The sequence below is a fragment of the Campylobacter corcagiensis genome (genome assembly GCF_013201645.1).
Classification (GTDB): Bacteria; Campylobacterota; Campylobacteria; order Campylobacterales; family Campylobacteraceae; genus Campylobacter_B; species Campylobacter_B corcagiensis.
On record NZ_CP053842.1, the window covers coordinates 976,444 to 1,437,816 of the forward strand.

General features: G+C 31.5%; 457 protein-coding genes, 4 tRNA genes, 4 rRNA genes and 2 pseudogenes (1 of these 467 only partly in view). 157 read left to right on the top strand and 310 right to left on the bottom strand.

Features of this window, described 5'->3' with window-relative positions; translation table 11 throughout:
- Nucleotides 1-1,357: the 5' portion of an ATP-binding cassette domain-containing protein gene (locus CCORG_RS05060; protein ID WP_025803337.1), read on the bottom strand. It extends 233 nt beyond the left edge of the window; 1,357 of the gene's 1,590 nt are visible here — the first part of the coding sequence; it begins with the start codon at nucleotides 1,355-1,357; its stop codon lies off the left edge, out of view.
- A complete protein-coding gene (locus CCORG_RS05065) occupies nucleotides 1,358-2,641 on the bottom strand; it encodes a zinc-binding metallopeptidase family protein (protein ID WP_025803336.1) in 1,284 nt (427 codons plus the stop codon). It abuts the gene before it with no gap.
- Nucleotides 2,642-2,693: 52 nt separating this feature from the next.
- Between CCORG_RS05065 and cmoB the strand changes: the two genes are divergently transcribed.
- Complete coding sequence (gene cmoB / locus CCORG_RS05070; protein ID WP_034971538.1) at nucleotides 2,694-3,587, top strand: tRNA 5-methoxyuridine(34)/uridine 5-oxyacetic acid(34) synthase CmoB; 894 nt, start codon at nucleotides 2,694-2,696, stop codon at nucleotides 3,585-3,587.
- A 71-nt stretch (nucleotides 3,588-3,658) separates the two neighbouring features.
- Entirely contained in the window at nucleotides 3,659-4,963 is a 1,305-nt protein-coding gene (locus CCORG_RS05075) for a sodium-dependent transporter (protein ID WP_025803334.1), read from the top strand.
- A gap of 50 nt (nucleotides 4,964-5,013) precedes the next feature.
- On the opposite strand, the gene CCORG_RS05080 is transcribed toward CCORG_RS05075, so the two are convergent.
- Nucleotides 5,014-5,604, bottom strand: a complete 591-nt coding sequence (locus tag CCORG_RS05080; protein WP_232088126.1) for an MBL fold metallo-hydrolase — start codon at nucleotides 5,602-5,604, stop codon at nucleotides 5,014-5,016.
- An 87-nt stretch (nucleotides 5,605-5,691) separates the two neighbouring features.
- Between CCORG_RS05080 and CCORG_RS05085 the strand changes: the two genes are divergently transcribed.
- The 7 genes from CCORG_RS05085 to kdsB are packed head-to-tail and all read left to right on the top strand — an operon-like array spanning nucleotide 5,692 to nucleotide 11,806.
- Nucleotides 5,692-6,456, top strand: a complete 765-nt coding sequence (locus tag CCORG_RS05085; RefSeq protein ID WP_025803332.1) for an NAD+ synthase — start codon at nucleotides 5,692-5,694, stop codon at nucleotides 6,454-6,456.
- Nucleotides 6,434-7,567: a DegT/DnrJ/EryC1/StrS family aminotransferase gene (locus CCORG_RS05090; RefSeq protein WP_025803331.1), complete on the top strand. Its 1,134-nt coding sequence runs from the start codon at nucleotides 6,434-6,436 to the stop codon at nucleotides 7,565-7,567. Before CCORG_RS05085 ends, CCORG_RS05090 begins: the two co-directional genes overlap by 23 nt.
- Entirely contained in the window at nucleotides 7,530-8,486 is a 957-nt protein-coding gene (locus tag CCORG_RS05095) for a tetraacyldisaccharide 4'-kinase (protein ID WP_244948757.1), read from the top strand. The genes CCORG_RS05090 and CCORG_RS05095 overlap by 38 nt, the downstream gene beginning before the upstream one ends.
- Before the next feature lie 23 nt (nucleotides 8,487-8,509).
- Nucleotides 8,510-8,818 (top strand): monooxygenase, encoded by a 309-nt coding sequence (locus CCORG_RS05100; RefSeq protein ID WP_025803329.1) that lies wholly within the window; start codon nucleotides 8,510-8,512, stop codon nucleotides 8,816-8,818.
- Nucleotides 8,818-9,669 carry an acetylglutamate kinase gene (gene argB / locus CCORG_RS05105; RefSeq protein ID WP_025803328.1) on the top strand — a complete coding sequence of 284 codons (852 nt, stop codon included), beginning with the start codon at nucleotides 8,818-8,820 and terminating at the stop codon, nucleotides 9,667-9,669. Before CCORG_RS05100 ends, argB begins: the two co-directional genes overlap by 1 nt.
- Nucleotides 9,666-11,099 (top strand): threonine synthase, encoded by a 1,434-nt coding sequence (gene thrC, locus CCORG_RS05110; RefSeq protein ID WP_025803327.1) that lies wholly within the window; start codon nucleotides 9,666-9,668, stop codon nucleotides 11,097-11,099. The genes argB and thrC overlap by 4 nt, the downstream gene beginning before the upstream one ends.
- On the top strand, nucleotides 11,096-11,806 hold the full coding sequence (gene kdsB / locus CCORG_RS05115) for a 3-deoxy-manno-octulosonate cytidylyltransferase (RefSeq protein ID WP_025803326.1): 711 nt from the start codon (nucleotides 11,096-11,098) through the stop codon (nucleotides 11,804-11,806). The genes thrC and kdsB overlap by 4 nt, the downstream gene beginning before the upstream one ends.
- 10 nt (nucleotides 11,807-11,816) lie before the next feature.
- Here the strand turns inward: kdsB and CCORG_RS05120 are convergent.
- Nucleotides 11,817-11,890: transfer RNA gene (locus CCORG_RS05120), tRNA-Gln, on the bottom strand.
- 52 nt (nucleotides 11,891-11,942) lie between these two features.
- Nucleotides 11,943-13,682 carry a protein-disulfide reductase DsbD gene (gene dsbD, locus CCORG_RS05125; protein ID WP_025803325.1) on the bottom strand — a complete coding sequence of 580 codons (1,740 nt, stop codon included), beginning with the start codon at nucleotides 13,680-13,682 and terminating at the stop codon, nucleotides 11,943-11,945.
- Between the two features lie 109 nt (nucleotides 13,683-13,791).
- Between dsbD and ppk2 the strand changes: the two genes are divergently transcribed.
- Both ppk2 and CCORG_RS05135 read left to right on the top strand, forming a co-directional pair.
- Nucleotides 13,792-14,526, top strand: coding sequence for a polyphosphate kinase 2 (ppk2, locus tag CCORG_RS05130; protein WP_025803324.1), 735 nt, complete (start codon nucleotides 13,792-13,794; stop codon nucleotides 14,524-14,526).
- A gap of 89 nt (nucleotides 14,527-14,615) precedes the next feature.
- Nucleotides 14,616-14,957 carry a hypothetical protein gene (locus tag CCORG_RS05135; RefSeq protein WP_025803323.1) on the top strand — a complete coding sequence of 114 codons (342 nt, stop codon included), beginning with the start codon at nucleotides 14,616-14,618 and terminating at the stop codon, nucleotides 14,955-14,957.
- Between the two features lie 89 nt (nucleotides 14,958-15,046).
- On the opposite strand, the gene CCORG_RS05140 is transcribed toward CCORG_RS05135, so the two are convergent.
- The 4 genes from CCORG_RS05140 to CCORG_RS05155 form a co-directional block, all read right to left on the bottom strand.
- Nucleotides 15,047-16,414 (bottom strand): PstS family phosphate ABC transporter substrate-binding protein, encoded by a 1,368-nt coding sequence (locus CCORG_RS05140; RefSeq protein WP_025803322.1) that lies wholly within the window; start codon nucleotides 16,412-16,414, stop codon nucleotides 15,047-15,049.
- A 183-nt stretch (nucleotides 16,415-16,597) separates the two neighbouring features.
- The gene (gene dnaK / locus CCORG_RS05145) at nucleotides 16,598-18,496 is read right to left on the bottom strand and encodes a molecular chaperone DnaK (RefSeq protein ID WP_025803321.1); all 1,899 of its coding nucleotides are present in this window, start codon (nucleotides 18,494-18,496) and stop codon (nucleotides 16,598-16,600) included.
- 20 nt (nucleotides 18,497-18,516) lie between these two features.
- Complete coding sequence (grpE, locus tag CCORG_RS05150) at nucleotides 18,517-19,053, bottom strand: nucleotide exchange factor GrpE (RefSeq protein ID WP_025803320.1); 537 nt, start codon at nucleotides 19,051-19,053, stop codon at nucleotides 18,517-18,519.
- On the bottom strand, nucleotides 19,050-19,838 hold the full coding sequence (locus CCORG_RS05155; RefSeq protein ID WP_025803319.1) for an HrcA family transcriptional regulator: 789 nt from the start codon (nucleotides 19,836-19,838) through the stop codon (nucleotides 19,050-19,052). The genes grpE and CCORG_RS05155 overlap by 4 nt, the downstream gene beginning before the upstream one ends.
- 399 nt (nucleotides 19,839-20,237) lie before the next feature.
- On the opposite strand from CCORG_RS05155, the gene CCORG_RS05160 reads away from it, so the two are divergent.
- Both CCORG_RS05160 and CCORG_RS09040 read left to right on the top strand, forming a co-directional pair.
- The gene (locus CCORG_RS05160) at nucleotides 20,238-20,504 is read left to right on the top strand and encodes a helix-turn-helix domain-containing protein (protein ID WP_025803318.1); all 267 of its coding nucleotides are present in this window, start codon (nucleotides 20,238-20,240) and stop codon (nucleotides 20,502-20,504) included.
- Nucleotides 20,485-20,610, top strand: a complete 126-nt coding sequence (locus CCORG_RS09040) for a hypothetical protein (protein WP_265092848.1) — start codon at nucleotides 20,485-20,487, stop codon at nucleotides 20,608-20,610. The genes CCORG_RS05160 and CCORG_RS09040 overlap by 20 nt, the downstream gene beginning before the upstream one ends.
- A gap of 974 nt (nucleotides 20,611-21,584) precedes the next feature.
- Here the strand turns inward: CCORG_RS09040 and CCORG_RS05165 are convergent.
- The 4 genes from CCORG_RS05165 to CCORG_RS05180 form a co-directional block, all read right to left on the bottom strand.
- Nucleotides 21,585-24,836, bottom strand: coding sequence for a YadA-like family protein (locus tag CCORG_RS05165; RefSeq protein WP_025803317.1), 3,252 nt, complete (start codon nucleotides 24,834-24,836; stop codon nucleotides 21,585-21,587).
- 283 nt (nucleotides 24,837-25,119) lie between these two features.
- Nucleotides 25,120-25,344: a hypothetical protein gene (locus tag CCORG_RS05170; protein WP_025803316.1), complete on the bottom strand. Its 225-nt coding sequence runs from the start codon at nucleotides 25,342-25,344 to the stop codon at nucleotides 25,120-25,122.
- Complete coding sequence (locus tag CCORG_RS05175; RefSeq protein ID WP_025803315.1) at nucleotides 25,331-26,377, bottom strand: DHH family phosphoesterase; 1,047 nt, start codon at nucleotides 26,375-26,377, stop codon at nucleotides 25,331-25,333. The genes CCORG_RS05170 and CCORG_RS05175 overlap by 14 nt, the downstream gene beginning before the upstream one ends.
- Nucleotides 26,374-26,784 carry an RrF2 family transcriptional regulator gene (locus tag CCORG_RS05180; RefSeq protein ID WP_025803314.1) on the bottom strand — a complete coding sequence of 137 codons (411 nt, stop codon included), beginning with the start codon at nucleotides 26,782-26,784 and terminating at the stop codon, nucleotides 26,374-26,376. The genes CCORG_RS05175 and CCORG_RS05180 overlap by 4 nt, the downstream gene beginning before the upstream one ends.
- Nucleotides 26,785-26,988: 204 nt before the next feature.
- Here CCORG_RS05180 and rpsO point away from each other — a divergent pair, with 204 nt between their 5' ends.
- The gene (gene rpsO, locus CCORG_RS05185; protein WP_025803313.1) at nucleotides 26,989-27,261 is read left to right on the top strand and encodes a 30S ribosomal protein S15; all 273 of its coding nucleotides are present in this window, start codon (nucleotides 26,989-26,991) and stop codon (nucleotides 27,259-27,261) included.
- Nucleotides 27,262-27,318: 57 nt separating this feature from the next.
- Here rpsO and cmoA read toward each other — a convergent pair whose 3' ends face one another.
- From cmoA to CCORG_RS05235, 10 genes are read right to left on the bottom strand one after another with little or no spacing between them, the layout of a single operon-like run.
- Nucleotides 27,319-28,023, bottom strand: coding sequence for a carboxy-S-adenosyl-L-methionine synthase CmoA (gene cmoA / locus CCORG_RS05190; RefSeq protein ID WP_025803312.1), 705 nt, complete (start codon nucleotides 28,021-28,023; stop codon nucleotides 27,319-27,321).
- Nucleotides 28,020-28,823 carry a bifunctional riboflavin kinase/FAD synthetase gene (locus CCORG_RS05195; protein ID WP_025803311.1) on the bottom strand — a complete coding sequence of 268 codons (804 nt, stop codon included), beginning with the start codon at nucleotides 28,821-28,823 and terminating at the stop codon, nucleotides 28,020-28,022. Before CCORG_RS05195 ends, cmoA begins: the two co-directional genes overlap by 4 nt.
- Nucleotides 28,805-29,332 carry a lipocalin family protein gene (locus CCORG_RS05200; RefSeq protein WP_025803310.1) on the bottom strand — a complete coding sequence of 176 codons (528 nt, stop codon included), beginning with the start codon at nucleotides 29,330-29,332 and terminating at the stop codon, nucleotides 28,805-28,807. The genes CCORG_RS05195 and CCORG_RS05200 overlap by 19 nt, the downstream gene beginning before the upstream one ends.
- Nucleotides 29,301-29,999: a 23S rRNA (cytidine-2'-O)-methyltransferase TlyA gene (gene tlyA / locus CCORG_RS05205; RefSeq protein WP_025803309.1), complete on the bottom strand. Its 699-nt coding sequence runs from the start codon at nucleotides 29,997-29,999 to the stop codon at nucleotides 29,301-29,303. Before tlyA ends, CCORG_RS05200 begins: the two co-directional genes overlap by 32 nt.
- Nucleotides 29,989-31,932: an NAD-dependent DNA ligase LigA gene (gene ligA, locus CCORG_RS05210; protein ID WP_025803308.1), complete on the bottom strand. Its 1,944-nt coding sequence runs from the start codon at nucleotides 31,930-31,932 to the stop codon at nucleotides 29,989-29,991. Before ligA ends, tlyA begins: the two co-directional genes overlap by 11 nt.
- Nucleotides 31,929-33,068, bottom strand: coding sequence for a dihydropteroate synthase (folP, locus tag CCORG_RS05215; RefSeq protein ID WP_025803307.1), 1,140 nt, complete (start codon nucleotides 33,066-33,068; stop codon nucleotides 31,929-31,931). Before folP ends, ligA begins: the two co-directional genes overlap by 4 nt.
- A complete protein-coding gene (locus CCORG_RS05220; RefSeq protein ID WP_025803306.1) occupies nucleotides 33,065-33,670 on the bottom strand; it encodes a DNA polymerase III subunit delta' in 606 nt (201 codons plus the stop codon). Before CCORG_RS05220 ends, folP begins: the two co-directional genes overlap by 4 nt.
- Entirely contained in the window at nucleotides 33,667-34,209 is a 543-nt protein-coding gene (locus CCORG_RS05225) for a HobA family DNA replication regulator (RefSeq protein ID WP_025803305.1), read from the bottom strand. The genes CCORG_RS05220 and CCORG_RS05225 overlap by 4 nt, the downstream gene beginning before the upstream one ends.
- Nucleotides 34,209-35,408 carry an aspartate kinase gene (locus CCORG_RS05230; protein WP_025803304.1) on the bottom strand — a complete coding sequence of 400 codons (1,200 nt, stop codon included), beginning with the start codon at nucleotides 35,406-35,408 and terminating at the stop codon, nucleotides 34,209-34,211. Before CCORG_RS05230 ends, CCORG_RS05225 begins: the two co-directional genes overlap by 1 nt.
- A gap of 1 nt (nucleotide 35,409) precedes the next feature.
- Entirely contained in the window at nucleotides 35,410-35,880 is a 471-nt protein-coding gene (locus CCORG_RS05235) for an RNA pyrophosphohydrolase (RefSeq protein ID WP_025803303.1), read from the bottom strand.
- A 211-nt stretch (nucleotides 35,881-36,091) separates the two neighbouring features.
- Between CCORG_RS05235 and hemW the strand changes: the two genes are divergently transcribed.
- From hemW to queA, 4 genes are read left to right on the top strand one after another with little or no spacing between them, the layout of a single operon-like run.
- A complete protein-coding gene (hemW, locus tag CCORG_RS05240; protein ID WP_025803302.1) occupies nucleotides 36,092-37,129 on the top strand; it encodes a radical SAM family heme chaperone HemW in 1,038 nt (345 codons plus the stop codon).
- Nucleotides 37,130-37,187: 58 nt separating this feature from the next.
- Nucleotides 37,188-37,661: a Sec-independent protein translocase protein TatB gene (gene tatB / locus CCORG_RS05245; RefSeq protein ID WP_034971532.1), complete on the top strand. Its 474-nt coding sequence runs from the start codon at nucleotides 37,188-37,190 to the stop codon at nucleotides 37,659-37,661.
- Nucleotides 37,654-38,388 (top strand): twin-arginine translocase subunit TatC, encoded by a 735-nt coding sequence (gene tatC, locus CCORG_RS05250; RefSeq protein WP_025803300.1) that lies wholly within the window; start codon nucleotides 37,654-37,656, stop codon nucleotides 38,386-38,388. The genes tatB and tatC overlap by 8 nt, the downstream gene beginning before the upstream one ends.
- Nucleotides 38,378-39,400: a tRNA preQ1(34) S-adenosylmethionine ribosyltransferase-isomerase QueA gene (queA, locus tag CCORG_RS05255; RefSeq protein ID WP_025803299.1), complete on the top strand. Its 1,023-nt coding sequence runs from the start codon at nucleotides 38,378-38,380 to the stop codon at nucleotides 39,398-39,400. The genes tatC and queA overlap by 11 nt, the downstream gene beginning before the upstream one ends.
- Before the next feature lie 91 nt (nucleotides 39,401-39,491).
- Here the strand turns inward: queA and CCORG_RS05260 are convergent, their stop codons facing one another.
- The 11 genes from CCORG_RS05260 to ilvC form a co-directional block, all read right to left on the bottom strand.
- Nucleotides 39,492-39,815, bottom strand: a complete 324-nt coding sequence (locus CCORG_RS05260; RefSeq protein WP_025803298.1) for a chaperone NapD — start codon at nucleotides 39,813-39,815, stop codon at nucleotides 39,492-39,494.
- Nucleotide 39,816: 1 nt separating this feature from the next.
- Complete coding sequence (locus CCORG_RS05265; protein ID WP_025803297.1) at nucleotides 39,817-40,734, bottom strand: WD40 repeat domain-containing protein; 918 nt, start codon at nucleotides 40,732-40,734, stop codon at nucleotides 39,817-39,819.
- Nucleotides 40,731-41,165 carry a 4Fe-4S dicluster domain-containing protein gene (locus CCORG_RS05270; protein WP_025803296.1) on the bottom strand — a complete coding sequence of 145 codons (435 nt, stop codon included), beginning with the start codon at nucleotides 41,163-41,165 and terminating at the stop codon, nucleotides 40,731-40,733. The genes CCORG_RS05265 and CCORG_RS05270 overlap by 4 nt, the downstream gene beginning before the upstream one ends.
- A 132-nt stretch (nucleotides 41,166-41,297) precedes the next feature.
- Complete coding sequence (locus CCORG_RS05275) at nucleotides 41,298-41,813, bottom strand: nitrate reductase cytochrome c-type subunit (protein WP_025803295.1); 516 nt, start codon at nucleotides 41,811-41,813, stop codon at nucleotides 41,298-41,300.
- The gene (gene napH, locus CCORG_RS05280) at nucleotides 41,810-42,595 is read right to left on the bottom strand and encodes a quinol dehydrogenase ferredoxin subunit NapH (RefSeq protein WP_025803294.1); all 786 of its coding nucleotides are present in this window, start codon (nucleotides 42,593-42,595) and stop codon (nucleotides 41,810-41,812) included. The genes CCORG_RS05275 and napH overlap by 4 nt, the downstream gene beginning before the upstream one ends.
- Nucleotides 42,595-43,350 carry a ferredoxin-type protein NapG gene (napG, locus tag CCORG_RS05285; protein WP_025803293.1) on the bottom strand — a complete coding sequence of 252 codons (756 nt, stop codon included), beginning with the start codon at nucleotides 43,348-43,350 and terminating at the stop codon, nucleotides 42,595-42,597. The genes napH and napG overlap by 1 nt, the downstream gene beginning before the upstream one ends.
- 5 nt (nucleotides 43,351-43,355) lie before the next feature.
- Complete coding sequence (napA, locus tag CCORG_RS05290; protein WP_025803292.1) at nucleotides 43,356-46,139, bottom strand: nitrate reductase catalytic subunit NapA; 2,784 nt, start codon at nucleotides 46,137-46,139, stop codon at nucleotides 43,356-43,358.
- A 135-nt stretch (nucleotides 46,140-46,274) separates the two neighbouring features.
- Complete coding sequence (ruvX, locus tag CCORG_RS05295; protein ID WP_025803291.1) at nucleotides 46,275-46,664, bottom strand: Holliday junction resolvase RuvX; 390 nt, start codon at nucleotides 46,662-46,664, stop codon at nucleotides 46,275-46,277.
- Nucleotides 46,661-47,437, bottom strand: coding sequence for a DNA-processing protein DprA (locus CCORG_RS05300; protein ID WP_025803290.1), 777 nt, complete (start codon nucleotides 47,435-47,437; stop codon nucleotides 46,661-46,663). The genes ruvX and CCORG_RS05300 overlap by 4 nt, the downstream gene beginning before the upstream one ends.
- Nucleotides 47,421-48,488, bottom strand: coding sequence for a divergent polysaccharide deacetylase family protein (locus CCORG_RS05305; protein ID WP_025803289.1), 1,068 nt, complete (start codon nucleotides 48,486-48,488; stop codon nucleotides 47,421-47,423). Before CCORG_RS05305 ends, CCORG_RS05300 begins: the two co-directional genes overlap by 17 nt.
- Nucleotides 48,489-48,490: 2 nt before the next feature.
- Nucleotides 48,491-49,513 carry a ketol-acid reductoisomerase gene (ilvC, locus tag CCORG_RS05310; RefSeq protein WP_025803288.1) on the bottom strand — a complete coding sequence of 341 codons (1,023 nt, stop codon included), beginning with the start codon at nucleotides 49,511-49,513 and terminating at the stop codon, nucleotides 48,491-48,493.
- 77 nt (nucleotides 49,514-49,590) lie between these two features.
- On the opposite strand from ilvC, the gene CCORG_RS05315 reads away from it, so the two are divergent.
- From CCORG_RS05315 to rpsR, 5 genes are all read left to right on the top strand, one after another.
- Nucleotides 49,591-51,531: an RNB domain-containing ribonuclease gene (locus CCORG_RS05315; protein WP_025803287.1), complete on the top strand. Its 1,941-nt coding sequence runs from the start codon at nucleotides 49,591-49,593 to the stop codon at nucleotides 51,529-51,531.
- Entirely contained in the window at nucleotides 51,524-52,504 is a 981-nt protein-coding gene (locus CCORG_RS05320; RefSeq protein ID WP_025803286.1) for a DNA polymerase III subunit delta, read from the top strand. The genes CCORG_RS05315 and CCORG_RS05320 overlap by 8 nt, the downstream gene beginning before the upstream one ends.
- Before the next feature lie 94 nt (nucleotides 52,505-52,598).
- Nucleotides 52,599-53,042 carry a 30S ribosomal protein S6 gene (gene rpsF, locus CCORG_RS05325; protein WP_025803285.1) on the top strand — a complete coding sequence of 148 codons (444 nt, stop codon included), beginning with the start codon at nucleotides 52,599-52,601 and terminating at the stop codon, nucleotides 53,040-53,042.
- A 13-nt stretch (nucleotides 53,043-53,055) separates the two neighbouring features.
- The gene (locus CCORG_RS05330; protein WP_025803284.1) at nucleotides 53,056-53,610 is read left to right on the top strand and encodes a single-stranded DNA-binding protein; all 555 of its coding nucleotides are present in this window, start codon (nucleotides 53,056-53,058) and stop codon (nucleotides 53,608-53,610) included.
- A 13-nt stretch (nucleotides 53,611-53,623) separates the two neighbouring features.
- Nucleotides 53,624-53,887, top strand: coding sequence for a 30S ribosomal protein S18 (rpsR, locus tag CCORG_RS05335; RefSeq protein WP_025803283.1), 264 nt, complete (start codon nucleotides 53,624-53,626; stop codon nucleotides 53,885-53,887).
- A gap of 193 nt (nucleotides 53,888-54,080) precedes the next feature.
- Here the strand turns inward: rpsR and CCORG_RS05340 are convergent, their stop codons facing one another.
- The gene (locus tag CCORG_RS05340) at nucleotides 54,081-54,608 is read right to left on the bottom strand and encodes a carboxymuconolactone decarboxylase family protein (RefSeq protein WP_342355563.1); all 528 of its coding nucleotides are present in this window, start codon (nucleotides 54,606-54,608) and stop codon (nucleotides 54,081-54,083) included.
- A 349-nt stretch (nucleotides 54,609-54,957) separates the two neighbouring features.
- Here CCORG_RS05340 and CCORG_RS05345 point away from each other — a divergent pair, with 349 nt between their 5' ends.
- From CCORG_RS05345 to CCORG_RS05355, 3 genes are read left to right on the top strand one after another with little or no spacing between them, the layout of a single operon-like run.
- Complete coding sequence (locus tag CCORG_RS05345; RefSeq protein ID WP_034971530.1) at nucleotides 54,958-55,434, top strand: DUF1643 domain-containing protein; 477 nt, start codon at nucleotides 54,958-54,960, stop codon at nucleotides 55,432-55,434.
- A 10-nt stretch (nucleotides 55,435-55,444) separates the two neighbouring features.
- Entirely contained in the window at nucleotides 55,445-55,591 is a 147-nt protein-coding gene (locus CCORG_RS05350; RefSeq protein ID WP_172658557.1) for a hypothetical protein, read from the top strand.
- 6 nt (nucleotides 55,592-55,597) lie between these two features.
- Nucleotides 55,598-56,029 carry a hypothetical protein gene (locus CCORG_RS05355; RefSeq protein WP_025803281.1) on the top strand — a complete coding sequence of 144 codons (432 nt, stop codon included), beginning with the start codon at nucleotides 55,598-55,600 and terminating at the stop codon, nucleotides 56,027-56,029.
- A 101-nt stretch (nucleotides 56,030-56,130) separates the two neighbouring features.
- Here CCORG_RS05355 and CCORG_RS05360 read toward each other — a convergent pair whose 3' ends face one another.
- The 3 genes from CCORG_RS05360 to CCORG_RS05370 form a co-directional block, all read right to left on the bottom strand.
- The gene (locus CCORG_RS05360; RefSeq protein WP_025803280.1) at nucleotides 56,131-57,774 is read right to left on the bottom strand and encodes a DUF262 domain-containing protein; all 1,644 of its coding nucleotides are present in this window, start codon (nucleotides 57,772-57,774) and stop codon (nucleotides 56,131-56,133) included.
- Nucleotides 57,771-59,075, bottom strand: coding sequence for a DUF262 domain-containing protein (locus tag CCORG_RS05365; RefSeq protein WP_025803279.1), 1,305 nt, complete (start codon nucleotides 59,073-59,075; stop codon nucleotides 57,771-57,773). Before CCORG_RS05365 ends, CCORG_RS05360 begins: the two co-directional genes overlap by 4 nt.
- A 70-nt stretch (nucleotides 59,076-59,145) precedes the next feature.
- Nucleotides 59,146-61,089, bottom strand: coding sequence for an AAA family ATPase (locus CCORG_RS05370; protein ID WP_025803278.1), 1,944 nt, complete (start codon nucleotides 61,087-61,089; stop codon nucleotides 59,146-59,148).
- A gap of 78 nt (nucleotides 61,090-61,167) precedes the next feature.
- Between CCORG_RS05370 and CCORG_RS05375 the strand changes: the two genes are divergently transcribed.
- A complete protein-coding gene (locus CCORG_RS05375; RefSeq protein ID WP_025803277.1) occupies nucleotides 61,168-62,049 on the top strand; it encodes a helix-turn-helix transcriptional regulator in 882 nt (293 codons plus the stop codon).
- An 18-nt stretch (nucleotides 62,050-62,067) separates the two neighbouring features.
- On the opposite strand, the gene CCORG_RS09105 is transcribed toward CCORG_RS05375, so the two are convergent.
- The 4 genes from CCORG_RS09105 to CCORG_RS05390 are packed head-to-tail and all read right to left on the bottom strand — an operon-like array spanning nucleotide 62,068 to nucleotide 65,255.
- Nucleotides 62,068-62,385 (bottom strand): NUDIX hydrolase, encoded by a 318-nt coding sequence (locus CCORG_RS09105; RefSeq protein WP_320153884.1) that lies wholly within the window; start codon nucleotides 62,383-62,385, stop codon nucleotides 62,068-62,070.
- Between the two features lie 23 nt (nucleotides 62,386-62,408).
- The gene (locus CCORG_RS09110; protein WP_320153883.1) at nucleotides 62,409-62,642 is read right to left on the bottom strand and encodes an NUDIX hydrolase; all 234 of its coding nucleotides are present in this window, start codon (nucleotides 62,640-62,642) and stop codon (nucleotides 62,409-62,411) included.
- A gap of 9 nt (nucleotides 62,643-62,651) precedes the next feature.
- Complete coding sequence (gene mgtE / locus CCORG_RS05385; RefSeq protein ID WP_081755088.1) at nucleotides 62,652-64,079, bottom strand: magnesium transporter; 1,428 nt, start codon at nucleotides 64,077-64,079, stop codon at nucleotides 62,652-62,654.
- Between the two features lie 9 nt (nucleotides 64,080-64,088).
- The gene (locus CCORG_RS05390) at nucleotides 64,089-65,255 is read right to left on the bottom strand and encodes a peptidoglycan DD-metalloendopeptidase family protein (RefSeq protein WP_025803275.1); all 1,167 of its coding nucleotides are present in this window, start codon (nucleotides 65,253-65,255) and stop codon (nucleotides 64,089-64,091) included.
- A 229-nt stretch (nucleotides 65,256-65,484) separates the two neighbouring features.
- Here CCORG_RS05390 and CCORG_RS05395 point away from each other — a divergent pair, with 229 nt between their 5' ends.
- The 4 genes from CCORG_RS05395 to CCORG_RS05410 are packed head-to-tail and all read left to right on the top strand — an operon-like array spanning nucleotide 65,485 to nucleotide 68,757.
- Complete coding sequence (locus CCORG_RS05395) at nucleotides 65,485-66,147, top strand: plasminogen-binding N-terminal domain-containing protein (protein ID WP_172658577.1); 663 nt, start codon at nucleotides 65,485-65,487, stop codon at nucleotides 66,145-66,147.
- 9 nt (nucleotides 66,148-66,156) lie between these two features.
- Nucleotides 66,157-67,536, top strand: coding sequence for an FAD-linked oxidase C-terminal domain-containing protein (locus CCORG_RS05400; protein WP_025803273.1), 1,380 nt, complete (start codon nucleotides 66,157-66,159; stop codon nucleotides 67,534-67,536).
- Nucleotides 67,536-67,994 (top strand): VanZ family protein, encoded by a 459-nt coding sequence (locus CCORG_RS05405; protein ID WP_025803272.1) that lies wholly within the window; start codon nucleotides 67,536-67,538, stop codon nucleotides 67,992-67,994. Before CCORG_RS05400 ends, CCORG_RS05405 begins: the two co-directional genes overlap by 1 nt.
- Nucleotides 67,978-68,757, top strand: a complete 780-nt coding sequence (locus CCORG_RS05410; protein WP_244948758.1) for a YihY family inner membrane protein — start codon at nucleotides 67,978-67,980, stop codon at nucleotides 68,755-68,757. The genes CCORG_RS05405 and CCORG_RS05410 overlap by 17 nt, the downstream gene beginning before the upstream one ends.
- Here CCORG_RS05410 and CCORG_RS05415 read toward each other — a convergent pair.
- On the bottom strand, nucleotides 68,747-70,012 hold the full coding sequence (locus tag CCORG_RS05415; protein ID WP_025803270.1) for a ComEC/Rec2 family competence protein: 1,266 nt from the start codon (nucleotides 70,010-70,012) through the stop codon (nucleotides 68,747-68,749). The genes CCORG_RS05410 and CCORG_RS05415 overlap by 11 nt on opposite strands.
- Before the next feature lie 123 nt (nucleotides 70,013-70,135).
- Between CCORG_RS05415 and CCORG_RS05420 the strand changes: the two are divergent.
- A pseudogene (locus CCORG_RS05420) lies at nucleotides 70,136-72,223 on the top strand (RNA degradosome polyphosphate kinase); the annotation flags it as partial.
- A 562-nt stretch (nucleotides 72,224-72,785) separates the two neighbouring features.
- Here the strand turns inward: CCORG_RS05420 and CCORG_RS09140 are convergent.
- From CCORG_RS09140 to CCORG_RS05480, 12 genes are all read right to left on the bottom strand, one after another.
- On the bottom strand, nucleotides 72,786-73,169 hold the full coding sequence (locus CCORG_RS09140; protein ID WP_081755094.1) for a tetratricopeptide repeat protein: 384 nt from the start codon (nucleotides 73,167-73,169) through the stop codon (nucleotides 72,786-72,788).
- Nucleotides 73,139-73,276 carry a hypothetical protein gene (locus tag CCORG_RS05430; protein WP_216832731.1) on the bottom strand — a complete coding sequence of 46 codons (138 nt, stop codon included), beginning with the start codon at nucleotides 73,274-73,276 and terminating at the stop codon, nucleotides 73,139-73,141. The genes CCORG_RS09140 and CCORG_RS05430 overlap by 31 nt, the downstream gene beginning before the upstream one ends.
- Before the next feature lie 102 nt (nucleotides 73,277-73,378).
- On the bottom strand, nucleotides 73,379-73,645 hold the full coding sequence (locus tag CCORG_RS05435) for a hypothetical protein (protein ID WP_025803268.1): 267 nt from the start codon (nucleotides 73,643-73,645) through the stop codon (nucleotides 73,379-73,381).
- Between the two features lie 191 nt (nucleotides 73,646-73,836).
- A complete protein-coding gene (locus tag CCORG_RS05440) occupies nucleotides 73,837-74,199 on the bottom strand; it encodes a hypothetical protein (protein ID WP_025803267.1) in 363 nt (120 codons plus the stop codon).
- 64 nt (nucleotides 74,200-74,263) lie between these two features.
- The gene (locus CCORG_RS05445; protein ID WP_172658560.1) at nucleotides 74,264-74,881 is read right to left on the bottom strand and encodes a hypothetical protein; all 618 of its coding nucleotides are present in this window, start codon (nucleotides 74,879-74,881) and stop codon (nucleotides 74,264-74,266) included.
- A gap of 218 nt (nucleotides 74,882-75,099) precedes the next feature.
- Nucleotides 75,100-75,534, bottom strand: coding sequence for a glycine zipper 2TM domain-containing protein (locus CCORG_RS05450; protein ID WP_025803722.1), 435 nt, complete (start codon nucleotides 75,532-75,534; stop codon nucleotides 75,100-75,102).
- Between the two features lie 35 nt (nucleotides 75,535-75,569).
- A complete protein-coding gene (gene recG, locus CCORG_RS05455) occupies nucleotides 75,570-77,354 on the bottom strand; it encodes an ATP-dependent DNA helicase RecG (RefSeq protein ID WP_025803723.1) in 1,785 nt (594 codons plus the stop codon).
- Nucleotides 77,351-78,544, bottom strand: a complete 1,194-nt coding sequence (locus CCORG_RS05460; RefSeq protein WP_025803724.1) for a M16 family metallopeptidase — start codon at nucleotides 78,542-78,544, stop codon at nucleotides 77,351-77,353. Before CCORG_RS05460 ends, recG begins: the two co-directional genes overlap by 4 nt.
- Entirely contained in the window at nucleotides 78,541-79,590 is a 1,050-nt protein-coding gene (locus CCORG_RS05465) for a dehypoxanthine futalosine cyclase (RefSeq protein ID WP_025803725.1), read from the bottom strand. The genes CCORG_RS05460 and CCORG_RS05465 overlap by 4 nt, the downstream gene beginning before the upstream one ends.
- Before the next feature lie 91 nt (nucleotides 79,591-79,681).
- Nucleotides 79,682-80,083: an NfeD family protein gene (locus CCORG_RS05470; RefSeq protein WP_025803726.1), complete on the bottom strand. Its 402-nt coding sequence runs from the start codon at nucleotides 80,081-80,083 to the stop codon at nucleotides 79,682-79,684.
- Nucleotides 80,083-80,985, bottom strand: coding sequence for an SPFH domain-containing protein (locus CCORG_RS05475; RefSeq protein WP_025803727.1), 903 nt, complete (start codon nucleotides 80,983-80,985; stop codon nucleotides 80,083-80,085). The genes CCORG_RS05470 and CCORG_RS05475 overlap by 1 nt, the downstream gene beginning before the upstream one ends.
- Before the next feature lie 55 nt (nucleotides 80,986-81,040).
- Nucleotides 81,041-81,595, bottom strand: coding sequence for an LOG family protein (locus CCORG_RS05480; RefSeq protein WP_025803728.1), 555 nt, complete (start codon nucleotides 81,593-81,595; stop codon nucleotides 81,041-81,043).
- 76 nt (nucleotides 81,596-81,671) lie between these two features.
- On the opposite strand from CCORG_RS05480, the gene CCORG_RS05485 reads away from it, so the two are divergent.
- The 3 genes from CCORG_RS05485 (at nucleotide 81,672) to CCORG_RS05495 (ending at nucleotide 84,099) form a co-directional block, all read left to right on the top strand.
- Nucleotides 81,672-82,628, top strand: a complete 957-nt coding sequence (locus CCORG_RS05485; protein WP_025803729.1) for a hypothetical protein — start codon at nucleotides 81,672-81,674, stop codon at nucleotides 82,626-82,628.
- Nucleotides 82,629-83,819 (top strand): MFS transporter, encoded by a 1,191-nt coding sequence (locus CCORG_RS05490; RefSeq protein ID WP_025803730.1) that lies wholly within the window; start codon nucleotides 82,629-82,631, stop codon nucleotides 83,817-83,819.
- Between the two features lie 67 nt (nucleotides 83,820-83,886).
- Complete coding sequence (locus tag CCORG_RS05495) at nucleotides 83,887-84,099, top strand: hypothetical protein (protein ID WP_025803731.1); 213 nt, start codon at nucleotides 83,887-83,889, stop codon at nucleotides 84,097-84,099.
- A gap of 142 nt (nucleotides 84,100-84,241) precedes the next feature.
- Here CCORG_RS05495 and CCORG_RS05500 read toward each other — a convergent pair whose 3' ends face one another.
- From CCORG_RS05500 to CCORG_RS05520, 5 genes are read right to left on the bottom strand one after another with little or no spacing between them, the layout of a single operon-like run.
- Nucleotides 84,242-85,444, bottom strand: coding sequence for an MFS transporter (locus CCORG_RS05500; protein WP_025803732.1), 1,203 nt, complete (start codon nucleotides 85,442-85,444; stop codon nucleotides 84,242-84,244).
- A complete protein-coding gene (locus CCORG_RS05505) occupies nucleotides 85,434-85,877 on the bottom strand; it encodes a hypothetical protein (RefSeq protein ID WP_025803733.1) in 444 nt (147 codons plus the stop codon). Before CCORG_RS05505 ends, CCORG_RS05500 begins: the two co-directional genes overlap by 11 nt.
- Nucleotides 85,878-85,887: 10 nt before the next feature.
- Complete coding sequence (locus CCORG_RS05510) at nucleotides 85,888-86,271, bottom strand: AtpZ/AtpI family protein (protein ID WP_025803734.1); 384 nt, start codon at nucleotides 86,269-86,271, stop codon at nucleotides 85,888-85,890.
- Nucleotides 86,268-87,542: a glutamate-1-semialdehyde 2,1-aminomutase gene (gene hemL, locus CCORG_RS05515; protein ID WP_025803735.1), complete on the bottom strand. Its 1,275-nt coding sequence runs from the start codon at nucleotides 87,540-87,542 to the stop codon at nucleotides 86,268-86,270. Before hemL ends, CCORG_RS05510 begins: the two co-directional genes overlap by 4 nt.
- Nucleotides 87,532-87,891 (bottom strand): c-type cytochrome, encoded by a 360-nt coding sequence (locus CCORG_RS05520; protein ID WP_025803736.1) that lies wholly within the window; start codon nucleotides 87,889-87,891, stop codon nucleotides 87,532-87,534. The genes hemL and CCORG_RS05520 overlap by 11 nt, the downstream gene beginning before the upstream one ends.
- Nucleotides 87,892-87,998: 107 nt before the next feature.
- Between CCORG_RS05520 and folD the strand changes: the two genes are divergently transcribed.
- From folD to ychF, 7 genes are read left to right on the top strand one after another with little or no spacing between them, the layout of a single operon-like run.
- The gene (gene folD / locus CCORG_RS05525; protein ID WP_025803737.1) at nucleotides 87,999-88,853 is read left to right on the top strand and encodes a bifunctional methylenetetrahydrofolate dehydrogenase/methenyltetrahydrofolate cyclohydrolase FolD; all 855 of its coding nucleotides are present in this window, start codon (nucleotides 87,999-88,001) and stop codon (nucleotides 88,851-88,853) included.
- Nucleotides 88,850-89,689: a signal peptidase I gene (gene lepB / locus CCORG_RS05530; protein ID WP_025803738.1), complete on the top strand. Its 840-nt coding sequence runs from the start codon at nucleotides 88,850-88,852 to the stop codon at nucleotides 89,687-89,689. Before folD ends, lepB begins: the two co-directional genes overlap by 4 nt.
- Nucleotide 89,690: 1 nt before the next feature.
- Nucleotides 89,691-90,134: a ribose 5-phosphate isomerase B gene (rpiB, locus tag CCORG_RS05535; protein WP_025803739.1), complete on the top strand. Its 444-nt coding sequence runs from the start codon at nucleotides 89,691-89,693 to the stop codon at nucleotides 90,132-90,134.
- On the top strand, nucleotides 90,127-90,681 hold the full coding sequence (gene apt / locus CCORG_RS05540; RefSeq protein ID WP_025803740.1) for an adenine phosphoribosyltransferase: 555 nt from the start codon (nucleotides 90,127-90,129) through the stop codon (nucleotides 90,679-90,681). Before rpiB ends, apt begins: the two co-directional genes overlap by 8 nt.
- Nucleotides 90,682-91,326 carry a DedA family protein gene (locus CCORG_RS05545; RefSeq protein WP_025803741.1) on the top strand — a complete coding sequence of 215 codons (645 nt, stop codon included), beginning with the start codon at nucleotides 90,682-90,684 and terminating at the stop codon, nucleotides 91,324-91,326. It begins immediately after the preceding gene.
- Entirely contained in the window at nucleotides 91,280-92,731 is a 1,452-nt protein-coding gene (locus tag CCORG_RS05550) for a leucyl aminopeptidase (RefSeq protein WP_025803742.1), read from the top strand. The genes CCORG_RS05545 and CCORG_RS05550 overlap by 47 nt, the downstream gene beginning before the upstream one ends.
- On the top strand, nucleotides 92,731-93,834 hold the full coding sequence (ychF, locus tag CCORG_RS05555) for a redox-regulated ATPase YchF (RefSeq protein ID WP_025803743.1): 1,104 nt from the start codon (nucleotides 92,731-92,733) through the stop codon (nucleotides 93,832-93,834). The genes CCORG_RS05550 and ychF overlap by 1 nt, the downstream gene beginning before the upstream one ends.
- Before the next feature lie 81 nt (nucleotides 93,835-93,915).
- Here ychF and CCORG_RS05560 read toward each other — a convergent pair whose 3' ends face one another.
- Genes CCORG_RS05560 through mobB form a run of 5 tightly spaced genes read right to left on the bottom strand, consistent with a single transcriptional unit; the run spans nucleotide 93,916 to nucleotide 98,280 of the window.
- Nucleotides 93,916-94,863, bottom strand: coding sequence for a hypothetical protein (locus CCORG_RS05560; RefSeq protein ID WP_025803744.1), 948 nt, complete (start codon nucleotides 94,861-94,863; stop codon nucleotides 93,916-93,918).
- Complete coding sequence (gene metG, locus CCORG_RS05565) at nucleotides 94,856-96,745, bottom strand: methionine--tRNA ligase (RefSeq protein ID WP_025803745.1); 1,890 nt, start codon at nucleotides 96,743-96,745, stop codon at nucleotides 94,856-94,858. Before metG ends, CCORG_RS05560 begins: the two co-directional genes overlap by 8 nt.
- A 29-nt stretch (nucleotides 96,746-96,774) precedes the next feature.
- Complete coding sequence (locus CCORG_RS05570) at nucleotides 96,775-96,963, bottom strand: hypothetical protein (RefSeq protein ID WP_025803746.1); 189 nt, start codon at nucleotides 96,961-96,963, stop codon at nucleotides 96,775-96,777.
- Nucleotides 96,956-97,795: a class 1 fructose-bisphosphatase gene (locus CCORG_RS05575; RefSeq protein ID WP_025803747.1), complete on the bottom strand. Its 840-nt coding sequence runs from the start codon at nucleotides 97,793-97,795 to the stop codon at nucleotides 96,956-96,958. The genes CCORG_RS05570 and CCORG_RS05575 overlap by 8 nt, the downstream gene beginning before the upstream one ends.
- Nucleotides 97,792-98,280 carry a molybdopterin-guanine dinucleotide biosynthesis protein B gene (gene mobB, locus CCORG_RS05580; RefSeq protein ID WP_025803748.1) on the bottom strand — a complete coding sequence of 163 codons (489 nt, stop codon included), beginning with the start codon at nucleotides 98,278-98,280 and terminating at the stop codon, nucleotides 97,792-97,794. Before mobB ends, CCORG_RS05575 begins: the two co-directional genes overlap by 4 nt.
- Before the next feature lie 93 nt (nucleotides 98,281-98,373).
- Here mobB and CCORG_RS05585 point away from each other — a divergent pair, with 93 nt between their 5' ends.
- The gene (locus CCORG_RS05585) at nucleotides 98,374-98,862 is read left to right on the top strand and encodes a hypothetical protein (protein ID WP_025803749.1); all 489 of its coding nucleotides are present in this window, start codon (nucleotides 98,374-98,376) and stop codon (nucleotides 98,860-98,862) included.
- An 18-nt stretch (nucleotides 98,863-98,880) separates the two neighbouring features.
- Here the strand turns inward: CCORG_RS05585 and CCORG_RS05590 are convergent, their stop codons facing one another.
- Genes CCORG_RS05590 through gltX form a run of 3 tightly spaced genes read right to left on the bottom strand, consistent with a single transcriptional unit; the run spans nucleotide 98,881 to nucleotide 102,079 of the window.
- The gene (locus tag CCORG_RS05590; protein WP_025803750.1) at nucleotides 98,881-100,515 is read right to left on the bottom strand and encodes a lytic transglycosylase domain-containing protein; all 1,635 of its coding nucleotides are present in this window, start codon (nucleotides 100,513-100,515) and stop codon (nucleotides 98,881-98,883) included.
- An 8-nt stretch (nucleotides 100,516-100,523) separates the two neighbouring features.
- The gene (locus CCORG_RS05595; RefSeq protein WP_034971807.1) at nucleotides 100,524-100,796 is read right to left on the bottom strand and encodes a YggT family protein; all 273 of its coding nucleotides are present in this window, start codon (nucleotides 100,794-100,796) and stop codon (nucleotides 100,524-100,526) included.
- Nucleotides 100,793-102,079, bottom strand: a complete 1,287-nt coding sequence (gene gltX, locus CCORG_RS05600) for a glutamate--tRNA ligase (RefSeq protein WP_025803751.1) — start codon at nucleotides 102,077-102,079, stop codon at nucleotides 100,793-100,795. Before gltX ends, CCORG_RS05595 begins: the two co-directional genes overlap by 4 nt.
- A 109-nt stretch (nucleotides 102,080-102,188) precedes the next feature.
- Here gltX and mscL point away from each other — a divergent pair, with 109 nt between their 5' ends.
- The 6 genes from mscL (at nucleotide 102,189) to CCORG_RS05630 (ending at nucleotide 107,417) form a co-directional block, all read left to right on the top strand.
- Nucleotides 102,189-102,590 carry a large-conductance mechanosensitive channel protein MscL gene (mscL, locus tag CCORG_RS05605; RefSeq protein WP_025803752.1) on the top strand — a complete coding sequence of 134 codons (402 nt, stop codon included), beginning with the start codon at nucleotides 102,189-102,191 and terminating at the stop codon, nucleotides 102,588-102,590.
- 1 nt (nucleotide 102,591) lies between these two features.
- Nucleotides 102,592-103,224: a Crp/Fnr family transcriptional regulator gene (locus tag CCORG_RS05610; RefSeq protein ID WP_025803753.1), complete on the top strand. Its 633-nt coding sequence runs from the start codon at nucleotides 102,592-102,594 to the stop codon at nucleotides 103,222-103,224.
- Nucleotides 103,221-104,291 carry a metallophosphoesterase gene (locus tag CCORG_RS05615; RefSeq protein ID WP_025803754.1) on the top strand — a complete coding sequence of 357 codons (1,071 nt, stop codon included), beginning with the start codon at nucleotides 103,221-103,223 and terminating at the stop codon, nucleotides 104,289-104,291. The genes CCORG_RS05610 and CCORG_RS05615 overlap by 4 nt, the downstream gene beginning before the upstream one ends.
- Complete coding sequence (locus CCORG_RS05620; protein ID WP_025803755.1) at nucleotides 104,288-105,067, top strand: phosphatidylserine decarboxylase; 780 nt, start codon at nucleotides 104,288-104,290, stop codon at nucleotides 105,065-105,067. Before CCORG_RS05615 ends, CCORG_RS05620 begins: the two co-directional genes overlap by 4 nt.
- Nucleotides 105,068-105,150: 83 nt before the next feature.
- Complete coding sequence (locus CCORG_RS09045; protein ID WP_025803756.1) at nucleotides 105,151-105,582, top strand: type II secretion system protein; 432 nt, start codon at nucleotides 105,151-105,153, stop codon at nucleotides 105,580-105,582.
- The gene (locus CCORG_RS05630) at nucleotides 105,582-107,417 is read left to right on the top strand and encodes a primosomal protein N' (RefSeq protein ID WP_025803757.1); all 1,836 of its coding nucleotides are present in this window, start codon (nucleotides 105,582-105,584) and stop codon (nucleotides 107,415-107,417) included. The genes CCORG_RS09045 and CCORG_RS05630 overlap by 1 nt, the downstream gene beginning before the upstream one ends.
- A 42-nt stretch (nucleotides 107,418-107,459) precedes the next feature.
- On the opposite strand, the gene queC is transcribed toward CCORG_RS05630, so the two are convergent.
- Entirely contained in the window at nucleotides 107,460-108,119 is a 660-nt protein-coding gene (queC, locus tag CCORG_RS05635) for a 7-cyano-7-deazaguanine synthase QueC (protein WP_025803758.1), read from the bottom strand.
- Between the two features lie 58 nt (nucleotides 108,120-108,177).
- Here queC and ybeY point away from each other — a divergent pair, with 58 nt between their 5' ends.
- Nucleotides 108,178-108,588, top strand: coding sequence for an rRNA maturation RNase YbeY (gene ybeY / locus CCORG_RS05640; protein WP_025803759.1), 411 nt, complete (start codon nucleotides 108,178-108,180; stop codon nucleotides 108,586-108,588).
- 242 nt (nucleotides 108,589-108,830) lie between these two features.
- Here the strand turns inward: ybeY and hpf are convergent, their stop codons facing one another.
- Complete coding sequence (hpf, locus tag CCORG_RS05645) at nucleotides 108,831-109,367, bottom strand: ribosome hibernation-promoting factor, HPF/YfiA family (RefSeq protein WP_025803760.1); 537 nt, start codon at nucleotides 109,365-109,367, stop codon at nucleotides 108,831-108,833.
- Between the two features lie 65 nt (nucleotides 109,368-109,432).
- Nucleotides 109,433-110,164: a pyrroline-5-carboxylate reductase gene (locus CCORG_RS05650; RefSeq protein ID WP_025803761.1), complete on the bottom strand. Its 732-nt coding sequence runs from the start codon at nucleotides 110,162-110,164 to the stop codon at nucleotides 109,433-109,435.
- Between the two features lie 108 nt (nucleotides 110,165-110,272).
- Here CCORG_RS05650 and CCORG_RS05655 point away from each other — a divergent pair, with 108 nt between their 5' ends.
- On the top strand, nucleotides 110,273-110,908 hold the full coding sequence (locus CCORG_RS05655) for an outer membrane protein assembly factor BamD (RefSeq protein ID WP_025803762.1): 636 nt from the start codon (nucleotides 110,273-110,275) through the stop codon (nucleotides 110,906-110,908).
- 17 nt (nucleotides 110,909-110,925) lie between these two features.
- The gene (lon, locus tag CCORG_RS05660; protein WP_025803763.1) at nucleotides 110,926-113,253 is read left to right on the top strand and encodes an endopeptidase La; all 2,328 of its coding nucleotides are present in this window, start codon (nucleotides 110,926-110,928) and stop codon (nucleotides 113,251-113,253) included.
- Between the two features lie 21 nt (nucleotides 113,254-113,274).
- Here the strand turns inward: lon and CCORG_RS05665 are convergent, their stop codons facing one another.
- Complete coding sequence (locus CCORG_RS05665; RefSeq protein WP_025803764.1) at nucleotides 113,275-113,853, bottom strand: PAS domain-containing protein; 579 nt, start codon at nucleotides 113,851-113,853, stop codon at nucleotides 113,275-113,277.
- A gap of 278 nt (nucleotides 113,854-114,131) precedes the next feature.
- On the opposite strand from CCORG_RS05665, the gene CCORG_RS05670 reads away from it, so the two are divergent.
- A complete protein-coding gene (locus CCORG_RS05670) occupies nucleotides 114,132-114,563 on the top strand; it encodes a hypothetical protein (RefSeq protein ID WP_025803765.1) in 432 nt (143 codons plus the stop codon).
- A 25-nt stretch (nucleotides 114,564-114,588) separates the two neighbouring features.
- On the opposite strand, the gene CCORG_RS05675 is transcribed toward CCORG_RS05670, so the two are convergent.
- The 4 genes from CCORG_RS05675 to rpmB are packed head-to-tail and all read right to left on the bottom strand — an operon-like array spanning nucleotide 114,589 to nucleotide 117,369.
- Nucleotides 114,589-114,798, bottom strand: coding sequence for an HP1242/YdcH family protein (locus CCORG_RS05675; RefSeq protein ID WP_025803766.1), 210 nt, complete (start codon nucleotides 114,796-114,798; stop codon nucleotides 114,589-114,591).
- Nucleotides 114,799-114,851: 53 nt separating this feature from the next.
- On the bottom strand, nucleotides 114,852-116,030 hold the full coding sequence (argJ, locus tag CCORG_RS05680; protein WP_025803767.1) for a bifunctional glutamate N-acetyltransferase/amino-acid acetyltransferase ArgJ: 1,179 nt from the start codon (nucleotides 116,028-116,030) through the stop codon (nucleotides 114,852-114,854).
- Nucleotides 116,023-117,153 (bottom strand): potassium channel family protein, encoded by a 1,131-nt coding sequence (locus CCORG_RS05685; RefSeq protein ID WP_025803768.1) that lies wholly within the window; start codon nucleotides 117,151-117,153, stop codon nucleotides 116,023-116,025. The genes argJ and CCORG_RS05685 overlap by 8 nt, the downstream gene beginning before the upstream one ends.
- A gap of 24 nt (nucleotides 117,154-117,177) precedes the next feature.
- The gene (gene rpmB, locus CCORG_RS05690) at nucleotides 117,178-117,369 is read right to left on the bottom strand and encodes a 50S ribosomal protein L28 (protein ID WP_025803769.1); all 192 of its coding nucleotides are present in this window, start codon (nucleotides 117,367-117,369) and stop codon (nucleotides 117,178-117,180) included.
- A 146-nt stretch (nucleotides 117,370-117,515) separates the two neighbouring features.
- Between rpmB and rpe the strand changes: the two genes are divergently transcribed.
- From rpe to alr, 3 genes are read left to right on the top strand one after another with little or no spacing between them, the layout of a single operon-like run.
- Nucleotides 117,516-118,157 (top strand): ribulose-phosphate 3-epimerase, encoded by a 642-nt coding sequence (gene rpe, locus CCORG_RS05695; protein ID WP_025803770.1) that lies wholly within the window; start codon nucleotides 117,516-117,518, stop codon nucleotides 118,155-118,157.
- A gap of 5 nt (nucleotides 118,158-118,162) precedes the next feature.
- Nucleotides 118,163-118,942 (top strand): 3'-5' exonuclease, encoded by a 780-nt coding sequence (locus tag CCORG_RS05700; RefSeq protein WP_025803771.1) that lies wholly within the window; start codon nucleotides 118,163-118,165, stop codon nucleotides 118,940-118,942.
- A 2-nt stretch (nucleotides 118,943-118,944) separates the two neighbouring features.
- Nucleotides 118,945-120,087 (top strand): alanine racemase, encoded by a 1,143-nt coding sequence (gene alr, locus CCORG_RS05705; protein WP_025803772.1) that lies wholly within the window; start codon nucleotides 118,945-118,947, stop codon nucleotides 120,085-120,087.
- Nucleotides 120,088-120,091: 4 nt separating this feature from the next.
- Here the strand turns inward: alr and CCORG_RS05710 are convergent, their stop codons facing one another.
- Both CCORG_RS05710 and CCORG_RS05715 read right to left on the bottom strand, forming a co-directional pair.
- On the bottom strand, nucleotides 120,092-121,159 hold the full coding sequence (locus CCORG_RS05710; protein WP_025803773.1) for a CapA family protein: 1,068 nt from the start codon (nucleotides 121,157-121,159) through the stop codon (nucleotides 120,092-120,094).
- Nucleotides 121,160-121,394: 235 nt separating this feature from the next.
- Nucleotides 121,395-122,984, bottom strand: coding sequence for a type IV secretory system conjugative DNA transfer family protein (locus CCORG_RS05715; RefSeq protein ID WP_320153887.1), 1,590 nt, complete (start codon nucleotides 122,982-122,984; stop codon nucleotides 121,395-121,397).
- Between the two features lie 45 nt (nucleotides 122,985-123,029).
- Here CCORG_RS05715 and CCORG_RS05720 point away from each other — a divergent pair, with 45 nt between their 5' ends.
- A complete protein-coding gene (locus tag CCORG_RS05720; protein WP_025803775.1) occupies nucleotides 123,030-124,631 on the top strand; it encodes a hypothetical protein in 1,602 nt (533 codons plus the stop codon).
- Between the two features lie 49 nt (nucleotides 124,632-124,680).
- Here CCORG_RS05720 and CCORG_RS05725 read toward each other — a convergent pair whose 3' ends face one another.
- The 15 genes from CCORG_RS05725 to yajC form a co-directional block, all read right to left on the bottom strand.
- Nucleotides 124,681-125,418: an ABC transporter ATP-binding protein gene (locus tag CCORG_RS05725; RefSeq protein ID WP_320153888.1), complete on the bottom strand. Its 738-nt coding sequence runs from the start codon at nucleotides 125,416-125,418 to the stop codon at nucleotides 124,681-124,683.
- Nucleotides 125,408-126,379 carry a FecCD family ABC transporter permease gene (locus CCORG_RS05730; protein ID WP_025803777.1) on the bottom strand — a complete coding sequence of 324 codons (972 nt, stop codon included), beginning with the start codon at nucleotides 126,377-126,379 and terminating at the stop codon, nucleotides 125,408-125,410. Before CCORG_RS05730 ends, CCORG_RS05725 begins: the two co-directional genes overlap by 11 nt.
- A gap of 34 nt (nucleotides 126,380-126,413) precedes the next feature.
- On the bottom strand, nucleotides 126,414-127,433 hold the full coding sequence (locus CCORG_RS05735; protein WP_025803778.1) for an ABC transporter substrate-binding protein: 1,020 nt from the start codon (nucleotides 127,431-127,433) through the stop codon (nucleotides 126,414-126,416).
- 118 nt (nucleotides 127,434-127,551) lie between these two features.
- Nucleotides 127,552-128,148 carry a hypothetical protein gene (locus tag CCORG_RS05740; protein ID WP_025803779.1) on the bottom strand — a complete coding sequence of 199 codons (597 nt, stop codon included), beginning with the start codon at nucleotides 128,146-128,148 and terminating at the stop codon, nucleotides 127,552-127,554.
- Nucleotides 128,138-128,932: a TIGR00282 family metallophosphoesterase gene (locus CCORG_RS05745; RefSeq protein WP_025803780.1), complete on the bottom strand. Its 795-nt coding sequence runs from the start codon at nucleotides 128,930-128,932 to the stop codon at nucleotides 128,138-128,140. The genes CCORG_RS05740 and CCORG_RS05745 overlap by 11 nt, the downstream gene beginning before the upstream one ends.
- On the bottom strand, nucleotides 128,929-129,663 hold the full coding sequence (locus CCORG_RS05750) for an ATP-binding protein (RefSeq protein WP_034971809.1): 735 nt from the start codon (nucleotides 129,661-129,663) through the stop codon (nucleotides 128,929-128,931). The genes CCORG_RS05745 and CCORG_RS05750 overlap by 4 nt, the downstream gene beginning before the upstream one ends.
- The gene (gene mfd, locus CCORG_RS05755) at nucleotides 129,660-132,572 is read right to left on the bottom strand and encodes a transcription-repair coupling factor (protein ID WP_025803782.1); all 2,913 of its coding nucleotides are present in this window, start codon (nucleotides 132,570-132,572) and stop codon (nucleotides 129,660-129,662) included. The genes CCORG_RS05750 and mfd overlap by 4 nt, the downstream gene beginning before the upstream one ends.
- An 11-nt stretch (nucleotides 132,573-132,583) precedes the next feature.
- Nucleotides 132,584-133,432: a M23 family metallopeptidase gene (locus CCORG_RS05760; protein WP_025803783.1), complete on the bottom strand. Its 849-nt coding sequence runs from the start codon at nucleotides 133,430-133,432 to the stop codon at nucleotides 132,584-132,586.
- A complete protein-coding gene (locus CCORG_RS05765) occupies nucleotides 133,416-134,570 on the bottom strand; it encodes a Mur ligase family protein (RefSeq protein WP_025803784.1) in 1,155 nt (384 codons plus the stop codon). The genes CCORG_RS05760 and CCORG_RS05765 overlap by 17 nt, the downstream gene beginning before the upstream one ends.
- On the bottom strand, nucleotides 134,557-135,093 hold the full coding sequence (gene lptE, locus CCORG_RS05770; RefSeq protein ID WP_025803785.1) for an LPS assembly lipoprotein LptE: 537 nt from the start codon (nucleotides 135,091-135,093) through the stop codon (nucleotides 134,557-134,559). The genes CCORG_RS05765 and lptE overlap by 14 nt, the downstream gene beginning before the upstream one ends.
- Complete coding sequence (gene leuS, locus CCORG_RS05775; RefSeq protein WP_025803786.1) at nucleotides 135,090-137,546, bottom strand: leucine--tRNA ligase; 2,457 nt, start codon at nucleotides 137,544-137,546, stop codon at nucleotides 135,090-135,092. Before leuS ends, lptE begins: the two co-directional genes overlap by 4 nt.
- Before the next feature lie 8 nt (nucleotides 137,547-137,554).
- On the bottom strand, nucleotides 137,555-137,896 hold the full coding sequence (locus tag CCORG_RS05780) for a DUF6394 family protein (protein WP_025803787.1): 342 nt from the start codon (nucleotides 137,894-137,896) through the stop codon (nucleotides 137,555-137,557).
- The gene (gene secF / locus CCORG_RS05785; protein WP_025803788.1) at nucleotides 137,893-138,861 is read right to left on the bottom strand and encodes a protein translocase subunit SecF; all 969 of its coding nucleotides are present in this window, start codon (nucleotides 138,859-138,861) and stop codon (nucleotides 137,893-137,895) included. Before secF ends, CCORG_RS05780 begins: the two co-directional genes overlap by 4 nt.
- Entirely contained in the window at nucleotides 138,861-140,435 is a 1,575-nt protein-coding gene (gene secD, locus CCORG_RS05790) for a protein translocase subunit SecD (RefSeq protein WP_081755104.1), read from the bottom strand. Before secD ends, secF begins: the two co-directional genes overlap by 1 nt.
- A gap of 32 nt (nucleotides 140,436-140,467) precedes the next feature.
- Entirely contained in the window at nucleotides 140,468-140,770 is a 303-nt protein-coding gene (gene yajC, locus CCORG_RS05795) for a preprotein translocase subunit YajC (RefSeq protein ID WP_025803790.1), read from the bottom strand.
- 11 nt (nucleotides 140,771-140,781) lie between these two features.
- On the opposite strand from yajC, the gene CCORG_RS05800 reads away from it, so the two are divergent.
- Entirely contained in the window at nucleotides 140,782-142,059 is a 1,278-nt protein-coding gene (locus tag CCORG_RS05800) for an apolipoprotein N-acyltransferase (protein WP_034971811.1), read from the top strand.
- Between the two features lie 20 nt (nucleotides 142,060-142,079).
- On the opposite strand, the gene metK is transcribed toward CCORG_RS05800, so the two are convergent.
- A complete protein-coding gene (metK, locus tag CCORG_RS05805; protein WP_025803792.1) occupies nucleotides 142,080-143,279 on the bottom strand; it encodes a methionine adenosyltransferase in 1,200 nt (399 codons plus the stop codon).
- 229 nt (nucleotides 143,280-143,508) lie between these two features.
- On the opposite strand from metK, the gene sstT reads away from it, so the two are divergent.
- From sstT to CCORG_RS05825, 4 genes are read left to right on the top strand one after another with little or no spacing between them, the layout of a single operon-like run.
- On the top strand, nucleotides 143,509-144,747 hold the full coding sequence (sstT, locus tag CCORG_RS05810; RefSeq protein WP_025803793.1) for a serine/threonine transporter SstT: 1,239 nt from the start codon (nucleotides 143,509-143,511) through the stop codon (nucleotides 144,745-144,747).
- Nucleotides 144,744-145,331 (top strand): HAD-IB family hydrolase, encoded by a 588-nt coding sequence (locus CCORG_RS05815; RefSeq protein ID WP_025803794.1) that lies wholly within the window; start codon nucleotides 144,744-144,746, stop codon nucleotides 145,329-145,331. The genes sstT and CCORG_RS05815 overlap by 4 nt, the downstream gene beginning before the upstream one ends.
- 40 nt (nucleotides 145,332-145,371) lie before the next feature.
- Entirely contained in the window at nucleotides 145,372-147,087 is a 1,716-nt protein-coding gene (locus CCORG_RS05820) for a M3 family oligoendopeptidase (protein ID WP_025803795.1), read from the top strand.
- Nucleotides 147,088-147,495: a hypothetical protein gene (locus CCORG_RS05825; RefSeq protein WP_025803796.1), complete on the top strand. Its 408-nt coding sequence runs from the start codon at nucleotides 147,088-147,090 to the stop codon at nucleotides 147,493-147,495.
- Between the two features lie 16 nt (nucleotides 147,496-147,511).
- On the opposite strand, the gene CCORG_RS05830 is transcribed toward CCORG_RS05825, so the two are convergent.
- On the bottom strand, nucleotides 147,512-148,363 hold the full coding sequence (locus CCORG_RS05830; protein ID WP_025803797.1) for a LysR family transcriptional regulator: 852 nt from the start codon (nucleotides 148,361-148,363) through the stop codon (nucleotides 147,512-147,514).
- Between the two features lie 156 nt (nucleotides 148,364-148,519).
- On the opposite strand from CCORG_RS05830, the gene CCORG_RS05835 reads away from it, so the two are divergent.
- From CCORG_RS05835 to CCORG_RS05865, 7 genes are read left to right on the top strand one after another with little or no spacing between them, the layout of a single operon-like run.
- Complete coding sequence (locus CCORG_RS05835; protein WP_025803798.1) at nucleotides 148,520-150,592, top strand: ATP-dependent helicase; 2,073 nt, start codon at nucleotides 148,520-148,522, stop codon at nucleotides 150,590-150,592.
- Complete coding sequence (gene truB / locus CCORG_RS05840) at nucleotides 150,592-151,461, top strand: tRNA pseudouridine(55) synthase TruB (protein WP_025803799.1); 870 nt, start codon at nucleotides 150,592-150,594, stop codon at nucleotides 151,459-151,461. Before CCORG_RS05835 ends, truB begins: the two co-directional genes overlap by 1 nt.
- Complete coding sequence (locus tag CCORG_RS05845) at nucleotides 151,458-152,201, top strand: 4-(cytidine 5'-diphospho)-2-C-methyl-D-erythritol kinase (RefSeq protein ID WP_025803800.1); 744 nt, start codon at nucleotides 151,458-151,460, stop codon at nucleotides 152,199-152,201. Before truB ends, CCORG_RS05845 begins: the two co-directional genes overlap by 4 nt.
- A complete protein-coding gene (smpB, locus tag CCORG_RS05850; RefSeq protein WP_025803801.1) occupies nucleotides 152,198-152,662 on the top strand; it encodes an SsrA-binding protein SmpB in 465 nt (154 codons plus the stop codon). The genes CCORG_RS05845 and smpB overlap by 4 nt, the downstream gene beginning before the upstream one ends.
- Nucleotides 152,663-152,676: 14 nt before the next feature.
- The gene (locus CCORG_RS05855) at nucleotides 152,677-153,300 is read left to right on the top strand and encodes a thioredoxin domain-containing protein (protein WP_025803802.1); all 624 of its coding nucleotides are present in this window, start codon (nucleotides 152,677-152,679) and stop codon (nucleotides 153,298-153,300) included.
- Nucleotides 153,287-153,577, top strand: coding sequence for an ATP-dependent Clp protease adaptor ClpS (locus tag CCORG_RS05860; protein WP_025803803.1), 291 nt, complete (start codon nucleotides 153,287-153,289; stop codon nucleotides 153,575-153,577). The genes CCORG_RS05855 and CCORG_RS05860 overlap by 14 nt, the downstream gene beginning before the upstream one ends.
- Before the next feature lie 13 nt (nucleotides 153,578-153,590).
- Nucleotides 153,591-155,753, top strand: coding sequence for an AAA family ATPase (locus tag CCORG_RS05865; RefSeq protein WP_034971812.1), 2,163 nt, complete (start codon nucleotides 153,591-153,593; stop codon nucleotides 155,751-155,753).
- Between the two features lie 23 nt (nucleotides 155,754-155,776).
- On the opposite strand, the gene CCORG_RS05870 is transcribed toward CCORG_RS05865, so the two are convergent.
- Genes CCORG_RS05870 through alaS form a run of 4 tightly spaced genes read right to left on the bottom strand, consistent with a single transcriptional unit; the run spans nucleotide 155,777 to nucleotide 161,284 of the window.
- On the bottom strand, nucleotides 155,777-157,726 hold the full coding sequence (locus tag CCORG_RS05870; RefSeq protein ID WP_152534272.1) for a transglycosylase domain-containing protein: 1,950 nt from the start codon (nucleotides 157,724-157,726) through the stop codon (nucleotides 155,777-155,779).
- Nucleotides 157,717-158,265 carry a septum formation inhibitor Maf gene (gene maf, locus CCORG_RS05875; protein ID WP_025803805.1) on the bottom strand — a complete coding sequence of 183 codons (549 nt, stop codon included), beginning with the start codon at nucleotides 158,263-158,265 and terminating at the stop codon, nucleotides 157,717-157,719. Before maf ends, CCORG_RS05870 begins: the two co-directional genes overlap by 10 nt.
- Entirely contained in the window at nucleotides 158,262-158,747 is a 486-nt protein-coding gene (locus CCORG_RS05880) for a hypothetical protein (RefSeq protein ID WP_025803806.1), read from the bottom strand. The genes maf and CCORG_RS05880 overlap by 4 nt, the downstream gene beginning before the upstream one ends.
- Nucleotides 158,744-161,284 (bottom strand): alanine--tRNA ligase, encoded by a 2,541-nt coding sequence (gene alaS / locus CCORG_RS05885; RefSeq protein ID WP_025803807.1) that lies wholly within the window; start codon nucleotides 161,282-161,284, stop codon nucleotides 158,744-158,746. Before alaS ends, CCORG_RS05880 begins: the two co-directional genes overlap by 4 nt.
- Nucleotides 161,285-161,439: 155 nt before the next feature.
- On the opposite strand from alaS, the gene CCORG_RS05890 reads away from it, so the two are divergent.
- Together CCORG_RS05890 and hemH are read left to right on the top strand one after the other, a co-directional pair.
- Nucleotides 161,440-162,294, top strand: a complete 855-nt coding sequence (locus tag CCORG_RS05890; protein WP_025803808.1) for a Gfo/Idh/MocA family protein — start codon at nucleotides 161,440-161,442, stop codon at nucleotides 162,292-162,294.
- Nucleotides 162,291-163,223, top strand: a complete 933-nt coding sequence (hemH, locus tag CCORG_RS05895; protein ID WP_025803809.1) for a ferrochelatase — start codon at nucleotides 162,291-162,293, stop codon at nucleotides 163,221-163,223. The genes CCORG_RS05890 and hemH overlap by 4 nt, the downstream gene beginning before the upstream one ends.
- Here the strand turns inward: hemH and CCORG_RS05900 are convergent.
- Nucleotides 163,201-163,368: a hypothetical protein gene (locus CCORG_RS05900; protein WP_161632386.1), complete on the bottom strand. Its 168-nt coding sequence runs from the start codon at nucleotides 163,366-163,368 to the stop codon at nucleotides 163,201-163,203. The genes hemH and CCORG_RS05900 overlap by 23 nt on opposite strands.
- A gap of 814 nt (nucleotides 163,369-164,182) precedes the next feature.
- Here CCORG_RS05900 and CCORG_RS05905 point away from each other — a divergent pair.
- The gene (locus tag CCORG_RS05905) at nucleotides 164,183-164,740 is read left to right on the top strand and encodes an HdeD family acid-resistance protein (RefSeq protein WP_025803810.1); all 558 of its coding nucleotides are present in this window, start codon (nucleotides 164,183-164,185) and stop codon (nucleotides 164,738-164,740) included.
- 30 nt (nucleotides 164,741-164,770) lie between these two features.
- Here CCORG_RS05905 and CCORG_RS05910 read toward each other — a convergent pair whose 3' ends face one another.
- Both CCORG_RS05910 and CCORG_RS05915 read right to left on the bottom strand, forming a co-directional pair.
- Nucleotides 164,771-166,837 (bottom strand): rhodanese-like domain-containing protein, encoded by a 2,067-nt coding sequence (locus tag CCORG_RS05910; protein WP_034971814.1) that lies wholly within the window; start codon nucleotides 166,835-166,837, stop codon nucleotides 164,771-164,773.
- 56 nt (nucleotides 166,838-166,893) lie between these two features.
- Nucleotides 166,894-169,005, bottom strand: a complete 2,112-nt coding sequence (locus CCORG_RS05915; protein WP_025803811.1) for a cytochrome c3 family protein — start codon at nucleotides 169,003-169,005, stop codon at nucleotides 166,894-166,896.
- A gap of 439 nt (nucleotides 169,006-169,444) precedes the next feature.
- Between CCORG_RS05915 and CCORG_RS05920 the strand changes: the two genes are divergently transcribed.
- The 4 genes from CCORG_RS05920 (at nucleotide 169,445) to CCORG_RS05935 (ending at nucleotide 175,728) form a co-directional block, all read left to right on the top strand.
- Nucleotides 169,445-169,873, top strand: a complete 429-nt coding sequence (locus CCORG_RS05920; protein ID WP_025803812.1) for a hypothetical protein — start codon at nucleotides 169,445-169,447, stop codon at nucleotides 169,871-169,873.
- Nucleotides 169,874-169,945: 72 nt separating this feature from the next.
- The gene (locus CCORG_RS05925) at nucleotides 169,946-173,170 is read left to right on the top strand and encodes a cytochrome c biogenesis protein (RefSeq protein ID WP_025803813.1); all 3,225 of its coding nucleotides are present in this window, start codon (nucleotides 169,946-169,948) and stop codon (nucleotides 173,168-173,170) included.
- A 53-nt stretch (nucleotides 173,171-173,223) separates the two neighbouring features.
- Entirely contained in the window at nucleotides 173,224-173,883 is a 660-nt protein-coding gene (gene aat / locus CCORG_RS05930) for a leucyl/phenylalanyl-tRNA--protein transferase (protein WP_025803814.1), read from the top strand.
- Nucleotides 173,884-173,919: 36 nt separating this feature from the next.
- Nucleotides 173,920-175,728, top strand: a complete 1,809-nt coding sequence (locus CCORG_RS05935; RefSeq protein WP_025803815.1) for a peptidoglycan D,D-transpeptidase FtsI family protein — start codon at nucleotides 173,920-173,922, stop codon at nucleotides 175,726-175,728.
- Between the two features lie 164 nt (nucleotides 175,729-175,892).
- Here the strand turns inward: CCORG_RS05935 and CCORG_RS05940 are convergent, their stop codons facing one another.
- The 9 genes from CCORG_RS05940 to CCORG_RS05980 all read right to left on the bottom strand — a co-directional run bounded on the left by CCORG_RS05940 (nucleotide 175,893) and on the right by CCORG_RS05980 (nucleotide 184,044).
- The gene (locus CCORG_RS05940) at nucleotides 175,893-176,690 is read right to left on the bottom strand and encodes a tetratricopeptide repeat protein (protein ID WP_025803816.1); all 798 of its coding nucleotides are present in this window, start codon (nucleotides 176,688-176,690) and stop codon (nucleotides 175,893-175,895) included.
- A complete protein-coding gene (locus CCORG_RS05945) occupies nucleotides 176,687-177,316 on the bottom strand; it encodes a hypothetical protein (RefSeq protein WP_025803817.1) in 630 nt (209 codons plus the stop codon). The genes CCORG_RS05940 and CCORG_RS05945 overlap by 4 nt, the downstream gene beginning before the upstream one ends.
- A 244-nt stretch (nucleotides 177,317-177,560) precedes the next feature.
- Nucleotides 177,561-177,707, bottom strand: a complete 147-nt coding sequence (locus CCORG_RS05950; RefSeq protein WP_161632387.1) for a hypothetical protein — start codon at nucleotides 177,705-177,707, stop codon at nucleotides 177,561-177,563.
- Nucleotides 177,708-177,715: 8 nt separating this feature from the next.
- Nucleotides 177,716-178,123 (bottom strand): hypothetical protein, encoded by a 408-nt coding sequence (locus CCORG_RS05955; protein WP_025803818.1) that lies wholly within the window; start codon nucleotides 178,121-178,123, stop codon nucleotides 177,716-177,718.
- 75 nt (nucleotides 178,124-178,198) lie between these two features.
- Nucleotides 178,199-179,104 carry a hypothetical protein gene (locus tag CCORG_RS05960; protein ID WP_025803819.1) on the bottom strand — a complete coding sequence of 302 codons (906 nt, stop codon included), beginning with the start codon at nucleotides 179,102-179,104 and terminating at the stop codon, nucleotides 178,199-178,201.
- Between the two features lie 115 nt (nucleotides 179,105-179,219).
- Complete coding sequence (locus tag CCORG_RS05965) at nucleotides 179,220-179,591, bottom strand: hypothetical protein (RefSeq protein ID WP_172658561.1); 372 nt, start codon at nucleotides 179,589-179,591, stop codon at nucleotides 179,220-179,222.
- Between the two features lie 322 nt (nucleotides 179,592-179,913).
- Nucleotides 179,914-181,173: an ankyrin repeat domain-containing protein gene (locus CCORG_RS05970; RefSeq protein ID WP_232088125.1), complete on the bottom strand. Its 1,260-nt coding sequence runs from the start codon at nucleotides 181,171-181,173 to the stop codon at nucleotides 179,914-179,916.
- Between the two features lie 145 nt (nucleotides 181,174-181,318).
- Nucleotides 181,319-182,698: a phosphomannomutase/phosphoglucomutase gene (locus tag CCORG_RS05975; protein WP_034971896.1), complete on the bottom strand. Its 1,380-nt coding sequence runs from the start codon at nucleotides 182,696-182,698 to the stop codon at nucleotides 181,319-181,321.
- A 47-nt stretch (nucleotides 182,699-182,745) separates the two neighbouring features.
- On the bottom strand, nucleotides 182,746-184,044 hold the full coding sequence (locus CCORG_RS05980; RefSeq protein WP_025803937.1) for an SH3 domain-containing C40 family peptidase: 1,299 nt from the start codon (nucleotides 184,042-184,044) through the stop codon (nucleotides 182,746-182,748).
- Between the two features lie 124 nt (nucleotides 184,045-184,168).
- On the opposite strand from CCORG_RS05980, the gene CCORG_RS05985 reads away from it, so the two are divergent.
- The gene (locus CCORG_RS05985) at nucleotides 184,169-185,500 is read left to right on the top strand and encodes an ATP-dependent DNA helicase (RefSeq protein WP_025803936.1); all 1,332 of its coding nucleotides are present in this window, start codon (nucleotides 184,169-184,171) and stop codon (nucleotides 185,498-185,500) included.
- A 2-nt stretch (nucleotides 185,501-185,502) separates the two neighbouring features.
- On the opposite strand, the gene lolA is transcribed toward CCORG_RS05985, so the two are convergent.
- Complete coding sequence (lolA, locus tag CCORG_RS05990) at nucleotides 185,503-186,024, bottom strand: LolA-like outer membrane lipoprotein chaperone (RefSeq protein WP_025803935.1); 522 nt, start codon at nucleotides 186,022-186,024, stop codon at nucleotides 185,503-185,505.
- 133 nt (nucleotides 186,025-186,157) lie between these two features.
- Here lolA and CCORG_RS05995 point away from each other — a divergent pair, with 133 nt between their 5' ends.
- The 12 genes from CCORG_RS05995 (at nucleotide 186,158) to CCORG_RS06050 (ending at nucleotide 201,810) form a co-directional block, all read left to right on the top strand.
- A complete protein-coding gene (locus CCORG_RS05995; protein ID WP_025803934.1) occupies nucleotides 186,158-188,101 on the top strand; it encodes a YdgA family protein in 1,944 nt (647 codons plus the stop codon).
- A gap of 141 nt (nucleotides 188,102-188,242) precedes the next feature.
- Nucleotides 188,243-190,885 carry a preprotein translocase subunit SecA gene (gene secA, locus CCORG_RS06000; RefSeq protein WP_025803933.1) on the top strand — a complete coding sequence of 881 codons (2,643 nt, stop codon included), beginning with the start codon at nucleotides 188,243-188,245 and terminating at the stop codon, nucleotides 190,883-190,885.
- Between the two features lie 16 nt (nucleotides 190,886-190,901).
- The gene (locus CCORG_RS06005) at nucleotides 190,902-192,092 is read left to right on the top strand and encodes an ABC transporter permease (protein WP_025803932.1); all 1,191 of its coding nucleotides are present in this window, start codon (nucleotides 190,902-190,904) and stop codon (nucleotides 192,090-192,092) included.
- Nucleotides 192,093-192,258: 166 nt separating this feature from the next.
- Nucleotides 192,259-193,227 carry a Wzz/FepE/Etk N-terminal domain-containing protein gene (locus tag CCORG_RS06010; RefSeq protein ID WP_025803931.1) on the top strand — a complete coding sequence of 323 codons (969 nt, stop codon included), beginning with the start codon at nucleotides 192,259-192,261 and terminating at the stop codon, nucleotides 193,225-193,227.
- A gap of 19 nt (nucleotides 193,228-193,246) precedes the next feature.
- Nucleotides 193,247-194,770: a lipopolysaccharide biosynthesis protein gene (locus CCORG_RS06015; protein ID WP_025803930.1), complete on the top strand. Its 1,524-nt coding sequence runs from the start codon at nucleotides 193,247-193,249 to the stop codon at nucleotides 194,768-194,770.
- Between the two features lie 3 nt (nucleotides 194,771-194,773).
- Nucleotides 194,774-196,045, top strand: a complete 1,272-nt coding sequence (locus CCORG_RS06020) for a Coenzyme F420 hydrogenase/dehydrogenase, beta subunit C-terminal domain (protein ID WP_025803929.1) — start codon at nucleotides 194,774-194,776, stop codon at nucleotides 196,043-196,045.
- The gene (locus CCORG_RS06025; RefSeq protein WP_025803928.1) at nucleotides 196,042-197,118 is read left to right on the top strand and encodes a polysaccharide pyruvyl transferase family protein; all 1,077 of its coding nucleotides are present in this window, start codon (nucleotides 196,042-196,044) and stop codon (nucleotides 197,116-197,118) included. The genes CCORG_RS06020 and CCORG_RS06025 overlap by 4 nt, the downstream gene beginning before the upstream one ends.
- Nucleotides 197,111-198,253 (top strand): non-hydrolyzing UDP-N-acetylglucosamine 2-epimerase, encoded by a 1,143-nt coding sequence (gene wecB, locus CCORG_RS06030; RefSeq protein ID WP_172658562.1) that lies wholly within the window; start codon nucleotides 197,111-197,113, stop codon nucleotides 198,251-198,253. The genes CCORG_RS06025 and wecB overlap by 8 nt, the downstream gene beginning before the upstream one ends.
- Nucleotides 198,254-198,261: 8 nt before the next feature.
- Nucleotides 198,262-199,500: an O-antigen ligase family protein gene (locus CCORG_RS06035; protein ID WP_172658563.1), complete on the top strand. Its 1,239-nt coding sequence runs from the start codon at nucleotides 198,262-198,264 to the stop codon at nucleotides 199,498-199,500.
- Nucleotides 199,448-200,551 carry a glycosyltransferase family 4 protein gene (locus CCORG_RS06040; RefSeq protein ID WP_081755085.1) on the top strand — a complete coding sequence of 368 codons (1,104 nt, stop codon included), beginning with the start codon at nucleotides 199,448-199,450 and terminating at the stop codon, nucleotides 200,549-200,551. The genes CCORG_RS06035 and CCORG_RS06040 overlap by 53 nt, the downstream gene beginning before the upstream one ends.
- The gene (locus CCORG_RS09050) at nucleotides 200,544-201,068 is read left to right on the top strand and encodes an acyltransferase (RefSeq protein ID WP_025803263.1); all 525 of its coding nucleotides are present in this window, start codon (nucleotides 200,544-200,546) and stop codon (nucleotides 201,066-201,068) included. Before CCORG_RS06040 ends, CCORG_RS09050 begins: the two co-directional genes overlap by 8 nt.
- Nucleotides 201,058-201,810 (top strand): WecB/TagA/CpsF family glycosyltransferase, encoded by a 753-nt coding sequence (locus CCORG_RS06050; RefSeq protein WP_025803262.1) that lies wholly within the window; start codon nucleotides 201,058-201,060, stop codon nucleotides 201,808-201,810. The genes CCORG_RS09050 and CCORG_RS06050 overlap by 11 nt, the downstream gene beginning before the upstream one ends.
- Nucleotides 201,811-201,829: 19 nt before the next feature.
- Here the strand turns inward: CCORG_RS06050 and CCORG_RS06055 are convergent, their stop codons facing one another.
- The 5 genes from CCORG_RS06055 to CCORG_RS06075 form a co-directional block, all read right to left on the bottom strand.
- Entirely contained in the window at nucleotides 201,830-202,759 is a 930-nt protein-coding gene (locus CCORG_RS06055; RefSeq protein ID WP_025803261.1) for a sugar transferase, read from the bottom strand.
- 102 nt (nucleotides 202,760-202,861) lie between these two features.
- Entirely contained in the window at nucleotides 202,862-203,272 is a 411-nt protein-coding gene (gene tsaE / locus CCORG_RS06060; protein WP_025803260.1) for a tRNA (adenosine(37)-N6)-threonylcarbamoyltransferase complex ATPase subunit type 1 TsaE, read from the bottom strand.
- Nucleotides 203,256-203,501 carry a S4 domain-containing protein gene (locus CCORG_RS06065; RefSeq protein ID WP_025803259.1) on the bottom strand — a complete coding sequence of 82 codons (246 nt, stop codon included), beginning with the start codon at nucleotides 203,499-203,501 and terminating at the stop codon, nucleotides 203,256-203,258. The genes tsaE and CCORG_RS06065 overlap by 17 nt, the downstream gene beginning before the upstream one ends.
- Nucleotides 203,502-203,629: 128 nt before the next feature.
- Nucleotides 203,630-204,955, bottom strand: coding sequence for an esterase-like activity of phytase family protein (locus tag CCORG_RS06070; protein WP_025803258.1), 1,326 nt, complete (start codon nucleotides 204,953-204,955; stop codon nucleotides 203,630-203,632).
- A gap of 164 nt (nucleotides 204,956-205,119) precedes the next feature.
- On the bottom strand, nucleotides 205,120-205,989 hold the full coding sequence (locus CCORG_RS06075; protein WP_025803257.1) for a D-amino acid aminotransferase: 870 nt from the start codon (nucleotides 205,987-205,989) through the stop codon (nucleotides 205,120-205,122).
- Nucleotides 205,990-206,103: 114 nt separating this feature from the next.
- On the opposite strand from CCORG_RS06075, the gene CCORG_RS06080 reads away from it, so the two are divergent.
- Nucleotides 206,104-206,595 carry a hypothetical protein gene (locus CCORG_RS06080; protein WP_025803256.1) on the top strand — a complete coding sequence of 164 codons (492 nt, stop codon included), beginning with the start codon at nucleotides 206,104-206,106 and terminating at the stop codon, nucleotides 206,593-206,595.
- Here CCORG_RS06080 and CCORG_RS06085 read toward each other — a convergent pair.
- Genes CCORG_RS06085 through rsmH form a run of 3 tightly spaced genes read right to left on the bottom strand, consistent with a single transcriptional unit; the run spans nucleotide 206,592 to nucleotide 208,791 of the window.
- Nucleotides 206,592-207,551, bottom strand: a complete 960-nt coding sequence (locus tag CCORG_RS06085) for a DNA recombination protein RmuC (RefSeq protein ID WP_216832732.1) — start codon at nucleotides 207,549-207,551, stop codon at nucleotides 206,592-206,594. The genes CCORG_RS06080 and CCORG_RS06085 overlap by 4 nt on opposite strands.
- Nucleotides 207,552-207,601: 50 nt before the next feature.
- Complete coding sequence (locus CCORG_RS06090; protein ID WP_025803254.1) at nucleotides 207,602-207,871, bottom strand: hypothetical protein; 270 nt, start codon at nucleotides 207,869-207,871, stop codon at nucleotides 207,602-207,604.
- Entirely contained in the window at nucleotides 207,868-208,791 is a 924-nt protein-coding gene (rsmH, locus tag CCORG_RS06095) for a 16S rRNA (cytosine(1402)-N(4))-methyltransferase RsmH (RefSeq protein WP_025803253.1), read from the bottom strand. The genes CCORG_RS06090 and rsmH overlap by 4 nt, the downstream gene beginning before the upstream one ends.
- A 63-nt stretch (nucleotides 208,792-208,854) precedes the next feature.
- On the opposite strand from rsmH, the gene CCORG_RS06100 reads away from it, so the two are divergent.
- The 4 genes from CCORG_RS06100 to ftsZ all read left to right on the top strand — a co-directional run bounded on the left by CCORG_RS06100 (nucleotide 208,855) and on the right by ftsZ (nucleotide 213,567).
- Nucleotides 208,855-209,427: a class II aldolase and adducin N-terminal domain-containing protein gene (locus CCORG_RS06100; protein ID WP_025803252.1), complete on the top strand. Its 573-nt coding sequence runs from the start codon at nucleotides 208,855-208,857 to the stop codon at nucleotides 209,425-209,427.
- Between the two features lie 160 nt (nucleotides 209,428-209,587).
- Nucleotides 209,588-211,057: a peptidylprolyl isomerase gene (locus CCORG_RS06105; RefSeq protein WP_025803251.1), complete on the top strand. Its 1,470-nt coding sequence runs from the start codon at nucleotides 209,588-209,590 to the stop codon at nucleotides 211,055-211,057.
- Nucleotides 211,050-212,414 (top strand): cell division protein FtsA, encoded by a 1,365-nt coding sequence (ftsA, locus tag CCORG_RS06110; RefSeq protein ID WP_025803250.1) that lies wholly within the window; start codon nucleotides 211,050-211,052, stop codon nucleotides 212,412-212,414. Before CCORG_RS06105 ends, ftsA begins: the two co-directional genes overlap by 8 nt.
- A gap of 16 nt (nucleotides 212,415-212,430) precedes the next feature.
- Complete coding sequence (ftsZ, locus tag CCORG_RS06115) at nucleotides 212,431-213,567, top strand: cell division protein FtsZ (RefSeq protein WP_025803249.1); 1,137 nt, start codon at nucleotides 212,431-212,433, stop codon at nucleotides 213,565-213,567.
- A gap of 45 nt (nucleotides 213,568-213,612) precedes the next feature.
- Here ftsZ and CCORG_RS06120 read toward each other — a convergent pair whose 3' ends face one another.
- From CCORG_RS06120 to purL, 6 genes are all read right to left on the bottom strand, one after another.
- Nucleotides 213,613-213,900, bottom strand: coding sequence for a metal-sulfur cluster assembly factor (locus CCORG_RS06120; RefSeq protein WP_025803248.1), 288 nt, complete (start codon nucleotides 213,898-213,900; stop codon nucleotides 213,613-213,615).
- Nucleotides 213,890-215,065, bottom strand: coding sequence for a hypothetical protein (locus CCORG_RS06125; protein ID WP_051487267.1), 1,176 nt, complete (start codon nucleotides 215,063-215,065; stop codon nucleotides 213,890-213,892). The genes CCORG_RS06120 and CCORG_RS06125 overlap by 11 nt, the downstream gene beginning before the upstream one ends.
- 3 nt (nucleotides 215,066-215,068) lie before the next feature.
- Complete coding sequence (locus CCORG_RS06130) at nucleotides 215,069-215,398, bottom strand: hypothetical protein (RefSeq protein WP_025803246.1); 330 nt, start codon at nucleotides 215,396-215,398, stop codon at nucleotides 215,069-215,071.
- A gap of 123 nt (nucleotides 215,399-215,521) precedes the next feature.
- Entirely contained in the window at nucleotides 215,522-217,054 is a 1,533-nt protein-coding gene (purH, locus tag CCORG_RS06135; protein ID WP_025803245.1) for a bifunctional phosphoribosylaminoimidazolecarboxamide formyltransferase/IMP cyclohydrolase, read from the bottom strand.
- Entirely contained in the window at nucleotides 217,055-217,807 is a 753-nt protein-coding gene (locus CCORG_RS06140; RefSeq protein ID WP_051487266.1) for a DnaJ domain-containing protein, read from the bottom strand.
- Nucleotides 217,808-217,809: 2 nt separating this feature from the next.
- Nucleotides 217,810-219,999, bottom strand: a complete 2,190-nt coding sequence (purL, locus tag CCORG_RS06145) for a phosphoribosylformylglycinamidine synthase subunit PurL (RefSeq protein ID WP_025803243.1) — start codon at nucleotides 219,997-219,999, stop codon at nucleotides 217,810-217,812.
- 99 nt (nucleotides 220,000-220,098) lie between these two features.
- Between purL and CCORG_RS06150 the strand changes: the two genes are divergently transcribed.
- Complete coding sequence (locus tag CCORG_RS06150) at nucleotides 220,099-220,722, top strand: class I SAM-dependent methyltransferase (protein ID WP_034971508.1); 624 nt, start codon at nucleotides 220,099-220,101, stop codon at nucleotides 220,720-220,722.
- A gap of 59 nt (nucleotides 220,723-220,781) precedes the next feature.
- The gene (locus CCORG_RS06155; protein ID WP_025803241.1) at nucleotides 220,782-222,722 is read left to right on the top strand and encodes a BCCT family transporter; all 1,941 of its coding nucleotides are present in this window, start codon (nucleotides 220,782-220,784) and stop codon (nucleotides 222,720-222,722) included.
- 44 nt (nucleotides 222,723-222,766) lie between these two features.
- Here the strand turns inward: CCORG_RS06155 and CCORG_RS06160 are convergent, their stop codons facing one another.
- From CCORG_RS06160 to CCORG_RS06170, 3 genes are read right to left on the bottom strand one after another with little or no spacing between them, the layout of a single operon-like run.
- Complete coding sequence (locus CCORG_RS06160; RefSeq protein WP_172658564.1) at nucleotides 222,767-224,344, bottom strand: hypothetical protein; 1,578 nt, start codon at nucleotides 224,342-224,344, stop codon at nucleotides 222,767-222,769.
- A 37-nt stretch (nucleotides 224,345-224,381) separates the two neighbouring features.
- On the bottom strand, nucleotides 224,382-225,551 hold the full coding sequence (locus CCORG_RS06165) for a nucleotide sugar dehydrogenase (RefSeq protein WP_025803239.1): 1,170 nt from the start codon (nucleotides 225,549-225,551) through the stop codon (nucleotides 224,382-224,384).
- Entirely contained in the window at nucleotides 225,548-226,600 is a 1,053-nt protein-coding gene (locus tag CCORG_RS06170; protein ID WP_025803238.1) for an NAD-dependent epimerase, read from the bottom strand. The genes CCORG_RS06165 and CCORG_RS06170 overlap by 4 nt, the downstream gene beginning before the upstream one ends.
- A 106-nt stretch (nucleotides 226,601-226,706) precedes the next feature.
- Here CCORG_RS06170 and waaC point away from each other — a divergent pair, with 106 nt between their 5' ends.
- The 4 genes from waaC to rfaQ are packed head-to-tail and all read left to right on the top strand — an operon-like array spanning nucleotide 226,707 to nucleotide 230,317.
- Entirely contained in the window at nucleotides 226,707-227,663 is a 957-nt protein-coding gene (gene waaC / locus CCORG_RS06175) for a lipopolysaccharide heptosyltransferase I (RefSeq protein WP_025803237.1), read from the top strand.
- Nucleotides 227,660-228,547 carry a lipid A biosynthesis lauroyl acyltransferase gene (locus CCORG_RS06180; protein WP_025803236.1) on the top strand — a complete coding sequence of 296 codons (888 nt, stop codon included), beginning with the start codon at nucleotides 227,660-227,662 and terminating at the stop codon, nucleotides 228,545-228,547. Before waaC ends, CCORG_RS06180 begins: the two co-directional genes overlap by 4 nt.
- Nucleotides 228,540-229,247 (top strand): glycosyltransferase family 2 protein, encoded by a 708-nt coding sequence (locus CCORG_RS06185; RefSeq protein WP_025803235.1) that lies wholly within the window; start codon nucleotides 228,540-228,542, stop codon nucleotides 229,245-229,247. Before CCORG_RS06180 ends, CCORG_RS06185 begins: the two co-directional genes overlap by 8 nt.
- Nucleotides 229,244-230,317 (top strand): putative lipopolysaccharide heptosyltransferase III, encoded by a 1,074-nt coding sequence (rfaQ, locus tag CCORG_RS06190; RefSeq protein ID WP_025803234.1) that lies wholly within the window; start codon nucleotides 229,244-229,246, stop codon nucleotides 230,315-230,317. Before CCORG_RS06185 ends, rfaQ begins: the two co-directional genes overlap by 4 nt.
- Nucleotides 230,318-230,336: 19 nt before the next feature.
- On the opposite strand, the gene CCORG_RS06195 is transcribed toward rfaQ, so the two are convergent.
- Nucleotides 230,337-231,605 carry an O-antigen ligase family protein gene (locus CCORG_RS06195; protein WP_025803233.1) on the bottom strand — a complete coding sequence of 423 codons (1,269 nt, stop codon included), beginning with the start codon at nucleotides 231,603-231,605 and terminating at the stop codon, nucleotides 230,337-230,339.
- A 73-nt stretch (nucleotides 231,606-231,678) separates the two neighbouring features.
- Here CCORG_RS06195 and CCORG_RS06200 point away from each other — a divergent pair, with 73 nt between their 5' ends.
- Nucleotides 231,679-232,719, top strand: a complete 1,041-nt coding sequence (locus CCORG_RS06200; protein ID WP_025803232.1) for a glycosyltransferase family 9 protein — start codon at nucleotides 231,679-231,681, stop codon at nucleotides 232,717-232,719.
- On the opposite strand, the gene CCORG_RS06205 is transcribed toward CCORG_RS06200, so the two are convergent.
- The gene (locus tag CCORG_RS06205; protein ID WP_025803231.1) at nucleotides 232,688-233,797 is read right to left on the bottom strand and encodes a glycosyltransferase family 4 protein; all 1,110 of its coding nucleotides are present in this window, start codon (nucleotides 233,795-233,797) and stop codon (nucleotides 232,688-232,690) included. The genes CCORG_RS06200 and CCORG_RS06205 overlap by 32 nt on opposite strands.
- On the bottom strand, nucleotides 233,794-234,870 hold the full coding sequence (locus tag CCORG_RS06210) for a glycosyltransferase family 9 protein (RefSeq protein ID WP_025803230.1): 1,077 nt from the start codon (nucleotides 234,868-234,870) through the stop codon (nucleotides 233,794-233,796). The genes CCORG_RS06205 and CCORG_RS06210 overlap by 4 nt, the downstream gene beginning before the upstream one ends.
- 88 nt (nucleotides 234,871-234,958) lie before the next feature.
- Here CCORG_RS06210 and CCORG_RS06215 point away from each other — a divergent pair, with 88 nt between their 5' ends.
- Nucleotides 234,959-236,050 carry a glycosyltransferase family 4 protein gene (locus tag CCORG_RS06215; protein ID WP_025803229.1) on the top strand — a complete coding sequence of 364 codons (1,092 nt, stop codon included), beginning with the start codon at nucleotides 234,959-234,961 and terminating at the stop codon, nucleotides 236,048-236,050.
- Here the strand turns inward: CCORG_RS06215 and CCORG_RS06220 are convergent.
- Nucleotides 236,045-236,974: a glycosyltransferase family 9 protein gene (locus CCORG_RS06220; RefSeq protein ID WP_025803228.1), complete on the bottom strand. Its 930-nt coding sequence runs from the start codon at nucleotides 236,972-236,974 to the stop codon at nucleotides 236,045-236,047. The two genes, CCORG_RS06215 and CCORG_RS06220, sit on opposite strands and share 6 nt — an antisense overlap.
- Nucleotides 236,975-237,047: 73 nt before the next feature.
- Here CCORG_RS06220 and CCORG_RS06225 point away from each other — a divergent pair, with 73 nt between their 5' ends.
- Together CCORG_RS06225 and waaF are read left to right on the top strand one after the other, a co-directional pair.
- Nucleotides 237,048-238,079 (top strand): glycosyltransferase family 4 protein, encoded by a 1,032-nt coding sequence (locus tag CCORG_RS06225; protein WP_025803227.1) that lies wholly within the window; start codon nucleotides 237,048-237,050, stop codon nucleotides 238,077-238,079.
- Nucleotides 238,063-239,010: a lipopolysaccharide heptosyltransferase II gene (gene waaF, locus CCORG_RS06230; protein WP_025803226.1), complete on the top strand. Its 948-nt coding sequence runs from the start codon at nucleotides 238,063-238,065 to the stop codon at nucleotides 239,008-239,010. Before CCORG_RS06225 ends, waaF begins: the two co-directional genes overlap by 17 nt.
- Here the strand turns inward: waaF and CCORG_RS06235 are convergent.
- Genes CCORG_RS06235 through rpmH form a run of 10 tightly spaced genes read right to left on the bottom strand, consistent with a single transcriptional unit; the run spans nucleotide 238,997 to nucleotide 246,869 of the window.
- Nucleotides 238,997-239,557 (bottom strand): D-sedoheptulose 7-phosphate isomerase, encoded by a 561-nt coding sequence (locus CCORG_RS06235; RefSeq protein WP_034971523.1) that lies wholly within the window; start codon nucleotides 239,555-239,557, stop codon nucleotides 238,997-238,999. The genes waaF and CCORG_RS06235 overlap by 14 nt on opposite strands.
- A 5-nt stretch (nucleotides 239,558-239,562) precedes the next feature.
- The gene (gene rfaE1 / locus CCORG_RS06240) at nucleotides 239,563-240,942 is read right to left on the bottom strand and encodes a D-glycero-beta-D-manno-heptose-7-phosphate kinase (RefSeq protein ID WP_025803224.1); all 1,380 of its coding nucleotides are present in this window, start codon (nucleotides 240,940-240,942) and stop codon (nucleotides 239,563-239,565) included.
- The gene (gene rfaD / locus CCORG_RS06245; RefSeq protein ID WP_025803223.1) at nucleotides 240,935-241,903 is read right to left on the bottom strand and encodes an ADP-glyceromanno-heptose 6-epimerase; all 969 of its coding nucleotides are present in this window, start codon (nucleotides 241,901-241,903) and stop codon (nucleotides 240,935-240,937) included. The genes rfaE1 and rfaD overlap by 8 nt, the downstream gene beginning before the upstream one ends.
- 49 nt (nucleotides 241,904-241,952) lie before the next feature.
- Nucleotides 241,953-242,465, bottom strand: a complete 513-nt coding sequence (gmhB, locus tag CCORG_RS06250; protein WP_034971506.1) for a D-glycero-beta-D-manno-heptose 1,7-bisphosphate 7-phosphatase — start codon at nucleotides 242,463-242,465, stop codon at nucleotides 241,953-241,955.
- 4 nt (nucleotides 242,466-242,469) lie between these two features.
- A complete protein-coding gene (gene mnmE / locus CCORG_RS06255; protein ID WP_025803221.1) occupies nucleotides 242,470-243,792 on the bottom strand; it encodes a tRNA uridine-5-carboxymethylaminomethyl(34) synthesis GTPase MnmE in 1,323 nt (440 codons plus the stop codon).
- Between the two features lie 14 nt (nucleotides 243,793-243,806).
- Nucleotides 243,807-244,526, bottom strand: coding sequence for a Jag N-terminal domain-containing protein (locus CCORG_RS06260; RefSeq protein WP_025803220.1), 720 nt, complete (start codon nucleotides 244,524-244,526; stop codon nucleotides 243,807-243,809).
- A complete protein-coding gene (gene yidC, locus CCORG_RS06265) occupies nucleotides 244,523-246,079 on the bottom strand; it encodes a membrane protein insertase YidC (protein WP_371827746.1) in 1,557 nt (518 codons plus the stop codon). The genes CCORG_RS06260 and yidC overlap by 4 nt, the downstream gene beginning before the upstream one ends.
- A gap of 18 nt (nucleotides 246,080-246,097) precedes the next feature.
- A complete protein-coding gene (yidD, locus tag CCORG_RS06270) occupies nucleotides 246,098-246,418 on the bottom strand; it encodes a membrane protein insertion efficiency factor YidD (protein ID WP_025803218.1) in 321 nt (106 codons plus the stop codon).
- The gene (gene rnpA / locus CCORG_RS06275) at nucleotides 246,415-246,735 is read right to left on the bottom strand and encodes a ribonuclease P protein component (RefSeq protein ID WP_025803217.1); all 321 of its coding nucleotides are present in this window, start codon (nucleotides 246,733-246,735) and stop codon (nucleotides 246,415-246,417) included. The genes yidD and rnpA overlap by 4 nt, the downstream gene beginning before the upstream one ends.
- Nucleotides 246,735-246,869: a 50S ribosomal protein L34 gene (gene rpmH, locus CCORG_RS06280; RefSeq protein ID WP_025803216.1), complete on the bottom strand. Its 135-nt coding sequence runs from the start codon at nucleotides 246,867-246,869 to the stop codon at nucleotides 246,735-246,737. Before rpmH ends, rnpA begins: the two co-directional genes overlap by 1 nt.
- Before the next feature lie 133 nt (nucleotides 246,870-247,002).
- Between rpmH and CCORG_RS06285 the strand changes: the two genes are divergently transcribed.
- Nucleotides 247,003-247,491, top strand: coding sequence for a DUF4149 domain-containing protein (locus CCORG_RS06285; protein ID WP_034971505.1), 489 nt, complete (start codon nucleotides 247,003-247,005; stop codon nucleotides 247,489-247,491).
- Nucleotides 247,492-247,496: 5 nt separating this feature from the next.
- Nucleotides 247,497-247,874, top strand: a complete 378-nt coding sequence (locus tag CCORG_RS06290; RefSeq protein WP_025803214.1) for a YbgC/FadM family acyl-CoA thioesterase — start codon at nucleotides 247,497-247,499, stop codon at nucleotides 247,872-247,874.
- Here CCORG_RS06290 and CCORG_RS06295 read toward each other — a convergent pair.
- From CCORG_RS06295 to CCORG_RS06305, 3 genes are read right to left on the bottom strand one after another with little or no spacing between them, the layout of a single operon-like run.
- Nucleotides 247,861-248,478, bottom strand: a complete 618-nt coding sequence (locus CCORG_RS06295) for a uracil-DNA glycosylase family protein (RefSeq protein WP_025803213.1) — start codon at nucleotides 248,476-248,478, stop codon at nucleotides 247,861-247,863. The genes CCORG_RS06290 and CCORG_RS06295 overlap by 14 nt on opposite strands.
- Complete coding sequence (gene prmC, locus CCORG_RS06300; RefSeq protein WP_025803212.1) at nucleotides 248,475-249,272, bottom strand: peptide chain release factor N(5)-glutamine methyltransferase; 798 nt, start codon at nucleotides 249,270-249,272, stop codon at nucleotides 248,475-248,477. The genes CCORG_RS06295 and prmC overlap by 4 nt, the downstream gene beginning before the upstream one ends.
- Nucleotides 249,259-250,458 (bottom strand): M48 family metallopeptidase, encoded by a 1,200-nt coding sequence (locus tag CCORG_RS06305; RefSeq protein WP_025803211.1) that lies wholly within the window; start codon nucleotides 250,456-250,458, stop codon nucleotides 249,259-249,261. Before CCORG_RS06305 ends, prmC begins: the two co-directional genes overlap by 14 nt.
- Before the next feature lie 115 nt (nucleotides 250,459-250,573).
- On the opposite strand from CCORG_RS06305, the gene CCORG_RS06310 reads away from it, so the two are divergent.
- The gene (locus CCORG_RS06310) at nucleotides 250,574-252,259 is read left to right on the top strand and encodes a Na+/H+ antiporter NhaC family protein (protein ID WP_025803210.1); all 1,686 of its coding nucleotides are present in this window, start codon (nucleotides 250,574-250,576) and stop codon (nucleotides 252,257-252,259) included.
- Nucleotides 252,260-252,279: 20 nt separating this feature from the next.
- Here CCORG_RS06310 and CCORG_RS06315 read toward each other — a convergent pair whose 3' ends face one another.
- The 7 genes from CCORG_RS06315 to pstS all read right to left on the bottom strand — a co-directional run bounded on the left by CCORG_RS06315 (nucleotide 252,280) and on the right by pstS (nucleotide 259,251).
- On the bottom strand, nucleotides 252,280-254,223 hold the full coding sequence (locus CCORG_RS06315) for an ABC-F family ATP-binding cassette domain-containing protein (RefSeq protein ID WP_025803209.1): 1,944 nt from the start codon (nucleotides 254,221-254,223) through the stop codon (nucleotides 252,280-252,282).
- Between the two features lie 124 nt (nucleotides 254,224-254,347).
- Nucleotides 254,348-255,154: a phosphate ABC transporter substrate-binding protein PstS gene (locus CCORG_RS06320; RefSeq protein ID WP_025803208.1), complete on the bottom strand. Its 807-nt coding sequence runs from the start codon at nucleotides 255,152-255,154 to the stop codon at nucleotides 254,348-254,350.
- Nucleotides 255,155-255,157: 3 nt separating this feature from the next.
- The gene (locus CCORG_RS06325; RefSeq protein WP_025803207.1) at nucleotides 255,158-255,571 is read right to left on the bottom strand and encodes a nucleotidyltransferase domain-containing protein; all 414 of its coding nucleotides are present in this window, start codon (nucleotides 255,569-255,571) and stop codon (nucleotides 255,158-255,160) included.
- A 34-nt stretch (nucleotides 255,572-255,605) separates the two neighbouring features.
- Complete coding sequence (gene pstB, locus CCORG_RS06330; RefSeq protein WP_025803206.1) at nucleotides 255,606-256,391, bottom strand: phosphate ABC transporter ATP-binding protein PstB; 786 nt, start codon at nucleotides 256,389-256,391, stop codon at nucleotides 255,606-255,608.
- A gap of 11 nt (nucleotides 256,392-256,402) precedes the next feature.
- Nucleotides 256,403-257,272: a phosphate ABC transporter permease PstA gene (gene pstA, locus CCORG_RS06335; RefSeq protein ID WP_025803205.1), complete on the bottom strand. Its 870-nt coding sequence runs from the start codon at nucleotides 257,270-257,272 to the stop codon at nucleotides 256,403-256,405.
- Nucleotides 257,269-258,153 (bottom strand): phosphate ABC transporter permease subunit PstC, encoded by an 885-nt coding sequence (gene pstC / locus CCORG_RS06340; protein WP_025803204.1) that lies wholly within the window; start codon nucleotides 258,151-258,153, stop codon nucleotides 257,269-257,271. Before pstC ends, pstA begins: the two co-directional genes overlap by 4 nt.
- Nucleotides 258,154-258,225: 72 nt before the next feature.
- Nucleotides 258,226-259,251 carry a phosphate ABC transporter substrate-binding protein PstS gene (gene pstS / locus CCORG_RS06345; protein ID WP_025803203.1) on the bottom strand — a complete coding sequence of 342 codons (1,026 nt, stop codon included), beginning with the start codon at nucleotides 259,249-259,251 and terminating at the stop codon, nucleotides 258,226-258,228.
- Nucleotides 259,252-259,482: 231 nt separating this feature from the next.
- Here pstS and CCORG_RS06350 point away from each other — a divergent pair, with 231 nt between their 5' ends.
- From CCORG_RS06350 to CCORG_RS06380, 7 genes are all read left to right on the top strand, one after another.
- The gene (locus tag CCORG_RS06350; protein WP_081755084.1) at nucleotides 259,483-260,745 is read left to right on the top strand and encodes an MFS transporter; all 1,263 of its coding nucleotides are present in this window, start codon (nucleotides 259,483-259,485) and stop codon (nucleotides 260,743-260,745) included.
- 66 nt (nucleotides 260,746-260,811) lie between these two features.
- Nucleotides 260,812-261,477 (top strand): response regulator transcription factor, encoded by a 666-nt coding sequence (locus CCORG_RS06355; RefSeq protein ID WP_025803201.1) that lies wholly within the window; start codon nucleotides 260,812-260,814, stop codon nucleotides 261,475-261,477.
- A complete protein-coding gene (locus tag CCORG_RS06360; protein WP_025803200.1) occupies nucleotides 261,471-262,826 on the top strand; it encodes a sensor histidine kinase in 1,356 nt (451 codons plus the stop codon). Before CCORG_RS06355 ends, CCORG_RS06360 begins: the two co-directional genes overlap by 7 nt.
- Complete coding sequence (locus tag CCORG_RS06365; protein WP_025803199.1) at nucleotides 262,823-263,911, top strand: DNA adenine methylase; 1,089 nt, start codon at nucleotides 262,823-262,825, stop codon at nucleotides 263,909-263,911. Before CCORG_RS06360 ends, CCORG_RS06365 begins: the two co-directional genes overlap by 4 nt.
- 2 nt (nucleotides 263,912-263,913) lie before the next feature.
- The gene (locus CCORG_RS06370) at nucleotides 263,914-265,239 is read left to right on the top strand and encodes an MATE family efflux transporter (protein ID WP_025803198.1); all 1,326 of its coding nucleotides are present in this window, start codon (nucleotides 263,914-263,916) and stop codon (nucleotides 265,237-265,239) included.
- 11 nt (nucleotides 265,240-265,250) lie between these two features.
- Nucleotides 265,251-266,045: a 3-methyl-2-oxobutanoate hydroxymethyltransferase gene (gene panB, locus CCORG_RS06375; RefSeq protein WP_152534261.1), complete on the top strand. Its 795-nt coding sequence runs from the start codon at nucleotides 265,251-265,253 to the stop codon at nucleotides 266,043-266,045.
- Nucleotides 266,042-266,674 (top strand): M48 family metallopeptidase, encoded by a 633-nt coding sequence (locus CCORG_RS06380; protein WP_025803197.1) that lies wholly within the window; start codon nucleotides 266,042-266,044, stop codon nucleotides 266,672-266,674. The genes panB and CCORG_RS06380 overlap by 4 nt, the downstream gene beginning before the upstream one ends.
- Nucleotides 266,675-266,701: 27 nt before the next feature.
- Here the strand turns inward: CCORG_RS06380 and CCORG_RS06385 are convergent, their stop codons facing one another.
- From CCORG_RS06385 to CCORG_RS06400, 4 genes are all read right to left on the bottom strand, one after another.
- The gene (locus CCORG_RS06385) at nucleotides 266,702-267,100 is read right to left on the bottom strand and encodes a hypothetical protein (RefSeq protein WP_025803196.1); all 399 of its coding nucleotides are present in this window, start codon (nucleotides 267,098-267,100) and stop codon (nucleotides 266,702-266,704) included.
- 4 nt (nucleotides 267,101-267,104) lie between these two features.
- Nucleotides 267,105-267,626 carry a hypothetical protein gene (locus CCORG_RS06390; RefSeq protein WP_152534260.1) on the bottom strand — a complete coding sequence of 174 codons (522 nt, stop codon included), beginning with the start codon at nucleotides 267,624-267,626 and terminating at the stop codon, nucleotides 267,105-267,107.
- Between the two features lie 220 nt (nucleotides 267,627-267,846).
- Nucleotides 267,847-268,053 (bottom strand): hypothetical protein, encoded by a 207-nt coding sequence (locus tag CCORG_RS06395; protein ID WP_025803194.1) that lies wholly within the window; start codon nucleotides 268,051-268,053, stop codon nucleotides 267,847-267,849.
- A gap of 234 nt (nucleotides 268,054-268,287) precedes the next feature.
- Nucleotides 268,288-268,779, bottom strand: a complete 492-nt coding sequence (locus CCORG_RS06400; protein ID WP_025803193.1) for a hypothetical protein — start codon at nucleotides 268,777-268,779, stop codon at nucleotides 268,288-268,290.
- A gap of 102 nt (nucleotides 268,780-268,881) precedes the next feature.
- Here CCORG_RS06400 and CCORG_RS06405 point away from each other — a divergent pair, with 102 nt between their 5' ends.
- Nucleotides 268,882-269,148, top strand: a complete 267-nt coding sequence (locus tag CCORG_RS06405) for a helix-turn-helix domain-containing protein (RefSeq protein ID WP_025803192.1) — start codon at nucleotides 268,882-268,884, stop codon at nucleotides 269,146-269,148.
- Here CCORG_RS06405 and CCORG_RS06410 read toward each other — a convergent pair.
- The 7 genes from CCORG_RS06410 to thiD all read right to left on the bottom strand — a co-directional run bounded on the left by CCORG_RS06410 (nucleotide 269,138) and on the right by thiD (nucleotide 277,210).
- Nucleotides 269,138-270,019 (bottom strand): carbon-nitrogen hydrolase, encoded by an 882-nt coding sequence (locus CCORG_RS06410; protein WP_025803191.1) that lies wholly within the window; start codon nucleotides 270,017-270,019, stop codon nucleotides 269,138-269,140. The genes CCORG_RS06405 and CCORG_RS06410 overlap by 11 nt on opposite strands.
- 51 nt (nucleotides 270,020-270,070) lie before the next feature.
- Nucleotides 270,071-270,946, bottom strand: coding sequence for a cation diffusion facilitator family transporter (locus CCORG_RS06415; RefSeq protein ID WP_025803190.1), 876 nt, complete (start codon nucleotides 270,944-270,946; stop codon nucleotides 270,071-270,073).
- A 124-nt stretch (nucleotides 270,947-271,070) separates the two neighbouring features.
- Nucleotides 271,071-272,045, bottom strand: a complete 975-nt coding sequence (locus CCORG_RS06420) for an agmatine deiminase family protein (protein WP_025803189.1) — start codon at nucleotides 272,043-272,045, stop codon at nucleotides 271,071-271,073.
- Nucleotides 272,046-272,263: 218 nt separating this feature from the next.
- Nucleotides 272,264-273,874, bottom strand: coding sequence for a hypothetical protein (locus CCORG_RS06425; protein WP_025803188.1), 1,611 nt, complete (start codon nucleotides 273,872-273,874; stop codon nucleotides 272,264-272,266).
- Between the two features lie 3 nt (nucleotides 273,875-273,877).
- Nucleotides 273,878-275,272, bottom strand: a complete 1,395-nt coding sequence (locus CCORG_RS06430) for a replicative DNA helicase (protein WP_265092847.1) — start codon at nucleotides 275,270-275,272, stop codon at nucleotides 273,878-273,880.
- Nucleotides 275,273-275,276: 4 nt separating this feature from the next.
- The gene (ispG, locus tag CCORG_RS06435; protein ID WP_025803186.1) at nucleotides 275,277-276,338 is read right to left on the bottom strand and encodes a flavodoxin-dependent (E)-4-hydroxy-3-methylbut-2-enyl-diphosphate synthase; all 1,062 of its coding nucleotides are present in this window, start codon (nucleotides 276,336-276,338) and stop codon (nucleotides 275,277-275,279) included.
- A 74-nt stretch (nucleotides 276,339-276,412) separates the two neighbouring features.
- Nucleotides 276,413-277,210 (bottom strand): bifunctional hydroxymethylpyrimidine kinase/phosphomethylpyrimidine kinase, encoded by a 798-nt coding sequence (gene thiD, locus CCORG_RS06440; RefSeq protein ID WP_172658580.1) that lies wholly within the window; start codon nucleotides 277,208-277,210, stop codon nucleotides 276,413-276,415.
- Between the two features lie 550 nt (nucleotides 277,211-277,760).
- Between thiD and CCORG_RS06445 the strand changes: the two genes are divergently transcribed.
- From CCORG_RS06445 to CCORG_RS06455, 3 genes are all read left to right on the top strand, one after another.
- On the top strand, nucleotides 277,761-277,958 hold the full coding sequence (locus CCORG_RS06445) for a hypothetical protein (RefSeq protein ID WP_172658565.1): 198 nt from the start codon (nucleotides 277,761-277,763) through the stop codon (nucleotides 277,956-277,958).
- Complete coding sequence (locus tag CCORG_RS06450) at nucleotides 277,934-278,110, top strand: DUF4878 domain-containing protein (protein WP_152534280.1); 177 nt, start codon at nucleotides 277,934-277,936, stop codon at nucleotides 278,108-278,110. The genes CCORG_RS06445 and CCORG_RS06450 overlap by 25 nt, the downstream gene beginning before the upstream one ends.
- 112 nt (nucleotides 278,111-278,222) lie before the next feature.
- The gene (locus tag CCORG_RS06455; protein ID WP_025803939.1) at nucleotides 278,223-279,041 is read left to right on the top strand and encodes a transporter substrate-binding domain-containing protein; all 819 of its coding nucleotides are present in this window, start codon (nucleotides 278,223-278,225) and stop codon (nucleotides 279,039-279,041) included.
- A gap of 57 nt (nucleotides 279,042-279,098) precedes the next feature.
- On the opposite strand, the gene groL is transcribed toward CCORG_RS06455, so the two are convergent.
- A complete protein-coding gene (gene groL / locus CCORG_RS06460) occupies nucleotides 279,099-280,727 on the bottom strand; it encodes a chaperonin GroEL (protein ID WP_025803940.1) in 1,629 nt (542 codons plus the stop codon).
- A 9-nt stretch (nucleotides 280,728-280,736) separates the two neighbouring features.
- Nucleotides 280,737-281,006, bottom strand: coding sequence for a co-chaperone GroES (gene groES / locus CCORG_RS06465; RefSeq protein ID WP_025803941.1), 270 nt, complete (start codon nucleotides 281,004-281,006; stop codon nucleotides 280,737-280,739).
- A gap of 202 nt (nucleotides 281,007-281,208) precedes the next feature.
- Here groES and CCORG_RS06470 point away from each other — a divergent pair, with 202 nt between their 5' ends.
- Nucleotides 281,209-283,914, top strand: a complete 2,706-nt coding sequence (locus tag CCORG_RS06470; protein ID WP_025803942.1) for an AsmA family protein — start codon at nucleotides 281,209-281,211, stop codon at nucleotides 283,912-283,914.
- Nucleotides 283,915-284,270: 356 nt separating this feature from the next.
- Here CCORG_RS06470 and cas7b read toward each other — a convergent pair whose 3' ends face one another.
- From cas7b to CCORG_RS06535, 17 genes and pseudogenes are all read right to left on the bottom strand, one after another.
- Complete coding sequence (cas7b, locus tag CCORG_RS06475) at nucleotides 284,271-284,912, bottom strand: type I-B CRISPR-associated protein Cas7/Csh2 (RefSeq protein WP_051487291.1); 642 nt, start codon at nucleotides 284,910-284,912, stop codon at nucleotides 284,271-284,273.
- Nucleotides 284,905-285,351: a hypothetical protein gene (locus CCORG_RS08970; protein WP_025803943.1), complete on the bottom strand. Its 447-nt coding sequence runs from the start codon at nucleotides 285,349-285,351 to the stop codon at nucleotides 284,905-284,907. Before CCORG_RS08970 ends, cas7b begins: the two co-directional genes overlap by 8 nt.
- Nucleotides 285,352-285,365: 14 nt before the next feature.
- A complete protein-coding gene (locus tag CCORG_RS08975; RefSeq protein ID WP_025803944.1) occupies nucleotides 285,366-285,938 on the bottom strand; it encodes a TM1802 family CRISPR-associated protein in 573 nt (190 codons plus the stop codon).
- A 2-nt stretch (nucleotides 285,939-285,940) separates the two neighbouring features.
- Nucleotides 285,941-286,222, bottom strand: coding sequence for a hypothetical protein (locus tag CCORG_RS08980; RefSeq protein ID WP_025803945.1), 282 nt, complete (start codon nucleotides 286,220-286,222; stop codon nucleotides 285,941-285,943).
- 39 nt (nucleotides 286,223-286,261) lie between these two features.
- Nucleotides 286,262-286,564, bottom strand: coding sequence for a hypothetical protein (locus CCORG_RS08985; RefSeq protein WP_025803946.1), 303 nt, complete (start codon nucleotides 286,562-286,564; stop codon nucleotides 286,262-286,264).
- A 223-nt stretch (nucleotides 286,565-286,787) separates the two neighbouring features.
- Nucleotides 286,788-286,910 carry a hypothetical protein gene (locus tag CCORG_RS09055; protein WP_265092857.1) on the bottom strand — a complete coding sequence of 41 codons (123 nt, stop codon included), beginning with the start codon at nucleotides 286,908-286,910 and terminating at the stop codon, nucleotides 286,788-286,790.
- A gap of 831 nt (nucleotides 286,911-287,741) precedes the next feature.
- The gene (locus tag CCORG_RS06490) at nucleotides 287,742-288,005 is read right to left on the bottom strand and encodes a ComEA family DNA-binding protein (protein WP_172658566.1); all 264 of its coding nucleotides are present in this window, start codon (nucleotides 288,003-288,005) and stop codon (nucleotides 287,742-287,744) included.
- Nucleotides 288,006-288,436: 431 nt separating this feature from the next.
- Nucleotides 288,437-288,646: pseudogene (locus CCORG_RS09145) on the bottom strand (hypothetical protein); the annotation flags it as partial.
- A gap of 157 nt (nucleotides 288,647-288,803) precedes the next feature.
- Nucleotides 288,804-288,980 carry a hypothetical protein gene (locus CCORG_RS06495; protein ID WP_172658545.1) on the bottom strand — a complete coding sequence of 59 codons (177 nt, stop codon included), beginning with the start codon at nucleotides 288,978-288,980 and terminating at the stop codon, nucleotides 288,804-288,806.
- A 547-nt stretch (nucleotides 288,981-289,527) separates the two neighbouring features.
- Nucleotides 289,528-289,645 (bottom strand): 5S ribosomal RNA (gene rrf, locus CCORG_RS06500).
- A 327-nt stretch (nucleotides 289,646-289,972) separates the two neighbouring features.
- Nucleotides 289,973-292,866: ribosomal RNA gene (locus tag CCORG_RS06505) — 23S ribosomal RNA — on the bottom strand.
- A gap of 601 nt (nucleotides 292,867-293,467) precedes the next feature.
- Nucleotides 293,468-293,544: transfer RNA gene (locus CCORG_RS06510), tRNA-Ile, on the bottom strand.
- Nucleotides 293,545-293,663: 119 nt separating this feature from the next.
- Nucleotides 293,664-295,175: ribosomal RNA gene (locus tag CCORG_RS06515) — 16S ribosomal RNA — on the bottom strand.
- Together the 16S, 23S and 5S rRNA genes with 1 tRNA gene alongside form the textbook arrangement of a ribosomal RNA operon.
- A 639-nt stretch (nucleotides 295,176-295,814) precedes the next feature.
- Complete coding sequence (locus CCORG_RS06520; protein WP_025803721.1) at nucleotides 295,815-296,378, bottom strand: DedA family protein; 564 nt, start codon at nucleotides 296,376-296,378, stop codon at nucleotides 295,815-295,817.
- Nucleotides 296,378-296,959 (bottom strand): lipid-binding SYLF domain-containing protein, encoded by a 582-nt coding sequence (locus CCORG_RS06525; RefSeq protein WP_025803720.1) that lies wholly within the window; start codon nucleotides 296,957-296,959, stop codon nucleotides 296,378-296,380. Before CCORG_RS06525 ends, CCORG_RS06520 begins: the two co-directional genes overlap by 1 nt.
- 9 nt (nucleotides 296,960-296,968) lie before the next feature.
- Nucleotides 296,969-298,522 (bottom strand): ribonuclease Y, encoded by a 1,554-nt coding sequence (gene rny, locus CCORG_RS06530; protein ID WP_025803719.1) that lies wholly within the window; start codon nucleotides 298,520-298,522, stop codon nucleotides 296,969-296,971.
- Nucleotides 298,455-299,078 (bottom strand): 5-formyltetrahydrofolate cyclo-ligase, encoded by a 624-nt coding sequence (locus CCORG_RS06535; RefSeq protein ID WP_034971784.1) that lies wholly within the window; start codon nucleotides 299,076-299,078, stop codon nucleotides 298,455-298,457. Before CCORG_RS06535 ends, rny begins: the two co-directional genes overlap by 68 nt.
- Nucleotides 299,079-299,143: 65 nt before the next feature.
- Here CCORG_RS06535 and CCORG_RS06540 point away from each other — a divergent pair, with 65 nt between their 5' ends.
- From CCORG_RS06540 to CCORG_RS06560, 5 genes are all read left to right on the top strand, one after another.
- A complete protein-coding gene (locus CCORG_RS06540) occupies nucleotides 299,144-299,785 on the top strand; it encodes a TlpA family protein disulfide reductase (protein WP_025803717.1) in 642 nt (213 codons plus the stop codon).
- Nucleotides 299,782-300,648, top strand: a complete 867-nt coding sequence (gene ftsY, locus CCORG_RS06545; RefSeq protein WP_025803716.1) for a signal recognition particle-docking protein FtsY — start codon at nucleotides 299,782-299,784, stop codon at nucleotides 300,646-300,648. Before CCORG_RS06540 ends, ftsY begins: the two co-directional genes overlap by 4 nt.
- On the top strand, nucleotides 300,632-300,973 hold the full coding sequence (locus CCORG_RS06550; protein WP_034971782.1) for a VanZ family protein: 342 nt from the start codon (nucleotides 300,632-300,634) through the stop codon (nucleotides 300,971-300,973). The genes ftsY and CCORG_RS06550 overlap by 17 nt, the downstream gene beginning before the upstream one ends.
- Nucleotides 300,960-302,300, top strand: a complete 1,341-nt coding sequence (gene radA, locus CCORG_RS06555; RefSeq protein ID WP_025803714.1) for a DNA repair protein RadA — start codon at nucleotides 300,960-300,962, stop codon at nucleotides 302,298-302,300. The genes CCORG_RS06550 and radA overlap by 14 nt, the downstream gene beginning before the upstream one ends.
- A gap of 105 nt (nucleotides 302,301-302,405) precedes the next feature.
- Nucleotides 302,406-303,449 carry a diguanylate cyclase domain-containing protein gene (locus tag CCORG_RS06560; protein WP_025803713.1) on the top strand — a complete coding sequence of 348 codons (1,044 nt, stop codon included), beginning with the start codon at nucleotides 302,406-302,408 and terminating at the stop codon, nucleotides 303,447-303,449.
- A 41-nt stretch (nucleotides 303,450-303,490) separates the two neighbouring features.
- On the opposite strand, the gene CCORG_RS06565 is transcribed toward CCORG_RS06560, so the two are convergent.
- From CCORG_RS06565 to tupB, 5 genes are all read right to left on the bottom strand, one after another.
- Complete coding sequence (locus tag CCORG_RS06565; protein WP_025803712.1) at nucleotides 303,491-303,931, bottom strand: Dps family protein; 441 nt, start codon at nucleotides 303,929-303,931, stop codon at nucleotides 303,491-303,493.
- Nucleotides 303,932-304,033: 102 nt separating this feature from the next.
- Nucleotides 304,034-305,245, bottom strand: coding sequence for a glucose-6-phosphate isomerase (locus CCORG_RS06570; RefSeq protein WP_025803711.1), 1,212 nt, complete (start codon nucleotides 305,243-305,245; stop codon nucleotides 304,034-304,036).
- Entirely contained in the window at nucleotides 305,232-306,065 is an 834-nt protein-coding gene (gene galU / locus CCORG_RS06575; protein WP_025803710.1) for a UTP--glucose-1-phosphate uridylyltransferase GalU, read from the bottom strand. The genes CCORG_RS06570 and galU overlap by 14 nt, the downstream gene beginning before the upstream one ends.
- 52 nt (nucleotides 306,066-306,117) lie before the next feature.
- Nucleotides 306,118-307,038, bottom strand: a complete 921-nt coding sequence (tupC, locus tag CCORG_RS06580) for a tungstate ABC transporter ATP-binding protein TupC (RefSeq protein WP_025803709.1) — start codon at nucleotides 307,036-307,038, stop codon at nucleotides 306,118-306,120.
- Complete coding sequence (gene tupB / locus CCORG_RS06585; RefSeq protein ID WP_025803708.1) at nucleotides 307,035-307,727, bottom strand: tungstate ABC transporter permease TupB; 693 nt, start codon at nucleotides 307,725-307,727, stop codon at nucleotides 307,035-307,037. Before tupB ends, tupC begins: the two co-directional genes overlap by 4 nt.
- Nucleotides 307,728-307,869: 142 nt before the next feature.
- Between tupB and tupA the strand changes: the two genes are divergently transcribed.
- A complete protein-coding gene (tupA, locus tag CCORG_RS06590; protein WP_025803707.1) occupies nucleotides 307,870-308,697 on the top strand; it encodes a tungstate ABC transporter substrate-binding protein TupA in 828 nt (275 codons plus the stop codon).
- Between the two features lie 22 nt (nucleotides 308,698-308,719).
- Here the strand turns inward: tupA and CCORG_RS06595 are convergent, their stop codons facing one another.
- The gene (locus CCORG_RS06595) at nucleotides 308,720-309,361 is read right to left on the bottom strand and encodes a cytochrome b/b6 domain-containing protein (RefSeq protein ID WP_025803706.1); all 642 of its coding nucleotides are present in this window, start codon (nucleotides 309,359-309,361) and stop codon (nucleotides 308,720-308,722) included.
- A gap of 115 nt (nucleotides 309,362-309,476) precedes the next feature.
- On the opposite strand from CCORG_RS06595, the gene CCORG_RS06600 reads away from it, so the two are divergent.
- Genes CCORG_RS06600 through CCORG_RS06620 form a run of 5 tightly spaced genes read left to right on the top strand, consistent with a single transcriptional unit; the run spans nucleotide 309,477 to nucleotide 312,998 of the window.
- Nucleotides 309,477-310,097, top strand: coding sequence for an IMPACT family protein (locus tag CCORG_RS06600; protein WP_025803705.1), 621 nt, complete (start codon nucleotides 309,477-309,479; stop codon nucleotides 310,095-310,097).
- Nucleotides 310,090-311,358, top strand: a complete 1,269-nt coding sequence (locus CCORG_RS06605; protein ID WP_025803704.1) for a COG3014 family protein — start codon at nucleotides 310,090-310,092, stop codon at nucleotides 311,356-311,358. Before CCORG_RS06600 ends, CCORG_RS06605 begins: the two co-directional genes overlap by 8 nt.
- Before the next feature lie 23 nt (nucleotides 311,359-311,381).
- On the top strand, nucleotides 311,382-311,813 hold the full coding sequence (locus CCORG_RS06610; RefSeq protein ID WP_025803703.1) for a DUF1425 domain-containing protein: 432 nt from the start codon (nucleotides 311,382-311,384) through the stop codon (nucleotides 311,811-311,813).
- A 1-nt stretch (nucleotide 311,814) separates the two neighbouring features.
- Nucleotides 311,815-312,429 (top strand): penicillin-binding protein activator LpoB, encoded by a 615-nt coding sequence (gene lpoB / locus CCORG_RS06615; RefSeq protein WP_025803702.1) that lies wholly within the window; start codon nucleotides 311,815-311,817, stop codon nucleotides 312,427-312,429.
- The gene (locus CCORG_RS06620) at nucleotides 312,423-312,998 is read left to right on the top strand and encodes a hypothetical protein (RefSeq protein ID WP_025803701.1); all 576 of its coding nucleotides are present in this window, start codon (nucleotides 312,423-312,425) and stop codon (nucleotides 312,996-312,998) included. The genes lpoB and CCORG_RS06620 overlap by 7 nt, the downstream gene beginning before the upstream one ends.
- Nucleotides 312,999-313,027: 29 nt before the next feature.
- Here CCORG_RS06620 and CCORG_RS06625 read toward each other — a convergent pair whose 3' ends face one another.
- The 3 genes from CCORG_RS06625 to CCORG_RS06635 all read right to left on the bottom strand — a co-directional run bounded on the left by CCORG_RS06625 (nucleotide 313,028) and on the right by CCORG_RS06635 (nucleotide 316,681).
- On the bottom strand, nucleotides 313,028-313,786 hold the full coding sequence (locus tag CCORG_RS06625) for a transporter substrate-binding domain-containing protein (protein WP_025803700.1): 759 nt from the start codon (nucleotides 313,784-313,786) through the stop codon (nucleotides 313,028-313,030).
- 78 nt (nucleotides 313,787-313,864) lie between these two features.
- Entirely contained in the window at nucleotides 313,865-315,454 is a 1,590-nt protein-coding gene (locus CCORG_RS06630; RefSeq protein ID WP_025803699.1) for an ABC-F family ATP-binding cassette domain-containing protein, read from the bottom strand.
- Between the two features lie 156 nt (nucleotides 315,455-315,610).
- Complete coding sequence (locus CCORG_RS06635) at nucleotides 315,611-316,681, bottom strand: Mrp/NBP35 family ATP-binding protein (protein WP_025803698.1); 1,071 nt, start codon at nucleotides 316,679-316,681, stop codon at nucleotides 315,611-315,613.
- A gap of 145 nt (nucleotides 316,682-316,826) precedes the next feature.
- Here CCORG_RS06635 and CCORG_RS06640 point away from each other — a divergent pair, with 145 nt between their 5' ends.
- Genes CCORG_RS06640 through CCORG_RS06655 form a run of 4 tightly spaced genes read left to right on the top strand, consistent with a single transcriptional unit; the run spans nucleotide 316,827 to nucleotide 320,477 of the window.
- Nucleotides 316,827-317,942, top strand: coding sequence for a bifunctional 2-C-methyl-D-erythritol 4-phosphate cytidylyltransferase/2-C-methyl-D-erythritol 2,4-cyclodiphosphate synthase (locus CCORG_RS06640; protein ID WP_025803697.1), 1,116 nt, complete (start codon nucleotides 316,827-316,829; stop codon nucleotides 317,940-317,942).
- Nucleotides 317,939-318,817 (top strand): DNA-binding transcriptional response regulator, encoded by an 879-nt coding sequence (locus CCORG_RS06645; protein WP_025803696.1) that lies wholly within the window; start codon nucleotides 317,939-317,941, stop codon nucleotides 318,815-318,817. The genes CCORG_RS06640 and CCORG_RS06645 overlap by 4 nt, the downstream gene beginning before the upstream one ends.
- Entirely contained in the window at nucleotides 318,786-319,952 is a 1,167-nt protein-coding gene (locus tag CCORG_RS06650) for a sulfate adenylyltransferase (RefSeq protein ID WP_025803695.1), read from the top strand. The genes CCORG_RS06645 and CCORG_RS06650 overlap by 32 nt, the downstream gene beginning before the upstream one ends.
- Before the next feature lie 9 nt (nucleotides 319,953-319,961).
- Nucleotides 319,962-320,477, top strand: a complete 516-nt coding sequence (locus CCORG_RS06655; protein WP_025803694.1) for a phosphatidylglycerophosphatase A family protein — start codon at nucleotides 319,962-319,964, stop codon at nucleotides 320,475-320,477.
- A 28-nt stretch (nucleotides 320,478-320,505) separates the two neighbouring features.
- On the opposite strand, the gene CCORG_RS06660 is transcribed toward CCORG_RS06655, so the two are convergent.
- The 3 genes from CCORG_RS06660 to CCORG_RS06670 are packed head-to-tail and all read right to left on the bottom strand — an operon-like array spanning nucleotide 320,506 to nucleotide 321,414.
- A complete protein-coding gene (locus tag CCORG_RS06660; protein ID WP_025803693.1) occupies nucleotides 320,506-320,943 on the bottom strand; it encodes a hypothetical protein in 438 nt (145 codons plus the stop codon).
- Nucleotides 320,940-321,173, bottom strand: coding sequence for a hypothetical protein (locus tag CCORG_RS06665; protein WP_034971777.1), 234 nt, complete (start codon nucleotides 321,171-321,173; stop codon nucleotides 320,940-320,942). The genes CCORG_RS06660 and CCORG_RS06665 overlap by 4 nt, the downstream gene beginning before the upstream one ends.
- Nucleotides 321,160-321,414, bottom strand: a complete 255-nt coding sequence (locus tag CCORG_RS06670; protein ID WP_025803691.1) for a hypothetical protein — start codon at nucleotides 321,412-321,414, stop codon at nucleotides 321,160-321,162. The genes CCORG_RS06665 and CCORG_RS06670 overlap by 14 nt, the downstream gene beginning before the upstream one ends.
- A gap of 69 nt (nucleotides 321,415-321,483) precedes the next feature.
- Between CCORG_RS06670 and uvrB the strand changes: the two genes are divergently transcribed.
- The gene (gene uvrB / locus CCORG_RS06675; RefSeq protein ID WP_025803690.1) at nucleotides 321,484-323,460 is read left to right on the top strand and encodes an excinuclease ABC subunit UvrB; all 1,977 of its coding nucleotides are present in this window, start codon (nucleotides 321,484-321,486) and stop codon (nucleotides 323,458-323,460) included.
- A gap of 415 nt (nucleotides 323,461-323,875) precedes the next feature.
- Nucleotides 323,876-325,018, top strand: a complete 1,143-nt coding sequence (locus CCORG_RS06680) for a tyrosine-type recombinase/integrase (protein WP_172658567.1) — start codon at nucleotides 323,876-323,878, stop codon at nucleotides 325,016-325,018.
- Nucleotides 325,019-325,111: 93 nt separating this feature from the next.
- On the opposite strand, the gene CCORG_RS06685 is transcribed toward CCORG_RS06680, so the two are convergent.
- The 3 genes from CCORG_RS06685 to CCORG_RS06695 are packed head-to-tail and all read right to left on the bottom strand — an operon-like array spanning nucleotide 325,112 to nucleotide 326,674.
- On the bottom strand, nucleotides 325,112-326,122 hold the full coding sequence (locus CCORG_RS06685; protein WP_051487284.1) for a relaxase/mobilization nuclease domain-containing protein: 1,011 nt from the start codon (nucleotides 326,120-326,122) through the stop codon (nucleotides 325,112-325,114).
- On the bottom strand, nucleotides 326,112-326,429 hold the full coding sequence (locus CCORG_RS06690; protein WP_025803688.1) for a plasmid mobilization protein: 318 nt from the start codon (nucleotides 326,427-326,429) through the stop codon (nucleotides 326,112-326,114). Before CCORG_RS06690 ends, CCORG_RS06685 begins: the two co-directional genes overlap by 11 nt.
- On the bottom strand, nucleotides 326,423-326,674 hold the full coding sequence (locus tag CCORG_RS06695; RefSeq protein ID WP_025803687.1) for a hypothetical protein: 252 nt from the start codon (nucleotides 326,672-326,674) through the stop codon (nucleotides 326,423-326,425). The genes CCORG_RS06690 and CCORG_RS06695 overlap by 7 nt, the downstream gene beginning before the upstream one ends.
- A 367-nt stretch (nucleotides 326,675-327,041) precedes the next feature.
- Between CCORG_RS06695 and CCORG_RS06700 the strand changes: the two genes are divergently transcribed.
- Entirely contained in the window at nucleotides 327,042-327,794 is a 753-nt protein-coding gene (locus CCORG_RS06700; protein WP_232088122.1) for a replication initiation protein, read from the top strand.
- Nucleotides 327,795-327,822: 28 nt separating this feature from the next.
- On the opposite strand, the gene CCORG_RS06705 is transcribed toward CCORG_RS06700, so the two are convergent.
- From CCORG_RS06705 to CCORG_RS06820, 24 genes are all read right to left on the bottom strand, one after another.
- Nucleotides 327,823-328,389: a hypothetical protein gene (locus CCORG_RS06705; protein WP_025803685.1), complete on the bottom strand. Its 567-nt coding sequence runs from the start codon at nucleotides 328,387-328,389 to the stop codon at nucleotides 327,823-327,825.
- Between the two features lie 53 nt (nucleotides 328,390-328,442).
- Nucleotides 328,443-328,877: a hypothetical protein gene (locus tag CCORG_RS06710; protein WP_025803684.1), complete on the bottom strand. Its 435-nt coding sequence runs from the start codon at nucleotides 328,875-328,877 to the stop codon at nucleotides 328,443-328,445.
- A 13-nt stretch (nucleotides 328,878-328,890) separates the two neighbouring features.
- The gene (locus CCORG_RS06715) at nucleotides 328,891-329,547 is read right to left on the bottom strand and encodes an AAA family ATPase (RefSeq protein ID WP_025803683.1); all 657 of its coding nucleotides are present in this window, start codon (nucleotides 329,545-329,547) and stop codon (nucleotides 328,891-328,893) included.
- 526 nt (nucleotides 329,548-330,073) lie between these two features.
- The gene (locus CCORG_RS06720) at nucleotides 330,074-330,322 is read right to left on the bottom strand and encodes a hypothetical protein (protein WP_025803821.1); all 249 of its coding nucleotides are present in this window, start codon (nucleotides 330,320-330,322) and stop codon (nucleotides 330,074-330,076) included.
- A 104-nt stretch (nucleotides 330,323-330,426) separates the two neighbouring features.
- Nucleotides 330,427-330,801, bottom strand: coding sequence for a hypothetical protein (locus tag CCORG_RS06725; protein WP_025803822.1), 375 nt, complete (start codon nucleotides 330,799-330,801; stop codon nucleotides 330,427-330,429).
- Between the two features lie 14 nt (nucleotides 330,802-330,815).
- Complete coding sequence (locus CCORG_RS06730) at nucleotides 330,816-331,820, bottom strand: adenine-specific methyltransferase EcoRI family protein (protein ID WP_025803823.1); 1,005 nt, start codon at nucleotides 331,818-331,820, stop codon at nucleotides 330,816-330,818.
- 15 nt (nucleotides 331,821-331,835) lie between these two features.
- A complete protein-coding gene (locus CCORG_RS06735; protein WP_025803824.1) occupies nucleotides 331,836-333,791 on the bottom strand; it encodes a type IA DNA topoisomerase in 1,956 nt (651 codons plus the stop codon).
- A complete protein-coding gene (locus CCORG_RS06740) occupies nucleotides 333,791-334,132 on the bottom strand; it encodes a hypothetical protein (RefSeq protein ID WP_025803825.1) in 342 nt (113 codons plus the stop codon). The genes CCORG_RS06735 and CCORG_RS06740 overlap by 1 nt, the downstream gene beginning before the upstream one ends.
- Before the next feature lie 21 nt (nucleotides 334,133-334,153).
- Nucleotides 334,154-335,329 (bottom strand): type IV secretion system protein, encoded by a 1,176-nt coding sequence (locus tag CCORG_RS06745; protein ID WP_025803826.1) that lies wholly within the window; start codon nucleotides 335,327-335,329, stop codon nucleotides 334,154-334,156.
- A 2-nt stretch (nucleotides 335,330-335,331) separates the two neighbouring features.
- Nucleotides 335,332-335,613, bottom strand: a complete 282-nt coding sequence (locus CCORG_RS06750; RefSeq protein ID WP_025803827.1) for a hypothetical protein — start codon at nucleotides 335,611-335,613, stop codon at nucleotides 335,332-335,334.
- A 57-nt stretch (nucleotides 335,614-335,670) separates the two neighbouring features.
- On the bottom strand, nucleotides 335,671-336,504 hold the full coding sequence (locus CCORG_RS06755; protein ID WP_025803828.1) for an ArdC-like ssDNA-binding domain-containing protein: 834 nt from the start codon (nucleotides 336,502-336,504) through the stop codon (nucleotides 335,671-335,673).
- Between the two features lie 41 nt (nucleotides 336,505-336,545).
- Nucleotides 336,546-336,734, bottom strand: coding sequence for a hypothetical protein (locus CCORG_RS06760; protein ID WP_025803829.1), 189 nt, complete (start codon nucleotides 336,732-336,734; stop codon nucleotides 336,546-336,548).
- An 85-nt stretch (nucleotides 336,735-336,819) separates the two neighbouring features.
- Nucleotides 336,820-337,005: a hypothetical protein gene (locus tag CCORG_RS06765; RefSeq protein WP_025803830.1), complete on the bottom strand. Its 186-nt coding sequence runs from the start codon at nucleotides 337,003-337,005 to the stop codon at nucleotides 336,820-336,822.
- Between the two features lie 16 nt (nucleotides 337,006-337,021).
- Nucleotides 337,022-337,351: a DUF4406 domain-containing protein gene (locus CCORG_RS06770; RefSeq protein ID WP_025803831.1), complete on the bottom strand. Its 330-nt coding sequence runs from the start codon at nucleotides 337,349-337,351 to the stop codon at nucleotides 337,022-337,024.
- A gap of 33 nt (nucleotides 337,352-337,384) precedes the next feature.
- Entirely contained in the window at nucleotides 337,385-339,268 is a 1,884-nt protein-coding gene (locus tag CCORG_RS06775; protein WP_232088121.1) for a type IV secretory system conjugative DNA transfer family protein, read from the bottom strand.
- A complete protein-coding gene (gene mobC, locus CCORG_RS06780) occupies nucleotides 339,249-339,665 on the bottom strand; it encodes a plasmid mobilization relaxosome protein MobC (RefSeq protein ID WP_025803832.1) in 417 nt (138 codons plus the stop codon). Before mobC ends, CCORG_RS06775 begins: the two co-directional genes overlap by 20 nt.
- On the bottom strand, nucleotides 339,662-340,606 hold the full coding sequence (locus CCORG_RS06785; RefSeq protein WP_025803833.1) for an ATPase, T2SS/T4P/T4SS family: 945 nt from the start codon (nucleotides 340,604-340,606) through the stop codon (nucleotides 339,662-339,664). Before CCORG_RS06785 ends, mobC begins: the two co-directional genes overlap by 4 nt.
- Nucleotides 340,599-340,811 carry a hypothetical protein gene (locus CCORG_RS06790; RefSeq protein ID WP_025803834.1) on the bottom strand — a complete coding sequence of 71 codons (213 nt, stop codon included), beginning with the start codon at nucleotides 340,809-340,811 and terminating at the stop codon, nucleotides 340,599-340,601. Before CCORG_RS06790 ends, CCORG_RS06785 begins: the two co-directional genes overlap by 8 nt.
- 22 nt (nucleotides 340,812-340,833) lie before the next feature.
- Nucleotides 340,834-341,964 carry a DNA type IV secretion system protein ComB10 gene (locus CCORG_RS06795; protein WP_025803835.1) on the bottom strand — a complete coding sequence of 377 codons (1,131 nt, stop codon included), beginning with the start codon at nucleotides 341,962-341,964 and terminating at the stop codon, nucleotides 340,834-340,836.
- Entirely contained in the window at nucleotides 341,965-343,206 is a 1,242-nt protein-coding gene (locus tag CCORG_RS06800) for a TrbG/VirB9 family P-type conjugative transfer protein (RefSeq protein WP_025803836.1), read from the bottom strand.
- The gene (locus CCORG_RS06805) at nucleotides 343,203-343,850 is read right to left on the bottom strand and encodes a VirB8 family type IV secretion system protein (RefSeq protein ID WP_025803837.1); all 648 of its coding nucleotides are present in this window, start codon (nucleotides 343,848-343,850) and stop codon (nucleotides 343,203-343,205) included. The genes CCORG_RS06800 and CCORG_RS06805 overlap by 4 nt, the downstream gene beginning before the upstream one ends.
- 138 nt (nucleotides 343,851-343,988) lie before the next feature.
- Nucleotides 343,989-346,472: a VirB4 family type IV secretion/conjugal transfer ATPase gene (locus CCORG_RS06810; protein ID WP_034971836.1), complete on the bottom strand. Its 2,484-nt coding sequence runs from the start codon at nucleotides 346,470-346,472 to the stop codon at nucleotides 343,989-343,991.
- A gap of 8 nt (nucleotides 346,473-346,480) precedes the next feature.
- Nucleotides 346,481-346,723: a hypothetical protein gene (locus tag CCORG_RS06815; protein WP_024962960.1), complete on the bottom strand. Its 243-nt coding sequence runs from the start codon at nucleotides 346,721-346,723 to the stop codon at nucleotides 346,481-346,483.
- Between the two features lie 11 nt (nucleotides 346,724-346,734).
- Nucleotides 346,735-347,025, bottom strand: a complete 291-nt coding sequence (locus CCORG_RS06820; RefSeq protein WP_320153889.1) for a hypothetical protein — start codon at nucleotides 347,023-347,025, stop codon at nucleotides 346,735-346,737.
- Between the two features lie 645 nt (nucleotides 347,026-347,670).
- Here CCORG_RS06820 and CCORG_RS06825 point away from each other — a divergent pair.
- On the top strand, nucleotides 347,671-349,293 hold the full coding sequence (locus CCORG_RS06825; RefSeq protein ID WP_025803839.1) for a relaxase/mobilization nuclease domain-containing protein: 1,623 nt from the start codon (nucleotides 347,671-347,673) through the stop codon (nucleotides 349,291-349,293).
- A gap of 12 nt (nucleotides 349,294-349,305) precedes the next feature.
- Here CCORG_RS06825 and CCORG_RS06830 read toward each other — a convergent pair whose 3' ends face one another.
- The 11 genes from CCORG_RS06830 to CCORG_RS06880 all read right to left on the bottom strand — a co-directional run bounded on the left by CCORG_RS06830 (nucleotide 349,306) and on the right by CCORG_RS06880 (nucleotide 357,747).
- On the bottom strand, nucleotides 349,306-349,863 hold the full coding sequence (locus tag CCORG_RS06830) for a HepT-like ribonuclease domain-containing protein (protein ID WP_025803840.1): 558 nt from the start codon (nucleotides 349,861-349,863) through the stop codon (nucleotides 349,306-349,308).
- Nucleotides 349,856-350,176 carry a nucleotidyltransferase family protein gene (locus CCORG_RS06835; RefSeq protein ID WP_025803841.1) on the bottom strand — a complete coding sequence of 107 codons (321 nt, stop codon included), beginning with the start codon at nucleotides 350,174-350,176 and terminating at the stop codon, nucleotides 349,856-349,858. Before CCORG_RS06835 ends, CCORG_RS06830 begins: the two co-directional genes overlap by 8 nt.
- Before the next feature lie 36 nt (nucleotides 350,177-350,212).
- A complete protein-coding gene (locus CCORG_RS06840; RefSeq protein ID WP_025803842.1) occupies nucleotides 350,213-350,647 on the bottom strand; it encodes a hypothetical protein in 435 nt (144 codons plus the stop codon).
- A gap of 546 nt (nucleotides 350,648-351,193) precedes the next feature.
- The gene (locus CCORG_RS06845; protein WP_025802916.1) at nucleotides 351,194-351,451 is read right to left on the bottom strand and encodes a hypothetical protein; all 258 of its coding nucleotides are present in this window, start codon (nucleotides 351,449-351,451) and stop codon (nucleotides 351,194-351,196) included.
- 117 nt (nucleotides 351,452-351,568) lie between these two features.
- Nucleotides 351,569-353,395, bottom strand: a complete 1,827-nt coding sequence (locus CCORG_RS06850) for a toprim domain-containing protein (RefSeq protein WP_025802915.1) — start codon at nucleotides 353,393-353,395, stop codon at nucleotides 351,569-351,571.
- Nucleotides 353,396-353,398: 3 nt separating this feature from the next.
- Entirely contained in the window at nucleotides 353,399-353,755 is a 357-nt protein-coding gene (locus CCORG_RS06855) for a hypothetical protein (protein ID WP_025802914.1), read from the bottom strand.
- A gap of 4 nt (nucleotides 353,756-353,759) precedes the next feature.
- Nucleotides 353,760-354,464 carry a TrbM/KikA/MpfK family conjugal transfer protein gene (locus tag CCORG_RS06860; RefSeq protein WP_025802913.1) on the bottom strand — a complete coding sequence of 235 codons (705 nt, stop codon included), beginning with the start codon at nucleotides 354,462-354,464 and terminating at the stop codon, nucleotides 353,760-353,762.
- A gap of 33 nt (nucleotides 354,465-354,497) precedes the next feature.
- On the bottom strand, nucleotides 354,498-354,965 hold the full coding sequence (gene ssb / locus CCORG_RS06865; protein WP_025802912.1) for a single-stranded DNA-binding protein: 468 nt from the start codon (nucleotides 354,963-354,965) through the stop codon (nucleotides 354,498-354,500).
- A gap of 13 nt (nucleotides 354,966-354,978) precedes the next feature.
- The gene (locus CCORG_RS06870) at nucleotides 354,979-355,974 is read right to left on the bottom strand and encodes a type IV secretion system protein (RefSeq protein WP_025802911.1); all 996 of its coding nucleotides are present in this window, start codon (nucleotides 355,972-355,974) and stop codon (nucleotides 354,979-354,981) included.
- Nucleotides 355,971-356,615 carry a hypothetical protein gene (locus tag CCORG_RS06875; protein ID WP_025802910.1) on the bottom strand — a complete coding sequence of 215 codons (645 nt, stop codon included), beginning with the start codon at nucleotides 356,613-356,615 and terminating at the stop codon, nucleotides 355,971-355,973. The genes CCORG_RS06870 and CCORG_RS06875 overlap by 4 nt, the downstream gene beginning before the upstream one ends.
- A 1-nt stretch (nucleotide 356,616) precedes the next feature.
- Nucleotides 356,617-357,747, bottom strand: coding sequence for a coiled-coil domain-containing protein (locus tag CCORG_RS06880; protein ID WP_025802909.1), 1,131 nt, complete (start codon nucleotides 357,745-357,747; stop codon nucleotides 356,617-356,619).
- Nucleotides 357,748-358,670: 923 nt separating this feature from the next.
- Here CCORG_RS06880 and CCORG_RS06885 point away from each other — a divergent pair.
- Nucleotides 358,671-359,828, top strand: coding sequence for a tyrosine-type recombinase/integrase (locus CCORG_RS06885; protein WP_025802908.1), 1,158 nt, complete (start codon nucleotides 358,671-358,673; stop codon nucleotides 359,826-359,828).
- Between the two features lie 513 nt (nucleotides 359,829-360,341).
- On the opposite strand, the gene CCORG_RS06890 is transcribed toward CCORG_RS06885, so the two are convergent.
- Nucleotides 360,342-361,694, bottom strand: a complete 1,353-nt coding sequence (locus CCORG_RS06890) for an ankyrin repeat domain-containing protein (protein ID WP_232088120.1) — start codon at nucleotides 361,692-361,694, stop codon at nucleotides 360,342-360,344.
- A gap of 270 nt (nucleotides 361,695-361,964) precedes the next feature.
- Between CCORG_RS06890 and CCORG_RS06895 the strand changes: the two genes are divergently transcribed.
- From CCORG_RS06895 to CCORG_RS06905, 3 genes are all read left to right on the top strand, one after another.
- Nucleotides 361,965-363,266 (top strand): HlyD family type I secretion periplasmic adaptor subunit, encoded by a 1,302-nt coding sequence (locus CCORG_RS06895; protein ID WP_025802906.1) that lies wholly within the window; start codon nucleotides 361,965-361,967, stop codon nucleotides 363,264-363,266.
- Nucleotides 363,267-363,471: 205 nt separating this feature from the next.
- Entirely contained in the window at nucleotides 363,472-364,791 is a 1,320-nt protein-coding gene (locus CCORG_RS06900; RefSeq protein WP_025802904.1) for a TolC family protein, read from the top strand.
- A 34-nt stretch (nucleotides 364,792-364,825) separates the two neighbouring features.
- Nucleotides 364,826-365,086, top strand: coding sequence for a hypothetical protein (locus CCORG_RS06905; RefSeq protein WP_025802903.1), 261 nt, complete (start codon nucleotides 364,826-364,828; stop codon nucleotides 365,084-365,086).
- 1,414 nt (nucleotides 365,087-366,500) lie between these two features.
- Here the strand turns inward: CCORG_RS06905 and CCORG_RS06915 are convergent.
- Nucleotides 366,501-366,575, bottom strand: a tRNA-Asn gene (locus tag CCORG_RS06915).
- Between the two features lie 195 nt (nucleotides 366,576-366,770).
- Here CCORG_RS06915 and CCORG_RS06920 point away from each other — a divergent pair.
- Nucleotides 366,771-367,586: a transporter substrate-binding domain-containing protein gene (locus CCORG_RS06920; protein ID WP_025802902.1), complete on the top strand. Its 816-nt coding sequence runs from the start codon at nucleotides 366,771-366,773 to the stop codon at nucleotides 367,584-367,586.
- 11 nt (nucleotides 367,587-367,597) lie between these two features.
- On the opposite strand, the gene CCORG_RS06925 is transcribed toward CCORG_RS06920, so the two are convergent.
- Nucleotides 367,598-368,893, bottom strand: a complete 1,296-nt coding sequence (locus CCORG_RS06925; protein WP_025802901.1) for a dihydroorotase — start codon at nucleotides 368,891-368,893, stop codon at nucleotides 367,598-367,600.
- Nucleotides 368,890-369,819, bottom strand: a complete 930-nt coding sequence (locus CCORG_RS06930) for an aspartate carbamoyltransferase catalytic subunit (protein ID WP_025802900.1) — start codon at nucleotides 369,817-369,819, stop codon at nucleotides 368,890-368,892. The genes CCORG_RS06925 and CCORG_RS06930 overlap by 4 nt, the downstream gene beginning before the upstream one ends.
- Before the next feature lie 100 nt (nucleotides 369,820-369,919).
- Between CCORG_RS06930 and CCORG_RS06935 the strand changes: the two genes are divergently transcribed.
- Nucleotides 369,920-370,408 carry a CreA family protein gene (locus CCORG_RS06935; RefSeq protein ID WP_025802899.1) on the top strand — a complete coding sequence of 163 codons (489 nt, stop codon included), beginning with the start codon at nucleotides 369,920-369,922 and terminating at the stop codon, nucleotides 370,406-370,408.
- A complete protein-coding gene (locus CCORG_RS06940; RefSeq protein WP_025802898.1) occupies nucleotides 370,395-371,039 on the top strand; it encodes a tetratricopeptide repeat protein in 645 nt (214 codons plus the stop codon). The genes CCORG_RS06935 and CCORG_RS06940 overlap by 14 nt, the downstream gene beginning before the upstream one ends.
- A gap of 44 nt (nucleotides 371,040-371,083) precedes the next feature.
- On the opposite strand, the gene CCORG_RS06945 is transcribed toward CCORG_RS06940, so the two are convergent.
- The 13 genes from CCORG_RS06945 to accD form a co-directional block, all read right to left on the bottom strand.
- A complete protein-coding gene (locus tag CCORG_RS06945) occupies nucleotides 371,084-371,716 on the bottom strand; it encodes an HAD family hydrolase (RefSeq protein WP_025802897.1) in 633 nt (210 codons plus the stop codon).
- Nucleotides 371,710-372,465, bottom strand: a complete 756-nt coding sequence (locus CCORG_RS06950; RefSeq protein WP_025802896.1) for a patatin-like phospholipase family protein — start codon at nucleotides 372,463-372,465, stop codon at nucleotides 371,710-371,712. The genes CCORG_RS06945 and CCORG_RS06950 overlap by 7 nt, the downstream gene beginning before the upstream one ends.
- A gap of 1 nt (nucleotide 372,466) precedes the next feature.
- Nucleotides 372,467-373,243, bottom strand: a complete 777-nt coding sequence (locus CCORG_RS06955; protein ID WP_025802895.1) for a UDP-2,3-diacylglucosamine diphosphatase — start codon at nucleotides 373,241-373,243, stop codon at nucleotides 372,467-372,469.
- Between the two features lie 66 nt (nucleotides 373,244-373,309).
- Nucleotides 373,310-374,332: a uroporphyrinogen decarboxylase gene (gene hemE / locus CCORG_RS06960; protein ID WP_025802894.1), complete on the bottom strand. Its 1,023-nt coding sequence runs from the start codon at nucleotides 374,330-374,332 to the stop codon at nucleotides 373,310-373,312.
- 168 nt (nucleotides 374,333-374,500) lie between these two features.
- The gene (locus CCORG_RS06965; protein WP_025802893.1) at nucleotides 374,501-375,013 is read right to left on the bottom strand and encodes a YqhA family protein; all 513 of its coding nucleotides are present in this window, start codon (nucleotides 375,011-375,013) and stop codon (nucleotides 374,501-374,503) included.
- Nucleotides 374,994-375,770, bottom strand: coding sequence for a histidine racemase CntK family protein (locus CCORG_RS06970; RefSeq protein ID WP_025802892.1), 777 nt, complete (start codon nucleotides 375,768-375,770; stop codon nucleotides 374,994-374,996). Before CCORG_RS06970 ends, CCORG_RS06965 begins: the two co-directional genes overlap by 20 nt.
- Entirely contained in the window at nucleotides 375,749-376,777 is a 1,029-nt protein-coding gene (locus CCORG_RS06975; RefSeq protein ID WP_025802891.1) for an aspartate-semialdehyde dehydrogenase, read from the bottom strand. The genes CCORG_RS06970 and CCORG_RS06975 overlap by 22 nt, the downstream gene beginning before the upstream one ends.
- Nucleotides 376,770-379,322: a DNA gyrase subunit A gene (gene gyrA / locus CCORG_RS06980; protein ID WP_025802890.1), complete on the bottom strand. Its 2,553-nt coding sequence runs from the start codon at nucleotides 379,320-379,322 to the stop codon at nucleotides 376,770-376,772. Before gyrA ends, CCORG_RS06975 begins: the two co-directional genes overlap by 8 nt.
- Before the next feature lie 162 nt (nucleotides 379,323-379,484).
- Nucleotides 379,485-380,411, bottom strand: a complete 927-nt coding sequence (locus CCORG_RS06985) for a tRNA dihydrouridine synthase (protein ID WP_025802889.1) — start codon at nucleotides 380,409-380,411, stop codon at nucleotides 379,485-379,487.
- The gene (locus CCORG_RS06990; RefSeq protein ID WP_025802888.1) at nucleotides 380,411-381,409 is read right to left on the bottom strand and encodes a hypothetical protein; all 999 of its coding nucleotides are present in this window, start codon (nucleotides 381,407-381,409) and stop codon (nucleotides 380,411-380,413) included. Before CCORG_RS06990 ends, CCORG_RS06985 begins: the two co-directional genes overlap by 1 nt.
- Before the next feature lie 13 nt (nucleotides 381,410-381,422).
- On the bottom strand, nucleotides 381,423-381,773 hold the full coding sequence (dksA, locus tag CCORG_RS06995; protein ID WP_025802887.1) for an RNA polymerase-binding protein DksA: 351 nt from the start codon (nucleotides 381,771-381,773) through the stop codon (nucleotides 381,423-381,425).
- Nucleotides 381,774-381,782: 9 nt separating this feature from the next.
- Nucleotides 381,783-382,229 (bottom strand): 23S rRNA (pseudouridine(1915)-N(3))-methyltransferase RlmH, encoded by a 447-nt coding sequence (locus tag CCORG_RS07000; protein ID WP_025802886.1) that lies wholly within the window; start codon nucleotides 382,227-382,229, stop codon nucleotides 381,783-381,785.
- 2 nt (nucleotides 382,230-382,231) lie between these two features.
- On the bottom strand, nucleotides 382,232-383,173 hold the full coding sequence (gene accD / locus CCORG_RS07005; RefSeq protein ID WP_025802885.1) for an acetyl-CoA carboxylase, carboxyltransferase subunit beta: 942 nt from the start codon (nucleotides 383,171-383,173) through the stop codon (nucleotides 382,232-382,234).
- A gap of 152 nt (nucleotides 383,174-383,325) precedes the next feature.
- Here accD and recO point away from each other — a divergent pair, with 152 nt between their 5' ends.
- Nucleotides 383,326-383,943: a recombination protein RecO gene (gene recO, locus CCORG_RS07010; RefSeq protein WP_025802884.1), complete on the top strand. Its 618-nt coding sequence runs from the start codon at nucleotides 383,326-383,328 to the stop codon at nucleotides 383,941-383,943.
- Here the strand turns inward: recO and CCORG_RS07015 are convergent.
- The 28 genes from CCORG_RS07015 to CCORG_RS07150 form a co-directional block, all read right to left on the bottom strand.
- Nucleotides 383,938-384,675 (bottom strand): tRNA 2-thiocytidine biosynthesis TtcA family protein, encoded by a 738-nt coding sequence (locus tag CCORG_RS07015; RefSeq protein WP_025802883.1) that lies wholly within the window; start codon nucleotides 384,673-384,675, stop codon nucleotides 383,938-383,940. The genes recO and CCORG_RS07015 overlap by 6 nt on opposite strands.
- A gap of 5 nt (nucleotides 384,676-384,680) precedes the next feature.
- A complete protein-coding gene (locus CCORG_RS07020) occupies nucleotides 384,681-385,364 on the bottom strand; it encodes a 5'-methylthioadenosine/adenosylhomocysteine nucleosidase (RefSeq protein ID WP_025802882.1) in 684 nt (227 codons plus the stop codon).
- Complete coding sequence (fabD, locus tag CCORG_RS07025) at nucleotides 385,361-386,290, bottom strand: ACP S-malonyltransferase (RefSeq protein WP_025802881.1); 930 nt, start codon at nucleotides 386,288-386,290, stop codon at nucleotides 385,361-385,363. The genes CCORG_RS07020 and fabD overlap by 4 nt, the downstream gene beginning before the upstream one ends.
- Nucleotides 386,290-386,853, bottom strand: coding sequence for an FKBP-type peptidyl-prolyl cis-trans isomerase (locus tag CCORG_RS07030; protein ID WP_025802879.1), 564 nt, complete (start codon nucleotides 386,851-386,853; stop codon nucleotides 386,290-386,292). The genes fabD and CCORG_RS07030 overlap by 1 nt, the downstream gene beginning before the upstream one ends.
- 53 nt (nucleotides 386,854-386,906) lie before the next feature.
- On the bottom strand, nucleotides 386,907-387,818 hold the full coding sequence (locus CCORG_RS07035) for a tetratricopeptide repeat protein (RefSeq protein ID WP_025802877.1): 912 nt from the start codon (nucleotides 387,816-387,818) through the stop codon (nucleotides 386,907-386,909).
- A gap of 4 nt (nucleotides 387,819-387,822) precedes the next feature.
- Nucleotides 387,823-388,302 carry an OmpA family protein gene (locus tag CCORG_RS07040; protein WP_025802876.1) on the bottom strand — a complete coding sequence of 160 codons (480 nt, stop codon included), beginning with the start codon at nucleotides 388,300-388,302 and terminating at the stop codon, nucleotides 387,823-387,825.
- Between the two features lie 66 nt (nucleotides 388,303-388,368).
- Nucleotides 388,369-389,592 (bottom strand): Tol-Pal system protein TolB, encoded by a 1,224-nt coding sequence (gene tolB / locus CCORG_RS07045; RefSeq protein WP_025802874.1) that lies wholly within the window; start codon nucleotides 389,590-389,592, stop codon nucleotides 388,369-388,371.
- Between the two features lie 49 nt (nucleotides 389,593-389,641).
- On the bottom strand, nucleotides 389,642-390,490 hold the full coding sequence (locus tag CCORG_RS07050; protein WP_025802872.1) for a TonB C-terminal domain-containing protein: 849 nt from the start codon (nucleotides 390,488-390,490) through the stop codon (nucleotides 389,642-389,644).
- 3 nt (nucleotides 390,491-390,493) lie between these two features.
- The gene (locus CCORG_RS07055; RefSeq protein WP_025802871.1) at nucleotides 390,494-390,886 is read right to left on the bottom strand and encodes a biopolymer transporter ExbD; all 393 of its coding nucleotides are present in this window, start codon (nucleotides 390,884-390,886) and stop codon (nucleotides 390,494-390,496) included.
- The gene (locus tag CCORG_RS07060; protein ID WP_025802869.1) at nucleotides 390,879-391,469 is read right to left on the bottom strand and encodes a MotA/TolQ/ExbB proton channel family protein; all 591 of its coding nucleotides are present in this window, start codon (nucleotides 391,467-391,469) and stop codon (nucleotides 390,879-390,881) included. Before CCORG_RS07060 ends, CCORG_RS07055 begins: the two co-directional genes overlap by 8 nt.
- Before the next feature lie 12 nt (nucleotides 391,470-391,481).
- A complete protein-coding gene (gene atpC, locus CCORG_RS07065; RefSeq protein WP_034971420.1) occupies nucleotides 391,482-391,862 on the bottom strand; it encodes an ATP synthase F1 subunit epsilon in 381 nt (126 codons plus the stop codon).
- A 3-nt stretch (nucleotides 391,863-391,865) separates the two neighbouring features.
- Nucleotides 391,866-393,263, bottom strand: a complete 1,398-nt coding sequence (gene atpD / locus CCORG_RS07070; protein ID WP_025802868.1) for a F0F1 ATP synthase subunit beta — start codon at nucleotides 393,261-393,263, stop codon at nucleotides 391,866-391,868.
- Between the two features lie 9 nt (nucleotides 393,264-393,272).
- Entirely contained in the window at nucleotides 393,273-394,166 is an 894-nt protein-coding gene (gene atpG, locus CCORG_RS07075; RefSeq protein ID WP_025802866.1) for an ATP synthase F1 subunit gamma, read from the bottom strand.
- A gap of 9 nt (nucleotides 394,167-394,175) precedes the next feature.
- Nucleotides 394,176-395,687, bottom strand: coding sequence for a F0F1 ATP synthase subunit alpha (gene atpA, locus CCORG_RS07080; protein WP_025802865.1), 1,512 nt, complete (start codon nucleotides 395,685-395,687; stop codon nucleotides 394,176-394,178).
- Between the two features lie 9 nt (nucleotides 395,688-395,696).
- Nucleotides 395,697-396,227, bottom strand: coding sequence for a F0F1 ATP synthase subunit delta (locus CCORG_RS07085; protein ID WP_025802864.1), 531 nt, complete (start codon nucleotides 396,225-396,227; stop codon nucleotides 395,697-395,699).
- Nucleotides 396,227-396,745 (bottom strand): F0F1 ATP synthase subunit B family protein, encoded by a 519-nt coding sequence (locus CCORG_RS07090; protein ID WP_025802862.1) that lies wholly within the window; start codon nucleotides 396,743-396,745, stop codon nucleotides 396,227-396,229. Before CCORG_RS07090 ends, CCORG_RS07085 begins: the two co-directional genes overlap by 1 nt.
- Nucleotide 396,746: 1 nt before the next feature.
- Nucleotides 396,747-397,169 (bottom strand): F0F1 ATP synthase subunit B family protein, encoded by a 423-nt coding sequence (locus tag CCORG_RS07095; protein WP_025802861.1) that lies wholly within the window; start codon nucleotides 397,167-397,169, stop codon nucleotides 396,747-396,749.
- 64 nt (nucleotides 397,170-397,233) lie between these two features.
- Nucleotides 397,234-398,094: a ParB/RepB/Spo0J family partition protein gene (locus CCORG_RS07100; protein WP_025802860.1), complete on the bottom strand. Its 861-nt coding sequence runs from the start codon at nucleotides 398,092-398,094 to the stop codon at nucleotides 397,234-397,236.
- Between the two features lie 2 nt (nucleotides 398,095-398,096).
- Nucleotides 398,097-398,876 carry a ParA family protein gene (locus CCORG_RS07105; RefSeq protein WP_025802858.1) on the bottom strand — a complete coding sequence of 260 codons (780 nt, stop codon included), beginning with the start codon at nucleotides 398,874-398,876 and terminating at the stop codon, nucleotides 398,097-398,099.
- The gene (locus CCORG_RS07110; protein WP_320153882.1) at nucleotides 398,873-399,505 is read right to left on the bottom strand and encodes a biotin--[acetyl-CoA-carboxylase] ligase; all 633 of its coding nucleotides are present in this window, start codon (nucleotides 399,503-399,505) and stop codon (nucleotides 398,873-398,875) included. Before CCORG_RS07110 ends, CCORG_RS07105 begins: the two co-directional genes overlap by 4 nt.
- Nucleotides 399,489-400,394 carry a methionyl-tRNA formyltransferase gene (gene fmt / locus CCORG_RS07115; RefSeq protein ID WP_025802855.1) on the bottom strand — a complete coding sequence of 302 codons (906 nt, stop codon included), beginning with the start codon at nucleotides 400,392-400,394 and terminating at the stop codon, nucleotides 399,489-399,491. Before fmt ends, CCORG_RS07110 begins: the two co-directional genes overlap by 17 nt.
- A complete protein-coding gene (gene proB, locus CCORG_RS07120; protein WP_025802853.1) occupies nucleotides 400,387-401,154 on the bottom strand; it encodes a glutamate 5-kinase in 768 nt (255 codons plus the stop codon). Before proB ends, fmt begins: the two co-directional genes overlap by 8 nt.
- A gap of 40 nt (nucleotides 401,155-401,194) precedes the next feature.
- Nucleotides 401,195-402,223 (bottom strand): GTPase ObgE, encoded by a 1,029-nt coding sequence (gene obgE, locus CCORG_RS07125; protein ID WP_025802851.1) that lies wholly within the window; start codon nucleotides 402,221-402,223, stop codon nucleotides 401,195-401,197.
- A 70-nt stretch (nucleotides 402,224-402,293) separates the two neighbouring features.
- Entirely contained in the window at nucleotides 402,294-402,551 is a 258-nt protein-coding gene (gene rpmA, locus CCORG_RS07130; RefSeq protein WP_025802848.1) for a 50S ribosomal protein L27, read from the bottom strand.
- 9 nt (nucleotides 402,552-402,560) lie between these two features.
- Entirely contained in the window at nucleotides 402,561-402,872 is a 312-nt protein-coding gene (gene rplU, locus CCORG_RS07135; RefSeq protein ID WP_025802846.1) for a 50S ribosomal protein L21, read from the bottom strand.
- Nucleotides 402,873-403,042: 170 nt separating this feature from the next.
- Nucleotides 403,043-404,086 (bottom strand): cytochrome-c peroxidase, encoded by a 1,044-nt coding sequence (locus tag CCORG_RS07140; RefSeq protein WP_025802844.1) that lies wholly within the window; start codon nucleotides 404,084-404,086, stop codon nucleotides 403,043-403,045.
- Between the two features lie 322 nt (nucleotides 404,087-404,408).
- Complete coding sequence (locus CCORG_RS07145; protein ID WP_034971419.1) at nucleotides 404,409-405,197, bottom strand: OmpA family protein; 789 nt, start codon at nucleotides 405,195-405,197, stop codon at nucleotides 404,409-404,411.
- Between the two features lie 44 nt (nucleotides 405,198-405,241).
- A complete protein-coding gene (locus CCORG_RS07150) occupies nucleotides 405,242-415,648 on the bottom strand; it encodes a YadA-like family protein (protein WP_172658569.1) in 10,407 nt (3,468 codons plus the stop codon).
- 387 nt (nucleotides 415,649-416,035) lie between these two features.
- On the opposite strand from CCORG_RS07150, the gene CCORG_RS07155 reads away from it, so the two are divergent.
- A complete protein-coding gene (locus CCORG_RS07155; protein ID WP_025802840.1) occupies nucleotides 416,036-416,437 on the top strand; it encodes a hypothetical protein in 402 nt (133 codons plus the stop codon).
- Between the two features lie 98 nt (nucleotides 416,438-416,535).
- Here CCORG_RS07155 and polA read toward each other — a convergent pair whose 3' ends face one another.
- Genes polA through CCORG_RS07175 form a run of 4 tightly spaced genes read right to left on the bottom strand, consistent with a single transcriptional unit; the run spans nucleotide 416,536 to nucleotide 423,548 of the window.
- On the bottom strand, nucleotides 416,536-419,163 hold the full coding sequence (polA, locus tag CCORG_RS07160) for a DNA polymerase I (protein WP_025802838.1): 2,628 nt from the start codon (nucleotides 419,161-419,163) through the stop codon (nucleotides 416,536-416,538).
- Nucleotides 419,164-419,205: 42 nt separating this feature from the next.
- A complete protein-coding gene (locus tag CCORG_RS07165; RefSeq protein WP_025802836.1) occupies nucleotides 419,206-419,922 on the bottom strand; it encodes a hypothetical protein in 717 nt (238 codons plus the stop codon).
- The gene (gene uvrA / locus CCORG_RS07170) at nucleotides 419,919-422,750 is read right to left on the bottom strand and encodes an excinuclease ABC subunit UvrA (RefSeq protein WP_025802834.1); all 2,832 of its coding nucleotides are present in this window, start codon (nucleotides 422,748-422,750) and stop codon (nucleotides 419,919-419,921) included. The genes CCORG_RS07165 and uvrA overlap by 4 nt, the downstream gene beginning before the upstream one ends.
- A 48-nt stretch (nucleotides 422,751-422,798) precedes the next feature.
- Nucleotides 422,799-423,548 carry a sulfite exporter TauE/SafE family protein gene (locus tag CCORG_RS07175; RefSeq protein ID WP_034971425.1) on the bottom strand — a complete coding sequence of 250 codons (750 nt, stop codon included), beginning with the start codon at nucleotides 423,546-423,548 and terminating at the stop codon, nucleotides 422,799-422,801.
- Between the two features lie 107 nt (nucleotides 423,549-423,655).
- Between CCORG_RS07175 and CCORG_RS07180 the strand changes: the two genes are divergently transcribed.
- From CCORG_RS07180 to CCORG_RS07210, 7 genes are read left to right on the top strand one after another with little or no spacing between them, the layout of a single operon-like run.
- On the top strand, nucleotides 423,656-424,948 hold the full coding sequence (locus tag CCORG_RS07180) for an anthranilate synthase component I family protein (protein WP_025802830.1): 1,293 nt from the start codon (nucleotides 423,656-423,658) through the stop codon (nucleotides 424,946-424,948).
- 9 nt (nucleotides 424,949-424,957) lie between these two features.
- Nucleotides 424,958-426,559: an anthranilate phosphoribosyltransferase gene (trpD, locus tag CCORG_RS07185; protein WP_025802828.1), complete on the top strand. Its 1,602-nt coding sequence runs from the start codon at nucleotides 424,958-424,960 to the stop codon at nucleotides 426,557-426,559.
- 14 nt (nucleotides 426,560-426,573) lie between these two features.
- Entirely contained in the window at nucleotides 426,574-427,191 is a 618-nt protein-coding gene (locus CCORG_RS07190; protein WP_025802826.1) for a phosphoribosylanthranilate isomerase, read from the top strand.
- A 12-nt stretch (nucleotides 427,192-427,203) separates the two neighbouring features.
- Nucleotides 427,204-428,739, top strand: a complete 1,536-nt coding sequence (locus CCORG_RS07195) for a carboxylesterase/lipase family protein (RefSeq protein WP_025802825.1) — start codon at nucleotides 427,204-427,206, stop codon at nucleotides 428,737-428,739.
- 51 nt (nucleotides 428,740-428,790) lie between these two features.
- A complete protein-coding gene (gene trpB, locus CCORG_RS07200) occupies nucleotides 428,791-429,972 on the top strand; it encodes a tryptophan synthase subunit beta (protein WP_025802823.1) in 1,182 nt (393 codons plus the stop codon).
- Complete coding sequence (gene trpA, locus CCORG_RS07205; RefSeq protein WP_025802821.1) at nucleotides 429,965-430,729, top strand: tryptophan synthase subunit alpha; 765 nt, start codon at nucleotides 429,965-429,967, stop codon at nucleotides 430,727-430,729. Before trpB ends, trpA begins: the two co-directional genes overlap by 8 nt.
- 1 nt (nucleotide 430,730) lies before the next feature.
- Nucleotides 430,731-431,579, top strand: a complete 849-nt coding sequence (locus CCORG_RS07210; protein WP_152534255.1) for a hypothetical protein — start codon at nucleotides 430,731-430,733, stop codon at nucleotides 431,577-431,579.
- Between the two features lie 24 nt (nucleotides 431,580-431,603).
- On the opposite strand, the gene fldA is transcribed toward CCORG_RS07210, so the two are convergent.
- From fldA to ccoN, 16 genes are all read right to left on the bottom strand, one after another.
- Nucleotides 431,604-432,092 (bottom strand): flavodoxin FldA, encoded by a 489-nt coding sequence (fldA, locus tag CCORG_RS07215; protein WP_025802819.1) that lies wholly within the window; start codon nucleotides 432,090-432,092, stop codon nucleotides 431,604-431,606.
- A gap of 280 nt (nucleotides 432,093-432,372) precedes the next feature.
- Entirely contained in the window at nucleotides 432,373-432,690 is a 318-nt protein-coding gene (locus tag CCORG_RS07220; protein ID WP_025802817.1) for a DUF2325 domain-containing protein, read from the bottom strand.
- A gap of 162 nt (nucleotides 432,691-432,852) precedes the next feature.
- Nucleotides 432,853-436,407, bottom strand: coding sequence for a pyruvate:ferredoxin (flavodoxin) oxidoreductase (gene nifJ, locus CCORG_RS07225; RefSeq protein WP_025802815.1), 3,555 nt, complete (start codon nucleotides 436,405-436,407; stop codon nucleotides 432,853-432,855).
- 150 nt (nucleotides 436,408-436,557) lie between these two features.
- The gene (locus CCORG_RS07230; RefSeq protein WP_025802813.1) at nucleotides 436,558-437,199 is read right to left on the bottom strand and encodes an HAD family hydrolase; all 642 of its coding nucleotides are present in this window, start codon (nucleotides 437,197-437,199) and stop codon (nucleotides 436,558-436,560) included.
- A 42-nt stretch (nucleotides 437,200-437,241) separates the two neighbouring features.
- Nucleotides 437,242-438,264 (bottom strand): OmpA family protein, encoded by a 1,023-nt coding sequence (locus tag CCORG_RS07235; protein WP_025802811.1) that lies wholly within the window; start codon nucleotides 438,262-438,264, stop codon nucleotides 437,242-437,244.
- Between the two features lie 82 nt (nucleotides 438,265-438,346).
- On the bottom strand, nucleotides 438,347-438,736 hold the full coding sequence (gene rpsI, locus CCORG_RS07240) for a 30S ribosomal protein S9 (protein ID WP_025802810.1): 390 nt from the start codon (nucleotides 438,734-438,736) through the stop codon (nucleotides 438,347-438,349).
- Nucleotides 438,737-438,738: 2 nt separating this feature from the next.
- Nucleotides 438,739-439,161 (bottom strand): 50S ribosomal protein L13, encoded by a 423-nt coding sequence (gene rplM, locus CCORG_RS07245; RefSeq protein ID WP_025802808.1) that lies wholly within the window; start codon nucleotides 439,159-439,161, stop codon nucleotides 438,739-438,741.
- A gap of 76 nt (nucleotides 439,162-439,237) precedes the next feature.
- Nucleotides 439,238-441,967: a RecB-like helicase gene (locus CCORG_RS07250; protein ID WP_025802806.1), complete on the bottom strand. Its 2,730-nt coding sequence runs from the start codon at nucleotides 441,965-441,967 to the stop codon at nucleotides 439,238-439,240.
- Nucleotides 441,960-444,278 (bottom strand): PD-(D/E)XK nuclease family protein, encoded by a 2,319-nt coding sequence (locus CCORG_RS07255; protein WP_025802804.1) that lies wholly within the window; start codon nucleotides 444,276-444,278, stop codon nucleotides 441,960-441,962. The genes CCORG_RS07250 and CCORG_RS07255 overlap by 8 nt, the downstream gene beginning before the upstream one ends.
- A complete protein-coding gene (locus CCORG_RS07260; RefSeq protein ID WP_025802802.1) occupies nucleotides 444,275-444,766 on the bottom strand; it encodes a FixH family protein in 492 nt (163 codons plus the stop codon). Before CCORG_RS07260 ends, CCORG_RS07255 begins: the two co-directional genes overlap by 4 nt.
- Nucleotides 444,753-445,349 (bottom strand): hypothetical protein, encoded by a 597-nt coding sequence (locus CCORG_RS07265; protein WP_025802800.1) that lies wholly within the window; start codon nucleotides 445,347-445,349, stop codon nucleotides 444,753-444,755. Before CCORG_RS07265 ends, CCORG_RS07260 begins: the two co-directional genes overlap by 14 nt.
- 104 nt (nucleotides 445,350-445,453) lie before the next feature.
- The gene (locus CCORG_RS07270) at nucleotides 445,454-445,699 is read right to left on the bottom strand and encodes a DUF4006 family protein (protein ID WP_025802798.1); all 246 of its coding nucleotides are present in this window, start codon (nucleotides 445,697-445,699) and stop codon (nucleotides 445,454-445,456) included.
- Nucleotides 445,700-445,702: 3 nt separating this feature from the next.
- Nucleotides 445,703-446,563 (bottom strand): c-type cytochrome, encoded by an 861-nt coding sequence (locus tag CCORG_RS07275; protein ID WP_025802796.1) that lies wholly within the window; start codon nucleotides 446,561-446,563, stop codon nucleotides 445,703-445,705.
- Nucleotides 446,560-446,787 (bottom strand): cytochrome c oxidase, cbb3-type, CcoQ subunit, encoded by a 228-nt coding sequence (locus CCORG_RS07280; RefSeq protein ID WP_025802794.1) that lies wholly within the window; start codon nucleotides 446,785-446,787, stop codon nucleotides 446,560-446,562. Before CCORG_RS07280 ends, CCORG_RS07275 begins: the two co-directional genes overlap by 4 nt.
- Nucleotides 446,788-446,796: 9 nt before the next feature.
- Complete coding sequence (ccoO, locus tag CCORG_RS07285) at nucleotides 446,797-447,462, bottom strand: cytochrome-c oxidase, cbb3-type subunit II (protein WP_025802791.1); 666 nt, start codon at nucleotides 447,460-447,462, stop codon at nucleotides 446,797-446,799.
- Between the two features lie 12 nt (nucleotides 447,463-447,474).
- Entirely contained in the window at nucleotides 447,475-448,941 is a 1,467-nt protein-coding gene (gene ccoN, locus CCORG_RS07290; RefSeq protein WP_025802790.1) for a cytochrome-c oxidase, cbb3-type subunit I, read from the bottom strand.
- Nucleotides 448,942-449,188: 247 nt separating this feature from the next.
- On the opposite strand from ccoN, the gene CCORG_RS07295 reads away from it, so the two are divergent.
- From CCORG_RS07295 to CCORG_RS07305, 3 genes are read left to right on the top strand one after another with little or no spacing between them, the layout of a single operon-like run.
- The gene (locus tag CCORG_RS07295; protein ID WP_025802788.1) at nucleotides 449,189-449,704 is read left to right on the top strand and encodes a S24 family peptidase; all 516 of its coding nucleotides are present in this window, start codon (nucleotides 449,189-449,191) and stop codon (nucleotides 449,702-449,704) included.
- Nucleotides 449,695-450,045: a hypothetical protein gene (locus CCORG_RS07300; RefSeq protein WP_025802786.1), complete on the top strand. Its 351-nt coding sequence runs from the start codon at nucleotides 449,695-449,697 to the stop codon at nucleotides 450,043-450,045. Before CCORG_RS07295 ends, CCORG_RS07300 begins: the two co-directional genes overlap by 10 nt.
- A gap of 52 nt (nucleotides 450,046-450,097) precedes the next feature.
- Nucleotides 450,098-451,030 carry a hypothetical protein gene (locus CCORG_RS07305; RefSeq protein WP_025802784.1) on the top strand — a complete coding sequence of 311 codons (933 nt, stop codon included), beginning with the start codon at nucleotides 450,098-450,100 and terminating at the stop codon, nucleotides 451,028-451,030.
- A gap of 122 nt (nucleotides 451,031-451,152) precedes the next feature.
- On the opposite strand, the gene CCORG_RS07310 is transcribed toward CCORG_RS07305, so the two are convergent.
- From CCORG_RS07310 to rrf (CCORG_RS07365), 12 genes are all read right to left on the bottom strand, one after another.
- A complete protein-coding gene (locus tag CCORG_RS07310) occupies nucleotides 451,153-451,824 on the bottom strand; it encodes a response regulator transcription factor (RefSeq protein WP_025802782.1) in 672 nt (223 codons plus the stop codon).
- Entirely contained in the window at nucleotides 451,821-453,035 is a 1,215-nt protein-coding gene (locus CCORG_RS07315) for a PAS domain-containing sensor histidine kinase (RefSeq protein WP_025802780.1), read from the bottom strand. Before CCORG_RS07315 ends, CCORG_RS07310 begins: the two co-directional genes overlap by 4 nt.
- 97 nt (nucleotides 453,036-453,132) lie before the next feature.
- Nucleotides 453,133-453,795, bottom strand: coding sequence for a sulfite exporter TauE/SafE family protein (locus tag CCORG_RS07320; RefSeq protein ID WP_025802778.1), 663 nt, complete (start codon nucleotides 453,793-453,795; stop codon nucleotides 453,133-453,135).
- Nucleotides 453,792-454,343 (bottom strand): DUF507 family protein, encoded by a 552-nt coding sequence (locus CCORG_RS07325; protein WP_025802776.1) that lies wholly within the window; start codon nucleotides 454,341-454,343, stop codon nucleotides 453,792-453,794. Before CCORG_RS07325 ends, CCORG_RS07320 begins: the two co-directional genes overlap by 4 nt.
- Before the next feature lie 11 nt (nucleotides 454,344-454,354).
- Nucleotides 454,355-455,608: an adenylosuccinate synthase gene (locus CCORG_RS07330; protein WP_025802774.1), complete on the bottom strand. Its 1,254-nt coding sequence runs from the start codon at nucleotides 455,606-455,608 to the stop codon at nucleotides 454,355-454,357.
- 1 nt (nucleotide 455,609) lies between these two features.
- Complete coding sequence (locus CCORG_RS07335) at nucleotides 455,610-456,455, bottom strand: ATP phosphoribosyltransferase regulatory subunit (protein WP_025802773.1); 846 nt, start codon at nucleotides 456,453-456,455, stop codon at nucleotides 455,610-455,612.
- Nucleotides 456,456-456,499: 44 nt separating this feature from the next.
- Complete coding sequence (locus CCORG_RS07340; protein WP_025802772.1) at nucleotides 456,500-457,576, bottom strand: sensor domain-containing diguanylate cyclase; 1,077 nt, start codon at nucleotides 457,574-457,576, stop codon at nucleotides 456,500-456,502.
- 13 nt (nucleotides 457,577-457,589) lie between these two features.
- Nucleotides 457,590-457,687 (bottom strand) — tRNA-Sec (locus tag CCORG_RS07345).
- A 75-nt stretch (nucleotides 457,688-457,762) separates the two neighbouring features.
- Nucleotides 457,763-458,485 (bottom strand): MlaA family lipoprotein, encoded by a 723-nt coding sequence (locus CCORG_RS07350; RefSeq protein WP_025802770.1) that lies wholly within the window; start codon nucleotides 458,483-458,485, stop codon nucleotides 457,763-457,765.
- Nucleotides 458,482-459,294: a hydroxyethylthiazole kinase gene (gene thiM / locus CCORG_RS07355; protein WP_025802768.1), complete on the bottom strand. Its 813-nt coding sequence runs from the start codon at nucleotides 459,292-459,294 to the stop codon at nucleotides 458,482-458,484. The genes CCORG_RS07350 and thiM overlap by 4 nt, the downstream gene beginning before the upstream one ends.
- A gap of 43 nt (nucleotides 459,295-459,337) precedes the next feature.
- Nucleotides 459,338-460,447 (bottom strand): glycosyltransferase, encoded by a 1,110-nt coding sequence (locus CCORG_RS07360; protein WP_172658570.1) that lies wholly within the window; start codon nucleotides 460,445-460,447, stop codon nucleotides 459,338-459,340.
- A gap of 547 nt (nucleotides 460,448-460,994) precedes the next feature.
- Nucleotides 460,995-461,112 (bottom strand): 5S ribosomal RNA (gene rrf / locus CCORG_RS07365).
- Between the last annotated feature and the right edge of the window lie 261 nt (nucleotides 461,113-461,373).

The following is a 461,373-nucleotide window of genomic DNA, read 5'->3' on the forward strand; positions in this document are numbered from 1 at the left end:
TTTTCTGCCCTGTTGAGAGATTTATACTACTAAATTCCTTAAAATTTTCATGGTTTTCAATGCTTACTTTATTTTCTAGCTTAAGTTTTTCTAACCAAAATTCAAGCTCTTCATCGCTACTTTTTAAAATTTCACTAAAAAGATAAAAATCACTAAAAACAACGCTTATTGAGTTTTGAAAATTTACCAAATTTGAACTATTTAGTGGTTTATTATCTACTAAAATTTCACCACTACTTGGGCGTAAAATGCCACACAGTATCATAAAAAGTGTGCTTTTTCCAGAGCCATTTTCACCTATTAGAAAAATAGTTTCGCCCTTTTTTATCTCCAAATTTAGACCTTTTAAAATCTCTTTGTTCTCATAAGAAAAGCTTATATTCCTTAGGGTTATTTTATCCCATTTTAGCGGTTTTAAATCCCTAATAAGCGAGATTTTATCAAATTCTTTAAGATCTAAATCAGAAATTTTTTTAAGCGATATATAAGCTATCATTATAGATGGAAGTGAACCTATAAACATCATAAATGGCGTCCTTAAAAACAAAATCGCAAAGCTTATAGTCGTAGCTGTTTTAAAATCACTTACCCCAAGTCCTAATGTTAGAAACATTACAATTCCAATGCCACCAAGAAGCATATCGTTTAAAAAATTTGTCCCCATTGAGTGAAAAATTTCAGCTTTTGTAACGCTTTGTCTTTGAAAAGCTGCGTCTTTAAAGAAGTTATCAAGGTAGAATTTAAGGCGGTTTTGATTTATACTTAACTCTTTGTGGGCTTGTAAACCCATCTCGTAGCTATTATAAAGTTTATCTTCGTTTGCTCTACTGGATTTAAAGTATTTGTAGGTATTTTTAGTACAAATTTTTACAACAACAGCTATGATTGCAAACCAGCAAATTACAAAAATTCCAAGAACTTTAGATAAATATAAAAAATAAAATAGCGAAAACAGTATAAAAAGTCCGCTTTGAAAGTTATCACTTAGTCTCATAAAGCCGTTTGTAACGCTACTTATATCTTTAGATAGTGAGGCTAAAATTTTACCTTTTCCGATATTTGCTACTTTTATAACATCACTTCCTAAAACTCTTATCATGAGGCGAGTTCTAAGTTCGTAAATGATGCCATTTCCAATCTTTGAAGTTATAAATTTAGCTCCCATTATAACAATAAAATAACCAAGTATTAAAACCATAAAAGCTACTAAAATGCCTAAATCTGCACTATTAAGCATTAAAATTTTATCATTTATAAATGATAAAATATATATGCCATATCCACTTGAGATTATAGATATCAAAACCAAAAGCAGGAATTTAAAAAAGTAGCGTTTTATGATTTCATTTTTTAGCATCTATTTTTGACAACCTAAATCTTTTAAAAGCTCATTAACAGCGTTACTTATAATATCTACTGATTTTAGTTCTACTTTTTCATGTACGCTATGAGGCGAGTAGATATTTGGTCCTATTGAAGTTGCTAAAACAGTTGGGTCTTTTGCGATAAAAACCCCACACTCAAGTCCTGCGTGAACTGCTGAAAATTTAGCATCTGGTTTAAATTTTTGCAAATTCTTTAAAACCGCTTTACTAAATTCATTAATAGTTGGATTCCATGGAGTTGTTTGGTTGCTAAATGAAACATCAAAACCATTTATCTTGCATAAAATTTCTGTCTCAAATTTAACATTTTCAAGACCTTCACTACTCATAGAACGAGGAAAAAGCAAAATTTTAAAAGCGTCATCTTCTTCTTTGGCTAATGATAAATTTGCACTAGTTTGTGGTAAATTTAGCTCTTTGTTATAATCCCTAACGCCTTGACTAAAGATATTTAATATATTTAAAATTTCATCACTATTTTTATAAATTTCAACCTCTTTTTTGCCTAAAAAGTTGCTCTTTATAAGTTCATGACTAGCTTTTAGCTCATTATCAAAAAGAACAGTTGCGTGTGCGTTTGCTGCAATTGAGTTTCGCCTTTCACCACCATTAAATTTAACCAGCTTTCCACCATTTTCTCTAATAAACCAAGCTAAAATCTTTATAGCGTTTTTAATCCCATCAGCTATTTGAATTCCGCTATGTCCGCCTTTTAATCCAGTTAAATCAAGCTCATAAACATAGCCATTTGCACTAACTTTTTCTATCTTTGCTTGAGCGTTTATATCAACACTTCCTGCACAACCTATAGTTACTCTATCATCTTCTTCGCTATCTAAATTCAGAAGTTTTTTACTTTTGATTTTAAATTCACACTGCGAAACGCCCCAAAGCCCCACTTCTTCGTTATTTGTAAATATCATCTCGATATCACTAAACTCATCCATCACGCTTAGCATAATAGCTACGCCGATGCCGTTATCTGCTCCAAGCGAGCTATCTTTGGCACTTAAAAAGCCATCTTTTTGTATGATTTCTATATTTGGTGCTAAGCCTACACAAACCATATCATAGTGGCTTTGAAGACAAATTTTAGGCTCACCTTTAAAAGCATAGATATTTCCAGCTTCATCAACTTCTACTTTAAAACCCCTGCTTTTAGCAAAATCAACCAAATGTTTTTGAAGCTCATCAGTATGATAACTTCCATGAGGAATTTTACAAATTTCTTTAAAATAATCAATAACTTTTGACATAATACAACCTTTAAACTAAGATTTGGTATTATAACAAAAAAAAGGATTTATTATGAATTTAGATGAGATAAGAACTAACAATTTAAAAGCTTTAAATTATGAAATTTATAAAGATAGCATAAATAAAATAAATTCATTAAAAAGCGTTGAGTGTGAAGTAGAATTTGATAAAGCTATAAAAATTTCAGGAAGTGTTAGTGATGAGTTTAAAAATTTAGTTTATGAAGCGTGTTTATCTTTAAAACCTTGGCGAAAAGGACCTTTTGAGCTTTTTGATACATACATTGATAGCGAGTGGCAAAGTAACATAAAGTATGAAATTTTAGAGCCATTTTTAAATTTAGAAGGTAAGGTTGTAGCTGATATTGGGTGCAATAATGGGTATTATCTTTTTAGAATGCTTAAAAAAGGCGCTAAAAAATTAGTAGGGTTTGATCCTAGCATTAGGACATTTTTACAATTTAAATTTATAGATAAATTTGTAAAAAGCGGTATAGTTTATGAGCTTTTAGGTGTGGAACATCTAGCGTTTTATGAACATAAATTTGATACAATTTTATGCCTTGGAGTAATCTATCATAGAAGTGATCCTGTAAAGATGCTAAAAGATCTAAAATCTAGCCTAAATAAAGGCGGTGAAGTTATCCTTGATACGATGTATATTGATAGTCCTTTAGATATCGCTCTTGTTCCAAATGAGCGTTACTCTAAAATGAGTAATGTCTACTTTATACCTACTATTTCAGCACTTAAAAACTGGTGTAAAAAGGCCAAATTTAAGGAATTTGAAGTGCTTGCTACAAAAGATACTGATGAAAACGAACAGCGAAAAACTGAGTGGATAGATGGTGAGAGTTTAGGAAATTTCTTAGATAAAGATAATAAAAATCTTACAGTAGAGGGTTATCCTGCACCAAAAAGAGTCTATATAAGAGTTAAAAACTAAAATTTAATATAAATTTAAATTCATATTAAATTTGCTATAATCAAGGCTTTATTAAAACAATAAGGGTTTTTATGCATAGAAAATTTAGCACAAGATGGGGTTTTATCATCGCCTGCGTTGGTTCAGCTGTTGGTATGGCAAATGTCTGGGGCTTTCCATATAAGATAGGAACAAATGGCGGCGGTGCGTTTTTGCTTATTTATATAATGTTTATTGGGATATTTTCATATGTTGGACTTAGTGCTGAGTATGCTATTGGAAGAAGAGCAAAAACAGGCACTCTTGGATCTTATGAGTATGCGTGGAGAAGTAGAGGTCTTGAAAAAATAGGCAAAATCATCGGCTGGCTACCGCTTGCTGGGTCAATGTGTATTGCTATAGGATACGCTGTTATTATTGCTTATGTTTTAAAGGCACTGTTTCAAGCAGTTGATGGTAGTTTGATGAGTGTAGACACCAACACCTGGTTTGACTCTTTTTCACTCAAACCTTACTCTGTTGTTTACTATCACTTAATAGTCGTTGTTGGCACACTTGTAACGCTCTTTTTTGGAGCAAAAAGTATAGAAAAAACTAATAAAATAATGATGCCACTATTTTTTGCTTTATTTTTTATCCTAGCCATAAGGGTTATGTTTTTAGATGGGGCTTTTGAGGGTTATAAATTCTTATTTACTCCTGATTGGGCTCATTTAAAAGATCCGATGGTTTGGGTATCAGCGATGGGTCAAGCGTTTTTCTCACTTTCTATAACTGGTTCTGGAATGCTAGTTTATGGTGCTTATTTGCCAAAAGATGAAGATATAGTTGATAGTGCAAAAAAGACCGCTTTTTTTGACACAATAGCAGCAATGATAGCAGCTCTTGTAATGATACCTGCTGTTTTTGCTTACAACATGGACCCAGCAGGTGGACCAGGACTGCTTTTTGTAACACTTCCAAAAATTTTACAAGATATGGCTGGTGGCGGACTTTTTGCTATTATTTTATTTACCGCTGTAATTTTTGGTGGTATAACTTCACTTCAAAATATGTTTGAAGCAGTAGCTGAGTCTATAATGCACAAATTTCCTAAGATAAACCGTGTTGCTATGCTTGTGATACTTTGCGTGATATGCTTTGGAATAGGCGTAAATATGCAAGCTATCTCATCGTGGGGTCCGTGGATGGATTATGTATCAATTTATATCATACCAATAGGTGCTGTGATGGGTGCTGTGTCGTGGTTTTGGGTACTTAGAAAAGATGAGCTTTTAGATGAAATAGGTAAAAAAACAAAAGAAGGAGAAATTTGGTACAACATAGGACGCTATATATATGTGCCGATGGCTTTAACTCTTTGTATAATTGCTTTAAGTATGAAAATAGCGTTTTAATTTTACAAAAGCTCTTTAAAAGAGCTTTTGCTTTTTATAAATTTTAAATACTAAATAACTCTTAAAAAATACTCAATCGTTGCTCTTTCATCTTCAAAAGTTGTATAAAAACCATGTCCTGGATAAAGAGTAAAGTTTTCTTTTATTTTAAGAGCTTTTTGTAAACTCTTTCTCATTTTATCTGCATCTGAATATGGAAAATCCCACCTTCCAACACTTCCTTTAAATAAAAAATCCCCACTAAACATAAATTTTTCATCTTCACAACTAACTTCAAGCATACAACACCCTGGCGTATGCCCTGGAAAATGGTGAAATTTCACGCCAAATTCCCCTACTTTAAACTCACTAGCATCACTAGTTAAAATTTCAGGCTTAAAAGCGTTTGGCATCATACTAGAAGCATTTTCCACCATAAAGCTATCGTCTCTATGGATATACACGCTATAGCCTTTATCACTAAAAAATTTCGCACAGTAAGCGTGATCCCAATGCCCATGAGTTAGAAAAACTCCAGCTAAATTTATGGCATTTTCATACGCCCAGTTAAACGCATCAACGCCTGGATCTATGATAATACTTGAGTTTTTACCCTTTACAATATAGCAATTTGTCACAGCCGTTCCAAAAGCTTTTTTCATAATCTCCATAATTTCTGACCTTTTTTATCTCTATTTTACTTAAAATTTGCTAAAATCGTATGTCAAATTTAGTTTATAAGGCAAAAATTGGAAATTTTAAGGCAAAAATTAGTTAATTTTTTAGATAATCAGCTAAAAAATTCGCATCGAAAAACCTTTATCTTAGGGCTTAGTGGCGGACTTGACTCAGCTGTAGTTTTAGCGCTTTGTTCGCTTGTTAAAAATTCTAACACAAAGGCTTTTATACTTCCAACAAATAGCTCAAATAGTAAAAACTTAGACGATGCTTTAGAAGTGGCTAATAAATTTAAAGTTCCAACAAAAATTATAAACATATCACCAATTATTAAAGCTTATGATGAAAATTTGCCCCCTTTTAGGCTTGGAAATTTAGCCGCAAGAGTTAGAATGAGCGTTCTTTATGATAAAAGCGAAGAATTTAGTGGCGTAGTTGTTGGAACTGGAAATTTAAGCGAAAGACTTCTTGGATACTCAACAATATATGGCGACTCAGCTTGTGCTTTTAATCCAATAGGTGAAATTTTTAAAAGCGAACTTTTTAATTTTGCCAAATTTTTAGAAATTCCAAAAAGTATCATAGATAAAGCCCCAAGTGCTGATTTAGTTCCAAATCAAACCGATGAAGCCGACTTAGGATATAGCTATGAAGTTCTTGATAGCGTGCTTAAAGCGTGGTATGATGATGGCCTTAGCTTTGATGAGTTAAAAGATAAATTTGAACCAAATTTGCTAAATTTAGTAGAAAATAGAGTTAAGAAAAATAGCTTTAAACTTCAAATGCCCCCAATTGCGATGATAAGGAGCAACAGTGCAAGAAATTCCATTTTTTAGACCAGCAATAGACGATAAAGAGTTAAATCTTATAAAAAAATCTCTAGAAAATCCAGATTTGGATATGGCTTTACTGTTTGAAAATGATATCAAAAACTATTTTGGCTCAGAATTTGCAATATCAACCAACAACGGCACAGCAGCACTTCACCTAGCACTTTGTGCGTTAGATATAAAAAGAGCTGATAAGATAATATGTTCTGTAAATTCATTTCCAAGTATTGCTGAGGTTATTCGCCATTTTGATGCGGAGCCTATTTTTGTTGATATAGATGAAGATAGTTTTAACATCAACCCAGCTTCTTTTGAAAAAGCTATAAAAGAAAATTCTAGCAAAAAGCTAAAAGCAGCATTTATCACTCATGTTGCAGGAGTTAGTGCTGATATGGACGCTATTTATGAGATATCACAAAAGTATGGCATAAAAATAATAGATGATGCAAGTAGAGCAGCAGGAGCTCTTTATAATGGTAAAAAAATAGGCTCATTTAAAGAGTCAGTTATATCATGCTTTCAAATAAATCCACAATTTTATAAAGCTATCGCAACGGCTGGATTTTTTGTGACAAATGATGAAGAGATAAATAGTAGAGCTAAACTCATAAGAAGCCACGCAATAACATCAAATCCATCTAAAGATGGAAGTTTAGACTATATTTATGATATTAAAGAGATCGGGCAAAGATATGATCTAAACAGCATATGTGCAGCATTTGCAAAAGTTCAGTTTGAGAAAAACTCAAATTTTATAAAAAGAAGGCAAGAGATAGCTAAAATTTATGACAAAGAGCTTGAAAACTGTCCATTTGTCAAAACTCCAATTCCATATAAAAACCATATATACACACAGTATATAATAAAAATCGATAAAAACCGTGATAACTTTGCTAAAAATCTAAAAGAGCAAGGCATAAATGTCTCGCTTCACTATATTCCACTTCACTTGCTTACCTACTATAAGCAAAAGTACGCCCACAAGGTAAACAGATACCCTACAGCTTTAAAAGTTTATCAGCAAGTTTTAAGCCTTCCGATTTTTGCAGCAATGAGCGATGAGGAAGTTTATAAGGTTTGTGAAAAGGTTAAATTTGTGGCAAAAAATCGTTTCTAAGCTCCATAAATTTGCAAACAGCTACTTTTATACTCCAAATTTATTTGAGAATTTTTTAAGCATAGCACTAATTCCGCTAAGCTTAGTTTATAGCCTAGTTATAAAGCTTAAAAAGCTTTCAACAAAACAAATTTCATATGAAATTCCTATTATAAATGTAGGAAATTTAGTTCTTGGCGGAAGTGGAAAAACCCCACTTTGCATCGCTTTATATCAAGAATTTAGCCCAAAACTAAAGACTTTTATAATCCTTCGTGGATATAAAAGAGCTTCAAAAGGGCTTTTTGTAGTAGCAAGTGATGGCGAAATTTTACAAAATGTTAAGATAAGCGGCGATGAGGCGATGGTTTATGCCATAAATGGCGCAAATGTTATAGTTAGCGAAGATAGAGATTTAGGCATAAAAAAGGCTATAAATTTGGGTGCAAAGCTTGTGATTTTAGATGATGCTTTTTCTAAATTCCATATCAATAAATTTGAGATTTTACTACGCCCACCACTTAAACCAGCCTCAAATTTTACAATCCCAAGCGGAGTTTATCGCTACCCTAAAAGCTTTTATAAATACGCAAATTTCATACCAAAAAGTGGCGATATCATAAGTAAAAGTGAAATTTTAAATCATACTAAAAATATGGTCTTAGTGACAGCTATTGCTAATCCTAGCCGCTTAAATGAGCATTTAAAACACTGCATAGGACATGAATTTTTCCCAGATCATCACAGCTTTACTAAAAAAGAGCTAGATGATATCTTAAAAAAATATAAAGCAACAAGTCTGCTTGTTACAGAAAAGGACTTTGTAAAGATAAAAGAGTTTGACATTCCGCTTTCAAAACTTATATTAAAAACATCAATAAGCCAGAATTTCAAAAGCGAAATTTCAGCGTATTTAAGGAAATTTTATGCTACAATTTAATAAATTTTATTTAGGAGAAAACAATGGTAATTTTACAAATTCACTTTGATTACTCTGGTGGATATGGCGATGATATGTATAAACAGTCAAAAGAGTTAGCTCAAAGTATAAATGACGAGCCTGGATTTTTATGGAAGATTTGGACTGAAAGCAAAGAAGATGGCATAGCAGGTGGAATTTATGCTTTTGATAGTCGCAAAAATGCCCAAAAATATGCAGACATGCACACAAAAAGACTTGAAGAATTTGGAATTGCTAAGAATTTTAAATATGAAATTTTGGATGTAAATGATAATCTTAGCCAAATCACAAATTTCAAACTTCATAAATAATGCAAAGAAAATCGCGAACAGCTGAGATTATTCTCTCAGCTTTACCATATATACGCAAATTTAAAGATAAAGTTTTTGTCATAAAATATGGCGGTTCAGCTCAGATCGATGAAGAGCTTAAAAATGACTTTGCAAGAGATATAGTTTTGCTTAGCATGGTAGGAATTAAAGTCATCGTAGTTCATGGCGGTGGCAAAAAGATAAATGAGTATCTTGAAAGACTTAATATAAAAAGTGAATTTAAAGATGGCTTAAGAGTTACAAATAAAGACGCTATTGATACCGTTGAAATGGTACTTAGCGGACTTATAAACAAAGAGATAACCGCCCTACTTTTCAAACACGGAACAAAAGCTGTAGGTTTAAGTGGTAAAGACAGTGAGCTTTTACAAGCAACTGTTTTAGGTGGTGGAAAATATGGCTTTGTTGGTGAAATTCATAGCGTAAATATAGAACTTTTAAATTCCTTAATGAATCAAGAGTATATCCCTGTAATTGCCCCTATTGGGGTTGGATTAGAGGGTGAAAGTTATAATATAAATGCTGATCTTTGTGCAAGTGCCGTCGCAAAGGCTTTAAAAGCTGATAAAGTTATATTTCTAACCGATACAAGCGGAGTTTTAGATAAAAATAGTGAGCTTATAAGCAAGCTTGATGAGAATTTAATCAATGAATTAAAACAAAATGGCACAATAAGTGGCGGTATGATACCAAAGGTTGATGCTTGTCTTGAATGTGTAAAAGCTGGCGTTAAAAATGCCCATATAATAGATGGTAGAATTTCACACTCAATACTGCTTGAGATTTTCACTGATAGCGGTATTGGAAGCATAATAAAAGGACAAATATGAGATTAGTTGGAACAAGAGATGAAAATGAAAGCGTAGAATTTAGCCAGGCTCTGCTTAGCCCTAGTGCAAATTTTGGTGGGCTTTATGCACCTAAAATTCTTCCTAAATTTAACTTGGAATTTTTTAAAAAGGCTCTAAATTTGAGTTATAGCGATATCGCTCTTGAAGTTATAAAAAGTTTTGAATTTGATGTAGAACTTGAAATTTTCAAAGACGCTCTTAAATCTTATGAGAAATTTGATGACCCAAAATGCCCTGTTAATATTAAAAAAATTGATGAGAATTTATATATAAATGAGCTTTTTCACGGACCAACAAGAGCTTTTAAAGATATGGCACTTCAACCTTTTGGAGTGATAATTGATGCTTTAGCTAAACAAAAAAACGAAAAATACCTTATAATGTGTGCTACAAGTGGCGATACAGGACCAGCCACACTTAAAGCTTTTGAAAATTCCAAAAATGTAAAAGTAGTTTGTCTCTATCCAGCTGATGGCACAAGTGAAGTACAACGCCTTCAAATGACAAATGTTAAAGGTAAAAACCTTAAAAGTATCGGCATAAAAGGTAACTTTGATGATGCTCAAAGATCTTTAAAAACTCTACTTTTAGATCAAGAATTTAAAGATAGCTTAAAAGAAAACGAACTTAAATTAAGTGCTGCAAATTCTGTAAATTTTGGAAGAATTTTATTTCAGATAATCTATCACTTCTACACTTACATCTATCTTTTAAAAAGTGGCAAGCTAAAAGATGATGAGAGCTTTGATATCGCTGTTCCTAGTGGAAATTTTGGCAATGCTTTAGGGGCATACTATGCTAAAAAAATGGGTGCTAAGATTGGTGATATATTAATCGTGTCAAATGAAAATAATGTCCTAACAGAGCTTTTTAACAGCGGAGTTTATGACATAAAAGATAAAACTTTAGTTAAAACAATAAGCCCTGCTATGGATATACTTATTAGCTCAAATGTCGAAAGACTTTTATTTAGCGAGTTTGGCGATAAAAAAACAAAGCTTTTAATGGAGAATTTAGCAAAAGATAAATTCTATGAAATTCCAAAAATTGACGGCTTTAGGGCTAAATTTTGTACAGATAAAGAGTGCGCAAATTCCATAAAAGATATGGCTTTAAAAGGTATGCTAATAGACCCACACACTGCTACAACTTTTAAATTTACTCCAGCTAAAAAACCAACAGTACTTACTTCCACGGCTCATTGGGTGAAATTTACTCCATCTATGCTTGAAGCAATTAAAGGCATTAAAACAACAAATGAAAAAGAGCAGATGATGATGCTTGCTAGTGAGTTTAACCAAAGCGTTCCTGCTGAAATTTTGAAGCTTTTTGAAAGTGAAGAAATTCATAAAGATATAGTTGAAATTTCAGATATTAAAAAGACAATTTTAAACTGGATAAAGCAGTGATAGTAATTCCCGCTAGACTTAAATCAACCCGCTTTCCTGATAAAATTTTAGCTGATATTTTTGGTGAGCCGATGTTTATCAAAACTGCTAAAAACGCTAAAAATGTAGATAGGGTTTTAATAGCAGTAGATGATGAAAAAGTACTAAAAATCGCCTTAAAATATGGCTTTGATGCTGTAATGACTGCTCAAACTCATCAAAGTGGAACTGATAGGATAAATGAAGCCGTTAGCAAAATGCTTGTAAATGATAATGAAATCATAATAAATTTACAAGCCGATGAGCCATTTTTTGAGATAGAAAATTTAGCTAAGTTTAGCGATTTTGCAAACAACAGCATAAAAAACGGCGCATTTATGGCAAGTGCTTATAAGATGATCGCCCCAAATGATGCTAAAAATCCAAATTTAGTAAAAGTAGTATGCGATGAAAACTCAAATGCTATTTACTTCTCACGCTCTATAATTCCATATCCAAGAAGCGAATTTGACGCTTACAAAGGCCACATAGGAATTTATGCATATAGCGTAAAAAGCTTAAGAGAATTTTGCGAATTTGATGAAAGTATACTTGAAAAAACTGAAAAATTAGAACAGCTTCGCGCCTTATCAAACGCCAAAAAAATCGCAATGTGTGAGCTAAAAACAAAAAGCATCGGGATAGATACAAAAGAGGATTTAGAATTTGCACTTAAAAATTTAGCATAAAATAATAACTTGGATGCTCCAAGAGGACTCGAACCTCTGTTAACTGATCCAGAGTCAGCAGTTCTACCACTAAACTATAGAGCATCAAAAAGTCCAACAAGAATTGGTTATTTTACCGATTTAAACTTAAGAACTTCTAAATTCTTCTAAGTTTTTCTAGTATTTTTGTTTCATCTAAAAACCCAACACTTTGCTCATTTTTAAGCTCAACCAAATCTTTAAAAAACACCAAAGCTGGCGGACCATAAATTCCAAATTCACTCATCATCTCCTTATCATCAGAGCTATTTTTGGTAACATCTACTTTAACAAGAGTGAAATTTTCAAGCTCTTTTTGTACGCTAGGAAGTTCTAAGGTTTTATCAAGTTCTTTACAAATCACGCACCAATTGGCCCAAAAATCAATCATCACAGGCTTTTTGCTATTTTTTACAACGCTTTTAAGTTCGCTTAAATTTGATACCATTTCCCATTTTAAAGGCGTGTTTAAAGAACTCATTGGAGTTTGATTTTTAAAATTCTCTAATGGCTTAAAAACAGAATTTGACCCACTTGCAAAACCAACTATTAAAATAGTTGAGTATATAAAAAACAGCGCTGAAATTGCAAATTTAAACTGCCTTATGCCGCCTTTTTGAGATTCATCCGGCAACATAAATGAAGCATAAAAAATCCCAACTATAGCGTATAAAAGCAAGGTTAAATTTCCACTTATTAAGCGGCTTAGCATCCAAACAGCCATAAAAAGCATTACAAAACCAAAAAACTTACTTATCTCATCCATCCAAAAACCAGGTTTTGGCATAAATTTACCAAACCCTAGACCTATCAAAAGAAGTGGTACGCCCATAGCAAAGCCCATTAAGAAAAGTGATAATCCACCAAGTAAGATATTTCCAGTATCAGCTATAAATAGCAAAGCCCCAGCAAGCGGAGCAGCAACGCATGGACCTACTATCAAAGCTGATAAAAAGCCCATTATAAAAACCCCTATTAGACCACTTTTATTTTTACTTTTTTCTGAGATTTTACTTTGCAAAGAAGCTGGTAGTTGAAGCTGATAAAAGCCAAACATACTAAAAGCTAAAGCCACAAAAACAAAAGAAAAAAGCAAGATAATCCATGGAATTTGAAGTAAAGATGCAAGACTTGCACCTAAAATGCTAGCAAAAATCCCAATAATTGCATAAGCAAGTGCCATGGCTAAAACATAGACTAAACTTATAATAAAACTACTTTTTACGCTTTTACTGCTTTTTGAAACCAAAATTGACGAAAGTATCGGTATCATCGGAAAAACGCAAGGCGTAAGTGCTAAAAGCAAACCATATCCAAAAAATGTAAGCAAAGTTATGAAAAAATTTTTACTACTCATATTTTTACTTATGTTTTCTTGATCTGAAATTTGAGCGGTTTGCTCGGTTTTACTACTAGTTGAGTCTACTTTTGAAATATCAAGAAATTCTACATCATAACTGCCATCTAAGGCATTTACACTATACTTATAAATTTGAGGATTATAACAAAACCCATCAAGTGCACACCCTATAAATTTAACCACCACGCTATAGGATTTGATATCTTCGCCACTACTTAGCACAATCCCACTTGGAATAAAAATGTCAAATTTGCCATCAAAAACCGTACTTGTATTGTGCTTTTTAGCCTCTGGTAGGGTTAAAAATTCAGTTATATCTTTATTTGCTACGCTAAATTTAAGTTTATCGGCATATATATAAACACTCTTATCAATATCAAAGTTAAAATTTGTCCCAATTTTATCAGCTGTAACTTTTACTTTAAAAGCATCTTCAACCTTTAAAGGCTCAGCAAAAAGAAAAGAAAAAATTAGCAAAAATAGAGTTAAAAATCTCATAAATTTCCTTATGTTTTAATTATGGATTGTAACTTTTATATGTCAATATGGATTAAATTTATGCTATTTTTAAGGTATAATTGTTAAATTTCAAATAAAAGGCTTTATAATGTCTAAAAAAGAGTATAAAAAAGAGTTGGAATTTTTACAAGTTGAGCTTTTAAAGCTTCAGTCTCACGTAAAGAAGCAAAATTTAAAGCTACTTATAATCTTTGAAGGGCGAGACGCTGCTGGAAAAGGTGGAACTATAAAGCGAATAACCCAGCACCTTAACCCACGAGGGTGCCGTGTAGTAGCACTTCCAAAGCCAAGCGATGTAGAAAAAACGCAGTGGTATTTTCAAAGATACACAGCTCATTTGCCAAGCGGTGGTGAGATAGTTATATTTGATAGATCTTGGTATAACAGAGCCGTTGTTGAGCCTGTTATGGGCTTTTGTACAAAAGAAGAAAGCGAAAATTTTATAGAAGATGTGCCGTATTTTGAAGCTCTTTTAAGAAGAGCTGATATTAAGATATTTAAATTTTTTCTATTTATAGATAAAGATACGCAAAAAAAGAGGTTTCAAGATAGAAGGGAAAATCCACTAAAAAGCTATAAAATTTCACCAGTTGATGAAAAAGCACAAGAACTTTGGGATGATTATACAAAAGCTATACAAAATATGCTTACTAAAACAAATCAAACCCCTTGGATAGTGGTAGACTCAAACCATAAAAAAAGAGCTAGAATCAACACAATAAAGTATATTTTAGCAAACACAGAGTACAAAGATAAAACAAAAATAGATAACTTAGAAGTTGACAATAGTGTAGTTTTTAATGTAGACGATGCGATAAAATAGTATGGATATTAATATTAGTTTAAAAATTCTTAACTATATTTTTATAAAAAACAGATATAATTTCATAAATTTTTAATAAAGGATAGAAAATGTTAAAACAAACAATTTTAGCTTTAGGTGCTGCAGCATTGCTTGCAGGTTGTGGTGCTACAACAAATAAAACTGTAAAAACTGATGAAAGAGCAGTAGTTGCTAATGATGTACTAGTAAATACTTTTGTTGATAAAGATGGTGGAGTATATACTGTTAACTCAACTGATGCTTACAATACTGCGAAATTTACAGATGCAAACGGTAAGATTTTTAACCTAAAAAGAGAGCCTTCAGCAAATGGAATAAGACTTGTAGATGGCGATACTGAGGTATTTTTCACACATAAAGATGTATTTATGACAGTTGATGGTAAACAAATTCCAGCAACTATAAAATAACATTTTAGGTGCGTTAAACGCACCTAAATTTTCACCCCGCTTAAATTCAAATAACTTAGCTCTAAATTTATATAGTTAAATTTAAAATACTAATTCACCCCTACATACCCAACTTTTTCTAAAATTTCTTGACCTTGATTACTTAATATCCACTCTAAAAATTTAGTCGTTTCCGGACTTTCTTCGCCATCTATTGTAACAGCATAAATTTGACTCGTAAGCGGATACGAGCCATTTTTAATATTTTCTTTTGTTGGTTTTATGCCATCAATCGCAAGAAGTTTTATATCTCCACCACTTATCATCTCTTGAGTATAAAAACGAAATGAAAAGCCTATAGCGTTTTTGTAGTTTTTATAACTTGCAACTTGCTCAATAATCCCACTCATAAGACCCACAACTTCATCTTTTTTAGGCTCCATTATCCTAACTTCACCCATAAAATTTTCCAAAGCACTTTGTGAGCCACTTCCTTTATCTCTTTGATAAGCTAAAATTTCATCTCCATATAAAAACCCTTCACCAACTTCACTCCAACGCTTTATCTTTCCACTATAAATTTCTCTAATCTGCCCACTTGTAAGACCATTTACACTATTTTTAGAACTTACAAAAAAGACAAATGCTTCACGCCCAATCGGTGTGAATTTAAGATTTACGCCATTTTGTTTGGCTTTATTAATCTGCTCATCATTTGGTTTTGCTACAAATATCATATCAACTTCTTTATTTGCTATAGCCTCATACGCTCCTTTAGTAGTTGAGAGCCTAACAGCATCTTTTAAAATACACTCCAATCTATCATAAACCGCACTCGCAAAGGCACTATAAACTGGATAAAGAGCAGTTGCGCCATCAAGAAGTGGTAAATTTTGATTAAGTTTTAGATTAGCTGGTTTATTTAGGAGAGTTAGTTTTTCTCCATCAAATGGACGGTAATCATATGTATTTTGAGTAACATTTACGCCTGGGCGAGTATCATCATATATCTTTAAGCTAGTATAGGCAAAAACTAAGAAAAACAGCACTAAAAACAGAGTTAAAGTAAGTTTATCTTTTTTATGAAATATTAAATTATAAAGAAGTTTTGATGAGAGATAACAAAGAGAGATAATTATAAAAAACCATACCCAAAAATATTTTAAAAAATACCCTTCAAAACTCATTATTATTAAAAAATGTAACCAAAAAACATATATAAAAAAAGTTAAAACTCCCGTTATAGAAACTTTTATACCTTTATGATAATTTTCCTTAAGAGAAGCTGGAAATTTCTTATCAATATAGCTTGATAGTTTAGAACAAACCACAACCCAAAAAAAGAAAAGTACAGAAATAACGATAAAATTATACTCTTGAGAAAAAATTTCATTGATTTTAGATATGGATAAAAATATCAAAACCAAAAGTCCAAAACAAAATATCGCTCCAAAAAGCTTTATAAAAAAGCGCTTCATTCTTATCCTTACTTAAATAATCAAAATATTTATAAAATTATCGTGACAATTATAGTTAAAGTAAATTTAAAAACAGATATAAGATTATAAAATTTATAAATTTATGAGTTTGTATATATGAAATTTAGAAGGTAAAAAGGAGGCTGAAATTCCAGCCTCCTTAAAATTTAGTCAAGTAAAATCTTACTCAACCTCAGCATCAATCACATCATCGTCATCTTTTTTATTTGCCCCTGCTTTACTTTGGTTATTGGCATTTTGCTGATTTGCTTGTTCTTGCTGGCTTGCTGCTTTATACATATCCTCAGCTACTTTACTTAAAGCTTGAACTTTGCTATCAATTGCCTCTTTTGTAGCATTTTCATCTTTTAGTACAGTTTTTAAATCATTTAAAGCACTCTCTATATTTGCCCTAACATCACCTGGTATTTTTTCTCCCATCTCATTTAGAGTTTTTTCTGTTTGATGAGCTATAGAATCAGCCCCATTTCTAGTGTCAACTAGATCTTTTCTTTTTTTATCATCTTCTTTATGAAGCTCGGCATCTTTTACCATTTTCTCGATCTCTTCATCACTTAGTCCGCTTGAGCCTGTTATTCTTATATCAGTTGCTTTTCCTGTAGCTTTATCTTTTGCTGAAACTGTTAAAATTCCGTTTGCGTCGATGTCAAATTGAACTTCAATTTGCGGAACGCCACGCGGTGCTGGCATAATTCCTTCAAGATTAAAATTACCCAAAGTTTTATTATCTCTAGCAAATTCTCTTTCGCCCTGAAGTACATTTATAGTAACAGCACTTTGGTTATCCTCAGCAGTTGAGAAGACTTGAGCTTTTTTAGTTGGTATAGTTGTACCTTTTTCTATAACTTTTGTCATAACCCCACCCAAAGTCTCAATTCCAAGGCTAAGTGGTGTAACATCAAGTAAAAGCACGTCTTTAACATCACCTTTTATAACAGCACCTTGAATAGCAGCACCAATTGCCACAACTTCATCAGGGTTAACGCTTTTATTTAGCTCTTTTCCACCAAATGCTTTTTGAACTTCTTGATTAACTAGCGGAACACGAGTTGAACCACCCACCATAACGATCTCAGCGATATCAGAGTTACTTACCCCTGCATCACTCATAACTTTTTTAAGAGTCTGTATAGTCTCAGCCACAAGACCTTCTATCATACTTTCAAATTTTGCTCTTGTGATAGTTTTTGTAAGGTGTTTTGGACCATTTTGATCAGCTGTGATAAATGGCAAATTTACAGTTGTTTCCATTGCACTTGATAGCTCTTTTTTAGCATTTTCAGCTGCTTCTTTTAGACGCTGCATAGCCATAACATCGCCTTTTAGGTCTATGCCGCTTTCGCTTTTAAATTCGCTTAAAAGATAGTCAATTAGCTTATTATCAAAGTCATCACCACCCAAAAACGCGTCCCCTCCAGTTGCTAAAACTTCAACAACATTTTCGCCAGTTTCAAGCACTGTAACATCAAATGTTCCACCACCAAGGTCATAAACTACGATCTTTTCAGATGCTTTTTTATCAAGACCATAAGCTAAGGCCGCTGCGGTTGGTTCATTTACTATTCTTAAAACATTAAGTCCTGCGATAGTTCCTGCTTCTTTTGTAGCTTTTCTTTGGCTATCGTTAAAATAAGCTGGAACTGTGATAACAGCATCGACAACATTTTCTCCAAGATAGCTTTCTGCATCTTCTTTTAGTTTTATTAAAACTTTAGCTGAAATTTCTTGTGGAGTGTAAATTTTACCATCTATCTCAACTGCTGCTGCACCATTTCTATCAACTATCTTATATGGAAGTCTTTTTTGTGCTTCTTTTGCGTTATCTTCATTCATCATCAGACCCATTATTCTTTTTATAGAATAAATAGTCTTATGTGGGTTTGTAACAGCTTGTCTTTTAGCTGTATCGCCAACTAAAATTTCACCTTTATCTGTAAAAGCGACAATTGATGGAGTTGTATTTTTTCCCTCTTTATTTGGAATAATCTTGCCTTCGCCTCTTTCAAATATCGCAACTGCTGAGTTTGTTGTACCTAAATCTATTCCAATTACTTTGCTCATATTTTCATCCTTTATTAAATTTATTTTGCTACTGACACCATAGAGGCTCTAAGCACTCTATCTTTAAACTTATATCCTTTTTGATACACATCTACTATTTCGCCTTTTTCATGCTCCTTACTTTCAACTAAATTTATAGCGTTGTGAAATTCAGGATTTGCCTCTCCTGAATTTTCAACCTGCTCGATTCCGTACTTTTTAAAGGTCTCAAGAAAAATATCAAGACATCTTTCAACGCCATCTTCAATACGCCTAGCAAGCTCATTATCACCAACTTCTATCTTGATGGCTTCTTCTAAAGCATCTACGATAGGAAGCAAATCTTTTGCAAATTTCTCACTTGCGTACTCAACTGCAACGCTTTTTTCACGCTCAAGGCGTTTTTTCATATTTTCAAAATCAGCGTTTGCTCGGTAGAATTTATCAGTTAATTCGCTAAATTCATTTTGAAGCTTATCAAGCTCACTTTGAGTTTGGCTAATTTCAGCTTCTGAATCTTCCAAATTCTCTAAATTCTCTTCACTATTTTCTAAATTTTCAATATCTTCTTTTTTCATGCTACCTCCGCTATAGTATCAAAAAACTTTTCCCAATCCTCATAAACACTTCCTGCACAAAGCATCACAGCGTTTTTATCTCCTAACTTTATATCTCTTTTAACACCCATATAACTACGCTCAAAAAGCGGTTCATAAGCCAAATTTGAGCTCATATAAGAACTAAAACTAGGATCTAACAACATCTCAAATTTATCATCTCTATAAATTTCATAAACAAGTGTTTTATTACTTATAAAAAGAACATTTGAGCGTTTAAAAAGTCCTATTTTTGTACGAAGCTCGCTTAAACCAACCTGAGAACAGATAGTATATAGCTCATCAAGACCAATACCAACCAAATTTAGCAAAAAGTTATAAATCTTTTCATCAAATTTTAGTAGAAATTCGCAACTTTTAAAATTAAGAATTATATACTTATGAGAATAGTTGATGACTTCTTCTAAAATTTCGCTATTTATGCCACTAATAATGCAATAAATTTTGAAATTTTCTAAAATTTTAGAGAGATTTCCTAAACTATTAATAGCTAATTCATCTTTAAAGCTAAGTCTTTGACTCCAGTAATGCTTCATCGCTTTTGTGGTTGGAATCCTACCACCACTTACATGAAGCTGTTTAAGTGAGCCTAAATCACTAAGCTTTTTAAAATAGACTCTAATAGTAGAAGCAGGAATCATCCCATCCATTCTAAGCCCAAGTTCAGCTGAACCTATCGGCTCATTTTCATCAAGATAAGCTTCTATTATATAGTTAAGAATCAACTCTGTTTTATTTGTTTTCATCTTTCCTTTTCCTTAAAGTTAGCACTCTTTAATTTAATTGCTAGGTGTATTATACAATATGAGTCTATCATTGTCAAGGTTTTTAACTGATTTTATAATTTTAAAGGTTGAGTCACTAAGACTTATAGTTAATTTTTACTGAATTTACTAAAATTTGACTAAATTTATAATATTTATGATAAAATACAAAATACATAAAATTTAACGCATTATTTTATGTAACTTAATACACAATTAAGTGGATATTTTATTCAGTTTAATGTTTCTTTAATCTAACTTCTTGTATAATACACACATAATTTATCATAAATCATACATAAAAATGTATATTTTATGAATGTTTAATGGTATTTATACATTTTTATGTATAAATATAGAAATTTTCTGTATAATATCACTATGGAAGTAAGTGATATTTTTAATATTTTACATAACGCTGTTGAGTCAAAATATATGGGAAAGAAAATTTCTCAGTCTGCCATGGCAAAAAAGCTTGGAGTTTCTATGAGAACTTATCAAGATTGGCGTCTTGGAAATAGCAGACCAGGTGCTGTAATGGCTGTATTTACAATGCTTAGTGAGCTTGACGATGATGAAAGTGCATTTGTACTAAATAAGATAAAAAAACTTATAAAAAAGGATGGTTATGCAAAGAGTGACAGTTAAAGAGAGGAATGAACTTGAAAAGATTTTTTTATTATCTTGCAAAAGAGATAGTAAATTTAGAGAAATTTACAACTTTATCCTTAAAAAAATAGGTCTTAAAAAATAATCTATAAATTCTTATTGTATTATAAACTCTCACAAACCCTATAGATTTGGGGTTTGCTTTAATATATAAAGCGTTAAATATATTAATACATATCTTACCATAAATCTGCTGTTTAATTTGCAAAAGAGTAAATAAAAAGTCATAAACAAAAGAAGTATGATATGCAGATACTTTTAGATTAAATAATAAACTATCTAAAAAATTTAAAACCCTTGTAAATAAAACAAAAAGAACCAAATCTTATTACTTGTAAGATATGGTCAAAAATATACCTGATGATTATAAGGAAACTATGAAATCAATAAATAAAATCAGTGGTACAACCTGCTCATTAGATGAAATTTCATCTTTGTATGGTTACGAAAGTTTATAACTAACTAATAAAGCTAAAAAAAAAGACTTTTCAAAGCTTGATAAGCATATACAAAAGTAGATTTTAAAAAATTAAAGTTTATAGATATTTAAGTAATCCAAAAAATAATGAAAACGTTTAGCAAAAAATTTATTTGTTATTTGGAGATATAGAATTCCAAACTTATAATTTTATTGATTAAAATTTTTCATAGAAAAATATTTACGGCTACAATAGTACAATATATATAAAAATTAAAACCTAAAACTAAGCTATATATTTTTTAAATTAATAAACTAAATTTCTTAAAAATACCATATAAAAACTAATAATGCTTATATGACGGAGTATCTAAGTGATGATGAATTAAAGCATTTTACAATTAATATATAACCAAAACATAAAATACTAATCGTATAGCATACTTTTATTTTATAACCATAAGCTTATTAAAAAGATAAGAATGAGCTAAATTTATAGCAGAAGTTAAAAATAACTATATGTATTTATATATTTGGTTAAACATGAGATAAAGAGTATATAAATTTGCAATTATTTAAAGTTTAAAAGTAAAAAGAGCACTCCAAAATTTGGAGTGCTTATATTTTAGAAATCTTAAAATTTAGTTAAAGAAATATCCGACTGAACCACCAACAGTTGCATTTTCTTGAGAATCATAACTAACACCACCTTTAAATATCCATTTTCCATCATCACTCATTCCAGATAGTCCTAAAGACACAGCACTTTCACCCTTGTGATGACCAGCTCCGATTGCTATTAGAGATTTTCCTGGAACGGTTGATTGTGGAAGCATGCCAAGAGCTACAGCAGAAGCAATCCCAGCTCTACTTTCATCTCTTAATTCTTCCATATCGCTATAAACATTAGCTAAGCGGTTGTTTAGGTATCTTAAATTTACCGCATCAGTGTCATATACTGGATTTGCGACATTACTTATAGTTCTTTCATGGCCTTTGCTACCAACTGAGACTGTGTTATCTCTACCATAGTCGTTTGACCCACCGCCAATGGCAACTGAGTTTGTTCCAGTTGATTTAGGTTTATCTTTTGCCCATTTTTCTTTTTTATCACTTTGTTTTATACCAGCATCTCCAGCTTTTATGCTTTTAATCTGTCCAACAGTAGCTGCGTCAGTGTCATCTTCGCCATCAGCTAAATTTGTGATTTTATTTTTGCCATTATCTAAACCATTTTTTGTTAGTTTAACATCACCTTTGCTTGGATCATCTTGTTTAATGGTAACCCCATTATTATCTATGGTAGTTTTGTTATCTATAGCGACTTTGTTACTTGAAATTTTAACTTTATCGTTTTTGATTTCATTTTTAGTTATTTCGACCTTATCGCCAACTTTTAAGCCATTTTCATCAAGCTTAACATTTTTGATTTTCACACTATTATCGCTGATGGCAACATTTCCAACACTTACTTTATCAAAGCTTACATCTTTTTTAGTTTCAACCTTGTAAATTTTATTTCCATTTGCTCCAGTTGTTTGAGTAACTACTATGTTATCTCCAGCTGTAACCTCTGTGTTACTTTTAGCTATATTTGATTGTAAATTTTGAGTTATGCTAAGAAGCTGATCTTCTGTGGCAGCTCTACCTGAAACAATATCATCTTTTGTATAACCAGCGTTCCAAGTTGTATTTGTAAGACCTGTGATAGCTCTACTACCATTATCATTTTTAATAACGATCGCATCATTTCCACTACCAATAGTTATTTTATTAGCTTCTATTTTTGTAAGCTTATCGCCATCTTCAAACTCAGCACTTGTTAAATTTTTAAGCTCAGGGTTTAAACTTACTTTCTTTTTAGTCTTATCATCTTCATCAGAAGCAACTACTATGTTTGTGTTATCACCTACTACATCTGATATTTTATTACCTAAATTTTGATTAATGTTATTTAGTTCTGTTTTATTGATAAAAGTTTCATCACTATAATCTTTAAGTGATTTAAGTTGAGCGACATTAACTGCATCGGTAGGATTTGTTCCTGCTGCAACATTTGTTATTTGACGAGTGATAGCCCCACCTTGGTATCCTGAAGCTCTACCGATAGAAACTGCTGCTGCAGTGCTTTTCCAAATATGATTTGTTTCCGTGCTTCGCTTTCCTGTTTTAAAATCCCAACCAGCCTGATCTTTATCTGTATTTGCTACAGAAAATGAGCCTAGAGCAATTGAATTTATAATATTTGCTTGTGCTTGATGTCCGATAGCTGTTGTATTATCTCCTTTTGCGTTTGTTTCACTACCAAGAGCCATGGCATAATATCCATCAGATGTAGCTTTATATCCTAATGCTGTACTATAATTATTTTTTGCATTAGCCTGTTTTCCGATGGCTGTTGAAGCATAGCCATTTGCAACAGTACTTTCTCCTATTGCTATACTACTATGATCATCAGTTTGAGCTTTATTTCCTATTGCAATATCATAAGAGCCTTTTGTAATCGAATTTGCTCCTAAAGCTACTGAAAATTGACTTTCATTTGTAGCTTCATATCCAATAGCTACTGATTTAAGATCTTCATTTTTTGAATTTGTTCCTATGGCTATTGAGTGATCAGATTGTTTTGTAGTATGTGCTTCTTTGTCTTCTATTCTTTTTTGATTTGTAGCATTTTCGCCTATGCTTATTGAATTTACACTTTCTGATTTAGCGTTTTTACCAATGGCTACAGTATTTTCCTTGCTGGCTTTTGCCTTATATCCTATAGTAGTAGAATTTCGTCCAGAAGCATTTGCTTCACTACCCAATGCTATAGCCAATAATCCATTAGATATAGCCTTTTCACCTAAAGACATAGAGTAATTTCCATTTGCTATAGATCGAAATCCTATAGCTGTAGCGCTATTTCCAGTAGCTTTTGCCATAACTCCTATTGCATTGCTAGTATGTCCAGTAGCTTGTGATAGTGCACCTATAGCATTACTATTTTCGCCTAGTGCTTTAGCTCCAGCACCAAATGCGTTGCTATTAGTTCCTTTAGATTCTGATGATGTACCTATAGCATTACTATTTTCGCCTAGTGCTTGCGATTTATTTCCTATAGCACTACTTCTATCGCCTTCTGAATTTGCTAGTGTTCCAATTGCTATTCCATCAAGTAAAAGAGATTTTGCTTGTGTTCCTATGGCAACACTTTGTTCTCCTTTTGCAACAGAAAAACTTCCAATAGATATGTCGTTTTTATTTTCAGCAAAAGCATTTCTACCTATTGCATTGCTTTGTTGTCCGGTTGCTTTTGCTTTTGTCCCTATGGCTTGACTATCCAAGCCAGATGATTTAGCCCCAACTCCTATAGCTTGACTTTGTTCCCCGCTTGCTTCCGCTTGTTTTCCTATAGCTTGACTTTGTTCCCCGCTTGATTTGGCTAATATTCCTATAGCTTGACTTTGTCTTCCTTTGGCATTTGCACCATACCCAATAGCAGTTCCTAGATAACCTTCTGATTTTGAATTCATACCTAAAGCCATACTATAATCACCTAATGCTTCAGCCTCATATCCAATAGCTGTTGATGTTTCACCTTTTGCTTGTGCACGTGTTCCTATAGCCATAGAAAATGGTTTTTCTGTTTTTGCTCCATTGCCAATAGCTATGGAATTTGAACCTTGTGTCAAAGCATCTTTTCCAAAAGCTATATTTGTATCGTTAAATCTAGATATAACTAAAATTTTATCTGATGCGATAACACTCTTTGGATCTGAGTTTTTAATAATATACTCATTTCCGTCTTTTACCACCTCGACCAAATTACCATTATCAATGGTATAAAAATTCCCTGCAAATAGCACATTTGCAAGAACCAAAAAAAATACCACTTTTGATATTTTCATAATTCTCTCCCTTAGAATAAAAATAATTTAGAATTATAGCATATATTAAATAAAATTAAAATAAATTTAAATTATTATAATATAGTGAGTTTTAAAATTATACTTCAAGAAGCGTGTGATAAATAAATAATCTATACTTAAAAAAAGATTTTTACACGGTTACTATAGTTTTATTATGATGAAAAACTATAACTTTTGAAATTATACTATTTAGTCAGTTTTTAATTATGTGTTATTAAAGGGCTAAATTTATTAAATTTTGCCCTTATAGCTTAATTTAAATTTACTTCTTAAAAAACTCAGGGTGATCTGCTTTTAGAAATTTAACGACCTCTATAACTTCATCCACACCCTTTAAATCCTTATCATCAAGAGCTTCATCTATCATCTCAACATAAACTTCAGCGGCTTTCCTAAGATATTTTTTATCCACACCTGCAAAATATAAAACAGCTTCTAAAAGCACACTTACTTCATACATAAGATCATTTATCTCATTTTGATTCATCAATACTCTCCGTTTTTGTCTTTATAAGTCCAGCTATTTGAGACCTAATATCTTCATAAATATATCCATCCTTAAACCCAGCATAAAACCCACCACTAGCATTTATATGTCCACCGCCACCAACTAAGTGCTTTGAAATTTGACTAACATCGGCGTTACCATTTGCTCTAAAGCTCATCGTTTTTCTACTTGTGACATCTAAGAAGAAGTCTATATCTGGGTTTGCCACTAAAAAGTCATTTCCTATAACCGAAGTGTTGCCGATATTGTAAGTTAAAATGCCTTTTTTATCAAGATAGTTTATCTCAAATTTAGCCCTATCTTGAGTAAGTTTTTCAACTACATATTTTGAGATTAGGTTGCTTAATGTATCATCATCGCCATCTATAAAAAATTCCTTTTTCAAGCCATGAGTTGCCCCGTCAAGCTTGATATGAGCGTTATCTTTACCCATAAATTCACGTGCTTTTTTTAGCAAGTAAAATATATACTCCCTGCTTTCTTTAGTAAACATCACGCTATTTATCTCTTTAGCTCCTGCTACAAGTCCTAAACAAACCTTGCCAAACTCGAAGTATATATCATCTTTAAGCCAGATATCAACTGAATTTACCATTTTCACAAACTCACCCAAATCACTATCTTCGCCTAAAATTTGACTAAAAAACTCATAAGTTATAAGAGTTGCACATCTTGAACTATCAAGTAGATACCAAGGGTATTTTTTAGCGCATTCTAATCCACTTTGATGGTGATCAAGTAGTAAAATTTTAGCGTTTAGTTCTTTAGCTTTTTTCTCAAAACACTCACATTGTGATAAGCTTAGATTAAGATCTGTAACTAATATAAGTGATTTTTTACTCTCATCTTGATATAAACTTTCTTCTATCAAAGAGACTATTTGGTTAAATTTAGCATCTATTTCTTTGCCGTAATTAGAGTTAAAAAATTCTATATCTTTAAAATAAAAATTTGTGACAATTTGAGCAGAATATCCATCTAAATCCGTGTGAGAAAGGTGATAAACTCTCATATTTTAGCACCATTTTCTAGGATTTTTTGTAGAGTTATCCCGCCCATATAGTTATCGATTTGATTTTGTATATCATTAAACATATGCCAAATTTTACAGCTATCACCTTTTTCACAGCTCTGTTTTGACCTAGAACACTCAAAAACACTCATCTCATGTCTTTCTGCACTCTCTATAATCTCAAGAAGCGTAAGGTTTTGTGGATTTTTTGCCATCAAAAAACCACCATTTGCACCTTTGAAGGAATTTAGTATCCCATCACGAGCTAAATTTTGTAAAATTTTAGCAAGAAAACTCTTAGAAATATCAAGCTCTTTTGACATAGTTTCAACATCTTGTGGTGTACTTTTGCTTGAAATGTAAATAAGTGACAAAAGTGCATATTCACTAGCTTTGGTAAAAAGCATACTCTCTCCTTAAATTTAAAACCACATTTTAACCAAATTCAGATAAAAAAGTACTAAAATTGTAGCTTTAATCAATAAATATTAAACACAATATTTTAGTAAAATCTATAGATGTTTTTATATAAACTAACTAATTTTAGTAAAATTTAAGTAAAAATTGCTATAATTAGCCCTTGTATTAATTTTACCGTTCAGGAGGTCATTATGGCTTTAGATCAGGCTCAAAAAGCACAAATAGTTGCCCAATTCGCAAAAAAAGATGGCGATACAGGTTCATCAGAGGTTCAAATAGCACTTCTTACAGAGAAGATTAAACAGCTTACTTCTCACATTCAGTCTAACCCAAAAGACTTTTCATCAAGACTAGGTCTACTAAAAATGGTTAGCCAAAGAAAAAGACTTATGAAATACCTTAAAAATAAAGATTATAATAGATATTCTAGTTTAATAGAAAAACTAAATCTTAAGGATAGATAAATAAAGCCCTAAATTTAGGGCTTTAATCAAAATTTACCATCTTAATTAAAAGTAAAGTTATTTTATAGCTACAAAACTAGCAAAATTTCCCCATTTAAATAGCGTTTCAACTACTCTAAAACCTGCCTTTTTTAGCATATCTATATTTTCATACTCACTAAATGGAATAAGTACATTTTCTAACGCTTCACGCTTTTGAGCTATCTCAAATTTTGAATAACCCTGCTCTAGTTTATACTGAGCATAAATTTCTATCATATCCTTACTCATCTTTTTATCTTCAAAAATAACCTTCTCACTTAGAACAAATACTCCATTTTCAACCAAATTATCATAAATTTTAGCTATGAATTTCTCTCTTTTTAAAGGGCGGATAAACTGAAGAGTATAATTCATGATAATAGCATCGTTTAACCCAAGTTCAAATTCTAAAATATCAGAGTTGATTAGATTTAAATTCGCACCATATGCCGCTGCTTTACTTTTAGCATTTTCTAACATAGATGGTGAGTTATCAACTCCAGTAAGAGTAAATTTAGGATTTAACTCAAAAAGCTTTAAAAGCATAGCAGCAGTTGAACAGCCAAGATCTAAAATCCTAGCATCTTTTGGCACGCTTAAAAGCAAGAATTTAGCTATTAAGTCACTTGAAATTTGATAGTATGGAACTGATCTATTTATCATATCATCAAATACACTTGCTACATTTTCATCAAATTCAAACTGCTTTGTTATAGGCTTTGTAAAGACTTCATCTCTCATGATAAAATCTCCTTTGTTCTTATAATATCTTTTGAAATTTGTGATTTTAAATCACCTAAATCATTAAATTTATGATTTTCTCTTATATATGAAATTAACTCAACGCTTAAATTTTTAGGCTCCACACAAAATGACTCTAAAATGTGGGTTTCTATGCTAAATTTACTATCAGTTGAAACTCTATCTCCTATAAAAGTCACGCTTTTATATCTTTTAAAATCAAATTTAGTAAAACTAGCATAAACACCACTTTTAGGCAAAAACTGCATCTCATTAGGCTCTAAATTTAAAGTAGCAAAGAGCTTTTCTTTGCCAAGACCTTGACCTTTTATAACCTTGCCATAAATTTCAAAATTTCGCCCTAAAAGTTCATTTGCTTTTTTTACATCGCCACTAGTAAAAAGCTTTTTAATTACGCTAGTGTGAACGCTTGTGCCACTGTAAATAAACTCATCTATTATGATAACTTCGCCATCAAATAAAACCTTTAAATCCTTAGCAGATGAGAGTCTGTTTTTGCCAAATTTAAAATCATATCCAACTACTAAACGCTTTAAATTTGGAAATTCTTTAGATAAAAGTAAAACAAAATCCTTACCACTTAAAGCTTTAATCTCATCAAGATTGTAGTAAAAAATAGCCAAATTTGTAAAATTTTCACGCTTTGGGGTTAGCTTTTTATCACTATTTTCTATGACCAAAATAGCGCCTTTACAAAGCTTTTCTAAAAGCTTAGTATGACCCCTGTGAAAACCATCAAAATGCCCGATAGCTAAGGATTTTATCTCTGTTTTATCCACTCGATCCTACCTATATCAAAGCCATCTGATTTTGCCTTGTCTTTATATATAACTCTTACAACTTCTGGAATGGTTTTTGCTCTTGATACAATAGAGATATCTTTATTTCCGATATACATCATAGCGTATTGATAGCGGTCATTTCTAACGATATAAAGTGGCTCATAAATTAGCCCGTATCTACTTATCTCAAGCATACTAGCGTTTTTATCATCAAGCCCAAAACGAGCTAAGAACTGCTCTTTTTTACTACTGCCATCAGGCAAATGACCAGTTTTTACAACTCTAATCTTGCCATTATCAACTGCGAAATTTACTTTGATATCACTTAAATTTGAGCTGTTTTTTGTACTTCCAACTTCATACCAAGTTCCTGTAAAATCATAGATATTAAAATTATCTTTAACCTGAAAAACTTTTTGTTCTTTTTGTGCAAAACAGCCAGCCATAAAAATGGCTATAAAAACTACAAAAAAACTACTTTTTAAATAGGTAAAATATCTCTTCATTTCCATCCTTTCCTAAAACTTTACTCGCTTTTTTATCTATCATCAAAAGCCCTAGTTTAGCAGCATTTAGTTCAAATCTTTTAGCTGCTTTTTCAATGGCTTTTTTATCAACGACTACACCTTTTTTATCTCTTTTTGTATCTTTTCCCACTTCAAACTGGGGCTTAAAAAGCAAAATAGCAAACTCACTAAAAAGCTGTGAAATTTTATCTAAGACTAAATTTAGAGATATAAAACTTATATCACAAGTTAAAATTTCAAAGCTTTTATCGCTTTTAAAATCCCTTATATCGCAGTTTTCTTTAATTACAACATTTGCTTTATCTCTTAAAATTTCACTAAGCTGAGATGAGCCAACATCAACAGCTACAACTTCTTTTACGCCATTTTCTAGTAAAATTTGAACAAATCCACCAGTAGAACTTCCTACATCAATAGCACTCTTACCAGCTAAATCTAGTGGCACTTCTTTTAAAAAACTTTTAAGTTTAAGAGCTGCTCTTGATACATAAATTTTAGACCTTGCTACTATATTACCACTATCTATCTCAAGGCTTGGTTTAGATAAAATTTCACCATCAAGTAAAATTTCACCATTTTTTATCATCTCGCTAGCTTTGTTACGGCTTATATTTAGGGCATTTGCGGTATATAAATCAGCTCTCACTTAAATCCTTAAACTCTAACTCATCTATAACTTTTATACCTAACTCTTTAGCCTTATCAAGCTTACTTCCTGCATCGTTTCCAGCTAGAACGAAGTCTGTTTTTTTAGATACAGATGAGCTTACTTTTGCTCCCATTTTAATGAGTGCTTCTTTGAAAAAATCTCTACTTTTACTCAAAGTTCCAGTAATCACAACTGTTTTACCACTAAATGCACTATTTTTTATCTCAAGTTTAGTTGAAGTTGGCTTTATAGCTTCTAAAAGCTCTAAAATTTCACCCATATTTACAGCTATAAACTGCACAAAACTCTCACTCATCGCCACCCCAAATCCATCAAGACCTAAAATTTCATCTTTGCTAGCATTTAGCCAGTTTTCACCAAATGCATCAGCTATCTTTCTAGCTGCAACCTCTCCTATGTGTTCTATGCCAAGAGATGTTATAAAGCGGTAAAGCGGAGCATTTTTTGAAGACTCAATAGCGTTTAATAAATTTGTAATCTTTTTTTCTTTAAAACCTTCTAAATCCACAAAATCACTAAATTTTAGATGATAAATATCAATAATCTTTGAAATTTTACCCTTGCTATATAAAATTTCTATGATTTTACTTCCAAGACCATCTATATCCATACAGTTTTTAGAAGTAAAATATATAAGTGAGTTTAATACTCTTGCCCTACAGTCTAAATTTTGACACTTGATAAAAATTTCTTCTTCATACAAAGCACTTCCGCACTCTGGGCAGTTTTTAGGCTTTTGTATTGATACTTCGCTACCATCTCGTCTATCTTTAAAAACGCTTAAAATTTTAGGTATCACATCGCCACTTCGTATAATAGTAACATAATCACCAATCATCAGCCCAAGTCGCTTAATCTCACTAAAATTATGAAGTGTAGCGTTTCTAACCACAGCTCCGTCTATATTTACAGGCTCAAGTTCAGCTACAGGCGTTACAACGCCACTTCTGCCAACTTGTAAAGCAACTCCTAAAAGCTTTGTGGTTTTTTCCAAAGGTGGAAATTTGTAAGCAACCATGAATTTTGGAAATTTCACAGTATATCCAAGCTCTTCGCATTTTGCCAAATCATCAACTCTAACAACCATTCCATCCATCATAATATCTTTGCTTTGACGCATTTTTGTTAGCTCTTCATAAGCGTTTTGAACATCTTTTTGACTGCTACAAATTCTTACAAACTCATCTTTTAAAAAGCCAAGAGAAGATATGAATTTCATAATCTCACTATGAGTAGTAAAATCAAGCTCGTTTGTCCCAACACCCCATGGAATAAATTTAAGCTTTCTACTAGCTGTTATAGAGGAATCAAGCTGCCTTAAACTCCCAGCTGCTGCATTTCTAGGATTTGCTAATGGTGGCAAGTTTAAACTTTGTCTTTCTAAATTTATATCTTCAAAATCACTTTTTGCAATCACAACTTCACCGCGTATCTCGATACGACCCTTATAGCTTATATTTTTTAAAACAGACTTGATTGTTTTAGCATTTTGAGTTATATCTTCGCCAACCCTGCCATCCCCTCTTGTACTAGCCCTAACTAAAGTGCCATTTTCATATAGCAAATTCATACTACTTCCATCAAATTTTGGCTCACAGTAGAGTTTAAGACCAACTTTACTACCTCTTTTTATCCAAGCATTTAGTTCATTAAAGTTAGTGACATTTTCCATCGACCACATTGGCTCAATGTGCTCTACTTGGCTAAATTTAGCACTTACATCATCACCTACTCTTAAAGTTGGAGAATCAGGCAAAATATCGTTTGGATGCTTGCTTTCATAAGCTACGACCTTAGCATAAAGTTCATCATACTCAGCATCGCTTGCTAAGGGTTTATCATCTGTATAGTAAGCTTTTGCCCATAAATTTAGTGTTTTTATGGCTTTTTTATAATCTTCAAAACTCACCAATTAACTCCTAAATTCTCATAAACTTCAGCCATTTTAAACATTTGAGCATGCTCGCTTACATCGTGAGTTCTTATAATAGTAGCGCCATTTTCGTAAGCTTTAAGGTGTAAATAAAGGCTTCCTGGCAAACGATCTTTAATTTCTGCTTTTGTGTAGTGACCTATGACGCTTTTGCGGCTTGCCCCTACAAACAAAGGAAATCCAAAGCGTAAAAAATGCTCTAAATGCTTAATCAAGTACATATTATCAGCCATACTTTTACCAAAACCAATACCCACATCAAGGACGATTTTTTTACAACCATAGCTTTCACACTCGGCTATTTTTTCTTCAAAAAATGAATCAATCTCGCCTATTAAATCATCATATTTTGGTTCATCTTGCATGGTAGTAGGATCGCCTTTCATATGCATAAGGCAATACTGAGCATCATAACTTGCAGCTAATTTAGCAAGAGATGTATCACCAGTAATATCATTTATCATAGAAAAACCGTGATCTAGAGCAAATTTAAGACATCTCTCATCAAAACTATCAAGGCTAAATTTAGCCTTTTTGTATAAATTTTGGCGATAAATTTCAGATATGACGCCATTTATGCGTCTAAATTCCTCATCACTTCCACAATACTTGCTTCCAGGACGACTCGAAACACCACCTAAATCAATATAACTTGCACCATTTTCTATGTGGTTTAAAATGCGTGAAATAGCTGTGCTTTCATCCACACGGCTATCTTTATTAAAGCTATCGGTGTTAATATTTGTCACGCCCATTATCTCTGGTTTTTTTGGTTTTTTAAAATTTTGCTTTAAAAATTTGGCTAAATTTTTAAGTCCAAAATCTTGTAAAGCCTCTTTTTTAGCTAAAATTTCTACTTGTTTATCATTTGCTATTAAAAGTGCTTGAGTGCTGTCATCGCCAAGTATCACGCTTTGGTTACAAACAAGCTCAGCACCGATGCTAAGAGCGTCTTGTTTTAGAATATTTGCTGCAGCAGCTTTGATGTTTTTGATAAAAAAAAAGTTTAAATTTGCCTTTTTGCTCATCAAAATTTCACCCATTTTTTCTGGCTTTATAATATTACAAATTTCAGTGAAATTTGTATCTTTATTTACTTTATAAATTTTCATCTTTTATCTCCTATCATTAAAAGAAGCGGCGTTAAAATAGCTCTAGCTTTTGTATTTAGATTTGCTAAAACAAATAGTTTATTTATGTACTCTAGCTCACTTGTGTTAAATTTTACGCCTTGTAAAATGCTTGTTTTTACTACAGAGTGAACTAAATTTAAAAGCTCTTCTTTGCTTAAATCGCCTTTTTTTTCCAAAGCAACTTTTTCCTTTAAAAAAGTGTTAATATCGTGAAGGGTTAGTTTTTTAAAATTTAGATCTATTTTAGGAATTTCTACCTTTTCTAAGCGATTTATGATAGCCAAACGAGAGCGAATCGTAGGCAAAAAGAGTGATTTTGATCCGCCAACTAGGATAAATTCTATATTTTTAGGGCTATCTTCAAGCACTAAAAGAAGAGCGTTTTGAGCTTCTGTTCTAAATTTTTGACCCATTAAAACTATGGTTTTTAAAGAATTTTCAGCAATATATGCTTCATCAATTGCTGATCTTGCATCATCTATTAAAATTTCACTATTTTCATAAAATTTGCTGTTTTTATTTTGAGATAAAATTTCAGCTTTTACGCTATCAAAATTGTTTGATATGATGATTTTATTCAAAGCGTAACCTCATCAAAAAGTGCAGCACTTACGCTACTATCAAAAAGCTTAAAAAGCTGGATGAGCTTTATATCTAAATTTTCATCTTGACTATCAAGGTAAAATGCATTCTCACTATGCTCATCAATAAGCCACATATAGCTATTTTCGCTACTTTTTGCTACTTTTGCTAAAGGATGGCTACCTCTTCCTACATAAAAAAACATATATCCATTTGGAAAAGCAAGAGTTAACATATCATTTAGTAGTTCAATGCTCTCTTTGGTATTTATATAATCTAAATTTGAAGCAACTGCACGAAGTGAAAAAAACGGCACAAGCGGTCGTTCGTTCTCTCTGGCGTTTATATTTTGAAGAGCGTATTTCTCAAACCAACGCCTCTGTTCATCACAAAAAAAGATAAAGCTACTTCCTTGAAGCATAAATTTAACTTTTGAAGCAACTAAAGGTGTCCACTCTTCTCTTCTATCTTCCATCCAAGTGGACATAAAAGTATCTTTTCTAATACGCTCCAAACTCCACTTATAGAGATCTTTCATTATGCATTTAATCCATACGCATCATGAAATAATCTTACTGCTAATTCGCCATATTTTGCATCAACAATAACTGAAATTCTTATCTCACTCGTTGATATCATTTGGATATTTATGCCATTATTTGCTAAAGTTTCAAACGCTGTACTAGCAATGCCACTATGGCTTTTCATACCAATTCCAACAATAGAAACTTTAACTATATCGCTATCGCTTTCAACATTTAAATTCTCACCTAAATTATTAAGTGCACTTACAGCTTTATCTAGTTCATTTTGTGGAACTGTAAAGCTTAAATTAGCAACTCCGTTTTTGCCAACATTTTGGATAATCATATCAACATTTATCTCTTTTTGAGATAGTTTTTTAAAAATTTTAGCCGCCACACCTGGTTTATCTTCAATATCTCTAATGCCTACTCTTGCTTGATTTCTATCTAAGGCTATACCGCTTATTATAACGCCTTCCATTGAATTTTCTCCTGTTATTAATGTTCCTTCGTGTTCATTGAAGCTACTTCTTGTTACTAGATTGATGTTTAGTTTTTTTGCTAGTTCAACTGAGCGATTTAGCAAAACTTTTGCACCAAGACTAGCTAGTTCTAGCATCTCATCATAACTTACTTTATCTAGCTTTTTAGCCTTTGGTTCAATTCTTGGATCAGTTGTGTAAACCCCATCCACATCGGTATAAATTTCACAAAGATCTGCTTTTAAAGCTCCAGCTATAGCTACAGCTGACAAGTCACTCCCACCACGACCTAAAGTCGTAACATCTCCATTTTTATTTACACCTTGAAATCCCGCAACAACTACAATTTTACCATCTTTTAAAGCATTTTGGATTGCTACTGGATCTATGACCTCAATCTTTGATTTTGTATGAAAATCATCAGTTTTAATACCAGCTTGTCTTCCGCTAAATGCAACTGATGGATAGCCTTTAGCTGTTAGGGCAATGGCTAAGAGTGAACTTGTAACTCTCTCTCCAGCACTTAAAAGCATATCATACTCTCTTTCGCTTGGGTTTTTATCGAAATACTCAGCATATTCAATAAGCTTATTTGTTACTCCACTCATTGCTGAAACGATAACTACTACATCATTACCAGCATCTTTTGTTTTAATAACCCTTTTAGCAACTTCATCTATCCTTTCAAGTGTACCAACACTCGTGCCACCATATTTTTGAACTATAAGCATACTAAATAAACCCCTTCTCTTTAAAATACCCTAAAACTCTCACATAAACATCTTTTTTAAAAGGCGTTATGCTATCAATAGCTTCATCTATGCTTACAAATTTATAAGCACAAAATTCCGGATCTTTTACATCCAAATCAATACTTTTTTCATCATCTATACGAACTAAAAAATAGCGCTGCATTTGACCATCAAATTTAGGCTTTTTCTTAGCGATTACTTCAGCTGGATAGTCATAACTTATCCACTCTGGATACTCAGCGATAATTTTGATTTTATTTGTACCAATCTCCTCTTTTAGCTCCCTAAAAAGTGCAATAAGTGGTGTCTCGCCCTCATCAATCCCACCTTGTGGAAACTGCCAAGCATCTTTGACATCTGTTCTTTTTGCAACCATAACCCTACACTCAAAAGGATACTTAGAGGATAAAATCACAGCAGCAACATTTGGTCTGTAGTTTTTAGCTTCCATAAATTTCCTTATAAAAATGGATAATATTATCCAAATTTGCTTTAAAATTTGGTAAATTTTAAAACTTTATTAAAAAATCAATTCTCTCTTTAAAAAGCAAATATAAATCACAAAAGGTTATTAAATTATAAACTAAATCTAGTAAAATATAAAAGTCAACCTTTGACAAATTTATGAAGTTAGAGTAAATTTTGCTAAAAAGAGAGAATTTTTGCACATCTATATACACATTCCATTTTGCCAAAGTAAATGCCCTTATTGCGCTTTTGGTTCAAGTAGTGATGAATTTAACCTTACTAAAAGCTACTTTGATGCTTTAGAATTTGAGATAAAAAATGCTAAATTTAGCCAAATTTCTACGGTATTTATAGGTGGTGGTACTCCAAGTGCTGTAAATGCAAAGTTTTATACTAAAATTTTTGATATTTTAAAACCATACCTTAAAAAAAGAGCTGAGATAACAACTGAAGCCAACCCAAACTCAGCAAATTTAACATGGCTTAAAGCTATGCGTACTCTTGGTGTAAATAGAGTAAGTTTTGGAGCTCAAAGCTTTGATGATAAAAAGCTTAAACTTTTAGGGAGAATCCACTCAGCAAACACGACAAAAATAGCTATAAAAAATGCTAAAAAAGCTGGATTTAAAAATATAAATGTTGATATTATGTATTCAACTAAATTTGACACTAAAAAGCTACTTAAATTTGAAGTTGATAATTTAGCAAATTTAGGAATTTCACATATCAGCGCTTACTCTTTAATACTTGAAAATAACACCCCTTTTAGTGGTAAATCAAACTATGAAAAAGATAGCCCTGCGTTAGCCAAATTTCTTTTTAAAGAGCTTGAAAAAGCTGGATTTAAACAGTATGAAATAGCAAATTTTGGTCGTCCTTGTAAACATAACCTTGCTTACTGGAGCGGTGAAAAATATATGGGTTTTGGTGCGTATGCGGTTGGTTTTAATGGCAAAAAAAGAGCATATTCTCCTAAAAGCATAGAAGAGTACATAAAAAATCCACTTTTAAAAAGTTATGAAAATTTAACTATGAATGATATAAAAACAGAAAAAATTTTCCTAGGACTTAGATCAAAGATAGGATTTAGTGCTAAACTACTTAACGAAAATGAACTAAAAAACGCTAAAATTTTAACTAGTCACAAAAAACTTATCTATAAAAATTCAAAATTTTATAACCCAAATTTTTTACTTACTGATGAGATAACGCTCTTTATCCTTGAAAATTAGGTATATTTTAAAGAAATTTCGCTAAAATAGTGGCTATTAAAATTTATTAGGATAGATAATGTTTGGAATGAGTTTTCCCGAAATTCTTGTTATCGCTGTTATAGCCGTTATAGCTTTGGGGCCTGAAAAGCTTCCAAAAACGATGGTTGAGATAGCAAAATACCTAAAACTTCTAAAAAAAACAGTAAATGACGCAAAAGCTAGTTTTGATCAAGAAGTAAGGATTGCTGAACTTAAAGAAGATGCTAAAAAATACAAAGACAGCATATCTAAAACCACCCAAGGGGTTAGAAAAAAGCTAACTTTTGAAGAGCTTGAAGATATAAAAAATAGCGTAAATGACATAAAATCAAGCACTAAATCAAATCTAGCTGATATTAAAAAAGCTGTTAGTAACCCAACACAACTTGCCAAAGATAAACTCACTAATAGTGCTAAGAATTTCATAAGTAGCGAAAATAAACCTGAGAATAACGCCCAAGAGAGCAAAACTGAAATTTCACAAGACGAAAAAGGACAAAGCGATGTTTGAAGAGATAACCCCACACATCGTTGAACTTAGAAAGCGTTTAGTTATTTCAGCTTTAGCTCTTATTGTTGGTTTTGTAATCTGCTTTTTCTTCTGGGAGCCACTTTTTGATTTTTTATTAAAACCACTTCTTAAAATTTTGCCACAAAATAGCGAAGTTATTTTTACTCACCCAGCTGAAGCATTTTTTACCGCTATGAAGGTGTCATTCTTTGCTGGATTTTTACTAACCTTACCAATTATATTTTGGCAATTTTGGCTCTTTGTCGCACCAGGACTATATGATAATGAGAAAAAATATGTCCTACCATTTGTAATAAGTGCAACCATAATGTTTATTATAGGGTGTGCGTTTTGCTATATTTTAGTTTTGCCAACAGCGTTTAACTTTTTGATAAATTTTGGTGGTGGCGAAAATATGGTAGCTATGCCTAGAATAGGCGAATATGTAGGGTTTTTTATCAAACTAATGCTGGCTTTTGGCATAAGTTTTGAACTACCAATAGTTACATTTTTTCTAGCACTTTTAGGACTTATAACTGATAAAAGCTTAAAAGATTTCTTTAGATACGCTATTGTACTTATATTTGTTTTTGCTGCTGTTATGACTCCACCTGATATATTAAGTCAGTTTTTGCTTGCAGTTCCGTTAATAGTTTTATATGTCGGATCTATTTATATAGCTAAGATTATAAATCCTTATAAGGATATAGACGATGATGAAGCCTAATCTAAACTCTTTAGATGCTTATGACTACACTCTTCCAGAACATTTAATAGCTACAAAACCAGCTGATCCTAAAGAGAGTGCAAATTTATTAGTTTACAAACGAAAAACAGATGAAATTTCACACCTTAAATTTGGAGATTTGGCTGAAATTTTGCCACCTTGCGATATTATTTTTAACGATACAAAGGTTGTAAAAGCTAGAATTTACGGCACAAAACAAAGCGGTGGAAAAGTTGAGCTTTTACTAAACCGCCCTTTAATAGAGCCAAATTTTAGCGTATATATAAGAGGTTCTGTCAAGGTTGGAAGCAAGCTTAAATTTGATGATGATCTTGAAGCTTTGGTTACGAAACTAAACGAAGATGGGAGCCGAGAGGTTTTGTTTTCAAAAGATGGCAAAACTCTTAAAACTTTAGAGCTTTTTGAAATTTTAAATAAAATCGGCCATACGCCACTTCCGCCATACATAAAAAGAGATGACACCAAAGATGATGAGAGTTGGTATCAAACTATTTTTGCTAAAAATAGAGGCGCAGTTGCAGCTCCTACTGCATCTTTACACTTTTCGCCTGAAATGTTAAATAAACTTAAAAAAACCCACGATATCCACTATCTAACGCTTCATGTTGGTGCTGGAACATTTAAAAGTGTAGAAGTTGATGACATAAGAGAGCATAAAATGCACTCAGAGTGGTTTGATATACCTAAACAAACAGCTGAAATCTTAAATAGCAATAAGCCCATACTTGGCGTTGGAACAACTGTTACGCGAGTGGTTGAGAATTTTGCTAGAAATGGAATTTTACAAGGCGAGTGTGAGCTTTTTTTAAATCACCTAAATAGACCAATCAGACAAAATTTCTTGCTTACAAATTTTCATCTGCCAAAGTCTACACTTATAATGCTTGTGACATCATTTATCGGCTATGAAGCGACGATGGAAATTTACCGTATAGCCGTAGAAAAAGAGTATAAATTTTACTCTTATGGCGATGCGATGCTAGTCATTTAAAAACATAAATAAGTTATGTATTTTAGAAATTATAAGTCAAATTTTGTTAAGAATAGCATCTAAGCTGGCATATTTTCATATTTAAAGCTATTTAAATAAATATATTTACATCCCCACTATATTTTACATCTTTAATGTCTGAGTCATCATCTAACATCTTACTTATCTGAGTGCTTATTTTATCATCATCCATCTCTTCGTAAGAATAAACCATACTTACGCTATCAACACCTTTGAGATTTTCTAAATTTTTAAATACTTTGATTTGATCATTTGTATCTTTAGTTTGGCTAACAACGACTATTTTACCATCTTTACTAGCTGCAACTTCACACTCATCAATGCTTTGGATATCTTTTATAAGAGCATCTAGATTATTAAGTTTTGAGTAGACAATCATACTTGATATATTCATATTAAAACTCCCAAATTTTTATATTTTTTTCATAAGCAGATGTTATAAGCAAATTTGAACCATAAAATTTAACTCCATTTAATATACTTTGACCTGTGTTAAATTGACTTATAATATCTAAATTATCTGTATTAAACACCACAACATCGCTATCTTCACTACTCATAATAGCCGCTTTTGAGCCATTAGAATTTAAACCAACAGCATAAACTAAAAATTCAGATTCAAAAATTCTTCTTTTTGAATTTACATATAGTACTGCGTGCTTATCAACACCGCCGCTTATAATATTAAAATTATCTGAAATTTCTATATCATAGATATTGTCTTTATGAAGGGGTAATATAGTAGTATCGTCATTTGTTATATCATAAACATAAACTATACCACTTTCACAACCTACAAAAATAAGTCCATTTTTAACCTCCATATCGCTAAGTGAAGCCGTTGAAAATTTCTTTTGTGATACTACTTTAGCTTTATTTATATCGTAAAAATAAATTTCATTACTCATACTTGCTAAAACTATTAAATTTTCATCTAAAAAAAGAGCTTTTTTTATACCTTCATACTTTAGTTCTTGTTTTTCAATCTTATCATTTTCATAAAAATATAGTGCTTTTTTGCCAAAATCACTCTCACCAAGCATCATAACTTTTTTACCAATTATATCACCACTTAAAACTCTAGGTCGTACAAAATCACCAAAAAATGTCTCAATGTATTTAAGCTCTAACTCTATAAGTGTGGAATTTGACTCCATATTATGCACTATAAGCTCACCACCATCAGTAGAAATTATTAGCAAATTATCCTTTAAATTTAGCCCCAAAACATTATGTTTAGTCTCTACAGTATCAACTAAATTTGCAGAAAAACTTAAGCTAAAAAATAGTAAAAAAACTAAAATATTTCTCATTTTTTAACCTTTAAACTAACTGAGTTTTTAAAGCAAGCTGATAAACACTCGCCACATCCTACACATCTATCATTTACGATTGGTCTAAAAACTCCTAAATAATCAATAGCTCCATATCTACAAGAGTCCTGACAGTTATAGCAAATCACGCCATTCCAAGCAAGACATGAGTTTACACTAATCAAAGCTTTTGCATTAATAGTGTATTTAAACTCTAAATTTAAAGTATTTTTTCTGATCTCTTTACACGCCAAAGCACAATCTTCGCAGAAATTACAACCCAAATCCGAAACTTCAAATTTAATTACTGAGTCTTCAAATTTTAAAAGCCCTCTTTTACAGGAACTAACACAAGGTGCTTTGCAGTTCTTGCAACTAAATTCTCCACTAAAATATGGAGGATGGATAAATATCTTCCTATCAAAAAACACATATCTCCTTTATACTAAGAACTACAAAACTATTTTATAAAATTTAGAAAGTTAAAGCCTGTAATACACTTTAACTTATATTATTAAAAACTTACATAAAATATAGTGTAAATTTAAAATAGTGACTAAATTTTACTTAACACCTTCGTTTAATATATCCATTAAATTTGAACTTGAATTTCCGTCTTTATAGAAAAATTCAGGTTTAAAGTTATTTTGTATAGCTATATTAACTTTTGCTTGAGGCGTATGACACTGAACGCAGTTATATCTAGAGCCATCTAACACGCCTTCATTATCCTCCCCGCTTCTTAAGTCTACAAGATGAGATTTTGGAACTGGAGTTGAACCAACATCATTTGCAAATTCAGGAAGATGACAGGTTGTACACATATTTAACTCAGTAGTTATTGGCAGTAAGCCATCTAAATCATGTGGAATCATTGGAGGAGCATTTTCAAAAGCCCTATCAAACCTAGTAGAAAGTCCAGCAGGCTGTGCTGAATAATTTACATCTCTAAGCGTAACACTATTTTCATCTTTAACACTTATTTTTCTAAGCCCAATCTCACTATCATCAACAAATGTCCCAGCAACCGCAAAAGACAAAAGAGTAGATAACATTGCTAATGATTTTATAAATTTCATAAAAGTCCTTTTTTAATACTAAAATTTAGAGCATCATGTTTACATATATCAACACACCGCCCACAACTTATACACTCGCTACTTACTACACCATCTTTTTTACCAACCATATTAAGGACCTGTTTTTCAGGACAAACAACTATACAGTCCATACATTTTGAGCAGTTTTTTACTCTGTGTTTTACTCTTATAAAGCTAAATTTACTTAAAACTGCATAAAATGCACCAAGTGGGCAAATTTTAGAACAAATCCCCCTTTGGCTTATAAAAACTTCAAAAGCAAATATAACAAAAATAGTGCTTATTACAGTAATGTTTAAAATTATAAGTCCACGTTGTAAAAATCCAATAAAACTAATTTCTTCAAATATAGGTCTTGATAAAAGAAAACTTAAAATGAAGCTAAGAATAAGCAGGTAATATCTTAAATTCTTAGAAGGCATTAAAATATTTCTATCTTTTTTATATCCAAACTTTTCTCTTATAAAATAAGCAAAATCTGTTATTAGATTTACAGGGCAAACCCATGAGCAAAATGCTCTAGGTGCAATAAAAGCATAAAATATAGCTATTATAAATGCACCAAGAATGGCATTTAAAGAAATAGCTCCTGAAGCTAAATATATCTGTAGTACCGCATAAGGATCACTTAAAGGTATAAAACTAAAAAATACTGAACTGCTAAGATTTCCTTTTAGGACACTTAAAATGCCCAAATTTCCCAATATAAATAAAACTATAATTAAAATTTGTGAAACTCTTCTTACTAAATTTACTCTCACTACAGCTCCCCTGTATTTAAATAATCCAAAGCTAAATTTTCATCTGTGTAAACCTCGCTACTAACACCATCTAACTTAGCATCTGTTTCAGGTTGCCAACCTATAACATAATTACTTCCCATTTTACCAAAGGCTATTTCAAAAGGAAGTGTTTTTATAGAAGCAATCTCAGTAACACACGCTCTTTCACATTTACCACAACCAGTGCAATAATCAGCATCAACAGTTGGTAGTAAAAAAGCGTGTTTTCCAGTTCTGTCATTTCTTTCATATTTTAAAAACAAAGCCTTATCGATTAATGGACATGCTCTATAGCAAGCATCACATCTTATACCTTTAAATGCCAAGCAGTTTTGAGAGTCCATTACCGCTATTGCCATTTTTATATTTTCTGGATTAAGTTTTCCGTTTGATTTTAAACTATTAATATCTAAAGCCCCTGTTGGACAAGCAACAGCACAAGGGATATCAACACAGAGTTCGCAAGGAATTTCTCTTGGCGTGAAATAAGGTGTTCCAACTGAAATTTTCTCTCCTAATTTAGAGAGTTTTAAAGTATCAAATGGACAAGCTTCCACGCAAAGATTACACTTTATACACCTACTTACAAATTCACTCTCTTTAAGAGCTCCAGGCGGCCTTAAAAAAACTCTAGCTTTAGCAGGAGTTGTAGTAGCAATACTCCACACAAAAGATCCAGCTGTTAACAGCGTTACTGCCTTAAATCCACCTTTTAGAGCCTCTCTTCTAGTCATGGTATCTATGCCTTGTAAATTTTAACGGCACACTTTTTAAAATCAGTTTGGTTTGACAGTGGGCAAGTAGCATCAAGGCACACTTTGTTGATAAATACATTCTCATCAAACCAAGGAACATACACAAGACCAACTGGTGGTATATTTCTACCACGAGTATCAATCCTTGCTTTACACTTTCCTCTTCTGCTTTCTATCCAAACTTCATCATTTTGAACAAGCCCTAATTTTATGGCATCTTCTTCACACATATAACAAAAAGCTTCTGGAACAGCCCTAAACAGCTCAGGAACTCTCATCGTCATAGTTCCGCTATGCCAGTGTTCAAGTACTCTTCCTGTACAGAGCCAAAATGGATACTCTTTGCTTGGAATCTCAGGTGGGTCCATATAAGGGCGGAAGAAAATTTTGCCTTTATTGTGTATATTAACCTTTTCATCATCGTTTGCTTTTGCCAAATCACCAACACTTAGTTTGGCATTTTTGTTTCCATAAAATGCAAAATCACTTTGTGGGGCTGCTTTTTTAGCATAAGGATCATAAAGTGTGTTAAATCTCCACTGAGTCTCCTTACCATCAACAACAGGCCATCTTAAACCTCTAACTTTATGATATGTGTCAAAATCAGCCAAATCATGCCCATGACCAAGCCCAAATTTGCGGTATTCTTCCCAGATTGCTTTTTGAACGAAAAATCCATATCCCTTAAAAACTTCGCCATCGCTTCCAACTACATCTCTGCTATCGCCATTTACTTCTGAGTTGTCAAATTCGCCCATTATCGCATCATCTTTGCTAAATTTTTTCCACTCATCATTTGCAAAAAGCACATCAAATAGCGTATCATCTTCTTTGTAACCCATTTTTTTGGCTTCTTCTAAGACATTTGGAAGGGTTAATTTATCATCTATTTTTTTCTCACTCCAAACCTCTTTTAACTTAAATCTTTTTGAAAACTCAAGCATCTGCCAAGTATCACTCATCGCATCTCCAACTGGAATTACTTGCTGTCTCCAGTGCTGGGTTCGTCTTTCTGCATTTCCATAAGCTCCCCATTTTTCATAAATCATCGCCGATGGAAGGATTAAATCAGCTACTTTTGCTGAAATTCCAGGATAAGCATCACTTACTACGATAAAGTTATCCATTTCTCTTGCTGCTTTTATCCAGTGATTTGCATTTGCTGTATTTTGCCAAGGATTATTTACTTGAACCCAGGCAAATTTGATACGACCATCTTCAATGCCACGCATTATACTCATAAAATGGTCGCCATTTTTTGGATTTATAGTACCATTTGGAAGTTTCCAAATTTTTTCAGTTATCTCTCTATGTTTTGGATTTACAACGACCATATCAGCTGGAAGTCTGTGAGAAAATGTCCCAACTTCTCTTGCTGTGCCACACGCACTAGGCTGACCTGTTAAAGAAAATGCTCCACTTCCTGGTTTTGCTTGTTTTCCTAGTAAGAAATGCACCATATAGCTTTGTTCATTTACCCAAGTTCCTCTGGTGTGCTGGTTAAAGCCCATTGTCCAAAAACTAACTACTTTTCTTTGTTTTTCTATGTATAAATCAGCCAAAGCTTTAAGTTTAGCCTTAAACTCCTCTATATCTTCGTTTTCATCGCCTTTTGCAACTTTTGCGGTGTATTCTAGTGTGTATGGAGCAAGTGCTTTTTTAAACTCTTCAAAGCTAATAGCCCAGTGTTTTGTGGCTGATTTTGTATTTTTCATCTCCAAAGTATCACCAGCTTTATAGCCAAGATAAGCTAAACTCTCACCTTCAAACTCGCTAACTATCTTACTTTTTTGCTTTGCAGCTGTGTCAAGTTCGCTTTTTTGATATTTTGGGTGATTTATATCTTCTCTTAAACCATATCCGATATCAACTGGACCTGTTGCAAACGCACAGTGGTTTTTAACAAACTCCATATCCACTAAATCAGGATGATTATAAACAAGCTCATGAGCTATATAGTTCCAAATAGCAAGATCGCTTGATGGCCTAAAAATGATCTCAATATCGGCTAAATTTGAAGTTCTTGTTGAGTAAGTGCTTAAATTTACAACTTTTACATTTTCTGGATCACTTAACTTTCTATCGCTTACCCTACTCCATAAAATTGGATGCATTTCAGCCATATTTGCTCCCCAGCAAACAATTGTATCAGTTAGTTCTATATCATCAAAACACCCACTTGGCTCATCGATGCCAAAAGTTTGCATAAAAGCAACAACCGCACTTGCCATGCAGTGCCTTGCATTTGGGTCAAGGTTGTTACTTCTAAAACCACCTTTTATAAGTTTTGATGCGACATATCCTTCATGGATTGTATATTGCCCACTTCCAAAAACGCCAATTCCAGTTGGACCAAGTTCGTTGTAAGCTTTTTTAAATTGTTTTTCCATCTCATCAAAGGCCCTTTGCCAAGAGACAAATGTAAATTTACCTTTTTTATCAAATTCGCCTTTTTCATTTACTCTTAAGAGTGGTTTTGTAAGGCGATCAGCACCATACATAATTTTTGCGTTAAAATATCCTTTTATACAGTTCAAACCACGATTTACTGGAGCTTCTGGATCGCCTTTTACAGCTACTATTTTGCCATCTTTTGTAGCAACCATTATGCCACACCCTGTTCCACAAAATCTACAGGCTGCTTTATCCCACCGCCAACCTTTTTCAGCTTCATTGCCTTTAGCTAAAACAGAGTTTGGCACAGCCATACCAACACTCATACAGGCTGCCGATACAGCTGAACTTTTAATAAAATCTCTTCTATTCATTTCTATCCTCCCTAATATGGCTTTTTACCATATTATATAAATTTGGATTATAACTTAATTATCAAAACAAAGCAATGATATATATCAAAATTTCTATATAAATAAAAGTATAAATATTATTTTAAAAATAAGTTATTATTTTGTTATTCCAGATAAAAATCTCTCAACTATTATCTTAGCTGATAAGCTATCTAGTTTGCCATCTTTTTTTCTTTGATTTACAACGCCAAGACTACTTGCTTCTATACTTGAAAAGCTCTCATCTTGATAAAAAACTTCCCCACTAAAATCAAGTAGCCCAACAAAATGTTTGACTCTTCTTCTCATCTCATCTTCGCTACTTCCACCAAGTGGAACGCCAACTACTATAGTTTTAACTCCCCACTCTTTTAAAACCTTGCTTACATCATTAGATGCTTGTTTGCGGTTTTTTCGTAGTACTGCATTTATAGGCACTACAACGCCATTTGGGTATCCTAAGGCAATTCCTATTCTTTTAAGCCCAATATCAAGTCCAGCTATCACTTTACTAAAACCTTTGTGCCTAAAATTTCAACCCTACCATCTAGTTCATACTCATAAATTTTATCTCCAAATTTATGGTAAATATCATCAAAATTTGAGTTTTGTTTGATAAATTCTAGTATTTCATCATTTTGCAAAATTTTATCCTTGCAAAATTTCAAAACAAACTCATCGATGTCATTTATAAGCGTCGCTTTACCTTTTGCTAAAAGCTCATTTGTTCCAGCACTTTCACCCATTTTATGCGGAAAAACATAAACTGGAATTCCAAGATTACGAGCTATCCTTGCACTTGATAAAGACCCACTTCTTAAGTCAGCTTGAGCTACGATTAAGGCTTTGCTTAAAGCTACGACTATTCTATTTCTTTCTAAAAACTGATGTCTAAGAGCTGGAGTTTTATCTTCATACTCGCTTAACGCAAGAGAATTTTCATATATATTTTTTATAATATCAGCATTTGTTTTAGGATAAATTTCATCAAGTCCGTTTGCAAAAACAGCTATCGTATTAGGATAAGCTCCCTTGTGAGCCGCCCCGTCACAACCTATAGCTGCCCCACTTACTACACAAATGCCACCACTTGAGAGTTTGCTTGATAGAGATAGTATTAAGCTTTTGGTATAAATACTCATTTTTCTAGCACCAACTATGCTTATTTTAGGGCGTTTTAAAAGCTCTAAATTTCCTCTATAGTATAACTTTTTAGGAGCATCTTTTAGACGAGATAAAGACTCAAATTCGCTAACATCTATACTATTTGTAATACTCATAAATTTCACCTATATAGACAACTTCTACATCTTTCAAAAAGCTATCTTTAGCACTTTTTATAGCCTTAAATGTAGTGGTTTTTGGATGACCTATTGCAATAGCAAAACCCCTACTTTTAGCGATATCAACAGCTTTTTTAAGTTGATTTTTTATGTAAATTTCACTATCTTTATTATCTATAAAAATATCTCTATAGATATATCTTTGTCCTAGTTCTTTAGCTACTTCACTACCCTTTGATGAAGAGATAGTTTTAGAATCCACAAAGATAAATCCATACTTATCAAGAGCTACTAGAAGCTTTTTTATAGCATCTTTATCACTTGTAAATTTGCTGCCAGTATGGTTGTTTAGAAATTTTGCGTTTTTGAAATTCTCTCTTACAAAAGCAACTCTTTTATCTATATTTTCATAGCTATCTTTTGCTTTTAGAGTAAAAACATCTCTTTGGTTAAAATTCAAAGCCTCCATTGGCAAGTGAATCATATAAAAATCAAAAAGTTTTGCCACTTTTAGCGTATCTGGATTAGCCCTGTCTGGTGGAAAAATAGAAGGAGTTAGTTTTAAGCCAACTTTTTTTAAATTTTTAGCTTGGTCAATTGTAGCAATATCATCTATTATAATGGCTAATTTTGGCTTTCCACTCACAGCTTTTTTAGGTGCAAAAGCCTCTAAATTTGAAGCAATCTCTTCATATGAAATTTCTGTTTTATTCTCATCTTTTTTACTAGGAGCTGTTTTGTTCTCATCAGTAGTTAAATTTTTATCTACCACAACAATTTCTATCTTTTTATTAGATTCTTTTTTAAGCTCTTTTTTGTGCTCTTTTGATAACTCTGTTTTAGTAGTTGGTTTTGAAAAAAAGCTATCAAATGCTTTATATGTAAAAATTCCAACCCCCACACAAATTAGTGTTATAAAGAGTATTGATAAAATTTGTAATAGTGGATTTTTTTTAGGATTTTTAGAACTATTTTGCTCTTTTTTAGTGGATTTTTTCGTAGTTTTAGAAGCGGGTGATTTAACCCGCTTTTTGTCTTTATCAGCCAAGATTAGTTTTTATCTTTATCTATAATCTTATCTTGTGCTATCCAAGGCATCATATCTCTTAGCTCTTTACCTGTTTTTTCTAGTAGGCTAGTTCTTGATTTTGCTCTTAGAGCATTCATCTTAGTATATCCAGCTTTTCTTTCAAGTATAAAATCTTTTGCAAAAGAGCCATCTTGGATATTTTTAAGGATCTCTTTCATCGCCTTTTTACTCTCACAACCTATTACCTTTGGTCCGCTTATATAATCACCATATTCAGCAGTGTTTGAAATAGAGTATCTCATATCAGCAATTCCACCTTGATACATAAGATCAACTATTAATTTTAACTCATGTAAACACTCAAAATACGCCATTTCAGGCTCATATCCAGCTTCAACTAAAGTATTAAATCCAGCTTCAACTAAAGCTGTTATTCCACCACAAAGCACTGCTTGTTCACCAAAAAGATCTGTTTCAGTCTCATCTTTAAAAGTTGTCTCAATTATACCAGTTCTTCCACCACCTATCGCACTTGCATAGCTTAGTGCTAACTCTTTAGCTTGACCACTCTCATCTTGAGCTACAGCTATTAAATCAGGAATTCCACCACCTTTTAAAAACTCACTTCTTACAGTATGACCCGGTGCTTTTGGAGCTATCATTATACAATCAACCCCTTTTGGTGGAATGATTTGACCGTAGTGGATGTTAAAACCATGACCAAAAGCAATTACACTGCCCTCTTTAAGATTTGGACGAATTTCAGAGTAGAAAAGATCAGCTTGAATCTCATCTGGAACAAGAATCATAATAACATCACAATCCTTTACCGCATCAGCTACTTTCATAACTTTAAAGCCTTTTGCCTCAGCTTTTTTCCAGCTACTTCCACCCTCTCTTAATCCTACAACAACTGAAACTTCATTGTCTCTAAGATTTTCTGCGTGCGCATGACCTTGGCTTCCAAAGCCTATCATAGCGACTCTTTTGTTTCTTATTAAGTTTAAATCACAATCTTTGTCATAGTAAACATTTACTGCCATATAACTTTCCTTTTAAAAAATTTTGGGTATTATATCACAAACAAAACTCAAAAGCAAAATTTAAAAAAGGGTTAAATTTGAAGACATTTTTAGAAAATTTACTAAAAGGTATAGATGCTGGTGAGCTAAATTCTGAGCAAAAAGAAGCTCTTAGAAATTTAGAAACACTTAATGCAGTAACGCTTCACAAAAACCGCTACTATCTAAATGATGGCTTCATATGCGGCAAGCTTGATATCAGTATGAATGGAACTGGCTATATAAATGTATTTAACCCAAAATTTAAAGATGATGCTTTAGTTGAAAACAAAGACCTTGGAAGTTCAAAGCAAGGAGACATTGTCTTAGCTAAAATTTTAAAAGGAAAATTAAAAAACACAAAAAGTAGAATCAAAGCAAAGATAATGATGACTATCAAGCCAGCATTTGCAACAAGCGTAGCTTATACAAAAAAAGTCGGTAAGGAAATTCTTGGTGTAAATATAAGAACAGGACTTGCTTCAAAACTAAAAGCATCTCAAAAATCCCTCAAACAACTACCACCTTATACAGTGCTAAAAATAGACAACCAAAGTGATGAGATAGTTGAAATTTTAGGAGTTTTAGATGATGTTTGGGTGGATGAAAAAATCTCACTTGGAATTTATAATAAAAATGATGAGTTTAGCACTCAAGCTGAAAATGAAGCAAAAAGCTTTGGCGATATTGTAGATAAAAGTATGTATCCACAAAGAACTGATCTAACTAGCCTAAATTTTGTAACAATTGACCCAGTTGATGCAAAAGACTTTGATGATGCTGTTTGTTATGATTATAAAAACCGCACTTTATATGTAGCAATAGCTGATGTGAGCGAGTATGTTTTACCATATAGCGCAACTGATAAAGAGGCTAAATTTAGAGGATTTTCTATATATTTCCCGCACCGCTCAATTCCTATGCTGCCACGAAATTTAAGTGAAAATATCTGCTCATTAAAGCCAAATTTAGACCGCCTTGCGTTTTGTTTTAAAATAACTCTTGATGAGAATTTAGAACCAGTTAGCGAAGAGCTTAAAAGTGTTATTATAAATTCTAAAATTCGCTTTAATTATGATGAAGTTGATGAAATTTTAAGCAGTAAAACATATAAAAATAAAGAAATTTTAGATATGCTTTTAAATTTAGCAACTCTTACAAAAGCTCTTCGTAAAAAACGCCTTAAATCGGGCTTTGATTTTCACACAAAAGAGCTTCGTATCACACTTGATGAGAGCGGAAATTTAAAAAGTACTCGTTTTGAAACATCAACTCCTAGTCATGATTTGATAGAAGATTGTATGTTGCTTGCAAACAAAGCTGCTGCAAAAATGATACAAAAAGGTATTTTTAGAAACCACGGTGCGATGGATGATAAAAAGCTTGAAACATTGATGGAAAATTTAATGAGCCTTGGCGTTGATGCTAAATTTGATAAAGACTTTCCAAAAATGATAGCTGGAATTCAAAGCATAGCTGATGAAATGGGCATTAGAGAAGAGGTTGATAAGCTTATAATAAAAGCTCAAAAAAAGGCAGAATACGCCGTAACTCCGCTTGGACATTTTGGACTTGGATTTGATCTTTATACTCACTTTACAAGCCCTATACGCCGCTACTCTGACCTACTTTTGCACAGACTTTTAAAGGCTACTTTAAATAAAGATGAGAAGTTTTTTAACTATTTGCTTTTAAATATAGAAAGCACATGTGAGAGTTTAAACACCCTAGAAAGGGAGGCTGATAAGGTGGCATTTGACTTTATAGACCGTAAATTTGCAAGGTGGGCTTTGGAAAATTTAGGCAAGAATTTTAGATGTTATATCGATACAAACGAAAGCGTTACAACTGCAAAACTTGATGATAAACTAAAAGGCGGGCGAGTTTTTATCACAAATTATACTGGTGAAATTTTAACTCCTGTTCTTGTTGAATTAATAGATGCTGATATTATAAATGCTAAAATTTATGGAAGGGTTATAAAAAAGTTAGATGTATAAAAGAGACTTAGATGCACTTTTGTTTGCTAAGAAATTACCAAATTTTATCCTTTTAAGAAGTAAAGATGAGTTTTTAAACGAACTATACGCAGATGAAATTTTAAAACTTTGGGGGGCTGAAAATTTATATACAGTTTATCAAAATGAGTATGATTTTGCTGCTATAAAAGAATTTTTTGCACCATCTTTATTTGGTGGCAAAAACGCAGTTTATATCAAAACGAGCAAATTTGGTAGCACAAAAGAGATTAAAGATTTAATTGAAATTTGTATAAAAAACAAAGACTCATTTTTACTATATGAGTTTTTTGAAGATGAAAATTCAAAAGTAAATGATGCTTTTATAAAAGCTTTTAATGGAAATTTTGTTCGATTTTTTAGCCCTAATAATCCCAGCGAAGCACTTCAAATACTAAATAGAGTTTGCCAAAATTTAGGAATTTATCAAAACAGCACAGCCCTACTTGAAATTTATAAAATTCAAGGCGAAAATTTAAGCTTAAGCGTGGCTGAACTATCTAAATTTGCATCACTAAATTTAAAGCTAAATTTAGAAAATGTAAAAGCAAATGTAAGTGGGCTTAGTGAAGTTAGTTTTGAAGAGATTTTTAATAAAATTTTACATTTACAAGACTTTAGAGATGAGTTTTTTACATTTATCCAAAGTGGCGGGTATAATGAGAGTGAATTTATAAGTTATATGTATAGTTCAGTTTATAGAATTTTTGAAATTCATACACATATAAAACTTTTTGGAAGGCTTGATTTTCGTGAAGTTCTTGGATACACGCCCCCACCAAATATCCAAAACAACCTTAAGGCCGAAGCTTTGAAATTTAATACAGATAAATTTAAAGAGATGTTTAAGGTACTAAATGAGTGCGAATTTATACTAAAAACCAAAGCTGGTTTAGATAAAACTTACTTTTTACTATCTGAAATGCTAAGATTTCAAAGAGTAATATCAGCATAATTTAAGCAATGCTTTGATACAATCACCAGTTGCTTTTTAGCAAAAATCCTTGCTTGTGACACTACTCATAAGCTAAAATCCATAAGGAGAATATATGAAACATTATGAAGTTCTTTTCATTCTTAAGCCAACGCTTACAGAAGAAGAATTAAAAGCTCAAGTTGACTTCGTTAAAGAAGTTATTACCAAAAATGGCGGAGAAGTTGCATCAGTTATAGAAATGGGTGCTAGAAAACTCGCATACAAAATCAAAAAGTATGAAAGAGGCGTTTACTATGTCATCTACTTTACAGCCCCAACTGAACTTATTGCTGAACTTACAAGAAACATTCGCTATAATGAAAACATTATAAGATTTCTAACTGTTAAATACGAAAACAAAAAAGAGATAGATGCTTGGGAAAAACTAAGCAAAGGCATCAAATTTACTCCAGTTAGAAAAGAGAGAAAACCTCGCCCTGAAAGAGCCGAAAAAGCTCCTAAAGATGAAAACAGAGATGAAATTGAATTTTCTGAAGAAGAAAGCGAAGAGAATTAATTAAGGATAAGATATGTTTAACAAAGTGATATTAGTTGGCAACCTTACTCGAGACATTGAGATGAGATACGCAAACAGTGGCTCAGCTATAGGAAATACAGGCATAGCAGTTAATAGACGCTATAATGTAAATGGCGAAAAAAGAGAAGATGTTTGCTTTATAGATATCACATTTTTTGGCAGAACTGCTGAAGTAGCAAATCAATACCTAAGAAAAGGCTCACAAGTATTAATCGAAGGTCGCCTTCAGTTTGACACTTGGCAAGATAAAAACACCGGTCAAAATAGAAACAAACACAGCATTGTCGTAGAAAGTATGCAGATGCTTAGTGGTGGCAACCAAAGTGGTCAGCAAAATTATGGTGGAAATCAAAACTATAATAACCAAAACCACTCTAATCAAGGTGGCTACTCACAAGGTTATGATAACTACCAAAGCCAAAATTCTAAACCAAATAACAACTATCAAAACAAACAAAACAGAGGCGGATATCAAAATGACAGCTATGATGACTATAGCGAAAATATCCCAGATATAGATATCGACGAAGATGAATTACCGTTTTAAGAAGGATTAAAAAATGGCAGATAACAAAAGAAAATACGCAAGAAAGTATTGCCGCTACACAGAGGCAAAGATTGAGTTTATAGACTACAAAGATACACAACTTTTAAAGTATTGTTTATCAGAGAGATTTAAGATAATGCCAAGAAGATTAACTGGCACATCAAAAAAATATCAAGAGATGGTTGAAAAAGCTATCAAAAGAGCTAGACACGCAGCTTTAATCCCTTATGTTGTAGATAGAGATGAAGTTGTAGCAAACCCATTTGAGATACTATAAATTTCAAGGTGGCGAAATTTTCGTCACCAACTTTACATTTAAATTTACTCTAAATTTTAAACTCCACTAAATTTTTAAATTTAACCAATACAAAAGCCTATAAATTTTTAAATAATCTTGATATTTACACACAATTATTCTGAATTTACTTCATTAAATTTTAGATAATTATCAATGCTCAACCAACTAAAATTTAAAGCTTATCATACTCTTCATCGCTAACTTTTTCAAGCCATAAATTTTCACATTTCTTGCCATCAACTTCAATAGCAACATGAGAAAACCAGCTATCTTTTTTAGCCCCGTGCCAGTGTTTGACATTTGGTTTAATCGTAACAACTTCGCCTGGGGTTAGGCTAATTGCTTTTTGATTTTCTTCTTGATACCAGCCCTCTCCATTAACGCAAAGTAGAATCTGCCCACCGCCACTTTTTGCTTTATGAGTATGCCAGTTATTTCTACATTTTGGCTCAAATGTTGCATTATAAACGCCTTTTGCTAAATGTTTTAAATAGCTTTTACCAGTGAAATATTTCTCAAATGCTTTGTTTTCTTCGCCTAGACCAAACATCGGATTTGCTAAATTTTCATCATCGCTATAAACATCTTTTGCAACCCTAAAAGCCGCCCAAGCATTTGGCCAACCAGCATAAAAAGCTAAATGAGTTATAATCTCAGCCATTTCATTTTTACTAACGCCATTATTTTTAGCAGTAATTATGTGATATTTAAACTAATTATCAATCAAGCCTTTTGTGATTAAAGCACTAATTGTAATGATTGAGCGAGTTTTTAAAGCAATGTTTTCGCTCCAAACTTCGCCAAATAAAATATCATCATTAATAGATGCAAATTTAGGTGTAAACTCACCTAAAATATCCCTTCTTGCACTCTTGTTTTATCTTTAACTCCTTATAAATTTATATTACAAACAAAAAATTTTACTCATGTTTAGTAAATCAATCTTAACTAAGATATGGAGACTATTTTTTTGCTATTATTTTTCAAATGACAAAAATATGTCATGAAATTCTAATATAATTTCATAAAATATTTCAAAAGGAGAAAATATGAAAAGTGACGCTATTTTTTCAAAAGATAGAGCATATAGATATGTACTCACAAGAATATGGAGCAAAAAGAGCGAAGAATATGCTAATATGATAGCATTTATAGGACTTAATCCATCAAAAGCCAATGAAAACGAGAATGATCGAACCATTACAAAATGCATAAATTTTGCAAAATCATGGGGGTATGATGGAATTTATATGTTAAATTTATTTGCTTATGTATCTACATCGCCAGACAATTTATACAATGACAGCATTGATCCAATAGGAAACGAAAACGATAAATTTATATTAGAATATTCAAAAAAAGCTGATAAGGTGGTTTGTGTGTGGGGAAATTGTGGTTCTTTTAAAAATAGAAGCAAAGATGTTTTAGCAAAACTTGATAAAAAATACTGCTTAAAAATCAATAAATCTAACGAACCAAGCCATCCATTGTATTTAGCAGCAGACACAAAACTAATAGAATTTTAAAGTAGAAAACATGCAAACAATAGATAAATTTAGCTCTATTTTAGACATTCATGAGTGGGCAAGAGCCAACAATAACTTAAATTTTGAAAAATATAAAAAAATTTATGAGTTACTGATAAATCTAATATCATGGAAAATAATACAAGTCGTTTTATAAATTTTGATGATTTTTTTGAAGATAAAAGATTTTGCTAATCCAAAGATAATTTTATTTTTATCCATCGCTATACCAATAACTCTTGCTTATTTAAAACCATGCTATGGAGAATACAAAAGAGAATTTTCAAAAGAATTTTTAGAACAATATGATGTAAATTCTTTATATGAAGATCTGTGTGAATCAAAATGGTTTTATAGGTTTAATAATATTACTCCAAGAAATAGTAATCCTAAAACTATAAAAAAGCATAGGGCATTTCAAAAAGATCTTCAAGCAACTTGCCAACAAGAGATATGGCTACTTTCTAAGATGCTAAAAGATAGCAAATACACAGTTTCAAAAGTGTGTGGTATGAGTTCTAATTTAACCTTACAAATTTTACAAAGAAAGCAAGACTCTATGTTTGGTAGTAGCTTAATGGAAGTGAAAAATTAAAATTATAAAAACTATCCTAGATTTTTATCATAAATTTCTAGGATAGTTTGGTTTTACCTAGTTGGTGAGTTTTTTGTTTTTGGGATTGTTATATCCAAGCTTTATTTTTCTAGATCTTCTTCTAGAGCTTCTTCTTCTAGAGCTTCTTCTAAATACTCTTCTAAATCTTCTTCTTCTGGATCTTCTATTTCTAAACTAGTTATCCCCAAATCCTCTTTTAGCAAATTTATCATATCTTTGCCATGTTCTTCGGCGTTATCATAATTCCAGCAATCAAAATATTTCTGGAAAGCTAAAAGCATTTTAAGGCTTTGGATACTTTGCTTACCTTTTATCCAGTTATCAACAACTGCTTTTTTCTCATTAACTGCTTTATTTCCCAAAGATGAGTTTCTACTACTCGAAATTAAAGCTAAATTTCCAAATGTATCTATTTTACTTTTGCCGTTTTCATCAACTCCTTCAAAATCATTTTCACTAGCCTTGCTTTGTGGTTGGATATGCTCAACCGAACCAGTTCGTGTTATGAAAAAATTATCATAAATACTTTGTTTGCTTTCAACACCTTCCCAAATTTCAAACTCATTATTAGCCATCTCTTCGCCAAGCTTTTTCCAAAGTAGATAATCAAGCTTATAGAAAAAATAGTGTGGCGTGCTTGTGCCACTATTTAAAAGGTTTTCTAAATCTTGCACCCTTTCTTGCATCTTTTCTTTATCTAAATTTTCTAAAAATTCAATATGAGCGTTAAGATCATCTCCTAAATTTTCACACTCTTTTAGATAAGAAACAAGCCACTCATTTGAGTTTTGAACTTCAAATAAAAGCTGTATCATCAAAAGCTTTTTATCATCTATTGTTGATTTATATTTATCATCAAGTTCTCTTTTAAAAATATATGTATTATCAAAATTTCTTTTAAAGAGATATTTATCAAAAACAGCTCTATATTTAAAAAGTTCTTTTATAAATTCCTCACTTTTACCTGTTTCTAAAATTTTATCTTCAAAATTTCTAACAAGATATTTTGTGTCAAGTGGCATATCATCTACACCAATCACTCTAGCAACAACACAAAGGAAATCTTCAAATTTAATGATACTTTTTGCTTCTTTTTGTATGCTATTATCTTTTAAATATTTTTTTTCTACAAAATAACTATCCATATTAGAACAATTATCCCAATTTTCAGCCATATCTAAAACCGTATTAGACGACAGCTTTTCAAAAAATTTAGCTTTTAAAATTTCATGATGTTTTAGCTGCTGTTTATTTGTATTCATCGCTTCAAAATACTTTCCAGGATTTATATCATCTGATAATTCCGTAATGGTAAAATAGACATTTTCTAAGCAATCTTCTATCTCATTTTTATTTAAGTTTCTTGATAAAAAATAGCAAATATCATTCAGGCTAGACATTTCAAACTCTGTTGATTTGAAATTATCACTATTTAAATTTTTAAGCTTTTTGTTATCACTATCATCAACCTCATAGCGTATTTCAAAATAATCCTTACCAACGAATTTACTAAGCAAATACAAACTCATTAGTCTTTGTTGTCCATCTATAATTAAACCATTTTTAACAACTATATTTCCAATATAGAGCTTTTTTTGCCCATCATCTATTAAATCTTTTAAATTTTGACTCTCCCAAGCGTAATCTCTTTGAAAGAAAGGCACTATAAATTTTTTATCTTTTATGCCTTTAAGCGTATATTTTGCTATTTTGTTTTCACTCATTTTTTATCCTTATTAAATATTATATTTTTAAAAGAAATTTTTTCTATAAATTCTTTACTCATTTTATCTTTTGTTTTTTCAGTTAAGTTTTCATAAGCAATATCTGGATGTCTGATATAATCGCTATTATCGCCATTACCAAATTTAAATACATCTCTTATATCGTTTTGAATTCTTTCTATAAGTAAAGAACTAAAATCACTACTTTCAATAAATTTATAAATACGACTTAATATCGTATAATCACCCTCATTTACAAGCCACTTACAATTGTATTGCATCTTGTCATAATACGACAAAGTAGCAAATAAATAGACAAAAACCAAGTCAAAAAAATCACTGAAATTTTTATCTATACCAAATTTATCGGCGTAACATAAAAGCAATATCAACATGGATTGATTTATATAATATTTCTTAGAAAAATTAGCTTTATTAGCAAGTATTTCATAAATTTGTGCATATTTAAAAAGATAGCTAAAATACTCATTTCCTTTTATAATATTTGAATTAAATTTTAGCTCATTTATCCTTTCATATCCTTTATCTTTAATACCAATAAACTCATTAAAAATTTCATCACCCCAGCTTATATAATCTCCAAGCTTAAAATTTTTACCACCATGAATACCTCTTGCTATATAAAGGTCATTTAAAACACTGTCTACAATAGACCAAGTTGTTTTATTTTGATAGTATTTATATTTTTTAGCAATTTCTTGTTTTATAATCTCATCAGCTTTTAAATGTAAAAAATGATGATTTTTAAGCAATTCTGCTTGAGTTAGTTCTTTGCCTCTTGAGTTTTGTGTATCAAATACATCAAAAGCCTCATCTATCGTATCAACCATAAAGTATGTTACAAATAAATTATTTTTTACAAAATTTGCAATTTCTTCTTTATTTGATAGTTCTAATTTATTCTTTATAGAATTAGAATTTTTTGAAAGTGCATTTTCCGAGTTTGGATTTTTCTTAAAATCAAAAAATTTATCATTTGGTTTGATTAAAAAACCTAATATTAACGCCAAAGTAGTAAGTCTTTGCTGACCATCTACGATATCAAGGCTATTTTCATTTTTATGAAGTATGATATTTCCAAGCAAATAGTTAGTTTTTTTAGAACTCATAGCTTCTAAAATATCATCTATTAACTCATTTACATTTTGAGTTGTCCATCTATATGGTCTTTGATACTTTGGAATTGTCAAATTTTCAAACTTTTGTTTATCACCCAGCAAACCAAAAATCTCTCCAATACTTGCAACGCCAACATTTAAGCCATTTTCTACATCACACATAACAGCTCCTTAAAAGTGTTTTTAAACTCATATTTGCCTCCTTAAAATTTTAAAATTATACTTTAAAAGCTTATAAATTTTCCTTTAATAAATTTCTTTCCTTTAAAATCTCAAAAAGTTCTAAATCGCTATTTATCTTTAAAAATTTCATACTTCTTTTTATCGCTTCAAAGTCGCCTACCGTTAAATTCCTAAGATTTAAAAGCAAGTTTTCAACCTCACTACTAAGCCCAAGACTTTCAAAGCTTTTTTTAAAAAGCTCTTTTGTTTGGGTAAAATTTAAAGACTTTAACTCTATCATCAAATCAAACCGTCTTAAAAACGCCTTATCTATTAAATCAATTCTATTTGAAGTTGCCACTAAAATGCCGTTAAAACTCTCCATTGATGTTAAAAACTCATTTATCATAGTTAGTTCCCAGCTTCGCAGTGCCCTTGATTTATCATAAATAAATCCCTCAATCTCATCTATTAATAAAACAGCTTTTTTATCATTTGCCACGTTAAAAATATTTTTAATATTTCTTTCGCTTTCACCAACATATTTTGATAAAAAATCCCCTGCCGAAACTATCATAAGCTCCTTTTTAAGTTTATCAGCCAAATACCTAGCATACGCACTTTTTCCGCCACCACTTACGCCATACAAGCAAATTCTTGCACTATTTTGTATATTATTTGCTAAATTTTCAAGGTCGTAATCAGCATTTAAAAGTGAAATTTCATAGTTTTTTGGAAGGTATTTTTGAGTTTTTTTAAACTGCATTTTTTCATATCCAAAAGCATTTAAACTGCTATTTAACAACGCTTTAAACTCTTTTGAGGAGTCCTTTAAATTTAGAGTTTTTATAACTTTTAAAGCTCTACTTATAACTGCTGGTTGGAGATTTTTAGAATTACTAAAAAGATTTTTTGTTTTGTTATTTACTAAATTTTTAGCGTATTTATCTATGATTTTTCGTTTTTGCTTTTTAGGGATATCGCTAAACTCAACTATCATATCAAACCTTCTTAAAATCGCCTCGTCGATGCAGTCAATATAATTTGTAATATAAATAACAATTTTTTTATTATTTTCAAGTATATTGTTAAAATAAGCTTTAAAATCTTGCTTTGATTTTTCGTTTAAATTAAAAATATCCTCAGCTTCGTCATAAACAAAAATAGTGTTTTTGCTAACAAAATTTGCCATAAAATTTAAATTAGCAACCCTAGCTAATGGTCTTAAAATATATTCACTTTTATCACTTGCTAAAATTCCAAGCCCAAAAGCATCACACTCTTTTGCAATTAGCGAACAAATTTCACTTTTTCCAACTCCTGGCTTTCCATAAAACAATATATTAACGCCTTTTGTTTGATGCTTTATAGAGTGTTTTAAATAAGGTAGTAAAATATCTAAATGCTTCTTTATATGAGAATAATCACTAAAATTTAGACTAGTTTTAGGAAGTTTGTAAGTGTAATTTTCTATAAATTTATTAATGCCATCTTCTAAAAAAAGATATTTTGCAAAATCATTATCTTCTAAAAATTTATGCCTAGAACTAAGATCTATACTAAAAACATAATCCAAAACAGTTTTTGCTTCAAAGGTTTTTTCAATCTCTTCGGTGGAAATTTTAAGTATCTTAGAATAAAGTGTAAAAATATCGTGCTTAAATTTAAAATTTGATGATACGCTATTTAAAATAGCAGAGTCTAAAGATAAAATAAGTGTGCTAATTTTTAAAATTTGCTTTTGAGTATGAGTTAAATTTAGAGTTTTTTCTAAGAAATTTAGGTTTTTTTCTAAAACATTTTGGTTATCTACTTTAAAATTTGCTTCTAAATTTCTTAGAGTTTCTTTTAATTTTTTTAAGATATTTGGAATTTCTAAATTGTTAATTATAGCGTTTTCGCCTAAATATTTATATAAAGCAGTTGGGCGATTTTTTATCAAAAGTGCTATTTGTTCAGGATAAACAGCCACCCTTAACTCTATAATTTTCATCATATCATCATAGTATTTCATAACTCCTCCTTAAAAAATATGGTAAAATTATATGGTCTTTTAATGACATTTTTTTGTCATCAACAAAAAAGGAAAAAAATGCCAACACAAAAAACTCTTAAAAAAACAAAAGAAATTTTAAATATTCTTAAAAAATCCTCAACTAGCGAAGAAAAGCTATGTGAAATTTTTAGTAAAGACAGAAGGACAATTGCAAGATATATAAAAATTTTAAAAGATGATGGCATAAATATAAGATTAGAAAATGGAATTTATAAGATAACTGGTTTTGAAAAAGATGAAAATAGCGTGATTTATGAAGTTATTAAAAATTTAAGCCAAAATCAAGGCGTTGAGTTTTTTAATAAAAGTAAAAATTTATTTGATGATTTTGATAAAGGGTATAAAAATGCCTTTTTTATCCACGCAAAAGATGAGGTTTTAAATAGTGATGATTTAGCTCTTTTTGAAAACTTAGCAAAAGCTATAGAAAATAAAAAAATGATAAATTTTTTATATGAAAATTTTGAGTTTAAAGTAAAGCCATTAAAAGTTGCTAAATTTGAAGGATATTGGTATTTACTCTGTTTGGACGCAGATAAAAATGATAAATTTAAAAAATTTCATGTAAAAACTATTAAAAATTTAAGCGTTTCAAATGAGAGTTTTAAAACCTCAAAAGAGATAGAAACAAAGCTAAAAAATGCAAATTCTATTTGGTTTGATATAGATGAGGAAAGCTTTGTGGTTGAGCTTTTAGTCCATAACTTGGTTTTAAAATTTATTGAAAGAATTCCACTTAAAACACAAAAAATGATCTCACAAAAAAATGATTTTACAACTATTTATTTAGAAATTTCAAATGAGTATGAGATAGTTCCTTTTATACTTAGGTTTATCCCATTTATCAGGGTTATCTCGCCAAATGAACTAAATGAAAAAATCAAAAATTTACTAAGCGAGTATCTAAAATCAATTTAAAAACTAAATTTATATAAACTAGCTTTTAAATTTCATAAACCACCATAGCAAGGCATATCCTAAATTTGCAGATTTAACCAAACTATCATCGTTTAAAAATTCCATAGTCTTAGAGACTGGCAAATAAAATAGCTCTATATCTTCACCATCTATCCCGCCACCATCACTTACTCTCATATCATCACAAATTTCAGTGTAAAATAGTGTCTGTCGCCCAGCACTTGTGCCAAGTGAGCCATAAAATGTAGTTATTTTATCCACGCTTTTTACCTTATAACCAACCTCTTCTTCTATCTCTTCTATGACAGTAGTTTCCTGGCTTAATCCTTTGTCCATTAGCCCAGCACACAGCTCATAAGTTATCCCACTACATAAATTTCACCCAAATTTAGCTCCCTTAAAAGAGCTGGTATACGAAGCTGTTTTACAAGTAAAAATGCATCTTTTTTACGGTGATATAAAAGCACCGACACACTATCGTGGACCTTCATACAGTCCCACTGAAAAATCTTTTCATTTTTCTCAAATTTCACCCTAAAAGGCTTTATGTATTTTGAATCTTTAGCTTCGTATATATCTAAAATTTTAACCATTTTAAGCCCTTATAATAGTATAATTGTTGCAAGTCCCAAAAATGCAAAAAAGCCTATCATATCAGTTAGTGCTGTTAAAACCACAGATGAACCAACAGCAGGATCAACGCCAAATTTCTTTAACATCAAAGGAATAACCGCCCCAAAAAGCCCAGCAATCATTAAATTTATAACCATAGCCATAGCTATTACAACACCAAGCATGGCACTTTTAAACCAAACAAACGACACTAAAGCCACAAGTAAGGCAAAAACAGCTCCATTTAAAAGAGCTATGCTACACTCTTTTTTTATAACCTCTTTTGCGTGTTCGAAATTTATATCTCCTAAGGCTAGGCGTCTAACTGTTACAGTAAGGGCTTGCATACCGACATTTCCCCCCATTGAGCTAACTATTGGCATAAGAACAGCTAAAGCCACATATGACTCAATAGTCGCTCCAAAAAGCCCTATAACAAATGAAGCAAGAAAAGCTGTGACTAAATTCACGCCAAGCCATGCTCCCCTTGAACGCCCTACTTCTATAAGGCTCTCACTCTCATCTTCAACCTCATCATCAACTCCAGCAAGGTTATAAATTTGCTCAGTTGCACTCTCAGTCATAAAGTCGTGGATATCATCAGGTGTAATTCGCCCTACTAAAACCCCACGACTATCAACAACTGGAACAACAGACAAATCATAATCACCAAAAATTTTAGCAACATCTGAAATTTTATCTCTATCATGCACTGTTATAGGAGTAAAATCATCATCTTTAGGAGCACTTTTTACAACCTCTTCAACTGTAAGACTAAAGTTATACAAAATAAGGTCAGATAAATTTATAGCGTATTTTAAATACCCTTTTTCATCAACAGCAAAAAGCTGATAAGCCACTTCTAATTCACCACTATGACGCATATCTCTTAGTCTATCTACAGCTACACTAACTTGCTCATCAAGTCTAGCACTAAAAAGTTCAAGCTGCATATAAGCACCAGCTTCGTCATCTTCATATGATGATAGTTTTAAAATATCTTCTTTATCATCATCATCAAGCTCATCAAAGATCTTTTTGGCCTCTTCTTTATTTATTTCAGATAGATCTTCTAAAAGCTCAAGTTGATCGTCACTTTCAAGCTCTTCAAAAAGCTCGACCATCCTATCTCTAGGTATAACATCAAGCATATCTTTAAGCATATGATTTGGCATATCAAATGTTGCTTCTGCCAAATCATCCGTATCTAGCTTATGCAAATACTCTTCATAAATTTCTTCATCATGTTTTTTTAATTTTCTAAGATGGTAGGCAATATCTGGAGCACTTAAATACTCCCCAACATCATCTATATGATCATCAAGAGCTTTTTGTGCTTCTCTTGCTTTTCTAGCAGCTCTTTCTTCTCTGCTTTCTTCTTTACTCTCTTCTAATATCTCATCTTGCAACTCTTCCATAAAGTCCCCTTAAAATGCTATAAAACTATCAAAACCTACAAATTTCTCAGGATTGTGAAAACCACCCATTGCCATTTGAAGTTTTTCATTTTGCTCTTTTACTAGCTTAGCAAATTCTTGCTTTTCCTTAACATTTTGAACCTCTTTTTCCACACTTACTACTTTTTGAAAATCCATAGCTTTGTTGTTTTTATAAAGACCTAGATGAAGATGTGGACCTGTGCTTGTCCCAGTTGAACCAACATAAGCTATAACTTGTCCTTGTTTGACACTTTGCCCTGATTTTAACCCCTTAGCAAAGCCATTTGTGTGCGCATAAAGGCTTTTGTATCCGTTTGCATGAGTGATCTCAACTGTTTTTCCATATCCACCCTTCCTGCCTACAAAACTAACTCTACCATCAGCGACTGCTTTTATAGGAGTTCCTGTTTTTGCAGCATAGTCAGTTCCAAGATGTGCTCTATATCTTTTAAGTATAGGGTGAAATCTTTTTGGGCTAAATTTAGACGAAACTCTAGCTCCAGGTATTGGAAGCTTGAAAAAAAATCTCTCACTTATCTTCCCTCTTTCATCATAATATTTTAAGCCATATTTATACATATATTTACTTTTACCATTTTCTTCTATCATTCCAGATATGATCTCAGGTTGACCATAAGGTCGACCAAGACGCTCTTTTTGGATATATCTAAGTGCAAGATTATCATTTTTTTGAAGCCGTTTAAAATTTACAACCTTACCAAAAACAACACTAAAAGCATTAGCAAGTGCACTATTTCCTGTTGCTTTACTTATATCCATATATGGTGAACTCTCTATAGAAACCCCAAGAAGATGTTCACTTTGTGTATATATAACTGGTGTAAAATTTAAAGCGTAATTATCACTTTTATCTTTATAAATATGAATTTGAAGCTCTTCTGTTATAGGCACAAGAAGCTGTTCAAGTATGCCATCTTCATCCACCATAATCTCACACTCAGTTCCTGCTACAACTTCAGTTGCAAGCTCTTTATCTGTATCTGAGAGATTATAATATAGCCTTAATGGAATATTTGAGTTTTCTAAAAATTGTAAAAAAGTAACTCCATTTGGCCATGTGAAATTTTGCATACTATAGCCCTTAGCATGTAAATTTAGAACTATAACTAGTAGAATAAAAATTTTCTTAAACATATTTCCCTTTCATTTACCAAACTTTGATTTTACAAAAATTTGGCATACACTCAGTAAACAATAAAACCAAATAAATTCTTGAAAAAGAGTATTTTACAAATATAAAGCATTATTAGTTATTAACCATAAATTCAGTATAATTACAAATCACATGATCTAAGGAGAGAATTTGAGATATTTAATATCGTTTTTCCTATTTATAGGAAGTGTTTTTGGAGCTTCTTTTTATATGCCTACATATGAAACCATACTTTTAGATGTTGACCAAGAAAAAGGAACTGGCTTTATTGTAGATAGTTCAAGCATAACTATAGGAAGCAGTGGTGTGATTTCACACACTTTTGATAATGGCGAAAGCTCTATCATAGCAAGAGCTGTTGTTGAAAGCAAACAAGACGGCAGGGCAAAAGTAAGATTTGAAGTTTTTAGTATGCTATCTCAACCAGCACTTCCACTACCTGGAGTTTTACCACAAAAAGGTGATGAAGTTGTGCTAAATTTCCTTTATGATAGAGCTTTAATCGTTGTTCCAAATGAAAATATATATAATCAAATAGTTTCAACTTTTACAAATATCAACTTTGTTCACCCAGATATAATAGGAGCTTATCTTAACAATCACAGCACTCCAAATCCAAGCAGAGATGATTTTCGTAAAATGTGTGCTGATAACGCAGCTGGGCTAATATTTATCGCTATGGATCAAAAGGCTGTATTTGCTGATTGTGGAAGTTTTGAAATTTTAAAAAGCTTTGAAAGTGCAAGTGTTGATAACTATCAAGTACCGTTTTATAGTAGAATTTATGGAATTTCACCAGCGTGGTGGAAATGGAACAGTGAATATATAAATGACTACAACGAACACTATAAATTTCTTTTAGATATAAAATAAGGCTAAATTTTGCAAAACATTCACATAGAGTATTTCATAAAACTTTTAGGTAAAGACAACGCTTACTTTGATAAGGCTCATCTTTTAGCGTATAGCTACGATGCCACAAGAAAAAAACATCTCCCTGATGGAGTACTTTTTCCACGAGATGAGAGCGATGTAAGTAAGATTTTAAAATACTGTAACGATAATCAAATAATCGTAATTCCAAGAGGGGCTGGAAGTGGTTTTACAGGTGGTTCACTTGCTGTAAATGGAGGAATTATTTTAAGTTTTGAAAAACATATGAACAAAATTCTAGAAATAGACCTTGAAAATATGGTAGCCGTAGTTCAGCCAGGTGTGATAAATATGGACCTTCAAAAAGTAGTAGAAGATCACGGTCTTTTTTATCCCCCAGATCCAGCTAGCCAAAACTACTCAACCATCGGTGGAAATGTAAGCGAAAATGCAGGCGGTATGCGTGCAGCAAAGTATGGCATAACAAAAGACTATATTATGGCACTTAGAGCTGTTTTACCAAATGGAGATATAATAAGAGCTGGTAAAAAAACCATAAAAGATGTAGCAGGGTATAACATAGCTGGAATTTTGGTAGCAAGTGAAGGAAGCTTAGCCATTATAACTGAGATAACACTAAAACTAATTTCAAAACCTAAACTTGTAAAAACAGCGATGGGCGTATTTAACTCTGTAAATGACGCTATGAATGCTGTTTATAAAACTTTAGCAAGTGGTGTAAAGCCAGTTGCTATGGAGTTTTTAGATAGTTTAAGCATACAAGCTGTTGAAAAACGCTTTAATAAAGGGCTTCCAACAGATGCTGGAGCGATACTTATAACAGATGTAGATGGCGATATAGAAGAGGCTTTGATAAATGATCTTGCTAAGATAGAAAAACTCTTCAAAGAAAATGGTGCAACTAAATTTACCGTAGCAAAAGATGAGAACGAAAGAGCAAATTTATGGTTTAGCAGACGAAACTGCTCACAAGCTATAACTTGCTATGGCTCTTTAAAGCTTAATGAAGACATCACAGTTCCAAGATCAAAACTTCCTAGTTTACTAGAAAAAATAGCTGAAATTTCAAAGAAATTCAGAGTTACAACTCCTTGTTTTGGACACACTGGAGATGGCAATGTCCATACAAATGTTATGGTAGATAAAGATGACCCTGAAGCTGTAAAAAGAGGATACGCCGCAATTGAGGAGATCTTTAAAGCTACAATTGAACTTGGCGGAACCTTAAGTGGAGAACACGGCATAGGAATTTCAAAAGCACCATATATGAAGTTGGCTTTTAGTGATGAAGAGATGAATCTTTTTCGTGCTATAAAAAAAGCCTTTGATCCAAACAATATCTTAAACCCAAATAAAATGGGACTATAATGGATAAATTTATAAAAAATAGAAATTTTATAAATTTATCTTTTTTTATTTATGTAGCTATCATTTTAAAATTTGCAGTATTTAGAGATGGCTTTTTAAGTGGTGGAAATTTTTTTAGATATAATCTAGCTCCTTTTATTGAGATAGTTGAGCTTTTTAGAAATGCTACACCATATCAGTTTGGAGTGATATTTTTTGGAAATATTCTTCTTTTTTCACCTTTTGGAGTATTTTTAAAATACAAAAGGCTAAATTTAACTCAAATTCTTATTTTTAGCTTTATCTTTTCTTTAATGATTGAGATATGTCAACTTATTTTCAAAGTTGGAATTTTTGAGATTGATGATTTAATGCTAAACACTATAGGTGCCATTTTAGGGGCTAAAATATATCAAATAATAAGAGTTTATAACTATGGTTTGGAAAAAATTAAAAAACTATATGAACAAAGCTTATGATGCGGAGCTTTTTTACTACGCATCAAGTCTTAGCTTTAACACTATTTTATCGATTATTCCGTTATTTTTGCTATCGTTTTCTATCTTCACACAGCTTCCGAGCTTTACAGAATACTATGAAAAAGCTAAAAATTTTATCATCCAAAGCCTACTTCCAGCACATCAAGACGCCATATCTAGCTATATCGAGCAGTTTTTATCAAATAGCGTAAATTTAGGGATTTTAGGTCTAGTTGCCATTATTTTTACTACAATTATGTTTTTTGATAACTATAGCTACATAGTTTCAAAACTTACAGATACTAAACAAAACAGCTTCTGGAAGGACTTTAGCAAATACTGGACGCTTATTACATTAGCACCTTTTGGGCTTGGAGTTTCATTTTATTTATCGGCGAAATTTGAGCAAATTTTAAATCAAAGCTTTGTTACAAGCTGGATAAATTTAGCATTTATACTGCCGTATTTGATAATATGGATAATATTTTTAGTTACCTACATGATATCAATAAATTCAAAATTCACACTTAAAAATATACTAATTAGCTCATTTATAACAAGCCTAGTGTGGAATATATCAAAGTATATTTTTATAGGTTATACATTTTACAACAAAACTTACATGAGTTTATATGGCTCTTTTAGCGTGCTATTTTTCGCACTTTTGTGGATATATATAAGCTGGATAATATTTCTTTATGGATTTAAAATTTATATATATTTAGAAAGTAAAGAAAAAAGAATTGACAATATCAAACTATAAAAAACAGTGGCAAAATTCCTATAAATGCTAAAAACAGAGCTATAAATTTATACCTTATAGCAGGAAGTAAAAGTAAATTCATAATATAAAAAAGAGGTGCTGGAATTTGAGTTTGAAAAGTTGAAATTTCATAGTTTAAAAACTCTAAAAGCATACCATCCATTAAATTTCCAACTCCAAATATGTGAAGCAAAATACTTACTGGGTAAAAAATTACAAATATATACCCAATAGGAATAACAGCTATCTGGCTAAAAGCTAAAGTGTGAAAGAAGTGATAAACAGGAATATTCATAGCAAAATATACATATAAATTTAGCAAAATCGCGTGAGTTATTATGTTAAATTTAGTGTATTTTATCTCTCCAAAATGATGAGCATATAAGTAGATATAAAACACCCCTAAACACGAAAAATAAAACCCAATAGAAAACAAAAGATGTGGTATAAAAGATACGCTTAAAAGTATTGTCAAAAAAAGCGTGTAAAATGATAAAATTCTTATATTTTTTATGAGAAATAAAAACCCAATAAAAGCCATCACAAGTGATCTTAAAAAGCTAGGTGTAAAATCAAGCAAAAATAGATAAAAAACCATCAAACAAAAAGCAAAGATAGATATGTCAAAATAGCTACTTCGATATGGAAAAAATCGCCTTTGGAAGTAACGATAAATCGGCGTTATAGTTAGAAAAATAACGCCAAATATAATTCCCAAATGAAAGCCACTAATCGATACCACATGAGCTATGCCCCACTTTGTAACATCATCACGAAGCTCTTTTGAGATAGGAGTTGCAAGATACAAAGTAACATACAGCTCTTTTATTTTATCGCTGCTGTGTTGAGAATCTATGAAATTTATGATATTTTGCTTAAAATTTGGCTTTGGTTTAAGCTTTTTTATCTTAAATGATGGCAGATAAAATCTCTTTTTTAGCCAATCTTTATAACTTATAGAACTAGTTACAACACCTAAATTTAGTCTATCATATCTACTTATATTAGCATCTTTTTTAGTAGTTGTATAAAAGCTAAACTCCCCACTATCAAGCTTTAAAACCCTGTAAGTTTTAGAATTTTTAGTTTTTAGATAAGAGTGCTCAACTTTTGCATCTAAAAAGTGAAATTTGCTACTTTTAAATTCTTTAAATTTAACCCACTCATAGCCTAAATTTAAGATAAAAATAGAAATTATAACAGTTAAAAATATCAAAATCTCAGATCTATTCTCAAAAAGTTCAAATTTTCTCATAATAAAATTATATATTAACTTTAAAAATTTAGGAAACATTTCGGAAACAAAAGCTATTTAAAACAAAGCATTAGTTAATCTTGTGGGTAAAATTTGATATAATTAAATCAAAATAAAAAAAGGAAAATTATGATAAATAGTCTATTTATTAACAGAGAACTATCATGGCTTCGCTTTAATACCCGCGTTTTGGATCAATGCAAAAAAGATATACCGCTTTTAGAAAAACTTAAATTTATCGCCATTTACTCTACAAATTTAGATGAATTTTATATGATAAGAGTGGCTGGATTAAAGCAACTTTTCTTAGCTGGAATAACTGCTAGCGGAAGCGATGAGATGACGCCACTTGATCAGCTTCGTGAGATTAGAGAGTATTTACATAAAGAAAAACTTGAACTTGAAAAACACTATCACGATACCATTTCAGCTCTTGAAAAAGAGGGCTTTTATATAAAAGAGTATGAAGATTTAAGTCTTGAGTTAAGAGATAAGGCTGATGAGTATTTTTTCTCAAACATAATCCCAATAATAGTCCCAATCGCTGTAGATGCCACTCATCCATTTCCACACCTAAATAACCTAAGCTTTGCTTTAGCTGTAAAGTTAAGTGATCCTTTAGATGATGAAAATTTTAGATATGGAATGATAAGAATTCCAAGAGTTTTGCCTCGTTTTGTGCAAGTTAGCGAAGATACATATGTACCTATAGAAACTATCGTTCATCGTCACGCAGAAGAGATTTTTCCAGGATTTAATCTAGTTAGTTCAGCGCCTTTTAGAGTTACAAGAAATGCTGATATCATCATCGAAGAAGAGGAAGCTGATGACTTTATGATGATTTTAGAACAAGGCTTAAAACTTCGTAGAAAAGGTGCTTTCGTAAGACTCCAAATAGCAAAAGATGCTGACCTTGATATACTTAACTTCTTAAATGAACATATGAAAATTTTCTATAAAGATATCTTTGAGTATAATATCCCACTATCTTTAGAAGGGCTTTGGGGCGTTGTGTTTAATAAAAATTTTACTCACCTAAGCCATCCAGTCTATACGCCAAAAACTTTGCCACCTTTTACAGAAACTGCTTCTATCTTCGATACGCTTGATAAAGGCGATGTGATGATATATCACCCTTATGAGAGCTTTGATCCAGTTGAAAAGATGATAAAAGAGGCTTCAAAAGACCCAAAAGTAGTTAGTATAAGGATGACTCTTTATAGAGTTGAGAAAAACTCCCCTATAGTGGCTGCTTTGATGGATGCTGCAAATGACGGCAAGCAAGTAACTGTAATGGTTGAGCTAAAAGCTAGGTTTGATGAAGAAAATAACCTTCATTGGGCTAAAGCATTAGAAAGTGCTGGAGCTCATGTGATATATGGTATCACAGGCTTTAAAGTGCACGCAAAAGTAACACAAATCATCAGAAAAAGCGGAGATAAACTGAAATTTTACATGCAGTTTGGTACTGGAAATTACAATGGAAGTAGTGCTAAAATTTACACAGATATTAGCTTTTTTACCACTGATGAGAGCTTTGCAAAAGATAGCACAAATTTCTTTCACATACTATCAGGATATAATAAAAATCGCCGTTTAAACACGCTATCTATGTCGCCTATGCAGATAAAAGAAAGACTAATCGAGATGATAAAAGTCGAAGAAAGTAAAGGAAGTGAGGGTCATATAATAGCTAAAATGAACGCTTTAGTTGACTCAGATATGATAAAAGCTCTTATAAAAGCAAGCAAAGCTGGGGTAAAAATAGAGCTTATAGTTAGAGGAATTTGCTGCCTTAGACCCGGAATTTCAGGTGTTAGTGATAATATCAGAGTGATTTCAATCGTTGGAAAATACCTAGAACACGCTAGAATTTTTTATTTTAAACACTCAAGTCCAGGAGTTTATATATCAAGTGCTGATTGGATGCCACGAAATTTAGAGCGTCGTTTAGAGCTTATGACGCCTATTTATAGCGAAGTACAAAAGCAAAAAATCATAGACATCCTAACAATCCAGCTAAGCGATACAGCTTTAGCTTTTGAACTTGGTAATGATGGCGAGTATACAAGAGTTAAAGCCCAAGAAGGTGCGTCCCCTCTAAATAGTCAAGAAATTTTAGAAAACTACTACAACAAGCTATATAAAAGCGTTAAAAAACATCATGAAACACATGATGTGCTTGCAAGCAAACTTCTAAGCGAGAGCTAAATAAATTTGGGGCGAAAAGCCCTGAATTTATATAGTCATTAATTTTATCACTAGAAGACGATGAATTATTATCTCGAGAATTATTTCTATCAATATTTGCAATAATTTTCATATCCCTGCCAAGAGAATTTATATTTTCAGTAATATTAGAATTTACTATAGTGGTAGTATTGTTATCTGAAACAGCATCCCAATATTCACAAAAGTTCTTACATCTTTTTCACTCATACTCGCATCCTTTTAATTAATTTTATATGTAAAAATATAGTAAAAATACCAATGAATATAAAAACAATGCAAATGTTGAATATATATTGAAAGATTAAAACATTTTTCGTATTTGAAATACGCTATTCAAATTTAACTCTATACTTTTAACACCTATGCTTAATCCACTTGCTATTTTATTTATAAATTTTTTCTAATATTTGGCAACTCTCTTTAATGCCTTTATCACAAAGGCTATTAAGGATTTTTAAACCAAGTTCTTTATTTTCTTCCACACCTAAACCCATATAAAGCATAAAACCTTTTAAACTACAGGCTAATACATTATCCTTATTTAAACTGCAAGATTTATTATATAAACTATAAGCTTTTTTTCATCTAACATATCAAACTCGCTTGAAGAATATAAAGTTGCTAATTTAATACAAGAAATACTAATATTGTTTTCGCAAGCAAAAGTAAAATATTTAATGGACTTATTGATATCTTTTGTTGTTCCAACCCCAGTTAAGTAGTAAATACCTAAATTCTCACATGCTAAAAAGCTACCGTTATCACAACTTTTTTTAAGTAAATCAAACGCAGTTTTGTTTTCATCAAAATTTTCTGCATAAATTTTAGCTAAATTTATGCAAGCATTATCGTAGTTTTTATCACAAGATAGCTTATAATACCCTATCGACTTATTTAAGTTATTATATTTATACTGGTTATAAATTCCATATTAAAACAAGCTATTTCATTGCCAAAGGCACATAATTTATCAGTTGCTTTAATATTTTCACCAATTTCTGTGGCTTTAAGACAATCGCTATAATCACTCATCCATAACATCTAAATTTATATCTAAATTGTTGATTTGAGTTTATATAAATTATCGTAAAAGTAAAAATAAAAGATAATATAACTATAATTTTGTGTTTCATCTTAAAAACTCACATTCTTTACTCTTTTTATACCTTGATTTGTAAGGATAGTATGATTTGTAGTATCAAAGTCTAAAAAACTTTTAGCACTATTGTCACAAGGTCTTTTTGTATCATCTATAAGCTCTTTTACTCCAGCAATTGCAGATAATCCTAAAGCTGCTGCTTTTTCATAGTTGCCTTGCTCAATATTCTTAAGCATATCAATACTAGTTATTGGTTGACACAACGCTTCTGTTAATAATTCAATACCTGTAGCTACCGCCATTATAATCTCCTTTTATATAAGTCATTCTATTGCAAAACAATATAATAATAAAAAATATAAATGAAAAAACTATAGAAATTTTATCCATTTTTTCAGTATTTTTTTATCTTTATCTAGTTTTTTTTCACTAAATTTAAACACAAATTTTTCACTATCTAATAGCTGAATTTGATAAATATCATCTATGTCAGTTAAAATATTTTTTTACTCCAAATTTTTATATGTTTATTTTCTAGTTTATATTGGTTAAAAGTCGGGTAAAATATACGAAATTTCTTTTTATGATTTTTATCATATAAATTAAAAGTGCAAATATTTTTATAGCCAACATTAAAATTTAGAAAATATCCACTGTTTACCTCCAAATCATTTATATTATTAATACTCTTACTAGTATCAAATATTCCCACCGCTATAGCAATAGTAGAAAACAGCAAAAAAACATAAAAAAGTCTAGCAAAAATGTTTGATAAACTTTGATTGCCTCTCCAAGTTATATCCCAAACGATAAATTTTAGAAAATAAAGCTTTTTCAGCAAATTTTTATTTAACATGCATCATCCAAATCAGAACTAGCACAAACCTCAATTTCATCTAATTTTACAACTTCACCCATAATTAGCTCCTTTTATTTTTTAATAATATGTGTAAATCAAAAATAATAATGCAAATAGCTATGTATATTATAAAATAAATCATCATTTGCATAAAGCCAATAAACACAAACATTTCAAAACGTGAACTCATATCTATATAGTAAGTATTTCTAATAAAAGAAATTCCATTCACTATTTTTCCAGTATAATAATCATAAGATACGGATATAATAACAGCACAAATAACCAAATCAATTATAAAATTACTATTATATTTTCTATAGTTATTATCTCTTTTTATGATAAAGTTATTCACTATGATAATACAAAAACTTATAGCTAACAATATGCCCATTATCCACATCAAAGCTGTATAAAAAGCTACTACTTGTGGTAAAGAACTTGCTTCACTAAAAACCGATATATTTGGAAAATATCCAGCCATAAACTCTGTAAATTTTAGTAAAATTTCATCTCTTTCTAAAATATCTTTAGGCATTATAAAAACACTTAGTGAAGCAATAGCATAGATACTCATTACTGTATAAAATGCGTAATGTTTTTCATTTTTTTCTTTGCTATTTTTATATTCACTATTAGCCTTTGTCATTAACTCTTTTAGATCTTTTAAATTTGGCAATACAACTCCTTATTAAGGCTAAATTTAAGCAAATTTTCTAAGTTTTAGTAAAACTTTATATAAATCCTATTTTAAAATTATATCCAAGCTAGAGTTATCTTTGAAATAGCTGTTAAATTAAATTTAAAATTTTTATAGCTTTTTATCGTGATAAAAATAAATATTAGTAAATTTAAGATTATTAAATGAGATAGTCATAAAAGACTATCTCTAAAAATTTAGCGAACCTCTATAACGATTTTAGGTTGCTTTTCAAGAGTTACTTTTGAGTACTCTTTGCCCTTATAATATCCGATATTTCTGTATCCTGTTAAAACTTCTTTAGTTGAAGTTATATTTTTATAAGTGCAGTTTTTGTTTTTTACATTTTTTTGAACTTGATTTCCAGCTATGCCGCCACCTATCGCACCAGCTACGGTTGCTAGCTTTTTACCACTACCGCCACCAAATTGATTTCCTATGACGCCACCAGCAACTCCACCAACAACTGTTCCAAGAATGTTGTTATCATCAAAGCCACTCCCACAATCCTCAACTGTATTAGTAACTTCTCTTGTTTCATAAATCGGTACATGCCTGCTTACATCTATCGTAACAGATCTAGCAAATACAGAACTTGCTACTACAAGTGAAAATAAAATTACTTTTTTCATCATATCTCCTTTGATTAAATTAACTATATTATAGTTTATAAATATAAACAAGCTAGCCTATCTCTAGCAGCTTTGGCGATGTTTTCTTCATAATCATAAAACCTAAAAGCACTACCGTGCTGAATACTTCCATCTATTAAATCCCCGCCCTGACGGTTTTTAAGATCTATATCAGCTACTTTAAATCCATCTAAAGTCTTAGCAAATTCTTTTAGCCTTTCAGCTGGCTCTTTTAGCTTTGTAAAAAGATAGCACCACGCCTTACCACCATGCCTTCCAACTCTTCCACGAAGCTGATGAAGAGTAGCAAGACCTAGCCTTTCAGGAGCAACTATAACTATGATGCTAAGTCTTGGAAGTGAAATTCCAACCTCAACAACAGTCGTACTTAAAAGCAGATCTCCGCTATCTCTAAATTTTTCTAAAACGCTTTCCTTATCCTTATCTTTTCCGTGCGTGATATAGACATTATCAAAATTTTTAAGCCAGTAAGAACTACCTTCACTTAGGCTTTGATACTGGCTTACATCGCTTTCTTCTATGAGTGGATAGACAACGATAGCTTGTTTTCCTTTTGAAATTTCATCTTTTATGTGAGTTATTAAAGAGCCAAATTTATCGCCTTGAATGATGATGGTTTTTATATCTTTTTTAAATGGCATCTCTTTTAAAGAGCTAAATCTAGCTAGATCTGAGTTTATAAGCATCATAGTTCTTGGAATTGGCGTAGCACTAAACTGGACAAAATGACTTCTAAACTCGCCATCTTTTGTAAGAGAGTTAATCAAATTTCTTTGATTTGAGCCAAAGCGGTGCTGTTCATCAACCATGATTAAATTTGCTTTTGGCAAATTTTGATAAAGCAAAACATGAGTTCCTATTATTAAATTTACGCCACTAAAATCAACATTTTTATCGCCACTTTTTACTAAAAGTATGTTTAAAAACTCAGGTAAAAGTCTCTTTGCTTCGCTGTAAATTTGCTCACATAAAATACTAGTTGGAGCCATTATGATAGCGGTATTTGGATAGACCATCAAAGACGCTGCAAACATAACCAAAGTCTTGCCACTTCCAACATCGCCCATTACAACTCGCCTTGTAGCATCACCGCTTTTAAAGTCGTTTTTTATATCATTAATAGCTAAAATTTGATCATTTGTAGGGGTAAATGGCAAAGTTTCTAGCCAACTACTTATATCATAAATTTCAAAGCTTTTAGCCTTAAATTTATACTTTTTTTTGCTAAGTTTTCTTATGTAGTTATAAATTTCTATAAATTTTAAAGTATTTAAACTAGCTTCATCATTTTCTAAATTCTCAACTAGTTCTACGCTTTTTTTATCATTTTTATGAAAACTTAGTAAAAATTCAGCCTCTTCTTCAGTAAGTCCTTCGTTTATAAGATCGTCTTTTTTTAGATTTTCATTTATTAGCTTTTTAACCGTGGCATCTCGAATTTCAAGCTTGTATTTTGGTAAAATTTCTCCAACTTTTGTAATAACTTTTGGATTTGTAAACTGCCAAATTCCACCATAAATAGAGCTTTTGCCGTTTATATACATTTTTTTGCCACTTTTAAAAGTGCTATAATGCCACGGTCTTGCGTTAAAAATAGTAAGTCTGATATCTTGATCCCAGCTTAAAGAGTAAGCTTGGATGATAAGCATTTTTGAATTTACTCTAAAGGATTTAGTCTCTATTTCAATGGTGTTTTCGCCTTCACTTGGAGTTTGGCTAAGAGTTAAATCATCAAAAGCTTTAGGAATTAACAAAGCTAAATCAATAGCAGTCTTAACTCCGATTTTTTCTAAACTCATTTTGTAACTATGCTAAATGACAGCTTTGTTATCTCATGATGAGTATTTATAAATTCATTTAACCCATCAAGACTTAATGCCTTTATACGCTCCAAATCTCTCTCAAACTCGCCAAATTCATACCCATCATAAAACTCTTTTTGTCTAATAGCAACTCTTTTAAACATAGTCTCTTTTTGCAAAGGCACACTTCCAAGCAAGAAATTCTTTGCTGCTTTTAGCTCATCATCGCTTACGCCATACTTTACAAAATGCTCAAATTCATCTTTTATCACAGATATAGCACTATCTTTGTTTTCAAGTTTTGTTTGCATATAGCCCCAAATTTTAGAATTTGTAAGAGTAAAAGAATTTCTAGCATAAGCTGAGTAAGCAAGCCCTCTTTTAACGCGAATTTCTTCTAAAAGTCTGCTTCCAAACCCACTACTTCCAAGTATAAATGTACTCACACTTGCTTTATAACTCTCATCTTTTGTAGCGTTAAATGGCGCTCCAAAGTAGATATAAGCTTGCTCGGTTGGTTTTGAAATCTCTTTTGTTATCATTTTATTAGTTGTAGAAATTTTAGGAAGCTCTCTTTTATCACCTTTTGGTAAAATTTCAAAAAGCTCTTTGAAATTTTGCTCTTTTATATCTCCTGCTAAAACGATATGTAAATTTGATAAATTTAGCCCACCTAAAAACTCACAAATATCATCTAAATTTATGCTTTCTACACTCTTTATGCTTCCACTACTTGGATATGCTAAATTTGATCCATCGTGTAAAATTTTATCTAGCTCACACTTTGCGATATAGTCAAAATCGCTCTCATTTGTAGCTATTTCGCCCTTTGTTATGATTTTGAGTTTTTCTAAAATATTAGCGTCTAAATTTGGATCTTTTAAAAGCTCTAAAAGCTTAGAATAAGCAAAGCCAAAATGCTCTTTTAGGCAGTTTAACTCAATAACAAATGTCTCAAACCCGCAGCTTGCATAAATTTCTACTGCTTTTATCTCAAGAGATTTATTAAATTCAAGTCCTTTGGTTTTTGTGCCTTCATTTAGAAGTTTTGCACTTAGTTTTGCTAAGCCTTGCTTTTTTTCAGATACAACTCCACTAGCACAAAAGATAAGTCTAAGTGTTACAACAGGCAAACTTTGATCAAATTCATATAAAACTTTTACACCATTTTGTTCGCTTACTTTCATCTGTAAATCTCCAAAATATCATAATTTGTATTTCTTTTAGCTGGAATTTCTCCAATATCTTTAATAAGTTCTATCATTTGATCTTGATTCATTCTAAATGAAGCTCCTGCTGCTTTTACGACATTTTCTTCCATCATAGTTGAGCCTAAATCATTTGCACCAAATTTAAGTGCAAGCTGACCTATATATGAACCTTGTGTAACCCATGAACTTTGGATGTTTTTAAAGTTATCTAAAAATAGTCTTGAAACTGCAAGTAGCCTTAAATAGCGGTTTGAGCTTTGCTTTTTAATCTCAGGATGTTCAGCTAAAAGCTTAGTATTTTTGCCCTGAAAACTCCACAAAATAAAAGCTCTAAAGCCACCAGTTTGATCTTGAAGATCTCTTAGATAATCCCAGTGTTTAACTATTTCGTAGTTACTCTCAACTGTGCCAAACATCATAGTTGCTGTCGTTTTTATACCAAGTTCATGAGCTTGTTTGTGTATATTAAGCCAAGTAGCGGTGCTGGTTTTTTTAGGAGCTACGATATCACGAACTCTATCACTTAAAACCTCAGCTCCAGCACCAGGCATAGAGTAAAGGCCTTTAGCTTTTAATCTAGAAAGAACTTCACGCGTTGAAATTTTAGAAATTTTAGCGATGTATTCTATCTCAATAGCTGAAAATCCATGAATCGTGATAGTTGGGTAGTTTTTGCTAATATAATCCACCAAATCCTCATACCACTCGATTTTAAGCTTAGGATGAACTCCACCTTGAAAAAGTATCTGTGTGCCGCCAATTTCAATGAGTTCTTCTATTTTTTTACCGATCTCTTCAAAGCTTAAAATATAAGCATCATCTTGATTTACATGGCGATAAAACGCACAAAATTTACAATCCACCCAGCAAGTGTTGGTGTAATTAATATTTCTATCAACAATAAAAGTTGTTATCTTATCAGGGTGAAGTTCTTGCTTTTTTTCAAAAGCCATTTTGCCAAGGTCTGTAAGTTCAGCATTTTCTATCAAATCAACCGCTTCGTCTATACTTAATCTACTCAAATTTAGCCTTTCTTTATCAAAATATTAATTTATAAATCTTTGATATTAACATAAATTTATATACTTTATCTTTAAATTTTTAAAATACTTTCTATTTTTTTATATAAATTTTACCGTTTTTTGTTCCTAAAATTTCAACTTTATCGCCATTTTTTAGCCCTGAAATTTCATCGCTTTTCCAAAATGTCCCTTTATAATAAATCATTCCATTATTTATCTCGCCAACTCCAGCTTCATCTAAGAAATTCTCATTTAAACCATCACTATCTTTTAAAAAAGCTCCCTTAAGCTTGCCCCTTAAGGCAAATATAAGCACCAAAGCCAGTAAAGATGCAGCAACCAACTGCCACTCTAAGCTAAATTCAAAGCCAAAATTTATAGCACCAACTATCACAAAACTTATCCCAAAAAATATCAGAACAAAATTTAGTGCTATTAACTCCAAAGCCATCAAAAATAGCCCTATTGCTATCATATAAATCGCTGGTATCATTACTCTTTTTTACCTAAAAATTCTTTTATCAAACCTAAGCTTCCTATAAGTTCAGTTGTCTCATAAGGCACTACAACTTTATCTTTGCTACCGTTTTTAGCTAACTCATTAAAAGCTTCTACCCTACCTTTAGCTAAAAGATACTGGGCTGCAAAATCTGAAGCTGACATAGCCATATTGATATTTTCCATTGCCTCTTTTTGACCTTCAGCTAAAGCGATTTGTTCATATTTTTTAGCATCTGCCATTCTCTCTATAGCTTCAGCTTCTAAAACCTTTTCTTGCTTTGAAGCCTCAGCATTTAGTATCATCGCTCTTTTTTCACCTTCAGCTTTTAGTTCAACTGCTCTTTTTTCTCTTTCAGCTTTCATCTGCAAATTCATCGCATCTTCTATCTCATCAGGTACTGAAATTTCAGCTATTTCTACACGCATTATCTTTATGCCCCAGTTATTTGCCGCATCTCCTAATGCCATTTGTAAAGCCGCATTTAAGCGGTCCCTTGATGATAAAGTATCGTCTAAATTTAGCCCACCTATTTCGCCCCTTAAAGTCGTCATAGCTAAATTTGAGATCGCTTTTTTATAATTTTCCACATTATAAATCGCCATTTTAGCATCTACAACTTTTGCATAAACAATGCCATCAACAGTAATATTAACATTATCTTTTGTTATGACTTGTTGGCGAGCTATCTCAACTAACTGCTCTTTTGTGGTAAGCTTTGCTGTGATGCGGTCAATAAAAGGTATAATCACATGAAATCCAGCATGAAGCACAGTGTGAAATTTACCAAGTCTTTCTACTATAAGCATATCAGCTTGTGGAACGATTTTTACTGCTGATTTTGCAAAGAGTGCAACTAAAAAAACTATAACAATGACTAAACTTAAAAAATCCATGCTCTATCCTTAGTGCTAAAATTTAAGCTTAATTATACCAAAAGCAAGATTAAATTTAGTACTTTGACTCTGGTGCTTTATAGTTTTTTAAGCACTCCATTAGCTTTTCGTAGTTTTTCTTAACTATAACCATATCTACAAATTTCTTATCTATAAAGCCACTTTTTGAAACAAATTTTACAAAATCAAAAAGCCCATCATAATAACCATCTATATTTAAAAAAGCTATTGGTTTTTGATGATATCCAAGCTGAGCATGAGTCCACACTTCAAAAAGCTCTTCAAGCGTGCCAAGACCGCCTGGAAGTATAACAAAGGCTTCACACATTTCGCTTAAAAGAGCCTTTCTTTGATGCATTGTTTTAACTGTGATTAAATTTGTGATATTTTCATTTCCAGCTTCTCTATCGTAAAGCCTTTCTGGAATGATGCCTATTATCTCGCCATTTTTAGACATCACGCCTTCGGCCACAGCTCCCATTAGCCCAACTGAGCCACCACCATATATCACAGTATGACCAGTAAGCCCTAAATACTCACCAAAATTTCTAGCCACATTTACAAAGTTTTCATTTCCACTGCTTGAACCGCAAAATATCGTTACTCTCAAATTTACCCCTTTAAATTTAATACGCTATATTACCAAAATTTGCTATAATAAGGGCTAAATTTCACAAAGGAATGATATGTTTTTTAAACTAATACTAACTCTATTTATACTACTAAATTTTAGCTTTGCCTTGCAACCAACTTACTACAAAACAACTCAAAAAGATAAAACAATAATAACCCTAAACAGTAACGGAAATGCTTATATATCGCTTCTTAGTAAAGATGGTAACTTTACACAAAAAAACGCTCCTTACAAACTAGATGGCAAAAATTTAACTCTAAATTTGCCACAAATTTCACACCAAAATTTTACAATAGATGAAAATAAAATCTCTTCTAAAGATGATAAAAAATTTAGCTTCAAACTAGTAGATGAGAACTATTACAAAAGCTATCTTGGCAAATATGAAAACGCAAATGGAACTGCTATAATTCAGCAAAGTGGAAAAAATACACTGAGCTTTGAGTTTTATCCTAAATTTGGTAAATGTGAAATAAGTGAAGATATAAAGCTAAAAGATGGGCTTATTTTAGGGCAAAATTTAGTAGTAAATAGCTTAGATTCTAGCACTATTTTTATCATTTCTAAAAAATGTCCTGAAATTTCAGGAAAATATAAAGGTGATAAAAATCACGAGTACACCATAACTCATCACTCATTAGGACTGCTTCATCAAGGCGTAAAAGTTAGCCAGATTTTATCATATCTGCCAAAAGAGCAAATTCAAAAAAACAGTAACTTTATAACCGTTTTATCACCAAATGGTAAAAAACTTTTTAGTTTTACAAGTAGCGGGGAAGATATAAAAAGCATAGAAATTTTAAATGATATCTATAAAACGCCAAACAATGTTAGCTTAAAAAGCAATTATGAAGATCTTAAGGGGCTAAATTTCAGCCAAAGCAGAGATGGAAATTTTACTATTCTTAAAAGTGAGTTTTTAAATTTATCTTTGTATTTTAGCTCAAATGAAGTAACTAAAAACCCAAAAACAGCCAAAGTAAAAAGAGCTATTTTAGAGTGGCGATAGATGAATCAACACATAGCTCTTCTTAAACACAATAAAACAATAAGAATTCTAGCCTTAATCCAGCTTATTTGCTACTTTGGAGCGTGGTTTAGCCATGTTGGAATTTTTACTTTACTTATAAATTTAAATGCCGCTACTTGGATGATAGGACTAACAGCAGCATCTGCATATATTCCTAGCGTGATATTAGCACCATTTGCTGGAGTTATTATAGATAGGTTTAGAGCTTATCCGCTATTTTTTATCTTTATGTTTATAGAGGCTATAACGGTCATACTTCTGCTTTTAGTTGATAGTTTAGAGTGGTTTTGGTTTTTGCAGCTTATGGTTTTTATAAGAATGGGCACAGCTGGGATTTATTTTCAAGTTGAAATGAGTTTACTTCCTAGAATTTTAAGCAAAGATGATTTAAAAATCGCTAATGAAATTCACTCCATCATTTGGGCTCTCTCATACACGCTAGGAATGGCTTTTGCTGGACTTTTTGTAGCAAAATACGGTGTTTATAACTCATTTATTTTTGACTTTTTAATTTACATAGTTGGCATTGCTCTTCTAATTAAATTAAACCTTAAAGAAAACAAAAAAAGCACCCAGCAAAAAGCTATACATATGATAGTTCAAGGTTTTATTTATCTTAAAAACAACCCCTTTTTGATTAAACTTTTGCTCCTTCATGGATTTGTAGCAGTAACTACATATGATACGCTTATTGGAATTTTAGCCAAAGTTAACTATAAAGAAATTTTAAGTGCATCTTTAACAATAGGAGTTTTAAACACAATAAGGGCTTTTGGGCTTATAGTTGGTCCTTTTGTTTTAAGTAAATTTGTAAACAGTAAAAATCTTTTTTATATATTCATAGCTCAAGGAGTTGGGCTTATAAGCTGGGGACTTTTACAAGGAAATTTTTATCTAAGCTTTATTGGTCTTTTTGTTACAGGACTTACAACCTCAACACTTTGGTCGTATACCTACACCCTTGTTCAAAATGTTTGTGATTCTAAATTTTACGGACGAGTTATAGCTTATCTTGATATGATATATCTTGGAATTGCTGCTATAACCTCTATTTTGGTTGGCTTTTTGTATGATTTAGGGCTTCCTGCTTGGCTTATAACCGTTTTAATGGGAGTACATTTTATAATCGCAGCACTTTATTATACAAAAAATATTTACCATAAACTATAAAAATTTATAAAACTTCAAGGTAAGATTAGCTAGAATATAAGGTTAAAAAGTTATTTTAAGGACACATATGAAAACTCTTGAGCAAATAAAAGTTGATAATGATAGTACTTGGTACTTTGGCGAATCAGGAAAACTCCTAAAAAGTTATCACATTATAAGAGTGGATAACAAAACAGGAAAAAAGGGCATAAAAGATATTCCTTCTTCTAAAAGAGAAAAACATCTATCTGGTTCTGAACCGATAACTTATGTAGAACTAAAAACTATAAAAATCCCTTAAATTTTAGGCTCTGTTTTAAGCGGAGCCTAAAGCTAAATTTCAACTCTAACCTAGTTCTTATTTTAGAAATATTTAACTTAAATCTATGTTAATAAAACAGTAATGCCTGTAAATTTAAACCACCTAAAAGTTTGATACCTCTTTAATCCACAACAACCTGACTTGGTCTAGTTTGTATAAACTCACTTCTATCTTTAGAAGGAATAACAGGCTGAGTTAAAGCAAAGATTAAAAGAGTAACTAAGCAGACAAAAAATACATAAATAAAACCACTTACACCAAAAATTTCCATACTTATGCCCATTATTGTAGGTCCTAAAAACGACCCGATAGAGTAGATAAAAAGTATAGCTGCTCCAACTTTTGCAGTTTCGTTTTTGCTATTTGCCATATCGTTTGCTCTTGCTAGAGCTAAAGCATAAAGACTAAAAACCCCAAGTGCTAACAGACCAGCTGAAATTCTATGAAAGATGAAATTTTCACTATTTATCATAAGAAAATACCCGCCCGCAAGTCCTATTAAAACGCTTATGATTATAGAGTATTTTCTGCCTAATTTATCACTTAGTTGACCAAAAAATATTTGAGATAAAAAGGCCCCTATCATAGCAGCAAACAGAAATCTTGAAGCATCATTAATATCTGCATTTGGAAGTCCTAACACATAAACTCCAGCCATAGCTAAAAAGCCATTTACTAAAATTCCTGCAAAAAATGCCGCTAAAGCACCAAGTGGAGCAAGCTTAAAGATATTAAATTTTTCTACTTTATTACTACTTTCAAACTCTAAATTTGGTGGTTTTATCTGTATTAAATTTAGTGGTATCATACCTAAAAGCACACAAAAAACTGATACTATAAAAATTTGTGATGTTTGTAACTTGATACCTAAAATCACAACTCCAACTGCAAATGCTATGTAAAAACTAGCCGTATATATAGTAAAAACTCTAGAGCGAATATCATCTGTTGTTCTAACATTTATCCAGTTTTCTACTACCATTATAAGCCCGTAGTATGATAATCCTAGCAAAAATCTCAAAATTGCCCAAAAAATAATACTACTACTCATATCGTGTAAAATAGCAGCCATAGCAAAAAGTGCTGTAAATATAGCATAGCTCCTAACAAAGCCAAATTTAATGGTAAATTTATACCCCACGCCTATGCCAAAAAGTGCCCCAAGAAAGTAACTAGAACTAATAAATCCAATAACCGTATCACTTATACCCATATCTTTTAGCATAACTCCAGCTGAAGTAAGTATTAGCCCATTTCCAACAAAAACAAACCAAGCACCTACGAACAAAGCAGAAAGATCTTTTAAAACACTTCTAATCTTCACCTGCGAAAGCTCCTATTATTGTCCCAAAAGTAAGTGGTAAAACCCCAACTAAAAACCCAATAGCATGGATTAGCTCAAATTTTGTTAGCAGATAAAAGCAAAGTCCAAGAAGAGTGTATCCTAAAAGCTTTAGCGGCGAGAAAAAAGCCACCGCCTTAGAAGTTACATCTACCTTTAAATTATGTTTATTTAACTCCTTAAGCTCTTCTTTAGTTAGATAATCTTCGTAAAAATCCTCATAATTATCAAATTTACCACTCATAATCTCTTTTTCCACTAGCCCTTTATATGAGCGAAAACTAGCCCAAACTATGAAAATAGAAAGAATAAATGAAATTTGAGAACTAATAAGCCATTTAAATCCAAAAAAAAGTGCTAAAAACAGAACAATAGCATCGATCAAAATATAAATTTTTAAGATTTTTTTTGGCAAATTTAAACTCTTATTTTTCCCACTTCATATCCTCTTTATCCCACTCATCAAGACCATATTTCTCATCATCTTTAGAGTAGTTTGGATCCATTTTCTTTTTCATTGCTAACCTATCTTCTTCTTGCTTTTTTATAGTCTTAGCATACTCAGCATATTTTGGATCATCTTCTAGTTCGTGAAGTTCACGTTGTTGAAATTTATAAAATTTATAAACATTTGCTATAGCAGCTGCAAATCCAAATCCTAAACCAACCCAAAGAAGGGCTTTAATGCCTGTCCATTTTGAAAGATAGTATCCAACTACAAAACCAAGCACTACTGCTACAACTAAAGATATCCCAAGACTTAAAGCATCAGCTCCTCTTATAATAGAATTTATACTAGGTCTTTTCATAATTTTTCCATCACTTTTTTTGCAGCACTAAGTGCAAAATCAATATCTTCCTGGCTCATCGCATCACAAATAAAACCTGTTTCAAACTGACTTGGTGCTAAAAACACGCCCTCTTTTATCATACCTGTATGAAATTTAGCAAATTTAGCTGTATCAGAAGTAAGAGCATCATCATAGTTTTTTACCTCTTTATCTGTGAAAAAGTACCCAAACATAGAGCCTCTTACGCAAACTTGAAGTGGAATTTTATTCTCATCAGCTATCTTTTTTAAGCCACCAGTAAATTTAGTCGCTAAATTTTCAAGCTTTTTATATAAATTTGGACTATTTTTTATCTTGCTTAGACTTGCAATACCTGCTGCCATCGCCACTGGATTTCCACTTAAAGTACCTGCTTGATAAACCCCACCAAGAGGGCTAATGTGATTCATAATCTCTTCTTTACCAGCAAAAGCAGCCGCATTCATACCACCACCTATTACCTTACCAAATGTAACAATATCTCCTTTTATGCCGTACTGCCCAAAGCTTCCAACCGAGCTTGATCTATATCCGCTCATAACCTCATCTAAAATAAGTACGATATTTTTCTCATCACAAATTTCACGAAGCTCTTTTAAAAATTCAGGACAACTTGGCACAAGACCCATATTTCCTGCGATTGGCTCGATAATTATAGTTCCTATATCACTGTTTTTATCTAGTAAATTTTTCACACTTTTTATATCATTATAAATGGCTAAATATGTATGTTTTGCAAAATCAGCCGGCACACCACTGCTACTTGAAGTGCCAAATGTAGTTGCCCCACTTCCTGCTTTTACAAGCAAACTATCACTATGTCCGTGATAGCACCCTTCAAATTTTATGATTCCATCTTTACCACTAAAACCTCTAGCAAGGCGTATAGCACTCATTGTAGCTTCTGTTCCACTGCTTACAAAGCGTATCATATCAAGGTGTGGGTAATCATCTAAAATAAGCTTAGCAAGCTTAGTCTCAAGTGGTGATGAAGCTCCAAAACTTAAGCCTTTCTTAGCAGTTTTTATAACTAAATCTTCTATATCTTTATCACAATGCCCAAATATGAGTGGTCCCCAGCTTTGAACAAAGTCAAGGTATTTATTTCCTTCTACATCATAAATATAAGCCCCATCAGCTTTTTCTACAAAAAACGGCTCACTTCCAACATTGCCAAATGCCCTAACAGGCGAGTCCACTCCGCCTGGTATCACACTTTTTGCTTCTAAAAACGCCTCTTTATTTGTCATTTAATTTCTCCTTATTTAGGTATTTGTATATCGCAACTATCTCATCAGCGGTTAAAAAGTAGCTTGGCATCACGCCCCTACTTTGCATTATACCATCTGCAAACTCTTGTGGAGTTAAATTTATGATATTTGGTGTAGTTAAATTTGCATCATACTTTTCGCCACTTGTTTTATTAAACTCTTTATATATAGCTATCACGCCTCCAAAACCACTCTTGCCATGGCACTTATCGCACCCTATTCCGCGGGGATTTTGATATAGCATTTTACCATACTCAATATCGGTAATAAAGCTCTTGGCTGCTAAAAAAGTAGCTAAAATCACTACCAAAATTCCAAATTTTTTCAAATTTTACCCCTAAAAATTTCTAATATAATAACATAATTTTTTTAAAATTTAGCCATTATCAAGCGAAATTTAGGTATTATAACGGTTATTTTTAAAAGGAAGAATTTATGAATTTAATAGACGGAAAAGCAATCAGTGCTAAAGTAAAAGCTGAAGTTAAAGATAAAGCAGTAGAGCTAGCAAAAAAAGGCGTACAACCAGGCTTAGCTGTAGTTTTAGTAGGAGATGATAAAGCAAGTGCTACTTATGTAGCTTCAAAAGAGAAAGCTTGTAAAGCATGCGAAATTTACTCTCTTGCTTACAAACTTCCAGCTTCCACAAAAGAAGATGAGCTTTTAAATTTAATAGATGAGCTTAATAATAACGATAAAATTCACGGCATTTTAGTCCAACTTCCACTTCCAAAGCACATTGATACAGATAAAATTTTAGAAAAAATAGACCCAAAAAAAGATGTAGATGGATTTAGTGCTGTAAATGTTGGACGACTTGTAAGCGGACTTGAAGGATTTGTGCCTTGTACTCCACTTGGCGTGATGAGGCTTTTAAAAGAGTATGGCATAGATACAAAAGGCAAAAACGCAGTAGTTATTGGCAGAAGTAACATTGTCGGAAAACCTATGGCAAATTTACTGCTTAATGAAGATGCAACAGTTACTATAACTCACAGCAAAACTCAAAATTTAGATGATATTACTAAAAAAGCAGATATCATCGTAGTTGCTATTGGCAAGCCAAATTTCTTAACTAGCCAAATGGTAAAAGAAGGTGCAGTTGTTATTGATGTAGGCATAAACCGCCTTGATAGTGGCAAACTAGTAGGAGATGCTGATTTTGAAGGACTAAAAGATAAGTGCAAATTTATAACTCCAGTACCAGGCGGTGTTGGACCGATGACAATAGCTATGCTACTTCAAAACACCGTAACATCAGCACAAAATCACATTGAAAGACAAAAATGAGAAATTTCTTACATAAAGCTTATAATTTCTCAAGTAGCTGGACTGGTACTATTATCATAGTTTTACTTGTGATATTTTTCTTTGCTCAAGCTTTTGTCATACCAAGTGGTTCTATGAAAAGATCTCTTTTAATAGGAGATTTTCTATTTGTTAAGAAATTTAGCTATGGAATTCCTACACCGCACCTTCCTTGGATAGAAATACCAGTTTTGCCTGATTTTAATGGCGATGGACATATCATAAAAGGCAAAAGCCCTAAGCGTGGCGATATAGTTGTCTTTCGCTACCCTGTAAATGAAAAAGTACATTTTGTTAAAAGAAATTTCGCTGTAGGTGGAGATGAAGTTATATACACAGTAGATGCGATGTATCTAAGACCAAATGAAGGCGATGAGTTTATAACTAAAAATTACGATAAATCAAAAATAGTCACCCTTCAAGGCAGACTTTTCGTAAAAGAGCCATACTCAAATTTAGGCATATCTTATGATGAAAAGGTAGATTTGTTGCCATTGGTTCTTATGAATTTAGCTAAAAACCGCCTAGCAATGGATCCAACTATCGTACCTGAACTAGGAGAACTTAGAGGCGATCTACCATTTAACGCTTTTTATATAAAAGTTCCAAAAGGTGAATTTTTTATGATAGGCGATAATAGAAATCACTCTGATGATAGCCGTTTTTGGGGAAGTGTGCCTTACCGCTTAATAGTTGGAAAACCTTGGTTTATCTACTTTAGCTGGGACAAAGATAAAAAAGTAAGATGGGAAAGAGTTGGTCGCTTTGTAGACACAGTAGAAAATAATCCAAAATTTATATACGAACAAAAGGACTAGTATGAGAGTTTATATAGCAGGAGATCACGCAGCCTTTGATATGAAAGAATTTTCTAAAGTTGAGCTTGAAAATTTAGGCTTTGAAGTAGTTGATCTTGGATGCTTTTCAAAAGATCGTGTTGATTATCCAGACTTTGCCCATGATTTAGCAAACAAAGTGCTAAATGATGATGGCTCAAAAGGTGTTTTGATATGTGGTACAGGCATAGGTATAAGCATAGCGGCTAATCGCCACGCTAAAATTCGCTGTGCTTTATGTCACGATAAAGAAACCGCCACTTTAGCAAGAGAGCATAACGATGCAAATGTCTTAGCGTATGGTGCTAGAATAAACTCAAAAGAATCTATATCAGAAATGCTAAATGCTTTTTTTAGCACAGAATTTAGTGGTGGTAGGCACACTAATAGAGTAGCTAAGATAGAACTAGGAGATAAAAATGAGTAAAACGGTCCTAAATGAAAAGGAAAAAAGCTATCTTTTAAGCACCATTAGAAGCATTAATGATTTTCCAAAGCCAGGCATTATTTTTAGAGATATTACAACTCTTTTAAATAACCGTGATGCTTTTAACTTTTTATTAGATCACCTAGAAGAGCGTTATAAATCCTACGAGCTTGATTTTATAACAGGCATTGAGAGTCGTGGCTTTATCTTTGGGGCAGCTTTGGCAGCTAGACTTAGAGTGCCATTTGTGCCTATTAGAAAACCAGGAAAACTACCATATATAACTATTTCACAAAAATATAGCTTAGAATATGGCGTTGATGAGATAGAAATTCATATCGATGCATTTTCTAATGTAAAAGATGCAAAAGTTCTTTTAATAGATGATTTAATAGCAACAGGCGGAACTGCAAAAGCTAGCGTTGAACTTATAAATTTAACAAATGCAAAATGCGTAGAAGCATGCTTTATTATAAATTTAAAAGAGTTATGTGGAAGTAAAAATTTAGCAAATTTAACCAAAGTTTATAATGTTTTAGAGGTTTAAATGGAAGAATTCCTAAAAAGTCTTATGTTTGAGTACCACCAATACGCTTATATAGTGCTTTTTATATGGTGTATTTTAGAAGGCGAATTAGGACTTATTTTTGCTGGAATTATGTGTCATGCTGGTCTTATGAGTATAGTTCCTGCTATCTTAGTTGGTGGGGCTGGAGCATTTGTAGGAGATCAGTTTTATTTTTATATTGGTCGCTACAACAAACGCTTTATACTTAAATTTTTTGAAAAACAAAAGCGAAAATTTGCTGTAGCTCACCTGATGTTAAATAACTATGGGGCTATTATTATATTTTTACAAAGATATATGTATGGCTTTAGAATCATAATACCTATGAGCATTGGACTAACTAGATATGATTCAAAAAAATATGCCTTTTTTAACCTCATAAGTGGTTATATTTGGGCTGGAAGTGCTATTGTTATTTCTTGGTATTTTGGGGAAGAAATTTGGGAATTTGTTGGCTGGGCTGAGAAGCACTGGTATCTAGCTATACCGATAGTTTTAGCTTTTATTGGGCTAATATTTTATGGCACAAAAAGTATAGAAAATAGAATTTTAAATCAAAGAAAAGAAAGGAAAAAAAGTGCAATTTCAAATATTAAATCAAAATTTAGACGAAATCAAAGCTGATTTTGAAGCAGTTTTAGTTGTAGATAAAAATTTAGAGCATAAATTTATAAAAGATGACTTTAAATTTTATAAATTTGATGGGTGTGGAGTTTTAGTTCTACCTGAAAAAAGAAGAATTTATGTAGGTGTTAAAAGATTAGATTATGACTATTTAAGAGTTGCTATGTCGCAAATTTATAACGCTTTAAAAGGCTATGATATAAAAAGCTTAAAAATAGCAAGCTATCTTTGCAAATGTACCAAAAAGACTTTTCAAGCAATAGCTGAAGGCTTCATCTTAGGTTCATACAAATTTGATAAATACAAAAGTGATAAAAAAGAGTCTAGCTTAGATGAAATTTTAATCTCTACTGATGAGTATAATGAAAAAGAGATAGATCTTAAAAAGGCTGATATGGGGCTTAAATTTGGTAAGATTATAGCAGATGCTACTAACTTTGCAAAAGATGGTGTAAATGAAATTCCTAACACTTATACGCCAGATCATATGGCAAAAGAGGCTCAAAATCTAGCTTCAAATTATACAGATGTAGAGTGTTTAGTTTATGATGAGAAATTTCTAAAAGAGCAAAATATGGGGGCATTTTTAGCAGTTAATAAAGCTAGCATTCACCCACCTAGACTTATACATCTAAAATACACACCAAAAAGTAAACCACTTAAAAAAATCATCTTTGTTGGTAAAGGTTTGACTTATGATAGTGGCGGACTTAGCCTAAAGCCAAGCAACTATATGCTTACTATGAAGTGCGATAAAAGTGGTGCGTTAGCTGCTATGGGTATCATTAAAGGAGCAAGCGAGCTTGAACTTCCATTTGAAATTCATGCAATCATCGGCGCAACTGAAAATATGATCGGTGGTAATGCTTACAAACCTGATGATGTTTTAATCTCTCGTTCAGGCACAACTATAGAAGTAAGAAATACAGACGCTGAAGGACGCTTAGTTTTAGCTGATGTTTTAAGCTATGCGCAAGATTTTAACCCTGATTTATTAATAGACATGGCAACTCTTACAGGAGCGTGCGCTGTAGGCGTGGGGCAGTTTACAACTGGACTTTTAGGCAACAATGTAGAACTTTTAAGAGAGTATAAAGATAGTGCTAGTATGAGCGGTGAGTTATTTACGATATTTGAATTTAACGACTACTTAAGAGAGCTAATAGATAGCCAAATAGCTGATGTTAGCAATGTAAGTTCTAGTAGATACGGCGGCACTACAACAGCTGGACTTTTTTTGGATAAATTTATAAAAGATGAGTATAAAGATAGATGGCTTCACCTTGATATCGCTGGACCTGCTTATGTTGAAAAAGCGTGGGGATATAACCAATATGGCGCAAGTGGAGCTGGAGTTAGAGCTAATCTTTACTTCTTACAAAATTTAGCAAAGGAGCTTAAATAATGAGCTTAGCAGTCGGTATAGTAGGACTTCCAAATGTTGGAAAATCAACAACTTTTAACGCCCTTACAAAAGCACAAAATGCTCAAGCCCAAAACTATCCATTTTGCACAATTGAGCCAAATAAAGCTATAGTTGCTGTTCCTGATAAAAGGCTTGATGAATTAGCTAAGATAGTAAATCCTGGCAAAATTCAGCACTCTCAAGTTGAGTTTGTTGATATAGCAGGTCTTGTAAAAGGCGCTAGCAAAGGCGAAGGACTTGGTAATAAATTCTTATCAAACATAAGAGAAACAGAGCTTATTTTACATATCGTAAGATGCTTTGATGATGAAAATATCACGCATGTGGAAGGCTCAATCGATCCACTTCGTGATATCTCTATCATAGAAACAGAGCTTATTCTAGCTGATATAGAACAAGTTAGCAAAAAAATAGAACGCTTAAACCGCGATGTTAAAGCAAATGCTAAAGGTGCAAAAGAGACTTTAGAACTTGCAACAAGACTCTTAGAACATCTAAATGAAGGCAAAAATGCTAGAAGTTTTAGTGAATTTGATAGTGAGATTTTTGAGAACTTTAACCGTGAGTTAAGACTTCTTTCAGCTAAAGATGTGATATATGGTGCAAATGTTGATGAAGAAGGAATTTCAACCGATAATAAGTATGTAAAAACACTTCGTAAATTCGCAGATGAAAATAGTAGCACCGTTATAAAACTATGTTCAAAGATAGAAGAAGAGCTAATCGGAATGGATGAAAGTGAAGCTAAAGAGATGCTTCAATCTCTTGGAGCAGAAGAAAGTGGGCTTGATGCGATTATAAAAACAGCTTTTTATAAGCTAAATTTAATCAGCTACTTCACAGCTGGAGTTGTAGAAGTTCGCTCATGGACCATAAAAAAAGGCTGGAAAGCCCCAAAAGCAGCAAGCGTTATACACAACGACTTTGAAAAAGGCTTTATAAGGGCTGAAGTTATATCATATGATGACTTTATAGAGTGTGGTGGCGAGACAAAGGCAAAAGAAGCTGGAAAAATGCGCCTTGAAGGTAAAGATTATGTCGTAAATGACGGCGATGTAATGCACTTTAGGTTTAATGTGTAACTAAATTTAGGGGGTGAAATTTCACCCCTTTTATAATAAATACTATAAAAACTACATTGATATTTTTAGAGTATTTGTGAGTTAAAACAACAAATTTTCATCTTGTTTTGAGCTTAAAATTTCTAAAATTTCATCTTTTGTGGCTAAAACTAAAGCATATCTAAAGTCAAGATCTGTTTTTATCTGGCCTAAATCTTTAAATTTTATATCACTTTTAACGCTGCTTGTTTTGGGACTAAAAGTTAAGATGCCTTGCTTAAATTTAGCTTTTAAATACTTGTTAGCCCTTAAAAAAAGCTCCTCATCACTCTCAGCTATAAAAGCTCTATAACTTGTGCCAAATTCTTTTAAACGGTAAAATTTATCTACAAAAATCGGCTCAAAATGAGAAAAACTAGAAAAATCTCTAAATTTAAACTCCTTAGTATCTAAAAAATTAAGTAAAGTATGTAGTTCAGGATAGAAAACCTCAGGTAAATTTAGTGTTTGTCCTAAAATTTTAGTATGAAAAATTGAGCCTAAAATATCAGGATAAATATCTAAATTTGGCTCTAAATTTATGAAATTTTTAGTTATATCCATATCAAATTCATCACTAAAAACCAAAGCTTTTTTTGGTGCGTTTATGATTTGCTTAAAATCCGATCTTAAAACCACACCGCTAAAGTCAAATTTGATATTTTCTAAAATTTCCATCATAACAGGTGTGACTTTAACAAATTTAAGCTCTTTTAGTGCTACAAAATAACGCATTATACGAAATTTAGCCCGCTTTATACTATCAACTTTTATAAGAGCTATCTCATCATCATCTAAGCTAATTTTACTTTCACAAATAATCGCATAAGCACCAAGCTTTAGAGCTTGTAGGGCATCGCTATAATCATTAGTAAAATAGCAGCTCCCAAGAGTTATCTCCTTAGTAGTTGTAGCAAAATTTGTAACACTTGAAATTTTTGGTTTACTTAAAAGTTCGCCCTTAGTTAGGCGAACAAGATTATCAATATTTAAGCTAGCAAATTTATCCAACTATCGCACCGTTTTTAACTTTAGCCATAGAACTAATTAGAGTTAAAGATCCATCTTCAGCACTTAGTATCATACCTTCACTAAGTTGTTTGAAAATTTTAGCTGGTTTTAGGTTAGCTAAAACGCAAACTTGTTTGCCAACTAAATCAGCAGGATTATAGTACTTAGCGATTCCTGAGATGATCTGTCTAGGTCTATCTTCGCCTAAATCTATTTTAAATTTTAAAAGCTTATCACTTCCTTCTACATTTTCACACGATAAAACTTCACCAACTTTTATGATGATATTTTTAAAATCATCAATTGTTATGATGTTTTCAGTTTTTTCCTCTTTTGTTTGTGTTGCTACAGGGCTTTCAAGCAAAGGCTCTTCTACTTTAGCAAAAAGCGGCTGGCTATCTTTTGCCAGAAAATCTATAAGTTCACCATTTTTTATAAGCTTTTCATAACTCATAGTATCTATCTCAAAATTCATAGCTTTAGCGATTTTCTCACAGCTTTTTGGCATCACAGGAGCTGCTAAAACCGCTACTTTGGCTAATAAATTTGCCACCATCGCCACTAAGGCATTAGCTTTATGGGTTTCGCCATTTTTTATCAAATTCCATGGCTCATACTTAGCAATGCTCACATTTGCGATAGATAGCACCTTCCAAAGCTCTTCAAGATACCTGCTAGTTGCTAGCTCATCAGCTAAATTTAGAGCCTCTAAACAAATAGCATTTGCCTCATCTATCTCGCTTTTAAAATACTTTAGGCTATCTTTGCTATTTATCTTATAGTCGCTGTATTTCTTACTCATGCCGATGATTCTATTTAGTAAATTTCCTAAATCATCACACAGTTCGCTATTTATCCTAGCAATCAAAGCTCTTTGTGAAAAGTCTCCATCTTGACCAAATGGCACTTCACGAAGTAAAAAGTATCTAAACTGATCTAAACCATAAGCATCGGCAACTTCTTTAGGATTTACCACATTGCCTATTGATTTGCTCATTTTTTTACCATCTCTTGTCCACCAGCCATGAGCTCCAATACTCTTAGGAAGTGGTAGTCCAAGGCTCATTAAAAATGCCGGCCAATAAACTGCGTGAAATCTTAAAATATCCTTACCAACGATATGATAAGCATTATCCCAGTAACTCATATTTTTATCATCTCTTAAATATCCAAGAGATGATGGATATATTAAAAGCGCATCAAGCCATACATACATTATATGTTTTGGATCATTAAAGCTTTCTGGAATTTTGACCCCCCAGTTAAAGCCAGTTCTTGTTATTGAGAGATCTTTTAAACCCTGTTTTACGAAATTTATTACTTCATTTTTTTTACCTTGAGGTAATATACAGTTTGGATCTTCATACCACTCTAAAAGCTTATCAGCGTAGTTTGAAAGTCTAAAAAAGTAGCTTTCTTCTTTTAAAATTCTTGTTGACTTACCACAATCTGGGCAAAACTCACCATCAACTAGTTGAGTCTCAGGAAAAAAGCTCTCACAACTCACACAGTAAAAGCCCTCATACTCGCCTTTATAGATATCTCCTTTTGCATGCATTATCTCAAAAGCTCGCCTTACAGTTTTAGCGTGGTCATCACTTGTAGTTCTTGCATAACAATCATAGCTTATATCAAACTCATCCCAAAGGGTTTTAAATTTCGCACTTATCTCATCAGCATACTCTTGTGGCGTAAAGCCTCTTTTTTTAGCGGCTTCTTCTATCTTTTGACCATGTTCGTCAGTGCCTGTTGTAAAGTAAACATCATCTCCTTGCAGTCTCCAAAGTCTAGCTAAAAAATCGCAAATTATAGTCGTATAAGCATGCCCGATATGTGGAACATCATTTACATAATAAATAGGTGAAGTTATAAATTTTTTCATTTTTTTCCTTAGTTTTTACTCTTTAAATTTTAAAACTCAAATCCGCCATCTTGACCCTTGCTCATACTATCATAAGCAGATTTTACATACTCATCTCTTAAATCACACTCTAAGAATTTATCGCAATTAGAACAACTCTTTAGCGAATTTGACTCTTGACAGCTTTTAACTTTTTCTATCATCTCATCAAGATGGATATCAAATTTATCCTTACTCACACTTTTCTCCTAGAAGTTTTGAAATTTCATATTTTGAGCCAAAATAGCAAGGAGTTGTAGCGTGAATTTGTTTTACTTCAAGCTCTAAAAGCGAGCTGTTTTTGCCATCAGTTGTTGCCCCACCTGCTTTTTCGTAGATATAAGCAAACGGCAAAACCTCAAATGTAACGCGAAGTTTTCCATTTGGTGCATCAGTTGTTGCTGGATAGCTAAAAAGCCCACCACCTTTTAGTAAAATTTGATGTAAATCAGCCACCATAGCCCCACTATATCTTAAACGATACTTCTCATCAAAAAGGCTTTTTATAAATTTTCTATGCTCTTTACTCCAACCCCACTGGCTTGCTCCAGTAGCATTTAGTTTTCCCTTTTCGTTTAATTTTAGCTCTTTTACCGCTACAAACTCGCCGTTTTTGTATCGGTAAAGTATAGGTTTATCACCACAAATTACAAGTTCAAGTCGTGGTCCATAAACAGCATAAGCACTTGCTACTAAATTTTTAGCACTGACTTTATTTTTATAAATCCCAAATATACTACCAACAGCAAAATTTACATCAACCAAGCTTGAACCATCAAGTGGATCATAAGCTACGATAAAATCTGCATCTTCATTTAAACTAAGAGCTTCATCTTTTTCTTCGCTAATAAGTGCTTTTACGCTTTTTACACCGCTAAAAATTTCAGTTATTAACTCATCGCTTCTTACATCAAGCTTTAGCTGAGTATCGCCTGTGTGGTTTGTATGACTTGTATAGCCAAAGTCAGCATCTTTTAAAAGCTCACTTATCTTTATGCTTGACTCTTTTATGGCTTTTAAAATTTCATTCATCTCTCATCCTTGTTTTTATAAATTTGAGCATTTTTTAAAACCCAGTTTGCTATCTCTTCTGGGTCGTTTATATCTAAATTTAGAATATCTTTATCACATTTTAAAGAATTTGTTGCTATCGCATCTGAAAATTCTAAATAACTCTCATCTATTTTATCACGAAATAGAGTAATCCTTGGCAGTGGAAGGTTTTTAAGCCCTTCAACTAACAAAATATCAACGCTTAAATTATCTGAAATTTCATCAATGCTTTGCTCTTTTTTACTAAAATAAGTTGTCCTTGTAGGACTTACCACTACAACCTCAGCACCTAACAAAGAAAATCTATAACTATCTTTGCCAGGCGTATCAAAGGTAGCTTTATCTTTTGGGTCATGTTTTACAATACCAACTTTTAAACCCCTATCTTGTAAAATCTTAGTAACTTTTAAAATAAGAGTTGTTTTGCCTGTGTTTGAAGGTCCTGAAAATGCCACTCTTTTCACTTAAATCCTTAATTTTTAAGTGTGTATTATACCATTTTAAGTTTGAAGTAGGCTAAATTTCGCTAAAATAGCCCAAAATTCAAAAGGTAAAATATGAAAAAATTTATAAATTTAGCTATTTTAGCTCTTGTTTTTGCTGGGTGTTCTAACAAAGAGTATGTCCATGACCCGCTTAAAAATGAGCTTTTAGCATATACTCAAAAATTTGAAGCAATAAGAGGAAATGCCGATAGATATCTAGCTGTTGCTACATACTTAAATCCAGTTTTGGCTAATAGCAATGGCGAGAGGTTTTTACTATCATCTTACCCACAAACTGAAGGCATTAAATTTGATACTTTAAAGGTAAATAAAGATTCAAATCTAAGCGTAAAAGAGGTTAAAAATGGCGATGAAATTTTAAATCTTACAAATATAAACCTTCCATGGTCAAACCACTATGAGATAATCTCTCCTGTTAAAAATGCTGATTATTTAACCATAACTTACACCACACAAAAAAATACCAATGTAACTTTGAAATTTCTAAAAGTTTCAAAGTCAATGTACTGGAATCCTGAGATCAAACTAAAAGATGACTAAGGGGCAAAACCCCTTAAATCACTTCCTATAGCTATCAGTTTTAGCTGGATTTGTAAGGTTATTAATAAGTTCTATTATTGAGATATTTGCACTAGGATTTAAGATAGAAGAGTAAACTACATAGTTAGCTAAAACTCTTTTTGCATACTCCCTACTCTCGGCATAATGAACTAACTCCATTGATAAAAATGGTTCATATTTTCCATCTTTAAAAAGTGGTCTTTGCGTTATCATACGCTTAGTAAAACCAATGCCGCCATTATACGCATAAGCAATAAATACAGGATTATATAGATATCTTTCTAGCCAATCAAGATGGATATTTGCCATTTTGTATGCAACTTCAGGCTTAAACACATCATCTTGATCAAAATTTCCAAAGTCATGCTTACTAGCCCAGTCATTTGCAACAAAAGGCATAAACTGCATCATTCCAAGAGCGTATGAGATTGATATCGCACTTTGGATAAATCTGCTTTCTTGCCTTGCGATGGCTAAAATAAGTGCTTGCCTTTGTTTATCACTCGTGCCAATATGCTCCATAAATGGAGTTGGATAGAAGTTATCAGGATAGCCATCGGCGATGTTTTTGATATAGATATACTCACCTTGCGTTTTTTTAGTATCGAATTTAGTAGCAAGTTCGTTTAAGCTCTCTTTTGGTGTGTTTTTAACTTTTGCCTTTAAATTTACCCAATCAAATGGACTCTTTTCATCATAGCCAGCTACGCTATTTTTAGTTGGTTTTGGAATGACAATATTTAAATTTGTATTGCCAGTTAGCTCTTTTGCATAGAGTGAGTACATGTTTAAATCCTTGCTATTTGCAGCCTTTAAAAGCGCTTCTTCGCTACTTGTGACAAGATATATCCACAAATTTGCCTTATCGCTATCTTGTGAAGTTTTGGCTGAATTTATAGCTTGATTAAAAAATTTAACGCTTTTATCATCTTGCTTAAATTTTATAGCGTTAATTCCCAGATAAAAAGAGCTTTGCGAGTCAAAATTTGCTGGATTTATATCTATTAAAGATTTTCTTAAAGTAACTAAATTTTGATTAACAACAGCGTCAGTTATAAATGTTTTAAAGTAACTATCACTTCCTAGCATGGCACCAAATTCAGGACTTAAAGCGAAGTTAAATTTATTAGCTCTGTTTTTTTCATCTAAAGATTTAAAGTAACTAAAGAAATTTTTTACATTTTTTGTATTTGCAAAGTATTTAGCTGGATTTTCACTATTTATACCATTTAGTAAATTTACAACATCAGGATAAGATGAAAGCTCACTAGCAAGGCTATTTCTAACTGCTGGAGATAATCTAGATACAAATTTAACTCCACCAAGTCTATTTAGCTTACAAGTTAGGTTTGCATCTAGGATGTTTTTTGCGTTAACGCCTTTGCATTTATCATAAAAAGTCCTTGAGCCAATCCTTTTATCAAGAGCTGTTTTAAGCTTGCCTCTATCTCTAAAAACACCACTTCTTAAGCTTTTAAGCTCTTTATCATTTACATTTCCTTCGGTCATTAACCTGTAAATATAGTAGTCTTTTGCTAAAGATTTTGGCTTAGTTTTTAGCTCTTCATAGCTTAAAACCGAAGCAACTCCAAAACTTACTAAACTTAAAAATATAACTATCTTTTTTATCATCAAATCTCCTAAAACAATCTAGCCAAAAAGCTATTTATAAACTGAAGTACTAAAAGCACAATAAGTGGAGCAAAATCAAGTCCACCATAAGCTGTAGGTATGTAGCGTCTTATTAGCTCATAAACAGGCTCAGTTAAACGAATAATCGTCTGAACAAAAGGATTGTATGGATTTGGACGAATAAAACTCATAATAGCAGCTACTATTATTACCAAAATATAAGCTGATATAACCATCCTTATTATGCTAACTAAAGCTCCAAAAAACGCACTTATTATCAAATTATCTCCTTTATATCATCTTTTATAAACAAATAAAGTTCACTTAGTTCAGGACCATGATCTACTCCTGTTAAAAGCAATCTTAAAGGCATAAAAAACGCCTTACCTTTTAAAGAAGTTTTACTCATAAGCTCACTTTTAAATTTAGCAAAATCATCAGGAATTTCCATCTTTAAAATTTCATTTCTTAAAATAACAGCTTCTTTTTGCCACTTATCAAAGTTATCTTTTTTAGAGTAAATTTTATCTATTTTGCCTAAAATTTCATTTACCAAACTACTCTCTTGAGTGTAGAATTTAGCCAAATTTGCTCTACCTTTTCCAAAAATACTCTCAAGTCTATCATCACTTGCTCTTAAGATATGCTCTCTATTTAGATAGTTTAAAAATTTAATGTCAAATTTAGCTGGGCTTTTTGAGATATTTTTGATATCAAACCACTCAATAGCTTCATCTATAGTAAAAATTTCTACTGGAGTTTTGTTACCTAAAAGTACTAAATAATTAGCAATTGCTTCAGGCAGATATCCACTATCAAGCAAAAATTTAACCGAACTATCACTCTCTCTTTTGCTCATTTTTTTACCATCTTCATTTAAGATGATAGGAAGGTGTGCATAAGTTATCTTTTTATCATACCCAAGACACTCTCTAATCCAGTCTTGTTTTGGAGTATTACTTACATGATCTTCGCCCCTTATAACGCACTCAACATCCATAAGCATATCATCAACAGCACATGCGAAATTATAAGTTGGAGTTTTATCAGCTCTCATTATGACAAAATTATCTATATCATCAGGTTCAAAACTTAACTCGCCTTTTATCTCATCTGTGAAATTTAGTGCATGTGGTGGTTTTTTCATTCTTATTACAAATGGCTTTTGGCACTCCAAAACCTCTAAATCACTTAGCCTTTCGCAAGTTCCATCATAGCGGTATGCTTTGCCTAATTTTTTAGCCTCTTCTTTTTTTGCTTCAAGCTCACTTTCAGAACAAAAACAGCAAAACGCCTTACCATCTTGAAGTAGTTTACTAGCAAAATTTCTATGAAATTTTAAGTTATGGCTTTGTATATAAAAAGCATCCCATGTTATGCCAAATTTAGTAAGTAGCTCTTTTATATCCTTATCTTTTCCTTCTAAATTTCGCTCTTTATCGGTATCTTCTATTCGTAAAATAAAGCCCTTTTTAGCCTGTTTTGCACAGATAAAGTTTAAAAGTGCAGCCCGTAAATTTCCTATATGCATATCACCAGTTGGCGATGGCGCAAAACGATACATAAATTTCCTTATATTATTAAATTTGGCTAATTATAACAAAACGCAGATAATATTTAGCCAAATTTACCAAGTTTAGATAGAATTGTGACTATTTTAAAAAAGGATTTAAATGAGCTTCGTTAAAGAATTTAAAGAATTTGCGATGCGTGGCAATGTCATTGATATGGCAGTTGGTGTGGTTATTGGAACAGCTTTTGGTAAGATTGTAAGTTCGCTTGTAGCTGACATCATAATGCCTGTGGTTGGAGTTTTAACTGGTGGAATTGACTTTACGGATTATAAGCTAGTTATCAAAGAAGCTCAAGGCGAACTGGCTGCAGTTACTGTTAATTATGGTACATTTATACAGACTATGGTTGATTTTTTAATAATTGCTTTTTGTATATTTATAGCCCTTAAAGGTATAAACAAACTCAAAAAACAAGAAGTTAAAAAAGAGGAACAAACTCCTAAAGAAATTCCTGAAGATATCGCTTTACTAACTGAAATAAGGGATCTTTTAAAGAGATAAAATGATAGAAGATATCCCTTTTTTTAAGCATCTAAGTAAAGATGACATAGAAAAAATTAAAAACATAAGCGTAGTTCAAAAATATAAAAAAGATGAGATTTTATTTATAGAAGGTGAAGAGCCAAAGTGGCTATCTATCCTTCTAAAAGGTCGTCTTAAAATTTATAAAACTTCTCCAAAAGGAAAAGAGATATTTATGCATGAAATTCATCCTATAAATTTCATAGCTGAAGTTGTAAATTTTAAGAATTTAAGATATCCAGCAAGCTCTGTTTTTATAGCTGATGGCGAGGTTTTAAAGATAGATTATCCAAAATTTAAAGAGATTTTTATGGATAATCCACTGCTTGTTTTTGAGCTTTTAAAATCACTTTCAGATAAGCTAAAAGTTATAAATGAGGTGTTTATAAGAGAGGTTATTCTTGATAGTGATGGAAAAGTAGCTAAATTTATATGTGAAGATTTTGATATTTTTACTACTCTTAAGCACTCTCAAAGTGCTAAAATTTTAAACATCACACCTGAGACATTTTCAAGAAGTATTACTAAATTTAAAAATTTAGGACTTTTAGAGTGTACAAACTCTCAAATAACAGGCTTTAAAAATGAACTAATGGAATTTTATAAAGTATGAAATTTTTTATATTTTTTAGTGTAGTTTTTACTCTAGCATCTTTACTTTCTATATATATTTATAGAAGCTTTAAAAGGCGTTTTTTAGGAAGCTATAAAATTTTAGGGCTATTTTTTATAGCTATTTTTATTGTAGTTGTGACTGCAATTTTAATAGAAAAAGAAAGTTTAACGAGTTATTTTTTTATATCGCTTTTAAACTGCGCTGTTGCTGTGCTTTTTATGCTGTTTTTTACTTCTATTGTCTTTGATATTTTATGGATATTTTATAAAAAACATAAAAAATGGCAAAATTTAGCCTTTTTAACTCTATCTTTTTTATATATTTTAGCTAGCTTTTATGGCGGACTAAAAGAACCAAAAATAACCCAAACCGATGTTTATATAAAAAATTTACAAACCCCTTTAAAAATAGCTCTGCTTGGAGATATTCACTTAGATAAAGCTACAAATGATAATCTTTTAAGCTCTTTAATTTCAAAAGTAAATTCTCAAAACGCTGATGCTATGCTTATAGTTGGAGATCTATTTGATATAAAAGCAGATGAGCTTAAAGATACTCTTAAACCTTTAAAAGATGCTAAAATGCCTATATTTTTTGTCACTGGAAATCACGAGTTTTATTACGGGGCTAAAGAGTTAGTTAGTGCTTTAAAAAGCCATGGCGTAAGGGTTTTAGAAAATGAAAGTGTGGAGTTTAAAGGCATAAATATAGCCGGAGTTCATGATATAACGGGCTTAAGTTTTGGATATATGATGCCAGATATTAATAAAACTTTAAATATGATAAATCCTAAAATTCCAACCATCTTAATGGCTCATCAACCCCGTTTTGTATCAAAAAACTTAACAACTGATGTGGATTTATATCTATCAGGACACACTCATGGTGGACAGGTTTTTCCATTTGGTCTGTTTGTGTGGCTACAACAAGGCTATGTTTATGGACTTAAAAAGGCTGGAGATTCACAAATTTATGTTACAAGCGGGGCTGGATTTTGGGGAATGCCGATGCGGTTTTTAGCACCAAGCGAAGTAGCTATACTAAATTTAAAAGGAGCAAAATGAGAAGTTTTATATCAAATATGTTTGGTAAATTTGCAAACTATAAATTTCCTAAAACTATTCAAAATTTTATTAACAAACAGTATATAAAAGCCTTTAATATTGATATGAGTGAGTTTAAAAGTTATGACAAATACGATAGCCTAAATGCTCTTTTTACGAGGCACTTAGTTAAACCAAGATGTATTGAGAACTCAAGCATTATCGCCCCGTGTGATGGGCTAATACTCGATAGTGGCATTAGTAGTGAAGGAAAAGCAATGAGTATAAAAGGTAAAACTTATGAAATTTCAACTCTTTTAGGTGAGGATGATTTAGAAGATCTTAACTACGCAAATATCTATCTATCACCAAAAGATTATCACCACTATCACGCACCTTGTGATATAAAAATTTTAAAAGCAGAATACTTTAGCGCAGAACTTTTTAGCGTAGCACCAAAAGTTCTTAGAAAAATACCAAATTTATATGCTAAAAATGAACGAGTTGTGCTAAAATGTGAACTTAAAAACTCTAAAATTTTATGGATTGTGTTTGTTGGGGCTCTAAATGTTGGCAAGATGAAATTTGACTTTGATGAGCGTATAAAAACAAATGCAAAACTAGGAGATGCTACTTATGAGTATGAAAATTTGGAGTATCAAAAAGGTGATCATTTAGGAAATTTCGAACTTGGCTCAACTATACTTCTTTTATCGCCCAAAGACGCTCTTAAATTTAGCATAAAAGCAAATGATAGAGTTAAATTTGGAGATAAATTTGGAGAAATTTTACCATAAATACAAAGTAAAGATAAAATTAAGATAGCTTTTTAAGAAATAATAGTATAATCTTAGTGCTTATAAATGTATAAAGGAGAGGTATGAAGAATTTTAAAAGTGCTTTTACTATGATAGAGCTTGTTTTTGTTATTGTTGTTCTTGGAATTTTAGCTGGTGTTGCTATACCTAGACTTGCAGTTACAAGAGATGATGCAACCTTAACAAAGCTTATGGCTGATATAAATGCTATAAAAAGCGGTATATCCGTAAAAAGAGGCGAAGAGATGTTAACAGGCAAGGCAACATGGCCAGATCCTGGTGCTAACTTTTCAAATGTTGTAAATGGTGGAGTAAAAATAACTAACAATGGAAGAAATGGTTGGCAAAGTGTAAAAAATGAAACAGATAAAACAACTGCTAAATTATGTGTAGCTGGCTCATGTGCAGATCTTACATATTACCGTAAAGCTGATGGAGCAAAAAGTGCTGGAACATTTGAGTGTACAGGCACTCTTTGCAGTAGTTTAGAGTAGTGTTTTTTTATAAAATAGCGGTCTTAGGCTCATCCCTAAAACCGCTTACTTACGCGTCAGATTCTAAATTCCTACCAAACCAAATCGTAGAAATTTATGTTAGAAATAGCCTTAAAAAAGGGGTGATTTTAGAGCTTTGCCAAAAGCCAAATTTTAAAACAAAAGAAATTTTAAAAGCAACTGAGTTTAAATTTAGCCTTACTCAAGCTACTCTAGCAAATTTTATCGCTGCTTACTATATATGTGATCTTGGGGTAGCTTTTAATATTTTTACTCCATTTAAACAGACTAAATTTAAAAGCATAAATTTCAATCTAACTCCAAATTTAAGTAGCGATCAAACCAAAGCTTATGAGTTTGCAAATGAGCATAAAACTAGCCTTATCTTTGGCGATACAGGAAGTGGAAAAAGTGAAATTTACATAAAACTAATAGCTAAAACGCTAAATCAAGGCAAACAAGCTCTTTTTTTAATGCCTGAAATATCCTTAACCCCACAAATGGAAAAACGCCTTTTAAGTTACTTTGGTGATGCTCTTGCCATTTGGCACTCCAAAATAAGCCCTAAAAAAAAGAGCGAAATTTTAACTAAATTTGAAAGTGGAGAAGTAAAACTAATAGCTGGAGCAAGGTCGGCTCTTTTTTTGCCATTTACAAATTTAGGGCTTATTGTTGTAGATGAAGAGCATGATGATAGCTATAAATCAGCGCAAAAACCACGCTATAATGCTAGAGACTTATCACTTTTTTTAGCCTCTAAATTTGATATAAAAGTTCTTTTAGGTTCGGCAACACCATCTTTAACAACCTTTAACAAACAGCCTACATTTAGGCTAAAAGGAACGTATCACGAAAGCTTTAAAGAGATAATTTATGATGAAAATGAGACAAAACTATCAAAAAGCATCATAAAAGAGCTTAAAATTTGTCTTGAAGACAAAAAGCAAGCAATTGTGTTTTTGCCAACTAGGGCAAATTTTAAGTACATGGTTTGTTCAAAATGTTCTACTTTGGTAAAGTGTCCATTTTGTAGCGTTGGAATGAGCTATCATAAAGATAAAAATTCTCTTAAGTGCCACTACTGTGGATACTCAACCTTTGCTAAAGTAAAATGCTCATCATGTAAAAGCCCCCTACTAGAAGCAAAAAGAATGGGCACAAGTGAGGTTTTAGATAATCTTAGGGCTGTATTTAAAGATGCAAATATCGCCAAATTTGACCGAGATGAGATAACTACACAAAAAAAGCTCGTTAGTTTGCTTAAGGATTTTAACGATAAAAAAATAGATATATTAGTCGGCACTCAGATGCTTAGCAAAGGTCATGACTATCACAATGTCTCCTTAGCGGTGATAATGGGTATAGATGAGAATTTAAACTACGCTGATTTTAGAGCTAGAGAAAAGAGCCTTGCTCTTGCCATACAGCTATCAGGACGGGCTGGACGGGCTGGAAAAGCTAAGGTTTTAATCCAAACTAGGCAAGTTGAGTTTTTTAAAGAGTATATTTTAAACTACGATAAATTCTTAGCTGATGAGCTAGAGTATAGAAGTGGGCTTTATCCGCCATTTACTAAGCTTTTGCGTATTTTAATATCTCATAAAAACGAAAAAATTGCCATATCAACAACTAGTAAGTGTTTAGAAAGACTAAAAAGCGTAGAAAATATAGAAATAGTAGGATATGGAAAAGCTGGTATTGAGTATATAGCATCAAAATTTCGCTATGAAATTTTGATACGCTCCAAAAATATAAAAGCCTTAATCAAATCAGGCTTTAGTGTTTATGATATTTCAGGAGTTGAAGTTGATATGGACCCACTTAGCTTTGCATAAATATCTATAAATTTATCTCTAAATTCTCAATTATTTTATTTTTTAACTTAGCTTTGCATAAGCTATCTTATCTACAGCATTAGCCTTACTAAAACCTTTAAGCCTTAGCCTACAGCTATCGCACTTGCCACACGCTACAACGCCATTTTCATAGCAACTCCAAGTATACTCTAACGCCACGCCTAAATTTAAAGCCTCTTTTACAATATCAGCTTTGCTTAAATTTATAAGCGGAGTTTTTACAGTGCTTTGATAGACTCTGCCTAAATTTATAAATTTTTGAGCTGCTTTTATAAACTCAGCTGTGCAGTCTGGATATCCACTTCCATCAGCTTGTGTTACACCGATATAAATAGCCTCACACTCATATCTTTCAGCCACAGCTGCTGCTATGCTTAAAAAAATGCCATTTCTAAAAGGCACATATGTGTTTGGTACTTCATCACTCATAGTTTTACGAATTTCTAAATCTCTATCAGTTAGAGAATTTCCGCCAATTTGTGCTATGAAATTTGTATCAATTTCAACTGTTTTTGCACCTAAAATCTCACAAATTTTATAAAAACACTCTTTTTCTTTATCCTGGGTTCGTTGCGAGTAGTTAAAGTGAAGTCCAACTACTTCATATCCTTCTTTTTTAGCCATATAAGCACAAAGTGTGCTATCCATACCACCACTCATTATGCAAAGTGCTTTTTTCATATAAATCCTTAAATTTTTGGTATAATTTTACACAAAAATCACTAAAAAAGGTCTAAATTTGATAAACTGCCAAGATAGTTATCCTAAAATTTTAGATGAGATTCTGAAATTTTTAGGTGTGAAAAATGAGGTTGAGCTTGTTTTTATAGATACTAATGAGATGAAAGAGTTAAATTTTAAGGAGCGAAAAATTAACAAAACCACCGATGTTTTAAGCTTTCCATATGAGAAAATAGCAAATTTTCCAATAGGTTCAGTCGTCATAAATTTAGATATGGCAAAAGATATGGCAAAAAGCTTAGATCACAGCCTTGAAGATGAGATAGCTTTGCTTTTTACTCATGGCGTTTTACACATCTTAGGCTTTGACCATGAAGTTGATAGCGGGCAAATGAGGCAAAAAGAGAGCGAAATTTTAAAGCACTTCAATCTACCAAAAAGCCTTATAGTAAGAACTCAAGATAGTTAAGTTTAAATTAAAATATAATTACAAAGATATAGATATTTATCTGTTTTTGAATTTCAAAGAGTAAATTTAAAAGAGTTTTAAACTGTTTTGTTAAAACAAAAATTTTTAAAATATTATTAATAGACAAAATTAATTATAAATTAGCTTAAAACAGATATCTGATTTGGTATAAATATACCATTTTACTAAAGCTTTAATAATTTAACTATCTTTATAAACCTAGGCGGCTTTTGCCACCTAGCTTAAAATAAACCAAATTTACCATCTTTTCTTTTATATATAACTCTCATCTTAGCATCCATATCATTAAATACTAAAAATTGACCATTTTCATCAGCCTTTAAGATATTTAAAGCCTCATCAATTTCTAAAGGTTTATATGAATTAAGCTCCATAGGAACTATCTCATCAGCATCGATTTTCTCTAATGGCGCATTTGCCTGATCTAAAATTTGCTCTTTTCTCTCATCTTTATTTTTATGAGTTTTTATCTTATCACTCTCTCTTCTTAGAACTTTTGAAGCGCGGTTTGCTATATCATCAATTGCAGCGTAGAGATCTTTATCTTTACCACTTATAACAACAGTGCCTCTTTTTGCTAAATTTAGCGTTAAATCAACTTTAAAGCCTTTCCTTCCTTGCTTCTCATCAGCTGATATAACTACCCTGCTTGATATTATATCAAGACCGTACTTCTGAAGTGTTTCTAAATTCTGAAAAACATAAGCTTTTATAGGTTCAGTTAGCTCAAATTGTTTACCTGTAATATCTACATTCATATTACTCTCCCTTAAATAAAATACCTTTATTATACCACAAACTTCTACAAAACTCCTTTTTTATATCAATTAGCACCTTTTGTACTTGCCTTTAATGCATCCATAAAAACCCCTCTAACTCCAGCTTTTTCAAGCTCATAAACGCCTTGTATTGTTGTGCCTTTTGGAGAACAAACTAGCTCTTTAAGAAGTGCAGGATGGTAGTTTTCTAAAAGTTTAGATGTGCTATTAAAAACAGAATTTACTAAATTTAAAGAAATTTCTTTTTTTAAACCCTCCTTTACTCCGCCATTAGCCAAAGCTTCAGCAACAACTGAAAGATAAGCTGGTACGCATCCAGCTAAAACTCCAGCAACTTTTAACTCACTATCACTTTCTACTCTTATCGCCTTGCCAAAAGAATTTAAAATTTCATCTATCATCTCATCATCACTATCACTATAATAAGCTGTGGTAGAGGCTTTATATTTTGCAGCGATATTTGGCAGACAAACACAGTGAGCGTTTGCGGCGATAGCTTTTATATCTGCTAAATTTGTCATAGCAAGAACGCTTATACATAAATTTGCCCTGCCTTTAAGTATAGATACCATATCTTTTAGAGCGTATGGTTTAAAGGCTAAGATGATATTTTTACCAGAAATATCATACGATGAGCCATAAATTTCAGTTTTAAACTCACTAAATTTAGCCAAATTTTTACTATTTCGTCCAACTAAAATAACTTCAAATTTATCCATAAGTCCATAAGCCATCGCACTTGCCATCGCACCATTTCCAAATATATAAATTTTCATTTGTTCCCTTTTTAAGCTTAATAACAAAAACATTTTACTACAAATTTTTGTTTATTTATACAAATATAGTAAAATTAGCACTTACAAAACTAAAAAGGATAGTTTAATATGAAAAAGTTTCTTATTTTTATATGCGTTTTATTGTTTATAGCTGGATGTTCTAGCAAAAGTGATGGAATTTACAATCTACCGCCCGAAGAGTGGTATACCAAAATAATGCAAGATTTAAAATCAGCTGACTATGAAGCAGCAAAACTCCACTATACTCAGTTTGCAAGTGAACATATAGCTTCTCCACTTCTAGAACAAACACTGCTAATACTAGCCATGGCAAATTCTGAAGAAAATAACTATACTGATGCAAGTATGTATCTAAATGAGTATATAAGAAAATATGGCACGAGAGATAAGATAGAACACGCTGAATATCTAAAAATCAAAGCAAATTTCGACTCATTTCAAAACGCTAACCGTAACCAAAATTTAATGGAAAATAGCATTGTAATGATAAATAATTTCCTAGTTCAATATCCACAAACAGAGTACAGACCGCTTCTTGAGACTATGCTTATCAAATTTAAACTAGCACTTTATTATCTAAATGAAAATATCATAGATCTATACAATCAAACAGGTCGCCCTGAGTCAGCTATGGTGTATAAAAAAATAAATGAAAACTCACCACTAAAAGATGCAAATCTTATTCCACCTGATATGCCTTGGTATAGAGCATTTTTTGAGTAAAAAGGATTGAGATAGTAATGCCAAATAAGATGAAAAATATACCAGTTATAGTTGAAGAAAAGCTCTTTTTATATCCATTTATGATAACTCCGCTTTTTTTAAGTGATGAAAAAAATTTAGCTACACTTAAAAATGCCGTGGAAAACGATAGCATGATAATGGTCGTAAGCACAAAAGATAGTAGCGACTCACAAGAGAGTATTTATAAAGCTGGAGTTGTTGGAAATATCATGAGAAAAGTTCCACTTCCTGATGGAAGGGTGAAAATTCTCTTTCAAGGTGCTTATAAAGCAAGTATTACTAAGATAAATTCTCATACGCCTTTTTTGGCTGATTTAGAAATTTTAGAAACTATTGATAGTGATAAAAATGCCCCACTTCTTAAGGTTTTAAAGCAAAAAGTTAAAACACTAAGTTCAATGACTCACTTTTTTCCGCCTGATTTGCTAACAAGCATAGAAGATACTGAAGATGCTGATAGGGTTGCTGATTTGGTTTTAAGCTCACTAAAGCTTTCAAAAAACAAAGCATTTGAGTTTTTTATAGAAACAGATTTAGAAAAGAAATTTTTTAGTCTTATTGACTATATAAACAAAGAGATAGAAGCATACAAACTAGAAAGCGAAATAAAAAGCAAAGTTAGCTCAAAGATAGATAAAAACAACAAAGAGTACTTCCTAAAAGAGCAACTAAAGCAAATTCAAAAAGAACTTGGCACAGATAATGACAAAGAAGAGGAGATAGCTGAGTATAGAAAAAAGCTTAATAACAAAAAGCCTTTTATAGAAGCTGATGCGTATAAAGAGATAGATAAGCAGATCAAACGCTTTGCAAGACTACATCCTGATTCAGCTGATTCAGCCATGGTCCAAAGCTATCTTGACTGGGTTTTAGAAATTCCTTTTGAGAAAGTTTCAAAGAAAAAGTCATCAATGAGTGAAGTTGAAAAGCAACTAAATTCCGACCACTACGCACTAGAAAAACCTAAACAAAGAATAGTTGAGTACTTTGGACTAAGAGAGCTTTTAGAGCTTCGTGGTCTTCTTGGAAAGGTAAACAGTGGAGTTATTTTATGCTTTGCAGGTCCTCCAGGAGTTGGTAAAACAAGTCTTGCAAACTCAATTGCAACTGCTTTAAAAAGAGAGCTAGTTAGGATAGCTCTTGGTGGGCTTGAAGATGTAAATGAGCTTCGCGGACATAGAAGAACTTATGTTGGAGCTATGCCTGGGCGTATAGTACAAGGGCTAATTGATGCAAAAGAGATGAATCCAGTTATGGTACTTGATGAGATAGATAAGGTATCTAGAAATTTCAGAGGTGATCCAACTGCTGTGCTTTTAGAAATCTTAGACCCTGAACAAAACAGTAATTTTCGCGATTATTATCTAAATTTTAATATTGATCTAAGCAAAGTTATATTTGTAGCTACTGCAAATGATGTAGGAAATATCCCAGCACCACTTAGAGATAGGATGGAATTTATCTACCTTAGTTCATATACCCCACAAGAGAAATTTCACATAGCTAAAAAATATCTCATACCACAAGAGCTTAAAAAACATGGACTAAAAGCAAGCGATGTAAGTATAAATGATGCTGCACTTAGGCTTATAATCAGTGACTATACAAGAGAGAGTGGTGTTAGAAATTTAAGGCGCAAAATAGCTGATATATTTAGAAAAGTTGCAGTTAGAATTCTAAAAGAATCATATAAAATTAACATAACAACTAAGAATTTAGATGAATTTTTAGAAAAAAAGGTTTACGAAATAGAAAAGGCCGATAAAAAAGATAGTATTGGTTTAGTAAACGGACTTGCGTGGACTGCTGTTGGTGGAGATGTTTTGAAGATAGAAACTATCAAGATAAAAGGCAAAGGAAATCTTTTAGTTACAGGTCAACTTGGTGATGTAATGAAAGAGTCATCAAGTATCGCTTTTAGTGTGGTTAAGGTTTTAATAGATAGTGGTTTTATAAAAACAGATGAAGAGCAAATTTACAATAAATTTGACCTTCACATTCATGTACCTGAAGGTGCAACTCCAAAAGATGGCCCAAGTGCCGGTATAACAATGGCTACAGCTATAGCTTCTATTTTTAGTGAGAAAAAAGTAAGGGCTGATGTGGCAATGACTGGAGAGCTAACGCTAAGTGGTAAAGTTTTACCAATAGGCGGACTAAAAGAAAAACTTATAGCAGCTCACAAAGCAGGTATAAAAGAGGCACTAATTCCTCGTAAAAACTACGATAGAGATTTAGATGAAATTCCAGATGAAGTTAAGGATAGCTTAAAAATAACTCCAGTTGATAAAATAGAAGATGTTTTAAAGATAGCATTAATTTAAGGGGCAACGACCCCTTAAATTTTACCAACTCTTTTTGGAAAACAGATTTTTTATAAAATTAAAAATACCACTTCTGCTTATCTTAACATCTTTGGTAAGACTATCAATAAGCTCATCGTATGTTGTTTGATTATCTGCTAGATATTTATTTAAAAAATCAAGGCTGGCACTCATCCCACCAACCTGTTCTTTACTAATCAAAGCTTTATAGATAGGCTCTATAGCCGCTATAGCTTCTCTTGATGGAGCTTTTCTATAAGCAGTATAAGAAACTATCTCACCTGTAGTAGGATCAAAATGCGGCTCAACTTCAGCAAAAACCCAATAATACCTTCCATCTTTAGCCAAATTTTTAACTAAAGCTTTAAACTTTTTGCCGCTTTTTATAGTATCCCACATAAGCTTAAAAGCTATTTTTGGCATATCTGGGTGACGAATTATATTGTGATTAACACCTTTTAATTCATCTTTATTATATAAACACACACTACAAAAAAATTCATTAGCGTATGTAATATATCCTTTAGGGTCTGTTTTGGAGATTACAAATCTATCAGGATCAAATATAATCTCTTCATCTTTTGGAACTGGCTTTGTCATAACATATCCTTATAAGAAATAAATTTATTATACTTTTATAAAACTTAAATCTTGATAAATTTGACTTAAAACATACTTTTTAAGGATTATCACTTTTTATCACATATTGCATCATAAATGTTTATATTATAAAACTACTTACCTTAATTAGACTTTACCATTTTATTCGGTAAAGTATTTTTACCAACCATATAATATTTCAGCCAAATAGCATTAAATTCAAGTCAATATATAAATTATATGCTATAATGGTGTAATAAATATTCATAGGAGATTTTATGAACAAGCAAGATACTATAAAAAGTCTTAAGCAATGCGTTGATAGACAAGACTTTATAATGACTAGGATTAGAAATAGTATAAACCAAAGAAGAGAGAATGAAATTTTAGATGTATTGCACCAAACAACAGCATTTGGAAGCTTTTTATATGACGAAAACAACAGATTAAGACCACTTCTTGGTTCAATACTTTTTGATGGGATTGGTAAATATTACGAGCAGTGGAAAGAGACTTGTGATAGCATTTTTAATATGCTTGTAGTTGACAAAACAGCAAGGAAACCAAAACTAAAAAAAATAACAGGAAAAGATGAGGATATTATAAAAGCAATTTTTGATGATTTAATGACCATACATGACAATCTCAAAAGACAGTGTGAGACTGGATTTGCAAGACTAAACGCCTTATCTGATGATAAATTCTCATAAGAAGAGCTTTAAAAGCTCTTCTTACCTACTTATCAGCATCTTTTAAAAGTTTATAAATTTCTTCCTTTATTCTAAGTTTTTCTTGCTTTACCTCTTGAATTTCTTCATCTCTAGCATAGGAATTTTGAAGTTGGGTAACTTTATGGTCTAACTCATCGTGTTTTTCCATAAGTGAGTCAAATCTTGCATTTTTACCTTTTAAGCTTGACATAAGCTCTCTGTACTCTGGAAACATCATTTCTCCTTTATAAAAATTTTTGATATTTTATCAAATTTATACTTAAAATTTTATGAGCGATAACTTGAATTTATATCTACATAAGTATGCCCTAAATCGCAACCATAAGCTATAAATTTACCTTTACCAACCCCTAAATCACACTTTATCTTAAAGCTATCTTTTTTCATAACTTTGTGAGCTTTTTGTTCTCTAACTTCATCAAGCTCTGTATGGTCTTTATCATAAACTAAAACATCATCATAGTATATGCTAAGAGTCTTTGGATCACACTCCACGCCACTTGCTCCAATAGTTGAAGCTATTCTTCCCCAATTTGGATCTTCTCCATGTAGAGCAGTTTTTACCAAAAGAGAATTTGAAAGCTTCTTAGCTACAATTTGAGCTTCATAATCGCTTTTTGCTCCATTTATCTCATAAGAGACTACTTTTTTAGAACCCTCACCATCTTTTACTATCATAAGGGCTAAATTTAGAGTTATCATATTAAGAGCTGCTTTAAAAGCTTGTTTGTCATAATCTTTTTTACCAGAACTAAAAAGCATCACTGTATCGTTTGTAGATGTATCCCCGTCCACACTTATAGCATTAAAGCTTTGTTTAATAGCACCATTTAAAAGCTCATCCATATCACTTTGTGGAATTTTAGCATCTGTTAAAATATAACAAAGCATAGTAGCCATACAAGGCTGTATCATTCCAGCGCCTTTACAAATGGCTGCTATATTAAAGCTTTTGCCATTTTTAAGTTCAACCCTAAAGGCAAGCTCTTTTTTGAAGTTATCAGTTGTCATTATAGCCTGTGCTACAGCATTTGAATCTTTAGATTTAAAGTTAAATTTTGAAATTGCCTTTATAAGTTTATCTTTTTTAAGCCTCTCTCCGATTACTCCAGTTGAACTCATTAAAGGATTTATTAAATTTAGTGGAATGTTAGATAAAATCTCATCTATATCGCTAATGCCAGCTTCTCCTGTCATGGCATTTGCATTTTTTGAGTTTAAAAGTATGAAATTTGAGCTAAAATTTTTACCATATCTTAAGGCATGCTCTAAAGGAGCAGCTCTGAATTTATTTGTAGTAAAAACTTTGCTTACCAAAAATGGCTCATCACTTCTTATAAAACCAAAGTCATTTTTACCATCTTTTTTAAATCCAGCACTTACGCCACCAAAATAAAATCCTTCAACATTTTCAAGCCCATTTTTTAGTGAAATAATATCAAACATAATTAAAATCCCTTGGTTTATATCGTCCATTTATCAGCTTTCTAGCAAAAGATATACCCTCTGCTGTACCAACTATCAAAAGCTTAGCATTTGTACCAATAACAGCATCACCATCTGGCATTGGGGTAAATTTATCAAACTCATCTCTTATACCAACTATAGAAGCAGTTGTAAGCTCCCTGATATGCGTATCTTTAATGCGTTTAAATCTAACCCATGAGTGTTCAGGTACAGAAATCTCTTCCATATCAATTGGTGAGTCTTTGTTATACAAAAATCTATCTAAGATATTTTCCATATCAGGACGAACACTGATAGCAGAAAGACGCTGAGCTGTTAGTTTTGATGGCATCAGCACAAAATCAGCTCCTAGCTTTTTCAGTTTATTAGCGTTTGAGTCATTATCAGTTGTTGTCATAATAAAATATTTTCTAGTTAGCTCAAGCTCTTTTTCATAAAGCCTAACAGAGGCAATTATTGCGATATTATCAGCGATATTTGAACTAAGTGTTATAGCTCCTTTTGCACTTGAAAGGTGAGATTTTAAAAGCGAACTCTCAGTATGCGGCTCTCCTTTTATATAGTAAGGATATTTATACTCAGCTGCAATCTCTTCAAAATTTTCACTATTATCAATCACAACAAAAGGTATGTGGTTTTCTCTAAATTGTTTTGAAAGCTCGATTGTGTAGGCGTTGTGGTAGCATATCACGAAGTGGTTTTTAAGCCTAGCAACTTTATAAATCATACTTTTTTCCTTTATGGCGGCTATAAGTTTTCCCCGCCTTAAAACTTCTATAACTATACCTATAGAAAAAGTAAAAATCCCAAAACCCAAAAACATAAAAAACACAGCAAACATTCGTCCAGAAGGAGTTATGTATGCAACTTCAGTATAACCAACAGTAGTTAGCGTCATTCCCGCTTGATAGAAAGCATCTAAAACTGAAAAATTGCTAAAAAATATAAATCCTAGTGTTCCTATCATCATAGCAAAAACAACTAGGATAAATGGTAATCTAAAGTGTCTTAATTGAGAATAAATTTCTAAATCAGCATCTATGTCTGGTTTTGAGATCTTAGTCCAGCCTAAAAATTTTCTTATTTTATCTGTGAAGGACATAGATTACCTCCACTTTTTGCCTTTTTACTTAGAATTTTTTTTCATAGTTCTTAGAGTTGAAGCAGCAACTTTAATCTTCATACTTGTACCATCTTCAAGTCTTACACGAACGGTTCTAAGATTTGGCATAAATCTTTTTTTAGTTTTGTTATTTGCGTGGCTTACACTATGTCCTACCATAGGGCCTTTGCCTGTAATATCACATCTTTTTGCCATTGTATTTCCTTTATAAATTTTAATCAAAGCTAGAATTATACCTAAAAAACTTCAAATTTTGCTTAAGAGAGATAAATTTTATAATTTTAGTAAAATTTATGTTTAAAGTGGTAGAATTTGGCAAAAAATTTCAAAGGTAAAATTTTATGTATGTAGCACCGAGCATTTTATCAGCAGATTTTGGAAATTTAGCAAGTGATGTAAAAGCTGTGTGTGAAGCGGGTGCTGACCTACTTCATATAGATGTGATGGATGGGCATTTTGTTCCAAATTTAACAATGGGGCCGATGATAGTACAAGCTGCTAAAAATGCAAGCTTAGTCCCGCTTGATATTCACTTAATGGTAGAAAATGTTAGCTTTTTTGTTGATTTATATCTTCCTCTTAAACCAAAATTTTTAAGCTTTCACATTGAAGAAGAAAAGCACCCCTTAAGAGTTATAGATCACATAAGAAAAAATGGCGTCTCTCCAGCTATCACGCTAAATCCTCATACCCCAATATCATCTTTAAAACACATCATAAATGAGGTTGATATGGTGCTTTTAATGAGTGTAAATCCTGGTTTTGGCGGTCAAAAATTTATGCCTTTGGTTTTAGAAAAAGCAAAGGAACTAAGAGAGCTGATATATAAAACAAATTCCGTTTGTATGATAGAAGTAGATGGCGGCGTAAATGGCTTAAATGTGCGAGATTTAGATGATGCTGGAGTTGATATCGTAGTGGCTGGAAGCTATATCTTCTCATCAAATGATTATAAAACCGCGATTAACTCTTTAAAGCTGTAAAATATATGCAAAAAGATTTAGAAAATTTAATAAATCTCCTAGCATCTAAAAGCATAAATTATTATGATTTTATCACAAAAGCTAAGCACATTAATGAAATTAACTCATTAATTGAGGTTAAAAGCTTTACTATGTGGCAAACACTAGGTCTTCCTATAATAAAACTTGATAATGGAAAAGTAACACTTAAAACTCGTGAGACTTCTATAGATGAGGCTATTTTTTGTGTTGTGGATATTGAGACAAGTGGTGGGATAAAAGATGGTCAAATCATTGAAATCGGGGCTGTTAAATTTCAAAATGGCAAAATTTTGGATAAATTCCAAAGCTTTGCAAAAGCAAAATCCATACCTGAAAATATAGTCGAACTTACAGGCATAACGCTTGATGATTTAAAAGATGCACCAGCTCTTTCAAGTGTGATCGAAAAATTTAAGATATTTTTAAGCGACTCAGTTTTTGTAGCTCACAATGCTAAATTTGACTACAACTTTATAAGTATAACCTCTAAAAATTTAGGACTTGGACCACTTCTAAACCGTGCAATATGCACTATAAATTTAGCCAGAAGAACCATATCAGCTGAAAAATACGGCCTAAGTTCTCTAAAAGAGCTTTTAGGCATAAATAACGCTCATCATAGAGCATTAAATGATGCTATAAGTGCGTGTGAAATTCTAAAAGTATGTCTTAAAAATTTGCCTTGGAATGTCCAAAGTGTTGAAGATTTAATAGAATTTAGCAAAAATGCAAAAACAGTAAAAATCATAACACCAAAAGGATAAAAATGCAAAATATCTTTGCAGCTATAAATTTAGATAATTTTGAACATAATTTTAAAATCATAAAATCCCTGCTTGATCCTAGCGTTAAATTTTGCGGGGTAGTAAAAGCTGATGCTTACGGACATGGAAGCGTTGTGATATCAAAATTTTATGAGAAATTAGGGGCTGATTATTTAGCAGTTGCTAGACTAAATGAAGCAGTTGAACTTAGAAAAAATGGCATAAATTTACCAGTTTTAATCCTTAGCTACTGTGATGATATAAATTTAGCTTTAAAATACGACATTGAAGTAGCTATTTTTAGCTTAGAAATGGCAAAAAAAGCAGATGAAATTTCAAAAAAAGAGCAAAAAAAACTGAAAATTCATATAGCCTTAGATACTGGAATGTCTCGTCTTGGGTTTGTTTTAGGCGATGAAAATGTAGTTTGTGATGAAATTTTAGCCATTTCAAAACTTAAAAATTTAGAAATAGTTGGAATTTTTACCCATTTTGCAACCGCTGATGAAGATAGTGATTTTTCATATATTCAAAGTAACAAATTTAGAAATTTAATAAATTTACTTGAAAAAAATTCACTTTTTATAAAAATAAAACATATATCAAACTCAGCTTCAACTATTAAATTTAAAAACGCACATTTTAATATGGTAAGAGTTGGTATATCAAGTTATGGATTTTTGCCATCGAGTGATTTTAAAAGCGATATAAATCTTCTTCCAGTAATGAGCCTAAAAGCAAAAATAATAAATATTAAAACCCTTCAAAAAGGCATTGGAATAAGCTATGGACTAACATATAAAACCAAAAAAGAAGAAAAAATCGCCACTATAAGTATCGGATACGCAGATGGATTTAGCAGAGCTCAAAAAGAACCAAAAGTCTTAATTAATGGTGTTTTGTGTGATGTTGTTGGTAGAATTTGTATGGATCAGTGCATGGTCCGAGTGCCTTTTGATATGAAGGTAAACATAGGAGAGTATGCAACTATCTTTGATGAAAGCACCTTAACAGCTCAAGATGTGGCAGAAAGATATAACACTATAAGCTATGAAGTGCTTTGTTCTATAAGAAGACGAATCCCTAAAATTTACATAAAAGATGGAAAAATTATAAAAAGTGTGGATTATCTAAATTTAAACTAAATTCTTAAAAACTAGCATTTAAATCACTTATTTTTTTCAAAAAATCATCGTAAGCTTTTTTTGCTCTAATTTCAGGGTTTGATATTAAAAATTTAGTTGTGTTTTTATCATAATTTTCTTCCATTATATCGTTTGCAAGAAAAACTTTTATAGTTTTCTTGCCGTTTTCAAAAACTGGATTTACCCACAAAGGACTAGCATAAACATCAACTATTTGAGTGAAATTTTCATCTTTTGATACAACAATTTCATAAGCAACACTTTGTTCGCTTTGTATTTTTTTAATAGTTTCTAACCGTTGATTCGAAATAAAATTTCCACAAGAGTAAGCTATAAAGCCGTTTTGAACATCCCAAGAAATTTCTTGCGTAACATGAGGATGATTTCCAATTACAGCATTTACTCCAAAATTTATCATTTTTTTAGCTAAAATTTGCTGAGATTTGCTTGAAAAACTCTGATATTCCACGCCCCAATGTGGAAAAACCATGATAAAATCAGCCCCTAGTTTGCTCATTTTCTCAATATCTTTTTGAATTTGATCTTCATCTAAGAAATTTATAAACTTTTTCTCATTAAGGCTTATTGAATTTTCAAGCCCATTATATCCATACGAGTAGCTTAAGAGTGCAATTTTAACGCCTTTTACATCTAAAATTAACTCTTTTTGTTTTCCTGTGCCAAAGCTAAAAAGACCAGCATTTTTTATAGCCTCATTTGTACTAAAAATTCCATCAATTCCAGCATCCAAAGCGTGATTATTAGCCGTTGATAAAGCGTGAAATCCAGCATCTTTTAATGCCTTAAAAATTTCAGGCGGAGTGTTAAAAAGTGGATATCCTTTATAGGCTAAATTTGGATTAGAAGCACTTTCAAAGTTACCAACGACTAAATCTGCACTTTTTAAAAAATCTTTTATATTGCTAAACTGAGGTGAAAAATCATACCCTGCATTTATTTTTGCATAATCAATCTGCGGTTTATGCGTCATTATATCACCAACAACGATGATTTTAATGATACTTGCAAAACAAAAATTTATAAATAAAATTAAGCCTAAAAAGAGTCGCAAATTTTAAATCCTTAAAAATCAATAATAAAGCTTGTGTAAATTTTGCCAAAATACCAAAACTACACTTTTGAAATCAGATTATCTCTTTTTATGGCTTTAAACTTACTTAATCTATAATAACTTAAAAGTAGTTTAGATAACTTGTTTAAATTTAATTTTTTTAAACTTAATTTTTTTAAACTTATCTTAAACCACTTTATTAAATCTTTATAAGATTTCTATAATACCTTTATAATTATGATTTCATAAAGCCAAATCCTGTTTTTAGTGATCTTTTTATCCTCATATAATCAGCCCATGAAATAAAATCCACTTCATCAATTATCGTTTTATTTTTTAAGCAAAAAAGATAAAATTTACTATCCTTTTCAAATAAAGCGTGATTGTAAACTAAAAATTTATCGCTACTATTAATGTGAGCTGCAAAATTTTTCATAACTTTATTTAGTCTTTGATACTCATACTCAACCAAATTTAGCTCATCATCTCCAATGAAAATCGGCTTTGCCATAAAAACATCATTGCCGTCAAAGCACTCAAAAGTTTCAAAATCTTTTGCATCTTCATAGTAGCTTTGGATTTCACTTTTAAAGATAAATTTACTTACTAAATTCTGCTTTAAAGCAAAGTATTCATCTTTTCCTATCTTATTTATAAGCAGGTGTTCGTTTTGAAATGACAAAATAACTTCAACCTTCGCCTCCCTTAAAACATCGGTGTGTAGATCCATATCAGGCGATAGAACCTTTTGTGCTTCATCTATAAACAAACTTATCGGATTTAACTCTTTAAAAGCCTTTCTTTTTGCACTATTTTCTAAAACCCCACCCAGCAAAACACTCAAAATCGTATCATTAAAATTTGTGGTATTTATAACAACAATTTTGCCTTCATTTAGCATTTCAAAAATAGTTTTTTCATCTAATTGATTGATAAAATCATTATTTGCGTATCTATTAATGACAGATAGCATTGCTGGTAGATTTTTTTTGAAAACATACAAGGAATCATCATATTTTAATTTTTCATCATAAAATGATCTATTTTGTTCTAAAAAAGTATCGCTAATCTTTAGAAACTCTTTTAATGGATTATTTATGCTTACTAAAAAATTAACTCCAGCTTCATCAGTTGGTAAATCATTAGCATATTTCTTAAAATCACAAAAATTTATCGCATCTTTAAACTCTTTAATTTGCAAGCAAAAATCTTTAAAATTTTCAGCACTTGATAAAATGTTTGTTATCATTTTAAAATTTATCTCAGGCTTTGTAAATAAATCCAAACCTTGTTCTGTGAGTGTTTTGATGAGCCTTTCTTTAGAGTTTGAAACATCTAAAACGCTTTTTAGATACCCAGATGCAAATTTAGACCAAAATTCATTGCCATTACTTGTAAAGCACTTATCCTCTAAAAGTTTTACAAAAGTCTCTGTATTGCACTCATTTATTATATTGATGCTTTTACCCCAAGGCAAATTTATCATAACAACATCTTCTAATCTATTAAATTTTTTAGCTAAAAATTTAACCTTTTTATGCTCTTCACCTTTATAATCAAACATCAAAATACCGTGATTTTTAGAAATTCTATCTTCTAAAATAGGCATTATTGCTGATGAAGTTTTACCAGCTCCAGTAGCACCAATTATCATCGCATGAGTGTAATTAGGGGCTAAATTTATAGTTTTTTCTACTTTATTTGGGCAACTTTTCTCTGCTAAAAAACCAATGGTTCTCATTTTTTCTCCTTTAAGTTTAAATTTGCGAAAATTATGGCATAATTTCAAAAGCTTAATTGTCGCATTTTGAAGTTTTGCTATCAAATGTCGATCATTGGGCAGTAAAAAAATAATTTTAAAGGATTTTTCATGGAAGAAAAGTTACTAAAAGAGGAAAAAATAGTAGAAATGCTAAGCTATTGTATGTATTACTATCCAATGTATGATATAAAAAATGATGAGTTAGAGCTTTATGAATGGTTTAGTAGAACATGGCTTTATAATGTTTTTAAGATCTCCTCAGAGGGAATTTTAGAATACTATAAAGATAAAGGAAATTTTGACGCTAAAGAATGCAAAGAACTTGCCAAAAAAACAAAGCCTCTAAAGGAGTATTTTATGGCTCCAAGAGAGCTTACTAGGAAGTTTTTTCAAAATCCAATAAATTTTGCAAAGAGTAAAATTGAGTTAGATGATGTAGAAAATTTAGATGAAAATGGCAAAGTTTTTAGAACAAAAGAGACATATTTTAGAAGAGGGTTTAACGATGTTTTCCACTATTTGCTAGATACGGATATATCACAGACAAATGCAAACTATAAAATTTTAGAAAAGTTAAAGAAAATGAAAAATATAGAAGATTCTCAAAAACTAATCTCTGAAGAGTTTGAAAAGATACAAACTGAGCTTATTGAAAATTTATGTTTTTTATATCTTTTAAGAGAAGTTGATGATAAAGATAGAAAAACAATCAAACATAACTACATCTTAACACCAATTCCAGAGATAAAAAGCCTTATATCACAGATAAAAAATGATAGCCTAAATCCACTCTTATTAAAAGATATAAGTCAAATTTTAGTTAGAATTCCATTTGATACTTTTAATAAAATCAATGGGAATGATATACTTTATCTATATGATCAAATTAATGCTGGAAAAATTGTAAAATTTTACGAATTTAATGATATTGTAAATAGCGATGTCCAAGCTGATATTAGTGAAATAAAACAAATTTTTAAACAAAAAACACCACAAGTTCCAACTATAAATCTCTCTATGCTAGAAAATAATCAATTCGATGCTAAAAATATCAAAATTTTAGCTTTAATCATCAACAAAAATTCTATTTCTATAATGGATAAAAATTCTATTTACAAAGTAAGCGGTAGGATTTTTAGCATTTTTGAAAATAAATTTTTCCTAGAAAAAAAGGCTTTTATAAAAAGCGATGATTTTTTGCTTTGTTATACGCGTGAGTTTTTAAATCTTTTTGATGATTTTAGCACTCTTTTTTTTACAAATTTACCAAATGGCGTAAGGTTGGATTTAAGATATTTTGTAAGGAGTAATTTTTATAAGGATGAAAAAACTGATGCATCACCAAAAGATACTGATATTTTTGAAAGATATAAAGATGATATGAAAAATGTTTTTGAAAAAAGCTTAGAAATAGCTCAAAAAAATATAGATGAGGCGTGCGAGTATCTATATAGTAATATTTTAAATATAATTAATGAATTAAATGCTTTTGGAGTTGAGAAATTTAAACTTTATAAGTTTTCATACCTAAAAAGAGATAGTCAAAATAGTATAAATTTTAGTAATTTTAACGAGTTTGAAAACTACGCAAAATACGCTTTTGATACCATTATCTCAGCTATAAATTTCACAAAAGAGATGAAAAGTAAAATAGACTTAAAACAAATTTTAATATCTAGTATGATTGATTTTATTGGTGAAAAAATTTAATAAATTTACCCGAAGAGAATAGAGGTAAAACGCCTATGCGTAGTATTTTTTAATTATCAAACAAAGTTATTAAATAATCCCTGCCTTCAAATTCCACATTTTTAACTCTAACTCCATAAAGTTTTGTTAAATTTAAAGAACTTAAAACGCTTTTTGATTTGCCAAATTTATAGCTTAAATCATCATATAAAATAAGCGTTTTATCAGCTACTGCGTGAGCGTGATCTGGATTATGAGTAGTAAAAATAATGCTAATTTTAAGATCATTTTTTAAGCTTTTAATTAAATTTAAAACTCTGTTTTGATTTTTAAGATCCATCGCACTAAATGGCTCATCAAGTATTAGAGTTTTACTTTTTGAAACGATCGTCCTAGCAAGTAAAACAAGCTGTTTTTGCCCACCTGATAAGGTGTGATAAAAGCGGTCTTTAAGATGAGAAATTCCTAAAATTTCAAGTGCGTTTATGCTTTTTTCATAGTCATATTTTGATGGTACTTTAAAAAGTGAAATTTCTTTAACAAGTCCCATTAAAACAATATCAATCACGCGGTAATTAAAATTTAAGTTTAAATTTTGACTAAGATATGAAAAACTTTGATTTATAAAAATTTGCCCTACTTTTGGCTTTAAAATGCCTATTAAATTATACAAAAGTGTGCTTTTTCCTTGTCCATTTAGCCCTAAAATCGCAACTATTTCATTTTCGCCGACGCTAAAATTTAGATCCTTAAAACAAAACTCATCTTTTTTATAATAAAAACCTAAATTTAAAGCCTCAATTAGCACTTTTATAACTCCTTTTTAGCAAATATGCAAAAATTGGAGCACCAACAAGAGCTGAAATTATGCCTATTGGGATCTCGCTTTGTGATAAAGTCCTAGCTAAATTATCAACCAAAAGCATAAAAATCATCCCTATTAAAAATGCTGATGGAATGCTTTTTAGATGATTTACTCCACTTAGAAGTCTAGCCATGTGTGGAACGATAAGCCCTACCCAACCGATATTTCCGCTGATACTTACCTGCGTTGCTATAAACAAAGTTGTAAGAGTTAGTATAAATATTCTTAAAAAATTCAGATTAACTTTTAAAGCTTTTAAATCTTTTTCATCTAAACTTAAAAGGTTAAATCGCCACCGCATCAAAATCAACATAGCAATGCAAGGAGTTCCTATAATTAATAAAATTTTAAGCTCGTCATATCCAGATGCCACAAAGCTTCCCATTAGCCAAAATACGATGTTTGGAAGCACTTCTTCACTGTCTGCTAGATACTGCGTTAGGCTGATTAATGCTCCAAAAAAGCCATTTATGATAATTCCAGCTAAAATAAAAGTATAAATTGATGAATTTCTTACAAAACTTGCGATATAAAAAAGTAAAAATAACCCTAAAATCCCAAATCCAAACGCACAACAAATTAGCCAAAAGCCACTAAATCCATATAAAATTGCCAAACACCCACCAAATGATGCTGCTGTGCTAACGCCTATGATTTTTGGATCGACTAAGATATTTTTAAAAAGCCCTTGCAAGCAAATCCCACAAAGCCCTAAAATCCCACCACAAAAGCTAGAAATCAAAACTCTTGGAAGTCTAATATCTAAAATAACGCTTTTTAATGTGTTATCGCTTTCAAAAAGGGCTTTAAAAATTTCGCTAAAACTAGCATCGATTTGACCTAATTTTAGCGAGTAAAGCCCAAAAATCAGCCATAAAATAGATAAAAACGCAACTTTTAGCAAAAAACTGCCTTAATATCTTAAATCTTTACCAAATTTATTTGCCGTCGTAATCAAACTCATAAAATTTTTTATAATACTCTTTTACTTTTTTATCTAAATCAAACTCTTTAAAAACTTCTGGATAAAGCTTTTTAGCCACCCAAAACTCGCCTATACTCATCGCCTCTGGTGTTGGATAACCCCACGCTTTTGCGTATTCTGGCATTAGATAAACTTTATCATTTTTAATTGCACCTAAATTTTGTAAAAACTTATCATTTTTTAACTCATCTACGACATTTTTATATCTTGCTTGAACAAAAATCACATCTGGATTCCACGCGATGATTTGTTCTGGTGAGACTTGCTTATAACCTTTAATGTCCTTTGCAGCGACATTTTCGCCACCTGCTCTTTTAAAAATTATACTTGTATATTTTCCACTACCATAAGTTTGATAGTTTGGATTTGCCATGTAGAGTCTGGTTTTATCTTTAATATTTTTAGTGTAGGTTTTTAGCTCATTTTGTGAGTTTTTGATATACTCAACCAACTCATTTGCCCTTTCCTTAGCACCTGAAATCTCTCCAAGAAGTAAAATTCCCTCATAAAGTCCGTTATCATATGAGTACTCATCGTCAAACTCAGGATTTACGCTCTCTTTTCCAGCAACGCTATCTTTAAAAAAGCTCATCACAACAACAGGAACTTTGAGATCTTCAAGCTTTTTAATATAGCTTTTATCGAGATAATTTGTCGTTATTACAACATCTGGATTTAGCTTTAAAATGCTTTCAAAATTTATGGTTTTTAAATCCCCTGGAGTTGGAAGATTTTCAATGCCATTAAATAGCCTTTTATACTCACTTCCAAGGCGTTTTTCCCAACTTTGCAAAACCCCAACGATTTTTTCCTCCACGCCAAGCTGGACTAAAACATTTAAACTTTGGTGCTGCAAAACGACGATTTTATCAACATTATCAGGTAAATTTACCTCTCTACCGAGTTGATCTTTTATAACATTTGCGTATGTAAAAGTTACAAATAGCAGCAAAATAGATAAAATTCTTTTCATTTTATCTCCTTTATTTTAGTAAAATATAAGAATTATAATGAAGTTTTAATTAATTTATAATAAAATTTAAGATAGTTTTTAAGCTTTAAGAGATAGCTAAGTCTAGCTTATTATAACGCTATAAATTTTTTAAAATTTCAGCCCCACTTTGTAGGATTTCTCTTCCTTTAAAGTGCTTTTTAACAAATTCTTTTATGTTAAAGTAAAATTCTAAATTCTTACTATAATCACCCAAATCAAGCCACTCTCTAGCTTCGAAATAGCTCTCAAATTCATATCCTAAAAAGCCTAAAATTTTAAGAGCATCTGTGCTAACTGGCATGATATCTCGCTTCGAAACTAGCAAAGCTATCAAATCAGCACTCTCAAGTCCAACGCCTTTTATACTATAAAGCCACTCCATATCTAAATTTTTAGTAAAGCTCTCAAATTTTCCAAAGTTTTTTAAAATTTCACTAGATAAATTTAACAATGTTTTAGCCTTAGTTTTATAAAATCCACTCGGCTTTATAAGCTCTTCTAAACTATTTTGATCTATGTTAACTAAATTTTCAAATTCTAAAATTCCACCACTTTTTAAAGACTCCATCCCTTTTATAGATTTTTCAAATTTTGTATTATTTGAAACAATTACAAACAAAAACCACTCAAATTCAGTAAAATTTGGTAAAAAAATCTCACTTTTTATTAACTCAAACAGCTCTTTAGCGTTCAATGTAGCCCCTTGTTATAATCTCTTGGTCGTCTATGACTTTTACCTTAAAAACATCACTAGACTTGCCATCTAAAACCTCTACAATTATCATTTGGAAAATTTTTTTATATGTGTTGTTTACTTTAAAAGATTGTTTTAGTCCACTTTTAAATCCAGCCACAGAGATATCACCATCCATTCCTATAACGCCCTGCCTAGCTCCTACAAGTCCAGCATCGCTTACATAAGATGTACCCAACTCTATCTTTAAATCATCAGTTCCAACATGAGTGTGAGTTCCAAAAATCGCTGAAACTTTGCCTTTGAATTCCCACATATAAGCCATTTTTTCACTTGTCATTTGACCATGAAAATCAATTAAGATATTTTTGCTTTTACATAGCTTTAAAGCCTCATTTGTTACTAAAAAAGCATTTTTAGCGATGTTTGATCCCATTATTCCTAGCATATTTATAATGCTTAAATTTTCGCCATTTTTTTCTAAATTTAAAACACCGCTTCCTGGTGCGTCATAATGGTTAAATGGCCTAATTATTGGCATTTTTTCCATAAGTGGAATTATATCTTTTTTATCAAAGCTATGATTTCCACCAGTTATACCATCCACTCCATAATCAAAAATTTCCAAAGCATTTGTAGAACTTAATCCAAAACCTCCACTTGCATTTTCACAATTTGCCACTACAAAATCAAGCTGAAATTTATCTTTATAAACCTTAACATATTGCTCTAGCATCTGTCTACCTGGGCGACCAACTACATCACCTATAAAACCAAATCTCAAAACTCATCCTTATAACGCTCATAAAACTGCCGTGCTATCCTACCGCTTCTACTAGCTCTAAGCATCGCATACTGCCTAGCTTTAATATGAAGTAGTTCTTTATCCCCTTTAAAGTCCTTAAAATACTCATCTACTATAGAAAGATACTCATTAAAACTTCCCTCATAAAAGCTTATCCAAAGCCCAAATCGCTCACTTAATGAAAGCTTTTCATCAATTTCTTCTCTAGCATGAATGGCATTATCTTCTAAGCTTTCAGTTACTAAGTGGCGTCTGTTTGATGTAGCATAAAGTACTGCATTTCGTGGTGGTTTTTCTATACTTCCTTCAAGCAGTGGTTTTAGGAATTTATAACTTCTATCGCCACTATCAAAGCTTAAATCATCACAAAATATAATAAATTTATACTCTTTTAAGGGGCGAATTTTATCTAAAATTTCAGGTAAATTCTCTAAGTCATTAACACCTATTTCTATAATGCGAAGATTTCTATCAACAAATTTGGTAAAAACAGCCTTTACAAGACTTGATTTGCCACAACCTTTATGTCCCCACAAAAGTGCGTGGTTAAAGCCTTTTCCTTCTATAAAATTTAGCGTGTTATTAACTAACTGGCTTTTTTGTTTTTCTAAACCAACAAGAGAGTTAATATCTACATAATCCACATCAATCACGCCTTTTAAGCCATCTTTTCGCCAAATTGCTGCGTTAAATTCGCTCCATTTTATCACTTTTTGCTCCTTAAAAACTCCAAAATCGTTGCTAAAATATCATCGTCATCTTTGCTTCTTGATTTTAGCAAAACTTTTTCGCCACCATCTTTTACTAAGCTTATATTCATCTCAAAATTTGAGATGAGTTTAAATCCTGCTTTAATAGCTAAAACTCTTATTATCATAAGATCTAAAAACTGTTTAGTATATCTATCAAGTTTTCCAAACCTATCTTCCATCTCGCTTGAAATTTGATAAATTTCACTTGCCTCATCAGCCTTACTAAGACGCCTATAAAGATCAAGCCTAAGCCTATCTTCTCTTATATAATCACTATTTATAAACGCTGTAACATTTAGCTTCATATCCACAATTTTAACCGCTTCTTCCTTGCCTTTACTAAGAAGTGAGTTTATAGCCTCTTCAAGCATTCTAAGATAAAGTGAGTAGCCAATAGCCTCTATATGCCCGCTTTGAGCCTCACCTACTAAATTTCCACCACCTCTAATCTCTAAATCATGATAAGCTAAAACTGAACCCGATCCTAAAAATGAGTTGCTCTCAAGTGCAACAAGACGCTTTATAGCATCCTTACTTAGGGCGTTTTTATCTTCAACAAAAAAGTAACAATACCCCTGTCTTGAACCTCTACCAACCCTGCCACGAAGCTGGTGCAAATCAGCTATACCAAAACGCTGGCTAGAATCAATTAAAATGGTATTTACATTTGGCATATGTATGCCACTCTCAACGATACTTGTACAAAGTAGTAGATCATACTCACCACTCATAAATTTTACCAACTCTTCTTCGGTTGTTTTTTCATCAATCTTTGAGTGGAGTGTAAGAATCTTTAAATTTGGTAAAATTTCTAAAATTTCTTTTTTAGCCGAGCTCATACTTGCGATATGATTATGGACATAAAAGACCTGCCCACCTCTTCTTAGCTCCCTAGTAATGGCTTCTTTAACTATTTTTGGATCCCACTCTTTTACACTTGTTCTAACATCTTCACGCTCTTTTGGTGGAGTTGTAAGCGTTGAGTAGCTTTTTATGCTACTAAGTGCCATATTTAAACTTCTTGGTATTGGCGTAGCACTCATACTTAAAATGTGAGAATTTGCTGATATCTCTTTTAGTTTTTCTTTCTGTTTAACACCAAATTTATGCTCTTCATCGATTATAACAAGCCCAACATTTTCAGCACTTAAATTTAAAAGTGCGTGAGTGCCTACACAAACTAAAGGCGTTTTTTTTAAAAGCTCGGTTTTAAGTGCATTTTTAGCCTGAGTAGTTGTAAATCTATCATATCTATAAACAGGAATATCATACCCTCTAAAGCGTTCATTTAAGGTTGTGAAGTGTTGAGATGAAAGAAGAGTGGTTGGTACAAAAAATAGCACTTGATAGCCACACTTTACAGCCCAAAAAATAGCATTCATCGCAACTTCAGTCTTGCCAAATCCAACATCGCCACTTAAAAGACGCTCCATTACTTTGCCACTTTTTAAATCATCTCTTATATCATTTATCGCTTTTACTTGATCATCAGTAAATTCAAATCCAGCAGAACTTACAAATTTAGCATAATCCTCACCGTTATAGTAAATTTCTTTACCCTTTATAAGTGAGCGTTTAGCAGCAAGATTTATAATCTCATTTGCAATAGCAAATAGCTTAACTCTAACTTTTTCTTTTATCTTAGCAAAGCTACCTTTTCCTAGCTTATCTAAGCTTGCTACTCCACCACTTGCTATATAGCGATCTATCACGCTTAAATTTTCAACAGGAAGTAAAAGCTTATCTCCACCAAGGTATAAAAGCGTTACAAATTCCCTTTGGCTACCTAAAACTTTAACCTTTTCAAGTCCTAAAAATTTACCTATACCATACTCTTCATGAACTACATAATCGCCCTCTTTTAGCTCATCTATGATGATATTTGGGCGTTTTTTACGCTTTTTAGGCAGGGTTTTATTTAAAGAGATGATAAGTTCTTTGGAACTTATTAAATTTACAATAAGTTCGCTTGTAATAAGCTCTAAATTTTCTTTGTTTTCTAAGCCATAACTTCTAAAAATACTCTCATTTCTAGCTAAAATTTTAATATTTTTTTCGCTGTGAAAACTAAGAAGTTCTGGAGTAAAAGTTACTTCTAAATCGCGGTAAATTTTTGGCTCATCTAAAACCTCTAAACTCTCATCAAATGCGAAAGTTGAAATACTTGAATACTCACTTAAATAATCTATAAAATCATCTATAACCCAAAACCCAAGAGTTGTCATATCGGCTAAAAGCGAGGAGCTCTCAAAGCCCTCTACTTTACGAAGTGTATCATCATGCTCTTTTTTTGATAAAGCTGCGATAAATGGCGTGATATTGATGCTTTCAAGCTCATCAGAGCTACTTAGCTGAGTGCTTGTGTCAAATTCTTTAATGCTTTCAATCTCATCAAATTCAAGCAAAATTCTAAAAGCACTTTGGCTATTTACAGGAAAAATATCAATAATATCGCCCCTAAAACTTGCCTCACCTTGCATCTCTACGATATCAACTATCTCATATCCAAAGCGTAAAATCTCATCTTTTAACTCATTTAAATCTATCTTATCGCCAAAATTTAAACTCTTAGTTGCTAAGTGCTTTTTAGTAGGAAGTTTGTGTTTTATGGTTCTATATGGAGATATAAGAATTTTTTTTCTACTTTTTGAAGCGTGAAAACCGGCTAGTTCTTTACTTATACCAACCAATTCATCATAATAACTTCTTAAATCCTCACCATATTCTGCCCTAAAATCAGGCAAAACAAAGGTCTCAAAACCTAAAAATTTAGTCACATTTTGACAAATATCTGCTTGTTTATCATTTTCGCATATTAAGATATCTCTTGAGTTTTTTAAAAAAAACTCATAAACTTTTGCTTGCATGTACTACCTTATTAAAAATCCTCAATTGCTTTAGCAGTGGCATTCCAAGGCACTTTTCTCTCTTTATAAAAAAGCCCTGTTTGCTCCATAAAATTTATAGGATCTAAGCTATGATCTAAAAACCTTACTTCGTAATGAAGATGTGGGCCTGTGCTAAGTCCGGTATTGCCCGTATAGCCGATAAGATCGCCTTTTTTTACCCACTGACCCATGCGAACAACATCTACATTTTCCATATGGGCATATCGTGTCTCAAAGCCAAAGTTGTGAGCTATACTTACAAGTTTGCCATAACCTGTACCAGAATCTCCACTAAATTTAACAAAACCATCAGCCGTAGCATAAGCTGGAGTGCCAACACTTGCTCTTAAATCAATGCCGTGATGAAGCCTTTTAACACGGCTTACTGGGTGAATCCGCTCACCATAACTATCAGTAACTCCTCTATTTTGTACAGGCCAACCACTTGGTATAACTTTTTTAAATTTAAGGCTTAAATTTGAGCTTAAATTCAGACTTCCATTTTGTTTTTGCTCTTTTAAATTTGTCTCTTGAAGAGCTGCCATAAGCTCTAAGTTACTAAGCTCTTCACCGCTTTTATCAAGCTCTTTTGTTAAATCATTTCTTGCTTTTAAGAGCTCTTCATTTGAGTTTCTAAGCTCTAAATTTTGAGCATAAATTTTTTGAAGTATATCTTCTAGATCACTATTTTTAAGTTTTAAACTCAAATTTGAAAGCAAAAGTAGTAAAAAAATAGAGACTAAAAAAACAGCTCCAAGCAGTAAATTTCGCCTAAAATTTGGAGAAAACTCATACTTTTTATTGCCACTACTGTCAGTTATGCTAACATAGGTTTTCATTTTTTAAAAACTCCTCCACTAGCATAAATGAACCAAAAACTAAGAAATTTTCATCACTATTTAAAGAGCTAAATTTTGAGCATTTTATACCCAAATTCTCACACACATTAAAAATATCATCAGTTGCAAGCTCTCTAAATTCGCTTTTGTAACAGTAAATTTTAACCTCTTTTATAATAGGCTTTAAAATGGCTAAAATTTTAGTGTAATTTTTATCTTTAAAAGCGTTGTAAATAAGTGTTATTTTTTTACCTTTAAACTCTTCTAAAACTGCTCTTGCTGCATCTTCATTATGCCCTACATCAACGGTTAAATTTGGTAAAATTTGCTCTTGTCTACCTCTTAAATTTAGCTTACCAAGACCGCTTAAATTTAGCTCTAAATTTAGAGATTTTACAGCAGCACAAGCTAAGGTTAAATTTGATATAAGAAATTTTGGAAGAGTAAAAGTTCTTAAATACTTTGAAATTTTCTCTTTATCAAGAGTGGTTAAATTCTCACTTGCTAAGCTTAAATTTGCACCCTTTTTAACGGCTATATCTTTTGCGATATTAATTGAAATTTCATTCATATCATCATTTAAAATAGCAGTCTTACTCATGGCATTTAGCTTAGTTTTGCTTATTTTTTCTATACTATCACCTAAAATTTCAGTGTGATCTAGCGAGATTGGGGTAAAAAGAGATAAAATTTTAGGAAATGAATTTGTGCTATCATACTCACCACCCATGCCAGCTTCAAAGATAGCATAATCACAGTTTTGAAATAAAATAGCCGCTAATAAAGTAGCATACTCAAAGTAACTAAGAGAGTCTTTAAACTCTAAAGCAAGCAAGTTTTGTAAAATTTGGTGAGCATTTTCTAGCTCATCATTACTCACAATATCTCCGTTTTTATAAAATCTTTCTCTAAATTCAAAAATATGCGGGCTTGTAAAGTGTCCAACGCTAAAGCCATTTAACTCTAAAATTTGAGCTAAAAAGCGCCCTGTTGAGCCTTTACCATTTGTGCCAACTATGTGGATAATAGGTGGTATTTTAAGAGCGTCTTTAATGCTATTATAAGCTTTTGGAAAACGCTCAAAGTCGATTTTTTTATAAAAAATGGGTTTGTTTTTTAGATACTCACTTAATTTCAGTTTTATATCCTTGCACAGCTAAAGCTGCTATAAACTCATCAAAAGCTTGAGTTGAAGCGTTTTGAATAGCATCATATCTTTCTTGATCGCTAATAACTGAACTCGTATCACGGCTACTTTTTACCAACCTTGTAACTCTAAAATCATGATCGCCGCTGCTACTTATATTTAAAATTCTACCATCTTTTAGTTCTGTTTTAAAATTTAGATTTAAATTTGCTCTATAAGATGTGATATAGCCAAATTTATCATAAGTTAAAGCTGAAAAATCAAGCGATGAAATACTTACAAATATCTTTGTATCTGCATTTTCTTTACTGCTAAGAGCTCTGTGAAGGCGGTTAACAACGCCTTCTCTAACAGCATCTTTTATCGCTACAGTATTTTGCGGGTCTGTTTTACTCATAGCAACATCAACAAAAACACTTCTACCCAAAACGCTCTCAGTTACTCTAGCAATTGGCGAGTATCCACAACCTATAATAAAAATAGCAAAGATTGCTGTTAGAATTAGCTTTCTCATTTTATCACCAGATTTATAAGCTTATCTTTTACATAGATCTCTTTTATAATCTCTTTGCCATCTAGCCACTTAGCTACTGCATCTTTTCCAGCGGTTAAAATTTGATCTTTGCTTAAATTTGTATCAACTTCTATCTCAGCTCTTTTTTTACCATTAACAGTTACTGCTAAATTTATACTATCTTTTACAAAAACCTCATCAAGTACTTTTATATCTTTAAAATTTTCTCTATTAAAAAGTTTTTGACTTAGCTCATTTGCAATATGTGGAATAATAGGCTCAAGCAGATTTAGTATAATCCAAAAACCCTCAGTTAGCACATCTTTATTATATTGAGCATTTAGGGCATTTAGTGCTTCCATGCACCCTGCAATAAGAGTGTTAAAGGTAAAAGTTTTAGTATAAACATCATTTGCTCTAACTAAAGCTTCATATACCTTAAGCCTTGCATACTTCTCATCCTTAGTTAAACCAGCATGATTTATAATAGGAATAGTGTTGGTTTTATAGGCATTTTCACTTCTGTCAAAAAGACGGTTTATAAATTTATAAGCTCCCTCAACTGCACTATCATTCCACTCAAGCTCTTTCATAGGCGGTGCAGCAAACAGAATAAAAAGCCTAGCTGTATCAGCACCAAAACTGCTTATAAGTTCATCAGGATCGACGGTGTTGCCTTTGCTTTTACTCATTTTTGCACCATCTTTTAAAACCATACCTTGAGTTAGTAAATTTTTAAATGGCTCACTATCTCTTAAATAACCTAAATCTCTTAATGCTTTTTGAAAAAACCTAGCATATAAAAGGTGTAAAATAGCATGTTCAATACCACCAATGTATTGATCAACACTCATCCAGTAATTAACACTTTTTTCATCAAAAGCAGTTTTGTCCCATGTTTTCTCATCACTTGCAAACCTAGCAAAATACCAACTACTTTGGAAAAATGTATCTAAAGTATCACTCTCTCTTCTTGCCACCTTGCCGCATTTTGGACAAACACAACGCTTCCAAGTTGGATGTTTATCTAACGGGTTACCTTCACCTGTAATTTCAATATCTTCAGGCAAAGTTACAGGCAAGTTTTCTAAACTTTCAGGAACTAATCCACAATCGTTACAATAAATCATTGGAATTGGTGCTCCCCAATATCTTTGACGGCTTACCCCCCAATCTCTAAGTCTATAGTTTGTAACTTTTTTACCTATGCCCATCTCTTCAAATTTAGAAGTGATTTTCTCTTTTGCCACTACATTATCAAGTCCGCTACATTCTCCTGAATTTATAAGCTCTCCACCGCTTTGTATATCTAAAAATTCGCCATTATAAGGGCTATTATCGCCTTTTAATTTAATGCTTTGTTTAATATCAAGATTAAATTTACTAGCAAATTCATGATCTCTTTCATCATGAGCAGGCACAGCCATAACAGCGCCATCTCCATACTCTACAAGAACAAAATTTGCAAGCCAAACTGGAATTTTTTTATTTGTTAATGGATGTATTACATAAAGTCCTAAAAATACTCCATCTTTATCACTTTCTTGTCTCTCTCTTGGGCTTTGATTTAAAATTTCTCTAACTTTATCTTCGGTTTTAGGATCAAGCAATTCTTTATCAAGAAGCTTTTTTACTACGCTGTGTTCTGGCGCTAAAGCTGTATAGCTCATACCATAAATAGTATCAGGTCTAGTTGTAAAAACCTTAAATCCAGGTATTCCATCAAGCTTTTCTTTGCTTTCATCATCAAATTTAAAGCTAAACTCTAGTCCATCACTTCTTCCTATCCAGTTTTCTTGCATGGTTATAACTTGTGAAGGCCAACTATCTTTTAGCCCCTCTAAATCATCTAAAAGTTCATTCGCGTATTTAGTAATCCTTAGATAGTATCCTGGCATATCTTTTTGTACGACCTCATGTCCACATCTCCAGCACTTACCATCTTCAACTTGTTCGTTTGCTAAAACGGTTTGATCATTTTCACACCAGTTTACAATGGCACTTTTTCTATATATAAGCCCAGCTTCATACATTTTTATAAAAAACTCTTGTTCCCACTTAGTATAAAGTGGATCAGAAGTGGCTAACATACGCCTTTTAGAAAAAGATAGCCCTAAACTATCAAGCTCTTTTACCATATACTCTATATTTTCATAAGTCCATTTTTTAGGATGAATTTTATGCTTTATAGCGGCATTTTCTGCTGGCATACCAAAGCTATCAAAGCCTATTGGATGAAGGACATTGTAGCCATTTTTACGGTAATACCTAGCCATTGCATCACCTATAGTATAGTTTCTAACATGCCCCATGTGAATTCTACCACTTGGGTATGGAAACATACTAAGGATATATTTTTTAGGTAAAGTATAATCATCAAGTGGCTCAAATTCTTGTTTTTCTTGCCAAATTTTTTGCCATTTTGCTTCAATCTCTTTTGGGTTATACGACATTTCTTCTCCTAAAATTCATCTTTATATTTTGCAGCTTCAACTATGGTTAAAACTATTGAAAAAAGGTTACATAAAAATGCACCTATCATAAGCGAATACATAATATCAGTCTTTTCTGGGTAAACAATATATATAATAAAAGCTGGTATTAAATGCATATCAGCTACAACTGAACTAGTAAAAAGTTCAGTTGATAAGACATTTCTAACTCCTACTTTTAGCAAAGTTGAGATCAAATTTATACTAGCAGCTACAAAAAGAGCAATAGCTGATGGTGCATAAAAATACCCAGCTATAGTAGTAAAACTCATAAGAGTAAAAAATATATGAACTACTCTACCCCAGTTCACACTATACCCTTTTCATACATTGCTCGCATCTTCTCTTTCTCTTTTTTAAGACGCTTTTTCTCAGCTAAGTCTGCTCTATAGTGCTCTATACTAAATCTTAACCAAATAAGAGCTTGTGCTGCTATGAAAACCGAACTAAATGTTCCAACAACAACTCCAACAACCATAATTGATGAGAAATCATGAATCATATCTCCACCATAGAAAAATAGCACAAATACCGCAATAAGTGTAGTTAGCGAAGTAAGTATGGTTCTTGAGAGAGTTCTTGAAACAGCTTCGTTAATAACAGCTGTGAGTTTGTTTTCTTTACTTTCTTGAACCCCTTCTCTAACCCTATCAAAAACAATAATAGTATCATTTAACGAGTATCCAATAACCGTCAGTATTGCTGCTAAAGTATCCAAATTCACATCTATTTGCATTAAAGATATAAAACCCATAGTTATTATAACATCGTGAATTTCAGAAGCAATCGCAGCCAAAGCAAATCTCCACTCAAACCTAACTGCTATATATATTAAAATTCCAGCCAAAGATACTATTATAGCCATAAGACCGCTTTTTTTAAGCTCTTCTCCTACCTTTGGACCAACAACATCAACTTTTCTAACTTCGAAATTTCCACTACCATCTAAAATTTCAGCTATACCAGCTCCAACATCGCTCCCCAAAGACTCATTTGAGCTTGAGTATCTTATAGTAACCTCTTCATTGCTTCCAAATTCAGTTACGCTAGCACCTTCAATGCCTGCTTTATCAAGCCTTTTTCTTATATCATCAAGTGGAGCAGCTTTATCATACTTAACTTGAATAAGTGTTCCACCTGAAAAATCTATACCAAATTTAAGTCCCCAAGTAGATAAAAGTACGATTGAACCAACAAATAAAATAGCAGAAATAGCTAAAAACAGGTGCCTAACGCCCATGAAATCATAAATTTTGCCTTTATCAAATATCTGCATTATTTGCTCCCTTCTAACTTATAGCCAAACCAAAGTTTTGCATTTTTACTCTTTTCTATATTAGGTGTTAAAAAGTCAAAAATTCCGTGTGTTCCTACTATTGCTGTTATCATAGAAGCGATAATTCCTATACCCATAGTTACAGCAAATCCCTTAACAGGACCTGTTCCATACGCATACAAGGCAACTGAAGTTATAAGACTTGTAAGGTTTGAGTCAATAATCGCACTCATTGCATTTTCATAACCTTTTTTAATGCTCACCCTAACAGAATTTCCCTGCCTTAAAGCCTCTCTAATACGCTCATTTATGATAACATTTGCATCTACTGCCATTCCAACTGTTAGGACTATTCCAGCCATTCCAGGAAGAGTTAGGGTCGCTCCAAATAGCGCCATAATAGCAACCAAAAATAAAATATTTATAATAAGAGCAATATTAGCTATGATTCCAGCAAGACCGTAATAAACCATCATAAATATAATAACCAAAGCTCCAGCTAAAAAAAGCGCAAATGTACTTTGTGCAATACTTTCAGCTCCTAGGCTTGGTCCTATACTTCTTTCTTCACCTAAAACAACAGGAGCCAAAAGTGCCCCACTTCTTAAAGCAATAGCAACGTCATGAGCCTCTTGTGGAGTAAAACCACCACTTATTTGTCCACTACCACCACCAATTCTTTCGTTGATATTAGGTGCAGAATAGACCTTATTATCAAGAACAATAGCTAGTCTTTCACCAACATTTGCCCCAGTAAAATCACCAAATATCGCAGCTCCTTCAGAATTTAAAGTAAAGTTGATGATTGGCTGATTATTATTTGGATCAAAAGCAACTCTTGCATCAACTATCATATTTCCATCTAAAACTGGAATTTGATTTATTGCGTATTTATATCCTTCTACTTTTGCATCTTCAAGCAAAATATCGCCATATTTAGCAGCCTCTGCATCACTCATGCTTTGAGCTCTATCTTGTCTTTTGCTATCAACTGCCATAAGTTGAAGGTGTGCTGATGAGCCTATAAGATCTTTTGCTCTTTGCTTATCTTCAGCACTTTTTACTCCTGGAATTTCAACTAAAATGTCCTCTTTTCCCTGCCTTGCAACAGTTGGTTCACTTAATCCAAACTGATCAATTCTATTTCTAATAGTCTCAACAGCCTGATCTATAGCGTACTCTTTAGTTGCGGCTGCTTCAGATTCAGTTAGAGAAACTATCCAAGTGTTACCATTTTTAGTAATGTTAAGTCCTGGAATTTTAGCAAGTATCGCATCAAATTTAGGTGCTTCATCAGGGTCAAGTATCTCAAACTCAAAATCTTTATCATGAATAGCAAAATTTGAGTATAAAAGGTCATCTTTTTTAGCTGAATAACTAAGACTTGCTGCGACTGATTTTATCTTTGAGCTTATCGCCTCTTCAAGCTTAACATTTAGCACCATATGAAGACCGCCTTGAAGGTCAAGTCCTAAGTTTATCTTAGCCCCTTTTTCTAGTTGCAAAAAAGATGGGATAGAAAAAACTACAGAAAAGATGAAAGTCACAATAAGCACTATAAGCTTAAAGTTCATCCTTTTTTGCTTTTGAACGATTTTGGCCATAGTTACTTCTTATCTTTTTTCTCTACGCTATTTTCTATTTTTTCTAGTTTTCTAGCTACATTTGATTTTAAAAGCTCAACCATTACCTCGTCATTAAGTTTAACTGTGATAAAATCATCTTCAACTTTTACAATTGTGCATTTTAGTCCGCCTGTTGAGATTATTTTGTCTCCTTTTTGAAGCTCTGAAAGCATTAAAGCGTGCGCTTTTGCTTGCTTTTGCTGTGGCCTAATAAGCAAAAAGTAAAAAATTAAAAAGAAAAATATTAGAGGTAAAAATGAACCTATCATACTCCCTTGTTCCATGTAAATCCTTTGTGAAAAATTTTATAAGGAGATATTTTACCACAAATGAGATTATAAAAGGCTTTTGTTTAGCTCTTTTTTTATCAAATTTTATTTTTGTAAGCTATTTTGAAAATTTAGTTTTTGAATTTATCTCACCATTTTTAGTAATTTTTGCACTTTTTATACTGATAAGATCAAACCGTTTTGAGTTTTTTCATACCGGTTTTTTTATAGGAATTTTTTGGTTTTACTGGGTTAGTTTTAGCTTAAGATTTGCGCAAGCTAGCTATTTAATCCCTTTTGAGATTTTAATTTTTGGCGTAATTTATGGGCTTATTTTTTTAGCTATTGGGTGGTTTAAAAGCGTTTACATAAGGGCTATTTTACTTTTAGGAGTGAGTTATTTTTATCCGCTAAATTTCAACTGGCTAAATTTAGAACTAACTTTGATTTATGGAATTTTTGAGCCAAATTTAAGAGGACTTGGGGCTATTTTATTAAGCATAATTGTTTTTATAAAAATAGCAAAATTTAGAGTTTTATTAAGCCTTTTAGTGCTTTTTTTAGGACTTCAAATAAAAGAGTGTGAAGTAAATTACATCCCACTTAAAACAAAGCTTATCACGACTAATATCCCACAAAGCATAAAATGGCAAAAAGATATGGTTATGCCTCAAGTAAAAGATGTGCTAAAGCAAAGCCAAATAGCGATAAATGAGGGTTATGAATTTGTTATTTTTCCAGAAAGCGCTATTACAACTTATCTAAATTTAGATGAAAATTTAGTTGAAATTTTAAAAAACATATCTAATAAAATTACTATTTTACTAGGTTCTACCGCTTATGAAGATGGCAAGCAATACAACTCAAGCTATCTTTTTCAAAACGGTAAAATGAGCCGTTTTGATAAGCATGTATTAGTTCCTGTTGGCGAAGAAATTCCACTTCCAAATTTAGTTAAAAATTTCATCAATGATACATTTTTTGATGGCGGAACTGACTTTAGCAAAGCTAGCAGTTATAGCGAGTTTGAAATTTCAGGAGTTAAGATTAGAAATGCGATCTGCTACGAAGCAACTCGTCCTGAAATTTATAAAAAAAATCCTAACATAATGGTAGCTATCTCAAATAATGGCTGGTTTGTTCCATCAACTGAGCCAAATTTCCAAAGCCTTTTTATAAGATACTTCGCCACAAAACACTGCACCACTGTATATCACAGCGTAAATGCAAGTAAAAGCGAGATAATTAAACCAAAAAGAGCGTGGATTAAAAAGGTTGTAAAGAAATTTAGCACAAAAGCATAAATTTGTGCTAAATTTGAAATTTATAAAAGCTTTTTGAAAAGCTCTACACTATCAAGTGCTTCCCATGGATAGCTAGGATCTCCAACTTGACCTTTAGCTGCTACTTTTGCATAAAGAAATGTATCTTTGCTAGGTGAGTCAAGTCCAAATTTATTAGTTATCCATTTTGGAGTAAGTGCAAAATTTTCAGTTACAAAATTTGAAAGTTTATCATCATCTACGCCCTTAACATGAGTTCCCATTGTATCTACACTCACGCTTGTTGGTTTTGCAACACCAATAGCATAACTTAGCTGAACGATACACTTTTTAGCAAGCCCTGAAGCGACGATATTTTTAGCTATCCATCTAGCTGCATAAAGCCCGCTTCTATCTACTTTTGTATAGTCTTTACTAGATTGAGCACCACCACCGATTGGCGAATACCCACCAAAACTATCAACTATTAATTTTCTACCAGTTAAACCACTATCATGAAGGCTTGAGTGATTTACATAGCGTCCTGTTGGATTTATATAAATAATAGTTTTTTCTTTATTATAAAGATGTTTTGGAAGTCCCGCATTATCAATTAACTCGCCCACAACCTCTCTAACTTTTTCTATTGACATGCTCTCTACACTTGGTACAGATACAACTATAGTGTGAATGCTTTTTGGTTCACAACTCTCAAAGCCATCCTTATCTCCATAATCTAATGTAACTTGAGTTTTGATATCTACACCAAACATATCAGGATTTTTCTTTGCAAATTTATAGACTTTATCACACAAAACTCTTGCATAAGTAATGGCTGCTGGCATGTAATTTTTGGTTTCATTTGAAGCAAAGCCAAACATTATACCTTGATCGCCTGCTCCTATCTCGCCATCGCTTTGATCCACACCTTGAGATATGTCACTACTTTGTTCATTTAAAAATACATGAACTTCGATATCATCAGGATGAAGACACTGCTCTTTTGTAAAATTTGGATTGCCATTATAACCGATATGTTTTAGAGCGGTTTTTACCATATTCTCGTAGTCTTTGTGACTAAATTCTACGCTTGATTTTATTTCGCCCCCTATGACGATATTTTTACCCGCTATAAAAACTTCACTTGCAATCCTAGCATCTTTATCTCTCATTAAAACAGTATCAACTATAGTATCAGCTATTATATCAGCACATTTATCAGGATGACCTGGACTTACAACTTCAGATGTAAAAAGATACATAAATCTCCTTGATTTAAAAATGGATAATTGTAACAAAGCTAAGTTAAAATATGTTAAATTTATGAAAATTCATAAGAATTTAAAGCCATTAGTCTTAGATCAAAAGTTTACAAATAGTTACAAAATAGTTATAGTATTTATATAAAGTTTATAAAATTATCAAATTTTTACTAAATTTAATAATAACAACTGTATAATACCACAATAATTTTATAACAAAGGATATTGTATGTCTCTTATTGGAAGTGTTGCAAAAAGCTACAAAGAGGTAAATTTAGTTGCTCGTATCTTTACGGGTGTTGTTATTGGTGCAATTATTGGGTTTTTAGTTATTAAATTCCCAGATTCTGGATTTATTGCAGGATTTTCTAGCTTCATTATGATATTTGGTGATCTTTTTGTTGCTGCTCTTAAAGCAGTAGCTCCGATACTTGTATTTATTTTAATCACCACTTCTTTTATCGTTAAAGATATAGGAGATGCAAAAGGGCTAAAACTTGTAATTGTTTTATACATAGTTGCTACACTTATTGCTTCAACTATTGGTGTTTTAGCTAGTTTTATCTTTCCAACAACCCTTATCTTATCAGGCGTTGAGGCAGCTACAAATTCAACTCCAGCTGGACTATCTGATGTTATAAAAACTCTTTTATTTAACATTTTATCAAACCCTTTTGATGCTATTGCTAAGGGAAATTATATGGGAATTTTAGCTTGGGCGGTAGCTATTGGTCTAGCTTTAAAAATCTCAAAACAAGGAACAAAAGATATTTTTAATGATCTATCTGATGCTATTACAAAAATAGTTCAAGTAGTTATTCAGTTTGCACCATTTGGTATCATGGGCTTAGTTGCAGCAAGTGTTGCAACAGCTGGAGTTGATGCACTTTTATCTTACTTAAGACTTATACTAGTTTTAGTTGGAGCGATGGCGTTTGTTGCTCTTGTAACAAATCCTATTATAGTTGGAATTGTAACAAAGAAAAATCCATATCCACTACTTTTTACAACTCTAAAAGAGAGTGGAATTTATGCGTTTTTTACAAGAAGTTCAGCTGCAAACATTCCAGTTAACCTTAATCTTTGTAAAAAACTTGGTATTAGTGATGGTTTATACTCTATTACTATTCCACTAGGTGCGACTATAAATATGACTGGTGCAGCAGTTGTTATTGCTATTTTAGCTCTTTCAGCAGCACAAACTTTAGGTATTGAAGTTAGCTTTGGTTCAGCTCTGCTTTTATGCTTTTTCTCAGCTCTTGGTGCATGCGGTGCAGGTGGAATAGCGGGTGGATCACTTATGCTTATACCTTTAGCAACATCACTTTTTGGAATTTCAAATGATATAGCTATGCAAGTTATTGGAGTTGGATTTATAGTTGGTGTTATACAAGACTCAGTTGAAACAGCTATAAACAGCTCATCTGATGTGCTTTTCACAGCAGCTGCTCATGAAGCAACAAAATGAATCTAGTCTGCTTTGACTTTGATGGAACCATAACTAAAGATGACTCACTACTAGGCTTTATAGCTTACGTAGTGGGCTTTAAGAAATTTTTTAAAGGAGTTTTTCTCCTATCTCCTATCTTAATACTTTACCAGCTTGGAATAATAAGCAATAACTTCACAAGACAAAGGCTTATGATACACTTTTTTGGTGGCATGAGTCAAAAAGAATTTGATAAAATTTGCTATAAATACTCAAAAACACACATAGATGGAATACTGCTTGACTCAGCCATGTCTAAAATTTATGAGCATAAAGCTAATGGTGACATAGTTTGTATAGTCTCAGCAAGCCTAACTGACTGGCTAAAACCATGGTGTGATGAGAAAGGACTTGATTTAATAGCTACAAATATTAAAAAAACCAACGGCATAATAACTGGTGAAATTGATGGCAAAAACTGCTATGGTAATGAAAAAGTTACTCGCATCAAAAGCAAATACGACTTAAATAAATTTGATAAAATCATAGCTTATGGCGATAGCAGGGGCGATAAAGAGATGCTAGAATTTGCTGATGAGAGTTATTATCGTAAATTTAGATAAATTTACTTTTTTTTACTAAAATTACATTCAAAGGAATAAAATGGAATGGAATTTAAAAGAATTTTTTAAAGATGCTAAAGAATTTGATAGTTTTGTAGACAGAGTTAAAAAAGATGGGGTTGATTTTAAGAGGAAATTTGCTGGAAATTTAGCAAATTTAAGCGTGGAAGAATTTTTAAAAGCGTTAGATGAGTATGAAAAAATATCGCAAGATTGCGCAAAAATAGCAACTTTTGCTTATCTAAATTTTGCTAAAGATACATCAAAAGGCGCTAACCTTGCAAAATCACGCCAAATTTGCAATGAAATAGGCGAAAATTTGCTATTTTTTAACATCGAATTTAACAAACTTGATGATGAAATTTCAAACAAATTTATAGATGGTAGCGACAAATACTCATACTATTTAAACCTTGTTAAAAAAAGCGCAAAACATCAACTTAGCCTAAAAGAAGAAGAGATTTTACTAAAAACTAGCCCAGTTGGGGTTAGTGCTTTTGCTAGACTTTTTGATGAGACGATGGCAAATTTAAGGTTTGAATTTCGAGGCGAATCATTAAAAGAAGAAGAAATTTTAAGTAAGCTAAGTCATCCTGATAGAAGCGTAAGAAAAGACGCTGCCATTAGCCTTAGTAAGACCTTAAATGAAAACCTTCATCTACTAACTTATATACTAAATATGGTTAGAACTGACCTTGATATTGAGACAAAATTAAGAGGATACGAACATAAAGAGAGCTATATGCATGAAAATAACCAAATTTCAAAAGCTAGCGTTGATGCTCTTATTGGCGCGTGTGAAGCAAATTTTGATATTTCACATAGGTATTATTCTAAAAAACGTGAAATTTTAGGATTTGAAAAACTTTATGATTATGATAGATATGCTCCATTTAGCAGTGATGAAGGTGAAATTTCATATGAAGAGAGCAAAGAGATAGTTTTAAAATCTTTTAGTGAGTTTAGTCCTAAATTTGGCGAACTTGCAAAAAAAGCATTTGATGAAAACTGGATAGATGTATATCCTAGCCAAAACAAAACTGGTGGGGCTTTTTCACACTCAGCCATAAGCAGCGTTCATCCATTTGTACTTTTAAATTTTACAAAAACAAGGCGCGATCTTTTTACCTTAGCTCACGAATTAGGTCACGCTATCCATCAACACTTAGCCTATAAGGTAGGTTATCTTAACTCAGATACACCACTAACTACAGCTGAGACAGCTTCTGTGTTTTGTGAGATGCTGGTTTTTCAAAGCGTAGTTGAAAAGATAAAAGACCCAAAAGAAAAGCAAGCCTTGCTTGGAAGTAAGATTGAAGATATCTTTGCCACACTTTTTAGGCAGATAAATTTCACTACTTTTGAAAGAGAAATTCACAGTAAAGATGGTGAATTAAGCACAGATGATATAAATGAGATTTGGATGAAACATAGCGTTAAGATGTTTAAAGATAGCTTAGAGTTAAATGATTACTATAAAATCTGGTGGAGTTATATACCACACTTTATACACACACCATTTTACTGCTACGCCTACTCTTACGCACAACTTCTTGTATTATCGCTTTTTGCACTTTATAAAAGTGGTAAGTTAGCAAATTTTTCTGAAATTTACACAGAATTTTTAAGCCTTGGTGGTAGCAAAAACCCTAAAGATATGGTTTTAAAATTTGGTCTTGATATAGAAAGTAAGGAATTTTGGCAAATTGGGCTTAATGAAGTTAAAAAACTAGTAGATGAGTTTGAAAGGTTATAGATGTTTGAAAAGATTATAGTTGATAGTGAGTTTAAAAAGCTAATGCAAAAGCACTCAAAAGAGATGCTAGAGTTTGTTTTAACAAGTGATTTTAAGATAGTTGCAAATTTAAAATCTGTAAGTTTCAACCCACCACTTCCTGAAAATATAAAAAGCAACTTAAGCAAACTTCCAGTAATACTTTTTGAGCTTGCCAACTACACTCTTGATAGTGCAACACTTAGCGATGAAGGGCTTAAATTTGAAGCTGGATTTGGGGAAGAGGACTTTGCATCAACTGTAACTATACCATATCTTGGAGTAGTTCAAATAATTGTAGATGATAAGCCCATTTTTATAAATTTAGCAATTTATGAAAGCGAAGACTCAAAAAGAGAAAAAAGTAAAAAAATATTTTCTTTATCTTAGATAAACGAACTATTTTTTACACTATTTTTAAAAATTTATTTAACAATACTTCATTTTCTTTTAAGACACCAGCATAAATAGTTTTTTCTAAATTTATGCCCTCAATGCCCACTTTGTAAACCATACCGGCATTTATGCTTTTTTCTACTGAATACTCAGGCATAAAAGCATAATACTCGTTTTTGCTATGATACATCGTATTTAAAACCGCCATAGCACCACTTACTGTAAAAGCAGATTTTAACTCTTCGTCTTTTATAGGAAGTCTTTCAAAGATGAAATCAAACGATTTCGTTTTGTCTTTTATAAATGACAAAGAAGATATCTCATCAGCCTTCAGTGTCAAATCTCTTTTTTTATTTGAAATAAGAATAAAATTATATTTAAAACACTCTTTCGATAAAATGCTGTTATCAAAAGCAACCTTTGAACCTAAAGCTATATCGCATTTACCATCTTCTATATATTGTGAAAGTTTACTATCATCTTGAATTTTTATATCTATTTTTTTATTAAGAGTTTTTGTTATATCATCAAGATATAAAGGTAGCAAAGCCTCTTGTAACTCAGCTGTAGTTGCTATTGTAATCTTAGAGCGAGTATCTTTTAAATTTAAAATCTCCTCATTAAAAGCGTAAATATCTTTTTTCATTTTTTCACAAAGCTCTTTAAATTTCTCACCCTCTTTTGTAAGTAAAATTCCATTTTTCTTTCTAAGTAGAAGCGTCACACCGACATCAAGTTCTAATTTTTTCATCTGAATAGTTACAGCTGGCTGAGAAATTTTAAGAGCTTTAGATGTTTTTGAAAAACTCTTAGTTTTTACAACTGTAAGGAAGGTCTTTACTATATTAAAATCCGCAAACATCTATATCCTTTTGGTATAAAATATTTTGAAATTATATTGTAAATTTTTTAAAATAAGTTTAAAAAAATTTTTACTTTTAGCTCATAACCATTTTATAAGGAAAATAGAGTAAAATATTATATTAAATTTTACAGAAAGAGATAAATGAAGAGATAAATGAGAGATATTTTAAAAGGCTTAAATGACGAACAAAAAATTGCAGCAACACATATAGATGGACCCATGCTGATACTAGCAGGAGCTGGAAGTGGCAAGACAAAAACCATTACTACTCGCCTTGCCTATCTCATCCAAAACGGCATTCCACCTCATTCTACCCTAACTTTAACATTTACTAATAAAGCTGCAAATGAGATGAGGAGCAGAGCTTTAAAGCTCCTTGATGGCTTAAAACTAGACTCAAACCCCCTACTTTGCACATTTCATAAATTTGGACTGCTGTTTTTAAAATTTTATATAAGCGAACTTGGAAGAAAAAATAACTTTCTTATAATAGACACTGATGATAAAAAGAAAATTATAAAAAGCTTTGAAAGTTCACTTACAACAAGCGTGCTTGCAAATGAAATCTCAAAGATGAAAAACTCTTTAGTAAGCGTTGAAGAAGCTATAGAAAACTCAAAATTAATTGGATCTGACATAGGCTCTGAAAGTACAATGTCAGGTTTTTACCAAAAAGTAGCTGAAATTTATAAACTTTACGAAGAAACTTTAAAAAGAGATAATCTAGTAGATTTTGATGATTTGCTAGTTTTACCATACAAAATTTTAGAAGCTAATAAAAAACTCTGCGATGAAATTTCAAGACGATATCAGTTTATAATGGTCGATGAGTATCAAGACACAAATGATATCCAGATAAAACTTCTTAAAAAACTCTGCTCTTCTCACTCAAATTTATGCGTTGTGGGCGATGATGATCAAAGTATTTATGGCTGGAGAGGTGCGAGGATAGAAAATATCTTAAATTTTAAAGATCAGTTTGAAAATGTAAAAATCATAAAACTAGAAAACAACTACCGCTCCACTTCAAATATCTTAGCTGCGGCAAATAATTTGATTGATTGCAACACAAACCGCCTTGGTAAAAAACTAGTCAGCACAAAAGACAAAGGAAGCGAAATTGAGCTATATGAAAGCGATGATGAAAATTTCGAGGCAAATAGAATTTCAAAACAAATAGTAACTCTTGTAAATTCTGGAATAGATCCAAAAAATATAGCCGTTTTGTATAGAGTAAATGCTCTTTCTCGTGCATTAGAAGATGGTTTAGCAAGAGCAAAAATTCCATACAAAATGGTAGGTGGGATCAAATTCTATGAAAGAGCTGAGATAAAAGATGCAATAAGCTACATAAGACTTATCTTAAATCACAATGATGATTTTTCACTTCGACGCATTATCAACCGCCCAAAAAGAGGTCTTGGAAAGGTTGGCTTAGCAAATATAGAAAAAATAGCTTTTGAAAATAAAATGTCTATTTTTGATACACTTTCAAATTTAGAAAACTCTAGCGTTAGTAAAAAAAGCATAAAAGAACTTAGCCAGCTAGCAAATAGCATATCTTATCTATCTAGCGTTGAAAATGATTACGATATGCTTGATGAACTTGAAAAGCATATAGGTCTTAAAGAGTACTACAAAAGCCTTCCTGATGGCGATGATAGAGTTGCAAACATAGATGAGTTTACGGCTTTACTTAAAGATGAACTAACTAATAATCCAAATTTTGACTTAGAAGAATTTCTAAACGAACTAAGCCTTCAAAGCGATCAAGATCAAGTATCAAACGAAGCTATATCAATAATGAGTGTTCATGCTAGCAAAGGACTTGAGTTTGAACATCTTTTTGTTATCGGACTTGAAGAGGGCTTTTTCCCGCTTATTGGCGATCACACAGACATTGAAGAAGAGCGCCGCCTTGCTTATGTAGCTATAACTAGAGCTAAAAAAACTCTAGTTTTAAGTAGAGCAAACTCAAGATTTTATCGTGGTAAAAGAGAAAGGCTTGAAAAAAGCAGGTTTTTAAGCGAAGCTGGACTTATTGAGAGTGCTTTGGTATTTGAAAAAAGCACTGATTTTAAAAAAGGCGATCTTGTAAAGCACAAACTCTTTGGAATGGGGCGAGTTATAAGCGTTAAAAAGCTTACAAATGACTCAAATTTAGCTATAAATTTTGGTGGAATTACAAGAAACATTCTTTCAAGTTTTGTTGAAAAGGTTGTTTAATGAGTCAAAGTTTAAATATTTCAGATAAATTTAAAGAGTTTGATACTAATAAAAACCGCCTTTTTGTGGCAAACAAACCATCAAATATAAGTTCAAACCACTTTTTATCAAAGCTTAAAAGAAAATACGGCGTTAAAAAAGCTGGTTTTTCAGGCACGCTTGATCCATTTGCTAGTGGGTGTTTGATAGTGGCTTTTGGAAGTTATACGAAATTTTTTAGATTTTTAGATAAAACTCCCAAAATTTACGAAGCAACTATTTGGATAGGTGCAACTAGCCAAAGTGGAGACAACGAAAACATAACAGAAGTTAAAGATATTTTACCCTTTGATATGAGTTTGATAAAAGCAACAATTAAAAATTTAAAAGGCGAGTTAGAGTTTACTCCACCTAAATTTAGTGCTAAAAAAATAGATGGAAAAAGAGCTTATAACTTAGCTAGAAGTGGGGCTAACTTTGAACTTAAAAAGTGTAAAATGAGTGTTTATAGTTGTGAAATTTTAAACTACTGCCACCCTTTTTTATCTTTACGCCTAAGTGTAAGCGAAGGGGCTTATATCCGCTCTTATGCAGAACTTTTTAGCCAAAAGCTAAAAGTTCCAGCAACGCTTAGCTCTCTAAAAAGATTAAGCGAAGGGGCGTTTAAATTTGAAAACGAAAAGGCTTTAAATCCACTAAATTTTCTAAATTTAAAGGAAAATTTTTATAATGGCAGAAAAGAGGATATTTTGCTTGGAACAAAACTTGACATTAACAAATTTAAATTTCAAGATAATGGCGAATATATCTTAAATTTAGGAGAAATGCACGCTATAATTGAGATAAAAAACAGCAAAATAAACTACCTTTGGAATAGGATAGAAATTTGAAAAGTTATGCAAAAATTAATATTTTTTTAAAAATTATAGGCACAAAAGGTAGCTATCATAAGATACTATCTCGCTTTGTTTTACTAGAAAATTTATACGATGAGATTGAATTTGTAAGTGGGAATGGTAAAATTTTATCAAATGTAAAAATTCCTGGAAAAAACATCATTTCAAAAGCAAAAGAGATTTTAAGCGAGTGTGGATTTAAGTCAAAAATAGATGATTTTTTTAAAACTCACGATATAAAAATAACCAAAAACATCCCAATGGGCGGTGGTTTAGGTGGTGGAAGTTCAAATGCGGCTACTTTTTTAACTTTTATAAATAAAGAGCTAAATTTAGGACTTTCTAATGAAAATTTAATGCAAATTGCACCTAAAATCGGCTCTGATGTTAGCTTTTTTGTAAGCGGATTTAAAAGTGCAAATGTTAGCGGAATTGGTCAAATAGTAAAAGAATTTAGTGACGATGTGCCAGATTTAGAGATTTTCACCCTAAATTTACACAGCGATACAACTCAAATTTATAAAGAATTTAGAGAAAATTTTATGGATAAAATTGATCAAAATTTCGCTAAAGATTTACTGAATTTAAGCTCAACAGAGATTTTACAAAGATATAAAAATTTAGAACTTAATGACCTTCTTTATCCGTTTTTAAAGCTAAATCCTAGCTTTAAACTAAGAGATGATGAGTTTTTAAGTGGTAGCGGAAGTAGCTATTTTAGGAGAAAAATTTGAAAAGTTTAGTTAAAAACAAAAAAACATATCACGACTATGAAATTTTAGAGAAATTTGAAGCTGGAGTTGTACTAAAAGGAAGTGAAGTAAAAGCCCTTAGAATGGGTCGTGGAAATCTAAAAGATAGCTTTGTTAGAGTTATAAAAGGTGAGCTTTTCTTGCTTGGAGCTCACATTAGCTATCTTGAAACTACAAATCCATACTATAAGCCTGATGAAAAAGCCCCTAGAAAGCTTTTAATGCATCGCCGTGAGATAGATAGGCTTTTTGGTAAGGTTTCAAAAGATGGACTTACAATAGTAGCGTTGGGGCTTTATTTAAATAATAAAAATATAATTAAAGCACAAATTGCCCTTGCAAAAGGTAAAACTCTTCACGATAAAAGAGAGACTTTAAAACAAAAAACAGCTCAAAAAGAGGCAAAAGCAGCAATTGCAAATTTTAATAAAGGTAGAATTTAAACAAAGGAAATATTATGAAAAAAGTGATTTTAGCAGCGTTTTTAACGCTATTTTTAGTAGGTTGTGGAAATGAAGAAAAACAAAGTGCTGACAGCGTAGCTGGTGCAAACAAAGAGTACTTTAAGATAGGCGATGAGATAACTCTAAAAAGCGTTACTGGAAGTGATGCAACTATCATTAGAACAGATAAAGGTTTTAAACTAAAAGGTAGTGATAAAATTCTTATGATAGATATATTTGCTACATTTTGCGATCCTTGCAAAAGTGAAGCACCGCATCTTATGGATTTTCAACTAAATAACTCTGATGATTTTTTCATGATTGGACTTATCCACTTTGAAGATGTTGATAATGAGCATATATTAAACAACTTCATGAAGCCATATAATGCTTATTATTTTATAGCTAATGGCGATGTCAATCCAAACGATAAACTCGTAAGCCAAATTTTAACTGATATAAACTACCAAAGAGCTTTAACCATACCATTTAAAGTTGTATACAATAAAGACGGCGTTACAGAGCTAGTTACAAACAACGAAAACATCTCAGCATCGCCTAGAAAATACTATGTAGGTGCTCTTAAAACTAAGCTTTTAGAAGATGATATATCAAGGATGATAAATGCCACAAAGTGAGGCTTTAACTAAGACTAAGCCTTTTGTGCCAAAGCTTTATAATGTGATACTTCACAACGATGATGTAACTACTATGGATTTTGTAGTTGATGTCATCGTAACTATTTTTAATAAAAATTTTGATGATGCTGTAGCTTTAATGCTTAAAATTCATGAAAGTGGCTTAGCAATTTGTGGAGTATATGAAAAAGAGATAGCCAAAAGCAAACAACAAAGCGTTTTAAAAGCTGCAAAAGTTGCTGGTTTTCCACTAAAATGCAGCATAGAATTAGAGTAAGAAAGGAGTTTAAATGATAAATCCATATTTTAGTTATTACTTACAAAAAGCTTCTGATTTAGCTCTTAAAAACTCTCACGAGTATATTACAACAACTCATCTTCTTTATACCATCATAAGCAAAGATGAAGCGATAAAAACAATAATCAAAGAGACAACAAGTCCTGAGAATTTAGAAAATTTAACCAACAACTTGCGTTTTTTAGTAAGCAAAAACCCAAAAGGCGATGATGAGCCTGTTTTTAGTCACGCTTTAGAGATAATGCTCAAACAAGCACAATCAAAAAGTACAGATTATGGCGTAACTGATTTTATAAAAGAAATTTTAGATGATAAAGAGAGCGATTCTGCTAAAATTTTAAATCACTACGGCATAAAAGAATTTAATGTAAAAACAGTCGTTATAGAAAATCCTTTTAAGAAATTTAGCGAAGATAAAAGAAAAGATGAGAAAAAAAAGGATAGTTTTTTAGAAAAATACACCATAAATTTAAACCAAAAAGCAAAAGATGGCAAGATTGACCCTTTAATAGGCAGAACTCAAGAGATAGCTAAAACGATGCAAACCTTGTGCCGTAGAAAGAAAAACAACCCCTTATTAGTCGGCGAAGCAGGAGTTGGAAAAACCGCTGTAGTTGAAGGTATAGCACTAAAACTAGAAAGCGATGAAGTTCCACAAAAGCTTAAAAATAGAGTCATCTACGCTCTTGATAACGCAGCACTTTTAGCTGGCACAAAATATAGAGGTGATTTTGAAGAGCGGCTAAAAGGCGTTATAGATGAGCTTATAAAAGATAAAAACGCAATTCTTTTCATAGATGAAATTCACACCATAATCGGTGCTGGAGAGACGAGTGGTGGCAGTCTTGATATGGCAAATATCCTAAAACCAGCACTTAGCAGTGGTGAGATATCTTGTATAGGAGCTACAACTTACTCTGAGTACAGGAAATTTGAGAGCGATAAAGCACTATCTAGGAGATTTGCTAAGGTAGATATCCCTGAACCAAGCATAGAAGATAGTGTTGAGATTTTAAAAGGTTTGCAAGAAAGATACGAAAATCATCACGGGGTTAAATTTAGCCCTGAAGCTATAAATTCTAGCGTGGAATTAGCTAAAAGATATCTAAGTTCCAAATTTCTACCTGATAGTGCAATAGATTTAATAGATGAAGCTGGGGCGTATTTTAGCTTAAGAGGTGAAGAAAAGGAAATAACAAAAGATGATATAGTTATGATTTTATCACACTGGGCAAACATCAAAAATATAGTTAAAAATAGCGATAACAGTGAAATTTTAAAAACTCTTGATAAGCGTTTAAAGAGTGTGATTTTTGGTCAAGATGAAGCTATAAGCACGCTTTCAAATGCTCTAATTCGCTCATATGCTGGGCTTAAAAACCCTACTTCGCCAATAGGAGTATTTTTATTTACTGGAAGTAGCGGTGTTGGAAAGAGTGAGTTAGCTAAGAGTTTGGCTGAAATTTTAGGTGTGAATTTTGAAAGATTTGATATGAGTGAGTTTATGGAAGCTCATAGTGTTTCAAAGCTTATCGGTTCGCCTCCTGGATATGTGGGATTTGAAAGTGGTGGCAAGCTTACAAATAATATCAAAAAGCACCCTTACAGCGTTATACTTCTTGATGAGATAGAAAAAGCTCATCCGAATTTAATTAACATTTTCTTACAAATTTTTGATCACGCAAAACTAACTGATGCTAGCGGAGAAAGCAGTGATTTTAAAAGCACTATCATAATCCTAACATCAAATTTAGGAACAAAAGAAGCTCCAAAAATGGGCTTTACCAAAGATGAGAGTGCTAAATTTGAAGCAGCTGTTAAGGAATTTTTCTCGCCTGAGTTTAGAAATAGACTTGATGCTGTTATAAATTTTAACCTTTTAAGTGATGAAATTTTGCTTAAAATAGTAGATAAATCTATAGCCGAAATTGAATCTAGACTCAGTGGCGTAAAGATAAAAGTTAGCAAAAAAGTAAAAGAGCTTTTCATACAAAAAGGATACTCGGCTGAATTTGGTGCTAGAAATTTAAAGCGAACTGTAAATTCTATGATAAGCGATGAGATAGGAAAAGAGATACTTTTTGGCAGACTAAATGATGATGGAGTAGTTAAGATCGATCTTAAAGATGGTAAACTTAGCTTTAAATTTGAGTAAAAAGTAGCTATTAAATAGCTACTTTATCTATACTCAGCCCCAGTTGTACCATCATCTAAGTTATACTCTCTTGGTGCTAAATTTTTTGTAACTGGAAGCGGTGAAATTTTAGTAAAAAGCTGATTTTCACCCTTAAATTTTCTATAATAAACTCCTTCTGGAACGCTAAATCTTCTTGTTGTTTCAGGAAATCTTTCTAAATAACTATTCATAAATTTAGCAAACACTGGAGCAGAGCTTCTACCGCCAACTTCAACATATCTCATCGGCGTATAATCATCATTTCCATACCATACTATAACTAGCAAATCAGGTGTATACCCACAAAACCACGCATCTATATTGTTATTTGAAGTACCGGTTTTACCAGCTACTTCTATATCTTTTACTTTTGCTCTTGTAGCTGTACCTTTATTTACAACATCTCTCATCATATCTATCATGAGATATGCTTGTTCAGGCTGTGAAACCTTAATCTGCTCGGGCATAAAAACTGTCTCATCACCATAAAAACTCTTAGCACTTTTAATAAATTTAGGCGTTGAAGAGATGCCAAACCCAGCAAACATAGAGTAGTGCTTACTATACTCAAGCGGTGAAGTCCCCCAGCTTCCAAGTGAAACTGAGAGTGCATAAGGCATATTTTTAAAGCCAGCTTCACGAAATTTATCTATAGTCTCTTTTGTGCCGATTGCATCCATTAAGTTAACTGTTGCAAGATTTCTTGACTTAGTTAGAGCTTCTCTCATCGTAATGTATCCGTAAAATTCGTGTTTATTGTAGTTCGTAGGCTTCCAGACTTTATTACTTCCATCGTTAAAAGCTCTAGGAACATCTGGAATTTCAGTCATAGGAGAGTAGTGCTCATTAAGAGCTGCTTGATAAACAAAAGGCTTAAAACTTGAACCAGTTTGACGGTTAGTTTGTGTAGCACGGTTAAAATTACTTTTAGCGTAATCAACACCACCTACAGCTGCGATAACATCGCCATTGTGTGGATTTGTTACTGTTATAGCACCATTTAAAACGCTCTCATTTGCGTCTTTATTTCTTTTTAAAATTTCATTATATCCCCAAATAAGCGCTTCTCTTGCCATGACTTGAACATCTAAATCAACGCTTGTATATATCTCATATCCAGCAGTTTTTAGATCTGGTAAAAAACGATTTGCCTCTTTTATAACCTCATCAACAACATATGGGGCTTTGTTTTGTGTAAGGCTATCATCATATATAGTTGGTTCTTCAGCTGTGGCTAGCTCATACTCACTTCTTCCTATCCAGCCTATCTCATACATTCTTTCTATAACTCTATTAGCTCTTGATAAAGATAGATCAAGATGTCTTGTTGGATCATAGCTACTTGGTGCTTTTGGAAGTCCAACAAGTATAGCCATCTCTTTTAAGGTTAATTCATTAAGCTCTTTTCTAAAGTATCCATTTGCTGCTGTCCTAACGCCATAATACCCATGACCAAAATAAACTTCATTTAGATATCTTTCTAAGATTTCCTCTTTTGTTAATTCATTTTCGAGTTTTAAAGCTAAAATAACCTCTTTTATCTTTCTATCTATCTTCTTTTCGCTACTTAAGATAATGTTTTTTACGAGTTGTTGGGTAAGAGTTGAAGCACCTTGTGCAAAACCACCTGCTTGAATATCCTTAATAACAGCCCTTAAAATAGCCTCGACATTTATACCATCATGTTCAAAAAAGACCGTATCTTCAATCGCCACTAAAGCCTCTATAAGTCTTCCTGGAATATCTTCATACCTTGTATAAACTCTATTATACTCATCAAAAACATTAGCTATCAACCTACCATTTACATCATAAATTTTAGTAGTAAGTTGTGGGCGGTAGTTAATGATAGAGTCCATATCATGCTTAACTTCTGTATAAAAATAGATAAAAATTCCACCAACTGCAAAAATACAAACAACTATAAAACTAAATAGCATTCTTATAAACATAAATAAGCCTTTAAAATTTCAGCATTTAACCCCATAGCCGTGCTAGTGTTGCCAACTTGTGAAATTATATATTTTTTATTAAATCCTTCTATCATCATCGCTCCAGCCTTACCATAACAATCTTTGCTTTTAATATAAGCATCAATTTCATCAGTATCAAATTTCTTAAATTTATATGTAGTAATACTTGTATTTTCAAGCCTTAAATTCTGCCCTATAAATATAAATGAACTAACCACACTTGCTAAATTTCCACTTTGAGCTAAAATCATATCTCTAGCTTGAGCTTTATCTTTGGCTTTACCATAAATTTGGTTATTTACTACAACTACGCTATCGGCAAATAAAACATTTGTCAAATCTGGAAATTTCTTTAAAAACTGCATCTCTTTAGCTTTTACAATATTATAACTGTAAGTTAAAGGATCTTTTTTTATACCTAAATTTTCATCGTACTTAAAAGGAATTTGAGTAAATGAAATACCAAAATCTTTTAAAATTCTAGCCCTTGTAACTGAGCTTGAAGCCAAATTTATCACCCAAAACTCCTAATTACTATCCCAAGATAAACGCCTATAAAAAGCAGTATCACATCAAGTATTACAAAATACCTAGTAGCTATGATAATATGCTCTATCATCTCATCTATTTGGCTAGCCTTATACGCTTTTTTAGCTAAATAAAATCTATATCCTACATATATCATATTACAAGTTATCAAAAAAGTTAGTGCGTATTTGGTATTTATAATACCACCAACCATAGGGTCTGAAAATTTAAAATCACCACCCAAAGATAGAAAATATCCAGTCATAACCATAGCAAATAGTAACCCAAAAAGCAAGGCTAATACAACTTTTATCTGTCTAAAAAATTCAGCACTTACTTTATAAGTTTTTTTAATAAAAAAATTTGTCACCATAACTAGTGATAGCTGAACAGACATAAGCAGTATCAAACTAGTTAGATGTAAAAATGGCAGTATATGCTCTACTCTTGCAAAAGAAGCATCTATATTCAACTTAGCTTTTCCTTGATGAAATTTTTAGCAAAATTTATAGCATCATCAACTTTTGTTATATCTTTTCCACCAGCAGTAGCAAAATCATCCCTTCCGCCACCACCGCCGCCTAAAATACCAGCTACAGCTTTTACCAACTCACCAGCTTTTATGTTAGCATCTTTAACGCCTGCTGCGATATTTATCTTTTCATCTTTTATGTTTATTAAAAGTGCGACTACTTTTTGATGTGAGTTTTTAAGCTCATCTATTTTAGTCTTTATATCACCATCAAATTTACTTACTACTACCTTTACTCCATTTATATCACTAATTTCTAAAGCTTTAGAATTTGAAGCGTTTTTAAGAGTTTCTTTTAGCTCTTTTATCTCATTTTTAAGCTTTTCTATAGCTAAAAGTGGTGAATTTGTTTTTAAAGTAGTATAAATTTCAGATAGTTCGTTTTGTAAATTTCTAGCTTCTTTTAAAACTTCAAGCGAGCAAATAGCCTCAACTCTTCTTACTCCAGCACTAACGCCACTTTCTTTTACTATCATGAAAACACCAATTTCTGCGGTATTTTTAACATGCGTTCCACCACAAAGTTCTTTACTAAAATCGCCAAAACTTAAAACTCTTACATTATCGGCATATTTTTCGCCAAAAAGTGCCATAGCTCCACTTTTTTTAGCATCATTTATATTCATTATCTCTATTTTTGTGCTATCTGCTTTTAAAATTTCAGCATTTACAAGTCTTTCAACTTCTAAAATTTCATCACTACTCATAGCTTTTGGATGAGAAAAATCAAATCGAAGTCTATTTGCTTCTACACTACTTCCAGCTTGAGTTACATGAGTGCCAAGTACTTTTCTAAGGGCTGCGTGAAGCAAGTGTGTAGCACTGTGATGCCTAATAGTCATCGCTCTATCGCTACTTACGATGCACTTTACTACATCGCCAACTTTAAAATTTTCATCTGCTTTTACCTTTGATAAATTTAACTCATAGAATTTATCAGTTGTGATAACTTTACTGTTATTTATAGTTCCACTATCCCCTCTTTGACCACCACTTGTTGCGTAAAATGGCGTAGTATCAAGCATTATCCAGCCAGTTTGTCCGTTTTTAAGCTCTGAAATTTGGGTAAAATTCTCATCTAAAATGGCTAAAATTTCACTACTGCTTTCTAAATTTTCATAACCTATAAATTCATTTTTACCAAATTTTTCTAGTAAATTTTTAAAATCTCCACTAGCTTTTGCTGTATCGCCACTTCCTTTCCAGTTGGCTTTTGATTTTGCCCTTTGCTCATCCATAAGTTCATCAAATTTAGCTTCATCAACCTTTAAGCCCTTTTCTCTAAGCATATCAGCAGTTAAATCAAGCGGAAATCCATAAGTATCATAAAGCTTAAATGCTACTTCACCACTAAAAATAGACTTGGTATTTTCAAGCTCAGCATTAAATAGCTCAATTCCAGACTCTATCGTTGTATAAAAACGCTCTTCTTCTAACAAAATAAGCTCTTTTACAAACTCTTTTTTGTCATTTAGATAAGTATAATGTTCACCCATTAGCTCACAAACTTTATCTACTAATTTATACATAAATGGCTCTTTAAGTCCTAGCAAATATCCGTGGCGAACAGCGCGTCTTAAGATTCGTCTAAGTACATAACCGCGCCCTTCTTTATCAAAATTTACTCCTTGTGCTAAAAGAAAAGTAACAGAACGGATATGATCGCTTATAACTCTATAACTTGCTCCTGTTTTGTACTCATAAGGCTTATTTACTAGCTTTTCTACCTCTTTTATAAGTGGCATAAAAAGTGAGCTATCAAAGTTACTAAAAACTCCTTCTTTTATAGCAACAACTCTTTCTAATCCCATTCCAGTATCGATTGATGGCTTTGGAAGTGGAGTCATTTTACCATTTATATCTCTTTCAAACTGCATGAAAACTAAATTCCAAATTTCCAAAAAGCGGTCCCCATCACCACCCATGTAGTCTTCATCACTGTTAAAATGCTCACTTCCTTGATCGTAAAATATCTCACTACATGGCCCGCACGGTCCAGTATCGCCCATCGCCCAGAAGTTATCTTTATCACCAAATCTATAGATTCTCTCTTTATCTATATATTTAGCCCAAATTTCAAAAGCTTCATCATCTTTTTCATGAACTGTCACATAAAGCCTTTCTTTTGGAAGTTTTAAAATTTCAGTTACAAACTCCCACGCATATGAAATTGCCTCTTTTTTAAAATACTCTCCAAAGCTAAAATTTCCAAGCATCTCAAAAAAAGTGTGATGTCTTGCGGTATATCCTACATTATCAAGGTCGTTGTGTTTTCCACCAGCTCTTATGCAGGTTTGACAGCTTGTGCGAATCGGCGGAGTTGGGCGAGGAACTTTACCAGTGAAAATATCCTTAAAAGGCACCATTCCAGCGTTTGTAAAAAGTAGTGTTTCATCGTTAGGAACAAGTGGGCTTGAAGCTACAACTTCATGACCTTTGCTTTTAAAAAAGTTTAAATATTCTTGTCTAATATCCATCTTTAGTAGTTTTCCATTCTTAAAATTTTAGGTGATATTTTATCTAAATTTAATAAATTTAAGCTTGTAGTGGAAAATTCAGATAACTTTGAAGAGTTTTTCAACTGTTTATTGAAATAAGGTAGAATAATAAGTAAAATATTTTAGGGTTATAGATGAAAAGAAGGATTGGAATTATCGGACTTGGAGAATTTGGTAAAAACCATCTTAATGCTTTAAGAAGGTCAGACTATTTTGACCTTGTTGGGGCGTGTGACATAGTTCAAAAAGATCTTGGGCGAGTGGAATTTTTTCAAGAGCCACGAGATCTTTTTACAATAGCAAAACCTGAAGCTGTAATCATAGCAACTCCTACAAAAAACCATAAAGAAAGTATCCTAGAAGCCTTAAAATATGTAAAATATATCCTAGTAGAGTCCCCTTGTACAACCTCTTTAGAGCAAGCTAGAGAGATGAGATATGCTGCTCACTCAAACTCAGCTAAGATAGTCGTTGGGTTTAATCTTAGGTTTCATCCAACCATAGAAGCATTAAAAAGAGAGTTCAAAAAAGAGAGTGAAATTTACTCAATAAACATTATAAAGGGTGTATTGGGTGGAGATTTAGATGATATGTTGTTAAAGGATTTGGATTTGATTAGATACCTTACTTTATCTGAGATTGTGCTTTTTGATAGCAAAAGATCAAAGCCAGACCCTACAAAAGAGGTAATAAGCTCTAGTATGAAGCTAAAAAATGGTATTTTAGTAAATATTATTTTAAATTCTTTATATCCAAGCAATAGGCATATAATGGAAATTTCAGCTAGTAGTGGGGTATATGTCGCAGATTTAGTAAATTTTGCGATGCATAAATTTACCCAAAACGGCAGGATAAATTTAAAAGTTGATAGTGAAGATTTTTCACTCAATAAAGAGCATACGCTATTTGCTGAAATTTGTAATGGTGCCCAAAAAAGCGAACTAGCAGATATAGATGATGTTATAAAAATAAGGGAAATTTTAAGATGAAAAGAGTTGTTATTTTACTCAATATGGGCGGTCCAAACAGCCTTGATGAGGTTAGTGTTTTTTTAAAAAATATGTTTAATGATCCTTGTATTTTAGGCATTAAATCAAAAATACTAAGAAGTTTTGTAGCTTGGATGATCACAACATCTAGAAAAAAAGCATCTGCTGAAATTTATAAAGCACTGGGCGGAAAGTCTCCTATTAATGACATTACAGATAGCCTTTGTAAAAAAGCTACAAATTTTAGCAATACAGAATTTGACTTTGCCATGAGATACACACCACCTTTTGCTAAAGATCAGCTAGCTAAATACAAAAGTTACGATGAGATAGTTCTAGTTCCTTTATATCCACACTACTCTATAACCACAATCCACTCAAGCATGTTAGATGCAAAAGAGGCTTTAAAAGATTTCAAAGGAAAGGTGCGCGAAATTTCTTATTTTTATGATAAACGAGAGTATAATGAAATAGTATTAAATTTAATAAAAGAGAAAATTTCAGCTCTTAGTAAAGATGAGATAGCAAAAACGTCCCTTATACTATCAGCTCACTCTTTGCCAGAAAAAATCATAACAAAAGGCGATCCATACAAAAACCACCTTGAAGAACATGCTAAAATTTTAAAAGAACTTATCATAGAAAATGGTATAAATTTTAAAGAAGTTTTACTAACTTATCAATCAAAACTTGGTCCTGTTAAATGGGTGGAGCCATTTACTGACATAACACTTAAAAATTTAGAAAGTAAAAGGGCTTTGCTTTTTCCGATAGCTTTTTGTATTGATAATTCTGAGACTGATTATGAGCTAAGCATTGAGTATAAAGAGCTTGCTAAGGGGTTAAATTTTGAGTATTTTGATGTTTGTAAATGTCCAAATGACAGTGATGAATTTGCTAAATTTCTTATAAATTTAGCAGGAATTTAAAATTTAACTTGGTTTGATTATTTCCATCATTTGCTTTAAATTTATCTATTGCTTTAGGCTCTGTAACTAAGTGTTTAGCTTTTTTAAATAAAAGAGTGCCACAATGCACGATATCGCCAGTATGTGGAACGCCTGAAAAAAGCATAGCCTACAACTTGTTCGTTTTGTTCTTGTATTAATTTACTAATAGCACCTTTGGGGTTGTGATAAAAATCAGTATAATTTTTTCCAATAACTTGTTTTATTTGCCATCTGCCTTAAGTTATTTAACTTATCATCTCTTTTTAAATTTTCAAATATTGTTCTTGAGTATTATTTAAGTTTTGATTTAGTATAATACTAACGGCGTTGGAATGTGGCTCTCCACCAAGTTTGCTAGGTGAAATAGTCCTAGACGATCAGGGTAACTGTCTTATCCCATCGCCATTTGTCTTAGATTTTATAAGGTTTATATCAAAATAAAAAGATATAGTATTTTCGTGGGGCTGATTAAAATTTGCTGGTGGTACTGCTAGTTCGGCCATATTATTTATTTTGCCTATATTTTTATCAACTACTCTAAAAAAAATTATTATTATCTTTTCCCAAAATGTATTTTTTTCGATATGTTTAGCACCATAGTCTCTATTGCTTTTTTAAAATAATAGCGTCTTTATTGCTATCATATTTTCTAATAATCGTTAATGGCTTTTCGTTTTCTAACACCCTATAAACTCTGCCTATCTTTTTTAAATTTTCAAATATTGTTCTTTGAGCATTATTTATTATTACCTAATATTTCGTCATTTACCATTTAATTTATTAAATTTATATCATTTTGTGCTGCCACTAAGTTTCATGTAGTATTCTAAACACCGTGGGCGATATCTTTTATTTAATTATTTATAGGTACTTAAATTTATATATCATTTACTAGTTAAATATAAAATGTAATTGCAATTATATTTAAGGAGATAATTATGGAAGTTTTGGAAAAAAATTTAGCTCTTGCGATGAGTAAAAATTGGTGGGTTGTTTTGATTCATGGAATAGTTGGAATTTTATTTGGATTAATGCTATTTACAATGCCGCTCATGTCAATCTTAGTCTTAGTGTATATGTTTGCATTTATGCTTATTTTTGATGGTGGTATAAGTGCTTATATAGGAGTAAAGCTTAAAGATAAAACGAGCGAATGGTGGGTCGTTGTTTTTGGTGGAATTATAGGAATCATACTTGGAATTATAAGTATGCTTTATCCAAATATTACAGCAGTAGCACTCCTTATGATGGTTGCTATTTGGACGATTATTGCAGGAATTACAAAAATTTTGATCGCTATAAAACTAAGAAAAGAGATAAATGGCGAAATTTTTATTATTTTATCTGGAGTATTATCAGTTCTTGTGGGGCTGTTTTTGATTGTAAGACCACTATCAGGAATGGTAGCTTTAGCATGGGTTGCTGGATTTTTTGCTACATTTTATGGGGTTTTACTCGTAATAGCGTCTTTAAAATTAAAAAAATATAATCAATAAATAATCCCCGCTAAATTGCGGGGATATTGCTTAGAAATAAGCATTTATAATTAGAGCTAGGAATACTAAACCAGTTATTACTATGGCATATCCAACGATAAACCAGAATTTCTTTTTACCTGGAGTAAATTCATCTTCTCTAACGACAAATTTATCAAAATCACCACTCTCTTTAAGTCTTTCATACCATGGAGTTCTTTCTTGTTTCATCTCCTCTTCAGTTAACTGACCTGAGAAGATAACCATATCCATAGGGAATTTATTTGCCCTAAAGTGAGTATGGAAGAAGTGGAACATAAAGATAAATCCTAGAGCCAAAAGCGCTTCTTCTGAGTGGAAGATTGTACATAGATCCATTAACCACGCTGGAACAATCTCAGATGCACCAACTGGGAACCATAATGCTAAACCAGTTAGACCGATCATGCCCATACCCCAGAATACCGCTATATAGTCAAATTTCTCCCAATATGTCCATCTATCAAACTGTGGCATAGTCTCTCTTTTACCGATAAACCACTTAAAGTTCTCAGCAAGATCTCTAAAGTCTTGGAAATTTGGCATAAGTGAATCTGGTCCAAAGAATTTCTTCCAGAACATTCCCCAGCTAAATTTGCCATCCACATACACTGCTTTTCTATTTTTATAAGCAACAAATGCAACTTCAAACAGGTGACTAAAGAAAACTATTCCCATTATAATAGCTGATATATGGTGGAATTTTGTCGCACCTATTGGTCCGCCCATTAAATCAATCATTCCTTGTGCCCAGTCAGCTGTATAGTATTTCTGCGGAAGTCCTGAAAAACCTAAACCTAGGAAACTTGCCGCTAAGAACAAGTGTTGAATTTTATGGAATTTACTAAATCTCTTAATCTTAACAGAATCGCTATGAGCTTTTTCTTTTGCCTCTTTCCACTCTTTTGGATATTTAGCTCTTGTAGCCATAAGCCTATAAAACCATAAAGCCGTATGGATAATAAAAAAGCCAAATACAAAGATTAAAAGCCCATGCATAAATAAAAGTCCTGCATGCATTATTGGGTACTCATCACCATCACTTGGGTCTGGGTGCATTGTTATATTAGAAAATGTCTCTCCAGCTCCTGGGTGACAACTTGCACAAGTGTCAATTCTGTTTTTACCTGGTGCTATAGTAGACATTGAGTTGTCTGCACCATGGATGCTGTGTTTTCCATGACAATCATAACAAGCTGCAACAGTGATAGCTCTATTTGCACTCTCTAAGTGCATAGCCTTACCATGGAAAGTGTTAAAATACAGACTTCTTTCTTTTTGGTGACACTCGCCACATAGTCTATCGCTTTCTTTTTTCATATTAATAACTGAAGTATACTTACCTCTGTGGACAGTATGACAGTCAGTACATTTTGGAGCATCAGCTTTCATACTTTTGCCATGAACGCTATTTTCAAGACTAGTAGCTGCTTTTTGGTGACACTCTGTACAGTTTTTATTAATAGTACTTTTTAAGCTTGCAAAATCTTGCATAATACTCTTTTGACCACCACCAACATTTACACCATGACAGCTTCTACAGCTCGGTACATCACCAAAATACATCTGGCTATGTATACTATCTGTTGTATCATGAACAGCAGATGATTTGTCCCAATTACCACTACCAATAAATTTCTTAATATTATCAGCCTGTGTTTTTACAACAGGGTTACCATTCATGATCCAAGCTTCAATACCTTCGATCATAACATATACATTTTTATAACCAAGCTTTTGAATTTCTAAAGCAAGTTCACTACTAATGTAACAAATCCTGTTTAAACAGTGCAGAACAATAGTAGCATTTTTATCTTTTGGTAGAAGGTCTTGCCAATTATCAACATTGATATGAACAGACCCTTCTATATGACCATACTCATCTCTTACCTCTTTCTCATTTGCATCAAAAAGATAAGCACCCTCCGAGATCAACTCTTTAGCTTTTGATATGCTAATCGGAGTTACACCCTGAACAACTGCCATAGTGCCTTCACTTGAAGCGTGAAGAGCTGGAGTGCTTATAGATCCAAATAGAAGAAAAGTAGCAATAAGCATAGATCTTAATACATTTTTCATCTTTTCATCCTTAAAACAAGATAAAGTCTAGCCTTTAAAGGCTAGACTTAGGGGATTTACTTTTTAGCAGTCTTTTGTCCACTAAGTATATTTAGAGCTTCCTCAATATATACTAATGCTTCATCAACTATTCTCTTAGCATAGTTTGGACCATGAATTCCCCAGCCACCATCTTTTTCTAGTTTTTTCTTAATCTCATTTGCCTCTTTAGCAAGTAGAAGAGCTTTTGATTTATCTGTACTATTTAGAGATGGGTTATTAGCTATAGCTTTATCTACATTCTTTAGACCCTCTTTAATCTTATCATAACCCTCTTTTACAGGTGTTTGCCAAGCCATAACTTTATCATAAATCATCTCTTGGTTAGTAAATTTAAGATCAGCTGGAAGAGTTGACTGAACTGGGCTGTGGCATCCACTTGCACCTGGCTTCATTAGGTCAGGATCGCTATAGCTTGTTCTACCGCAACTCCACATTAGGTCAATAAAGAATCTACCATTATTATCTCTTTCAAATCTCCAACCTTTTACTTTCATAGGATCTCTATCTTTGCCTGCTGGAGGGTTGATTGATTTTTCATCTTTACTAACTTTAATGTTCCAAATATGGCTAGCTCTAACGTTATCAAATCCACCTTTATCTGGATTTTGAATAGCAGCAAAGTTTTCACAACTCATCATATTTGGCATATGACATCCTGTACAGTTATCCTTAGCATGAACACCACCAGCTGCTTTAAAGAATTCAGCTTGAGTTTCGTGACAATCAGCACAAGTTTTCTTTAGGCCCGTTAACGTATAACCATCTTTCCAGTCATTTATCGTAACTTCGTGTGGATCGTGACAAGTTGTACATCTCATACCAGCATCATAGTGAGCTGAGCTATACATTTGTGAACCCTCAGTTCCACAGCTTGGACAGCTTGATTTAAAGTAAACATTAAATGGCTTTCTTGGGTTTGGCTCTCTTTCATCATCCTGATAAGCAAATCTTTGGTGACATCTTTCACAGTTTGATGGCATACCAGCTCCTCTTGCACCATACAAGTGTGCCCCTGGTCCGTGACACTCCTCACAGCTAATACCTAGTGAAATTGTATGAGCTTCAAGCTTCTCTTTATCACCAATAGCTGCAAAGAATTCATCTTTAGTATTAAAATTAAATTTGAAAGGGTGACAAATTTCACAATATGAACTAGCTGGTTGAAACATCATCGTTTCAGCATATTTTGAACCATATGAGTTTGTTCCCCAAACAGTTGATCTTGAGTGACCAAAATCTTCCATTTTAGTTGGGAAGCCTGGGCTAAACTCAGCTATTTTTTTAGCTACTTCTGGAGTAATATTTTCAGACCAAACTCTTGAGAATTGGTTACCACCAGCTGTAAGAGTACCTGTTAAATCAGATAAATTACCATCTTGAACATGATATGTTCCCCTAACTAGCCATTTATCAATAAAGCCATACTTTGTTCTTGGAGTACCGATAATTGCATACACATCTTCAGCTTGAATACCTAGAGGTAGTATTGAAGCTGGGGCCGTTGAATAAACTGGTTTTTTAAGATCGTTTCCAACCTCTTCAATATCATTTGTAAATCTAACTGTTTTTCTATGTCTTGATCTTTCCCACTGAGTATATTGTGCGGGGTGACACTCACCACATTTTTTTGGTCCAACATATTTATTTGGATAGTCTAAAATAGAATCCCAAGCAAGTCTATATGTAACAGCAGCATGCTCAAGACCAACTTTTTCAGCATATTTTGGTCCTTTGTTTATTTCGACAAATTCCTCTTGTCTATCACTCATAGTATACTTACCAGCAAGTTTTCCAGCTTTTTCATACTTAAAAATCGGGTGTTGATCAATAAGTAAATCAAAAAAGCTATCCGCTCCTCTTACATACTCATCAAGTGTTCTTGGAACGCCTGGTCTTTGCTTAGCATAACCTGCACTATTTAGCTCTTTAAGATCAAGCTGATACTTCTCAGCAGTTGTAGGTTCTGCAGAAGCTGCTGGTTGTGCTGGAGTAGCTTCTACTTGTGCTGGAGCATCTACAACTACAGACTCTACAGCACCCGTATCTGCTTCTTGAGCCATAAGGCTTCCAGCAAACAAAAATGCACAACAGGTTGCTGACAACCTCTTGAGTAAATTAGGTTTCATCTTTTTCCTCCTTGGATTAATACCTCAAATATAAACAGTTGAATAGTCAATTTTCTACAAACAATATTGTTATTTCATTAACAATTCAAAACTATTTGTTAGAATTGTAGTTAAATTTAGATTAAATCTAGTTTAAAGTAAATGCATTTTAAAGAACTTTATATTCATTTAAGCAAAAAAGTCATAATATCGCTATATAGGAAACTTATAAGGATAACTTTTGTGTGAAACTTTAAAATTAAATATATTAGAACTCTTAAAATTTTTAATATTATTAATAAATGCCTTAGTCACAGAATTGTAATTACATTTAAATTTTATCCAAATATTAAACAAAAAGTTTAATCTATAAAATTTAACAAATTTATAAATTTTAAGTGCTCTATAAGGTGAAAAAAGAGATAATTTATCTACTTAAATTTTAATACAAGGATATAAATTGAAAAATAAAATACTTTTATCTTTAGTTACCTGTAGTATTTTACTGTTTGGCTGTTCTAAAAAAATAGATAACACAGACCCAGTAGATGTTGTAAAAAATTTTATACTGCTTGCTGAAGCTGGAAAACTAGATGAAGCAAAAACTCTCCTTACAGAAAAACATAACTTAGACTATATTGACAAATTTGACAAAAATAATGGAAAAGATCTATTTTATATAGACTATGATTATAAAGGCAATGATGATACGGTAGAGCTTAAATTTGACTACTTAGAAGATAAAAGTGGTCCAACCATTGCATTTGTTAAAATGACATCAAATTATAAAAAACAAAACCATAAATTTGAAAAAGTTATTACCCTACATATGGTAAATGCCCAGTGGAAGATAAATGACTTTTTATTTATGCCAGTTAAAGTTAATTAAGCTTTTATATAGTTTATGTTACAAAATTTAAAATACCATTACACACAAAATTTTTAACCGTAAGGAATTTATATGGATAGACTCATTAAGGCGTTTTTTAGTATGACAAGTATGATTGTTATGCTTATAATATTTGCTATAGCATCTGGTCTTGCTACTATTATAGAATCAGCATATAACACAGCAGTTGCTTGGGAAGTAGTGTATGGAGCTTGGTGGTTTCACCTAATACAGCTTCTACTTACTTTAAATTTGATTTATAATCTATATGCTTATAGAGCTGTTTTACTTAAAAATATACCATCATTTATTTTTCACTTTAGTTTCATACTTATCTTTCTTGGTGCGGCTATTACTCACTTTTTTGGTGTTGAAGGAAGTATGCATATAAGAGAGGGATCAACAACTAATATAGTCTCAACTAGAGAGACCTACATACAGCTTATCAGTAAAGATGAAAATGGCAACGAAATAAGAACAGATGATGATAGATATGTAGCAACAAATGGTCAAAAACCTTTTGATATCAAGCTTGATACAGATAAAGGCGAAGCTGTTTTGACATTTAAAGAATTTTTGCTAAATGCAGGAATTGGCTGGGTTGAACACGATAAAGGAAGACCGATTGTAGAACTTAGCTTCTGGGATGATAATAACAAAAATGAAATTCCTCTTACTTCTGGGCATATATTTCCAATAGGTGATCTTGATATAGCTTTTAATACTGAACCAAAACAGAGCCATTTCATGAAAATATATAATAAAGATGATAAATTCTTTATGAAGACAAATCAAAAAATCGCTTATGCAAAAATGGGGAGTTCAAATTTAGAGCCTTTTCCACTTAATACAGAAGTAGAAATAGATGATATGACTGTTTATAGAATAGACAATATTGTAAATTTCTCATTTAAAACATTGATGAAAAGTGCTAGGCTTGGTGCTAAAAAACTACCACATACTGAAACTGGGTCAAATGCTATGCTTGCAACTCTATCATACAATGGAGAAACTGAAGATGTTTTTATCTTACAGTATCAAATGCCACGACAATTTACAGTTGGCGGAAAAGAGTTTTTTCTTGCGTGGTCACCAAGAATGGTTCAACTTCCATTTAGCTTAGAATTAAAGGATTTTAAAATGGATAGATACCCTGGATCGAACTCACCATCAGGATACAGCAGCGAAGTTGTAGTAAAAGATGAAGAAAATAGCGTAAATATGCCATATGAAATTTATATGAATAATGTCCTTGATTATGGCGGATATAGGTTTTTTCAAAGCAGTTATGATATGGATGAGCTTGGAACTATACTCTCAGTCAATAGAGATCCTGGCAAAGTAACTACATATATAGGATATTTTTTGATGATGGTTGGAATGCTACTAAATTTCTTTAGCAAAAACTCAAGATTTTTATTCCTTGCTAGAAAAATTGATGAGAGCAGTTCTAGAAAAAAACCATCAAAAATTGTAAAAAGTAAAAATAGTGTAGTAGCAATTCTTGCCATATTAGTGCTGTCATCAGCTAGTATTAGTCAGCTACAGGCATTTCCAGGATATGATAGCAACTCAACAGCGTCTAGTTCAACTAGTAGCTCACAAACTAGCTCAAACACCACTCCTTTTTCGGCTAAAAAATTCCCTAGCTATAAAGACGCACCAACCATTGATAAAGCTCACGCACAAAAGGCTAAAACCCTAGTCGTTCAAGGTTTTGATGGAAGAATGGAACCACTTGATACTATGGCTAGAAATATTATGACAAAAATATATAAAAAAGATGAATTTAATGGCATGGACTATATGCAAGCCCTACTTTCAATGAGTGCAAACTATGAATACTGGATAGATGCACCATATATAAGAGTAAGCGAAGATGAACTAAAGAAAATTTTAGGAATTCCTCTAGATACTAAATATGCTACTTATAATGATTTTTGGGGTGTAGATGCTGGGGGGCAAAGCTACTATAAACTTGGCAGAATGGCTGAAGCAACAAGCAGAAAACCACCTAATGAGCGTGGAACTCTTGATAAAGACATAATAAAAGTTGATGAGAGATTTAGTATATTTTATCAAACTGTAATAATGAATGCTATGCTTAAGATTATGCCAAAGGAAAATGCTGAGAATAATGACTGGTACTCGCCTTATGGGGTTATTAAAAATTTCAGTGGCGATGAAGCAATGAGAGCAAGAATGGTTCTTCAAAACTATATCGCTAGCATTCAAGAAGCTCAAAAAAGTGGTGATTGGAGCAAGGCTGATCAAGCTTTAGATCTTTTAAAGCAGTATCAAAATAAAGTTGGTCATGAAGTTATACCTTCCCTTAATCGCTTAAAATTTGAAGTTATCTTTAATGAAGCTCAAATTTTCCAAAGACTTGTTCCGGTTTATTTACTAGCTGGTTTTGCCCTTTTAATCTTAGTTTTTTCGAGAATGATGAGTCCAAAATTAAATTTAAGCACACCCGTAAAAGCAGTCTATCTAATAAATATCATAGCATTTATAGCTCACACAATAGGGCTTGGCATAAGATGGTATGTTTCAGGGCATGCACCTTGGTCTGACACTTATGAAAGCTTAGTTTATATAGCTTGGTCACTATCACTTAGCGGTATTATATTTTCTAGGACTTCAGCGATATCTCTGTCTTTAACTTCGATTATGGCTGGCATTACGCTTTTTGTTGCTCATTTAAGTGCGATAGACCCACAAATCACGCCACTTCAACCAGTTTTAAACTCATACTGGCTAACTATACATGTATCAGTTATTACAGCTAGTTATGGATTTTTTGGGCTAAGTGCACTTCTTGGAGCATTTGTTTTAGTTCTGTTTATCATCAAAAAACCAGGTCATAGAAGTGAAATTTCAAAAAATATAACAGAAGCTTGTCGTATCAATGAAATGAGTCTTATTTTAGGACTTTGTTTGTTAAGTGCTGGAAACTTTTTAGGTGGAATTTGGGCAAATGAGAGCTGGGGAAGATACTGGGGCTGGGATAGTAAAGAGACTTGGTCGCTTGTAACTATCTTAGTTTATGCAGCTATTGTCCACTTCAAAAGAGTACCATCTATGAACTCGCAATATGCTCTTTCAGTTGCTTCAATGTGGGCATTTTCAAGCGTATTAATGACATACTTTGGAGTTAACTTCTATCTAGCTGGAATGCACAGCTACGCAGGTGGTGAAACTATCCCTATCCCAACAGGACTTTGGATATATATACTATCAATGATTTTGATCACAGTTATATCGTATTTTAAACGACACGACTCAAACAGACTCTAACTTTAAAGCCAAATTTAAGCAAACTTCAAGCTTAAATTTGGCATCTTTTATAAATGAAAAGTTTTAAATTTCCAGATCCGAATTTAGCCCCAGCTGATAGCCCTTGCGTAATAGGTGGAAATTTAAGCCCCAAAATGCTTTTGGATGCTTACAAAAGCGGCTATTTTCCATGGTTTATGCAAGATCAACCAGTTCTTTGGTGGTCGCCAGATCCAAGAGCAGTTTTCTTTCCAGAAGATGTTAAACTCCACAAAAGCACAAAGCCATTTTTAAAAAAATATAACGTTAAATTTAGTCAAAATTTTAAAGATCTTATCACGCTTTGCTTTAATCAAAGAGTTAAAAACGAACCCACTTGGTTAAGTAAAGATATCATAAATGCTTATATAAATTTAGCAAATTTAGGATATGCAAATAGCGTTGAAGTCTATGATGAAGATGAGTTAATTGGCGGACTTTATGGAGTTATGATAGGTAGAGTTTTTTGTGGTGAGAGCATGATAAGTATGAAAAAAGAGGCTTCTAAAGTTGCTCTTTATACACTTGCAAAGGCTTTAATGCCGTATGATTTTATCATAGATGCCCAGGTAATGAATCCTCATCTTAAATTTATGGGTGCTAGAAATTTAGATAGAGCTGAATTTATAAAAATTTATAAAGACAAAATAAACTCAGATTTTACTCTAAATTTCAAAGAGTTAGCTAAATTCTAACTAAAAACTAAGCATTAAATTTATATAATACACTCCATGAATAATAAACATATAAAACTTGTATCTGGGGTATTTATTTTCTTTATAACACCACTTATTTTAGGGCTTTTTGTGCTTGCTAACTACTACTGGGCAAGTTCTAGTAGAAATTTGCCACGACTTGAAAGTAGCGATAAAAGTGCAGCCGTTAGAGGAAGTATAATCTCAGAAGATGGCTATCATGTAGCAAATTCTAAAAAACTATATAAAGTAACAATCGATACAAGAAGTATAGACCCAGATAAGCTTGATCTTTTTGTAAAATTATACTCAATATACGCAAATGATAGCGAAAAAAGAGTTAAAAATCTTATCAAAAAAAATGACGGTGCTGTAGTTTTGTCATATAAAATAGATCCAAAAGCCGCTATGCACTTAAGAGAGTTATCAAGAGAGCTAAATTCAAAAAAAGTCTTTATATCATTTGTCTCAAAAGATGGAGTAACAAGACCCCCTATTGGAATGAGCGTTTTAGAAAGTGGCGAAAGTAGAAACTACTTAGCCAAAAATTCAATGAGTCCTTTTTTAGGTTATGTCAAAAAAGTTGAAGTTGATGGAATAACACGCGTAAAAGGTGTTAAAGGAGTTGAAAAATTTTATGATTACTATCTTTTTGCAAGTAGTGATGAGCTAGTTCAAGGTCCACGAGATATTGGAAATAACATTATCCTAGAAAAAGATAGCATAAAATCAAAAAAAGCTGATGGATATAATGTCATACTTAATACACCTTTAAAATTTCAATCTAAAATAGAAAAACTTTTAGCAAAAAAAGCTAAAGAGTATGGAGCTACTGAGATAGTTGTGGGAATTTTAGATTCTAAAAATTCTCAAGTTTTAACTCTTGCTTCATCAAATCGTTATAATCCTGAAAATATTACTAAAAATGACTACCAAGCACTAAATATCACAGCGACAGAGTATCCTTATGAGCCTGGTTCAGTCATAAAACCAATCGTTTTCTCTCTTGTTTATGAAAAAGGGCTTGTAAATCTAAATGAAACCATAAAAACATATAACGGAAGCTATAAATTAGGAACTAGGACAATTAGAGATACAAGTCCGTATCCTGAGCTGTCTGCAATAGATATCGTTGTTAAATCATCAAATATCGGCATGATAATGATAACTTCAAGACTTGATAATGCAGAGCTTTTCAGCGGACTTTTAAACTACAATCTCTCAGCTAAAACAGGTATTGACTTGCCATATGAACAAACTGGAAATATTCCGAGTCTAAGTGCTTTATCAAACAGATCAAACAAAGCAACACTTGGTTATGGATATGGACTTCAAACGACATTTATGCAAATCCTAAATGCTTTTACGGTATTTAATAATGATGGAATTTTAACAACGCCAAGAATTGTTAATCACTTAGAAAAAGATGGTAAAATCTACAAACTAAATGAAGCAACAAGCAAACAAGTAATAAGCAAAAAAACAGCTGATGCAATGAAATTTGTTTTAACAGAAACGGTAAATAGAGGCACAGGAAGAAAAGCTAGAACAAAAGGACTAGAAATCGGTGGAAAAACAGGAACTGCTAGGGTTTTTAAAGATGGAAGTTACTCAGCAGTTTATAATAGTTCATTTTTTGGTTTTATGAATGATCAAAATAGAAGTTATACAATGGGGGTTTTAGTAAGAGAGCCAACAAAAGGAAGTTACTACGCTGCTCAAAACGCACTTCCTATTTTTAAAGAGATAATAGACATGATGATAAACGATGGATATTTGACTCCAAAACACGAAGGAAATTTCACTCAGATAAGCGAAGAAGAGTTAAGCAGGATAAGGGATTAAATTTTAACCCTAAATTTATATAAATTTGACTTAACTAATTAAGTTAATTTTTACCAAGAACCTTATGAAGGTAAAAATAACTAACAAAAATTTACATTATCACTAAATTTGAACCATTTTAACATTAAAATTATGTTTTTAAAGTTATAATCACTAATTCTATTTTAAAGCTTCTTTGTGGGGTTATAATTTTTTAAGCAATTTTCTAATCTAGTGCAAGATTTAATATTATTTAACTTACAACCTTTATCTAAATACTTTACCGCCATATCATAATCATCCCGACTTTTTATACACTTGTCATCTTTACAGATTTTTCGGTAGTAATAAAAGCCTAAATTATTACACCCTTCTTTTATATTATTATCACAAGTTTTTTTGTAACTTTTACTAGCTTCAAATTCATCTTTAAATATTAATTCCTGTAAATTTCCTAAAGCGACACAAGCATAGAAATTTACATTCTCGCAAGATATTTGATGAAATTTAAGTGCTGCAACATAATCACCTTTTGAAAAATAAATATATCCAAGCTCTGTACAAAATTTTGGCTCTAGTTTACAAGCTTTTTGATAAAAACTAAAAGCTTCATCTGCCATATCTGACTCATCTAGCATTACAGCTGACATTAAACAACCTTTTGAGTTACTATAATTGCAAGAATCTGAAAACATATCAAAAGTCGCATTGCCATATTTATGCTTTAAATCTCTTACTCCACCAGTATAAATACAGCCTCCAGATGCAAAACAAGCTTCGCCATCTTTTTCTTTTACACATCTATTTATATAAATTTCAAAATCCTTTAAATCACAATCAATATATGGCAACAAAAAACTCTTTATGCTATACTGTGTTAAATTTTGGTCTTGTAGTGCTGTATTATCATATTTTACTTCATTTGCCAAACCAAAGCTTAGCATTAAAAATAGCCAAAGTATTATTTTAAAAATTTGCTTCATTTTTTACTCCTTAAAATATCATAAGCATAATCTATAGCGGTTGGCAAATAACCACCAACAAACCAATTTAAAAGTCCTTGCCAAATAAGCATTATCATAAACACTCCAAATCTAGTTTGAAAAAGGTTGGATATATTTGAACGAAAAAGCCTACTATTTAAAAAATCATCATAAAAATAAAGGCTATAAATCATAAAGCCTATAAAAAGTGGTGTTAATATAAAAATAATGAAAATAGTGTTAATCTTTTTATCGTTTTTTTGTTTTTGATTGAATTCTTCTGTAATGGCGTATAGGTTAAACATACCATATTCATAAACTCTATAGAAAAAACTATCATATGCTATTTTTGGTATAGAAATAATACTTATAATGGTCATAAGACATACATAAAACACTATATGGTCTGGATAGATAGAATTACTGATAAGATTTTTAAAAAGTGGAATATTCTTAAAAGGATATGTGATATTTTCTAAAAATGGAAAAATTTCAAAAATACTACTAGGTATTATAAATATAACTAAGTACATAAGCCAATACACATAAAGATAACCATAATATCTCTTTTTATTTGCATGTGTATTTTCTTTTTCTTTAAGATATGCTATAAGTTTTTCTTTCAAATTTAATCCCTTACGCCAAAAATTCATAACTTTTAAAATTATAAATCTTTTTAATTATAATTTGGTTACTTTTTATTTTATTTTTCAAATTTTATATAAATTTATCTGCTTTTATAATCAACACTATTTTATATAATTTTTATTTCCAAACACTAATTAAATTCAAGCTGAATTTAACTTACGCTTTAATAAAGGAGTTTTAATCTGTTTCTACTTAAACCTTTAATTTTATAGACACTAAAACTCATAACTTATCTCCTGTTTTATTATAAAATAATATACTTTCTAAAACTAGCGATATACACGCAAGAAGCATAATGCTATTTAATCCTTGAAAAATTATATTATGAAATATCATATAAATATCACTATCTTCCATCTTTTCTAACACCGTTAAACCTAAATTCTTTTTTTTAGCAATATTGGCTTAAAATAAACCAACCACAAAAAACCATTTTCACAGAAAAGAAAAAAACTGTTATTTGGTATAATTTTAAAGCTTTCATTTTTTTTAAAATATTTAGTATCAATTGTTCTATATTGCATATCTTTTATACATAGAAAAATACCAATTATAATTGAGATTATTGATAATAAAAAAATTGCTGTAGAATAAAATTTAACTTTTTCCAAACTAGTAGATAAAACATTAAAAAATGGAATAATACCGTTATTTAAAAAATCAAAAATTGTACTTAAAAAATTTAAATTAATAAAATATAACAAAATTCCTACAGCAATATAGCAAACAAATAGATATGTCAATCTATCAATTAAATATTTAGACATAATCACATTATTATCCATTAACCTTACCCTAGCCTACCAATTTATAACTTTTAAAATTATAAATATTTTTAGTTTTATTTATATTGTTTTTATTCATTTTTCTTTTTCTTCTAATAAATTTAATATTTTTTCACTTTCATAAAATTTTGCCCACTCTTTTATTGCTTGAAAGTATTTCTCATAGCTACAAATTCCTCTATCTAATAGATATTTTATACCATTTTTATCATCAATATAACAAAATATTCTTATTAACAAATTTAGCTCTTTTTCATTAAAAATATCAAAGTTGTGTTTTTTAAGAATTTCATCTAAATAATTAAAAAAGTTATCACGAAATTCATTGTAATTTTTATCATTTGATTTTTCTTTATATATTTTATTTAATGGTTTTTTTAGATAATCATACTTCATTTCTCCATGTATATACTCCATTGCTGTGCTTATAAATTCAAGCAAAAATCCATCTATTTTAGTATCATCATAACTTAGCAAATAATCAAAAAGCTTATGTTTATTTAAAGCATAAGCATAGCTTAGCATATAAAATTTATTATCTTTTTGTTTGCTAGAAAGATAATTTGCATATTCGATAGTTGCACCAGCTTTAATGCTTTTATCAATAAATTTCACACTATCAATATCACTGATATCACAATCAAATAAAAAGCTCTCCAAAAAAGAGACATGATTAGCTACTTCAAAATTAAGCTCTGGCTCATATCTTAAAAGCAAATCATACATTTTCATATTTTTATTACGCTCTACAAAAATAGCTAATGGTCTTTTGTGCTGGCTATTTTTTAAATTTATTAAATTTGGATTTTTATCAAGCATATCTTTAGCTTTATCATAATCATCGGCTACTATTGCTTCACATAACTTATCAACTTGTTTGATTAAATTTTGGTATTGTATTGTAGCGGTATCTTTCTGACTAGAAAAGCTGAAATTTAGCATTATAGATAAACAAAATATTATTTTAAAAATTTCTTTCATCACTACTCCTTTTTGTTCAAAATTTTCATTTTAACTATTTTAAAGTTATAAATCTTTTTAGTTACTTATTATTAATCTTTTAAATTTTATATAAATTTTGCCATTTTATCTGTTTTTATGGCAGTATTACTGCGTATTGATTAATTTTAACATCCAAAAGCTCATATTTAGCTTTATTATTAAGTGATTTTGTCTCTTTTAGTGATATTTTAAAACTATATTTATCTCCTTTAATTCTAATGCTTTGTATACAGAAATTTAAAATATCACCATCTTTTTTATTAAAGCCTTGTGCTTTGAAATTTTTTCTGATTTCTTTAAGGTCTTTATTTTGTATATTTTTATCTACTACTGGCTTTATATGTTGCACTAAATTTGAAATATCAGATGAGCTAAAATCTATAATCTTAGCGATTAGTTCTGAAGGCTCCTTATAGTAATCTTTAAAAATTTGATAACTAAAAAACAGCAAAATTGAAGCAATCAATATAAGAATAAAATATATATTTTTAAATACTGATTTACTTTGTTTAGGTAACAAAATATAAGATACTACTGATAGGCAAAATATGATAAATATTTTAAAAAGTTTATTATATGGATCATTATAATAAAGAGCATTAAGAGATATAGTCTCATAAACCATCATAAAAAAGGTAAAAACCGCAATAAACATGGATATATATTTTAAAATAGTTAAGATATTTTTAAATTCTAAACTTATTTTATATTTAATGGCATTCACTATTTTTACCTCTCACGCCACAGATTTATAATTTTTAAGTAATAAATTAGTTACTTTATTTAATTTATTTTTCAATGTAAATTACCTTTGTTGGGTCATCTTTGTTTGAGTATAAAAAACTATCTATTTCATAGTTTCTATTATTACCATTTTTATAATTTATAAACTCTTTTGTGTTTTTAAAAGTTCCATTTTTGTCAGAACAATACTTTAAATAAAAATCTAAATGTTTTACTTTTTTATTAATATTCTCTTTCATATATTTTTGTTTTAAATTATATCTGTAAATATATCCATCATAACACTCATCATACACTTTTTTCATTAGCTCTTTTGATGGTTGTCCTGAGATATTGTGTTCTAGGAGTAAATTTAGCATTGGTTCGTGGTTTGGGATATTTTCTAAAACTTTATATAAAGAGTAATCATATGAAAAGTCATCTATAAAAAGCTTTAAATCAAAATTATCACCAGCTTGGTTTTTATACTCTTCTAACTCTATATCCATAGCATTGTTGACTTCTTCTTTTGGAAAAATATCATATATACTATTTCCAACTAAAACTTCATCTCCATTAAAAAAATATGGATATGGTTTATAGCCACTATCTAGGATTATTTTTGCTAGTTCCAACCAGTTTTTAAAAACAATATCATCAAACATATATCCATAACCCTTAGGTGTATCGTAATCTTTTTGAATATTATTGTATTTATAGATGATTTCTATATTATCACCATCTATTACTAGTTTTTCAATATTTCTATAGCTTGGTGTTAAAATATATCCTTGAGTAAGTGGTACTTCTTCAAATTTAACACCACTATTAATTAAAGCTTTAACTACATCTATGCTATTCATAGAAATAGCATAAGCTAAAGCATTTAAACCATACTTATCTTTTTTATGGACATCAGCACCTAGTTTTATTAGTTCATTTGTAGTATTTATATCATTATAAAAGCTTGAATACATTATAGGTGTTGTTCCATCTTCTATTTGTATATCTGCACTTAGATTATTATCTTTTAAATAACTTAATACTTTATTTGTGTTTTTTTGTTTTAAAGCATCTCTTAATGGAATGGCTATAGGATTAACAAATTCAGTGTAATTATTATCTATATCCCAGTATCTAAATCCAAAGCTATTAATTTCATCTTGAGTTACATACTTTGAAATTTCAGATCCTGGTTTAATGACAGTATCAGCTGTAACTGTGAAGTGTGATTTATTATTATCACAAGATGATAGCAGTAGTGATAGTATTATTAAGTTTATAAATTTAAATGTGTTTATTGAGTTTGTAAAGATTTGTTTCAAGGTTTAGTCCTTAATAGTAATGTATAAATTTGTATAAAATAAATTAGCACAAGCATCATCAAAAATTTCTTAAACTTATCCAAAGACTACTTGCTGTTTTGAAGCTTACATTTTATAAGCTTCAAAAGTTGTTAAATAAATTTAACTATAAACTTAACTTTATATCATCTACAAGTTTTATGAATTTCTCTTGTAGTTTATCTTTAAACTCATCTGTCTTTGCTTCAAATCTAGTTACGATTACAGGCGTTGTATTACTAGCTCTTACTAACGCCCATCCATTTTCAAATTTTACTCTTATGCCGTCAATATCACAAATTTCAACTATCTTACCAAGACCATCAACAAAATTCTCATCTTTTAGCTTTTGCTTAAGTTTTTCAACTATTTGAAATTTTTTCTCATCACTTGTTTGTATTTTTATCTCATCTGTTGAGTACATAACAGGTAGCTTTTCTATCTCAGCGTCAAGGTCATATCCAAGTTTAACAAGCTCTAACACCCTAAACATCGCATATACAGCATCATCAAAGCCAAAAAACCTCTCCTTAAAATATATGTGCCCACTTACTTCTGCTCCAAGATCAGCATTTAGCTCTTTTATGGCTTTTTTGATATTGCTATGACCTGTTTTACACATTATGGCTTCGCCGCCGTGAGAATTTATGAAGTCATACATCACCTGAGAGCATTTTACTTCGCCTAAAATTTTAGGATTTTTCATATTTAAAGAAAAAAGACAAGCCAACTCATCGCCTTTTATACTTCTTTTTGGAGTTAAGACTGCTATTCTGTCACTATCTCCATCAAAAGCAAATCCTAAATTTATACCTGTTTGTTTCATCTTAGCTTTTAGGTGTTCTAAATTTTTTGCTTCGCTTGGATCTGGGTGGTGATTTGGAAAATTTCCATCTGGTTCTTTAAATAATATCTTGGCATTTAGCTCTAAATTTTCACAAATTTTAGCTGTTGTAATGCCTGCTGTGCCATTTCCACAATCTATAATAAACGGCTCTTTAAATCCTTTTAAGCCTTTAAAAGCTTCATTATAAAATTCTAAGTATTTTGTAAGAATATCATACTTTTTAAATTTTAGATTATCTTCTATATCAGTTTTTGTGTATTCTATAGCTTTTTTACCCACTTCTGCAAGCTCTTTTCCATATAAGCTATCTTTTCCGATAGTTATCTTAAAGCCATTGTACTCTTTTGGGTTATGCGAACCTGTTATCATTATATTTGCGTCAAATTCTTCTGTAAATACACTAAAATACCCAACAGGAGTAGGAAGCAAACCGATGTTGTAAATTTCAACATTACTCAAATTTAGACCGCTTACTAGCCAGTTAAATATATTTTCTGCACTAAGTCTTGCATCAAAACCGATGCTAATAGTTTTCACACCTTTTTTTACAAAATACTCACCAACTGCTTTTCCAATAGCTTTTACTGTTTTTTCGTTTAGATCAGTGCCGTAAATGCCCCTTATATCATACTCTCTAAAAATTTTATCCATTAAATCCATCCTAAATTAATTTTTAAAATTATATATCAACTTCTCTTAAATATGCTTTACTTTAAAACGGACATAGATGTTATTCTTGATAGTAAAAGTCTATCATTTGCGATATTTGGGTTGTTTTTGCCAATTTCTAAAGTTGTAATAGCAGTCTGTCCAAAAAGCGCTCTTGAGCCATTTTTAGTTTTTAGTCCCCAAGCGTTGTGAGTTACGCTAACTTCTCCATTAACCACGCCAGTATATAGCATCACATGACCAGGCATATACAAAATACTCAAATACGGCTCACCTTTAGCTTTTATAAGATCTAGTTTTTGAGCATTTGTAAGCCCTTCAAGATTTATTATTGTTTGCATCTTTGCTTGCGCTTTTGAATTTCTAGGTAGCCAGTATCCAAATGCTGCTAAAAAATCTTTTGTAAATAGCGAACAATCACGGTAATAACTAAACCCACCCCAACCATACGGCTCACCAAGTATGCTATCAATAGCTTGTTTTAAATTTTCAGAACTAATAGCTGCTGGCCAAGTAGTTGATGAGCTTTTTTTGATACGATAATTCTGTAATCCTTTAGATGTAAATACCTTACCATAGTAAAAATTTGAGTCTGAATTATCACTCATAAGTATCGTTCCAACTCGCCCGTAAAATAAGAAATTTCCACTCATATCATAAATAGGCGTTCTATCTGTTAGGATTGTGATGAAATTTGAGTTTTTCATCATATTTTTTTCACTTTCACTTACAAAGCGTATATCTCTAGCATCTACCCAGCCCCAAACAGCGTCATTTTGTACAAATGCAAAATCGCCGTCTTTACTAAAGTGCGACACATAAAGTGGATAGTTTATTCCTAAAGTTGAGTTTGCAAGATAATCAAATGGATATCCCTCGCCTGGATCGTTAAAGCTATAAAATATCGGCTCATGAGATGGTGTATTTCTAAGAAATGTGTTTTTTACAGTCACAGCTGAGCTTGAAATCTTACCAAAATCCTTAACATTTGCATTTTGTTCTATTTTTTTAAAGTGGGCATCAGAATAGGCTCTTCTGCTTGGTGAAATGTAAGTTCTACGGCTTGAGTTTTTATAAGAATTTAGCCCCCAAAAAGCTTCATTTTTGCTAGCTGTAGGCTTTGTAAAACTCCAAACCCTAAAATATCTATCTTTAAAATTTGCACCACTTACGGTAGTTTGTTTTTCTATATTTGGTAAGAATTTCACATTTTGAGGTAGATCAAATTTAAGCAACTCATATTTGGAGCTAACTTGATAGTTTGGTAAAAGAGCGTTTTTGTTGGCACAAGATACTAAAAAAATCGCCATTAACGGTAAAAGTATATATTTTTTCAATTTATAAGCCTTTTAAAAAATTTAAAATATTTTATTTAAATTTTGTAAACAATCAACAAAACATATTATAACTCTTAATCACTTTTAGGTATAATCTTAAAATTTAATTTAAAAGAGTGAAATTTTGATAGAGCGTATACTTGAAATTTTAAAAAACAACAATCTTTTTTTAACAGGTGGCGGTGGTGTTGGCAAAAGCTTTGCTACTAGGGCTGTTATTGATAGATACAAAAATCTTAATAAAAATGTCATAGTTCTTGGAAGTACTGGTATAAGTGCTGTAAATATCGGCGGTGTGACGATTCATTCGTTTTTTAGCTTTGGAATATGTAAAAACGCCGATGAACTTAGCGGATATGATAAAAGTAGAAGTGCTAAAAGAAGGTTAGCTGATCTAAAGGAGATGCTTCCTAAAACCGATCTTATCGTTATAGATGAAATTTCAATGGTTTCAGGGGCTTTGTTTGATATGATATATTTTAGATTATCAAATTTGGGCTTTAATGGTAAAGTTATGGTGGTTGGAGACTTTTATCAACTTCCACCAGTTGCTACAAAAGATAATAACTCTTTATTTTCTTCAAGATATGCTTTTTCATCTTACTCTTGGGGGCTTATGAAGTTTGTAAATGTTGAATTTATTACCTCAAAAAGAACACAAGACTTAGAATTTTATGAAATTTTATCCTCTCTTAGAGTTGGAGATATAAATCCTAAAGTTTCTAGCTATCTTGGTAAATTTTTAAGTAGAAATTTGATTTTGGATTCTAGTAAAACTGTCCTTTTTGGACGAAATATTGATGCTGATGAACTAAATAAAGCTATGTTAAATAGGCTTGATTTGCCACTTGAGAAATTTATAGCTGGCTATGATATCCACGATGAAAACTTAAGAAGTGAGAGATTTATAAAATGGGTTGAAAATTTAAATGTCCCTGCGAATTTTGAATTTAAGGTTGGTGCAAAGGTGATATTTACAGCAAACCGCTACAAAAGTGCGTTTAATAGTGTTAGTTTTTATAACGGTGAACAAGGCATTATAGATAGTGTTGTAAAAGATGGATATCAAATTTTAGCTATAAAGATAGAAAAAAATAGCGGCGAGTTGGTAGAAATAACGCCAAATAGCTATGATTTAGGCGAGTTTAGGTTAAAAGATGACGAACCAAGTTATGAAATTTTAGCTAGTTTTTATCAGTTTCCACTCCGTCTAGCTTATGGCATAACTATACATAAATCACAAGGTATGAGTATAGATAATCTTACTTGTAATCTTAATAATATTTTTGCTGAAGGGCAACTCTATGTAGCTCTTTCAAGAGCTATAAATCCAAAAAATCTCTCTATAATCTACTCAAGAAGTGCCAGTTTTGATAGCTATCTTAACAAAGTTGTAAAGGTTTCAAATGATGTAAAAGAGTTTTACGAGAAAGAAACCTTTATCTATATGGATTAATTTTACTGCGTGATGATATCAAAATTTGCTGGAATTTGTGGCATAAAAATAGCATCATTTAGATTGATATTTTTCTTAACATTGCTAAAATTTATTTCAACTTCATTTCCTAGCTTATCTGTGTAAGTTATGGTATTTATCAAGTCATTTTTAAACTTAAGATGATAAAGTATATCATCAAACTTAGCATCATATAAATTCTCATCTATCTTTTTAGCATTTTGCATAACTTTTGTTAAATTTGGCACATCTTTTAAAGTTGTAAGAATTGCTTGTTCAAGATCAGGCTCAATAACTACAACTCGCTCAAAGCTAAAATAGATATCTTTTGGACTTGGAGATCTGTATTTCCAAAGAGCGTGAGTGTTTGTGGCTTGAAAATTTCCACTATAATTTATCATGCTTCCATCGTTTTTTACAGTTTGAGTAAAATCGCTTGATAAGGTTTTAAATTCCAGTGGATTTGCCACCAAAAAGCTTACAAAAAGCATAAAATTTGAAACTATAAATAATAGTTTTTTCATAAGTTCTCCTTATTAAATTTGAAGGATTTTACTAAGTTTTGTTAAATCATTTATCTATATAATTCAAATAGTAGCTACATTTAAGTAGCAATTGTGTATAATTTTAATCAAATTTTAAATTAAAGGATATCAAGTGAAAAAGCTACTTGGATTTTTAATAATTCTTTGTGTTTTATTAGGCGGTTTGGCTATTTTTGGCAAACCCTATATAGGAGTTACAACTACAAATAACATAGCAAAAAATGCTGGAGCTCAGGTTATAAGTAATGAAAACGGCGTTTTAGAAGGAGTTTTTAAAAAAGAAATTCTTAATAAAATGATTCTAGAACACACCAGTAAAAACATAAGCGATCCTGCTTTAAGAGCAGAAGTAATAGATGATCTTATAAATGAAGAGAGTTTTAAAAATGATATAAAATTTAAATACTACTATGAGACTAGTTTAAACGTCTTAAACCCCGAAATAAAAGGTGAAATTGAAGTTCTTGATAAAGATAGTGTATCACTATTTTCAAAAATTTTTGGCACAGCTAAAGCCCTTACTTTGGAATTTAAAGGAAAAGATGCAACTCTTTTAGCTAAAGATATAAGCTATAAAGATGATGATTTAAAGCTAATGGTAAATGGTCTTAAGTTTGATTTTACAGGAGTTAACAAAGATGGCAGCATAAAGGGTGTTAAATTTAGCTTTTCTAAACTTGAAATGTTAGATTTATACACTAAAGGTAGTTATGATTTAGAAGATTTTTATATCAAAAGCTCACTTGCAACGCCTTTTAAAAGTGGTGATGACATATATAAATTTTTTAGTAAAAATAGCACTCACGAGATAAATATCGGTGAAATTTCATATAAAGATAATAGTCAAAATATCAAATTCAGTGACGCTAAATACATAATAGAACTAAAATCTTATCCAAAAAATGATATTGTTGATATGCTCCTTTCTGATTCATCGCATAGTTTTGATATGGGAAGTTTTTCATACAGTGATAACGAAGCTAAATTAACTCTAAGTGGCATAAAAAGCACAATGGATAGAAAAAATATTGATAACAGAGTTGTAGATACTCAAAAATTTAGCATTGATGATTTGGGCTTTAACTTTGAGCAAAATGGATTTGACTTTAAAAATTTAACAATAAATGCTAGTTCAAAAATACCAAAAAGCCTTTACAAAACTCTTACAAATTTAGATTTTGTAGATAGTCTTGAGAGTATGGATGAGAGCGAAGTTATGGATAATATTGTTAAAAATTTTGGCTCTGGAATTGACTTTGAGATAGATGAGCTATCGCTTGAAAACCACAAAGGTGATAAAGTAAAAGCTTTAGTGGATTTTTCTATTCCAGTAATTAGCGACATAGAAAATGGCGATATGAGCATGTTAAATTTGCTAAAAAGCTCTATTAAATTTTCAACAACTTCTAATTTAGCTGAGTTTTTAAGCCAAACAGATGAGCTTAAGATAATGGGTACTTTTGCTGATCTTAGCATATTTGGTGTATTTGATCAGCTTAAAGAGGATTTTGAAACATCAATCAAGCCTGAAGCTTTAAGTGTGCTTGATAAGTATAAACTTGATAAACTAAGCAAAAAAGTAAAAAATCTAAATGTAGATAGTGTCTTTAAAGTGAGTGAAAACGGAGGCTATGAGCTAAACATTGATGAGAGCTTTATAGCTTTCTTGCTACCAGGACTTGCTTATAGCTATAATAATAACAGCTCCGATGAAGAAATTCAAATAGCAACAGCACTTGCAAATTTAAATACAGTAATATCTGATATAACTATTTATTACACCGCACAAAGGCAATTTGCTTCAAAAATTTCTGATATGACAAATGTTTCTATTACTGATGAAGAAAGTAGTAAAAACAAAATGCTTGGAACACTTAAAGTAAATGGCAAAAACTGCTTTATTATTATCGTAGATTTTAGCGATAAACCTTTTATAGATATCACAGAAGGACTTGATAATAAAGACACTCTTTGTAAAGAAATTTATAAAAGTCCTGAAACTAAAGAAATTTTAGATGAGAATTTCTATATGGACTATAGAAATTTAAATTTTTAAAATTATTATAAATTCAGAGTTTATGGTTTAAAATTTAATCATAAACTCTTTTTGATCTCCATATTAAATTAAAATAAACTATACATTGAGAAGTTTTAAACAAAATATGTTAAAATACAAAATTAAATTTTTGGAGTGATTATGATACAGAATTTATTTGGAAAAATTTTTGGTACTAAAAATGATCGTATAGTTAAACACTACGCTAAAAGAGCAAAAGAGATAAACGCTCTTGAAAGCAAATATGAAAGCATGAGTGATGATGAGCTAAAAGCTAGTTTTGATGCGTTAAAGCAAGCCGTACAAAAAGATGAAAAAAGCTTAGATGATGTTTTAAACGATAGCTTTGCAATAACAAGAGAAGCTAGCAAAAGAGTACTAAATATGCGTCACTTTGATGTCCAGCTAATAGGCGGTATGGTACTTCATGATGGAAATATCGCTGAGATGAAAACTGGTGAAGGAAAAACCCTTGTAGCAACTCTGCCTGTTGTTTTAAATGCTATGAGTGGCAAAGGCGTTCATGTTGTAACAGTTAATGACTATTTGGCTAAGCGTGATGCTCGTGAAATGGGTGCTTTGTATGAGTTTTTAGGATATAGCGTTGGAGTTATAGTTGGCGGGCAGTATGATGATACTGAAAGAAAATCACAATATAACGCAGATATAACATATGGTACAAATAACGAATTTGGCTTTGATTATTTAAGAGATAATATGAAATTTAGAGCTGAAGATAAAGTCCAAAGAGAACATAATTTTGTTATAGTTGACGAAGTTGATAGTATTTTAATAGATGAAGCAAGAACTCCACTTATCATCTCAGGACCAACAAATAGAACTCTTGATGGCTATGTTAAGGCAAATGAAGTCGCACTTCAGCTTAAAAGAGGCGAACCAGCAAATTTAAACGAACCTGGTTCTAAACCAACTGGAGACTTTGTAGTTGATGAGAAAAATAGAACCATTATGCTAAATGAAGAAGGAATTGCTAAGGCTGAAAAGCTTTTTGGTGTAGATAACTTATATAGTCTTGAAAATGCTATTTTAAGTCACTATCTTGATCAAGCTCTAAAGGCAAATCACCTTTTCTTAAAAGATGTAAACTATGTGGTAAAAGATGGACAAGTTGTAATTGTTGATGAATTTACCGGTAGGCTTAGCGAAGGGCGTCGTTTTAGCGAAGGACTTCATCAAGCCCTAGAAGCAAAAGAAGGAGTTAAAATTCAAGAAGAGAGCCAAACTCTAGCTGATATTACATTTCAAAACTACTTTAGACTTTATGATAAACTAGCAGGTATGACAGGAACAGCTCAAACTGAAGCAAGCGAATTTAGTCAAATTTATAGCCTTGAAGTTATCTCAATACCTACTAACGTCCCAGTTGCTAGGATAGATCAAAACGATCTTATTTACAAAACAGAAGCTGAGAAATTTAGAGCTGTTATAGAAGAGATAAAACGCCTAAACGCTAAAGGTCAGCCTGTTTTAGTTGGAACAGCTTCTATAGAAAAAAGCGAAGTACTTCATGAACTTCTTAAAAAAGAGCGTATCGCTCACTCAGTACTAAATGCTAAAAACCACGAAAAAGAGGCTGAAATAATTGCCGATGCTGGAGCAAAAGGAGCAGTAACAATCGCAACAAACATGGCAGGTCGTGGTGTTGATATAAGGATAAATGATGAGGTAAGAGATCTTGGTGGACTTTATATCCTAGGAACAGAAAGACACGAAAGTAGGCGTATAGATAACCAGCTTCGTGGTCGTGCTGGAAGACAAGGAGATCCAGGAGAGAGTAGATTTTTCTTAAGTTTAGATGATAATTTACTTAGAATTTTTGGAAGTGATAGGATAAAAAATATCATGGATAGACTTGGTATAAAAGAAGGTGAAAGTATCGAGTCAAAAATGGTAACAAGAGCTGTAGAAAACGCTCAAAAAAAGGTAGAAAGCTTACACTTTGAAAGCCGTAAATATGTCCTTGAGTATGACGATATAGCAAATGAACAAAGAAAGACCATATATAAATACAGAAACGAACTTCTTGACCCTGAGTATGATCTAAGTCAAAAGATAGATGATAACAGACTAACATATGTTGATGTGGTGCTAGAAAATGCTGAAATTTATGATGGTATGCAAAAGAGTGATTTTAATCTAGATGCAGTTATTAGCTCATTTAGTGAAGAGATTGGGCATATTTTTACAAAAGAAGAGCTTGAAAAATTTGATACTTACTCAGAGCTTAAAGAGTATATTGCAGATGAACTTAAAAAAGCTTACGATGATAAGATGAGTTTGGTTGAGCCTGAACAAAGAAAAGCTATAGAAAAGCAAGTCTATCTTCAAGTCGTAGATAAGGACTGGAGAGAGCATCTTTATCAAATGGATATCTTAAAAACAGGCATTGGATTAAGAGGATATAACAGAAAAGATCCACTTACTGAGTATAAAAAAGAAAGCTATGAGCTTTTTGTTGATTTAGTTGGGCGTCTAAAAAGAGATAGTATAAGAACACTTCAAGCTATTCGCTTTAAGACAAAAGAGGAGATGGAAGCTGAAGAGCGCGCTATGAAGCAAGCTCAAGCTAGAGCGATGGAAGAGATGAATAGAGCTATCGAAGCTAAAAATAAAGAGCTTCAAAACGAGACTGAAGAGAAAAAATTAGAGCCTATAAAAGTAGCAAAAAAGCCTAAAAGAAATGAGCCATGCCCTTGTGGAAGTGGTAAAAAATACAAAGAGTGTTGTGGCAAAAGTGGTCCTAAAAAAGGTGATTTAGCCTAAATTTGGAGCTTGAAATTTGGTAAAATATTTAACTAGAAAATATCTTAGATTTGATAAAAGTCAGCCATTTATAACGATGTGTGCGATTTTAGCTTTTTTAGGCGTTAGCATTGGGCTAATGGTTTTAATAGTTGCAATGGCTATAATGAATGGCTTTGATAAAGAATTTGAAAGAAAACTCTTTACAATGAACTATCCTATAACGATACTTAGCCATTTTAAAGAGGGAATTTCTAGAAATGATCTTGAAAATTTAAGATCAAATTTACCAGATATCAAATTTAGCCCTTACATAACAACTCAAGCTATCGTAAAAGGTGGTGATAAACTAGAAGGTGCTGTTGTTTTTGGTGTGGATGCAAAAAGCGAAGCAGAAGTTAATGAAGTTGTAAAAAATGGACTAAAAGATGCGAATTTAACCGGCTTTGGTGCTATGATAGGAAAAGGCTTAAAAGAGCAGTTTATGCTTAGAAAAGATGATAAGATTATGCTTATATTTACCAAATTTGACGCAGGTGGCTTTTCACTACTTCCAAAGATGAAACGCTTTGATGTAAAGGCTGAGTTTCACTCAGGACTTATCGCTTACGATAAAGCCTACATATATACAGATATTAATGATTTAGCAAAAGTTCTTGACTATAAAGATGAAAGTTTTGATGGAATTCATATATATTCAAATGATCCATTTAAAGATAAGGAGCGTATAAAAGCTATCCTTCCTGAAAATATGGTAGCTCTTGGCTGGTGGGAGCAAAATGGAAACTTTTTTTCAGCTCTTGCTCTTGAAAAAAGAGCACTTTTTATCGTGCTAATGCTTATTATCTTAGTAGCAAGTCTTAATATCATAAGCTCACTTCTTATGACAGTCATGAATCGCCGTCAAGAAATAGCGCTTCTTCTTGCACTTGGTGCTAGTAAAAAAGAGGTTAAAAGCGTTTTTTTCAGACTTGGAATGGTAATAGGTGGTGGTGGCATTGTATTTGGTGCTATTCTTGGGCTTTTGGGAGTTTGGATTTTTGGTAGTTTTGATATAGTTAAGCTTCCAGCTGATGTTTATGGTAGCTCAAAACTTCCAATGGAGCTATCAGTAAGTGATTTTTGTATGATTATATTTGGTGCTCTTGCTATCGTTATAATCTCATCATACTACCCAGCCAAAAAAGCAACAGAAGTTGATGTTTTAGAAACTTTAAGGAATGAGTAGAATTGAATTTAAGTTTATTTAATATTTGATAGTTAAAGCTTGAGTTTATAATCTAGATTAAGTAAATAAATTTAAAGCGAAACTAAACAAAGTTTATAGAACTTGTTTAACTTGAATTTAAGTGATACTTTTATATAATCACTAGATTATTTTTAAGGAAAAAGAATTGGACAGACGAAGAATTGAAATTCAAGATGATGAAATTGATTTAGCTGTGGTATTTAAAACGCTATTTGATTATAAATTTACTATAGTCATTATAACTTTCATTTTTTTACTTATTGGAGTTATTTATGCTATAACATCCACTAAATGGCTAAAAACCACTGCCATAGTTGAAGTTGGTCATCACTTTACAAATAACAATGAACAATATATAGCTAACTTTTCAAATTTTAGAAATGACGTTTTAGCTTATGGAATTTCGGTTTTAGACCAAAATGAAACTGACTTTAAAGATATCTATGTTGATTATAATCTAACAACCAAAGATGATAGTGCTAATAAAGTCTTTGAAGATGGATTTTATGCTATAAATATTATTGGAAAAAATAAAGATAAATCACTCGAAAAAATAGATGAAATTTTAAAACAAATCACCATAAAACATAAGAATAATCTCGAGTATATCTTAGCACAAAAAAGCATTGATTTGGAGATTTTAAATAAAAATATAGAAGATACAAAAAATATAATATTAGCTAATGCAAACTATCAGATAAAAATTTTACAAGAAGAAGCTCCAAAAATAGCCGAAAAAATAGAACAAATTTCAAAAATTCTAATAGAAAAAGATAATATAGAAAATAAAGAGGCAGTTTCTTCTATTCAAATAGGTGGAAGCGATTACGGGTTATCATCTCTAATACAATATAGAAATAATATTATAACAAATTCAATATCAGATGCGAGCACAAGACTATTTGACATTCAAATGTTGTTAGAAAACATGATAAAGCAAAAGAACGACTTAGAAAAAGATATAAAGGATGGCTATAGGAATACTAAGGTGATGTCAGTAGCAACAACTCCTGAGAAAAATAAAAATTTATTAATAATAGCTATTTTAACTTTCATAGGCTTTTTCGTAAGCATTTTTAGTGTGCTTGTGTGGAATGTTGTAAAAAAAATATAAATAATTTTGTACAGCTGATATGTCAAATAAAAATCCTGTAATAGAGAGAAAAGAAGGTGCTATTTTAACATATGTAAATATTTTTCTTAATACCTTTATAATGATTTTTTATACCCCGTTTGTTATAAAAATGCTTGGGCAAAGTGAATTTGGTCTTTACTCGTTAGCTATTAGCATTATGGGGTATATTGCTATATTTGATTTTGGTCTTGGTAATGCAGTTGTTGTTTTTACATCTAAATTTATAGCAAAAAATCAGCAAAATAAACAAAACATTTTATATTCCACTGTATTTGTTTTTTATATCTGCATGAGTTTTTTAATAATTATTTTAGGAGTTATTTTTTTAAGTAATATAGAATTATTTTTTAAAAACTCTTTAACTTTAGAAGAGATAGAAATCTTAAAAGTTTTAGTTATGCTTTTAATTTTTAATATGACTTTTTCTTTACCTTGCAATGTTTTTTCATCTATACTAAATGCTTATGAAAGATTTATATTCATGAAAAAAATCTCAATTTTAAGATCTTTATTAACTCCATTATTTCTTAGTGTAATTTTACTTTTAGGCTTTAAGTCCATTTCTATGATAGTTTCAATTACATTTTTAAATATATTGTATTTTTTAACAATAATTATATATTGCAAAAAAAACATTAATATGAAAATAGATATTTTAAAATTTAATTTTAATTTTTTAAAAATGGTTTTAAATTATTCCATTTTTATTTTTATAGGATTGATAGTTGATCAAGTTAATTGGAATTTTGGTCAGTTTATAATAGGTTCTTTCTTGGGGGCAAAAGAAGTTGGCGTTTTTGCTATAGCAATTTTGTTTAACTCAATGTTTATAATGCTTTCAACTGCTATTAGCGGAGTATTTTTACCTAAAATTTCTAAGATGATTTCAAGTGGAGCAAATAACGAAACTCTAACTAACGAAATGATAAGAATAGGAAGACTTCAAGGTTATATTATTTTTTTAATACTATTTGGCTTTATTATTTTCGGTAAGGATTTTATAAAACTTTGGGTTGGAGAAAGCTATATAGATGCTTATTATTTAACAATTATCATAATGATACCTCTTAGTGTGCCATTAATCCAAAATCTAGGACTTAGCATAATGCAAGCTAAAAACCAATATCAATTTAAGGCGATTTCCACACTGATAGGAGCTATTATTTCCATATTTTTATCTATATATTTGGTTAAAATTTATGGATATTTTGGAGTATCATTTAGTATAGCTTCTATGTTTTTTATAATGAACGGCATCGCAATTAACTGGTATTATCATAAAAAAATTAAGCTTAATATGCAAAAATTTTGGAGTGAAATATTTAAAAATATCACTCCAATTTTTCTGTTATTTCTGTTATTTCTGTTATTTTCAAATTTTATCAAATCAGACAATATAGTATATTTTGCTATAGAAATTTTAGTTTTTATGTTACTTTATTTTATAGTTTGCTATAAAATCTGTATGAATGAGTACGAAAAATCACTCCTTGAATCAATACTTAAAAAAATAAAGGTATAAAATTTGAAACCAAATGTTATAGAATTAGTCGTTAAAAAAGATAGATGTATAGGTTGTGGAACTTGTGCTGGTATGTGCCCTGTCAATGTTTTAAGTATGGATTTTAATAAAAGTGGCTGTTATGAGCCTTATGAAATTCCAGGATGTCTTAGTAAATGCACTATTTGTTTAAAGGTATGTCCTTTTTACGACAAAGATCTAAAAGAGATTGGAATTTCAAACGAGCTATATAAAACCCAAAAATCATATAAAGAAATGGGAAATTTTATAGGCACTTATGAGTTTTATATAAAAGATGAAAAAGAAAGAATCAAAAGTGCTAGTGGTGGGGCAGGATATTATATTTTAAGTGAACTTTTAAGTCAAAAAAAGGTTGATAAAATTATCGCAATTGAGCCAAATGACGATCCAGAGATGCTTTTTAAATTTAGTGTGTTTGATAATGTTTTAGACTTACAAAAAAGTAAAAAATCAGCTTATTATCCTACAAATATGGAAAGTATTTTAAAATACATTTTAAAAAATGATTATTCATATGTAATTACAGCACTTCCATGTTTTGCAAAAGCTATTAGATTAGTACAAAAAACAAACCCTAAAATAAGAAAAAGAGTTAAATTTATAGTAGGTCTTGTTTGTGGGCAGTTAAAAAGTAAAAATTTTACGCAAACTTTAGCTGATTTAAATTTTAAAACCCATAAAAAGCTTAAAAAAGTTGATTTTAGACATAAACTAGAAGGAAGACCTAGTTCAAATTTTGCATTTAAATTTACATCTGTCGATGACTGGTCATCTGTCGATGACCGTAAAACCTCGCCGAGTATTTTTTGGTCATCTAGAGCATTTACTCCACTTGCCTGTAATAACTGCAATGACACCTTTGCTTTGTGTGCGGACGCTGTTTTAATGGATGCTTGGCTTGGTAAATTTACAAAAGATTGGCGTGGACACTCTTTGATTATTACTAGAAATCATGAAATTGATGAAATGTTAAAAAATGCTGATAAAAATTTTGTTCATTGTGAAAGTTTTGATTATAAACAGGTTTATGTTTCACAAAAACCTGTTGTGGATAATAAAAGTATGTTTTTTCATAAGAAGTTAAATTTTATCTCAAAAGCTAAATTAAAATTACAAATAAATACTAATCTAAATCCTAGGGATTTTAACAAGTATTTAGAAGAATATTTAAAACAAGAAAAAATATACAAAATCATGATTTTTTCTATGAGAGTAGTAAGAAAAATTATAAGAGAGATAAAGGCGATGATATGAAAATAGCAGTTTTAACTTTACCACTTTTAAATAATTATGGTGGAAATTTACAAGCTTTTGCGATGATGAGATTATTAAAGAATTTAGGGCATGAGCCAGTTTTTTTAAATTTACAGCTTACTCATAGTTTAGAATTTTGGGTTAAATTTATAATAAAAAAATACTTTTTATTTTTTATAAATAAGTATAAAAATCCATTTTTTTTAAACCGTAAAAAATGCATGAAAAGATTTATTGATGATTTTATTATTCCGCAAAGTAAGAAAATTTGTTCTGAAAATGAATTATTATATTTTTTAAAAAATAGTAATTTTGATGCTTGTATAGTAGGAAGCGATCAAATTTTTAGTAGTATGGGGGTTTTGGGTTTTAGAGATATTTATTCGTTAGGTTTTTTAAGTGATAATATTATAAAACTTTCATATGCTGCGTCTTTTGGTGGAGATAAATACAAAGGTGGTAATATAAATTTTCATTCACAAAATTTAAAGAAATTTAAAGCTATTTCTGTTAGAGAAAAAAGTGGAGTGAAAATATGTAAAGAAATTTTTGGTGTTGGTGCTAAACATGTGCTTGATCCGACCATGATGCTTGAGGTTAGTGAGTATAAAAGCCTTTTTACTGACATTAAAAACTCAAAAACAAAAGGTAAAATTTTTGTTTATATTTTGGATAAAAACAAAGAAAAAACTGATGCTATAAAAAAGTTTGTAAAAGATAAAAATTTAGAAGCTTATGAGATAAATGATGGAAATTCTTCACAAGATACCATTTCTATCGAAGAGTGGCTTAAAAATATCTACGATGCAGATATTATTATAACAGACTCATTTCATGGATGTGTATTTTCAATTTTATTTAATAAACCATTCCATGCTTTTGTAAATAAAGAACGTGGTGTAGATAGGTTTTACTCACTTTTTGAGATGTTTGACTTAAATGATAGAGTGGTAAATGACGCTAAATTTAGCTTAAATGAAATTGATTATAAAAAAGTAGATGAGATTCTTAAAAAACAAAAAGAGTATTCTAAAGAGTTTTTAATATCAAATTTAAGGATAAAAAATGGCTAAAATTTTAATAATATTTGGAACTCGCCCAGAAGCGATAAAAATGGCACCATTAGTAAAAGAGTTTAAAAAATATCATGAATTTGATACAAAAGTATGTGTTACAGCTCAACATAGAGAAATGCTTGATCAGGTACTTGAAATTTTTGATATAAAGCCGGATTATGATCTAAATATAATGAAGCAAAATCAAGATTTATACGATGTAACCTCAAATATTTTACTTCAAATAAAAAAAGTTTTTGATGATTTTAAACCAGACTTTGTATTTGTTCATGGTGATACTACAACGACATTTGCCTCTAGTTTGGCTGCATTTTACAAGCAGATTAAGATTTGCCATGTTGAAGCAGGGCTTAGAACGTATGATATTTATAATCCTTTTCCAGAAGAGGTAAACAGGGTTTTAACTAGCAAGCTTGCCAAATTTCATTTTGCCCCTACAAACAAAGCGATGCAAAATTTATTAAACGAAAATGTTGATAAAAATAATATTTTAGTTACCGGAAATAGTGTGATTGACGCTCTTTATTGTGTGCTTGATAAAATAAATAATGATTTAAATTTAGAAAAAGAAATTTATGAAAAACTTCAAAATTTTTTAGATAATAAAATTGACATAAAAAAAGATAAATTTATTTTAGTAACTGCACACAGAAGAGAAAATTTTGGCAATGGAATAAAAAATATTTGCATAGCCTTAGAAATATTAGCTAAAAATAATCCAAATATTAATTTTATATATCCAGTTCATCTTAATCCAAATATTCAAAAACCTGTTTTTGAAAAATTAGGTGAAATTTCAAATACACATCTTATAAGCCCTTTGGATTATTTAGAGTTTTCATATTTGATGAATTTGTCATATCTTGTTTTAACTGATAGTGGAGGAATTCAAGAGGAAGCACCAAGTTTAGGAAAACCTGTATTGGTTTTAAGAAATACAACTGAAAGACCTGAAGCCATAGAAGCTGGAACGGTAAAATTAGTTGGAACATGCATTGATAAAATAGTTGAAAATACTCAAATTCTAATAGATGATAAAAAAGAGTATAAAAAAATGAGTAAAGCTTCCAATCCTTATGGTGATGGTAAGGCTTGTGAAAAAATAGTGGAATTTATCTATAATAAATATTAAAAAATAATATGAATAAAAAAAAATTAATAATTTTAGAAAAAATTTTATTGTTAGGTTTAATATTTTATGTGCCAGTAGATATTATAAATGGTTTTTTAATTGAGAAATTTAATATATCCATATCTTTATTTTATAAATTTAGTATTGTTTTTCTTATGATGTTATTAAGTTTTAATAAAAAAATTGCACAGTATTTTATTATAATAAACATATTAATATTATTATTTCTAATTCATTTTTTGATATCTGAAAATTTTTTAATATCAGTTTTAGGCTTAGATTGGATGATTAAATTTATGTTAATATTTATATCTTATTTGTATTTTTCAAGTTTAAATTTAAAGCAATTTAAAAGAAATTCTCTAATTTTTATTAAATATTCATTTTTATTTTATGTTTTTAATTTTACAATTGGTGCTTTTGGTTTCGGATATAATACATATAGTGATAATGAGGGTGTAAAAGGTTTTTTTTACGCCATGAATGAAGTTGCTATTGGAGTATTAATCTGTGGCGGAATATTGCAAATGATATTTATAAGTAGTCGATATTATTTATTGTTTTTATTTGTTTCATTTTTAGTAATTTTTATTGGAGTTTTATCGTCTACTAAGGTTATGTTTATAGGTGCTTTGATAATTTTTTTATCTTTTTTATATATACATGTATCCAATTCAATCAACAATAAAAGAATAAATAAAAAAACATTTTTTTTATTTATAACAGTGCTTATTATATTGCCAATTTTAATTTTATTTTCATTTTATTATGCATATTATTTAACAAATATTTTTAATAGATTACAGTACTTTTATAACAAATTAGATATTTTAACTTTTGTATTTAGCAATAGGAATGTATATGCTAAAATGGCACTAGATTTATTTTTAAACGATTATAATAGCATAGAAATTTTATTTGGAAGTGGTATATTATGGACTTATGCTTTTGATGGTATTAATATGGTAGAAATAGATTTAATAGATTTTTTAATGTCATATGGTTTATTTGGTGTATTTATTACATATGGATTTTATATTTTTATAGTACTAAAAAATCAGTTTAAAAAAAGAATTTATTATAGATATACTAATATTATTATGATATTGGTATTATGTATCAGCTTAACCGCTGGACATGTTTTAAATTCTGGTCACGCTGGAATTTTTTTAGGTCTTTTAATGTCATTCTGTAATGCAAAAAGGAGGAAAAATGAGGATATTAGTTCTATCAAATATGTACCCTAGCAAAAGATATCCAAACTATGGTGTATTTGTAAAGAATTTTGTGGAAAAATTATTGGATGAAAATATAAATATTAATATAGTTTGTATAAAAGGTAGAGAAAATATTAAAATAAAAAAAATATGCAAATATTTTATTTTTATTTTTAAGTCTATATTTTGTATATTGAGAAATAATTATGATGTAATATATATACACTATGCGGAGCATTCAGTATTTCCTTTAGCTTTAATTAAAGTATTTTATAAAATAAAAAAACCAATTATTATAAATGCACATGGCGACGATGTTCTTAGTAATTCTAGAGTATCAAAAATGGTGTATTCTACTATACAAAGTGCTAGCTTAATAGTTGTCCCATCTAAATATTTTTATAATATAGTGTTAAAAAAATACTCTAACCCAAATATTTTTATTTCTCCATCTGGTGGAATAAATTTAAAAATTTTTAATTCTAAAAATAGCAATTTAATATCTAATGATAATATAATAAAATTAGGGTATGTTTCAAGAATAGACCATGGCAAGGGCTGGGACGTGCTTTTAAAGGCAATACATGTTTTAGTTACAAAATATAATATGATAAATATTAAATTAACTGTTATAGGCTGTGGAAATGAAGAAAAAGATTTTTTAAATATGATTGATAATTTAAAAATAAATAAATATGTATATTTTTTAGGTGTAAAAAAACAAAATGATTTACCTGAGCACTATAGAAATATGGATATTTTTGTTTTTCCATCATATAGAGCAGGTGAAAGCTTGGGTTTGGCTGGATTAGAAGCTATGGCTTGTGGTGTTCCAGTAATAGGTTCTAAGATTGGAGGGATAGAAACTTATTTAATTGATAATTACAATGGTTTTTTATTTGAGCCCGGAGATTATAATGATTTAGCTTTAAAAATTGTAAAATTTATAAAATTAGATAATATACAAAAAAAAATATTAATTAAAAATTCAATAAATACTTCTAAAATGTATGATAATGAAATAGTTAATAAAAAACTAATTCATAAAATAAAAAATACATGCGAGAATTTCTATGGATAGACTAAAATTAATTTTATACTATATTATAATATTTAATTTGCCAAGTTCTAAATTCGGAAAGATATTTAATACTATTAGAATTTGGTATATTTCTTTTGTTCTAAAAATATCTAATTATGATAAAAATAATAAATTTGAAAATAAGGTCTATATTAGTAATGCTAAAAATTTATCTATTGGAAAACATTGCCACATCAATGAAAGAGTTTTTATACAAGGAGCTGTCATTGGAAATTATGTAATGATTGCTCCTAATGTTGCTATTTTAAATTCAACACACAAACATGATATGATAGATAAACCAATGATAATGCAAGGAGATATTAAAGATTTGAATCCAATTATAGAAGATGATGTTTGGATAGGGAGAAATGCAATTATTTTGCCGGGTGTAAAAATTGGAAAAGGTAGTATAGTTGGTGCAGGTGCAGTTGTAACTAAAGATGTGAAAAAATACACTATAGTTGGCGGTGTTCCGGCTAAGGTTTTAAAAATAAGGACAAATAATGAAAAATAATAAAAAGGTTACTTTATTCGGTATAGATATATATAGTTTTACAATGTCGGAAATGGTAAAGATTATAGATGATTCCATAAAAAACAATAAAAAACTATATCAGGAAGATATTAATGCTGCAAAAGTCGTATTTTATCATAAAAACAAATTTATCAAAAAATCTATTGATATGTCTGATTATAGATGTGCTGATGGCCAATCTATAGTTTTTGCTAGTAAGATATTTGGTAAAACATTACCAGAAAGAATTGCTGGTATTGATTTAATGCAAAATTTAATAGCTTTATCTGATAATAAAAAATATAAAATATTTCTTTTAGGCTCAAAAGAAACAATTATTAAGACCTTAGTCAAAAAAATTAGAAATAAATATGGTGAAGATATTATTGTTGGCTATAGAAATGGATATTTTAATAAAGATGAGGAGCAAAACATAATTAATAAAATAAATTCAAGTGGGGCAGATATGCTTTTTATAGGAATTGGAAGCCCATATAAGGAAGAATTTATTTCTAGAAATTTAAATGAAATAAATGTGCCATTTATTATGGGGGTTGGTGGCAGTTTTGATGTCCTTTCTGGACATATTAAGAGAGCACCACTTTGGATGCAGAAGTATGGACTAGAATGGTTTTACAGATTTTTAAAAGAACCAAAAAGAATGTTTAGAAAGGCTTTTATAATTAATCTAAAATTTATTTATATGGTATTTGAGGAAAAATTAAAAATAAAAAAAAGATAGCCATATAAAGTTTAATTCCTTAAATACCCTCTTTATTTATTACTATAAATAAAGTTTTGAAAACTATTTTTATCTCAAGCCAAAGTGACCAGTGTTTTATGTAGTATAAATCATACATTAATTTTTGTTTTGTATCGTATAAATTTTCGCCGTACGGGTAATTTACCTGTGCCCAGCCAGTAATTCCTGGGCGAACCAAATGGCGTTCGTTATAATACGGAATTTCTTTTTCATATTCTTTAACTAATATATTCCATTCAGCCCTAGGTCCTACTAGGTGCATATCGCCTTTCAAAACATTTATACACTGCGGAAGCTCATCAAGTCTTGTTTTTCTCATAAATTTACCAAAAGCAAAAACTCTATCATCATCTTTTTTTGTATATTTCTCAAAGTATGAATTTTCATGCATAGTTCTAAATTTGCAACATCCAAATTCTTTCGTATTTAACCCAACTCTTTTTTGTATAAAATAAAGCTTTCCAGGACTTTGCTCTTTAATCTTTTTCTTTATATATGGCTTTATGGCTAAATTTATAACCCACAAAATCAAAGCTCCTACGATATCAATAGATCTTTTTATAAATAGTTCAAATTTATTATATGGCTTTATCTCACTTAAAAAATTAAGATTATTAAGCTCATCTGGTATGTAAATTTTACAAAGTTCTTTTTCTAAGAATTTTTGAATTGAAAGCACTTTTAAATACTTCTTTTTGTATTTAAACTGTAAAAGCGTCAAAAATCTCACCATTTTTGGGTCCAAATTCATATGAGTATTTAAAACTATATACTTATGATAATCTTTTTTTAAAATATCTTTTATATTCTTTCTAGTTAAAACACTATTTTGATTATTATATTCTAAAAATTTCAAATTTTTAAATTTGCGATTTAATTTTTTAAGCTCAATCTCGTTAAATTTATACTTATTTCCAAGAATTATCAATTCTAGCCTTTAAAAAATAATAATTCCATATTCTATCTTAACAAAACTTTAAAATGAATTAATGCTATATTATTAAATATTACCTTATAAAAATACCTATTTTTATATATTAAAATTACTCACACTATACTTCCTTTTATCTCCTAAATTTTCTATCTCAACCACATAGTAAGGAAGTTCGTATTTTTTAAGCATCTCTTCAAGCTTTTCATCGCCCCACTCTACCAAATGAAGCCCATCTTCAAAAAGATTTTCAAAAAGTCCGTTTTTTATAAGACCATCAAAACCTGAGTTATATATATCATAGTGATAAATTTCACCATATTTGTGCATGATAGAAAATGTCGGTGAAGTCACGATGTCACTAATACCATGAGATTTTACGATGGCTTTTACAAGTGTGGTTTTTCCACTTGAAAGATCACCTCTTAAAATCACAATACCATCTTTTGGAAGCTTATCTACTAAAGTTTTAAGCTCACTAAGAGCTAGTATATCACAACTCTTTGACATACTTTGCCTGATCTGATTTTGGGGTATTTTTAGTAGCTGGAAAATCTAAAACCTCATAGTTTTTATCGCCTTTTAAATAGCTAATAGTTATCTTATCGCCCACTTTTAGCTCTTTTGCTGGTTTTGCTACGACACCATTTACGCTTACAACTCCACTTTTGCACATATCTTCGCTTACGGCTCTTCGTTTTGTTATGTTTACTGCATTTAAAAATTTATCTACTCTCATACGCGTAGTTTAGCAAAATTTATTAAATTTAAAATACAAGGTTTTAAATTCGATGAAATTTAAAAGTATAATTTTAGTAATCATAAAAGGAATGCTGCTAAAAGAGCCCAAATTTAGGGCTCTTAAACTTACTCAGCCTTTAAAAACTCAGACACTTCTAGAAGTATTAGTTCGTTATCATCAGCTTGATTTGGCTCACGGCTGCTTGATTTTGGATAGTTGTTGTCATTTCCAACTACGATATGACTATCATCAACCATATCAACATTTTCTATCGTAAAGAAAGGAAATACAAATTTACCATCCACAAGTGGCTTTTTAGCAACGCCGTTTGGATCTTTGATATTCATCAAATCTATATAAGCTATCTTCTTAGCAATACCATCATCACCTAGTTTTACCTTATAAATTCTTTTGAATTTAGCTGGATTATCAAAGCACTTTTTAGTATCTTCGCCATCTTTGCACGCTTTATCCATAGTGCCTTCTGTATCATCACGCTCGATTATTAGGCCATATTTTTCATCTATCATGTTAAAATCACCAATAGAATTTCCATTATCTTCTAAGATATATTTCCAGCTTTTGCCTGTGTACTCATCTTTTGAAGTGTCTAGCTCTAGTATGCGTAAATAATCTTTTGAGTCAACATTTTCTTTTTTCATATCTGCTGTATATAAAGCACCTTCCAGTAGTGGATATAGCTTGCTACCATCTGGGCTTGATGCCATTCCTTCAAAGCCTTTTGAGCGTTTTACTTGAAATTCAGGCATTTTACCATCAGGAGTACCAGGTAGAGTTAGTGCTGGATTATCAGGAGATTTAACAACCTTACCATCAACTACTGTTTCTATTACTTTTACTACATTGCCGTCTTTGTCAGTCTTAAGTACATATGGTCCAAATTCTTCGCCGATATAGACAAAATCCCCTACAAACTGTATACTCTCAGGGTCAAAATCACCACCTGTAAGGTATCTCTCTTTTGTTCCTTCAGTTACGATTAAAAAATCAACGACGCGGTTTGGATCCTTTAAAAAAACACTTCTATCAGGTTTTACTTCACCGCTTTTAAAGTCCACATCATAAAAGTTATAGTAAAGCATACTATCTTTTGAGTTTTTCTTATTGCCTAGACCATTATCTGTGATGATAGCAAATTTATTATCTCCTAAGCTTAAAATACCAGAATGTCCCTGTCTTGGTTGACCTTCAAATGGATACATAACTCCAGTTGGTCTTCCATTTGATACACCCTCTATTGTTCCTAGTTTATCGCTTCTTTTATCGCCTGCGAATTTACCATTTACCTTTAGCATATCTGGAGCATCACTAGGTGCAGCGATAAAACTATCATGACTAAGTATAGCATGACCTGCTAAAGTAGCGTCAAATTCTTTACTAGCAAAAAGCGAAGTAGCTAAAACAAAAGAAAAAAGTAGTGTTTTTTTCATAAAATCTCCTTATTAAAAATTGATGAGATTTTATAAAAACTAAAATACATTTAGGCTACATTTAGCTTAAAGCTTGTAACCGTTTAGTTATTTTTGTGATTTTTAGTTGATGATTAAAAAAATTTAATATTCAAGATAAATTTAACCCTTTTATTTTAAAGGGGTTAAATTAGACCAGCTTCTTTTTTTATCTTCTTAGCATAAAGTTCTCTAAGCTTTGGTGCAAACTCCCCTACTTTTCCACCAGATATAAGCTTTTGATCAACCTTAACAACTGGAAGAAGCATCAAAGTAGCAGCACTTATAAAAACCTCATCAGCATTAAATAGCTCATCAAGTGTGAAATTTCGCTCTTCTGTTTTAAGTCCTGCCTCGTGAGCAAATTTAAGGATATTTTTTCTACGAATTCCTGGAAGTATCTCATTTGATAGCGGTTTTGTTATTAAAACTTTATCTTTTATGATGAAAACTGATGAGCTACTGGCTTCAGTTACAAAACCATTTTCATACATTATACACTCATCAACGCCTGCCTTATGAACTGCTTCTTTAGCGATACACTGTCCTAAAAGCGAAACTGATTTAATATCTCGTCTTTTCCATCTAATATCTTCAAAAGTTATAACTTCTAAGCCAGTAGTTGCTTTTGGATTTTCTAAGATATTTTTTTCATACACAAATGCCACAACTGTTGGAGTAAGTCCTGTTATAAAGTGAAAATCCCTTGGTGCTGCCCCGCGGGTTATCTCTATATAAAGTCCACCACTTTTTATACCGTTTTTTTCTATAAGTTTATAAGCAATGCTTTCAAATTCATCTCTTGAAAATGGACATTTTATCTCAACCTTAGCCAAACTGCTTTGAAATCTTTGCCAAAAATCATCATTATCAACAAGCTTAGCATTTAAAAAAGGCACAACCTCATAAACACCATCGCCAAAGATAAATCCTCTATCATAAGCACTTATTTTTGCCTCTTTTGCCTCTACAAATTCACCATTTACATATGTTATTCCAGTTAGTTCATTTATCATTTTAAATCCTTAAATAAAATGATGATTTTACCAAATTTTTAATACAAAATAGTAAAATTTCTAAATTTTAAACAAATTTTGGTAAAATAACCTAAGTTTAAGCTGGAGGTAAAGATGAATAGTTTCAAAGAAAAAGTTGTTTATGGTATGTTTACAGTATCAAAAAAGCCTGTGCTGTTTAGAGATCTGTTAGAGGCAAATTCTACTTATAATGAAAATATGCTAGTAGACCCTTCAAAGCTAAATTTTAAATTCAAATATGGCAAAAGCTATATAATATTTGGTCTTTTATGCCTAGCCATCTTAATACCTTTAATAATTCTAACTCATAAATTCCTAGCAAAAGCAGATGTTCATATTTCTTTAATAGTTGCTATTTTAGTAACAGCTTCTATTTTTATAGGTTTTGATATTTTTAAAGCATGGGCAAGAAGTGAGCTTACAAAAGATCTTATAAAAAAGGCTTGGAGAGTTCATTTTCCATATTTTGACTACGATAAATATAACCAAAAAGTAGAAGAAATTTATAACGAAGCAGTAAAAAAAGAGATACCAAAAAGAGACCTAGAAAAGTATGTTATTGACACTTTAGTAAAGCTTAGCTAGCTAAGCTTACTTATAGTATCAAATCTATCAGATAGTTTTTGGCTACTTTCTTCTATTAAACTTATAGCTTCTCTTAGCTTTGTAGCGTAACTAAGAGCAGCTCTTGAGTGCTTTTTAAATTTTATAAATTCATTCGATAGTTCAAAAATCTCTTTTTTTATCACAGTAGCGTTTTTACTAATTTGTTCATCTTTTAAAAAAACTCCAACCGAGTAAAGAAGTGCCATAAGAGTCGTTGGAGAGGCTAAAAAAACTCCTTTTTGGTAAGCAAATTCTAAAATTTCACCATCGCAAGCAGCACCAAAAACTGCCTCACTTGGCAAAAACATAACAGCAAATTCTGTCGTCTTTGGTGGAGTAATGTAGCGAGTTGAAATATCATTTATATGTTTTTTTATATCTTTTAAAAATGCTCTTTTACAGCTCTCATCATCAAAAATTTTAAGATAGTTTGTTAGTGGAAATTTTGAGTCAATTGGCAAGATTAAATCATTTTTTATTTTAATAGCCGCATCTACCCTAACACCGCTTGGATAACTCTTTTGAAGTTCATAAAATTTAGAATTTTCTCCATAACTTAAGCGTAAAATTTTCTCTAACTCAAACTCACCAAAATTTCCCCTAAGTTTTGGGTTAGAAAAAACTCTATTTAGCCTTATTATCTCATCTTTAAGAAGGGTTACACTAGAATTTGAGCTTTTTAACTCAGCCATTTTATCAACAATAGAGCTAAATTTATGCTCTAAAGAATTTAGTGAGTTAGTGCTGTTAGTTTGAGCATTCATCAAAGATTGATTAATGTTTTTACTCATCATAAAAAACCTATCTATAACTGTATCGCTCATATCATTTGTAAGATTTTCTTGCCTAGATAGGCTCTCCATCATAAATTTATGTAAAGACAGAATTTGAGTATCAAAGCTCTCTTTTTGTTTAAAAAGCAAAAACACTATCACCAAAAAAGCAAATAAAAAAATTATACCAAATATCGCTAAAATCAGCTCATTCATATCTCTATACTTAGTTCATTTATTATTTCATAACGAAATTTAAGCTTTTCTATATTTCGCTCAAGCTCTTTGTTCTCTTCAACCAAAACAGAGTGTTTGGTCTTTAAAGAGTCAATATCTCTACTTATATAGTAAATTTCATTTCTAATGTAGATGGTTGGAATAAAAAGCAGTATCATCACAGCTACCAAAACAAAAGCCCAAACCAAATCAATAAAGCCTAAATTTAAAGGCTTTTCAAATTCTTTTAAAATTTCATCACTCATTTTATCTTAAAAACCCTCATTTTTGCGCATCTACTTCTTGAATTTTCTTTCATCTCTTTTTGACTTGGAGTTACTGCTTTTTTAGTTATTATCTCACCTAATGCGTGATCTCCTCCACACTCACACTTTAAAAAAAACTCAGGACAAATGCAGTTTTTACTCCACTCTTTAAAGGTGTTTTTTACCACTCTATCTTCTAAAGAGTGAAATGATATTATAGCTACTATACAGTTAGTTAAATTTAAATTTCTTATATTTGTTAGTAGAGTTGTTAGCTCATCTAGTTCGGAATTTACCTCTATACGAACCGCTTGAAAAACAAGTGTTGCTTTGCTTACAGAGCTTTTTTGGAATTTGCTTCTTCTCATAGGAGCATCTCCTATGATACTTACTAACTCTTTAGCGGTTGATATTGCTTTAATCTCTCTTGCTTTTACTATTTTAGAAGCTATAAATTTAGCATCTTTTAACTCACCATACTCTCTTAAAATTCTTTCTAACTGGCTAGCTGAGTAGGAATTTATCACAAATTTAGCATCTTTTTCTTGACTGACATCCATTCTCATATCTAAAGTATCACTATTTAGAGAAAAACCCCTACTATTTTGATCTATTTGAAGTGATGAAAGTCCGATATCAGCAAGAATTCCTCTTATATTCCCAACATCTAAATGCTTTAAAATTTCGCTAAATTTAGAGTGATAAATTTTTACTCTATTACCAAATTTTTCAAGCTTTTTAGTTGAGTACTCAACTGCTGTTTTATCTCTATCACAACCTACTAAATTTATACCCCCGTTTTGTTCTAAAATCAAACTACTATGCCCAGCATATCCAAGTGTGCAATCCACAATAGTGCCACTTTTTATCTCTTTAAATGTCTCTAAAACCTCATTAGATAAAACTGGAGTATGTATCAAATTTAGCCTTTTTATAAAATTTTGCTGTATAATAGCACAAATTTGTTTAAAAAGGTTAAAATTTTGGATCAAAAAAACACTCTAGATCTGATGAAAAGACTATCGCTTTCTATGTTTAGAAAGAGTTTTTTTGGAATTTATCATGGCTCTTTGTCAGCTAGAATCTCGCTTACAAAATTTACTATAAACAAAAAAGATGCGATATTTGATGGTTTACAAGATAAAGATTTTATAACAATTGATGAAAAAAGAGATTATAAATGGGATGAAGCAAGTATTGATAGCGAAATTCATCTAAATATATATAAAACTATCTATGAAGCTAAATTTATAGCTTTTGCGATGCCACCAAATACCGTTGCTTACTCACTAAATCACGACTATATCATGCCAGATGACTACTTTGGTAAGATGCATTTTAGTAAGATAAAAATTTACGATCCTAAAAATATGGATGATTGGTATGAAAGAGCCCCTTATGAGATAAGTAAAACAATGATAAAAAACCGTATAAATTTCTTAATAATAAGAGGTTATGGGATAGTTCTTCACTCAAGAAGCTTAAATGAATTAGCAAAAACTGTAGCTTTGATAGATAATAGTGTAAAAATTCTTCAGCACAAAGCTCTTTCTTAGAAATTTAACTAACACTAACTAAATTTTATTTTGTTAGTAATAAAAGTTAGTCAAATTTATATAAATTGCTATTTTAAGTGCTGATTTTAAGCTAAGTTAAATAAAAAATTAGTAAAATGTATCTAAAATTTTGTTAGTTAGTGATCAAGGAAAAACAGATATGATAAATTGGATGCAAACACATAAAAAAAAGCTTATTCCAGCTATTTGGATAAGCACTATTGCATTTGTTGGAGCTGGATTTGTTGGATGGGGTGCTTATAGTACTGGTCCGAGTGCTTCAGAAACCGTCGCAGTTGTAGGAAAAACTAAGGTTTTAGTAAATGACTTGCAGCAAAAATATAATGGACTTTATAATTACTTAAGTTCTATGACTGATGGCGGAATGACACAAGAAAAAGCTGATGAGATGAGACTTGAAGAGATAGCTTTGGCTGAAGTAGTTAAAGAGACTCTACAACTAAATCTTGCCAAAGAGCTTGGTATCGGTGCAACAGATGAAGATATAGCAAAATATATAGTAACAATGCCTGAATTTCAAGTAGCTGGAATTTTCGATAGAGAGCTGTATGAAAATTCAATTAAAAGAGCTGGTCTTAGTCAAAAAAGCTTTGAAGAGAGCCTAAAAAAAGCTATCATACTTGATAAACTAAACTATTCACTAAACCTTCCTGTAAACAACCTTGACCTAGAAGCTTTAGCAAGTGCTTATTTTATGCAAGATAGAATTTCAGTAGAAGTTGTAGAGATAACGCCTGATGATGTGAACGCCACTCAAGATGAGATAAAAGAGTATTGGGAAGCTAATAAAGAAAATTTCAAAACTCCTACTATTTATGATATAGACGCTCTTTATGTATTAGCTGATAAAATTCCAACTCAAGATGAACTAAAAGAGTATTGGGAAGCTAATAAAAATTCATATCTTAATAACGATGATACAATAAAAACATTCGAGGACGCTCTAAGTGAAGCAACAAGAGACTATAAACTAAGCATAAGCGAAGAGGATGCTCTTAAAAAGTACATAGCCTTAAAAAAAGGAGAGATACAAACTGATAAAAAACTAAGCATTGCTGAAGGAAATTTCTCATTTCCTATAGATGAGTTAAAAGCCGTTAGAACTGGTGAGTTTGCAAAACCTTTCATATATAAAGATGGATACCTTGTAGCAAAGATTAGCAATGTAAATAAACCAAGACAGATGACATTTGATGAGGCAAAAGATATAGTCACTGATGTATTTAAGGTAGTTAAAGCAGACCAGGAATTAGAAAAAAAGGCAAATGAAACTCTAGCTAACTTTAATGGTAAAGATTTAGGCTTTGTGACAAGAGATAGCCAGATAAGCTATGGCGGACTTAGTGATGGTGAATTTAGTATGTTTTTAAATGAACTTTTCAACCGCCCTACTACCAAACCAGGCTTTATAAAGCTAGAAAACAAAGCTGTAGTTTATAACATAACAGATCAAAAGTTAGCAGATAGTTCAAAAATAGAAGAGTATAAAGATACGATATATCAGAGTGCTTTTAGCATTAAAAACACAGAACTAACTAACAATCTTCTTGATATCCTTCAAAAAAGATATCCTGTAAGAAATCTATATCAAGGTCGAACAAATGAATAACTGCTATATTTTAGGCCTTGATGTGGGCTCAGTAAATGTTACAGCAACCATTGCTAAAATTGACAATGATAACTTTTCAGTTTGTGGTATTGGTAAAGCTAAAACTTCTGGACTTAAAAAAGGCGTAGTCACAAATATAGAAAAAGCAGCTATTTCTATAAGAAAAGCTGTCGCAGAAGCCAAAAAAAGTGCTGGAACAAGACCTGATAAAACAGTAGTTTCAATATCAGGTGCTTACGCAAAAAGTGTTTCATCTCAAGGAATTGTTAGTATTCCAAACGATGAGATAACCATAAATGAGATAAAGCGTGCTATGCAGATGGCAAAAGATAACGCTAGACTTGAAAAAGAGCAGATTATTCTGCATGTTTTGCCTTACGAATTTAAAGTTGATGGTCAAGAATTTATAGAAGACCCTATCGGAATGAGTGGATCAAGACTTGAAGTTTGTGTTCACGTTGTAACAGCTGAAGAAAACTCAGTTAGAAATCTTTTAAAAGCAACACAAATGGCAGGCTTAAAGATTGACTCTATGGTTTTGAGTGGTTATGCTTCAGCGATTTCAACTCTAAATAAAGATGAAAAAGAGCTTGGTGTTGCACTTATTGATATAGGTGGCGCTACATCAGATCTCATAGTTCATCTTGGAAATTCAATCAGATACAATGGCGTTGTTCCATTTGGCTCAGCAAATATAACTATGGATCTGTCGCATGCTTTAAGCACACCTTTAAAAGATGCTGAAGACTTAAAACTTGAGTATACAAAGCTACTTCATAGTGGTGTAAAAGAGCTAAATTTGCCAACCATAGGCGAATCATCAAAAACTCACCCAGCAAGTCTGGATATAGTTACAAATGTAATATACGCTAGAATTGAAGAAATTTTACTCTTGCTTGTAAATGATTTAGAAAAAAGTGGCTATCTTAAAAATGGCAAACTAGGAGCTGGCGTGGTTTTAACTGGTGGAATGGCAAAGCTTGATGATATTAGAAATTTAACTTCGCTTGTGTTTGATAATATGCCAGTAAGAGTTGCAAAACCAAGAATGGTAGCTGGACTTTATGAAATTTCAGATGATCCAGAAAATGCTTGTTCACTTGGACTATGTCTATATGGTGCGGGTGAATTTACAGCTTATGAGATAGACTCAAATGGTGAGCTTAAGTACAAAGATGCTGAAATTTCAACACTTTCTAAGCAAAGCGTTGAAATTAACGATACAGAAAATAGAGTTGAAAAAGAAGTTCATGATATAGATAAGAATTTTCCAATAGATATATCAAAAATTTCTAAAAACAAAGATGAGATTAGTATAATTACAAAATTTAAAAACTGGATAACACAACTATTTTAAAAAGGGGATACAAATGATGAGTAATTTTAGCGTTGAAGAGAGCAAAAGGGTCTATGGTGCAAAGATGAAAGCCATCGGAGTTGGTGGCGGTGGTTGCAATATGATAAATCATATGATAAGAGAAGGACTTGATAGGATTGATTTGGCTGTTGCAAATACAGACGCTCAAGCACTTCAAGGATCACTTGCAAAAACAAGAATAACCCTTGGAGAAGGGATAACAAAAGGTCTTGGTGCTGGAATGGATCCTGAGGTTGGTAAAAATGCAGCCGAAGAGAGCTATGATACATTAAAAGATGCACTTGAGTACTCAGATATCGTCTTTGTATCAGCTGGTCTTGGTGGTGGAACTGGTTCAGGCGCAGCTGCAGTTGTAGCAAGAGCAGCTAAAGAAAAACAAGCATTAACTATCGGTATTGTTACAACTCCTTTTAACTTTGAAGGTAAAAAACGCCAAAGAATAGCAAAAGAGTCAGTTGAAGAGCTTAAAAAAGAGTGTGATTCTATCATAGTTATACCAAACCAAAAACTCTTATCTATTATAGATAAAAAAGCTGGAATAAAAGAGAGTTTTAAAGTTGTTGATGATGTTCTTGCAAGAGCTGTAACAGGCATGACATCAATCATACTCGATGCTGGCGATAGCGATATAAACCTTGATTTTAAAGATGTAAAAAAGGTAATGTCACATAGAGGTTTAGCACTTATGGGCGTAGGTGCAAGCGAAGGTGATAATGCACCTGTTGAAGCACTTCAAGATGCTATACAATCTCCACTTCTTGATGATATGAGTATAAAAGGTGCGATGGGAGTTTTAGTACACTTTAAAATTCATCCCGATTGTCCACTACTTGAGATTGCAGCAGCTATGGAAGATGTTGTTACAGAAGCAGCTCATGAAAATGCTGATATATTCTTTGGAACCACAACCGATGCAAGTCTAGAAAATAACCGTGTAGAAGTTACCTTAATAGCAACAGGCTTTGAAGAAGAAAAAAAGGAAATGCCCAAAGAGAGCGTAGAAGATAAAAAAGAGACTACAAGTCCGATTTTTAGCAGAGAAAGAATTAGAAGAGTAAGTGGTGGAATCGACCTAAGCGAGTCATATGATATGCTCGATGAGCCTGCTTATCTTAGAAATAAATTAGATTAATAAAATCATTCCCCTTTATCTTTGGGCTAAATTTAGCCCAAAGATTTAATTAAGTGCTTTTCTAACCTCATCTGTTGCCATAAAGATACTCCAAACTGGCTCCCAAACTAACTCTATCTCACAGCTACTAACACCTTCAACTCTTAGCGCTGCTTCTTTTACCCAATCTAAAATTAGCTCATGTAAAGGACAAGCCCTAGTTGATAGCGTCATTTTTATATCTGCTTTGCCATTACTAAATTTTACGCCATATATAAACCCTAAAGAGACAATATCAAAGCCGATCTCAGGATCAACTATCTTTCTTAACTCATCATAAATTCTATCTATCACCACTAACTCCAAATTTACTAAATTTAAGTATGTTTATAACATTTATCATAAAAAGTATAACGCTAACGCCCATAAATAAAATAGCTAAAAAACTACAACCAATAATAGCAAAAATAACACCTAAAACATTAAAAATCAGTGAAAATAAAGCTATATTTTTCATAACCATATCTTCAAGAAGTGGAACTTTTGCTTTGCCAACAAATGGTGATATATAGTGATACCAAACAAGAAATTGCAAAATTTTATAAATATGACCCACTATAAAAGCGTATAAAAACCCAAAAATAACGCAAATTATCCAAGCTTCGTTTTTAAGTATAAAAAGTAAAATACTAAGAAGCAAAAATATCATACTAGCTACTATATTTAAATTCCAATAATCCCACGCCTTTCTTTGGCGTTTTTTTAGCATAAGTCCCACTTGAGCTACAAATCCAACCAAACTAAGGCATATCCAAATAATTGATACTCTATATTCAGCCCCTAAAACAGCTCCCCCACAAACATAAAGTCCAGCTGAGATAAAATAGAGTCTAAAACTTACATTTCCACATAAAGAAAACATCGGCATTAACACACTTGTTGAGCCAAGAAGAATAAAATATATAAATCCTAGCACAAAATATATGTGATAATTAAGTAAAAGCATGAAGTCTAAATTTAAAGCTCCAACTAACACAAAAAGCAAAGCATAACCAAGTAAAATTCCAATAAGCAAAAATATACCAGCTATAAAAAGAGCATAATACGCAAAATTTCTAACCATTGAACTTTTAAAACTTAAAAGATATGTAGTGCAAAAATAGACTAAACTAACAAACAAAATCGTTCCGCCACCATGCATCATCCCAACGCTTTGCTTTAAAAGTCCAAAGGCAAATACAAAAACACCAAATGCATAAATAACTAAATTTATCATAGCAAATTTAGTTATGTAAAACTCTTTTTCTAAAATAACAGATGTTAGTTGGTAAAGTGCTCCTATGATAATACTCACAACAAAACCAACTAGAAAAATATGCAAAAATCCAGCCGTAGGAAGTGCGGTAATTGCGTTAAAATCAGCCAAAAAGTAAGAAAATATACTTAAAACTAAAAACAAAAACCCAACTATAAAATATCCACTAACTAACCTAAATGGCGCCACAAAAGATGTAATCACAATTTATCCTTTACAATCTGCTTTAATATCACCCAAACTCATGCCATCTTTTAGACTAAACTCAAGCTTTACAAGCCCATTTTCAAGGTCAGTTTTTTCATAATTAACGCTATTTTCTATCTTTTTAATCAGTCCAATTGGAAATTTATGATTTATCATAATAACTTTTCTAGCCCTATCTGGTAAGAATTTTAAAGCAATAATAGCATTTACCATCGGTTCTGGCGGAACGCATTTACTACTGTCAAAACCAATAAATTTATCTTTTTTATAAAAATCTACAGTTGCATCATCTACGCTAAATTTCTCCCAGCCATCAAAATGATTTTTCATTTTATCTCCTAAATTTGAAATTTGATATCATTATATAAGAATTTTGTAGAAATTTAGTTGATTTTTATCAAGATTTTAAGCTTTTAAGGGGCGAATTTAACCCCTTAAATTTAGTAAGTAAAATTAGTGTAAAAAGTGTCTTTTGCCAGTAAAATACATAGCTATATTAGCCTCATTTGCAGCCTTAATAACCTCATCATCTCTAATCGATCCGCCTGGCTGAACGATAGCTTTTACTCCAACTTTTGCAGCTATATCTATGCTATCTCTAAATGGAAAAAACGCCTCACTAGCTAAAACACAACCATTTAAATCAAGCCCCATGTCATTAGCTTTTGCTACAGCAGCCCTAGCCGCATCAACCCTGCTTGTCATACCCATACCAATAGCTACCATCATAGAGTCTTTAACATAAACGACGCAATTTGACTTGGTTAAAGCTGCAACCTGCCATGCTATTAACATATCGTCAATCTGAGCCTTAGTAGCTTCTTTATCTGTAACACACTTAGCATCTTTTAATTCGCTTTTGCAGACAAAATCCCTTTCTTGATAAACAAATCCACCATCAATGTGTTTAAAATCAAATTGCTCGTTAGCTCTTTTTAGGAATTCAGAGTTATGGGTAAAAATTTTAGTTTTTTTCTTATCGGCAAATACTTCTAGTGCCTCATCAGTAACATTTGCAGCAACTATTACTTCCATGAAAGTGCCTTTTTCATGAAGTTTTTGGGCTAAATGTCTATCAAGAGTGCCGTTTATTGCTATGACGCCACCATAAGCTGAAAGCGGATCACACTTTAAAGCATCTATATAGCTCTCATATACATTAGATTTAATAGCAAAACCGCAAGGATTTGCATGCTTACAAATAGCTACCGCAGGCACATTACCAAAGCTTGAAGCAAGCATTACAGCTCCGTGGATATCAGTCATATTATTAAAACTAGCTTCACCTTTTAAAGCAGTAAAGTTTTTAGAATAGAAGTCTTCAAACTCATACAAAGCACCTTTTTGATGCGGATTTTCACCATAACGAGTATCAAAAACCTTTGTACCTGTTATAAACTGCTTAGCTCCAAAGCCGCCATTAAAGCGTGAGTTCATATAGTTTGCTATCATACTATCATATGCTGCTGTATGTTCAAAAGCTTTAATCATAAGCTCTTTTCTAAATTCAAGCTCATTTTTGCCACTTTGCAAAATTTTAAGAACTCTATCATAATCATTTTTATCAGTTACTATCATCACATTTGCAAAATTCTTTGCTGCACTTCTTACCATTGTAGGACCGCCAATATCGATATTTTCTATAATCTCATCAAAATCATCAGTTTTGTTTATCGTTTCTTTAAATGGATATAAATTCACACACACCAGATCAATAGCTTCTATGCCATTTTTAGCCGCCTCATCAGCATCTTTATCTCTTTTAAATAAAATTCCGCCATGAATTTTTGGATGAAGAGTTTTTACTCTACCATCAAACATTTGTGGGCTTTGTGTGTACTCGCTAACTTCAACTGCTTTTATACCACTATCTTTTAGTAGCTTATAAGTTCCGCCTGTACTTAAAATTTCAAAATTTAAAGCCTCTAAACCTTTAGCAAATTCTACTATGCCACTTTTATCGCTTACACTAAGTAATGCTCTCATTTACAATCCCCTTTCGTTTTTGATCTTTTCATACGCTTCATTTATCTCTTGAAGCTTTTTTGTTCCAGCTTCAACTATCTCATCATCTGCACCCCTACCCATTAATATATCAGGGTGATATTTTTTAACTAAAGACCTATATACTTTTTTAAGCTCATCATTGCTTATATTTCTATCAACACCTAAAATTTCATATGGTGTTTTTTTACTGCTTTTTTGCCTGTTTTGGTTGTTGTGGTTTTGATTACTATAGTTTTGGTTATAACTCTGTCTAGTTCTAAATTCAGCTCCAAATTTACTAAAAATCTCCTCTTTTAGACCACGATAAAGCTCAAATCCATCACAAATTTCGCTAATTATTCGTTTTTCTGCATCATTAAAATTTCCATCCATATAAGCTAAATTTAGAAAAAAGTAAATTTTGCCAATCTTTTCAGGAGTGCTAAGTTTAAATCTTTGATTATACTCAAAAGCCACACCAAAGGCATTTTTAGTGTTATCTTTTTGGCTATTATAAACCCTTTTTAACTCATCTCTATCAACTCTAAATTTCATAGAAATCTCGCTTAAAACTTCTGAAACTATAGCTGCTTCTGTTTCATTTACCCTGCCATCGCTTTTTACAACTTTAGCAAGAAGAGCTACTATATATCTTGCCTCTTCTGCTCTTTTTAAAGGTGAGCTAAATTTAATCCCTTTAGATAGATAGTAAAACAAAAATATAGCAAAAAATATAACTGGCAAATATCCCAAATTTATGCCTTTATAATCTTTTCAAACTCGTTAAAATAGATATCTTTAAGCTCACAAAGATTTATACTAACCTCATTTATACTAAATTTATCACCGCCTGTAACGCCAAGCTTTTGGTAGCTAAGACTAGCGTTTTTAACTTTTTGTTCAAATTTAACCTCATCTTTTACGCCAAAAATAGCCCTTGAAAAACTCTCATCAAAAATATCTCTATTATCATCTACTAGCATCTTAAACTCGCCGCCCATATCTCCAACCGCACTCATCTTAGCTAAAGTCATGGCAACTCCGCCAACTCCTACGCTATTTGCAAACTCTAAATTAAAATTTTCATTCAAAGCTAAATCCCAAAGTGCTCTTTCTTTAGTAAAATCTATCTCAGGAAGCGTTCCAGCAGTCCTACCTTCTACTACTTTCATATACAAACTTCCTGCAAAAACACCCTTAGTTTCACCAACAAGATATAGCGTGACACCATTTTTTGTAAAATGACTTGGAACTACATTTTTAGCCTCTTTTCCTACACCAACAGATACAATTCCAGGAGTTGGGTAGATGCTACTACCATCAGTTTCATTATACAAGCTTACATTTCCGCTTACTACTGGAGTGCTTAGGGCTTTACACGCTTGTTTTATACCATCACAACCCTCTTTAAACTGCCACATAACTTCTGGATTTTCAGGATTTCCATAATTTAAACAATCAGTTATAGCCAAAGGTACTGCCCCACTCATGGCAACCTTCCTGCCGCTACTTGCCACTGCTAAAGCAGCACCGATTCTAGGGTTTACATAGTTCATTCTAGGATTTGAATCAGCTGCCATAGCTACCATAGCCCCACTTTCTTTTACCCTTATAGCAGCTGCTCCTAGACCACCTACTTTTTTGATATTATCAGTTCCTACATATGAGTCGTATTGCTCATAAATAAAGGCTTTATTTAAAATTTCAGGCTCTTTAAGCATAGCTATAAAGCTACTTTGAATATCGCTTTTACTAGCTCCACAACCAGCTAAATTTAGTTTTTCTATCTCATCTAAATAAGATGGTTTTTCAACAGGTCTATCAAGAACTGGAGCATTTTCGCTTAAAGGCAAAATTGGTATTTCTCCTACTAAATCACCATGCCAAAATAGCTCCATATTGCCTGTATTAGTTACTTCACCGATAACTGCTGCATCTAAATCCCACTTCTTAAACACTTCTAAGACTTCATTTTCTGTGCCTTTTTTAGCACAAATAAGCATTCTTTCTTGAGACTCACTTAGCATAAGCTCATATGGTGTCATTGCTTCTTCTCTCATTGGAACCTTATCAAGATACATTTTCATACCACTTCCGCTCCTGCCAGCCATCTCAAAGCTAGAACTTGTAAGACCTGCTGCACCCATATCTTGGATACCAACTACCATGTCAGTTTTAAATAGCTCCAAACAAGCCTCCATTAGTAGCTTTTCAGCAAAAGGATCTCCTACTTGAACGGTTGGGCGAAGGCTTTGGTTTTCTTCGCTAAAGCTGTCACTTGCCATAACAGCCCCGCCTAAACCATCTCTACCTGTTTTTGAGCCAACATATATGACAGGATTGCCCACGCCTTCAGCTTTTGCATAAAAAATCTCATCACTTTTACAAATTCCTAAAGCAAAAGCATTTACTAAGATATTTCCATTATAACACTCATCAAAACTTACCTCACCGCCAACTGTTGGAATTCCCATACAGTTTCCATAGTGAGCTATCCCAGCAACTGAGCCTTTTACTAGATATCTTTGGTAGCGATTTACCTTGCTATTCCCACGAATTTCACCAAATCTAAGCGAGTTTAAATTTGCTTTAACTCTTGCTCCCATTGTAAATATATCTCTTAAAATCCCACCAACTCCAGTTGCTGCTCCTTGAAATGGTTCTATAAAGCTTGGGTGATTATGACTTTCCATCTTAAAAACAGCTGCGTATCCTTTGCCGATGTCTATAACACCTGCGTTTTCGCCAGGTCCTTGAATGACCCATGGAGCTTTGGTTGGAAATCCCATTAGATATTTTTTACTTGATTTATATGAGCAGTGCTCACTCCACATAGCAGAAAATACGCCAAGTTCTAGCAAATTTGGCTCTCTACCTAAAATTTCTAGAATTTTATCATACTCATCTTTACTTATTTTATGAGCTTTTATAGTATCTTTATCCATTTTTTATCCTTTTAATTTATAAACCTTGATTCTAACTAAATTTAGCTATGAATTTAATAAATTTTGATAATATCTTTAAATTTTAATCAAAGGATAAAAATGAAAATTATAGATGAAGTAAGAGATAATGTTAGATTTCCAAAGGGCGAAGATGGAGTAAAAACGCTAAAAAGAATGAATGAAGTTCATAATAAAAGTGCTATTTGGGCGATAAATAGAGTAAATATCTGTGAAAATTTGGATATAGAAATTTTAGATATTGGATTTGGTGGTGGACAAAATCTTCTAAATTTAAGAGATAAATTTAAAAACTCAAAACTTTATGGAATTGACTACTCACCAACCAGTCTTGATGTGGCAAAAGAAACTACTAAAAATTTAAAAAATATCTACCTAAAAATCGGCGATGTATCTAAAAAAATAGAATTTGATGAGAATAAATTTGATATCATAACAGCTTTTGAAACACTATATTTTTGGGAAAATTTAAATGTTGCTTTTAGTGAGATCAAAAGAGTTTTAAAGCCTGATGGTGTGTTTTTACTGCACCTAGAAGGAACAACTAAGAAAACTCTTGATGAGTGGAGCAATGGAGTAAATTTAAAAAACAAGCTTAATGAAAATGAAATTTATGAGCTATTAAAACAAAATGGCTTTAAAAAAGTAGAAATTTATGCTTTAGATAGTAGTGAAATTCGTACATTTATAGCTAAAAAACAGTAAATTTATTATTAGTTTACTTTTGTTTTATAATCTAGATAAATCTTTAATAAAGGAAATTTATGAATTTAAAAAAGGAATTTAATCCTTCTGTTTTTTATACCACAGTTATTTGTTTATCTGTGCTTTTGCTCCTTGCTTTGGTGTTTAAGGAGTCATTTTTAGCTGTAGCAAAATCAGCTCAAATTTTCATTACTGAGACTTTTAGCTGGTTTTATATCTTAAGTGCAGCTATTATCTTGCTTGCTTGTATCTTTCTTATGTTTTCTAGATATGGCGATATAAAGCTTGGTCCAGATCATGCAAAACCTAGCTATAAAAATGGCTCTTGGTTTGCTATGCTATTTGCTGCTGGAATGGGCATTGGGCTTATGTTTTTTGGTGTTAGTGAGCCACTTATGCACTATATAACACCGCCTTCAGCTGAGCCTGAGACTATTGAGGCTGCTAAAAAGGCCATTACGATAACATTTTTTCACTGGGGGCTAAATGCATGGGCTATTTATGGAATAATTGCTATAATACTAGCTTTTTTTGCATATCGTCATAACCTACCACTTACTCTTAGATCGGCATTTTATCCTATAGTTGGTGATAAAATTTATGGTCGTTTTGGAGATATGATAGATGTATTTGCCGCTGTAGCAACGCTTTGTGGTGTAGCTACATCTCTTGGATATGGTGTTTTACAGATAAATGCCGGTTTTTCATACCTCTTTGGGATAACTATGACAACTGGTATGCAAATATCAATAATAGCTATTATTACGGTATTTGTTACACTATCTGCAACCAGTGGAGTGGATAAAGGGATAAAAATTTTAAGCAATACAAATATGATTTTGGCGGTTTTGCTTGTTTTATTTATATTAGTTCTTGGAAATACAACTTATTTATTTAAATCAATACTTGAAAATACAGGAAACTACATCACATCTTTTATCGGTGATAACTTAAATTTATACGCTTATGATAAACAAAAAGATAGTTGGCTTGGTGGATGGACTGTGTTTTACTGGGCTTGGTGGTTATCATGGTCGCCATTTGTTGGGATGTTTATCGCTAGAATTTCAAGGGGTAGAACTATAAGAGAATTTGTAGTTGGGGTACTTTTTGTGCCAACTGGATTTACTTTTATATGGATGACGGTTTTTGGAAATTCTGCTTTTGATTTAGTAATAGGTCAAAATTTTACTGCTTTAGTTGACGCTGTTAACAAAGATGCGAGTTTGGCACTATTTGTATTTTTAGAGAAATTTCCACTATCATCGGTACTAAGCGGGATTGCTATATTTATGATAGCACTATTTTTTATAACTTCAGCTGATTCAGCAGCGATGGTTATTGATATGCTTTGTTCAAACGGTAAAGATGATACACCAAAATGGCAAAAACTTTTTTGGTGCGTGACAATTGGTCTAGTAGCTGCAATACTACTATATGCGGGTGGGCTTGATGCGCTTCAAACTATAGCCATTTTATCTGCCTTTCCATTTACTATCGCCTTAATGGGTTGTATGTATGGGTTATTTAAAGCTCTTCGCATTGATAGTGAGAAAAAACAGACTCAAAGCGTAAGAAATCTTCCTTTAAATATCGGAAGTTCAAAAAGATGGCAAGATAGGCTAAAAGATATCATAGACACACCAGATAAAGATGATGCTTTGGAATTTCTAGAAGATACTATAAAACCTGCTTTTAATGAAATCGTAGATGAGTTTAAGAAAAACTCTTTAGAAGCTAAAATAGTAGAAGATAAAGCTAAATCAAAAATTCACATCCTAGTTGGACTTGGCGATGAAGCAAGCTTTATATATGGTATAAAACTACTATCTAGCACATCTCCTGATTATGCTGATGGGGATAACTACTATAGAGCTGATGTGTACTTAGCAGAAGGTGGTCAAGGCTATGATATACTTGGCTGGAGTAAGCCTGCTGTGATAAATGATATCATCGAACAATACAGAAAACATATGCACTTCTTACACAGAACTCGCTAAATTTAGAGCCGATTTGGCTCTAAATTTTATAAATTTATACATAATTAATTTCTTTTTGTATGCATCTTTACTGCAACTACTGTCAGCCAAATTAAAATAGAGTAAGCTATCCCAAAAATAAGGCTTAAAAATTCCATACCATTTTTCAAAAACCCTTTAAATGGTGATATATTTTTAGCAAGTGAGTTTAAAAAAGTCGAAATACTATTTAAATAATTATTCCAAGGCTCATATATATTGTAAAGAAAATTATTTTCATATCCATATATTAAAAGCGTATGTATAATGCTAAGTACTATGATTATACAAATAGGTCTCATGCAATCTTGTCCAAAATCAGATGTAAGCGAATTTACCCAAAACACTAGTTTTTCTTGAAAGTTTCCCTTCCAAGATTTTCCTTCTAATTCATCTTTATATTTTTTCATCTCTTTTGAAAAATACTTATTGCCTTCTATTATATTGCCTATTTTATCAAAAGAGTGTTTTATTATTCTAATAGTTTCTCTATTGGTATTAGTATACTCTACATAAGTTTTTAAAAAATTGGGTGGTTCTTTTAAATTAGCATTTTCTAAATCCAATCCACCGTAAAATTTTGTATTTCTAAAATTTACTATATTTAAAAAAGTAGCATATTTAAAAGTTGCAATATACTTCTTTTGCCCATGTTCTTTTCCAAACTTACAGTTTTCAAAACCAACAAAATCATAAAATATACTTTTATATATGTTGAAATTTTGAAATTCAGAACCATAAAAATCTACAAGTTTTTTAAAATTTGTATCATTTATATCCAGTTTTTCAATTATATTTTCTTTAAATTCAAACTTTCCTTCAAAAAGTGTATTTATTGCAATAAAGTCTTTTATGTTAAAATTATTGATTTCTACTTTTTTATTAAAAATGCAATTTTTTAATAAAATTCTTGAAAGTTTTATTTTTTCTTCTGGCTTATTATTTTGTTTTTCACTAAATAATAAACCGTTAAATTCTACATCATTTAAATAGATATTTTTTTCAAATATACATGTAAAGTCAAACTGATTTGAATTTATTATATAATATATACTATCTTCTGATGAATTATTAGACACATCACCTTTAAAATTACAAGATTGATAAACTAAATTATCAACATTTTCTAAAATTTCATAATCTACTATAGACCAGTCATAATAAAAAACACAATCTTGAAAAAAGACTTTAGTATTTTTTAACGTAAGTGTAGTCAAGTAAAATTTACAACAATCAAAATGTATTCCAGCAAAAAGCACTAAAATTTTCTGATAATCAAAATAATCTCTACTATTCCTTTCTGGAAAATATATATCGGTTAAGGCTATAGTTTTTGTTTTCAAATAGTTAGAAATTTTTTGAAAATGCTCATTATCTTCCTGAGTATGATAGTTTGTTAAAAATTTATCTATCTCATCTCTTGTAAATGTATTGTCATTTGAGTTAGGGTAAGTGAAAATTTCATCTAAAATATATTCTTTTAGTTTTTTATAAAATTCTAATAAAAGAAAACTATGAGAATCAGCAGGATATCTATTTTTCTTACAATGTAAAGCACACCTATCCAAACCATTAAATTTTTCAAGCTGACACTCATCTTGCATACATATATTATCCATAAAATTTTCCTAAATATAAAACCTAATCATCATTTCTATATAGATCTCTTGTAAATACTCTATCTTTTATATCACTTAAACTATCATCAAGTCTGTTGGCTATGATTACGCTTGAGAGTTTTTTAAATTCGTTTAGATCTTTTATGACTTTTGAGTTAAAGAAAAACTCATCATCTAAATTTGGCTCATAAACTACCACTTCGATTCCTTTAGCTTTTATACGCTTCATCACTCCAAGTATTGCCGAACTTCTAAAGTTATCACTTCCTGCTTTCATAATAAGTCTATAAATTCCTACAACTTTAGGCTTTTTAGCGATTATGCTATCAGCTATAAAATCCTTTCTTGTTGAGTTTGATTTTACTATTGCTTCTATTAAATTTGATGGTACATCTTGATAGTTAGCTAAAAGCTGTTTTGTATCTTTAGGCAAACAATACCCGCCATATCCAAAGCTAGGATTGTTGTAGTGTGAGCCTATCCTAGGGTCTAATCCAACGCCTTCTATAATGGACTTTGTATCAAGCCCTCTTACTTGTGCGTAAGTGTCAAGTTCGTTAAAAAAAGCAACTCTCATAGCCAAATAAGTATTAGCAAATAGCTTAATTGCTTCAGCTTCTGTTGAATCTGTAAGAAGAACTGGTATATCACTTTTTGCTGCACAATTTGATAACATTTGAGCAAATTCTTTAGCACGCTCGCTTTTTTCGCCTACTATTATTCTGCTTGGATATAAGTTATCTTGTAGTGCTTTTCCTTCTCTTAAAAACTCAGGACTAAAGATGATATTATTAGTGTTAAATTTAGCATTTATCTCTTTTGTATAGCCAACTGGGATAGTTGATTTTATCACAATAGTAGCGTCTTTATTAATAGCTATGGCATCTTTTATCACAGCTTCAACCGAACTTGTATCAAAATAATTAGTCTTTTCATCATAATTTGTTGGCGTTGCAACTATAATAAATTTAGCATCCTTATAAGCTTCTTCTTTTTTATTTGTCGGGGTGAAATTTAGCTCTTTTTCCTTTAAAAACCGCTCTATTTCAGGATCGCTTATAGGAGAAATTTTATTCTTTAGCATATTAACTTTTTCATCAACCACCTCTAAACCGCAAACTTCATACTTTTGCGATAAAAGCATAGACATAGATAGTCCAACATAACCAAGCCCAACAACTGCTATTTTCATTTTATATCCTTAAAATAACTCTTATACCAATCAACAAATTTCCCAACACCATCTTTTAAAGTAGTAGTTGGCTTATAACCAAAATCCTTCACAAGCTCACTTACATCAGCATAAGTTGCCACAACATCGCCATCTTGCATACCTACAAACTCCTTTTTTATCTCAAAGCCAAGCTTTGTCTCGATAGCTTTAATAAAGTCCATAAGCTTAACAGGATTATTACAACCGATATTATAAATTCTAAAAGGAGCTTTTGAACTTGCTGGGTCTGGATTTTTCGCGTCCCATTTAGGATTTGAAGTAGTAGGCTTATCTATGACTTTTATCACACCATCAACAATATCATCTATATATGTAAAATCTCTCATCATCTCACCGTGATTAAAGACTTTAATACTCTCACCCCTAAGAGCAGCTCCTACAAACAAAGATGGTGCCATATCAGGTCTTCCCCAAGGTCCATAAACAGTAAAAAACCTAAGACCAGTTGTGCTTATATCATAAAGATGACTATATGTGTGGGCTAACATTTCGTTTGCTTTTTTAGTTGCTGCGTAGACGCTAACTTGGTGGTTTGTTTCGTGGTGTTCTGAGTAAGGCATCTTTTCATTTAGTCCATAAACAGAACTTGAACTTGCATAAACAAAATTTTTAACCCCACTGTGGCGAATAACTTCAAGCAAATTTACAAATCCAACTACATTGCTTTTTGTATAGCTGTGTGGATTGATTAAAGAGTATCTAACTCCTGCTTGAGCGGCTAAATTTACAACTGCATCAAATTTATGCTCTTTAAAAATTCTCTCTAAAAGTTCTAAATCCGCCAAATCGCCCTTTATAAACGCTAAATTTGGCATAGTTTTTGAGATAGATAACTCTTTATCGCTCCACTTATCTATACCATTACTTCTTAATCTATCAAATTTTAGCTCAACATCATAGTAGTTATTAATATTATCAAAGCCAACTACCTCATCGCCTCTTTGTGCTAGAGCTTTAGCTAGTGCTGAGCCTATAAACCCAGCCATTCCTGTAACAAAAATTTTCATAATCCCATCCTAAATAAAAACTAGATTATAACAAAATTTAGAAAACATTTTAACCAACTTTAGGGGTTTAAGTCATTTTTTGGCAATATTTATGTAAAATAACGAAATGAAAATTTGTATAGTTAAACTCTCAGCTTTTGGCGATATTGTCCACTCTTCGGTAGTTTTACAGTTTATCAAGACTCATTTTAAAACGGCTGAAATTTGGTGGGTTTGTGAAGATAGATTTGCAAATTTGCTTGAAAATCACGCTTTGATTAGTGGCATCATAAAGCTAAACTTAAAAGATAAGAAATTTATACAAAGCTATAAATCGTTAAGAAATGCTCCTAAATTTGATATAATCTTAGATCTTCAAGGACTTATCAAATCAGCAATTGTAGCTAGAATTTTAGGTAAAAATATAGTTGGTTTTGATAAAAATAGCATTAGAGAGAGCTTAGCAAGTCTATTTTATTCTAAAAAAATAGCGTGTGATTATAGCCAAAACATCATCATAAGAAATTTAACTCTTGTTAGCAAGGGGCTAAATTTTGAGTTTAGCAAGCAAGAAATTTTAGATAAAAATCCATGCTTTATATATAAAGACCAAAAAGAATCAAATAGCGAAAAAAAAGGAATTTTAATAGTCGTAGGCTCAAGCGTTAAAACTAAAATTTACCCAAAATTTACTGAAGTTATAAACAGCCTTAAAGAGTATGAAATTTATCTATCAGCAAACACAAAAAGTGAGTTGGAAATGGCAAATAAAATCTCAAAGCAAACTCACGCTAAAATTTTAAAGCCAACAACTCTTTCTGATTTGGCTAAAAATATAAGAAATTTCGCTCTTGTAATAGGTGCAGATAGTGGTCCAACCCACTTAGCATGGGCTCAAAATGTCCCAAGTATAACTATTTATGGATATACGCCACACTTTAGAAATAGCTTTGAAACTTCTATAAATTTAACAATCCACTCAGGAAAAGAGATAGATCCAAAAAAACTTGATAAAAATGACTTTTGTATATCTAAAATAGAACCAAAAAGTATCGTAAACCTAGCAAAGGAGCTACTAAAATGATAGACTTTATCTATCTTTGGCTTTTTTATACGCTTAAATTTATAGTAAATCTTTTTCCAAATTTTATGCTAGATGGTTTTGCGAATTTTATAGGAAATTTAGCCTTTAAAATCGATAAAAAGTATAAAAAAATTATCTTTGCTAACCTGAATTTGTGCTTTCCAGAAAAAAGCGATGATGAAAAACAACAAATCGTTAGAAAAACATATATTCATTTTGCAAGAGTTGGGATTGATTTTATAAAAAACCAAAACACGACAAAAGAAAAAATCCTAAATAAAGTTAAATTTATAAACGAGGAAGTTTTTGCAAATGCCTTAAAAACAAATCGCCCTGTCATTGTTCAAACCGCACATTATGGTAACTGGGAGCTTTTTAGCCTTGCTATGGCTGCTAAATTTGGATCTGTAAGCATAGTAGGAAGAGCGCTTGATAGTAAAGTAATGGATAAAATTTTAACCAAAAACAGAACTCAGTTTGATATAAATTTAATTGAAAAAAGTAGTGCTGCAAAAAATATAATGAGATCTTTAAAAAACAACCGACCAGTTGGAATTTTAACAGATCAAAACACAGCCAAAAAAGATGGTATAGAAGTTAGTTTTTTTGGAAAAAGAGCTCTTCACACGCCAGTAGCATCGATATTTGCACAGAAAATGAACGCTTTAGTAATACCAGCTTTTATATATAAAAATAGCGATAAAAAAGATGAAATCTACTTTTTTGAAGCTATTGATGTAGCAAATTTTAATAAAGAAGATGCCGTACAAAAAATAACTCAACTTCAAGCTGATGCAACGCAAAAAATTATAGAGTTTAAGCCAGATGAGTATTTTTGGTTTCATAAGAGATTTAAGCACTTTTATGAGGAAATTTATGAATAAATTAAGCATAGTAATTCTAACTTTAAATAGCCAAAAATACCTAAAAGAGGTCTTAGAAAGTGCTAAATTTGCTGATGAGATTTTAATTATCGATAGTGGTTCAACTGATAAAACAAAAGAATTTTGCTATAAATTTAATACTAAATTTATATATCAGCCCTGGCTTGGCTTTGGTAAGCAAAAGAGATTTGGAGTAAATTTAGCACAAAATGAGTGGGTTTTTGTGCTTGATAGTGATGAAATAATCACTCAAAAGTTAAAAGATGAAATTTTAAAAACCATAAAAAATCCAAAATTTATGGCTTATAAAGTAGCAAGACTTAACTTTTTCTTTGGAAAAGCTATTAAAAAAATGGGGCTTTATCCTGACTATTCAGTTAGACTTTTTAATAAAAATTTTGCAAATTTTAACCAAAGAGATGTCCATGAAAGTGTTGTGTTTTTTGATGAAAATATGGCTTTTGGAACTTTGAAAAATCACTTCATCCACAAAGCTTATGAAAATATAGATGAGTTTATCGCTAAACAAAACAGATACTCAACTCTTGGGGCTAAAAAAAATGTCTTAAAAGCTATCTTTAGTCCGTGCTGGACATTTTTTAAACTCTACATATTAAAAGGCGGATTTATGGAGGGTTGGCACGGTTTTGTGATATCAAAACTCTACTCACAATACACATTTTGGAAGTATATAAAATGAAAATATTAGTTATAAAATTTAGAAATATCGGCGATACTCTTCTAGCTTCGCCAGTCGTATCAAATTTAAAGCTTAACTACCCAGATGCAACTATAGACTTTGCCCTAAATAGTGGCTGTGAAGCGATGATAAGTGGCAATCCAAACATAAATAAAATTCATATATACGATAGATTTAAGATAAAAAATTCTAACTTTATAGATAAAATCTTACTTGAACTTGAATTTGCTAAAAATATTAAAAAACAAAATTACGATATAGCTATAAATTTAACAACTGGTGATAGGGGAATTTGGATAGCAAAATTTGCTGGAATTAAAAAAATAGTTGGCATGAGCGGCAAAAACAGGCTAACAAATACTTTTATCACAGATAAAATTCCAAAATTTAGTGATTTTAAACACATAGTTGATCAAAATTTAGACGCACTAAAAGCTTTAAATTTAGAAATTTTTAATAAAAAAGTTGAAGTTTTTAGTGATGAAAATTTAGAGTTTTTAAATTTACCTAATAAATTTATCCATATCCATGCAACTTCAAGATGGATGTTTAAGTGTGTAAATGATGATATTATGGCAAATATCATTGATTTTTGTGAAAATGATTTAAACATAAAAGTAGTTTTAACAGGCGATAATAATCAAAATGAGCTAGATAAACTAAAAAATATTTTATCACTTTGTAAAGCTAACCCCATAAATTTAGCTGGAAAACTAAATTTAAAGCAAGTTATAAAGCTTTCTAAACTTTCAAGCTTATATATAGGCGTTGATACTGCTATTATGCATATTGCTGCTGCAAACGATACTCCATGCATAGCATTTTTTGGTCCAAGCGGGGCTTATGAGTGGGGTCCGTGGGATAACTGGCTTTTAAAAAGTGGATACACAAAACAAAACGGCATTCAAACTATGGGAAAACATATAGTTTTCCAAAAAGATTGGGAATTTGTACCTTGTGATAAAGATGGCATCATAAAGCACAAAGTAGAAAATAGACTTATGGATTTTAGTGATGAAATGAATTTAATAAAACAAAAGATAGTTTTTAATCTAAATAATGCTATATAAAAAATTATTTTTGTAACTATTATATTTTATTTTTAGGTAGCAACCCTCTTTTTACTAAAATAAAAAATCCTATCATATAAAAAAGATATAAAATTTTTAAATTATATGTTTCGACAATTCCCCTTACTCCAAAATATGAAAAAACTGATATAAAAATACCAGCGTATAACAAATTTCTACTTTTTTTAAACTCAGCAAAACAACTAATTAAAAGAGCAAAAAATGATAAAAATAGAGCTAAAGTTCCTATAAAACCAAAATAATAGTAATTTCCTATAAAAAATGGCTCATCGTTCCACCAGTGTCTTTTTCCATTTCTTATAATCATCATAGAAATGTTATGACCCTCATCAAGTTTATTACTTAAAAATTCATCATATTGATGCTCTTCATACCCAAGACCCCAAAATGCCCTATCGCTTTTTAAAAGCAAAGGAAATCTTTCTTTTAGTATCATATCTCTGCCGCTAGAGTTATTTTGTGAGATTTTGTATTGAAATATTCCAGATCGAGATGCAAAATAACCAACTACAATAACAGATAATATTGTAATAAATAAAATTGGTTTATACCTTTTTTTTATAGTATTTTTATATCTTGTAAAAAAGATAGCAATTAAAAACAAAATAACACAAACAACCAAACAAAGCCAAGCACCTCTAGCACCAGTTAATATTGACATTATCACAGCTATAAGTGAGAAAATAATAAAAAATGACTTTAAGTATTTATTTTTAAAAAGAAAAATTCCCATAAGTCCAAATATAAAAAATCTATCAACGAAAAAAGAGTATGCCCTATTTATAATTCTAGAAGTCTCGCCATTAACATTAATCTTATCAAATTCTGTAAACAAAGGCTTCATATAGTACAAAGTTATAAGCACATAAGCAGCTAGCAAACTATAAAAAAAAATTTTTGGTTTTGTTTCACTGCTTGATGCATAAATTAAAACAACAAATAAAAACGAAACTCCTCTTCCAAATTCACTAAAAGTATTTCCAAAAGTGCCAAATTCTTTTGAGTATGGAAACAGGGCTATAACAAAAGCATAAAATATAAAAATAGACAAAAAAATCAGTTGATATTTTGCTAATAAAAAATTATTTTTGATATTATTACAAACTACTTGTTTATTTGTAGAAAATAGAGCTAAACTAAGAAATAAAGCCAAATATAAAGAGATATTTTTTATAGCTGTAAATTCTACATGATGTTCGCAAATAATAAATATAAACAGCAACACACATATAGCACAATCTATATATCTTAAACTTTGACTACCCATTTTTTCCTTTCATTTGCAATCTAGTAGTATACTAAATTTATCATTAAATAACAATTTATACCTTGGAGAATTGATGTTTTATATAGTTATATATCTATTTTTCTATCCATTTTTAAAAGTCGTATCTATCTTTAGAAAAAAAACAGACAAAAAACTCATCATACAAAACGCAGTTATTGGGGATTATGCAAATTCCAGTATTTTATTTGAACCTTTAAAGCCATTTGATATAGTACTAGCAAGTACGAATTTAGCTTTTGCTAACTACGATAACAGGATAAATAAAACATATCCTATAGATAAATTTAAAAAAGAACTTTTTGGTAGATACAAATTAGCATTTTTAATATTTTTAGAAAATTATAGTGAAGTTTATGTTTTAACACCAAATTCTCTTAATCTTTTTTTAGCTAAATTTTCATTTGCAAAAAAAATCGTAACCATAAAACCACAAAAACCAAAATTTTTTGCTCACAAAATGGTGCAAATACAACACACTACAAATGACTTAACTCTTCATAGCTATCTTAAAATGATTGGAATCAAAGAGTTAAAATATGAAAAAAAAATCCAATCGCCACTTTTTATACCAGAAGTTTCTAAGATAGAAAATAACGATAAATTTAAAATCGGCATAAGTCTAAGTGCAGGAAATAAAATCAAAACTCCACCACCACAAACATGGAACAAAATATTAAAAATCTTGTCAAATTTCGACTGCACAATTTATATATTTGGAGTAAAAGATGAAGATAAAATGCTTTCTAAACTAAATACAAAAAACCTAGATATAAGAAATTTGGTAAATCAAATTCCGTTAAAAGAACTCCCATATCATATATCACTACTAAATCTATACATATCATCAGACACTGGAAACTACTATATAGCCGATACTATGAAAATACCTACAATCTGTCTTATGGGGCCTTGTTTTTCAAGCGAGCAAAGAGGAGTTTCTAACTCTCTTATAATCAACTCATCACTACCACCAATAAGTTCTGTATTTAACACAGTACGAAACATAGACGCAAGTAGATATTTTATCTTAAGCCAAGAAGATGAAAAAAAAATATATAAATTTATTCACAATCTTTATAAAAACTCAAAATAGACTCTATGTAATTTTCTAACTTAAAAGTGTTTATTATAGCAATATCTCTTTTGTGGCTTTTTGATTTTTTAAGTTTTGAAAGAAAAACAAATAGATCTTTTGCCGTTCTATTTATAATGTGAAAATCCTCTTTTTTTGATGAAATTTCATAAAGTTCACCCATAACATCAATATTAGAAAATATAACACCAAGACCATAACCTAAAGCTTCAATCACAACCCTAGGAAGACCCTCGTTTTCTGAAAAACCAAGCAAATAATCAAATTTTGGATAAATTTCATCCATATTTTTTACAAAGCCGAGGTTTATTACTAAATTCTTTTCTATAAGCTTTTCAAGTTTTTCTTTTGTCTGTTTTTTAAATTCTCCAGATCCAGCGATATATAATTTTAAATCATCTCTTTTTAAATTTAACATAGCATCAAAAACTAGATCATGGCCTTTTAACTCTAAAAAATTAGCTGGCATTATGATAGAAATTTCATTATCGTTTTTCCTACTTTCAATACCCTCTTTTATGCATACTGGATCATATATAACTTTATTTTCAAATTTCAGATACTTACTATAAAATTTATAAGTTGAGTTAGAAACAGATATGGCTTTAAATTTAAGATTTTTTAAAATATTTATCTCAGTTTTATCAAGTGGGGCATTTTTCCTTAAGTGTTGTATGACTTTTATATTTAAATTATTAGCTGCTTGTATATATGCAAGATTTGTAGAAAAATGATTATTTAAATGTATAAAATCAAACTTATTTTTTGAAAGCAAATCATTAGCAAATTTTAAATCATTTTTATATTTTTCTTGCTTTATCAATCTTTTACAAAAAATTCTACAAATTTCTCTTTTAAATTTTGACATTTTAAATTTATTTTTTTCGCAGTATAAAATATCTATATTTCTGTTTTTTATAACATCTAATATTTTTCCCTCTTTTGTATCATAGTTATTCTCAAAAAAAACTGTAATTTTATACTCATTTTTTTTATTTAACTCATCTAAAAGATATAAAAGACTCTTAGTTCCGCCACCATACTCAATTCCAGTATCTATAAACAAAATACTTTTCATATTAACTCTTTAGATAGTTCATAAACTTCACGTGCTGAAATCTGAAGCATACATTTTTGATATTTACATCTTCTGCCAACGCATGGCACACAGGTTTTTTCTTTTTTAATAATTTTATGTATTTCTTTATCAAAATTAGGATTTGAAGCATAGGGCTGAGCAACCACAAAAAGCGTAACTGTAGGTGTTTTTAAAGCAGCTGCTATGTGAAGTGGTCCGGTATCTGGCGTGATTAATAAATCAAGCCTGTCTATTAAAGCAGCCGCGCCTCTTATACTAAAAACCCCAGCAAAATCTAAAATTCTCTCACTATTTAATGAATTTACCAACTGAGTTGTTAGTTTTTTATCACTTAAGCTTCCTGTTAAAACTATTCTTATATTTTCATCATTTAAAAACAGTTTTGCTAGTTCTACCCACTTTTCTAAAAACCACTGCCTTGATAGAGTACTAGCCCCCATTTGAAAACCAATATATTTTAAGTTGCTTTTCTTTTTAAAAACTCTATCAACCTCATCATAATCTTTTTTATCTAAAAAAAGCTCCATTCTTGTATCGCTGCTTTTTATGCCTACAAATTCCAAATATTTAAGTCTATATTTTACTACATAATCCTCCACTTCTAAAGGTTTTGGAGTATTAGAGTGAAAATTTCTAAATTCATTTTTATCATTATGCAGTTTATAAATATACTTTGCATTAGAAAGAACAGCCAAAGGAGTTGCTTGTGGCTCATTTGAATGAAGTATAAAAACAATATCAATATTTTTCTTTTTTAAGATATTTGCAACATTAAAAAACTTTTTCCATCTTCCAGCATATAAAACTACTTCATCTATATATGGGTTATTTTCAAAAAGTTTATAGTTTTTTGGATTTAATAAAGCTATTGTTTTTACATTTGGAAGATTTTGTTTAAAAGCTCGAAATACAGGGGTATTAAACAAAGTATCGCCAATTGCAGTATTGCTAAAAAAGCACACTGTTTTAAACTCTTCTTGGACTAGATCTGATTTAGTTATTTTTTTATTTTTAATCAAAAAATAAGCTATTTTTCTAAAAATTTTTTTCATATCATCTCCAAAGATTGCAATTTTAACCATAGTTTTATAAAATTATTAGTAAAATCAAAGCTTAATTATACACAAAAAAGTTGAAAATATGAAAAAAATAAAAGTTTTACATACCGAGTGGAGCGATGGCTGGGGCGGTCAAGAAATAAGAATAATAAACGAAGCAATTGCCATTAGAGAAAAATATGAAGTTGAGATATTTATCGCTTGTAGAGAAAATTCCAAGATACTACAAAAAGCAAATGAGGCTAATATAAAAACATTTATTTTGCCATTTAGATCAAATTTTGACATAAAAACTATTTTCGGATTAATCAAGATTATTAAAAAAAATAAAATAGATATAATAAATACTCACAGCGGAAAAGATACTTGGGTTGGAGGAATTGCAGCAAAACTAGCTGGTATAAAATTTATAAGAACAAGACATTTATCAAATAAAATTAATCCTTCAAGGCTAAATTTTATAAATTCTTTGGCTGATTTTATCATCACAACTGGCGAAAGTGTAAAAGAGGCTATGATAAAAGAAAATAGAATTGATAAAGATAAAATTATATCAATACCAACTGGAATTAATGACAATATTTTTAATCCTGAAATTTATGATAAAGATGAGTGTTTAAAGACTTTAAATCTTGAAAATGATAAAATTTATGTAGGAAATTTAGCTGTTCTTAGAGCCTTTAAACGACATGATGTGTTTTTAAAAATAGCTTTAAAAATACACAAAGATTTCCCAAATATTATCTTTTTAATAGCTGGAGATGGACCTAAAAAACAAGACTTGATTGCTTTTATAAAGCAAAATAACATGTCAGATTATGTAAAACTTTTAGGGCATTGTAAAAATCCAGAAATTTTTTTAAAAGCAATCCATATTTTTATGCTTACATCTGATTCAAAAGAAGGTGTGCCACAATCTTTAATGCAAGCTTTGTTAATGAAAAATGCTTGTATATCGACAAATATTGGAAGCATTCCTGATTTATATAATGGGTCAAATTTTATAATGACTGATTTTGATGAAGAAAAATTATATAGCGAACTAAAAGGGCTATTAAGCGATAAAGAAAAGGTAAATTTTTATCAAAACAACGCTAGAGAATTTGTTAAAAATAACTTTACAAAAGATATTATGGCTAATAAAATTTATGAAATTTATAAAAGAATTTTATAAAAAATTTTCAATATTGCTATAAATTTCTTCTAAGTTGATATTCTCAGCAATTTTTGTTTCATCTTGCAAAACAACACATTTTGCACTACAAGATATTGGTTTCCAGCGATTTATATCTGTTTTGCCAAAAAGTATAAGCGTATCAACTCCCATAGCTGGGGCTAAATGAGCTATCCCACCATCAAGAGTTATCAAAAACTTTGCCTCATATATATAAGAAGCGAGTTCTTGTAGATTTTTGGTTTGTAAATATTTTACTTTTGTGATTTGTGATATTTGTTTTGCAAAATCACTATCTTCAGCTGTTATTATGATATTTATTGTTTTAGTTTTTATGTAAGATAAAATTTGACATATTTTATCTTTGCTTAGTTGATTTTGTTCTATTCTTGAAGATATATGAAAAAATATAAAATTAGAATATAAGCTATTTTTATGATTTGGTAAGAAAAATGTCTTTTCATCACACTCTTTAACGTCTAATGGCTTTAGAATTTCATAGCAAAGTTTTATTTCATTTATCTGTTTTTGTGGTACTTTTATAGTTACAAAACTAGCCTGATTTTTCTCATCAATACCGATAATCTCTTTTGCGTTTGAAACTTTTGCAAAAAGCCCAGCGTTTTTTGAATAAGAACTCCTAAAAATAACACAAATATCATACTTTTCTTTTTTTATTTTGTATAAAATTTTAGTTTTTTCTATAAGAGCTGCAATTTTATCATTCAATCTCTTTTTGTGCTTTGTTTTTGTGTAGATATAAATTTTATCCAAAAAAGGATTGTTTTCAACTACAAAAGAATTTAAGCTATTTACAACTATATCTATTTTAGCGTCTTGATATTTTTTTCTTAAAGCCTCGATAGCTGGTGTAGTACAAACCAAATCCCCGATATTATCATTCCTAATAAGTAAAATTTTCAAAATAAGCCTTAAAAATAAAATGAAACTCTCATTATAACCAAGTTTTCATAAAATTTATTGTAAAATTACTCTTATGAAAAAAATAGTATTTCTAAGAATTAACCCAAAGGCTGTCGGAGGCGCTGAAAAGTATCTTCAAAGAGTTGTTTATGTTTTAAAACAAAACGGTATAAAGCATGAAATTCGCTCCTTTAATGGCAACCAAAAAATTCCTTCATGGCTAAAAGCTTTGAAATTTAATCATCAAGTTTGTAAACAAAAAAGTAAAGATGAAATTTATTTTAGCCTTGAAAGAGTTGGGTGTGCTGATATTTACAGAGCTGGTGATGGAGTTCATAAAGTTTATAGAAATCAAAAAAAACTATGGTTTTTAAACCCTTTAAATTTCGTATATCCATACTTAGAAAGAAAATGTTTTGAAAATTCTAAAAAAATCATAACAAATTCAAACTTCATAAAAGATCAAATCATAAAAACATATAACATTAACCCGCAAAAAATACAAACTATTTATAACGGAGTAAATTTGCCAAACAAAGTAGACAAAGTAAAAACTAAAACTGAAATTTGTGCTAAATTTAATCTTGATCTTAAAAAACCACTCATTCTTTTTGTTGGAAGTGGCTTTAAAAGAAAAGGCGTAAAAGAATTTTTAACTATCCTAAAAAATTTAAATTCCAACTATAGTTCCATCATAATAGGCAAAGATAAAAATATAAAAAAATATATAAATTTAACTAAAAATTTAGGTCTTGATACGCTTTTTTTAGGGGTTAGAGATGATGTTAATAAATTTTACGAAGCAAGTGATATTTTTGTGTTTCCAACTTATTATGAACCATTTTCAAATGTTATCCTAGAAGCACTTAGTTATGGATGTGTGTGCTTTACGACTAAGCAAAACGGGGCTAGTGAGATTTTAGATAATGAGTTTATAATGAACTCTCCAAATGATTTGAAAATCTCAAAAACTATAGATAAATTTTTAAATAATGCTAGCTTACTTCAAACTCAAAGTCAAAAAAATATAGAAATTTCAAAAAAATTTAGCATTGAAAACAATGTAAAACTCACTATGGAGATTATAAATGAAAATCTTTATTGAACTTCCTACTTGGCTTGGGGACGGGGTTATGGCAAGTATGGCTGTTGAAAACATAGCGTTAAATTTTCCTAAAGCAAAGATTACATTTTTTGGCTCATTTGCTTCAACTTCTTTATATCAAAATCATCCAAATTTAGAAAAAATAGTCATAGATGAGAGTAAAAAAACCAAATTTAGATATATAAAGCTTTATCAAACTATAAAAAGCTTTGATAAATTTGATATAGCTATAAGTTTTCGAAGCCATTTTGCTACTAAATTTAGTATGTTTTTTCTAAAAGCTAAAAAAAAGTATATCTTTGATAAAAACTCATATCAAGGTCATCAAGCAGAAAAATATTTAGATTTTGTAACAAAAAGTCTAAATTTAGACCAAAAACAAAGTGAACTAAAGTTATATTTTAAGCCAAAAATATTTAGCAAAAAAACACTCGGTCTAAATCCAGGTGCAAGCTATGGAAGTGCGAAAAGATGGTATCCTAGTTACTTCGCAGAAGTTGCTACTGCTTTATCAAAAGAGTATGATATCTTAATATTTGGCACAAAAAATGAAGCTAAAATCTGTAACGAAATAGCTGATATCTTAAAAGAGAAAAATATAAATTTTATAAACTTATGTGGTAAAACTAGCATCCAAGAGCTTTGCCAAAATATCGCAGGATTATCACTTTTTATAACAAACGATAGTGGTCCTATGCATATCGCAGCGTCTTATAAAACACCAACTATAGCACTATTTGGTCCTACAAGGTGGTTTGAGACAAGCCCTTATAAAAACTCAAAATCTAAGATAGTTCGCCTTGATTTAGCCTGTATGCCTTGTATGAAAAGAACTTGCCCTATAAAAACGCACAAGTGCATGAAAAATTTAACTCCTGATATGGTTTTAAAAGCCTACAAAGAGTTAAATTTAACCTCTATAAATCCTTAAAGGCATCATCTATTGCTTGGCAAATCGTATGTTCTATAAGTAGGTGCATCTCTTGAATTCTAGCTGTGTCGCTACTAGGAACTACTAAATTTAAATCACAATACTCATTCATCGCACCACCGCCTTTGCCACTAAGCCCTAAGGTTTTACAACCTATACTTTTAGCAAATTCTAGTGTGTTTATCACATTTTTTGAGTTTCCGCTTGTTGAGATTCCAAAAAACAGGTCACCCTTTCTAGCTAATGCTTTAGCTTGCCTTAAAAAAACAAACTCATATCCATAATCATTTCCAATAGCTGTTAGTGCTGAAGTATCAGTCGTTAGCGCTATACCTGCTAAAGGAGTTCTTTCGCTTTTGTATCTTCCAGTTAACTCAGCTGCTACATGCTGTGCATCAGCCGCGCTTCCGCCATTTCCAAATAGTAAAATCTTACCACCGTTTTTAAGCGTTTGAACTACCATTTCGCACGCTTTTTCTATATCATCAGCTATTTTATAAGTGTTTTTAATCGTCTCATAGTGAGCATCTAGCTCACCTTTTATCATATCTTTCACTCTTTTATCCTTTTTATTATATTTGTTGTACTAAAGCCATCTTTAAATTCTATAAGCTCAACTCTTTTAGCTATATCACTTCCAACAACCTCTTTATTTGCGTAATCTGCACCCTTTACAAGCACATCTGGTTTAATTTTTTTGATAAGTTCATAAGGGGTGTCTTCATCAAATATCACAACATAATCAACGCTTTGAAGACCTGCTAAAACCGTAGCTCTAGAAATTTGTGAGTTTATAGGGCGAGTGTTACCTTTTAGTCTTTTAACAGAAGCATCAGAATTTAACCCAAGCACAAGCACACCACCAATAGCTTTTGCTTTAGCAAGATAGCTTACATGACCTGCGTGAAGTATATCAAAACAACCATTTGTAAAGATTACTTGTTTATTATTAGCACTTAAAATTTCTAAAATTTCATCAACTGTTTTTATCTTTTTAAGCGGATCCCAGCAACTTGTAAATTTATCATACTCAGCTATTTCACTAAGTGTAACAGTTGCACTTCCTACTTTACTAACAACCACAGCAGCAGCTTTATTTGCTAAAATAGTAGCGTTTTTAATGCTCATTTTACTTGCTAAAGCATATCCTAAAGTGGCTAAAACCGTATCTCCAGCACCTGTTACATCATAAACTTCTCTAGCAATAGCAGGTATAATCTCTAAGCTTTTATCATAAAAAGCTATGCCTTTTTCTGAAAGCGTTATAAGAGAGTACTTTAAATTTAGATCATTTTTAAGCTTAACTATAGCATCTTTTAAACTAACATCATCTTTTATATCAATACTAGTTGCAATCGCTGCTTCTTTGCGGTTTGGCGTAAGAAGCGTTGCACCGCTATATTTTGAATAATCCTTACCTTTTGGATCAACTAGGACAAATTTATCTTTTGATTGTTTTATTATCTCTTTACAAATTCTAGGCGTTAAAACGCCTTTTGCATAATCACTTAAAAGCACACCATCAAATTGTGGCAAAATTTCACTAAATTTTGATAGAAGTTTATCTTCGCTATCTTGAGTGATATTTTCTTTACTCTCTTTATCAAAGCGAACTATTTGCTGAGATACTGCCATGAGCCTAGATTTTTGGCTTGTTTTTCTGCCATTTTCTTTAACTAAGAATTTATAATCCACTTCGCTAAGTAGATCTAAAATTTGATCAGCCCTATTATCATCTCCAACAACGCTTAAAACACCAACTCTAGCACCTAAAGATTTAAGGTTTGCTATGACATTTCCAGCACCGCCAAGGCGTTTATCTTCTTGCTTTATATCTACAACTTGCACGGGTGCTTCAGGAGAAATTCTATCACAATCCCCCCAAAGATAGTGATCTATCATCAAGTCCCCAACAACTAAAATACTAACCATTTACTTCGCTTTCATAAATTCTATTTATCTCAGAAATATAGTCTTTTATGCCATCTTCAAGGCTAAATTTTGGCTCATATCCTAAATCTGTTTTAGTATCTAATATATTAGCTTGAGTATGAAACTGATACTGTTTTACAAAAGGGTTTTTTATATACTCACTGCCTAAATTTGTGCCAAGTTCACGCTGTAAAATATCAGCAATATTTTGAAAACTCCTAGCCTTACCAGTTGCAAGGTTATAAATACCGCTTTTTTTCGCATTTAAAGCTAGTTCATTTCCTAAAACAATATCTTTTATGTAAACAAAATCTCGCTTTATCTTATCACTTCCTTCAAAAAGTTTTGGAGCTTTACCACTTAAAATTTGAAGTCCAAATTGAAGAACCATAGAGGCTGTTTTGTCTTTAAAATACTCACCACTGCCATAAACATTAAAGTATCTAAAACCTATAATATGAAGCTTTTTAAAAAATTTAAAAGCGAGTTTATCCATCATGAGTTTTGAAAAACCATAAACATTCCTAGGACTTTCACACTCGCCTACTGTTTGTGGACTTTTTGCATTGCCATAAGTAGCAGCTGAGCTTGCATAAATTAGCTTAGAGTTTAGATCTTTTGCGATTTCTATTAGATGACTAAACGAGTTTAAATTCGTCCTAATTAGCAAGTCTTGCTCACTAACTGTAGTATCGCTAATGGCTGCTTGGTGAAAAATAGTGTCTGGGCGAAATTTTTTTATCTTTTTTAAGGTGGCTTTATCATTAATATCGCCTTCTAAAATTTCGCCTTCAAAACCTAGTAAATTTTTATAATGTCCAAAGCTTTTAAGGTTACCATTTGAAAATCTATCGCTATTTCTAAAAATATCAATAACTAAAACTTCATCACCTTTTTTATCAAAGTGTTTAGCAAGATTTGAACCGATAAATCCAGCCCCACCTGTTACAACAATTCTCATAAATTTCCTTAAATTTAAAATGTAAAATTATAGCTAAAAAAAGAAAATTTCAGGAATTTGGTATGGTTTGTAAGATATTTTTAAAAGTTTTAAAGTAGGTATTATGTTGCGGATTTAATTTGCTATTTATTAAGTACAAATCCCCAACTCCAGCAGCTTTTCCAGCCCCCATATCGCTTATTTTATCGCCAAAGAAAATGCTTTTTTTAAGATCAATATCAAACTCATCCTTAGCTTTTAAAATCATACCTGGCTTTGGCTTTCTACAGCTACAGTTATCATCTGGAGAATGCGGACAAAAGTATACTTTTTTGATATAAATTTGCTCTTTTTCTAGCTCATTAAGCATAAATTTTGTTAAATTTAAAAACTCATCTTTTGTATAATATCCACGTGCTATGCCGGATTGATTTGTTATGATAAAAAGCTCATAGCCTAAGTTTTGATAGTATCTTAAAACCTCAAAAACATCATCCATAAATTTAAAATTTTCTTCTTTATAGACATAGCCAAAATCCTCATTTATAACGCCATCTCTATCTAAAAATAGTGCTTTTATCATAAATTTATTTACCTAAACAGAAATTTGAAAACATCTCATCTAAAATTTCACTTCTCTCAAATGGCCTTGATATGCTTGAAATTTCAGCTATAGCTAAATTTATCTCATAAGCAAAAAGCTCTAAAACGCTCTCCTCAAGCTGAAATTTAGCTCTTTTTAAAGACTCTAGGGCATTTTTAGTAGCATTTATCTGTCTTGTAGTTATGAGCATAATCCCATCGTAGTTTTGGCTATCTAGGTATTTTTTAAGCTCATCAAGTAGTGGTTTGAGTGAGCTTTTAGTTGAAATTTCTATTCCTGTTATATTAGAACTTAGCTTTCTATCTAAGTCACTTTTATTTATAACTTTTATCACTTTTTTATCTAGATTTTTTAGAATTTCAAGGATTTTTTCATCCTCTTTATCCTCTACTCTAGAACTATCAAAAACAGCTATTATTATATCAGCTTCATTTGCCACTCTTAAAGAGTGTTTTATGCCTAGATTTTCTACATTTGACTTACCATCTCTAATGCCTGCTGTGTCTATTATACGAACTAAATGAGTGCCAATTAACAGGCTTTCTTCTATCGTATCTCTAGTTGTTCCTGCTTCATCACTGATAATAGCTCTATCTTTTTTTAAAAGTGCGTTTAAAATGGAGCTTTTTCCAACATTTGGCTTACCAATAATGGCTACTTTAAAGCCTTCAACTAAGCCTTTTCTTTGACTACTAACTTCTACAATGTCACTTAATTTTTGGATATTTTTATCAAGCATACTGTTTATACTAGATAAAATATCACTAGGTAAATCTTCATCAGCATAATCTATACAAGTCTCAACATAAGCTAGTGTTTTAACTAACTCACCCCTTAACTCATCAATGAATTTTCCAAGTTCACCTTCAAGTTGGCGAGATAGAATTTTATGACTATCAGTTGAGCGTGAATTTATAAGGGCTTGAATAGTTTCAGCTTTACTTAAACTCATCTTTGAATTTAAAAAAGCTCTTTTGCTAAACTCGCCAGGCTGAGCTATTCTAGCTCCTAAATTTAGTAAATTTTCTATAACTAAATTTGAGACGCTAAAACCACCATGAGTTTGAAATTCAACTATATCTTCGCCCGTGAAGCTATTTGGTGCTTTAAAATACAAAATTATGCCTTCATCTATAAGCTCACCATTTACACTATAAATTTTAGCAAATTTAGCCTCTCTTGGGCGTAGATTATTAACTTTTAAAAGCTTTAGCGATAGCTTTAGAGCATCTTTTCCACTAACTCTTACGATAGATATCGCACCAACTCCATTTGCTGTAGCAGTAGCGACAATTGTATCAAACATAGCTATAAGCAACGCTATTTCTTAGCGTCACGCCTTTCATTTATCACGATAAACCTGCCATTTTTTGAGTTTCTAGCTCCGACATATTTATCAGGAAAACGCTCTCTTAACTTACTTAGAGCAATTTTTACAAGAACGCCATCAAGTGGTTTAGTTTGAGCTTTGCCACCAGACTCTACTTTTTCTATGATATCTACAAGATAAGCATCTATCATCTCTTCTTGATTTTTTAGAAATTCAGAAATTTCTAAGCGGATATGGTAGCCATATTTAAAATTTATCCAGTTATAAAGAAGATAAGAAAGAGCTTTATAACGGTGCCCTTCTCTACCTATAAGAAGGGCTGCGTCTTTTCCGTCAAGCTTTATATCTATAGTTGTATTATCAAAACTACTAACATCTACAACGCTAATATCAAAGCACCCAGTACCAAAAAGAGTATCTAATCCACTTTTTATCTCATTTATGACTTTATGTATACTTTTTTTATTTTTACTGTCAAATCTTTTCTCGCTTTTATTTTGAGGTTTTTTCTCAACCCTAGGCTCAGCTTTTATGTTTTCTGTACTAACTTTTAAATTTGAAGCCTCAATAATAGCATTTTTTTTAAAAAATCCTAAAATTCCCTTACTAGGGTGCTGCAAGACTTTCATGTCAAGATCAAGAGTGGAGCAGTTAAGCTCTTTAGCAGCTTTTATTATTGCCTCTTCAAGAGTTTGTGCTTCTACTCTCATTTTAAGACCTCTTTATCAGCTTTTTTTATCTCTTCTGCTTCTTTTTTCTTTTTGATTATACGGTTGATAACTGCTTGTTGAAGAACTGATAAAAGGTTGTTTGTCGCCCAGTATAGAGTAAGACCTGCTGCAAAAAATGCCATAAATATACCAAATATAAAAGGCATTGCTTTCATAATCTTTTCTTGCATAGGATCTTGGAAAGTGGCATTTGTCATTTTTTGTTGTAGCCACATAGAAAAAATCATAATAATAGGCAAGATAAAATATGGATCTTTATCTGCAAGATTATCTATCCAAAGTATCCAAGGTGCACCTTGAAGTTCAATAGCGTTTACTAAAACTCTATAAACTGCAAAAAATACTGGAATTTGTAGAAGTATCGGCAAACAGCCACCCATTGGGTTTGCTCCACTTTGTCTATAAAGCTCCATAACTTTTTGCTGCATTTTTTGTGGATTATCTTTATATTTTTCTTGAATCTCTTTTATCTTAGGAGCTACATCTTTTAGTTTATTCATTGAGACCATTCCCCTAATGGTAAGTGGTGCTAAGAAAAGTCTTATAATTATAGTCATTAAAACTATCGCCCAACCCCAGTTTCCTGTTAGGTTATATAAATAACTTAAAAAGCTAAACATCGGCTTAGCTAAAAATGTGAAAAATCCATACTCTATAATGTCTATTAACTCAGGATCAATACTTTTTAAAAGCTCTTTATTTTTTGGTCCTATAAAGCCATTGACACTAAAATCTCCACTTGCGCTAACAAATACTTGATTTGCATTAGAATTCTCATTTAATATAACATTTAAAGGTGAGTTGAAACTATAAAAAACTGTCGCATAGTATCTATCAAAAGATGAAATAATATCTATATCATTATAAACTTCGCCACCTTTATCAACTTTTCCATCTTTAATAACTTCTAAACTTTTATCTTCTGCCTCTCTTAAAAGCGTTCCATTTATCGCCATTCTATCAGCTAAAATATCTGGTCTCATTCCAGAAGAGATGAAATATTCTAAATCTTTATTTAAACTAACATCAAGTTTATAGTTGCCTTTTTGTGAAATGGTTATTGTTTTTTTTACTATAACTTCGCCCAAATCTTGAGTTAAGACTACTGTTTGATCGCCACTAGTTAAATCTAAATTTGCACTATTTGCTACATATGGCACTTCAAAAGCCTTTTTATTAATCTCTTGATCGCTAAAGCGAATTTCAAGCGGAAGTGGCGAAGCATTTACGCCTATTAAATCAAGCTGCTTTCCTTCTTTATCTACATAAATTCTATCGTTTAAAACAAATGAGTTAAAGCGTCCCAGCTCATCAATCGTAGCTTTAAAATAGCGTGAATTTATTGTAGTAATAACGCTTTTTTGCTCTTCTACAGGGGCTTTTTTGGAAACATTTGATTTTGCTACTGGTGCATCGTACTGTGAAGAAGTAACTGTTTGATTTGTATCTTTAAATTTTGAGAGATAAAAGTAGTCATAACCTAAAAAAAATAGCAGGGTTAAAACAATAGCCAAAATGGCTCTTTTTTGCATTGAATTATCATCTATCACTTAATCATCCTTGTTTACTCTTTTTACTATATAATATTTACTATCTTTATATGGCACAAACCAAAGTTTAAGCTTTAAGTTCCTTTTTGAAGGATCAAATTTTACAAAATTAAAATCTCTTTTTATCAAAGGATAATCAAAGCCGCCTTTAAAAAACTGGTTGCACCTTAAAATTCTTAAAAAACTCGCATTAAATGCTTTTAAAAATGAGTTGTTTTCAAACTGCCATAAGGCATACTCTGAGCAACTAGGATAGTAACGGCAAGAGTTGGGCTTTAAAGGCGAGATAAATTTCTGGTAAAATCTTATCAAATTTCTCATTTTTCTGCTTCTAGCCTTTTAAAAGACCATTTAAGACTCTTTACAACGCTACTAAATTCCATATCATTTATATTTGCCCTTGTTATAATGACATAAATTCCGGGCTTTAGTCTATCTTTTAGCTCTAAAAAAGCAGCTCTTACTACTCTTTTAGCTCTATTTCTTTTGACTGCGTTACCTATTTTTTTACTTGCAATAACGCCAAATTTATTATCACTTGAAGCTAAATAATAGACAACTGCTGGATCGCAGTGCCACTTTTTAGCCTTTTCATAAACTATACTAAACTCCTGTGACTTAACAGGAGAAAACTCCACTAAGCCGCCAATCTTTTTCTACCTTTAGCTCTTCTAGCTCTAATAACTCTTCTACCATTTTTAGTCTTCATTCTAGCTCTAAAGCCGTGAGTCCTTTTATGAGGCGTGTTATGTGGTTGATATGTTCTTTTCATGCTAATCCTTTTTTGAAATTTTAAAACGCTAATTATATCTAAAGCATACTTAAAAAAAGATAAGCTTTAAGAGTTAAATTTAAAACTAATTGTTTATCTTTAACTAGTAAAATTTGAAATTTAAAGGATAAATATGAGAAAAATTCTAAACATATATCTATTTTTATTAGCACTTTTAGTTGGATTAGAGATCTCAGCTGGAGCATTTGTAGCACCTGTGATATTCTATCCTGATGAGCTTATTGGCAAAGGAGTACTAACTCATTTTCAAAGCGGAATTTTAATGAGTGAAATCTTTGTAAGATTTAACAATGTTTTGCTTTTTGTCTCAGCCGTTGCTTTTATATATGAAGCAGTAAATTTAGCTAAAAGTAAAAATGAAAGCTTTAATCTAAGATTTTCAACATTTATGCTAGCTTTTATAAATGCTTTGCTTGCAGCTTCGTTTGTTTTTTACTTCACAGACTACATATTAGAAGCTCAAAAATTAGGTCCAGAAGCAACTATAGAAAGTGAAAGCTTTGCTAAGATGCATGGTGCAAGTGAGTGGGTTATGAAGATTATGCTTTTTGCTCAAACTATACTTTTTTTCATTAGATTTCCAAGAAAAGTTGAGTATTAATCTAAATGAAAATACGAGTTTACTACGAAGATACTGATGCTGCTGGCATTGTATATCACGCTAACTATATCAAATATTGCGAAAGAGCTAGAAGTGAGCTATTTTTTAGTAACGGTGTAGTAAAATTTAGCCCAAATTCTCACTTTGTAGTTACAAAAATAGAGGCAAATTTCTTAGCGACTGCATCTTTAGGTGATGTTTTAGAAATCAAAGGGCGGGTTTTAGAACTTAAAAAAGCAAGTGCCGTTATGCTTCAAGAGATCTTTAAAGATGATAAAAAAATATTTGAAGCTAAGATAAAAGTTGCTTTTGTAGTGGATAAAAAACCAACTAAGATGAGCGATAAAGTTTTAGAATTTATGGAGAAATTTAAGGAGTTTTGATAAACTCTTTAGCTCTTTTTATGCTTTCTATAAATTCATCTTTTTTGCTTGGATTTTTTAAGATATAATCCAAACTGTCAAGTGGCATAATTAAAGAGTATTTATACTTAAAAAGTGAGCCTTTTAAAGAGTCAAAACTCACACTACTTTTTAAAACCACTCTACTTACTAGCTCACCCATTGTTAAAATAAGTTTTGGAGATAGCTTTTCTATCTCTTCAAAAAGGTAATCCTTGCACATAGAAACTGAAATTTCATCATAATTTCCATAACATTTAAGCAAAAAACTATATGAAATTTTATAATTTTTAAAAATTTCATATAAAGTATTACAAAATTTTAGTGTGTTTTTACAGGCTTTTATATCTGCTTTTAAATTTTGAGTCTCATTTGGGCTTTTAAAAATAACCATAATATCAGCACTTTTTGAGCTTAAAATAAGCGGTGTTTTTCTACTTTTAGATAAAGAGCATAACTCACAACTTTTAACACATCTATTTAAAGAGTCTAAATCCATAAAAAAACTAGAATTCTTAAGAGAAATTTCATCTATAAATTTATACCCCATTGCTTTATGAAAATAAAGATTTTTAAGACTACTCAAAGAAAAAGCCTCTGTGCTACAAAACCCCTATCAAAGCCAGCTAAGTCCTTATAAAAAGTATAACTAAAGCCATTTTTTTTAAGCTCTTTTTCTAGAGAATTTTTTTGATCATATCCCATTTCGCAAGCTAAAATTTTTGTTTTATCTTTTGCTAAAGCAATAATTTGTTTTAAAATTTCATCTCCTTTTTCACCACCAAAAAGAGCTAAACTTGGCTCATTTCTTACCCATTTATCAAGTTTGTAGCTATTTTTTATATATGGTGGATTTGAGACGATTATATCGAAATTCTCGCTAAGTCCATCAATCAAAGATGTATGATAAAATTTAATATCAAGATTATATTTACTAGCGTTAAATTTCGCTATTTTTAGTGCTTTTTCACTTATATCAGTTGCAACTATTTTTGCTTTTGGCAAATTTAGCTTTAGCATTATGCTAATTATCCCACTACCAACGCCAATCTCACAAATTTTAGGATTTTCAAATCTTTTTGCTATATCTATAACTTTACTAACTAAAATTTCAGTCTCAAAGCGTGGAATTAAGACATTTTGATCTACCTTAAATTCCTTATCCATAAAAGTCGCACTACCTGTTATATACTCAAGTGCAACTCCTGCTTTGTAAAGTTTTACATTTGTAAAATATGCACTATCTTTTTTAAGTTCATCATTTAATGCAAGTAAAAGCTCATTTGTAGTAACTTTAAGATGAAATTTCATAAGCTCTCTAGCTACGAATTTACTCTCGCACTCCTTAGATGCAAGAGCTATAGCCTCAGCGACCTTCAAGTTCTTCTATCCTTTCAAAAAGTGTTGGATGAGAGTGATAAATAGCTGAGTAGAGCTTATGTGATTTAGGAAAAGCTTTGTTTTCGCTTCCAAGTTTTTTAAGTGCTGATACCATATCTTCGCTATTTTGAATATCTGCACCATGCTTGTCAGCTGCAAATTCTTTTTTCCTACTTAAAGTTGATAAAACTGGAGTAGCGATAAATCCTAAAAGAGTTGATAAAATCATAAGCATCACAATAATTGAGCCACTACTTTTTGCCACTCCAACTGCTTGAAAAACTGAAGTTGGTAGATTTCCAAATATAAAAAACATCATAAATATCATAACAGCTGAATATAGTAAATTTCGCTTTATATCGCCGTGTTTAAAATGCCCTAGTTCATGCCCAAGAACAGCTAAAATTTCACCACGACTAAGCTTTTTAATAAGTGTGTCAAAAAGTACTACTCTTTTTGAGCTTCCAAGCCCACCAAAATAAGCATTTAAACGGTTATCTCTTTTACTAGCATCTATTGTAAAAATTCCACTACTTTTAAACCCACACTCATTTAAAAGTCTCTCAATATCACCCCTTAAATCATCATCTTCCAAAGGGCTCATTTTGTTAAACATAGGAGCTATAAGAGTTGGATATAAAAAATTTATAGCTAAAACTATGATAAAACTTAAAATTCCAGCCCAAATCCACCAAGAACTGCCTAAAAAATTGACACATAAAATAAGTAGCCAAACCATAATTGATCCAGCAATAAGCGTTATAACAAGGGTTTTTAAAGTATCAATTATAAATATTTTTACAGTCATATTTGAAAAGCCAAATTTCTTATCTTTTACAAATTTAGAGTAAATTTCAAGTGGTAAACTAAGAAGTGAATTTATCAAAATAAAGCTCATCACAAAAGCTAAATTTTCTAAAACAGTGCCATTTACAACTATATTTTGATATAGAAATTTAAGCCCAAAACCTAACCAAAAAACAACTACAAAAAAGTCATAAACCACGCTAAAAGCCTTGAATTTATGATTTTCTATCCCAATGGCTGCAGCTTTTTTATACTCACTTTCATCTAAAACAACAGCTTTATTTTTAGCTTCAGTCTTAATAAAATTTAACTCTAAAATTTCTAAATAAATTTGAACCAAAGAGTAGAGTAAAAAAGCCGTTATTAATACACATAACATATATAATCCTTATAAATTTTAACTCAAAATTGTATAAGATAAATCTTAATATAAGCTAAATTTAAAAGATATTTTGGCATACTTATAGGTTTAGATCAATTCTATAGAGACTGTTATGAAAAAAATTTTTATTATTTTAGCATTTAGCGGATTGCTTTTTGCTAATGATTCAGCCAAAAATGCTGAAATTTACGGCTTTTTTACCCTTATTCCACCATTTGTTGCTATTATTTTAGCTTTTATAACAAAAGATGTTATTTTATCACTTTTTATAGGGGTTTTTAGTGGCTCTTATATGCTAAGCATGGTAAATAATGGAATACTAAAATCCTTTGCTACAGGCTTTGTAGATTTAACATCTAAAGTTATAAACTCAATGGCAGATCCTTGGAATGCTGGAATTATGCTTCAGGTTTTATGTATCGGTGGTGTTGTTGCTCTTATTACGAAAATGGGTGGTACAAGAGCTCTTGCTATTTGGCTATCAAAAAAGGCAAAAAGTGCAGCTTCCACTCAAGTTGCAACTTGGATTATGGGGCTATTTATATTTTTTGATGATTATGCAAATTCTTTAATCGTTGGACCAGTTATGCGTCCAGTAACAGATAAATATAAAATTTCAAGAGAAAAACTTGCTTTTATTATAGACGCAACTGCTGCGCCGATTGCTGGAATTGCTATAATATCAACATGGATAGGATATGAACTTTCAGTTATAAAATCAGCTTATGAGATAATTGGACAAACTGATATAAATCCTTTTGCTATATTTGTAGAAACAATACCATATAGGTTTTACAATATCTTTATGCTTGTTTTTGTTATCGCTACAGCTTTAATGAACCGTGAATTTGGACCGATGTATCAAGCTGAAATTCGTGCTAGAAAAGAGGGAATTGTTAAATCAAAAAATGATATCAGCATAAGCAGGGAAAATGCTCTATTGCTTCCTGATGAGAGCGTAAAACTACAAGCTTCAAACGCTGTTGTGCCTATTCTTACACTTATAATAGCTTCAATTGTAGGCTTTTATCTAAACGGACTTGGGGCATTAGAAGGCGACACACTTACTAAGGTAAAACAAAATCCACTATCATTTTTTGCTTTAAGGGAGACATTTGGTCAAGCAGATGCATCTGTTGTTATATTTCAAGCTGCTCTTTTTGCCACAGTAGTAGCAATTTTTATGGGAGTAAAACGCAAAATTTTTAGCACAAAAGATGCTATTCAAGTTTGGCTTGAGGGGTGGAGAACTATGCTTATAACTATAGTTATTCTACTTTTAGCGTGGAGTTTAAGCAGTGTTATAAAAGAACTTGGAACATCAACTTACCTTGTGCATCTTCTATCAAATCAAGTTCCACTTATTGCTCTACCTGCTATTATATTTGTTCTTGGTGGTTTTATATCGTTTTCAACTGGGACAAGCTATGGAACAATGGGAATTTTAATGCCTTTAGTTGTGCCTTTAGCTTATGCTGTTGGTGGAGTAAATGGCTTAGAAGGTTCTGGTCTTCACAACTATATGATAATGTCAATTGGATCTGTCTTAACAGGGGCAATATTTGGAGATCACTGCTCACCGATAAGTGATACCACAATCCTTTCATCAATGGGTGCAGGTTGTGAGCATTTAGACCATGTATCAACCCAAATGCCATACTCTTTTGCAGTTGGAGTAGCGACAATAGTACTAGGATATATTCCAGTGGCTTTAGGGCTAAATGTTTGGATAGCACTTCTAGTTGGTTGTGTAGGAATGTTTGCAATACTAAAGATAGTAGGGAAAAAGGTTGAGTAAATAGCTAAACAGCTATTTACTTAGTTCTCTAAACTCTCACTTATAGCTAAGACTTCAAAGTATTCATTTTCCATATGTAAAAGGTCACCTTTTTTTTCTTCAAGCTCTTCAAAAAGATCTTGTATACTCATAGTCTGATAAATTTCAGGATCTGATAAAGCACTATTTAACCACTTTATGCGATCTTCTAGAGCTTGTATTAAAGCTGGATACTCTTCTAAAATTTTACTTTGTTTATAGCTTAGCTTTTTAGTTACAGTTTTATCTTTGGTTTTAGAATTTTCTAAAGAGCTAGAAATTTCTTTTTGTATCAAATCAAGCTCTTCTATCTCATCTTCATACTCTAAATACTCACTATATGGCATATAAGTTTGATTTATATGACCACCTTCTTCAAATATCCAAAGCTTATTTGTTATCTTATCAACAAAATATCTATCATGACTTACAATAATAACTGCACCATTAAAGCTTAGTAGGTACTCTTCAAGGATATTTATAGTAGCTATATCAAGATCGTTTGTTGGCTCATCTAAAATCAAACAATCATACTCCTTAGTAAAAAGCTTTGCTAAAGCTAAACGGTTTTTCTCACCACCACTTAAAGTTGCTACTGGTTTACCTAAAAACTCCTTAGGAAAAAGAAAATTTTTAAGGTATCCATAAACATGCATATAGTGACCTCTAACCGTAATATGATCACCTCCATTTGGACAAAATATCTCAATCAAACTTTTATCGTCGCTAATTCCTTCGCGCATCTGATCAAAATATCCTATACTAACATCTCCTTTTTTAATTATCCCCTCATCAGGAGTTAATTTGCCAAGTAAAATTTTAAGAAGTGTGCTTTTTCCGCTACCATTTTTACCAACTATTCCGATTCGCTCACCTTGCAAAACTCTAGCATTAAAGCCCTTAAATAAGACCTTTTGCCCCATTGATTTACCTAAATTTATAGCCTCAAAAAGCATCTTTTGGCGATTACCAGCAAATGAAGAATTTGAAAAGCTAGTGTTTGCACGTTCTAATTCAAGCTTTACTTTTCTGATTATTCCAGGATTTGTTTTTGCCTCTTCTCTCATAGCAAAAACACGCTGTTTTCTACCTTCATTTCGCTTAAGTCTAGCTTTAACGCCACGCCTTAACCACTCCTCTTCACGCTTTAAATTTTTAACTAAAGTCTCATGAGTTTTTACCATGCTAGCAAGCATCTCTTGCTTTTTTTCTAAATAATATGAGTAGCCACCAGCAAAATTTGTAAGTTTACCATCATCTATTTCAACGCTTCTAGTCGCAATTTTTTCTATAAAATATCTATCATGGCTTATAAAAACAACAGTTTGTGAGCTTGATAAAATAAGCTCTTCAAGAAATTTAACCATATAAACATCAAGGTGGTTAGTTGGCTCATCAAGCAAAAGCACATCTGGTTTTTTTAAGATTAGTCCGCCAAGTGCTACGCGTCTTATCTCTCCACCACTTAAACTAGCAACCGATCTATCTTTAAATTCATCTAATCCAAAATGCTCAACAACTTGCTTAATTTTATTATCTATATTCCAACCATCTTTGCTTTCTATATACTTTATAAGGTCATTTTGTTTTTTGATAAGCTCGGGATTTTCTGGGTCATTAGCTAAGAGATCTAATGTTTTTTCATAATCACTTAAAGCTTCATAAATCTCACTAAGCTGAAATTTGATAGCATCTAAAACGCTAAATTTAGGATCAAAGCTAGGATTTTGATCAAGCATTTGGACATTTATACCATTTTGGACAATAACCCTTCCATCATCAGGCTTTATTACGCCATTTACTGTTTTCATAAGCGTAGACTTTCCACCACCATTTTTACCAATGATAGCGATACGCTCCTTTTCATTTATACTAAAATTTATAGAATCTAAAATAGTATTAATGCCAAATTTTTTTGTAACATCAACCAAATCAATTAGAGCCAAACTTAGCACCTATTTTGAATTTTGTCAAATTTCTACCTTTATCTTTTCGCGTAATTATAGCGTTTTTTTATAAGAAAAAGCTTAGTATTGTTATTGAAGTTATAACAAAATTTTAATCCATCTTCTAAAAGTTAAAAAACTTGCTACTTGTGAAAGTATCTACATTATCATATATAAATTTTAAAAATTTTTCGCTATTTTTATTACCTTCTGGATATATAAAATATGTATAGTTTTTAAGAGGATAACTCTCATCTTCAGGGCTATAAATTTTACCATTTATAACTATATTTGCATTTTTTAAACCAGTAGCATTTGCATCAAGATAGCCCACATACCCTATAGAATTTGGTGTTTTATCTATAAATTTAGCAAGTTCTGGTCCGCCTTTTTTACCAACGCCAACTTTAAAATCCATATATTCACCAAAGCCTAGCATCCAAGAATTAGAGTTTTGCTGTAAGAATTTAGTAAAATTTAGAGTGGTTCCAGAACCATCATATCTATGAAATATATTAATTTTTTCATGAACAAGTTCTAAATCTGGGTTTGCTTTTTTTATTAAATCATCATCCCAAAATTTTATCTCTCCTTGATAAATCATAGATATAATCTCAGGAGTTAAATTTAACTTACTAACTCCATCTAAGTTATAAGATATAGCTATATTTCCACTAAGAAGTGGTTTTGTTATGCAATTTTCATAAGTTGAGTTTATGTCACTGACTGCAAAATCAGATTTTTTAAGCATAAGCTGTTTGATAGCACCAAGAGAGCCTATAGACTTATACTCAACTCTATTTCCTGTGCTACTTTCAAAAGATTTTGTAGCTTCATTTATAAGCATATCTGAAAATGTTCCACCATAGCCAACAATACTCCTACTAAAACATAGTGAAAAACATAGTGATATTAGTAAAACTCTAATCAAACCCTATCCCCTAAATAGATCCATCATAAGTCTTTTAAAAGCCTCAAATTTACTTATCTCAGGCTTTGCATCTTCTTTTTCTTCTTTAGTATAGACTCTAATTGCATTTGAAAAAGCAGAAGTATAAAAAACATCTTTCATCAAAAGTTTTTGATTTATATTTTCCCTAGTGTCAACAAAAAGATCGACTTCTATATCGTACTTGCGCGCAAATTCATTAAGATCATTTCTAAGATCAACTATCTTTTTATGCGTATTTTTTTTAAATTTCTTTTTGACAACAAATACATCAACATCGCTACTTTTTGTTGGACTTCCAAAAACATAGCTACCAAATATCCAAATTTCCATTGGCTTTATATTCATCAGGGTAGCTATTAGTTCATCTTCAATATCTTTTGGTAACTTACTTCTCATCAGCTAATTTTAGCATAAAAAAATAAACTACTAATCACCCAAATTTACCACCAACATACTCTTGTAAAAGCTTCTCTCTTGGTGCTTCAAAAATCTGCTTTGTCTCACCAAATTCAACCAAATCACCTAGATACATAAAAGCTGTATAATCACTTATTCTTGTAGCTTGTTGCATATTGTGAGTAACTATTACGATAGTATAATCCTTTTTTAAAGTATTAATAAGCTCTTCAATAGCTACTGTTGATATTGGATCAAGTGCTGAAGTTGGCTCATCAAATAGCAAAATATCAGGCTGAACTGCAATAGCCCTAGCGATACAAAGTCTTTGTCTTTGTCCGCCTGATAAACCACCAGCATCATCATTTAGTCTATCTTTGACCTCTTCCCAAATATTTGCACCCCTTAAAGATCTCTCAACTATTTCATTAAGCTTTGCTTTATCTTTAATACCCTGAAGCTTTAAGCCATACTCGACATTATCTTTAATGCTCATTGGAAAAGCCGTAGGTTGTTGAAAAATCATACCTATTTTTATTCTTAAATCAATTAAATCAACCTTTGGATCGAGAATGTTTTGCCCATTAAATAAAATCTCACCCTCATATCTATTTCCAGGATAAAGGTCGTGAATTCTATTTATCGATCTAAGAAGAGTTGATTTACCACAACCTGATGGTCCAATAAGTGCTGTGACTTTGTTCTCAGCAATTGGTAAATTTACTTTATTTAAATTTGCCTTAGAACTTCCATTATACCAAAATGAAAAGTCTTTTATCTCTAAAGCTTGTCTATCTTCTATCTTAGTTATAGTTGCCATAAATTTTCCTTTTAATTTTTTGCTTTTTTAGATTTTATCATATATCTAGCTATAATATTTATACCTAGAACAACTACTGCTAACATTAACGCACCGGTCCAAGCTATTGCATTTTTCTCCTCGCTTGGTGCTTGAGTAAACTCATATATGGTATTTGTTAGTGAAGGCATACTATTTAATAAATCAAATGTTAAAAACTCATTATGAAACGATGTAAAAAGCAGCGGTGCTGTCTCACCAGCTACCCTAGCAATAGCTAAAATAACGCCAGTTAAAAGACCATTTTTAGCAGCTCTAAAAACTATGCTAAATATAACTTTATATTTTGGAGCTCCTAACGCAAAAGCAGCTTCTCTAAGAGTTTGTGGAACAAGAGTTAACATATCATCAGTAGTTTTTAAAACAACTGGCACCATCATTATAGCCAAAGCAACAGCTCCTGCTATACCACTATATCCACCCATTGTCTTAACCATAACAGCATAAACAAAAGCACCAATTACAATTGATGGTGTAGACATCATAACATCACTCATATTTCTTACAAAATTTGATTTTTTATCATTTGGTCCGCCATACTCACTTAGATATGTTCCAGCCAAAAGCCCTAAAGGAATGCCTATAATCGATGCCACAGCAACTAATATAGTATGACCAACAAAAGCATTTCTTAAACCATCAAAAACAGTATCATTTATGAAAATAGAAAAACTAAAGCCCTCTAAGCCTTTAACGACCAAAGTAAGCATTATCCAAAACAAAAACAGTAGTCCAAGAATAGCAAATGCTATAGAAAAATATCTTACTATTTTATCAGTTCTTACTCTTTTTGCAGCTGTTTTTGCTATTAAATCTTTATACTCTTCATTCATCTTACTCATTTAACTATCCTTTTTTCTTTTAACAAAAAGTGTTTCGCTGCTAAAATCGTAACAAAACTTAACACAAATAGTATAAGTGCTAAATAAAACATCGCACTTTCGTATATAGGATTGCCCATAGCTTCACCAAATTGAAGTGCTAAGGTAACAGGTATACTAGTAGCTGGATCAACAATACTTTCTGGTATAACCATCGCTCCACCTAATAAAAATGCAACAGCCATTGTCTCTCCAAAAGCCCTACCAAGTGCAAGTATAATTGAACCCAAAATTCCAGCTTTTGCGTATGGAAAGATAACATTACTTATTACATTAAATTTTGTAGCACCTAAAGCATAAGCACTCTCTTTTAAAATAGCAGGAGTTGTCTCCATGCTATCTCTTGTAACAGAAGCGATAAATGGAAGTATCATAATTGCTAAAACAATACCACCTGTTAAAAGTCCAAGTCCAGTACCACCAAATACTTTTTGAACAAAAGGCACAAAGTATAAAAATCCCCACATTCCATATACTATAGATGGAATGGCTGCTAAAAGCTCAATATTTACACTAAAAAAAGTTCTTACTTTATATGGGGCTATCTCTGTTAAAAATATAGCTATACCAATAGCCACAGGAGTTGCTAAAACCATAGCTATAAATGTTGAAACTATCGTTCCAAAAATAGCTGTGAAGCCGCCAAGCTTTCTACCATTAACATCCCAAGTAGGATCAACGATAAATTTAAGTCCAAATTCTTTTATAGCTGGAAGTGAATACCAAAAAAGTGCTAAAAAAATTGCAAAAAGTATTATAAGGATTAGTATAGAAGATATTCTTGCTAAATTTGAAAATATCAGCTCTTTAGTTTTGGCTTTTTTTTGATCTTGCTGTGTCATAAGTCTACCTTTAAATTTAAAAATCCCTAAAGCTTTCTAGCCTTAGGGATAAGAACTATTTAATCAAACAGTTTATTTCTCTGGAGCAATGTCATATTTTGACCAGTACTCTTGAACCATTTTAACTGTATCTGCTGGAAGTGGAAGATAACCTAGTTTCTCAGCAGCAGCTTTTGCTTTTTCATTTGTAAATGCCCAGTTAAAGAATGATGTTACTTTTTTACCATCTTTTACATTATCACTTGGTAAAACTATAAATGTAGCTGCAACGATTGGGTATGAACCCTCTCCATCTGTATAAGCAAGAACATCATAGAAGTGCTCATCAATGCTGAAGTTAGAATTTAATGCTGCTTTATCAAAGCCCTCTTTTGTTGGAGCAACCCAATCACCTGCTTTACTCTTAAGTGTAGCAGCCTTTAGTTTTTCTTGTACTTTATATGCAAACTCTATATAACCAATTGAATTTGGAGTTTGTTTTATTGTTTTTGCAACTAGCGGATTACCTTGTGCTGGAGTAACTTTTGCACCCCAATTTATTGATTTGTGTGCACCATACTCTTTAGCCCAGTCAGCATCAGCTCTTGCTATATAACTTGTAAAGTTAAATGTTGTACCACTTGACTCACTTCTTACAACTGGAACGATATCAGCTGCTGGAAGTTTTAAATCTGGGTTTAACTCCGCTAAATAAGGGTCATTCCATTTTGTAATTTTACCACTGAAAATTCCAGCTACTGCTTTACCATCAAGCTTTAAAGCATGATCATCAACACCGTTAATATTATAAGCTAAAACAACACTTCCTGTTACAGCTGGGAACTGAAGTAGCTTTTTCTCTTTTAACTCATCTTTTTTAAGAGCTGAGTCTGTTCCACCAAAATTTCCATTTCTATCTGTGATAGCTGAAACACCTTTACCGCTTCCGCCACCACTATATGTAACTTGATTTTTTGTATCTTTATAGTATAGTGCTGCCCACTCTTTATATACTGGCATTGGGAATGTTGCACCTTGACCTAGAATTTTATCTGCTGCTGACAGAGTACTAACTGCAACGCCTGCTGCAACTACTGTACATGCTAATTTTTTTAACATTGTAATCCTTTCAAAATTAATTTAAGAAATTGTAACAACCCAAAGAAACAAGTTGGAAACATTTTATAAAGCAAATTATCTAAAATATCGCCACTTATTTGCGTAATTTTATCTTATTTTACTTTAAATCCAAATTATATATTTTAAATTATATATTTTCATAAAAGATTTAAATTTAAAAAACACTCATACCCAGCAATAAAAGCTTATAAATTTAGTTATAATGCTGCTATGAATAAAAAATTACACAATCCATTTGAGTCCTTGAAATTTATAAATTTTAGGATCTATTTTATTGGCATGAATTTATCACTAATTGGTTCTTGGATGCAAGCAATTGCTGTTCCTTGGCTAACTCTTAATATAACAAATAATCCATTTTTGGTTAGCCTAGTGGCTGCTTTTCAGTTTCTACCACCACTATTTTTAAGCGTATTTGCTGGAGCGTTAGTTGATAAATTTGAGATAAAAAAGATACTTATTTTAACTCAAACTTTAATGATGATAGTTGCTCTTATGTTTTCTTTGATGATGTTTTTTAATATTGAAAATTTCTATCTCATACTTTTTTTATCATTTTTAAATGGTGTTTCTAGCTCGCTTGATGCACCTGCTAGACAATCTTTTGTATATGAATTAGTAGAAAAAGATGAACTCATCTCAAACGCTGTAGCGCTAAATTCTATGAGTTTTAATGTCGCTAGAGTTATTGGGCCAGCAATAGCTGGAGTTGTGATAGCTAAATTTGGTCTTATTTGGTGTTTTTTAGGAAACGCTATATCATTTTTTGCCATAATTATAAGCTTATTTTTTATTAGTATTAAAAAAGATAGAGTAAAACCAAAAATAGATCAAAAATTTCTATATTCAGTTATTAATGGGTTAAAATATGTAAAAAATAGCCCCGTACTTCGCTTTTGTCTTTTAATCCTTCTTTGTTCATGTCTTTTCTTGCCTCACTATAGCATTACAGTTTCAGCATATGCCAAATATGGACTAATGGGAAATGAAAAAACCTTTGGATATTTAATGAGTTTTCTTGGAGTTGGAGCTTTTCTTGGAGCTTTGTTTATAGCAAGTTATGGAAAAGTAAGTATAAAAACCTTAGTATTTATACCATTTATTGCATCTTTAGGACTATCACTAGTTGGAATAAGTGGAAATTTCTATCTTTCAGGAGTTTTTTTAGCCCTTACTGGAGCATCATTTGTAATAACAAATGCTAGTATAAACTCAATCCTTCAGCTAAACACAAAAAGCGAGTATAGGGGGCGAGTGATGAGCATATATGCTCTTTGTTTTTCAGGTTCAGTTCCTTTTGGAGCGCTATTTAGTGGCTGGGCAGTAAGTGCGTTTACCCCCAAAATTGGGTTTATAATATGTGCAATTTCCGCTGTTGTATCTACAGCTATAGTTATACTATTTTTTAGGTGTAAAGATGAAAATTGTAATAAAATTTCAAACAACTTAAAAACAAAAGATAAAAACATATAAGCTCTATCGATTTTTGTTATAAGCTTTTTATGCTATAATTAGCCTAAATTTTAAAAAGGAACGCTCGTGAAAGGTTTTGTTGTAATCATTGATGACGAAGAGGATATTGTCGATCTTTTAGAGTACAACTTAAAGCGAGATGGTTTTGAAGTTTTGGGGTTTTTAAGTACCTCTAAAATCAAGCAACTTCTAAATGAAGAAAGCGTTGATCTTTTGATAGTTGATAGAAATTTACCAGGAACTGAAGGTAGTGAATTTATAAAAAAATTAAGAGAAAAAGGATACAACACTCCAGTTATTTTTCTATCTGCTAAAACTACAAAAGATGAGCAATTGCAGGGTTTTGAGGCTGGTGGGGATGACTATATAACAAAACCATTTGATATAGACAATCTCATAGCAAGGGTAAATGCCATCATAAAACGAACCAAAAAAGAGGCTAAAATTTATAAATTCCGAGATATCGTGATAAATAAAGACTCAGCCAAAGTTAAGGTCGGCGGTAAACATATAGAACTAACTAAGCTAGAAACAGATCTACTTTTGGAATTTATAAAAAATAAAAATATTTTACTCTCAAGAGATTATCTGCTTGAAAGAGTTTGGGGGGACGAAAACTCAAACCCAAAAACTGTAAATATCGCTATAAAGCGTCTTAGAGAAAAGATTGACCCACTTAAGAGTAAAGAGTACATAAAGTCAATTAGAGGAGAAGGATATATACTTTGCTAAAAATACATCAGCTATTTTTAATATTTTTCTTTGTAACTACAACCACTCTTTTTGGTTCACTATCGTTCTACCTATATCAGCATGAAAAAAATAGTGCCTTTAAAAGAGCTGATAAAAACCTAGATACAATTATAGAATTAGCCTACATTAGCATGAAAGCTGATGGTATGTCAGATGGTAGAATTTCTGATTTAGCTACAAAAACAAACTCTCACATTGGAATTTTAGATAACAAACTTGGTAAATTTGCCATAAGCGATAAAAGCATCATATCTATGGATATATTTTTAGGACTTCAAGATTTTAGTCAAAATATGCAAAAAGATGTTATAGATGGAAATTTAGTAGTTTATAAAGCCATTCAAAAAGATCTTGATGGTAAAATTTATACTATTATCACAGCCATAAACATAGATAGCATTTATCTTACTTTAACTCCGATGTTTATTAGGCTTTTAGCTATTTTTCTTGCTGGGCTAGTTTTTACATACATGATAGCTAAAATTTTTAGCAAACTTATGGATAAAGAACTAAGTGAAATTCAGCATTTCTTAGAAAATGTCGCAAGAAAAAATTACAACATTACCATAAAAAGATCATTAATTAACGAATTTGATATGATATGCCTTCAGCTAAACGATATGAAAAACAGTATGGAGAGTTTGGATGATAAACTAAATAAACGCTCAGCTAAAATTCGCCTTAAAAACACTCAACTTGAAGGAATTCTAAGTTCAATATCTCATGAATTTAAAAACCCTATATCTATCATAACCGCCTCAGCTCAAACTCTTAAAAATGATGAAAATATGGATGAAACAAGTAAGGATAAATTTATCACTAAAATAGTCAAAAACTCAGAAAAACTTGTAAATTTAATAGATAAACTAAAAATTGCATTTATTGATAACTTCTCTTTAAAAACTGAAGATGTAAATTTAAAAGCACTGAGTTTAGAGATTTCAAAAGAGCTAATGGATAAATTTAAAGGTAGAAATATCTTAGTAAAAGGGGGTAATGTAATAATCAAAGCTGATGCTGACATGATAAGGCAAGTTATACAAAATTTATGTGAAAATGCCTTAAAATACTCAGATGATAGCGTTGAAATTATAATCACGAACTCAGATTTAGTTGTAAAAGATAGTGGTGTTGGCGTTAATCAAAAAGATATAAAGCTAATTACTAAAAAATTCTATAGAGCTGATGAAAATAGCTGGAACAACTCCTTTGGGCTTGGACTTTATATAGTTAAAAATATCTTAAAACTTCATGGTTTTGAGATGATTATAGATAGCCAGTTAGGCGTTGGTTCGACATTTGGCTTTAGATTTAGGAGCGATGTTTGAGAGAAAATCCTAAATTCTTAAAAGAACAAATCATTACTTATCTTGGAAATAAACGCTCACTTCTTGATTTCGTAGGAAAAGGCTTTGAGATAGCAAAAAGTGAGCTTAAAAAAGATAAAGTTAGCTTTTGTGATCTTTTTAGTGGCTCCGGGATCGTCTCAAGATATGCTAAAGCTCACTCAAATTTTATATTAGCAAATGATTTAGAGTTATACTCAAAAGTGATAAATAAGTGCTATTTAAGTAATGATAGTGAAATTTTAATGGCTAAAATAGATGAAATTTGGGATAAAATTTCAGATACAACCAATCTAAAAAGTGGCTTTATAAGAGAATTTTACGCTCCAAAAAATGAAAAAAATATAACCAAATTTGATAGAGCCTTTTATACTATAAAAAATGCTAAAATTATCGACACTATAAGGCAAAATATAGATGAATTTTGCCCAGCAAATTTAAAGCCTTATTTCTTAGCACCGCTACTTTATGAAGCTAGTGTTCATGCAAATACAAGTGGGGTTTTTAAAGGCTTTTATAAAAACGAAAATGGGGTTGGCGAGTATGGCGGAAAAGGCAAAAATGCTCTTAAACGCATAATGGGTGAAATTTCACTTCAAAAGCCAGTCTTTAGTAAATTTAACTCTAAATTTGAAGTATCTCAAGCCGATGCAAATGATCTTGCAAGTAGCGTTGATACTGATATTTGCTATATAGATCCACCTTATAATCAACATCCATATGGCTCAAACTACTTTATGCTAAATTTAATAGCAAAATATAAACGCCCAACTAAAATTTCTAAAATTTCAGGCATAGAACAGGGCTGGAATAGAAGCGTTTTTAATCAAAAAAAACACGCTAAAGATGCTTTAATAGACATTATAGATAAGTTAAATTCTAAATTTATTCTTATTTCATACAACTGCGAAGGGTTTATTAAAAAAGATGAATTTTTAAATGACTTAGAAAAATTTGGCAAGGTTAAAGTTTTAGAGCAAAAATATAACGCATTTCGCGCTAGCAGAAACCTTCACTCTCGCCCTACTCATGTTAAAGAGCAACTTTATATAATCAAAAAGGCATAGATATGGAAAAGGAAATTTCACTCAAAAATCTATTTTTCCCGATATATATTAATATGCTTCTATCGCTATCAACTGTGATGGCAAACACTTTTATGATGAGCATGATAGATCCACGTTTAGTTGGTGCTATGGGCGCTGGAAATCAAGTAATGGTGCTTTTTCAAACGGTATTTAATCTCCTAGCTGTAGGATGTTCTATCGTCGTAGCTCAAGCAATAGGTGCTAAAAACCGCCGCCTTAGCATAAAAGCTGTTCATGTTAGTATATCTTTTAACTTTGTTGTTGGATTTATTAGTGGAATTTTTGTCTTTTTTGGGGCTTTTTTTATGCTTCATATGCTTCAAGTTCCAGATGGAGTTTTTGATGAGAGTTATCACTACTTAAGAGTTATAAGTATCGCTCTTATATTTGACGCTCTTGCTATTGTTTTAATAGCCGTAATTAGAGCTTATGGATACGCAACTTATACAATGATAGCAGCTATTTGTATATCTGTTTTGACAATATTAGGAAATTATATCGCACTTTTTGAGCCATTTGGAATTCCTTACTACGGGCTTGAAGGAGTTGGATACTCAACTATTTTTGGTAGATTTATAGGTGTGATTATACTTTTTGTTTTACTCATAAAGGTTGTTAAATTTAAAATTTACATGAGATTTTTCTTTAAAATACCACTTTATGTCCTAAGCAAAATCATAAAAATAGGTCTTCCAGCAGCTGGCGAAGAAGCTGTTTGGACTATTCAGTACCTTACAGCTTTTGCCTTTGTAGCAAGTATGGGCGAAAGTTCACTTGCAACACAAACCATATATTTTCAAATTTCAGCTTTTATATTTTTCGCAAGTGCAGCCATAGGACTTGCTAATGAAATAATCGTTGCTAGACTGATTGGCTCTGGCGAAAACGAAAAAGCATATCATACGACATTTAGAAATTTATTTATAGGTTTAGTAACTACGGCACTATTTTTAGTAGTGATATTTAGTCTAAAACACAATATTATGAGGGCTTTAAATTTAACTCCTGATATTGTTAAACTTATGCTTCCACTATTTACCCTTTCTATATTTCTAGAGCTTTCAAGAACTCTAAATGTAATCATGGTAAATGCAATCCGCGCTACAGGGGATGCTAAATTTCCATTTTATATGGGTGTGATATTTATGCTTGGGGTTAGTTTGCCTGTTGGTTGGTACTTAGGAATTCACCTTGAGTGGGGAATTTTAGGAGTCTGGATAGGATTTGTAGCTGATGAGTTTTTAAGAGGATTAGCACATCTTTTAAGGTGGAAAAGTAAAAAATGGCAAGGCAAGCAGTTAGTATAAAGGAGTGAAATTTGAAAAAAATAACTACAAAATTTATAAAAGAACAAAAAGGCGTAAATAAACTAGTCATGATAACAGCATATGATGCACTTTTTGCTAATATATTTGATGAAAAAGTTGATATGATTTTAGTTGGTGATAGCTTGGAGATGAGTTTTAACGGCAGAGATGATACACTTAAAGCTAGTATGGATGGTATGATATATCACACAAATGCTGTTTGTAACGGCGCAAAAAAAGCTTTAATCATAGCAGATATGCCATTTGGAAGTGTGATAAATAAAGATGAAGCCCTTAAAAACTCACTAAGAGTTTATAAAGAGACAAAAGCTGACGCTGTTAAGGTGGAGTGTAACAGTGCAAATATAGACATTATAAAATACCTAGTAGATAACCAAATAGCCGTAGTTGCACACATAGGACTAACTCCACAATCAAGCAGAAGCGAAGGTGGATACCTTATAAAAGGTAGAAGTGAAGCTGAAAAGATAGAGCTTTTAAGCATAGCTAAAAAAGCTGAAAATTCAGGGGCTTTTTGTATAGTCGTAGAAGGCGTGATATCTGAAGTAGCAAAGCTTATCACAAATAGTGTAAATATCCCAGTTATAGGCATTGGAGCGGGTGCTAGTACTGATGGGCAAGTACTAGTTTGGAGTGATGCGTTTGGATTTTTTGATGAGTTTAAGCCTAAATTTGTAAGGCGTTTTTTTAATGGAAAAGAGCTTATCTTAAAGGCTTTAGATGAGTATGTAAGTGAAGTAAAAAGCGGTAATTTTCCTAGCCAAAACGAGAGTTATAATAAGTGAGTGATGTTTTAAATGTTGGCGAATTTAAGGTAAATTTCATCCGTAAAAAAAGAGTTAAAAACGCTAAACTTAAAATAACAAAAGATAACCAAATCAGCCTTGTTGCACCTTTAATCTACCCTAAATTTATGGCTGAAATTTTTATAAATGAGAATTTAGAATGGCTAAGAAAAAAATCTAAAGAAAATCTTAAATTTATGCTTCCAAAAGGCAAAACAAAGCTACTTGGTAAAATTTATGAGCTTAAATTTGATGAAAATGTGAAATCTACTCAAATTTTAGATGATATCATCATGGCAAAAAATGAAAAAGAGTTTTTGAAATTTAAAAAAGAACTCGCGAAGGCTAAATTTAGTAAAATTATAGAAATTTATCAGCCACTTATTGGAAAAAATGTAAATCGCCTTGTAATTCGCGATATGAAAACAAGGTGGGGAAGCTGCAATTCAAAAAAGGGCTATATAAATTTAGCTCTAAATTTAGTAGAAAAAAGCCCAGAACTCATAGAATATGTCATCCTTCACGAACTAACTCACCTACTTTTTCCACACCATCAAAAAAGCTTTTATGACTATATCAAAAACATAATGCCTGATTATAAAGATAGAGATAAAAGGCTTAGAAATTAAATAAAAACTATATTTTTATAAAATAAGCTACCAATAATTACAATTAAAATTTTTTTGATAAATATTGCTATTTAACATCCCAAAACTATATCTAGCAAGATTTTCTGATATACAATGATAAAAGTAGCTAAGAGTAGCTTTTATTTTAAACATAAAAGACAAATCATCTGCTACTAAAACTTCTTCTAAGCCGCATCCACTAAGTGCAATTTCTGCATATGTTTCTTTAGCATTTTCTAAAAATTGAGCACTTAACCTTTTAGAGCCGATAATAGCAAAAAAATCACTAAAACTCTCATAAATTCCTCTTTTTAGATTTGCACTAAAAGAATAATCAACAAACTGCGTATCTTTTGTAGTATAAAAATACGCATTCAAACCTACACAAAATACTCCTATAATAATAAATTTAAAAAATATTTTCATAATATCAACTTTGTAAAACATTTGACATAATCATCATAAAAAAGATTATCACTAAAACTATAAAAACAATCATAAACCAAATAATAAATTTAATCCAGCTAAAATCAACCCTTTCCCTTGGTAGAGTATCAAAGACTTTATGCATAGAAAACAGTGTAATTACAAATAAAACTAACCCAAAAAACGCAGATGAAACATCCCCGCCTCTACCACCTTGAACTATCATAATAGAGCCTAAAAAAACAGATAGTGTATAAAAAATACCTACATTAAGAGCTATATCACCTCTTCTATATCCAGCACAAATTCCAGTAAAAATACTAGGAATTAACGCCCACATTATAGGAAATGGTGATACAAATACAGCAATAAAAAGTAAAATTTGTCCACCAGCACCTAGTTTTTGCTTTTCTATAATATTGCCAAATCTATCATAAACATAGTATTTTTTATTTATCTTAGTTGGACTTTGCATATGATTTGTCTCTAAATTAAACTCATATGGCAACTCTACATTTTCACTCATAACATCTCCTTTTAAAAAAATAATCTTTTTTGAAGTTAAATTTATAATCATTTTATTTTGCTTTTCTTATATTTTTTGATCATACTTAGTATAATCTCTTAACCCATTTTAAAATATTTAAAATAGCCTTGCAAACTAAATTTTCAATAACCTACATAAATAGGGTCTAATGGTTTTTACAATAAAATAAAAAACAAAATTATTTTTAATTTATTAAAAACTAAAAAATTAACTTTACCGCTATAATAATAACTGCTATAATCGCGAGTACTAGGTAACCAACACACCCGGTAGCTTGTTCTTTATCCTCATCACTTACATTTGGAGAATCTTGCGTATACATAAATCCTCTCATTAAATCCCAAAACCAAGTTATTAAGAAAAATGCCACTAAAATTACAACGAAAACAAATAAAAATTCTCCCATTTATTTTTCCTTAAAATATAGTGATTAAAACAGCCAATATTATTGCAATTAAAATCAAAGTAGCACAACCAATCTCACCACTAGCTCTTTCCTGTGAAGCTATAAAAATATTCATAACTATAAAACGAAAAAAAAGCGGTGCCAAAACAATACACAACAAAATCAATAAAAAAGTTCCCATTTTTCTAATCACTCTCAAAATTCAAATTAAAATTATTAAATAATAAATATATTTTAATAACCTCTTAAAGTATTATTTATACCTTCTAAACTATTATTTAGCCTATTCATCTGCATATTATAGTTTAATTGTTGCATTCTTTGATTATATTCATATTCTCTTTGTCTTTGCTGGTTGATTAAAGCTTGATTTGTTGCACTTAAAGAATTTATACTTTGCTGCATTTGCATATTTCTTCTATTTATGTTATTGCTTGTATTTTGAAGCGAAAGCATTAAATTTTGATATGCTATTTGATTGGCAACTTGCTGTTGATGATATGCATATAACTCTTCTTGTGTGGCAGGTCTTAAAACAGTTCCATTTTGCCTACCATCAGTTAAACAATGTAACAAATCAGGGTTATTCTTTGAGTAAATATACCTTTCACAATTTGTTGGAAAATAGTAATATTTGCCATTATGCTGAGCTCTATAATATCCAGGAGTAGCACAACCACTAAAAATAATAAAAACTAAAAGAATAATATATTTATAAGAACGCATAAATTTCCTTTTAATAATTTCTATAGGAATGATTTCCTAAGATAATTGAAAAAGTATTATACAAAATTTAAACTTATAGAAAACTTTTCTATAGGAATAATTATGTTAAATTTACCAGAAATAACAACAGAAAAAGAAAATAATGATTTTTATGAACTAGTTGCCAAAAATGTTAAAAATAAAAGACAAGAAAAAGGGTTAAGTCAACTTGAAACTGCCCTAAGCATAGGGCAAAAATCAAGTGGATTTTACGCAAATATGGAAAATAACTCTCATGGTAAACATTTTAATTTAATTCATCTTTTTAAACTCTCAAAATTATTTGAGTGTGATATTTGTGAATTTTTTAAGAATAATCCTAATCAATAAATCTCTTAGTTAAATCCTTATAACTATCAATCCTTCTATCTCGTAAAAATGGCCACCAGCGACGCACATTTTCGCATCTTTTCATATCCACCTCAACCACTTCGCAAAGCTCACTTTTATCATCACTTCTAAAAAGCTCCTCGCCTTGTGGCCCAAAAACAAAGCTATTTCCCCAAAACCTAATGCCTTTGCTAACACCACTTTTATCAGCTTCAAAACCAACTCTATTTACAGCAACCACAGGAAGTCCGTTTGCCACAGCGTGACCTCTTTGAACTGCCACCCAAGCTTCAAGTTGGCGAAATTTCTCATCTTCTTCATCATCATCAAACCAGCCAATCGCCGTTGGATAGATCAAAATTTCAGCCCCTTTTAAAGCCATTAATCTTGCAGCTTCTGGATACCACTGATCCCAGCAAACTAACACTCCAAGCCTTCCAACGCTTGTATTTATCGGCTCATATCCTAAATCCCCTGGCGTAAAGTAAAATTTCTCATAAAAATTTGGATCATCAGGAATGTGCATTTTGCGGTATTTTCCAGCCACGCTTCCATCACTTTCAAAAACAACTGCGGTGTTGTGATAAAGCCCAGCAGTTCGTTTTTCAAATAAAGAAGTTACCAAAACAACGCCATATTTTTTAGCCACTTCACCCCAAAATTCAGTATCATCTTCATATGAATTTGCCAAATCAAAAAGCTCAACATCTTCATCTTGACAAAAATACTCACTTTGATGAAGTTCTTGTAAAACCACCAAATTTGCACCTTTTTGGGCTGCTTTTTGGATAAGATCTTTTGTTTTTTGGATAGTTTTTTCCTTGCTGCCTAAAAATTCATGGCTAACCAAAGCTACTTTTAATATACTCATTTTTATTCCTTTTTATAATTTTTAACTTAATTATATCTAAAATTTTATTACCTAATCGCTATTTGAGTCATCTGTTGGATCAAAATGTAAGTTTATATCCCAGTTTATATCTTTATAAGTATTTATAATAAAATTTTCTATTTCATCGCCCATATCGTGAGCTTTTTTAAGTGAGATATTTGGCGTAAAAACAAGGTGAGCTGTAATGTAAGCATTATCACCAAACTGCCTTGTTTTAAGAGCGTGATGACTTGTGATACCATCGTGATCATCTATAAATCTCTCAATGGAGCTTAAAATTTCAGGATTGACTGCTTTATCAATCAACACAGCAGCGCTTTCTTTCATAAGTTTAATTGCACTTATAAAAATATATACTCCTATTAAAACACCAAATATAGCATCTATGATGATAAGTCCTGTGAAGTGAATTATAACCAAAGCCAATATGATACCAACATTTGTAAAAAAGTCAGTTTTATAGTGAAGTATATCGGCTTTGATTATCAAAGAGCTGCTTTTTTTATAAGCACTATTTAGATATAAAATCAAAACCCCTGTTACAATAAGTGAAAATATCATAACATATAAAGCTATATTTACCTTTATAGATTCAGGTGGATTGATGACTTTAATAGCACTTGTATATATTAAAAAAACACCAATACCAGTGATAAAAAAGCCTTCAAGAAGACTCATAACACCTTCTAGCTTCGCATAACCAAAGTTAAATTTACTATCTGCTTCTTGATCAGCCTTAGTAGAAGCAAAGAAATTTGCAGCTGAAACCACACAGTCCATGATAGAATCTATTGCTGAACTAAGAACTGTCATGGACCCACTTACTGCTCCTATTATTAGCTTAAAATTTGCTAGTAAAAATGCCGTAATGCCTGCAATCAATGGGGCTTTATTTTTTATAGTCAAGTGCCATCCTTTATCAATTAAACTATTTAATGATAATTATAGCAATTAAAGATAAATTTAGAACTAGTATTTCATCAAACCCTTAATTATCTCTTTGACCTAAAAATAAATAGAAGAGTTAAATTTACCTAACTCCAAGAAAGCGGTTCATAGTAGCACAGTGAATGGAGCCATTTTGACGAATTAAAACTCTTGCATCTACTCCGACTACTTCTAGATCAGGAAGGGCTTTTCTAAGCGAAGAAAGTGCCATTTGGTCATATTTCTCATCGCCATATGTTGGTACTATAAGAGCACCATTTACAAATACAAAATTTGCATATGTCGCAGGAAGGCGTCTATCAAGATACTCAATAGGCTTTGGAATAAATAGCGGTACAAGCTCAAATCCAGTCTTTTTTAGCTCATCTTCCATAGCTTTTAAAGGCTCATAGTGGATATCGTTTTTATCATCACAGGCAGCATACGCTATGGTATTTCGCCCGATAAATCTAGCTAAAGTATCCACATGAGAGTCTGTATCATCGCCCTTTATAAAGCCATTTTCAAGCCAAATAATAGTATGAACTCCAAAAAGCTCTCTAAATTTTTTCTCAAGTTCGTTTTTGCTAAGTCTGTTTCTATTATCATTTAAAAGACATTTTGTAGTTGTCATCATTGTCCCAAAGCCATTAAATTCAATACTTCCACCCTCAAGTATCAAATCAACCTTTTTTAACTCACCTTTAAAACTTTTCATAAGCTCTTGATTTACAGCATTATCTTTACTGCTATCAAATTTATCTCCCCAAGCGTTAAATTTAAAATCATAACCTATGATTCGACCGCCACTCATAACATCAATTACACCATAATCCCTTATCCAAGTATCATTTGTATCGATTTCATAAAAACTAACTTTTGGATTATCAGCAAAAAATAGCCTAAAGTCCTCTTTATTTGGTGATATTATGGCAACATTTTGAAATTTGGTTATAGTATCTACTAAATTTTTATAGCTATCTAAAGCATCAACTAGATACTCTCTCCAGTCTGTATTATAATGCGGAAGTGATAAGAAAAGAAGCTCTTGCTTCTCCCACTCGGCTATAGCCCTCATAAAAATTCTCCTTAATATTTAGATGAAATTTAACATAACTTTAATTAAAATCAACTAAAATTAGATTAAGTTTTTATATATTTAAAATATGGAGTTTTGTTCTGCTGCTTTACTAAGAACCTGATTTTACTTATTATACTAAATTTTCAATGCAATAAAACATAAATTTAAAATACTACTTATATTTTAAATTTAAATATATGATACTAAATTTATAACTAGTTGGTTAAATCTTCATCTACCTTATAAGCTCCATCTAAAATCTCAGTATAAATTTGATCTATTTGATTAAAAATTTCTTCTTTAAATCTCTCTTTACTAAGCATAAGATCGTTATAAATTTTAGCCTCAAATTCATCTCTATTTAAGCTCTCTTCGCCTTTTGCTACTGCGTAATCAACCCCAAACCAAGTAGCAGTTCCAAAACCAACAGAACAAAGTGGAGCAAAAGGCCCACAAACCACTCCACCAAGAGCCAAACTCCCGCTAAGTGCGGCTTTTGAGCCTACTTTTGCTGCGCTTTTTAAAGCAACTTTACCAAGAACTTTTGATGCGACTAAAGTCGCTGCTGTGAGTTTTAAACTTGTATTAAAATCCCTTGTAGTGCTAAAATCATGGCTAAGATTAAGAGTTAAATTTGTATCTAAATTTTTGCTATATCTTTCTATGCCACGAGTAATTAAACTTTCTAAATTTGACCCAAAATTTGGATCAAAACTATCACTTATAAACTCGCTAAATTTATTTTCTAAATACTCTTTACTATTTTTATTAACCACGCCATGCCAAAGTATGAGATAATCAGTAAAAAAGTTATACCTAAAATCACCCACCTTTTTAGCCAAAATTTTAGCCCCACTCTCATAATACTCATCTATAAATCTTGAAATTTCACTCTTTGTTAGCCTTAAATTTTCATCTTTTATCAAATTTAACTCTTCTTCGAGTTTGACTACTTTTTCTTTGCTAAGTAAAAGCTCCTTATTTCCAGCAAGAACTATTTTTACTAAATTTTCTGTTTTGCTCTGTTTGATTGGTGGCGTGAAATTTAGGCTATTTGCCACTATAAAAGCAAGATTTATATAAGCTAGAGTTAAAATGGCTCCTAAAAAATAGCCAGTCTTTTGTGAATTTTGGGTGCTAATAAAAGATATAAGATACAAAATAGCACTAAAAAATATAAATTTATTTATGATTATTAAGAAAATTCCAGTTATTTTATACTCATTTATAAGCCACGATGAAGTGCTATTTAGATAAAAAGAGTAAGCATACAGCTCATTTATAAAATCCACACTAAAGCTTCTATCTACGGAATTTAAAGCTAGATAATCAAACAGAGTTTGACTAGTTGAAATAGGGGTTAAATTTAAAGTAGCCCAGATCAAACAAAGAATAAAAGATGAGATAAAAATAGTTATGTTTTTTGATAGGATTTTAGCAAATTTTAGATTTTTATAGCTAAATTTAAAAATCATAAATTTAACTATCAAAAAAATAGGCAAAAAAGCAAAAGATATAAACAAAAACTCAAATTTATTAAGGCTTAAAGCACTGAAAACTACGCTAAATCCAAGCAAAAATGACATAGTTATAGAGCGAATAAAAACAACTACTCGCCCACTTAAAAGCACCCTTAAAGAGCCTTTATAAAAAGCTCTAACTTTTAGTAAATTTCTAACTAAATTTATGCCATAAATTTCACTAAATATAACTAAGCTAAAAAGTAGATAAAACAGCACAAAACTAGCTAAATTTAAGCTTTTTAGATTTATTATAAAAAGCATCCAAAGTAAAATAAGAGCTAAATTTAAAGCTAGTTTTTTCAACTCTTACCCGCTAAACTCAACCAAATCTACAGGTTGGCTAACTGGGTCAACAAATCTAGTAAATTCTTTTTGAAATGCTACATTTACAGTTCCAAGCGGGCCATTTCTGTTTTTGCCGACGATGATTTCAGCCTTTTCTTCATTAGCATTTGGTGTAAATTTTGGCTCATAATCATCAATATCTTTACCTTCATTTATCCAATTCTCTCTTCTTTCGTTTTCTTCTTGTTCAGCATAAACATCGCCACGATAAACAAAAAGTATCGTATCAGCATCTTGTTCTATAGCACCACTTTCTCTTAAATCACTTAGCATCGGGCGTTTGTTTGCCCTGCTTTCTAATCCTCTATTAAGCTGAGACAAAGCAATTATTGGCATGTTTAGCTCTCTTGCTAAAAGCTTAAGCCCTCTTGAAATTTCAGCGATTTGCAAGTGCCTTTCGCTATAAGCACTACTACTCATCATAAGTCCTATGTAGTCTATTATACAAAGATTTATCTCTTCGTGGCGACTTTTTAGCTTTCTTAGCTGAGTGCGAATTTGGTGGATATTTACATAGCTATTATCATAAACAAAAAATTTCCTACTCTCCATATAATCACACTCATCACCAAATCTACTCCACTGCTCATCATCAAGTCTAGCATTCATTATGCTTGATAAAGGAATGGTTGTTCTTGCACTTATCATTCTTAGCATTAGCTGGCTAGCTGGCATTTCAAGAGAAAAAAATACAACTCCTTTTCCTTGGTCTAAAACTTTTTGTATCAAATTTAAAGCAAATGCTGTTTTTCCCATACCAGGACGGGCTGCGACTATGATAAGTTCGCCATCTTTAAAGCCCTTAGTATACTCATTTAGATACCTAAATCCAGTGTCAAGCCCCACAAGGTCCCTATCAGCTGCTTCTTTTTGCTTTTTCATCTCAAGCATAACTTCATGGATGATTTCAGGGCTTTGTTTTATAATACCACCACCCTTTTCTTCTACAAGCGCGTAAAGCTCAGAACTTAGTTCATCAACCATATCTTTTGAAGGTGTTGTCTCACTTACTTTATTTGGAATTTTATGAGCGATTTTAATAAGTGAGCGTTTTATGCTTTTCTCTTTTAGTTCTGTGGCGTATTTTTCTGTATCAATGATAGAATTTGTAGCCATTATATCGCTAAAAATTTGCTCATCATAGCGATTTCTAAGGCGTTTTTTAACAAATGTATAATCAATTGGCTCATCGCTATTTACACACTCTACAATGGCTAAAAACACATCAGCATGCCCTTTTAAATAAAAATCGCTCTCTTTTATAAGCCCATAAACTTCACTAAATGCATCCTCATTTTGCATCAAAGAACTAAGAATTGACCTTTCCATATCAAGGTCATATAAATTTGAAGGAATCAACTTATCCACGTCTTTTTACCTCATCTTCTACTTCAGCTAAAAACCGCTCCACAAGCTCATCTTCTTTAAGTTTTGCTACAACTTCACCGTGTCTCATAACAAATCCTTGCCCTTTGCCAAAAGCTATAGCCACATCAGCGCCTTTTGCTTCACCTAAAGCATTTACAACGCATCCCATTACAGAGATGTTAAGCGGAGCTGTTATGTGTTTGGTTTTTTCTTCTACTATTTTTACTGCTTTTACAAGATCACTTTGAAGTCTGCCACAAGTTGGACATGATATGATATTTACTCCACTTGGCTGAATTTCTGTATCTTGAAGTATAGCACGAGCTACTTTTATCTCTTCTTCTAACTCACCTGTGATACTAACTCTCATCGTATCTCCGATTCCTTCTAAAAGAAGTCCACCTAAAGCTATAGAGCTTTTTATAGTCGCATGAAAAGTAGTCCCTGCTTCAGTAACCCCTAAATGAAATGGATAATCACACTTTGGACGAAGGGCTCTATAAGCTGCCATTGTGCTAGGTACATCACTACTTTTTAAAGAAATAGCAATATCTGTAAAGTCAAAGTCTTCTAACAACTTAAAGTTATACTCAGCTGAAGCTAACATTCCATCGACGCTTCTTCCGTATTTATCTTCAAACTGTTCTTCTAAGCTTCCTGAATTTACACCGATTCTTATGGGTAAATTTCTCTCTTTACAAGCATCAACTACAGCTTTAATTCTCTCCTTGCCACCTATATTTCCTGGATTTATACGAATAGCATCGACAAAAGGAGCAACCCTTAAAGCGTGCTTATAATTAAAGTGAATATCAGCAATGATTGGAAGTGGGCTTGACTCTTTTATCTTAGCTAAAGAAAAAGCATCTTCTTCATTTAAAACCGCACATCTAACAATATCACAACCTGCAAAATATAGTCTATTAATTTGTTCTAAAGTAGCTTTTATATCTTTGGTTTTTGAAAAAGTCATTGACTGAACGCTTATCTTAGAATCCCCACCAACAGCTACATCACCAACAAAAAGCTTTTTAGTTTTATATCTTTTTACCATAAATTTCCTTTGTGTGATTTTACAAATTTATGAGTTATAAAGGGCTGAAATTTCAGAAATTTCAGCCAAATTTGCTAGTTATAGAAATTATAAAAATGATTGACTGGATTACAACCTGAGCCTATAAGAGGTGCTGTTTTAATCGCTTCAAATACATACTCTTGTGCATTTTTAACAGCATCTTTTAAACTAAGACCATTTGCTAAATTTGCCGCTATTGCACTTGAGAGTGAACATCCTGAACCATGAGTTGAGTTAGTATCAAGCCTTTTTGTTGTAAGTTCTAAAAATTCATCACCATCATAGAAAATATCCACACTTTTACCATCAATATCACCAAGTTTTAAAAACACAGCTTTTGTGCCAAGTTTTAAAAGCTCTTTGGCTGCATTTTTAGCACTATCAACGCAGTTAACTTTTATACCTGTTATCTCACTAGCTTCAAAACGGTTTGGAGTAATGATAGTAGCAAGTGGAAAAAGATATTCAACAATTGCTTTTTTACTATCGCCTTCAAGCCATATATCACCGTTTTTACACGCCATAACTGGGTCTAAAACAACAGCTGGAAGTTTGCCACTATCTTTTAAATTCTGTAAAGATGAAGCGACTGTTTTTATAATATCTACACTTGGAACAACGCCGATTTTAACTGCATTTACCTTAATATCATCAAATATTGCTTTTATTCCATCAGCTATTATTTTAGTATCAACTAAATCCATGCCATAAATTCCTTGTGTATTTTGTGCAGTCGTAGCTGTCACAACACCCATAGCATAAGTTTGATGAGCTATAAAAACCTTTAAATCTGCTATAAGCCCTGCTCCGCCACTTGGATCAACTCCTGCTATACTTAAAACATTTTTCATATTTTTCACCATTTTCTCCTAAATTTAAAATCTCAAATAATACCATAAATTTAATAAATTTCAGGACTAACTAAAAAATAGCAAGATTGGCAATTTTAGGATAAATTTAGATGAAATAGCTTTATCTTATATTATATTATATTATTATGACTTTTATAGACCTTGATTTTAACACCATTTAAAATCACACCATTTTCTATCTATATTTTATAAATTTAGTTTTGAATTTTTATATTCTACATTACTAAATTTACAATTTTTTGTAAATTTAGTATATAATATCAACTAAAATTCATCTTTAAACTTAAATATATTTATATCTAATAAAATTAAAGGAGAAAAAATAGTAGAAAATTATAAAAATTTAAGTTTGATTAAAATATGATGCGAAATTTAGTTGGAAATTTTATAAATAATTCTCATTAAATATAAAAAGCATCTATTCAAAAGGGTATTTAGTAAAATAAATTTAAATATTAATATGTAATTTTATAAAAAGGATATGAAATAAGAAAAATTTTAATACTTTTAGTTTTAGTTATTTTCGGCTTTGGGTTTTATAAATGATAGTACTTCTTCGGCTAGAAATGTGGCGTTTTCATATTATAATAATATTTATAATGACAAATTTGATGAAAGCTTAAAGCTTATAAAATTTTCAGGAAAAATTCCAAATAAAGCTATATTTAAAACAATAAAAATTCACTTTGAAACTGCAAGAGAGTGGGCAAAAAACAAGGTGGTGTAAAAAATATAACCCTAAGTGATAGCTTTAAATTACCAAATCATAAATTGCATTTTAAATTTGAAATAGAGTATAAAAATAGCTTAAAAGACAAAGATGAAATAGAGCTTGTAAAGGATAAAGATAGCTGGAAAGTGTTTTATTTCATACCGTAAAATAAATAGAATTTTACTTATATATTTTATAAAATTTTAAGCATAATTTAAAGATTATTGTGATAGATTACGGTAAAAAATATTTCAATATTATTATAATCAAGGGGTTATTATGAGAAAAGTTATTTTACTTTTATCTATACTAGCAGTTGGAGTTTTTGGAGCTACACTAAGTGAAATAAAAAGTAGCAATACCATTAAAATAGGCGTAAGAAAGGATTTTCCTCCATTTGGAAATCTTGAAAATGGTGAACTTAGCGGTTTTGAAGTTGAACTTGCAAAAGAGGTAGGAAAGCACATTGTTGGCGAAGGCGGAAATATAACATTAGTACCACTAAGTGCAAAAGACAGAATCCCAATGCTTCAAAGTGGTCAAATAGATGTCGTTATAGCTCAATTTACTGCCACTCCTGAAAGAGAAAAAGTTGTTGATTTTACTATTCCCTACTTTGCAGATACCATGTCAATCATATCAAGCGCAGATTTACAAGCAAAAAGTGTTAATAATTTCAAATCTTTACTTGTAATACCTGGAAGTACTTCTGAGGAGTATATAAAGCAAAAAGCACAAAATTTTAGAAATATCACTATAAAAAATTGTGAAAATTTAATGGATTGCTATGGCAAACTACAAAATGGTGAAGCAGATGGATACTTTCATACAACATTTGCTATCGCAGCAATTCCAGTACTTAACAATAAATATCAAATTTCAGTAAAATCAGTTGGTATTCCAAGCTTTATAGCTGCTGGCGTATCAAAAGGAAATGATGAGTTAAAAGCAGCTGTGACAAATGCTATTTTGGAGATTAGTAAAGGTGGATTTTTTAAAGATGCTTATGATAAAACAATAAATATTTATTACAAAGGAACACTAGATAAAAATATGTTTTTACTAGATGATATTTATAAAGCTTTTATGTATAACTAAAAAATTAAATTTACAAAGTACTCCATTAAAATTTAATGGAGTACAGTTAAAACGGGCTTACATCATTCCGCCCATACCACCCATTCCACTCATATCTGGCATAGCAGGCTTATCTTCTTTAATATCTGTAACTGTTGCTTCAGTAGTTAAAAGCATACTCGCTACGCTTACTGCGTTTTGAAGTGCTACACGACTTACTTTAACTGGGTCAATAATACCAGCTTCAAACATATTTACATACTCACCACTTGCTGCATCAAAGCCAAGCTTATCATCGCTGTTAGTTTCAATCTCGTGAGCAACAACACCACCATCAAAGCCAGCATTTTGTGCGATTTGGCGAAGTGGAGCAAAAAGAGCTCTTTTTACTATGTCAGCACCTATTTTTTCATCACCTTTTAGATCAAGGTTTACTTTTTTACTAGCTTTAATAAGTGCTGAACCACCACCAATTACAACACCTTCTTCAACAGCTGCTTTTGTAGCAGATAGTGCATCATCAACTCTATCTTTTTTCTCTTTCATCTCTGTTTCAGTTGCAGCACCTACTTTAATAACAGCAACACCACCGCTTAGCTTTGCAAGTCTTTCTTCAAGTTTTTCTCTATCATAATCTGAAGTTGTATCGGCAATTTGAGATTTAATCTGAGCTACTCTTGCATCGATTGATTCTTTATCGCCTTTACCATTTACGATAATTGTATTATCTTTATCAATAACAATGCTCTCAGCTTCACCAAGATCTTCTAAACTTGCACTTTCTAAAGTTCTGCCAAGCTCTTCGCTTACAACTGTTCCGCCTGTTAAAATAGCAATATCTTCAAGCATTGCTTTTCTTCTATCGCCAAAGCCAGGAGCTTTTACTGCACTTATATTTAAAACGCCACGAAGTTTATTTACAACTAAAGTTGCAAGTGCTTCACCTTCAATATCTTCAGCAACTATTAAAAGTGGTTTTCCTGTCTTTTGAACCGCTTCAAGAACCGGAAGAAGGTCTTTTAAGTTTGCTATTTTCTTATCGTATAATAAAATAAGAGCTGAGCTTAACTCAACTGTCATCTTCTCAGAATTTGTAACAAAATAAGGGCTTAAATAACCTCTATCAAACTGCATACCCTCAACAATATTTAGCTCATCATTTATTGATTTTGCCTCTTCTACAGTTATAACGCCATCTTTTCCAACTTTTTCCATAGCATCAGCTATAAGTTCACCAATAGTTAAGTCTGAATTTGCTGAAATAGAAGCTACTTGAGTTATCTCTTTTTTATCATTTACTGGTTTTGATAAATTTTTAAGCTCACTAATTATAGCAGCTACTTCTTTATCCATACCTCTTTTTACCTCTATAGGATTTGCTCCAGCTGTGATATTTCTAAGTCCTTCTTTAAATATAGAGTGAGCTAGAACTGTTGCTGTTGTTGTACCATCTCCAGCCTCGTCATTTGTTTTGTTTGCTACTTCTTTTACTAGGCTAGCTCCCATGTTTTCGATTACATCTTCAAGTTCAATCTCTTTAGCAACACTTACGCCATCTTTTGTGATAGCTGGAGCTCCAAAGCTTTTTTGGATAAGGACATTTCTACCTCTTGGCCCCATTGTTACTTTAACTGCGTCATTTAACTTCTCAACACCAACATATAATCTGTTTCTTGCATCATCTGAAAAAGTTATATTTTTTGCCATTTTATCTCCTTAAGCTATTACACCTAGTACATCTTCTAAATTTAGAACTAGGTATTTTTTATCATCTATATTTACTTCACTACCTGAATATTTACCAAAAACTACTTTATCGCCTACTTTTACAGCCTTACACTCATCATCACATCCAACTGCTACAACTTTTCCAGTTGAAGGCTTCTCTTTTGAAGCGTTATCTGGAATGATGATTCCGCTAGCTGTTTTGTTAAGCTCCTCTTCTCTTTCTACCAAAACACGTTTTCCAAGTGGTTTGAAATTCACTGCATATCCTTTCATATTTTAAATTTTGGCTAAATTCTTAGCACTCAATTTGTTTGAGTGATGAGATTATAGTCAAAATTAGCTACTTTGTCAATATAAAAGCAGGAATTTATTATAAAGTTTTAGTCTTTTACACTCAACTATGAATTTTTTACTATTTACTTAAGTTAGTTAGAATTTAGCCAAATTTAAAGGAGAAAATATGAAAAAATTTCTACTAGTTATGGGAATTCTTCTACTTATAATAGTAGTTGGAGTTTATACAGTTGCCTTTACTGGGTTTGGAAACAACCTTTTAAAGCCAACTATTGAAAAAATCGCTAGCCAAAAGTCTGGTCAAGATATCAAACTTAGCAAATTTGATCTAAATTTTGGTTCACTTGATGTTATTGCTGATGTTAACTCTGAAATAAAGGCTCATATTTCAGGTGATTACTCGCTGTTTGCTCAAAGCTTTGATCTTACATACAAGGTAGATATTACTGATTTAAAAAGCTTTAAAATAGACCTTGAAGAACCAATGGGACTTGCTGGTCAAATTCGTGGAAAAACAAAAGATTTTAGCGTAAATGGGGTAGGAAATATGCTTGATTCTAATGTTAGATTTTTAGCTGACATTAAGGATTTTAAGCCTTACAATGTAAACCTTGATGCCAAAGGACTAAACACTACAAAAGCCCTTGCTCTAGCAAAGCAAAGACCATATATAACTGGGGAGATAGATGCTTTGGCTAATATCAAAAACGGAGTTGGCGAAGCAAACATAACTTCATCAAATTTAGTAGTTAGTAAGGATGCAGCAAAGGACTTTAACATCACAATACCAAATGATATACCGCTAAAAGTAAAATCAGATATAACTTATCAAAACGACACAGTCAAGGCAACTTCAGCTATAAATTCAGATCTTTTAAATTTAAGTACAAAAGAGAGCATCTACAACCTAGAAAGCAAAACTTTAACTACTGATTTTAGCGTAAATATAGCTGATCTTGGCAAGCTTGAGCCATTTACAAAGCAAAAATTAAGTGGTTCTTTAGATGTAAATGGTGCTACAAAAGTAGTAGAAAATAAGCCCAAATTCTTAGACTTTACTCTAAGTGGACTTGGCGGAGAGATTATAGCTAGTCTTAAAGATAGTACTTTAAATGCTGATATAAAAGACATAAAGCTTGAAGGAATTTTAGGGCTTATAGGACAACCAAAAGCCCTAAATGGCGTGATAAATGGAACTGCTGTGGTTGAGAATTTAGACGATACTTCGGATATAAAAGGTGGTGCAAAACTGATAATAAGCGAAGGAAGCGTATCTCCTAAAGAGCTTAAAAAACTAGCAAATATAGACTTTCCAGCTGGAACAAAATTTAGTATCAACTCAGATACAAATATAGAAAATGGAGTGGTAAAAAGCCTGTCTAGCCTTAACTCAAATCTTTTAAATGTCCCAAATGTGGACGCAACTTATGACATAGCTGGCAAAAATTTAGATGCTAAATTTAGTGCTGTGATAATTGATTTAAGCAAACTAAAAGAATTTACAAAAAAGACCTTAAATGGAAATCTAAAAGCCAGTGGCGATGCTAAGATGAGTGCTGGAAAATTTAGCTCTTTAAATGTGAGTATAGATACACTTGGTGGAAATATCAAAGCTAGCTCAAATGGTTCAAATTTAGATGCTACTGTTTCAAGCCTTGATGTTGGTGATATGTTTGCTTTAATCGGGCAAGAAGCCTTAGCAAGCGGAAAAGCACAAGCTAAGATAAATTTAACCACCATAGATCCTAAAAACCTAAATGGAACCGTAGATCTATCTATAAATAGCGGAGTTTTTAACGATAAAGCACTAAGTAAAATGATAAAAAAAGATTTTCCAAAAGGCGTAAAATTTGATATGAGTGCAAATGCTAAAATTTCAAACTCAGTGGCAAATTTCAGCTCTTTAGTAAATACAGACTTAGCAAATATAAAGAAATTTGACGGATCATATAATATCAACAATGGTACTTTAAATGCTGATTATATCGCTGATATAGATAATCTTAGAAAATTTAAATTTATAGCTGGTAGAAATTTAAATGGGACTATGAGCCTAAATGGAAGCATCAAAAAAGACCCAGCAAATTTAGTAGCTACTGCAAATTCAGATCTTTTTAGCGGAAAATTAGCAGCAACTATAAATAACGAAAACGTAATTGCTACTTTTGATAAATTTCAAATATCAGAACTAACTTATATGCTTGATTATGGTAAATTTTACGAAGGCGTGGGCGATCTTAAATTTAACTACAACACGATAAAACAAGCAGGTGATTTCAATGTAGATATAAACCAAGGTCATCTTACAAGATCAAAGCTAACCGATGCTGTAAGCTTAGTAACACAGCGCGATATAACAAAGCAAATTTTTAATGACTCATATGTAAAAGGCGTGATAAATCAAGGAATTACGACATTTGATGCGATGATGAAAGCCCCAAAAATGGATCTAAATGTTAGTAACGGTACTGTAAATAGCAAAACTTCAGCTGTTGATATCTTAGTTAATATGAATGTAGAAAAAACAGATATCTCAGCTACTATTAAAGGCACTACAAAAGATCCAAAAGTTAATGTCTCTTCAAAGTACCTTGAACAAAAGCTTGATAAGGCTATAGGAAAAGGACTTGATAAGATTATGGGCGTTGAGGGTGGCTCAAATGAAAGTTCAAGCCAAAAGATTGATAAAGCTATAGATAAGGGGTTAAATAAACTTTTAGGCATTGAAGAAAAAGAACCTACCAAAGAAACTCCAGCTAGTGGTGAGAGTGCAGAAAATGATGCTTCATCAAACAACTCAAAAGAAGAGCCAAAAAGTGATAAAGATTTAATAAAAGATAGTGCTAAAGAGCTTTTAAAGGGATTGTTTTAGTTATTAAGAGTGCCACTTGGCACTCTTTTTATATGCTTAAATATCATCTTAATTAAAGCATAATTTCAAAGATAAAATGGATATTTATTAATTTTTTCATTCAAAAGTTAAATTTAATGGTAAGTTAGAAGCAGATAAAAGCTACTTTTGCTTCACCAAAGCTCATAAGTGTGAACTTATTAGAACTACAAACTATACTAAGCAAATTTTAAATTTAAAATAGATATAAAGTTTCATAAAGCTATTAAGAGAAATCTACTTAAGTTATTTTTAATTTAGTATTATTAAATTGCTTAAATCCCTTGTAAAAGTGTTATTTTTATAAGTTATAATGAGTAAAAATCTAGGAATTTGACCTATTTTGTCCTTGTGGTTAAATTTTTTGTTCCATTCCAAAGTGCTTTTATGATTTTTTTCGCATCATTTTCACTAAATTTAGTAATTTTTGCGTTATTATTATCAAAAATTCCATAAGTTGCAAAAAATGCGTAATCCAAAAACGCTTCTTCTCTTAAAGTTTTAGCACTTTTATCTTTATCGCTTGCAAAAGCTCCACTTCCTTTTATCTGCTTTTTTGAAACTTTATGAAGTGTTTTTGATATCCTAAACTGCACAGGTCCTGTGAAATTTACACTTTTTACTTTAATTACTTTTTCCTCTTTATCAGAAATTGGCAAAACACCACCAAAAGCACGAATATCAATAAATTTACCTAAAATTTCATTCACTATTTCGCTTTTTGTAGCTTTTATATTGATTTGATTTCTAATTGCTGTTTTACCATCTAAGATATTTCCGTCGTTTTCATATGTTTTTATGAAAATTTCATCTGGATTTTCTTTTATAATCTCATCTCTTATGGTTCGTTTTATTCTCACATCGGTTGCTTCCCCAAAGCCTGTTTTTTCATCGATTCTAGGGGCATTATCGCTTAGCATATCGCCGTTTGGATTAAAATTTTCACCATCCCACAAAAACAAAATTTCTTTTTTAAGCATCTTTTTCTCCTTGATTTTTCTCAACTTTTACATCTTTTATATGTTTGTTAAAATCACTCCCACCCATCGCAAAAGCCACTGTTACATAAGAAGCTTTAACAATCTCAGTATTTACCAATGTCTTTGATAAACTTTTAAGCAATATTTCTCTTATAGTATTTATTTTAGAATTTGTAAAATTTGAAGTAGCGGTTACTTTTCGTATAGTTTCGTCGCATTTTTTATAAATTTTATCAAGTTTTGATTTGTCTATAACTCCAAAATTATTTAACCAGTTTGCAAAAGAGCTTTTTTCACTTACACCAAATTGCCAATTAATAGCAGCACAAAGCATTCCAAGCAAATAAGCACTTTTTAAATTTTCATTTTGTAAAAAATCTGAGTTTTGTATTAAAGAATTTATCTTATCTTTCACTTCCAAGCTATTTAAATTTTCCAAATTTTCCTCCTTTTTTAAGGTAAATTTATTTTATTTATTTCATTGAAAAAAATGATATAAATATTTATCGCATATATGCTTCTACTATAATAATAACCTCTAAAAATATTTTCCCACGAAACAGGTTTTTTATTTTTTAAGTCATTTGTGCCAAAGTTGATTAAATTTGCACATTTATCAAGCAAAATATCTAAATTTAGCTTTTTATCAGTTAGTAAGATTTGCATAATTTCAAGCCTGTCGTTAAATAAATTTTGCAAAAAAATAGTGTTTTTTGCACCTTTGCTAAAAAACGCTTTTATGTTGTATTTTGCTAGAGTTTTAGCCACATAAGAAATATATGACGGTAAAACATCGTCTATGGTTAAAAATAAATTTACAGCTGCGTTTCTTTTTTCATAAAATAAAATCGTAGCTAAAACAGGGTAATTTTGCAAAGAAATACTGCTATTTTCAAGCACCAAATCAATTACTTCTTCGCTATTTTTTATTTTATCCATATCACCCTTATGCGTTTTTTGTAAAATATCTAAGATATCTTTAATAATACTTTCATCATCTGTTAAAAATGTCGTCAAAATCGCCATTTTTATTCCATAAAATTATGTGATAAATTTCTATCCACCACATCATAACCCATTTTTACAAGCTTTGCATTTTGAGAATTTAATGGTAAAAGTCTTGATTTTATGTATTGCATATTTTTTGGCAATTCATTTACCGAACAAAACGCTAAATTTACATCTCCACCGATACCTTTTTGATTTGTAAAAATGTCATATCCATAAATTTTTGATGGAGTGTTTTGAGAAATATGATTTTTATATATTTCTTTAAAATATGAAGATAAGGGCTTTTCATTATATGACAAAGAAAAAAATGTAGCCTTTTTTTGACCTTTTATTTTATACTATTCAAGTGCAAAAATTTCATCCATTTCTTCTTTAAAAAAATTCTCATCTATATTTTGTATAATTTGTAAAATTTCATCTTTTTTTATTTCATCATCGTTAAATTTTGATAATAAATTCTTACAAGCTCTTAGAATTCCATTTATAAATTTAGTTGGATCTGATTTTACTGATTTTGACTTAAAAAATTGATTTGGAAAGAGATTGCCAGAATTTGAACCTATGCTAAATCTAGTAATAATTAAATCATCTTTTGAAATATTTAAATTTGGGATTATGTTTTTAGTTTTGATATCAAACAAATACACCTTAATAGTCTCATATTTATATGCATCATTTTATATTTTAAGCTCTTCATTTTTGTGGATATTTCTGATTCTGTGAAATATTTTTAAAATATCACTCACTTAAAAGCCTTTTTAGATTTTCTTTGAATTGTATCTCAAAAAAATCTTTTTTAAATATAATCATCCTTTAGCAAGGAATCTTATAGATTTTGAAATTTATAATGTATCATTAACCTTGCTAAATTTCTTCCACAAATCCACATCCATATCTCATAACTCCCACTCCAAGCCCAGTTGAGAGTGCTAAATCTATTATGTCGCTATTTGCTTTTATATTCCAAGTTGCAAGGTGAGTTTTCATATAGTTTTGATTATTTCCATAGTAAAATTTCTTAAAATTTTCAAAGTCTTGTGATATAAGTGTGATTTCTACCTCACTTTCGTAGCATTTATTATAAAAATTTCATATTTTTGAAGCAGATTATTTCTCATTATTTCAAGATGTCTAGAATCTTGTGGTTCAAGATAAACATTTCTATTTAAAAGGCTTTTTATCTTGCAAACCACGTATCCTTTAAAATTTATATCAGTTTTATCAGTACGAGTATCACTTAAATTTATAGCAGTATCTAAAAGAGTAATTTCTCCGAGTTTTAAGCCATTTTTTAGGATATGTAAAGCTATTATCTCCTCAAATTCTTTTCTAAAGAACTAAATTTCATAGTTAAAAGTTCGTCATTTAAGCTAAAACAAAAATTTGTTTTTTAAATATTTTACCACTACTATGCTTATAACCAGAATGCTCTTTTTTAGGCAAAATGGAATAGAAAGCCTTGAATAAGCTTTGATAAAGCTTTATAAATTTGAAGATTTTGTGATGGAATTTTGCTTTGTATTATTAGCACTAACACTTCCCTTGCAAAATTTAGGTTAATTGAAGTTAGCTTAAGATATAGTTAAATTAATTTCGAACTATTATTATATTTTAAATCTTAACATAAAATGAATTTTTATTTTAAATTAAAAAATAAAATCTAAACATAAGGTATAAAATAAAAATAACTCTATAAATTTAATAATTTTTATAAGTAAATACTATAAAAATTAAGTCATTATATTATTTGTTAAATTTTATATACCCAAAAAGAGCCCCCACTATTTTAGTAAAAAGCTCTTCTATTTGCATATCTCACTACTTACTTTTTATCTCTGTATTTCCACTTGTTTTAATATCATCCTTTATGCCTTCATAAACCTTATCGCCTATTCCTTTTACATTTTTAATGTCTTCAGGCTTATCAAATTTATTTTTCTCTCTATATTCAATTATAGCCTTAGCTTTACCCTCACCTATACCTTTTAAAGTCATAAGCTCCTCTTTTGATGCTGTATTTATATTAACAGCTCCAAATAACATTGAAAAACTAAATACTAAAAATAGTAGTAACTTTTTCATAAATTCTCCTTAAAATTAAATAAATTTTATTCTATTAAAGGATACTTAATATATTGTAAATTAGTTTAATTTAATTGTTAAATTATTTTTATAGAAATTCTTAATTTATTAAAAGATGAATTTAGAGAGCTTAAAAATGATAAATTTTACAATGCTATAAAAGGGGGTTTCAAAAATCTAAAAAATAGATGAAAGTAAATTAATGAAATTTTAGATTTTTAGTATTGACAGCTAACTTGTACTATTTATAGTATTTTTTATATATTAGATTCTATGATGTATGCCAATAAAAATAAGAGTCTATACTAACAATCCTTTCTTTTTGAATAAATTTATAAATATATTATGCCAATAATCCTTTTTCTATTTAAATTCAGACTCTTTTTTAATTTTTACTATGCTACTAGTAAACGTAATTCAAAATTTACTTATACACCATTAAATTTAGTAAGTCTTTTTTGTAAAACTCCAAAAACTAAGGGCACTATTTATATATCTCATGTAAATTTATTTTTACCGTGATTAACTCTAAAATGTTTATCATATACTATATCTACTAGTCCATCATAACCACTCCAACCATCAAGTATAAATAATACTTTTAGAATCATTTTGCGTCTTATAATACCTTTTAACGTGGAATGATACTATTTAAGTATTTACTTTACTATCTTAAAAATACTTTTCCTTCTGCTTGAAGTTATGAGTTTTAGAGAGGTAAAAAGTAGCTTTTATCTAGCTATATATATTTGTTTCATAAGTATTATAATGCCAGTTTAGAGCCACAAATAATATCCCTCAAAGATACATAATGGCATTTACCACATTCCCCTTATCAGGAAAATTCCTAAAAGAGCTTGATGATATAGCATAAAAACCATCATCTTTACCATAATCAGCCATATCTTGAATAAATCTACTAACTCCATTTAAATCTTGGATTGTATCTGTAAATAAAACTACCCTATCACCCATAACAGCTCCTAAAATTTAAAAAATTATAGCATATTATTATTTTAATATGGATACTAAAATTTAAAGGTGGTGTTAAATTCCAAGTACTACAAAAGCAAATTTAACCACTAAAATAAAGTTAAAGTAGTTTTTTGAGTTAAAAGATTTATAAGTATTGATTTAAAATAATAATACCAGTTAGTTCATATTGGTATTGAATTAAATTCTTAACTTCCTAGATAGGATTTAAAAACTTAAAAAACAGTATTAAACCAACAAAGATTTACAAGTATTAATTTAAAGCGGTAAAAGCTATAAGATTTATTCTACTAGGCTATACACCAAATTTACTTAATTATCCTAATATATTAAAGCAAATTTAAACTATCATAAGATTTAAAAATAGTATAGCTTTATAAACTTATATAAGTTAAAATAGCTTAATTCTACAAACAAACATTCTCTATAAGACTTGTTACAACTAGTAAATAGGTAAGATTATATTTTATTATGTTATTTTTATTAAGGGGTGTTGGTTTTAATGAATTTTAGTAATGTATAATAACGAAGTCCGCAAAGACCTACTTTCCCACATCTCAGTAAGAGAGAGTATCATCAGCGATGAGTTGCTTAGCTTCTTGGTTCGGGATGGGTCAAGGCGTTTCCAACTCTCTATAATCACGGACAATCGTTAAATTAAAGATCTAAGATATAAACTCTACAGTCTAAAAATAAAACTGTAGTCAAATCTCTAATTTAACGATTGGAGTTGTTAAAAGTCAAAAGTTTTATTTTATAAAACTATTTTACTTTGGATAAAGATTTATCCTTAACAAGGAAGTAATGCTTAAAACTATATGATATTTATAATCTCATAATAGCTATTTTTTTAACTATTTTTGATTTTAGGCTAGGAAGGTGAGTAAAATACAAGGGAGCTACCTTATAGGTAGTGACCACAGTGTTTTACGAAACCTGACAACACATAAAACAAAAAGAGTAAAAAATAAAAATAAGATAAGCAAACGAGCTATTAGTACTGGTCAGCTAAATGACTTACATCACTTACACACCCAGCCTATCAAACTAGTAGTCTACTAGAGCTCTTAAAAGAAGATTAATCTTGGAGTTGGCTTCGAGCTTAGATGCTTTCAGCTCTTATCACATCCCAACTTAGCTACTCTGCGATGCTCTTGGCAGAACAACAGATACACCAGTGGTTGGTTCAACCCGGTCCTCTCGTACTAGGGTCAACTCTCCTCAATCTTCTTACGCCCACGGCAGATAGGGACCGAACTGTCTCACGACGTTCTGAACCCAGCTCGCGTACCGCTTTAAATGGCGAACAGCCATACCCTTGGGACCTGCTCCAGCCCCAGGATGCGATGAGCCGACATCGAGGTGCCAAACCTCCCCGTCGATGTGAGCTCTTGGGGGAGATCAGCCTGTTATCCCCGGGGTACCTTTTATCCTTTGAGCGATGGCCCTTCCACACAGAACCACCGGATCACTAAGACCGACTTTCGTCTCTGCTTGGCTTGTTGGCCTCGCAGTTAAGCTAGTTTATGCCTTTATACTCTACAAACGATTTCCAACCGTTTTGAACTAACCTTTGTAAGCCTCCGTTATTATTTGGGAGGCGACCGCCCCAGTCAAACTACCCACCAGACATTGTCCTACATATGGATAACATATGCTAGTTAGCTACCCGAATAAAGAAGAGTGGTATCTCAACAATGGCTCATAATAAACTGGCGTCTATTAATCAAAGCCTCCCACCTATCCTGCACATCTTTATCCAAGTAGCAGTGTCAAGCTATAGTAAAGGTCCACGGGGTCTTTCCGTCTTGCCGCGGGTAGGAGGAATTTTCACCTCCACTACAATTTCACTGGATCCCTCTTTGAGACAGCTCCCATCTCGTTACGCCATTCATGCAGGTCGGTATTTAACCGACAAGGAATTTCGCTACCTTAGGACCGTTATAGTTACGGCCGCCGTTTACTCGGGCTTCGATCAAGAGCTTCGCTAATGCTAACCCCATCAATTAACCTTCGAGCACCGGGCAGGCGTCACACCCTATACATCCACTTACGTGTTAGCAGAGTGCTGTGTTTTTGGTAAACAGTCGGGAGGGACTCTTTGTTGTAACCTCTAGGGCTTGCACCCTGGTAGGCACACCTTATACCGAAGATACGGTGCTATTTTGCAGAGTTCCTTAAAGAGAGTTCTTCCACGCGCCTTAGAATACTCATCCCACCCACCTGTGTCGGTTTACGGTACGGGCAATTATTACTAAACTTAGAAACTTTTCTTGGCTCGACAGTATCATGGGTTCTTCTCGCTCTCCGAAGAGTTTGAAAAGCCTTTAAAGTTTCGGATAAAGAGTTACGGATTTGCCTATAACTCAACCTACACTCTTAGACTAACTATTCCATCAGTTAGCCCCACTAACTCTAAGCGTCCTTCCATCGCACATAATAATTGGTATTGGAATATTAACCAATTTTCCATCGCATACCCCTTTCGGACTTTGCTTAGGACCCGACTAACCCTACGATGACGAGCATCGCGTAGGAAACCTTGGGTTTTCGGCGATCAGGATTCTCACCTGATTTAACGCTACTCATGCCTGCATGCTCACTTGTATTTGCTCCAACGCTCCTTACCGGTACATCTTCAACGCTAAATACAACGCTCTCCTACCACTTAGTAAAACTAAGTCTACGACTTCGGTACTTATTTTAGCCCCGTTATATTTTCCGCGCAAAATCACTAGACCAGTGAGCTATTACGCTATCTTTAAAGGATGGCTGCTTCTAAGCCAACCTCCTGGTTGTTTAAGTAACTTCACATCGTTTTCCACTTAAATAAGATTTTGGGACCTTAGTCGGTAGTCTGGGTTGTTCCCCTCTTGACGACGGATTTTATCACTCGCCGCCTGACTGCTATGATTACACTATAGGTATTCGGAGTTTGATAGGGTTTGGTACATTGGTGTATGCCCTAGCCCATTCAGTGCTCTACCCCCTATAGTTACTACATAACGCTATACCTCAATATATTTCGGAGAGAACCAGCTATCACGAAGTTTGATTGGCCTTTCACCCCTATCCACAAGTCATCCCAAGACTTTTCAACGTCAGCGGGTTCGGTCCTCCGCCGGCTCTTACACCGGTTTCAACCTGCTCATGGATAGATCACTTCGTTTCGGGTCTGCAATATCTGACTAAACGCCCTATTAAGACTTGCTTTCGCTACGGCTCCGGATTTCCTTAACCTTGCCAGATATCACAACTCGCAGGCTCATTATGCAAAAGGCAGTCCATCACACGTCATAAAGAATCGTGCTCTGAATGATTGTAAGCCAATGGTTTCAGGTTCTATTTCACTCCGCTCACCGCGGTTCTTTTCACCTTTCCCTCACGGTACTTGTACACTATCGGTTTGGTAGTAGTATTTAGGGTTGGAAAGTGGTCTTCCCAGCTTCAAACAAGGTTTCACGTGCCTCGTTCTACTCAGGATACTGCTAAGTAAAAAAGAGTTTTCATATACGGGAGTATCACCCTCTATGCTTAAACTTTCCAGATTATTCTATTAACTCTTTTTAGTCTTTATTGCAGTCCTACAACCCCACTAGTAAACTAGTGGTTTGCCCTATTACGCGTTCGCTCGCCGCTACTAGCGTAATCTCTATTGATTTCTTTTCCTGTGGGTACTAAGATGTTTCAATTCCCCACGTTTGCTCCATAACAATGGTAGTATATATCACTATATACTGGGTTGCCCCATTCGGAAATTCCCAGATCAAAGCTTCTTGACAGCTCCCTGAGACTTATCGCAGTCTAGTACGTCCTTCATCGCCTCTACCAACCAAGGCATCCGCCATTGGCTCTTAGTAGCTTACCTTTTTTAACTTCGCAGAGTAGCAAAGCTACTCTTTGCGACAAGGAGTGTAAACACTCCCTTGACCCACCTAAATCTAAATTAAGGTAGATTTACTATGTCGCTTACGAAGTATTAGAATCATTTTATTATGTTGATATTCTAATTCGCATTACTTCCTTGTTAAAGATAAAGTTAAATTTATAAAGATTTGAAATTTAATGATTTATACTATATAGTTCTTATAGATCATATTATAGTGTATCTATTATTACATAGTATCTTTAAATTATATCTTTATGTTTAAATTTAAAACTACTGAAGTTTTAAATATGCTTTATAATATTTAAACTAACTATTTAAGACGGAAAGAGATTAATGATGATATAAAGATAAGTTTTAACTCTTTATATATCCGTGATTCAATCTTTAACAAATAGATCTTGATAACAGTTAAAATCTATATGTTTGCTTTTATAATAGTTAGATTAAAGCTTTAACAAGTTCCTGTAAAATTGTTTTATTTTATAAAACTTGTTTGTGACTTTTAACAATTGTACTTTAAAGATCGTTTAGGTAAAGACCTAATCTTAAAATTTGGGTAAATTTTAAGATTAAATCTCTATGGTGGGCCTGATAAGACTTGAACTTATGACCTCACCCTTATCAGGGGTGCACTCTAACCAGCTGAGCTACAGGCCCTTGCTTAAAACTATTATAACCTTAGTCAACCTTTAAAATCTAAATAAGCTTTCAATTGATCATTTAATTGTAACTTTCTTATAGATATCTTGTGAGAGAGTATCTATATTGTACTCTAGAAAGGAGGTGATCCAACCGCAGGTTCTCCTACGGTTACCTTGTTACGACTTCACCCCAGTCGCTGATTCCACTGTGGAAGGTAGCTAATTTAGCATCCCTGCTTCGAGTGAAATCAACTCCCATGGTGTGACGGGCGGTGAGTACAAGACCCGGGAACGTATTCACCGTAGCATGGCTGATCTACGATTACTAGCGATTCCGGCTTCATGGGGTCGAGTTGCAGACCCCAATCCGAACTGGGACATATTTTATAGATTTGCTCCATCTTACGATATTGCGTCTTACTGTATATGCCATTGTAGCACGTGTGTCGCCCCGGACATAAGGGCCATGATGACTTGACGTCGTCCACACCTTCCTCCTACTTGCGTAGGCAGTCTGTTTAGAGAACTCAGCCGAACTGTTAGCAACTAAACACGTGGGTTGCGCTCGTTGCGGGACTTAACCCAACATCTCACGACACGAGCTGACGACAGCCGTGCAGCACCTGTCTTAACATTTCTGCAAGCAGACACTCTTCCATCTCTGGATGATTTGTTAGATATCAAGTCCGGGTAAGGTTCTTCGCGTATCTTCGAATTAAACCACATGCTCCACCGCTTGTGCGGGTCCCCGTCTATTCCTTTGAGTTTTAATCTTGCGACCGTACTCCCCAGGCGGTATACTTAATGCGTTAGCTGCATTACTGCTTTGACTTGCAAAGCAACAACTAGTATACATCGTTTAGGGCGTGGACTACCAGGGTATCTAATCCTGTTTGCTACCCACGCTTTCACGCCTCAGCGTCAGTTAGGTTCTAGTAGATCGCCTTCGCAATAAGTATTCCTCTTAACCTCTACGGATTTTACCCCTACGCTAAGAATTCCATCTACCTCTCCCCTACTCTAGACTACCAGTTTCCTGTGCAGTTTAATGGTTAAGCCATTAGATTTCACACAAGACTTGATAATCCGCCTACGCGTCCTTTACGCCCAGTGATTCCGAGTAACGCTTGCACCCCCCGTATTACCGCGGCTGCTGGCACGGAGTTAGCCGGTGCTTATTCGTTAGGTACCGTCATTATTCTTTCCTAACAAAAGGAGTTTACGCTCCGAAAAGTGTCATCCTCCACGCGGTATTGCTGCGTCAGGGTTTCCCCCATTGCGCAATATTCCTTACTGCTGCCTCCCGTAGGAGTTTGGACCGTGTCTCAGTTCCAATGTGACTGATCATCCTCTCAGACCAGTTACGCGTCATAGCCTTGGTAAGCCATTACCTTACCAACTAGCTGATACGATATAGTCTCATCTTACACCGAAAAAACTTTCCCAACTTAACTTATGATAAGTTGGAGTATAGAGTATTAGCAGTCATTTCTAACTGTTGTTCTCTAGTGTAAGGCAGATTAACTATATATTACTCACCCGTGCGCCACTAATTCATCCTAGCAAGCTAGGACTTCATCGTTCGACTTGCATGTATTAGGCATACCGCCAGCGTTCACTCTGAGCCAGGATCAAACTCTCCATAAAAATATGAAACTTTAGTATTTTTATATTACTATTATGGTATATAAAAACTAAAGAGTGTTTGTTTTTATTTAAGTTTAATCTTTAAAACTTTAATAGCTTAAATCTACTATGGAATTTATAGTAAAAATAAGATTTTAAAATATTTATTAATTTATAATTTTACTCTTAATTGATATAGTAAGTTAATTACTTGCTTATATCTAAGGTTCTCCATATTTTATATAGATATCTTAAAGTTATCTATATACGATAGAAAAGACTATAAAGAGTATATAAATAAATGGCTCAATCGATCACTTATTTAGATTTCAAAGATTGACTTTGATTTATAGTTTAACATTATTAAATTTAAAAAACATACTTTTATAAAAAGACTGTTTAACTTAGCTTGATAAAATTATTATTTAAGCTCTTTAAAAAGGCTTCCTTTAAAAGCGAAATGAAATTATACAAGAGTAAAGCTTAAATATAGCTGAAAGTTGGGGAGAAATTTCAAATTTATTGAAATTTCTACCTTATAAATGCCTTCTTGGTTCTATAAATATATAGTCTTTAAATAAAAAAAGCAAAATAAGGCAATTTTAGATTTTTACTAATTAATAGATAGTAACTATAAATTTCGAGTTTTTAACCCGAAATTTATCTGTTTTTTCTAGTTGCTCTTTTAAAATACAATATTATTAACCCAAAGATCAAAACCATTATAATAGGCATTATCCAGGGATTTGACTTTATGTGGTCAAAAAGTTTCATAAGTGGTTCGCCAAGGTAATAGCTAAGAAGTCCTAAGCTTATCGCCCAAACAACAGCACTTATAGCATTTATCATGCTAAATTTAGCAAAACTATATTTAGTAAGTCCAATAGCAAGTGGAACAAGCGTTTTTATACCATAAATGTATTTCTTAAAAAATATAATCTTTCCACCATGTTTTTTAAATAAAATTTGAGCTAAAGCTAAGCTTCTTTTTTGCTTTTTAAGATATGGCATAATCTCAGTTTTACTATATCTTGTAAGATAGAAAAGTAGCGTATCACCTAAGAAATTTGATATAGCTGCTACGACAATAACTATAGCTAAATTCATCTGGCCAGCATAACTTAAAACCCCAGCTGCTACAAGAGCGACAAATCCGCCACCAAGAGTGTAGAAAAACAAAATCAAATATCCCCAAGTAGATAAGGAAGTTAACATCTCTTGCATTATTTATTTACCGCTTTTATAAGATTATCATATCCATAAACTGAGCTATTATATACAGTATTTGACTCTATATTTAGCACAAAGCCACCAAGACTTACCCCAGCAAATGCACCACTTTTACTTGTATATGCGTAGATATCTTTATCAAAAACATCTATCGCACCCACACTAGCACTTGCATGAAAGATAGAAGCCGTTGCATCTGCTCCAAGCTTTAAATTTGACTTAAGCATAGACTGAAGCGTTTTATCATTCATAACAAAAAGCACCATATAATTGCTCTCATAGCCTATTTGAAAACCAATACTTCCATTTGCTATCTCAGATTTTACTATACTCCAAGCCCCAGATGGACTTTTAATCATAGCAACACCCCTGCCATAAAGTCCACCTACTATAAAGCCAGCTTTTCTAACAGTTGGAAATACTACAATAGCTTTTGATTTATCTACAAGCTCTTTTCTTTGAGAAACTTTATCCATAGTAATAAGATATGCATTTGCGCAATCAAGCAAAATTTCTTCATTTGCTGCGTTTAAACTCACCACAACAAAGACTAAAATAGCTAAAATTTTCTTCACTCAAACCCCTTATTTAGCGTAACTTGTCGCTCTTGTTTCTCTTATTACGCTTACTTTTATCTCACCAGGATACTGAACCCTAGCTTCAATATCTTGTGCTATTTCCTTAGCCACTAAAATCGCTTCATCGTCATTTACTAAATTTGCATTTGCTATGACCCTTACTTCACGACCTGCATTTATAGCGTAAGCCTGTTTTACGCCATCCTTACTTGTAGCGATATCTTCTATCTCGCTAACTCTTTTCAGAAAGCTTTCAAGCACTTCTCTTCTTGCTCCAGGTCTAGCCGCACTTAAAGTATCTGCTGTACAAACAGCAGCACACTCTATAGTCTCAGCTTCTTCATGGCCGTGGTGAGCATAGATTGCATTTATAACAACAGGATGCTCTTTGTAGCGTCTACAGACTTCAGCTCCTAAATCCACATGACTTCCTTCATAATCATGAGTTAAAGCCTTACCAATATCATGAAGAAGTCCAGCACGCCTTGCTAAATTTCCATCTCCACCTGTTTCATCTGCTATTATTCCTGCAAGATGAGCAACTTCAAGACTGTGAGCAAGAGCGTTTTGTCCATAACTTGCTCTAAATTTTAGCTTTCCAATTAACTTTAAAAGTTCAGGATGTATGCCATTTAGCCCCAAATCCATCGCTATATTTTCACCCTCTTCTAAGATGCTATCTTCAAATTCTTTACTAACTTTTTCGTATAGCTCTTCTATTCTAGCAGGCTGAATTCTACCATCTTCAACTAAAAGTTCAATAACTTTAGTTGCAATTGCTCTTCTGTAAAGGTTAAAACTACTAAGAACTATAGCATGAGGCGTGTCATCGATGATTACATCAACGCCAAGCACCATTTCAAGGGTTTTGATATTTCGCCCTTCTTTGCCGATTATTCGCCCTTTTAACTCATCATTTTTTATATCAACAACATTTATAAGCCTCTCAGCTGCATACTCGCCAGCAAATCTAGTCGTAGCTTGAGCGATGATATAATTAGCTCTTTTTTTGGCCTCTCTTTTTGCCTCTTCTTCATATTTCCTTACGATGTGAGCGATATCTCCACGACTTTTTTCTTCAACCCTTCTTAAAACTTCCTCTTTTGCCTCATCTTCTGTTAAACCAGCAGCGTGTTCTAAAATTTTAAGTGCTTCAGCAATTTTACTTTCATAGCTTTTCTTTAAGCTAATACCTTCATCATAGGTATTAATAGCTTCTTTTTTATCTTTTTCAAGCTCTATTTGGCTTTTGCTTAAATTCTCTTTTTCTTCGTCTAAAATTCGCTCTTTTTTCTCTAGTTCACTAAATTTAAGATCAAATTCTTTTTGAAGCTTACTTCCTTTATCTTCGTAGGCTTTTTTAGCATCAAATTCAGCCTGTTTTACAGTTAGCTTTGCATCTTTTAAGATACTTTTAGCTTCGTATTCTATGGCTTTTGCTTTTGCTTTTGCCTGTTCTACAAAAATCTCATAGTTTGCTTCATTTATCCTTTTAGCGACTAGATATCCACCTCCAACTCCCACTGCACCGACTCCTAAGCCTAATAAAATCTCTATCATTTTTGCCTCTAATATAACTTTTTTTTGGAGTTAGATAAATATCACATTTTATGTCATAATCAAGTGTAACAATATCCTTTAAAAACATATCTTTTATACCTACAAATACTATTTTTGGTCTGTAACCAAGTTTGCTAAAAAAAATATCATAATAACCCTTGCCATGACCGATCCTAGCCAAATTTCCATCAACTCCAACAACTGGAACTACAGCTAAATCTACTCTCTTTTCGAAGGCATTTTGATTATTTGTCTCTTTTATTCCAAATTTTGACCTGTGAAAAGGTAGTCTTAATTTTACCATTTTAAAACTGATATTTTCCATAAATGGAACGAGTAATTGTGAGTTACTAGACAACTTGCCTCTTAAAAGCAAGACATTTGGTTCAAATTTTGTTGGCACAAACAGCAAAATTCTCTTGTAATTATAAAATTTAATTATTCTACATAAATTTAAAATCACAGAATAATGCTTACATTTTGCACTAAATTTTATCTCTTTTTTAAGAGAATTTTTGGCAAATTTTCTAAACTCATCTTTTTTCATATCAACCATTTACAGAAATTTCAGTTAGTAAAGATATAATAATACACTTATTTTTAAAACACTAAGGAAATTTAATGAAATTTAGACATTTATTTATCGCTTGTTTGCTAGTTTTTATAGTAGGTTGTGATAATAAAGAAGAAGAAAAAACAAATGAAGATGCAGAAGTTACGCAAATTCCAGCAACAGAAGCTAAGTTAACACAAAATTTAAACGCTCCTTTTAATTTAGAGATGATTGATGGCGAAATTTTTACCATGATAAGAAAAGATGGTGGTTTTGATATGGGAGATGGAAGTCATACTACGCTTTTTGTATACTGGGCAACTTGGTGCCCACCTTGCATTATTGAAATAAAACCACTAAATAATCTATCTAAAAATTTTGGAAAAAAACTAAAAATAATTAGCGTTTTAGTAAATGATCCAATAGGCGATGACGAGATAAAAGATTTTATCAAAAAGCATAACATAGACTACTCCATTACAAGAGATAGCGAGACTTTGATTAAATCAATTGGCGGGATAAAAGGAATTCCTTTTATGGTGCTTTATGATAGCAATGGAAACTACGATAGACACTACTTTGGCATAATAGCAGAAGAGATGCTTCAAAAAGATATAGAAAAGCTAACAGGAGATCTTGAAGTTAAAAAAGATAGCAATGAAACTGAAGAAGAAAATGATAATAATGTTACAAAGGAAGATAAAAAGTGATTAATTTTTTTAAAAAAGGTCTAGCTAAAACAGCTGAAATTTTAAAATCCGCAAAACCAAATGACTCTAAAATCTCAAAAGAGATTCTAGAAGAGATGCTGCTTGAAGCAGATGTTGACTATGAGATAGTCAATGAAATCATCTATTACCTGCCGCCAAGTGATGAGATAAAAAGAGATGATCTAAAACGCGTAATGAGTAGTTATTTTATGTATGAACACAACACAAAAATAGACACTAAGCCCTTTGTTGAACTAATACTTGGTGTAAATGGTGCTGGAAAGACAACAACTATCGCAAAATTAGCAAATTTATATAAAAATAGTGGAAAAAAGGTAATCCTTGGAGCGTGTGATACATTTAGAGCTGGTGCGATCGAGCAACTTAGACAGTGGAGCATAAAAATAGACGTTCCTATCATAGCTACAAAACAGGGTCACGACCCAGCAAGCGTGGCTTATGATGCTATAAGTTCAGCTGTAGCAAAGGGATTTGACAGTGTCTTAATAGATACAGCAGGACGCCTTCAAAACCAAAAAAACCTAGCAAACGAGCTAGAAAAAATCGTAAGAATTTCAAATAAAGCTTTGGATAAAGCGCCACATAGAAAAATAATTATATTAGATGCAACTCAGGGAAACAACTCTTACGCTCAAGCAAAAGCCTTTAATGAGATAGTAAAACTTGATGGTGTTATCATCACAAAGCTTGATGGAACGCCAAAAGGTGGTGCACTTTTTAGCATAGCAAGAGAGCTTGAAATTCCTATACTTTATATAGGCGTAGGAGAAAAAATGGAGGATTTAGTCAAATTTAACCCTGATGAATTTTTAGATACGCTTCTTGATGCGATATTTGAGTAGAGTTTTATTTTTTATAGCACTTTTAGGAGTGGAGTATCTATCTTTTACCCCTAAAAATATCGCTATAATTCAAAATTCTTGGGATAAATTTAACCACTTTGTGGCATTTTTTGCACTTACATTTTTACTAAATTTAGGGTTTAATCTAAAATTTAAAACTAAGATAATCATTCTTTTGGTGATTGCTTTTCAAATTGAAATAGTTCAAAGCTTTTTAGATTTTAGAGAATTTAGCTTATTAGATATAGTTGCTGATATGGTTGGTGTGGGATTTGGCATTATAGGATATAAAATTTATAAAAAGGCTTTAAATGGCAAAATCTAAAAAAACAACATTTGAGTGTTCTGCTTGTGGAAATTTACAAGCAAAATGGATGGGTAAATGTCCAGAATGTGGAGCTTGGGATAGTTTTGTAGAGTTAAAACAAAGCGAAGTAGAGTTTTTAAAAAGTGTAGCAAAACAAAGTGCTGTTACGCCAAAAGCTCAAAAAATCACAGAGATTAAAGTAGAACAGATTAAGCGTATAAGCACCGATGATAGCGAACTTGACCTTGTTTTAGGTGGCGGTATAGTTGAAGGCTCGCTTGTTTTAATAGGTGGAAGTCCAGGAATTGGCAAATCAACTTTGCTTCTTAAAATTTCATCAAACCTTGCTAAAAACGGACTAAAAACCCTGTATGTAAGTGGCGAAGAGAGCTTAAGTCAGATAAAGCTTCGTGCAAATAGGCTTGATGCAGTAGCTGAAAATCTCTATCTTTTGGCTGAAATTTCACTTGAAAATATCAAAAATGAGCTTACAAACAATTATAAAATTTTAGTAATTGATAGCATTCAAACTCTTTATAGCGAGGCGATAAGCTCTGCACCTGGGTCAGTTTCTCAAGTTAGAGAGATAACATTTGAACTTATGCGTATAGCAAAAGAGCGTGGAATTTGTATATTTATCATCGGTCATATTACAAAAGAAGGCTCAATCGCAGGACCTAGAGTCCTAGAACATATGGTTGATGTGGTGCTTTATTTTGAAGGCGATGCAAGCAAAGAACTTAGAATTTTAAGGGGATTTAAAAACCGTTTTGGCTCAACTAGTGAAGTTGGTATTTTTGAGATGAGTAGTAGTGGTTTAATACCTGCAAAAGATGCAAACAGTAGATTTTTCACACGCGGCGAAGCAGCAAGTGGAAGTGCAATAACAGTTATAATGGAAGGCTCTCGCCCTTTAATCTTAGAAGTTCAAGCTTTAGTTTGTGAAAGCTCTTACCCAAAAAGAAGTGCAACAGGTTATGATAAAAACCGTCTTGATATGATAATTGCTCTACTTGATCGTAAAATGGGAATTTTACTTGGCGGATATGATGTTTTTGTAAGCGTAATTGGTGGAGTTAAGATTAGTGAAACAGCGGCAGATTTAGCCGTTGTAGCAGCAATTGTAAGTAGTTTTAAAAATCGCCCCATTAGTAAAGAGAGTCTATTTTTAGGCGAGGTAAGCTTAAATGGTGAAATTCGTGAAATACCAAATTTAGAAAGCCGCGTAAAAGAGGCAAATTTACAAAATTTCAAAACAATAATCGCTCCAAACAGAATTTCAAATACAAAAGGGGTGAAATTTTTTGTAACAAAGGAAATACGCCAAATTTTAGAATGGATGTAAAATTTACTAATTTTGTCTGCTTTAAAACATACAGCTTAAAAATAGGTGCTAAATCTATTATTTTTGTGATATAATAAATATAACTTAATTTTCTAAGGAATAGCTATGAGTAATACTACAGATAAAATCAAAAACTTTGATGAAGAGTATATTAAAATAACAAACGGGCTTATTAGAAGTATTGCTGATGAGAGTATATCGGTGTTTGGTATTAATAGCTTCTTTAAAAATATCGCTGTTTACGCAGCAAATCAGATAGATAATATCAAACTAGCAACTAAGATTTTTGATATAGATGAAAGACAGATATCTTCTCATAAAAAAGGCTATGACTTTTTAGTAAATGAGCTTGATAAGATGTGTTCTATCGTAAATGATGAACCTTATGAGGTGATAAAACTAGCTATTTTTTTGGTGTATTGGGCGGATGAGAATATCTTTAGACATAACTATGCTTTGCTAAAACAAATTTCTTTAATAGAATCAGGAATTTCACCAAAAAGAGCTTATAATATTATTAATTTTAAAGATACACCTTTAACCTTAACAAAAGCTTATAGCTTGCTAATATCTAAAATTTTAGAGAAAAATGAAAAACTTGTAGGAGTAAATAAAAACATAAAATACAACTTACAAGACATAAAAGATAGACTTAAAAAAATGGAAGAGAAGGCATTTTCGGTTCTTGACCCAGTAACTGATTTGCCAAATCGCTCAAAAGCTTTAGAAATTTTACAAACTCTCATTCCAAAGGGTGTTTCTGTGATGATAATACTACTGACAAACTATAAAGATTTAATAAATCTAAAAGGTTTGGAAAGTGCAGATACACTGCTTATTAAGGTTATAAACTCAATAAAAAATCTTATAAGAAGTGATGATATGCTATTTTCAACTAAAAAAGGTGAACTTATGCTTTTATCACCTAATATAAATGAAACCGGTGCAATAAGTATTGCAAATTTACTACTAAACAGAGTTCCAAAAGATAGTAGCATTACAGAAGAGCTCAAAGGATATAATAAACTATCAATAAATATAGGAATTTCTATATCAAACAGCAACAGTACTGTAACCAGTATGCTTCAAACTGCTGATAAAAATTTAAAAGTATCTATACAAAAAGGTGATAATGAATTTGTTATTTAATGATTATAAGGGGTAAAATTCTACCCCTTAAATTACTTCTTTTACTCTGCTAGAGTTTGTCTAAGCATCCATAGTTCTTTTTCATATTTAGCTATATTATCCTCAGCTAAAGCAACTGTAACTCTATCGTCAGCTTCATCTGCGATTTCTGCTAATTCATTGAATTGCTCAAGTAGATAAGTATAGTCTTTTTTAACTAGTTCTACAACCTCTTTACAACTAAAAGAGTCAGCTTTAACTCTTGGGCATTTTGCTTTTTCAGTTAACTCTTTAGGGCAAACCAAAGCTTTTCCACCAATCATAAGTGCTCTTTCTGCAACTTCATCAAAAAGCTCACCTAGATGAGTATATGCACACTCTGTTGCTTCATGAATAGCATGAAATTGACTTCCTTTTACATTCCAATGATAATTGTGAAATTGAACGCTTAAAACTAAAGCGTCAGCTTGAATTTGGTTTAATTTTTCTACAACTTTTGACATTTTGTCTCCTTAATAATTTGATAATGAGTATTATAGCAAGCAAAAGTAAACAATAAATTTTATTATCTAATATTTGACTATAAATTTTACAAATAATCAAATTTATTTAGATAACATCATCTTTAAGATTCTCTTGCCAACCTCAACACCTGGCTGGTCGTAAGTGTTTATATTAAGCATAATGCCTGCTGCACTTGTTAATAACATATAATAATAGATCAAATACCCGCAATGCCACTCATCTATTTTTTCTAAAGTTATAAGATCAGTGCTAATACCTTCATTTATAACAGCTCTCATTGTGCTGTCGCACTGCAAATTCAAAACTTCACTTATATTTAGTCCATTTGTAAAATCGCAACTATCTAAGAATTCAAGACTTAAATTTGAAGCACTATCTTTATCAGCCCAATCTAAAACTTTTATAAATGTCACTGTTTTATCTTTTGTTCCATCCATTATAAGCTGTAAAAATGAGTGCTGGTCGCGACTTCCAATAAGAGAAATAGGCGTAAGTCCAACCCTTTTATACTCACATCTTTTTCCAAGACTCTCAGCCCAAAGCTGAACATACCATTCGTTAAAGTGGGTAAATTTATCACCATAACTAAAAAGCACATTTGTCTTAGCACTTTTATGAGTTACAAAATGGTAAGCTTTTTGAAGTATAGAGTCATCTTTTTCATCAAAAAAGCTCTTCTTACAAGCTTTTGCACCTTTTAAAATTTCTTTAGTATCAATCCCTAAAAATAGTAGCGGAACAATTCCTGCTGCACTAAAGACGCTAAATCTTCCACCAACATTTGCAGGAATATGAAAAATTCTAGCATTATGTTTTTCAGCAAAATGCTCTAAATTTGAGTCTGGATCTGTTATAAATATAAAATTTTCTTTAAAATTTTTAATACCGAATTTATCAATAATATACTTAAATATAGTGATAGTCTCTATCGTAGTTCCCGATTTTGATACTACAAAAAATAGAGTTTTGTTAAAATTTATAGAACCTAAAACGCTTTTACAAGTTGCAATGTCTAAGTTATCTAAAAAATAAGCCTTTAGTTTTGCCTTGTCTTTAAGTAAAGTATACAAAGCCTTTGTGCCAAGAGATGAGCCTCCCATACCAATAACCACAACGCTTTCATACTCATACTCACCTGCTATTACAGATGCTTTTTCTATAAGTTTTTTGCTACCTTTTGGTAGGTGGAAATACCCTACTTTGCCACTTTCAAACTCATCATTTATTCTCCTAGCAAACTCATCAATATTTTCAAATGGTACTGTGCTAAAATTTAGACTATTTTTTACCATTTTTTAGCCTATCATAGAAATATTTAGTTGCCTGAACAAAACCATCAAGAGAGCCACAATCAAACCTTTTACCTTTAAATTTATAAGCTATCACAATGCCCTCTTTTGCCTGCTTTAAAAGTGCGTCTGTTATCTGTATTTCGCCATTTTTACCTGCTTTTGTCTTATCTAGGCAGGTAAAAATATTTGGCGTTAAAATATATCTTCCAATTATGGCAAGATTGCTTTTTGCCTCTTCTGGTTTTGGTTTTTCAACCATATCACTTACCATCATAAGCCCATCGTCAATCTCTCGTCCTTCAACTATACCATACTTTGAAACATCTTTTTTATCCACTTCCATAACAGCAACGATTGAACATCTATATTTTTCAAAAACTCTAAGCATCTGAGCCATAACACCATCGCCATTTTCATTTATACATAAATCATCAGCAAGCACCACTCCAAATGGATCATCGCCAACCAATACTTTACCTTTATTTATCGCGTCCCCTAGCCCATTCATTGAACGCTGTCTTGTAAATGAAAAACGGCAATTATCCATAAGCTCACGGATATCTTTTAAAAGATTTTCTTTATCAGTACCTGAAATTTGGTGTTCTAACTCATAACTTGTATCAAAATAATCTTCCAATGCTCTTTTTCCACGCCCCGTAACAAAGGCCATATGGTTCATTCCAGCTTCTCTTGCTTCATCAACACCATAGTGTATGAGTGGCTTTGTAAGTATAGGAAGCATCTCTTTTGGTAGGGATTTTGTAGCTGGTAAAAAGCGAGTTCCGTATCCTGCTGCTGGAAATAAACAAGTTTGTATCATGATATAACCTTTTGTAAATTTTTAAAATCTAAAAATTATATCAAATTTTATCTTAAATACCGACAAAGGCATCATCGCAAATGCAAAAATAAATCTTATCTGCAACCCTATAATCACTACTAAATTTACTAAATGCTTTTATCAAATAATCACCAAATTTTATTTTTACAAGCATAGTATTACCATACACAATAGATAAAGAGTGCAAAATTCCTTCATAATATCCATCTTTAGGAGTAAGACTTATAGATATTTTATTAGGGTTTATAGCTACTTTTTCAAAATCATTAAATTTATGACCAAATTTTAACCCATAACCTAAATCTATATATCCATTTTTTAGCATAAAAACATTTATAAGTTCAAACTCGCTAACTTTACCATTATATAAAATCACCTTATCATCAGCAAATTCACTCAACCACTTTTTATCATGGCTTGCTATTATAAAACCACAACCATACTTTTTGTGCATATATTTTATCGCTCTAGAAAAGAGTTTAGTTGAAGCACTATCAAGGCTGTTTGTAGGCTCATCAAGTAGTATCAGTGGCTTTCTTGTAATGATAGCTATAGCAAAAGCTATCCTTTGGGTTTGACCACTGCTAAGGGCGTAGTAAGGCTTATCTAAAAAGCTCTCATCAAGACCAACAAGCTCTAGCATCTCACAAACCCTTTTATCAAACTCATTAAGTAAGCCATTTATCTTAAGAACAAATTTAAAATTTGACCTAACACTTCTTTTAAGTAGAGCTGGTTCTGGCAAAAGCAGTGACATATCCTCTTTTTTTAAAGAGCAGATAATAGCACCACTAACAGGCTTTTCTAGACCTGAGATGATTCTAATAAGCGTACTTTTGCCACTTCCATTAGAACCCATTAATGCAGTTATTTTTCTCTCATCTATCTTTAAGCTTTTTATATCTAAAACTCTGTTTGAGCCATAAATTTGAACTAAATTTTCTATATTCATCTATCAAATCTTCTTAACTGATAAATAGCTAAATTTACTAAAAAAGCTATACCAATAAGTACCATTGCTAAAGCTATACCCATAGCAAACTGACCTTTATTTGTCTCTAGTGAGATTGCCGTTGTTATCGTCCTTGTGTGCCATTTGATATTTCCACCCACCATCATAGCAACGCCTACTTCAGCCACTATCCTACCATACGCTGTAGCAAGAACAACAAGAAGTGAAAACCTTGCTTCATACAAAACCGTTAAAATTTCTCTAAATCCTTTTAAATGATAACTTCTAATCAAAAGTTTATGTTTTTTATCCATATTTTCTATCGCACTTGCTGTTAAAGAGACAACAATAGGAAGCGAGAGGCAAATTTGACCAATAATTACAGCTTTCATAGTAAAAAGTAGTCCTAAATTTCCAAGTGGGCCACGATTAGACAAAATAGCATAAAGTATAAGCCCAACTGCTACAGTGGGTATGGCTAAGCCAGTATCGCTTATAAGTTTTAAAAATTTTCTACCTTTAAATTCATAATGCCCCAAACAAAAACCAAGCGGCATACCTAAAATTAGAGCTATAACAATAGATATGCTTGATGAGTAAAGTGTAGTTTTAATAGCAAAATATGTCTCATCATCAAAAGTAAAAAGAAGATAAAAAGCCTTTATAATGCCATCTAATATAAAATCCAAATTTAACCTTTTAATGTGCTAATTTTGCATTTTACTTTAAAATTTATCAAAAAATGCTGAAATCTGATATATCATATCATTTACTAAAAAATTTCTTTTAATATGATACAATAATATTATATTTTATTTTAAAGGATTTTATATGAAAAAAACTCTTTTAGTTTTAGCTTTAAGTGCGTTAACCGCTCTTAACATTTATGCAAAAGATAACACTCTTTTAATGGCTACTACAACAAGTACAGATAATACAGGCCTACTTGATGCTTTAGCACCTGTTTATAAACAAGCAACTGGTGTTGAGCTTAAATGGGTAGCTGTTGGAACTGGTCAAGCTCTAGCAATGGGTAAAAACTGCGATGCTGATGTGCTTTTTGTTCACTCGCCAGCAGTTGAGAAAAAATTCATAGAAGATGGATATGGCGTATCTAGAACTCCGGTTATGTATAATGATTTTATATTAGTTGCTGATAAATCACTAGCTCCTAAATTTCAAGGCAAATCTTTAGCTGAAACTTTTAATATCATCAAAAATGAAAACATTAAATTCTTTAGTCGTGGCGATAAAAGTGGCACTCACAACAAAGAAGTTGCTGTTTGGAAAAGCGTTACAGGCAACGCTCCAGAAAAAGAGATGTGGTATAACCAAACAGGTCAAGGCATGATAGCTACTATAAATATCGCAGCTGAACAAAAAGGTGTAACTCTAACAGATAGAGGTACATTTATCAAATATGAAGATAACCTAAAAGGAGACTCACCTTTAGTTATAGTAAGTCAAGGTGATAATAGCCTTAAAAACTACTACTCAGTTATAGCTACAAACCCTGATAATTGTAAAGATACAGATATAGAAAACGCACTTCAGTTCATGAACTGGATAGTTGGTGATGATGCACAAAAGTTTATAGCTGATTTTAAATTAATGGGAAAACCACTATTTACTCCTGATGCAAAAATAAGAAAAGACTAATCTTAAGGGGCTTTTGCCCCTTTTATGACATGATTATAAAAGTATAAATTGCAGTAGCATAACTAATAACTGCAAAAATTTTCCAAAAATTTGATACTTTAGCGTCAAATTTAGCATTAACTTTTTTACCATCTATAAGCATTGAATTAAGCGAATCGCCACCTCTATATTTCTCAATCAAAACCCCTAAAACATGAGCTACTACAACCATAAAAACAAAAATCGCAAATACGCCATGAATATCTCCAAGCAAATTTGTAACTATTTTTTTATCTTCAACTTCTATAAAACCTTTTTTTATAAAATATATCATAAGCCCAAAGCTAGATGTAAAAACCCCACCTATTAGCATAACTAAAATAGCATAACTTGATGCCGCATTATGTCCGCCATAAATTTTTGTTTTTTCATCAAATTTAGCTTTAGTTTTTAAGCTTTTAAGCGCGTTTTTAATATAATCAAAAAGCCCACTAAATGTAAAATCGCTAAATTTAGTATATCTTACGCTACCAAAGCCCCAAATTATCCTAGAGATAGCAAGAACTAAAAAAGCAGTCCCAAATGCCTTATGGTAAGATTTAAAAAAATATGGCATTAAAAAACAAACCGCCAAAGACCAGTGAAAAATTCTCACATAAACCGACCAAACCAGATGTTTTTTCATCATTAACTCCTTTTGAAAAAATCACGGTGTAGTTATACAAAAATTTTGTTAAGCATATGTGAAATTTAAAATTTAATATATTTTGATATAATTTATCCTAAAAATAAGGATAAATTTGCAGACAGTTTTAACTCCAGCCTTTAGCCAACAAGAGATTAAAAAATCAAATTTCTTAACATATCTTGTCCCTTTTAATGAATTTGACTTAATTCACGAACAGCTAAAGCTAGATCACCCAAAAGCAGTTCACATCGTTTGGGCATATCGCTATTTAAACAAATACCACCAAATAGTTGAAAATCAAAGCGATGATGGAGAGCCTCGTGGTACAAGTGGTCCGCCTGCTCTTAACTCTTTAAGGGGTGCTAGTCTTATAAATGTAGGAGTTTTCATCGTTCGTTATTTTGGTGGTATAAAACTAGGAACAGGTGGGCTTGTAAGGGCTTATAGTAGCAGCGTAAATTTAGCTATAAATGAAGCAAATTTAGTAAATTTTGAGATAAAAGATATAGTTAAACTTAGCATTCCTTTTACGCTAGTTGGCAGATTTGAGCACTATTTTGATAAAGAAAATATAAAAATACAAAAAGAATTTGATGCTTTTGGAATGATAGCTGAGATTTTGCTAAATCAAGATGAATTTAAAGAATTTTACTCATTTTATGAGCCGTTTTTAATAGATGGGGTTAAAATTTTAGCCATGCCACTTTTTGCTAAGGATATAGCTTGTGATTAAATTTATAGTTTTATTTTTAGGACTATTTTTTAGCGGATGTGCTACGATAGGCGGATATAGTGATGATATTAGTAAATTTAAAAGTAGTATTTACCATCAAAACTGTGAATTTAAAGATGAGATAAAAACTATCTCTAATGATAAACTTTATAATGCCCTAAAATCAGGCTTTAAAGCCAGGTCGTGTAAAGAGTATGCCTTAAGCAATAAATTCTTTGATATAGCTGAGAGTGAGTATAAATACAGCGTTGATACAAAAAGCCTTACTAGTAAAGCCAGCTCAAGCATTAGTTCTACTATTTTAAACGATAACGCACTTAGTTATAGTGGCAAATTTTATGAAAGAGGAATGATAAATTTATATAAAGCTTTAAATTTCTTAGCACTTAATGATTTGGCAAACGCTAGAGTTGAGTTTAACAGAGCCCTTGCTAGACAAAATAGAGCAAAGATTTACTTCAGTACTGAAATTTTAAAAGCTAAAAACGAACTTAGTTCTAAACTTAGTGAAGCTAATCAAAACGAACTAGAAAAAATCTCAAATTCCTTTGATGAAAGCTTAGGTAGTTATGAAATTTACTCTAACTTTATAAATCCTTTTATAACTTATATGGCTGGAATTTTCTTTACAACTCAAGGTGATAAAAAAGGCAAAGAGCTTTTAAAAGAGCTAGACCAAAATTCTCAAGTAAAAAAAGATATAAATCTAAAAAATAAACAAATTTGGCTTATTTATGAAAATGGCACCGCTTCAGGACTAAAAGAGTCTCGTATAGATGTGCCATTATGGTTAGCAAGTGATAGAATTTACTACGCTGGCTTTGCCTTGCCTACTTTAACTAGACCAAATTTAAGTTATAAATATCTAAATTTAAACTCACAAAAAAGCGTTAAAATTTCAGATATGGATGCAGTCATAAGGGCTGAATACTCCAAAATTTACCCACTTATTATTACTAAAGAAGCAATTAGAGCTATTTCAAAAGCTACTCTTCAGTATAGCACTAGCCAAGATGATAACCCACTAGGGGCTATTTTTGCTATATACTCAGCTCTTACTACAAAAGCTGATATCCGTCATATCCCTGTTTTTCCAAAGGAATTTCAAAGCGTTAGCATGCCAAATTTAGGATATGCCAAAATAAGCGATGATAGCGGAAATTTACTCTTTGATATTAAAACAGATCCAGATAAAAACACCATAATCTACCTAAAATCATTAACCAAAAGTTACCTACACTATGATAAGATAGAGCTTTAATTTTAAAAAAGGACAAATTAAATATGAAAAAATACTTACTAATTGCCGTTGCTGGAATAGTGTTTCTAGGGTGTGGCATAAGTCCTAGCGAGAGGCTTAAAGAGCATAATATTATCGTTGAAGACAAAAGCATTATGGATGATTTTAAAATAGTAAGCGTGGTATCAAAAGATAGAGATGATGGACTAAAAGAGACTCAAGCAGTCCTTAAAAATGACACAAATAAAAACCAACTCATATCATATAAAATCGACTGGCTAGATAAAGATGGCTTTGTAAGAGAGTCTATTTTATCAAAATGGAAAACAGTAAATGTCGAAGCAAAAAAAGATGTGATAATTGGCGGAATTTCACCAAGCATAAATGCAGGTGAGTTTAAAATTCGTATAAACTACCCAACCAAATATGACAAAAAAAGAGTAAATCCAGCTAATTATGAGTATCAAGGAAATTAAAATGAAAAAAAGATTAATTATTTCAGTTATTGCTATTTTAGCTTTAGCAGGATGTAGTACAAAAACAGAGTATGTAAATGATGGAGTTGGTATCAAGGCTAGCAAATACTCAAGTATGGGCATTGATAGTGCTGATTTTGAGTACGCAGCCCAGCAAGCAGTAAATAGCCTTCTAAGAAGTGGTGCGTTAAATCGCCCAGGTGGTGGCAGATATGTGATATCTATGGGAAATATCATAAATGATACAACTCAAAGAATAGATACAGACCTTTTAACAAAGAAAATCCGTGTAGCACTACTTCAGTCAGGAAAAGCTGTAATGACAACTGCTACCAGCGAAAATGGTCCTGAAGATGAGACAACTTATATCGTAAGAGATAAAAGAAACAATGATGAATTTAATCAAGATACAATCGCTAAAAAAGGCACTCTTTTAGCACCTGATATGAGTATATCTGGTAAAATTATACAAAGAAATGCTGGACTTGATAAGAAACGCCAAATTGTTGATTATTACTTTTTACTAACTTTAACCGATATAAATAGCGGACTAGCGTTTTGGGAAAACGAAAGCAAAATCACTAAAGTTGGCTCTAACAAGAGCGTAATATGGTAAAAAATTTAGTTAAATTTAGTTTGGCTTTGCTCCTTGGTTGTAGTTTTGTATTGGCTAATGATTTAAGTGGTGATTTAACATGTGAGTTTACTAAAACAAAAAAATCTTGCGAAGAAACAATCAAAAACAATATCTCTATTGGCACTAGCAAAGCTATTAAAAATAAATTTATTGTAGATGATAAATTTCTAAAATCAAGAAAAATAACTAGAGATTTAGATAGAATTTTAAATAATAAATTTAAGAGTGAAAAAGAGCCAAATATTTTACTTGATTATGAAATTCATAGCTTTAGCATAGAGAAAAATCACGGAAATTTTTGGGTGGACATCTTGGTTAATTACAACCTAAAAGATGCTAAAACAGCCAAAATTTATAAATCACAAAGAGTTACTAAGAGATATAAAAGCAAACTAAACAAAAGTAGTGAAATTTACAAAAACGCTCTTGATAATATAGCAAATGATATTTATAATAGTATATACAGTAATAAAGTTATAAAAAATAAAGATATTAAAAAGGAGCTACTAAACTCACAAGGTGGGGTAATACTGCCTTTTGATAACTAAAATAAGGGGCGTAAAATCCCCTTATTTAATTAAAGACCATATTTTTCTAAAAGTTTCTCATAAGTACCATCAGTTACGATAGTGGATATCGCTTCATTAATTTTTGATATAAGTTCAGTATGTTTACCTTTAACAAAAGCTATACCCATTCCCTCGCCCGGATTTTCTACTTTAAAAAATTCAACAACAGCATTAGGATTAAGGGCTATATACTCTTTTGCTACCACAGCATCAACAAAAAATGCATCTACCAAACCAGCTCTTAAAGACATAAAGCCTTCATAATTACTTGCAAAAGCCTGAATAGTTACACCACTTGCTACACTAGGAAGAATCTCATGTAGTGTAGTTCCTTCTTCGACACCTACAAGTTTACCAGCTAAATCAGCAGGACTATTTATAGCTGTGTTTTGAGAGCTTTTTAAAAGTAAACTATCATTTTTAAAATAAGGCTTACTAAAATCAAGTCTAGTTTTTCTATCATCTGTAATATCAATAGCTGCAATTGCCATATCAACACTACCATTTGATAGCTCAGCACTTAAATTATCAAAATCTACATTCTTAATCTCATACTCAAACCCTACTCTTTTAGCAATTTCAGAAATCAAATCAATATCAAAACCAACAATTTTACCACCATCTTTATACTCAAATGGCTTGTAAACAGCATTTGTTGCCACAATAAGTTTACCCGAACCATCATTATTAACTGTTGCATTTGATTCAACTGCACTCAAACAACTAGCCATAAAAAAAGCAAACAGATAACAAAATATCTTCTTCATATTTATCCTTTTGAAATAATTTTGTATATTTTAATGCTTAATTATAAATTTAAAGTAACTTGGCATTTTAAAATAAACTTAATTTTCTTCACCTAAACTTGCCCTATACTCCTCAAAACTGCCACGAAAGTCAACTATTTTGCCGTCTCCTTTAATATGTAAAATTCTATTAGCAAACGCATCGATTAGCTCCCTATCGTGACTTACACAAATCACGCTTCCTTCATATTTATAAAGCGCTTCACCAAGAGCGATGATAGCTTCTAAATCAAGGTGGTTATTTGGCTCATCAAGGACTAATAAATTTGGCTTAGTTAGCATAAGCTTACTTAGCATTACACGGTGTTTTTCACCGCCACTTAAATTTCCAACAGCTTTTTCTTGTTCAGCACCACTAAAAAGCATTCTACCAAGGCACTTTCTTATCTCGTCAAGATCTTTGTTTTTATTATCTTGTAGATATTCATAAAGCTTTAAATCCCCTTTAATTCGGTTATTTGTATCTTGTGGGAAATATCCTGGCTCAATCGTAGCTCCGATATGAACACTTCCTTTATCAGGCTCTAGCTCACCAACTATAATCTTACAAAGCGTAGTTTTACCAACACCATTTCTTCCAACTACTGCTACTTTATCACCTTTTTCAAGCTTAAAGTTAAAATTTTCAAAAACAACCTCATCGTCAAATTTCTTTGAAATTTCATTTAATTCTAAAATTTCATTTCCTATATCACGACCAAGTCTAAAAAGTATACTAGGCTCTCTTCTTGAACTTGTCATAAGTTCGCTAGTGTCGAGTTTTTCAAGTCTTTTTTGACGGCTTGTTGCTTGCTTTGCTTTACTTGCATTTGCCGAGAAACGAGCGATAAATTTCTCTAACTCTTCTTTTTCTTTTAGATTTTTTTCTCTTTCCATTTGCATTTGCCTAGCAACTAAATTTGCAGCTATAAACCACTCATCATAGTTTCCACTAAATTCTCTAATTTTCTTAAAATCAACATCTAAAATATGAGTACAAACTCTATTTAAAAAGTGCCTATCGTGGCTTATTACAACAAGCGTTCCATCATGATGATTTAGTTCATTTTCAAGCCACGAAATTGCTTCAATATCAAGGTTATTTGTTGGCTCATCTAAAAAAAGCACATCAGGACGCGGAAAAAGTACTTGAGCAAGTAAGACCTTAAATTTTTCACTCATCTCTATCTCGCTCATAAGCTTATCATAATCATTTAACCCAAGAGAGCTTAAAATTTTCTCACATCTTGTCTCATACTCATAAGTTGGGTCTTCTTCAGCCGTGATGATCTCTAACTCGCCTAAGCGTTCATTTATCTCATCAGTAAATTCTTCGCTCATATAGAGTTTTTCTTTTTCTTTGACTGCATCATAAAGCCTTTTATTGCCATATAAAACAGCATCTTTTAGTGTTAAATTCTCAAACGCCATTTGGTCTTGACCCAAAACACCAACTTTTAATCCACTATCTATCAACACATCACCACTACTTGGTTCTATTTCGCCGCTTAGGATTTTTAAAAATGTTGATTTTCCAGCACCATTTGCACCGATTAGGCCGTAGCGATTTCCTTTATCAAGGCTTAAATTTATATCTTCAAATAAAACTTGCTTACCAAATCTCATCGTTAAGTTTTTTACTTCTACCATGTTTTATCCTGTAAATTTTAAAATTTTGTGTGAGTATAGCAAAAATATCTCAACATTAGCTTATAGTGCTATATTTATTAAAGGGTTGATTTTTAAAAATTTATAACATAAATATAATCTTGCACGACTATCAATAAAGCCGTGCAAGATTTTGATTTAACTATGTGTTGGTTGGATTTTTGAGTTATCAGCAAGAGAGTTAGAATCTATATTTTGTATTATTTCCCAAAGCCTAGATGCTGCTTTTTCATATCTTTTTGAACTAACACTCTCAGGTAAATAAAAGCTTATTGGCTTTCCTTCATCTCCACCTTCTCTAAGTGCTATCTCAATAGGAATCTGAGCTAAAATTTCAGTATTATACTCATTTGCTATAACTTCAGTTGTGCCTTTACCAAATATATCATACTCTTTACCATTATCAGGGCATAAAAACCCACTCATATTTTCTACTATTCCAGCGATTGGAATGTGAAGTTTTTCAAACATATCAAGGCTTCTTTTTGTATCATCAAGTGCAACTTTTTGTGGTGTTGTTACACAAATTCCAGCACTTACTGGCACACTTTGAGCAAGAGTAAGCTGTGCATCACCTGTTCCTGGTGGCATATCTATAAATAAAACATCCAAATCACTCCACGATACATCGCTTAATAGCTGACTAATAGCTTTCATTATCATAGCTCCACGCCAAATCAAGCCCTGTCCTTCAGGAATCAAAACCCCCATACTCATCATCTCTAGACCATGAGTTTGAATCGGGCGAATGTTTTGTCCAACAACAACTGGCTTTAAATTCTCACTGCCAAGCATTCTAGGAATATTTGGACCATAAATATCAGCATCTAATACCCCAACTTTAAAGCCTAGTTTTGCCATTGAAATAGCTAAATTTACAGTCGTTGTGCTTTTACCAACGCCACCTTTTCCACTACTTACCATTATAAAGTGCTTGATTTGTGGGGCGATATTTTTGCCACTTATCGTATTACTTTTCTCAACAGGCGGTTTTGGCTGAGTTATATTAACTTTAGCTTTTCCTAAAACTCTAATAATCTCATCTTCTACACTCTTAGCGACTTCTGGTCTAGCTGAAACTATCTCAACATCGATAACAGGCGTATCACCTTCTTTGATATCTTTAACAAAACCAAACTCAACAATGCTCTTTTTAAAGCCAGGATAGATGACGGTTTTTAGTTTTTCTAAGATCTCATCTTTTTTCATATTTTCTCCTAAATTTAAACTTTGGAAATTATAACTAAAATTTGATAATGTAAATTTTATAAATTCCAACACTTAAATTTATATAATTTAAAATCATTTTTAGCCCAACTTGTGTATAATTGTAACATTTTAAAAATTAGGGAAAATGATGGATATATCTTTAGTGCTTTTGGCTGCTGGGTCTGGGTCTAGGATGAAAATTGCTGCTAAAAAGCAGTGGCTAAGAAGCGGAGAAGATCCTTTTTGGCTAGTAGTAGCTAGGAATTTTAAGAGTTTTTATAAATTTAAAAAAATCATCATAGTTGGCGGGGTTGATGAGATAAAGTATATGAGTGAATTTGACTCAAGCTTTGAATTTGTAGCAGGCGGATATGAGAGGCAAATTTCACTAAAAAATGCTCTAAAAGAGGTAAATTCTGAGTTTATAATGGTAAGTGATGTAGCAAGAGTTGGGGTTACAAAAGATCTAACCTTAAGGCTTATTCAAGAGTGCGTTAAATTTGACTGCGTAAGTCCATATTTAAGCGTTAGCGATACAGCTTATTTGGGTGAAAATTTAATAAATAGAAATGAACTAAAACTTATCCAAACTCCACAAATTTCAAAAACATCTTTACTTAAAAAAGCTCTGCAAAGTGATGAAAAATTTACAGATGATAGCTCAGCAGTAAAAAGCGTAGGCGGTAAACTTGGATTTATAAAAGGCGATATTAAAGCCTTTAAACTAACTACAAAAAATGATCTTTTAAAGCTAAATTTACCCTCTCCTAGCAGTGAGTCTTTAAGTGGAAACGGCTATGATGTGCATAAATTTGAAAGTGGCGATGGACTTATGATATGTGGTGAGAAAATTCCTTGCGAGTATAGCTTTGTGGCTCATAGTGATGGAGATGTCGCATTTCACGCATTAAGTGATGCTCTGCTTGGGGCAGCTGGACTTGGCGATATAGGTGAGTTTTTTCCTGATACAAATCCAGCTTTTAAAAACGCAAACTCAGCCGAGCTTTTAAAACAAATCCTTCAAATCATAAAAGGATATGGATATGAAGTAGTAAATGCTGATGTTACAATACTTGCTCAAACACCAAAACTAAGTCCATATAAAGCTAAAATGAAACAAAACATAGCTGAAATTTTAGGCACAAAAAGAGTAAATGTAAAAGCCACCACAACTGAAGGACTTGGATTTGTTGGTAAAAAAGAGGGAATTGCCGCAATAGCAACGGTAAATTTAAACTATTTTGACTGGACGAAAGTATGAAAATTCTAATAGTAGAAAACGAAGTTTACTTAGCTCAAAGCATTGCTGCAAAGCTTACAAGCATTGGTCATGAGTGCGAAATTTCTGTCAAACTAAAAGATGTTATGGCTTATGAAAAATTAGATGCACTGTTATTATCAGCTAATATGTTTGGCGAAAATATCTACGATGTTATTAAAAAATTTCAAGACTCAATCATAATAATGCTCATATCTTATATCAGCAACGATACGGTTTCAAGACCTTTAAAATCAGGTGCGAGCGATTATATCCAAAAGCCATTTATGGTTGAAGAACTTCTTAGAAAATTAGAGCATTTTAGAGAATTTAATAGTTTAAAAAAACTTAGAAATTCTTTTGAAAACTATATGGATTTTTATTTTTTGGATTCTAAAAATTTTGAATTTAAAAACCTAAAACTTCCACTCTTTTTAAACTCTAAAAATTCTAAAATTTCAGATGAATTTGCATATAAATACTCTAAATTTATAAAGTCTGATTTTAACGTTATAAGCTTAGATGATAAGAATTTAGACTCTTTAAAAAGACTGAATTCATACTCATATTTACTAAATTTTAGTTCACTTAAAAACAAAGAGCAGTTTTTTGAGATTATCAAAAACAGACCATTTATAATAAACGCAAAAGGCGTAGATATTTCGTTACCTTTTGAAACGCTAAATTTAGAAAGTGATAAAAATTTTAGCATGATTGATGACATCTTAACTGTTGATGAGTATTTTAAATTTGTGATAAAAAACTATCAAGATAGCTTTTCAGATACACAGTTAGCTAAAAAACTTGGAATTTCAAGAAAATCTTTATGGGAGAAAAGAAAAAGATATGGCATCCAAAAACATAACAATATCGTCTGAAATTTATGGTCTTTTAAAACTTATAAAAAACCAAATTTTATCTAAGTTTAACACTTTGATGGATGAAGCTCAAATTGATGAAGTAGTATCAACCAGCCGTTTAAATGGCGAACTTATCCCATATGCTTATATATTTGCCCCAGCTGGAGAAAGCAACCAAAGTATAGTAAAAAAGGCAAATTTAGGTGATGAAATAGAGCTTTTACTTGATGAAAAACCTGTTGGTAAAATATATGTAAATTCAAGCTTTAAGCATAAAAATTACTGGAACTATTTTTCCATTTTTGAAGCAAATGCTATCGCTACAACGCCTAAAAATGAAAAAAAGTGGTGCTTAAGTGGAGAAATAGAAATTTATAATGACGCTTTAGAAAAACAAAAAAAGGATTTTTTAGCTATTAAAAAAGAGCTAAATTTACAAAAAGTAACAGCTCTTATGCTAAGCGCAAACCCATTTCATAGAGTCCATGAAAGGCTTATTAGGCTTACTATAGATAAGGCTGATTTTGTTTTGCTTTTTTTAATTAAAAGCTTAAAAGAAGACGCTTTAGAGTATGAACTAAGGCGTAAAACGCTTGAGTATTTTGTAGATAAATTTCTACCAAAAGATAGAGTTAAGATTATTTTATTTTCCAACACGACTCTTTTTTGTGATCATAAAAATCCAGAACTTGAGTGCATCGCAGCTTGCAACTTTGGCGCAAATAAAGTCATAATCGGGCAAAATCATGGCTCTATTGGGATGTTTTACGATGAAAACCAACCTCAAACTATAGTCGATAAAGTTAGAGCAAATTTAGATGTAGAAATTTTAGTAATGCCTGAGTTTGTCTACTGTAATGAGTGTGGTACAATAGTTAGTTCAAAAACCTGCCCACATGGCGCTCATCACCATGTAAAATATAATAGTGATGCTATAATAGAGCTTTTAAGGGCTGGAATTTTGCCACCTATGATTTTGATGAGAAAGGAGATTTCAGCTATTATTTTAAGCGAAATTCATAAAAATAGATTTAAAAATTTACAAAATGTATATGATAAACTATTTCCAAATAACGGTATTTTAGAAACGCACACTGAGTTTGACTTTTATAAAGAGTTAGCCAAACTCTACCAAACAACTTCACTTATTTAAAGGAAAAATATGAAATTCAATAGCAAGACAAACAAAATAATACTAACATTTTTTGGCGCAGGGCTTTTAAGACCAGCACCTGGCACTTGGGGAAGTTTAGCTGGTCTTATAGTAGCACTTCCTATAGTTAAATTTCTAACCTTAGAAAGTCTTTTTTTATTAGCCATACTTTTTTTGCTTATTGGCATTAGCGAAACAAACAAATATGAAGCAAATGGCGGAGAACACGATAATTCTAGCATAGTAATTGATGAAGTTGTAGGAATCTGGATAACTTTAAGTATGGGCTTAGCGGTTACAGCAAACAATGAAAAACTTAGCATCTTAGCTTGTATTTTAAGTTTTGTATTTTTTAGAGCTTTTGATATCAAAAAACCATCTATTATAGGCAAAATTGATAGAGATGTAAAGGGCGGATATGGCGTAATGTTAGATGATGTTGTAGCTGGATTTTTTGCTGGGCTTGGGGTTTTAATAGTACTTGGAGCGATGATTAAATTTGGATATTCTCATCTGATATTTTAGCCTAAAAAGGGTAAGATTTTACCCTTTTTTAATAATTTAACTTAGTTTTTCTAAGTTGGCTAAATTTGGGATTGCTAGTAAATTCTCTACACTCAGGGCTATTATCACTTGTTCCATTAACAAAAATGTAGTTTTCATTTCCATCAGGTTTTATCTCAAATGTAGCACACCAATAAGCCGTGCCATCAGGCTTTTTGATACCATAAAGGTATGACTTACCAATTTCTAATCTATCATTTGAATTCTCAAAACCTTGAGCTGATGTCATAAGCCCTATTTGAGTTAAGTTACCATACTTCATATTGTAACTTCTAATATCTTCAATAGCTGTTTCTAACTCACTCAGTGCTTGAAATGTTAGTATTTGATTACCAGCGCCATCCTTAAATTTAGGAACTATAACCTTAAAAATAACAAATAATACAATAGCAATAATTACAAGCCCTTCAACGCCACCTTTTTTCATTTTATCTCCTCTATTTCAAGTAAAATTTCATTTATGCCTTTTGTCTGCAGATATTTCTCATAGCTTTTCTTTACAAAAGCACCAAGAAGATCCTTAGCATCAAGGTTATTATTATGATCTACTATACCTTGAAGCTCTTCCTTTAAAATCTGGGCAAAATCGTCCTCAACAGTTATCTTATAAGACCTTGATAGCGATCTACTTGTTATGTAAACCTCAAGCTCTTTCACTATTTAAAACATCCTCGATCTCTTTAAACAGCTCATCATCACTTAAATTTTTAACCGTCATATCCTCTTCAAGCTTATCAAGCTGTAAATTAAGTGCTTCATTTTGAGCTTTTGTAGCTGTTAGTTCATTTCTTAAGCTCTCATTTTCACTTACTACACTCTTATACTTATTGATAAGTTCTTTAACCTTATCACCAAGAGTTGGAACAATATTGTCACCATCAAAACTATTTTCAAACATTAACCGCCCTCTAAATTTGATATAATGTTAAAGATTATACCAAATTTATTATAAAACAAAAGGATATAGTTGAAAAATTTTGAATTAATTAGTAAATTTAGTCCAAGCAAAGACCAACAAAATGCAATTGATGGCATTGTTGATTCTATTTTAAAAGGTAATAAATATCAAACTTTGCTAGGCGTTACTGGAAGTGGAAAAACATTTACCATGGCAAATGTTATAAAAAATTTAAATATTCCAACTTTGATAATGACACACAACAAAAGCCTTGCAGCACAGCTTTATAGCGAATTTAAAGGCTTTTTTCCAAATAATAAAGTTGAGTATTTTATAAGTTATTATGATTATTATCAACCAGAAGCTTATATACCAAGGCAAGATCTTTTCATCGAAAAAGATAGCTCGATTAACGACGAACTTGAAAGGCTTAGACTTAGCACAACTGCAAATTTACTAAGCTTTGATGATGTTATAACGGTGGCTTCTGTTTCAGCAAACTACGGTTTAGGAAATCCAGCTGAGTATCAAGGCATGGTTATGTTTTTAGAAAATGGCTATAAAATTTCACAAAAAAATATGCTTATAAAGCTTATTGAGATGGGCTATACTAGAAATGATAACTTTTTTGATAGGGGAAATTTTAGAGTAAATGGCGATGTGATAGATATCTATCCGGCTTATTTTAACGATGAAGCAGTAAGGATTGAGTTTTTTGGCGATGAGATAGATGAAATTTATCATTTTGATTTTTTAGAAAACAAAAGAACGAAAACTATAAATAAATTTATCCTTTATCCAGCAAGTCAGTTTATCGTAGGAGAAAACCGCTTAAAAGAAGCGATTAAAGGCATTGAGATAGAACTTGATGAAAGGCTTAAATTTTTTAGCGACGCTGGAAAGCTGGTAGAAGCTCAAAGGCTAAAGCAAAGAGTTGAGTTTGATTTAGAGATGCTTAGAGCTACTGGATCTACAAAAGGAGTTGAAAACTACTCTAGATATATAACAGGTATGAAGCCTGGTGGGACGCCATATTCGATGTTTGATTATTACGAGATAAAAAACAAAGATTATTTAGTAATTGTAGATGAAAGTCATGTGAGTTTGCCGCAATTTAGGGGAATGTATGCAGGTGATAGAAGCAGAAAAGAAACGCTTGTGGAGTATGGATTTAGGCTACCTTCCGCACTTGATAACCGCCCTTTAAAATTTGATGAGTTTATAAATAAAAAGGGTAAGTTTTTATTTGTCTCAGCAACGCCAAATGAGTATGAGATAGAACTTTCCAAAGGAAAAGTATTTCATCAAATTCTTCGTCCAACTGGTCTATTAGACCCTGAAATTATCCTAAAAGATAGCGATAATCAAGTTGAGATTTTACACGATATGGCAAAAGAGGTCATCGCAAGAAATGAAAGAGTTTTAGTAACAGTTTTAACCAAAAAAATGGCAGAAGAACTAACAAAATACTACCTTGAACTTGGCATAAAAGTAAAATATATGCACTCAGACATTGACGCTGTTGAGAGAAATGAGTTAATTAGAGGTTTAAGGCAGGGAAGTTTTGATATATTAATTGGTATAAATTTACTCCGCGAGGGGCTTGATCTTCCAGAAGTTAGCTTAATAGCTATAATGGACGCTGATAAAGAGGGGTTTTTAAGATCACGCACAAGCTTAATCCAAACTATGGGAAGAGCTGCAAGAAATGTAAATGGAAAAGTTGTGATGTTTCATAAAAAAATCACAAACTCAATGCAAGAAGCAATCGACATCACGCAAAAAAGAAGAAAATATCAAGATGAGTATAATAAAGCAAATGGCATAGTGCCGCACTCTGCAAGTAGAAATTTAGAAGATAGTTTAAAGCTAGAAGATGCAGCTGAAATTTTAAGAGCGAGTAAAAATTTAGAAAAAATACCAGCAACTGAAAGAGCAAAAATCATAAAAGAGTTAAGAAAACAGATGCTTGAAGCAGCATCAAATTTAGAGTTTGAAAAAGCAGCTAGTTTAAGAGATGAGATAGCAAAGATTAAGGAGATTTGAGATTTTGATAATACAAATATTAGCTTTATATCGCAAAATATATAATAGAATTGTATACTTGCTTTATTAAAGTTTTTAAAAATCTTCATTAATTTTATCTAAATATTATTATATAATTATCCAAGGTATACTACCAAGATAATTTGTGATAATGAATATAGCCTTCAATTAATGAAGTTAAAAAACAAAAACATAAATCGTTAAAATATTCTAAAACTGGAGATTAAAAGCAAAATTTGTAATAATGGCTCCGGATGTTGGATTTGAAAATAAACATTTCTTAAAATATTATAAAACACTACAAAATACCATCAAACCCCCTAAAATACGGATTTAAGTGATTTAAGCTTGTTTTAAAGTATTACATTATATCATGCATCATTATAAAAACAAAGGGGAAATGAAGGGGAAAAATATGGCACTAAAATCATATAATAAAGTTTATAATACAACTAAATTTCCAGGTATTAAAATATATATAAAAGATGACAATGACATAGTTTTTTATATGAGGCAAGATGGAAAGGATATTAAAATAGGCTCTAAATCCGAAGGTGTAAATATCACATATGCTTTTAACAAAAAGAAGGAATTTGACATTCAAATTAGAAATGGAGAACTGCCAGATAGTATAGCAAAAAAATATCAAAACAAAAATGTAACTAAATTTAACGATATAGCGTATCATTTTTTTAATTACAAATTAGAAAACAATCTCGGTACTAAAAAAAATATCGATGAACAAATTGCTATGTATGAGATGTATCACAAAAACAAATTTGGAAATTTACAAACCAATGAGATAACTTCAGAGCTTATCGAAGAGCACTACAAAAGCATTAAAGAGATTGTATCGCCCAAGACAAAGAGAAAGCTTTCCCAGTCAAGAATAAATTCAATAATGGGACTAATTAGAACCATTTTTAACCACGCTATAAAACACAAGTTAATCAAACATTTAAATCCATTTAGCATTGAGATAAAAAAGCCTGACAACAAAAGAGAGAGATTTCTAGAAAAAATTGAAATAGAACTTCTAAGAGAGGAGATAAAAAAGAAAAATGATTTTGATTTAGAGCTTTTTATAGAACTTGCTCTTTGTACTGGCGCAAGGCTTGAAAGTGTATTGAGCATAAGAAAAAAAGATCTCTCCTTATCTGCAAGAAGCGTAAATATAATAGATTTTAAAGCAAAAAATACAAGCAATAAGAGATACACTGGATTTTTAAGCGATGAAGTCTTGTCTTTAATAAATCAAATTTATAACTCATTGTCCCCAAATGATCTTCTTATAAATAAACCGTATGCAACCGTTCAAAATGTTATTCAGCCATTATTAAACAAACTTTTTAACCAAGGATTAGAAAATGATGATTTTTCGAATAGAGTTGTAATACACACTTTAAGGCATACATTTGCATCTCATCTCGCAATTAAAGGAACGCCCATTTTAACTATCAAAAAACTTATGAACCACTCAGACATAAGTCACACTTTAAGATATGCAAAACTTGCACCAGATAGTGGCAAGGATGCGATAAAAGAACTATATAATTAATAAAACCACTTGAATATAATTTAAAAATATAGCCATTTTACTATTATATTGCGTAGCAGATCCTATAAATTTGAAACTTAAAAGATAAACGCCCTATTTTGTTTTCATATATATTTCCTTAGAGCTATTTTTCATTTTTGATGCTCTTTCCATAAATTCTGATAAAACTCCATTTGTAGATTTGACATATTGTCTAAGGTGTCGTTCATTTTCTGCATGCTGTCTTCTAAATTGATCAATGCTTTTGACAACTGATCTAACACCTTCAAAAAATCCTTCTCCCTTCGCTCTAAGGCCTGCATTAAAGCTTGTTCCACTATTAACTGATTCATATATTGCCACCTCTTCTTGGTATTTTTTAATTTTTTCATATTTCTCTTTTTTTAAATCATCAAAGGATTTTAAATCCATAAATTTATTACTAAAAATTTCGCCTTTAAAACGCCTAGATTTTTTTGAATTTAAATGTTTTACTGAAATATAGTCTTTGCCTATTCTACTGACTAAAAAACCGCTATTTTTTATAAAATTTATCACATCATCTCTACATTTAAATTTTCCATTATTATGTAGTGATTTTATACTTTTTTCTAATTCTATGTATTTTTCATCCAATTTTGTTTTTCTTGAGCCTTTTAAAAAATGTTCTTTTTGTGGATCTTTTGGATTGCTAAAACCAAATTTTAAATTTATCTCGTTTTGCCACCGATCAACTCTATAAAAATCTTTTTTGTGCCAATATGGATTAAAGGACTTTTGTGTATTTAAATTGATTTTTGGTATTACAAAATTTAGCTCTAAACGACCTTTGTCACGATGCTGGACCCAAAGTATATTGTATTCATCCATATTTTCACCAAAAATCATTTTTTCAAATTGATCCATTATCTCTATTTTTAAATTTAAGTCTATATCAGACTCTTCAAAACTCAGGCAACCAATGCATACCTTTTGTTTTTTCTTAATAAATTTAATAATGTTTCTCGTTAAACTAGGATAGCCCTTTAAAACTATAGCACTACCTTCATCTACTCGATGATTTAAAAGATAGTCTATTGCCTTTACCGATCCACCACTTTTGTTTTGAAAAAATTTAACTAACATCTTTTTCTCCTTCTATTTTTTTAAAAATTTCGTCTAAAAGTTTGTAAATTTCTGCTAAGATATTTAATAAATAATCACTACTTAATTGCTCTTTGCTACTTATTGTAAGTGCAACTTGATTTAAAATACTTACGACTTTTGATAACTTATATATAGTTATTTTGTCAAATTTATGGACAGGTGGCTTGGCCGAGACCAAAGTATGCCTAATATACTCAGAGATATTTACTCCAGCTAGAGCTGCTTTAAATTTAACTTTTTCAAATGTCTTAGAGTCCAATCTTAGGCTTATTTTTCTTACTAACATATTTTTTGCCTTGCATTTGTCAAGTATTCGGCTATTGAAACAAGAGTAAAAATTAACCTTGAATTTTTAGCACTTCCTATTTTTTGATAGGTTGGCACATCCCTTCCTTCTTTGATCCTTATATCTAACGTAGATACAGCTATACCAAGCACGCTAGCTGTCTCTTTTCGATTTAAAGAATATCTTTTAGGAAACTGTCTTTCTAGGCTTTGTAACGTTTTTTCAAAGTAAATCTCATTATTCATACATAAATCCTTTTTGTATTTAATTATATAAATCATGAGTCATTTTTGTAAAAAATTATATGAATTTTAAAATTTGTGACTAAAATGTGGCGATTTGTTGTGTTTTGTAGTGATTTAATGCAAAAGTTGGATAAACACTAAGCTTCAAAAAAGATATTTACTAAATAAACTATGCCAAACCTAAAGTGATGCAACAAATAAAGATTAAAAGATGGGTAAAAAGTGTGAATTTTAGTAAAATATTGATGTTATACTTATTAAATTTAAGCTTCAATACATTTAAAGTATCTTATACTAGCACATAAAATTGAAAACTGCGAGGTATAAGATGTGTGATTTTTCTTTCTATTTTGAGAAAGGGGATTTTGTGCTAGAGGCTACACATAAGGTTAAAAAATCAAGTGGTACTTTTGTTTGTCAAAACAAAATGAATTCTATATTGTTTCCTATAAATTTTACAGCTAGAGATTATGACATATTTTTTACTATTTGTTGGTATGCTAAACAAATGGGATATTCTGAAAATAGAGGTTTTATTGAGATGCCATATTCAGAAATTGCAAGATTTTATGATTTAAATCTTAATAAAACTAGATTTAATGATGAAGTTAAAAATTTTCGTTCTAAAGTCATTGGGCGAGATGGTACTGCAATATATAGATCTGTAGAAATAACAGATGATGATGAGATAACAACGGTTGGTGTATTTTTTACAGAAATTCAGACATACAGAAACAGACAAATTTTAAAATTTAAAGTCAATCCTTTAGGCTTAGATATCCTTTTTAGTTCATTAAAATTTATGAAGATAAATATGTATGATTTTGTGTCTATTCGAGGTAAATTTGCAAAAACATTATATCGTCTCTTAGTTCAGTATGAAAATTCAAAACCTGATGATAATGGTTTTAAATGCGTTAAATTTAATCGTTCAGAATTTGAGAATTTAATGGCTGTTCCAGAATATTATAAGTCAACAAATATTGATTCAAGGGTTATTGAGCCATCTCTAAAAGAGTTAAATGAAAACTATTTTAAAAAACTTATTTTTAAAAAAGAATTTTCTAAAAATGATGATAAAAAGATAGCTGGTTATTCGTTTAAATTTATTCTAAAATAAGCATAAAACAGATAGAGTTTAGTCCATTTTATCCTTTTATTCTCATGGCTATGTATTCATCTAATTCTAGGTCATAATTCATAGCTTCTGCCTTAAATTGCATAAGCTCTTCAAATGTAAATATATCTTCCAATTCATAAGATGCTTTTATTTTTATTTCTGAATAAGCCCTTATACTCATACCTAAATTTTTAGCATTATTTTGAATTATTTGCCTATTGTTTTTATTTGTTCTTATTCCAATAGCTCTATTTTTTTCTTCTTCATTTGTTTTGTTTGACTGCGGTGCTTCTGTTAATCCCATTTTAAATTTTATAAATTTTTTAATACCTATATTGTGCCATTCGGCTTTTTGATAAATAAAAGATAGCAATTCATCTTTTATATGCAATATTTCTGTCATTAGTGCCTGCTCTACCCATTTTGTTAATGAAATTTTTGGATATCTTTTTTTGATTTTATCTGCAAGCTCTCTTGATAATATTACTTGAATAAAAACATCCCTTTTTTGTTTTTTTGTATCTTTTTGTGTTTCTGCACCATCTATAAAGTCTTCTAAATTTTCAGTTGAATTTGTAGTTCTTTTAAAGTTCATTTCTATCCCTTTTTATAGTGTATTCTATTTTTATATTGTTCATTTTTGCTTCTTTAAATTTTAATGTTTGGTATATTATTTATTCTTTCCATATTTTTTCTTTTTTTAATTTCTTCTTTTTCTTCTTCTTTTGCCTTAAAACTACTATATTCTTCTTTTAATTTTATAACCATGTCATCTCTTTGCTTTTGAGTTGTTAAACTATAATCACATAAGAATCCATAGGAAGAATAATCATATTCGCATATATTTTTACATATTTCATGGTCTTCAAAATACGAGCAAAATTCCTGTGGTATAAAATTTGGTTTGTCTGTTTCAAATGATTTTTTTTTATTATTAGTTTTTGTAAAAGCATCATAAGCATCATAAAGAGTAGGTAAAAGACTAACAAATGTAGCATATACAAGAGTACATATAAATGTTCCTGCCGCAATATTTATCATAATATCCATAATATCGTTTTTTTTATTTTTATTAATACCCATTTTAAAAGTCCTTTTAAAAATTACACTGCAATAGTTCATTACATAGGCTTTTAATTTCGTTTTCTGCCTTATTTTTGTCTTTTATCTCTACTACTCCAAGACCTAGCTGTGTGGCTACCTTATATCGTTCTCGCTCATATATAATGGTCTGGGCTAGTTTTATATAATCTTGTTCTATTTCTTCTATAAAACTTTTTAGACTCTCTATTTTTTTGTATAGGAATGGATTTGTGGAGGCTCTGTTAATTACAATATAAGCTATTAGTTTCTCATTTTGCTCTTTTGCCATCTTTATTACATTTACCATTTTATCTAGTACACTTACATCAAATTGGCTTGGAATTGTTGGAATTATAACCATATCACTTAGTGCGATAGCTATTCTCATTTCTCTACTATCTCGTCCGCCTGTGTCAATGATTACATCCTTATCTTTAGGGCAACATTGTAAGAATTCTTTTAAATTTTCACCATATTTGTATGTAAAATCAAAGATTTTTGGGTGGTTTTCTTCATTTCTTATATTTAAAAATGTAGCTATAGATTTTTGTGGGTCTGTATCTATTAGTAATGGTAATTTATTTTTGGATATGCTCTGACTTATAGCCATATTTAAAGCAAGAGTACTTTTTCCACTTCCTCCTTTTTCATTACAGATTGATACTATCATTCCAGTTTCCTTGCTATTAAAATTATATAAAATTATAGCAACTTATAGCTTAAATGTAGTTTATTTTAAGTGTATTTGTAGTGTATATTTAAGTATATATTTAGTAAATTATAAGTATAGATTTTAGTTTATTTTAAGTGTATTTGTAGTGTATATGTAGTTTATTTACATTTTTTATATATTTCTATCTATTTGCCATATAGATTATATTTTTAGGAACATTTTGTAATTTTTTCAATTTATTAAATCACTTGTAAAGCACGATAAAAAGGGGATAAAAGCCTATTTATTAAAACTTAATTATATCTTAAAGTTAAAAAACCAATCATTTTATATAACAATTATCTTATCTTCTGTTTCTTTCTCCCTTTTTTGAATTTTATATACTTAAATTTACTACTAAATCTTGTATTTTTTATTAAAATAAGTTTATTATTAGTGTATAGTTAGTTTTAATTTTGAGTTTTTTGTTAGTTTAAAATGAGTTTATTTATGAGTTTATTTGAAGTTAGAATCTAGTTTAATATCAGTTTTTTTCTGATATTAAATACCTAATTTTGATTATAAAATATAGCATTGCGTTAAAAACTATATAGCATAATATAGCTAGTCCTATATGCATTGGACTAGCATTTATTATTTTTTCTATTCCACTTGGTGCTTTTAAAAAATAAAGCATGATATTTAGTCCCGCTCCTACTATGTGTATTATTAAAAATACCCATAAAAACTGCTTTAATGGGCTATTAAATAGATCTGTTTTACTTTCTTTCATTATTTTTTTCCTTTAAAATTCTTTCTATACGTTTATCTAAAATATATCCCATAAAACAACCCAATGTAAGTACAATAAGTGGCAAATAATCCATTTATTTCCCTTTATTCATCTATTTTGTAGTTTTGAATTCTGTTTTTTAATTCTTGCATTTTATTTTCTTCTTTTATTCTCTCTTCTTCTAAATAGTTTTTTACAAATTCTTTTATCTCTTGCATTTGTTTTTGGCTTAAAAGGGTTGAATTAAACGCTTCAACAGTTTTGGCTTCTACGCAGATTTTAGGCTCATTATTTTTGATTGTGCAGTATTTTTCAAAATAAAATTCATAACCTTTTTCACTTTGAACATCATTAATAAAAGTTCCAATGATATTTACAGAAATCCCTAGTAATGATACTATCATTACTGCTACAGGTAATATAAATAAAAAACTCTGCACCCATTCATTGTCTAAAATTTTCTTTATTTTGTCTTTCATATTTTAATTTTTCCTTAAATTTGATTTTTTAGCATAGCTCTTGGCTTTAAACCACTTTTTCTTTGAATTATAATCCTAGTAAACATCTCTTGTCCATTTAGAACAGCTGATCTTGTGTTATTTTCTTTATAATCCCATTTTACTAGTTCAGGATATAAGTCTTTTATTTCAAAATCACAGCCTAATATTTTGAATTGAGCTGGATTGTGTCTTAAAAAAAATGTAAGTGGTACGCCTATTACTCCATAGTAATCAATTGGTATATTTTTATAATTTGTTACTTCTATAATTTTATAATTATCGTATTCAGGATATTTATCTTCATTGTATCTATATTTTTTAGTTAGTTTTATCGGCTCTAAGTGTTTTACACTCTTTAAATTTGTAAACCAGCTTATATTGGAAAATCTCTTTTTTGTACCATTTGGTCGTGTAAAAATTTGTACTTGATTATTTCCTAGCCAAATTTTACCTTGTTTGTATAGCTCAAATATCTTTTTATATGTTATTGAGTATGTTCCGCCTACAATTAAAAATTGCTTATTTTCTTCTATGGCTATTTCTATGATGTCTCTAAAAAGTGAAAACGGTGGATTTGTAACTATAATATCTGCTTGTTTTATTAATTCTTTTACTTCATCACTTCTAAAATCTCCACGCCCTTGCAACTCTGTCTCTGTTATTCCATTTTCAGTGACTTCTATTTTTGTTCCTTTTGCTTTTGGGTCATTTAGATTAAAAGTTGTAGTTATTAACTTTTTTAATTCTAGTTTTTGAAAATTTAAATTAAAAAAATGATAAAAGTTACTTCTAAACCCATCGTTGCAAGGGCATATTATAATTTTATTTTTGAAGTATTCTTCGTAGTCTTCCATCTCTTTTCTTATTTCGTGGTAGCTTGTATAAAACTCATCATCTACTTCAAATTTTGCTCTCATAAAGTAGATATTTGGCTTTTTTTCTTTACCATCCATCCAACTTTTGCTATTTCTGTTTTGAAAATCTAAAATTTGACTCATTTCTGCTCTTTTTTGTTATTTTTTCTTTATATATTTATCTATAAATTTAGAGCACTCTTTAACATTTTTTTCTACATCTTTTGGAAGCTCAACATTGTTATTTTCTGCCAACTTTTTTGCTAATGCAAGTTGTTTTTCGCTTGGTGGACGAATATCTTTATCTTTATTTTTGTCTATAAATTCAGAACATATTTTCCAACTCTTTTCTATATCTTTTGGTAGTTCTATGTTTAAATTTGTAGCTAGATTTTTAGCCCATTGTAGTTGTTTTTCGCTTGGTGGTTTAGTTTCTCCACTGCTTGGTTCTTCAAACCCCATTTTTTCATGTAGTGGCTTCATAAAATCTAAATATCCAACTTTTCCATCGCTTATTTCATCTAGCACACTTTCCATTTGTTTTGTGAATTCGCTTTGAGATATCCACTCATCATCGTTCATTATAGTTTGAATAAAATTTATACCCTTATTCGTTGCCACTATATTTGCATTTTTTCCCTTTTTTTGAATTTCTATATAATCTCTTCTTAGTAAAATCGGTAAAAATGTAGCATATGTACTAGGTCTTCCGATACCTGCCTTTTCTAAAAGGGAGATAAAATTGCTTTCTTTGTATCGTTGTGGTGCTTGTTTTTTAACTTCTCCAAGTTCAAAGCCTACTATCTCTAATTCATCGCCTTGCTTTAAATTTAAGGCTATTTCTAGTGTTTCCTTGTCTTTGTCTTCATCATCTTCTATTTCTTCTTTTAAAGCCCCTTTAAAGCCCTTATAAATGCATTTACTTGTTTTTGTTTTAAAACTTAATGTTTTTATGCTTATATCGTAGGTAGTATTTTCATTAATTGCATTTTTTGCTTGACTTTGTATTGAATTTAGATAAATTAACTCATATAACACCTTTTCATCATCACTCGCATTTTCTTTGGCTGTTATCTCATTAATTTCACCATACTCATGCACATGTGATATTCTTATAGCTTCGTGAGCTTCGGCTTGGCTTTGAGCTCCTGCTTTATACTCCCTTTTTTCATACCACTCTTGATCTTTAAATTTAGCATTTACTTCATTTATAAATTCATCAGATATTGTATTGCTATCTGTCCTATGATATGTAATTAATCCTTTTTCAAATAATTTTTGAGCTAGTCCCATTGTTTTATCAGAACTAAAACCTAACTTTTTATTTGCCAATTCTTGTAATTGGCTAGTCCTTAGCGGTGCTGGTGGCTTTATTTGGCTCTGTTTTGTATCTATTTGATATACTTTTGCGGTGCTTGTGTTTAATTCTTCTATTTTTGTCTCTGCTTCTTCTTTGTTTGGAAAGATGTTATCATTCGTTGCTATAAACTCTACACCATCTTTTGTTTTTAGTTTTGCTTTAATTTTATAGCTTATTTGTTTTGAGGCTGGATTTGCTTCAAAATCTTTAATTTCCAACTCTCTTTTTACCACCAATGCAAGTGCTGGAGTTTGAACTCTTCCTACACTCATATTTTTATCATTTAGTTTGTTTATGTATTTTGGACTCATTATAAAGCCAACAAGCTTATCTCCAACTGCTCTTGCCTTAAAGCTATCAAATTCTTTTAAATTTGAGTTTGCAAATGGCACAGCTTTATCAAGTCCTTTTTTAATTCCACTTTCTGTTATCTCATGAAATTCTGCCCTTTTAATGCTTTTTGCTATGTTTTTAATAACTTCATAAACCATATAACCTATGCCATAGCCCTCTCTATCAGGATCTGTTGCAATAATTACATCTTTGCCTTTACAATCATTAAAAACTATATTCATTCTATTTTTAGCACTGCCATCTTTAAATTCAAAAATTGGCTCATAACTTTGATAATCTTTTACTATCTTTTTTGATAAAGTCTTAAAATGCCCTTGTGTGGCATAAACTTTTGCACCTGTAATTTTTGCTATTTTATCGCACTTATTTGGGCTTTCAATTATAATTATTGTGTTTTGCATCATATATCCTTTTGAACTATTTCTTTAAAATTTATTTCATATTTTGGAACACCATATTCATCTAAACAAAGACCTTTGATAGTATTACAAATGCCAACAATTAAATTTTTATCAAATTTATTGCTTCCTAACCATCTTTTTCTGCCTTTATGTTCTGCAAAAAACTCATTTTTAGGATTAGCTAACTCATAGAAACTTTTTTTATTTTCTTCTAAATTAAAAGGCTTTTCACTCATCTTGATATTGTATTGTTTGCATAAATCTACTATATCATTTAAACTAGTAATTTCATACTTTTTTGGTTTGTTTTTATGCTCTTGAACTACAATTATAAATTTCATTTTTACTCCTTTGTTATTAAATTATGGTGTGGCGTATCCGCCCCTAAATGTTTTATAAATTTTTCCTATATCTTTTCCTGCATTGACACCTGCATCAATTCCTGTTTTTCCTATTCGTCCTAAAGTTCTTCCACCAGTTGCTCTACCAAAGCTACTTAATGCTCCACCTATAAAACTTCCGCCTACTGCCTTGTTGGCTATTCCACCAAGTGCTGTTTTTCCAGCTACAGCTCCAGCTACTACTCCACCAGTTACTCCACCAGCTCCACTTTCCATCTGTGTTCCAAGAACTGCATTAATCCAACTTGGTATTCGCTTTAGTATGAATATTGCAGTTATGCAAGTAATCCCACCTGTAATTAAATACTCATATTGCTTTAAAAATAGCTCTGCGATATTGCTTTCAAATTTTTCTAAATTAGTGATTGGATTCATTGCTAAATTTAAAGCAATAAATGCAAGTGGTGCAATAAAAGCATATGATAAATAAAGCTTATACCAGCTCCATAGATATGGTCTAAATCTTGTAAAGATTAAAAATGGAATAACCAAAGGAAGTGTTGACATTATTAAAAATGCTGTAAATTTACTAAAAAATATAACTATTGTAATTCCAATTAAAAGAATAAAAAATATTATATAAAATATCCAAAACGGTATCATTAAAAATACTGTTACTACACCTGCCATTAAATAATCTGCTGGGCTATTTACTTTAAAGATACCAAAATCCCAAGCAGAATCTTGCAAGTATTCTGATGTTCCATAATCCCACATCATAGCTCTTAATTTATCTACTCTATTCATGGACTCTGTTACTATCTCTCCAAAGTCTTGACTTTGATAAATTGAACTAACTACTGCAGTTACAATATTTTCAGGAATTGTTAAAAGATATAAAATCCCAGTATATGCATTAAATGAGCTAAGTGCAGCAAAAATAAAACAAAGCGATATTGTGTATTTTATTGCACCAAATGTCTCTTCTCTTGTTGGGTAGCCGTGCTTAAGTTTATCTAATAGCCACCATATTATAATTAATATAATTATTGTTGTAACACCAGATGAATATACTATATCGTGAGCCCCTTGATAAAATTTATCAAATAACCCCATTACATTTTCTTGCATAACATCTTGGGTTTTATTTATCCAGTTGCTGTCGGTAAGTAGATCTTTTGATACTTCATTTGCCATTTTTATGCCCTTGCTATATCTTTTTTATACACTTTTGTTGATATCAGTGTTTTTCCATTACTCAATGGCTCTATATTTTTTACTCTTTTAATTTCTATCTTTTTATCATTTTCTATAACTATTTCTGTTGTTATCTCTTCTTTAAAATGGGGACTTTTCATTTCTACTACATATTCTTCTGTATGCTGATCATCTAATATATCAGTATTATTCTTGTTTGTTAGTTTGTTTTTATAGACTTTTTTATCATCAAGTCCTAAAAAATTTAAAAACTCACTTAGCATTTTATCCCCTTTAAATTTGGGGCTTTCGCCCCACCTATCCTAAGTTTCATACTTGCCTTATCTTTCCATGCCTTTATCTTGCTTTTTAGCCCTTGTTTTTGGCTTTTCTTTTGACATGTCTAGTTGTGCTGGATTGTAGTAATCAATGCCTTTATTTTGTGCTATGGTTAAGTGATTTAGTTGTTTTTCTAAATTTCCACTTATTCCTAGATTTTTACCATAATCAACTTTTATTTCATACGGTTGGGTTTTGGCTTGTTCTCTATAATTTTGGATTGCATTTAAATCTCTTTCTTTGATTTTTGTTTTATCCAAATCATCAAACTGACTTACATGGTAAAGAGTTTTGGTTTCCAATCTTGGCTTTATTGGAATTTTTTCCTTTACTGTATACTCTATTGGCTTACCAGTTTGTTTGCTGATTACTTCGTTTCCAGCCTTATCTTTTACAAATGCTTTTATTTCTTTACCATTCTCGTCAAGTTTTGGTCTCATTTCATAATCAGCAATATATAGCATTTTAACACCTTCAACTCTTGCGTCTTTACCATTTTTAGTCTTTTGAATTTCCCCAGTTTGTTCGTCAACTTTGTACTTTAATGTTCCACCCATCATGTTACCTTGTTCCATAGTCACAAACTGAGCTTTTTCATATCCCTTTATTGCCATTTCAGCTCTTAAAAGCATACTGGTCTCTCTTGAATATGTTTTGCCTGTTGAAGCGTTGTAAGGTATTGTGTTATCAACTTCTTCTTTGGTCATATTCTTTTGCCAATCAGCTTTTCCAGTTTTATGTGCTTCAAATAGCTTATATTTTGCATGTTTATCAAAACTCTCTTTTTTTTCAGCATTGGTCATTTCTTCCCAGCTTTTTCTTTTTGCATTTGCCATTTTATTTCCTTTACATCTGTTATTTACTCATAACTTTTGGGCTATGAGTCTGTGTTGGGTTCGTCGTAATCTTCTAAGCTTTGATTGGTTTTATTTAAATAATCCCACTCTTTGCTCTCTTCATCGCTGATTTCAAACTCACCATCTTCACTTTCTTCAAATTCCTTAGCAAGATGTTTTTCATACTCTTTGTATGCTTTTTCTTGCTCTAGTTTTTCTTTGTAAGTCATCTCTTACTCCTTAGGATAGATTTTAGAGTTTTTAGACTCTAATCTAAATTTTAAATTTTGTATTAAAACTTAGATTAGAGTATTTTTACTCTTTTGTTTTATTTTCTAAGCACTCTAATGCATAAATAACATTATCAATCGCCATGTCCATAAGCTGATAGTCATCTTTGTTTTTAAATTTTAAATTTCTTAGTTCATTTATTTCCTTATAAATTTCAATAAATAAACTTTCAATTTGACTATCTAAAATGTTTTTAATTTGTGTTGTCATTATTTGCCCCTTTTCTCTAAATTTCACTTATTATTTTTATGCTATTATTCTTTGCATACTCCATCTCAGCTTTTATACCATCGCTATTTTTACTTTGTATTAAATTTGGTATATATATGATGTTGCACATACTTAATTCTTTAAAGCATAAATTCATCACTTCATCTCTTGGCATATCCTTATGCTCTTTACCAAATTCAATCACTGGACTAAAAAATATATAATCATCACCACTAAATCTATTCTTTGCCTTTTTTATCCCTTTTTTGGCTTCATTTATAACTTCATCTAGGCTAAAACCTTTTTTTAGCATTGCTTCGTAAGGTGAGGCTATATAAATTCGCATATTAATCCCTTTCTACTTTAATTTTTAAAGCTTTTAATAGCTCATCTCTTTGCACTTTTTTTCATCTACTTGGGTTGGCTTATTTTGTGCTACTTCTTCGTTTTGTGAGCTTATGGTTTCTTTTTCTGTCTCTTCTTTTTTGGTTGATTCGTTTTTGCTTTCTTCTTGTGGCGTTTCTTGATTTGTTTGGACTACTTTTATCCCATCAGCTCCATCCCATTGTTTTATCAAAAACCAATAAGGAACTTTTGCTTTTATTGGGAGTTTAAAAAAGCTTTTTACCAGTATTAAAATATCGCTACTATCTTGATTTTTTAAGTCTTGGGCTGTAACCAGCTTTTTACCTTCTTTGCTTTTTGAAATACTACTTTTAAACAGATCCATATTTCCTTGAGATTTGCTAATTTTTATATTAGTATAATCGCCTATTAATTTACTTGTATCTTCTGCATCTTTATCACTATTCATATTAAAAATAACTTGATATCCACTATTGTTTCTTACGATGTTCATATCATCTTCGCCGTAATATTTTTTGATTTGTTCATAGCTTTGAGTTACAAATACTGGAAGTAATCCATAGCTTCTGCATAGTGCAGGTGCTTCTAGTAAAAATGGCATTTTTCCAAATCTTACAAATTCATCTAAAAAGCAGTATATAAATTTATTAGGATCTTTATTTTCTTGTCCACTCATTAATTTTTTAAATAGTGTTTCTATAAAAATTCTAATTAATGGAGCTAAGATTTCCATATCTTCTGTTTGAACTACAACATACATTGAAAGCCTTTTTTCTCTTAAATCTTCAAAGGCAAAACTCATCTTACTTGTTGCACTTGCTACTTGTGGATTACTAAAAACTTTCATAAATGTGTCATATGTTGATTTAATACTAGCAAACTCATTTTCTGCAGCTTTTGAATAAGCTCTTGCTTGATTTCTTGTGGTTTCATCTATGCTTTCATCGAAGCTAGTTTGCTTTAACCAAATTTTAAAGGTATCTACATCATAATCTCGCTCTCTATCTTTTGTTGGATCATCTTCATCTATTTCTTTCATGGCTTCTTCGCCAAACTTTTCGTCAAGATAATCATAATAATCAGCTTTTGGAGCTTGTGCGAGTTGGGCTAGTGTGGTATGCTTATTTTTTTGCATAAAATACTCAGCAAAAAATACAAACATGGTTTTTGCAGATACTACCCAGTGATCATTTTCTTTCCCTTTTTCTCCTACGAAGATTGTAGATGCTATTTGCTCTGCTAATTTTTTTATATGGATGTATTGCATATCTTTTACAATTGAGTTATCAAATGGATTAAAAAATAGTGTATTATCCCAACTAAAAGGGGAGAAAAGCTGAATTTCGTTATTAAAGTATTTTTGTCTATACCCAGCTGTGTTTTCATATAACTCGCCTTTAATATCAAGTACCAAGCATGAATTTTCAACACTTAATAAATTCGGAATAATCATACCTGCAGTTTTACCTGAACCAGGAGGTGCGACTACTAGTGTTGATAGAGGCTGGGTTGCTCTTATAAATTTAGGATTTTCACTTTTTATATCCATACATCCAAGCACTAGCCCTTTATCATAGTTTATTTTCATTTTTTCGAAGTCATTTGGTGTAGCAAATCTAGCTGAGCCGTAGTTTTCATTGTCTGTTAAATATGGCATCATCCACCATACCACGCATATTAAAAACGGAGCTATCAACATTGAGAGTGCAACATATGCTTTTAATTTAAGCATTGGCTCTCCAATATTATTTAAAATTTTAAGGGCTACTATTGGGACATATTTTAGATCTGGGTTAAAAATAATTTTAACCATAGCTAAATATACAACTATGCCCATAATGATTGATGTAATAAAAATGACTATCCACTTTTTAGTGCTAAATTTCTGCTCGTCCATCATCTTCCCTTTCTTCTACTTTACTTGGGGTTTTTGTATGTTCTACATTAATTTCAATTTTTAGTGTTTTTACTTTCTCGCTTAATTCTTCAATCTTTTTAATTAGTTCTATTATGCTTTTTTCTAGATCTGTTTTTGCTTCTTCGTGTCTTATTATGTTTGCGTTTAAGTGATAGGCTATTTGGTTTATATTTGTTCCAATATGGGTAAATTCTTTTAAATATCCACTTATTATTTTGTTATTTGCTTCTATCTCTTTTAAATTCTCTATGTACTTATAAGTTTGGAGTAATTTTCTAACAACTGCGGATCTGCTTTGATTTCGCTCTTTTGCTAATCTTCTTAAGATTCTATCATCAGCTTGGGTTAGATATATAGCATGTCTTGTTCTTATCATGCACCAATCCTTTTTAAATCTTGTTTTAAATTTAAAATATCAGTTACTACTCTTGTATTTTTAACCCTAGCTATTTGTATAATATAATCTATTGCAGTTTCTATTAGGCTATCAATCATTTTATCATCTACGCTTGATAATCCACCACCTAGTATTATGTTTGTTTTTATAGCCTTTATTGCATCTCTTGGACTATTTGCATGTAGTGTGCTTAAATTTCCAGCGTGTCCTGTGTTATTCACTCTTAAAAATGAAAAAGTGTTTCTGATGTCAATTTCTCCTAAGAATAGTCTATCAGGTCTTAATCTCATAGCATTATCTATTGCTATTTGATAGCTATAAATTTCATTTGCTATTTTTGGAACTGCAAGTTGAGTTTTGTTTATATTTTCTACTTTTAACTCTTGACTATCTTCAATTGTTACTACTCTTTCATTTGGATCAATTTCACACATAAGCGAGTTTAAAAAGCTTGTTTTTCCACTTCCTGTTCCACCACTTAAAAGTACATTTTTCTTTTGTCTAATTAGCTCTTTTATTTTTTCATAATCCCATCCATCATTTTTTACTTTCTCGCTTAGGATAAAACTTTCTAATTTAAAATTTTCTTTACTTGGTATTCTTATGCATATTGCTATTTCACTATTGAATAGACTTGATTTATGTTGGGCTTGAACTCTATATCTTAAAAATGGATTAGGTAGTTCGCATGAGAGATGGCAATGTGTTTCATCAAATCTTTGATTTCTTCTTGTTGCAAGTTCTACTAGGAAATTATTTAGAAATTTTAAGTTAAGTTTTGGATCATTTACTATTTCCCAGTGGTCACCATAGTCTATATTTATTTCGCAAGGCTTATTAAAAATAAGCTCATTTGCTTTTAAATTTAGATATGGCTTTAATACTCCTAGTATATTATTAAGGATTACACTCTCACTCATTTGATTGCTCTTTTTCTTGGATTGGTTCTGTTAGCTTTTCTTTTTCAATAATCAAATTCTCAAGCTTGGTTTTTTCTTTATTATATGTTGTTTCTGCCTTTTTTGTAGCTTTTAGCTGGGTTGCTATTTTACTTAACACCTTGTCGTATGCTTTTTTGTTTTCTATTTCTTTTTCTATTTTGTTTTGTAAATCTTCAAATTGCATTTTTATTTCCTTTTGTTTTTTATTACTCTTCAAAGTATTTCATCAATACTTCTCCGTTTTTTGGTTTGCTAAACCACATATGATTTGTTGGCACTAAAAATACCCTACTACCACTTTGGATTTCAATTGTTGGTTTTATTTTGCTTTGTTGTTGTATCATGTCTTGGACTACTGTTCCTATATCGCTTCTTGAGTCTGAGTATATCTCTTGCGTATAAGAACTACCACCTTTATCAACCTTTGAAGCAATTACCAAAAGCAGTGCGTTTGTAAGTGTTGAGATTGTATAAGGTATGCCATATCTCTCCCAGTATTTATTGTTTACTGCCCCTATTGCTCCTGTCATTCCCATATTATCTGCTACTAATGCGTCTGTTAGTAAGATGTTAACACCTTGCGGTGTAATTATCTCTCTCCATCTAATTTCTAGTCTTTCGTGTCCTATTTCTGTATTGTTTTCATAAAAGCCTATAGCCTTACTTCCACGAGGTATCAATACAGCTCTACCCATAGTTGCATATATGTCTTGCTCTATTTGAGCAGTTACTATTCCGCTTAAATCACTACTTATAGCTGTTGTTAAAATTGCAGGTATCATTCGTCCAGCTCTTATTGTTCTGTATAGTCTATGTTCATTTGTGCTTATATCTATGCTTTGCTGATTAGAAAAGCCATCTACTCCATACTTAGAAGACGCTTGATCTGCATTTTTGATTTCATTGTTTCTATTGGCTAAAATTTGAGCTCTTAGTAGTCTTCTCATCTTGTTTTCGTATGCAGTTTGACTATCTATTTGCATAGATTGTTTTAAATTTGCTTGTTTTTCTATTAGCTCTTCTTCTTTTTCTTTAGCTCTTTGTGCCATTTGCTCTTGTTCGTTTGCTATTTGCTCTACTGATTTTGCGGCTTGTGGTAATTCATCTGCTTTTTGTTTTAAAATTTTGGTTAAATCTTGGCTTTCTTGGTTTGGTTTTCTCTTTCCAGCTTTATAAATATAATCATCAACTGGAAATTTTGAATTTTCAAAAAGATGGTTTAAGTCTTTTTCATTTTGTAAATTTCTTATTTGCTCATCACTTAGCTCTTCTGCAAAAAGGGGAAGAGATAACAAGATAAAAATGCTAAAAAACAGCCAATTTTTTCCCTTTTTCATCTAAAATCCCCTTAATTTTTTAATAGCTTCTTTTTGTTTTTCTTTGTTTGGTGTTAAAAAATTATCGTTTTTATTTTGGTTTGCTCTATTTAAGTTTTTTCTTATTTCCTTACGCTCTTTTTCTATTTTTGTTTCCTTTCGTCCTACACATATATAACTTTTTCCACTTTTAATTGTAAATCTAGGGCTTACTGTTTCAGCTACTATGTAATCTCCTATTACTCTTGTTTCTACTGGGCTATCTTGCAGATCAATTACTGCAAAAATTGCAGGAATTTGAGGCATTTCGTCTTTTGGGTATTTAAAATATGTAAATTTTTTATCATCAAAAATTTCAGCTGATAATAGCCACTCATTCTCTTTTTCGGCTTTTTGTACATATCCGCTATAAATATCGCTTTTTTTGATTTTAAGCTCTGCTATTCCATCTTTTATGATTTTATACTCATTACTTTCTTTTTCTATTTTTGCCTGTTTTATTCTTCTTGTCTCTTCATCTTTTATATATATTACAAAGTTTGGATCATTTGAATTTCTGTAATCTGTTGAAAACAGATAAAATGTATGAATTTTTCCATCTCTTGTAAAAAGTGTTAGACTTGTATCAATACCTATTAATTGTGGGATTATTGCTATTGCTTCTTCTTTGTTTGGCACAATTTCAGCTTTAAAGCCTGTTTTATCTCCAAGTATATAGTTTTCTATTGGGCTTTCAAATATAATCGTTGTTGCCATTGCGTGGCGTGTTCTTATTTTATGTGTTTTATTTGGTGTATAGTTTATTATAGATGTATTTTCATATCCACTATATTTTTTTGAGTGAAATTTCTTTTGTAGTGCTTTTAAGTCTTGAGTTCTTATTGCACTTTGCATTAGTTCTAACTCTTCTTTTCCATACTCTCTAGGTGGGGTTGCAACTGAGTTTTCAAAGTCTATATACTCTTCTTTTGGGATTTGTGAGTTTTCTTTTAAATTTGTTATTTGAGAATGCTCTTCTTTACCAAATAGCCCCAAAGGATTAACACCTACACTTTTTTGAACATTTTTATTTATATCTTTTGTTTTGTCATTAAATATGTTTTCTCCCATTCCTGCTTGTGTGTTTTGTTGCTCACCTACAAGCTCTTGAGTTTGCTTCATGATAGCTTTAACTTCATTGATTTGTTCTTGACTTAGCCCTTGAGCATTTAAATTTAAAGCTATAACTATAAATGTCATGAGTGATAATTTAACTATTCTCATTTTTTACTCTCTTCCATTATTTGCGTAACTCTATATTGACTAACTTTAAAACCTGTTGGATTTTGTATATTGTCCTTAAAATTTCCACTTTGATTTTCAAAGTCATACTCTATTGCACTTCTATACTTCCTATATGTCTTTTCAGTTTCTGATGGATTTGTGATTATTGCTTGAAAGTCAACCGTTGCTACTGTTTGGCTTAAAAGCGATACATTGATAATTTGAATATCCCTATAATAGTTTTTTGTGGTATAAATTGAACTTGGATCGGCTACTAGTGTTTGAAATGCTTCCCATACCTGTCTGCTACTTTGAACTCTTATTTCGTTGTATCTTTCTATATCATCGATTCTATTTATCATCTCCCTATTTTTTACATATCCAGCAAGAATGCTTTTTAATAGCTGTTCATCGCTTCTCACATTGAGATTTGTATCGCTCATTGTTACAAACCTGGAGTCTGCTTCACTAAATTTTAAAAGCACAGGTTTTGTCTCTTTTAGTGGTGTTAATAGTGCTATGGCAATTGATAGGCTTACACTCACTACTGATAGAGCAATTATGATGTAAAACATATATGCTTTTATATTTCGCTCCATTTTAAAAATAAAATTTGGGTCTACTTTTTTATCATCAAATGCCATTTTAAATCCTATTTTGAAAAATCACAATAAGCACAAGGGCTTATCTTTTCTATCTTGCTTGGCTTATTGGCACATCCGCTCATAAGCAGCATTAAAAACGCCATAACAACTACAATTCTACTCATTCTTTACCCCTTTTTAACTTGATTGTTCTAAGTATATTTTTCGCCAATGTTTTGGACTTTCTTCTTTAAGTTTTCTTATTAAAATTACATTATTTTTACTTGATGAGAATGCTTTTATATACTTACCAAGTCTTGATAAATCTATATTTAGCTTTGCACTTTCGTTTCTTAATTTCATATTTAAAAGAACTTCTCTTGAATTTGAGCTACTTTCATTTAAAAATTTAATCTCTGTTGGTGCTAGTCCTAGCATATTTTGCATTTCAGCTTGTGCTTCTGCATTATTTGTTGGAAAAATAATAAAATTTGCAATGTTATCTAAAAACGACGAGCCATTATCAATTTGATTAAATAGGCTTAAACTTTGAAAGCCCATGCACATTACTCCGCCTATTTTTCTAACTTCTAGTATGCTTTCAAGTATTTTTTCTCTCATTGTCTCATCTTGCAAATAATCTTTTAATTCATCTATAAAACAAAAAAAGCCCTTATCGCTGTTTTTGGCTTGATTTTTAAGCTTATGAAATATATAAATCGCTGTTAGGGCTGATATTTTTTTATTGGTTAGTATTCCGTCCATGTTTAAGACTGATAGCTGTTTGGTAAAATTTAGGGCATCTTCTTTGTTATCAAATATTGAGTCTTTATAGTTATCAAATCTTGTTTTTAGTCTTGATTTTCCATCACCATCAACTGGAAGTGAGTCGATAAAATCACTAAGAGTTATAATTTGATCTGACTCTTTCATTTCGTATAGCCTATCTACTGTGCTATTTATATCTTTTTTTTCATCATGCTCTTCAGGTTTAATTTCAGCCATAAATTTAAGCCATGTTTTTAAAAATTCTCTGTTTTCATTAGTGTCTTGAAGCGTGAATGGATTTAGTTTAAAGCTTTTACTCTCACTATCATGGTATTCTCCATCCATATAATTTGTAAAATTATTCATACCACGAAGCTTATCCATCGCAAAAATATTTATTGGATATTTAAATAAATTCGTCATTAAAAACTCAGCCAGTGTTGTTTTTCCCTTTCCAGTTCCGCCCATTATCATTGTATGTCCTGCTGGTTTGTCTCCGTCTGGCTGGAAGTGAAAATTGAATAAAAATGGCGTTCCATTGATATGTTTAAATGTAGTTACTGCTTCATCTCCCCAATCATTTTTATTAAAACCTGTTACTTCATTTTCAAAATTTGCTATTGTGGATAAATTGCTTATGTTTAAAGTCTTTTTTCTTGCATTTAAATTTCCCCTGCTAGGGAAAAAGCTAAAATATAAAGCCTTTTGATTGATAGTTTCTCTTACAACATTTAGTCCTTGATTTTCAAGTATGTTTTTTAATTCATTAGTTTTGTTTTCTAATTCTTTTAAATCATCGGCTAAGGAGTACACAGAAAAGCTTGTTTGAACAAGGTTTTCTCTATCTGCTTGAACTAGCTCCATTAGCTCATCAAGTTCTGCTTTTACTAGATCAACTGAGAATGTTTTTGTATCTTTTATTTTTTTAATTGCTTTTCTTTTCTCATAAGCTTTTAAATAAACCATTACCATAAATTCATTATCGCTCTTGATTAAATTTGTTGTAATTAGTGATTTTATTTGTTCTGTTTCATAAGCCTTTACACTTATAAACCTTGCGTATTTTACCGAACCATCATTTCTATAAAATTTTATATAATCTTTTTTAAATTCCACATATGAGCTTATATAACAATCTGTAATTAATTCGTTTGTGTATCTTAAGTTTGTATCTTTTGCGTTTGAGTACGTGGCATAAAAATTTAAAATTTCATCAGCACTCATTTGGCGTGGGCTATAAATTGATAAATAATTATTTATGTTTAAAAGTGTTTCATTTAATAGCTCCATTTTTTGCTTTAAATTTACACTCTCACTACTTTCACCATTTTCTTCAACAGTCATCTTTGTTTTAAAACTTTCAAGTACTCCTGTTATGTTTTTTGTGACTGTTGAGATAATCAAAAAATATCTGATAGAATAAATATCTTGATCTCTTTCCCATTTTTCTATTATCTCTTTTGCATATGGATTTATGTCTCTATCTTTTATCTTTTCTATCTGTTTTTTGTCTTTTTTAATTATTAGGTTAATTTCTACATCATTTTTTAGTGTCGTAAAAAACATTACACGATTAAGTAGATAATCAGTCTCATCATCTAAGCTAATTCCAGCATAACTTGTCCCCTTTAACTCTACTGCTATGCAAACATTTCCATCTTTTGTGATTATTACATCATCACCATATTTACAAGCAATATTATTTTCTTTTGCAAGTGTATAAATTTCAGGTTCTTTAAGCATAATTAATTTATCTGCTTTTTTATTTAAAAGATTGATTTTTAATAAATTTTCATCTGATTTTTTGAGATTATCTTTTATATCAGTTTCATTGCTGTTTATCTCTTTTAATATCTTTTCTTTTTGTTTTTTGTTTTTCCAGTCTTTTATTACATCAATTATTCCACGAGCCATGACTTAACCTATGCGTAAAATTTATTTTGAGGTATTTTCATTTTTGAGCCGATTATCTCATAGATATCTTCATCAAAAAATTCTAAAACAAAAAAGAAGCAATAAGCAATTGCTACAGCAACTAATGAATATAAAATAAGAATAAACCAAGCTATAAACCCAAATATTATTAAAATAAATAAGCTTGTAGTTGTTAGTCCTGCTATTTTTGTTTTTTTAGTTAGATCCATATAGCAATTAGTTACTATCATTTTTTATTCTTTTACATTGCAGCTGCAGATAGTCCGTAAACAATACCAATAATTACTAATGCACCAAAGATAAGCTTTGCATGATTTTTTAGAGCTTCAACATTAAAAAATGCAGTTAAAAGCAATATAATTATCCAAAGCACACCAAAGACAATTGATACTGTATTGATTATACTCGCTAGGCTACTACCTGCTTCTGTGATTTGTTCGTTTGCGGAAGTTGTTAGCGTCTTTAAAATATTTGTACCGCCACCACCTGCTGGAGCACTAAAAAGAAATACAGGAGAGCAAATTAAAAACAAATACAGCCTTTTAATTATTTTTAACATTTTTTTCCTTTAAATTTAAATTTTAATTAGCACTATATCAAATTCATTAAAGGGACATTTTGTAATTTAAATTTTTAAAAGTGTGATTTAATCGTTGTTTCAAAGATTGCTTTTATTTTTATTTAAGATTTCATTTACTTTTTAATTTTTTTGATTTAATTAGCTTATCGATGTTTGCTTGAAGTTTTTTAAAAATTTTCCTTTTACAAAATGTTCCGATACAATTTTTCATATTTTTTAATTTTTTTCTTACTTTTTTTATTTTACTTAGTTTTAAATTTTTTCTCATATTTTATTTTTTTTCATATCTTTTCAATTTTTCATAGCTCTTTTAAAGTTTTTACAAATATATTTTTGTTTTTTCTAATTTTTTTTAAAAATACTTTGATTGCTTAAAAATAAAAAGCACAACTTTTTATTTTATTTTTGAAATTTGCTAAAATTTCAAAAATCAGTCATAAATGCCTATTTTTAGGCGTTTATGCTAAAAAGCGACATACAAAGGGGGTTATCCTGCCTTACTTCTGCTTTTATCTTTTTTTAACTTTTTCTACGCTAACATTTTTTACAAATAAATTTTTTGTTTCAAATTTTTATTTTTATTTTTTGGAGAATTTTTTGAGTAGTATTGATTGGAATAAATATTTTGATGAGTTAAAAGCTATAAGAGCTGGTCGGACTAAATTTACAAAATCTGAACATAAAAATGTTTCTTTTGGAAGTGGTGGAGGATTTTCTAGAACTCATATTAATTTTTCAAAAAATAAATTTTCTAAACAATCTGTTTTGAAAATGATTTCAAATTTACCACAAACTTCTATAAAAAGATGCATTGATTATGCTTTAAAAAATTCACTTGATGGATATGCTATAAATGAAAAAGGGGAGAGAGTAAGCAGTGATGAAGTTATGGCTGAATGGAAAAAAGATTTTGGAAAAAATCAACACTCAAAAGATGCATGGCATTTAATGTTTTCTATAAAAGAGTCTTGCAGTGATGAACAAACTTTAAAGGCTTTACAAGATAGCGTTAAAAATGTGCTTGGAACAAATTTTGCAGGTCATAAGTATGCTTTTGTAGCTCACACTCATCAAAACAATCCCCATGTGCATGTTGTTTTAAATAAAAGAAATCAATTTACAAATAAAAAAATTCACTTTAATTCAAAAAGTGAGATTATGGATTTTTTTGATGATACTAGGACTAATTTTGCCTATGCTTTATCTATTCGTGGATTAAATTATGAAAATAAAAATTTCTTACAAAAAGATTTAAAGCGTGAGTTTAATAATATAAAATCTAATATTAAGCTTGAAGTTGATGACTATACTGCAAAGGATAAAATAAACGATTACTATGATAAAATGCAGGGTATTAATAAAGAGAAATATAAAATCTCGTCTAGCCGTATTGAAGCTATGAATGATGAGCTTGAAAAACTTAAAAAAGCCAATAAAGAGCTTTTAAATTTATTTTTACAATACTCTAAAAAAAGAAATAAAAAAGCCTTTAAACTCGCTAAGGAACTTAAAGCTAGTAATAAAGAAATTAAAGATAAACAAAATAAAATTTTAGCTGAGATTAAAAAAATAAAAAATATATCATTTGAAGCTACTAGGCTTAATGAGATGAAGCTTGAAAATTATAAAGATAGATCAAACGCTCTTACTTTACTTGAAAATTTTAACCGCAACTATAACCAGCTCCATCCTAAAAACCGAGGTGCAAGTAAGGCTGATTTTGAAAATTATAAAAAAGTTAGAAGGGCTATTTCTGTGCTTCGCAATAAAAAAGATGATGATGCTATAAAATACTTTGATGATAGCTTGATTATTACTCGTATGCTAGGTTCTAATGAAAGCCTTTTTAAGCTTGGTAAAAAGCTTGAAATTTTGGATAAAAATTTATATATTTTAGAGCATTCAGATCTTGGAGAAAATGAAAAAAAAGAATTTAAAAAAAGACTAAATGATAATAAAGAATTTATCACTAATGTGTGCGAGAAGAGGTTTGAATACACTGCTAAAAGGCTTTTAAAAAGCCAAAAGTTAAAAGGGGATGAGTTTTTGTTTAAAGAGTATTTTCATGGTGTAAAACTGCTTAATAAAGAGCCTAATGAAATGCTTTTAAAGATAAAAAAAGAAGCTGATTTACAGGCTAGATTTAGCCGCAATATAAAAAGAGATAAATCAAAAAATAAAAGTAGAACTGAAATTAAGAGAGATATTGGAAGGGAGTAGTTTTTCTCCCTTTTATCTTTGATTTTCTTTTGAATTTTTCTTAATAATATTTTTTATTTTATCGTTATATGGCTTATCTAGTTCAATTTTATACTCTTGTAGTTTTTCATACTCTTTTTTTATGTTTTTTATAAGATCTGTCTTTGCTTGTGGCATTAAAACATCTTGTTTTTTAGTAAAATAATCAATATTTTTCTCTAAATTTTTGCATAGCTCTTTTTTTGTTTCTTTTAAAACTTCTTGTATGCTTTCTTTGAGTTTCGGAAGATTTACTTCTATAGCATTTTTTACAAATTGATTTTTTATATTATCGTAGTTATGTGAAGACCAGTTTCTAACCTGCCTTAATCCTTTTAATTCATCTTTATCAAATTTACTTAAAATTTCGTATTCTTGGTCTTTTTCTAGCTTTTCAAATTGTTGATGAATTACATCTAAATGCTTCATTATTGCTGGTTTTGCCAACAATTCATCTTCTAAAGCTTTATCAACTCCTTTTAGCTCACATATTTCTTCTATTTCTTCTATTTTTTGAATTGCTCTATCTAGTCTTGTAATGCCTTTAGACATAAATTGCTCCTTTTACGATTTTGTCTTCTTTTATCTCTTTTTCTGAATAAAAATCACACATATCTACAGATTTATTAAATTTTTTTGAAATTTTTATTCTTAAATCTTCTAAATAATTAATTGCCTTAAAAGCAGTTAGTCTTTCTAAAAACTCTTTTTTGTCTGCTAAGATAACTATATCTATATCTGAATATTCATCAGCATAATCCTTAGCATAGCTCCCAAATAAGCCTATCTCTTTGATGCCATCTTTTTGAAGGCGTGGTTTTATTTCTGATAGATATTTTAATATGTCTTTTTTTGTTAAAATCATATTTTATCCTTTGCTTATTCTATTCATAGATTAAAACTATTTTCCATTTGGTACCACTATTATATGCTCAGGATCGCATTCAAATTTTCCATATTTTGAGCATTTTATTTCATATACAGAACCTACTTTTTTATTATTTTTATCCACTACCACGACTACAATTGCTTGGTCGCCTATTAACTTGCCTTCTTGTTTCCACGCTGTAAACTTTCCAAATGCAGCGTCTGATGTGTAATTTTTCCAATTTTCACCATTAAATAGCGTCTGCACATGATAAAATTCAAAATCTTTATTTGTAACCTTTTCTTTTAATTTATTAATCATAGCATCGTAATTTTCTTGCTTTATGGTTGGATTTATATTCTCTAACTTTACAAGTCCGACATCTTTAGACTCTTGTTCCTTGTTACATCCTGTCATAAATAACCCTGTTAAAATAAATATACCTACAAAGCACATATTTTTTTTCATTTTTATTTCCTATTGTTAAAATTATATAAAATTATAGCAACTTATAGCTTAAATGTAGTTTATTTTAAGTGTATTTGTAGTGTATATTTAAGTATATATTTAGTAAATTATAAGTATAGATTTTAGTTTATTTTAAGTGTATTTGTAGTGTATATGTAGTTTATTTACATTTTTTATATATTTCTATCTATTTGCCATATAGATTATATTTTTAGGAACATTTTGTAATTTTTTCAATTTATTAAATCACTTGTAAAGCACGATAAAAAGGGGATAAAAGCCTATTTATTAAAACTTAATTATATCTTAAAGTTAAAAAACCAATCATTTTATATAACAATTATCTTATCTTCTGTTTCTTTCTCCCTTTTTTGAATTTTATATACTTAAATTTACTACTAAATCTTGTATTTTTTATTAAAATAAGTTTATTATTAGTGTATAGTTAGTTTTAATTTTGAGTTTTTTGTTAGTTTAAAATGAGTTTATTTATGAGTTTATTTGAAGTTAGAATCTAGTTTGTTTTTAGTTGTTTTTTATTTTCTTTTACTTTTTATTTTTATGTGTTTCTCTTTTTTCTATCTCTTCATATAATGGAATTAGTATTTCTTCGGCTATGCCCTTAAATTCAAATCCTATTGTGTGTAAATAATAAGCCATAAGTTCAAGTGATTTTTTTAAATATTTTAGCTCTTTAGTTTCTATATTGCTAAGCTCTATTGGATCTAGTGGAAGAGGTGATTCTTTTATAAGCTCTGTAATGATTTCATATGCTCGTTCAAATTTATTATAACTTTTATCCATTTAAGTTTCCTTTTTCTTAATTTGTTCTTTTAAATTTGTTGTATTTTGGCTAATTTTTAGCTATAATATGAATGCACAAAAATCCACAAGCGTTGGGATTTTCCTAACGCTCTTATTTTATATATTTCTTGAATATTCGTTACTTATTTTGTTTTCTAAAAGTTTTAATCTTTTAAAGCAATCTCTCATACCTGCTATAGGTTGTATTTTTGGTGCAATATCTTTAAATTTAGGGATGTTATATCCAAACAATTCTTTTACCCTTTCATGTTTGGCTTGTGGCTCTAAAAATTCGTACTTTTTTGATAAGTACTCAACCTTTTTACTAAAATCATTTAATGGCTTTGTAAGGCTTTCTTTGGTGATTTCATTGGCTTTTAGCCCTAATGCTTTACCTATCACTAAATCATCGCTAAAATCCTTTAAAATAGCTTTGTCAGTGGTGGCTCTAGGGATTATTTCTTTTGCTATTACATCAAATTCTTTCCCTTTTTTGTCATTATCAAAGCCTAGGATAATATTTGCATTTACTGCTTTTTCATTTAAAAATTTAAACACTTCTTTTTGGCTACTCGTTATTTGACCATTTGTTGAACATAATAAAGTCTCTTTTAAATTTAAACCTTTTAATTCGCAGTATGATAAAGTATCTATCATGCTCTCGCAAATAACTATATTTTTAAAATCTTTTAAATTTTTTTGCGAACCATTGGCTTTTAAAATTTCTAATCCTTTGTTTCCATTACAAAGCTGTTTAATTGGTTTGTCATATTGCTTTCCTTGCGTATCTTGCATTAAAGGCTTTGATAGGTAGCTTATGCTTCCTGATTGTGTTAAAAGCTGAATTTCGCCATCCTTGCGTGAATGATTCTTGCATATATAACTTGGAACTACTGCGTTACCGTATTTGTTATCTTGCTTTAAATCATTAAATTCTTTTAAAATTTCAGGACTTATTTTTCTTGCTGTAGTTAAAAATGAATTTTCTGCTATTTGTTCTAAATTTTTATAGTTTTCTATTGCTTTTCTACTACTTTGAGATATTGTTGTTATTGGCTCTATACTGCTTTTTAACTTATTTATATCTATATTTTCACTACTTAGTAGATCGTTTGCTTTTATGCCACGATTTTTTGTAAAATTATATATATTTCCCCTATCGCTGTCATCGTTGGGGTTAAAATACAGATAATGTCCATTTGATTGTCTTGATACTATAATTGTATCGTCTTGGTCGTTTGTAAGTGTTTTATAGTTACGACTACTTTTGTTTCTTTTTTCGTAGTATCCATTTTTTATTAAAATTTCATCTAGTGGTAGCTCTATTAAATTTTGTTTGTTTGGTTGTATTTCTGCCTTATTGATATTTATTTCTTTGCTTTTTACTTCTTCTTTTTTTATGCTATTTAATTCTTTCTCAACTAATGGTATATATTTGTCAATATTTTTTATAAAATTATCTACTTCTTTTGTAACATTTTGATAATTTATTTTATCTATTTCGTTTTTGTGAAATGTTAAATTTTTAAGTGTTATTGTTTCATCATCTCCTTGTCTTTGTGAGCCAATTTTTCCATCTTTAAATTGATACTTTGAAGAAAGGGGAAGTATATTAATTGTTAGTTCATCTTTGTCTTTGCTTACTTCTAAACTGCACATATTTTTATACAGGGCTAATTGCAGGTTTTTAACACTATCTGTTTTAGTAATAGCACTTAAAGTCTCTTTTAAAGCATTTTCTGCTTTATTTTCATTGACATTTTTGTATATGTATTCTGGAAATTTGTTTATCGCTTCCCAGCCCCTTGTCGTATTGTAAATATTTGAATAAAATATCCCTACATAATCTTGATCTACTTCTTTTTGGGATTTGGGTTTTTTTGCTTTGATTTCCTGTAGTGTTTTAATTTGTCCTTTGAGTTTTTCTTCCCTTTCTTTTTGCATTTTTTATTCCTTGTTGATTACTTCCCAAGCCTTTGCGTAAATCGTATCCCACACATAGAGTGTATATAGCACTTCATCATTTTTATATTTTTCTATAAGTTCATCAATTTCTTTAAATTTGCCATTAAAAATATCAGTAAATTTTTCATTGCTATAGTGTGCTTTATAATAAGTTACAGCTCCACCGTGCATTTTAAAATTATCAAAATTTTCTAAAACTATGGGTGTAAATTTATCAGCTTTAGATTTTTCTATAATGTCTAAAGTATCTATAACTTCATATTCAGCTAAAAAGTCAGAAAAATCGTCTATGATTTCTTTTTCTACTTCAATGATTATTGGAGGATATAATGAACTCATCTTTTTAATCCTTATTTATCCAACAATCTTTTTTAATTTCATCAAATTTATAAAAACTATTACAAAAATTCATATTTTTATTTCTTCTACAAAATTTACTATTGTTAGCATATGAGCTTATATTAGTAGCTCCTTTTGCTTTTAGCTTTTTAAATTCATCTTCTGATATTTTTATGTTTGTTTTTCCATGATTCCACTCATTTTCGCTATACCATCTTGTAGTGCCACAAGTATTTACTGGTCGGATATTTGTATATGAGTGAGCTATTAATGCTTCACATCCTGTTGGCATTTTTGTTGCTGGTCTATACTCATACTCTACACATCTGCAACGTCTTTCGCCACAATTTTCTTTTACACATTTTGTTTCGGGATGATCGTTAATGTAATCTGCGGTGCATTTTCTAGCGTCTACATTTGGAAGTACATTATCTCTTAAATCAGCAAAGACTGGATCTTTTTCATCAGCTCCATCTACTGGGCAAAGTCTTAAAAAATTTCTTCTAGCATTTACAGTGTCACTCCATTTTCTGTGTTTTATACTAAAATATCTATTAATGCTTGGACTACATTCTCCTGGTCTTGTGCTACTACTTAGGCATAAAATTGCTTCACAAGCAAGTTTGGTATCACCTGTTAGCATATCCCCAGCACTTAGGCTACTTGCTAGAATTAAAGCTGAAGTCATGGTTAAAATTTTCTTTTTCATTATTGCTCCTTTAAATACTTTGTATTGCATTTCTTAAAAATTATTCTGCTCTTCTATAAAATCATTATTACAAATTTCTTGGTCTAAGGCAGGTTCTAAATTTCCATAGCTTGTATTTTTAGCTTGTCTATTATTTGCCACACTCTCATCTGTATCAACTCTTACTTCTTCCTTTTCCCTTTTATTGTTTAGCCAATAAAACTCTTTAACATTAACACCCCATGTATATCTAGTAACTCCATTACTATCAACATAATCATCGGTATATAGCTCTCCTGAGCATAAAAATTGAGATCCTTTTTTAAAGTACTGATTTGCAACTTCGGCAGTTCTACCAAATAGCTTTATTGGTATCCACTCAGTTCGTTCTTTTTCTTGCCCCATATTGTCTTTAAATCTCTTACTTATTGCAAGTGAATTTATGCCTACTGCATTGCCAAGTTTGCTGTATCTTAATTCAAAATCTCGCCCTAAATATCCACATAGTTGTACTTTATTCATTCTTTTTCCCTTTTTAATTATCTTTTTTAAAGATGAATTTTGGTAGTCCTAGTTCATCTTTTGGAAGCTGTTTTGTTGTTGGCTCAAATAGTGTGTCATTTCGTTTATGTTCCACTACAGTTTGATTAAAACTAGCTTCATCTATATTTTTAAAGCTATTTTGTTCATTTAATTGCCTACTTGCTGTTGCCATAGTGCTTGTATAGTTAATATTAAGTTCGTATTGGTGTTGTAAATTTTCTAAAATTTTAAGTAATATTGAATTTGTAAGTGCTTGGGCTTGTTTTTGATTATTTGCCTTGCTTAGCTGGGTAGCTAAATTTTTAAGGTCATTTTGCATACTTGCTTTTGAGTATCTGTTCGTTTTATCTGCGTTGTTAAAAGTGTCTTCAAAAGCTAGGAGAGTGTTTGTCTTTTCTATATTGCTTCTTTCTTGCAAAAATCTTTCAGCATTTTTTATATTTGCTATTTGAGCTTTGTAGTTTGCTCTTTCTATTGGATCAAGTGATGCATTCATCTTTTGCGTAATTTCTTCTATGCTTTTGCTTACATTTGCCCCATTTCTTAATGCAAATGTGCATTGGTTGACTTTGTCTTTTATCTTTGAGCTTGTTGTTTTTACAGTGTGACCAAAGAACTGGCTATTTGTTTCTAAAAATGAACAAGCAGTCTTAACTCTTGCAATATCGCCCATAATGTCTTCAGGAATGTTTTGTACGCTACTGTATATGTTTTTCATATCATCTATCATCTTTGTTGCATCACCTAAAATTTGATTAACATCATTCATATCAACTCCAAATTCTTTCATCTGTTTTTCAAAATTTAGAGTATCTTTAACCATCTGCTCATATTGTTTGATTTGTTCTGAATAGTCCTTTAAGGATTGGGTATAGCTCGTAACAGCTTGAGCTATCGCAGCAACATCAATCGTTGGTATTCCACCTGCATTTGCACCATTTAAAAAAAGTACCGATGCTGTGGCGATAGATAGCATTACTTTTTTCATATTTCTCTCCCTTTTTCTTTGTATTTATTGTTTTCTTGATTTTTTAAATGTATTTCTATGCTTTTTTCTAGTTTTTCTATAGTTTCTGGGTAGTTTTTATAAAATCTTTCTTTATTGATTTCTTTTCCTGAAGTTTCTAATTTTAAATAACCTTGTTTATCTGTTTTTGTGAATGCTTTGCTTTCTTCAAGCTCTATAAAATTTTTTAAAAGACTTGATCCGCTTCTTTCTGATGGGTTTCTTTTAAATTCATCTATTTTTTCTTTTGTATCTCTAAAAAAGGATAATTCTGTCTTCATAGATGAGAACTCATCATCTAGTTTTTTATAGAGATCTCTGTTTTCTTTTCTAAATTTGTCATATAGTTTTTCATCATCTTTGTGTGGAATTAGTATTTTTTCGTTAGTGTCTTCATCTCTTTCCCATTTTCCCATACTATCTTGTTTTTTTGATTGCTCTATCATTTGATTTGCGTTATTTGTGTATTTTTGTGATTTATCTTTATCATAATCATAAGCTACTGCTAAGCCTTGATTTAACTCTATATATTCTTTTCTTAAAGTTAAAAAATCATCTTTAACTATCTTTTGACTTTCTTCTAGTATTTTTTCAACTGCATCTCTTTGTTGTTTTGGTGTCATTTTATAACTCCCTTTCTAGCGATCTATCTTTTTCTTGATCTTTTGTTTTATTTAGTGTTTTATTGAGTATGTTTTCTTTTTCTTTTTCTAGTGTTTTACTTACTTTTTTATGCATTTTTGGATATGTATTTTTAAAATTTGGAGTTTCTTTTTCTATGCCATCCATCATTTTTTTAAGTTTTTGATATCCATCTAGGTCTAATTCTTTATTTTTTGTCAACTTATCATATGTTGTGCTTAGTTTTGCAAAATTTGAGCGTTCTTTTTCCATTTCATCCAATCCGCCCTTTACTTTTTTTCTTTCATCATAAACTTCTTTTACTAAATCACTCACAACATCTTTAAATTTTGGACTATCAAAAGCAAGTTCTAGTTTTTCTGCTCTTTGTCTATTTTTAGTTTCGCTTTCTTCCTTGCCTTGTTTGAGCATTATTTCTAAGCTTCTATCCATTTCTTGAAGTGCTGTTATAACTCCAGTAATTCCATTGCTGTTCATAAGATTATCAATTGATTTTTGGAAATTTGCTTCAAGTCTTGATTGTTTGTCTTTTAAATCTTCTAGTTCTTTTTCGTGTTGCAGCTCTAGTTCATCGGCTTTTTTATTCCAATCAATTTGCTCGGCTTCTTTTGTCTTATCTTCTTTTGGTATTTCTTGGTTTTGTTCCTTGTCTTCAGTCTTTTGCTCTTGTTTTTCTTTAATTTCTTTTTCTTTTGCTTTTATCTGCTCTTCAACTTGTTCTTTTTCTTTTAAAATATCTAAGCTTTCTTTTAAAACTTCGTTACTTTCTACTTCGTTTATGCTATCTCTTACTTTATCTCTTGTTATTCTTGGATTTTTAATCTCATTTAGCTCATCTTGTCTATCTTTTATCTGCTCATTAATTTCTAATTTTTCACTTAAAATTTCCAAAGCTTCTTTTGTATCTTTGTTTAAATTTTCATTTGAGCGATTAAAACTCTTCTGTGCTTGTTTTTCTTTTTCTTCGTTTTCTTCAAGCTCTGATTTTTGTGTATTATTTTGCTGAATATTTTGTGTATTGTATTTTTTTGTAGATGGCTCTTTTGCTACCATTTCTTGCTCTTTTAAATATCCCCATTCTTCTAATTGTTCCTGAGTTAAATCTTCAGCCATTTTTTTCTCCTAATTATTAAATATCTAATAGCATATATAATTATTACTACACTTAGCATTCTATCCTTAAAAAAATTTAAACTTGCTTTAAAAAGTGGCATACAAAAAATACAAAAATAGCTAAATTTATAAAAAACGCTTTTAAATGCTCTACAATCAATTTTATTCTTTTTTTGAGTATTTACTTGAATTAATTTTTTAAAGCTGTTTTTACCCCCTTTAAATTAATCAAATCTTGTTTAAATCTCAAAAAATAGACCTGCTATTTAATTTTTTAAAATTTTGCTCTAAAATATAAATTATAAGTTTTAGTTATATATAATTAATAAAAATTTAAGAATTGCTCTAAAATGCTTAAACTAATCTTAAATAAAAAATTCCACTTAATATTATAATTTTTTAAAAAATCAGCTCCTGAACTATAACTTACGATAAGAATTTAAAAATTTCTAAATTTACAATTAAAAAATATAATCTTAAAATTTTTTAAAATCACATTGAATTTTTTTTTTTTTTGAATTTTAAATTTTAAAAAATTCTCAACCACTTCTTTCCCTTTTTATATTGTTTTTTATATAAGTAGGTAGGGTCGGAACATTTTGTAAAAACTTAAACTTTTTAATTAGTTTTTGCTTAATGCTTTTTATTGCCTATTTATCGCAATCTAATATATTTTAAACCATATTAAACTTAAATTAAAAATTCTATTTATCGGAACATTTTGTAAAGCTTAGGCTAAATTTAGCTCATTTTTTATTATTTTTATGATTATAACCTTTGTGTATTGGTTATTTAAGCTTCAAAGGGCTATTTTACTCTTATTTGGAAAACTTATAATAAAATATTAATTTATTTTTTTAAGACTTTATTTATATTAATTAGTAATAATGGCTTTATTTATGAAATTTTGCTAAAATATTTTTATGAAAAATTTAGAAAAAAATAAAAATATATATCTTCATAAAGGTAGATTTTATATTGATTGTCAAAAAGATGGCGTTAGGATACGCCGTTCTACTGGTCTTAAAAAATCAGCTCTAGCTTTTAATTTCATTCGCCAAAATTACGAGATGTTTCTTGGCTCTCGTGCAGATATAGAACAAGCTCAGCGTGAATATTATAAGCTTGAGGACGAACAGGTTGATCGTAGGCTAAGAAAAGGGGAGGAAAGCACTAAATCTATAAAAAATACGAGTGAATTTAGCTTTGATAGTGTTATTGATAAAGTCTTGCAAGAGAAATCATTTTTAAAGGATAAAACTGTTAATTTTTATCGTACGATGAGTAATGTGGTTAGTGATTTTTTGGAAAATAAGGATATTTATTATTTATCTGACTTTGAAAGGCATCACAGCGTTGAATTTGTGCAGTATTGCAAGGATAGGGGCTTAAAAGAGAGCTCTATTGGTGGCTATTGCTCTTTTTTTAAGATGCTATTTCGTTATGCTGTTAATAATGATTTAATCCCTAAAAATCCATTTTTTATTCCTAGGTTTAAACAAAAATACGAGCCACAAGAGGCTGATAAATTTGTGCCATTTAATCTTGATGAGATTTTGACTCTTATTAGAAATGCTGATGATGAAGAGCTTAGGTTATTTTTAGTTGTTGCGTTCTTTACTGGTGCTAGGACTGGTGAGATTTTTGCTCTTACTTACGCTGATCTTGATTTTAAAAATAGACAAATTCGTATCAATAAAACTCTTTCTGATTTAGGTGTTGTCGATTCACCTAAAACTAAATCAAGCAATAGAATTATTGATATGCTTGATATTGTATATAAAGAGCTTATAAAACTTGATAGTACTAATAAAAATGAACAAATTTTCAAGCTGTCTCGCTCTATGATTAGAGTCAAATTCAACAATTTACAAGAAAAACTTGGCTATAATAAGCGTAGGCTTTATGATACTCGTCACTCTTTTGCTTCTGTGATGCTAAGTCGTGGTGAAGAGCCTATGTGGGTTGGTTGCAAAATGATGGGGCATAAGGATTTAAATGAAACTTATCGCTCTTATGCCAAATATCTACCCAAGGAAGTTAAAAAAAGAGCTACTTTTTTAAATAATGTTGTCATATAAAATTTAAAATTTAGACATATTTTTAAGAAAGTATGCTATAATGTGGATAAATTTAATTAAAAATAGAATACTTTTACAGCTTTAAGTGTATTTATAGCCCCATTTATTGGCTATATAGCTTATTAAATTAAGTTTTGTCTTGTTGTAATTAACTCTTCATAGGAAGCTTTTTAGCTTTTCAATTTATTTTTTAGTTTTATAGCTTAATTGTCTTAATAACACGAAAAGTCATTTTCTTATAATAAGGAGCTCAATGTATAGGTAGGGTGCAGTGAAATATGATATAATCAGCAAAATAAAGGAGCTAAATTCTAAATTTGATTGATGGTTAAATTTGGTGTTTTAAGTATTTTACATCTTTTCATCTTAAAGATGATTATTACTAATAGGTTTTAATCCCTTTTTCACGATATATTTTATTTAGTCTAGTATTAAACTCTACTAGTTTTTATTTTTCCACTTTTGCTTATTAAATGTTGCTTCACTCATTGTTTATCCTTTTTAATTTTTAATTCAGTTTTTAGATTTATCTTTGTCAAGATAAATCACCTTATTTGGATTATCTCTATTGTAGTATACAAATCCACTAACTTCTTTTATTTTACTTATCCAGTTTTTATAGTTTATAACTTCTTTTGTTGATTTAAATGTACTATTTTCATCAGGACAAAATTCATTGTAAGCCTTTAGTGTTTTTGGTCTAAATCTATTGTATTCTTCTTTTGAAATAGGTATTGCTTTTGACTCTTCTTTTCTATATTGTTTTAATCTTTCAATAGCCATAAAATTTCCATAATACAAATCGTAATCGTCTTTGACAAAATTGATTTTGTTTTGGTAACACTCATCATACTCTTTTTTCATTAGCTCTTTTGATGGTTGTCCTGAGATATTGTGTTCTAGGAGTAAATTTAGCATTGGTTCGTGGTTTGGGATATCTTCTAGGGGTTTATATAAACTATGATCATAGCGTAATTCATCCATAGAAAGATTATAGTCAAACATTTCACGCTTTGATTGTTTTGTAGTTTCCATTATATCATCAATATCTTCTTTTGTAAAAATATCATTTATGGAATTTCCAACTTCTACTTGGTCGTATTCATTTATATGATTATAAGTGTATGGTTTATAACCACTATCTAATGCTAATTTTGCAATTTCATAAGAGTTACTATAAACTAAATAGTCAAAAACATAAACTGCTGGTTTAGAATGGTCGTGATTGAACTCTATATCTTTATAGATAATTTCAACATTATCACCATCTATTATTAATTTTTCAATATTGTAATAATTTGGTAAATTTGTTAAATAATATTGTATAACTTTTGATTCTTCAAATTTAATCCCATTATTAAGTAAAATTTTAACTACTCCTATACTATTCATAGATAAAGCATAAGCAAAAGGGTTTAAACCTTGCTCATCTTTAGCTCTGATATTTGCACCAAGATTAATTAACTCTTTTGTTGTGTTTTTATCTCCCCAAAAGCTAGCATACATTAATGGCGTAACTCCACCATACAGTCTATAATCAACACTAATATTATTATCTTTCATAAAAGATAAAATTTTATTTGTATTTTTTGACTTAAGAAGTTTTTTAAGCTCTATATCTTTAAGTGGCTCTTCAACTATATTTGGCTTTGAGTTATAATCTATATCCCAGTATCTAAATCCAAAGCTATTAATTTCATCTTGAGTTACATACTTTGAAATTTCAGATCCTGGTTTGATGACAGTATCAGCTGTAACTGTGAAGTGTGATTTATTATTATCATCACAAGATGAAAGTATTAGTGTTAATATTATTAAGTTTATAAATTTAAGTGAGTTTATTGAGTTTGTAAAGATTTGTTTCAAATTTTAGTCCTTAATAGTAATGTATAAATTTGTATATGATACAAATTTATAACTTTTGAAATTATAAATCTTTTTAGTTATATTTTGATTACTTATTGTTAATATTTTTATATTTTTTGTAAATTTGTATCTTTTCCATAGAAATTTCTAAATAAACTAAAAATAGCGTCTTATATTTAAGGTAAATAAGTTAAAATTTAATAAACATTATGTTACATATTAATAATTTAATAATGGTGGATATTTTAACCACTTGTAAAATAGGAATTTATGTTTAAAATATTTAAAAAATTTAGTGATGATTCTTATGAGTTTAAACCATTACTTATTGAGATAGAAGATAAACCAGTTAATCCCCTTGGTAAAAGCATACTTTGGATAGTAGTAGCTATAATTGTTTTTGGAACTTTGTGGTTATTTTTAGCTAAAGTTGATGTTGTAGTTAGTGCAAGAGGTAAGGTAATACCAAGTGGAGAGATAAAGATATTAAAACCACTTGAAAATGGCATTGTTTCAAAAATATTCATTAAAGAAGGAGACAGGGTTGATAAAAACACTACTCTTATGCAAATAGACCCAACTGTAAGTGAAGTAAGTCTTAGCGTAAAAGAGTTAGAACTACAAACACTTAATATGAGTATAGAAAGATTATTAGCTTTAAGCTATGATGAAAATCTTACTACTCCTTTAAATAAATATGAACAAAGCCTTTATTTAAACCAAAAAAATAGCTATTTAAATTCAATCTTACAGTATAATCTAAAAGTTGATCAATTAATTTCAAATTTAAAAGCTATAAACTCTGAAATATTAAATTTAGAACTTCTTTTTAAAAGCTTAAAAGATAGAGTAAGTAGATTAGAAAAAGTTAAAGATATAATAGCTTATAAAGAGTATGAATCTGCTAAAAACGAACTAAATGATATAAAAAACAAACTCGCAGTTGCAAATGAGAATAAAAGCCAAACTACAAAGAAAATTGATGAATTAAAAAGGGAAATTTTAGTTTTTAAAGAGAGCACCAAATCAAAATATCTAGACGAATTAGTAACTAAACAAAAACAAGCAGGTGATTTAAAAGCTCAAATTAATGCTTTAAAATTTCAAGGTAAAAACCAACTTATAAAATCTCCTGTTAAAGGCTATGTTGGAAAGCTAATGGTAAATACCGAAGGTGGCGTGGTAACTACAAGTGAGACGCTTTTATCAATAATACCTTCTAATACACCTTTAATAATAAAAGCTACGGTTTTAAATAAAGATATAGGCTTTCTTAAACTAGATCAAGATGTAGCCATTAAGGTAGATACATTTAATTTTCAAAAGTATGGAAAATTAAATGGCAAGATAATTCATATAGCAAATGATGCTATAAAAGATGAAAATTTAGGTGAGATATATGAAGTAAAAATTAGTCTTGATAAAACTAATCTTATGGTTGAGGGTGAATTAAAAGATATTGAACCAGGAATGAGTGTAACAGCTGAGATTAAAACAGGCAAAAGAAGAGTAATAGAGCTATTTATTTACCCGCTTATAAAATACCTTGATGAAGGATTAAGTGTGAGATGAGAGATTTGGGCAAATATAAATTTAAATGTAAATTTAAGTATAAATTTAAAAGTAAAAATATAGCTATGTTTAATAATTTATTTAGATTATTTAATGCAATAATCCTTAAAAACAGTCTAATAAATTTAGTAAATAAGCTAATGCTTATTAAGTTAAAAGCTATAAACACTATTAGCTCTTTTAGTAAGACTTTAAAGGATAAAAGATGAAAAAGCTTTTAATACTTATACTTCTTGTAAATTTAGCCACAGCTAATAAAAAACCAAATAATGATGAATATAGTTTCTTTTACATACTTCATACAGCACTTAAAAACTCTGTAGTAATTGATATAGCTAAAAGTGATGTTAAAGCTAGTAAAGCCCAGTTAAAAGCTAGAAAAAGCACAAATTATCCAAACTTTTATATAAGTGCTAATACAGGATATTCTAAAACTTATGATGATTATGCTGGGTCAGTTTATGTTGGAAATGATAATTTATCTAGTAACAATGACTTTCAAAACTCAGTATCTTTAATTTTAAGTTATGATATATATAAATTTGGAAGTGATAGTTATGCTATAGAGGCAGCCAAAGAAGGAGTTAAGAGTAAAAATTATGAAGTTTGTGTAAAAGGTATTGAGTTATCTCTTGAAGTACTTAATGCCTATCATAGAGCTTTAACTTTAAAAAATAGAATTGAAATTTATGAGAGTCTTAAGGTTATAAATGAGCTAATTAGCAGTTACTCCATAAGATTAAATGAAGCTGGAGAGTTAGATAAAATATCTACAACTAACAAAAAACTAGACCTTGTAAATTTAAATTCTCAAATACTAAAATCAAAAACCGAACTTAGAGTTATACTAAATCATCTATCAGCCTTATCAAACTTAAATTTAGTAGAGTCTAACCTTCCAAAAAGTTTTAATGTAAGTTATACATATCCAAAATTTATTAAATTTGAAAACACTTATAAATCAAAATCTCTTGAAGCACAGGAAATGTCTGCTAAATATAGCATTACTTCAAATGAACGTTCTAAATATCCAACTATATCTTTATATGCTAGATATGACTTTTATGGTCAAGATAGAGATAACTTTGGCGGATCAATAAGTGATATGAAAAAACATGGATATAGAGTTGGGATAAATTTTACTTGGAGTTTGTTTGATGGATTTAGAAAAGATAGCGAGCTAGATTCTAGTAAAGCTCAGCTTGAAAGAGTTATCCTAGAAAAAAGACAAGCTAAATTAGAGTATGAAAAAGAAATTGCTGATTTATTAGCTTTTTTAGAAAACAAAGATGAGACTGAAAATATCTTAAAAGAGCTAGTAAATGAGTCAAAGAAAAATGAAGCTAATATCAAACGCTTACAAAAAAGTGGAGAAAAAAGTAAATTAGAAGCACTTGATTCAACCATTAAAACCCTGCAAAACATAATAGAACTAACTGATTACAAACTAGAAAGTGAAGCTAAATTAATAAGGGCTGATATACTAGCAAATCAAGGAGCTGGATGTATAGGAGCAGTAGAGTGAAATATGCTATAATTAGCAAGATAAAGGAGTTAGTATGAAATACACATTAGTTGCAGTACCTAATGATAAAATGGATGTTTTAAAAGAATTTATGTCAAATTTGAAAATAAATTTCACAGTATTTAAAGAGGATTTTCCTAAAAAGCAAGATGATAGTGAAGATGAGAAATTTGAAGAGATAATGGGTTTTGCTGGATTATTAACTGGAGACTTCACTGACTTAGACGCAAACCAATCTTTTATTCTTAGACCAACTTTATTTTCAAGAGTTATGCCTAAATATTTTTCTTCTTAACTAAAGTTATTTATAGTTATACTTTCTTGCGATTCATCGTGAGTAACTTTAAGCTCACTTCCGTTTAGATAATATGTATGGCTCTAGACTAGCAACCCTTTCTTTTTCAATAGATTTATAAGTATATTATGTCAATTAATTTTTCATCCTTTCTCCATCTAAATTCACACTCTTTTTTACTTCGCTATGCTCGTAAAGATACTGCACTACTAGGAAGTGTAGTTCAAAATTTACTTTTACACCATTAAATTTAGCAAGTCTTCTTTTAGTAAAACCCCAAAAACTAAGAGTATCATTTATATGTATATACCCTTCTAGTGCAAACTTATTCTTACCATGATTAACTCTTTATCATATCCACGCCAACCATCAGTATAGATTATACTTTTAGGATCTATTTTACGTCTTATAATGCCTTGTAGTGTAGCTTTTTTAACATCTGATACTATTTAAAAGTATTTACTTTGCCATCTCTTAAAAATATTCCAAATACAGGTTGCTTTATAGTTCCCCCACCTCTTTTTAGTTTAGTTTTATTTTTTCTAGTAGGACCTTCTGCTTGCAGTTACAAGCTTTAGTGAAGTAAAAAGTAGCTTTCATCTAGTTCTATATGTCCTATTAGATTATCAAATTTTTCCATTTGATACTCATATATAGCTTGTCTAAAAATATTAAAATATCTATTTATTGTATTTCTATATAATAGCTAATAATTTGCTTGTAGTAACCCAGTTTATATCTAAAATAAAATACTTAGTTATTTTTTTCTTTTTATAAGTGCTTAAAGTACCATTGTTTGGTTGTTTCATAAGCATTATTATATCATAATGCTAGCTTAGACCCAGTATTTAATTTACGCTTTTTATTTTTTATCAAAAGCAAATTTTACTACAAGATGAATACATAATTACATTATTTCAGATAAAAGTTTTATATATAAAAATCTTAAAAATCTATTTTATTTTATGTTTATTTAGTAAGTAAAAAAGTATTATTTGTTTATGAAATTTTTGATAAAAATCGTTTTTTATTAAAAACATTTTAAAACTAAAACTATTTTTTAAATAAAGGGGTCTTAGGGGAAACTTTCTCCTAACGAGGTTATTTGTCTGACTTGTCGGACAAATAGTATCCTCGCCCAGCAAGTGTGATTATTTTTTAATAATATGAAAATTTATCTTTTTCAATAAAACTCTTATGGTATATTTAAAAAATTCCTCTTTCATTCAAAAACCCAAATTTTTATGAGTGAATTTAAAATATGGCTGCTTAAAATGATTTATAGAAATACACAATACATTATAATTCAGATAAAAACAAAGGGGAAATGAAGGGGAAAAATAGATTTTTTATGAAACTTAAAATTGCCAAAATGTCCTAAAAATGGAGATTTGAAAGTGAAATTTTGTAATAATGGCTCCGGATGTTGGATTCGAACCAACGACCAATCGGTTAACAGCCGACTACTCTACCGCTGAGCCAATCCGGAACACATAATATCTTTTAAAAAAAGAAATAGAAGTATAGCTTAAATTTTATACTTTGTCAAGTGGTTTTTTAAATTTAAGCAAAATTTAAGTAGTAAAAAATAAAAAAATATCTTATGTAAATAAAAATATTATTCTTAAGTTTATAGATTTGTTGTATAATAATTAATATTTAATTTAATTTTAAAGGATTTTATATGAAAAAAGTGTTTCTTTTTATCATGTTGGCTGTTTCAGCTGTTTTTGCTGATAGCTTAGAGCAAATTTTAGATAAAGGTGTAATTAGGATAGGACTTACAACAGACCAACCCCCATTTAGCTCTATGAAAGATGGGATTCCAGTTGGCTTTGAGGTTGATTTCGCAAACCGCATAGGTAGCGATCTATTTAAGAAAAATAATACTTCAGGTCAAGTTGAGCTTGTTATTATTGAAGATGCAGACCAAAGAATCCCATATCTTGAAGAAAATAAAGTTGATTTACTAATTGCATCTTTAACAGTGACTGATGATAGAGCAAAGTTGGTTGATTTTTCAATGCCATATTTTTCTGTAAACATCGGAGTTTTGACAAGAAAAGGAGATAGCGTAAAAGGACTTAGTGACTTAAATGGAAAAACAATAATAGTAGAAACAGGAACAACTGCTGAAAATTTCTTTAAGAAAAAAGGGTATCAAACCAAAGTTTGTCAAACATCAGCTGAAGGATATAGAATGCTAAAGTCTGGTGATGGAGATGCTTATGCAAATGATAATGTGATTGTCTTAGCATTTCCAATACTTGATATAGATGTTGAAGTCAATATCAAGAATCTAGGAAGTGCTGACTTCTTAGCTGGAGCAGTTGCAAAAGGAAATCAAGAGCTTTTGAAATTTGTAAATAACGAATTAATAGAGCTTAGCAAAGAGGGTTATTTTAAAAATTCATTTGACAACCAACTAAATCCTTTCTATAAAGGAACTGCTGAGCCAAAATATTTCTTACTAGATGACATATACTCAATATTTGGTTAAGCCTTGAAGGCTTAACCCACAATGTTTGGAAATTCCCAAACAACTCTGCCACTTTTTATTGTAACAACTGCTGCTCCTTTTAGCTTTTTGCCAAATAGCGGCGAGTTAGTTGACTTTGATTGATTTAAATTTTCATCGTAAACATACTCTAAATTTGGATCAATTATCACAATGTCAGCTAGAAAATCCTTAGAAATTTGACCCTTATCGCTAAGATTTAAAATTTTAGCTGGATTTTTGGAAGTAAGTAGGCTCATACGCTCTAAGCTAATAACATTATCTTCTACAAGTTTTAAAGCTAAAGGCACAAGTGTTTGAAGTCCTAAAATTCCAAACGCAGCTTTATCAAATTCCACAAATTTATCATCTATATGATGTGGTGCGTGATCCGTTGCTATTACGTCTATTAGCCCAGAAGCTAAAGCCTTTCTGATAGCTAGCTTGTCGCTATTTTCTCTTAATGGTGGTGACATTTTAAAATTAGTATTATAATCCATCAAATTCTCATCAGTAAAGCTAAAATGGTGTGGAGTTACTTCACAAGTTACATTTATGCCATCTTCTTTTGCTCTTTTTATCATCTTCAAAGAGTACTCAGAACTAACATGAGCTATATGGATATGTCCCCCTGTAAGCTTTGCTAAAAGCATATCACGACCTACCATAATCTCTTCTTTTTCTCGTGGCATACCCTTTAGCCCCAAAAGTGCTGAAACCTTTCCTTCATGCATCACACCTGAACGGCAACACGAACAATCTTCACAATGACTTATCACAAACGAACCAAACTGTTTTGTATACTCTAAAGCTGCGCGCATAACATCGCTTGAACAAACAGGAAGTCCATCATCGCTAAAAGCAACCGCACCAGCTTCTATCATATCGCCCATTTCAGTGATTCCACCACCCTTTAGCCCTTTTGTTATCGCTCCGATTGGAAACAAGTCAATAAGCCCACAGGATTTAGCTTTAGCTATCATATCTCTAGTTATAGCAGCATTATCATTTACTGGATTTGTATTTGCCATTGGCATAGCAGTTGTCACGCCCCCTGCTACGGCGGTTTTAGACCCACTTACGATATCATCTTTATACTCAAATCCAGGATCTCTAAAATGCACATGCATATCAATAAATCCTGGCATTACGATTTTATCCTTAGCGTCGATGATTTTAGCATCTTTTGCGTCAAATTTAGCCTCTAAATTCTCCCCAACGGCTACGATTTTATCGCCACTTATAAAAACATCTCCTTTAAATTTTGCATCGCTATTTACAATTAGTCCATTTTTTATCAAAATTTTCATAAATTTTCCCTGTTTTTATTTAAGATATCTAAAACTGCCATTCTAATAGCTACGCCGTTTTCTACTTGATTTAGCACTAAGCTACATTTGCCATCAGCTACATCAGAATTTAACTCAACGCCTCTATTTATCGGACCTGGGTGCATGACAAGTGGATAGTTTGCTAGCTCAAGGCGTTTTTTATTTAGCCCAAAAAACTTACTATATTCGCGGTTACTTGGAAAAGGCGTTGATAATCCTTGTCGTTCTAGCTGGACTCTTAGCATTATGATAGCGTCACTATCTCTAACTGCATCTTCCATGTTTTTAGCTATTTCACACTCAAAAACATCAGCTCTATTAGGCATCATCATCGCTGGACCAAAAAGTTTAACATTTATGCCAAATTTTTTCATCGCAAAAATATCACTTCTTGCCACACGGCTATGTTCAATGTCGCCTATAATAGCTACATTTAGCCCTTCGAGTTTGCCTTTATGTTCGCGTATAGTAAAAAGATCAAGTAGGCCTTGTGTTGGGTGTTCACCTAGACCATCGCCTGCGTTTACAATAGAAGCATCTGAGTTATCAGCTATAAATTTAGCACTACCTGAACACTCGTGGCGAACGACAAATATATCAGTTTTCATCGCTTCCATATTGTGAATAGTATCTATTAAAGTCTCACCTTTTTTTGTACTACTTTGTGAAGCACTAAAATTTATAGCATCCGCTCCAAGGCGTTTTGCAGCAGTTTCAAAAGATATGCGAGTTCTAGTTGAATTTTCAAAAAAGGCATTTATAACGGTTTTGCCCCTTAAAGCGTCACTTTTTTTAACACTTTTTAAATTTAGCTCTTTAAATTTAACAGCAGAGTCTAAAAAATACAAAATTTCATCTTTGCTAAGCTCTCTAAGTCCTAATAAGTCTTTATGTTTGTAAGTCATTAAAGTTCCTTTCGGAGCATAATTTTAGCAAAATTTAGCTTAAAGCTTTAAGAATTTACACTTTATGGATAGAATTTAGCAAATTTTAAAAGGATAAATTATGAGAAAAATTATGTTTGTTTTAATGTTTTTAGGCGTTTTTGCTTACGCAAATAGCGATGAAACTACGCTTATTGGCTCTGTAAATACAGCATTTAAACTACTTGGTAAAAATGACAGAATTGAAATCATCTCAGTAAAAGACCCTAAAATTGATGGCATTACTTGCTACTTAGCTTATGCTAAAAAAGGCGGAACTGGCGAGATATTTGGCGTAGAAGAAGATAAAAGCGATGCTTCGGTTTCATGTGTACAAACTGCTGAAAAAATCATCATAAAAGAAGATATCAGCAAAGATAAAGAGAGCATTTTTAAGAAAAAAAGCTCGCTACTTTTCAAAAAAACTCAAGTTGTTAGGTTTTTTGATCAAGCTTCAAAAACACTGATCTATCTAACCTACTCAGATAAGATAATAGATGGCTCACCAAACAACTCTATTTCAGCAATACCTTGCATTCAAGCTGTAGGAAATGTCTGTGAGTTTAGATAGATTAAAAAAAGCAAGAGATTTTGTAGAACAAAAAGAGTTTAAAAAAGCTCTTGATATTTATTTAGAAGTTTTGCCAAATTTAGATAAAAATAGCTTTGAGTATGCTATGAGTATTAGCGAGATAGGCTCAGTTTATTTTGCTATGAAAGATCTTAAAAATGCTGAAATTTGGGACAATAAATTTCATGAAATTTGCCTTGAAGGTTTTAGTAAAAACCCTGAAATTTGGCGTGAAGAACTAGCTCAAAGCTACTCAAATTTGGCGTTTTTAAATTTAAAAAGAGATGAATTTGAAAAATCTTTAAAATTTATAGATGAGGCTTTAAAACTTGAAAATAGTGATGCATTGAAGCTACAAAAAGCTGGGATTTTAAAAAGTATCTCAAATTTTCTTTTTGATAGTGGAAATTTAAAAGATTCATTAGCGTTAAATGAGATGGCTATAAATTTAGTGGGTAAAATAGATGAAGAATTTCTTGCTGATCAGCTCTTTTTCAGTGCTGTTTTAAAGTATCTTTTAAAAGATTCTAGCTTTTTAGACTCAATCAATAGATCAATCCAAATAGCTAAAAATTTAGGACTTCCAACGACAAAACAGGAGAAATTTTTAAGTAAAATAGAGATATCTTAGTAGCTAAAATTTTATTTGGCTTTAAAGCTTGCCATTATCAAATTTTACTCAACTATCTCCCAGCCTTTTTCTTGAGCTATTTTGCGAAGTTTTGGATCTGGACTTACGCAAACCACGCTATCTACAAACTCACAAAGTGGCAAGTCATTTATACTATCGGTATAAAATCTCATCTTTTTTGGTGAAATTTTATGCTCATCTAGCCAAATTTTAAGACATTTTACCTTGCCATCTTGATAGCTAAGTGGCTTATAATACTCACCTATGTAGTGGTTGTTTTTTACTTTTAGCTTTATGCCAATAGCATGCTTTACACCGAGCAAAGCCGCTACTGGCTTTACTATATACTCAGGAGTTGCTGAGATGATAATTTGAGAGTCCCTACTCTGATTTAACCAAATTTCAGCATTTTTACGGATAATTGGAGAAATTTTAAGAGTTAAAAACTCAGGCATAAGAGCTGAAATTTCATCTAAGCTTAAAGCACTAAGCGAAATTTCAGAAAACTTTATATACTCATCCATATCAAGTTCGCCTTTGTTATAAAGCTCTATCATTTTGTTATTTTTAGTAGTGTAATCAACCCCTAAAATACCCTTCTCAACTAAAAATTCATGCCACAAATCATAACTATCGCCACTTATCAAAGTTTTATCTAAATCAAATATACTTAACATTTCCACTCTCTTATCTTGTCTAAAATTTCGTTATTTATAGCCTCTCTTCCCATTTCAAACATTTCATCAAATTTTTTAAAACTAAAAAGGCTAAATTTAGCTAAATTTTCATCAGTTATATAAATTGTATTTTTTTGAAGCTTCTTTTTTGATGGTGTTAAAGCGATCTGTAAAGCCCTTCTAGTTGAACTAAGAATACCAACTTTTTCTATCTGTTCTAAAGGCTGAAGATCAACTGCTACGATAGGATAGCCAAATTTAGCTAGTGGTTTTGCTGGAAGATTATCCACAAAACATCCATCAACCAACTGATATTTATCATACTCAATGGCCTTAAACATCGGAACTATCGCACAACTTCCAAGAACAATCTTAACCACATCACCACTTTCAAAGTAGATAACTTCGTTACTTTTTAGATCAGTTGCTGAGATTATAACAGGTGTTGGAAGATCTTCAAGACGCTTAAATTTAGTAAAATTTTGGATGATGTCTGAACTCTCATCGACTTTAACAAAGCTTTTAAAACTAAAATTTAAAGCAAAGAGCTTTTTAAATTCCTTGCTTTTTATGATGTTTAAAATATCTTTTGGGCTTAAACCACTAGCGTAAGCTACAGCCACAAATGAGCCTATACTTGCCCCACTCATAGCCTTAATACTAACGCCTAACTCGTCAAATTTATCTAAAACTCCAAGATGAAATGCCCCTCTTGAAGCACCTCCTGATAAAGCCAAACTTATATCCATCCTACTCCCACTTAACTAACCTAAACTCCCCTTCCATAGTCTCAACTATAGCAGTACAGTTTTCCACCCAATCGCCTGTATTTAGGTATTTTATACCATCGATCTCTCTTATAGCAGGACGGTGAATATGCCCACAAATCACGCCATAATACTCATATCTTTTTGCGTGAGCTGAGAGAACTATCTCAAAATTTTCTATATATTTAATGGACTTTTTAACATTATCTTCTATAGCTTGAGATAGCGACCAAGTGCTTCTTATGCCAAGGTATCTGCGAATCTTAGTAAAGGTTTCGCTTATGCCTAAAAGCCAACTATAAACCCTATCGCTAAGCAAGGCAAGCCACTTTTTATTAACCGTGATATCATCAAAAAAATCTCCATGTATGACAAGATATCTATCGCCTTTTAGCGAGATATACTCAAGCTCATCTACAACTTGCATGGAATGACCCAAACTAAGTGGCAAAAACCCCCTTAAAAACTCATCGTGATTTCCCACCAAATAGTACACATTTGTGCCTTTTCTAGCTTTTCTTAGAATTTTTTGGATCACATCGGACTGATTTTGTGCCCAACTTACCTTTCTTCTTATCGCCCAGCCATCTATAATATCTCCTACAAGATATAAATTTTGGCTAGTTGTGTAGCGAAAAAACTCTAAAAGCTCATCCCCTTTTGCGTACTTTGTGCCTAAGTGAATATCAGAGATAAAGATGGAGCGAAACTGTGTATCTTGTCCATCTTCTCTGATGATATCTTTTTTATTTAGTATCATTTTTAATCTTTTGAGACTGAATTTCTACTATGATACCCTTAGTTTATTTCAAATAGGCTACAGCTCTTATCTAGCTGACATCTCCTGAACTAGCTTTATAAAATACTTAGCATTTTCAACAGGAACATCAGGTAAAATTCCATGTCCTAAGTTAAAGATATGTGGATAGCCATCCATTATATTTAAGATCTTTGTAACGCTTGATTTTATTGTCTCTTTACTATAAAGTCTACAAGGCTCCATATTTCCTTGAAGTGTGTATCTATCGCTTAGTTTATTTCTTGCCATTCTAATAGGTGTATCCCAGCTTACGCCAAATACATCAAAATTTCCACCTATACTATCAAGGTATGAACCAATTCCTTTAGGAAATGCTATAACTGGAATTTCAGGGTATTTTGCCTTGATATAATCAGCTATTTCTAGGATATATCTCCAGCCAAACTGCAAATACACATCCCTTTCAAGTGCTCCTGCCCAGCTATCAAAAATTTGAACTGCGTTTACTCCAGCTTTTATCTGATTTTCAAGATATAACTTAGTACCTTCTGTAACTTTAGCTAAAATCTCATGAAGCAGTTCTGGTTGTGTATAAAGCATCTTTTTACAGATATTATATGATTTTGTTGAGCCACCTTCTATCATATATGTAGCCACTGTCCAAGGAGCACCAGCAAAGCCTATCAAAGCTTTATCTTTTTTAAGATTATCACGAGTTAGCTTAACTGTATCATAGACATAGCTTAGATTTTTGACTGCACTTTTAACATCAAGTCTTTTAATATCTTCTTTTGTTAAAACAGGATTATGAAAAACAGGTCCTTTTCCAGCTACAAATTCAAGCTCTAGTCCCATTTCCATCGGTAAAACCAAGATATCACTAAACAAAATAGCAGCATCCACACCTAAAATATCAACTGGCTGAATAGTAACTTCACTTGCTTTTTTGTAATCCTTACAAAGCCCTATAAAGCCCCCAGCACTTTCTCTAACAGCTCTATACTCAGGCAGATATCGCCCTGCTTGCCTCATCATCCACACTGGAGTGTATGGAGTTTTTTTGCCAAAACATGCATCTACAAAAATCATTTTCATCCTTTAAAATTTTCATATAATAATACCCTAAAGTCCTAAATTTAAGGTAAAAGACAAATTTAGACTGTAAAACTAGACCCACTAATAAATTTAAAATAGCTTAAATACTTTTAAATTTTCTAAAATATTATCAAAATATTTTGGTTAAATTTAGTACTAATTTTAACCTTTTTCATGGCTTCCGTGTAAGAAATACAGCCCAACACATAGTGCTAAAATAGATAAAGCAAGATATGTCATTTCAAGCGGGGTTGTAAAATTTGCATGTAAAACTCTTTGAAAAAAGTTAACTATCAAAACCATAACTATAACTTTTCCTATCTTATCTTTTAGTTGATCAAGGCTTTTTACTTCTAGGACTTGAGAATTTTTTGCCTCCTTAATCGGCTCTATTTCTGAGATAAAAAGCTCGTAAATCCCAAAACTAAATATAAAAAGAACTAACGCCATAAGATAAAGATCGATCGCTCCAACTATCACACCAACTGCATCTGTGTGAAGATCAAAACTCTTTTGTCCATTTGCTAAATAATCCCACACGCCAAACATAACTTTAAGCACATCATAACTTGCTATGACAAAACACAAAACTGCACCTATTAGCCCAAATATCACAGGCAAAATCGTTATATATCTACTTTTCCAAAGTATTTTTTCAAAAAGTTTTTCTAGCATTTTTAACATCTCCGCTAATTTTAAAGCCCAAAAATTCTTGAGCGTTTTTAAAAATTTCAACTACTAAATCTTTACCGCTAGGCTGAGTGATAGTGTATTTATCCAAAAAATAGCCCCTTAAATTTAGACTCAAAGCCGTAGCTATACTTCCACTCCCACAAGCACTCTCATAAAATAAAGTCTTAATATCTCTAACAAAAACAACTGGCCTTATAAGAATTTGATCGTTTTTACAAGTGCAATTTATAAAACCACTTGCTTTCAAATCCAACAAATTTCGCCTTTTAAGCTCTAAAAATGCAAAATTTTTATACTCATCACCGTTATTAAACTCTAGATTTTTAAAATTTACAATGTGGATAATGTCGCCTAAATTTACTAAAGTGTTTAAATCATCAAGATGAGAAATTTCAAAATTTTTAGAAAATTTAGCCTTTACAAAAATACCATTTTCATCGCGCCCACAACTATAAATTTCACCATTCATATTAATATCAACAAAATCTAAATTTAGCTCATTCATCAAACAAAATGCAGCCGATCTAAGGGCATTTACACATACTTCGCCACCTGCCATAGTAAGCTTAAATTTACTGGGCTTTATAAAACCAACTTGTTCTACAAAGCTGTGTTTAGCTAAAATTTCATCGTTTATATTTTGTTTTTCTAAGAGATTAAAATTCTCATCCCAAACAAGAGCTGTTGGATTTCCTGCTGGAATGAGAATTTCATATCTTATTGGTTTTGTTCTATCCATTTAAGTGCGATTCTAACTGCATTTGTCGCCGCTCCTACGCGGATTTGGTCAGCTGCACAAAAAAGATGAAGAATTCGCGGATCAAAGTTATCTTTTCTAACTCTTCCTACAAAGGTCTCGTTTTTATTTGTCGCAATTATAGGCATTGGATAGACATTGTTACTAACATCATCAACCAAAACCACACTTGGTGCATTTGCTAAAACATCTTTTGCTTTTTGCGCATCAATTTCATCTTTAAATCTTATCGTAATTGCTTCGCTATGACTTCTAAGAATTGGAACTCTAACGCAAGTAGCAGAGACTTCGATGCCATGATGAAGAATTTTGCGAGTCTCATTTACCATCTTCATCTCCTCTTTTGTATAGTCATTTTCTAAAAACACATCAATATGAGGAAATAAATTTAAAGCTATTTGATGAGGAAATTTCTTAGGTTCACACTCATCAAGCTTAAATGCAAAGAATTCTTGCATCTGATGAACCAACTCTTCCATACCGCTTTTGCCCGCTCCGCTTGTAGCTTGATATGTGCTAACATCGACTCTTTCTATGCCAAAAACACTATCAAGTGGCTTTAAAATTTGAACCATTTGTATGGTTGAGCAGTTTGGGTTAGCGATTATTCCTTTGTTTTTCCACATTTTAATATCTTGTGGATTACACTCTGGAACAACTAGTGGAATTTCTGGATCCATTCTAAAGTTGCTTGTGTTGTCTATGACAACAGCACCACTTTCTACAGCATAAGGTGCAAATCTCTCAGATATACTTCCACCAGCACAAAAAAACGCTATATCTATCTCGTTTTCATCAAAAACACTCCCAGTTAATTCTTGAACTTTATACTCTTTGCCACAACACTCTACAAATTTTCCAGCGCTATTTTTACTAGCAAGTGGTAGGATATCTTTAAAAGGAAATTTAAGCTCTTCTAAAATAAGCAAAATTTCTTCACCAACTGCTCCTGTTGCACCAACAATGGCGATATTATATGATCTACTCATCGCTTTCTCCTATATCTAACATAGACTCATCGTCTTCTTCTTCTAATTTTGGGCAAATAGCGATATTTACCACCTCTTCGCCATCGACATTTACAACCTTAACTCCACTTGTATTTCGCCCAGCTTTTCTAATGCTTTGCATATCAACTCTTATCATTTTTCCACTTGTTGTTAAAGCCATCAAATCCATCTCATCATCAACGATAACTACACCTACTAAATCCCCAGTTCTAGGTGTTAATTTCATACAAATAACACCTTTTCCACCACGGCGTTGCAAGCGGTATTCACTAGCCTGGGTTCTCTTACCGATGCCTTTTTCTGCTACGCTTAAAATTTCTTGATCATCACTTTGAAGTACGGCTGCGCCTATTACATAATCGTTTTCTTCTTTAAATTTAAGAGCTGTTACACCACGACTTACTCTGCCGATCTCTCTTGCATCGCTTACATTAAATTTAATGCACATTCCTTTTTTAGTAACAACTAAAAGCATCTGTCCATCTGATGTAACTTCTGCTGCTTCATCAAATTCTTCATCTAAATTTTCATCATTTAACTCATCAGTTGGCGTAGGATTATCAATAATAAGAGCTGTTACAACCTCATCATTTTCATCTAAATTTATAGCTTTTATACCAACGCTTCTGATATTTGAGTATTCGCTTAGTTTTGTCCTTTTTACAATTCCTTCTTTTGTGAAAAATGCCAAAGACTTACTCTCATCAAAATCAGTTGTTGGAATGATAGCCATTATTTTCTCATCAGGCTGTAGTTCTATTAAATTTACTACAGCTTTACCTTTTGCGGTACGGCTTCCTTCTGGAATTTTATAAACTTTTAGCCAGTAAAGCTGACCACGATCAGTTATAAACATAAGCGTATCGTGAGTATCACAAGTAAAGAAACGCTCGATAAAATCATCATCATATGTGGTGATTGCCACTTTTCCTTTACCGCCACGCTTTTGTTTTTCGTAAGTTTTGCTTGGAACTCTTTTGATATATCCACGGTGAGTTATGGTAACGACCATATTTTCATTTGGGATTAAATCCTCAATATCTATATCATCATAATCATCTACTATCTCAGTAATTCTTGGGCATTTAAATTTAGCCTTTACCTCTAAAAGCTCATCTTTTATGATTCCTTCTATTAGGTCTTCGCTTTTTAGGATATTTTCTAAATTTTCTATCTCTTTTAAAAGCCCTCTTAGCTCATTTTCTAGCTTATCTCTTTCAAGTCCAGTAAGCTTATTTAGCCTCATATCAAGAATGGCATTTGCTTGAAGCTCACTTAAGCCAAATTTACTCATTAACCCATCTCTAGCACTTGGAGTATCAGCACTTGATCTAATCAAAGCTATAACATCATCTATGTTATCAAGAGCGATTTTTAAACCTTCTAAAATGTGAGCTCTTGACCTTGCTTTTTGAAGTTCAAAAATAGTCCTACGAATAATAACTGTTTTTCTATGGCTTAAAAAGAGATTTAAAAGCTCAATTAGGCTGAAAATCTTTGGTTCTTTATTGTCAATAGCAAGCATGATAACGCCAAAGGTTACTTCCATCATTGTGGATTTAAATAGATGATTTAATACAATATCACTCATCGCATCGCGTTTTAGCTCGATTACAACCCTAGTTCCTTCTCTATCGCTTTCATCTCTTACTTCGCTGATACCATCAATCTCTTTAGCTTTAACAAGATCTGAAATTTTAATTATCAAATTTGCTTTATTAACCTGATATGGAAGCTCATCAATTACGATAATATCTTTACTTCCTTGCTTTTCTATATGAGTTTTTGCTCTTAGTTTTATACGACCCCTGCCTGTTTTGTAAGCATCAATTATGCCCTTTTTACCAAAGATAATTCCACCTGTTGGAAAATCAGGACCTTTAATGTGCACCATAAGCTCTTCTAAACTAGAGTCCTTTTTTTCTAAAAGAAGTAAAATTCCATCAACTAGCTCATCAAGGCTATGTGGTGGAATATTTGTAGCCATACCAACAGCAATTCCGCTTGAGCCATTTAAAAGCAAATTTGGAACTCTTGCAGGAAGCACATCTGGTTCAACCATACTTCCATCATAATTTGGAGTAAAATCCACCGTATCTTTATCAAGATCACGAAGTAACTCTTCAGCCAAAATAGTCATCCTAGCTTCAGTATAACGCATAGCAGCTGCACCGTCGCCATCAACTGAGCCAAAGTTTCCTTGCCCATCAATAGCTGTAACACGCATAGAAAAAGGCTGTGCCATACGAACCAATGCATCATAAACTGCTATATCGCCATGTGGATGGTATTTACCAATAACATCTCCAACAATACGGGCTGATTTTTTGTAAGGCTGGTTTGAGCGAACTCCAAGATCGTTCATAGCATATAAAATTCGTCTATGAACAGGCTTTAAACCATCTCTTGCATCAGGTAAAGCCCTTCCTATAATAACGCTCATCGAGTAATCAAGATAGCTGGTTTTAATCGAATCTTCTACATCAACTACTTCTATATCTTCATCAAAAATGCTATTTTCCATAAATTTCCTTAATTAAATAAAGGTTGATTATAGCTAATTTTTGCTTTAAATTCGGTAAAAGCTAGGTTTAAGAGAATAAATTTAGGATATAATATATAAAATTTTAAGCATAAAATAAAGCTCTAATAATAAAAAATAGTGAAAATTTTAAAGCTATTTATACTAAATTTGGCTAAAAAATTCTTCTATTTTTAAGCGTGCGATTTGAGTATCATCTATGCGGTTTATTATGTCTCTAAACTCACTTGCGTTTTCATAGCCTTTAGCATACTGGTGGACATGTTTTCTAAAAAGAGCCACGCCTTTTTGCCCATAAAATTTCATCATCTCATCAAAATGAGCAAGAATTATCTCTTTTTTTATCTCTTTTGATACTGATTTAGAGCTTTTTATCTCATAAAATACCCAAGGATTTCCAATACTAGCCCTACCTATCATAAGCCCATCAGCACCAGTAAAATTAAGGACTTCTTTTGCATTTTTAGAATTTATATCTCCATTTGCAATAATTGGAATTTTAACACTTTGCTTTATCTCTTTTATGGCTTTAAAGTCTGAATTTCCGCTATATCCTTGCTTTTTGGTTCGTCCGTGAACTGAGATAAAATCCACCCCAACACTCTCTATTGCTCTAGCAATGTTTATACCATTTTTTTCATCAAAGCCAAGGCGAATTTTAGCTGACAAATAGCGTTTATTTGAAGTCTGTTTTATAGTATCTAAGATCTCTTTTAAAAGCTCTAAATTTGTAAGCAAAGTTGAGCCAGATCCATGTGCTACTACCTTTTTAGCAGGACAGCCACAATTTAAATCTATACCATCAATGTGATCATATCTGTTTAAAACCTCTACTGCTTTTTTAACAATATCGGGTTTGTTGCCTGAAATTTGAACTATAAAAGGTGTTTCAAGTTCATTTTTTTCTAACATTTTAAGAGTTTTTTTGTCACTGTAAGCTAAGGCATTTGAACTTATCATCTCAGATATTGTAAGATCACATCCAAAACGCTTAACAACGCCCCTTAAAGGAAGGTCAGAATATCCTGCCAAAGGGGCTAAAACAAGAGGTTTGATGGAGAAATCAATCATTAAAAGAAGTAGCTAGCTGGAACATTTTTGCCATGATCTCTTAAGAAAATAAGAGTCTCAAATTTATCATGATCTTCGCCATCACTGTATAAAAGCTTCTCTCTAAGCTCTTCTATCATGCCAAACTCATATAACAAATACAAGTATGCTTCACCAGCATCTTGCTTTTTATCTTTTAATCTATCAAATATAGCAACCAAAGTATCAGGTTCAAGTCTAGTGGTAAGTTCTTTTGCCATATCTATATACTCAGCTTCGCTAAATTCAGCCGAACTAAGAAGTACTATAAGATCATCTTTTGTCATCTCAAAGCTCTCATCATTTGCATATCTGCTAACTAAAAGTCTAATATCAAACTTACTCTTTTCAAAGTCATACTTTTTAATATCAAAATATTTTGCATTTTCAAGAACTGCTTTATAAGCACTTTTTTCCAAATCATTATCAAGGCTTGATCTATTTTTTAGAATTTCACTAGCATAGCTTGGATTTTTTCTTAGTTTGTTTTGTTCGTTTTTAAGAACTACTGGATTATCTGATTTGAGTTTAAATTTCTTTAAATCAACAACTTCGCCAGCATTTATTAAATTCAAAATATTTATAATTTCGGTGATATCTGGGTCTTGTAAATTTGGCTCATTTTCATGCCATGGCGATAGATATTTTGTGACCTCATTAGCTGTTTTAAATGTCGAAGTTTTAAATTTCTTATCACTTTCAACCCCTAAAAGTATCTCTTTTGCATATGTGTCATAAATTTCCATATCATTTTTGATAGCATATCTAGCACTTGCAGTCTTTAAACCATAATATCCAACATGAAGTATAGATAAAATCACAATAAAAAGTAGAGGTAAAACAAACCAAATAGCTACAGGAAGCCTAACCCTTATGCCCATCAGCCCAACCTCATAACTACTTGGATTTACCATAAAAGTTACCGCAGCAACCAAACCTATATAGATAAGAGAGTAAACAACAAAATGCTTTATCTTCATAACACTTCCTTTTTTATATGTTTTTTTCTGAAATCTCCTTGCAAGCTATGCAAAGACTTGCTGTTGGCTTAGCTTTAAGCCTTGCCATGTTTATAGTATCTTCACACATCTCACATACCCCATATGACCCGTTTTTAATCTTTGCTAATGCTACATCGATCTCGTGAAGCTCAAATTTCTGCTTACTACTTAAAGACTGCTCTAAATTTGAGTCTGTACTAATACTAGCCATATCAAACTCATCTACAGCCCCACTTTGCATAAGTTCACTTATCTCTGAGGCTGAGTTTTTTATACTATTTACAATTTCAACCCTTCTATTTTCAAGAAGTTTTTTGAAAAACTCAAGTTCTGTTTGTTTCACCCTAGTCCTTTATTTATGGTATGGATGACCCGCATTTATGCAAAGTCCTCTAAAAATTTGCTCATATAACACAAGCTTGGCAACCTTATGAGCAAGAGTTAGACTACTAAGAGAGATAATCATATCCATTTTAGACTTAAACTCACTGCTTAAACCATAAGCCCCACCTATGAAAAACGAAATTTTAGCTTTACTATCTAGTAGTTTTGCAAATTCTTGACTATCAAAAAGCTTACCTCTTTCATCAAGTCCTATACAAAACCCGCTAATCCTTGAAGCGTAAATTTCATCATAGCATCTAAGACTTTCGTCTTTGCTAATGCTTTGAGCTTTTGCTATTTTATTATTAAACAAAATAACATCTTCTATTTTGGCATATTTTTGTGCCATTTTAATATACTCTTCTATGCCAAAACCGTCCTTGTTTTTAGCAATAGAGTACACAGAAATTTCCAAACCTACTCTCTTTCTTCTAAAAGAGCACTCTCATTAATCTCTACAAGATTATCTTGGCTTTTATCCTCTATAAGTTCGCCTTTAAAAGACTCAAGATCTTTTTTCTTTGGTCCAAGCAACTTAAACATATCACTTATATATTTTTTTTGCTCATTTCTTGGAACTATAGCATCAATAAGTCCATGTTCTAGTAAAAATTCAGATCTTTGAAAACCTTCAGGAAGATCAGTTCCAATTGTCTGCTTGATAACTCTTTGTCCAGCAAAGCCGATTAACGCACCTGGTTCAGCTATTATTAAATCACCTAGCCACGCAAAAGATGCACTTACTCCACCCATTGTTGGATCTGTTAAGATGGATATATAAGGAAGCTTATACTCAGCCAACCTACCAATAGCAGCTGCTGTTTTGCTCATCTGCATCAAAGAGTAGGTACTTTCTTGCATTCTAGCTCCTCCACTTGCACTAACTATAACAAGTGGCTGGCTCTTTGCGATACACCTTTTTATCGCTCTTACGATCTTTTCGCCTTCAACTGAACCCAAAGATCCACCCATAAAGCCAAACTCAAAAACAACCAACTGAAATGGCTCACCTTCTATCTTAGCCTCGCCGCTAATCACAGAGCTATGGCGACCAGTTTTGCTCTCACCTTCACTAATTCTTTTTTTGTATGATTTTTTATCTACGAATTTGATAGGATCTGTTGGTTCAAGGTTGTTATCATACTCAACAAAACTATCTTCATCAACTAAAACTGCTATCCTTTCATAGCCTGAAAGCCTCATATGATGAGAGCATTTTGGGCAAACATTAAAGGACGCTTCAACCTCTTTGTAGTACATTAAAGCGTGGCAGTTTGGGCATTTGATCCAATGAGCTGGTGCTTCACTAGGATCAGCTTGCTTTCTCCTCATTTTTGAAAATATGTCACCGAAATTCATTTCACCACCTTAAATAAAATCTTTACATTATAACTAAAATTTCCTTATCTTTGCTTAGTTTTTGAGAATTTAAAACGAAAATTTAATTTTAAACTGACAAAATAGTATAGATTAGAATTTTAAATTTAGCTAAAATTTTGTATAATCACAAAATGCAAGGATACATTTTAAAAATCACAAAAGTTAAAGATGAAGATTTAATAGTTGAAATTTTAACACCAAATAGCATGATAAAAACTTATAGATTTTATGGTGCAAGACACTCTAAAATAACTCAAGGATATAAAATAGACTTTGAAATAAACGAAAGTATAAATTTTTTACCAACCTTAGTAAATACTATGCATCTTGGCTATTCATGGCTTTTAGATAGAGAAAAACTTCTTTACTGGCAAGGATTTATAAGACTAATGCATTCACATCTAAAAGACTTAAACGAAGTAGATAGCATATATTTTCAAACTCTTGATGAGTGTGCAAACAAGATAAATTTGCAAAACCCAAAGAGGCTTTTTTTAGAAAGCTATGTTAAAATTTTAGAATTTGAAGGAAGACTTCCAAATTTAGAGTTTTGTTTTTTGTGCGATGAGGAGATTAGTGGTGATAAAGTGGCTTTAGCTAGGGCTTTTTTGCCTGCTCATGAGAGATGTTTAAACAAAACTGGCTTTGAAATTTCTAAAATTTCAGAATTTTTAAATTTAGCTTCAACTATAAATTTAGAAGACTTTGAAGTTGATAGTTTGTATCAAATTTTAACACTTGGCTTATAAAAATGTATCAAGGTGGATATTTTCAAAAGATGCCATTAGGCTTTTGAAAAATTTAGGATTTTCGTCTTCAAATTTAGCCAAAAGCTCTTTTGTGGAAGCTCTTGCAACAGGCTCTTTACCGCCATATGTTTTAGCAGGACAACTATCTTCTTCATTCATAAGTGGAATTTGATTTTTAATAGCACAATCTCTAATTTGCCTCTCTCTAGCTAAAATAAGTGGACGAATAATTACTAGACCATTTTGAGCGGTATATTTTGGTGCTAGAGTTCTCAAAGCACCATTATACATAAAATTCATAAAAAAACTCTCTGCTGCATCATCAAAATGGTGAGCAATAGCAAGCTTATTAAAGCCATTTTCAAGAGCATAAGTATATAAATGCCCTCTTCGCATCCTGCTACAAAAGCTACAAAAAGTTGAGTTTTGCCTAATCTTTTCTCTACCAACTTCAAAAATTTTAGTATCTAGGACTCTGTGTTTTATGCCATGAGCTTCTAAATTTTTAGTTACTAATGTGAAATTTTCACCTATACCATAACTTATGCTAACGCATTCAAATTCCCATTTTAAAGGGCTTACAGAGTTAAAATGCTTAAGCGTGTGAGCTAATACCATACTATCTTTACCGCCACTTAAGCCTAAAGCGATTTTATCGCCATCTTCAAACATTTTATATCTTGCGTTTGTTTGACCAACTATTCTTAGAAGTTTTTTGCTGATCTCTATCATAAAACCTATAAATTTTCTATCATTTTTAGCATAAATTCAGCACTTTTTTTAGCACTTTCTACCATAAAATCATCAAAGTCAAACTCAGCACTTTCGCAAGCTTCATCACTAATTGATCTCATTAGAAAATACCCTACATTTAAAGCATGGCAAACTTGCCCCACACTAGCTCCTTCCATCTCAGCAGCACTGGCGTTAAAGGTAGTTTTTATCCACTCTTTTTTTTCATTTGAGTTTATAAACTGATCACCACTTGCTATGATTCCTGGAGTTATATTAAGTCCTAAATTTTTAGCAGTTTTAAGGGCTATTTCATTTAATTTTTTGTCAGTTTCTACAAATATAGGACTTCCTGGCACGAAACCATACGGATGTCCAAAGGCGGTAATATCAAGATCGTGTTGGACTACGCTTGTAGCATAGAGTATATCGCCTATTTTAAGTCCTTCTTTTAAAGCCCCCGCAACTCCTGTAAAAAGCAAAATCTGAGCTTTGAATTTCTCTATCATAATGGTAGCTGTAAGAGTGGAGTTTACCTTGCCTATTTTAGAATAAGCTATGATTAATTCATGATTTTTAAAATTTGTAATATAAAAGCTATTGTTAGCATAATCTATCTTTTCGCACTCAAATTCATCTAAAAATGGCTCAATCTCTTCTGGCATAGCACCAAGAATTGCTATTTTCATGCGTTCTCCTCGTGAAATTTCATAAACTCATCTAAGCTTTTTGCATCTGTTATGCTAAAGGTTGGTTTATTTGTAATCTTTTTATTTATACCCTTTAAAGTTGTAGCTCCAAATTCAATAAAGCAGTCAATGTTTTGTTCAATATTTAAAATGCTTTGTTTATATAAAACTGGTTTTACGAGTTGATCCTTAAGCAAGGTAAGAGCTTCGTCTTTGGTTGAGTATGGTTTTGAAGTTACATTTGATATAACTGGGCTAAAACTATCTCTAAGAAGTGGTTTTAACTCTTCTACAAGTGCATCACTTGCACTGCTAAGCATCGGACAGTGACTTGATACACTCATATCAAGAACCAAGGCTCTTTTTGCACCTGCATCTTTAAATGTTTTTTCTAAACTTTCAAGATCACTTCTTACTCCAGCTACAACTATTTGACCATCGCTATTGTAATTAGCAGCCCATACTTGCTTGCCATCTTCTCTAGCGCTTTCGCAAATTTCTTCTACAATTGAGTCTTCAAGACCTAATACAACCATCATAGTGGCATTTTTACCTTCACAGGCTTTTTGCATAAGCTCACCACGCTTATTTACTAGCTTTATAGTATCAAGAAGATCTATACCGCCACTTACACCAAGAGCACTAAACTCCCCAAGAGAGTGGCCAAGAGTTAGTTCTGGCTTTAAATTTAAGCTCTCTTCCACAGCAAGGTAGCACATAAAAGAGTTTAAAACAACAGCAGGTTGGGTAAATTTTGAAATTCCAAGATTGTCATTTTTAATAAAAAGCAGTGTTTTAAAATCTATCTTACAAAAATCACTTGCTCTATCTAAAATCTCTCTTGATTGAGTAAAGTTATCATACATATCCTTTCCCATGCCAGGACTTTGAGAGCCCTGACCTGGAAAAATAAAAGCATACTTCATCAGTGGCACCCACATCCATTGCCGCCACAACATTCATGATCTTCATCATGATGGTGGCCACCACAACACTCATGATCATCATCGTGATCACCACATCCACAACTATGCACAACACCATCAGGCATACCAGTTTTTACCTCATTTTCATTTGCTTGTCTATTTTCAATAACTTCAATATCAAATTCTAAATCCATTCCTGCAAAAGGATGATTAAAATCAACCATAACCTCATCATCTCCAATAGCTTTTACTACAACTCTTACAGTTTGACCATTTTCGCCTTCGCCAAAGAGCTCCATACCTTCTTTTAAATCTATACCTGCAAATTCCTCTTTTGGAATAGATTTAATAGCCGAAGCATCATACTCACCAGCTGCATCTTTTGCTAAAATAGTAATAATTTTTTTATCACCATCGCTTAAAGCAAGAACCTCTTCTTCTAATTTTGGCATAATTTGCCCAAGACCAGTTATAAATTTAATCGGTTGTGGGCTCTGTTCTAAAGTAGACTTAGAGTTAAAATCCCTAAGCACATATGACATTGTTATTGTTCTATTTGTCATAATTTCTCCTAATAAAATAAATTTCTTAATTTTAGCATATAAAAGAAAATATGCTATTTACTGTTTAGTGATTTTGCTTGTGAGCTATTTGGGTATTTTGTTTTTAAATATGTATAAAATTTATCAGCATTTGCTTTATCGCCTAATTTTTCCAAAGAAACTCCTGAATTAAGCAAAAGTTCTGGAACATAAGGTGCATTATCACTATTTTTTAAACTATTTTGGTAACTTTTTATAGCATTGGCATATGATTTTTGATTAAATGAAATTTGTCCAAGCATAAAATGAGTTTGTGCTGGCTTATAGTTCTTACTAACTAAATAGTCGTAATAAATCTTAGCATCTTGATATTTTTTTGCTTCAAATAAAGTTTTAGCCTCTTTTTCTATATCAGCTGGCTTCATATCATCAAAGCCAACAACTTTTTTAGGAGCATTTGCTACTTGATTATTAGATGGCTTTTTAGAATCTGAGCTATTTAAAATCTGCGGCTGTGATATATTTTCTTTGTTTTCTGTTTTTGCTACTGGACTAGAATTTTTTTTTACACTACTTTGAATATTAAGTTTTTGATTTATAGTCTCTATTTGCTTTTTAAGTTCGTTAATATCCCTTTTTAGGCTATCAATATCGCTTTTACCAGCAACTGAAGTATTTGAATTTGCAAGGTTGCTAACTTTTCCAGTTGTTCTTATTTCAAGATCTGAAACTCTACTTTCAAGTTTTGATACTTGGTTTTGAGAACCTTCAACCACGCTTCTTAGTCCTATCATGTCCTCTTCTTGTGATTTTTGTTGAGCAATAATTTGGTCAATTCTTTTTTTGCTATCAAGAAGAACTTGCTCATTTTCTGTTAAACCGTAAGGATTTGTTGAGGCAATATTACCAGCACCAAAAACAGAAACTTCCTCTGAAAAAGAGAAGGTAACCCCAAGAAGGGTTACCAAAAAGATAATTTTTTTCATATATTTAGTATGAAACTCTAAATTCGCTTCTTCTATTTTGAGCATCGCAAGATTTTGATCTTTCAGTACATACTGGATTGCTCTCACCAAAGCTTACAACATCAATTCTTGATGGATTAACGCCTTCAAATACTAAAGCATCTTTAGCTGCTTTAGCTCTTTTTAAACCAAGAGCGTAGTTATACTCATCTGTACCCCACTCATCACAGTTACCCTCAACTTTAATCTTAAGAGCTTGTGCACCAGCTTGATTAAATAGTGCTGCGTTATTGTTTGCCGCTACTTTACCTTGAGCATCTACATTATATTTATCAAATGCAAAATATACATTCTGAACTTGACCTTGAATTTGATTAGCAAGTGCTGCAAGTCTTTCTGCATCTGTCATCACCACACCAGTTTGTGCAACTTCTGGCTCTTTTTTGCTACAACCAGCAATCATAAGAGCAACTACTGCAACTGAAGTTAAAACTAACTTTTTCATATCTCCACCTTTATAAAATAAGATTACTCACAATTATATCATAAATTTTAAATAATTACCACAAAATTACCAATCTATTGATTGAATTCTACCAACATTTAATGGAAACTGAAAACTTTTGTTCTCATTTACTCTAATTATACCAACAGCACTTTTGTATCCTGAGTCTTTGATATACATCACACTTCCACCATCGCTTGAAAATCTTGGAAATAAGTTTTTTCCATCAGCTGTTAATTGTCTTATATAATTAGTCTGAGTCGAGATAAGATATAGGTTAAATGATCTATCTGGCTCACGACTAGAATAAACTATATAGTTGCCATTTGTACTAATTGAGTTATTATTTCTTCCATGATATACCATTTGCTCAACTGAGCCACCATTTATATCCGTAGCAAAAACATTTGGATATCCAAGTCTATCACTTACAAAAACAACCCTACTATCGCCATCAACAAAATTTCCACTAACATCAATACCTGGATAGTTTGTTATACGCTTTTTACTTCCGTTTCTTAAATCATATATAAATATATCAGCTTGCTCATCTGGAGCATCCGTTATAAGAAGTTTTGAACCATCACTACTAACATCAGAAGCTACAAGCATACCACTACCTTTATAAATTTTAGTTTTAGAACCACTTGCTAAATCATATCTATAAATTGTTGGGTTTGATCTGTTTTCATAATATGTGTAATAAAATGCACTTTGAGATGCATTTGCCCATTTTGGAAATACATTTAAGCCATCACTTAATAGCCTTTTTGTGTAAGTTAAAGTGTAATCGCCTACATATATATCGCTATCTCTTGCACTTGTATAAACTGAGTAAACTATCATACCATTCATCCAGTCAACATCAGAATATCCTATATTTTTAACTATAGTAGATACTGCTTTGTGTGCTAAAAATGGAAATCTCTCACCACTTTCGCTAAAACTGCCTTCATATAAGGTATTTGAGTTTTCAACTACTTTAACCTTTAAATTTAAACTCGAACTTTTATCACCTGTTAGTTCATATTTTACTACTAAACCGCCACTAAGAGCTGGGTTATTAAATGCATTTTGAAAATAAGCATTTTCAACCTCAAAAGTAGCACCAACTTTTAAATCTCCTGCCATTAGTTTAAAAAACTGATTTTGGAAATTTGAGTCGGCTAAATTTGAACCATCCTCAACTGAAATTTTAGGCAGTGCCACACCTTGGTTAACAATTGTTGTAGTAGCATCATTTGCAAAAAGTGCTATACAAAATGTAACAACAAATAAAATTTTTCTCACTTTAACTCCTCTAGTTGGATTTTTGGAATTGTACTATTGTTTAGTAAATTTATTTTGCTAAGTCCGCCATCTTATAGGTATGAGTAAACGGCTGTCCATTTGGAGGCTTTGGAAAGTTCATACCTTCAAGCTTAGATAGAAAATCTCTAAATTTCTGATTAAACGCTGAGTCATAAGCTAACTGGGTTATTTCATAACTAAGCTTTCCGTTTGGACTAATTGTTATCTTAACCGTTGCATCTTGATTTGGTATGGCTCTATATGATGTCCAAACTCTTGTAAGAATATTTTGGACTTCTCCACGAAATTTATTATAAACTCCTGTTGACATAGTTTTACCTGAAGATTTTTCAGATTTTTTTTCAGATTTTTGAGAACTTGTGCTTTTTTCCTTAGCAACCTTTGTTTCGTTATCACTCTTTTTTCTACTTTGGACAGACTCTTCACTTTTGGCTGCTTCATTGATCTTGGTGCTATTTATATCAGAAAATAGATCAAGTAGTTTTGGTTCTTCTTTGGCAATTTTTATTGGCTCTGTAGAGTCTTGATTTGGAGCGGGTTCTTCTTTTTTAGGTTCTGGTTTTGGTTGTTCTTGTTTTGGTTTTGATGCTTCATCAGGTTTTTTGTGTGTAGTTTTTAATTTTTCTTCTTCAACTTCTTCTTCTGTTTCAGCTTTAATCTCACTTGGCTTTTCTAAAGCATCTTCAGGTGCAGCAGGAATCAAATCATCAATATCTGCGATTGTAACTTGATCTCTTGTTGCGTTAATATCATCCGTATATCTTACATTTTCTAAATTTTGAAAAGCTTTGTTAGATAGATAGAGAACACAAATAAGCGATATTATATATATTGATAAACTTATTATAAAAGATAGGATATCTATAGTTTTTTGCATAGATTATCCAAGAGTTTGTAAAGATACCTTAGAAAAACCAGCTTTTTTAAGAGTTTTTAGCACGAAGACAACATCATCATAAAGCAAAGTCTTATCAGCTTGAATATAAACAGGGGCTTGTAAATTATACTTAGAGATAAGAAGTATAAGATTATCTCCAAATTCATCAAAACTCATTTTACTTCCTGCTATATCAATTATCTTATCTGGTGTAACTCTAACAACTAAATCCTCTGTTTTTTCAGTAGAAATTTGTTTCTTTGACCCAATTGGCAAAAGAATATTCTCTTCATATATAACAGCTGGAGTTGTGACCATTAAAATAGCTAACAAAACGAGCATAATATCGACAAGCGGAGTTATATTTAACTCTGGCTTTTCGTCAAAATCATACATCAAATCTCTCACTACTATTTCTAGAATTTAAAAGTATCACATCAGCGGATCTATTTATAACGCTCATTATTTCATAAGATTTTCTCTTTAAAAGAAGGTGAAAAGTGTAAGCTGGTATTGCTACAAAAATTCCAGCACCTGTTGCAACTAGTGCCTCACTAATAGCTGGAGCGATAACACTAAGACCTGCATCCCCAGCACCCATCTTTGCAAATGTCTCAAGTATTGCTACAACTGTACCAAAAAGTCCTATAAAAGGAGAAGTTGATGCTATAATTGAAAGCCAAGTAAGTCCCGAAGTTGAGCTTTTTTCCGCCATTGCTATACAGACATTTAACTTCTCTTTTGATGCAAAGCCTGTTGCACACTTTTTAAGAACTGTAGGAGTGTTTGTAACTTTAGCACCCAAAAGAAGTGAGTCCAAAGCTTTAGACTCACTATTTAGCCAAGAATTTAGCGTTATCATCTTTGAAATCAAAATCGTAAATGTAGCTATAAAATATGCAGATAACCAAATAAGTACAAATATCGTAATAAATGCACTTCTTGAAATATAAGCTAGTAAAATGTCTATAAATTCCACTTAAATACTCTCTTATAAGTTATCAAGTCTAGCTATAGTTGCAGCATAAGCTGTACTTTCACTACCCATAGACTCTATTAGCTCTTTAGCCTTTTCAATAGCTTGTGCTATTTTACCATCTTTTTTACCACCGATATATACTGCACCATCAGCAAGAACGGTAACTTTTTCTTCAGAGACTTTTAGATATCCCCAGTTAATAGCTACTCTTTCTATATCACCATTTAAATCAGTGACTTCAATAAGTCCTGTATCAAGCAAAGTTACAAGTGATGCATGATTTGGCAAGATGCCAAGCTCGCCTTCGCTTCCTGGAAATTGAGCTTCTTTGACATCGCCACTAAAAATCATACCTTTTGGGGTAACTATCTCAAGTATAAATTTATTTTTCATAGATTATCCTTTAAGCTTTTCAGCCTTAGCTATAACCTCGTCAATATTTCCAACCATGTAAAATGCATTCTCTGGAAGGTCATCATATTTACCATCTAGGATACCTTTAAATCCTGCGATTGTCTCTTCAAGAGAGATATATTTTCCTGGGCTTCCTGTGAAAACCTCAGCAACAAAGAATGGTTGAGATAGATATCTTTCAATCTTTCTAGCTCTTTCAACAACTTGTTTGTCTTCTTCGCTAAGCTCATCCATACCAAGAATTGCTATGATATCTTGAAGATCTTTATACTTTTGAAGTATCATTTGAACTCCACGAGCCACCTTATAGTGCTCTTCTCCTACAATTTGCGGATCAAGCATCCTTGAAGTTGAGTCAAGTGGATCAACTGCTGGATAAATTCCCTTTTCAGCAATAGCTCTATTAAGAACAGTTGTAGCATCAAGATGAGCAAAAACAACTGCTGGAGCAGGGTCAGTAAGGTCATCAGCTGGAACATAAACAGCCTGAACTGATGTAATAGAACCCTTCTTAGTCGTTGTAATTCTTTCTTGAAGTTTACCCATCTCACTAGCTAAAGTTGGCTGATAACCAACAGCTGATGGAATTCTACCAAGCAAAGCTGACATCTCTGAACCTGATTGTGAGAATCTAAAGATGTTATCAATAAACATCAAAACATCTAGTCCCATCTCATCTCTGAAATATTCAGCCATTGTAAGACCTGTGAAAGCGATTCTATTTCTTGCCCCCGGTGGCTCATTCATTTGACCATAGCATAAGGCGACTTTATCTAAAACACCACTCTCTTTCATCTCATTATATAAGTCATTACCCTCTCTTGTTCTTTCACCAACACCAGCAAAGATTGAGTAGCCGCTGTGCTTATAAGCAACATTATGGATAAGTTCCATAATAATAACAGTTTTACCAACACCGGCACCACCAAATAATCCGACTTTTCCACCTTTTGCGTACGGAGCTAAAAGATCTACTACTTTAATACCAGTTTCGAAAATTTCACTCTTTGTTCCTTGATCTTTAAATGCTGGTGGGTCTCTATGGATCGACCATTTTTCTTGAGCATTAACCTCTTCACCATCATCAATAACATCACCAACAACATTGAAAATTCTTCCAAGAACCTCTGGACCAACTGGAACTGATATCGGTGCTCCTAGAGCAACTGCTTCTAGTCCTCTACTCAAACCATCACTTGTATCCATGGCAATAGTTCTAACTTTATTATCTCCAAGTTGAGCAGCAACTTCTAAAATAAGCTTCCTTTGTTCACCCTCAACTTCAAAGTTAACCTCAATAGCTTCATTAATCTGTGGCAGATAATCACTAAAAGCAATATCTACAACAGGACCTAAAACTTGACTAATTATACCTTTCATCTACTCTCCTTATTTAATCGCTTCAACACCACTGATAATCTCAATAAGCTCAGTTGTAATAGAACCTTGTCTTGCTTTATTGTAGGCAAGATTTAGCTCAGCAACTCTTTGTTTTGCATTATTTGTAGCATTATCCATTGCTGTCATTCTAGCGCTATGTTCACCCGCTAAACTATCTATCAACGCATAATACATACTATACTCAATGTATTTAACCATAAGATCTTCTAAAATCTTAACTGCATTATCAGCTGGTTCAAATTCTATCAAAGAGTTTTCAAATTTATTACTCTTATCAACTACTGGTGGCTCTATAGGGGCAATTGTGTTGATTCTTATCTCTTGAACGATCATATTTTTATAACCGTTATGAACTAGAATAATCTTATCTGTTTTACCACTTTTAAAATCATCAACCGCCTCTTTAATAATATCTTCAGCTTTTTCATATGTAGGTGCTGAGCTTACTCCGATGTAAGATTTATATATCTCAACCCCTTGAAATCTAAAATACTCAATACCCTTTTTACCAACTGCCCTAAGTCTTACTTTAACCTTTTGGTCTTGATACTCTTTTATCATATTTCTTACAGTTTTTATAGTGTGAGCATTAAAACCACCACAAAGTCCCTTATCAGCAGTTACAAATAAAATATCAACTATCTTAACATCAGCTGAGGTATTAAATAGTTTGCTAAGTTCACCATCTTGCGGTACGCTATCTGCGTAGTGGGCTATCTCACTTAAGACCTCGTTTATCTTAATAGCATAAGCACTTGACTGAATAGCTGCTTCTTTAGCTCTTTTTAACTTGACATTAGAGACAAGTTTCATAGCCTTAGTAGTTTTTTCAGTGTTTTTTACGCTCTTAATCTGAAGTTTAATATCTTTTAAATTTGCCATTTTATAGCCTTACTCTGCAGAAAATGTCGCTTTAAACTCATTTAATGCTTTTGCTAGAGTTTCTTCAGTATCTTTATCCATAGCTTTTTTAGTTCTTATGGTTTCAAAAACTTCTGGGAATCTAGCTTCAATAAAAGGATAAAGCTCAGCTTCAAATTTTCCTATAGCAGAAGCTGGAATATCATCTAAAAAGCCATTTGTTCCTGCGTAAATTATAACAGTTTGTTTCTCAACCGCTAAAGGCGAATAAGGGGGTTGTTTTAAAACTTCAACCATTCTAGTTCCGCGATCTAGCTGTTTTCTTGTAGTCTCATCAAGATCACTTGCAAACTGAGCAAATGCTTGAAGCTCACGGTATTGTGCAAGATCAAGTCTTAAAGTTCCAGAAACCTTTTTGATAGCTTTAATTTGAGCAGAACCACCAACACGGCTAACTGATAAACCTACGTTAATAGCTGGTCTAACACCTGAGTTGAATAGACCTGTCTCAAGGAAAATTTGACCATCAGTAATGGATATAACGTTTGTTGGAATATATGCTGAAACATCTCCTGCTTGGGTTTCAATAATAGGTAGAGCAGTTAAACTTCCAGCTCCAAGTTCATCACTTAGCTTACTAGCTCTTTCAAGTAGTCTTGAGTGTAAGTAAAAAACATCTCCTGGATAAGCTTCACGACCTGGTGGGCGTCTAAGAATAAGTGATAACTCACGATAAGCAACAGCGTGTTTACTTAAATCATCATAAATAATAAGTGCGTGTCTTGCATTATCTCTAAAGTACTCACCCATTGTACAACCAGAATATGGTGCAAGGTATTGAAGAGATGCTGCTTCACTAGCACCAGCATTAACTACTATAGTATAGTCCATAGCACCATACTCTTCTAATCTTTTAACTGTTTGAGCTACAGTTGATTGTTTTTGACCAATAGCAACATATATACAAATTACATCTTGACCTTTTTGATTAATGATAGTATCAACTGCTATTGTTGTTTTACCTGTTTGTCTATCGCCGATAATAAGCTCTCTTTGTCCTCTTCCGATTGGAACAAGAGCGTCAATTGCTTTTACACCTGTTTGAAGTGGTTCATGAACTGACTTTCTAGCCATAATGCCTTTAGCCTTTTCTTCAACAAACCTATACTCTTTTGCTTCAATCTCTCCTTTGCCATCGATTGGTTCACCAAGAGCATTTACAACTCTTCCTATCATAGCATCACCTACTGGAACTTGAAGAAGTTTGCCTAATCTTTTAACACTACCGCCTTCTGCAATACCCTCCATAGACCCAAGAATAATAACACCAACTGAGTCCTCTTCTAAGCTAAGTGCCATACCTTGAGTTCCATTTTCAAACTCAACCATTTCATTTAACATTACATTTTTAAGACCATAAACACTTGCAACACCATCTGCAACTGTAATGATTTTACCTGTCTCTTCGATATTGATATCAATATCGAACTGCTCAATGCGCTCTTTTATAATCGCACTAATCTCATCAGCTTTAATCTTCACTCTATCTCCTTATATTGCTTTTAATATATATTCACTAATGCCTTGTTTTAGCCTATCTAGCGAAAAACTTATCTCCGAACCAAGACTTTCTAGATCAATCTTAACACCATTGTAATCTGACTTTTTATAATTAAGTGAAATTTTAGAGTCAAATTTCTTTGATAGCAGGCTTTCAAGCTCTTCAATCTGCTGGCTACTTATACTATCTTTTGAGTATATAGTTCCACTATACTCATTTTTACTAGATGAAATCCTAAAATTAATACCATTTAAAATTTTAGGTATTAAAACAAGTCTTGAGTTTTTAGAAAGTATTTTGATCAAATTTTGAAATTTCTCATCACTATCCTTTACCAAAGATAGAACCAACTCCTCTTTTTTAGCATCATCAACTAAAGGGGAATTTATGATACCACTAAATTTATTATCTTTAAAAGCTGTAGCGATAACTTCTAAATTTGATATAGCTTTATCAAGTTCACTTTTATCAAAAGAGCTTAAAATCGCTGCTATGTATTTATCTGAAATAACTTTACTCATTAGCTAGCCTTCTTATTAATAATAGATACAAGTTCATCTTGGCTAAGAGAGATACTCTCATCATTAAGAGTTTCATTTAAAATCTCACTCACAATCTCTTTTGTTGCTCTACTACTTTCAAACTCTTTTTTACTCTCATAAGCTTTTTCTAAACTACTAAACTCATAAGCAATATTTTCTTTACTCTTCTCTTTTGCACTTATTATCTCTTTTTTAGCTGCATCAATTAGGTTTTCACCTCTTGTTTTAGCAATTTCTACATCTTTTTGAGCTTGAATTTTTTTCTCTTTTGACTCTTTTAGTTTGATTTCGATATCTTCTAAGCTTTTTGCTATTCTAGCAATCCTATCATCATAAGCTTTTTTTGCAATATCTTTAAGAAGGTAAAACAAAATTCCAAAAAATACTATAAAGTTAAATGTTCTTGGGATGAAATCATAATTTTTCTCACCGCCGTCAGCTGAAGCTAGGATAATCGTTGGCACAATAAGTAAAGCTAGATATAAAATTTTTCCCATATTAAATCCTTGCCATTTTCTCTTTTATACTAGATCTAAAAACTGGAATGCTTGCTTTAAGACTCTCTTTAAGCTCTACTTTTTCCTTTTCTAGTTCTTGTAAATACTTACTAAAATCATCTTCTAGGCTATCTTTTTTAGCCTTGATCTCCTCGGCCTCATCTGCTTCTATTTGGCTAAGACCATCCTGCCTAACAGTTGCTGCTTCGTTTCTGGCTTTAGTAAGAATATCCTCGATCTCTTTAGCTTCAGAGTCTACTTCAGCTAAATTTTTATTAGCTGCGTCCTCATCTCGCTTGATAGCCGCATCTCTTGCATCCATAAAAGCTAGCAAAGGTTGGTAAAGCCGTCTATTTAGGTAACCAACAAGAGCTATAAAAACGATTATGGTCAAAATAAATGCACTAACATCTATCTGAATCATATATTCTCCTTGATCATACAAAATCGTGCTATTCTACAATAACTTTAATGAAAAAAAGCTAAATTTAGCTAATTTTATCTATTAAATCTTGAATTTGTTTTGTTTCCTTAAATTCTATTGATACTTTTTTATCTTTAATTGACACTTTACCATATCTATCAAGCGATGATTTAAGGTTTTTAATAGAACTTTTAAATTCTTCGCTTGCAAACTCTTTTTTCTTTGGTTTATCACTATTTTTTAGCCTTTTTACTAAATTCTCAGTATCTCTTACTGTTAGCTTTTGACCGATTATTGTATTTAAAATTTTAATCTCATCATCACTTTTAAGACCTACTAAAACCTTAGCGTGGCCTTGAGAAATTTTACCTAAATTTAGAGCTTCTTTGGTCTCTTTTGTTAAATTTAAAAGCCTTAGTGTATTTGTGATTTGTGAGCGAGATTTTTTAATGATGTCAGAAAGATCATCTTGAGTTATTTTATACTCGTCAATTAGCTCTTTATAAGAATTTGCAAGTTCGATAGGATTTAAATTTTCACGCTGAATATTTTCAATCAAAGCTAGCTCTCTTAAATTTTGAGACTCGATATCAGCAACTATGGCTTTTATGGTTTTATCACCTAGAAGTTTAGTTGCTCTAAGGCGTCTTTCACCAGCTATTAATACATATTCGCCATCTTTTTCAAATACAATGATTGGCTGGATAAGACCATGTCTTTGTATGCTTTGACTTAGCTCTTTTAGTGCTTCTTCATCGAAATTTTGACGAGGTTGGTATGGATTTGGCTTTATTTTACTAACTTCTATATCAATAACCATATCTTTATTAGCACCACTTTCAAATTCTTTAGTATATGCTATTTCTACATCTCCTAAAATAGCATCAAGACCCCTACCAAGTGCGCTTTTTTTATTTTTTGCCATACTTACTCCATTATACAATTAGCTAAGCTTTGATAAGCAGCAGATCCAGCTGATTTTGCATCATATAAGATCACAGGTTTACCAAAGCTTGGACTTTCTGCTAGTTTAACATTTCTAGGAACTACTACAAAACCATGCTCGTTGTTGCTTTTAAAAAGTTTGTTTTCAAAGTGCTGCTTTAGGTTATCAACTGTCTCTTTTGAAAGGTTATTTTGACTACTATACATTGTTGGCAAAAAGCCTTTAATGGCAAGTTTTGGATTTGTAGTTTTTTTTACAACTTTGATTGTATTTAGTATCAAAGCTAGTCCTTCGAGTGCATAAAACTCACACTGTATCGGGATGATAACACTATCGCTTGCAGTTAGTGCATTTACTGTTATACTTCCAAGAGTTGGTGGTGAATCAAGTATTATGTAGTCATATTTACTTAAAACTTCACTGATTTTATTTTTTAAAACTAGTTTGAAATTTCCACCTTGTTCTGAGAATTCTTGCTCAATTCCAACAAGTCCGATATTTGAAGGTACCATATCAAGGGTTTTTATCTCGGTTTTTAAAATCACATCTGAAATCTTTTTTTGACCAATTAAAACATGATAGATATTGTACTCGTAATCATTTCTATTAAAGCCAAGTCCTGTTGTAGCATTTGCTTGTGGGTCTATATCGATAATAAGCACCTTTTTACCAGCAACTGCTAAAGATGCGGAGAGATTTACTGCTGTTGTTGTCTTGCCAACTCCGCCTTTTTGATTGGCAATTGTTATAACTTCACTCATCTTAAACTATATACCTTTTTGTTATTTATCACTACTGAACCATCATTTAAAAGAACTGCATCTTTTAAACTACTCTCTTTATCATCCACATGAGCGGTAAAATTTCGTGACTTTTCAAATTCTACCAAAAACTTACTAAAAATTTGCTTCCATGAGAATTTATTTTTTAATAATTCCAAATACCCCATAGCAATGGAATTTTGAGTTAAACTAATGTCAAGTTTATCCGCAAAAATGGGGCTTTTTGCTAAATTTATCCCTATTCCACAAATATAAATGTCCTTTATCTTTGTAGTTATAACTCCACCTATTTTTTTATCATTTATATAAAGATCATTTGGCCATTTTAACCAAACTTTGGAACCTAAATTTGATAAATACTCCTTCATAATATATGCAAAATATATGCTTATGGAATTTGGTGGAATATCATTTGGTAAATCCTTAGAGCTTACGCAAAATGAAAAATGTAAATTCTCTTCTAAGCTTTTCCACTCATTTCCCCTGCTGCCAACTCCTGCGGTTTGAAATTTTGCTACAATAGCATGCGGTGGGCTAACCACGCCACACTTTATAGCCTCTATAAGATCTAACTGAGTGGATTTTGTGCTATCAATAAATTCTATCACCAACTTTTAGCCTCTTGCCATTTATATACTCTTTAGCTTTTAAAGGCTTTTTAGCCGCCTCTTGAATCTCGTAAATTTCTAAACTACCACCACTAAATCCAATAGTAAAACTATCATCTTTTATATCTAAAATTTCACCTAAATTTCCTGAAATTTGAGCTTTTTTTGCACTTAAAATTTTAGTACCATCTTCTAAAAATATCCCAGGCCATGGAGTGTATGCTCTAAGCTTTTGTTCAACTTCTATAATATCATCACTAAATTTAACTAATCCATCGCTTTTTTTAACCTTACCACATTTTGAACTCAAGGCGTTAAATTGTGCAATAGGGTTAATATCATTAAAATTTCTTAAAGTTTTAAGCGCTAAATTTGCTGCCACATCTGCTAAAATTTCAAAAACTTCATTTGATGATTTATCTTTGATATCAACAAAACTAAACGCTAGCATATCGCCATCATCAAGCCCTTCACTCATGCTCATAGCCGTTACGCCACTTAAATTTTCACCTTGTAAAATCGCTTCTTGAATTGGGCTAGCACCTCTAAATTTAGGAAGTATTGAAGCGTGTAAATTTATACAATGAGTTATATCAAGAATGCTTTTTGGCAAAATTTGACCATATGCTGCTACGATGATATAGTCAGGCTTGAAAGCTGAAATTTGATCTTTTATGCCATCATCTTTTAAATTTATGGGCTGGAAAACTGGTATATTTTTTTCTAATGCATAAGTTTTTACAACAGGTGGAGTTATCACTTTTTTTCTGCCGACTGGTTTATCTGGTTGAGTATAAACAGCTACAACTTCAAACTCGCTTTCTACCAAAGCTTTAAGTATAGTTAAGGCATAATCAGGAGTGCCCATAAAAATGACTTTTTTACTCATTTTTGCCCTTAAATAGTGTCCCGCCGATTTGCTTTTGATCCATTAAAAAAGTTGTCGCAACAGTTAAATCAAACCCGCTTGCTAAAAACATATCTAAATTCTTTTCCATTAAAAAGTCAGCTGCTTTTAGCTTTGTAACAATACCACCACTTCCAAAATCACTTCCAGCTTCTGCTTTTTGTGAAAGCTCTTCTTTTGTAAGATTAAAAACAGTTTTTCTAATAGTTGCGCTCTTGTCAAATCTTGGATCAGCTGTATAATACCCATCAATATCACTTAAAATCACAAGCATATCAGCACCAAAATAGTGAGCCACACTCGCACTTAAACGGTCATTATCACCAAATAAAATCTCTTCAATTCCTATAGTGTCATTTTCATTTATTATGGGTAAAATTTTATGTTCACAAAGTTTATCAATGACATTTTTAGCGTACTGGGTCTTTTTTCTTGAGTCAAAATCACTTGCAGTTAGCAAAATTTGAGCTACATTTATGCCGCGATTTTTCATCAAATTTTCGTAAATTTCCATTAAATACGGCTGACCTATGGCAGCCAAAGCTTGACGATTTGTAATGCTATCTTTTTTAATATCAACTATGGTTCTAGCCACAGCAATAGCACCTGAACTAACTAAAATAATCTCATATTTAGTAAAAACTTTAGCCAAAAACCCACAAAGAGCTTCAAATCTTTTATGACTTATGGTGCTATTTTCACAAAGAACATGTGAGCCTACTTTTATAACAACTCTTTTCAAATTTACTTCCTTTTAAAAAAGAGATTATAACAAAATAAGCTTATAAATTTATAACTCTAAAAAGATCGTATTTTAACTCTTTAAGTCCTTGGTTGGTTGCACTTGATATCATATCTACAAAGATTGGTTTTGTGGAGTCTAGCTCGTCTAAATTTTGTGCTTTTTCAAAGTTAAAATCTTTTAAAAATTTGGCATAAATCTCATCTTTATTTTCGCTAGCATCGCTTTTTGTAAGAGCGATGGCAAATTTGGACTTTGCCAAATTTGGACTAAATTTTTCTATCTCAACCCTGAGTGCTTCATACTGAGTTTTAAGATCTCGGTAATTTGTCATATCTATCATAAATAAAAGAACTTTTGTTCGCTCTATATGGCGTAAAAATTTAAGTCCCAAACCACGCCCATCGCTTGCTCCTTCGATAATACCTGGAATATCAGCCATAACAAAGCTATCAAATTCTCCCACATTTACCATTCCAAGTTGTGGGGTAAGAGTTGTAAATTCATAGTTTGCTATCTCAGGTTTAGCGTTTGATAAAGTTGAAATAAGTGTTGATTTTCCAACATTTGGAAACCCAACAAGACCTACATCGGCGATTAGTTTTAACTCTAGTTTGACATTTGCTTTTTCGCCTTCAAGACCTGGCTGAGCATAAGTTGGGCGTTGATTAATAGAGTTTTTGAAGTGAGTATTGCCAAGACCGCCTTTGCCACCTTTTAAAAACAAAACCTCTTTGCCATCTTCAACTAAATCAAACAAAATCTCATTAGTATCACTATCAATCACTAAAGTTCCAGGCGGAACTACAAGCGTTAGTCTTTCGCCATTTTTGCCAGTCATATTTTTACCCATTCCAGGTTCACCATTTTGGGCCTGAAATTTAGTTTTACCTTTATAAAATCTTAAAGTATGAGAGTTGTTATCCACCTTAAAGTAAACATCACCACCATCGCCACCATCTCCGCCATTTGGACCGCCTAGTTGGATGTATTTTTCACGCCTAAAGCTTGAACACCCTGCTCCACCTTTTCCAGCCTTGACGCTAAATTTCACACTATCAACAAACATAATAAAACCTTAAAAATTTATAAAAGTAAAAAGAGAAAAAGGGGCTAAATTTTGCCCCTTAAAATATGAGTTAAGCTTCTGGATAAACAGATACTTTTTTTCTATCTTTGCCAAATCTTTCAAATTTAACAAAGCCATCACTTAGAGCAAAAAGAGTATGATCTCTACCAATACCTACATTTTCGCCTGCATGAGTTGCTGTGCCTCTTTGGCGGATGATGATATTTCCAGCTCTTACAAACTCGCCACCAAATTTCTTAACACCCAACCTTCTTCCTATGGAATCACGGTTATTTTGGGTTGAACCTTGACCTTTTTTGTGTGCCATCTCTTCTCCTTATCCAACTATGCTTGTAACTTTTACGCGAGTATACTCTCTTCTAAAACCGCGTTTAAGTTTTGAGTCTTTTCTTCTTCGTTTTTTATAGATAACGACTTTTTTATCTTTACCTAAATTTACAACTTCTAAGACAACTTTAGCACCCTCAACAAATGGCGCTCCTACCTTTAACTCACCGTCATTTATAGCTAACACATCGCTAACTTCTACGGTATCTTTTTTCTCAGCTTCAAAGCGGTCTAAATTTAGGTAATCACCCTCACTTACTTTGTACTGCTTTCCGCTGTGTTTAATAATAGCATACTTCACTGCTAATCCTTTAAAATTTTGGTAGTACCTAAAAGCATTTCTAAATTTATAGAAAATTTTGGGAGCTTGTAGGTTTGTAAAGGGGTAATTATACTATTTTTTACTTAAAGAGTGCTTATTTAATGAAATTTAATTAGGAATTTCGCCCCTTAAGGAGCGAAATCTAAAGCTTAATAATCAAGCTCTGGTTTTGGTGTTTTATCTGTTGAAATAGGAAGGATAGGATATACTATTTCAGGCATTTTACCATTTAATGCATCAAAGAATGTTGAGATGCTTTTTGCATCTTGATCTGAAATTTCTATGCCTAATTGAACGCTTCCCATCTCTTTGATAGCTTCTTCAACTGTCCAAATAGCACCGTTGTGAAAATAAGGTCTAGTCATTTTTACATTTCTAAGAGGTGGTGTTTTAACCATACCATTTGCATCACCTTTAAAGTCACCAATATCTGCAAATTTATATTTATTTGCAAGAGCAAATGTCTGCATATTTCCACCTAAATTTATGTCATTATGACAGGTTGCACAGCCTTTTTCTAAGAATAGATCAAGACCTTTTTTCTCATCATCACTTAGTGCTTTATAGTCACCATTCATAAAATCATCAAATCTTGATGGAGTATTAAGTGTTCTTTCAAAAATACCAATACTTGTAGTAACTAAATCAAAGCTAATCTTCACATCATCACCATAAGCTTTTTTAAACATATCAACATACTCAGGCATTGAGTTTACAACTGCTTCTATGTGTTCTGGAGTTGCTGCCATCTCAACCATAGATGTTGCTGGTCCTGCTGCTTGTTCTGCTAAGTGAGCAGCTCTTCCGTCCCAAAACTGAACTGTGTTAAATACTGAGTTAAAAACTGTCGGTGAATTAAGATGGTGTGGGTTTGGTGACCATTTATGCCCTGTTGAGGCTGGAATATTATCACTTCCACCATAACCTAAATTATGACAGGTGTTACAGCTAATGATTCCACTTCTTGAAAGTCTTGGATCAAAGTAAAGCACTTTACCAAGTTCTACTCTTTCGTTAGTTAGTGGAAATTCTTTAGCATCTGGTGCTTTTTCCTCTGCTAGCTTTAAAATATCTGCTGGATCTTTTGGAAATGCAACTAGCCCAAAACTTTTTGCTTTTTCTACAAGTTCTGCACTTGCAAGACCTGCTGTAGCTAGCAATGCTGAGCATACGATAACTGATAAAAATCTCATTTTTACTCCTTTATATTTGAATTCGTAACGATTATATAATATATTTGTTAACTAAGTGTTAAAATACAAAAATTCAATTAAATTTTCTTAAATAATAAAATTTATATAAGATTTAAAATCAAACAAAGCTCAATTGGTTTTGATTATGCAAAATTTAACTATAGATTTTATTTTAAAAAATCAAAGCATAACTCTAAATTTGGTATAAATTATTTTACAAATCTATAAATTTATATCTAAACTTTAAAATAATAAAATTATCAATCAGTTATATTTTAAAAGTTTAAAGCCTAAAATTTAAATTTCAGGCTTTAAGGCTAGCTTAGTAGCTTGTGATATCTACATTTACGCGTCTATTTGGTGCTAGACATTGGATTAATTCATTTTTAGAAAGTTTTGAGTCGCACTCTTTTACAGGTTCGCTCTCTCCAGCTCCTAAAGTTTTGATTTTATCTTTAGCGATGCCGTTTTTTACAAACTCGTTTTTAACTGCATTAGCTCTTTTTTGTGATAAATTTAGGTTTGACTTTTCACTACCGATTAGATCTGTATGACCAACAATCACAATCTCTTTTATATTTTCTTTACCAAATTTATTCACTAAATTTGCTATTTCCTTTTTGCCATCTTGTTTTAAATTTGCACTTGCGAAGTTAAATAAAAAATCCCCCGATAACTCAAAACTCTCTTTTTTATCTTTTTTGTTTATGAAATCTTCACAAATTTGATCTTTCCAAAACAGACTTGCGACTTTATAAGTGTCAAAGTCAAAGACGATTTTATACTGGCAAATCAGATCTTTATCACCAGCTTTTTCTTTAAGATTAAAAAGATAATCCCACTCCACAACATACGCTAGACCTGCCGCAAAGTGTGGGGTGCCTATGAGTTTTCTTATCTCATCTTTACTCATATCAACTTCTATCTTTCTAAGGTTTTCTAAATTTACCTCTAATGGTTTATTGTAAATACTTTTACTTTCTTTTGGAAAAGTTACTTCATCCTTTGTCATAATGCCATCTTTTGGAACTTTTGTACTTGATTTAGTTGTGCAACCTTGTAAAAAAATAACTCCTATTATAACTAATACAATTAGTGAAAGTTTTTTCATATTTTTATCCTTTTTAAATTTTAAAAGGGCTTAAAAGCCCTTTTTTAGAAATGGTAGCCCACTGATAGTGCAGCTCCAGCCTTTTCTTGTGAGTCATAACTTGCACTTCCTTTAAATACCCACTTGCCATCATCGCTCATTTTTGATAAGCCTATAGCCATAGCAGACTCCCCATCATAGAAGCCACTGCCTAAACTTATCATGCCTTTTCCAGGAATTGTTGATTGCGGTATATTTCCTATAGCCATAGCAGATGCTGTTCCAGCACTTGCATCTTTTTTATACTCGCCAAGTTTGTTGTAAACATCGCCTAGACGATTGTTTAAATATCCTAAATTTACAGCATCATTTTTAAATACTGGATCTGCTACATTGCTTATAGTTCTTTGGGTTAGAACTGCATTACCTCTCTCATCTTTGGTTACTCCACCAACTGAGACTGTGTTTTCTCTATATAGAGGTTTACCATCTTGTGTGGTACCTATATGAGTAGTTGATCCTGGCCCTATAGCTACTGAGTTACTACCTGTATAGCCTTTTACATTGCCTTTTCCTGCTTCTGATTTTGGTAAGTTACTTTCATTATTTGCACTTATCCATTGAGCACTTTGACTGATTTGTTGAACAGCTTTAAGTTGAGCGACGTTGACCGCATCAGAATCTTCTAAACCTGCAGCTACACCTGTGATTTGACGAGTAATAACTTTTCCTTTATCATCTGTTCCACCAACAGCTACTGCACCAGCAGTTGCCAACCAAGTAGGATCTGTTTTTGTGGATGCCGCATTCGTACTTATGTCATATCCTGATATTTTACCAACTTCTCTATTAGAAGCTGAACCAGAACCAAGAGCTACACCACCATCAACAGTAACTTTTGTACCCTCGCCTAATGCAACAGAGTTTGATGATGTAATCTCAGCATTGTTTCCTAAGATAAAGTTATTAGAAGTAGCCGAGTCTTTCATTTTATTGTTATTACCAACCGAGTAAGAATCACTAGAATCTATTATGCTTGGATCACCTATAGCACCTGAGTTTTTACCCCTGACTATGTTGCCATATCCTATCGATATAGTATTTTCAGCTAGGGCCTGAGCACCAGTTCCTATAGCGATAGCATGTTTAGCATTATCTCCAACTTCTGCTTTCATACCAACTGCTATACCGCCATATGATCCAGCACTTGAATCGTTTGGATCTTTTGGTTTTTCTATTTGACCAACTGGTTTTTCTTTACTATTAACATGGAAGAATTTTGTTCCTTGCTTGTTAATATTATTGATAGCTTGAATAATGTTAGTATTTTTAACTTCATCTTGACCTGAAGCTGCGTTTGTAGTTAGGGCTTCTTTTCCATCATCAGTTAACTCACCATTATTATCAACAAATTTAATATCATTACCCTTTTTATTTTTTATTGGGTTTCCATCTTTATCTTTTGGATTTCCACCTATAATGTTGTTGATATTATTTGATATATTTGTGATATTTGTGACTTTACTATCAACACTAGCTAAATCACCAATAGTTGCAGCATTACTTGCTTCAGTAGGCATTTTAGACTGATCATTTTCAGCTTCTTTAATTGCTTTTTTGATATCATCTAGTGTTTTATCACCCAATCCACTTGCTAAATTTGTAAGTTTTTTATTGCCACCATTGATGCCATCTTTTGTTACGCTAGGACCAGTTGTACCATCTGAATTTGTAATTTTTAAACCATCTTTATCAAGTGTGATTTTTGAATCCAAACCTTCACCACCGAAAGATATTTTATCATTAAGTGATATTTTTACGATACCATCACCATCTACTGAAGTTTTGATATTTTTACCATCACCATTTATGGTAAGTGTGTTATCTTTAAGTTGTGTTGTCTGTTCATCATCTGCTGCAAATTTGATTTTACCAACAGCTGAAGATCCTGTATTGTTTTCAAGCTTTGCAAGTCTTTCAACTAAAGATGAATCTGGTTTACCACTTTCTACTGATGGAAGTTTAATATCATCAATACCTTTTAATGTTACACCTTTATTTTGATCTTTACCAGTAAATTTAAGTGTATTTCCATCTTCACCGTCTTGACCATCTTTACCTTGAGTGATTTTTATACCAGTTTCTGGTTTTCCTTCTTCTCCACCGATTGTTATTCCATCAAATCTTGGGGTTTTTGCCATTAGTAAATTTATACTTCCATCTTTATTTATAGAAGTAGCTAGATTTTCACCACTTAAATTTGCTAATTTCTCATTTGAAGTACCACCTATTTTTATAGTTGAACCAAGTTTGTGATTAACTCTAGTATCTGTTGCACCAGTAGCTGTTAAATTTCCTTCAGTATAGAAGCCTTTATTTATAGCAGCAGCTAGATCATTTACAGCTTCAAGATATGTTTTTGGCTCATTAGATGTTGTTGTAGTTTCAGGTTTGCCATCACTGCCTATAGTTGGTTTACCATTATTATCAAGCTTAACTGTCTCTATACCTGTAAATGGAGAAATTTCTTTGGTTGTGTTACTAGGATCTTTTTTAGCAAGTTTGCCATCTTTTATAATAACTGCATCATTTGCAGTTGGATCATCGCTTACACCTAGAACTTTTCTTATATCATCACTTGATGATGCTAGTAGATCTTTTCCATCTTTTCCATTGATGCCATCAATACCTTTTAATGTTACACCTTTATTTTGATCTTTACCAGTAAATTTAAGTGTATTTCCATCTTCACCGTCTTGACCATCTTTACCTTGAGTGATTTTTATACCAGTTTCTGGTTTTCCTTCTTCTCCACCGATTGTTATTCCATCAAATCTTGGGGTTTTTGCCATTAGTAAATTTATACTTCCATCTTTATTTATAGAAGTAGCTAGATTTTCACCACTTAAATTTGCTAATTCTTCATTTGAAGTACCACCTATTTTTATAGTTGAACCAAGTTTGTGATTAACTCTAGTATCTGTTGCACCAGTAGCTGTTAAATTTCCTTCAGTATAGAAGCCTTTATTTATAGCAGCAGCTAGATCATTTACAGCTTCAAGATATGTTTTTGGCTCATTAGATGTTGTTGTAGTTTCAGGTTTGCCATCACTACCTATAGTTGGTTTACCATTATTATCAAGCTTAACTGTCTCTATGCCTGTAAATGGAGAAATTTCTTTGGTTGTGTTACTAGGATCTTTTTTAGCAAGCTTACCATCTTTTATAATAACTGAATCATTTGCAGTTGGATCATCGCTTACACCTAGAACTTTCTTGATTTCTTTGGTATTTTCGTCATTACCATCTTTAACTTTATTAAGTTGGCTTTTAGTGATAACATCACTATCTTTATTGCCATCACCAAAAGTAAATTCCTTTCCGCCATCATTTTTAACTATAAGCCCCTTACCACCATTTGCATTTTTATCACCTGTGATGCTTTCGATGCCAGTTAAAGCTTTATTTAGAGAGTAAGTTATTTTAGCACCTTTATCTCCGTTTGCTTCAACTTTGGTTGTTAGATTATCTCCAGCTAAAAATTTAACATCATAATTTGGTTTTATTGCCTGTTTAGAATCTTCTTTGTCTGAAACAGTAAATAAACCTTTTGTTGCTAAGCTATTATTAAATGAATTTAACTCTTTTATAGCATCACCTATGGTTGCTGCATCTTTTGTTGTGCCATCTTGATTTGTGATTTTATAAGTTGGGTTTTGTAAATTTCCATCTTTATCCACTTTCGAATCACCACCTAAAATTTCAGCTATTTTGCTATTTAAAGCGTGTAGTTGGGAACCATTGATGGCTTCTAGACTATTTGTATCTATTGTTCCATTTTTTACATTTTGTATTTTTGTCGATCCAGCAACTGTACCATTTCTAGGATCTATAGTAGAGATGATGATTTCATCTTCTTTTATTTTTCTTTCTCCCATTCCACTATCTGCTGTAAAGTTTCCGTTTCCATCTGTAATTGCTTTTGCGGTATCTTCTTTGCCATCAAAGAATTTCATTTTATGATCAGTAGGATCTTCTTTTCTGAAAAGTTGTTTATAATTTCCATCTTCATCTTTCAGAACAAATGCTAAAGGTGAATTTGAATCAACTTTTACGACATTTTGTGGATTACGTATTGCATTATCTAGTTGAGCTTTGGTTACAGCATCGTTATCACCTTGACCTGGCGCAATATTTTTTAATGATGAACCACCAAAATCTACACCTTCTTGTTTAAATGTGATTGTTTTGCCTTCTCCACCTATAGATTTGATGTTTTTAAGTTCACTATTTAGAGTATAGTTAATTTTTGCACCATTATGTGAAACTACTAAATTTTCATCGCCTAATGAATTACCAGCTGTAAAATCTACAATATCTCCTGCTTTAATATCAACAGGATTACTACCATTTGTAGATACTTTAAACATACCTTTATCTTTAAAGTTGTTTATAGTGGTATCTAAATCAGAAACGCCAAGTTTATTTTTCCAACTAGTAACATCAGCATCTTTTAAATTTCCAGCATCCAAGTCAGCTTTTTTACCTAGATTTGTATTAATACCTTCTATTGTCCTATCAAGGTCTTTAGTGCCAGCTATTTCTTTAACTTCATCTTCATTTAAAGACAGTGTATAAGTTGGAGAGATTTTTTCTGTGGCTGAATCATTTGTAATACTTAAACCTTTCCCTTTTACTGCAACTTTAGCTGTTTTGTCTTGACCAGAAGTTACATAGTTATTAAGATCTGATTTTTTAACTACACTAGTATCTTTACCTTTATCAAATGTAAATTCATCATTGCCATTTTTAATTTTAGTGATATTTTTAAGTTCACTATTTAGAGAGTAAGATACTTTTGCACCTTTTTCACCATCTTGTACAACGCTTAAAGCAATATTGTCATCACCTGCAAATTTAACTTCTCCATTTGGCTTTATAGCTTGTTTATCGCTGCCATTATTGGAAACGCTAAATAAACCATTTGTGTCAAAGCCATCTAACCTATCTTTATCTAAAAAGACTTGTCCAGCAAGAATATCTATAGCACTCCCAAGTGGTACTTTTGATGTAACACCTATTTGATTTTTTAGAAAATCAAATTCACGCATTCCTAAAACGCCATCTTCAATTTCTGGCACACCTGTAACCGAAGCGACACTATGAACGACAGCTTTAAGTTGAGCGACATTTACTGCATCTTCGTTTTTTGTACCAGCTGCTACATTTGTGATTTGACGATTAAAGTTATCTGAACCAAACTTACCATCATTAAAACCAACCGATATCGCACCTTTTGTATTTTGTGCGGTTCTATAAACCACAGAATCACCACCTAAAAAAACTCCTTTTTGTAGTTCTGGAGTGTTTAAAGCACCTCTATTAGCTACAGAGTATGAACCAAGGGCAACTGCATCAGCCATATTTTCTTCTACTGCACTTTTATAACCAAAAGAAACACTATTGTTTGAACCTTTTTTTGTTATAACTGCACTGCCTATTGCGATAGAGTTTTCAGCAACAGCGGCAGTACCTATGTAGTCTATATCATTTTCATTTATTTGTTCATATTCCACTCCAGAACCTATTGCTATACCATTATTAGCATTTGCTCTAGCACCAGTTCCTATGGTTATCACATCATTAATTGTTCCTTTTGATTTTTCAATCTTATCAAGATTATGTATATATTGTGTTCCTATTGCTATATTTCTATTGCCTTTAGTGTATAGATCTTCATCACCAAAAAACTCGTCATCTTTTAAATTTCTAGCAGCATCACCTAAGAAAATATTTTGAGAACCTTGGTGTTTATATCCTGTGTTTGATCCAAGATATAAGTTTCCATCTCCTTTTGCATTAGCTCCTGCATCTTGACCGATATAAACACTTCCCCAGTTTTTAGCACCTTGTGGGTCTATAATACTTGATCCAAAACCAGCCCTTTTTCCAATAAATACTGAACCACCAGCATGATTACTCAATACCCCAGAACCAGCACTTTCTCCGATAGAAACTACATTTTGAGCAGTTGCTTTAGCATTTGGTCCGATGGCTATTGAGTCTATACCGCTAGCTCCATTGTTATTTTTATTTCCAACTTCATTTGATTTTACAGAGAAGTATTTTATATCCGAACCACTACCTGCTTTATTTTCAATATTTTTAAGCCAGTTAGTTAAATTTACATAATCACCTGTTCCATCGCCATTTTCAGATATAGAGATATCATTGAATTTAGGGGTTTTTGCCATTAGTAAATTTATATTGCCATTTTCATCTATAGAAGTAGCTAAATTTTCACCGCTTAAGAGATCACTTGCTTTTTTACCTACTGGAACTTTATAATCTCCACCCACTTTTATAGTTGAGCCAAGATAGTGTTTAACTTTACTATCCTTCACACTAGCAGCAAGAGCTTCAGATGTTGATAAATTTGCTTGTGTATAAAAACCCTCGTTTATAGCGCCGATCGCATCGTTTATAGTGGTAAATAGTGTTTTAGGTGCTGTATCACCGTCAGGTTTAGCAGCCGTTTTAATAGAATCAAATGGAGATGATTTTTTGTAATCAACCTTAACGCCATCATCTGGACCATTCTCAATCTCTTCTTCTGTTGGCATTTCGCCAAGTGTTAATTTAGTAAGTTTTCCATCTGGATCTATAGAGATTTTTTCTTTTTTTTGCGCATTGTAGGAATTATCATCCCATACATCACCACTTTTTTCATCATATTTTTTATCAGTTACCCCTAAGAGTTTTAATAGCTCTGGCATAAAACCCGCAGCAGCTTTAAGCTGAGCGACATTGACCGCATCTGAGTCCTCGCTACCTGCTGCGACATTTGTGATTTGGCGTTTAGTGTTATACACAGGTTTTGATTTATCAGTACGCCTATCTTTTGTTGTTCCATTATCTACACCAACAGAAACAGCACCTGCTGTTGTTCTTACGGTATTTGCAACATCTTCGTCGTCATATAGATAAACATCGTTTTTATCTTCACTTGTTAATTGACCTCTACTAGCAGTAGAATTTGCACCAAGAGCAATAGAGCCATTTTTGGTTGCTTCTGCCCCTGCTCCTATAGCGATAGAGCTTTTTTCATTAGATAAAGAACCTGCACCTATAGCCACTGATTGATCTCCTAATGACTTAGCACCAGAATAATTAGTTCCAAATGCAGAACCTATAGCTATAGATGACTCTCCAAATGCTTGAGCACCATGGTGGTTATTGACATTAGTAGAACCTATAGCTATGCCTTTTTGGCCAGTTGCTTTTGATAGTGTTCCTATAGAGATAGTGTCATCTATATAGTTACCACCATCTTTTGGAAAAAGATCACTTGAAGTAATGTGCTGGTTTCCTATGATGATGTTTCTATTGCCATAAGTTGCCATTTCGTCAGGCTTATAGCTCTCTGTTCTATTGTCAGTAAATTCTTTCCCTATTGGTTTAGCTCCATCACCTATGAAGATATTTTGAGAACCTGTATGTTTTGCTCCTGAGCTTGCACCTAAAAATAAATTTCTATCTCCGAGAGAATTTCTACCTGAATTTTTACCTATAGCTATAGCTCCTGCTGAATTCATACCAGGCTTAGGATATGACATATTAACATTTTGATAACCTTTTAGATTTTGACCAGCATTTTCACCTATGAAAATAGAGCTACCTAGTTTATCTTCAGTGTCTTTTCCAGCACTATTTCCTATAGATATGGTATTTTCATTTTTAGCTTGTGCATTTGGCCCAATGGCGATGGAGTTTGTAGCTGTAGCTCCTTTATTGTCTTTATTACCAGCTTCAGTTGAATTTACTGAGAAGTATTTTATGTCTGAAGCTGTTGAGCCACCTGTGCCTATTTTATTAAGCGTTGCTATTAGAGATTCATGACCTTCAAGACTAATATCATTAATGTTAGTTAAATTTACTTTTCCGCCATTAGTGCCTTCAAATTTAAGATTATCTCCATCTTTTTTGATAGCTATAGGATTAGTTGCACCCACTTTTACTTCATCAAATTTTGGAGCTTTACTCATAAGTAAATTTATACTTCCGTCACTTTTTATTGAAGTAGATAAATTTTCACCACTTAAATTTTCTAAATTTGTTTCAGTTGAATCTCCGACTACTTTTACAATGCCACCTAGATTGTGATGAACTTTGTTGTCTGTTACTTTAGTAGCAGTAGCATCTGTCAAATTTGCTTGAGTGTAAAAGCCTTGTGATTGGACGGCTTTTAGTTGAGCGACATTGACTGCGTCTGAGTCTTTGCTACCAGCTGCGACATTTGTGATTTGGCGAGTAACATCTGATTTTTTGGGTTTCACGCCTGTAGTCAAATCTTGACCAAGAAGATCCTGAAAACTACCATTTGTAGGATTGCCGTCTTTATCAAGTTCTAATTTTACTAATTCGCCCCCGATAAACTTAGATGGATTACCAAATTCATCACTTAATATTTCTGTTTCCCCATCATCACCAATTATATAGTAAAACTGAGCTTCTTTATGGTAAGTTGCCTTATAGTAGCTTCCTCCAACAGACACAGCACCTTCTGTGTTTTGGAGAGTAGCTTTTATATTGTCATACCCAGCGTTGTTTTTTTCAAGACCAAGCAAGGCATCTTTTTTTAGACCACTATCAAAATCAAGCCCATTTAACGAACCTCTATCAGCCACTGAGTCTAAGCCAAGTGCCACGCTTCCTTTAGCAGAGGCTACTGACTTTCCGCCAAGAGCGGTAGCACCTGCATGAGAAGCTTTTGAGTTAGCTCCTAAGGCAGTAGCATTGTCAAATAATCCAATAGTTATATTTTTAGGATCATCATTATCAAAACCTATATCTTTAGCATCGCCTTCAAATTTTACAGTTGTACCAGAACCAATGGCAACAGAGTTCGAAATGGTATATTTATCTTGCTTTTCTTTATCGCTATCACCGATAGTAGAACCAGAACCAAGAGCTACATTGTTTGAATTATTTTTCTGTTTATCAGGATTTAAAGAAGTATACTCTTTAGCATTTGGTCCGATGGCTATAGAGTTTTCTCCTATAGCTGCGTCGCTATTTATATTGCCATCTTCGGTTGAACTTATAGAGACATAAGAAGCTCCTTTTGAAGCCTTAAAATCCACATAATCAACTATATTTTTTTTGCCTGAGTTGTTTATATTTAATATGTTGCCTTTGTCATCATAGACTATTTTTCCTTGTGCTATCTCGTTTTTACTAGCATCGGCATTTATACCATCAACATCTCCTTTTCCGCCTAGAAAATCTCTAAGTTGGTCTAAATTTACAGCGTCGTTTTGATAAATACCCCTTTTAACATTTCCTAGATACATAGGGGTTGTGGTTTGAGTTGTATTTGGAGCCAATAAGTGTATACGATCAACATCCGCATCTACATAACTACTCTCAGAAGTTGGAGTCTTTGGTTCAAAAGTGAAATCTGAACCTTTTCCACCAGCGGCCTTCTTAAATTCACCAGCTCTATATTTATCACTGTTAGCATAGTATACCTTAATACCATTTATATCTTGAGTTTGCCAAGTGCTTTTATCATTAGGGTTTTCTTTGTTATATCCCTTAATATCTTCTGCCCTATAAAACCCTAACCTTTCCCCAATAGGAGAATCTCTTACAGCTAAATATAATTGTTTATTATCATTATTTTTTATATAATATTTACCATCTTCCCCTTTAATCACATGTTCGTTAGTTAAATCATACCAAACACCTTTAACAAAAGTAGAATAGTTTGGTTTATATTTATCAAGAGTAGCACTTGAAGTATAGTAATCATTTTCTATTGCGTATTTATCTAACTTTTTTAACTCATCAATGGTAAGAGTATGACCACCAATCGTAAGAGTCCCTTCAGGAATAATGTAGTTTGAAAATCCTTTTTCATTAGAGACTTTAACTATACCATTTTCATCTATATGATCTAAAAGATTGCCACCACCAGCTAAATCACCAAAATTATTTTCAATCACAACAGTTTTTGTCCAAATTTTATTGTTATTATTCCAAGTTAAACCATTTAAATTTCCATTACTATCCACATTGGTGGATAAATAGTACTTTCCGTCTTTTGCTTGAGTTATTTTTTCACCTGAATGATTAATTCTATTTCCATTATCGTCTAGTGTATAGTATCCACCCGTATCTTTATCTAATAGATAAAAATTTGGATTTTTATCTAAAACATAACTCGTATCAGCTGCATTTAAATTTACAAATCCGCCGCAAAAAAATGTAGCGACAAATAACCCTTTTAGTAAAAAACCGTTGTTTAAAACGATAGAATTTCTTAAATCAAAGAAGTTTTTTAAAACCTCAACTTTACTTCTAGCCGTAACTGTTCCGCTGCCTTTACTTGAACTCACACATGAGCTATTTTCAGCGATAGCTACCCAGCCGATACCCTCTTTGTAGACATGCCTATAGGCTTTGTTCATAATTTTTATCCTTTTAAAAGTTTTTTACGTAGAATTATACCTTTTAAAAGATAAAATGTTGCTAAATTCTTACTTAAGGTATAAAAATTTATCTATAAGTGGATTTATAAAATTTTAAGAAAAAGAGTTATGTAATGATAATTAGGCGGTTGATATTATATGAAATTTAAAAAATGATTTCTAATAAATTTTTATATTTCATGTCTAAAGCACAGTATTTTTCTTAAAATTTTAAAAGTTATAGTAAATTTTAATTTGTAGTGGATTTTAGTAATTTATTATCACAAAAGAAGTTTAAAACACAAAATATACATAATAACAATTTTCAGCTTTAATACAACTATTTTTTGATATACTTTGGCGTTATTAAATTTTTAAGGGGATTGTATGATTAAATTTAGAGTGCTAATATCGGTATTTATAGCTATGGCAATAAGTGGTTGTGGTGTATCTAACTGGAATGTAGGCAAAACCGTTGGTCAACAACAAGAGCCTACACAAGAACCTACGCAAACAGCTCCTGCCCAAATAGAAAAACCAAAAACTCCAACTCTTCATATAGATAAGATAATACAGGCTTGGGGATCACCTACTAAAATAGAAAAAGATGCGTTAAACAGAGATGTTTATATATGGGAAAACTGTAAAGCCACAGGTCTTTATGTAGATAAATGTGACGAAACTGGATGCAAAACAGTGCCAGAGACAAAGTGTTGTGAAAGAGTTCTTAATACTGATGAAAATGGTAATGTTACAAATTTAAAAGATGCTGTAAATAGCTGCATGTAGTTAAATTTAGTTAAGGTGGGTATCCATCTTAACTAAATTCTTATAAATTATTTTATACTTCTTAACTAAATTTTAGAAATCTTTAGCTTTAAGAGAGATTAGCCCTTTAAATTTGCCCAATTTTTTGCTGTAGATACAGATGCTATAAGTGGGACATTTAGCTTTACGACATTTTCCATTTTCTCCTTAGCTAGCTTAACAAAACTATCCACAAATTCATCTTTTACCTCAAAAATAAGCTCATCGTGAATTTGAAGTAAGAGATGTCTATCTTCATCTAAAAGTGGTGAAATTTCAAGCATGGCTTTTTTGATTATATCAGCGGCTGAGCCTTGAAATTTAGTATTTACCGCCTCTCTTTCATAAGCAGCATACTGCATAGGAGTAGCGTTTGCAAAGTCAAAAAGACGGCGCCTACCAAACAAAGTAGTAGCATAACCTTTGGATTTTGCTTCATCTTTTAAGCTATTCAAAAACTCTTTTATGGTAGTAAAAGCTTTAAAATATCTATCTATATAGTCTTTTGCTTCGTTTCTTGAAATTTGAAGTTCACTAGCTAATTTAGTAGAACCCATTCCATAAATAAGTCCAAAATTTATGCTTTTTGCGATTGCTCTTTTATCTTTATCACTGCTTCCAAATATAGAAATAGCCGTTCTTTCGTGGATATCAGCACCATCTTTAAAGGCCTTTAAAAGTGCTGGATCTTTGCTAAAGTGAGCTAAGAGTCTAAGTTCTATTTGAGAATAATCAAGCGATATGAAACTAAAACCCTCTCTTGAGACAAAACACGCTCTTACATCATCAGCAAGTCTTCCTCTTGCGGGGATATTTTGAAGGTTTGGGTTTTTACTAGATAGTCTTCCTGTTGCGGTGCCTGTTTGTAAAAAATTTGTATAAACTCTGCTGTTTTTATCCTGCATAGCTAGCTTTAAAAGCGGATCAGCATATGTGCTTTTAAGCTTATAAACCTCTCTATAATCTAAAATTTTAGTAATAACTGGGTGGGCATCTATAAGCTCATTTAGTACCGTTTCATTTGTAGAATATCCAGTTTTTGTCTTTTTCTTAGATGGTAAATTTAGTTTATCAAAAAGCACTTCGCCAAGCTGTTTTGGCGAGTTTATGTTAAATCTTTCGCCACTTAGATCATAAATTTCATTAGTAAGCTGTTTTATCTCTAAATCAAGCCTTTGGCTAAGGTTTTTAAGAGCGTTTATATCCATGCCAATGCCTTCGCTTTCCATATCAAGAAGAACTTTTATGAATGGAAACTCAAGATTAAATCCAAGCTTTAAGATTTCTGGATCAAGCACATTTGATAGCGTGTGATAAAATCTAAGTGTTATCCAAGCATCTTCGCTAGCGTATTTGGTGGCATTTTCAAAATTTACGCTAGCAAATGTTTCACTTTTTTTAACAATATTTTCAAATTTAATGGTTTTATACCCATAAAGTCTATTTGCTAGATTATCCATACCAACGCTACTTTGCGGATCTAGTAGCCATGCCATTATCATCGTATCAGCGTAAATTTTAGGTGGGTTTATATCAAAGCTGTTTTTTACGATAGCAAAGTCATACTTAAGATTGTGACCAACTAGCTTTGTGCTAAAAATTTTCTCAATTGCTTCTTTGGCAACTTTGGGTGAAATTTGCTTACTAACGCCTAAAAAAGAGTGATTTATCGGAGCGTAATAAGATCTGCTTTTATCAAAACAAAATGAAAAACCAACGATTTTAGCTGTTTTGCTATCAATTCCTGTGGTTTCGGTATCAAAAGCTATGAGAGTTTTACTGTCAATGTTTTTTAAAATTTCAAGCAGTTTTTCATCATCATTAACCAAAATAGGCTCAAAATTTAGCTCACTGTTTTGGCTAGTAACATTAAGCGAAGCTAAAAGCCTAGAGAGATTGTAATCTTTTAGGGTTTGAGTTATTTTTAGAAGTGGGTTTTTATCTGGAAATTTAGCTCCATCTAGCTTAGGAATTTCTAAATATTCATAAAGGGTTGTAAGCTTTTTGCTTAAAAATGCACTATCTTTACCATCAATTAGCATTGATTTTGTTCTATTATTTAAGATTTTGTCTAAATTTTCATAAATTTGTTCTAAATTTCCAAACTCATCTAAAAGCTTTTTAGCCCCTTTTTCACCGATACCTTTAACACCTGGAATGTTATCAGCACTATCTCCAACTATGGCTAGAAAATCGCGAATTTGCTCAGGATAAACGCCATATTTTTCAAAGCAGCCATCTTTGTCATACAGCTCTTTTTTGGCTGGTGAGTAGATGCTCACATTTTCTGAGATTAGTTGGTAGAGATCTTTATCGTGAGTGACGATTCTGATTTCAAACTTGTCTTTATAGTTTTTTACCAAGCTTGCGATGATATCATCAGCTTCATAGCCCTCTTTTTCAACTGCACAAAGTTCCATTTGTTTTATCATATCAATACATACTGGAAGCTGCTCTAAAAGAGCAGGTGGCGGTGTTTGGCGATTCATTTTATAGTTTGGATCGATTTGGCTTCTAAAAGTTTTACCTTTGCTATCAAGTGCAAATATTATATAATCGCTCTCAAGTTCACTCTTTAAACTATCTATAAAATTTGCAAAACCATGAACCATGCCGCTTGGTTTTCCATCTCTAGTTCTTAGCCCACTCATAGCGTAGTAAAGCCTGAAAAAAAATCCAAATGTATCGATGATTGTTAATGTTTTCATATCTGTCCTTTAATAATTTATACCATAAATTTAGTAGCATTCTTAAGATTTTAAAAAAACTTTGGAATTTTTTAAATAATTATAAAGCTCTTTTCCAACTTCTCCAAATTCCTTAACTAAAGCATTATGTGTATCTTTTAAGTTGTTATTTTGTTTTAAGATTTCATCTATTTTTGCTCTATTTTTTTGATAGAAAATTTCGTTTTTATCTTTGGTTGTATTTTTTGAAATTTTATAAAGATTTTTGCCTATATCCATGCCAAAAAGCTTCACTAAAGCATTGTGAAATTCATCGTTTTTAGGATAAGACTGCCTTAAAATTTCAATATCTTCAATGTTGTTTTTATAAATTTCATCTATATTTGGCTCAGCCTTTTTAGGCTCAAAAGAGCTTTTTGTAGCTACTAAACTTGTGGAATTTGAAAATTTTATATTTTCTACTTTTTTACCAAATAGACGCTCTGTAAAGCCCAAATTTACAAAAATATGATCATTGCTAACTATATAAAAGTGGCTAAATTTAGGGTCATTCATTATATAGCCTAAAATAGTAAAGATGATTTTATCAGCGTAGTTTTCGCTTGGATTTTTAAACTCGTAAACAAAAAACTCTCTATCTTGTAAGAATTTAAGCACATCTATACTAAATTTAAGGCTATTGTATACTACGATGTAAAATTTATCGCTTTTTTTAAATTCTCTGCTTTTAATAAAAAACTCAATATTTACATTTTCAGCATCTATTAAAAAAACTCTCATTTTGCTTTGTTCATCTCCTTTAACTCACTAACCAAAAACTCACCTGTATATGATCCTGTTTTTTTATAGTTTTTAGCCAACTCTTTTGGGCTTCCAGTAGCGATGATTTCACCGCCTTTACTTCCGCCATCTGGTCCCATATCTATGATATAATCAGCATTTTTTATGATGTCCATATTGTGCTCTATCACAAAAACTGAGTTTCCTAAATCCACCAAATGCCCCAAAACCTGCACTAGCTTATCAACATCAGCAAAATGAAGCCCAGTAGTTGGCTCATCTAAGATATAAAGCGTCTTTCCAGTATCAGCCTTACTTAGCTCTTTTGCAAGTTTTACTCTTTGGGCTTCACCACCACTTAAAGTCGTAGCATTTTGCCCCAAAGTCACATATCCAAGCCCCACATCTTGCATAGTTTGAAGTTTTGATTTTATCTTTGGCACAGCTTTAAAAAACTCCAAAGCTTCATCCACGCTCATCGCTAAAACCTGAGCGATATTTTTTCCTTTATATAAAATTTCCAAAGTTTGGTCGTTATAGCGAGAGCCATGACATGTATCGCACTCAACAGTGACATCTGGTAAAAAGTGCATTTCTATCTTTATAACGCCATCGCCGCTGCATTTTTCGCACCTTCCACCTTTTACATTAAAGCTAAAACGCCCTATTTTATAGCCTCTTGCTTTTGCTTCTTTAGTCTGGGCAAACAAATTTCTTATCTCATCCATCGCCCCTGTATAAGTTGCAGGATTACTTCTAGGAGTTCTTCCTATTGGGCTTTGATCAAGGTAGATTACCTTATCTAAATTTTCAAGCCCTTCTATTTTAACGCCTTTTAAGGTTCTTACTTTTCTTGCGTGATTTAACTCTTCAAGTGCTGCTGGTAAAAGGGTTTGTAAAAGTAAAGAGCTTTTCCCACTTCCGCTTACTCCTGTTATGCAAACTAAGTTTTGAAGTGGAAATTTAGCGTTTAAATTTGAGATATTATTTATCGTTACATTTTTTAAACTTAGCCAAAGCTCTTGTTTTCTATTTTTTTGATGGTTGATTTTTTTTACGCCATTTAGATATTTTGCCGTTTGGGTCTCGCTTTTTAAAAGAGTTTTAACATCTCCTGCAAAAACCACATATCCACCATCTTTTCCAGCTTTTGGTCCGATATCTACCACAAAATCCGCATTTTCAATCGTTTTTTTATCATGTTCGACAACGATTAGGGTATTTCCCTTATCTCTTAACTCATCAAGAGTTTTAATTAGCTTTAAAGTATCTCTTTCATGAAGTCCAATACTTGGTTCATCAAGCACATACATAACCCCACTTAACCCACTTCCAATCTGCGATGCGATTCGTATCCTTTGAGCCTCTCCACCACTTATCGTCCTACTATCTCGCCCTAGGCTTAAATATCCAAGACCGACATTATTTAAAAACATAAGCCTTTCTCTAATCTCTTTTAAAATAGGCTTTGCTATCTCTTTTTGCTGGTCGCTAAAATAGTTAAAATTTATCTCATCATTAAAAAATTTAACGCAGTTTTCAATACTCATATCTATGATATCGGCCATATTTTTCCCAGCCACTTTTACAGCTAGGCTTTGAGGTTTTAGCCTGTGACCTTTGCAGTTTGGACAAATCCTCTCTGTCATAAAATCCTCAAAATCACTCTCGTTTTTAAGCATTTCATAGACATATTTTAACGCCCCTTCAAACCTGCGAGTAAGTGCGTGTCTTTTCCATGTAAATTTAATCTCCTTGCTATTTCCATATAAAATAAGCTTTTTATCGCTCTCATCAAGCTCTCCATAAGGCACATTTGTTGGTATATCATTTTGCTCACAAAATGCGATCATAAATTTATGATAATAGCTTTTATTAAATCCATATAAAAGCTTAATCGCACCTTTTTGGACGCTATTTTGGTCATTTGTGATTTTATCTATGTCGATTGTATATCTAACTCCTAGCCCATCACACTCCTCACACGCTCCTTTAACTGAGTTAAAACTAAAAGTAAGTGGCTCAAGTGGAATAAATGAAATTTTACAATCAAAACAAGCCATATGCTCGCTATAATGGATATTTGTCTCATTTAGTCCAACTTCATTAGCATTCATTATCTCAACTTCAAGTTCGCCATAACTTAAATTTAGTGCTTTTTCCACATCAGAGGCGATTCTTTCTTTGTTATCATCACTTACCACAACTCTATCAACCACCGCAAAAATGGTGTGCTTTTTAGTCTTTGATAAGCTTATCTCTTCATCAAGTCTTACCATAACGCCGTCAATTTTTGCTCTTATAAAGCCTTTGTTTTTTAAACTTTCAAGCTCATCAACAAAGGTGCCTTTTTTCTCTCTTGCGATTGGTGATGAGATGATGATTTTCGTCTCATTTGGAAGCTTTAAAATCTCATTTATGATATCACTTGCACTCATTTTTGATATTTTTTTGCCACATTTATGGCAGTGCTGAACTCCAACTCTTGCAAACAAAAGCCTTAAATAATCATATATCTCAGTTATCGTTCCAACGGTTGATCTTGGGTTTTTAGAAGTTGTCTTTTGATCGATTGCAATGGCTGGAGTAAGCCCATTTATCTTATCAACATCAGGCTTTGCAGCTCTGTCTAAAAACTGCCTTGCGTATGAACTTAAGCTTTCCATATAACGCCTTTGACCCTCAGCATACAAAGTATCAAAGGCTAAAGTGCTTTTTCCACTTCCACTAAGTCCTGTAAAAACCACAAATTTATTCTTTGGAATTTTTAAGTTTAAATTTTTTAAATTATTCTCTCTTGCACCATAAATTTCTATAAAATCATTCATTTTTATTTCCCTAAATTTCTACTTTTTTGCTAAATTTTAAATTTATTATTATAACACAAAAATTTTCTTAATCATAAATAAAAGCATCAAAGTATAAAGTGCTAAAAGTAGGTTTTTTTGTAGTTTTTTGCTAGATTTATGGCTTAATTTTATCCCAAAATACACGCCTAAAAGTGAGCCAAAGCCAAGCATCACGCCGTATTTAAAATTTATAAGATTATTTAGTGACATACTAACAAAACCTGAAATTGATGAAAAAACCACAAAAAACAGCCCCATAGAAATGGCTTTTTTGATATCAAATCCCATAAATCCAACCAAAATCGGCGTTAAAAAAACAGCCCCGCCAACGCCTGTGCTAACTGCAAAAGCTCCGATAAATAGCCCAACTAAAAACAAAAGTGGCTTTGAGTTGATCTCTTTTTTAGCTTTTTCAGGGGCAAAGAAAAATTTTAAAATTGATACAAAAAGCACAAAAGACAAGAAAATTTCTAAAACTATCTCACTTACATTTGAGACGATAAATCCACTAAAAATAGCCCCAACAAACCCACCAAAACTTATAAAAATGCCCTCATTTATACGAAGTTTTCCAGCTTTGTAGTTTAAATACGACCCAAAAATAGAACTAAATAGCATCTGCACAACCGAAACGCCAACGGCGGTTTTTATATCATAACCCAAAAAAATCATACTTGGAACGACAACACTTCCACCGCCGATGCCAAAAAAACCTGAAATTATCCCAACAACCGTTCCAAAAACCAAAAATCCAACAATATCTATAAAAATTTCCATAACCAAAATTCCACAAAATAAAATAATTAAAAATTGTATCAAATTTGAGTTAAATGTAAGCAAAAGTTTTTTTGGTATAATAGGCAAATTTTATTTTTAGGATTTTTATGCTTTTAGAAAAACCGTTATTTTACTATAAAAATATTTTAAAAAACTATCCAAATAGTTATTTGGCTGAGGATGAAAAGCAAGTTATTATAGGTATTGATTGTGAATATTTTGAAAGTGAAGATATCTCAAATTTAGCTAACTTTTTTGAAAATGCAAAACATAACGCCTTAAAAAACTCTCCAAATTTCGCAGGAATTTTTGGCGTTACTGCGTATGAGAGCGTTTATAAATTTGAAAATTTAGGAACTCCAAAAAAATCTTTATATAAATTTCCAAATTTTTACTACGCAAATGCAAAAAACTATCTACATTTTGATAAATTTAGTAAAATTTACTCATTTTATGGAGAAAATTATAAAATTTATGAAAATTTAAAAAACCTATCACCGCAAAATCAAGATAAAAAAAAGCTAAAAAATGAGCTGTTTTATGAGGTTTTAACAAATTTAGATGATGAGAAAAAGCATTTTTATGAAATGGTTGAAAAAGCTAAAAATTATCTTAAAAATGGCGACATTTTTCAGGTTGTGCTGGGTGAAATTTTACAAATTTCATCAAATTTAGACTCATTTGACTTTTACGAAAAGCTAAAAGCAAACAACCCAAGCCCTTATATGTTTCACTTCCCAACCAAATACGGCGTAGTTGTTGGCTCATCGCCTGAGCTTGTGATGAGTATAAAAAATAGCGAAATTTTCATCGCTCCAATTGCAGGAACTAGAAAAAGAGGCGTTGATGCAAACGCTGATGCCGCCCTAAAAAACGAACTTTTAAGCGATGAAAAAGAGCTAGCCGAACATAAAATGCTAATTGACTTAGCAAGAAATGATATCGCAAAATTTAGCCACGCCTCATCAGTTCGCGTCGCAAAGCCACTTGAAGTTGTATTTTACGAAAGCGTGATGCATATAATAAGCGAAGTTTATGGAAAGAAAAAAGAAGGCATTAGTGCTTTTGATACGATAAAGACGATTTTTCCAGCTGGAACACTAAGTGGAACGCCAAAAATTCGTGCGATGCAGATCATAAATGAACTTGAAATTTCACAAAGGGGAATTTATGGCGGGGGGATTGGATTTTGGCACTTTAATACAGACGTGCAAATGGCGATTTTGATTAGATCGGCTATTTTTGTTCCTGATGATAAAAATAGTAAAATTTATATCGGAGCTGGTGCTGGAATAGTTTATGATAGCTTAAAAGAAAATGAGTATTTAGAAATCCAAAATAAAAGAAATTCCTGCTTTAAGGTTATAAAAGAGCTTTGCCAAGAAAAAAGCCAAATTTAAAGGTAAAAAATGATTTTAGTAATAGATAATTATGATAGTTTTGTTTATAATATAATTTCTTACATTGAGCAGATGAGTAGTGAAAAAACGCTTTGTGTGAGAAATGATAAAATAACGCTTGATGAGATAAAAGCCCTAAATCCAACTCACATCATCTTAAGTCCAGGTCCAAAACACCCAAAAGATAGTGGAATTTGCCTAGAAATTTTAAAGGCTGATTTGGGAGTGCCGATTTTAGGAGTTTGCCTTGGTCATCAAGCAATTGCTTTAAATTTTAACTCTAAAATAAAACGCCTTGAAACGCCATTTCACGGCAAAATTTCAAAATTTAAAATTACAAAAGAAAGTGAAATTTTAAAAGGACTTCCAAAAGAGTTTGAAGTTATGCGTTATCACTCACTTTATGCTGATGAAATCTCAGACGAACTTGAGATAAATGGCGTTTGCGACGGTGTTGTAATGGCAATTTCACATAAAACAAAGCCTATTTTTGGAGTGCAGTTTCATCCAGAAAGTTTTTTTACACAATATGGCAAAAAAATAATAGAAAATTTTATAAATTTAAACAACAAACCAAAATTTAAGGAGAAAAATATGCAAGATTTATCGCCATTTATGACGAAGTTACAAAAAGGTTATCCGCTTGATAGTAGCGATTATGAGGTTATTTGCAAGGCAATCAATGATAAAAATTATGACATTGTCCAGCTTGGGGGACTTTTAGTTTTAATCAGCGAAAAAAGCCTTTATCCAGATAGTTTAGCGGCTTTTGTTAAGAATATTTTAAAATATTCAGTAACTTATAATAATCCAAATGAGTATTTTGACATCGTTGGAACTGGTGGCGATAAACTAAAAACTATAAATATCTCAACAACAACAGCTTTTATCCTAGCAGCACTTGGCGTAAAAGTAGCAAAACATGGAAATAGAGCAATCACTAGCAAAAGCGGAAGTAGCGATGCCCTTTCGGCTTTGAAAATTCCTTTTTCATCAAGCATAGAAGAAAATGAAGCCTTAATAGAAAAAACAAATTTGGCCTTTTTTCATGCACCGCTTTTTCACAAAATAACAGCTGAGGTTAAAGAAGTTCGCGATCGCTTAAAAATCGGAACTGTATTTAACATGCTTGGGCCACTTTTAAATCCAAATTTAAGCCTTTCATATCAACTTGCTGGAAATTACTTAGAAGAAGTAAATAGCTTAATGGCTGAAACTTTGATGCATTTAGGCAGAAAACACGCACTTGTTGTGCATGGAATGGATGGAATGGATGAGATAACAATTTGCGATGAAACTTTAATACATGAAGTAAAAGATGGCAAAATTTTAGAATACAAAATCACACCTGAGCAATTTGGCTTTAAAAGGGCATTCCACAAAGATGTTGAGGGTGGAACTGGAGAGGAAAATGGCAAAATTTTAGAAGCAACTTTAAAAGGTGATATAAGTGGGGCAAAATTTGATATAGTTATCTTAAATGCGATGTTTGGAATGTATTGTGCTAATAAAGTAAAAAGCCCGATGGATGCAAAAGAGATAATTTTAGAAGCGATTAATAGCGGAAAAGTTTGGGAGTTTTATAAAAACTATAAGAGTTTAAAAAGCTAAATTTGGATTAAAATTTGAAAATAGAAGTTAAAATTTGTGGAATAAAAAGCGTAGATGAGGCAAAAAGCATCATAAATTTAGACATTGATTATCTAGGCTTGATTTTTGCTGAGTCTATTAGAAAAGTTAGCTTAGAAACGGCCCTTGAAATTTCAAGCCTAGCATCTAGTTTTAACAAAAAATGCGTTGGTGTTTTTGCAAATTTAAATGAAAGTGAAATTTTAAAATACTGCACCGTGTCCAAACTAAACGCTGCTCAAATTTATGGAGATTATAGCCAAAATTTATATAAAAATTTAAAAAAGCACGGCGTTGAAGTTTGGAGAGTTTTTAGCGTTTTAGATAAAATTCCAAATTTAAATTATGATAATTTTGACTTTGCCTTATTTGATTGTAAAGGTAAAAATTTAGGCGGAAATGGAGTATCTTTTAACTGGAAAATTTTAAAAGGTTTAAAGCCATTTAGCTTTATTTTAGCTGGTGGCATAGGAGTTCAAAACGCTTTAAAAGCTGCTTCATACAAACCAAAAGTCATAGATATAAATAGCTGCGTTGAAGATAATAACGACATAAAAGACCCAAATTTAATAGCTGAAATTTTAAAAGTTTTAAAAGAAAATAACTATAAATAAAAGGAGAATTTTATGAGAGTGTTTTTAATTTTATTAATGATTTTAGGTTTTAGTTTTGCAAGTATGCCAAAGGTAAATCTTAAAAATGCTGAAATTTATGGCGTTTATAAGGATTATGAAAACACAGAAATTGCTCAGTTTTTAGGCATTCCATACGCAAAAGCTCCAGTTGGAGATTTAAGATGGGAAAAGCCACAAAATTTAAAACTAAAAGGTAAAATTTTAGCACAAGAATTTGGAAATTTTTGCCCACAAAATGCTGATTTGGGTGACTTTGCAGTAGCTGGTGGAAATGAGGACTGTCTTAATTTAAATATCTATGTAAAAAAAGATAATTTAAATAAAAACGCTAAAAAACCTGTGATGGTTTGGATCCATGGTGGAAGCCTTTGGGTTGAGCGAAATAGCGACTATGATGGCTCTAAATTTGCTAAAAATGACGCTGTTTTAGTAAGTATTAATTACCGCCTTGGAATGTTTGGATTTTTTGCTCATCCAGAACTTAAAAATAGCACAAATTTTGGTCTTTATGACCAGTTAAAAGCCTTAGAATGGATAAAAGAAAATATTGAAAATTTTGGCGGCGATAAAGATAATATCACTATTTTTGGCGAAAGCTCAGGTGGCGTAAGTGTGATTTCGCACCTTATATCTCCACTTAGTAAAGGTAAATTTAACCACGCAATTTCAATGAGTGGGGCTGCTTTGGTTGGAAGATATCCTGCATTTGGAACGCCGTATCCTTTGGAAGTTGCACAAAATATCGGTGCAGAGTTTAGTAAATTTAAAGGTTGTAAAGATTTAAAATGTCTAAAAAGCTTAAGCAGTGATGAAATCCTTAAAAACTCATTTAAATATCAAATTAATATGCCTGTGATTGATAAAGAGTTTTTTCCATATCACCCTGCTGATATGCTTGAAAATGGGGAGTTTAACCGCGTTACTTTTGTAAATGGAAACACAAGAGATGAGGGAAGATTTTTTACAGCGATAATGGAAAATTTATCTAAAAAACCGATGGATCAAAAAAGCTTTAATGAAGCATTAAATGGCTATTTACAGCCAAATTTAGCCAAAAAAACAAAAGAGTTTTTTAAAGATGAGATAAAAAAAGACCCAGCCGATGCCTACGCAAAAATTCAAACTTCTTTAATGTTTGCTTGCAGTGGCAAAAAAATAAATGATTTAATTAGTAAATTTATGCCTGTTTATGCATATGAATTTAACGATATTACCGCACCAAGCTATTTAGAAAAAGTTAGTTTTGATTTAAAAGCAGCTCACACTTTAGAACTTCCTTATATTTTTCCAAATTTTCATGGTGGCGGACTTTTAGCAACTAGGCTTGATAAAAATCAACTAAATTTAGCTAATAATATGGTTAAAAATTTCATAAATTTAAAAGATATTTCAAAAACAGATTTTGTAAAGTATCAGCCAAATTTAGAAAATATTTTAATTTTTCAAGAGCCAAAGCCATATGTTGAAAAAAATAGCCACTCAATCAGGCATAATTGTAAATTTTGGGACGAAAGTGGTGCGTATTAGCTTAAAATTAAATAAATTTATATATAATCTACAAAAAACAAAAGGTAAGTGATGAATAAAAAAGCATATTTTGGAGAATTTGGTGGTCAGTTTATCCCTGAAACTGCGATGTTTGCGGTAGAAGAACTAGAAAAAGCATATGAAAATATAGCAAAATCAAAAGAATTTAAAGATGAGTTAAACTATCTTTTAAAAGAGTATGTTGGTCGCCCAACACCGCTTTATCATGCAAAAAATTTAAGCAAACATTATAAACATGAAATTTATCTAAAAAGAGAGGATTTAAACCACACAGGTGCTCATAAAATAAATAACGCCCTAGCACAAACCCTACTAGCAAAAAAAATGGGTAAAAAAAAGGTTATCGCTGAAACTGGTGCTGGACAGCACGGCGTTGCAACAGCCACAGCTGCGGCACTTTTAGGACTTGAGTGCGATGTTTATATGGGCGAAGTTGATGCAAAAAGACAAGAGTTAAATAAATTTAGAATGAAGCTTTTGGGTGCAAATGTTATTGAGATTAGTGAGGGCTTAAAAACCTTAAAAGAGGCAACCACAGCTGCAATTCAAGCGTGGGTTAATGAGATAGAAAGCGTTTTTTATGTCATTGGCTCAGTTGTAGGACCTCATCCATATCCAAAAATGGTTAGGGATTTTCAAAGAATAATAGGCGATGAAACCAAAGCCCAACTTCAACAAAAGGGCATAAAGGCTGATTATATCATCGCTTGTGTTGGTGGTGGAAGTAATGCAATGGGAATGTTTTTTCCATTTTTAGATGATGAAAATGTTAATTTAATAGGCGTTGAAGCTGGTGGGCTAGGAGCTGATACACCTTATCACGCAGCAACGCTAACAAATGGAAAAGAGGGAATTTTACATGGCATGAAAACTATCGTTTTGCAAGACAGATATGGTAGAATTTTACCAGTTCATAGCATCTCTGCGGGGCTTGATTATCCTGGAATTGGACCTGAGCACTCTCATCTTTTTAAAACCAAAAAAGCCTCATATTTTCCAGTAAGCGATGATGAGTGCATAAATGCCTTGAAATTACTCTCACAAAAAGAAGGGATAATTCCAGCCATTGAGAGTGCTCACGCTTTGGCTTATTTAGAAAAACTTTGTCCAACTTTAGAAGAAAAATCAACCATTGTTGTAAATATTTCAGGGCGCGGGGATAAAGATATGGACACAGTTATGAACTATCAAAAAGGAAAAATTTATGGATAAGATAAAAAAAGCTTTTGATGAGAAGTTAAAAAACGGCAAAAAGGCAAATATCGGCTACATAGTTGGTGGATATCCAGACTTAAACTACACAAAAGAGTTAATTAATAACCTTGATAAATGCTCTCTTGATATCCTAGAAATCGGCATTCCATACACCGACCCACTAGCTGATGGAAAGGTGATATTTGATGCTAGTTTTAAGGCGTGTCAAAACGGCGTTACAACTGATGATGTTTTTAAGATGCTAAAAGAGTGTAAAACTAATAAATGCTTAGTTTTTTTGGTTTATTATAATTTAGTTTTTTCATATGGGCTTGAGAGTTTTGTAAAAAAGGCAAAAGAGGTTGGCATAAGCGGTCTTATAGTGCCAGATCTACCTTGTGAAGAAAGTGATAAATTATTTGAAATTTGTAAAAATCACGGACTTAGTTTAATTCCACTAATTAGCGTTACATCAGAGTATAGACTTCCTAAACTTTTAGAAAAATCAAGCGGATTTATCTACGCAGTTGGGTCAATCGGCGTAACTGGTGGCAAACAAACGCCGATAAATAGGCTTAAACACATGGTAGGCGATATTAAAAACGCTACAAATTTGCCAGTTGCAGTTGGCTTTGGGATTAGAACAAATGATGATGTAAAACTAACTAAAAGCTACGCTGATGGGGCAATTGTTGGAACTTCTATAGTTAAGCTTTGTGGAAATTTGAGTGTGGGCGAACTTTTAAAAGAGATAGATGAAATTTTTAAGGATTGAGATGAAAAAAATTTTAGCAGTTATTCTATTTTTTGTTAGCACAATAAATGCAACCACTCTTTTAAACTACGACATCATAGATAAAGGTGCTAGTATTGAACTAAGGCTTTCGTTTGATTCTAAATTTAATGCAGAAATTTTACAAGAAAATAGCAAAAATGGAGTTAAATTCACCCTAAAAGGAACTCACAGCGATGATAAATTTACAAATCAAATCGGCTCACCTATAATAAGCGATCTTGTTATAGAAAATAGCAAAGATGGAGCTGTAATCTCTGTAAAAGGAAGTAAAAACCTTCAAGCAGCAGCAACTTTGATCGATGAGTTAACTCTTAATATAAGTTTTACAGATAGCTCTATCACATCATCTTTACCACTAGAGCCAAAAAATGTAGATAAAAGTAGCAATTTTAGCATAATAAAAACACTCTTTTGGATAATAGCAATTACCATAATCCTAGCTATAGTTTTTGTTATTATAAAAATAATAAAAAAAGAGAAAAACAAAAAAGAATTTAATATGTTTGAGAATTTTCAAGATGAAAATGACGAACAAGATGATAAATATGAAGCTCAACCCATCTACGATGAAGATAAAATCATAACAGAAACAAGTGATTTAAAAAATGACTCACCAACATCTCAAAATAACTCTATTGATGTGATATATAGTGAGAAAATTTCGGATGACAAAGAGCTTATTTTAATAAATAAAGACGGTAAGGTATTTTTAAATTTTTTAAGTAAAGATAATGAAATTCCAGCTGACATTTATGACGATATGAAAAATGATGGTGATAAATTTGAAGAGTTTCTAAAAATTTGCAAAAATCAAAGCAGACAGATATAGAAATAGCCCAAATTTTGGGCTATTTTAGTTAAAATACTTTTTTATTTGACTTACCCAGTTTGAAATTCTATCCTCACTTTTTTCACTTTCATTATCATAATCAAGCACAAGTCCTACGAATTTACCGTTTACTACTGCTCTACTTTCATCAAATTCATATCCATCAGTACTAACTTCTCCTACAATATTTGCTCCAGCTTTTTTAAAATTTTCATATAAAATTCCCATACCATCGCAAAAACTATCAGAGTAAGACAAACTATCACCAAGCCCAAAAAGAGCTACAGTTTTGCCACTTAAATTCAAACTATCAAAGTCAAAGCTATCCCAGTCATCTTGAAGTTCGCCATCATTCCAAGTTGAAGTTCCACATATTAAACCATCATAGCTATTTAAAGTGTTAGCATCACAATCTGATACATTTAAAGCTTTAGTGCCTAAACTATCTGCTATTAAACCCGCAGCCTCTTCAGTACTGCCCATAGAACTGCCAAAAATAACTGCAAATGACATATTCTCTCCTTAAATTTATAAATTCTTTGTAATTCTCATAAAATAATCAAAATACTTTATTTATTAATTACAAACCAATTAAACTAAAGCTATAAAATCACTATTTTTAATAAATCCATACAATAAAATATAGTCTAATTTTTATCGCAGAAATTTTAAAGCTTATATAAATTCTGCCATTTCATAAGATATTTTAAATTTCTCATCAGAGTAAATTTTAAAACCAAGAAATATAACTTAATTTACCCACTCAATTTAAAACTACTCTAAATCTATCTGCTTAGCACTCGCCTTTACAAGAAAACTCTTTATCCATGCCAAAAACCTTACAAAACTCACAGTATACGCAACTAACGCTTCTTTTTGCACAAACAATAGGAATATTTCGTTTTTTAGCATCACCTTTGATTTTTTTCATTGTGTTATGATTAAGAAAAGATGTAAGCATAACTACACACTCTGTATCAGCAGGAATTACTTTTCTATTAACTCTATTTTCATTTCTTGCATCCCAATGCTCAATCTTTTTAGCCCCTAAATCCGATAAAACAGCCTTTATAGGCGTTATCTCATCTGCTCCTACTACTAATACTGACATATTGACTCCTTTTAAATTTTAAAGAATTATACTATTTTTCTGCTTAATTAATTCTGATATTCGTTATCATAACTTAAATTTTATATAGGGTATATTATTTGATTGTTAAAAATGGTTATATTTCATTATAAATTTGGGGTGAGACATCCACCCCCAAACTAATTAATTTTCTATCTCATCACTAAAATCAGCGTTTGCAAGTCTTTTTAACTGCCTATACTGCCTCATAGCATCAGATTTATTTTTAGCATAAAGATCATTTGCTCTTATAGGATCAAGTTTTTTAAGAGCACTATATCTTACTTCTTTAGACAAAAATTCCTCATAAAGATCCCAATCAGGCTCTTTTGAAGTAATCTTAAGTGGGTTTTTTCCTTCAGATATCAAACGCGGATCATATGTATATGTTGGCCAATACCCACATTTTGTAGCAAGTTCTGCTTGATTTCCAGAACCACTTAAACCACCCTTTATACCATGAGCAATGCATGGACTATAAGCTATGATAAGACTAGCTCCTGGGTAACTCTCAGCTGCTACAATAGCTTTAAGAGTTGCTGCTTGAGATGCATTTGAGTTAATCTGAGCTACAAAAACATTTCCATAACTCATCATCATCATTCCAAGATCTTTATGCTGGGCTGGTTTGCCAGCAGAAGTAAACTGAGCGATTGAGCCAGCTCTACTTGCTTTTGAGCTTTGTCCGCCTGTGTTTGAGTAAACTTCAGTATCTAAAACCAAAACATTTACATTTTCTCCACATGCTAAAACATGATCTAATCCACCAAAACCGATATCATACGCCCAGCCATCTCCACCAATTATCCACTGAGATTTTTTTGATAGATAGTCTTTAAGACTTAAAAGCTCTTTTACGCCTTTTTTATCTAAATTTTGCTCTAAAAGCGGAATGAGTTTTTCCCTAATCTCAGCTGAAATTTTAGCGTCTTCTCTATGTTCTATCCAGTCATTATAGTATGCCGCTATAGAATTTGGCACTTCATCTTTGCTATCAAGCATAATGTTTTGTATTCTATGCCTAATAGTATCGGTTGCTACTTTCATACCCATACCAAACTCAGCATTATCTTCAAAAAGCGAATTTGCCCACGCTACACCTTTGCCGTCTTTATTTTTCTTATATGGCATTGATGGTGCTGACCCACCATAAATAGAGCTACATCCAGTTGCATTTGCGATAATTGTATGATCTCCAAAAAGTCTTGTGACTAAATTTATATATGGTGTCTCGCCACAACCAGGACATGCACCATGAAATTCAAAAAGTGACTCACTAAAGCCTATGCCTTTAACGCTTTCTTTATTCATAAGATCATCTTTATAAGTTGCTTTTTTAAATAGATAATCAGCGTTTTCTTGTTCACCTCTATCTAGTTCATCTTGCAAAGGAACCATAACTAAAGACTTCTCTTTACTTGGACAGTTTATAGCACAAAGCTCACAACCTGTACAATCAAGAGGGCTAACTTGTATTTTATATTTTAACTCTTTTAGCTCTTTACCTTTTGCATCAAGCAAGTGTTCTTTTAAATTATTTGGAGCCTTTAATACCTCATCTTCATCAAGCAAAAAAGCCCTAATAACTGAGTGAGGGCAGACAAAAACACATTGATTACACTGGATACAGTTCTCTTCTTTCCACATAGGCACAGTTACGCCAATTCCTCGTTTTTCATACTGTGTGGTTCCTTGACTAAAATTTCCATCTTCATATCCTATAAATGCTGATACTGGCAAACTATCGCCACGAGCAGCATTTATAGGCTTAACGACATTTTCTATAAAGTCATTTCCTATATATTTATCTTCTTTTTCATCTTTTGGATCTAAATTTGACCAAGAAGAATCAACTTCAACCTTTATAAGTGCATCAGATCCTTCATCAATTGCTCTGTAGTTCATATTTACAATAGCTTCGCCCTTGTTTCCATAGCTTTTTTTAGCAAATTCTTTCATATATTTTCTTGCATCTTCAAAAGGTATGATATTTGCTAGTTTAAAAAAGGCTGATTGCATAATGGTATTTGTTCTACCACCTAATCCAATATCTCGTGCTAATTTAGTAGCGTTAATGATAAAGAAATTTACATCTCTATCAGCTAGGATTTTTTTAACTCTGTTTGGAAGTCTTTTTACGGTCTCATCTGCGTCCCAAATGGAGTTTAAAAGAAAAGTTCCATTCTCTCTAACACCATCAATCACATCATAAATTTCAAGATATGATGCTACAGAACAGGCTACAAAATGTGGGTTTGATACAAGATAAGTTGAGCGAATCGGCTTTTTACCAAATCTTAAATGGCTTCTTGTATATCCGCCTGACTTTTTGCTATCATAAGCAAAGTAAGCTTGTGCGTAAAGATCGGTGTTATCTCCGATGATTTTTATAGAGTTTTTATTTGCTCCAACTGTACCGTCTGCACCAAGTCCGTAAAATAAGCACTCAATAGCACTGTCATCAGATAGTGAAATTTTCTTGCCAATCTCAAGTGATAAATTTGTCACATCATCTACTATACCAACAGTAAAGCCATTTTTAGGATTTTCTTTTTTAAGCTCATCAAATACTGCTATCATCTGTGCAGGATCAACATCTTTTGAGCTTAAACCATATCTACCACCTATGATAAGTGGGGCGTTATCTTTGCCATAAAATGCAGCTTTTATATCAAGATATAGTGGCTCTCCAAGGCTACCTGGCTCTTTTGTCCTGTCTAAAACTGCTATTTTTTCTACACTTTTTGGAACAACATCAAAAAGATATTTTAAACTAAATGGTCTATAAAGATGAACCTTAATAATACCAACCTTTTCGCCTTTTTTATTTAGATACTCAACCACCTCTTCAAGAGTTTGATTAACAGAACCCATTGCTACGATAACTCTGGTGGCTTCTGGATCGCCATAGTAGTTAAAAGGCTTATAATCCCTACCAGTAACTTTTGAAATCTCTTTCATATAATCAGCTACAATATCAGGAATAGCGTTATAAAAGCGGTTTGGAAGCTCTCTTGTTTGAAAATATATATCATCATTTTGTGCGGTGCCGCGGGTTTTAGGATTTTCTGGATTTAGTGACTCGTCTCTAAATTTTTGGACTGCTTCTTTATCTAATAGTCTATCAAAAACTTTATAATCCATAACTTCTATTTTTTGAATTTCATGACTTGTTCTAAATCCATCAAAAAAGTGTAAAAATGGCACTCGCCCTTTAATAGCTGCAAGGTGAGCAATGCCTGCTAAATCCATAACTTCTTGAACACAATCACTTGCAAGCATTGCAAATCCAGTTTGTCTACATGCATAAACATCTTGATGATCGCCAAATATAGAAAGTGCTTGTGAGGCTAGCGAGCGTGCTGCTACATGAATAACTCCAGGAAGGAGTTGTCCAGCTATTTTGTACATATTTGGAATTTTTAAAAGAAGTCCTTGAGAAGCTGTATAAGTAGTAGTTAAAGCACCAACTTGAAGTGAACCATGCACAGCCCCAGCAGCTCCAGCTTCGCTTTGCATCTCAACAACCTTAACAGGCATACCAAAAAGGTTTTTCTTGCCTTGAGACGCCCATATATCTGTATAGTCCGCCATAGGTGAACTAGGCGTAATAGGATAGATTCCAGCAACTTCAGTAAAAGCATAAGCCGCGTATGCTGCTGCTTCGTTGCCATCCATTGTTTTCATTATTTTACTCATCTAATCTCCTAGTATTAAGTAGGGTATTGTATCAAAATATTGCTAAAATATGATTAATGTATAAATAAGTAATTTTTCTAAAACTTAGTTAAAGCTCTATAGTAATAAAATGTGTAAATTTGATAGTGAATAAATTTGAGTCTAAACTATTTACGAATTAAATGTTTTTATAAATTCTACCGCATCAAGCGAGTTATCAAAAATATATTTTGTGTTTGCTTTCAAAGACTCTATTGCACCATAACCACAAGATAAGCCAATTGCGATAATACCAGCATTTTTAGCAGAGATAAGATCCATTTTCGTATCTCCTATCATAAAAGCATTTTCAGTAGATTTTCCTAAATTTTTTAAAGCTTTTCGCACTGGTTCTGGGCTTGGTTTTGGATTTATAACATCGTCTCTACCAACAACAGTACCAAAATAGCTTAATACTTCATGTTTATCAAGTATAAGTTTTGAATACTTGCTAGTTTTAGTAGTAACTACGCCTAAATCAGCAAATTTGTTAGCTTGTATAATAGCATTTTTAGCATTTGGCAAGAGAGTAGTTGTATCTAGATAAATTTCGCCATATCTTTTTTTATAAACATTTATGAGCTCATCGATATCTTTAGTAACACCTAAATTTTTAAAAATCAAATCAAGTGGATGACCAATTTGCTTTTTTACTAACTCATCTCCTGGATATTTAAGAGAGAATTTTAAAAAAGCCTCTCTAAAGCCTTCTATAATAGCGAAAGTTGAATCTATTAAAGTTCCATCCAAATCAAATAGTATGGTTTTTGTCATATAAAATAAAAGGGCGGATTAAGCTCCGCCCATAAGAATAAATTATTTTCTAAATTTAGCGTCAACTCTTCTGTTTTGAGCGCGTCCTTCTTTTGTGCTATTTGTAGCAACTGGTTGAGTCTCACCATAACCTTGTGTTGTGATTTTATTAGCATCAACACCTAGTTCAACTAGAACATCTTTAACAGCTGCTGCTCTTCTTTCTGATAGTCCTTGGTTATATGTTGCATCACCTGTACTATCAGTATGACCCTCTAGTCTTATAGCATAGTTTGGTTTATCAGCTACAAAATCAGAAATCTCTCTAACTATGTGTTTTGACTCTGGCTTAATTTTAGTGCTATCAAAACCAAATTTTAGCGAGTTAACATCAAGTCTGATGATTTTTTCACAACCGTTTTCATCTACAACTGTACCTGCTGGAGTTCCTGGACATCTATCTAGATTATCTGGAACACCATCTCCATCTTCATCACCTATTGGAACAGCAACTACTGGAACAACTGCTGGAGTTCTGCTTCCAAAATCAACACCAAATCCTAATGAATAGAATAGGTTATGAGTTGTTTCATCTTCAAATGCGATAACATCTTTTGCCTCTAGTCTTAAATGAAAATTATCTGTAACATAGTATTTAGCACCTAAGCCAACTTGAGCAAAACCTGAATCATAATCATCAACTTTTGTACCATCAGCATAACTGCCATTACCTTTTCCATCTAAATAACCACCACCGATTAAACCATAGAATTTAAAGTCATCATTAACATCAAAGTTTTTGATTAAGCTTAAGTGATAAAGATTCATATCCATATCGCCCTTACCTTTGCCTTTAACATCAGCACCATTTACTCTATCATAACCAAATTCTAGGTGATCAAAAAATGAACCCTCTTCAAAGTTTTTAGCTATTCTAGCACCAAAAAACATCTCGTCCTTTAGATCAAAATCGCTATCAAATGATGTTCCACCGATAACTGGAGTAAATTGCCAATGATAGTTGTCTTCATTAGCTACTAAAGCTGTCGCTGCACATAAACTTAGTGCAAGTAAAATCTTTTTCATTTTTCTTCTCTTCCTTTCAAAAAAATTACCGCATTATATCATAAAGAATTTTAAATAAAGATAAACCCTTATAAAACTAAAACTATCTTTTTGAGAATTGTGGGCTTCTTCTAGCCTTTCTTCTACCAAATTTCTTTCTTTCAACTACTCTACTATCTCTTGTTAGTAAACCTTTTGGTTTAAGAGCTGCTTTAAAATCAGCATCCATTGCTGATAAAGCTTTTGAAATTCCATGTCTTACTGCTTCAGCTTGAGCATTAAAACCACCACCTAAAGTGATAGCTTTAATATCCATAGAAGTTTCTTGTTTTGTAACAAGAAGCGGCTCAATAACTTTTAATTTAGCAGCTTCGTGTCCACCTAACCATGAGTTTAAATCAAGTCCATTTACTGTAATCTTGCCACTTCCTGGTTTTACCCATACTTTAGCTATTGCTGTTTTTCTTTTTCCTGTTGCGTAAACTGTCGCCATATTTATTTTCCTTTATTTACTTGAGCTGTATGTGGATGTTCGCTACCTTCATACACTTTAAGTTTTTTAATCATCTCTCTACCAAGTTTAGTTTTTGGCAGCATTCCTCTAACTGCAAGCTTATATAGTTTTACTGGATTATTTTTTAGAAGATCTTCAAATTTCTCACTCTTTACGCTTCCAAAATAACCTGAATGTCTGTGATATAGCTTATCACTTCCTTTATTAAGTCCTGTATATCTTGCTTTTGATGCATTAATGATGATAACATAATCACCACAATCAACATTTGGCGTATAAGTTGGTTTATGTTTACCTCTTAGAAGAGTTGCAACTTCGGTTATCATTCTACCAAAAACCTTATCAGTTGCATCTATTACAACCCAGTCTCTCTCGACTTCGTTTGCTCTAATGCTCTTTGTCATTTTTCTACCTTTATAAAATTTGTGAAAGGTGATTGTATAAAAAATAAGCTTAATATATACTTAAATTAAGCTAAATTTAAACTTCTTTTATAAGAATTTTATCTTCTAAAATATAAACTATCACACACCTTATCTCTTTTGGCGCAAAAACATCGCTTATAGCATACTTATATCCTAAGACTTGCTTTTTATGACTATCTTTAAAACTCTCTCCAGTTTTATAGTCAACTATAAAAACTTCATCACTTTTAACAGCCAAAAGGTCTATATAATTCAAACCGCCATCTACTTTAATAGGGAGTTCTTTATAAATTTCAGCACCATTTAATAAATTTATAAATTTAGGATCATTTAATAACATGCCAACTCTATGCTTAATGCTTTCAAATTTATCATCACCTAAAAATTTAGCATATCTGTTTTTACTTTTTAATATAGCCAAATTTAGCTCTTCTTCGCCAAAACCACATAAACTCTCAAGAGTGTAGTGTAACGCTACACCATAACTTATAAACTCACTATTTTCACTTTTATCTTTGGTTTTTTGGCTCTCTTGAGCTTCAACCTTAATCAAAGAAATAGGATTTGGTGCTTTTTGCAATATAGGCTCTTTTTGTTCAACTTCAAATTTACCTTGTTTAGAATTTTCTATATAAAAAAATGGCTCTTTTTGGGATACTTCAGAAAAAAAAGTTGGATTTCTTGGTTTTTGTATTTCGTTTTTTATAATTTTTAGGCTATGAACAGCCCTTGTTAAAGCCACATAAATTTTATTTAAATTCTCATCATCATCAAGTATATTTCTTGTTTTTAAAAGCTCACTATAAAAATCATCAACATTTTCTCTACCGCTAATTTTATAAGCAAATCTCCATCTAAAATCTTTAGCATCAAATTCTTGTATAATCTTATCGCTATCATTGCTATCGCCACTTATTCTATCACAAACTATCAAGTGATCAAACTCAAGCCCTTTTGACTTATGTATCGTTAAAAGCACCACGCCACTTTGCTCATCATCTCCACTTTTTGTATCATCATTTCCAAAAGCTAGATGGATGATGCTCTCATAATTTTTAGAGATTTCTATAAATTGTGAGATTTTATCTAGGCTCACATCTAATGATTTAGCAACTTCAATAACAGTTTGTTCTACACTCTTTTTTAGATCGAGATTTAGCTGTTTTGGCTCTTTGGCTATAAGTGAGTAAACATTTTTAGCATAAATTTCCTCTTTTGTTATCTGAAATTTTATGCACTCCAAAACTGATCTTACAAAAGGAGTGTTAAACAAAAGCTCTCCACCAACTCCACTTGATTTAACTCCTAAATCATCAAGCTCTTTTTTAAGTAGATCGATGTCAGAATTTTTCCAACAAAGTATAGCAATATCATCTGGATAAACGCCCAAATCAATCATCTCTTTGGCTTTCAAAGCTGCTTTTTGTGCTACATTTTCATCTGCGCTTACTACTTCTACAAAGCCCTTGTCTTGATGATTTTCTGAAACTTTTTGATCTTTATAATGAAAATTATCTACTCCATTAAATAGCGAATTTATAAAATTTACTATAATACCATCGCTTCTATAATTTGTATCAAGGCTATCTGAGACTATCTGTGGAAAATCATCATCCTTAAGCTTATTAAAAAGCTCTTTAACCCCGCCACGAAAACGATAAATGCTTTGTTTGGTATCGCCCACATAAAAAAAGCTTCCAAGACCGTTTTGACCATAGCCTGCAACTATTTCATCGATGAGTGGTTTTAGAATTTTATACTGTAAAACGCTAGTATCTTGAAATTCATCTATTAAAAGATGAGTTATTTTCGCATCTAACCTAAAGTACAAAAGCTCCTTAAATTCATCTTTTGAGAGAAGTTCGTATGCAAATTTTGTAATGTCAAAAAAAGTTAGCTTATTTTCTCTTAGCACTACTTTTTTTCTAGCTTTTTCATAAATTTCAAGCAAAGAGCCTAAATTTGAGAATTTATACTCTTCTAAAGCTATAAAATACTTTTCTAAGCTATCTTTTAACTCCTGAAACATATCATCAAGTTCTGAAGTGTAAATTTTAGAGTATGTTCTGTAATTCAAACTCTCTTTATTGATATAGCCTTTCTTTAAAATTTCAAAAGGCGAGTTTGCGTTAAAAGAGTTTATAGCAGTTGATGAAGCGTTGTTTTTAATAGCATAATCTCTAAGAGCTTTTTGCTTTTGCATAACTAAATCGCTACCTGGAAAAATAGCATCTTTTTTAAATTTAAAATCATCTGATTTTTCATAAAGGCTCTCTATTAACTCTAAGCTTTTTTCTAAATTTTTATTTTCATCATTTAGCACAAAACTTACGAGGTTTCTTGTCTCATCTTTGCTTAAAGAGTTTAAAAACTCATCCCTAACTAAGCCTTTAAACTCGTTTTCATCCATCATCTCAAAATCAGGACTTATGCCCAAATTTAGCGAAAAGCTTTTAATAATGGTAGAAAAAAACGAATCGATGGTTGAAATTTTAAGATTAGAGTTTAAAAATTCTTCTTTTAACTCATCTCTTTTATCTAGAATTTGAGCTTTGTTAAGTCCTGTTTGAAGTGAAATCTTTTCTAACTCAGCCTCTTTGTTTTCTAAATTTAAAAAAAGATCAATTATTTTATTTTTCATCTCAGCAGCAGCTTTGTTTGTAAAAGTTAGTGCCATTATGGAGTTTAAATTTGCTCCATTTAGAATAAGAGAAACCACTCTAACACTTAAGTTAAAGGTCTTGCCACTGCCAGCACTTGCTTCAAGAGCTAAAAAATCAACCATTTACGCTCCTTTTACAAATCAAAGTATATGGACAGTTTCTACAAAAGTTATGATTTTCTTCAAATTTCATCACTTTACGAGATATCTCTTTTAGTTGAGATATTTTTTCTTTTAAGGTTTCTAAGTTGTAGTCTTTGTGTGGTGGTTCGCTACTCATCTGAGTAAAACTAAAGTAGGAATTTATACTTTCTTCTATGCCTAGTAAAGCTTGATAAAATGCAAGCTGAAAGCTCTTAGTTGCGCTATCTAGCTTGCCAAGTTTATAATCAGTTAAGTAGATATCATCAGCAGTTTTTTCAACTCTATCAATCTTACCTTTTATAAGAATTCCTTCAAATTCTTTGTTTGTAATATCAACTTCATGCTCTATAATCCCGCCCATATCAATGTTAAAGTTTTTAAAGTTTTCTTTTACAATCTCGCCATAAATGCCTAGAAATTTACTGTCAACTAAAGCACAAAATTTTTGATAATCAAATTTATTATTCTCATAGCTGTTTGCTACGATCTCATGAAGACTTGTGCCACGAGTAAGATTTGTGTTTTCCTTATCAACATTTTTTGCCTCTTTAGTACAAAAAATTCTCTTATAAGCATACATTTTAGGGCATTTTATATAGTCATTTAACCTTGAAAATGAGAGTGGTTCTTTAAAGAAATCGTGAGCTATTTTTATATCTGTAGGTTCTAAATTAAGTATAGTTTTACTAGTTTCTAAAAGCTTCATATAGTCACTATCGCTAAATTCATTGTCATCAACAACTTCAAATTCTTTTAAAAATCTTGATGGAATTTCACTATTTGAGTTTTTATAGCAAATAGCTGTAAATTCAGAAGCTTCTATTAAACTTTTATAGTAAAAGCGTTGTAAATTTTCTCTTTGAGTATAGCTAATAAGACCAGCTCTTTTTCTAACTTCTGAGTTTAAAAACATCTCATTTACAACCCTTGATGGAACTAGATTATCATTAAATTCAGGAATAATAACAGCTCTAAATTTCATACCTCTACTTTCTAAAAGTCCCATAACGCTTACTTTTCCACCGCCAACATGATCAATTTGTTTAGACCTTATAAGCATAGAAAAAATCTCACAAATTTCACTAAATTTTAAAGTAAAACTACGCAAAAATATCTCGATCTCAAAAAGAACTTCATTTATTATAAGATCTAAATTACTCTCCCCACTTATTGTAAGAATAGAATTTATTAAGGACTTAAACTGGTTAAAATCACAAATTTCATCATAGTTTTTTTTGAAATTCTCATAAATCTGAGAGCTTAAATTTGCTTTATTTAAAAAAAGCTCTATTTTTGTATAAACATCTTTTTGTAGATAATTATGAGCCAAATCTAGCTCTTTTTGACCTTTTAAACACTCTAAAATTTCACTAAAAATTTTATAAAATAGCGTGTTTTTAAATTTAAATCCCATCGCAAAATTTAGCATATTGTTAAAATCATATAGTTTTAAAATCTCACTAAAACTTTCATCAGGCAAAATCACAACAATATCTTCAGGCAAAATCCCAGCCCTTATAAAGCTTGAAATTTTAGTATACACATATAGTGCTTGTAATGTTTGGCTCTTAAAACCTCTTAATTTTATACTTTTTTTAGATGGAAGTGGTGAGATTTTATTAAGGGTGTTTGTGGATAAATTTAGCTCATAACTAAAGCCTGGTTCTATTTCCAAAGAAGATAATTTTTCTAAATTTAAAACTAAATTTGAGTTTAAATTTGATGCTTTAAATTTAAGAATAACATTTGTAAGATTTCTAATCTTATCTAAAATTTCAATGTTAAAATTAGTTAAAATCCCATCTATTTTTATAGTAATTTTATCAAAACTTCTAATGTAACTCTCATCTATTTCATAATCAAAAGGCAAAGTTATATCATCATAAACGCCGTTTTTATCTAGAATTTCTTTATAATTATTAAAAAGCTCACCTAAAATTTCAAGATGTTCTTCATACTCAGCATATATATCAGAACTTTTTAGATCATTTATAGTTTTTTTAGAATCACTTAGCTCTTTAAAAAAAGAAAAAAGATACTCTTTGTTTTGCAAGAACTCAAAAAATTGTGATTTTATGTTTAGTTTTTTTTCTAAATTTTCAGTTTTTTTAACAGCTTCGTTTAGATATAAAACCCTTGAAATTTCAAAAACTTGTGTTTTTGTTTTGTTGTATAAAATTTCACTAAAAAAAGCCCCTATTGTGGTAATTTTAGGTAGCAAAATTCCATCATAGTTTTTAACAAATTCTCTTATATTTCTACTATTTGTAAAAACAATAAGTTCTCTCATGAGGCAATCAATTCAAATTTATAAAAGCCTGTATCTTTACCATCACTTAGTTTAATAAAAACCTGCCAACGGCCTGGTTTATTAACCTTGAAATTTTCACTTATTAAATAAATATCTTCAAATTTAAACTTTAAATTTTTATCAAATTCACTTGTATCAGGCCTAGTAAGCAAAATTTCTCCGCTTAAATTATCTAATGAGCTTCCTAAATTTGCCCTAGCTATGGCCTTAACTTGAGAATCTTTGCCTTGATAGATAACCTTATCAACCAAAGTTAAACTATATTTCTCTTCAAACCTTTCCTGGCTAGCCTCTATCTCATTTATGTTTCTATCAACCTCATCAACACTTGAAAAGTAGTAATTATCCATATAAACTGGGTAATCTAACGAAAATACAATAGTCCACACACAAGCTGTAATAATACCTATAAAGCTAAGAATTATTACATAAAGCCCTAATGGTTTTCTTTTTTTACTCTTTTGCATCTCTTTTCCTTTTGAGTCTATAGTACAACGAGTTAAGAATAACTAAAATTATAGAGCCATATACAAAAAATCTTATCAAATTTAAAACTATCTTGTTTGTATTACCAACTGCGTTTTCTAGTTCTACACCTTTTGATAAGGCAATCTTTTCTGCCATATCAGCATAGCCATTCATCAAAGCTGGATTTATTGGGTCATTTCCTTTTTTTGCTGATACAAGAAGTGGTATAATGGTTCCTTTTCTTGGACTTGGACTTAGAACTTCTTCTTTATCAAATAAATTCTCACTCATAAAAATTTCAACCTTTTGATCGCCTGATGATAGTATCACAAAAGCGTAAGGTGCTTCTAAATTTGATGAAATTTCTATTGCTTTATCTTTTAAACTCTTGCCATTTAAACTCTTAATAGCAACAACACCTAAAAAAACTCCAGTTTTCTCTTTTAGCTCATCGCCGATGATTTGCATATGAGACATAGTGTTTTGCGTTAAAATACTGTCATTTTCTATGATAACACTTTTAGCAAATAAAGACGATGCAAAAAAGGCACTCAAAAGAGTGCCAATAAAAAACTTTTTCATATTAGTTTAAAAACAGGTTATTACCAGTTAAAACACATACAGCGGTAATAACAGCTAATACTATAAGCCCTGCTAAAATAACCAAATCAAATGGACTTTTTGAACTAGCGTTTTTCGACATTTATCACCTCCTTAACTTTATTCATATCAGTCTTCATAGGAACAGAAGATAAATTCTCTCCTAAAGTATATGGCTCATCTGCAACTTTTTGTTGAGCTTTAATTCCCCATATAGTAAGACCAACAAGAATAGAGATTAGTAAAACTGTAGCTATAAGCATACCAGTTACACCATGAATGCTAAAAACATTTCTATTTTGGTTTAGTTCTTCTGTTTTAATCTCTTCCATACTCTACTCCTTTGAAAGTGATACAGCATACTCACCAACGGCTTGTTTTTGAATATCAGTTAGTCTGCTATCAGTAAATGCTGGCATATGGCCGATAAAGCCCTGTTTACCACGATTTAAAACATCAACTACAAAATCTGATGCACCATATTTTGTAAGGTCAGGTCCAAGCCCGTCCATACCTTTGCCATCTTCACCATGGCATGCTGCGCAAACCATCCACTCATCTTTACCTCTTGTAACAAGATCAGGTCTAGAGGTCTTGCCAATAGCTGAAATTTCTTTAGCCATATAAGCCGCTGCTGCTAGAGCTGCTTCACCTTCTAAGTTTTTAGCAGGCATCTCTCCTAGTGGGTAATCAAGTCCCTTTGAACCATCTGATATAGACTCTATTATACCTTCTTCACTACCCCATACAGTTAAATCTCTAGCTTTACCATTTAGTCCTGTACCAGAGATTCCATGACATGCTGAACACTGAGTTAGGAAAATTCCCTCGCCCATAGCAAGTAAAGTCTCTTTTGTAGGGTTATTAAAAGTTGTTTGAAATTTAGCATTATATGCTTTTACCTCATCGTTATACTCTCCAACTTGAGAGTAAGAGTTAAGTGGGTATCCAACTAAAAAGTACCAAATCGCCCACACGATAAGAATAACATAAACAATAGCCCATCCCGTTGGTATTGGGTTATTATACTCTTTAATTTCATCGTGATTAGCACCCTCTCTTAACTCTCCCTCGCTCTTTTTGGTCTTCATTTGCTTAACATAAATTCCAACCACAAAGATAGTAGCTCCCACCAAAACGATGGCAGCTAGGATACTAAGAAGGTTTACACTATCACTTAAGTTAAACCATTTCATTTTTTAAGCTCCTTATTATCATTTTCGCTAGGAGTTTTGGGCTCTAAGAGATTATCATCTATGCTGTCATTTAGAGCCAAATCTCCATATTTTTCATAATCTCTTCTACCAGTTTTTTCAGATTTTAAAAGATGGAAAAAATATGCATATAGTCCTACACAAAGCCCAACAATAAGCACAACATATGCATAAGCTTGAATCTCTCTTATAAGCTCCATACTCATCCTAGATCCTTATTTTAAGCTATTAAGATAAGCGATTAACGCTACTATCTCTTTTATTTCGCCATTTTCAAAGGCTTTTTTAACATCTTCACTCTTCATTCCCTCAACTATGGCTTTAGCCTCTTCCATGGCAGCAGCTTTCGCCTCTTCCCAAGAGCCAAGTTTTGGCATTCCTTCCTTATCATAAGGAACATTAAAAGCCTTTTTAACAGTTAAAGCCTCAGCATAACCTGTTTCAATATCAGCTGTTTTGTTGTACATATGAGGGTAAGCTGGCATAACTGAACCTGGCACAACCGACTCTGGATCTCTCATATGGTGATCATGCCAGTCTGTAGTTCTATAATTTCCTACTCTCATAAGATCAGGTCCAGTTCTTTTTGAACCCCAAAGAAATGGTCTATGATAAGCATACTCACCACTCTTTGAATACTCACCATATCTATCAGTTTCTGACTTAAATGGTCTAATCTGTTGAGAGTGGCAGGCATTACAGCTATTTGAGATGTAAATTTGCCTTCCTGTAAGCTCTAAAACCGTATATGGTCTTGTATCTTTTAGCGGTCTTGCACTATCAGCAAAGCTTGGTAGTATCTCAACTACTCCAGCATAAGCTATAACTATAAACAAAAATACTGCAAAAAAGAATGGATGTTTTTCTAACCATGCAAACATTTCGTCCTCCTTCTAAGCTGCCATAGGTGAAGCGTTTCTTGGCTCAGCGTCAAGAACTCTACCTGTTGTAAATGATTTATACATATTGTAAGCAAACATAATAAAGCCTACTAAATATAAAAATCCTCCAATAGCCCTTATCCAGTAGTATTTTATAAGAGCATTTACTGTATCCATAAATGTGTAAGCAAGACTTCCAAACTCATCAGTTGCTCTCCACATCATACCTTGAGTAATACCCGCTACCCACATAGATGTAAAGAACATCACTAGACCGATAGTTTGAATCCAAAATTGTGTCTCCATAAGCTTTTTAGAGTAAATTTCGCGTTTGAAAATTCTTGGAGTCATATGGTAAAGTGCTGCTATAGTCATAAATCCAACCCATCCTAAAGTTCCATCATGAACGTGTCCTGGTATCCAGTCTGTAAAGTGAGCTAAAGCGTTAACTGACTTAATAGAAAGAATTGGTCCTTCTAGGGTTGAGAACATATAAAACGTAGTTGCCCATATCATAAATTTGATTAATGGACTTTCTCTTAGTTGATTCCACTCACCTCTCATTGTAAGGAGCATATTAATACCCGATCCCCAAGATGGAAGTATGAGAACAACAGAGAAAACTGATCCCATTGTTTGAACCCAGTCAGGCACTGTAGAGTATATAAGGTGGTGACCACCAGCCCATAAATATACAAACATCAAACTCCAAAATGAGAATAGTGATAATTTATATGAAAAAACTGCTTGACCACTCTCTTTTGGCAAGAAGTAATAAACTTGAGCTAAAATTCCAACTGTAAAGACAAAAGCAACAGCATTATGCCCCCACCACCACTGAACCAAAGCATCATTTGTACCTGCATACATTGATACTGCATGCCACCAATCGCCCATTCCAGTAAGTAATCTCGTAGGAATTGCCATATTATTAAATAAATAAAGCATAGCAATACCTAAAAATGTCGCTATGTAATACCACAATGAAATATAAAGAGTTTTTTCTCTTCTTATACCGATAAGTCCAAATATACTAACGCCCCATAAAACCCACACTACAACTATAAGTATATCTATTGGCCACTGAAGTTCTGCATACTCTTTTGAACTTGTTATTCCCATTAAAAGAGTTACAACAGCCAACAAAACAGCTATGACATACAAAATAAAGTGAAGTTTTCCTATAGTCATAAGAAATTTACTCTCAGCCATTGATACTTTTAGAACTCTTTGCCCCACATAGTACCAGGTTGAGAAAATTCCACTTAGCATAAAGCCATAGACTACCGCATTTGTATGTAGCGGTCTAAGGCGACTAAAAGCAGAGTACTGACCAGCGATATAGTTTAGGTCAGGGTATGCAAGCTGAAAAGATATAATAACTCCAACAAGCATACCAATAACACCGAAAATAATCGTTGTAAATAAAAAGTACTTCGCTACCGTGTAATCGTAACTGATAACATTACCAGGTCGCATTACAACCTCCTAAGTTTAAATTTTGCTCTTACTAAAAAGTAATATGTTATTATAATGTCATTTTCCTAGATTTATTCTTAAAATATCAAAATTTTGTTAAAAATCTATTATTTTTTAAAACTTATCGCTTTTAATCCGTTGTAAATTAAAATTTATATCTTATGACATAAAGTATTGTTCTACTATACTCATTACTTTTAAGAAAAAATGGTGTATAATTCTTACACAAAATAAAAAAGGATTAGCTATGATAGGTGGTGGTTCAAATGTTATGCCCCAAAGCTCAAATTTAAAATGCGTTCCTATCGTAGGAGAGGCTAGTTGTGGACTTCCTATCTTAAATTCATATCAAGATGATGAAGTAGTCTACATTAGTGAAAATGACTATAAAAAAGGGCTTTATGCCGTTATAGCAAGTGGCGATAGTATGACTCCTGAGATAAATGATAGCGATAGAGTTGTGTGCGACCCAACAGCAGAGATTATAAGTGGAGATTTGGTGCATTATAAATTTTACAACGATAGTGCTATTAAAGTCTATTTTAGAGATGAAAATAAAGGCATAACTCAATTTATACCCTATAATAACACAGCTGATTTTAAAACAGTTACTGTGCTAGATGATGATAAAGAGATGCTAGAAAACCTTACTATAGCTAAGGTTGTTCACATTACTAGAGTTATTGATGATGGCAGGAAGCAAAGATTAAGATTATTAGGGAAATGTAATTTTAAAAGGAGTAGAAATAGCAATTGGCAATAAAAGCTTTTATTTTATATATTTTTTGTGTATTTGCATTGTTTACCTTTAAGGATTTTAACTTAACAATTGAACAGATTATTTCTTTAGCGTTTCTTGCTTGGAGTTTTTTATTGTTTATGTTTTTATTTTTGTCTAGACTTATTAAGTATATTTTTCCATTTTTTATAGGCAATAAAGTAACAGATGCTGATATCATATCTGCCAAAATTAAAATATCAAATTTAGATAAGCAGATACAATTATTAGAAGAAAAGATAGAAAACATTGACCCAGTAGTTTTAACATTTATTGATAAAGAAAAACAGAAAACAGAAAACAGAAAAAGATTTGGCAGACTATAAAAGAAGAAAATATTTTGCTAAAAAGAAACATAAAAAAAGGTGGTAAAATAATATGGCTTCAAAACGACATGTTTATAGAAATTTGCTAAAAACCATTAACGAAAAAAAAGATAAAATAAGTGAACTTCAAGAAAAGCTGGACTCTAGCTGCAAACACTCTATAAAAGGAGCTTTTTATAAACCATATCTCTGCTTAGAGTGTGCCAAAAAATTTGTAAGTTTTTGTAAAGAAAACAACTATAACTTAGATGTTTGTTTATACCGTGATGCAATTGACTCCATAGCTCAAGATGAAAAGATTAAAGCAGAAGCGGAGTCTAAAAAAGCATATGAAGCAGAATTAGAGCGAATTAATAAAATAACCAAATATATGGCTTATAAGGAAAATCAATGGAATAATTGGCTCAATATTTATAAAAACAAACAAAACCTAAGTTATGATGAAATAGGAAAAAGGTATGAAAGGTATGTTGGTTGGTATTTTGAGTGGGTTGATATGCCTAGAAAAAAAGTAACCTACAGAGGTATCCTTGAAGGTAAAAACGACTTAGGTGTTGACTTGGTAGTAGAGCCTAGTTACGATAAAGCAATATTAGTTCAATGCAAAATGTGGAATCAAGAAAAAGATATGAGATATGATATTTTAGCAAAACTACATATGGCTAGAGACCTATATAGACAGCAATACCCACATAAAAAAGAGATTAAACTAATGCTGATTATCCAAAATGATAATCTAGATGAAAAAAGTAGAGAAATTTGTAAAAGGCTGAGAATTGAATACAACCCAAACATAAAATATAATGATGAATATCCTATGGTAAAATGTAATCTTGAAAGTAAAATTTATCATCTTCCAGATGACCCTCTTTATGATAAAATACATATGCACAAAAGTACCAGAAAATATGTAGCAACAATAAAAGAAGCTGAGGCACTAGGGTGCAGAAGACAAGAAGCAAGTATGCCAAATTTTATGAAATAACCATAAATAAACTTAATCATTAAGAAATTTTAAAATTTAGCCCTTACTATACAATAGCTTTTAACACCCTTTTATGTTTCTATAAAAATAGAATTTATAAATAATTATCACTATAGAGCTTTTTAAAATTCTATCTTATACCCAAGACCTGGAACATTTTTTATGGTTTCATTTCCGATCTTATCTCTAACTCTTTTTACAAAAGTTCTAATTGCAGTATCGTTTACATGCTCACCCAACCAAACATGCTTTTTTATATCTTCATGAAGCACTAAAGTGCCAATTCTTTCGACTAAAAGCATTACAAAAGCAAGCTCTTTTTTGGTCAAGGCTATCATTTCATCATTTTTATAAAGAGCTTTTGTTGAGAGATTAAATTTAAATCCATCTCCAAATTCCACATCATTTAAGGCATTTATCTTTCGTTTAGCAAGCTCGGCAATGGAAGCTAAAAGCTCATCCATATCAATCGGCTTTAAAAGATACTTATCCACACCAACGTCTATAGCTTTTAAGAGTTTTTCTTTTTCACTAAATGCACTTAAAACGATAATAGGCGTAGAACTTGAAATTTCTTTTATAGCTTTAGTCATATCAAGACCGTCCATTATAGGCATTGAGATATCAGTTACGACAATGTGCGGGGTGTATTTCTTAAATTTCTTAACACCCTCACTGCCGTGCTGAGCTGTTATAATCTCACCAAAAGAGCTCTCAAGTGCTTCAGCCATTGAATCTCTAATGTTTTTCTCATCTTCAACAATCATTACTTTTAAATTTTTCAACTCACTCATTCCTTCTCCTTTTTAGGTATTGTAATATCAAATTTGACTCCATCTTCAAAATTTTTAGCCACTATGCTTCCTTTTAAATTCTCTATTATCATTTTACAAATATATAGTCCAAGCCCAGTTCCGCTACTTTTATGCTTAGTAGTAAAATATGGCTCGAAAATTTTATCTAGTATTTTAGAACTTATTGCATTTCCTTTGTTGCAAACCGAAAAATATACATATGATAAGTCCTGCTTTGCTGAAATTTTAATCCACTTCTCATCCAAATCACTCATAGCATCTTTTGCGTTTGTTATAAGGTTCATCAAAACCTGAAAAAACTCGCTTTTAATGCCATAAATCTTAAGATCATCATCGATATCCAAATCAAGGTCAATTCGCTCTTTTTGGATAGTTGACTTTAACATAGCTATGGTTTCCTCGGCAACTTCTTTTACATTGAAATAGTTTTTTTCCTTGTCGGAGCGGAAGAAATTTCTAAAATCATCTATGGTATTTGACATATTTTTTATCAAAATTTTAGCATGTTCATAAATTTCAAGAAATTTATCCTCATCTTTGGCACTTTGCTTCATTTTAAATAGATCAATGCTTAGTTCACTTAAAGGCTGTCTCCATTGATGAGCAATATTTCCTATCATTTCACCCATACTAGCAAGCTTTGCTTGTTGGGCTAAAAGGCGGTTTTTCTCTTCATTTTTAGCTATCTCTTCAGCTACTCTTGCCTCAAGTCCTGAGTTTAACTCTTTTAGCTCTCTAGTTTGCTCAGCGACCTTTTTTTCAAGAGATAAATTTAGCTCTTTTAGCTCATTTTTAGTCTGAGTAAGACGCTCATTTAAACTAATAACTTCGGTTATATCATATCTTAAAGCAACAAATTCCTCTATATCGCCGCTCTCATCAAGAATAGGAATTATAGTTGCGTTTAGATAAAAAGTAGAACCATCTTTAGCTCTATTTTTAACAATTCCTTTATAAACTTTTTTACTTAAAATAGTACTCCATAAATTCTCAAATACCTTTGGGCTAACATCTGGATGACGAACGATGTTGTGTGGTTGACCAAGAAGTTCGTCTCTTGTGTATTTGCTAATGTTACAAAATTCATCATTTACAAAAGTTATAGTGCCGTTAATGTCTGTTTTTGAGACTATATTACTTGCATCGATAGCATCTTGATACTGCTTCAAACGGCTTTGACTTCTATCCACCATATTCCTTTATAAAATATTTTCGTATAAATATAGTAAAATATCGCTTTAAAAAAGATAAAAAAGTAACAAATTCTAAAAATTATAATAAATTTAGTTATTTTATAGCCAAAAATCCACCATACATGCTATAAATTCCATACGCCATAACGATAATTGCTGATACAAAAAGCATGGTTTTTTGAAATTTAGAGTTTAAAAAATTTGAGATAAAAGATAAAAAAAGAAGTGATGGCAAAGTAGAAATTCCAAAAAGAGTCATTATTATAACCCCTTTTATCACGCTACCACTTAACATAGCCATAGCTATAAATGTATAAACTAGCCCACACGGTATAAGTCCATTTAAAAACCCAAGCGCTCCAAAAGCTATAAGAGAGTCTTTGGCGGCTAGATTTCTAAAAGGTTTTGCTATAAATTTGCTCCAAATTTTATCATTTTCTAAAAATTTTAAAATTTCTCCCCTTTTTATAAGAGCGTAGCCGATAAAAACTAAAAAAACGCCTATAAAAAAGTGAAAATACCCCATAAATTTAGATGTGATTGTAAACAAATAGCCAAAATATCCAGCGATTAAACCTAAAATAGCATAAGCAAAAACGCGTGAAATTTGATAGACAAAAGAGTAGATGAAGGCTAGTTTTTTTGTTTTAGAATTTAACTTTGCGCTATAAGCTACAACAAAGCCACCACACATTGCAATGCAGTGGCTAAGACTTAGCATAAAAGCCATAGGCACAACAGCTAAAATTTCACTCAATACGCCCCTCTTTTTCTAAGTTCATCTTGATACATTTTCTCAAATACCAAATCATACTCATCAGTTCCTGGTATGAGTTTTCTAGTGCCATTTGCTATTTTATCAGCTACTATATCCTCTATCTCTTCAAAATTCTTAAGATAATCAGCAATTGCTTGATATATAATATTTTTGGCTCTATTTTCTGAAACGCTATAATCAATTAGATTTTTCTTCCAAGCAAGTTCTAGTATAGCGTGAGATAAAGCGTTATATCTATCTTCGTGGCTTAAAATAAAACCACTCTCTTCAGCTAAACGCCTTTTAACCATCCAAAATATATTTCGCCTATCAACACCAAGGCTTTCCATATCATCTTCATTTTCTTCTAAAAGTTCATTTGTTCTCTCGTCCAAAGCTCTTTCTTCTTGAGCATTTTCTAAAAGTACACTATTTGCAACATCAGCAACACTTTCTATACCACCGCTAAATTTAATAAAGCCAGAATTTAGCATATCAATAGCGATTTTTCTTGCTACATAAGGTATGTGTGGATTTTTTATACGCATTGGCTCTCCTTTTATCTTACAATAGTATCTTTTCTATCAGGTCCTGTTGAGACGATTTTGATTTTTACTTTAGTTAATTCTTCTAAACGGTTTATATATCTTTTAGCATTATTTGGTAAATTCTCAAATTCTCTAACTCCTATAACGCTATCCCAGCCATCTATCTCTTCATAAATTGGAGTTACACCATCTAAATTTGTAGGAAAATCATCAGTTATCTCGCCATTTTTTAACTTATAAGAAGTGCAAATCTTAATCTTTTCAAATCCATCTAAAACATCAAGCTTCATTAAAGCAAACTCATCTATGCCATTTAGTCTTGCTGCATATCTTACAGCAACCGCATCAAACCAACCGCATCTTCTTTTTCTACCTGTTGTTGTGCCAAATTCTTTTCCAACTTGACACATCTTCTCACCATCTTCACCTAAATCTTCAGTTACAAATGGTCCATGACCAACTCTTGTAGAGTATGCTTTTAAAATTCCTATAACATTTCCAACTGATTTTGGATTTAACCCTACACCAACTAAAGCCCCAGCAGATATGGTATTTGAGCTTGTTACAAATGGATAAGTCCCATGGTCAATATCTAGCATAGTTCCTTGAGCACCTTCTAAGAGTACTTTTTTATCACTATCCATTGCATCCCAGATCATATGAGTTGTATCAGCTATAAAGCTACCCAGTTTTTCTTTATAAAATTTAGTTTTTTCTAAGATTTCATCTCTGCTTGGAATTTTGATACCCAAAGTTTTTAAAAACTCACTTTTTGATTTTAAGCTTTCTAAAATCTCATCAGCTAATTTTTCAGGATCTAAAATTTCACCAACTCTATGACCAGTTCTACTTATCTTATCAGCATAGCTAGGTCCGATACCTTTTCCTGTGGTACCTATGGCGTTATCACCTTTTGCTTTTTCGTTTGCTTGGTCTATCAAGGCGTGATACTCTAAGTTAAGGTGAGCTTTATCACTTATAAAAAATCTTCCACTTACATCACCAAAATTTGAAAGCTCTTCTATAAGCACATCTGGATTTACTACAACTCCATTTCCTATGATATTTATTATGTTTTTATGTAAAATTCCACTTGGTATTAGGTGAAGTGCGTATTTTTTACCATCTACGATAACTGTATGACCAGCGTTGTGTCCGCCTGCACTTCTACAAACAAGATCGTATTTACTTGATAACATATCAACTATTTTGCCTTTGCCTTCATCGCCCCACTGGCTTCCTACTACTATATCAACTCTTCTCATCTTATCCTCTTTTTTCTAAAATTTTCTCAATTACTGCATCGCTCATTATAGCAAAACCACTTGATTTTAACGCATCTATCTCATAATCCCCACCGCTGCACAAAATATCATTTTTATCTATAAATCTAAAAAATAGTCCATCATAATATCTCATTTTTGAGTAGTATAACGGCGATAAACATACCATATCTCGCCCCTTTGCAAGAGCGGCTAAACTATCAAGCATAGGCTTTAAAGGCTGTGGAACTAAAGCTTTTACCCTTTCTAAATCGCTAGTATCACTAAGCCAAAGAAGTGCGTTTAACCACTCTAAATTTAGCTTAGTGAGTGCATTTATATCGCCCTTTTCAAAAACAGATATAGGTAGGTTTAAAATTTCACAAACCTTGTGTGGAATTTCTATATTACTTATTTGAATACTAGCTTTTAAGTTAAATTTAGCAAAAATTTCACTAACAACATCAAGACATTTACTTAAATTTTGCTCTCCTATAAGCTCAGCACCTATTTGATACTGCTCCTTACTTGGGTACCTAAATATAGGTTGGATATAAAAAATACGGTTTAAATTCTCACTTTTTAAACGTTTAAGTATTATTCTAGCTACATCTACTGTGCTATCAGCTCTTAGTGCAAGGTCATTATTTAAGCTATCTTTAAAACTTAAAATTTGATCTTTTTTTACACTTAAATGTTGATGATATGAAAAATAAGGTGTAACTATCTCATCAAAACCACTTTTTAAAAGAGTGCTAGCTGCTAAATTTTCAAGTTCTCTTTTAAGTTTTGCACTTTTGCCAAAGTAAAGCTTTGAACCATTAGGGATTTCATGATCTAAGTTATGCATCTACGCCTCCAAATTTTTAAAACATAAGGATACCAAAATTTTCCTTACTTGTTGTTAAACCCTATATCTTTATAGATCATAAAATTACCCTTGCCTTGAAGCTTTGCCATATACATAGCTCTATCTGCTCTTTTTAAAAGCTCTTTAAAGCCAATATTATTTTCTGCTGAGTATATAGCAACTCCGATACTTAAAGATGTACCGATTTGTAAATTATTTGCTATATCAAATTTAGTTTTTCCAACATTTAAAATTTCTAAAATCTTTCTTTCAAGCTGGATATCATCTCTGATATTTGATAAAACGATTCCAAACTCATCACCTGAAAATCTAGCAAATATATCATTTTTGCTAAGAGAAGTTTTTATCTTAAAAGATATAAGCTTTAAAAACTCATCGCCAATGGCATGACCATATGTATCATTCAAACTTTTAAAATCATCAAAATCAATAAACAAAAGTGCCATTTTTTTGCCATACTGCATCTTTGTTTTATTCATCTCATTTGTAAGTAAGCTCTCAAAATGCCTTCTATTTGGTAGTTTTGTAAGAGCATCATAGTAGGCTATCTCTTCTAGATTTTTTATACGCTTTGTATACTCCTTAAGTGGATAAAAAATACCAAGATATTTTTTTGGCTTACAGGTTAACTCTTTTAGTGTTAAAATTTGTAAAATTTCACTACCACTACTATCTAGTGATATAAACTCTCCTTGCCAAAAACCAACTCTTCTTAGTTCTTTATATATTATCTCTTCTAGCGGCATTGGTTTATCTTTAAAGATAACTTTTTCACCTAGAATTGTCTCTTTTTTGTAGTTTGTTGATTTTAAAAAAACTTCATTTATATGTGTTACTTTGCCATCTTTATCTGTTATAAAAATCGCATCGTGAGAGTAGTTAAAAATAGCATCTAGAAGCCTTATAGGAAATAAACTTTGATAAAATTTTATAATATACAATAGCAACAGTAGTGCCAAAAGTATATATATAAAAACAAGTTTTTGTGAAATAAAATAATTCTCATAAGATGAGATAACGAAAACTATCAAAATAATAAGCAAAACAGATACTACTAGATAGGCTATGCTTTTAAATATAAAAGATCTATATAAATTCAAGGCGTGCTCCATATGGCGAGAGAGTGAAGGAATCGAACCTCCCACGAAACGGTCAACCGCTCCAACATCGGATTTGAAGTCCGTGAACGCCACCAGGTCGTTATACTCTCCATTTAAATATAAAATAATATTATACTAAATTTATCCATAAATTTAGATAAATTTAGTATTTTAAAGGCACTAAATTTACTCTCTTATAGCTTTTTGTCTTTGCAAGTAGTACATATCTCTTGAAAAGGCATAAGGATCATTTTTGAGTTTTAAGGCGTTGTAGGGATCAAGCTGTGTTGAAAACTCATTTAGTTTTTTGCCACCACCTACGCCATATCTTGTAGGATCATCATTAATATAACCTATTGGATTTGCAAAATAGTCACCAACAAGCCCTAAACTATCTCTAAAATTAGAGTGCCCTAAAATCGGCCAAACAATGTGCGGTCCACTAGAAATTCCCCAAACCCCTAAAGTTTGACCAAAATCTTCACTGTATCTTGGCATATTAAAATGCAAACTTGCTGCATCACTAAAGCCAGCAAAACCAAGCGTTGTATTTATTAAAAAACGCTTTGTCTCGCCCCATGAGCCATTTAAATCTCCTTGTAAAAGATTGTTTAAAAGCCTTACTGGATATAAAAGATTATCAAAAAAATTTAAAAAAGCTCCTTGAATAGGATCTGGCACAACATAATCATATCCAAAAGCTATAGGGTAAAAAAGATAGTCATAAAACGCGCCATTTACTGCAGTAATGACGCGGTTATACTCTTCAAATGGATCATAAACTTCTATGTTTTGGTTAATTTCATGGTCTGTTTTATTAGTGTAAAGCATAATATCTGTAGTAGCATCAATAATATCTGCATTTAAAATTCCAAAAAATAGAGCTAAACTTACAATAACTCTTTTCACTCAATCTCCTCAAATTTTGCTAAATCTTCGATCTTATCATCGCTCATTTTATAAATTTCATCTATTAAGTTTTGCTTAAATGTCATATTTCCTACTTTGGTAAGGACGTTTTTTTGTTTAGCCAAATCACCTGCTACACCATTACAGCAAACCGCCATCAAAGCAGCTTTAAGTGGCATATCTTTATTTGCACAAACAAATGCAGCTATAAGACCAGCTAAGATACAACCACTTCCTGAAAACTCTGCCATCATAGAGTTGCCGTTTTTACAAATATAAGTTGTATTCTCATCTGAGATGATGTCCGTTTGACCAGTTATAACAATAATAGCGCCTGTTTTAGTGGCTAAATTTCTAGCTATGAAAGCTATATTTTCTAAGCTCTCATCTTTATCTTTATCGCTTATATCAACGCCTTTTGAGCTACTTTTAAGATCATTTAAAAATTTAATCTCAGATAAATTTCCTTTTATCACACTAAATCTAAACTCTTTTAAAAGCTCTTTTGCAACACTACTTCTAAATTTACTAACTGAAGCGCCAACTGGGTCAAGAACGGTTATTTTATCATCTAAATTTGCCTGTTTAAGTGAAGCTTTCATAGATTTAACGGTTCTTTCATTTAGTGTTCCAAGATTGATAACCAAAGCATCGCTTATCTTAGTTATTTCAGCTACTTCATTTATATCATCAGCCATGATAGGGCTTGCACCACAAGCAATAATCGCGTTTGCAACATCATTTACAGTAACATAATTTGTTATGCAGTGAATAAGTGGATTTTTAGCTCTTAAATTTTGAACAAACATAATACATCCTTAAAAAGGTAAATTCTAGCTAAATTTAGTAAATTTAAAGCCTTGCCTGGCTCATTATAGTCTCATAGCTTTTAATAAAATCAAAATTTACAGAGTTAACTAAAGCTCCTTTCTTAAGGCTTTCTAGCTTTTTTTGATCATTTAAAATATCTAAAATTTTATCTTTCCATAGCCTACTGTCTGCTTTTAAAATATACCCACTTTTGCCATCTACTACCAAATTTTTTGGACCACCTTTATCGCTTACGATTGCTGGGATTCCTGAACTTTGAGCCTCCATAACAACTTGACCTAGCGTGTCAGTTGTAGATGGAAAAAGAAATATATCACTGCTTGCATAAATTTTAGAAAGCTCTTTTCCAACTTTTGCCCCCAGCAAATAGATGCCATCTTTTTCTAAAATATCTTTTTTATCCATAAAATTTCCCTCTCCACAACATAAAAGCAAAGTATCAGGATGCTTTTTATGAATATCTTTCCAAATCTCAAGAAGCAGATCAAAATTTTTCTCAACACTAAGTCTTCCAACATATAAAGCTTTAAATTTACTCGGATAAAAGCTATCATCTTTAAAATCTGGACTAAAATTTTTTCTATTAATGCCACTTGGAAGAGTTTTTATTTTATTAGGATTTAGCTTAATAACCTCTATAAGGTTTTTTCTATACTCCTTACTTCTTGTAAAAACAATATCAAATTTGCTATAAAATGCTCTCATAAACCAGATGCTAATCTTTTCAATAATCTTGCTTTTTGTATTATCATAAAGATAAGCTGGAAAATCAGTGTGATAGATAGAGAGTTTTTTGATATTTTTATTTTTTCTAGTTAAAAATAGTGCTAAAAGCCCAAAAAATCCAGGTGTAGAGACAATGATAGCTTTTGGGTTTAACTTATTATATGCATCTTTTACAGCACTAAATTTAGGAAAAACTAGTCTCATATGTTTGTAAAACGGCATACTTATTTCAAATAATGGCTTGGCATTTACCACATTCCCCTTATCAGGAAAATTCCTAAAAGAGCTTGATGATATAGCATAAAAACCATCATCTTTACCATAATCAGCCATATCTTGAATAAATCTACTAACTCCATTTAAATCTTGGATTGTATCTGTAAATAAAACTACCCTATCACCCATAACAGCTCCTAAAATTTAAAAAATTATAGCATATTATTATTTTAATATGGATACTAAAATTTAAAGGTGGTGTTAAATTCCAAGTACTACAAAAGCAAATTTAACCACTAAAATAAAGTTAAAGTAGTTTTTTGAGTTAAAAGATTTATAAGTATTGATTTAAAATAATAATACCAGTTAGTTCATATTGGTATTGAATTAAATTCTTAACTTCCTAGATAGGATTTAAAAACTTAAAAAACAGTATTAAACCAACAAAGATTTACAAGTATTAATTTAAAGCGGTAAAAGCTATAAGATTTATTCTACTAGGCTATACACCAAATTTACTTAATTATCCTAATATATTAAAGCAAATTTAAACTATCATAAGATTTAAAAATAGTATAGCTTTATAAACTTATATAAGTTAAAATAGCTTAATTCTACAAACAAACATTCTCTATAAGACTTGTTACAACTAGTAAATAGGTAAGATTATATTTTATTATGTTATTTTTATTAAGGGGTGTTGGTTTTAATGAATTTTAGTAATGTATAATAACGAAGTCCGCAAAGACCTACTTTCCCACATCTCAGTAAGAGAGAGTATCATCAGCGATGAGTTGCTTAGCTTCTTGGTTCGGGATGGGTCAAGGCGTTTCCAACTCTCTATAATCACGGACAATCGTTAAATTAAAGATCTAAGATATAAACTCTACAGTCTAAAAATAAAACTGTAGTCAAATCTCTAATTTAACGATTGGAGTTGTTAAAAGTCAAAAGTTTTATTTTATAAAACTATTTTACTTTGGATAAAGATTTATCCTTAACAAGGAAGTAATGCTTAAAACTATATGATATTTATAATCTCATAATAGCTATTTTTTTAACTATTTTTGATTTTAGGCTAGGAAGGTGAGTAAAATACAAGGGAGCTACCTTAT

Excerpts from the sequence above, each read along its gene's own strand:
- CCORG_RS05065 (WP_025803336.1), bottom strand. The coding sequence starts at position 2,641 with ATGTCAAAAGTTATTGATTATTTTAAAGAAATTTGTAAAATTCCTCAT.
- cmoB (WP_034971538.1), top strand. The coding sequence starts at position 2,694 with ATGAATTTAGATGAGATAAGAACTAACAATTTAAAAGCTTTAAATTAT.
- CCORG_RS05075 (WP_025803334.1), top strand. The coding sequence starts at position 3,659 with ATGCATAGAAAATTTAGCACAAGATGGGGTTTTATCATCGCCTGCGTT.
- CCORG_RS05080 (WP_232088126.1), bottom strand. The coding sequence starts at position 5,604 with ATGAAAAAAGCTTTTGGAACGGCTGTGACAAATTGCTATATTGTAAAG.
- CCORG_RS05100 (WP_025803329.1), top strand. The coding sequence starts at position 8,510 with ATGGTAATTTTACAAATTCACTTTGATTACTCTGGTGGATATGGCGAT.
- argB (WP_025803328.1), top strand. The coding sequence starts at position 8,818 with ATGCAAAGAAAATCGCGAACAGCTGAGATTATTCTCTCAGCTTTACCA.
- thrC (WP_025803327.1), top strand. The coding sequence starts at position 9,666 with ATGAGATTAGTTGGAACAAGAGATGAAAATGAAAGCGTAGAATTTAGC.
- dsbD (WP_025803325.1), bottom strand. The coding sequence starts at position 13,682 with ATGAGATTTTTAACTCTATTTTTGCTAATTTTTTCTTTTCTTTTTGCT.
- ppk2 (WP_025803324.1), top strand. The coding sequence starts at position 13,792 with ATGTCTAAAAAAGAGTATAAAAAAGAGTTGGAATTTTTACAAGTTGAG.
- CCORG_RS05135 (WP_025803323.1), top strand. The coding sequence starts at position 14,616 with ATGTTAAAACAAACAATTTTAGCTTTAGGTGCTGCAGCATTGCTTGCA.
- CCORG_RS05140 (WP_025803322.1), bottom strand. The coding sequence starts at position 16,414 with ATGAAGCGCTTTTTTATAAAGCTTTTTGGAGCGATATTTTGTTTTGGA.
- dnaK (WP_025803321.1), bottom strand. The coding sequence starts at position 18,496 with ATGAGCAAAGTAATTGGAATAGATTTAGGTACAACAAACTCAGCAGTT.
- grpE (WP_025803320.1), bottom strand. The coding sequence starts at position 19,053 with ATGAAAAAAGAAGATATTGAAAATTTAGAAAATAGTGAAGAGAATTTA.
- CCORG_RS05155 (WP_025803319.1), bottom strand. The coding sequence starts at position 19,838 with ATGAAAACAAATAAAACAGAGTTGATTCTTAACTATATAATAGAAGCT.
- CCORG_RS05160 (WP_025803318.1), top strand. The coding sequence starts at position 20,238 with ATGGAAGTAAGTGATATTTTTAATATTTTACATAACGCTGTTGAGTCA.
- CCORG_RS09040 (WP_265092848.1), top strand. The coding sequence starts at position 20,485 with ATGCAAAGAGTGACAGTTAAAGAGAGGAATGAACTTGAAAAGATTTTT.
- CCORG_RS05165 (WP_025803317.1), bottom strand. The coding sequence starts at position 24,836 with ATGAAAATATCAAAAGTGGTATTTTTTTTGGTTCTTGCAAATGTGCTA.
- CCORG_RS05170 (WP_025803316.1), bottom strand. The coding sequence starts at position 25,344 with ATGAATCAAAATGAGATAAATGATCTTATGTATGAAGTAAGTGTGCTT.
- CCORG_RS05175 (WP_025803315.1), bottom strand. The coding sequence starts at position 26,377 with ATGAGAGTTTATCACCTTTCTCACACGGATTTAGATGGATATTCTGCT.
- CCORG_RS05180 (WP_025803314.1), bottom strand. The coding sequence starts at position 26,784 with ATGCTTTTTACCAAAGCTAGTGAATATGCACTTTTGTCACTTATTTAC.
- rpsO (WP_025803313.1), top strand. The coding sequence starts at position 26,989 with ATGGCTTTAGATCAGGCTCAAAAAGCACAAATAGTTGCCCAATTCGCA.
- cmoA (WP_025803312.1), bottom strand. The coding sequence starts at position 28,023 with ATGAGAGATGAAGTCTTTACAAAGCCTATAACAAAGCAGTTTGAATTT.
- CCORG_RS05200 (WP_025803310.1), bottom strand. The coding sequence starts at position 29,332 with ATGAAGAGATATTTTACCTATTTAAAAAGTAGTTTTTTTGTAGTTTTT.
- folP (WP_025803307.1), bottom strand. The coding sequence starts at position 33,068 with ATGAAAATTTATAAAGTAAATAAAGATACAAATTTCACTGAAATTTGT.
- CCORG_RS05225 (WP_025803305.1), bottom strand. The coding sequence starts at position 34,209 with ATGAAAGATCTCTATAAGTGGAGTTTGGAGCGTATTAGAAAAGATACT.
- CCORG_RS05230 (WP_025803304.1), bottom strand. The coding sequence starts at position 35,408 with ATGCTTATAGTTCAAAAATATGGTGGCACGAGTGTTGGTACACTTGAA.
- CCORG_RS05235 (WP_025803303.1), bottom strand. The coding sequence starts at position 35,880 with ATGGAAGCTAAAAACTACAGACCAAATGTTGCTGCTGTGATTTTATCC.
- tatB (WP_034971532.1), top strand. The coding sequence starts at position 37,188 with ATGTTTGGAATGAGTTTTCCCGAAATTCTTGTTATCGCTGTTATAGCC.
- tatC (WP_025803300.1), top strand. The coding sequence starts at position 37,654 with ATGTTTGAAGAGATAACCCCACACATCGTTGAACTTAGAAAGCGTTTA.
- queA (WP_025803299.1), top strand. The coding sequence starts at position 38,378 with ATGAAGCCTAATCTAAACTCTTTAGATGCTTATGACTACACTCTTCCA.
- CCORG_RS05260 (WP_025803298.1), bottom strand. The coding sequence starts at position 39,815 with ATGAATATATCAAGTATGATTGTCTACTCAAAACTTAATAATCTAGAT.
- CCORG_RS05265 (WP_025803297.1), bottom strand. The coding sequence starts at position 40,734 with ATGAGAAATATTTTAGTTTTTTTACTATTTTTTAGCTTAAGTTTTTCT.
- CCORG_RS05275 (WP_025803295.1), bottom strand. The coding sequence starts at position 41,813 with ATGAAATTTATAAAATCATTAGCAATGTTATCTACTCTTTTGTCTTTT.
- napG (WP_025803293.1), bottom strand. The coding sequence starts at position 43,350 with ATGACTAGAAGAGAGGCTCTAAAAGGTGGATTTAAGGCAGTAACGCTG.
- napA (WP_025803292.1), bottom strand. The coding sequence starts at position 46,139 with ATGAATAGAAGAGATTTTATTAAAAGTTCAGCTGTATCGGCAGCCTGT.
- CCORG_RS05300 (WP_025803290.1), bottom strand. The coding sequence starts at position 47,437 with ATGAGTATTACAAATAGTATAGATGTTAGCGAATTTGAGTCTTTATCT.
- ilvC (WP_025803288.1), bottom strand. The coding sequence starts at position 49,513 with ATGGCAGTAAATGTTTACTATGACAAAGATTGTGATTTAAACTTAATA.
- CCORG_RS05320 (WP_025803286.1), top strand. The coding sequence starts at position 51,524 with ATGTATAAAAGAGACTTAGATGCACTTTTGTTTGCTAAGAAATTACCA.
- rpsF (WP_025803285.1), top strand. The coding sequence starts at position 52,599 with ATGAAACATTATGAAGTTCTTTTCATTCTTAAGCCAACGCTTACAGAA.
- CCORG_RS05330 (WP_025803284.1), top strand. The coding sequence starts at position 53,056 with ATGTTTAACAAAGTGATATTAGTTGGCAACCTTACTCGAGACATTGAG.
- rpsR (WP_025803283.1), top strand. The coding sequence starts at position 53,624 with ATGGCAGATAACAAAAGAAAATACGCAAGAAAGTATTGCCGCTACACA.
- CCORG_RS05345 (WP_034971530.1), top strand. The coding sequence starts at position 54,958 with ATGAAAAGTGACGCTATTTTTTCAAAAGATAGAGCATATAGATATGTA.
- CCORG_RS05350 (WP_172658557.1), top strand. The coding sequence starts at position 55,445 with ATGCAAACAATAGATAAATTTAGCTCTATTTTAGACATTCATGAGTGG.
- CCORG_RS05355 (WP_025803281.1), top strand. The coding sequence starts at position 55,598 with ATGATTTTTTTGAAGATAAAAGATTTTGCTAATCCAAAGATAATTTTA.
- CCORG_RS05360 (WP_025803280.1), bottom strand. The coding sequence starts at position 57,774 with ATGAGTGAAAACAAAATAGCAAAATATACGCTTAAAGGCATAAAAGAT.
- CCORG_RS05365 (WP_025803279.1), bottom strand. The coding sequence starts at position 59,075 with ATGTGTGATGTAGAAAATGGCTTAAATGTTGGCGTTGCAAGTATTGGA.
- CCORG_RS05370 (WP_025803278.1), bottom strand. The coding sequence starts at position 61,089 with ATGAAATACTATGATGATATGATGAAAATTATAGAGTTAAGGGTGGCT.
- CCORG_RS05375 (WP_025803277.1), top strand. The coding sequence starts at position 61,168 with ATGCCAACACAAAAAACTCTTAAAAAAACAAAAGAAATTTTAAATATT.
- CCORG_RS09105 (WP_320153884.1), bottom strand. The coding sequence starts at position 62,385 with ATGGACAAAGGATTAAGCCAGGAAACTACTGTCATAGAAGAGATAGAA.
- CCORG_RS09110 (WP_320153883.1), bottom strand. The coding sequence starts at position 62,642 with ATGGTTAAAATTTTAGATATATACGAAGCTAAAGATTCAAAATACATA.
- mgtE (WP_081755088.1), bottom strand. The coding sequence starts at position 64,079 with ATGGAAGAGTTGCAAGATGAGATATTAGAAGAGAGTAAAGAAGAAAGC.
- CCORG_RS05390 (WP_025803275.1), bottom strand. The coding sequence starts at position 65,255 with ATGTTTAAGAAAATTTTTATTCTACTAGTTATAGTTCTAAATTTACAT.
- CCORG_RS05395 (WP_172658577.1), top strand. The coding sequence starts at position 65,485 with ATGCCTACATATGAAACCATACTTTTAGATGTTGACCAAGAAAAAGGA.
- CCORG_RS05405 (WP_025803272.1), top strand. The coding sequence starts at position 67,536 with ATGGATAAATTTATAAAAAATAGAAATTTTATAAATTTATCTTTTTTT.
- CCORG_RS05410 (WP_244948758.1), top strand. The coding sequence starts at position 67,978 with ATGAACAAAGCTTATGATGCGGAGCTTTTTTACTACGCATCAAGTCTT.
- CCORG_RS05415 (WP_025803270.1), bottom strand. The coding sequence starts at position 70,012 with ATGAGAAAATTTGAACTTTTTGAGAATAGATCTGAGATTTTGATATTT.
- CCORG_RS05430 (WP_216832731.1), bottom strand. The coding sequence starts at position 73,276 with ATGAGTGATTATAGCGATTGTCTTAAAGCCACAGAAATTGGTGAAAAT.
- CCORG_RS05435 (WP_025803268.1), bottom strand. The coding sequence starts at position 73,645 with ATGGCGGTAGCTACAGGTATTGAATTATTAACAGAAGCGTTGTGTCAA.
- CCORG_RS05440 (WP_025803267.1), bottom strand. The coding sequence starts at position 74,199 with ATGTTAAATAAAAATTTGCTGAAAAAGCTTTATTTTCTAAAATTTATC.
- CCORG_RS05450 (WP_025803722.1), bottom strand. The coding sequence starts at position 75,534 with ATGAAAAAAGTAATTTTATTTTCACTTGTAGTAGCAAGTTCTGTATTT.
- recG (WP_025803723.1), bottom strand. The coding sequence starts at position 77,354 with ATGAGTTTAGAAAAAATCGGAGTTAAGACTGCTATTGATTTAGCTTTG.
- CCORG_RS05460 (WP_025803724.1), bottom strand. The coding sequence starts at position 78,544 with ATGAAAGTAAGCGAACAAAATGGTGTAAAAGTTTTATATGAATTTGAT.
- CCORG_RS05470 (WP_025803726.1), bottom strand. The coding sequence starts at position 80,083 with ATGATACCAGCGATTTATATGATAGCAATAGGGCTATTTTTGATGGCT.
- CCORG_RS05475 (WP_025803727.1), bottom strand. The coding sequence starts at position 80,985 with ATGGATTTTTTAAGTTTAGTCATTGTTATAGTTTTTTTAGTTGCACTC.
- CCORG_RS05485 (WP_025803729.1), top strand. The coding sequence starts at position 81,672 with ATGTTTTTTAAACTAATACTAACTCTATTTATACTACTAAATTTTAGC.
- CCORG_RS05490 (WP_025803730.1), top strand. The coding sequence starts at position 82,629 with ATGAATCAACACATAGCTCTTCTTAAACACAATAAAACAATAAGAATT.
- CCORG_RS05495 (WP_025803731.1), top strand. The coding sequence starts at position 83,887 with ATGAAAACTCTTGAGCAAATAAAAGTTGATAATGATAGTACTTGGTAC.
- CCORG_RS05510 (WP_025803734.1), bottom strand. The coding sequence starts at position 86,271 with ATGAAAAGACCTAGTATAAATTCTATTATAAGAGGAGCTGATGCTTTA.
- hemL (WP_025803735.1), bottom strand. The coding sequence starts at position 87,542 with ATGACAAATAAAGAGGCGTTTTTAGAAGCAAAAAGTGTGATACCAGGC.
- folD (WP_025803737.1), top strand. The coding sequence starts at position 87,999 with ATGAATTTAATAGACGGAAAAGCAATCAGTGCTAAAGTAAAAGCTGAA.
- lepB (WP_025803738.1), top strand. The coding sequence starts at position 88,850 with ATGAGAAATTTCTTACATAAAGCTTATAATTTCTCAAGTAGCTGGACT.
- rpiB (WP_025803739.1), top strand. The coding sequence starts at position 89,691 with ATGAGAGTTTATATAGCAGGAGATCACGCAGCCTTTGATATGAAAGAA.
- apt (WP_025803740.1), top strand. The coding sequence starts at position 90,127 with ATGAGTAAAACGGTCCTAAATGAAAAGGAAAAAAGCTATCTTTTAAGC.
- CCORG_RS05545 (WP_025803741.1), top strand. The coding sequence starts at position 90,682 with ATGGAAGAATTCCTAAAAAGTCTTATGTTTGAGTACCACCAATACGCT.
- ychF (WP_025803743.1), top strand. The coding sequence starts at position 92,731 with ATGAGCTTAGCAGTCGGTATAGTAGGACTTCCAAATGTTGGAAAATCA.
- metG (WP_025803745.1), bottom strand. The coding sequence starts at position 96,745 with ATGAAAAAATTTATAACTTCACCTATTTATTATGTAAATGATGTTCCA.
- CCORG_RS05575 (WP_025803747.1), bottom strand. The coding sequence starts at position 97,795 with ATGAATGAAATTTTAAAAGCCATAAAAGAGTCAAGCATAAAGATAAGT.
- CCORG_RS05585 (WP_025803749.1), top strand. The coding sequence starts at position 98,374 with ATGAAAAAATTTATAAATTTAGCTATTTTAGCTCTTGTTTTTGCTGGG.
- CCORG_RS05590 (WP_025803750.1), bottom strand. The coding sequence starts at position 100,515 with ATGATAAAAAAGATAGTTATATTTTTAAGTTTAGTAAGTTTTGGAGTT.
- gltX (WP_025803751.1), bottom strand. The coding sequence starts at position 102,079 with ATGTATCGTTTTGCGCCATCGCCAACTGGTGATATGCATATAGGAAAT.
- mscL (WP_025803752.1), top strand. The coding sequence starts at position 102,189 with ATGAGCTTCGTTAAAGAATTTAAAGAATTTGCGATGCGTGGCAATGTC.
- CCORG_RS05610 (WP_025803753.1), top strand. The coding sequence starts at position 102,592 with ATGATAGAAGATATCCCTTTTTTTAAGCATCTAAGTAAAGATGACATA.
- CCORG_RS05615 (WP_025803754.1), top strand. The coding sequence starts at position 103,221 with ATGAAATTTTTTATATTTTTTAGTGTAGTTTTTACTCTAGCATCTTTA.
- CCORG_RS05620 (WP_025803755.1), top strand. The coding sequence starts at position 104,288 with ATGAGAAGTTTTATATCAAATATGTTTGGTAAATTTGCAAACTATAAA.
- CCORG_RS09045 (WP_025803756.1), top strand. The coding sequence starts at position 105,151 with ATGAAGAATTTTAAAAGTGCTTTTACTATGATAGAGCTTGTTTTTGTT.
- queC (WP_025803758.1), bottom strand. The coding sequence starts at position 108,119 with ATGAAAAAAGCACTTTGCATAATGAGTGGTGGTATGGATAGCACACTT.
- hpf (WP_025803760.1), bottom strand. The coding sequence starts at position 109,367 with ATGAATGTAGATATTACAGGTAAACAATTTGAGCTAACTGAACCTATA.
- CCORG_RS05650 (WP_025803761.1), bottom strand. The coding sequence starts at position 110,164 with ATGAAAATTTATATATTTGGAAATGGTGCGATGGCAAGTGCGATGGCT.
- CCORG_RS05655 (WP_025803762.1), top strand. The coding sequence starts at position 110,273 with ATGAAAAAGTTTCTTATTTTTATATGCGTTTTATTGTTTATAGCTGGA.
- lon (WP_025803763.1), top strand. The coding sequence starts at position 110,926 with ATGCCAAATAAGATGAAAAATATACCAGTTATAGTTGAAGAAAAGCTC.
- CCORG_RS05665 (WP_025803764.1), bottom strand. The coding sequence starts at position 113,853 with ATGACAAAGCCAGTTCCAAAAGATGAAGAGATTATATTTGATCCTGAT.
- CCORG_RS05670 (WP_025803765.1), top strand. The coding sequence starts at position 114,132 with ATGAACAAGCAAGATACTATAAAAAGTCTTAAGCAATGCGTTGATAGA.
- CCORG_RS05675 (WP_025803766.1), bottom strand. The coding sequence starts at position 114,798 with ATGTTTCCAGAGTACAGAGAGCTTATGTCAAGCTTAAAAGGTAAAAAT.
- argJ (WP_025803767.1), bottom strand. The coding sequence starts at position 116,030 with ATGTTTGATATTATTTCACTAAAAAATGGGCTTGAAAATGTTGAAGGA.
- CCORG_RS05685 (WP_025803768.1), bottom strand. The coding sequence starts at position 117,153 with ATGTCCTTCACAGATAAAATAAGAAAATTTTTAGGCTGGACTAAGATC.
- rpmB (WP_025803769.1), bottom strand. The coding sequence starts at position 117,369 with ATGGCAAAAAGATGTGATATTACAGGCAAAGGCCCTATGGTAGGACAT.
- rpe (WP_025803770.1), top strand. The coding sequence starts at position 117,516 with ATGTATGTAGCACCGAGCATTTTATCAGCAGATTTTGGAAATTTAGCA.
- CCORG_RS05700 (WP_025803771.1), top strand. The coding sequence starts at position 118,163 with ATGCAAAAAGATTTAGAAAATTTAATAAATCTCCTAGCATCTAAAAGC.
- alr (WP_025803772.1), top strand. The coding sequence starts at position 118,945 with ATGCAAAATATCTTTGCAGCTATAAATTTAGATAATTTTGAACATAAT.
- CCORG_RS05720 (WP_025803775.1), top strand. The coding sequence starts at position 123,030 with ATGGAAGAAAAGTTACTAAAAGAGGAAAAAATAGTAGAAATGCTAAGC.
- CCORG_RS05735 (WP_025803778.1), bottom strand. The coding sequence starts at position 127,433 with ATGAAAAGAATTTTATCTATTTTGCTGCTATTTGTAACTTTTACATAC.
- mfd (WP_025803782.1), bottom strand. The coding sequence starts at position 132,572 with ATGCAAGCAAAAGTTTATGAGTTTTTTTTAAAAAACTCAAGAGATATC.
- CCORG_RS05760 (WP_025803783.1), bottom strand. The coding sequence starts at position 133,432 with ATGAAAACCTATGTTAGCATAACTGACAGTAGTGGCAATAAAAAGTAT.
- lptE (WP_025803785.1), bottom strand. The coding sequence starts at position 135,093 with ATGAGAAAGCTAATTCTAACAGCAATCTTTGCTATTTTTATTATAGGT.
- leuS (WP_025803786.1), bottom strand. The coding sequence starts at position 137,546 with ATGTCGTATAACCCAAAAGAGATTGAAGCAAAATGGCAAAAAATTTGG.
- secF (WP_025803788.1), bottom strand. The coding sequence starts at position 138,861 with ATGCAGATATTTGATAAAGGCAAAATTTATGATTTCATGGGCGTTAGG.
- secD (WP_081755104.1), bottom strand. The coding sequence starts at position 140,435 with ATGAACTTTAAGCTTATAGTGCTTATTGTGACTTTCATCTTTTCTGTA.
- yajC (WP_025803790.1), bottom strand. The coding sequence starts at position 140,770 with ATGGAACAAGGGAGTATGATAGGTTCATTTTTACCTCTAATATTTTTC.
- metK (WP_025803792.1), bottom strand. The coding sequence starts at position 143,279 with ATGTATCTTTTTACATCTGAAGTTGTAAGTCCAGGTCATCCTGATAAA.
- sstT (WP_025803793.1), top strand. The coding sequence starts at position 143,509 with ATGTCTCTTATTGGAAGTGTTGCAAAAAGCTACAAAGAGGTAAATTTA.
- CCORG_RS05815 (WP_025803794.1), top strand. The coding sequence starts at position 144,744 with ATGAATCTAGTCTGCTTTGACTTTGATGGAACCATAACTAAAGATGAC.
- CCORG_RS05820 (WP_025803795.1), top strand. The coding sequence starts at position 145,372 with ATGGAATGGAATTTAAAAGAATTTTTTAAAGATGCTAAAGAATTTGAT.
- CCORG_RS05825 (WP_025803796.1), top strand. The coding sequence starts at position 147,088 with ATGTTTGAAAAGATTATAGTTGATAGTGAGTTTAAAAAGCTAATGCAA.
- CCORG_RS05830 (WP_025803797.1), bottom strand. The coding sequence starts at position 148,363 with ATGTTTGCGGATTTTAATATAGTAAAGACCTTCCTTACAGTTGTAAAA.
- CCORG_RS05835 (WP_025803798.1), top strand. The coding sequence starts at position 148,520 with ATGAGAGATATTTTAAAAGGCTTAAATGACGAACAAAAAATTGCAGCA.
- truB (WP_025803799.1), top strand. The coding sequence starts at position 150,592 with ATGAGTCAAAGTTTAAATATTTCAGATAAATTTAAAGAGTTTGATACT.
- CCORG_RS05855 (WP_025803802.1), top strand. The coding sequence starts at position 152,677 with ATGAAAAAAGTGATTTTAGCAGCGTTTTTAACGCTATTTTTAGTAGGT.
- CCORG_RS05860 (WP_025803803.1), top strand. The coding sequence starts at position 153,287 with ATGCCACAAAGTGAGGCTTTAACTAAGACTAAGCCTTTTGTGCCAAAG.
- CCORG_RS05865 (WP_034971812.1), top strand. The coding sequence starts at position 153,591 with ATGATAAATCCATATTTTAGTTATTACTTACAAAAAGCTTCTGATTTA.
- CCORG_RS05870 (WP_152534272.1), bottom strand. The coding sequence starts at position 157,726 with ATGTTTATAAGAATGCTATTTAGTTTTATAGTTGTTTGTATTTTTGCA.
- alaS (WP_025803807.1), bottom strand. The coding sequence starts at position 161,284 with ATGGATATTAGACAAGAATATTTAAACTTTTTTAAAAGCAAAGGTCAT.
- CCORG_RS05890 (WP_025803808.1), top strand. The coding sequence starts at position 161,440 with ATGAAAAGAAGGATTGGAATTATCGGACTTGGAGAATTTGGTAAAAAC.
- hemH (WP_025803809.1), top strand. The coding sequence starts at position 162,291 with ATGAAAAGAGTTGTTATTTTACTCAATATGGGCGGTCCAAACAGCCTT.
- CCORG_RS05900 (WP_161632386.1), bottom strand. The coding sequence starts at position 163,368 with ATGCTTTTTTCAGGCGTTCCACATACTGGCGATATCGTGCATTGTGGC.
- CCORG_RS05905 (WP_025803810.1), top strand. The coding sequence starts at position 164,183 with ATGGAAGTTTTGGAAAAAAATTTAGCTCTTGCGATGAGTAAAAATTGG.
- CCORG_RS05910 (WP_034971814.1), bottom strand. The coding sequence starts at position 166,837 with ATGAAAAATGTATTAAGATCTATGCTTATTGCTACTTTTCTTCTATTT.
- CCORG_RS05915 (WP_025803811.1), bottom strand. The coding sequence starts at position 169,005 with ATGAAACCTAATTTACTCAAGAGGTTGTCAGCAACCTGTTGTGCATTT.
- CCORG_RS05925 (WP_025803813.1), top strand. The coding sequence starts at position 169,946 with ATGGATAGACTCATTAAGGCGTTTTTTAGTATGACAAGTATGATTGTT.
- aat (WP_025803814.1), top strand. The coding sequence starts at position 173,224 with ATGAAAAGTTTTAAATTTCCAGATCCGAATTTAGCCCCAGCTGATAGC.
- CCORG_RS05935 (WP_025803815.1), top strand. The coding sequence starts at position 173,920 with ATGAATAATAAACATATAAAACTTGTATCTGGGGTATTTATTTTCTTT.
- CCORG_RS05940 (WP_025803816.1), bottom strand. The coding sequence starts at position 176,690 with ATGAAGCAAATTTTTAAAATAATACTTTGGCTATTTTTAATGCTAAGC.
- CCORG_RS05955 (WP_025803818.1), bottom strand. The coding sequence starts at position 178,123 with ATGGATAATAATGTGATTATGTCTAAATATTTAATTGATAGATTGACA.
- CCORG_RS05960 (WP_025803819.1), bottom strand. The coding sequence starts at position 179,104 with ATGAAAGAAATTTTTAAAATAATATTTTGTTTATCTATAATGCTAAAT.
- CCORG_RS05975 (WP_034971896.1), bottom strand. The coding sequence starts at position 182,698 with ATGGATTTAATGGATAAAATTTTTAGAGAGTATGATATAAGGGGCATT.
- lolA (WP_025803935.1), bottom strand. The coding sequence starts at position 186,024 with ATGAAAAAACTATTATTTATAGTTTCAAATTTTATGCTTTTTGTAAGC.
- secA (WP_025803933.1), top strand. The coding sequence starts at position 188,243 with ATGATACAGAATTTATTTGGAAAAATTTTTGGTACTAAAAATGATCGT.
- CCORG_RS06015 (WP_025803930.1), top strand. The coding sequence starts at position 193,247 with ATGTCAAATAAAAATCCTGTAATAGAGAGAAAAGAAGGTGCTATTTTA.
- CCORG_RS06025 (WP_025803928.1), top strand. The coding sequence starts at position 196,042 with ATGAAAATAGCAGTTTTAACTTTACCACTTTTAAATAATTATGGTGGA.
- wecB (WP_172658562.1), top strand. The coding sequence starts at position 197,111 with ATGGCTAAAATTTTAATAATATTTGGAACTCGCCCAGAAGCGATAAAA.
- CCORG_RS06035 (WP_172658563.1), top strand. The coding sequence starts at position 198,262 with ATGAATAAAAAAAAATTAATAATTTTAGAAAAAATTTTATTGTTAGGT.
- CCORG_RS06040 (WP_081755085.1), top strand. The coding sequence starts at position 199,448 with ATGCAAAAAGGAGGAAAAATGAGGATATTAGTTCTATCAAATATGTAC.
- CCORG_RS09050 (WP_025803263.1), top strand. The coding sequence starts at position 200,544 with ATGGATAGACTAAAATTAATTTTATACTATATTATAATATTTAATTTG.
- CCORG_RS06050 (WP_025803262.1), top strand. The coding sequence starts at position 201,058 with ATGAAAAATAATAAAAAGGTTACTTTATTCGGTATAGATATATATAGT.
- tsaE (WP_025803260.1), bottom strand. The coding sequence starts at position 203,272 with ATGTCAAAGAGTTGTGATATACTAGCTCTTAGTGAGCTTAAAACTTTA.
- CCORG_RS06065 (WP_025803259.1), bottom strand. The coding sequence starts at position 203,501 with ATGAGAGTAGATAAATTTTTAAATGCAGTAAACATAACAAAACGAAGA.
- CCORG_RS06070 (WP_025803258.1), bottom strand. The coding sequence starts at position 204,955 with ATGAAAAAAACACTACTTTTTTCTTTTGTTTTAGCTACTTCGCTTTTT.
- CCORG_RS06075 (WP_025803257.1), bottom strand. The coding sequence starts at position 205,989 with ATGATAAATGAACTAACTGGAATAACATATGTAAATGGTGAATTTGTA.
- CCORG_RS06080 (WP_025803256.1), top strand. The coding sequence starts at position 206,104 with ATGAATAGTTTCAAAGAAAAAGTTGTTTATGGTATGTTTACAGTATCA.
- CCORG_RS06090 (WP_025803254.1), bottom strand. The coding sequence starts at position 207,871 with ATGAGTGATGAAATTTTAAAAGAATTTGAAAAGCCTTTAAATTTAGGC.
- CCORG_RS06105 (WP_025803251.1), top strand. The coding sequence starts at position 209,588 with ATGATAAATTGGATGCAAACACATAAAAAAAAGCTTATTCCAGCTATT.
- ftsA (WP_025803250.1), top strand. The coding sequence starts at position 211,050 with ATGAATAACTGCTATATTTTAGGCCTTGATGTGGGCTCAGTAAATGTT.
- ftsZ (WP_025803249.1), top strand. The coding sequence starts at position 212,431 with ATGAGTAATTTTAGCGTTGAAGAGAGCAAAAGGGTCTATGGTGCAAAG.
- CCORG_RS06130 (WP_025803246.1), bottom strand. The coding sequence starts at position 215,398 with ATGAAAAATCATTTTGATGGCTGGGAGAAATTTAGCGTAGATGATGCA.
- purH (WP_025803245.1), bottom strand. The coding sequence starts at position 217,054 with ATGAGAGCATTACTTAGTGTAAGCGATAAAAGTGGCATAGTAGAATTT.
- purL (WP_025803243.1), bottom strand. The coding sequence starts at position 219,999 with ATGGATAAAGATACTATAAAAGCTCATAAAATAAGTAAAGATGAGTAT.
- CCORG_RS06150 (WP_034971508.1), top strand. The coding sequence starts at position 220,099 with ATGAAAATTATAGATGAAGTAAGAGATAATGTTAGATTTCCAAAGGGC.
- CCORG_RS06155 (WP_025803241.1), top strand. The coding sequence starts at position 220,782 with ATGAATTTAAAAAAGGAATTTAATCCTTCTGTTTTTTATACCACAGTT.
- CCORG_RS06160 (WP_172658564.1), bottom strand. The coding sequence starts at position 224,344 with ATGCAAGATGAGTGTCAGCTTGAAAAATTTAATGGTTTGGATAGGTGT.
- CCORG_RS06165 (WP_025803239.1), bottom strand. The coding sequence starts at position 225,551 with ATGAAAATAGCAGTTGTTGGGCTTGGTTATGTTGGACTATCTATGTCT.
- CCORG_RS06170 (WP_025803238.1), bottom strand. The coding sequence starts at position 226,600 with ATGAAAATTTTTGTTACAGGAATGGCTGGGTTTATAGGCTCAGCACTA.
- waaC (WP_025803237.1), top strand. The coding sequence starts at position 226,707 with ATGAAAATTTGTATAGTTAAACTCTCAGCTTTTGGCGATATTGTCCAC.
- CCORG_RS06180 (WP_025803236.1), top strand. The coding sequence starts at position 227,660 with ATGATAGACTTTATCTATCTTTGGCTTTTTTATACGCTTAAATTTATA.
- CCORG_RS06185 (WP_025803235.1), top strand. The coding sequence starts at position 228,540 with ATGAATAAATTAAGCATAGTAATTCTAACTTTAAATAGCCAAAAATAC.
- rfaQ (WP_025803234.1), top strand. The coding sequence starts at position 229,244 with ATGAAAATATTAGTTATAAAATTTAGAAATATCGGCGATACTCTTCTA.
- CCORG_RS06195 (WP_025803233.1), bottom strand. The coding sequence starts at position 231,605 with ATGGGTAGTCAAAGTTTAAGATATATAGATTGTGCTATATGTGTGTTG.
- CCORG_RS06200 (WP_025803232.1), top strand. The coding sequence starts at position 231,679 with ATGTTTTATATAGTTATATATCTATTTTTCTATCCATTTTTAAAAGTC.
- CCORG_RS06205 (WP_025803231.1), bottom strand. The coding sequence starts at position 233,797 with ATGAAAAGTATTTTGTTTATAGATACTGGAATTGAGTATGGTGGCGGA.
- CCORG_RS06210 (WP_025803230.1), bottom strand. The coding sequence starts at position 234,870 with ATGAAAAAAATTTTTAGAAAAATAGCTTATTTTTTGATTAAAAATAAA.
- CCORG_RS06215 (WP_025803229.1), top strand. The coding sequence starts at position 234,959 with ATGAAAAAAATAAAAGTTTTACATACCGAGTGGAGCGATGGCTGGGGC.
- CCORG_RS06225 (WP_025803227.1), top strand. The coding sequence starts at position 237,048 with ATGAAAAAAATAGTATTTCTAAGAATTAACCCAAAGGCTGTCGGAGGC.
- waaF (WP_025803226.1), top strand. The coding sequence starts at position 238,063 with ATGAAAATCTTTATTGAACTTCCTACTTGGCTTGGGGACGGGGTTATG.
- CCORG_RS06235 (WP_034971523.1), bottom strand. The coding sequence starts at position 239,557 with ATGATAAAAGGTGAGCTAGATGCTCACTATGAGACGATTAAAAACACT.
- rfaE1 (WP_025803224.1), bottom strand. The coding sequence starts at position 240,942 with ATGGTTAGTATTTTAGTTGTTGGGGACTTGATGATAGATCACTATCTT.
- rfaD (WP_025803223.1), bottom strand. The coding sequence starts at position 241,903 with ATGAGAATTGTTGTAACAGGTGGGGCTGGATTTATCGGTTCAAATCTT.
- gmhB (WP_034971506.1), bottom strand. The coding sequence starts at position 242,465 with ATGATAAAAGCACTATTTTTAGATAGAGATGGCGTTATAAATGAGGAT.
- mnmE (WP_025803221.1), bottom strand. The coding sequence starts at position 243,792 with ATGTTTGATACAATTGTCGCTACTGCTACAGCAAATGGAGTTGGTGCG.
- CCORG_RS06260 (WP_025803220.1), bottom strand. The coding sequence starts at position 244,526 with ATGAGAGTAGAAGCACAAACTCTTGAAGAGGCAATAATAAAAGCTGCT.
- yidC (WP_371827746.1), bottom strand. The coding sequence starts at position 246,079 with ATGCAAAAAAGAGCCATTTTGGCTATTGTTTTAACCCTGCTATTTTTT.
- yidD (WP_025803218.1), bottom strand. The coding sequence starts at position 246,418 with ATGAGAAATTTGATAAGATTTTACCAGAAATTTATCTCGCCTTTAAAG.
- rpmH (WP_025803216.1), bottom strand. The coding sequence starts at position 246,869 with ATGAAAAGAACATATCAACCACATAACACGCCTCATAAAAGGACTCAC.
- CCORG_RS06285 (WP_034971505.1), top strand. The coding sequence starts at position 247,003 with ATGAGAAAAATTCTAAACATATATCTATTTTTATTAGCACTTTTAGTT.
- CCORG_RS06290 (WP_025803214.1), top strand. The coding sequence starts at position 247,497 with ATGAAAATACGAGTTTACTACGAAGATACTGATGCTGCTGGCATTGTA.
- CCORG_RS06305 (WP_025803211.1), bottom strand. The coding sequence starts at position 250,458 with ATGTTATGTGTATTAATAACGGCTTTTTTACTCTACTCTTTGGTTCAA.
- CCORG_RS06310 (WP_025803210.1), top strand. The coding sequence starts at position 250,574 with ATGAAAAAAATTTTTATTATTTTAGCATTTAGCGGATTGCTTTTTGCT.
- CCORG_RS06325 (WP_025803207.1), bottom strand. The coding sequence starts at position 255,571 with ATGAGAAGTAAGTTACCAAAAGATATTGAAGATGAACTAATAGCTACC.
- pstB (WP_025803206.1), bottom strand. The coding sequence starts at position 256,391 with ATGGCAACTATAACTAAGATAGAAGATAGACAAGCTTTAGAGATAAAA.
- pstA (WP_025803205.1), bottom strand. The coding sequence starts at position 257,272 with ATGAGTAAGATGAATGAAGAGTATAAAGATTTAATAGCAAAAACAGCT.
- pstC (WP_025803204.1), bottom strand. The coding sequence starts at position 258,153 with ATGACACAGCAAGATCAAAAAAAAGCCAAAACTAAAGAGCTGATATTT.
- pstS (WP_025803203.1), bottom strand. The coding sequence starts at position 259,251 with ATGTTAAAAAAATTAGCATGTACAGTAGTTGCAGCAGGCGTTGCAGTT.
- CCORG_RS06350 (WP_081755084.1), top strand. The coding sequence starts at position 259,483 with ATGAATAAAAAATTACACAATCCATTTGAGTCCTTGAAATTTATAAAT.
- CCORG_RS06370 (WP_025803198.1), top strand. The coding sequence starts at position 263,914 with ATGGAAAAGGAAATTTCACTCAAAAATCTATTTTTCCCGATATATATT.
- CCORG_RS06385 (WP_025803196.1), bottom strand. The coding sequence starts at position 267,100 with ATGAAAATATTTTTTAAATTTATTATTATAGGAGTATTTTGTGTAGGT.
- CCORG_RS06390 (WP_152534260.1), bottom strand. The coding sequence starts at position 267,626 with ATGAGTGAAAATGTAGAGTTGCCATATGAGTTTAATTTAGAGACAAAT.
- CCORG_RS06395 (WP_025803194.1), bottom strand. The coding sequence starts at position 268,053 with ATGGGAGAATTTTTATTTGTTTTCGTTGTAATTTTAGTGGCATTTTTC.
- CCORG_RS06400 (WP_025803193.1), bottom strand. The coding sequence starts at position 268,779 with ATGCGTTCTTATAAATATATTATTCTTTTAGTTTTTATTATTTTTAGT.
- CCORG_RS06405 (WP_025803192.1), top strand. The coding sequence starts at position 268,882 with ATGTTAAATTTACCAGAAATAACAACAGAAAAAGAAAATAATGATTTT.
- CCORG_RS06410 (WP_025803191.1), bottom strand. The coding sequence starts at position 270,019 with ATGAGTATATTAAAAGTAGCTTTGGTTAGCCATGAATTTTTAGGCAGC.
- CCORG_RS06420 (WP_025803189.1), bottom strand. The coding sequence starts at position 272,045 with ATGAGGGCTATAGCCGAGTGGGAGAAGCAAGAGCTTCTTTTCTTATCA.
- ispG (WP_025803186.1), bottom strand. The coding sequence starts at position 276,338 with ATGGTAAAAAGATATAAAACTAAAAAGCTTTTTGTTGGTGATGTAGCT.
- thiD (WP_172658580.1), bottom strand. The coding sequence starts at position 277,210 with ATGAAAAATGTTTTAAGTATAGCAGGAGTTGATCCAAGTGGCGGAGCA.
- CCORG_RS06455 (WP_025803939.1), top strand. The coding sequence starts at position 278,223 with ATGAGAAAAGTTATTTTACTTTTATCTATACTAGCAGTTGGAGTTTTT.
- groL (WP_025803940.1), bottom strand. The coding sequence starts at position 280,727 with ATGGCAAAAAATATAACTTTTTCAGATGATGCAAGAAACAGATTATAT.
- CCORG_RS06470 (WP_025803942.1), top strand. The coding sequence starts at position 281,209 with ATGAAAAAATTTCTACTAGTTATGGGAATTCTTCTACTTATAATAGTA.
- cas7b (WP_051487291.1), bottom strand. The coding sequence starts at position 284,912 with ATGCTTAAAAAAGAAATTTTGTTTTTGTGGGATGGTGAAAATTTTAAT.
- CCORG_RS08975 (WP_025803944.1), bottom strand. The coding sequence starts at position 285,938 with ATGGCGATTTTGACGACATTTTTAACAGATGATGAAAGTATTATTAAA.
- CCORG_RS09055 (WP_265092857.1), bottom strand. The coding sequence starts at position 286,910 with ATGAAAACTCACCTTGCAACTTGGAATATAAAAGCAAATAGCGACATA.
- CCORG_RS06490 (WP_172658566.1), bottom strand. The coding sequence starts at position 288,005 with ATGAAAAAGTTACTACTATTTTTAGTATTTAGTTTTTCAATGTTATTT.
- CCORG_RS06495 (WP_172658545.1), bottom strand. The coding sequence starts at position 288,980 with ATGGGTGATAGGGTAGTTTTATTTACAGATACAATCCAAGATTTAAAT.
- CCORG_RS06520 (WP_025803721.1), bottom strand. The coding sequence starts at position 296,378 with ATGCAAGAGATGTTAACTTCCTTATCTACTTGGGGATATTTGATTTTG.
- rny (WP_025803719.1), bottom strand. The coding sequence starts at position 298,522 with ATGATAGAGATTTTATTAGGCTTAGGAGTCGGTGCAGTGGGAGTTGGA.
- CCORG_RS06535 (WP_034971784.1), bottom strand. The coding sequence starts at position 299,078 with ATGGTTGATATGAAAAAAGATGAGTTTAGAAAATTTGCCAAAAATTCT.
- CCORG_RS06540 (WP_025803717.1), top strand. The coding sequence starts at position 299,144 with ATGAAATTTAGACATTTATTTATCGCTTGTTTGCTAGTTTTTATAGTA.
- CCORG_RS06550 (WP_034971782.1), top strand. The coding sequence starts at position 300,632 with ATGCGATATTTGAGTAGAGTTTTATTTTTTATAGCACTTTTAGGAGTG.
- radA (WP_025803714.1), top strand. The coding sequence starts at position 300,960 with ATGGCAAAATCTAAAAAAACAACATTTGAGTGTTCTGCTTGTGGAAAT.
- CCORG_RS06560 (WP_025803713.1), top strand. The coding sequence starts at position 302,406 with ATGAGTAATACTACAGATAAAATCAAAAACTTTGATGAAGAGTATATT.
- CCORG_RS06565 (WP_025803712.1), bottom strand. The coding sequence starts at position 303,931 with ATGTCAAAAGTTGTAGAAAAATTAAACCAAATTCAAGCTGACGCTTTA.
- CCORG_RS06570 (WP_025803711.1), bottom strand. The coding sequence starts at position 305,245 with ATGGTAAAAAATAGTCTAAATTTTAGCACAGTACCATTTGAAAATATT.
- galU (WP_025803710.1), bottom strand. The coding sequence starts at position 306,065 with ATGATACAAACTTGTTTATTTCCAGCAGCAGGATACGGAACTCGCTTT.
- tupC (WP_025803709.1), bottom strand. The coding sequence starts at position 307,038 with ATGAATATAGAAAATTTAGTTCAAATTTATGGCTCAAACAGAGTTTTA.
- tupA (WP_025803707.1), top strand. The coding sequence starts at position 307,870 with ATGAAAAAAACTCTTTTAGTTTTAGCTTTAAGTGCGTTAACCGCTCTT.
- CCORG_RS06595 (WP_025803706.1), bottom strand. The coding sequence starts at position 309,361 with ATGAAAAAACATCTGGTTTGGTCGGTTTATGTGAGAATTTTTCACTGG.
- CCORG_RS06610 (WP_025803703.1), top strand. The coding sequence starts at position 311,382 with ATGAAAAAATACTTACTAATTGCCGTTGCTGGAATAGTGTTTCTAGGG.
- lpoB (WP_025803702.1), top strand. The coding sequence starts at position 311,815 with ATGAAAAAAAGATTAATTATTTCAGTTATTGCTATTTTAGCTTTAGCA.
- CCORG_RS06620 (WP_025803701.1), top strand. The coding sequence starts at position 312,423 with ATGGTAAAAAATTTAGTTAAATTTAGTTTGGCTTTGCTCCTTGGTTGT.
- CCORG_RS06625 (WP_025803700.1), bottom strand. The coding sequence starts at position 313,786 with ATGAAGAAGATATTTTGTTATCTGTTTGCTTTTTTTATGGCTAGTTGT.
- CCORG_RS06630 (WP_025803699.1), bottom strand. The coding sequence starts at position 315,454 with ATGGTAGAAGTAAAAAACTTAACGATGAGATTTGGTAAGCAAGTTTTA.
- CCORG_RS06635 (WP_025803698.1), bottom strand. The coding sequence starts at position 316,681 with ATGAAAAAAGATGAGATCTTAGAAAAACTAAAAACCGTCATCTATCCT.
- CCORG_RS06640 (WP_025803697.1), top strand. The coding sequence starts at position 316,827 with ATGATGGATATATCTTTAGTGCTTTTGGCTGCTGGGTCTGGGTCTAGG.
- CCORG_RS06645 (WP_025803696.1), top strand. The coding sequence starts at position 317,939 with ATGAAAATTCTAATAGTAGAAAACGAAGTTTACTTAGCTCAAAGCATT.
- CCORG_RS06650 (WP_025803695.1), top strand. The coding sequence starts at position 318,786 with ATGGCATCCAAAAACATAACAATATCGTCTGAAATTTATGGTCTTTTA.
- CCORG_RS06655 (WP_025803694.1), top strand. The coding sequence starts at position 319,962 with ATGAAATTCAATAGCAAGACAAACAAAATAATACTAACATTTTTTGGC.
- CCORG_RS06660 (WP_025803693.1), bottom strand. The coding sequence starts at position 320,943 with ATGAAAAAAGGTGGCGTTGAAGGGCTTGTAATTATTGCTATTGTATTA.
- CCORG_RS06670 (WP_025803691.1), bottom strand. The coding sequence starts at position 321,414 with ATGTTTGAAAATAGTTTTGATGGTGACAATATTGTTCCAACTCTTGGT.
- CCORG_RS06680 (WP_172658567.1), top strand. The coding sequence starts at position 323,876 with ATGGCACTAAAATCATATAATAAAGTTTATAATACAACTAAATTTCCA.
- CCORG_RS06685 (WP_051487284.1), bottom strand. The coding sequence starts at position 326,122 with ATGTTAGTTAAATTTTTTCAAAACAAAAGTGGTGGATCGGTAAAGGCA.
- CCORG_RS06690 (WP_025803688.1), bottom strand. The coding sequence starts at position 326,429 with ATGTTAGTAAGAAAAATAAGCCTAAGATTGGACTCTAAGACATTTGAA.
- CCORG_RS06695 (WP_025803687.1), bottom strand. The coding sequence starts at position 326,674 with ATGAATAATGAGATTTACTTTGAAAAAACGTTACAAAGCCTAGAAAGA.
- CCORG_RS06705 (WP_025803685.1), bottom strand. The coding sequence starts at position 328,389 with ATGAACTTTAAAAGAACTACAAATTCAACTGAAAATTTAGAAGACTTT.
- CCORG_RS06710 (WP_025803684.1), bottom strand. The coding sequence starts at position 328,877 with ATGGGTATTAATAAAAATAAAAAAAACGATATTATGGATATTATGATA.
- CCORG_RS06715 (WP_025803683.1), bottom strand. The coding sequence starts at position 329,547 with ATGATAGTATCAATCTGTAATGAAAAAGGAGGAAGTGGAAAAAGTACT.
- CCORG_RS06720 (WP_025803821.1), bottom strand. The coding sequence starts at position 330,322 with ATGAAAGAAAGTAAAACAGATCTATTTAATAGCCCATTAAAGCAGTTT.
- CCORG_RS06725 (WP_025803822.1), bottom strand. The coding sequence starts at position 330,801 with ATGAAAGACAAAATAAAGAAAATTTTAGACAATGAATGGGTGCAGAGT.
- CCORG_RS06730 (WP_025803823.1), bottom strand. The coding sequence starts at position 331,820 with ATGAGTCAAATTTTAGATTTTCAAAACAGAAATAGCAAAAGTTGGATG.
- CCORG_RS06735 (WP_025803824.1), bottom strand. The coding sequence starts at position 333,791 with ATGCAAAACACAATAATTATAATTGAAAGCCCAAATAAGTGCGATAAA.
- CCORG_RS06740 (WP_025803825.1), bottom strand. The coding sequence starts at position 334,132 with ATGAAATTTATAATTGTAGTTCAAGAGCATAAAAACAAACCAAAAAAG.
- CCORG_RS06745 (WP_025803826.1), bottom strand. The coding sequence starts at position 335,329 with ATGGCAAATGAAGTATCAAAAGATCTACTTACCGACAGCAACTGGATA.
- CCORG_RS06750 (WP_025803827.1), bottom strand. The coding sequence starts at position 335,613 with ATGCTAAGTGAGTTTTTAAATTTTTTAGGACTTGATGATAAAAAAGTC.
- CCORG_RS06755 (WP_025803828.1), bottom strand. The coding sequence starts at position 336,504 with ATGGCAAATGCAAAAAGAAAAAGCTGGGAAGAAATGACCAATGCTGAA.
- CCORG_RS06760 (WP_025803829.1), bottom strand. The coding sequence starts at position 336,734 with ATGACTTACAAAGAAAAACTAGAGCAAGAAAAAGCATACAAAGAGTAT.
- CCORG_RS06765 (WP_025803830.1), bottom strand. The coding sequence starts at position 337,005 with ATGACAACACAAATTAAAAACATTTTAGATAGTCAAATTGAAAGTTTA.
- CCORG_RS06770 (WP_025803831.1), bottom strand. The coding sequence starts at position 337,351 with ATGCGAATTTATATAGCCTCACCTTACGAAGCAATGCTAAAAAAAGGT.
- CCORG_RS06775 (WP_232088121.1), bottom strand. The coding sequence starts at position 339,268 with ATGGACGAGCAGAAATTTAGCACTAAAAAGTGGATAGTCATTTTTATT.
- mobC (WP_025803832.1), bottom strand. The coding sequence starts at position 339,665 with ATGATAAGAACAAGACATGCTATATATCTAACCCAAGCTGATGATAGA.
- CCORG_RS06785 (WP_025803833.1), bottom strand. The coding sequence starts at position 340,606 with ATGAGTGAGAGTGTAATCCTTAATAATATACTAGGAGTATTAAAGCCA.
- CCORG_RS06790 (WP_025803834.1), bottom strand. The coding sequence starts at position 340,811 with ATGCAATTTGAAGATTTACAAAACAAAATAGAAAAAGAAATAGAAAAC.
- CCORG_RS06795 (WP_025803835.1), bottom strand. The coding sequence starts at position 341,964 with ATGAAAAAGGGAAAAAATTGGCTGTTTTTTAGCATTTTTATCTTGTTA.
- CCORG_RS06800 (WP_025803836.1), bottom strand. The coding sequence starts at position 343,206 with ATGAGAATAGTTAAATTATCACTCATGACATTTATAGTTATAGCTTTA.
- CCORG_RS06805 (WP_025803837.1), bottom strand. The coding sequence starts at position 343,850 with ATGGCATTTGATGATAAAAAAGTAGACCCAAATTTTATTTTTAAAATG.
- CCORG_RS06810 (WP_034971836.1), bottom strand. The coding sequence starts at position 346,472 with ATGGCTCGTGGAATAATTGATGTAATAAAAGACTGGAAAAACAAAAAA.
- CCORG_RS06815 (WP_024962960.1), bottom strand. The coding sequence starts at position 346,723 with ATGATAGTAACTAATTGCTATATGGATCTAACTAAAAAAACAAAAATA.
- CCORG_RS06830 (WP_025803840.1), bottom strand. The coding sequence starts at position 349,863 with ATGTCTAAAGGCATTACAAGACTAGATAGAGCAATTCAAAAAATAGAA.
- CCORG_RS06835 (WP_025803841.1), bottom strand. The coding sequence starts at position 350,176 with ATGATTTTAACAAAAAAAGACATATTAAAATATCTATCAGAAATAAAA.
- CCORG_RS06840 (WP_025803842.1), bottom strand. The coding sequence starts at position 350,647 with ATGAAAAAAAATATGTGCTTTGTAGGTATATTTATTTTAACAGGGTTA.
- CCORG_RS06845 (WP_025802916.1), bottom strand. The coding sequence starts at position 351,451 with ATGGATAAAAGTTATAATAAATTTGAACGAGCATATGAAATCATTACA.
- CCORG_RS06850 (WP_025802915.1), bottom strand. The coding sequence starts at position 353,395 with ATGCAAAAAGAAAGGGAAGAAAAACTCAAAGGACAAATTAAAACACTA.
- CCORG_RS06855 (WP_025802914.1), bottom strand. The coding sequence starts at position 353,755 with ATGAGTTCATTATATCCTCCAATAATCATTGAAGTAGAAAAAGAAATC.
- CCORG_RS06860 (WP_025802913.1), bottom strand. The coding sequence starts at position 354,464 with ATGAAAAAGAAAATTTTAACCATGACTTCAGCTTTAATTCTAGCAAGT.
- ssb (WP_025802912.1), bottom strand. The coding sequence starts at position 354,965 with ATGAATAAAGTACAACTATGTGGATATTTAGGGCGAGATTTTGAATTA.
- CCORG_RS06870 (WP_025802911.1), bottom strand. The coding sequence starts at position 355,974 with ATGAAAAAAGTAATGCTATCTATCGCCACAGCATCGGTACTTTTTTTA.
- CCORG_RS06875 (WP_025802910.1), bottom strand. The coding sequence starts at position 356,615 with ATGACACCAAAACAACAAAGAGATGCAGTTGAAAAAATACTAGAAGAA.
- CCORG_RS06880 (WP_025802909.1), bottom strand. The coding sequence starts at position 357,747 with ATGGCTGAAGATTTAACTCAGGAACAATTAGAAGAATGGGGATATTTA.
- CCORG_RS06885 (WP_025802908.1), top strand. The coding sequence starts at position 358,671 with ATGAAAAATTTAGAAAAAAATAAAAATATATATCTTCATAAAGGTAGA.
- CCORG_RS06895 (WP_025802906.1), top strand. The coding sequence starts at position 361,965 with ATGTTTAAAATATTTAAAAAATTTAGTGATGATTCTTATGAGTTTAAA.
- CCORG_RS06900 (WP_025802904.1), top strand. The coding sequence starts at position 363,472 with ATGAAAAAGCTTTTAATACTTATACTTCTTGTAAATTTAGCCACAGCT.
- CCORG_RS06905 (WP_025802903.1), top strand. The coding sequence starts at position 364,826 with ATGAAATACACATTAGTTGCAGTACCTAATGATAAAATGGATGTTTTA.
- CCORG_RS06920 (WP_025802902.1), top strand. The coding sequence starts at position 366,771 with ATGAAAAAAGTGTTTCTTTTTATCATGTTGGCTGTTTCAGCTGTTTTT.
- CCORG_RS06925 (WP_025802901.1), bottom strand. The coding sequence starts at position 368,893 with ATGAAAATTTTGATAAAAAATGGACTAATTGTAAATAGCGATGCAAAA.
- CCORG_RS06930 (WP_025802900.1), bottom strand. The coding sequence starts at position 369,819 with ATGACTTACAAACATAAAGACTTATTAGGACTTAGAGAGCTTAGCAAA.
- CCORG_RS06935 (WP_025802899.1), top strand. The coding sequence starts at position 369,920 with ATGAGAAAAATTATGTTTGTTTTAATGTTTTTAGGCGTTTTTGCTTAC.
- CCORG_RS06945 (WP_025802897.1), bottom strand. The coding sequence starts at position 371,716 with ATGTTAAGTATATTTGATTTAGATAAAACTTTGATAAGTGGCGATAGT.
- CCORG_RS06950 (WP_025802896.1), bottom strand. The coding sequence starts at position 372,465 with ATGGATATAAGTTTGGCTTTATCAGGAGGTGCTTCAAGAGGGGCATTT.
- CCORG_RS06955 (WP_025802895.1), bottom strand. The coding sequence starts at position 373,243 with ATGATACTAAATAAAAAAGATATCATCAGAGAAGATGGACAAGATACA.
- hemE (WP_025802894.1), bottom strand. The coding sequence starts at position 374,332 with ATGATTTTTGTAGATGCATGTTTTGGCAAAAAAACTCCATACACTCCA.
- CCORG_RS06965 (WP_025802893.1), bottom strand. The coding sequence starts at position 375,013 with ATGCTAGAAAAACTTTTTGAAAAAATACTTTGGAAAAGTAGATATATA.
- CCORG_RS06970 (WP_025802892.1), bottom strand. The coding sequence starts at position 375,770 with ATGGATAGAACAAAACCAATAAGATATGAAATTCTCATTCCAGCAGGA.
- CCORG_RS06975 (WP_025802891.1), bottom strand. The coding sequence starts at position 376,777 with ATGAGTAGATCATATAATATCGCCATTGTTGGTGCAACAGGAGCAGTT.
- gyrA (WP_025802890.1), bottom strand. The coding sequence starts at position 379,322 with ATGGAAAATAGCATTTTTGATGAAGATATAGAAGTAGTTGATGTAGAA.
- CCORG_RS06985 (WP_025802889.1), bottom strand. The coding sequence starts at position 380,411 with ATGATTGATTTCTCCATCAAACCTCTTGTTTTAGCCCCTTTGGCAGGA.
- CCORG_RS06990 (WP_025802888.1), bottom strand. The coding sequence starts at position 381,409 with ATGAAGATAAAGCATTTTGTTGTTTACTCTCTTATCTATATAGGTTTG.
- accD (WP_025802885.1), bottom strand. The coding sequence starts at position 383,173 with ATGAATTTCGGTGACATATTTTCAAAAATGAGGAGAAAGCAAGCTGAT.
- recO (WP_025802884.1), top strand. The coding sequence starts at position 383,326 with ATGCAAGGATACATTTTAAAAATCACAAAAGTTAAAGATGAAGATTTA.
- CCORG_RS07015 (WP_025802883.1), bottom strand. The coding sequence starts at position 384,675 with ATGATAGAGATCAGCAAAAAACTTCTAAGAATAGTTGGTCAAACAAAC.
- CCORG_RS07020 (WP_025802882.1), bottom strand. The coding sequence starts at position 385,364 with ATGAAAATAGCAATTCTTGGTGCTATGCCAGAAGAGATTGAGCCATTT.
- fabD (WP_025802881.1), bottom strand. The coding sequence starts at position 386,290 with ATGAAGTATGCTTTTATTTTTCCAGGTCAGGGCTCTCAAAGTCCTGGC.
- CCORG_RS07030 (WP_025802879.1), bottom strand. The coding sequence starts at position 386,853 with ATGACAAATAGAACAATAACAATGTCATATGTGCTTAGGGATTTTAAC.
- CCORG_RS07035 (WP_025802877.1), bottom strand. The coding sequence starts at position 387,818 with ATGAAAAAAATTATCTTTTTGGTAACCCTTCTTGGGGTTACCTTCTCT.
- CCORG_RS07040 (WP_025802876.1), bottom strand. The coding sequence starts at position 388,302 with ATGAAAAAGTTAGTTTTAACTTCAGTTGCAGTAGTTGCTCTTATGATT.
- CCORG_RS07050 (WP_025802872.1), bottom strand. The coding sequence starts at position 390,490 with ATGCAAAAAACTATAGATATCCTATCTTTTATAATAAGTTTATCAATA.
- CCORG_RS07055 (WP_025802871.1), bottom strand. The coding sequence starts at position 390,886 with ATGTATGATTTTGACGAAAAGCCAGAGTTAAATATAACTCCGCTTGTC.
- atpC (WP_034971420.1), bottom strand. The coding sequence starts at position 391,862 with ATGAAAAATAAATTTATACTTGAGATAGTTACCCCAAAAGGTATGATT.
- atpD (WP_025802868.1), bottom strand. The coding sequence starts at position 393,263 with ATGAAAGGTATAATTAGTCAAGTTTTAGGTCCTGTTGTAGATATTGCT.
- atpG (WP_025802866.1), bottom strand. The coding sequence starts at position 394,166 with ATGGCAAATTTAAAAGATATTAAACTTCAGATTAAGAGCGTAAAAAAC.
- CCORG_RS07085 (WP_025802864.1), bottom strand. The coding sequence starts at position 396,227 with ATGAGTAAAGTTATTTCAGATAAATACATAGCAGCGATTTTAAGCTCT.
- CCORG_RS07090 (WP_025802862.1), bottom strand. The coding sequence starts at position 396,745 with ATGGGAAAAATTTTATATCTAGCTTTACTTATTGTGCCAACGATTATC.
- CCORG_RS07095 (WP_025802861.1), bottom strand. The coding sequence starts at position 397,169 with ATGATTCAGATAGATGTTAGTGCATTTATTTTGACCATAATCGTTTTT.
- CCORG_RS07100 (WP_025802860.1), bottom strand. The coding sequence starts at position 398,094 with ATGGCAAAAAATAAAAAAAGCGCACTTGGTAGGGGTCTTGATGCTATT.
- CCORG_RS07105 (WP_025802858.1), bottom strand. The coding sequence starts at position 398,876 with ATGAGTGAAGTTATAACAATTGCCAATCAAAAAGGCGGAGTTGGCAAG.
- fmt (WP_025802855.1), bottom strand. The coding sequence starts at position 400,394 with ATGAGTAAAAAAGTCATTTTTATGGGCACTCCTGATTATGCCTTAACT.
- obgE (WP_025802851.1), bottom strand. The coding sequence starts at position 402,223 with ATGTTTGTTGATAGTGTGAAATTTAGCGTCAAGGCTGGAAAAGGTGGA.
- rpmA (WP_025802848.1), bottom strand. The coding sequence starts at position 402,551 with ATGGCACACAAAAAAGGTCAAGGTTCAACCCAAAATAACCGTGATTCC.
- CCORG_RS07140 (WP_025802844.1), bottom strand. The coding sequence starts at position 404,086 with ATGAGATTTTTATCAGTTATCGTATGCTCAGCATTGCTAGCTACAGCA.
- CCORG_RS07145 (WP_034971419.1), bottom strand. The coding sequence starts at position 405,197 with ATGAAAAAACTTTCACTAATTGTATTAGTTATAATAGGAGTTATTTTT.
- CCORG_RS07150 (WP_172658569.1), bottom strand. The coding sequence starts at position 415,648 with ATGAACAAAGCCTATAGGCATGTCTACAAAGAGGGTATCGGCTGGGTA.
- CCORG_RS07155 (WP_025802840.1), top strand. The coding sequence starts at position 416,036 with ATGATTAAATTTAGAGTGCTAATATCGGTATTTATAGCTATGGCAATA.
- polA (WP_025802838.1), bottom strand. The coding sequence starts at position 419,163 with ATGAAAACATTAACAATCATCGATACATTTGGATTTTTTTTCAGGCTT.
- CCORG_RS07165 (WP_025802836.1), bottom strand. The coding sequence starts at position 419,922 with ATGAGAGTTTTTTTAATAGATGCTGAAAATGTAAATATTGAGTTTTTT.
- uvrA (WP_025802834.1), bottom strand. The coding sequence starts at position 422,750 with ATGAATGATTTTATAGAAATTTATGGTGCAAGAGAGAATAATTTAAAA.
- CCORG_RS07175 (WP_034971425.1), bottom strand. The coding sequence starts at position 423,548 with ATGGAAATTTTTATAGATATTGTTGGATTTTTGGTTTTTGGAACGGTT.
- CCORG_RS07180 (WP_025802830.1), top strand. The coding sequence starts at position 423,656 with ATGCTTTTAGAAAAACCGTTATTTTACTATAAAAATATTTTAAAAAAC.
- trpD (WP_025802828.1), top strand. The coding sequence starts at position 424,958 with ATGATTTTAGTAATAGATAATTATGATAGTTTTGTTTATAATATAATT.
- CCORG_RS07195 (WP_025802825.1), top strand. The coding sequence starts at position 427,204 with ATGAGAGTGTTTTTAATTTTATTAATGATTTTAGGTTTTAGTTTTGCA.
- trpB (WP_025802823.1), top strand. The coding sequence starts at position 428,791 with ATGAATAAAAAAGCATATTTTGGAGAATTTGGTGGTCAGTTTATCCCT.
- trpA (WP_025802821.1), top strand. The coding sequence starts at position 429,965 with ATGGATAAGATAAAAAAAGCTTTTGATGAGAAGTTAAAAAACGGCAAA.
- CCORG_RS07210 (WP_152534255.1), top strand. The coding sequence starts at position 430,731 with ATGAAAAAAATTTTAGCAGTTATTCTATTTTTTGTTAGCACAATAAAT.
- fldA (WP_025802819.1), bottom strand. The coding sequence starts at position 432,092 with ATGTCATTTGCAGTTATTTTTGGCAGTTCTATGGGCAGTACTGAAGAG.
- CCORG_RS07220 (WP_025802817.1), bottom strand. The coding sequence starts at position 432,690 with ATGTCAGTATTAGTAGTAGGAGCAGATGAGATAACGCCTATAAAGGCT.
- nifJ (WP_025802815.1), bottom strand. The coding sequence starts at position 436,407 with ATGAGTAAAATAATGAAAACAATGGATGGCAACGAAGCAGCAGCATAC.
- CCORG_RS07230 (WP_025802813.1), bottom strand. The coding sequence starts at position 437,199 with ATGACAAAAACCATACTATTTGATTTGGATGGAACTTTAATAGATTCA.
- CCORG_RS07235 (WP_025802811.1), bottom strand. The coding sequence starts at position 438,264 with ATGAAAAAGATTTTACTTGCACTAAGTTTATGTGCAGCGACAGCTTTA.
- rpsI (WP_025802810.1), bottom strand. The coding sequence starts at position 438,736 with ATGGCGACAGTTTACGCAACAGGAAAAAGAAAAACAGCAATAGCTAAA.
- rplM (WP_025802808.1), bottom strand. The coding sequence starts at position 439,161 with ATGACAAAGAGCATTAGAGCAAACGAAGTCGAGAGAGACTGGGTTGTA.
- CCORG_RS07250 (WP_025802806.1), bottom strand. The coding sequence starts at position 441,967 with ATGGTTGATTTTTTAGCTCTTGAAGCAAGTGCTGGCAGTGGCAAGACC.
- CCORG_RS07255 (WP_025802804.1), bottom strand. The coding sequence starts at position 444,278 with ATGAGAGAACTTATTGTTTTTACAAATAGTAGAAATATAAGAGAATTT.
- CCORG_RS07260 (WP_025802802.1), bottom strand. The coding sequence starts at position 444,766 with ATGCAAAAGAGTAAAAAAAGAAAACCATTAGGGCTTTATGTAATAATT.
- CCORG_RS07265 (WP_025802800.1), bottom strand. The coding sequence starts at position 445,349 with ATGAAAAAGTTTTTTATTGGCACTCTTTTGAGTGCCTTTTTTGCATCG.
- CCORG_RS07270 (WP_025802798.1), bottom strand. The coding sequence starts at position 445,699 with ATGGAAGAGATTAAAACAGAAGAACTAAACCAAAATAGAAATGTTTTT.
- CCORG_RS07275 (WP_025802796.1), bottom strand. The coding sequence starts at position 446,563 with ATGAAATGGTTTAACTTAAGTGATAGTGTAAACCTTCTTAGTATCCTA.
- CCORG_RS07280 (WP_025802794.1), bottom strand. The coding sequence starts at position 446,787 with ATGAGTATGGAGCTTATAAGAGAGATTCAAGCTTATGCATATGTTGTG.
- ccoO (WP_025802791.1), bottom strand. The coding sequence starts at position 447,462 with ATGTTTGCATGGTTAGAAAAACATCCATTCTTTTTTGCAGTATTTTTG.
- ccoN (WP_025802790.1), bottom strand. The coding sequence starts at position 448,941 with ATGCGACCTGGTAATGTTATCAGTTACGATTACACGGTAGCGAAGTAC.
- CCORG_RS07295 (WP_025802788.1), top strand. The coding sequence starts at position 449,189 with ATGATAGGTGGTGGTTCAAATGTTATGCCCCAAAGCTCAAATTTAAAA.
- CCORG_RS07305 (WP_025802784.1), top strand. The coding sequence starts at position 450,098 with ATGGCTTCAAAACGACATGTTTATAGAAATTTGCTAAAAACCATTAAC.
- CCORG_RS07310 (WP_025802782.1), bottom strand. The coding sequence starts at position 451,824 with ATGAGTGAGTTGAAAAATTTAAAAGTAATGATTGTTGAAGATGAGAAA.
- CCORG_RS07325 (WP_025802776.1), bottom strand. The coding sequence starts at position 454,343 with ATGCGTATAAAAAATCCACACATACCTTATGTAGCAAGAAAAATCGCT.
- CCORG_RS07330 (WP_025802774.1), bottom strand. The coding sequence starts at position 455,608 with ATGAGAAGAGTTGATATAGTAGTAGGAAGCCAGTGGGGCGATGAAGGC.
- CCORG_RS07335 (WP_025802773.1), bottom strand. The coding sequence starts at position 456,455 with ATGCATAACTTAGATCATGAAATCCCTAATGGTTCAAAGCTTTACTTT.
- thiM (WP_025802768.1), bottom strand. The coding sequence starts at position 459,294 with ATGTTTGTTCAAAATTTAAGAGCTAAAAATCCACTTATTCACTGCATA.
- CCORG_RS07360 (WP_172658570.1), bottom strand. The coding sequence starts at position 460,447 with ATGGGTGATAGGGTAGTTTTATTTACAGATACAATCCAAGATTTAAAT.